We start from the raw sequence: 435943 nt of genomic DNA, 5'->3' as shown, positions 1-435943 counted from the left end.
ATCCAACTCATTGATATTCAAGGAGTTTTTCGTTCCGACTGCGCCGGAAGTGGGGCGAATTATAGAGAGATTAAATCGTGCGTCAAGGGCTAATTTGAAACTTTATCAAATCAGCCCTCGCCACCCTCTATATAGATAGGAGAGGGCGCCTACAGCACGCCCGCGCCACGCAGGCGTTGCACCTCGTCACCCTTCAGCCCCAGCACCTGCATCAGCACCTGTTCGGTATGCTCCCCCAGCAGCGGCGGTGCATTGCGGTACTCCACCGGCGTCTCGGACAAACGAATAGGGCTGGCTACCTGCGGCACGCTGCCGGCCAACGGGTGAGGAATCTCTATGGCCAGGCCACGCGCCTGCACCTGAGGGTCCTGGAACATCTGCGCCAGGTCGTTGATCGGCCCGCACGGTACACCCGCCTGCTCCAGCTGGCTGACCCACTCGGCGGTAGTCTTGAACACCGTGGCCTGGCGAATCAGCGGGATCAGCTCGGCGCGGTTGGCCACACGCAGTTTATTAGTGGCAAACCGCGGGTCATCCGCCCACTGCGGCTGGCCGGCCACCTCGGCGAACTTGCGAAACTGCCCGTCGTTACCCACGGTCAGGATGAAGTCGCCATCGGCGGTAGGAAAATCCTGGTAAGGCACGATGTTCGGGTGCGCATTGCCCAGGCGACGCGGCGCAACACCCGTGGTCAGGTAGTTCATCGCCTGGTTGGCCAGGCAAGCCACCTGCACATCCAGCAACGCCATGTCGATGTGTTGCCCGCCGCCATCGTGATCCCGGTGGGCGAGGGCGGCCAATATCGCCACCGTCGAATACAGCCCGGTGAGAATATCGGTCAACGCCACCCCGACCTTCACCGGCCCCGCACCGTCCTCACCCTCCGGGCGGCCGGTAAGGCTCATCAGGCCACCCAGGCCCTGGATCATGAAGTCATAACCGGCACGCTTGGCGTAGGGTCCGGTCTGGCCGAAGCCGGTGATCGAGCAATAGATAAGCCGCGGGTTGATCGCCCGCAGGCTTTCGTAGTCCAGCCCGTAGGCCGCCAGCCCGCCAACCTTGAAGTTCTCGATCAGGATGTCGGACTTGGCCGCCAGCTCACGTACCAGTTGCTGGCCTTCGGGCTGGGTGAAGTCGATGGTGACCGACTTCTTGTTGCGGTTGGCCGAAAGGTAGTAGGCCGCCTCACTGGTGTTCTCGCCATAGGCGTCCTTGAGAAACGGCGGGCCCCAGGCGCGCGTGTCGTCGCCCGCCCCGGGACGCTCGACCTTGATCACCTCGGCCCCCAGGTCCGCGAGGATCTGTCCGGACCACGGTCCGGCCAGCACTCGCGACAGATCCAGCACCCGCAGATGAGATAGCGCGCCCATGGGCTGGCTCCTTATTAATAGAAAGCCTGCAGACCGGTTTGCGCACGCCCCAGAATCAGCGCATGCACGTCATGGGTACCTTCATAGGTGTTGACCACCTCGAGGTTGACCAGGTGGCGGGCCACGCCGAACTCGTCGGAGATACCATTGCCGCCCAGCATGTCGCGGGCCAGGCGGGCGATGTCCAGCGCCTTGCCGCAGGAGTTGCGCTTCATGATCGAGGTGATCTCGACCGCAGCAGTGCCTTCATCCTTCATGCGGCCCAGGCGCAGGCAACCTTGCAGGGCCAAGGTGATCTCGGTCTGCATGTCGGCCAGCTTCTTCTGGATCAGCTGGTTGGCGGCCAACGGGCGGCCGAACTGCTGACGGTCCAGGGTGTATTGGCGCGCGGTGTGCCAGCAGGCTTCCGCTGCACCCAGGGCGCCCCAGGAGATGCCGTAGCGCGCCGAGTTGAGGCAGGTGAACGGGCCCTTCAGGCCACGTACATCCGGGAAGATGTTTTCTTCAGGCACGAACACGTTGTCCATCACGATCTCGCCGGTGATCGAGGCACGCAGGCCGACCTTGCCGTGAATCGCCGGGGCACTCAGGCCTTCCCAGCCTTTCTCCAGCACGAAGCCGCGAATGTCGCCCGCATCGTCCTTGGCCCACACCACGAACACGTCAGCGATCGGGCTGTTGGTGATCCACATCTTGCTGCCGCTCAGGCGATAGCCACCGTCGACGCTCCTGGCGCGGGTGATCATCGAGCCCGGGTCGGAGCCATGGTTGGGCTCGGTGAGGCCGAAGCAGCCGATCCACTCGCCGCTGGCCAGCTTGGGCAGGTACTTCTGCTTCTGCGCCTCGGTACCGAATTCGTTGATCGGCACCATCACCAGCGAAGACTGCACGCTCATCATCGAGCGATAGCCGGAGTCGATACGCTCCACTTCACGGGCAATCAGGCCGTAGCACACATAGTTGAGGCCGCTGCCGCCGTACTGCTCGGGGATGGTCGCACCCAGCAGGCCAACCTCGCCCATTTCACGGAAGATCGCCGGGTCGGTCTGCTCATGGCGGAAGGCTTCGAGCACACGCGGGGCGAGCTTGTCCTGGGCGAAGTGGAACGCGCTGTCACGCACCATGCGCTCTTCTTCGGTGAGCTGCTGATCGAGCAGCAGCGGGTCGATCCAGTTGAAGCTTGCCTTGCCAGCCATGTGCGAATCCTCGGAAACGTTTTGTCGTGGGTTGATCCTAGGCCGTAACGGGCGTGGCGACAAACGAGGATTGCGCATAGTCTTGTGATAATTTCTCACTTCGTAACGGCACCAACGGCCATTTTTACGACTGATTAGTGAGGTTGACGTATATGCGGCGCAAGATCCCCAGCACCACGGCCCTGGTGTGCTTCGAGGCTGCAGCCCGCCACGAAAGCTTTACCAAGGCGGCCCAGGAGCTCTCCCTGACCCAGGGCGCGGTGTGCCGACAGGTGGGCGGGCTGGAGGAGTTTCTGAATGTGGAGCTGTTTCGACGCTCGCGCCGTGGCGTGAAGCTCACCGAAGCCGGCCTGTCCTATAGCCGCCGCGTCGCCACCCAGCTGGACGCGGTGGAGCGCGATACCCTGTCGGTGATGGGCCAGCAGGGCGCCAACGTGATCGAACTGGCCCTGGTACCGACCTTCGGCACGCAATGGCTGCTGCCGCGACTGAAGGACTTTCAGCGCCTGCACCCCGAAGTCACCGTCAACCTGACCAACCGCACCCGTCCGTTCCTTTTCGCCGACACCCACTTCGACGCCGCCATCTATTTTGGCGACGCCGACTGGTCGGGTACCCAGTCCCACCGCCTGATGGGCGAGAACCCCGTGCCGGTGTGCAGCCCGGCCTTGCTGGCAGGGCAGGCTAGCCTTAGCGCCGAGGACCTCGCGCAACTGCCGCTGCTGCAGCAGACCACCCGACCCTATGCCTGGCGCCAGTGGTTCAACAGCCTGGAAATGAACGTGGCCCGCGACATGACCGGCCCGCGCTATGAGCTATTCTCGATGTTGGCCCAGGCCGCCATGCACGAGATGGGCGTGGCGTTGATCCCGCCCTTTCTCATCCAGCATGAACTGGGGGAGGGCAGGCTGGTGATTGCCAACCCGCATGCGCTGTCGAGCATCAAGGCGTACTACCTGATGATCCCGGAGCGCAAGGTGGAATCCGCCTCGCTGCGTGCTTTTCGCGACTGGCTGGTAGCCGAGGCCCAGCGCTATGCCGCGCAGCACAAGGATCAGAGCGGTTTGTTGACCCCGTAGTCAGCAAATATCGATCCCTACAGATATACGAAAATGTCGCAAATGAGCAGACTGTTCCGGTGCACGCCAAAACACCCCTTAACCCTGCTGTTTACGGGGCCTTCGCGACATAAAGCCTGTGCACAAATGCGCTTTCGCGAAATTTGTCTGAAAAAATTTCAAATTTTGCGTAATGTCCCTGAAGCCCACGGTTCGCGGGCTTCAGGCCGCTTATTGCGACATTCGGTCACAGGGTGACTTGTAGTTTATCGTTCGTCACCCTTCAGAACCGGTTGAAGCGATTCAGGATCGCCTGCAAAATGCCGCGCCCCGCCCGGATTCAGGGCGGGATCGTGCTGATCGGCCGCCCCAGACGCACCATCCGCAGTGCGCTGGTTTACCAACAAAAGATCACGCAGGAGAAATTGACGTGCACATTGGTGTTCCTCTCGAAACGCAGACGGGCGAGACACGTGTCGCTGCCACCCCCGAAACCATCAAGAAACTGATCGGCCAGGGTCATCAGGTCACTGTGCAACGTGGCGCGGGCGTCAATGCCAGCGTGCCCGACAGTGCCTATGAAGCAGCAGGCGCGACCATCGGCAGCGCTGCCGATGCGTTTGGCGCACAGCTTGTACTCAAGGTTGTGGCGCCCAACGAAAGCGAACTGGGCCAGATCAACAGCGGCACCGTTCTGGTGGGCATGCTCAACCCGTTCAACAATGACGTGATTGCCAGGATGGCCGAACGCGGGATCACCGCCTTCGCTCTCGAAGCCGCGCCGCGCACCTCCCGCGCGCAGAGCCTCGACGTGCTGTCATCGCAGGCCAACATCGCCGGCTACAAGGCCGTGCTGCTGGCCGCGCATCACTACCCACGCTTCATGCCGATGCTGATGACTGCCGCAGGCACCGTGAAGGCTGCCCGCGTGCTCATCCTGGGCGCCGGTGTGGCCGGCCTGCAGGCCATCGCCACGGCCAAGCGCCTGGGTGCGGTGATCGAGGCCTCGGACGTGCGCCCGGCGGTAAAGGAGCAGATCGAATCGCTCGGCGCCAAGTTCATCGACGTGCCGTATGAAACCGATGAGGAACGCGAGTGCGCCGAAGGCGTCGGCGGCTACGCGCGGCCCATGCCCGCCAGCTGGATGCAGCGTCAGGCCCAGGCCGTGCACGAACGCGCCAGACAGGCCGACATCGTCATCACCACCGCGCTGATCCCCGGGCGCAAGGCACCGACCCTGCTCAGCGCCGAAACCGTCGCGCAGATGAAGCCGGGCTCGGTGGTCATCGACCTCGCCGCCGCGCAGGGCGGCAACTGCCCGCTGACCGTGGCCGACCAGGTGGTGATCGAGAACGGCGTGACCATCGTCGGCCCCACCAACCTGCCAGCCCAGGTCGGTGCGGACGCCTCGGCCCTGTATGCACGCAACCTGCTCGACTTCATGAAACTGCTGTTCGACAAGGACGGCGCCCTCACGATCAACCTCGAAGACGACATCGTCGCCGCGTGCCTGATGTGCCGCGACGGCCAGGTCATCCGCAAGAACGGATAAGGAGCCAGACAATGGAAGACATGCTGATCTCTCACGGCGTCTACAACCTGATCATCTTCGTGCTGGCCATCTATGTGGGCTACCACGTGGTATGGAACGTGACCCCGGCGCTGCACACCCCGCTGATGGCGGTCACCAACGCCATCTCCGCCATCGTCATCGTCGGCGCCATGCTGGCCGCCGCGCTGACCGTGACCCCGCTCGGCAAGACCATGGGCACCCTCGCGGTGGCCCTGGCAGCGGTCAACGTGTTCGGCGGTTTCCTCGTCACCCGGCGCATGCTGGAGATGTTCAAGAAAAAGGCCGCGAAGGCTGAGGGGAAGAAGTAAACATGAGCATGAACCTGGTAACCCTGCTCTACCTTGTCGCCTCGGTGTGCTTCATCCAGGCGCTCAAGGGCCTGTCGCACCCGACCACCTCGCGGCGCGGCAACCTGTTCGGCATGCTCGGCATGGCCCTGGCGGTGATCACCACCGTCGGCCTGATCTACAAACTGGGCGCGCAGCTGGCCACCGACGGCATCGGCTACGTGATCGTCGGCCTGCTGGTGGGCGGCACTGCCGGCTCGATCATGGCCAAACGCGTCGAAATGACCAAGATGCCGGAACTGGTCGCCTTCATGCACAGCATGATCGGCCTGGCGGCCGTGTTCATCGCCATCGCTGCCGTGGTCGAACCACAGTCGCTGGGCATCGTGGCCAGCATCAGCGACCCGATTCCGGTCGGCAACCGCCTGGAGCTGTTCCTTGGCGCCGCCATTGGTGCGATCACCTTTTCGGGTTCGGTCATCGCCTTCGGCAAGCTGTCGGGCAAGTACAAGTTCCGCCTGTTCCAGGGCGCGCCGGTACAGTTCAGCGGCCAGCACAAGCTCAACCTGGTGCTGGGCCTGGCCACCATCGCCCTGGGCCTGATCTTCACCTTCACCGGCAACCTGACCGCCTTCGCCCTGATGCTGGCCCTGGCCTTCGTGATGGGTGTGCTGATCATCATCCCGATCGGCGGCGCCGACATGCCGGTGGTGGTCTCGATGCTCAACAGCTATTCGGGCTGGGCAGCGGCGGGCATCGGCTTCTCGCTGAACAACTCGATGCTGATCATTGCCGGTTCGCTGGTGGGTTCGAGCGGCGCGATCCTCTCGTACATCATGTGCAAGGCGATGAACCGTTCGTTCTTCAACGTGATCCTCGGCGGTTTCGGCGGCGCCGCAGAAGCGGCCGGCCCGGCCGGTGCCAAGGAGGCGCGCCCGGTGAAATCCGGTTCGGCCGACGACGCCACCTTCCTGCTGAGCAACGCCGACACCGTGATCATCGTGCCCGGCTACGGCCTGGCGGTGGCCCGTGCCCAGCATGCGCTCAAGGAACTGACCGAAAAGCTCACCCACAACGGCGTGACCGTGAAGTACGCGATCCACCCGGTGGCGGGGCGCATGCCCGGGCACATGAACGTGCTGCTGGCCGAGGCCGAAGTGCCCTACGACCAGGTGTTCGAGATGGACGACATCAACTCCGAGTTCGGCCAGGCCGACGTGGTACTGGTGCTCGGTGCCAACGACGTGGTCAACCCGGCGGCCAAGAACGATCCCAAGTCGCCGATTGCCGGCATGCCGATCCTCGAAGCCTTCAAGGCCAAGACCATCATCGTCAACAAGCGCTCCATGGCCAGCGGCTATGCCGGCCTGGACAACGAACTGTTCTACCTGGACAAGACCATGATGGTGTTCGGCGATGCCAAGAAGGTCATCGAAGACATGGTCAAAGCCGTGGAATAAGCCCTTGAAAAGGCTGTGACAAATAGCCCCAGCGCGGTACCGGCTGGGGCTTTTTCATGCCCGCCCAGCCGACAGAAGGCTCTACTTCAGGCCTTCGCATTCGACCTTGGTCGCGGGACGCCGACAGGCGAAATCAATAGACTGCGCATCTAGCTTTAGTAGCCCGAGATAATAATCCATGTACCGTGATCGTATTCGCTTGTCCTCTTTGCACAGCAAGGTAATGAGTGCGGCCGATGCCGCAGGTTTGATCGAGGACGGCATGACCGTCGGCATGAGCGGTTTCACCCGTGCCGGCGAAGCCAAGGCCGTGCCCCACGCACTGGCCGAGCGAGCCAAGCTGTCGCCGCTGAAAATCAGCCTGATGACCGGCGCCAGCCTGGGCAACGACCTCGACAAGCAGCTGACCGAAGCCGGTGTGCTGGCCCGTCGCATGCCGTTCCAGGTCGACAGCACCCTGCGCAAGGCCATCAACGACGGCAAGGTGATGTTCATCGACCAGCACCTGTCGGAAACCGTCGAGCAACTGCGCAACCAGCAGCTCAAGCTGCCGGACATCGCGGTCATCGAAGCGGTCGCGATCACCGAAGACGGCCACATCGTGCCGACCACCTCCGTGGGCAACTCGGCCAGCTTCGCCATTTTCGCCAAGCAGGTCATCGTCGAGATCAACATGGCGCACAACGCCAACCTCGAAGGCCTGCATGACATCTATATCCCGACCTACCGGCCGACCCGCACGCCGATCCCGCTGGTGAAAGTCGATGACCGCATCGGCAGCACCGCGATCCCGATCGACCCGGCCAAGATCGTCGGCATCGTCATCACCGAGCAGGCGGACTCGCCGTCCACCGTATTGCCGCCGGACGACGAAACCCAGGGTATCGCCAACCACCTGATCAACTTCCTCAAGCAGGAAGTCGACGCCGGGCGCATGACCAACAAGCTCGGCCCACTGCAGGCCGGCATCGGCAGCATCGCCAACGCGGTGATGTGCGGTCTGATCGACTCGCCGTTCGAAGACCTGACCATGTACTCCGAAGTGCTGCAGGACTCGACCTTCGATCTGATCGACGCCGGCAAGCTGAGCTTTGCCTCGGGCAGTTCCATCACCCTGTCGACCCGTCGCAACGCCGACGTGTTCGGCAACCTGGAGCGCTACAAGGACAAGCTGGTGCTGCGTCCGCAGGAAATCTCCAACCACCCTGAAGTGGTACGGCGCCTGGGCATCATCGGCATCAACACCGCACTGGAGTTCGACCTGTACGGCAACGTCAACTCCACCCACGTGTGCGGCACGCGCATGATGAACGGCATCGGTGGCTCGGGCGACTTCGCGCGCAACGCGCACCTGGCCATATTCGTCACCAAGTCCATCGCCAAGGGCGGCGCGATCTCCAGCGTGGTACCGATGGTCAGCCATGTGGACCACACCGAGCACGACGTGGACATCCTCGTCACCGAGCAGGGCCTGGCCGACCTGCGTGGCCTGGCGCCGCGCGAGCGCGCCCGGGTGATCATCGACAACTGTGTGCACCCGGACTACCGCGACGCACTGAACGACTACTTCACCCGCGCCTGCGAAAAGGGTGGGCACACCCCGCACATCCTGCGCGAAGCCCTGCAGTGGCATGAAAACCTGGAAGAAACCGGGCGCATGCTGGCCAGCTGAAGCCGTCCCTGTACAGCCGGTGGCGCGCAATGCGCACCGGCTGTACAGTTGCCCGTCCAACTGTTACACAAACTGTTCTACTGTACCGGTGTTTTGACGGTACCTTCCTACGCAAAATCCCCTCACTGACCCTAAATTGCACCATTTCAGTGCGGACCAGTACAGTTGCGTCCAATCCGAGTGCAACAGTCTGCATAAACAGTTAACTGGCCCATCACAATGCAGGTGAACTGTATCTACTGTTATGGACGACACAGGAGGATCATTGGCATCAGTTAAATCACTACCTAATGCCGCCACAAGCGGAAGGATGACACCATGGAACGTACACTCAGTTCCGATCTGGCTTTTGAAAACAACGCTCAACAATCCCAGGGTTCGCTGCCACTGCGCCTGCTGGCCAACCTGATGCTGTGGCAACGCCGCATCGCCAGCCGCCACCAACTGGCTCGCCTGGACTCGCGTCTGCTGGCTGATGCCGGTATCAGCGAAGCACAACGTTACGAAGAGCTGAGCAAGCCTTTCTGGCGTTGATGCAGGGCCCGCCGGCCAACGCCGGCACCCCCGAATTCAAAAACCCGTCGCAGGTGACTGCTGACGGGTTTTTTGTTTGAAAGGCCCGCGCCAGAGCCTTCGAACCAAAAACCAGTACAGTTTTTATAAACCAAAATATCACCAGTACAATCGTACAGTTGCGCTGCAGGAGCCGGCGAAGCAGACGCCGCTGCACCACCTGCTGCATAATAGCCGGGCCCATATTCAGGAGATCGACCATGTCCCGTACCCGCCTGCTTGGCTCCGCAATGTTGCTGGCCCTGGCCTCCACTGCCCACGCATCCAGCTTCGTGGTCACCACCGATACCGTGGTGCGTGGCGTTGCCGCCTCCACCAACGCGACCTCCGATGCCTCCTCATCGCTGCGCGATGACAAGATCGTGCGCGCCGCCCGTGACGACGCCGCCAGCTTCGTCGCCAGCCAGGGCGCCATCCGCGGTGTGAAACTGGAAAGCGCCTTCGCCCACATCCGCCAGCAGGCCCCGACCCTGCAGGCTTCCGACGCCCAACTGGCCCAGGCGATCCTGGCTATCTGAACCGCGCAAGGGCCCGGTACACGTAACAACGTGTAAAAGCCGGGTACCCTGCGCTGGTCCCCACCCGCGCATTGGGATAGCCTTGCCGCCTGATTTCACAGCCAACCAGACCTCATGCGTTATTTGCTACCGCTGCTGCTCGCACTCTGCGCGTCGACTGCCGCCCAGGCCTTCGACCTGACCACTCAAAGCCTTGTGATTGCGGGCTACGCCACCAGCAAGGTGACCACCGCCCCGTTCGATCGCAAGCTGATCCTGGCCGCCCACGACGATGCCGCCGCCTTCGTCGCCAGCGACGGCGCCCTGCGTGGCGCACAGCTGGAAGCCGCGCTGAACGCACTGCGCCAGCACACCCCCGAACTTCATGCCAGCGACCTTGAACTGGCGCAGGCAATTCTCGTCCAATGATCACAACCGATTTTCCGGAGATGCTCCATGCGTAAACCGCTGATTGCCGCCACCCTCGGCCTGATGCTGCTGGCCGACGTGGTCCAGGCACAAACCCTGGTGGCCACCAGCAATATCATCGTGCGTGCCTTTGGCCGCTCGATCGACTTCACCTCCGACACCACCACCTCGATCCGCGACTCCAAGGTCGTGCGCGAGGCCCGTGACGATGCCGCCAGCTTCGTCGCCAGCCGTGGCGATATCCGTGGCGCGCAACTGGAAGCTGCCTTCGATACCCTGCGCCAGCGCGTCCCCGAAGCACGCGACGCCAGCGACCAGGTGCTGGCCGAAGCCATTCTGTCGCTGTGAAACCCCTTGCCTGGCTGTTGGGCAGCGTACTGACGCTGCTCGGCGCCCCTGCGCTGGCCGACCTGCAACTGCACCTGCAGGCAGACGGCCTCGACCCGCAACAGCAGCGGGCCAGCCAGGCACTGCTCGACGAAGCCCTGCAGGCCCTGCCGCCACGCTTGAAGGCTGAACTGGACCGCCGCGTCGACGTCTCCTGGACCACCCGCATGCCCGAAGACGCCTATGGCCAGGCGTCGCTGGTATCGAGCCTGGAGCTCAACCGGCGCCTGCTGCCGGGCCTCACCGATGGCAGCGCTGCCACCGCGCAGACCGGCCGGCCGCATGGCACGGTGCGCCAGGAGCTGCTGGCTACCGTTCTCCACGAGCTCACCCACCTGTATGACCGCGCCCGCCTGTGGCCAGCGCCCGAGCGCCGGCTGATCAGCCGCTGCGTGCGCCAGAACACCAGCCTGGGCAAGGTGGGGCTGCCCGATGAATGCCGCGGCCAGACCGAACGCCGCTTCACCCTCAGCGACGACCCGCGCCTGCTCGACCTCGCCGGCTGGCCGCAATACGTGGGCCGGCGTGGCGAGCGCGAACAGCACAACCGCCAGATCGCGCGCACCCCGGACAGCTACGAGCTGAGCAGCCCCAAGGAATTCATAGCGGTCAACATGGAGTACTTCCTCCTCGACCCGAGCTACGCCTGTCGCCGCCCGGCCCTCTACAAGTACCTGCGCGAGCATTTCGACTGGGCGCCTGCCGCTGCCGAGTGCGCGCCGGGGCTGCCGTTCCTCAACGCCGGCAACGACTTCGACAAGCAGCCGCTGGGCCAGGTCGACCCCGAACGCGTGTACGCCGTGGACTTCCTGCTGGCCGAAGCCAACCAGAACTGGGTCAGCCGCTGGGGCCACAGCATGCTGCGCCTGGTGATCTGCGCGCCGGGGCGCCCGCGCGGTCCGGACTGCCGCCTGGACCTGGACCAGCACCTGGTGCTCTCGTACCGTGCCTTCGTCAACGACGTGCAGCTATCGAGCTGGGACGGCCTGACCGGCGCCTACCCCTCGCGCCTGTTCGTGCTGCCACTGGCACAGGTGATCGACGAGTACACCAAGACCGAACTGCGCAGCCTGGCTTCGATCCCGCTCAAGCTCGACCGGGACGAAATCGAAGACCTGGTGCGCCAGGCTGCCGAGATGCACTGGAACTACGACGGCCACTATTACTTCCTGTCCAACAACTGCGCGGTCGAAACCCTCAAGCTGCTGCGCAGCGGCACCGGCAACCCGCGCCTGGCCGGGCTCGACAGCATCATGCCCAATGGCCTGCTCGAGGTGCTGCAGGGTCGTGGCCTGGCCGACATGAGCGTGCTCGACGACCCGCGCGAAGCCTTGCGCCTGGGCTACCGCTTCGACTCCTACCGCGACCGCTACCAGGCCATGTTCCAGGTGCTCAAGCAGCACCTGCCGGTGCCGCAGGCCAGCGTGGAGGCCTGGCTCGAACAGCCACCCGCCCAGCGCCAGCAATGGTTCGCCCAGGCCGACCTGCGCACCAGCGCGGCCTTGTTGCTGCTGGAACAGGCCGGCCTGCGCCGCCAGCTGCTGCTGGCCCAAGACGAGGTCAAGCAGCGCTACCTCAGCGGTCGCGAGCTCAACGACACCAACGTGGCCCAGGCCAACAGCACCCTGCAGCAGATCCTCGCCAACAGCGGCTTTCTCAGCAAACCGGCCGAACTGCTGAGCGGCAGCGGCTACGGGCTGCCCCAGGCCAGCGAACGCCAGCAGCTGGAGCAGGCCAGCAGCCAGCGCCAGCAGCAACTGCAGCGCCTGACCGGCGACCTGGACAAGGAAGTACGCGCCTTGCTCGGCCCCGAGCGCGCCGCCGAAATCGCCGCCGTCGAAGCCAACCTCAAGCAGCTCGGCGAACACCTGCGCGCATTGCACAAGGCCGCTGGCGGGCTGCAATTGCCCTGAGTCGGTAGTTGACTTTGTAACTGCCTGTGCCACTATTTCGCCGCTTGAAAAATGGCATTTGGCTGCCATTGCGCCCCGCCGAAAGGCGCCGGGACATTTCGCAGAACCTCTTTCTTTCGACGTGACGGCCTGACCTCAAGCAGGCACTGCCGCGCACGGACGACCGTTGGCATGGTGGGATTATATGGACGTAGTCGGAGACGACCGCGAGTACGAGTGGTCGCTGGATGGGCAACGCTGGTTGCAGGATGCCCATGGCAGGTTCTCCCTGACCCACGTCGCCGGCAAGGCGCTGGAAGACGCGCAGCCCGACCTGGACTTTCTCGTCGGTGCGCAGCAGGCGCCCGGTGCGCAGGGCTGGCTGCCGGCCAGCTTCCGCCATTGCCCGCAGACCGGTACAGCCCTCACGCCCGTGCGCTTCGACCGCCAGCAACGCTGGTTGCCGCCCTATGGCAACGGCAGCGGACGCCGGGTGGTGGAGGGCAGTTGCCGGCTCGACGGTGCCGAGCACACCCTCGCCGCGTTGTACCGCAAGCTGGACGGCGCCACCCCGCGCAGCCTGAACACCGCGCACAAGTACGACCAGCTGCCACGCAAGAACGGCTTGAATTTTCTCGTCGCCAACCTGGGCGGTCATCGCGAGGCGCTGTTTGCGCTGGCCCGCGACGGCAGCCTGTTCCGCTGGCAGCGCCAGGCCCAGGAGTGGGCGGCGCTGTTGCCGCACAGCACCCCGATCGGCCGTTGCAGCCTGCCCAGCTGGGCGTGGGGCGTGAGCCTGCGCGAGGTGGGCGAACAGCAACGCCTGCTGCTGGCCTGTGACGAGGGTGCCACCGAGGTGCGCGTCGACCCGCTCGATGGCCGCTACCATGTCGACCGCTGCCCGGGCCGTGCCATCGCCGCCCCCGGCGATCTCGACGACCAGGTACTGATCCCGCAGCAGATGCCCGACGGCAGCTTCAGCCTGGTGGCACGCCACAATGAACAGTGGACCCTGCACCCCATCGCCAACGCCAACCCGGCGCACCTGCAGGGCCTGTCCGCGCCACTGCGCGACCCGGCCTCGCGGCGCCTGCTGTGGATCGGCGCCCACGGCTACCTCAGCGTCAAGCTCGGCGCCCAGCTGGACGCCCAGTGGCTGAGCTGGCCCGCCGGTGCCCAGGCCCGCCCCGAATACGGCCCGCCGTTCGTCAACGGCTACGGCATCTGGCAGCAACTGTTCGAGGGCAGCGAGCAGTACTGCCTGCGCCTGGACTCGGACGAACGCAAGGAAGTCAAAGGCTCGCGCCTGAGCACCGGGCACCTGAACTACATGTTCAACGTGCGCCTGGATGCGCCCTGGGGCGAGCACGACGTCGACAACACCCCCACCCGGCGCGAAGTGGTCTACCCCTTCATCGAGTTCATCGACAGCCAGTACCTGCTGTCGGTGCGCGTCGAATGGCCGTCGAGCCTGCAACAGTTCTTCGGCAACGACCAGGCCATCGACAGCCAGTTCTGCCTGGAACGTGTGGGCCAGCCGCCCTTGAGCATCACCCTCAAAGTGGCCCAACCCTGGAACGCCCAGTGGTTCTTCCACGACTACGCCCTGTGGCTGTACATCGATTCGACTGGAGCGCTCTACCGATGGAACGCATGAACCGCCTGCTGCGCCGTGGCCTGCTGCTGGCCCTGAGCCTGGTGTGCCTGAGCGCCCAGGCGCAACCGCTGCGCCAGGTGTTTCTGGTACAGAACTCCGGCTGGATGGAGCCGTTCTACCTCGACCCGGCTTCGGGCTTCAAACCGCTGATCACGCAACTGGCCGCCACCGCCGCCGGCAACGGCGAAGCGGTGATCGGCGCCTTCAACCAGGCCGACAGCAGCCACCCCTCGCCGCAATGGACCTACCGCGGCCCCGGCACCCACGCCAAGCTCGGTGACAGCGTCAATGCCCTGGCCCTGGCACGCAAGGCCAGTGGCGCCTATGCCGACACCGACTTCAAGGAAGCCCTGCTGGCCGCGATCAAGACCGGCCTGGAAGGGCGCGAAGGCATCATCTGGATCGTCACCAACAACAAGAACAGCCCCAACAACAGCAGCGAAACCCAGCTCAAGAACCGCGAGTTCTACGACCTGCTGCACAAGGAAGACGTGATCAGCCGCATCGCCGCCTTCCCGCAGAAGATGCCGGTCAAGAGCAGCAACTTCGAAGCCAACGGCCTGATGATCTACGCCCTGGCCTACGGCGCCAATGCCGGTGCCGCGCTGGAACAGGTGCTGGCCCAGCCGGCCCTGGCCAAACTGCTGAACGACGCGCGTGTACGCCTCAAGCCGCTGACCCAGGCCGCCGTGCGCTTCATCCCGACCGGCGTCAAGGACACCCCCGACGTCAGTGCAGAGCTGGCCCCCGACCAGCAGACCGTGGTGCTCAACATCAACGTCGACGGCTCGCCCAAGACCGCGGTGTTGCTGGGCCGCTTCGAGAACCAGTTCAACCCCTACCAGATCCACTCGGCCAAGGTCGCGATGAGCCTGGACATGCCCGGCGAAGCCCTGCAGTCGGCGATCTCGATGGACCGCATCGAGAACCTCGAACCCGGCGCCCGCTCCGACGAGCTGTCGATCAGCCTGCAACTGCCGCCGCTGCCGTCGCAGTGGTCCAGCGAAGTGCTGCTGTCCAGCGGCTACCAGCGTGCCGGGGCCATCGAAGTGCGCCTGAGCGAGCAGCAACTGCAGATTTCCCAGCAGTTCATCGAGCGCATGAACGAGCTGTTCCCCAACGATGCACTGCCCGATGTGTTCCTGCCGTCCAGCGAAGCCAGCGCTTCGGCCACCCGCCTGCCGATCGTGCTGCAGATCAGCTACCCGCTGGGCCCGGTGCTGTTGCTGCTGGCCCTGCTGGTGCTGGCGTTGATCGGCCTGTTGCTGGCCAAGGCCCTGATCGGCGGCAAGAAGCCGGTCACGGTGATGGTCGAAGGCATCGCCCAGCAATACCCGCTCAAGCCGTTCAGCAGCGCCAGCGTCTATGACGCCCGGCAGAACAAGGTCGCGACCGTAAAGCGCGGCCTGTTCGGCGCCACCCTCGAAAAACTCGCCGCCGACGTCGCCGTGCGCCTCAAATAACCCAGGACCCCGATCATGACCCAGACCAGCTCCCTGCCAGCCCCCGTAGAAAACGACGCCGCACCGGCCACCACCACCTCCACCCTGAGCGTTCCGGCGCCGCTGATGGACCTGGGCCCGAAAAAGGTCGACAGCCGTGACGCTCTGATCGGCGTGGCCGTGCTGGTAGTACTGGCGCTGATCTTCTTCGTGATCAAGAACGCCTACGCCAACTGGCGCGTGCGCGAGCGCGTGGCCCCCAGCCGCGCCAACGCCTCGGGCTGGTTCCTGTTCCTGGGCCTGCTGCTGGTCTCGGCCATGGCCGTGCTGGCGGTGATCAACTCCGGTCAGTTCCTCACCCCGCTGTACCTTGCACCACTGGCTGGCGTGGCCGGCATTTCGCTGGTGGCCTGGCTGATGACCTTCTCGGCCAAGCGCTGAGCCCGGCCTGCACTGCCCGCGTCAGGCCTGGCCTGACGCTTCAATTTGATCCACGGATTTAGCCCGCCGACCCGACTCGGCCAGCCCAGCCAGGGCTCATGGAGTTTCAGATGAACGAGAATGCACAACCTTCCGGCCCGGCAGCGCTGAACATGGTCAGCGAGAAGATCCACCCGACGCTGTTCATCGCCCTGGGCGGTACCGGCATGAAGGTCAACATTCGCCTGCGCCGGCGCATTCTCAATGCCATCTGGGGCGGCAACAACCAGGTGCAGCAGATTGCCGACTTCCCCCTGGTGCAGTTCATCAACTTCGACCTGGATGCTGGTGAAGTCACCCAGGACGGCAAGTCGATCAAGACCGACGTGCTGGCCGAGCAAGTGGCCTTCACCTCCGAAGAGAAGATCATCGAGCCGCTCAACCTGAGCAAGTACACCCACTCGATGGACGAGCTCAACCGCCACCGTGAAGTGGCCGAATGGTTCCCGCTGACCCCGGACAAGATCCGCGCCCTAGGCATCGACCCCTCCAAGGGCGCCGGGCAGATCCGTGCGCTGTCGCGCCTGTACTTCTACGACAAGTACCCGGTGATCCGCGACAAGCTGCGCGACAAGGTCGGGCGCCTGCTGGCCAACATCGGCGGCAACGCCGACAAGCTCAAGAAGCTCGGCCTGGAAATCGACCCCGGCAAGATCCGTATCGTCATCAGCGGCTCGGCGGCCGGCGGCACCGGGTCCGGTTCGTTCCTGGACATGGGCTACCTGGCCAAGGCGATCCTCAAGGAACACAACATCGCCGGCAAGGTCGACCTGTTCTTCGTGTTGCCCGGCGGCTTCCATGCCTACAACACCGAGCGCGTGCAGGCCAACGGCTATGCGGCGCTTATGGAGCTGGAAACCAGCATGCGCGGCAACCGTCTGGTCAAGCACTGGGACGCCACCGACAACCTGTTCATCGACAACCGCCCGTACGATGACGTCTACATCATCGACAACAGCAACGTCGCCCAGGCCAAGACCAGCGACCAGGAAGACGTCTACGAGATGCTCTCGGACGTGCTGTTCACCGACTTCACCTCGCAGGACTTCGCCAACAAGAAGCGCTCGATCGCGGTCAACCAGAACCAGCACAAGATCCGCTCCTACACTGTGCGCCTGCCCCAGGACTACGGCGACGACACCGAGCTGCGCTTCCCGTGCTCGTACTCCTCGCTCGGCCAGGCCGTGCTCGACACCCAGATCGATGCGCGCCAGAACGTGCGCCTGAGCCGTCAGGTACAGCAGATGCTCAAGGCGTTCTTCGGCATCGCCAACGCCTCGGCCAACGACAACCGTCCTACCGACCGCGAGCGTGACGACTTCCTGCGCGAGCAGCTGAACGTCACCCCGCGTACCTTCACCGAACTGCCGGACTTCCTGTCCAAGGTCGAGCTGACCCTGGCCACCGGCGAGTTCACCCACTACCAGATCGCCGACGACCTGCTGCTGGTGGAAGGCGACAACAGCATCACCGCCCAGATCGAGCAGAAGGTCGAAGCGTTGTTCGAACGCCTGCACAGCGGCGGCGCCGACAAGGACCAGTGGCTGACCCACGTGCGCGAGATCCAGCAGCAGCTGGAACGCGACACCAAGGGCAGCAACATCGACAGTGCCGAGCGCAACCACGAAGTGCGCATCAAGGAAAACCGCCAGCGCCGCCTGGCCGAACTGGTGCGCGAAGACGCCCTGCCGGAAAAACTCTTCCGTCGCCTGGACGACGATGAGCGCGGTGGCCTGGACTACACCCTGGCCCTGGTCGAGATGCTCAAGGACCGCCTGGAAAACGAAGGCAGCGGCATCATCCCGGCGCTGGAAAAGAACGCCGCACGCTTCAAGGAACTGGCCGAGAAGCTGGAGTCCTCGGAGCTGGCCCGCGAATTCGAGCGCCTCAAGGAAACCACCGGCGGCGGCCTGATGGCCCGCCTCAGCGGCAAGGACAAGCAGGCCGAGACCGTGCTCACCCAGGTCAAGGACACCCTGCGCGACAGCCTGTTGTTCTACGTGCGCCATGTGGCCGCGCGCGAGGCGGCCCAGTTGCTGCGCGAGCTGTCCGACTGGCTGGGCCGCAAGGAGTCGGTGGACCAGAGCGGTCGTGCGGTGTGGAACGGCTTCGTCGGTCGTCTGCAGGACGGGCGCAACGCAGTCGACCAGCTGCTGCGCCGGATCGAGACCGACATCAGCAAGATCGACGCCAGCATCAAGGAAAAACACGCCACGCTGATCCCCCTGGCGCTGGTGCAGAACAACGAAGAGCAACCGGTGGACGGCGCCCAGGTGCGCGAGTGGGCCAAGGACGCATTCAAGGACTTCGGCGGTTCCAAGACCCTGTTCGGCAAGCTGCAGGACGAGGAGGGCCAGGAAGAGCTGCTGTCCAAGCTGCGCGCCAAGGCCGTACAGCAACTGCCGCGCCAGACCCAGGGCACCGACCCGCTGCTCAGTGCGCTGGCCGCGCTGACCCCGGACGAGCAGCGCGAGAAGTTCCGCCAGTTGCTGCAACGTGCCATGCCGTGGACCCCGCTCAACCTCACCGGCGGCTTCGGCATCGGCAAGGACCGCTACACCTGCCTGGTCGGCGTGCAGGACGCCAATGAGTTCAAGCGCACCTATGGCGCCATGCTCGGCCAGTGCCTGCCACAGGGCACCGGCATGACCGCCGGGCAGATCCAGTTCGTCGAGTCGGGCACCCCGGGCAAGCTGATCTGCTTTACCGAGCTCAGCGGCTTCCCTCTGCCGGCGCTGACCCCGCTGCCGACCTACCTGGCCAGCTACCGCAAGGAAAGCACCACCATCCCGCTGCACAGCCACAAGCGCATCAGCCAGTTCGTGCAGCCGATCCAGTTCACCCAGGAGCAGTACCGCCAGTTCGCCGAGGACTTCAAGCTGTACCTGCACGCGGTCGTGATGGGGGTACTGCGCCGCAACCCGTCGGAACGCTACGAACTGATGATCGACCAGGACTACTTCAGCGTCGGTGACGAGTTCGCGATCCGCCAGAACGGCCTGAACCAGCTGCAGCGCAAGGACATCGAAGACCAGCTGCGCCAACGCTACGAGCAACTGCGCAGCCCGCAGCAACTGGCAGCCATGGTCGCGCTGTTCGAAGACCTGCGCCGCGGCGCCTACAAGCCGCAGATGCGCCAGGACGAAATCGGCGTGTCGTCGCTGTACCAGACCTTCCCGTACAAGATCGCCGAGCTGCTGAAAAACGAGTACGACAACCGCCTCAAGCGCCAGGCCCCGGACAACGCCGAGCGCCTTGTCGAGCAGGCGCGCGCGTTGCTGCAGCAGTTCACCGAGCCGGTCAGCGGCTCGCGCGCCGATGTGTACCGCGACGAAGTGCACGACGAGCACAGCGAGAAGCGCACCCTGCTCAAGGACTTCTTCACCAGCGGCTGGCTCGACAGCCTGTTCCAGCCGGCCGCCAGCACAGCGCCAGTTGCCGCCCCCATGCCGGGCATGGCGCCACCGCCGCCACCAGGCGCAGCCGGCATGGTGCCGCCGCCGGTGGCCGCACCGCAGTACAGCTACCACCTGAGCGTGGCCGGCACCAACTATGGCCCGTACACCACCAGCCAGCTGCAGCAGTACGTGCAGACCGGCCAGGTGACCCGCGACAGCCTGTTGTGGCGCGAAGGCATGGCCGCCTGGCTGGGCGCCGGGCAGATCGCCGAGCTGGCCCACCTGTTCGCCCCGACGCCCGCCGCAGCGCCGCCTGTCGGTACCCCACCGCCCGTTGCGCCGATGGCGCCACCGCCTGTGAACTGAGGAAGGCCCCATGTCCGCATCCGCGAAAAATCCGGCCTTCCCGCTCAACTGCGCCAGCAGCGCGTGCAACCAGCCCCTGAGCGGCCCGGTGGCGTTCTGTCCGTACTGCGGCGCCAGCAGCCAGGTTGTGGCCGCTGCACCCGCCGCGCCGGCGCCGGTGGTCGTGGTGAGCGCGGCCCCGCCCCCCATGCCCGCAGCGGTGCCCGCGCCGGTGATCGAACCGGTGCACACGCTGGCCCCGGCAGGCATCGTGAGCACACCGGTAGTGACGCCGCCGCCCGTACCGCCGGTAGTGCAAGGGGCGCCGGTGGCCAAGTCGCGCAACCTCGGGCGCAAGCTTGCCCTGGCCGCCGGTGTGGTTGTGGCGGTACTCGGCTACGGTGCCTACCAGGCCAGCCAGCGCCAGTCGCTGCAGCAGTTCGAAGCCGAACTGGCCGCCGGCCAGGCGTGCCTGCGCAGCAGCCAGTTCGACTGTGCGCTGGAAAAAGCCGAAAGCGCGCTGCGCATCGAGAGCAAGGACCCGCGCGCCATCAGCCTGCTGCAACGCGCCCAGGCCGGGCTCGAGGGCCAGCAGCGCGACCAGCAGGCCAAGGCCCAGGCGGCAGCCGCCGCGGCCAGTGCGGCAGCCGCTCGTCAGGCTGCGGCCGAACGGGCGCAACGCGAGCAGCAGGCCCGTGAGCTGGCCACCAAGGAGCAGCAGCTACGCGACGAGCAAACCCAGCTCGCCAAGCGCCAGCAACAGCTGGAACAACAGGCTCGCGTCGTGCAGCCGGCGCAGCAGCGTCCGCTCACCACCCCGCGCCCGCCCGTACAACGACCTGCCAGCGCAGCCAATGCCGGGCTGGTGGGCCAGCAACTGAGCCAGGCACGCAGCGCCCTGGCCCGTCGTGACGGTGCCACCGCCCGTTCGCTGGCCAACAGCGTGCTCAGCCAGGACCCTGGCAACCGCCAGGCGCAGATCATCCTGCGCCAGGCCGAGCAACTGCGCGCTCAGTCGTTCAATACGCCAAAGGGCCTGGGCGGGGTGATCATCGAGTAGCCCGCGCTATAGCGTCTCGCCGGGCTCGCCCGGCAGTTGCTCGTCCAGGTGCACCCAGGGCAGCCGGCTGTCGGTCCAGATATGCCGGCGCGGCTGCACCTGCTCCGGTGCGTCCAGGGTGGTGATGGTGATATCGATGCTTTCGGGGCTCAGGTCGGTGGTCAGCGCCATGTGCGCGCCACAGCGGCTGCAGAAGTAGCGCACGCAGCTGGCCGACGAGTCGTAGCGCTGCGGCGTGCCCTGCAGCCACTGGAAGTCCTCGCAGCGCACCGTCGCCCAGGTCACCAGCAACCCGCCGGTCACGCGCCGGCACACCGAACAATGGCAGTGCGCGACATCCTCCAGCGCACCTGCCACCCGATACCGCACGGCGCCGCAATGGCAGCCGCCTTCATGCACTTCGCCCATCCTCGTCGCTCCTGCAGACCCGCACTGGTTGATGAAACCTTCTGTCGCCTTTGTGCTGCCGAAAGCTGGCTGAAAGCTTGGGCACTTAGCATCGCCTCACCTCCGGCAAAAGACCGGTCAGCCAGGGCTCTGACTTTACTGCAGTGCCCGGCCCAATCAACAACAACAATGGTGATACTGATGTCCTTCCACGCCCGCGTTCTGCCTGCCCTCCCGCCGTCACTCCCAGCACCGCGCACCTTGCGCTGATCCGTTCGTCCCTTTCTCGACGCGCCTCGCCTGGAGTAACTGCCCCATGCTGACCTTCCTCGGCTTCGCCATGGTCATCACCTTCATGTACCTGATCATGACCAAGCGCCTGTCGGCCTTGATCGCGCTGATTCTGGTACCGATCATTTTCGCCCTGTTCGGCGGCTTCTCGGGCGAGATCGGCCCGATGATGCTGCAGGGCATCAGCAAGCTGGCACCCACCGGCGTGATGCTGATGTTCGCCATTCTGTACTTCGCCCTGATGATCGACTCCGGCCTGTTCGACCCGGCCGTGCGCAAGATCCTCAAGCTGGTCAAGGGAGACCCGCTGAAAGTCTCGGTGGGCACCGCCGCGCTGGCCCTGGTGGTATCGCTGGACGGTGACGGCGCCACCACCTACATGATCTGCGTGGCCGCCATGCTGCCGCTGTACAGCCGCCTGGGCATGAGCCCGCGGATCATGGCCGGCCTGATCATCCTGGCCGGCGGGGTGATGAACATGACCCCCTGGGGCGGCCCCACCGCCCGCGCCGCCAGCGCGCTGCACGTCGACCCGTCCGACATCTTCGTGCCGATGATCCCGGCCATGGCCTTCGGCGTGTTCGCCATCCTGGCCATCGCCTATATGTACGGCAAGCGCGAACGTGCCCGCCTGGGCGAACTGCACCTGCCGGGCGATGAAATCGACCACAGTGAAATCAGCGTATCGCAATATCCCGACGCGCGCCGGCCCAAGCTGCTGTGGTTCAACGGCGCATTGACCCTGGCCCTGATGGTCGCGCTGATCGCCGGCCTGCTGCCGCTGCCGGTGCTGTTCATGATCGCCTTCAGCATCGCCATGGTGGTCAACTACCCGTGCCTGCAACAGCAGAAGGACCGCGTCGCGGCCCACGCCGGCAGCGTGCTGGCGGTGGTGGGGCTGATCTTCGCGGCGGGCATCTTCACCGGCATCCTGTCCGGCACCGGCATGGTCGAAGCCATGTCCAAGAGCCTGCTGGCGGTGATCCCCGAAGCGATGGGCCCGTACCTGGCGGTAATCACCGCGATCGTGAGCATGCCGTTCACCTTCTTCATGTCCAACGACGCCTTCTACTACGGCGTGCTGCCGGTGCTGGCCGAAGCTGCCAGCCACTACGGCATCAGCCCGGTGGAGATGGCCCGTGCCTCGATCGTCGGGCAACCGGTCCACCTGCTCAGCCCGCTGGTACCCTCGACCTACTTGCTGGTAGCCCTGGCCGGTATAGAATTCGGCGATCACCAGCGCTTCACCCTCAAATGGGCGGTGCTGGTGTGCCTGTGCATCATGTTCGCGGCGCTGCTGATGGGAATTTTCCCGCTGTTCAGCAGCCTATAATTCATCCGTTTCATCCCAACGCTTGCGCGTCGACCCCTGCGGCGCGCAACGCCCCACACGCTCGAAGGAACACACATGGAATGGCTGACCAACCCGGAAATCTGGGTTGCCTTTTTTACCCTGACGGCTCTCGAGATCGTCCTGGGCATCGACAACATCATCATGATCTCGATCCTGGTCAGCCGCATGCCCAAGCACATGCAGCAGCGCACCCGGATCTTCGGCCTGGCGCTGGCGATGGTCACGCGCATCCTGCTGCTGCTGTCGATCGCCTGGGTCATGCGCCTGACCGCCGACCTGTTCCATGTGTTCGGCCAGGGCATTTCCGGGCGTGACCTGATCCTGTTCTTCGGCGGCCTGTTCCTGTTGTGGAAGAGCTCCCAGGAGATCTACCACGGCCTCGAAGGCGAGGACGAAACCCACGACGAGCCGTCTTCCGGCAAGGCCGGTGGCAAGTTCCTGTACACCATCATCCAGATCGCGATCATCGACATCGTGTTCTCGCTGGACTCGGTGATCACCGCAGTGGGCATGGTGTCCCACGTGCCGGTGATGGTGGCGGCGATCATCGTCGCGGTGCTGGTGATGATGCTGTGCGCCAGGACCATCAGCGAGTTCATCGACAAGCACCCGTCGCTGAAGATGCTCGCGCTGTCGTTCCTGATCGTGGTCGGCACCGTGCTGATTGCAGAAGCCTTCGACGTGCACGTACCCAAGGGCTACGTCTACTTCGCCATGGCCTTCTCGCTGGCGGTGGAGGCGATCAACATCAAGATGCGCACCGCGGCGGCGAAAAAGAAACAGCAGAGCGACCCGGTGAAACTTCGCAAGGACATTCCGGGTCAGTAACACTGGCTGCGTTGAACAACAGGCCCCGAATGGGGCCTTTTGTCTTTTGGGAGGGCAACGCGCCAGCGAAGTTGCCCGAACCGGCGCGCGAGGTTTCAAAGCCTGTGCATGCATGCCATGCTGGCGCCACGGCCCTTGGCCGACTACAGCTTAAGTGAGCACTGGAAAAAACCGCCGGTCACCAGGCCAGGCTCACCGCGTCATCCACTTGCCCCACTGGGGCGCCTTAACAGGGGGCCGTAAGTATGCTGACCCTGCTCAACCTGCTCTCGGCCGTGGCCCTGCTGATCTGGGGCACACATATCGTACGTACCGGCATCCTGCGGGTGTACGGTTCCAACCTGCGCCGATTGCTGAGCCAGAACATGGCCAAGCGGCCCCTGGCGTTCATCGCCGGCATCCTGGTCACGGCCATGGTGCAGAGCAGCAACGCCACCGCGATGCTGGTGACCTCGTTCGTCGGCCAGGGCCTGATGACCCTCACCCCGGCCCTGGCCATCATGCTCGGCGCCGACGTGGGGACCGCGCTGATGGCGCGGGTGCTGACCCTGGACCTGTCGTGGCTGTCGCCGCTGCTGATCTTCCTCGGGGTGATCTTCTTCCTCTCGCGCAAGCAGACCCGCGCCGGGCAACTGGGGCGCGTAGGCATCGGCCTGGGCCTGATCATCCTGGCCCTGCAACTGATCGTGGAGGCCGCTGCACCGATTACCCAGGCCCAGGGCGTCAAGGTGCTGTTTGCCTCGCTGACCGGCGACATCCTGCTCGACGCCCTGGTGGGCGCGCTGTTCGCCCTGATCTCGTATTCCAGCCTGGCCGCGGTGCTGCTCACCGCCACCCTGGCCGGCGCCGAAATGATCAGCCTGCCGGTGGCCATCGGCCTGGTGATCGGCGCCAACATCGGCAGCGGCCTGCTGGCGTTCCTGAGCACCAGCATGCAGAACGCCGCCGGGCGCCAGGTGGCGCTGGGCAGCCTGCTGTACAAGCTGATCGGCCTGCTGGTGGTCATCCCGGTGCTCGACCCGCTGGTGCACTGGATGGACAGCCTGACCTTCAGCCCGCAAGAGCTGGTGATCGGCTTCCACCTCATCTACAACACCCTGCGCTGCCTGGCCCTGCTGCCCACCGCGACGCCAATGGGGCGCCTGTGCCGCTGGCTGCTGCCCGAGCGCGAGGAAACCAACGGCCACGCCAAGCCCCGCCACCTGGACCCTGCCGCGCTGGACACCCCGAGCCTGGCACTGGCCAACGCGGTGCGCGAGACCCTGCGCCTGGGCGACCTGGTCGACAGCATGCTCGATGCCATGCTCAACGTGCTGCGCGGCAGCCAGACCGCCCTGACCCAGCAGGTGCGCACCCTCAGCGACGACGTCGAGGGCCTGTACAACGCCATCAAGCTGTACCTGGCGCAGATGCCCCGCGAAGACCTCGGCGAGCACGACAGCCAGCGCTGGGCCGAGATCATCGAGCTGGCGATCAACCTCAAGCTGGCCAGCGACCTGATCGAGCGCATGCTGCGCAAGGTGCAGCAGCAGAAGACGTCGCAGCGCCGCGAGTTCTCCCAGGTGGGCCTGGAGGAGCTGACCGTGCTGCAGACCCAGCTGCTGTCCAACCTGCGCCTGGGCCTGTCGGTGTTCCTCAGTGGCGACCCGCACAGCGCACGCCAGCTGCTGCGCGAGAAGCGTCGCTTCCGCGCCCAGGAGCGGCGCCTGGCCCATGCCCACGTCAGCCGCCTGCAGCGCAAGGTGGTGCAGAGCATCGAGACCAGCTCGCTGCACCTGGAACTGATCGCCGACATGAAACGTCTCAACTCGCTGTTCTGCAGCAGTGCCTATGCGGTACTGGGCGGCAGCGATACCGGCGCCCTGATGATCGACAGCGTACCGGACGATGCCCATTCGCCTTGACCCGACGCTGCCCCGAACCCGTGCAAGGAAGCCTGTGATGCGTTGCCTGATGTTCATCTGCCTGTTGCTGGGCGCCCCTTCAAGCTTTGCCCTCGACCGCACCCAGGTCGAGGGCTACCTGTTGCCCAACGGCCTGCAGGTGCTGCTCAAGCCCGGCTACGAGCGCGACCATGTGTCGATCCGACTGGTGGTGGGCATCGGCTTCGACGACTTCCCGTGCGCGCGCCAGGAACTGCCGCACCTGCTCGAACACCTGCTGTTCAGCGGTATCGACGACACGGGCGAAGGCGGGCTGGAAGAACGCATGCAGGCCCTGGGCGGTGAATGGAACGCCTACACCAGCAGCGCCGACACCACCTTCGTCATCGAGGCCCCGGCGCGCAACCAGCGCAAGGTGCTCGACCTGCTGCTGGCCGTGCTCCAGGACACACGTATCGATGCCAACGCCTTGCAGGTGTCGAAGAGCATCGTCGAGCGTGAAGACGGCGGGCACTACACCCACCTGCAGCGCTGGCTGGACCGCCAGGACCTCGGCCACCGTGCCAGCGACCAACTGGCGGTGGAGCTGGGGCTCAAGTGTGCCGAGCGCTCCTCGGTGCAGGACATGACCCTGGAAGAAGTGAATGAACTGCGCCAGCACTGGTACGCCCCCAACAACATGAGCCTGATCGTGGTCGGCGGCCTGGACCGCGTGCTGCCCGCCTACCTGGAGCGCACCTGGGGCCAGCTGGAGCCGGTGGAACCGGGCGAGCGCCGGGTACTCGATGGCGTGACCCACAAGGCCCAGGCGCGCCGCGAGCTGATCCGCGGCTGGCTGGGCGACAGTGCGCGGTTGCACTGGATGTTCCTGGAGCCGGTGCTGGATGAAAACCACGACGCCACCTACGACCTGCTGCAGCGCTACCTGGACTGGGCGCTGTATCGCGAATTGCGCCTGCAGCACAGCCTGTCGTACGGGCCGTCGGCGCAGCGCGAGCGTTTTGGCGACACCGGCCTGTTGAGCCTGAATGCCGACCTGGACAGCGATCAGGTCGAGGCGGCCGAGCAGATCCTGGAGCAGATGATCGAGCGCCTGCGCAAGGACGGCCTGGACCGCGCCACGTTCGAGCGCATCAAGGCCGCGGCAATCGCCCGCGAAGCGTGGACCAGCCAGGGCAACAGCGCGCTGGCCGACTACTACTGGGGAGCGTTGAACGACTATGCCGACGGTCGGGTCGGCGAGGCGAAGACCCGGTTGCGCGAGGTCAGCCTGGAGGATGCGGATGCGGCGCTGCAGGCGCTGTTCGCCGAGCCTGGGTATGTGCGGGTAGAGAAGCCGTTGCTGGGGTATGACCAGCTGGTGGGGCTGGGGGCGTTGGGGCTAGGGGTGTTGCTGGCGGGCATGCTGCTATGGCGGCGGCGCCGCTGACGCTACCGCGGATGTAGGAGCCGGCGTTGCCGGCGAATGCCGCACCGCGCAGCCACGCCGAACGCGTAACGGCCTTCGCCGGCAACGCCGGCTCCTACAAGCGCAGCAAGCAGCGTATCCTGTAACAGATTTTTACCTCACCCAGCGAACGCCCCACCATGCCCGCACTTCTCCTGCGCCTGATCGACCTGATAAAGCGCTACCCGGGGGTCATCGCCCTCGGCGGTTTCATTTCCGGTATCGGCAGTTTCATCCTGGTCGACCGTCAGGAAGGCCTGGCCAGCTGGGTCGCCATCCTGCTGCTGGTGAGCTGGCTGTGGCTGATGTTCGAGAACACCTTCACCCAGCTGTTCACCCGCCTGTTCAAGCGCGAGATCCCGCAGCCGCTGCTGCGCTACGCCACGCAGATGATCCACCAGGAAAGCCTGTTCTTCGTGCTGCCGTTCTTCTTCGTCACCACCACCTGGAACAGCGGACAGCTGGTGTTCACCGGCCTGCTGGCCGGCGCCGGGCTGGTGTCGATCGTCGACCCGCTGTACTACCGCTGGCTGGCGCCGCGCCGCTGGCTGTTCCTGGCCCTGCACACCCTGACCCTGTTCGCCGCGCTGCTCACGGCGCTGCCGATCATCCTGCACCTGACCACGTCGCAGAGCTTCAAGCTGGCGCTGGGCATCGCCATGCTGCTGTCGTTCCCGAGCCTGGCCAGCAGCTTCCCGATCAATCACTGGCGCCGTGCCGCCATGCTGGTGCTGGTCACCCTGGCCGTTGGCGGCAGCGGCTGGCTGCTGCGCTCGTGGGTGCCGCCGGCGACACTGTGGATGACCGAAGTGGCCATCAGCACCCAGCTGCAGAACCGCACCCCCGGCGACAGCCTGGAGCAGGTCAGCGCCAGCCAGATCCGCAGCGCCGGGCTCTATGCCTATACCGCGATCAAGGCCCCGCGCGGCCTCAACGAACGCATCTACCACGTATGGAAACAGGACGGCAAAGAGGTCGATCGCATTGCCCTGAACATCAATGGCGGGCGCAAGGAAGGCTACCGCGCCTGGACCCACAAGCAGGTGTTCCCCAGCAACCCGGTCGGGCACTGGCAGGTGCGCGTGCTCACCGAAGACGGCCAGGTGATCGGCGTGCTGCGCTTCGAGGTGGTTGATGACGGTCAAGCATCCGTCGCCAAGTGACGCTATGCTCTGACCCGGCGCACTGGAGCGCCTGCCGGACTGTCTGGAGCCTATGACCACCACCGTCACCCCCGCCAGCGCCACCCTCGATACCACGCGCAGCCCGGCCTGCCTGCGCATCGCCGGCGACTGGACCCTGGCCAACTACACGCCGCTCAAGCGCAGCACCGAGGCCCTGCACGGCCAGTACGATGCCAGCGCCCAGGTCGACCTCGCCCAGCTGGGCAAGCTGGACACCGCCGGCGCCTCGCTGCTGGTCGAACTGCTGGGTGCCGAGCGCCTGGGGCAACTGGCCGATGACCACGCCAGCCCGCTGTCGGCCGCCGACCGCGCCTTGCTGCACACCGTGTACTGCTCGCTACAGGACTACTGCCTGCCAGAGCGCCAGCCGGAAACGTCCGTGCTGACCCAACTGCTGTGCCGCATCGGCCGGGCAGTCGACGTGCTGTGGCAAGACACCCGGCAACTGCTCGGCTTCATCGGCCTGATCATCGCCACCCTGGCCCGGCGCCTGCTGCAACCCAGGCGCTGGCGTATGACCGCCGTGGTCGCGCACATCGAACAGACCGGCCTGGACGCGGCGCCCATCGTCGCGCTGCTGACCTTTCTGGTGGGTGCGGTGGTGGCCTTTCTGGGCGCCACGGTGCTGGCCAGTTTCGGCGCGAGCATCTTCACCGTCGACCTGGTGGCGTTCTCGTTCCTGCGTGAATTCGGCGTGCTGCTTACCGCCATCCTGATGGCAGGACGCACCGCCAGCGCCTTCACCGCGCAGATCGGCTCGATGAAGGCCAACGAGGAAATCGATGCGATCCGCACCCTGGGCCTGGACCCGGTCGAGCTGCTGGTGGTGCCGCGGGTGCTGTCGCTGCTGATCGCGCTGCCATTGCTGACCTTCGTCGCGATGCTGTGCGGCATCATCGGCGGCGCCGTGGTGTGCGCGGTGTCGCTGGACATCTCGCCGGCGATGTTCCTGTCGCTGCTGGAAAGCGACATCGGCGTGCAGCACTTCCTGGTGGGCCTGGCCAAGGCGCCGTTCTTCGCCTTCCTGATCGCGGCCATCGGTTGCCTGGAAGGTTTCAAGGTGACCGGCAGCGCCGAATCGGTCGGCGCCCACACCACCTCGGCGGTGGTCCAGTCGATCTTCGTGGTGATCGTGCTGGATGCGGTGTTCGCGCTGTTCTTCATGGAGATGAGCTGGTGAGTGAGGCAAGCCGCGAGAAGGTCATCGAGGTGCGGGGCCTGTGCAACCGCTTCGGCACCCAGAGCGTGCACGAACAGCTCGACCTGGACCTGTACCGCGGCGAGATCCTCGCCGTGGTCGGCGGCTCGGGCAGTGGCAAGTCGGTGCTGCTGCGCAGCATCGTCGGCCTGCGCCGGCCCAACGAGGGCACGGTGAGGATCTTCGACCAGGACCTCAGCCAGGCCAGCGACCAGCAGCGCTCGCAGGTGGAGCGTCGCTTCGGCGTGCTGTACCAGAAGGGCGCGCTGTTCTCGTCGTTGACCGTCACCGAGAACGTCGCACTGCCGCTGATCGAACATGCCGGCCTGAGCCGCGCCGACGCCGAGCATCTGGCCGGGGTCAAGCTGGCCCTGGCCGGGCTGCCGCTGTCGGCGGCCGACAAATACCCCGCGTCGCTGTCGGGCGGCATGATCAAGCGCGCCGCCCTGGCCCGCGCCCTGGCGCTGGACCCGGACATCCTGTTTCTCGACGAGCCCACCGCCGGGCTCGACCCGATCGGCGCGGCCGCCTTCGACCAGTTGATCCTGACCCTGCGCGATGCACTGGGCCTGAGCGTGTTCCTGATTACCCACGACCTGGACACCCTCTACACCATCACCGACCGCGTGGCCGTGCTGGCGCAGAAGAAGGTGCTGGTGGCCGGCCCCATCGACCAGGTCTCGGAAACCGACGACGCGTGGATTCACGACTATTTTCATGGCCCGCGCGGCCGTGCGGCCTACCAGGCCGCCACAGCGCTCAAGGAGAACTGAAATGGAAACCCGCGCGCACCATGTGTTGATCGGGCTGGTCACCGTGCTGGTGGTGGCCGGCGCCATGCTGTTCGGCCTGTGGCTGGCCAAGTCGAGCGTCGACAGCACCTTCAAGGACTACGAGGTGGTGTTCAACGAGGCCGTCACCGGGCTGTCCAAGGGCAGTGCGGTGCAGTACAGCGGGATCAAGGTGGGCGATGTGATCAGCCTGCGCCTGGACCCCAACGACCCCCGCCGGGTGCTGGCGCAGATCCGCCTGAGCGCCGAGACCCCGATCAAGCAGGACACCCAGGCCAAGCTGACCCTGACCGGCGTCACCGGCACCTCGCTGATCCAGCTCAGCGGCGGCACCCCGCAGAGCCCGCCGCTGGAAGGCAAGGGCGGCCGGCTGCCGGTGATCGTCGCCTCGCCATCGCCGATTGCGCGCCTGCTCAACAACAGCAGCGACCTGGTGACCAACATCAACCTGCTGCTGCACAACGCCAACCGGCTGTTCTCCGAAGAGAATGCCACCCGCCTGGGCGCCACCCTGGCCAACCTGGAGCAGACCACCGGCGCGATTGCCGGGCAGCGCGACGACATCCGCCTGGCCATCCAGCAGATGGCCCAGGTGGGCAAGCAGGCCGGCGCGGCGCTGGAGCAGACCAGCCAGCTGATGCGCAACGCCAACAGCCTGCTCGGCAGCGACGGCAAGCAGATCGTCAACAGCGCCGACCAGGCCATGCAGTCACTGGCGCGCAGCACCGCCACCATCGACGCGTTGCTCACCGACAACCGCGAGGCGATCACCAGCGGCGCCCAGGGCTTCAACGAACTGGCCCCGGCGATTCGCGAACTGCGCGATACCCTGACTGCCTTGAAGGGCATCTCCCAGCGCCTGGAGGCCAACCCCAGCGGGTACCTGCTGGGCCGCGACAAAAACAAGGAGTTCACCCCATGAGCCGCCCCTGCCGCACCCTCGCCCTGGCCGCGCTGCTGAGCCTGAGCAGCGCCTGCTCGATCCTGCCCAAGGCGGAGCCGGCCGACGTGTACCGCCTGCCGGCGGCGCAACCGGTGCGCAGCAACGCCGCACCCGTGGCCTGGACCCTGCGTATCAACAAGCCGCTGGCCAGCGAGATCCTCGGTACACCGCGCATTGCCGTGGTGCCGGCAGGCGACCTGATCAGCAGCTACAAGGGCGCACGCTGGGCCGACCCGGTGCCGGCACTGCTGCGCAACCGCATGCTCGACGCCTTCCAGCGCGACGGCCGGGTACAGCGGGTAAGTGCCGACGACGCCAACCTGCAGGCCGACTACGAGATCGTCGGCGAACTGCAGGCGTTCCAGAGCGAGTACAGCGATGCCGGGCTGGCAGTAGTGGTGCGCCTGGATGCGCGACTGGTGCAGGGGCGTACCCAGCGCGTGCTGGCCAGCCACAGCTTCGAGGTGCGCCAGCCGGTGGCGCAGACCCAGGTACCGGCGGTGGTCGGCGGCTTCGGCCAGGCCACCGACCGGCTGATGGCGCAACTGGTGGACTGGACCGTGGCTCAGGCGAAGAACCAGTAGCACACCGCGATGGCCGCCAGCACCCCGGCCAGCTCGGCCAGCAGCGCGCAGCCCACGGCGTGGCGTGCGCGCTGGATACCCACGGCGCCGAAATACACCGCCAGTACGTAGAAGGTGGTTTCGGTGCTGCCCTGGATGGTCGCGGCCACCAGTGCCGGGAAGCTGTCCACCCCGTGGGTCTGCATGGTCTCGATCAGCATGGCCCGCGCCGCGCTGCCGGAGAACGGCTTGACCAGCGCGGTGGGCAGGGCATCGACGAAACGCGTGTCCCAGCCCAGCCATTCGATGACATGACGAATGCCGTCCAGGCCAAACTCCAGCGCTCCCGAGGCGCGCAGCACGCCGACCGCGCACAGCATCGCCACCAGGTAGGGCAGCAGGCTCTTGGCCACGTCGAACCCTTCCTTGGCACCTTCGACGAAGGTTTCGTACACCGGCACCCGCTTGAATGCGCCGATCAGCAGAAACAGCATGATCAGGCCGAACAGCGTGAGGTTGCCCAGGATCGACGACAGGGTGGCCAGCGCGGTGGCCGACAGGCCCGCCAGCAGCGCCATGAAGCCGCCCAGCAGCAGCGCGCCGGGCACCATGTAGGCGAGCACCACCGGGTCCCACAGGCGCAGGCGCTGCATCACCGCCACCGACAGCAGGCCCACCAGGGTCGAGGCGCTGGTGGCCAGCAGGATCGGCAGGAACACCAGGGTCGGGTCCATAGCGCCTTGCTGGGCGCGGTACATGAAGATGGTCACCGGCAGCAGGGTCAGTGACGAGGCATTGAGCACCAGGAACAGGATCTGCGCGTTGCTTGCCGTGGTGGAGCTGGGGTTGAGCTCCTGCAGGGCGCGCATGGCCTTGAGGCCGATAGGCGTGGCGGCGTTGTCCAGGCCCAGGCCGTTGGCGGCGAAGTTCAGGGTGATCAGGCCCAGCGCCGGGTGGCCGGGCGGTACCTCGGGCATCAGGCGACGGAACAGCGGGCCGAGTACCTTGGCCAGCCAGTCGACGATACCGGCCTTTTCGGCGATCTTCAGAAAGCCCAGCCACAGGGTCAGGGTACCGAACAGCAGCACCATGACTTCGACCGAAAGCTTGGCCATGGCGAAGATACTCTCGACCATGGCGGCGAAGATGCCCGCGTTGCCACCCACCAGCCACTGCACCAGTGCGGAGAGGGCGGCCACCACGAAAAAGCCGAGCCAGAGGCCGTTGAGCATTGGTAGTTTCCCTTGCAAGTTGGAGCGCATGATAGCGGGGTGGGTAGGCAGACGCCATAAACGGCGGCGGCCCATTCGCCGGCAAGGCCGGCTCCTACAGGTTCGGCATCGTCTGTAGCAGCCGGCCTTGCCGGCGAAGCTTCTGGCAGGCAACAAAAAGCCCCGACGGGTCGGGGCTCTTGTGTTTCAGGCCGTCAGCAGCTTAGTGCTGAGCGGTCTCGCCAGCCGGCGCCGGGGTCTTGCTGCGCCAGTGCGGCAGCGAGTTCCAGTACGCCTGGCCCTTGGCATCGTCATACATGCCTTCCCAGCGCGAGATGACCAGTACCGCCAGGGCGTTGCCGATCACGTTCAGGGCGGTACGCGCCATGTCCATGATGCGGTCGACACCGGCGATGAACGCCAGGCCTTCGAGCGGGATGCCCACGCTGCCCAGGGTCGCCAGCAGCACCACGAACGATACGCCCGGCACACCGGCAATGCCTTTGGAGGTGACCATCAGGGTCAGCACCAGCAGCAGTTGCTGGCTGATCGACAGGTCGATGCCGTACAGCTGCGCGATGAAGATCGCCGCGATGCTCTGGTACAGGGTCGAACCGTCCAGGTTGAACGAGTAGCCGGTCGGCACCACGAAGCTGCAGATGGCCTTGGGCGAGCCGTAGGCTTCCATCTTCTGGATCACGCGCGGCAGCACGGTCTCGGAGCTGGCGGTGGAATACGCCAGGATCAGCTCGTCCTTGAAGATGCGCATCAGCTTCAGGATCGAGAAACCGAACAGGCGGGCGATCAGGCCCAGCACCATGAAGGCGAAGAAGGCGATGGCGAAGTACACCAGCAGCACCAGCTTGGCCAGCGGCAGCAGCGAGGCGAAACCGAAGTTGGCCACGGTCACCGCAATCAGGGCGAACACGCCGATCGGGGCGTAGTTCATGATCATGTGGGTGACCTTGAACATGGCTTCCGACACGCCCTGGAAGGTTTTCACCAGCGGGTCGCGGATGTCTGCCTGCAGGCTCGACAGGCCCAGGCCGAACAGCACCGAGAAGAAGATGATCGGCAGCATCTCGCCACGCATCAGCGCTGCAAAGATGTTCGACGGGATCAGGTTGAGGATGGTCTCGATGAACGCATGCTCATGCTGCACCTCGGCGGCGGTGGCCTGGTACTTGGAGATATCCACGGTGCCCAGGGTGCTCATGTCGATGCCGGCGCCCGGGTGGAACAGGTTGGCCAACACCAGGCCGACCACGATCGCGATGGTGGTCACCACCTCGAAATAGATGATGGTCTTGAGGCCGATACTGCCAAGTTTCTTCGCATCGCCAACCCCGGCGATACCCACGACCAGCGACGAAATCACGATCGGGATGACGATCATCTTGATCAGGCGAATGAAGATGTCACCTGCCGGTTGCAGGACGTTACTGATCCACCATGCCTTTTCTGCACTGAAATGGTTCAGCAACGCCCCGATGGCGATCCCCAATACCAGACCGATGAGGATTTGCCAGGCGAGGCTTAGTTTTGCCTTCTTCATGTCGTTACCCTTTGTTCAAGTGGACACGGTCACTGCCTTGAAACCTGCATTCTAGAGCCGCTGAAAGCGATTCCCAGGAGTTTTCATGGTGCAGGCAATGCGCCGTAGAAGGTCACCGCAAGTGAGCGCAAGGGGCGCTCGGACCAGCGAAAAAGGCGCAACTATTCCGATGCAGGCGCACTGAGTCTAATGCCGTAAATGACTACCCTATGCCGAATCGGCATGATCTTTTTGGCATGAAACGGACGTCCCAGCGGCAGAAAACCTACCCGTTCGGAATCCCGAATAAGGCCAAAGCGCCATGATTAGGCCGATACAGCGGTATCCACAAACCGGCAAAACAGCGTTGTTCGACAATCCGAATGCGTGAAAAACGTCATTTGGCAGGTCAAAGAAGTCAGGAATTTTTTTGATGGGTGGTCAGCCGTCTGGCCGATCTGTCACTTTCAAGCGGGGAAATGCATCAGGCTTGCGCCGGGTGCACAAGTCTGACCGGGGGCTGCCCTGGCAGCATGCGACCCCGGTCCACGACCGTGTTGCCGTTTACCACCCTGACCCGGCCCATGAAGGAGGTACTCCCTGTACCCCTAGGCCCCTCCGATCCTGTAGCAATCAGAGCAGCCCGGCCCCCTGGTCATGCGTCCGCTCTCCTCGAGCGGGCGCAGCATAGAAACTGGAACAGGCAAAAGGTTCAGCTTCCATGGTGATACTGATGCGTCCGGCGACACTCAGTAATAGTTCGGGTCTTTCTTCAGTTGCTCTTCGAGCATCTGTTTCATGCCGTCATCCGGCTCGCCCAACCAACGCTTGTCGGTGTGACGGCTGGGTGACTTGTCGGCAGGCAGGCCGGCGGGTACCTGGACCCACAGCGCGTATGCCTCATCCTTGTCCCAGCTGAAGGCCACGATAAGACGGCTGCTGTCGCAGCTCTGCTCGGTCTCACACAAGGGGCCGACCAGATACTTGTCGCCGTCTTCCTCGATCGCCGTCATCTGCTCGGTGGAAGCACCACTGAGGTTGATGACCCAATCGGGCAGCCGCTCCTGCTTTTTGACCACTTTCTGCCAGGTTTCCCGGTACTCGGGGTCCGAACCAAGCAGTTGGCTGGTCCGGACCTGGCCGTCATTGGCCGCCATCGCCGCTGTACAGGCCCCCACCATCAGGGCGCCTGCCAGGGCTCTGTAGAGCGTCCCTTTCATAGTCAACCTCTACCGCGACGACCGAAGAAGAAGGAAGCGACGAACAGTACCAGGAAGACAATGAAGAGAATCTTCGCGATACCGGTAGCGGCGCCGGCGATACCACCGAAGCCCAGTACGGCAGCGACAATGGCGATGATCAGGAAGGTGATGGCCCAACTTAACATGGTGTTTCTCCTTACCGTTTTTGAAAGCGGTTGTGTCAGATGTGGGGCATTGCTCGGTCAGAACACCCAGCGTTCCTGCGGCACGACGGTTTCCACGGTGGCCGCATCGACCGAGTGGGTACGTGGCGCGGTCCTGGCTTCCAGCATCGAAGCGCGCGTGGCCTGCACATGGGCCACGTGATAAGCCTGTACGGACATCTGGTTGGCGATCTGCTTGGACTGCCAGATGCTGTACATCTGCCCTGCAACCAGGGTCAGAAGCGCCGCCAGGCAGAGAAACAGCAACTGGCGTACGTGAAGCGGGGAAATCTGCACTAGGGCGGCGGTTAACAGGTTCATGCCGGGCTCCTCTGCTGCATCGTTGTTATTGACTGATAGAGTCATTGCAGCCTGCATGCCAGCTTTTGAAATCAAATAAAATGCTTATAAATCAATAACTTAGGTATGTACCGAGGGCAGCTGCAGGACGCATCCTGCACGATGCCCCCCAGGGCCTCGTGCGATTTGCACGATCAGCCCTCCACCTTGATCGCCACCTTGAGCATGTCGGCGTCCACCCCGCGCACGCCGCGGATCTGGCGGGCAATCTCCTGGGCGATGGTCTTCTGCTCGTTGCTCATGACTTCCCCGGACAGGCGCACCACGCCCTCCTGGGTCGCCACCTTGATGTTGGGCCCGTCCAGGTTGCGGCTATATAAGAAGCTGGTCTGCACCTTGTCGTTGATCCACGCGTCGCTCTGCACCTCGGCCGCTGCCGCAGCGGCCTGCTCGCGGGCCTGGGCCGGGTCGCTCACGCCCAGGCTGATCAGGTTGTTGACCAGGTACACGCCATCGGTAGAGGCCGCCACGCTGCCGGCCATCTGCTTGGCCTCTGCGCTGGTCACCCGGCCACGCAGGGTGACCACCCCGGCCCGGCTGTCGACTTCGATGGGCAGGCCCTGGGTCTGGCTGCTCCACAGCAGGCGGGCGCGGATAACCGCCCCCAGGGTGGCGTCCTCCAGGCGCTGGGCATAGGCGCGCCGTTGCAGGGTTTCATCCACCAGCTCGGGGTTGACCTGCAACTGGTTGTCGACCTGCTCGATGCCGGCGGTGGCCAGTGCCACCTGCGACGCCAGCTCGCGCTCCACCTCGTTCTCCACCTCGCCCTGCAGGCGGGCGGTCTGACCCTGGATGGCCACTTCGATCTTGAACGGGTTGAGCAGTCGGTTGAGCGCCAGGGCGGTCTGCAAGGCGCCTTCCTGACGGGCCTGCTGCAGGCCGGGTTCGGCCGCCGAGGCGCTGGTGACACCCAGCGGGGTGAGCAGAAGTGCGGCAGTCAGAACTGCCAACGGGCGTATTGCACGCATGATGAAGCCTCCTGTTGGTCAGAAGGAACATCATCGCAATCGTTGTGCCAGTGCTCAAAAAATAAACAAACTCATTATTTTCAATGAGTTAGTCATATTCGCAGCAGGGAGCTAGCATGCAGGGCGCGGAATCAATCAGAATCGACCATGCAACTTGCCCGATTTTTCCGAGACTAACCAAGAACATTCTTAAAGGAGCGTAGGAAAATGGAATCTGCCACGGAACATCAGGGCCGCATTCTGCTGGTAGACGACGAGTCCGCAATCCTGCGTACCTTCCGCTATTGCCTGGAAGATGAAGGCTACAGCGTGGCCACGGCCAACAGCGCCGCCCAGGCCGAAACCCTGTTGCAGCGCCAGGTGTTCGACCTGTGCTTTCTGGACCTGCGCCTGGGCGAGGACAACGGCCTGGACGTACTGGCGCAGATGCGTATCCAGGCGCCGTGGATGCGCGTGGTCATAGTGACCGCGCATTCGGCGGTCGACACCGCTGTCGATGCAATCCAGGCCGGCGCCGCCGATTACCTGGTCAAACCGTGCAGCCCCGACCAGCTGCGCCTGGCCACTGCCAAACAACTGGAGGTGCGCCAGCTCTCGGCGCGTCTGGAGGCCCTGGAAGGGGAAGTGCGCAAACCCAAGGACGGCCTGGATTCCCACAGCCCGGCCATGATGGTGGTACTCGAAACCGCGCGCCAGGTGGCCAACACCGACGCCAACATTCTGATCCTTGGCGAGTCCGGTACCGGTAAAGGCGAGCTGGCACGTGCCATTCATGGCTGGAGCAAACGCTCGCGCAAGGCCTGCGTGACCATCAACTGCCCTTCGCTGACGGCCGAACTGATGGAAAGCGAGCTGTTCGGCCATAGTCGCGGGGCATTTACCGGGGCCAGTGAAAGCACCCTGGGCCGGGTCAACCAGGCCGACGGCGGCACCCTGTTTCTCGACGAGATCGGCGACTTCCCGCTGACCCTGCAACCCAAGCTGCTGCGCTTCATCCAGGACAAGGAGTACGAGCGGGTCGGCGACCCGGTCACGCGCCGTGCCGACGTGCGGATTCTGGCAGCCACCAACCTCAACCTGGAGGACATGGTGCGCGACGGGCGTTTTCGCGAAGACCTGCTGTACCGTCTGAACGTGATTACCCTGCACCTGCCGCCGCTGCGCGAACGCAGCGAAGACATCCTGACCCTGGCCGACCGCTTCCTGGCCCGCTTCGTCAAGGAATACGCGCGCCCCGCCCGCGGTTTCAGCGACGAGGCCCGCGCCGCGCTGCTCAACTACCGCTGGCCGGGCAACATTCGCGAGCTGCGCAACGTGATCGAACGGGCGAGCATCATCTGCCCGCAGGAGCGGGTCGAGGTCAGCCACCTGGGCATGGCCGAACAACCCACCAGCAACGCGCCGCGGGTGGGGGCGGCATTGAGCCTCGACGAGCTGGAGCGCGCGCACATCGGTGCAGTGCTGGCCACCAGCGACACCCTTGACCAGGCCGCCAAGACACTGGGCATCGATGCCTCGACGCTGTACCGCAAGCGCAAGCAGTACAACCTGTGAAGCTGGCGATGAAGCTGCGCACGCGGCTTTTTCTCAGCATCTCGGCGCTGATCACCGTGGCCCTGCTGGGCCTGATTCTGGGCCTGGTCAGCGTGCAGCAGATGGCCAGCTCGCAGCAGAAGCTGATCAGCGACAACTCCTACATCCTCGACCTGGGCCTGAAGCTGCGTCAGAACCTGGGTGAACAGCTGTCCCTGCTGCTGGACCCGGACAGCGAGGTGCAGGCGCTGCAACCGCTGCAGGACAAGTTTCAGCAACTGCTCGACGAGGGCCTGAGCCATGAGCGCCAGGCCGAGGGGTTTGCGGGTTTCAGTACCGCCAACCGTGATTACCAGGCCTTCCTCAAGGCCTTTCGCGACAGCCCCGAGCCCAGCCGCAACCTGGGCCCGGACCAACCCCTGGGCGAAGCCTTCAACCAGTTGCGCACCGACCTGATCGACTCGCACAAGCAGGCCCTGGCGCATATCAACCACAGTGAACAGAAGGCCCGCGAACGTGCCCTGCTGGTCTCCAGCATGCTGGGCCTGCTCGGGCTTGCCGTGCTGGTGCTGGGTTTCATCACTGCCCACGGCATCGCACGCCGCTTCGGCCAGCCGATCGAGGCGCTGGCCAAGGCCGCCGACCAGATCGGCCAGGGCAACTTCGAGGTCACCCTGCCGGTAACCCCGGCCGTGGAGATCAACCAGCTCACCCGCCGTTTCGGGCTGATGGCCGAGGCACTGCGCAAGCATCAGGCCACCAATGTCGACGAACTGCTGGCCGGCCAGCAGCGCCTGCAGGCGGTGCTCGACAGCATCGACGACGGCCTGCTGATCATCGACCGCGAAGGCCATCTGGAACACCTCAACCCGGTGGCCCAGCGCCAGCTGGGCTGGGACGCCAGCCGCCTGGGCCAGGGCCTGGGCAAGGCGCTGCAACGCCCGGAGCTGGACGACCAGCTGCGCCTGATATTGCGTGGCGGCAGCCTGGACCGCGTGCCGGACGACCTGAGCCTGGAAATAGATGAAGAAACCCGCCTGCTGGCCTACAGCCTGACCCCGGTGTGCCATCCACAGGGGCAGATCCTGGGCGCGGTGATGGTGCTGCACGACGTCACCGAGCAGCGCGCCTTCGAACGGGTGCGCAGCGAGTTCGTGCTGCGCGCCTCCCACGAGTTGCGCACCCCGGTGACCGGCATGCACATGGCCTTCGGCCTGTTGCGCGAGCGCCTGACGTTTCCAGCCGAGAGCCGCGAGGCGGACCTGTTCGACACCATTGGCGAGGAGATGCAGCGGCTGACCCAGCTGATCAACGACCTGCTCAACTTTTCGCGCTACCAGAGCGGCTTGCAGAAGCTCGAACTGCAACCCTGCGCGATCGACGAGTTGCTGTCGCGAGCCCGCGAGCGCTTCGCAACGGCGCTGGCCGACAAGCAGATCGAGTTGCGCGTGGAACTTGCCGCGCCACTGCCGCGCATCCAGGCCGACCCGGCGCAACTGGACCGGGTGCTGGACAACCTGCTGGACAATGCCATCCGCCATACGCCGGTGGCGGGCAGTATCCGCCTCAATGCCCGGCGGCATGCCGAACGGGTGATCATCAGTATCGAGGACAATGGCGAAGGCATTGCCTATGGCCAGCAGGGGCGGATTTTCGAGCCCTTCGTGCAGGTTGGGCGCAAGAAAGGCGGTGCCGGGCTGGGCCTGGCACTGTGCAAGGAGATCGTGCAGTTGCATGGCGGGCGCATGGGCGTGTACTCACGGCCAGGGCAGGGCACGCAGTTCTACATGGCGCTGCCGGTGTAACCGCCTTCGCCTGCAGGCGCCAGCCTTGCTGGCGAAGGGGCGCTACGCCTCGTCATCGATCCGCCGCGGCCCCAGCCGCCGCCCCCGGGTCACCAGCTCGACGAACTGGCGCGCACTGAGCGGGTGCGCGAACAACCAGCCCTGGCCATAGTTGACCCCCTCGCTGTTGAGCAGCAACGCCTGGTCCTCGTACTCGATACCCTCGGCGATCACCCGCAACTGCAGGGCGTGGGCCATGCGGATGATGTGCGGGGCCACGCCGCTGCTGGCCGCGTCGTGCCCCAGGGCATCGATGAACGCCTTGTCGATCTTCAGGCAGTCCACCGGCAAGGTCTGCAGGTAGGCCAGGCTGCAATAGCCGGTACCGAAGTCGTCGATCAGCACCTGGTGCCCCACCGCCCGCAAGGCCTGCAGGTTGTCCCGCGCCACCACCACGTCGATCAGCCCGCGCTCGGTGACCTCGAAGGCGATCTGGCTGGCCGAAACATGGTGCAAGGCCAGCAGGCGCGCCGCCACCCGGCCGATGCGCGGCACCATCACATCGCACGCCGCCAGGTTCACCGAGATATACAACTGGCGGTTGGCGCGCAGCAGCTGGCCCAGCTGTTCGAGCACACGCTGCAGCACGAAGTCGGTGATCTGGCGGATCTGCCCGGTGTTCTCCGCCAGCGGGATGAACAGGTCGGGGCTGGTCAGCGTACCGTCGGGGCGACGCCAGCGCACCAGGGCCTCGGCCCCCACGCAGCGCCGGCTGGCCAGCTCGAAGATCGGCTGATACAGCACCTGCATTTCGCCACGGCGCAGCGCGCCCTGCAGCTCCGAGCTCATCGAACGGCTCTGGCGCACCAGCTGCAGGACCAGCCAGCCGATGCACCAGGCCAGCAGCAGGCTGCCGGGGAACAGCAGCCAGAGCACGCCGTTCATCTTCAGCGACAGGCTTTCGCGCGGGGTGATCAGCACCAGCTGGTAGTCAGGCGATTTGGTGGGCATGCGGTATACCAGGCGATCAGGCAGTTCCATCAGGTCCACCTTGGGCGGTGGCGGCCACTGGTCGCCGGGCGGCCAAGGCTGCTCCGGGCCCAGGACCGGCACGGCACGCGCGCCGTGGTCGAGCACCACCAGCAGGCTGCCACCGGGCGGCAGGTCGACCACGTCGGTCAGGTGCCCGCGCGACGTCGACACGCGAAAGTGCCCACGCCCCAGCACCAGTGCGGCGCGGTTGTCGTCGGGTTCGGTGGTGGTATTGAGCCAGTAGCTGTAGGTGGGGCCCTGGATGTCCGGTGCCCGCAGCGGGTCGAAGTTGCTGCTGCCCAGCCGGTTGGAGCACGACTGCGTGCCGTCGAGGTAAGTGGCCTCGAACACGAAGCGGTTGTCGAAGGTCACCTGCTGCAAGGCTGCCTGCATCGCACTGCTGCACCCGCGCAGGGGCTGTGCCTGAAGGGCGTCGACGCTTTCGCGCAGTTGGCCGAAGATCTGCTCCAGGCGTTCGAGAAAGCGCTCGCCCTTGGCGTTCATCTGCGCGCTTTCGCGCTGCTGCACCTGGTGCATGGCCACTCCGAGGCTGGCCAGCAGCAACAGGGTTGCGCTCGCCGTGGCCGCAAGCGTGGCCAGCAGCCAGGGTCGATAGAGGAGGCGACGCAACGTGGCAAGGGCAGGCGACATCAAGAATCATCCCGTTGAATACCATGAGGTATAGCAACTGCCGGACGAATCAGCCTGCCCGTTGGGCGGTACCGCTCAGCGCTGGCTGTTCAGCACCTGCAGAATCGCGGCAGTCTGGGCATCCGGCTGGCCGTCGAACAGCTGTGGCCGAAAGCGCATCTGGAACGCTGCCAGTACATGCCGGGTACTCACGTCCAGCTCGCCGGTCTGCTCGATGGCGTAGCCAAAGCGCGCCAGTTGCTGCTGGTACCAGGTGATGCTTGGCGGGTTGACGTCAAAGCGCGCGCGCTGCTGCGCCACCGCCTGAGCGTTGGGCCAGACGCCAAGGCCGGCGTCGGCCAGGCGTTTCCAGGGGAACATCGGGCCCGGGTCGAGCTTGCGCAGGGGCGCGATGTCGCTGTGGCCGATGATGTGTCGCGGCTGGATGCCGTTGCGCTGCACGATATCCTTGAGCAGTACGATCAGCGCCTGGATCTGCGCCTCGCTGTAGGGGTGCCACACGCGCCCGGTGGGGGTGTCGGTGAAGCCCGGGTTGACGATCTCGATGCCGATGGAAGTGGAGTTGAGCCAGGTCCGGCCCTCCCACTGGCTGTCGCCGGCATGCCAGGCGCGACGACTTTCATCCACCAGCTGATAGATGGTCGCCGGGTTGTCGCCGATCAGGTAATGGCTGCTGACCTCACCGTGGGTCAGCAGGGCCAGCGAGCGCTCGAGGTTGGCATTGGTGTAATGCAGCACCACGAACTGGATGCGGTTGTCCTGGTTGACCGAGGGGTGGCTACGGTCGATCTTCAGGCCGGTGGCGCAACCGGCCAATGTCAGCATCACAAGCGCGGTAAGGAAGGCTTTCATGGAAATGGGGCAGGGCCTGGGCAGTCGGTAATGCAATAGCATAACGTATCCTGCGCAAACCCGTTCACCCCTGTTCGACGCGGTTGCGACCCAGGTGCTTGGCGCGGTACAGCGCCTCGTCGGCGCGCTTGAGCACTGCGTCGCTGCGCTCGCCGGAGCGGAACGCGGTGATGCCGATGGACAGGGTGATGGTCACCCGTTCGCCCTTGAAGTGGAACGGGCAGGCTTCGATGGCGCCGCGCAGCGTCTCGGCCAGCTCGATGCCGCCACCCAGCGCGGTCTGCGGCACCAGCAGGACGAACTCCTCGCCGCCGAAGCGGGCGATGAAATCGCGGCTGCGCAGACGCTTGCGCAGCTCGTTGGCAACGATCTTGAGCACCTTGTCGCCGGCCTGGTGGCCGTAGCTGTCGTTGATGCGCTTGAAGTGGTCGAGGTCGAGCATGGCCATCAGCAGGTGGCCGCCGTTTTCCTGCCAGGCGAGCATTTCCTGCTCCAGGCGCTCGGCCCAGGCGGCGCGGTTGGGCAAGCCGGTGAGCGGGTCGATCAGGGCCTTCTGGCGCTGTTCTTCAAGGTGCTCGCGGTAGCCCAGGGCTTCCTGCTCCATGCTCGCGACCCGCTCGGCCAGGCCTTGCAGGCGGCTGGCCAGTTCCTGCTCGCGCAGGTCACGCTGATGCTGGTGCTCGTCCATGGTGCCGAGCAGGCCCTCGAGGCGGTTCTCGAGGATGTGCTTGAGACTGTCGAGGTCGGCAGCGCCCTGCACGCTGCTTTGCAGGCCGTCGACCTGTTCGCGCAGCTGGGTATTGAGGTCGCGGGCGACGGAGCTGTTGTCGGCATGCCCTTCGCTGGCCTCCTGCAGGTGGCTCTGGAACGTCTCGAGGCGCTCGTTGAGCTGTTGCAGGTAGGCTTCGAATTCATGCTGGCCGCTGTCGGTGATGGCCAGCATCAGTACCGCCAGGTCATCCAGCACCGGCAGCAGCTCGTACCAGTTCAGCCCGTGCTCCAGGCGCTGACGCACCGCCAGGGCCTGGGGCTTGTGGCGTTCGGGCAGGGTCAGGTCGTCGAGCAAACCGAGCAGGGTCTGCTCGATATGGGTGGCGACGGAGCTATAGGAAGGCTCGGTGCCGTCGGGGAGGGCGTAGAGGAGTTCTTCGGGGGTGGGTTCGGGTGCCCCATCGACTTCGACAGCGTCCGCGTGCTCGGTCAGCACCGGGGCAGGCGTGGGTGGTGGTGTGAGCGCTGGGGCCTCTTCGCCAGCAAGGCTGGCGCCTACAGTGTAGGAGCCGGCATTGCCGGCGATGGGCTGCGCAGCAGCCTCGGCGTCCTCTGTGTCGACCAAGGCTTGGGGCTCGGGCAACGGCTGCAGTTCATCCACATCCGCCGCAGCCGGCGCAGGCTGCTCATGCACAGGTTCGACCGCTGCTTGCGCCACCGGCTCCAGGGCCTGCGTTTCGGGTTGAGCGACCTGCGTCTCTTCTTCACGCCCGCCAAACAAGCGCTGCAGAAACCCCGGCTTGCTCGCCTCTTCAGGGTGCTCCAGCACCGCCAGCGCCTTGCCCTGCAAGCCACTGAGCTCGCTCAGCAGCAACGGCATCTCGCGTGACTGGCTGGCCCGCGCATCCAGCTGCTTGGCAAATTTCTTCAGCGGTCGGCTGACCTCGCTGGGCAACGGCAGCTTCTGCAACTGGGCCACCAGCGCGTTGAGCGCGGTGCCTACCTGGGCGATCCGGGTTTCACGGCGCTGCTCGGAATCGAGCACGGCCTTTTCCAGACGCGGGATCAACCCGGCCAGGGCGGCGTCCATGTTGTCGGTACGGATGACCTCGCGCATTTCCTTCATGCACTGGTCTACCGCGCGGTCGCTGCCTTCGGCCGCCAGGGTGCTGCGCACCAGGCCGCGGCGCAGCAGGTCGAGACGGGCGTCCCACCGGCGTTCGAGCTTTTCCTGCTGCTCGATGCTCTTGAGGTATTTTTCTTTCCAGCGTTGAGCTTCGTCGGTCATGCCAAGGTCCGCAGATAAGGGGACTAACGCAAGGCCGGAAGGGTATCGACAGTCAGGGCATCAGGCAAACGAATCTCGACCGCCACGGGGAGATGGTCGGAAATCGGCTGGGACAGCACCTCGACCCGTTCCAGGGTGAGGCTCGGGCTGAGCAGAATATGATCAAGGCAACGCTGTGGTCGCCAGCTGGGGAAGGTCGCTTCGACCTGCGGCGCAATCAGGCCCAGGTCGCGCAGCGGGGAGTGCTGCAACAGGTCGGTGGCATGGGTGTTCATGTCGCCCATCAGCACCTGGTGACGATAGCCGCCGATCAGCTCGCGGATGTAGCCCAGCTGCAACGCACGGGTTCGCGCGCCAAGCGCCAGGTGCATCATCACCACCACCAGCGCATCCTCGCCTTCACCGAACCGCACCAGGATCGCACCGCGGCCGGCCGGGCCGGGCAGCGGGTGGTCTTCGAGCAGTTGCGGCTTGAGGCGGCTGAGCACGCCGTTGCTGTGCTGGCCCAGGCGCCCGAGGTTGCGGTTGAGCTGCTGGTACCAGTAGGGGAAAGCACCCAGTTGCGCCAGGTGTTCCACCTGGTTGACGTAGCCCGAGCGCAGGCTGCCGCCGTCGGCTTCCTGCAGGGCCACCAGGTCGAAGTCGCCCAGCAGGTTGCCGATCTTCTGCAGGTTGCCGGCACGCCCCATGTGCGGCAGCAGGTGCTGCCAGCTGCGGGTCAGGTAGTGCCGGTAACGCTCGGTGCTGATGCCTACCTGGATGTTGAAGCTGAGCAGACGCAAGCGACCGTCGGACGGTAGACCACTTGCATCGATATGGTGCTCGTTGACCTGCGGTTCGTGCAGGCCGACGAGGCGCTCGGATTTCCAGCGGCGCATAGTTTCGCCTCTTATTTGGCGGCGCGTTCCTTGGCAATCAGTTGGTCAGCAACGTTCAGTACGCCGTTCGGGCCACCTGCGGTGCCCAGGTCGAAGGTGTACTTGCCGTTGACGACCATGCTCGGAACGCCCTTGATGTTGTACTGCTTGGCAAGTTCCTTGGCCTGGTTGACCTGTCCCTTGATGGCGAACGAGTTGAAGGTGGCCAGGAACTTGTCCTTGTCCACACCCTGGGTGGCCAGGAAGTCGGCCATCTCTTCAGGCTTGGTCAGGTGCTTGCGCTGGTTCTGGATGGCATCGAACACGGCCGCATGCACCTTGTGCTCCACGCCCATGGCTTCCAGGGTCAGGAACATCTGCCCGTGGGCGTCCCATGGGCCGCCGAACATGGCGGGGATACGCTTGAAGTTCACGTCGTCAGGCAGCTTTTCGACCCACGGGTTGATCGTCGGTTCAAAGCTGTAGCAATGCGGGCAGCCATACCAGAACAGCTCGACCACTTCGATCTTGCCAGGCTGGGACACCGGTACCGGGTTGCTCAGCTCGACATATTCCTTGCCGGCGATCACAGGGTCTGCGGCCTGGACCGTCATACCGAAGGCGCTGGCGGCGACCAGCGCGGCGCCGAGAATCAGATTACGCATGCGTTACTCCTGAGCAGTGATGTGTCGCCTCGTCGCGACCTGGGTTCAGACAGGCCGGGGCAGGCCCGAGTTCGTTAGTGTAACGGCAGCGGGCACAAAAAAGGGTGGCCCGGGCCACCCTTTTCATTTTTGCGCCGCTGTATTAACCCAGCGTTAAACCGGGGCTCAGTGCAGGCCCTGGATGTAGCTGGACAACGCGTCGATGTCCTTGTTGCTCAGCTTGCTGGCGATGGTGCGCATGGTGGTGGCATCGCCATCGTTGGTGCGGTTGCCTTCACGGAAGTCCGTCAGCTGCTTGGCCACGTAGCTTGCGTGCTGACCACCCAGGTGCGGGAAGCCGGCGGCGGCAATGCCTGCGCCGTTGGGCGAGTGGCAACCGGTGCAGGCCGGCAGGCCTTTTTCCAGATCACCGCCGTTGAACAGTGCGCGACCACGCTCGACCAGCGCCGGGTCGGCGGCGCCCACGCTGCCTTTCTGGCTGGCGAAATAGGCCGCGATATCGGCCAGGTCCTGATCGTTGAACGCGGCCAGCATGCCGGTCATTTCCAGCACGGTACGTTTGCCCGACTTGATGTCGTGCAGTTGCTTCTCCAGGTATTTCTCGCCCTGGCCGGCCAGTTTCGGGAAATTCGGCGCCATGCTGTTGCCGTCGGGGTTGTGACACGCGCCACATACAGCGGTTTTTGCCTGACCGGCAGCAGCATCCCCAACGATATTGCCGGCAGCGTTGGCAGCCCCGGTGATGCCTAAGGTCAACAGCAGACTCACGAATAGTTTGTTCATCAGCTAATCCAACTACGGCTAAGGGTGAAAGAGTTATGTATCGAGGCAACCTGTCTTGTTGACTCACCCGGTCAGGGTGGCCTGATCGTCCTCGTTACTGCAGTCCATGCACAAACCACGCGGCGGCATAGCCTTGAAACCCTGGGGAGCTGCTTCGACAGCCTCTGCGGTCCCTTATGTCAGGCGTGACTTCCACGCTGTAGGGATCCTGTGTAGCCTGAGCGCCGAATACGACCCTTTCAGGGTTGGGGCTGCACTGCGTCTACTGCGCAAGCTTGGTCAAGCAGCTCCCGTGCACATCCTCCTACGCTGGGATAATGCGCACACAAAAACTGGGGCATTATATACTCCCGTGCCTGAAACGGAAACGACACCGCTTGCCGAGACCCCCTCGAGCAACGCCCAATCGGAAATACCATGCAAGTCAAAAACCCCATCCTCGGACTCTGCCAGCAGGCCAAATTCGCCCTCAGTGCCGCCAAAGTCGACCAGTGCCCGGACGACGAAGGTTTCGAAGTGGCCTTTGCCGGCCGCTCCAACGCCGGCAAGTCCAGCGCCCTCAACACCCTGACCCACGCGAGCCTGGCGCGCACCTCGAAAACCCCGGGGCGTACCCAGCTGTTGAATTTCTTCAGTCTGGACGACGATCGGCGTCTGGTCGACCTGCCGGGCTACGGTTATGCAAAGGTGCCGATCCCGCTCAAGCAGCACTGGCAGCGCCACCTGGAGGCCTACCTGGGCAGCCGGGAGAGCCTCAAGGGCCTGATCCTGATGATGGACGTGCGCCATCCCATGACCGACTTCGACAAGATGATGCTCGACTGGGCCGTGGCCAGCGGCATGCCGATGCACATCCTGCTGACCAAGGCCGACAAGCTGACCTTCGGCGCGGCCAAGGGCACGCTGCTCAAGGTACAGGCCGAAATCCGCAAGGGTTGGGGCGACAGCGTGACCATCCAGCTGTTCTCGGCGCCCAAGCGCCAGGGGCTGGAAGAGGCCTACACGGTACTGGCTCGCTGGCTGCAACTGCCGGACAAGCCCGCAGAATAAGGGCTGCCCGGCAAATGCCGGGCAAAAAAAACCCCGGACTTCGTATGGGGAGGGGGAAGTTCGGGGTTCAAGTTCCGGACCGCTAGGGCGGGGTCCAGATATCTGCCAACACTTAACACAACATAGGAGCATCGAAGGGCTTCACCAGCCATTCAGTTACTCTGAGTCGTGGTTCACCGGTTTAGTTCCTCGGCGCGGGAAACTATTTTCCATAGGCCGAAAAAGCAGAAATTGCCGCGACCTTATGCCGCAGCAAATTTCTGTTTTTGGTAGGCGCCAAGCACGCTTTTCAGTGCGCCTCGTCCCAGTTCGCCCCCACGCCCACATCCACCACCAGCGGTACATCCAGCTGCGCGGCACCGCTCATGTGCACGCGAATCTCCTGCGCCACCTGTTCCACCAGGTCCTCGCGCACTTCCAGCACCAGTTCGTCGTGCACCTGCAGGATCACCCGGGCATCCAGCGCAGTGCTCGCCAGCCAGTTGTCCACCGTGACCATGGCGCGCTTGATGATGTCAGCTGCGGTGCCCTGCATCGGCGCGTTGATCGCGGTACGCTCGGCGCCAGCGCGCTCCTGCGGACGGTTGGAGTGAATGGTCGGCAGGTACAGGCGCCGCCCGAACAGCGTTTCCACGTAGCCCTGGTCGGCCGCCTGCTTGCGGGTGCGCTCCATGTAGTCGCGCACGCCCGGGTAGCGGGCAAAGTACACGTCGATGTAGGCCTTGGCCGTCTTGCTGTCGACGCCGATGTCCTTGCCCAGCTTCTTTGCACCCATGCCGTAGATCAGGCCGAAGTTGATCGCCTTGGCGCTGCGCCGCTGGTCGGAGGTCACGTCGCCAAGCTCCACCTTGAACACTTCGGCCGCGGTGGCAGTGTGCACGTCCAGGCCGTTGCGGAAGGCGCTGAGCAGGCCCTCGTCCTTGGCCAGGTGGGCCATGATGCGCAGCTCGATCTGCGAGTAGTCCGCCGCCAGCAATTTGTAGCCGGGCGCCGCGATGAAGGCCTGGCGAATGCGCCGGCCCTCGGCGGTACGCACCGGGATGTTCTGCAGGTTCGGGTCGCTGGACGACAGGCGGCCGGTGGCAGCCACCGCCTGCTGGTAGGAAGTGTGGATACGCCCGGTACGCGGGTTGATCTGCTCGGGCAGGCGGTCGGTGTAGGTGCTCTTGAGCTTGCTCATGGAGCGGTACTGCATCAGCACCTTGGGCAGCGGGAAACCTTCCTCGGCCAGCGCCTCGAGGGCTTCTTCAGCCGTCGACGGCTGGCCCTTGGGGGTCTTCTTCAGTACCGGCAGGCCGAACTTGTCATAAAGGATGGCGCCCAGTTGCCTGGGCGAACCCAGGTTGAACGGCTCGCCCGCCAGCTCGATGGCTTCGCGCTCCAGCGCGTCCATCTTGTCGCCCAGCTCGCCGCTCTGGATCCTGAGCAGGTCGGCATCCACCAGCGCGCCCTCGCGCTCGATACGCGCCAGCACCGGCACCAGCGGCATCTCGATATCGCTCAGCACACTGGCCAGGCTTGGCAGCGCCGCCAGCTCGGCGTGCAGCTTGTGGTGCAGGCGCAGGGTGATGTCGGCATCTTCGGCGGCGTAGGGGCCGGCCTTGTCCAGGTGGATCTGGTTGAAGGTCAGCTGCTTGGCACCCTTGCCGGCAATGTCGGTGAAGCCGATGGTGGTTTGGTCCAGGTACTTCTTGGCCAGGCTGTCCATGTCGTGGCGGGTGGCCGTGGAATTCAGCACATAGGATTCGAGCATGGTGTCGAAGGCCACCCCACGCACGGTGATGCCCGCGCAGTTGGCCAGGATGTTGATGTCGTACTTGGCGTGCTGCCCGACCTTGGCCTTGTTCGGGTCTTCCAGCAGCGGCTTGAGCGCGTTCAGCACCAGCTCGCGGTCCAGCTGCTGCGGAGCGCCTTCGTAGTCGTGTGCCAGCGGGATGTAGGCGGCCTCATGGGGCTTGACCGCAAACGACAGGCCAACCAGCTGGGCCTTCTGTGCATCGACCCCGGTGGTTTCGGTATCGAATGCGAACAGCTCGGCGTCCTTGAGCTTTTGCAGCCACACGTCGAAACGTGCCTTGTCCAGAATGGTTTCATAGGCGGCCTCGACAGGGGCTACCGGCTCGGCAACGGCCACCGGGGGCGCCTCGGCGTCGGGTGTGGCGGCAGGGGGCGGGGCGAGCTCCAGGCGCTTGTTCTCGCGCTGAACTTCGTCGATCCAGCCCTTGAACTCGAGTTCGGTGTACAGCTGCAGCAGCGTTTCGCGGTCAGGTTCGCCCAGGTGCAGGTCGTCCAGCCCGACCTCCAGCGGCACGTCGACCTTGATCGTGGCCAGCTGGTACGACAGGAACGCCAGCTCCTTGTGCTCCAGCAGCTTGGCCGGCAGGGTCTTGGCCCCGCGGATCGGCAGGCTCGGCACCAGGTCGAGATTCTCGTACAGCTCCTTGATACCGCCATTGACGCCCACCAGCAGGCCGACGGCGGTCTTCTCGCCCACGCCCTTGACCCCGGGGATGTTGTCGGATGAGTCGCCCATCAGCGCCAGCAGGTCGATGATCTGCTCGGGTGCGACGCCGAACTTCTCCTTCACGCCCTCGATGTCCATCGACGAGCCCGACATGGTATTGACCAGGGTAATGTGCGCATCCACCAGCTGGGCCATGTCCTTGTCACCGGTGGAGATCACCACCGGGCGGGTCGCCGCGGCGCTGCTGCGGGCCAGGGTGCCGATCACGTCGTCGGCCTCGACCCCCTCCACGCACAGCAGCGGGAAGCCCAGCGCCTTGACGCTGGCGTGCAGCGGCTCGATCTGCACACGCATGTCGTCGGGCATGCTCGGCCGGTTGGCCTTGTACTCGGCGTACATCTCGTCGCGAAAGGTGCCGCCCTTGGCGTCGAACACCACCGCGAAGGGGCTGTCCGGGTACTGCTTGCGCAGGCTCCTGAGCATGTTCAGCACACCCTTCACCGCGCCGGTGGGCATGCCCTTGGAGTTGGTCAGCGGTGGCAGCGCGTGGAACGCGCGGTACAGGTAGGACGAACCGTCCACCAGGACGAGGGGAGCTTGGCTCATGAGCAGAATCAACCTTTTCAACGGGCCCGGCGCTAGAATGTCCGGAACATTGACGACAAAGGGACAAGGTTATCATGCGTAGACTAAATCGCCTGTTGCTGCTCGGTGTGTTGGCTGCCGCTCCACTGGTAGCCAATGCGGCGGATGAAGCGCCTTCGGCCGATCCGGATGTAACCATTCGCACGGAAGGCGACAAGACCATCCAGGAATACCGCCAGAACGGTTTCCTGTATGCCATCAAGGTCACCCCCAAAGGGGGCAAGCCTTACTTTCTGGTGCGCGCAGACGGCTCGGAAGGCAACTTCATCCGTTCCGACCAACCCGACATGCTGATTCCTTCCTGGAAAATCTTCGAGTGGTAATGCGGGCCCCTACCATCCACCTGGCACTTCCTGCGGGAAGTGCCCGAATGAGCAGTTTTTGACCATGTCTGTCTTCACCCCACTGACCCGGCCCGAGCTGGAAACCTTTCTGGCGCCCTATGGACTGGGTCGCCTGCGGGACTTCCAGGGAATTGCCGCCGGCACCGAGAACAGCAACTTCTTCGTCAGCCTCGAACAGGGTGAGTTCGTGCTGACACTGGTCGAACGCGGGCCGATCCAGGACCTGCCGTTCTTCATCGAACTGCTCGACGTGCTGCACGAGGCCGACCTGCCGGTGCCCTATGCGCTGCGCACCCGCGACGGCGTGGCCCTGCGCGAGCTGGCCGGCAAGCCGGCGCTGCTGCAGCCGCGCCTGCCGGGCAAGCACATCAAGGTGGCGAACAACCAGCATTGCGTACAGGTGGGCGAACTGCTCGGCCACCTGCACACCGCGACCCAGCACAAGGTGCTGGAGCGCAAGACCGACCGTGGCCTGGACTGGATGCTGGCGACCGGCGCCGAACTGATGCCGCGCCTGAACCCGACGCAACAGGCGCTGCTGCAGGGCTGCCTGGACGAGATCGTCGCGCACCAGGGCCAGATCATGGCGCTGCCGCGGGCCAACCTGCACGCCGACCTGTTCCGCGACAACGCCTTGTTCGAAGGCACCCACCTGACCGGGCTGATCGATTTCTACAATGCGTGCTCCGGGCCGATGCTATATGACCTGGCGATCACCCTGAACGACTGGTGCTGCGACGATGCCGGGCAGATCGACCCGCCGCGGGCGCGGGCGTTGCTCGGTGCATATGCGGCGCTGCGCCCGTTCACCGCAGCCGAGGCACACCTGTGGCCGGTGATGTTGCGGGTGGCCTGCGTGCGGTTCTGGCTGTCGCGGCTGATTGCGGCCGAGTCGTTTGCCGGGATGGACGTGCTGATTCACGACCCGGCGGATTTCGAGGTGCGCCTGGCGGCGCGTCAGCAGGTGGACATCGCCCTGCCGTTCGCGTTGTAACTGAGCCACTCGAGGTTGGAGCCGGCCTTGCCGGCGGAGCCGTTGGGCTGCAGCGCAGCCCTTCGCCGGCAAGGCCGGCTCCTACAGATCGGTGGGTCAGAGCTTTTCCAGGCACCCCGCCAACCCATTGCCCAGGTTCTCCAGCAACCGCTCATAGCCATTGGCATCCGCTGGCATCGTGCCGCCTAGCGCATCCAGCTCGGCCAGCGTCACCGGCAACCCCGCTGTCAGCGTCTCGGCCAGCCGCGGGCGCAGCGGCGGCTCGCTGAATACACAGGTCTTGCCCACTTCCTGCAGGCGCTTGCGCATCGCGGCCACGTGCTGCGCGCCCGGCTGCACCTCCGCCGCCACACTGAACACGCCGGTGTGCTTGAGCCCGTAGGCCGCCTCGAAGTAATCGAAGGCTTCATGGAAGACAAAGTACGGCTTGCCCGCAACAGCGCTCACCCGCGCCTTGAGTCGCGCATCCAAGGCATCCAGGCGCTCGCCGAATGCCTTGGCGTTGGCGGTGTAGCGCGCCTGGTTCTGCGGATCGGCCGCGCCCAGGTCAGCCGCCATCTTCGCCGCAATCACCCGCGCGTTCACCGACGATAACCACAGATGCGCATCCAGGCTGCCTGGGCGGTGGTCATGGTCGTGCTCGTCGGCGTCTTGCACGTGGGAATGGCTGTCCTCGCCAAAATGGCGCAAGGTCAGGCCCGGCAGGCTCTGCACCGCCACCGTCGGCTTGCTGCGGCTACCCAGCACACGGGGCAGAAAACCCTCCATGTCCGGGCCGATCCAGTACAGCAAGTCCACCTGGCCCACCTTGCGCACATCGGAAGGGCGCAAGGCGTAATGGTGCGGCGAAGCGCCCGGTGGCAGCAGCACATCCGGCGTACCGACACCGTCCTGCACCGCTGCGGCGATCAGCTGCAGCGGCTTGATGCTGGTCAGCACCTGAACCTCGGCCTGCGCCGGGGTCATCAACAGGCTGCTTGTGACAAAAGCGACAAAAAGGGCAAAAAATCGGGACACGATAGGCACTCATCGGGGCAGGAACGGGTAACATAATAACGTCTCTCAACAGAACCGTCGCTGCCCATGCCCAATACCCCGCTGGCCAACCGTCCCCACGACCACTCCCACTGCGTGCACAGCGCGCTGGCCGAGGCCGATGCGCTGTGCGCGCGTCAGGGCCTGCGCCTGACCGCCCTGCGCCGCCGCGTGCTGGAGCTGGTATGGCAAAGCCACAAGCCGCTGGGCGCCTACGACATCCTTGCCGTGCTCAGCGAGCAGGACGGCCGCCGCGCCGCACCGCCCACCGTGTACCGCGCACTGGATTTCCTGCTGGAAAACAGCCTGGTGCACCGCATTGCGTCGCTCAATGCCTTCATGGGCTGCAGCCACCCCGAGCATGCCCACCAGGGCCAGTTCCTGATCTGCCGCCAATGCCACGTGGCAATCGAACTGGAGCAAGCCTCCATCAGCGACGCCATCGTGGCCAGCGCCAATGATGTGGGTTTCAGTGTCGAGACCCAGACCGTCGAAGTGGTCGGTCTGTGCGGCACCTGCCGGAGCGCCTGATGAGCAACGCGTTGATCCGCCTCGAGCAGGTGGGCGTCACATTCGGCGGCCAGGCCGTGCTCGACAGCATCGACCTGTGCGTGGAGCCCGGGCAGATCGTGACCCTGATCGGCCCCAACGGCGCCGGCAAGACCACCCTGGTGCGCGCCGTACTCGGCCTGCTGGCGCCGCATACCGGCAGCGTATGGCGCAAGCCGCGACTGCGCATCGGCTACATGCCGCAGAAGATCCAGGTGGACGCCACCTTGCCGCTGTCGGTACTGCGCTTTCTGCGCCTGGTGCCGGGCGTGGACCGCAAGACAGCACTGGCGGCCCTCAACGAAGTGGGCGCCGAACACGTCATCGACAGCCCCATCCAGACCGTGTCCGGCGGCGAGATGCAGCGGGTGCTGCTGGCCCGCGCGCTGCTGCGCAAGCCAGAACTGCTGGTGCTCGACGAGCCGGTACAGGGCGTCGACGTGGCCGGTCAGGCCGAGCTCTACAGCCTGATCACGCGCCTGCGCGACCGCTACGGCTGCGGCGTGCTGATGGTCTCCCACGACCTGCACCTGGTGATGAGCACCACCGATCAGGTGGTGTGCCTCAACCGCCACGTGTGCTGCTCGGGCCACCCGGAGCAGGTCAGCGGCGACCCGGCCTTCGTCGAGCTGTTCGGCAACAACGCGCCAAGCCTGGCGATCTACCACCATCATCACGACCACGCCCACGACCTGCACGGGTCGGTGGTCACCCCGGCCCCTGGCGGGCATGTGCACGGAGACCACTGCAAGCATGGCTGATTTTCTGTTGTATGCCCTGCTTGCAGGCCTGGCCCTGGCGCTGGTGGCGGGCCCGCTGGGCTCGTTCGTGGTGTGGCGGCGCATGGCGTATTTCGGCGACACGCTGTCCCACGCGGCGCTGCTGGGCGTGGCCCTGGGCTTCGTGCTGGACGTCAGCCCGACGCTGGCGGTGACCGTCGGCTGCCTGTTGCTGGCGCTGTTGCTGGTGACCCTGCAGCAGCGCCAGCCGCTGGCCTCCGACACCCTGCTGGGGATTCTCGCGCCGAGCACGCTGTCGCTGGGCCTGGTGGTGCTGAGCTTCATGCACGATGTGCGCATCGACCTGATGGCCTACCTGTTCGGCGACCTGCTGGCGATCAGCCCGGGCGACCTGGCGTGGATCCTGGGCGGCAGTGCGCTGGTCCTGTTGCTGATCGTGGCGCTGTGGCGCCCGCTGCTGGCGGTGACCGTGCACGAGGAACTGGCCCGGGTCGAAGGCCTGCCGGTGGCTGCGCTGCGCCTGGCGCTGATGCTGCTGATCGCGGTGGTGATCGCGGTGGCGATGAAGATCGTCGGCGTGCTGCTGATCACCTCGCTGCTGATCATCCCCGCCGCAGCCGCACAGCGGCATGCGCGCTCGCCGGAACAGATGGCGCTGGGCGCCAGCCTGATCGGCGTAGTGGCGGTGTGTGGCGGGCTGGCCCTGTCGTGGTTCAAGGACACCCCGGCCGGCCCATCCATCGTGGTGTGTGCGGCAGTGCTATTCTTGGTGAGCCTGGCGCTGCCCCGGCGCTGAGCGCGCAGCCCCATGGGCAGGGTGCGGCCGACAGGGTCGCGCCCTGCGACATTTTAATCGCCGCTACATCCTGAAGAGTTATTTTCGCGCCAGCGCGCTGGGTGTAGACTTGCTCGCTTTTTGCGCAAATAGAGAGTCGCAGGAATGAAGCCGTTCGCCTCCCGTTATCTGCTCCTTGCCGCGTTTTCCGTGCTGCTGGCCGCCTGTTCCAGCGCGCCGGTCGACCCGCCGCCGCCCGCGCAGCCCGATGCCTGGCAGCTGCTGGAGCAGAACATCGCCAGCAGCGAGCTGGCCACCGCCGAAGACCAGCTGGCCACCTTGCAGGCCCAGTCGCCGGACGATGCACGCCTCGAACCCATGCAGCGCCAGCTGGCCGAAGCCTACCTGCAGCGCAGCCAGATCGTGCTGCAGAAGGGCGATGTGAATGCCGCAGCCACCGCGCTGGCACGTGCCCGTGCGCTGATGCCCAAGGCCCCGGCGCTGACCGGCGGCGTGAATGGCGCCATCACCCAGGCGCGCAAGGCCGAGCTGGACAAGGCCGAGGCCGCGCTCAAGGCGGCGGAAGCCAAGCCGCCGGCAAAAGTCATCGACCCCACGGCGCCGAGCACCGTAGTGGCGTTGAAAATCACGAAAATAGAAGAACTTCGCCGACAACTGGATGACATCGCCACCGATGTGGTGAATTACCAGTGTGACGTGGTGTTCCAGGTGCCGCGCCGTGATGACGCGCCGTGGCTACAGACCTTGCTGGCCAAGCGGGTAAGCAAGCGCGATGCGAGCTTCGCCTTGCAGCAGGCCCACGAGATTCATCGCAACCAGCCGGCGCAGGTGGTGCTTACGCCGCGGCGCGCCGAGTGATGTCGGCGGTGCGTTCTTCGCCGGCAAGGCCGGCTCCTGCAGGAGCCGGCCTTTTTGACTACGCCGGAATGGCCTTGGCGGCCGCTTCCCGCGACCACACCCGGTGCTTGGCAATCGCCGCGATCAACGCCTTGTAGGCCTTCTGATCGCTGCCCACCACCATGCCTTCATCCGCCTTGAGGCCCAGCTTGTCGAGCACGGCCTTGGCATCGCTGTCGGTACCCAGCGGCTTGAGGTGCTTGTAGGCCTCCAGCACGAAGTGCAGCGCCACGCCATCGCCGCTCAGAGCCTGCAGGCTGGCCTTGCCACCGGCGATCCATACCGCATCGAACACCACCGACGGCATGCCTTCCATCGAGGCATCCACCGCCAGGGTCTTGCCGGCAGCGGTCTTCACCGGTGCCGAGGTCGGCCCCAGCAGCACGCCTTGGGCGCTCTCGGCCTGCAACGCCTTCACCAGCGGGTCCACCAGCGTGGCATCCACGCCATCGGCCACCAGAATCGCCACCTTGCGCCCCTTGATGCCTTCGCCCAGCAGGTTCATCTGGCTCAGCGCCGGCGAAGCCTTGAGCGACTGTGGCTTGACGTCCACGGTGCCGGCCTTGGGCGCCGGCAGGCCAAGGTTCTGCGCTACCCGCGCCGCCAGCTTGAGGTCGATGTTGGCAAGAATCTCGTTCACCTCGCGGGCACGGATATGCTCGCGCTCCACCTTGCCCAGCTCGAAGCTGTAGGCACTGATGATGTGCTCCTGCTCGGTCGGGCTCATGCTCTGGAAGAACAGCCGCGCCTGGGAGAAGTGATCGCCGAACGAGGGGCTGCGCTGGCGCACCTTGTGCGCCTCGATGCGCTCGGGGTAGGTCTCGAAGCCGCCATCCTGCGCCGCCGGCGGGGTTTCCTTCGGCCAGCCGCCATCGATGGAGTTGGGCTCGTAGGACGCCCGGCCCTTGTGCACCGTGGTACGGTGCTGGGCATCGCGCTGGCCGTTGTGGTTGGGTGCCACGGGCCGGTTGATCGGGATCTCGTGGAAGTTCGGGCCACCCAGGCGGCTGATCTGCGTGTCGGTGTAGGAGAACAGCCGGCCCTGCAGCAGCGGGTCGTTGGAAAAGTCGATGCCCGGCACGATATGACCGGGGCAGAACGCCACCTGCTCGATTTCGGCAAAGAAGTTGTCCGGGTTGCGGTTGAGCACCATCTTGCCAAGCGGCGTCACCGGTACCAGCTCTTCGGGGATGATCTTGGTCGGGTCGAGCAGGTCGAACTCGAACTTATGCTCGTCGGCCTCGGGCACGATCTGCACGCCCAGTTCCCATTCCGGGTAGTTGCCGGTCTCGATCGCTTCCCACAGGTCGCGGCGGTGATAGTCAGTGTCCTTGCCCGCCAGCTTCTGCGCCTCGTCCCACAGCAGCGAATGCACACCCTGCTTGGGCTTCCAGTGGAACTTGACGAAACTGGCCACGCCTTCGGCGTTGATCAGGCGGAAGGTGTGCACGCCAAAGCCCTGCATGGTGCGCAGGCTTTTCGGTATCGCGCGGTCGGACATCGCCCAGATCACCATGTGCGCCGACTCGGGCACCAGCGAGACGAAGTCCCAGAAGGTGTCGTGGGCCGAACCGCCGGTGGGGATCTCGTTGTGCGGTTCGGGTTTGACCGCATGCACGAAGTCGGGAAACTTGATCGCGTCCTGAATGAAGAACACCGGCATGTTGTTGCCAACCAGGTCGAAGTTGCCCTCATCGGTAAAGAACTTGACGGCAAAGCCGCGCACGTCGCGCACCGTGTCACCCGAGCCACGCGGCCCCTGCACGGTGGAGAAGCGCACGAACACCGGGGTGATCTTGTCCGGGTCCTGCAAGAAGCCGGCCTTGGTCAGTGCGGCATGCGACTCGTAAGCCTGGAAGTAGCCATGGGCGCCGGTGCCGCGGGCATGCACGATGCGCTCGGGAATGCGCTCATGGTCGAAATGCGTAATCTTCTCGCGCATGATGAAGTCTTCAAGCAGCGAGGGGCCGCGGTCACCGGCCTTGAGGGTGTTCTGGTTGTCGGCAACCTTGACCCCCTGGTTGGTGCGCAGCGCCTGGCCGGTGGCATCGCTGCGAAACGGCTCCAGGCTCTGCAGCTTGGCGTTGGTGTTGGCCTTGTCGGGCGTCTGGGCGCCGGCGAGTTGACTTTCCTGGGGCGCATTCTTCTTGCTGGGCATGGGTCTGCAACTCCTCATCATCGTACGCGGGGCCCCTGGATGGGGCTCTTCAGGTAGTGACTGACAGGAGTGCCGGGCGTTCCTTTCGAATGACCAGCGAGCAACCACTGATCGCGTTATTCCTCAAGCGTTGGTCAAACACGAAATAAATGCTAAGAACCTATATACGAACAGGCTAAAATGCGCCCCCCGGCTAACAGCTGACCCTATTTCATGCGCCCCACAAGGTTCGCTACGTGATCGAGTTTCAACAAGTCCATAAAACCTACCGCGTCGCCGGTAGGGACATCCCCGCACTGCACCCGACCAGCCTGCGCGTCGAAGACGGCCAGGTGTTCGGTCTGATCGGCCATTCCGGTGCCGGCAAAAGTACCCTGCTGCGCCTGATCAACCGCCTCGAGGCCCCCAGCGGCGGCAAGATCATCGTCGACGGCGAAGACGTCACGGCGTTCAACGCCAACGACCTGCGCCGCTTCCGCCAGCAGGTCGGGATGATCTTCCAGCACTTCAACCTGCTGGCCTCCAAGACCGTGGCCGACAACGTGGCGCTGCCGCTGACCCTGGCCGGGCGCATGTCACGCGCCGAGATCGACCAGCGCGTCGGCGAGCTGCTGGCCCGGGTAGGGCTGAGCGAGCATGCCAGGAAGTACCCGGCACAGCTGTCCGGCGGCCAGAAGCAGCGCGTCGGCATCGCCCGCGCCCTGGCCACCAAGCCCAAGATCCTGCTGTGCGACGAAGCCACCAGCGCCCTGGACCCGCAAACCACCGCCTCGGTGCTGCAATTGCTGGCCGAGATCAACCGCGAGCTGAAGCTGACCATCGTGCTCATCACCCACGAGATGGACGTGATCCGCCGGGTGTGCGACCAGGTGGCGGTAATGGACGCCGGGCAGATCGTCGAGCAGGGCCCGGTGGCGCAGGTGTTCCTGCACCCCAAGCACCCAACCACCAAGCGTTTCGTGCAGGAAGACGAGCAGGTCGACGAAAGCGAACAGCGCGACGATTTTGCCCATGTACCGGGGCGCATCGTGCGCCTGACCTTCCAGGGCGACGCCACCTATGCGCCGCTGCTGGGCACCGTGGCCCGTGAAACCGGGGTGGACTACAGCATCCTCGCCGGGCGTATCGACCGCATCAAGGACACCCCCTACGGTCAACTGACCCTGGCCATCACCGGTGGCGACATCGAGGCGGCATTTGCCCGCTTCATTGCGGCAGATGTTCATATGGAGGTACTGCGCTGATGGACGCCCTGAGTTTCTTTGCCAACATCGACTGGGCCGAAATCTGGCTGGCCACGATCGATACCATGATCATGCTGTTCGGCTCGCTGCTGTTCACCGTACTGCTGGGCCTGCCACTGGGCGTGCTGCTGTTTCTGTGCGGCCCGCGCCAGCTGTTCGAAGAAAAGCGTGTGTATGCGCTGCTGTCGCTGGTGGTCAACGTGCTGCGTTCGCTACCGTTCATCATCCTGCTGATCGTGATGATCCCGTTCACCGTGCTCATCACCGGCACCTCGCTGGGCGTGGCCGGGGCCATCCCGCCACTGGTGGTCGGTGCCACGCCGTTCTTCGCGCGACTGGTGGAAACCGCCCTGCGCGAGGTCGACCGCGGCATCATCGAGGCCACCCAGTCGATGGGGGCCACCACGCGCCAGATCATCATGAACGCCCTGCTGCCCGAAGCGCGGCCGGGCATCTTCGCAGCCATCACCGTGACGGCCATCACCCTGGTGTCGTACACCGCGATGGCGGGTGTGGTGGGTGCCGGCGGGCTGGGTGACCTGGCCATCCGCTTCGGCTACCAGCGCTTTCAGACCGACGTGATGGTAGTCACCGTGGTACTGCTGCTGGTGCTGGTTCAAGTTCTGCAGAGTGTCGGCGACAAACTGGTTGTGCATTTTTCCCGTAAGTAACCAAGGGTCGGCCACGCCGACGCGCCGGGGGCCGGAACGGCCCTCACAAGGAGCGATTAGATGAAAAGACTGCTTGCTGCTGTTGCCGCCGTCGCGGCCTTCTCTGCCCACGCGGCCGAGACCCTGACTGTTGCCGCCACCCCGGTACCGCACGCCGAGATCCTCGAGTTCGTCAAACCGGCGCTGGCCAAGGAAGGCGTGGACCTGAAGGTGAAGGTGTTCACCGACTACGTCCAGCCCAACGTGCAGGTGGCCGAGAAGCGCCTGGATGCCAACTTCTTCCAGCACCAGCCGTACCTGGACGAGTTCAACAAGGCCAAGGGCACTCACCTGGTCAGCGTTGCCGGCGTGCACCTGGAGCCGCTGGGCGCCTATTCGAACAAGCTCAAGAAGCTCGACGAACTGCCATCGGGCGCCACCGTGGTCATCCCCAACGACGCCACCAACGGCGGCCGTGCCTTGCTGCTGCTGGACAAGGCTGGCGTGATCAAGCTCAAGGACAACACCAACATCCTGTCGACCGTGAAGGACATCACCGGCAACGACAAGGGCCTGAAATTCCGTGAGCTGGAAGCTGCCACCATTCCGCGCGTGCTGACCCAGGTCGACCTGGCGCTGATCAACACCAACTATGCGCTGGAAGCCAAGCTCAACCCTGAAAAGGACGCCATGGTCATCGAAGGCAGCGATTCGCCTTATGTGAACATCCTGGTGACCCGCGAGGACAACAAGGATTCGGACGCGGTGAAGAAGCTGGTAGCAGCACTGCACACGCCTGAAGTGAAGAAGTTCATCGAAGAGAAGTACAAGGGCGCGGTCAAGCCAGCGTTCTGATTCAGAAATGCCAAGGGCTGCTACGCAGCCCATCGCGGGTCAAGCCCGCTCCCACAAGTTCTCCACCGCCCTTGAAACCAGGGTTGTACCTGTGGGAGCGGGCTTGACCCGCGAAGCTTTCAGTCGCGCTTGACCAGCCCCGGCAACTGCGCCACCAGCTTCTGGTTGTTGAACGGCGCCCGAATGAACCCGCGCTGGGTACCATCCGGCCCGAGCAGCGCCAGGTTGCCACTGTGATCGACCGTGTAGTTCGGCTTGCTGGTATCGGCCGGAATGAACGGGATGCTCACCGCATTGGCCAGCTTCTGCGTATCCTCCAGCGACCCCGTCACCCCGCGAAAATCCTTGTCGAAGTAGCCCAGGTACGTCTTCAACTGCGCCGGTGTATCCCGGTTCGGGTCGACGCTCACCAGCACCACCTGCAAACGGTCCACCGCCTCCTTGGGCAGCTCGCTCTTGACCTGCCGCAGTTGCGCCAGCGTGGTCGGGCAGATGTCCGGGCAGAAAGTGTAGCCGAAGAACAGCAGCGACCACTTGCCCTTGAGCTGGTCCAGCACCACCGGCTGGCCGTTCTCGTCGGTCATCTGCAGCGCCGGCACCTGGCGGCTCTGCGGCAGCAGGATGATCCCGGCATCGATCAGCGCCGTGGGGTCGCCCTGGCTGCGATTGCTCAGCACCTTGTTGATGGTAAGCCCGAGAATCAGTGCGACCAGGGCAACGAGGATGAAAACGGTTTTCTGGGTTCGAGTCATAGGTTCAACAGTAGGTAATGGTCAACAAGCAGCGCGATGAACAGCAGGAACAGGTACGCGATAGAGTACTTGAAGGTCCTGATCGCCGCGTGCGGCCGACTGCCACGGTACAACACCCAGGCCCAGTGCAGGAAGCGCCCGCCCAGCACCACGGCGCAGGCCAGGTACAGCGGCCCGCTCATGTGGATCACGTAAGGCAACAGGCTCACCGCCAGCAGGGCGGCGGTGTACAGCAGAATGTGCAGCTTGGTGTAGTGCTCGCCGTGGGTCACCGGCAGCATCGGGATATCGGCCTTGGCGTACTCCTCCTTGCGATGGATGGCCAGGGCCCAGAAGTGCGGCGGGGTCCAGGCGAAAATGATCAGCACCAGCAACAGGGGCTCGGCGCCCACATGCCCGGTCACCGCCACCCAGCCCAGCAGCGGCGGCGCCGCCCCGGCCAGCCCGCCGATCACGATGTTCTGCGGCGTGGCCCGCTTGAGAAAGCCGGTGTAGAGCACCGCATAGCCCAGCAGCGAGGCCAGGGTCAACCAGGCGGTCAGTGCGTTGGTGAAGCTCAGCAGCAGCACCATGCCCAGCACCGCCAGCAGCAAGGCGAACGCCAGCGCCGCCAGCGGTGCGACGCGCCCCTCGGCCAGCGGCCGCTTGTGGGTGCGCGCCATCAGTGCGTCGATGCGCCGGTCCACCACATGGTTGACCGCCGCCGCGGCACCCGCACACAGGCCGATGCCCAGGTTGCCGAACACCAGCACCGTCCATGGCACGCCCGCGCGGGTGGCCAGGAACATCCCCACCAGCGAGGTGATGAGCATCAGCACCACCACCTTGGGCTTGGTCAGCTCCAGGTAGTCGCGCCACAGCGCCTGCTGGCGCGCGGGGTTCAGAAGCGTTGCCATGGGTTCTCTCCCAGATAATGCACCACGCCCACCGGGCGCAGCGGCGTCAGGCGCCAGCCCTGGCTGACCCTGCGCGCCTTGGGCTGCGTGGCCAGGCGCGTGCGGTAGTTGACCAGCACCAGCGTCAGCAGCAGCGCCGCGCCACCGGCGTTGTGCGCCACCGCCACCGCCAGCGGCAGCCCGAACGCCACATTGCTGATGCCCAGCCCCACCTGCACCGCCAGCGCCAGCAGCACCAGCCTGGCCAGGCGCCGCAGGCCGATAGCGTGCAGCTGCCAGGCCAGGGTCAGCAACACCAGCGTGACCAGCAGCGCCCCCAGGCGGTGGGTGATATGGATGGCGGTACGCGCCTCGCTGTCGAGCTGTCCGCCCAGGTAGTTGGGGCCGATGTGCTGGGTGAGGTGAAAGCCGTTGGCAAAATCCGCCTCGGGCCACCACTGGCCGTGACAGGTCGGCAGGTCGACGCAGGCCACCGCGGCATAGTTGGCGCTCACCCAGCCGCCCAGGGCGACTTGCCCGATCACCAGCAGCAACGCCAGTGCCGCCAGGCGCCTTAGCCGCAGCGGCAGGCCGGGCAGGGGCATGAACGCGCGCGACAGGCGCAGGCTCAGCAGAAACAGCAGGCTCAGGGTGGCAAAGCCGCCCAGCAAGTGCGCCGTGACCACCTGCGGCCACAGCTTGAGGGTGACCGTCCACATGCCGAACGCGGCCTGGAAGAACACCACCGCCAACAGCAGCAGCGGCAGGCGGTACGGCTGGCCGTTGTGCCCATGCCGACGCAGCGCCTGCACCGCCAGCATGGCGATCACCAGCGCCAGGGTGCCGGCAAAATAACGGTGCACCATCTCGTTGCGGCCCTTGTGGGCCTCGACCGGCGTGTCCGGGTAGTGGCGTTCGGCATGTGCCAGTTGCGCCTCGGTCTTGGGCACGCTGATGAAGCCGTAGCAGCCCGGCCAGTCGGGGCAGCCCAGGCCGGCGTGGGTCAGGCGGGTATAGGCCCCCAGCAGCACCACCACCAGCGCGAGGAAGGTGGCGAACACGGCGAGGCGGTATCCGGGTCTGGCCATGGTGCGTGCCTCCTAGCCGATGTTGGACAGCTTGAGCAGATGGCGCAGGTCGTTGAGCAGGTCCTTGCCCTTGACCCGTGCGTCGTAGCGCAACACCAGGTTGCCGTGGGGGTCGACGATCCACAGCTGCGCGCCCTTCAGGCCCCCGGCGGCCCTGCTGTACTGCGCCAGCTCCAGCGCATAGCGCTGCAGTTGCGGGTACTCGCGCGCAAGCCTGGCCTGATACGCCTCGCTCAGCGGTTGCCCGGCGGCCAGCGCGTGGCTGGCACGGGCGGCGTCGCGGCCAAGGCCGATCTGTACCTGGCGCGCCAGGTACACCAGTTGCTGGCAGTCTGCGTCACAGTCACCAGGGGTGCTGACCAGCAGTTGCCAGCGCGCCTCGTCGGTCGCGACCCCCAGCTCGGCGCGGCCCTGGCCGTTGCCGATCAGTTCGCCGTGGTAGCTGCGGCTTTCCGGCACCCAGAACTGCAGCTTGTACATGCCGGTGGCGAGCATCATCGGCCCCACCACCACCAGCAGGATCAGAATCAGCTGCAACCGCCCGCGCCAACGACGGCGCGGCACTTCAGACGTGCCGGATGGATGCATGACGGCGCCCATGGTGGTTCTCCTTGTCGTTGTGCCAGCCGAAATAGAGGTACAGCGCAACCAGCGCCGCGGCCAGGGCAAACCATTGCACGGCGTAGCCCAGGTGTTTCTCCGGGCCCATCGCCACCACTGGCCAGTCCAGCCGGTAGCTGGCCGGTCCCGGTTCCAGGCGCAGTTCATGGGCAAAGCCCTCGCGGCCCAGCTGCGGCCACAGCTGCGCGGCATCCACCGCCGTGAGCAGGTGCGGCCAGCGGCCCCCTTGCGGGTCGGCGTGCAACTGGAAGGTGCTGCCCGGCGCCACATAGACCCAGGCCTGCAGGGCAAGCGGTGTCTCGGGGGTGCTGAACTGCACCGCCACACGCCGGTCGGGCCAGGGCAGCCAGCCGCGATTGACCAGCAGCCACAGGCCGCTGGCCTGGTCGTGAAAGGGTTGCAGCAGCTCGACCCCGGCCTGGCCGTCGCGCAGGCGGTTGTCGAGCAGCACACTGTGGGTGCGGTCGAAACGGCCATACAGGTGCACCCGGCGATAGGCCGGGTCGCTCGCCTGCGCCAGCTGCTCGCTGGCCAGAGGCGCTGCCACCCGGCGCTCTGCATAGGTGGCCAGCAACTCGCGCTTTTCGGCGGCGCGCCCCAACTGCCAGCAGCCCAGCGCAATCAGCCCCGGCAGCAGCAACATCACCACCAGGGTCGGCACCCGGCCGGGGCGGAACGGCCTCATCGGGGCCCCGCAACGGCTGTCGCTATACTTGTTGTAGTCATCGCATCCCCCGGAGTACCGCCATGCTCAAAGCCGCGATTGTCCTGATGCTGCTGGCGACCGTGATCAGCCTGTTCAGCGGCCTGTTCTTTCTGGTCAAGGACGATGACAACTCGACCCGCCTGCTCACCGCCCTGAAAATCCGTGTCAGCCTGGCCGCCATCACCCTGGCGCTGGTCGCCTGGGGTTTCTACAGCGGCCAACTGGTGTCCCACGCGCCGTTCTAGGCGCGGCTACAGCACATACACGAAGATGAACAACCCCACCCACACCACATCCACGAAGTGCCAGTACCAGCTGGCCGCCTCGAAGCCGAAGTGCTTGTCGGCGCTGAAGTGCCCGCGCAGGATGCGCATCAGCATCACGAACAGGATGATCGTGCCCATGGTCACGTGGGCCCCGTGGAACCCGGTGAGCATGAAGAAGGTGGCGCCGTAGATCCCCGAATGCAGGGTCAGGCCCAGTTCGGTGTAGGCCTCGTGGTACTCGTAGGCCTGCAGGATGAGAAACGCCACGCCCAGCACGATGGTCAGCGCCAGCCAGAATTTCAGCGCGCCGCGGTGATCCTTGCGCAGGGCATGGTGGGCGATGGTGATGGTCACGCTGGAGCTGACCAGCAGAATGGTGTTGATCAGCGGCAGGTGCCACGGGTCGATCACATCGCTGGGCGGCGGGAACAGCTTGGGGTCGGGGGTATGCAGCAGCGGCCAGGCGAACTGGAAGTTCGGCCACAGCATGTGCGCCACGCCCTTGGCACCTTCCCCACCCAGCGCCGGGCCTGCCAGGTGGCGCACGTAGAACAGCGCACCGAAGAAGGCCACGAAGAACATCACCTCCGAAAAGATGAACCACGACATGCCCCAGCGGAACGAGCGGTCCAGCTGCGGGCTGTAGAGCCCGGCGCGGCTTTCCTTGATCACCGCGCCGAACCAGCCGAACAGCATGTAGGCCAGGCACAGTGCGCCGACGAAGAAGATCAGCGGGCCATGGGAGTCCTCGTGGCCGGCCTTCATGTCGTTGAACCAGGTGCCCAGGCCGAACACCGTGATCAGCATGCCGAGGGTGGCGATGATCGGCCACTTGCTCTGCGCCGGTACGTAGTAGTGCTGATGAGCAGCCATGGATCGTTCTCCTTATCGGGCGCTCTGTACGGTCTGGGTGGCCACGTGGGCCACCGGCGGCTGGCGAGCGGTGATATCGAACAGCGTGTAGGCAAGCGTCAGGTGTTTCACATCCTTGGGCAGGTCGCGGTCGACGATGAAGCGCACCGGCATCTCGATGCGCTCACCCGGCTGCAGCACCTGCTGGCTGAAGCAGAAGCATTCGGTCTTGTGAAAGTACGCGGCCGCCTCCGCCGGGCTGATGCTGGGGATGGCCTGGGCGGTCATCGGCTTGTCGGTGGGGTTGCGCGCCACGAAGATCATCTGGTTCACCGCGCCCGGGTTGACGTCGATCTGGTCGGCGGTGGAGTAGAAGTCCCAGACCATGTCGCTGGCATTGGTCGACAGGAACTGCACCTTCACCGAGCGCGTGGGGTCGCTGACCTGGCTGCCTGCGTACTGCCCGCCGGTCTTGCCGTTGATGCCGAAGGCCTTGCACATCACGTCGTAGATCGGCACCAGGGCAAAGCCGAAGGCGAACATCACCACGGTCAGCAGCATCAGCCGCGTCACCAGTCGCCGCAGCGACGTGCGCTCGTTCATGGCAGCACCCTCATTTCACTTCCGGCGGGGTCTGGAAGGTGTGGTAGGGCGCGGGCGAGGGTACCGACCATTCCAGCCCTTCGGCGCCATCCCATGGCTTGGCCGGGGCCGGCTTGCCGCCACGGATGCACTTGATCACGATGAACAGGAAGAAGATCTGCGTGACGCCGAAGGTGAACGCGCCGATCGACGACACCATGTTGAAGTCGGCGAACTGCAGGTTGTAGTCCGGCACCCGGCGCGGCATGCCCGCCAGGCCAACGAAGTGCATCGGGAAGAACGCCATGTTCATGCCGATGAACGACAGCCAGAAGTGCAGCTTGCCGAGGGTTTCGTCGTACATGTGCCCGGTCCACTTGGGCAGCCAGTAGTAGGCGGAGGCGAAGATGCCGAAGATCGCCCCCGGCACCAGCACGTAGTGGAAGTGCGCCACCACGAAGTAGGTGTCGTGGTACTGGAAGTCGGCCGGGGCGATGGCCAGCATCAACCCCGAGAAGCCGCCGATGGTGAACAGGATGACGAAGGCGATGGCGAACAGCATCGGCGTCTCGAAGGTCAGCGAACCTTCCCACATGGTGCTCACCCAGTTGAACACCTTCACCCCGGTGGGCACCGCGATGAGCATGGTGGCGTACATGAAGAACAGCTCGCCCACCACCGGGATGCCGACCACGAACATGTGGTGCGCCCACACGATGAACGACAGGAAGGCGATGGCCCCGGTGGCGTAGACCATCGAGGTGTAGCCGAACAGCGGCTTGCGCGAGAACGCCGGGATGATCGAGCTGACCGCGCCGAACGCCGGCAGGATCATGATGTACACCTCGGGGTGACCGAAGAACCAGAACACGTGCTGGAACAGTACCGGGTCGCCACCACCGGCGGCGCTGAAGAAGCTGGTGCCGAAATGGATGTCCATCAGCATCATGGTCACCACCCCGGCCAGCACCGGCATCACCGCGATCAGCAGGAACGCGGTGATCAGCCAGGTCCAGACGAACAGCGGCATCTTCATCAGGGTCATGCCGGGGGCGCGCAGGTTGAGGATGGTGGCGATCACGTTGATCGCGCCCATGATCGAGCTGATGCCCATCAGGTGGATGGCGAAGATGAAGAAGGTCACGCTGGCCGGTGCGTAGGTGGTCGACAGCGGGGCATAGAAGGTCCAGCCGAAATTCGGCCCGCCGCCGGGGCTGAACAGGGTCGATACCAGCAGCAGGAACGCTGCCGGCAGCAGCCAGAAGCTGAAGTTGTTCATGCGCGGCAGGGCCATGTCCGGCGCGCCGATCATCAGCGGGATCATCCAGTTGGCCAGGCCGACGAAGGCCGGCATCACCGCACCGAACACCATGATCAGGCCGTGCATGGTGGTCATCTGGTTGAAGAATGCCGGCTCCACGATCTGCAGGCCGGGCTGGAACAGCTCGGCGCGGATCACCATGGCGAACGAGCCGCCGAGCAGGAACATGGCGAAGGCGAACCACAGGTACATCGTGCCGATGTCCTTGTGGTTGGTGGTCAGCACCCAGCGCATCAGGCCCTTGGCCGGGCCGTGGGCGTGGTCATGGGCGGCATGACCGTGGTCGTCGATGACTGTACTCATGTCCTGTCTCCCCGGTTCATTGGCTGTCGGCCTGCTTGAGCGCCAGCACATCCTTCGGCGTGACCATGTCGCCCTTGTTGTTGCCCCAGGCGTTGCGCTCGTAGGTGATCACGGCGGCGATATCCACTTCCGAGAGCTGCTTGCCGAACGCCGCCATGGCCGTGCCGGCCTTGCCGTGGAAGACGATGTTCAGGTGATCCTTGATCGGGCCGGTGGCGATCTTCGAACCCTTGAGCGCCGGGAACATCGGCGGCAGGCCCTGGCCTTCGGCCTGGTGACAGGCCACGCAGGTGGTGTGGTAGACCTTGTCGCCGCGCTCGCTGAGCTCCTGCAGGGTCCACTCCTTGCTGGTCAGCTCCTTGAGCTTGGCCGACTCGGCCTTGCGTTCGGCCAGCCAGGTGTCGTAGTCGGCCCTGGACTTGACCTCCACCACCACCGGCATGAAGCCGTGGTCCTTGCCGCACAGTTCGGTGCACTGGCCGCGGTAGATGCCCGGCTTCTCGACACGGGTCCAGGCCTCGTTGACGAAACCGGGGATGGCATCGCGCTTGACCGCGAACGCCGGCACCCACCAGGAATGGATGACGTCGGCGGCAGTCACCAGAAAGCGCACCTTGGCACCCACCGGGATCACCAGCGGCTGATCGACCTCCAGCAGGTAGTGCTCGTCCTTGGGTGCCTTGTTGTGGATCTGATCGGCGGGGGTGGCCAGGTTGCTGAAGAACTCCACGTCCTGGCCCAGGTACTTGTAGTGCCACTTCCACTGGTAGCCGGTGACCTGGATGTCCACGTCCGACTCGCTGGCATCGTAGATGTCCACCAGGGTCTTGGTGGCGGGGATGGCCATGGCCACCAGGATCAGGAACGGCACCACCGTCCACATGATCTCGACCCAGGTGTGCTCATGAAAATGCGCCGGCTGCTGGCCGGTGGAGCGACGGTGCACCATCATCGACCAGAACATCGCGCCGAACACCACGATGCCGATCACCACGCAGATCCAGAAGATGGTCATGTGCAGGTCGAACACGGCGTTGCTGACTTCAGTCGCCCCCGGCGCCATATTCACGGTCCAGGCGGCGTGTGCCGGCGTGAACAGTGACCACAACAGCAGGCCCATCCAGGCATGTGGATGTCGCATCATTGCGGGTTCCCCTTATGATTCTTGTTATCCCGGAGGCAGGGCCTACGGCTAAGGGTACGGCGTCAAGACGGCGAACTTCGACGGCGAGCCCCTGCTGGACAGCAGGCGGGCCTCATCAACCAATCACTTTCAAAGCGGAGTATAGACAGCCGCCCGGACCGCGCAAAAAATCGCAGAGGGGGTTGATGGCCATTTGATATGCCTTACAGCGACATAAACGCACATCGTTTATGACAAATCCGTCTTAACTCTTTTTCGAACCGAGCTACCTTATGTCATCCGTGTGTTTCCCTTGTCCCTGGAGTTGTCATGAACATCGCCGCTTTGCGCGAGCAGATCACCCGTGCCCGTCAACATGAGGTCCAAACCGGCCAGTTGAAAAAGCAACTTGAAGTGCAACTGCCCCACCTGCATCCCTCGATCAACCTGCCTGAGCAAGACCCGCATGCGGCGCTTGTGGGGTTTGTCGATGCGTACATCGATCAGGTACCCGAATTGCTGGAGGCCGCCAATGCGGTGGCGCGCGAGGCGGGCATCGAGTCGCAGATCAAACCGGTACTGAAAATTGCCGAAGCCTATTTCCTGCAGCCGCCGGCGATCATGCAAGGCCAGGTCGGCCTGGGCTGCCTGCTGGATGAGGCCTACCTGGCGCACCGCCTGGTGGAGGAAGTGAACGACCTGTACATCAAGCATTTCAAGCAGCCACTGATCCCACTGGATACCACCGTGGCCAACCTGATCGCGCACCAGCTGATCGGCGAGGCATTCGCCAACCAGCTGGATGAGGTGGTGCACCACTCGGTGGACGAAATGCTCAACGACGAAAGCTTCGCGCTTGAATCGGTAGAGGCCTACCGCGACAAGCTGAGCAGCCCGGACACCGGCGCGGCGTGGAAGCGCTGGCCGTGCCTGTCGCGCCAGCTGGGCGTGGGGCTGGAGCTGGATCAGTCGGCCTGATCGGCTCGGCGGCGCAGCCTTCGCCAGCAACGCTGGCTCCTACAGGATTACACCCCGTGTAGGAGCCAGCCTTGCTGGCGATTCGTTCAGGCGCCAAGCCCTGCCGCCATGCGCGCCCGCCCCTCGGTGCGCCGCTTCAACCCGCGCGGCTCGATCACCAGCACCGATCCATTGCCCGCATTCGCCCGGCCCCAGTCCTCCAGCAGCTCGAGACACGCGTGGTCGATATAGCTGAGTTGGGCCAGCGGTACATGCAACGTGGTACATACCGGTACGTTATCCAGCGCCCGGGCGAGTGCCGGGACCTTGAGAAACGTCGCCGCACCGCTCAAGCGAAGCTCCAGGTGCCCCGGCGTATCCAGGTGGCTGACGCTGATCTTCAACCGCGCCGCCTTCAGCGCAAGCTTGAGCAAAGTAAGGGCGAAACCCAGCAGTACGCCGGTCAACAGGTCGGTGAAGATGATCGCCAGTGCGGTCGCCGCGTAGGTGAACATCGGCATGCGCCCATAGCGCCCCAACCCGCGGAACGCCTTGAAGTCCACCAGCTTGAAGCCGGTGTACACCAGTACACCTGCCAGGCTCGCCACCGGGATCTGCTGCAGCACACTGCTCAGCACCACCACGAACGCCAGCAGCCATGCCCCATGCAGAATAGCCGACAGCCGCGTCTGCGCACCGGCCTGCACGTTGGCCGAACTGCGTACGATCACCCCCGTCATCGGCAACGCCCCCAGCACGCCACAGAGCATGTTGCCCACCCCCTGGGCCGACAGTTCACGGTCGAAGTCCGAACGCTGGCCACTGTGCATGCGGTCCACCGCTGCCGCCGACAGCAGCGTCTCGGCACTGGCGATGAATGCCAGGGCGAGCGCCGCCACCAGCAGGTGCGGGTTGGCCAGTTGCAGCAGGTCGGCGGGGCGCAGCCAGTCGATGGCCTCGGCCAGGTTGGCGGGCACCACCACGCGGTTCACCGGCAACGCCAGCCACAGGCTCAGCAGGGTCATCAGCGCCACCCCGAGCAAGGCCCCCGGCACGAAGCGCAGACGCTGCGGGCGCAGGCGCTCCCAGCCCCACATGATCGCGATGGTGCCCAGGCCCAGCGCACCCGCCTGCCAGGCACTGCCGGGGCCTTCCAGGGTCAGCGCCTGCAGTACGGTCTGCGGGAACGCCGTCAGGTTGGCCAGCCCGGAAGGCTGCGGGCTGGCGTCGAACATCACATGCGCCTGCGACAGTACGATCAGCACGCCGATACCGGCGAGCATGCCGTACACCACCGCCGGCGCCGTGACCCGGAACCAGCAGCCCAGACGCAGACGCCCGGCCAGCAGTTGCAGCAGGCCCGCCAGCAGCAGGATCGGCCCGAGCATGGCCATGCCATGCTGGCGTACCAGCTCGAACACCAGCACCGCCAGGCCCGCCGCCGGGCCGCTGACCTGCAATGGCGAGCCGGCGATGAACCCCACCACCAGGCCACCGACGATGCCGGTGATCAGACCCTTGGCCGGGGGCATGCCGGAAGCGATGGCGATGCCCATGCACAGCGGCAGCGCCACCAGAAACACCACCACCGAAGCCAGCAGTTCACGCGGCAGGGCCGCTTTCAATTGCGTCATGTTCACCTTGATTCTCCCTCTATCGATCACGCCGGGCCATTCCGCTGGCCCGCACGCCGCAGTAACGCCGCCACGCGGGCAGCCGCAAGCCGCCGGCAGGCCGGCAAGGCATTCATGGAAATTCAAGGCAGCCGACTACCTGGGCTGCACGCGAACGTGCAGCGTTCAGTCACCCTGTTGCGAATGAGGTGTGGCTAGTAGCGCCCGCGCGGGGTGGCGCAGGGAATCGGCTGGCCGCTCTGCAGGGGCAGGAAGCGGTCACTTACCGCGTCATAGGCGGTGATTTCGCTGGTTTCGATGTCGTAGATCCAGCCGTGGATATACAACTGGCCGGCCGCCAGGCGCGAGGCGACCGAAGGGTGGGTACGCAGGTGCTGCAACTGCGCGATGACGTTTTCCTTGGTCAGCACCTGCATGCTTTCGTGTTCGTTGTGGCAATGGCAATTGTCTTCGACCACCGTGCGCGCCACCTCGGCATGCCGCAACCAGGCCTTGACCGTGGGCATCTTCTCCAGGCTCTGCGGGTTGAGCACGGCACGCATGGCCCCGCAATCGGAATGCCCGCACACGATGATGTGCTGCACACCCAGGGCCATCACCGCGTATTCGATGGCCGTGGATACACCACCGTTCATCTGCCCGTAGGGCGGCACCACGTTACCCACATTGCGGGTCACGAACAGGTCGCCAGGGGAGCTGTGGGTAATCAGTTCGGGCACGATGCGCGAGTCGGCGCAGGTAATGAACATCGCCCGCGGCTTCTGCGCAGTGGCGAGTTTCTTGAAGAGCTCTTCCTGTTGCGGGAAGACTTCATGATGAAAATGCAAAAAGCCGTCGACGATATGCTTCAGTGCGGCATCGGCGCTTTCGGCTTGATCAGCCGGGCCGTTTTGAGAGGGGTCCTGGTCTTTCATTGTTGATCCTCTTTGACGGTTTGAAGGTAAGTCCATTTTACCGGTTCAAGATTCAGACAACGCAATGAAGCTTGGATGTCGCTCACGCTCAATAAAGCACAGTGCGGCTGCCTGGCGTTTCACGCTACGCGGAAAAACTTAACTCAAACTGAATTTGGAGGCTCTAGAACGGGCGTTCCAGAACAAAAGGGCGGGCCTCGGATACTAGCAAAAAAGCATTAATGGCAACTACCCATTAATGCATTACAGCAGCGACAACTGCCCACCGGGCGGGCAGAACGCGCTGCAATCGAGCGCATGGCCTTCACGCCGGTTCAGTCCCAGGCGGCGCATGGCCTTGTCGAAACGCTGCGCCAGCAAGTCGGCAAACACGCCTTCGCCCCGCATGCGTGCGCCAAAACGGCTGTCGTACAGCTCGCCGCCACGGCTCTGACGGATCAGGCTCAGCACATGGGTCGCACGTTGCGGGTAATGATCCTGCAGCCATTGCTCGAACAGCGGCGCCACCTCCAGCGGCAGGCGCAGCAGCATGTAGGCCGCGTGCAGCGCGCCGGCCTGCTTGGCCGCCTCCAGCAGGTGCTCCAGTTCGCTGTCGTTGATCATCGGGATCATCGGCGAACACAGCACACCTACCGGCACACCCGCCTCGCGCATCACCCGAATCGCCCGCAACCGCGCCTTGGGCGCGGCGGCACGCGGTTCCAGGGTGCGCTTGAGCTCGTCGTCGAGGGTGGTCAGGCTGATCATCACCGACACCAGGCGCTGCTGTGCCAGTTCGGCCAGCAGGTCGAGGTCGCGCAGGATCAGCGAGCCCTTGGTCACGATGGTGACCGGGTGACGGTAGCGCAGCAGCACTTCAAGCAGGCGCCGGGTCAGCTGCTGTTCGCGCTCGATAGGCTGGTACGGGTCGGTGTTGGACCCCAGGTTGATCGGGGCGCACACGTAGCCTTTCTTCGACAGCTGTTGTTCCAGCACCGCCGCCGCGTTGGTCTTGGCGATCAGCTTGGTCTCGAAATCGAGCCCCGGCGACAGGTCCCAGTAGGCGTGGCTGGGGCGGGCATAGCAATAGATGCAACCATGCTCGCAACCTCGGTAGGGGTTGATCGAGCGGTCGAAGGGCAGGTCGGGCGAGGTGTTACGGGTGATGATGGTTTTGGCCGTCTCGATGCGGACTTCGGTGCCCTGGGTCAGCGGCACCTCCTGGTACCAGCCATCATCCTCGGCCACAGAGCGGGCAGGGGCGAAGCGGTTGTGCGGGTTGTGCGCGGTACCGCGACCACGCACAGGCGCTGGAGTGAACATGGCGAGCCCCTATACTGTTTTTATATACAGTACTGCATCGCCACCAGGACCTCCAGCACCGCTCGGCGTCCGACGTGGCTACGGGTTAAGGCCATGCCACTGCAGAAACGGCAGGGGGCTCACGTCACGCCCGCGAAACACCTTGAACCCTGCCGTGATCGAGCGCCCGGCCCCCGGGGCAACAATGGCCTCGAGCAGGGCACGCCCGGTGGCCGGGTTGAGCACGCCTTCGGCTTCGAACCGGGCGAAGGCATCGATCGCGTAGACCCGTGACCACAGGTAGCTGTAATAGCCCGCCTCGTAGCCGCTGGCCAGGTGATCGAAAGCCTGGGCCGGGCGCTCGAAATCGCCCAGCGGCCAGGGCAGCACTGCGTCGAACTGTTCCACCACCTGCTGCTGCAGGCTTTGCGCAGCAGCCGGGTAGGTCTCGCCATGCAGGTGCAGGTCCAGGCGCGCCATTGCCAGGTCTCGGGCAAACGTGAGCCCTTGCTGCTGTTTCTGCTGGTCGAGAAACGCCTGCACCGTGGACTGCGGCAGTGCCTTGCCTGTCTGGTAGTGATGGGAGATACCGGCCAGGTACTCGGCCGACCAGCACCAGCGCTCCAGCAGCTCACTGAAGAACTCGATCCCGTCCGGCCCCAGGCTGTCGATATCGGACAGGCGGTAATCGGTGGTGGCCACCAGCAGCTGGTGCAGGCAGTGACCGAACTCGTGGTACAGCTTGCGCAGGTCCAGGTGGGTCAGCAACGGTGGGGCAACCCCGTCGCCACGCTCGACTGCGCAGAACAGCGCCGCCGCGCCCTTGTGAAAACGACCCTCGGCATCCACGTGGCGGTTCCATACCCGCAGGCTCCAGGCGTAGTCCTCCTTGCCCGGGCGGGTGATCGCATCCATGTACAGGTACCCCACCAGCGCATGGCCCTGGGTTACCTCGAAGCACCGCACATCCGCATGCCAGGCCTGCAACGTGCTGGACGGCGTGATCTGCACGCCGAACAGGGTATCGGCCAGCTGCGTCATGGCCAGCACCACCTGCTCCAGCGGGAAGTAGCCACGCATTTCCTCGCCAGACAGTGCCAGCGGGTGCCGATGCGCACGCTGCGCGTAAAAGGCGATGTCCCAGGGCTGCAGGCCACCCAGGCGCGCCTGCTGGTCGAAGGCCCGCAACCGCGCGGTTTCGGCGCTACGCCAGGCGGCGCTGTGGGTGCTCAGGTCCTGCAGAAACCGCGTGACCTGTTGCGTCGATTCTGCCGTCTTGGTCTGCAGGCTGAGTTCGGCAAAGCTGGCAAACCCCAGCAGTTGCGCCTGCTCATGGCGCAGTCGTCGCAACTCCAGCAGCACCGGGCCGTTGTCGGGGCCTGCGTCCAGCTCCGACGCGCGGCCATGGTAGGCCCGATACACGGTTTCACGCAGGCTGCGGTCTGTGGCCTGCTGCAGGATGGCCAGGCACGGGGCCTCTTCCAAGGTCACCAGCCAGCCCTCGAGGCCCTTGGCCTGGGCCTTGCGCGCCATGGCGGCGGTCTCCAGCGCGTCGACCCCCTGCAGGCGCCGGGCATCGGTGATCAGCAGGGTCCAGGCGCCGGTGGCGTGTGCCAGGTTGTCGAGGAACAGGTTGCGCTGGGCACTGATGCTGGTTTGCAGGGCCATCAGGCGGGCACGCTCGGTTTCACCGAGCTCGGCGCCGCTCAGGCGAAAGGCCTTGATCGACTGCTGCAGCGACATCCTGCGTTCGTGGCTGAACAGCGCACCGTGGGCGCTGTCGGCCAGACGCTGATAGAGCGCCAGCAACGTGGCGTTCTGCAGCTTTGCCTGATGATAGGCCTGGGTCTTGAGCCAGCACTCGTCCACGGCGGCCTTCCAGGCCTCGCCGCGGGTGTACAGGGGCACGATCAGGCGCACGGCGTTGTTGAGGCGTGCATCCAGTGCATCGATGGCCATCACCAGGTCGTCCCAGGTGGGCAGGCCACGCTGGGCCAGGATGATGCGGGCCAGGGCGTTGTGGTTGTCGAGGATGATCTGGTCGATGCCCTCCGTCAGGTGTTCCAGGCGGATGTCGGCGTAGGCTGGCGGATCGAGGGGGGCGAGCAGGGGATTGCTGGTCATGGGCAGCTCCTTGAGTGACGGGAAGGTCCCGTCACTTTCAAGGGTTGCCGGTGCGCCAGGGGCTAACTATGTATGCCCCTGCACCAGCCACACGGCCCGCTAGGGCTTCTTCAGCTTCGGATTGGGGAAGAACTGCACCGTCTGCACCGCAGGCTGGGGCGCCTTGGCCTCGGCCTGGTTGACGCGGGTGCCCAGTTCCTTGGGCACCGACAGGCCCTGTTCGTTGAGCGTGTCGGAGAACCCGCAGGCCACGCACTCGCGGTGTGGCACGCCGTCTTCGCTCCACATCATCAGCTTGTCCGGCTCGCTGCACGCCGGGCATACGGCCCCGGCAATGAAGCGTTTCTTGGTCTTGCTCATGCCGCCAGGTCCTCGCTCAGGCCACTGTGGCGCAACAGCGCATCGATCGACGGCTCACGGCCACGGAAGTCGACGAACAGGCGCATCGGCGCCTGCGAGCCGCCACGGGCCAGAATCGCCTCGCGGAAGGCGCGACCGGTTTCGGCGTTGAGCACACCCTCTTCCTCGAAGCGCGAGAAGGCATCGGCCGACAGCACTTCAGCCCACTTGTAGCTGTAGTAACCGGCCGCGTAGCCGCCGGCGAAGATGTGCGCAAAGCTGTTGGGGAAGCGGTTGTACGCCGGCGGGCGCATCACCGAAACCTCGTCGCGCACCCCTTCGAGCACCTCCAGCACGCTGCGGCCATCGCCGTGGCTGGCGTGCAGTTCGAAGTCGAACAGCGAGAACTCCAGCTGGCGCACCATCATCAGGCCCGACTGGAAGTTCTTCGCCGCCAGCATCTTCTCCAGCAGGTCCTGCGGCAGGGCAGCGCCACTTTCGTAATGACCGGAGATCAACGCCAGGCCTTCAGGCTCCCAGCACCAGTTCTCCATGAACTGGCTCGGCAGCTCGACCGCGTCCCAGGCCACGCCATTGATGCCGGACACCCCGGCATGCTCGATGCGGGTCAGCAGGTGATGCAGGCCGTGGCCAAACTCGTGGAACAGGGTGGTGACTTCATCGTGGGTCAGCAGCGCCGGCTTGCCCGGGGCGGCCGGGGTGAAGTTGCACACCAGGTTGGCCACCGGGCTCTGCAGGCTGCCATCGGCCGTGCGGCGACGGTCGCGGGCGCCGTCCATCCAGGCACCGCCGCGCTTGTTGGCGCGGGCATACAGGTCGAAGAAGAAGCGCCCCACGTGCTGGCCGTTTTCCTTGATCTCGAACAGGCGCACGTCCGGGTGCCAGGTATCGAAGCCTTTCACCTCGGCGATCTCGATGCCGTACAGGCGCTGCACGATGGTGAACAGGCCCGACAGCACCTTGTCGATCGGGAAGTAGGCACGCAGGGCTTCCTGCGACACGCTGTAACGCTGTTCGCGCAGCTTCTCGCCATAGAAACCGCTGTCCCAGCTCTGCAGGTCCGGGCAGCCCTGCTCGGCGGCGTAGGCCTTGAGCTGGGCCAGGTCCTGGGCGGCGAAGGGTTTGCTGCGCTTGGCCAGGTCACGCAGGAAGCTCAGCACCTGGTCGCTGGACTCGGCCATCTTGGTGGCCAGGCTCAGCTCGGCGAAGTTGGCATAACCCAGCAGCTCGGCCAGTTCCTGACGCAGGTCGAGGATCTCGCGCATCACCGGGCCGTTGTCGAACTGGCCGGCGTTGGGGCCCTGGTCCGAGGCGCGGGTGCAGTAGGCCGCGTACAGTTCTTCGCGCAGGGCACGGTCGTGGGCGTAAGTCATCACGGCGTAGTAGCTGGGGAATTCCAGGCTGATCAGCCAGCCATCCAGGCCCTTGGCCTGCGCGGCGGCCGCCATCTGCGCCTTGGCCGATTCGGTCAGGCCGGCCAGTGCGGCCTCGTCGGTGACGTGCTTGGTCCAGGCCTGGGTGGCGTCGAGCAGCTGGTTGGAGAAACGGCTGCCCAGTTCCGAAAGCTTGCTCTGCACCTCGGCATATCGCTTCTGCTGGTCGGCCGGCAGGTCGATACCCGACAGGCGGAAGTCACGCAGGGCATGTTCGAGGATGGTTTTCTGCGCCACATCGAAGCCGGCGGCTTCGGGGCTGGCGATCAACGCTTCATAGGCCTGGAACAGCTCGCGGTTCTGGCCCATTTCGGTGGCGTAGGCGCTCAGGGCCGGCAGGCAGGCCTCGTAGGCCTCGCGCAGCTCGGCGCTGTTGCACACCGCGTTGAGGTGGCTGACCGGGCTCCAGGCGGCACCCAGTCGGTCGTTGAGTTCGTCCATGGCCAGCACCAGGCCGGCCCAGGTGGGGTTCTGGCCCTGGGTTTTCAGGATCGAGGCGATGGCGCTGCGGTTGTCGGCCAGGATCTGTTCGATCGCCGGCAGCACATGCTCGGCACGGATCGCCGAGAAGGGCGGCAGGTCATAAGACTGCAGAAGCGGGTTGTTCGCACTCACGGTTAAACACCTTGGCAGAAGAAACACCGCTCCATCTTAATTACAATCGACGCTGACCGCAGCTATCAGCCTTACAGAGAGACACTATTCATGGCCATCCGCAGCTTCCAGCAACACATTCCGCGTCTCGGCGCCCGCGCCTTCGTCGACCGCAGCGCAGTGGTGCTGGGTGATGTCGAGATCGGCGAGGACAGCTCGGTATGGCCTCTAACGGTGATCCGCGGCGACATGCACCGCATCCGCATCGGCGCGCGCACCAGCGTGCAGGACGCCAGCGTGCTGCACATCACCCATGCCGGGCCGTTCAATCCCGACGGCTACCCGCTGCTGATCGGCGATGACGTGACCATTGGCCACAAGGTCATGCTGCATGGCTGCACCCTGGGCAACCGCATTCTGGTCGGCATGGGCAGCACCATCATGGACGGCGCGGTGGTCGAGGACGAGGTGATCATCGGTGCCGGCAGCCTGGTACCGCCGGGCAAGACGCTGGAGAGCGGTTTCCTGTACGTGGGCAGCCCGGTGAAGCAGGCACGGGCGCTGACCGACAAGGAACGCGCGTTCTTCCCCTACAGCGCCGCCAACTACGTGAAGCTCAAGGACCTGCACCTGGCCGAAGGCTTCGACCAGCCCGAGTGAGTTATCCACAGCCCCCTTTTTTCGAGACTGTCATGCACCAGCAAACCATTCTGTTCGACCTCGACGGTACACTCACCGACCCCCGTGAAGGCATCACGCGCTCCATCCAGTACGCCCTGGCCAAGCTGGACATCGACGAGCCGGACCTGGCCCGCCTGGAACACTTCATCGGCCCGCCTTTGCTGCAGGCGTTCATGCAGTTCTACGGCTTCGACGAGGCCAAGGCATGGCAGGCGGTGAACTTCTACCGTGAGCGCTTCAAGGTCACCGGGTTGTACGAGAACCGCGTGTTCGAAGGCGTGAGCGAGCTGCTCGAAGGGCTGCAGGCGCAGGGGCGCACGCTGTACATCGCCACCTCCAAGCCCTGGGAGTTCGCCCGCGAGATTGCCCGGCACTTCGATTTTGCCCGGCATTTCAAGGTCATCTACGGCAGCGAGCTGGACGGTACGCGCACCAACAAGGTGGAGCTGATTGCGCACCTGCTGGCCGAAGAAAACCTGGACCCGGCGCAGACACTGATGATCGGCGACCGCAAGCACGACCTGATCGGCGCGCGCAGCAACGGGCTGGAAGCAGTGGCGGTGGGCTACGGGTTTGGCAGCCGCGAGGAACTGACCGCAGAGCAGCCGGCTTATCATTTCGACACGCTGGGCGAGCTGCATCGGGCCTTCATGCGGTCCTGAGGGCCTTTTCGCCGGCAATGCCGGCTCTTACAAGGGATGCGAGCCGGCCTTGCCGGCGTAGCTTTCCAGGGCCTGCTGGCGCTGCTCGAACGGCAACCGCCCCCAGGCCTCGACCCGCTGGTAGAACACCGCCCAATCTCCGCCAACCTCCCGGAACAACGCTGCAAACGCCGGCACCCACTGGTCATACAGCCCGAACGGCAGCAGCTTGGCGTTGTTCATCGGCGCGTTGATCCACGCGTCATAGCGCTTGTCGCCCTGCCACCTTGCATCGCGCAGCACCCGGTACTCGCTGCGCAGGCGCTCGAACTCGGCCTGCTTGCCCGCGCGCATCGCCGCCTCGTCCAGCGGCTGTGCATACAACGTCTTGAGCCGCTCGCGGCTGGCCAGCACCAGCCCGACGAACTCGTCACGCTGGCGCGCTCCACCCTGCGGCAAGGGCGCCAGCCCGCGGGCCGCGCGCCACTGGCGCGAACCTTCCTGCTCCACAAAGGTGGCAAACGACTCGTTGAACGCCGTGTCGTCCTTCACGTACACGCGCTGGTGCGCCAGTTCGTGGAAGATCACCGTGGCCAGGCGCTCGTCGCCCCAGCCCAGCATCGAATTGAGAATCGGGTCGTCGAACCAGCCCAGGGTCGAATAGGCCTCCACACCGCCCACATACACATCCTGCCCCTGTGCCTTCTGCAACGCCGCCGCCCCGCGCGCCGCACCCTGGCTGTAGTAGCCGCGATAGGCCACGCAACCGGCGATGGGGAAGCAGTAGGTATGCGGTTCCAGCGAAAACTCCGGGGTGGCGAACACGTTCCACACCACGAACGGGCGCCCGATATCGGCGTACACCCGGTAGCTGCGGTTGTCCGGCAGCTTAAGGTGGCTGCTGGCAAAAGCGCGTGCCTGCTGCGCTTTCGCCAGGTGCTGGCGCAGGGCAGGGGGGGTGGCCGGGTCGGCCACCAGCACCGCCACCGGCTCGCGCGCGCGCAGCAGCTGCCATTGCCCGCTGGCCAGCTGGCTGTAGTAGCCGAGGCTGGTGCAACCGTTGAGCAGCCCGAGCAGCAGCACGGGAACCAACCCGCGGAAAACGCGGTCGAGTGCCCCGGGGCTTGAGCGCAACCAGAAAAAAATTCGAACCATGTGCAGGGATGTCTCGCTCAAGTGCTCATCGGCCCAAGACTATCCTGCCTGCCCGGAGTTTTGCCATGCGTACGATGCTTGCCGCCAGCGCTGTGCTGGCCCTGACCGGCTGCGCCGGCCTGCCCGCCGCCGACCCGAACCAGGCCTGGGTCGACCTCCAGCCCGCTGCCGATGACACCCTGCACGCGCTGGAGGTGGACGAGCGCAGCTGGGCCGACACCCGCTACTTCGAAGTCACGCCGGGCAGTCACGAGCTGACGGTGCGCTATCAGTTCGCGGTAGCGCCCGGCAATATCGGGCCGGTGGACGAACCGCTGTGGCGCGATTGCCAGCTGAACGTGAAATTCAAGGATTTCAATGCCGGCCAGCGCTATCAGTTGCAGGCCGGCAGCATCGGCTTCAGGCCCTGGGCCAAGCTCTACGACGAGCAGCGCAAACTGGTCGGCACCGGTTTGCCTGCCGGATGCCAGCGTACCTGAACAGACTAATGGCGCTATGCTTGTAGCTTGTAGCCCGCCAGCGGAGATTGCCATGCGCCAGCCCATGATGCTGCTTGCCATCAGTACCTTGGGGGCCTGTGCCAGTCCCCTGCCACCGGTCGACAGCAAGCAGGCCTGGATCGACCTGTATACCGTCACGCCGGGCAAGGTGCTCATGGCCGACCGCCTGGATGGTCAGCGCCTGAACGACGGCCGTTTCTTCCAGGTCACGCCGGGCAAACACGAACTGGTGGTGCGCTTTGATTTCGAGGTGTATTCAGGCGGTTTCAGCACCGACCCTACCGAACGCACCTGCTACCTGAAGATTCGCTACGACGACTTCCAGGCCGGCCAGCGCTACCGCATCGAAGCCCGCGCCCCGGCCATGCAGCCCAGTGCCTATCTGTACGACGCGCAGCGCAAGCTGGTCGCCGAAGAACAGAACGACATCTTCTGCATCCCGTGACGGCTAGCGATCGTTTTTCTGGTAGATGATCTTCTTGGTGCCGTTCTCACAGCTGCCCACCACCATGTTCTGGTCATGGACTTCATCGTTGGTCACGATTTCCAGGGTGTAGGAAGAGACATTGTTGGCCTGGATCTTGGCTTCGATCTCGGCCTTGAGCTCGGCGCAGTCCTTGGGCGCGGCCAGCGCACTGGTGGCCAGCAACGAGGTCAGCACAGCGAATGCAATACGAGTCATCAGAACAGCTCCTTGTGGCGGCAGACCATCTGCCGACAGCCATTTGACCACAAGAAGCCGTGCGTCGTTCTGATCTGCGCCGGCGTCAGTCCACCAGGGTGGCGTCCAGGCTGATCTGGGCCTTGAGCACCTTGGATACCGGACATCCCGCCTTGGCCTTATTGGCCAGCTCCTCGAATTTCGCCTTGTCGGCACCGGGCACCTTGGCCTTGAGGATCAGGTGCACGGCGGTGATGGCAAAACCATCGGGCTGCTTGTCCAGGGTCACTTCGGCGATGGTGTCGATACGCTCGGCGGTCAGGCCGGCTTCGCCGAGGATCATCGAAAAGGCCATGGAGAAGCAGCCTGCATGGGCAGCGCCGATCAGTTCTTCAGGGTTGGTACCAGGCTGGCCTTCGAACCGGGTGTTGAAGCCATAGGGGTTGGCCTTCAAGGCGCCACTCTCGGTGGAGAGCTGGCCCTTGCCGGTCTTCAGGTCGCCTTGCCAGATTGCCGATGCTGTCTTTTTTATCGAACTCATAAAGCCTCCTGAGTGCCTGAGAGCGCGGGGGATCGCGCCTGGCGTTCAATTCAGAGGGCGTCACCACGGGCAAGTTCAGCCCGATTGCAGGGGCAGGCATTGAATACCTGTGATCTGCCCATACAGAGTCAGAAAGGTCGCGGCATGCTGTCGGCCTAACCATTCAGGAGGCGTACACGCCATGACGCGACTCGCGGACATCAAATACTCCACCCTCGACCTGGTACCGGTACGCCAGGACAGCGGCCCGGCCCAGTCGCTGCGCAACTCGCTGGACCTGGCGCAACACGTGGAGAAATTCGGCTACAACCGCTTCTGGGTGGCCGAGCACCACAACATGGACGGCATTGCCAGCTCCGCCACCTCGGTGCTGCTGGGGTACCTGGCCGGTGGTACCTCGACGATCCGCGTGGGTGCAGGCGGGGTGATGCTGCCCAACCACGCGCCGCTGGTGATTGCCGAGCAGTTCGGCACCCTGGCCAGCCTGTACCCGGGCCGTATCGACCTGGGCCTGGGGCGTGCGCCGGGTTCCGACCAGATGACCGCCCGCGCCCTGCGCCGCGAGCGCTCGGGCAGCGCCGACGACTTCCCGGACGATGTAGAGGAACTGGTGCGCTACCTGGGTCCGCGCACGCCCGACCAGAAAGTGATTGCCGTGCCGGGGTATGGCACCGAGGTGCCGATCTGGCTGCTGGGCTCGAGCCTGTTCAGTGCACAGCTGGCGGGGATGCGCGGCTTGCCGTATGCGTTTGCCTCGCACTTTGCGCCGCGCATGATGCATGAAGCGATCCGCGTGTACCGCAACCACTTCAAGCCCTCGACGGTGCTCGACAAGCCCTACGTGATGTTGGGTGTACCGCTGGTGGCGGCCGATACCGACGAGCAGGCCGAGTACCTGGCCACCTCGGTGTATCAGCGAATTCTGGCGTTGATGCGTGGGCAGAGCCTGGTGCAGCGCCCGCCCGTCGACAGCATGGACGGCCTGTGGCAGCCCCATGAGCGGGAGGCAGTGGGAAGTTTCCTGGGCCTGGCGATGGTGGGCGGGCCAGAGAAGATCCGCGCCAAACTGGATGTGCTGCTGGAGCAGACCGGTGCTGATGAGCTGATCTTTACCTGCGACCTGTACGAGCATGCGGACCGGATCCGGTCCTACGAGATTCTGTCGCAGATCATCAAGGGCAACTGAGGGCCCTTTCGCCAGCAAGGCTGGCTCCTACGTGGGAGCCAGCCTTGCTGGCGAAAGACTCACCGATCAACCGCGCTTGTACACGATTTCCTTGGTACCGCCTTCACACGACCCCACCACCTTGCCATCGGTCGCAGCGCCCTTGTCGACGATCTCCAGCGAATAGTGCGGTACGCCATTGGCGTCGATCTTCGCGGCAATCTCGCTCTTCAATTCTTCACACGGCTTGCCTGCCGCCAGCGCAGTCCCGGCCAGGGTCATCAAGCCAAACGCCAATACCAGCTTCTTCATCGATCGCATTCCTTGTTCAGATCAAAAAGGGTTCAGGGCCAGCCGGCCGCCATCAGCTGTTGGCGATACGGAAGCCCACCTTGATGGTTACCTGAAAATGCGCCGCCTTGCCATCCTTGATATGGCCCCGGGTCTCGGTCACTTCGAACCACTCCAGGTGCTTGATGCTCTTGGCCGCTTCGGCCAGGGCATTGTTGATCGCGTCCTCGATGCTGCTGGGCGAGGAGCCGACCAGTTCGACCTTCTTGTACGTGTGGTGATCAGACATGACTACTCTCCATCAATGGTGTGCATTGAGCCTAGCAGCGCCAGGCAGGTTTACCTGTGTGGGTAAAAACCTGGCAAAAGTTCGATTGCTCTGCACTTTCGCGGCACTGCGCAGTCCCATTCTTCACATGCCACTCAAACCCTGAAGGAGAGCCACCATGGCCAATAGCTCGCTACGTAAAGCCTCGTTGCAAAGCATGGAAGCGGAAATCGAAAGTCTCCTCAAATCCCTGGAAAACCTCAAAGACGATGCTTCGGACGAGTCGCGCAAGACCTTGAAGAGCCTCAAGGGCAATGCCGAAAATGCCCTGCGTCACTCGCGCAGCCTGCTCACCGATGCCTATGAAGAGGTCAAGACCAAGACCCGCGAAACCGGCATCGCCACCCGTGACTATGCCCAGCAACACCCCTGGACCACCGCCGGCGTGGCCGTGGGCGCACTGGGCCTGCTGGCCGCCTACCTGCTGTGCAAGCGCGGCGACTAAAGCGCCTGACGCCCCAGTTCGGCGCGCAACCAGTGCGCCAGCTGCTCGGCGCGCCCGTCCGCGGCGCGCCGGGGCACCCACAGGGCCAATGACGCCCGCGTAGGACCAAAGCCCCACGGTGCCGCCAGCCTGCCGGCACGCAGGTCATCGGCCACCAGCGGCTGCGGGGCGATCGCCACCCCCAGGCCGGCCACAGCTGCCTCCAGCAAGTAGTACAGATGCTCGAACCCTTGCCCGTAGCGCATTGCCTGCGGGTCGATGTGCTGTTGGCGGGCCCAGTCGGGCCAGGCCTGGGGCCGCGAGGTGGTGTGTAGCAGGGTTTCCCCCAGCAAGGCGCTGGCTGGCGCCTGACGCAGGCGGTCGAACCCTGGAAAGTGCGGGCTGAGCACCGGCCCGATGCATTCCTGTGCCAGCACGTGCACCTGCATGTCGGCCGGCCACGGCGGCTCGGCGAATACCAGCAGCGCATCCAGCCCCGGCCGGCGCGGGTCCAGGTCGCCTTCGCCCGCCGACAGGTGCAGACGCAGCTCCGGCAGGTCGGCCTGCAGGCGCCCAAGGCGCGGAATGAACCAGCGCGCCAGCAGGCTGCCTGAACAACCCAGCACGAACGGTGCGTCGGCGCGGTCCTGGCCCAGCTCGGCGCACACGCTGCGCAGGCGCTCGAAGGCGTCGCTGCTGGCGTCGCGCAGGCGCACACCGGCATCTGTGAGTTTAATGCCGCGCCCTTCCTTGACGAACAGGCTCACGCCCAGGTGCTCTTCGAGCACCTTCAACTGCCGGCTCACCGCACCGTGGGTCACGTGCAGTTGCTCGGCAGCCTGGCTGACGCTGTTGAGCCGGGCGGTGGCTTCAAAGGCCCGAAGGGCATTGAGCGGGGGCAGTTCTCTGGCCATTGACGTGTGAGTTTTCCTGACAGGTTGTGGCGATCTTATCGGTTTTCAGCGGCGCGTGTCGTGGGTAGAGTAGGCCCATTGCGACCTCATACCCACGCCCTGGAGCGACCCATGACCCAGACCAACTTCCGCAGCGGCCCCGATGCCAACGGCCTGTTTGGCGCATTCGGTGGCCGCTACGTGGCCGAAACCCTGATGCCGCTGGTGCTCGACCTGGCCCGCGAATACGAAGCGGCCAAGGCCGACCCCGAGTTCAACGAGCAACTGGCGTACTTCCAGCGCGACTACATCGGCCGTCCTAACCCGCTGTACTTCGCCGAGCGCCTCACCGAACACTGCGGCGGGGCGAAGATCTTCTTCAAGCGCGAAGAGCTCAACCACACCGGCGCGCACAAGGTGAACAACTGCATCGGCCAGGTGCTGCTGGCCAAGCGCATGGGCAAGAAGCGCCTGATCGCCGAAACCGGCGCCGGCATGCACGGTGTGGCCACCGCCACCGTGGCCGCACGTTTCGGCCTGCCCTGCGTGATCTACATGGGCGCCACCGACATCGAGCGCCAGCAGGCCAACGTGTTCCGCATGAAGCTGCTGGGCGCCGAGATCGTGCCGGTCACCGCCGGCACCGGCACCCTCAAGGACGCCATGAACGAAGCGCTGCGCGACTGGGTGACCAACGTCGACGACACCTTCTACCTGATCGGCACCGTGGCCGGCCCGCACCCGTACCCGGCGATGGTGCGCGACTTCCAGTCGATCATCGGCAAGGAAACCCGCGAGCAGCTGCAGGCCAAGGAAGGACGCCTGCCCGACAGCCTGATCGCCTGCGTGGGTGGTGGCTCCAACGCCATGGGCCTGTTCCATGACTTCCTCGATGACGCCAGTGTGCAGATCATCGGCGTCGAGGCCGGCGGCCACGGGGTCGACACCGACAAGCACGCAGCGAGCCTCAACGGCGGCGTGCCCGGCGTGCTGCACGGCAACCGCACCTACCTGCTGCAGGACGCCGATGGCCAGATCACCGACGCCCACTCGATTTCCGCCGGCCTGGACTACCCCGGCATCGGCCCGGAGCACGCCTACCTGCACGAAGTGAAGCGCGTCGAGTACGTGAGCATCACCGACGACGAGGCGCTGGATGCGTTCCACGCTACCTGCCGCCTGGAAGGCATCATCCCGGCGCTGGAAACCTCCCACGCGCTGGCAGAAGCCATCAAGCGTGCGCCCACCCTGCCCAGGGACCACCTGATGGTGGTGTGCCTTTCGGGGCGTGGCGACAAGGACATGCAAACCGTAATGAGCCATATGGCCGCGCAGGAGAAGCAGGCATGAGCCGTCTTGAACAACGTTTTGCCGACCTCAAGCGCGAGGGCCGCGCTGCCCTGGTGACCTTCGTGACCGCCGGTGACCCGGGCTACGACGCTTCGCTGGCGATCCTCAAGGGCCTGCCGGCTGCGGGTGCCGACGTGATCGAGCTGGGCATGCCGTTCACCGACCCGATGGCCGACGGCGTGGCCATCCAGCTGGCCACCCTGCGTGCGCTGGAGGCCGGGCAGACCCTGGCCAAAACCCTGCAGATGGTGCGTGAGTTCCGCACCGGCAATGCCACCACGCCGATCGTGCTGATGGGTTACTACAACCCGATCCACCGCTTCGGCGTGGAGAAGTTCGTGGCCGAGGCCAGGGATGCGGGCGTGGACGGCCTGATCATCGTCGACCTGCCGCCGGAGCACGACGCCGAGCTGGCCACCCCGGCCCAGGCCGCGGGCATCGACTTCATCCGCCTGACCACCCCGACCACCGATGACGCGCGCCTGCCGCGCGTGCTGGAGCGCAGTTCGGGCTTTGTGTACTACGTGTCGGTAGCCGGCGTGACCGGCGCAGGCTCGGCGACCAGCGATCAGGTAAGCGGCGCCATCGAGCGCCTGCGCCGCCACACCGACCTGCCGATCAGCGTAGGCTTCGGCATTCGCACGCCTGAACAGGCGGCAGCCATTGCGCGGCTGGCCGATGGTGTGGTCGTGGGTTCGGCGCTGGTGGACAAGGTGGCCAACGCCAGCACGGGCGAGCAGGCGGTAAGCGATGTGCTGGCGCTGTGTTCGGCGCTGGCCGAAGGTGTGCGCGGCGCGCGCAAAGGCTGATACCGCGTCGCCTCATTCGCCGGCAAGGCCGGTTCCTACAGACACCGCAGTCCTGTAGGAGCCGGCCTTGCCGGCGAAAGCCTCACCGCCGCTTCAAGCCCCTTCGAACATCGAAAGATCCAGCGGCCGCACGGCCCCCATCCAGATCGCATGGTCCCGATGATCGGCCAGCTCATCGCCGGTCAGCGGATGCAGAAACACCACCAGCCCCTTGCGGTACAACGCCAGCCACGGCAGCACCACGCCCACCATCTCCGGCCCGAATGCCAGCTGGCAGCTCCAGTCCGGGTGCGGCCCCACCGGTTTCTGATGCATGCGCCCCATGCTCACGCCAAACAGCGTGGCGGCTTCCTCGCACAGCGCCCGCGCCTGCTCCATCGTACCGGCGTCGTAATACACATGGGCGTGATACCCCTTTATCCGTTGCACGCTGCCTCCTGAATTCGACCGAACCCCCAGGTGCTCCCGCAGGTCCAAAGGCCATCAGGATACCCCCGGAGCGCTATCGTGAAAAACGCCGAAACACCTGTCTTCAAACTGATCCTGCTCGGCGGCCAGTGCACCCTGGGCGATGCGCTGGTAAGCGAACTGCTGCAGCGCCAGCACGAGGTGACCCTGATCCTCGACGACCTCAACCAGCCCCAGGCGCGCCCCGGCCTGCACGTCAAGAACGGCGGCCTGGCCAGCGCAGACCAGGCCGAACAGAGCATCGCCGGCGGTTCGGCCGTGGTGTGCCTGCTCGACGGCCTGGCGCCCGGCGACTTCTCGCGGCAGGGGCTGATGACCCAGGCCCTGCTCGCGGGCATGGCCCGCACGCCCCTGCGTCGCATCGTGCTGGTGGGCCAGTTTGGCGGCGGCGCGGCGCCGCTGGCGGAGTTGTTGCAGGCCGGTGGCCTGCGCTGGACGTTGGTCAACACGCCACTGAGCGAGCATCCGGACAGCCTGGCAGGCATCGCTGCGGGCATTGCCGACCTGCTGGACCTGAACCTGCATGTTGGCGAACAGGTGAATTTCATCGAGGCCCCCTGACTTGCACCGGGCCGCCATAGCCTGCACCCTGAGCCTTCACCGCACTGCATAGAGAGCTTCATGGCCTGGCTAGAGCGCCACCGTCTGTTTCCCTTTCTCGCCTGGCTGCCTCGGCAAACCCGTGCCAGCGTGCGGCGCGACCTGCTGGTGGGGCTCAGCGGGGCGATCCTGGCCCTGCCGCAGTCGATCGCCTATGCGCTGATCGCCGGCCTGCCCGCCGAGTACGGGCTGTACGCGGCCATCGTGCCGGTGCTGATCGCGTGCCTGTGGGGCTCGTCGTGGCACCTGATCTGCGGGCCCACCGCCGCCATCTCCATCGTGCTCTACGCCAGCATCAGCCCCGTGGCGGTTCCCGGCAGCGACGACTACATCCGCCTGATCCTGCTGCTGACCTTCCTGGCCGGGGTGTTCCAGTGGCTGCTGGGCATGCTGCGCTTCGGCGCGCTGGTGAATTTCGTCTCGCACTCGGTGGTGCTCGGCTTCACCCTCGGCGCTGCAGTGGTGATCGCCCTGGGCCAGGTGCCGAACCTGCTGGGGCTCGACCTCGCCAGCCAGGCCACCGCCCTCAGAACCCTGCAAGGCCTGCTGCAGCATGCCGGCGACATCGACTGGCCATCGCTGCTGCTGGGGCTGGGCACCTTGCTGCTGGGGCTGTCGATCAAGCTCGCACGGCCGCGCTGGCCGGCGCTGTTGATCAGCCTTGCCGGCGCCAGCCTGCTGGTGTGGCTGTGGCCGGCACTGTTCGGCCATGTGGCGCTGGTGCCGGCGTTCATTGGCCGGCTGCCCCCGCTGAGCCCGCTGCCGCTGCTGGACCTGGAGCTGATCCTGCGCCTGCTGCCCAGTGCCGTGGCGGTGGGCATGCTGGGGCTGGTCACCAGCCTGTCGATTGCGCGCTCGCTGTCGATCCGCTCCGAACAGCTGATCGACGCCAACCAGGAGATCCGCGCCCAGGGCCTGTCCAACCTGGGCGGTGCATGGTTCTCCGGCTACCTGTCGTCGGGCTCGTTCACCCGTTCCGGGCTCAGCTATGAGGCCGGGGCGCAGTCACCGCTGGCGGGGGTGTTCTCGGCCCTGTGGGTGGCGCTGTTCGCCGTGGCGGGCGCCAGCCTGATCGCACACATCCCGATCCCGGCGATGGCCGGCAGCATCCTGCTGATCTGCTGGGGGCTGGTGGATCACCGTGCGATTCGGGCGCTGTACCGGGTCAGCCGGCCGGAGTTTCTGGTGATGCTGCTGACCTGCGTCGCTACCTTGCTGCTGGAACTGCAGACGGCGATTTATGCCGGGGTGCTGGCATCGCTGTTCTTCTACCTCAAGCGCACTTCGCAGCCACGGGTACAGCAGTCGCGCGAAGGCGAGGCGGATGTGCTGCGGGTGTTCGGCTCGATCTTCTTCGGCGCCAGCCATTATCTGCAGGTGCGCCTGCAGCGGTGCCAGGCCCCGGTGGTGGTGATCGATGCGCGGCAGATCAACTTCATCGATTACTCGGGGGTGGAGATGCTGCACCAGGAGGCGCGGCGGCTGCGCCGGCAGGGCCGTCAACTGGTGCTGCGGCGGGCGAGGGGGCAGGTGGTGGAGGAGTTGCAGAAGCTGGAAGGGGCGGCTGATTGCCCGGTCCAGTTCGAGGATTGAGTTGCGCCCTTCGCCGGCAAGGCCGGCGCCTACAGGGGCCGGCCTTGCCGGCGAAGGCAGCGCCGCGTTCTAGCCCCGCGCCAGCTGCCGGCGCAGCTCATCGAGCACCGGCCCGGTGTCCGGGCGCACCCCGCGCCAGATGAAGAACGCCTCCGCCGCCTGCTCAGCCAGCATTCCCAGCCCGTCCAGCACCTTGGCCGCACCGTGCTCGGTGGCCCAGCGACAGAACGGCGTGGGCTCCTTGGCGTACATCATGTCGTAGCACACGGTCACGCCCGGTTCGATCAGGCTCGCGGCAATCGGCGGCATCTCGCCGGCCAGGCTCGCCGAGGTGGCATTGATGATCAGGTCCACCGGCTCTTCCAGCCAGCTGAAGCCGCTGGCGGCCACCGGCCCCAGGTCGTCGAACTCGCGGGCCAGCTGCTCGGCCTTTTCTACCGTACGGTTGGCAATCACCAGCGACGCAGGCTCATGCGCCAGCAACGGCTCGAGCACCCCGCGCACCGCGCCACCGGCCCCCAGCAGCAGGATGCGCTTGCCCTTGAGCTCGACCCCGGCATTCACCGTGAGGTCGCGCACCAGGCCGGCACCGTCGGTGTTGTCGCCCTGCAGGCTGCCGTCGGGCAGCCGGGTCAGCGTGTTCACCGCCCCGGCTCGCCAGGCGCGTGCGGTCAGGCCGTCACCCACCAGGCGGTAGGCTTCCTCCTTGAAGGGCACGGTGACGTTGGCGCCGCTGCCCTGCTTGAAGAAGCCCAGCGCGCACATGCTGAAGTCGTCCAGCGGCGCCAGCAGGGTGTTGTACTCCAGCTGCTGGCCGGTCTGGTCGGCGAACAGCCGGTGAATCAGCGGCGACTTGCTGTGGCCGATAGGGTTGCCGAATACAACGTACTGGTCCATGACGCGTTTCCTGAGTCCGCCCGGCGAATCGGGCACGTTATCCACAATGGGTTCAGTGACCGGCCTTGTCCAGGCCCAGCCAGTCGCGGTCCTGCAGGAAGTACTCGGTCAGGCGTGCTTCTTCGCTGCCCGGCGCAGCCTTCCAGTCATAGCCCCAGCGCACCTGCGGCGGCAGCGACATCAGGATCGACTCGGTACGGCCGCCCGATTGCAGGCCGAACAGGGTGCCACGGTCGTACACCAGGTTGAATTCCACGTAGCGCCCGCGGCGGAACTCCTGGAATTCACGCTGCTGGGCGGTGTACGGCTGCGCCTTGCGCCGTTGCACGATGGGCAGGTAGGCCTCGACGTAGGCATCGCCGATGGCGCGGATGAAGGCGAAGCAGGTGTCGAAGTCCCACTCGTTCAGGTCGTCGAAGAACAAGCCGCCGATGCCCCGCGGCTCGCCCCGGTGCTTGAGATGGAAGTAGCGGTCGCACCAGGCCTTGTAGCGCGGGTACACATCGGCGCCGAACGGTGCGCAGGCCTGCTCGGCCACGCGGTGCCAGTGGATGCAGTCTTCTTCGTGGGCGTAGTAGGGCGTGAGGTCGAAGCCGCCGCCGAACCACCATACCGCCTCTTCACCTTCCTTCTCGGCAATGAAGAAGCGCACGTTGGCGTGGGAGGTCGGTACATGGGGGTTGTGCGGATGGATCACCAGCGACACCCCCAGCGCCTCGAAACCACGGCCAGCAAGTTCGGGGCGGTGCGCGCTGGCAGACGGCGGCAGGCCGCTGCCGAACACGTGCGAGAAGTTGACCCCGCCTTTTTCGATGACGTTGCCTTCGCCGATCACCCGCGTGCGCCCACCGCCACCGGCTTCGCGTACCCAGGCGTCCTCGACGAAGCGGGCGCCGCCGTCTTCGCTTTCCAGGGCGGCGCAAATCCGGTCTTGCAGGTCGAGCAGGTAGGCCTTCACGGCCTCGGTGCGGGTAGTCATCAGGTCACCTTGGAAACGGGCTAGGGCCGGGCCAGGCGGGGGCCGGCGCTGAATTCGGCGCGTAGCATACCACCGGCGGCAGGCCACCCGCAGTTGACGGCGATCAAGCAAAGGCGTCCGATAGGGGTTTTCCCGGATCCAGCAGGAGAGTGCAGATGGCCAAGCGTATCCAGTTCAGCCAGCATGGCGGCCCCGAGGTATTGACCCTGGTGGACTTCGAACCCGCCGCGCCCGGCCCGCAACAGGTCCGCGTGCGCAACCACGCCATTGGTCTGAACTTCATCGACACCTATTTCCGCAGCGGGCTGTACGCGCCGCCGGCACTGCCCTCGGGCCTGGGCACCGAAGCTGCCGGCGTGGTCGAGGCGGTGGGCGAGGGCGTGACGCGGATCAAGGTGGGCGATCGGGTGGCCTACGCTGGCGGTCCGCTGGGTGCCTACAGCGAGGTGCACACGCTGCCTGAAGCCAACCTGGTGAAGCTGCCCGAGAGCATCAGCTTCGAGTAGGCCGCCGCGGTGATGCTCAAGGGCCTGACCGTGCAGTACCTGCTGCGCCAGACCTACGCGCTGCAGGCCGGCCAGACGGTGCTGTTCCATGCCGCCGCCGGTGGGGTGGGTTCGCTGGCCTGCCAGTGGGCCAAGGCCCTGGGCGTGAAGCTGATCGGTACCGTGAGCTCGCCGGAGAAGGCGGCGCGGGCCAAGGCCCTGGGTGCATGGGAAACCATCGACTACAGCCGTGAAGACGTGGCGCAGCGCGTGCTGGAGCTGACCGGCGGCAAGAAGTGCCCGGTGGTGTACGACGGCGTGGGCCAGGACACCTGGCTGACCTCGCTGGACTGCCTGGCGCCGCGCGGGCTGATGGTGAGCTTCGGCAATGCGTCGGGCGCGGTGAGCGGAGTCAATCTGGGGATCCTGGCGCAGAAGGGCTCGCTGTATGTGACCCGGCCGACGCTGGCCAGCTATGCCAACAATGCCGAGAACACCCAGGCGATGGCCGACGAGCTGTTCGAAATGATCGCCAGCGGCAAGCTGGCTGTGGATATCCAGCAGCGCTATCCGCTGGCCGAGGCGGCCAAGGCTCAGGCAGAGCTGTCGGCGCGGCGGACGGTGGGGTCTACGGTGTTGTTGCCTTGATTCAGCAGTGACGCCATCGCGGGTCAAGCCCGCTCCCACAAGGTTATCCACAACGCCTGTGGGAGCGGGCTTGACCCGCGAAAAAGGCCCGAAGGGCCTTCAACCCGCTCTGACGACCTGCCCCGTGGCCAGGTCGCGAATCACGCTCGGGTTGCGCCGCCCGCCCAGGCTGCCGCCCAGGATCACATCCAGCTGCCCGTGGAAGTACTGTTCCACGCGCAGGCGCGAGCGCGCTGCCGGCCGGCCCTGCGGGTTGGCCGAGGTCGACACCAGCGGGCCCACCAGCGAACACAGGTCGCGCACCACCGGGTGGTCGCTGACCCGCAGCGCCACGGTGTCATGCACGCCGGTGATCCATTCCGGCAACATGCCCTGGTGCGGCACCAGCCAGGTATTGGGCCCCGGCCAGGTGCTGGCCATGCGGTCCAGCCACAGCTCGGGGAAGTCCTCGAACAAGAAGTCGAACTGGCGGATGTTGTCCGCAATCAGGATCAGCCCCTTGTTCACCGAGCGGGACTTGAGCGCCAGCAGGCGGTCCACCGCCTCCTCGTTCCACGGGTCACAGCCCAGGCCCCAGACCGCCTCGGTCGGATAGGCCAGTACCGCACCCGCCCGAATTTCCCGCGCGGCTTGTTGCACACGCCAACTGTTCACCATCGTTGTCACTCCGCGTTCAAAGGCTGGTACGCAGTGTACTTAGCCCGGCCGGGCAAACCAACGCCCCGCGTCACTGCACACACGCCCGTCCAGCTCCAGTTCGGTGAGCGTGGCCAGCACCTGGGGCAGGGCCTGACCGCTGGCCAGCGCCAGCGCCTCGGTGGTGTGCGGCGCCGCCAGCAGCAACCCCAGCAGCGGGTGCACCACCGGCTCGGGGGCGGCCGACGGAAGGTTCTGCCAGCCACGCAAACTTTCCAGAATCTGCTCTATGCTCTCCACCAGCATCGCGCCATCACGTATCAATTGATGGCAGCCCCTGGCCCCCGGATGGTAGATGGAGCCAGGAATCGCGTACACCTCGCGCCCCTGTTCGGCTGCCAGGCGCGCGGTGATCAGCGAACCGCTGGCCAGGCTGGCCTCCACCACCAGCACGCCGAGCGACAGCCCGCTGATGATGCGATTGCGCCGCGGGAAGTTGGCCGCCACCGGTCCGGCATCCAGCGGGAACTCCGAGACCACTGCGCTACCGCGCTCGGCCATGGCCTGCGCGAGGGCATGATGTCGCTGTGGATAAAGTTTTTGCAGGCCGGTGCCGAGCACGCCGATAGTGCGTCCGCCAGCATCCATTGCAGCCTGGTGAGCGGCACCGTCGACCCCCAGTGCCAGGCCGCTGGTAATCACGAAACCGGCCTGGGCCAGTTGCCTGGAAAACGCGGCCGCGGTGTCCAGGGCCGGGCGTGAAGCGCGCCGGCTGCCGACGATGGCCAGCTGCGGCTGCTCCAGAATCATCGGGTCGCCGGCAATGAACAGAAGGGGCGGGGCATCGCAAAGCTCGGCCAGCAAGCCAGGGTAGGTGGGGGCGTCCCACATCAGCAAATGCTGCCCGGGCCGCTCTAGCCAGGCCATTGCAGCCGCTGCGCCGGCGTAAGCCTCGGCACTGTGGCGGGCCGTTATGCTGGCCGGGCTGCGGCCCAGCGCCCGCCATTGTGTGGCGGGCGCATCAAGCGCGGCGGCCGCGCTGCCAAAGGCTTCCAGCAGCAGGCCAAAGCCCTTTGGCCCGATATCGGGAAGGCGGTGCAGGCGCAGACGTGCCTCGAGTTCAACCGGCGAGCACGCCGCAACAGGCGGGAGGGGCATCGGATCATCCTTGATCGAAGGCGGGTCAGCCACGCGTGAAAACCTGTGGATAACTCTGTTGATAATAGTTTGACAACTCGCCGCCCGGTGCGGGCCGCCAGTCGCCTTCAAAACCCTAGCCGACCTTGAGAAGGGTGCCGAACGCGCCGAATACCTTTATTATGTGCATTCATGTTTGCAACCCATCGCACAGTGCAGCTCATACGCTTATGGCCATCTTGAACATCCTCGAATTCCCGGACCCGCGCCTGCGCACCATCGCCAAACCGGTGACGGAAGTGGACGACAGCATCCGTCAGTTGATCGATGACATGTTTGAAACCATGTACGAAGCCCCTGGCATCGGCCTGGCCGCCACCCAGATCAACGTGCACAAGCGCGTGGTGGTCATGGACCTGAGCGAAGACCGCAGCGAACCGCGGGTCTTCATCAACCCCGAGCTGGAAATGCTCACCGACGACATGGACCAGTATCAGGAAGGCTGCCTGTCGGTACCCGGCTTCTACGAGAACGTCGACCGCCCGGTGAAGGTCAGGGTCAAGGCCCTGGATCGCGACGGCAAGCCCTTCGAACTGATCGCCGAAGGCCTGCTGGCCGTGTGCATCCAGCACGAATGCGACCACCTCAACGGCAAGCTGTTCGTCGACTACCTGTCGAACCTCAAGCGCGACCGCATCAAGAAGAAACTGGAAAAGCAGCACCGCCAGAACGCTTGATCCCTCATTCCAGAAGGCTTGCTCCGGCAAGCCTTTTTCTTTTTAAGCGAGAACTGCATGCGCATCGTCTTCGCGGGCACCCCCGAGTTTGCCGCCGAACACCTCAAGGCCCTGCTGGCCGGCCCCCATGAAATCGTCGCGGTCTACACCCAGCCAGACCGCCCGGCCGGCCGTGGCCAGAAGCTGATGCCCAGCCCGGTCAAGCAGCTGGCTGTGGATAACGCCATCCCGGTGCTGCAACCGCCGACGCTGCGCAGCCCCGAGGCGCAGGGCGAGCTGGCCGCACTCAAGCCCGACCTGATGGTGGTGGTGGCCTACGGCCTGATCCTGCCCCAGGCGGTGCTGGATATTCCGCGCCTGGGCTGCATCAACAGCCACGCCTCGTTGCTGCCACGCTGGCGCGGCGCCGCGCCGATCCAGCGCGCGGTGCAGGCCGGCGACGCCGAAAGCGGCGTGACGGTCATGCGCATGGAGGCCGGCCTGGACACCGGGCCGATGCTGCTCAAGGTCAGCACCCCGATCAGCGCCAGCGACACCGGCGGCAGCCTGCACGATCGCCTGGCCGAACTGGGCCCGCCCGCGGTGCTGCAGGCCATCGACGGCCTGGGCGCGGGCACCCTGCACGGCGAAGTGCAGGACGACGCCCTGGCCACGTATGCCCACAAGCTGAACAAGGACGAGGCGCGTCTGGACTGGTCGCGCCCCGCCAAGGAACTGGAGCGCCTGATCCGCGCCTTCAACCCGTGGCCGATCTGCCACAGCACCCTGGGCGGCGAAGCCCTCAAGGTGCTGGGTGCGCGCCTGGCCGATGGCAAGGGCGCGCCGGGCGAGATCCTGTCTGCCAGCAAGGACGGCCTGATCGTGGCCTGCGGCGAGCAGGCGCTGTGCCTGACCCGCCTGCAACTGCCCGGCGGCAAGGCGCTGAACTTCAGCGACCTGTACAACAGCCGCCGCGAAAAATTCGCCAGCGGCACGGTGCTGGGCCAATGAACCCGCGTCTGGCCGCCGCCCGCGCCCTGGCCGCCGTGCTCAGCGGCAAGGCCTCGCTCAACAGTTCGCTGCCCGCCCAGCTGGACAAGGTCGAGGCCCGCGATCGCGGCCTCACCCAGGACCTGGCCTTCGGTACCGCACGCTGGCAGCCACGCCTGTCGGCACTGGCCGAGCGCCTGCTGCAAAAGCCGTTCAAGGCCGCCGACAAGGATGTCGAGGCGTTGCTGCTGGTGGGCCTCTACCAGCTGCTGTACACCCGCGTGCCGGCCCACGCCGCCATCGGCGAAACGGTCGGGTGCGCCGACAAGCTGAAAAAGCCCTGGGCCAAGGCCCTGCTCAATGCCGTGCTGCGCCGCGCCCAGCGCGAGAGCAGCGAGATGCTTGCCGAACTTGAACGCGACCCGGTGGTGCGCACCGCGCACCCGCGCTGGCTGCAGAAGTCGCTCAAGGCGTTCTGGCCCGAGCAGTGGGAAGCCATCTGCGCCGCCAACAATGCCCACCCGCCGATGATCCTGCGGGTCAACCGCCGCCACCACAGCCGCGATGCCTACCTGGGCCTGCTGCGCGAAGCCGGCATCGATGCCGCGCCGTGCACGTACAGCCGTGACGGTATCCTGCTCGCCGAGGCCTGCGACGTGCGCGGTTTGCCGGGCTTCGAACAGGGCTGGATCAGCGTGCAGGACGAAGCCGCGCAGCTGGCCGCCGACCTGCTCGACCTGGCGCCCGGCCAGCGCGTGCTCGACGCCTGCTGCGCCCCCGGCGGCAAGACCTGCCACCTGCTCGAGGCGCATGCCGGGCTGGAGGCGGTGGTGGCCATCGACCTGGAAGCCAAGCGCCTGACCCGCGTGCGTGAAAACCTCGACCGCCTGGGCCTGGAGGCCCAGTTGATCGCCTGCGATGCCCGCGACACCGCCAGCTGGTGGGACGGCAAGACCTTCCAGCGCATCCTGCTGGACGCTCCCTGCTCGGCCACCGGTGTGGTCCGTCGCCACCCGGACATCAAGCTGACCCGCCAGGCCGATGACATCGCTGCCCTGGCCAGCCTGCAGGGCGAGTTGCTCGACGCGCTGTGGCCAACCCTCGAAGTGGGCGGCATCCTGCTCTACGCCACCTGCTCGACCCTGCCGACCGAGAACACCGAAGTGATCGAGGCGTTCCTGGCCCGCACGCCGGGCGCGCGCGAGCTGGACCTGGCCACCGAGGCCGGCATCCGCCAGCCCCATGGCCGGCAGTTGCTCGCGCAGGAAGGCGGCCACGATGGCTTCTACTATGCCAAGCTGATCAAGATCGCCGCCGTTCGCGGACACTAACCAGCACAAGGGAGAGCGGATGAAGATCATCATCCTGGGCGCGGGGCAGGTCGGCGGCACGCTGGCCGAGCACCTGGCCAGCGAAGCCAACGACATCACCGTGGTCGACACCGATGGCGACCGCCTGCGCGATCTGGGCGATCGCCTCGACATCCGCACCGTGCAGGGCCGCGCCTCGCTGCCGACGGTGCTGCGCCAGGCCGGTGCGGATGATGCCGACATGCTGGTGGCGGTGACCAACAGCGACGAGACCAACATGGTCGCCTGCCAGGTGGCCTACACCCTGTTCCACACCCCGACCAAGATTGCCCGGGTTCGCGAGTCGGCCTACCTGACCCGCAGCGGCCTGTTCAACAACGAGGCGATCCCGGTCGACGTGCTGATCAGCCCCGAACAGGTGGTCACCCACTACATCAAGCGCCTGATCGAGCACCCCGGCGCCCTGCAGGTGATCGACTTCGCCGAGGGCAAGGTCCAGCTGGTGGCGGTCAAGGCCTACTACGGCGGCCCGCTGGTGGGCCAGCAGCTGCGCCAGATCCGCGAGCACATGCCCAACGTGGACACCCGCGTGGCGGCGATCTTCCGTCGCGACCGGCCGATCAAGCCACAGGGCGACACGGTGATAGAGGCCGACGACGAGGTGTTCTTCATCGCCGCCAAGAACCACATCCGCGCAGTGATGGGCGAGCTGCGCCGCATCGACGAAACCAACAAGCGCGTGGTGATCGCCGGCGGCGGGCAGATCGGCGAACGCCTGGCCGAGGCCATCGAGAGCCGCTACCAGGTCAAGATCATCGAGATGAACGCGGCGCGTTGCCGCTATCTGTCCGACACCCTCGACAGCACGGTGGTGCTGCAGGGCAGCGCCTCGGACCGCGACCTGATGCTGGAAGAGAACATCGCCGACGCCGACATCTTCCTGGCCCTGACCAACGATGACGAAGCCAACATCATGTCCTCGCTGCTGGCCAAGCGCCTGGGCGCGAAGAAGGTGATGACCATCATCAACAACCCGGCCTATGTCGACCTGGTGCAGGGCGGCGAGATCGACATCGCCATCAGCCCGCAGCAGGCCACCATCGGCACCTTGCTGGCCCACGTGCGCCGCGGCGACATCGTCAGCGTGCACTCGCTGCGCCGTGGCGCGGCCGAAGCCATCGAGGCCATTGCCCACGGCGATTCGAAGTCGAGCAAGGTGATCGGCAAGGCCATCGAGGACATCGCGCTGCCGCCGGGCACCACCATCGGTGCGATCATCCGCGACGAGCAGGTGCTGATCGCCCACGACGACACGGTGATCGAGTCCGGCGACCACGTGATCCTGTTCGTTGTGGATAAAAAGTACATCCGCGACGTGGAGAAGCTGTTCCACGTGGGCCTGAGCTTCTTCTAGGGAGAAACCGGAATGCGCGAATCACTGGAAAAGATGCTGGCCAAGGGTGTGGATAACTCGCTGCTGCGCTTCGGCCTGGGCAAGGCCTGGCTGGATGAGGGCAACGGCGCAGAGGCCGCGCTGCACCTGCGCCGCTGCGTGGAATTCGACCCCAAGTACTCGGCGGCGTGGAAGCTGCTGGGCAAGGCGTATCAGGTGCAGGGCGACGTCGCCGGCGCGCGCCAGGCCTGGACCGAAGGGCTGGCTGCAGCGCAGGCGCATGGGGACAAGCAGGCGGAGAAGGAGATGACGGTGTTTCTCAGGAAGCTCGACAAGGCTGTTTAGGGCGGCTGTGCAGCCCATCGCGGGTCAAGCCCGCTCCCACAGGTACAGAGCAGATCCTGAGATCACTGATATCCCTGTGGGAGCGGGCTTGACCCGCGAAGGGGCGCTCAGTACCAGCGCGTCTCGCCCGGCGGGCGCTTCTTGAAGCGCTTCATGCTCCACATGTACTGGCTTGGATACGCGCGCACATAACGCTCCACCACCTTGCTCATGGCCGCCGCCGAGGTCTCCACGTCGGTGCTGTACATCGCATCCGGCGCCGCTTCCAGGATCACCTTGAAGCCCGAACCGTCCGGCAGGCGCAACGCATGCAGGAACACCCCCACCGCCTTGCCACCGGCCAGCATGTTCGGCACGAACTTGCTGGTCAGTGCCTTGGTGGCAAAGAACGGCACGAACACCCCCGCCGATTCCGCCGGCTCCGGGTCGGCCGGAATGCCCACCTGGCCGCCCTTGCGCACTTCCTTGATGATGCTGAGGATGCCTTCCTTGGTCGACGCCGCCACGCGGTTGCCCAGTTGCACGCGCTGTTCGCGCAGCAGGTCATCCACCGCCTTGAGCTTGGGCGGGCGGTAGAAGATGATCGGCTTGCACTGGCTGCAATAGAAGTGGTTGAGCACTTCCCAGTTGCCCAGGTGGCTGGTGATGCCCACCACGCCCTTGCCCGACGCCAGTGCCTCGTGCAGCACCTCCAGGCCCTCGACCTCGCGCACCAGGTCGATGGAGCGCTGCGCCGGCCAGATCCACGCACAGGCGCTTTCGGTGAACGACTTGCCGATGTCCATCAGCGTGCGGCCCACAAGGCGCTCGCGTTCGGCCGGGTCCATCTCGGGGAAACACTTGGCCAGGTTGATGCGCACCACGTTGCGCGAGCTGTTGGGCACCTTCCACATGATCCAGCCGATGGCCGCGCCAACCCGCTGCACCGCGCCCCAGGGCAACTTGGCAAACAATCGCAACGCCCCGACCATCAAGGCGCCCTTGAACTTATCCACAGGCAGGTTCCTCCTTCTGCAAGCCGCGCATTGTAACCGTCAGCGGCGCAGGGCGGCGTAACGATCGCAATCGGTGGTGTGATCCATGACCATGCCAGTGGCCTGCATGAAGGCATAGCAGATGGTCGGCCCGACAAAGGTGAAGCCGGCCTTCTTCAGGGCCTTGCTCATGGCCGTGGCCTCGTCGGTCACCGCCGGCACCTCGTTGCGCTGGCTGAAATGATTGATTTTCGGCACCCCGCCGACGAACGACCAGAGCCACTGCGCCGGCTCGTCCAGCGCCAGCCAGGCCCTGGCGTTGCGCCGCGCGGCGTTGAGCTTGAGGCGGTTGCGGATGATGCCGGGGTCGAGCATGCGCTCCTCGATCTCGGCATCGGTCATCTGCGCCAGGCGCTGCGGGTCGAAGCCGAACAGCACCTCACGGTAGCGCTCGCGCTTCTTCAGCACCGTGATCCACGACAACCCGGCCTGAAAGCCTTCGAGCAGCAGCATTTCGAACAGCGCGCCGGGCTCGCGCTGGGGCGTGCCCCACTCGCTGTCGTGGTAGGCCTGGTACAACGGATCATCGGTACACCAAAAGCAGCGTGGCATAAGGCTCCAAGGGTAGAGGCGGGGGCGAATCGGGTTATACTCCCGCTCTTTATATTCGCAGCCCTGGAAAAGGTGAATTTCGTGAGCCAGCCTACGCCAGCCGTGCGTACCTTCCAAGACCTGATCCTCGCCCTGCAGCAGTACTGGGCCGAGCAAGGTTGTGTGGTACTTCAGCCCTACGATATGGAAGTAGGCGCCGGCACTTTTCATACCGCCACCTTCCTGCGCGCCATCGGCCCGGAAACCTGGAACGCCGCTTATGTGCAGCCCAGTCGTCGCCCGACTGACGGCCGCTACGGCGAAAACCCCAACCGCCTGCAGCACTACTATCAGTTCCAGGTGGTCCTGAAGCCGAACCCGGACAACTTCCAGGAACTGTACCTGGGCTCGCTCAAGCACGTGGGCCTGGACCCGCTGGTGCATGACATCCGCTTCGTCGAAGACAACTGGGAGTCGCCGACCCTGGGCGCCTGGGGCCTGGGCTGGGAAGTCTGGCTCAACGGTATGGAAGTGACCCAGTTCACCTACTTCCAGCAGGCCGGCGGCATCGAGTGCTACCCGGTCACCGGCGAGATCACCTACGGTCTGGAGCGCCTGGCCATGTACCTGCAGGGCGTGGACTCGGTCTACGACCTGGTATGGGCCGACGGCCCGTTCGGCAAGGTGACCTACGGCGACGTGTTCCACCAGAACGAGGTGGAGCAGTCCACCTACAACTTCGAGCACGCCAACGTCGACAAGCTGTTCGAACTGTTCGACTTCTACGAGAGCGAAGCCAAGCGCCTGATCGAACTGGACCAGCCGCTGCCGCTGCCAAGCTATGAAATGGTGCTCAAGGCCTCGCACACCTTCAACCTGCTGGATGCACGTCGCGCCATCTCGGTGACCGCGCGTCAGCAGTACATCCTGCGCGTGCGCACCCTGGCGCGTGCCGTGGCCCAGGCCTACCTGCTGGCCCGTGCCAAGCTGGGCTTCCCGATGGCGACCCCGGACCTGCGTGACGAAGTATTGGCCAAGCTGGAGGCTGCACAATGAGTGCTCAAGATTTCCTGGTAGAACTGGGCACCGAAGAGCTGCCACCCAAGGCCCTGAACACCCTGGCCGAAGCCTTCCTGGCCGGCATCGACAAGGGCCTGCAAGCGGCCGGCCTGAGCTTCGAGAGCAAGACCGTGTACGCCGCGCCACGTCGCCTGGCGGTGCTGATCACCGCCCTGGCCACCCAGCAGCCGGACCGCAGCGTCAACCTCGACGGCCCGCCACGCCAGGCCGCGTTCGACGCCGACGGCAACCCGACCCAGGCCGCCCTGGGTTTTGCCAAGAAGTGCGGCGTGGACCTCAGTGAAATCGACCAGAGCGGGCCGAAGCTGCGCTACAGCCAGAACATCGTCGGCAAGCCGACCGCCAGCCTGCTGCCGACCATCGTCGAAGACTCGCTCAACGACCTGCCGATTCCCAAGCGCATGCGCTGGGGTGCACGCAAGGAAGAGTTCGTGCGTCCGACCCAGTGGCTGGTGATGCTGCTCGGTGACCAGGTCATCGATTGCACCATCCTCGCCCAGAAGGCCGGCCGCGACTCGCGTGGCCACCGCTTCCACCACCCTGAAGCCGTGCGCATCACCTCGCCTGCCAACTACCTGGCCGACCTGCGCGCCGCCTATGTGCTGGCAGACGCCAACGAGCGCCGCGAGCTGATCAGCAAACGCACCGCCGAACTGGCCACCCTGCAGGAAGGCACCGCGATCGTGCCGCCGGCCCTGCTCGACGAAGTGACCGCGCTGGTCGAATGGCCGGTGCCGCTGGTGTGCTCGTTCGAGGAGCGTTTCCTCGAGGTGCCGCAGGAAGCCCTGATCACCACCATGCAGGACAACCAGAAGTACTTCTGCCTGCTGGACGTGGACGGCAAGCTGCTGCCGCGCTTCATCACCGTGGCCAACATCGAGAGCCGCGATCCGAAGCAGATCATCGAAGGCAACGAGAAGGTCGTGCGCCCGCGCCTGACCGACGCCGAGTTCTTCTTCAAGCAGGACAAGAAGCAGAAGCTCGAAAGCTTCAACGAGCGCCTGCAGAACGTGGTGTTCCAGGCACAGCTGGGCAGCGTGTTCGACAAGGCCGAGCGCGTGGCCAAGCTGGCTGCGTTCATTGCCCAGCGCATCGGCGGCGACGCCCAGCGCGCGGCGCGTGCCGGCCTGCTGTCCAAGTGCGACCTGGCCACCGAGATGGTTGGCGAGTTCCCTGAAATGCAGGGCGTTGCCGGCTACTACTACGCCCTCAACGACGGCGAGCCCGAAGACGTCGCCCTGGCCCTGAACGAGCAGTACATGCCGCGCGGTGCCGGTGCCGAACTGCCCTCGACCCTGACCGGTGCGGCCGTGGCAATCGCCGACAAGCTCGACACCCTGGTCGGCATCTTCGGCATCGGCATGCTGCCAACCGGCAGCAAGGACCCCTATGCCCTGCGCCGCGCCGCCCTGGGCGTGCTGCGTATCCTGATCGAGAAGCAGCTGGACCTGGACCTGAACGAGGCGGTGAACGTCGCCGTCGCCCAGTTCGGTGCCAAGGTCAAGGCTGCCGGCCTGAGCGAGCAGGTGCTGGAATTCGTCTTCGACCGCCTGCGTGCGCGTTACGAAGATGAAGGCATCGACGTGGCCACCTACCTCTCGGTACGTGCGCTCAAGCCAGGCTCGGCACTGGACTTCGACCAGCGCGTGCAAGCCGTGCAGGCGTTCCGCAAGCTGCCGGAAGCCGCAGCCCTGGCTGCGGTGAACAAGCGTGTGTCCAACCTGCTGAGCAAGGCCGAAGGTTCGGTGGCGACCTCGGTAGAGCCCAAGTACTTCGACAACGCCAACGAGTTCTCGCTGTACTCGGCCATTCAACAGGCCGATCAGGCGGTACAACCGATGGCCGCTGCGCGTCAGTACAGCGAGTCGCTGGCGCGCCTGGCCGCGCTGCGCGAGCCGGTGGATGCGTTCTTCGAGGCGGTGATGGTCAACGCCGACGACGCCAACGTGCGAGCCAACCGTTATGCCCTGCTCAGCCGCCTGCGCGGCCTGTTCCTGGGCGTGGCCGACATCTCGCTGCTGGGGTAGGACGTGAAGCTGCTGATTCTCGATCGGGACGGGGTGGTCAACCAGGACTCCGACGCCTACATCAAGTCGCTGGACGAGTGGATTCCCATCCCGGGTTCGATCGAGGCCATTGCGCAGCTGAGTAAGGCCGGCTGGACGGTGGCGGTGGCCACCAACCAGTCGGGCATCGCCCGTGGCTATTACAGCCTGGCCACCCTCGACGCCATGCACGCGCGCCTGCGCGAGCTGGTGGCGGCGCAGGGCGGCGAGGTGGGCCTGATCGTCTATTGCCCGCATGGCCCGGACGACGGCTGCGATTGCCGCAAGCCCAGGCCGGGCATGCTGCGCACCATTGCCAACCATTACGCGGTCGACCTGGCCGGGGTGTGGTTCGTGGGTGACAGCAAGGGTGACCTGGAAGCCGCGCGCGCTGTCGATGCACAACCGGTTCTGGTAAGGACCGGCAAAGGCGAGCAGACCCTGAGCAAGGGCGTGCCCGAGGCAACGCTGATTTTCGATGACCTGGCGTCGATCGCCAGTGCACTTATCCACACACAGGCGGGTTAGCCCGCAACGGTACATTCCGCTATGTCGATCCTGCAGGCGATCAGAATTTTTCTTTTTTACCTGCTGCTGGGTACCAGCTCGTTGCTGTGGTGCACCCTGAGCTTCTTTATCGCGCCGTTCCTTTCGTTCCGCGCCCGTTACCGCTTCATCAATGTGTACTGGTGCCGTTTTGCGCTGGTGCTGGTGCGTGTTTTCCTGAACATTCGGGTGAACGTCACCGGGGCCGAGAACATTCCGGCGCAACCCTGCGTGATCCTCTCCAATCACCAGAGCACCTGGGAGACGTTTTTCCTCTCCGCCTATTTCCAGCCCTTGAGCCAGGTGCTCAAGCGCGAACTGCTGTACGTGCCGTTCTTCGGCTGGGCCATGGCCATGCTGCGGCCCATCGCCATCGACCGCGACAACCCCAAGGCTGCGCTCAAGCAGGTGGCCACCGAAGGCGACAAGCTGCTCAAGGACGGTGTGTGGGTGCTGATCTTCCCGGAGGGTACCCGCGTGCCGTTCGGCAAGATCGGCAAGTTCTCCCGTGGCGGTACCGCGCTGGCGGTTAATGCCAACCTGCCGGTGCTGCCGATCGCGCACAACGCCGGCAAGTACTGGCCCAAGGAAGGCTGGGGCAAGCGCGCCGGCACCATCGAGGTGGTGATCGGCGAGCCTATGTATGCCGAAGGCACCGGGCCACGCGCCATCGCAGCGCTCAACGACCGTGCGGCGGCATGGAACGAGCAGACCCAGCGCGACCTCGGTTCGCTGCCGGCGCACGCCCCCGACGACGCCCAGCCGGTGATCTGACCGTTCTGTGGATAACGTGTGTACAGTATTTGGATTTCTTTCAGAAAAATTCGCTAACCTTATGATTTAACTGCTTATTTCTCTGTATGACTGTTTTGCGAAAATCGTGCATAAGTTTTTTCGCGCGATAAAAAAACCGGCTTTTAGGCCGGTTTTTTTGTGGATTACTTAAGGCCCTTTCACACCTTGTCCAGGTCCACCTTGTTGGTCTCCTTCAGGCAGAAGATCCCCACCACCAGGCTCACCCCGGTAATCAGCACCGGGTACCACAGCCCGTAGAAGATATCCCCGGTATACACCACCAGCGCGAACGATACCGTCGGCAGGAAGCCGCCGAACCAGCCATTGCCGATGTGATACGGCAGCGACATCGAGGTGTAGCGGATGCGCGTGGGGAACAGCTCCACCATCACCGCCGCCAGCGGACCATAGGTCATGGTCGCGATCAGGATCATCACCACGATCAGCAGCACCACCATCGGCTGGTTCACGTTGGCCGGGTCTGCCTTGGCCGGGTAGCCAGCCTTTTCGATGGCCGCACGCATGGCCGCTTCGTCGAAGCCGTCGATACGCTGCTCGCCGATGGTCACCACCACCTCGGTACCGGCAGGCACCGATTGCGAGCTGTACGGCAGGCCCTGCTTGACCAGGAAGGTCTTGACCTTGTCGCAGGTGCTGTCGAAACGTGCCTTGCCCACCGGGTCGAACTGGAAGGTGCAGCCCTGCGGGTCGGCCATCACCACGATCGGCGCCTGGCGGCTGGCCGCGTCGATCTGCGGGTTGGCGTAGTGGCTCAGGCCCTTGAACAGCGGGAAGTACAGCACGGTGGCCAGCAGCAGGCCGAGCATCAGGATCGGCTTGCGCCCGATCCGGTCCGACAGCCAGCCGAAGAACACGAAGAACGGCGCGCCGATCACCACGCTGATGATCAGCAGGGTATTGGCCTGGGCCGGGTCCATCTTGAGCATCTGGGTCATGAAGAACAGCACATAGAACTGCGCGGTGTAGAAGGTCACCGCCTGGCCGGCGTTGATGCTGAACAGTGCGGTGAGCACGATCTTGAGGTTGGCCCACGAGCCGAACGACTCACGAATCGGCGACTTGCTGGTCTTGCCCTGGGCCTTCATTTTCACGAAGGCCGGCGACTCGTGCATGCTCATGCGGATCCAGGTGGAGATACCCAGCAGCACGATCGACAGCAAAAACGGCAGGCGCCAGCCCCATACCTCGAACTGGTCGCCCGTGAGGTAACGGCTGCCCAGCACCACCAGCAGCGAAAGCAGCAGGCCGAGGGTAGCGGTGGACTGGATGAACCCGGTGTGAAAGCCGCGCTTGCCGGGCGGCGCGTGCTCGGCCACATAGGTGGCCGCGCCGCCGTATTCGCCGCCCAGGGCCAAGCCCTGGAGCATGCGCAGCACCACCAGGATGATCGGCGCGGCAATGCCGATGCTGGCGTAGTTGGGCAGCAGGCCCACCGCAAAGGTCGACAGGCCCATCAGCACGATGGTGACCAGGAAGGTGTATTTGCGCCCGATCATGTCGCCCAGGCGCCCGAACACCAGAGCGCCGAAGGGCCGTACCAGAAACCCGGCGGAGAACGCCATCAGCGCGAAGATGAACGCCGTGGTGTCGTTGACCCCGGCGAAGAACTGCTTGCTGATGACGACCGCCAGCGCCCCATAGAGAAAAAAGTCATACCACTCGAAAACCGTCCCGAGGGATGACGCGAAAATGATCTTGCGTTCTTCGCGGCGGCTGTTGCCCGCGGCTGCAGCGCCCTGCTGTTGAAGAGTGTCCGACATCGTGCTGTCCTCGGCCCTTGCGGGCACAGTGATTCTTGTTGTTGTTCCACTGTCGTCGCCGGCCGACTGCTGCCGACGTCACTGCACGCCGCCCTCAGGGCGTCGCTAACGCGGTCTTGCCACTGCTGTTGCTGGCTGCGGGTGCGGCCTTAAGAATCAGTTGCGCGGCCTTCTCGCCGATCATCAGGGTGGGTGAACAGGTATTGCCAGAGGTGATCTGCGGCATGATCGAGGCATCGGCGATGCGCAACCCCGCCACGCCATGCACGCGCAGCTGTGCGTCCACCACATCCAGCGGGCCGTTGCCCATGCGGCAGGTCCCTACCGGGTGGAAAATGGTGGTGCCGATCTGCCCGGCAGCCTGCTGCAACTGCTCCTCGGTATTGAGTGCTGCGCCTGGCAGGTATTCGACCGGTGCAAAAGCGGCGAGGGCAGGGGCCTGCACGATCTGTCGGGTAAGGCGGATGGCCTGGGCGGCGACGCGCAGGTCTTCAGGCTCGCTGAGGTAGTTGGGGTCGATGACCGGTGCATCGCCCGGGTTGGCCGAGCGGATATCCACACGCCCGCGGCTGAGCGGGCGCAGGTTGCACACCGAGGCGGTAAATGCGGCAAAGCGGTGCAGCGGCTCGCCGAAGCGGTCCAGCGACAGGGGCTGCACGTGGTACTGCAGGTTGGGCGTGGGCTGCTCGGGGTGCGAGCGCACGAACGCCCCCAGCTGGCTCGGCGCCATGGCCAACGGGCCGCTGCGGTCATACAGATAGCGCAGGCCCATGCCCAGCTTGCCCCAGTGGGTGTTGGCCACCTGGTTGAGGGTGCGCACGTTGCTGACCTTGTAGATCAGGCGCAGTTGCAGGTGATCCTGCAGGTTGCCGCCCACGCCGGGCAATTCGTGCAGTACCGGGATGCCTAGGCGTTCCAGCAATGGCCGCGGGCCGATGCCGGAGCGTTGAAGAATGCCCGGCGAACCCACCGCCCCGGCACACAGGATGATTTCGCGGCGGGCCTGGTAACGCTGTTCGCTGCCCTGCCAGCGCGCCTGAACGGCCGAAGCGCGACCATTGTCGAGCAGCACCTTGTCCACCTCGACGCCGGTCAGCACCGTCAGGTTGGGGCGGTGGCGCACGGGGCGCAGGAATGCCTTGGCCGCATTCCAGCGCACGCCGCTGCGCTGGTTGACCTGAAAGTATCCACAGCCCTGGTTATTCCCACCGTTGAAGTCGTCGATGCTGGCGATGCCGCTCTGGGCTGCCGCCTCGCGAAACGCATCGAGGATCGCCCACGAATAGCGCTGGCGTTCGACCCGCCATTCGCCAGCGTTGCCATGCAGCTCGCTGGCGCCGCCAAAATGGTTTTCGCTGGCCCTGAACAGTGGCAGCACGTCATCCCAGGCCCACCCGGGATTGCCCTGTTCGGCCCAGTGATCGTAGTCGCGGGCCTGACCGCGCATGTAGATCATGCCGTTGATCGAGGAACACCCGCCCAGCACCTTGCCCCGTGGGTAGCCCAGGCTGCGCCCGTCGAGCCCCGGTTGCGCTTCGGTCTTGAAGCACCAGTCGGTACGCGGGTTGCCAATGCAATAGAGGTAGCCCACCGGAATGTGGATCCAGGGGTAGTTGTCGCGACCGCCGGCTTCGAGCAGCAGCACGCGGCAGCCAGGGTCGGCAGACAGCCGATTGGCCAGTAGACAGCCGGCAGGGCCGGCACCGACTACCACGTAGTCGTAGGAATGATCGGCTGGTGCCATGAAGACCTCGCGCCTGATTTTTATTCTTGTCCAGGCCAGTGTTATTGATTATTTTCGAGTTGAACACGTTAGATTTCACGCAACGGCTGTGCGTTTTAGAACAACGCAAGTGAACCTCTGATTCACAAGGAAAAGCATGTTCGACTGGAATGACCTGCGGTTTTTTCTCGAGTTGCAGCGTAGCGGCCGCCTGCTGACCGCCGCCAAGCGCCTCAACACCACCCATAGCACCGTGGCCCGGCATATCGAGAGCATCGAGAGCAGCCTGGGCACGGCTCTGTTCGTGCAGCACGCCCAGGGCTATGAACTGACCCCGGCCGGGCAGGCCCTGCTCAAGCACGCCGAAGCCATGGAGAACGTCGCCTTGCTGGCGCAGGAGGAGATCACCCAGGCCATCACGCCGCTGGGCAAGATTCGCCTGGGGGTGACCGAGGGCATCGGCATCATGTTCTTCACCCCGCGCATGGGCAGCCTGTTCGAACGCTACCCCGGGCTGGAGGTGGAGCTGGTTGCAGTGCCGCGCTTTGTCAGCATCATCAACCGCGAGGCAGAGATCAGCATTCACCTGGAACGCCCGCATGCCGACCTGTTGATCACGCGAAAACTCACCGATTACCGCCTGGCGCTGTATGCCAGCCCCGAGTACCTGGCCAGGGCTGCGCCGCTCAACAGCCGCGAAGACCTGGCCCGGCACAGCTGGATCGGCTACGTGGACGACCTGCTGTTCAGCCAGCAGTTGCTGTTTCTCAACAGCTTCTGCCGCGCACCGAACGTGGTGTTTCGCAGCACCAGCGTGATCGCCCAGCAGCATGCGGCGCGTGCCGGGCTGGGCATCGCGGTACTGCCCAACTACATGGCCCGCCACGACCCGCACCTGGTGCGCGTGCTGCCCAGCGAAACCATCCAGCGCAGCTACTGGATCAGCACCCGGCGCGAACTGCACAAGTCGGTGCGCCTGCGGGTAGTGTGGGACTACCTGCTGGCGCTGTGCGCCGACGAGCAGGGCGAACTGCTCGCCGAGTGAGCGGCGTTCAGCGCGCCAGGGTGTTGACCGCCAGCAACAGGGCAGCCGCTATCCCCACCAGCGCAAAGCCCTGTTGCAGACGCGGCCCGGCCAGGCGGTGGGCGAACTGGCGCGCAACCACCAGGCCCGCCACCGCACCGCCGGCAAACGGCACGCCGACACCCCAGTGCATCACCCCGCTGAGGCTGGCGCTCAACACGCTGCCCAGCGACACCAGGGCGATCACCGCCAGCGACGTGGCGACGATGCTTTTCATCTCAAGGTTGGTGTAGCGCCCCAGGGCAGGCACGATCACAAACCCGCCACCGACCCCGAGCAGGCCGGACAGCAGGCCGCTGAGCAAGCCGGTGAAGGCCAACGCGCGGGCGCAGGGCAGGGTCCAGCGCAAGCGCCCCTGCAACGGGTTGAGCACACAGGGCTGCAGGGCACGATCCGCACAGGGCGGCTCGCCCCGCAGCTCGCGCCGGGCCTTGCGCAGCATGCGTGCGCAGGCATACACCAGCACCAGGCTGAACCCCAGCGCCAGCGGTGCATTGGGCAGGCGATGCGCCAGCAGCAGGCCGAAGGGGGTGGCACACATGCCGATCAGCGCGACGAACAGCGCGGCCCGGTAGCGCACCAGCCCCTGACGCAGCCCCAGCACCGCACCCACACCTGCCGCCAGGCCCACCGCCAGCAGGCCGACCGGGGCCGCCTCGACCATGCTCAGGCCCAGGCCGAACACCAGCAGCGGCACCGCAAGAATGCCGCCACCGGCGCCCGTCAGGGCCAGGATGATGCCAATGAGGGCGCCCAGACCGGCGCCGACCAGTTCATGCTCTGTCACTGGCGCGCCTCACGCAGTCGCGCAACCGGCTTGGCCAGCCATTCGCGCCCCTTGAGCATGCAGCGCCAGTACAGCGGCGGCAGTATCCGCGCCTTGAGCAGCCAGGCCAGGCGCGTGGGCCTGCGCCCGTCGAGCAACCAGCGCGGAAAGCTTGGTGCCAGCTTGCCGCCGTAGGTGAACTCGGCCAGCACGATCCTGCCGCGTTCCACCGTCAGCGGACACGACCCGTAGCCGTCGTATTCGGCCAGACGCGACAGGCGCCCCAGTGCCACCAGCACGTTGTTGGCCACCACCGGCGCCTGCTTGCGGGCAGCGGCGGCCGTCTTGGCATTGCTGGTGTTGATCACATCGCCCAGGCCATGGATGTTGCCGTAGCGCGCATGGCGCAGGGTGGCCGGGTCGACCTCGAGCCAACCGGCCGCATCAGCCAGCGGGCTGTTGCGGATGAAGTCCGGCGAAACCTGCGGCGGTACCACATGCAGCATGTCGAATGCCTGCACCACGGTTTCGCTGCTGCCGTCGGGCAGGGTGCGCAGAAAGGTCGCGCGCTTGCCCGGCCCGTCCACCGCCACCAGCCGGTGTGAATAGTTGAGGTCCACGCCGTAACGGTCGATGTATTCCATCAGCGCCGGCACATAGTCGGCGACACCGAACAGCACGTTGCCGGCGTTGAAGAACTGCGCCTGGATCGCCCCCAGGCGCCCGCTGCGCAGCCAGTGGTCGCACGACAGGTACAGGGCTTTTTGTGGGGCACCGGCGCACTTGATCGGCATCGGTGGCTGGGTGAACACGGCGCGGCCTTCCTTCAGGCCCTGCACCAGCTGCCAGGTGTAGGGTGCCAGGTCGTAGCGGTAATTGGAGGTCACGCCGTTCTGGCCGAGGGTCTCGACCAGACCGTCGATGGCGTCCCAGGCCAACCGCAGCCCGGGGCATACCACCAGCTGTTCGTAACTCACCAGGCGCCCGTCATCCAGGCTGACGGTCTGCGCCTGCGGGTCGAACTGTTGCACGGCGGCCTTGATCCACCTGACCGCCGCCGGCACGGTCGAGGCCAGGGTGCGGGCGGTGGACGCTGCACGGAACACGCCCGCGCCGACCATGGTCCAGCCAGGTTGATAGTAGTGAACGTCGGCGGGGTCGATGATCGCGATATCCAGCGAGGCATCACGCGCCAGCAGGCTGGAGGCGGTGGCGATTCCGGCGGCACCGGCGCCGACGATCAGCACCTTGTGGTGGCTGACCTCGCGGGCAGCGGCAGAGGAGGGGGCAGGCATGGCAGTACGTCCTTTAATAATAATTCTGGTGCAGCAGGTTCAGAGCTTGTTGAGCGGGATCTTCAGGTAGCGCACACCGTTGTCTTCCGGCTCGGGCAACTGGCCGCTGCGCATGTTCACCTGCACCGAGGGCAGGATCAGTTGCGGCATGTCGAGGGTGGCATCACGGGCTTCGCGCATGGCCACGAAGCAGTCCTCGCTGATGCCGTCGCGAATGTGAATGTTGCTGGCGCGCTGTTCGCCCACCGTGGTCATGTAGCGCAACGCACGGCCTCCGGGCAGGTAGTCGTGGCACATGAACAGGCGGGTGGCATCCGGCAGGGCCAGGATGCGCTGGATCGAGCGGTACAGGGTGCGCGCATCGGCCCCGGGGAAGTCGCAGCGGGCCGTGCCGTAATCCGGCATGAACAAGGTGTCGCCGACGAACGCGACGCACTCGTCACCGGCCTGTACCAGGTAGGTCATGCAGGCCGGGGTATGCCCCGGGGTGTGCAAGGCGCGCAGCTTGAGCGTGCCAAGGGCGAGCTCGCCGTTGTCGTCCAGCAGCACATCGAACTGGCTGCCATCACGGGCAAAGCCGGGTTCGGCATTGAACAGCGTGCCGAACACCTTCTGCACCTGGGTGATGCGGCTGCCGATGGCCACCTGGCCTCCCAGCGCCTGCTTGAGATAGGCGGCAGCAGAGAGGTGGTCGGCGTGCACATGGGTCTCGAGTATCCACTGCACCTGACCACCCAGCTCGCGTACCCGTGCGATCAGCTTGTCGGCCGAGGCGGTATCGGTACGCCCGGCCTTCGGGTCATAGTCCAGCACGCTGTCGATCAGGGCGCAGTGCGCGCTGGCCTGGTCCATGACCAGGTAGCTGATGGTCGAGGTCGCGCTGTCGAACAGCGCTTCTACATACAGGTTACCGCCGATGATCATTACCGCTCTCCAGAGAAATCCGCTGATGCCTGCCGGCCAGCCGTGCAGGCATTCGACCAACAGTCATCAAGATATGTGCCAGCGCAGATTCACGCCTGCCCCCGGCCAGCACGCCCGGTTTACCTGAGTCTGGACCCTCTGGCCGAAACTGCCTGCCACGGTTCTGTCAGCTGGTTGGCAGAGGCTGGCAGTTTTTGGCAGTGGGCGTGGCGTTCGGTTAAGCTGCGGGCCTGCCTTGCCCCTGGTGCCGTCATGCCCATGAACCCCGACACACCCGCCAGCCCCGCCCTGCAGGCGCTGGTGTCCTACCTCGAACACGAACCTCAGCCGAGCATCGTGCTCGACCTGCAGTACAACATTCTTGCCGCCAACACCGCGTACCTGCATCAATTCGGGGTGGTGGGCGCCGCGCCGATCGGCCAGAAGTGCCACCACGTCTCGCACCACTACGCGGTGCCGTGCGACCAGGCGGGCGAGCACTGCCCGATGCGCAAGGCCAGGCACAGCCGCACCCCCGAGCGGGTGCTGCATGTGCATCACACCCCGCGCGGGCCGGAGCATGTGGACGTGGAGTTGCGCCCGATCCTGGACGAGCAGGGTGAAGTGATCGCCTTTGTCGAACGCCTGACCAGCATCGCCGTGGCGTCGGCACAGCCGCAGCAGTTCGGTCTGGTAGGGCGTTCGGCGGCCTTCCAGGAGGCCCTTGCCGGTGTCCAGCGGGCCGCGCCGGCGCAGATACCGGTGCTGCTGCAAGGGGAGTCCGGTACCGGCAAGGAGCTGTTCGCCCGCGCCCTGCATGCCAGCAGCCCGCGTGCCAGCGGTCCGTTGGTGGTGGTGGACTGCACGGGGCTGACCGAGACGTTGCTGGAGAGCGAGCTGTTCGGCTACGAGAAGGGCGCATTCACCGGTGCCAACCAGCGCAAGATCGGCCTGGCCGAAGCTGCCCATGGCGGTACCCTGTTTCTCGACGAGATCGGTGAGGTGCCGCTGGCGATGCAGGTCAAGCTGCTGCGTCTGATCGAGTCGGGCAGCTTTCGCCCGGTGGGCAGCCTGCGCACGGTGCATTCGGATTTCCGCCTGATCTCGGCCACCCACAAGCCACTCAAGGAAATGGCCACCGCCGGCAGCTTTCGCGAAGACCTCTACTACCGTATCAGCGGCTTCCCGATCCGCCTGCCCTCACTGCGCGAGCGCTTCGAAGACCTGCCCCTGCTGATCGAGACCCTGCTGCAGCGCCTGGCCGGGTCCGCTGCGCCGCGGGTCGACGAGGAGGCCATGACCTTGCTGGGGCTGTACCGCTACCCCGGCAACATCCGCGAGCTGCGCAACATTCTGGAGCGGGCGAGGTTGTTCAGCGACGACGGCATCATCCGCGCCGAGCACCTGCCCACGGAGCTGAGAGCCGACTCGCCCGCCAGTGCCCCACGCCGCTCGAATACCCGATTGCGCGACATCGCCCAGGCGCTGGACAGCTTCGAAGGATCGCGCAGCGAGCTTGCCCGCCACCTGGGGCTGAGCGAGCGCACCCTGTATCGGCGCCTGCGCGAGCTGGGTGTTTCTTGAGTGCTCACGCCTAGGGCGCAGCAGCACCTAGGCAGGAAAACAAAAAAGGCCAACCCCTGAGGGTTGGCCTTTCGAGGGCGTTGTCACTGTGGATAACCGCCCGCTTTCAGAGGTACTGAAACCGGTCAGAAGTCCAGGTTGGATACCGCCAGGGCGTTGCTTTCGATGAACTCGCGGCGCGGTTCCACGGCGTCGCCCATCAGGGTGTTGAAGATCTGATCGGCAGCGATCGCGTCTTCGATGGTCACCTTGAGCATGCGGCGAACAGTCGGGTCCATGGTGGTTTCCCACAGCTGGTCCGGGTTCATCTCGCCCAGCCCTTTGTAGCGCTGGATAGTGTGACGCTTGGTGCTTTCGGCCATCAGCCAGTCCAGGGCTTCCTTGAACTCGGTGATGGCTTTCTTGCGTTCGCCACGCTGCACGTAGGCACCTTCACCCAGCAGGGTGGCAAGCTGGGCGCCCAGCGCGGTCACGGTGCGGTAGTCGTTGCTGCCGAAGAAGTCGCGGTTGAAGGTCACGTAGCTGGCAAGGCCGTGGGAAGTGATTTCCACTTCTGGCAGCCACACGTTGCGCTCGCGGTCTTCACGCAGGCTGGCCTTGTACAGCAAGCCCGACTTCTCGGTATTGCGCAGGCGCTCATCGAACCTGGCGAGCCAGTTCTGCATGTGCGCGTGGTCGGACAGCTGCTCCACCGAGATGGCCGGCAGGTACACGAAGTGCTCGGTGAGCTCTTGCGGGTACAGGCGCGACAGGCGCTTGAGGGTCTTCATCACGGTACGGAATTCGTTGACCAGACGCTCCAGCTCGACACCGGAAACCGGTGGCGCGGACTCGTCCAGGTGCAGGCTGGCATCTTCGAGAGCCGACTGGGTCATGTACTCTTCCATGGCCTCGTCGTCCTTGATGTACTGCTCCTGCTTGCCCTTCTTGACCTTGTACAGCGGCGGCTGCGCGATGTAGATGTAGCCGCGCTCGACCAGCTCCGGCAACTGACGGAAGAAGAAGGTCAGCAGCAGGGTACGGATGTGCGAACCGTCGACGTCAGCATCGGTCATGATGATGATGTTGTGATAGCGCAGCTTCTCGATGTTGTACTCTTCGCGGCCGATGCCACAGCCCAGTGCGGTGATCAGCGTGCCCACTTCCTGGGACGAGATCATCTTGTCGAAACGTGCTTTCTCGACGTTGAGGATCTTGCCCTTGAGCGGCAGGATAGCCTGGGTCTTGCGGTTGCGACCTTGCTTGGCCGAGCCGCCTGCGGAGTCACCCTCCACCAGGTACAGTTCGGAGAGGGCAGGGTCTTTCTCCTGGCAGTCGGCAAGCTTGCCCGGCAGCCCGGCAATGTCCAGCGCGCCCTTGCGACGGGTCATTTCACGCGCTTTACGGGCCGCTTCACGGGCGCGCGCAGCGTCGATCATCTTGCCGACCACAGCCTTGGCTTCGTTCGGGTTTTCCAGCAGGAAGTCGGAGAAGTACTTGCCCATCTCCTGTTCCACCGCAGTTTTGACTTCGGACGAAACCAGCTTGTCCTTGGTCTGCGAGCTGAACTTGGGATCAGGCACCTTCACCGAGATGATTGCGGTCAGGCCTTCACGGGCATCATCACCGGTGGTCGCGACCTTGTTCTTCTTGGCCAGACCTTCCTGCTCGATGTAGTTGTTCAGGTTACGCGTCAGCGCCGAACGGAAACCCACCAGGTGAGTACCACCGTCGCGCTGCGGAATGTTGTTGGTGAAGCACAACAGGTTCTCGTTGAAGCTGTCGTTCCACTGCAGGGCGATTTCCACACCCACACCATCCTCGCGCTGAACGCTGAAGTGGAACACTTCGTTCACCGGAGTCTTGTTGGTGTTCAGGTATTCGACGAATGCGCGCAGGCCACCTTCGTACTTGAATTCCTCTTCCTTACCCGAGCGTTCGTCCTTCAACAGGATGCCTACGCCAGAGTTGAGGAACGACAGTTCACGAATCCGCTTGGCCAGGATGTCCCAGCTGAAGTGGATGTTCTTGAAGGTTTCGGACGATGGCTTGAAGTGGATCTGGGTGCCGGTGGTTTCGCTGTCGCCGACAACCTTCATCGGAGCCTGCGGTACACCGTGAACGTAGGTCTGCTCCCAGATCTTGCCGCTGCGGCGAACGGTGAGGATCAACTCTTCGGAAAGCGCGTTCACCACCGAGACGCCCACACCGTGCAGGCCGCCGGATACCTTGTAGGAGTTGTCGTCGAACTTACCGCCGGCGTGCAGTACGGTCATGATGACCTCTGCGGCGGAAACCCCTTCTTCCTTGTGTACATCGACTGGGATGCCGCGGCCGTTGTCGCGAACGGTGATGGACTCATCCGGGTGGATGATTACGGTAATGTCGTCACAGTGGCCAGCGAGGGCTTCGTCGATCGAGTTATCGACCACCTCGAACACCATGTGGTGCAGGCCGCTACCATCATCGGTGTCGCCAATGTACATACCGGGACGCTTGCGTACGGCATCCAACCCTTTGAGCACTTTAATGCTGGAGGAGTCGTACGTTTGATTTTCGCTCATGCCTTCACTCCCGATGGTCGTGGGTCTGGGTGATACGGCCTTGTTCCACGTGGAACAAGGCAACTGGCGTATCCGTCTGCCAGCCTTCCCTCAATAATTCGTGGTCTACACAGGTGATAAACACCTGGCAGCGTAAGTCTTCCAGCAAGCGGCAAAGTGCACGACGGTGCTGCTCGTCCAATTCGGACGGCAGGTCATCCACCAGATAAATACATTGGCCGCGGCGTGCCTGGCTGACCAGATGCCCCTGGGCGATACGCAGTGCGCACACCACCAGTTTCTGCTGGCCGCGAGACAGGATATCGGCCGCGTTGTTGGCGCCTAACCTGAGTCGCAGATCCGCACGTTGCGGACCTGCCTGTGTGTGGCCCATCTGCTGATCCCGCTGGAGCGAGCCAGCCAGGACCTCGCTGAGGTCTCTGTCCTTGTCCCACCCTCGGTAGTAACTCAGGGTCAGCCCCTCGAGCTCCAGCAATTCGCTCAAGGTTAGTTCGAAGACGGGTTTCAGCGCTTTGATGTAATTACGGCGGTACTCGTCGATTTCCGCACTGGCCAGGCATAACTCCCGGTCCCAGGCTGCTTGCGAAACAGCGTCAAGTGTACCATGCCGCAACCATGAGTTCCGCTGCCGCAGGGCCTTCTGCAGGCGCTGCCAGGTGGACATGAAGCGAGGTTCCACGTGGAACACCCCCCAATCCAGGAATTGCCGGCGAATCTTGGGCGCACCTTCGAGCAGGCGAAAACTGTCCGGGTTGATCAGTTGCAGCGGCAGTATCTCTGCCAGTTGGGCGGCACTGCGAGCGTTCTGCCCGTCGATGCGAATGGTGAAATCCCCTTGCCGTTCCCGCGATATGCCCAGGTTGCTGGAACCACCTTCATTCAGTTCGACCTGGCCGAATACCGTACACGCCAGTTCTTCATACTGGATGACCGGTGTAAGGCGAGTGCTGCGAAATGAACGGGCCAGGCCGAGCAAATGGATGGCTTCCAGCACGCTGGTTTTGCCGCTGCCGTTGGCGCCATACAGGATGTTGATGCGGGGGGAGGGGGAGAAGGTCACCGGGTGCAGGTTGCGCACCGCGGTGACTGAAACGCGACTGAGGGACATCTAGCGAGTGCTGGACAAATTACAGGCGCATCGGCATGACGACGTATGCAGAATCGTCATTGTCCGCCTCTTGCAGCAGGGCGCTGCTGTTGGAATCGGACAGGATCAGACGAACCTGTTCGGTGGTCATCACGCCCAGCACGTCGAGCAGGTAGCTCACGTTGAAACCGATTTCCAGCGAACCGCCGTTGTAGTCGACGCCGATCTCTTCTTCGGCTTCTTCCTGCTCAGGGTTGTTGGCCTGAATCTTCAGTTGGCCAGCCGCCAGTTGCAGACGAATGCCGCGGTACTTTTCGTTGGACAGAATCGCGGTACGGCTGAACGCTTCGCGAAGTGCCTGGCGATCACCCAGTACCAGTTTGTCGCCGCCCTTTGGCAATACGCGCTCGTAGTCCGGGAACTTGCCATCCACCAGCTTGGAGGTGAAGGTGAATTCGCCAGTAGTGGCGCGAATGTGTTGCTGACCCAGCACGATGGCAACGGTGCCTTCCGGATCAGTGAGCAGGCGCGCCAGCTCAAGGATACCCTTGCGAGGCACGATCACCTGGTGGCGATCAGCCTGACCGATATCGGCCTGCATCGAGCACATGGCCAGACGGTGACCATCGGTGGCGACCGCGCGCAGAGTGCCGGTGGAGACTTCCAGCAGCATGCCGTTCAGGTAGTAGCGCACGTCCTGGACGGCCATTGCGAAGCTGGTGCGCTCGATCAGGCGGCGCAGACGGCTCTGCTCCAGGGTGCAGGTCAGCGAACCCGGGCCTTCCTCGACGGTGGGGAAATCGTTGGCTGGCAGGGTCGACAAGGTGAAACGGCTGCGGCCGGCCTTGATGATGACCTTCTGCTCGTCGACCTTGATGCTGATCTCCGCTTCGCTCGGCAGGCTCTTGCAGATATCCATCAGCTTGCGTGCAGGTACGGTGATCTCGCCAGGCTCGGCAGGGTGTTCCAGTTGCACACGGCCAACCAGTTCCACTTCCAGGTCAGTACCTGTAAGCGACAGTTGCTGGCCCTGGACCACCAGCAGCACGTTGGACAATACCGGCAAGGTCTGGCGGCGCTCGACGACGCCTGCGACCAGTTGCAGGGGTTTCAACAGGGCTTCGCGTTGAATGGTGAAATGCATGGTCTAGTCCCTTGCCTTAAAAAAAAGCCGCGCTGACGTTCATCACGTCGTCAGGGTCCGCAGCAGGTTCTTGTAGTCCTCGCGGATATCCGCGTCGGATTCCTTGAGTTCGTTGATCTTGCGGCACGCGTGCAACACCGTGGTGTGATCGCGGCCGCCGAAGACGTCGCCGATTTCCGGCAGGCTGTGGTTGGTCAGTTCCTTGGACAGGGCCATGGCCACCTGACGCGGCCTGGCCACCGAACGCGAACGCCGCTTGGACAGCAGATCGGAAATCTTGATCTTGTAGTACTCGGCCACTGTGCGCTGAATGTTATCCACACTCACCAGCTTGTCCTGCAGTGCCAGCAGATCCTTGAGCGACTCGCGAATCAACTCGATGGTGATATCGCGGCCCATGAAGTGCGAGTGGGCAATGACCCGCTTCAGCGCGCCTTCCAGTTCCCGCACGTTGGAGCGGATGCGCTGGGCAATGAAGAACGCAGCGTCATGTGGCAGGTCGACCTTGGCCTGGTCGGCCTTCTTCATCAGGATCGCAACGCGGGTCTCGAGCTCCGGCGGCTCTACGGCAACGGTCAGGCCCCAGCCAAAGCGGGACTTGAGGCGCTCCTCGAGGCCTTCGATTTCCTTGGGGTAGCGGTCGCTGGTGAGAATCACCTGCTGGCCACCTTCGAGCAGGGCGTTGAAGGTGTGGAAAAACTCCTCCTGCGAACGCTCCTTGCGGGCAAAGAATTGAATGTCGTCAATCAGAAGCGCATCGACCGAGCGGTAGAAGCGCTTGAACTCGTTGATGGCATTGAGCTGCAACGCCTTGACCATGTCGGCTACGAAGCGCTCCGAGTGCAGGTACACCACCTTGGCATTCGGATTCTTCTTGAGCAGGTGGTTACCCACAGCGTGCATCAAGTGCGTCTTACCCAGGCCCACCCCGCCATAGAGGAATAACGGGTTGTAGCCATGCTTGGGGTTGTCGGCGACCTGCCAGGCTGCCGCGCGGGCCAGCTGGTTGGACTTGCCCTCGACGAAATTCTCGAAGGTGAAGGTGCGGTTCAGGTAGCTGGTGTGTTTGAGCGCACCCTCTACCTGCACAGTACGTTGTTCGGTACGGCTGCTGGGTGGAGCCACCACGGCAGTGTTCTCGCCCATCGAGTCGAAGCTGTCGCGCGAAGGTGCATCTTCGACCTGTGGCGCTGCCGGCGCAGGTGCTGGCGCTGCCGGGGCTGCCACGGCAGCGACCTGGGCAGCCTGCTGGGCCTGGGAAGCGGCGACCGAGGCGGCGAGCGGTGCGTTGGGCGCAGCACGGGGTGCCGAACTGCGTCGGCTGCCTATTAATAAGGAAAGCGCAGGGGCGATGCCGTTGCCGTGTTCGCCCAGCAGTTCGAGCAAGCGACCCAGGTACTTTTCATTGACCCAATCGAGTACGAACCGGTTAGGCGCATAGACGCGCAACTCGTCGCCTTCGGCTTCGACCTGTAGCGGACGGATCCAGGTGTTGAATTGCTGGGCAGGCAGTTCGTCGCGCAGAAGGTCCACGCACTGCTGCCAAAGTTCCACTGACACGGATATCCCCTGAGTTGAACGCCGGTGAGGCAAAAACAAGCGGCCATTGTACCGACCACCAGCGCAGTTATCCACATGCAGGTGTGTCGAGGGTGGCGATAAATCAGCAGGTTAGTGGCAAAAACGTCACTTTACCGCTGTGAATAAGCCCTGTGGATAACCATGCCTGAGCACTTTGCACAACTGGGGGTCGAAATCGGTGGATAACTGCGCTGTGGATAACAGGCCTTTTAATCCACAGCTTTTGCGCCTGCACAGCACAGCCAGAGCACCGCTTCCCGACAGGGTTTCTTTTCTCTGTACAGTACGTAGAACAAGGCCTGTAGCGTTCTATCCACAGAAAACAGCTGCCTAAGTTCTATAAGATTTACAAAAAAGCTTTAAATACCTTCTCTTCTTTTTTCTATGTTTAAGCGTCCGGCAAGGCTGTGTCCCTGTCATCCGGGGCACAGGCCTGTGGACGAGCATGCGAAGGCGCCCGGTTTTTTATCCATAAGGAAAAGCTGGTTGGAAATTGACCTATGGCGCTGCTTTCTCTAGAATCGCCGGTCTCTTAAAACGGGGGCCATTCCGGCCCGTTGTCGACGAACCAGGTAACACGCCATGAAACGTACTTTCCAACCAAGCACCATCAAGCGCGCCCGCACTCACGGTTTCCGTGCCCGTATGGCTACCAAGAACGGCCGTGCCGTACTGTCCCGCCGTCGTGCCAAAGGCCGTAAGCGTCTGGCAGTTTGATTTTTCGGCACAGGTGGTGAGTCAGGACTTCAGTCGGGAAAAACGTCTTCTGACACCCCGACACTTCAAAGCGGTCTTTGACTCTCCATCCGGCAAGGTGCCAGGCAAGAGTCTCTTGCTCCTTGCCCGCGAGAACGGCCTGGATCATCCCCGCCTGGGGCTCGTGATCGGGAAAAAGAGCGTCAAGCTCTCCGTTCAACGCAACCGCTTGAAGCGTTTGATGCGCGATTCGTTTCGTCTCCACCAGCATTTGCTGGCCGGTTGGGACATCGTGATCGTCGCGCGCAAAGGCCTGGGCGACGTAGAAAACCCAGAATTGCACCAACATTTTGGCAAGCTCTGGAAGCGCCTTGCACGCAGTCGGCCCGCTCCAGTGGTTAACAGCGAATCTGCAGGGGTAGACCGTCCAGATGCGTAAACTGGTACTCGTTCCGATCCAGTTTTACCGTTACGCCATTAGCCCTCTGATGGCCAGCCACTGTCGTTTCTATCCGACCTGTTCCACCTATGCGATTGAAGCCATCGAAACACATGGCGCATTGCGCGGTGGATGGTTGACCGCTCGTCGTCTCGGGCGTTGTCATCCGTGGAATGCCGGCGGTTATGACCCGGTTCCGCCTGCTCCCACTTCCCGTACTTCTTCTTCGATAGCCGAGTAATCATGGATATTAAACGCACGATCCTGATCGCCGCCCTGGCAATCGTGTCCTATGTCATGGTCCTCAAGTGGAACCAGGACTACGGCCAGGCTGCCCTGCCGACTCAGAATACTGCTGCCAGCACCGTCGCGCCGGGCTTGCCCGATACCCCGACCGTTGGCACATCCGGCGCCAGCGCCGATGTTCCGAGCGCCACTGCTGAAACCACCCCTGCAGAAATTGCACCGGTTGCCGTCAGCACAGACCTGATTAGGGTCAAGACCGATGTCCTCGACCTGGCTATCAACCCCAATGGCGGTGATATCGCGCAGCTGACCCTGCCGAAATATCCACGTCGCCAGGACCATCCGGAAATTCCGTTCCAGCTGTTCGATAACGGCGGCGAGCGCGTTTACCTGGCTCAGAGCGGCCTGACCGGTGCCAACGGCCCCGATGCACGTGCCGCTGGTCGCCCGCTGTATTCCGCCGAGCAGAAAAGTTATCAACTGGCCGATGGCCAGAACCAACTGGTCGTCGACCTCAAGTTCAGCGACGCGGGTGTGAACTACATCAAGCGTTTCACCCTGAACCGTGGTGAATATGACCTGAAAGTCACTCACCTGATCGACAACCAGAGCGGCAAGCCGTGGACAGGCAACCTGTTTGCACAGCTCAAGCGCGATGCCAGCTCCGATCCGTCGTCGAGCACCGCCACCGGTACCGCCACCTATCTGGGCGCCGCCCTGTGGACAAGTGCCGAGCCGTACAAGAAAGTGTCGATGAAGGACATCGACAAAGGTAGTTTGAAAGAAAATGTTACCGGCGGCTGGGTTGCCTGGTTGCAGCACTACTTCGTGACCGCCTGGATTCCCAACAAGTCGGACAACAACGTTGTTCAGACACGCAAGGACAGCCAGGGCAACTACATCATCGGGTTCACCGGTCCGGAGCTGAACGTGGCTGCCGGCGCCCAGGGCGAAACCAGCACGCTGCTGTACGCCGGTCCCAAGAGCCAGGAAAAACTCAAGGCGCTGTCCCCGGGCCTGGAGCTGACCGTCGACTACGGCATCCTGTGGTTCATTGCCCAGCCGATCTTCTGGCTGCTGCAACATATCCATGAGCTGCTCGGCAACTGGGGCTGGTCGATCATCGTCCTGACCATGCTGATCAAGCTGCTGTTCTTCCCGCTGTCCGCTGCCAGCTACAAGTCGATGGCGCGCATGCGTGCCGTGGCACCTAAACTGGCCGCGCTGAAAGAGCAACATGGCGATGACCGGCAGAAGATGTCGCAGGCCATGATGGAGCTGTACAAGAAAGAGAAGATCAACCCGCTGGGCGGCTGCCTGCCGATCCTGGTGCAGATGCCAGTCTTCCTTTCGCTCTACTGGGTATTGCTGGAAAGCGTTGAAATGCGCCAGGCCCCGTGGATGTTCTGGATTACCGACCTGTCGATCAAGGATCCGTTCTTCATCCTGCCGATCATCATGGGCGCGACCATGTTCATCCAGCAGCGCCTGAACCCGACGCCGCCGGATCCGATGCAGGCAAAGGTGATGAAGCTGATGCCGATCATCTTCACCTTCTTCTTCCTGTGGTTCCCGGCAGGTCTGGTGCTGTACTGGGTTGTGAACAACTGCCTGTCGATCGCACAGCAGTGGTACATCACCCGCAAGATCGAAGCGGCGAGCAACAAAGCCACCGCTTGACGGGTTAGCCAGCTAACCTGTGGATAAAACGCCCCCTCGTGGGGCGTTTTGCTATCTGTCGTTTTTGTCTGAGGCCTTCGCTGATGAATGCTCGTCGTGAAACCATCACTGCAATTGCCACTGCCCAGGGTCGTGGCGGTGTAGGAATCGTGCGTATTTCCGGACCGCTGGCCAGCAAGGCCGGGTTGGCCATCACCGGTCGTGAGCTCACCCCGCGGTATGCCCATTACGGTCCGTTCAAGGGCGACGATGGCCTGGTGCTGGATGAAGGCATTGCCCTGTATTTTCCCGGGCCCAACTCCTTTACCGGTGAAGATGTGCTGGAACTGCAGGGCCACGGCGGCCCGGTTGTGCTCGACATGCTGCTGCAGCGCTGCGTGGAACTGGGTTGCCGCCTGGCGCGTCCGGGCGAATTCAGCGAGCGCGCCTTTCTCAACGACAAGCTCGACCTGGCGCAGGCCGAAGCCATCGCCGACCTGATCGAGGCCAGTTCTGCACAGGCGGCGCGTAATGCGCTGCGCTCGTTGCAGGGCGAATTTTCCCGCCGTGTGGATAACCTCACCGAAAAACTGATCAGCCTGCGTATCTACGTCGAGGCGGCAATCGACTTTCCCGAAGAGGAAATCGATTTTCTTGTCGATGGCCACGTCCTGCGCATGCTCGAGGAGGTGCGCGAAAGTTTATCCACAGTGCAGCGCGAGGCGGGGCAGGGTGCGCTGTTGCGCGATGGCATGACGGTGGTGATCGCCGGGCGGCCGAATGCCGGCAAGTCCAGCCTGCTCAACGCACTGGCCGGGCGCGAGGCGGCCATCGTGACGGACATCGCCGGTACTACCCGGGATGTGCTGCGCGAACATATCCACATCGACGGCATGCCGTTGCACGTGGTGGACACCGCCGGCCTGCGCGATACAGAAGACCATGTGGAAAAGATTGGGGTGGAACGTGCCCTCAAGGCCATTGGCGAGGCCGATCGGGTACTGTTGGTGGTGGATGCCACGGCACCTGAAGCCGATGATCCGTTCGCATTGTGGCCTGAATTCCTTGAACAGCGCCCCGACCCGGCCAAGGTCACGCTGATTCGCAACAAGGCCGACCTCAGTGGCGACCCCGTGGGCCTGCAGTTGTCCGACGATGGTCACGTCACCATCACCCTCAGTGCCAAGGGCGCCGACCAGGGCCTGGAACTGCTGCGCGATCACCTCAAGGCCTGCATGGGTTACGAACAGACTGCCGAAAGCGGCTTCAGTGCCCGCCGGCGCCACCTGGACGCCCTGCGCCAGGCCAGTTCGCACCTGGACCACGGTCATGCGCAATTGACCCTGGCGGGCGCTGGAGAGCTGCTGGCCGAAGACCTGCGCCAGGCCCAGCAGTCCCTGGGCGAAATTACCGGCGCCTTCAGCTCCGATGACCTGCTGGGGCGCATCTTCTCCAGCTTCTGCATCGGCAAGTAGTCCGTTTATCCACAACGGGGCCGATCCAGGGCCTCGTTGTCGGCTGTCATCCCCCTCAATTTTTTATCTCCTGTCGAGAATTCTGGAACGCTCCGGGGCTTTCGCGTGCCTGTCTTACTCACAAACCGCAGAATAAGCCCTGTGGAAAACCCCGCCTCAGCTCGGTTGATAACCCGGCCTCAAGGCTGGAGATAACTCACCCTGTTGATAAGTGGGTGTTTCATCCACAGGCTTAAGGCGCTTATCCAGACCCCTCATGGCCACTAGACCACAGCCTTTTGAACCTCTGTACATAAGGTGGAATAAGGGCTGTAGAGGTTTATCCACAGAAAGGTTCCTCACTAAGAATAAACATAAAAACAAAGCTTTAATAAATTTCTCTCTCTTTATTTCTATTGTCAGCCACTCATCCACAGGCTGGTTAAATTTTGTTCAAGCGGTTCCTAGAAGGGGGGTAAGTCCCTATACTTGTGCGTTATTCCTATCTATTCCCGAAACAGGCACGAGGTGCGTGGTGGATTTCCCTTCCCGTTTTGAAGTGATCGTCATCGGCGGCGGCCATGCCGGAACCGAGGCTGCGCTTGCGTCTGCACGCATGGGTGTGAAAACCCTGCTGCTGACCCACAACGTGGAAACCCTCGGGCACATGAGCTGCAACCCGGCCATTGGCGGTATTGGCAAGAGCCATCTGGTCAAGGAGATCGATGCGCTGGGCGGTGTCATGGCCCTGGCTACCGACAAGAGCGGTATCCAATTCCGCGTTTTGAACAACCGCAAAGGCCCGGCGGTGCGTGCAACCCGCGCCCAGGCCGACCGCGCCATCTACAAGGCCGTGGTACGCGAGATTCTCGAAAACCAGCCCAACCTGTGGATATTCCAGCAGGCCTGTGACGACCTGATCGTCGAGCAGGACCAGGTACGCGGCGTCGTCACGCAGATGGGTCTGCGTTTCCATGCCGATTCTGTGGTGCTGACCACGGGTACCTTCCTCAGCGGACTTATCCACATCGGTCTGCAGAATTATTCCGGTGGGCGTGCCGGCGATCCGCCGGCCATCGCTCTGGCGCACCGCATGCGTGAGCTGTCGCTGCGCATGGGTCGCCTGAAAACCGGCACGCCGCCGCGTATCGACGGGCGTTCGGTGGATTTCTCGGTGATGACCGAACAGGCCGGTGACACCCCGATACCGGTGATGTCGTTCATGGGCGACAAGGCCATGCACCCGCGTCAGGTCAGTTGCTGGATTACCCACACCAACGAACGCACTCACGAGATCATTGCTTCCAACCTCGATCGTTCGCCGATGTACTCCGGCGTGATCGAGGGCATCGGCCCGCGTTACTGCCCGTCGATCGAAGACAAGATCCACCGGTTTGCCGACAAGCAGAGCCACCAGGTATTCATCGAGCCAGAAGGGCTCAATACCCACGAGCTGTACCCGAACGGGATATCCACATCCCTGCCGTTCGACGTGCAGCTGCAGTTGGTGCGTTCGATCCGCGGCATGGAAAACGCGCACATCGTGCGCCCGGGCTATGCCATCGAATACGACTACTTCGACCCGCGTGACCTGAAGTACAGCCTGGAAACCAAGGCCATCGGCGGGTTGTTCTTTGCCGGCCAGATCAACGGCACCACCGGTTACGAAGAGGCCGGCGCGCAGGGGCTGCTGGCTGGTGCCAACGCCGCGCTGCGTGCACAGGGCCGCGAAAGCTGGTGCCCGCGCCGCGACGAGGCGTACATCGGGGTGTTGGTCGACGACCTGATCACCCTGGGTACCCAGGAGCCGTACCGCATGTTCACCTCGCGGGCCGAGTACCGCCTGATTCTGCGTGAAGACAACGCCGACCTGCGTCTGACCGAAAAAGGCCGTGAACTGGGCCTGGTCGACGATGCACGCTGGGCCGCGTACAGCGCCAAGCGCGAAAGCATCGAGCGCGAGGAGCAACGCCTGAAGTCCACCTGGGTTCAGCCCAATACCGCGATGGGCCAGGCGATTGTGGATAAGTTCGGCACGCCGCTCAGCCATGAATACAACCTGCTCAACCTGCTGACCCGCCCGGAAATCGACTATGCCGGGTTGGTGGAAGTGACCGGCGGTGGAGAAATCGACCCTCAGGTGGCCGAACAGGTCGAGATCAAGACCAAATACGCTGGTTACATCGACCGGCAACAGGAAGAAATCGCTCGCCTGCGGGCAAGCGAAGACACCCGCCTGCCCGAGGATATCGACTACGCTGGTATTTCCGGGTTGTCCAAGGAGATTCAGGGTAAGCTCAGCCAGGCCCGCCCAGAGACACTCGGCCAGGCCTCGCGCGTTCCCGGCGTGACCCCGGCGGCTATTTCCCTGTTGCTGATTCACCTGAAAAAACGCGGCGCAGGCCGCGAGTTGGAGCAAAGCGCTTGAGTTCTATGGTCACCCCTCAACACGCCCAGGAGTTGTCCACAGGTGCCCGCCAGCTTGGTGTCGAGCTGAGCGAGGCCCAGCACGCGCAACTGCTGGCTTATCTGGCGCTGCTGATCAAGTGGAACAAGGCTTACAACCTGACTGCAGTGCGCAATCCCGACGAAATGGTGTCCCGCCACCTGCTGGACAGCCTGAGCGTCATGCCGTTTATCCACAGCGACAGCGAGCGCTGGCTCGACGTCGGTAGCGGCGGCGGCATGCCGGGCATTCCCCTGGCTATCCTGCATCCGCACAAGCAGGTCACGGTGCTGGACAGCAACGGCAAGAAAACCCGCTTCCTCACCCAGGTGAAACTGGAGCTGAAGCTGGATAACCTGCAAGTTATCCACAGCCGGGTCGAGGCGTTCCAGCCGGAACAGCCTTTCTCCGGAATTGTTTCTCGTGCTTTCAGCAGCATGGAGAACTTCACCAATTGGACGCGCCACCTTGGCGACGCCCAGACGCAGTGGCTGGCAATGAAAGGGCTGCATCCGGCTGATGAGCTGGTAGCATTGCCGGCAGATTTCAAAGTGGATAGCGAGCAGGCCTTGACCGTTCCGGGTTGCCAAGGCCAGCGCCATCTGCTGATACTGCGCCGCACGGCATGACTGGGAACACAAGCAAGAATGGCTAAGGTATTCGCGATCGCGAACCAGAAAGGTGGTGTGGGCAAGACCACCACCTGCATCAATCTCGCTGCATCGCTGGTGGCTACCAAGCGCCGCGTGCTGCTGATTGACCTCGATCCACAGGGCAACGCCACCATGGGTAGCGGTGTGGATAAACACGTCCTTGAACATTCGGTCTATGACCTGCTGATCGGCGAGTGCGACCTGGCTCAGGCCATGCACGTGTCCGAACACGGTGGTTATCAACTGCTGCCGGCCAACCGCGACCTCACTGCGGCCGAAGTGGTTCTGCTCGAAATGCAGATGAAGGAGAGCCGGCTGCGCACAGCGCTGGCGCCGATCCGCGAGAGTTACGACTACATCCTGATCGACTGCCCGCCGTCGCTGTCGATGCTGACGCTCAATGCCCTGGTGGCCGCCGATGGCGTGATCATTCCGATGCAATGTGAATACTTTGCCTTGGAAGGCTTGAGCGACCTTGTGGATAACATCAAGCGCATCGCTGCCAAGCTCAATCCGCAGCTCAAGATCGAAGGCCTGTTGCGCACCATGTACGACCCGCGCCTGAGCCTGATCAACGACGTGTCCGCGCAGCTCAAGGAACACTTCGGCGAGCAGCTCTACGATACGGTGATCCCGCGCAACATCCGCCTGGCCGAGGCCCCGAGCTTCGGTATGCCGGCCCTGGCCTACGACAAGCAGTCCCGTGGTGCCCTGGCCTATCTGGCCCTGGCCGGTGAACTGGTACGCCGTCAACGCCGTCAAACCCGCACTGCCGCACAGGCAACTTAAGGAATCCGCATGGCCGTTAAGAAACGAGGTCTCGGACGTGGGTTGGATGCACTGCTCAGTGGTCCTACCGTCAGCGCGCTCGAAGAGCAGGCTGTCAAGGTCGACCAGAAAGAACTGCAACACCTGCCGCTGGACCTGATCCAGCGCGGCAAATACCAGCCCCGTCGGGACATGGACCCGCAGGCCCTTGAAGAACTGGCGCACTCGATCAAGAGCCAGGGCGTGATGCAGCCGATCGTGGTCCGCCCGATCGGCGACGACCGCTTCGAGATCATCGCCGGCGAACGCCGCTGGCGCGCCAGCCAACAGGCCGGCATGGAGACCATCCCGGCGATGGTGCGCGATGTGCCGGATGAAACCGCCATCGCCATGGCGCTGATCGAGAACATCCAGCGCGAAGACCTCAACCCGGTGGAAGAGGCCATCGCGCTGCAGCGCCTGCAGCAGGAGTTCCAGCTGACCCAGCAACAGGTCGCGGATGCTGTGGGCAAGTCGCGGGTGACCGTGGCCAACCTGCTGCGCCTGATCTCGCTGCCGGAAGTCATCAAGACCATGCTGTCCCACGGCGACCTGGAGATGGGTCATGCCCGTGCGCTGCTCGGTTTGCCTGAAGAACAGCAGGTCGACGGGGCGCGACACGTTGTCGCACGAGGCCTGACCGTACGCCAGACCGAAGCCCTGGTTCGCCAGTGGCTCAGCGGCAAGCCCGAGCCGGTGGAACCGGCCAAGCCCGATCCGGACATCACCCGCCTTGAACAGCGTCTGGCAGAGCGGCTGGGCTCGGCGGTACAGATCCGTCACGGCAACAAGGGCAAAGGCCAGTTGGTGATCCGTTACAACTCCCTGGACGAGTTGCAGGGCGTGCTTGCTCACATCCGCTGAAACAATTCGCTTTGTAGCGCGCAGTCGGAAATCACTACCCAGCAGTTGAATAGGGGTCCAAGCGCCCCTATACTCTGCGCGCATTTTGTCGGCACAAATTATGCCAAGTCATTACTGACTGGTTGGTCGACTTTCGAGGAGCAGTTGTGATGGAGACCCGCACGCCAAACCGCTTGCCTTTCCATCGCTGGGCGGTTTTTCCGGTACTGTTCGCTCAATTTGTCGTGTTGCTGCTGGCATCGTTGGGGGTGTGGCAGTGGCATGGGGTGGTCAGCGGCTATTCGGCACTCTGCGGAGGACTGATCGCCTGGCTGCCGAATCTGTACTTTGCCTACAAGGCGTTCCGTTACACCGGCGCCAGGGCAGCGCAGGCCATCGTCAAGTCGTTCTACGCTGGCGAGGCAGGCAAATTGATTTTGACGGCAGTGCTGTTCGCATTGACGTTCGCAGGAGTGAAGCCATTGGCGCCATTAGCAGTATTCGGCGTCTTCTTGCTGACCCAGTTGGTCAGCTGGTTCGCGCCCCTGCTGATAAAAACGAGACTTTCGAGACCTTAGGGCGTTTGAGGCAAACATGGCAGCAGAAACCGCTTCGGGCTATATCCAGCACCACTTGCAGAACTTGACCTTCGGGCAATTACCAGACGGCGGTTGGGGCTTTGCCCATTCCGCAGCAGAAGCCAAGGCAATGGGCTTCTGGGCGTTCCACGTGGACACCCTGGGTTGGTCCGTTGCGCTGGGTCTGATCTTCATCCTCCTGTTCCGCATGGCGGCGAAAAAAGCGACTTCCGGTCAACCCGGCGGCCTGCAGAACTTCGTCGAGGTGATGGTCGAATTCGTCAACGGCAGCGTCAAGGATTCGTTCCACGGCCGCAGCCCGGTCATCGCACCGCTGGCCCTGACCATCTTCGTGTGGGTGTTCCTGATGAACGCCGTCGACCTGATCCCGGTCGACTGGATCCCGCAACTGGCGATGCTGATCTCCGGTGATCCGCACATCCCGTTCCGTGCCGTATCCACCACCGACCCGAACGCCACCATCGCGATGGCCTTCTGCGTGTTCGCGCTGATCATCTTCTACAGCATCAAGGTCAAGGGCATCGGCGGCTTCATCGGCGAGCTGACCCTGCACCCGTTCGGCAGCAAGAACATCTTCGTCCAGATCCTGCTGATCCCGGTCAACTTCCTGCTGGAATTCGTGACCCTGATCGCCAAGCCGATCTCGCTGGCCCTGCGTCTGTTCGGCAACATGTATGCCGGCGAGCTGGTGTTCATCCTGATCGCCGTGATGTTCGGTGCCGGTCTGCTGTGGCTGAGCGGCCTGGGCGTGGTGCTGCAATGGGCGTGGGCTGTGTTCCACATCCTGATCATCACCCTGCAAGCGTTCATCTTCATGATGCTTACCATCGTCTACCTGTCGATGGCTCACGAAGATAACCATTAAGACCGCCTGGCGTGTCTGAGGCCTCTCCGCCGGGGTGGGGGGAGGTCGAAAAAGTCCGCAAGGGCAGCTGTACCAAACGATTTTGTTTTACCGCTTCAAACTAAAAAACCTAACCAATACGACGTAAAAGTCGGGAGGAAAGATGGAAACTGTAGTTGGTCTTACCGCTATCGCTGTTGCTCTGCTGATCGGCCTGGGTGCCCTGGGTACCGCCATTGGTTTCGGCCTGCTGGGCGGCAAGTTCCTGGAAGGCGCTGCTCGCCAGCCAGAAATGGTTCCGATGCTGCAAGTCAAAATGTTCATCGTCGCCGGTCTGCTCGACGCCGTGACCATGATCGGTGTTGGTATCGCTCTGTTCTTCACCTTCGCTAATCCCTTCGTTGGTCAAATCGCTGGCTAATCACTCGAATTTTCGAGTGGATTGGTGTGATGGACTTAGAACGAGCGAGGTGTTGGCGTGAACATTAATGCAACCCTGATTGGCCAGTCCGTTGCGTTCTTCATTTTTGTACTGTTTTGCATGAAGTTCGTGTGGCCTCCGGTCATCGCGGCTTTGCAAGAACGTCAGAAGAAGATCGCGGAAGGACTGGACGCTGCCAACCGAGCAGCTCGCGACCTGGAGCTGGCCCAAGATAAAGCGGGTCAGCAACTGCGCGAAGCTAAAGCTCAGGCAGCCGAAATCATTGAGCAAGCCAAGAAACGCGGTAACCAGATCGTCGAGGAAGCCCGTGACCAGGCTCGCGTCGAAGCTGACCGTGTGAAGGCCCAGGCTCAAGCCGAGATCGAACAGGAACTGAACGGTGTCAAAGACGCGCTGCGCGCCCAAGTGGGTAGCCTGGCCGTCAACGGTGCTGAAAAGATCCTTGGCGCCACAATCGATCAAAACGCGCATGCGGAGCTGGTTAATAAACTGGCCGCTGAAATTTAAGCGAGGGCGATCATGGCAGAACTGACCACGTTGGCCCGACCTTACGCTAAGGCGGCCTTTGAGCACGCCCAGGCCCATCAGCAACTGGCCAATTGGTCAGCCATGCTCGGCCTGGCTGCTGCAGTGTCTCAAGACGACACAATGCAGCGCCTGCTCAAGGCCCCGCGACTGACGAGCGCAGAAAAGGCCGCCGCGTTTATTGACGTGTGCGGTGACAAGTTCGATGCACAGGCACAGAATTTCATTCATGTTGCCGCGGAAAACGAACGTCTCCTGCTGTTGCCGGAGATTTCGGTTCTGTTCGATCTGTACAAGGCCGAACAAGAGAAATCCGTGGACGTGGAAGTCACCAGTGCTTTTGCGTTGAACCAAGAACAGCAAGACAAACTCGCCAAGGTTCTCAGTGCACGACTCAGCCGGGAAGTGCGCCTGCACGCGACGGAGGATGCCAGCCTGATCGGTGGTGTCGTAATCCGCGCCGGCGACCTGGTTATCGATGGCTCAGTACGCGGCAAAATCGCGAAACTGGCCGAAGCATTGAAATCTTGAGTTTGAAGGGGCAGCAGAGCAATGCAGCAACTCAATCCTTCCGAAATTAGTGAAATCATCAAGGGCCGCATCGAGAAACTCGATGTAGCCTCCCAAGCCCGCAACGAAGGTACTGTCGTCAGCGTTTCTGACGGTATCGTGCGGATTCACGGTCTGGCCGACGCTATGTACGGCGAAATGATCGAGTTTCCGGGCGGCGTGTTCGGTATGGCCCTCAACCTGGAGCAAGACTCCGTTGGTGCGGTAGTACTGGGCGCGTACGACACCCTCGCTGAAGGCATGAGCGCCAAGTGCACCGGCCGCATCCTCGAAGTTCCGGTTGGTAAGGAACTGCTGGGTCGCGTCGTCGACGCACTGGGTAACCCAATCGATGGCAAAGGTCCGCTGAACAACACCGAGACCGACGCTGTTGAAAAGGTTGCACCGGGCGTTATCTGGCGTAAATCGGTAGACCAGCCTGTACAGACTGGCTACAAATCGGTTGACGCCATGATCCCTGTCGGCCGTGGCCAGCGTGAGCTGATCATCGGTGACCGTCAGATCGGCAAGACCGCCATGGCCATCGACGCCATCATCAACCAGAAAGACTCCGGTATTTTCTGTGTGTATGTTGCTGTCGGCCAGAAGCGTTCGACCGTTGCCAACATCGTTCGCAAGCTGGAAGAAAACGGCGCCCTGGCCAACACCATCGTGGTGGTTGCCAGTGCTTCGGAATCCGCCGCACTGCAATTCCTGGCGCCATACGCCGGTTGCACCATGGGCGAGTTCTTCCGTGACCGCGGCGAAGACGCACTGATCGTCTACGATGACCTGTCCAAGCAGGCTGTTGCCTACCGTCAGATCTCCCTGCTGCTGCGCCGTCCACCAGGACGCGAAGCATACCCAGGTGACGTGTTCTATCTCCACTCCCGCCTCCTGGAGCGTGCATCGCGCGTTTCCGAAGAGTACGTAGAGAAGTTCACCAACGGTGCCGTAACTGGCAAGACCGGCTCGCTGACCGCACTGCCGATCATCGAAACCCAGGCTGGCGACGTTTCCGCGTTCGTTCCGACCAACGTGATCTCGATCACCGACGGTCAGATCTTCCTGGAATCGGCCATGTTCAACTCGGGCATCCGTCCTGCAGTGAACGCCGGTGTTTCGGTATCCCGTGTAGGTGGTGCCGCTCAGACCAAGATCATCAAGAAGCTCTCCGGTGGTATCCGTACCGCTCTGGCTCAGTACCGTGAACTGGCGGCATTCGCCCAGTTCGCTTCTGACCTGGACGAAGCCACCCGCAAGCAACTCGAGCACGGTCAACGTGTTACCGAGCTGATGAAGCAGAAGCAATACGCTCCAATGTCCATCGCGGACATGGCGCTGTCGCTGTATGCCGCTGAGCGTGGGTTCCTGACCGACGTCGAAATCACCAAGATCGGCAGCTTCGAACAAGCGCTGATCGCTTTCTTCAACCGTGATCACGCCGAACTGATGGCGAAGATCAACGTGAAGGGTGACTTCAACGACGAAATCGACGCTGGCATCAAAGCCGGTATCGAGAAGTTCAAGGCCACCCAAACCTGGTAAGCCGCAGCGGGGGCTTTGCAGCCCCCGCTTGCTAACCTGATAGGTGTTACATGGCAGGCGCAAAAGAGATTCGCAGTAAGATTGCGAGCATCAAAAGCACGCAAAAAATTACCAGCGCCATGGAAAAAGTGGCGGTCAGCAAGATGCGCAAGGCTCAAATGCGCATGGCTGCTAGCCGTCCCTATGCGGAGCGTATCCGCCAGGTGATTGGTCATCTGGCCAACGCCAACCCGGAATACCGCCACCCCTTCATGATCGAACGCCCTGTCAAGCGCGCCGGTTATGTGGTTGTGAGCAGTGACCGTGGTCTGTGCGGTGGCTTGAACACCAACCTGTTCAAGGCCCTGGTCAAGGACATGGCAGCCAACCGCGAGCAAGGGGTCGAAATCGACCTGTGCGTGGTGGGCAGCAAAGGTGCGGCGTTTTTCCGCAGCTACGGCGGTAACGTCGTTGCAGCGATCAGCCACCTGGGCGAAGAGCCGTCGATCAATGATCTGATCGGCAGCGTCAAGGTCATGCTGGACGCTTACCTGGATGGTCGTATCGATCGTCTGTCCGTGGTATCGAACAAGTTCATCAATACCATGACGCAAGCCCCAACGGTCGAGCAGTTGATTCCGTTGGTTGCAACCCCGGATCAAGAACTCAAGCACCACTGGGACTACCTCTACGAACCTGACGCCAAGGAGCTGCTGGACGGCCTGATGGTGCGTTACGTGGAGTCGCAGGTCTACCAGGCGGTGGTCGAGAACAACGCGGCCGAACAAGCTGCGCGGATGATCGCAATGAAGAACGCCACCGACAACGCCGGCGACCTGATCAGCGAATTGCAGCTGATCTACAACAAGGCGCGTCAGGCTGCGATCACCCAAGAGATCTCGGAAATCGTCGGCGGCGCTGCCGCGGTTTAACGGTTCAAATATTCAGAGGATCCAGCTATGAGTAGCGGACGTATCGTTCAAATCATCGGCGCCGTCATCGACGTGGAATTCCCACGTGACAGCGTGCCGAGCGTGTACAACGCACTGAAAGTACAAGGCGCGGAAACCACCCTGGAAGTTCAGCAGCAGCTGGGCGACGGCGTGGTCCGTACCATTGCGATGGGCTCGACCGAAGGCTTGAAGCGCGGTCTGGACGTCGTCGACAGCGGCGCAGCCATCTCCGTACCGGTCGGTAAAGCGACCCTGGGCCGGATCATGGACGTGCTGGGCAACCCGATCGACGAAGCTGGTCCGATCGGTGAAGAAGAGCGCTGGGGCATTCACCGCGAAGCACCTTCGTTCGCTGACCAGGCAGGCGGCAACGACCTGCTGGAAACCGGCATCAAGGTTATCGACCTGGTCTGCCCGTTTGCCAAAGGCGGTAAAGTTGGTCTGTTCGGTGGTGCCGGTGTAGGCAAGACCGTAAACATGATGGAGCTGATCCGTAACATCGCCATCGAGCACAGCGGTTATTCCGTGTTCGCCGGTGTGGGTGAGCGTACTCGTGAGGGTAACGACTTCTACCACGAGATGAAGGACTCCAACGTTCTCGACAAGGTAGCGCTGGTCTACGGTCAGATGAACGAGCCACCAGGAAACCGTCTGCGCGTAGCGCTGACCGGCCTGACCATGGCCGAGAAGTTCCGTGACGAAGGTAACGACGTTCTGCTGTTCGTCGACAACATCTATCGTTACACCCTGGCCGGTACCGAAGTATCCGCACTGCTGGGCCGTATGCCTTCGGCGGTAGGTTACCAGCCGACCCTGGCTGAAGAGATGGGCGTTCTGCAAGAACGTATCACTTCGACCAAGGAAGGTTCGATCACCTCGATCCAGGCCGTATACGTACCTGCGGACGACCTGACCGACCCGTCGCCAGCCACCACCTTCGCCCACTTGGACGCCACCGTCGTACTGTCCCGTGACATCGCCTCCCTGGGTATCTACCCAGCGGTCGATCCACTGGACTCGACTTCGCGCCAGCTGGACCCCAACGTGATCGGCAACGAGCACTACGAAACCGCTCGCGGCGTTCAGTACGTGCTGCAGCGCTACAAAGAGCTGAAGGACATCATTGCGATCCTGGGCATGGACGAACTGTCCGAGACCGACAAGCAACTGGTTTCCCGTGCTCGTAAGATCCAGCGCTTCCTGTCCCAGCCGTTCTTCGTGGCTGAAGTCTTCACCGGTTCTCCAGGCAAATACGTTTCCCTGAAAGACACCATTGCTGGCTTCAAAGGCATCCTCAACGGTGACTACGACCACCTGCCAGAACAAGCGTTCTACATGGTCGGCGGCATCGAAGAAGCAGTCGAGAAAGCCAAGAAACTGTAATCCCGGCGCCCCGCGAGGGGCGCTAATCAGGTTGAGGCAAGCAGATGGCTATGACAGTCCATTGCGATATCGTCAGCGCGGAAGGAGAGATCTTCTCCGGCCTGGTCGAGATGGTGATTGCGCACGGCAACCTGGGTGATCTTGGTATCGCTCCAGGCCACGCCCCGCTGATCACTAATCTGAAGCCTGGTCCGATCACGCTGACCAAGCAGGGTGGCGCCCAAGAGGTGTTCTACATCTCTGGTGGTTTCCTCGAGGTCCAGCCGAACATGGTCAAGGTGCTTGCCGATACCGTGCAACGTGCTGCCGACCTGGACGAAGCTCAGGCCCAGGAAGCCCTCAAGGCTGCCGAGAACGCCCTGAACGCCAAAGGCGCGGAGTTCGACTACGGCGCCGCTGCCGCACGTCTGGCCGAAGCCGCAGCTCAGCTGCGCACCGTCCAGCAGTTGCGCAAGGGAAGGTAATTCGGCCTACAGGCTGATTGCTTTCGCCGCGATTGAGTTAAAGGGTAGCCTCGGCTACCCTTTTTCTTTTTCTGCATATCTCATTTCGGTCATTCATCGACCTCTCCCCGGATTTGGTAGCCAGTCAATGTCTCTCGATATCGTTATTCTCGCGGCAGGCCAGGGCACACGCATGCGCTCGGCCGTGCCCAAGGTACTGCACCCGGTCGCCGGCAACTCGATGCTTGGCCATGTTATCCACAGCGCCCGCCAGCTCGAGCCCCAGGGTATTCACGTGGTGATCGGACATGGTGCCGAGCTGGTTCGCGAGCGACTGGCTGCCGATGACCTGAATTTCGTGTTGCAGGACAAACAGCTGGGCACAGGCCACGCCGTGGCCCAGGCCTTGCCGGCGCTCAGTGCCGACACCGTGCTGATCCTCTACGGCGATGTACCGCTGATCGAGGTGGACACCCTGCAGCGTTTGCTGGCCAGGGTAAACCCGCAGCAACTGGGCCTGCTCACTGTGACCCTGGCCGACCCGACCGGCTACGGCCGTATCGTGCGCGACGACCAGGGCCAGGTGGCTGCCATTGTCGAGCACAAGGATGCCAGCGACGCACAGAAGGCGATCAATGAAGGCAACACCGGCATCCTTGCCGTACCGGGGGCTCGGTTGGCCGAGTGGCTGGGCCGCCTGTCGAACCACAACGCACAGGGTGAGTACTACCTGACCGACGTGATCGCCATGGCAGTGGCCGACGGCCTGGTGGTGGCCACCGAGCAGCCGCTGGACCCGATGGAAGTGCAGGGCGCCAACGACCGTCGTCAGTTGGCCGAACTGGAGCGTCATTATCAATTGCGCGAAGGTTGTCGCCTGATGGCCCAGGGCGTGACCCTGCGTGACCCGGCGCGTTTCGACGTGCGCGGCGAAGTCATCGTGGGGCGTGACGTGCTCATCGACGTCAACGTTATCCTCGAAGGCCGCGTGGTGATCGAGGATGACGTGGTCATCGGCCCGAACTGCGTGATCAAGAACAGTACCCTGCGCAAGGGCGCAGTGGTCAAGGCCAACAGCCACCTCGAAGGTGCCGTGCTGGGCGAGGGCAGCGATGCCGGTCCGTTCGCGCGGCTGCGCCCGGGCAGCGTGCTGGATGCCCGTGCGCATGTGGGTAACTTTGTCGAACTGAAGAATGCCCACCTGGGTGAAGGTGCCAAAGCAGGCCACCTGACCTACCTGGGTGATGCCGAGGTGGGGGCGCGCACCAATATCGGTGCTGGCACCATCACCTGCAACTACGACGGTGCCAACAAGTTCCGTACCGTACTGGGCGAGGATGTCTTCATCGGTTCCAACAACTCGCTGGTGGCGCCTGTGGATATCCTCGATGGGGCCACCACTGCTGCGGGGTCCACCATCACCCAGACGGTCGAGGCTGGCCAGTTGGGCGTGGCCCGCGGTCGTCAGCGCAACATCGATGGCTGGAAACGGCCAGAGAAGATCAAGAAGAGCTGAGTTGTCCACAGCTCTGAAAAAGCCGACCTCATTGTGCATAAGTCGGCTTTTTTTTGCCTGGCATTCGAGTGTGGATAACCTGACCCCAGCAGCGCCTTATCCACAGAAATAGTTTCATTGCCTGCTTGACCAAATGAAAGCTTTAGGTTTTGATTGGCGTCATTATCTTTCGAATCGAAACTTAACTTCCCATGTCGAAACGAAACACACCTCAACGCCGCCACAACATCCTGGCCTTGCTGCATGAGCAGGGCGAGGTGAGTGTGGATGCACTGGCCAAGCGTTTCGAAACCTCCGAAGTCACCATTCGCAAGGACCTCGCCGCGTTGGAGGCCAACGGCCTGCTGCTGCGCCGCTACGGTGGCGCGGTGACCCTGCCTCAGGAACTGTTCGCCGACCAGGGCCAGCGCGTCTCTCTCTACAAACAGGCCATCGCTCGTGCCGCCGTGGCGCGGATTCGCGAGCATGCGCGCATCATCATCGACAGCGGCAGCACCACGGCTTCGATGATCCCCGAACTGGGTCAGCAACCGGGGCTGGTGGTGATGACCAACTCGCTGAACGTGGCCCGTGCCTTGAGCGAACTGGAACACGAACCGGTACTGCTGATGACCGGCGGCACCTGGGACCCGCATTCCGAATCGTTCCAGGGCCAGGTTGCCGAGCAGGTACTACGCTCCTACGATTTCGACCAGCTGTTCATTGGTGCCGATGGTATCGACCTGGTGCGCGGCACCACCACCTTCAACGAATTGCTGGGGTTGAGCCGGGTGATGGCCGAGGTGGCCCGCGAAGTGATCGTGATGGTCGAGTCGGACAAGGTCGGGCGCAAGATTCCCAACCTGGAGCTGCCCTGGGCCAGCGTGAATACCCTGATTACCGACGAACGCCTGCCCCAGGAGGCACGCGATCAAATTCAAGCCCGCGGCATCAACCTCATCTGTGCCGCTATCAGCTAGGAGCAACATCTATGTGTGGAATCGTGGGCGCCGTCGCCGAACGCAACATCACCACCATCCTGATCGAAGGCCTCAAGCGCCTGGAATACCGCGGCTATGACAGTGCCGGCCTGGCTGTCTTCACCCAGCAGGGCCACCTTGAACGCCGTCGTCGCATCGGCAAGGTCAGCGAGCTGGAAGCGGCCGTTGCCGCCGAGCCGCTGGTCGGCAACCTGGGTATCGCCCACACCCGCTGGGCGACCCATGGCGCGCCAACCGAAGGCAATGCACACCCGCATTTCTCCGGCCACGACCTGGCGGTGGTGCACAACGGCATCATCGAGAACCACGATGTGCTGCGTGAACAGCTCAAGGGCCTGGGCTACGTATTCACCTCGCAGACCGACACCGAAGTGATCGTGCACCTGCTGCACCACACCCTCAAAAGCCTGCCGGACCTGGCCGACGCCCTCAAGGCGACCGTCAAGCAACTGCATGGCGCCTATGGCCTGGCGGTGATCAGCGCCAGCCAACCAGACCGCCTGCTGGCCGCCCGCAGCGGCAGCCCGCTGGTGATCGGCCTGGGCCACGGCGAGAACTTCCTGGCCTCCGACCAGCTGGCTCTGCGCCAGGTCACCGACCGCTTCATGTACCTGGAGGAGGGCGACATCGCCGAGATTCGCCGCGACCAGATCACCATCTGGGCCGTCGATGGCCAGCTGGTGCAGCGCGAGGCGGTGCAGTACCACGAAGGTGCGGAGGCGGCCGACAAGGGCCATTACCGCCACTTCATGCTCAAGGAAATCCACGAGCAGCCCACTGTGGTGCAGCGAACCCTGGAAGACCGCCTGGGTTCGGATCACGTGTTGGTGCAGGCTTTCGGCCCCAAGGCGGCCGAGCTGTTCCCCAAGGTGCGCAATGTACAGATCGTGGCCTGTGGCACCAGCTACCACGCGGGCATGGTTGCGCGTTACTGGCTCGAAGAACTGGCCGGCATTCCGTGCCAGGTCGAAGTGGCCAGTGAATTCCGCTACCGCAAGGTGGTGGTGCAGCCCGACACCCTGTTCGTGTCGATTTCCCAGTCGGGCGAAACTGCCGACACCCTGGCGGCGCTGCGCAATGCCAAGGAGCTGGGCTTCCTTGCCAGCCTGGCCATCTGCAACGTCGGCATCAGCTCGCTGGTGCGTGAATCGGACCTGACCCTGCTGACCCGTGCCGGCCCGGAAATCGGCGTGGCCTCGACCAAGGCGTTCACCACCCAGCTGGTGTCGCTGATGTTGCTGACCCTGTCGCTGGGGCGCGTGCGTGGCACCTTGCCGGCTGGCGTCGAAGCCGAACTGGTCGAGCAACTGCGTCGTCTGCCGGTACGCCTGGGCGAAGCGCTGGCGATGGACGCCACCATCGAGAAGACGTCCGAGCTGTTCGCCGACAAGCATCACACCCTGTTCCTGGGCCGTGGCGCGCAGTTCCCGGTGGCGATGGAAGGGGCGCTCAAGCTCAAGGAAATCTCCTACATCCACGCCGAAGCCTACCCGGCTGGCGAGCTCAAGCACGGCCCGCTGGCGCTGGTGGATGCCGACATGCCGGTCGTTACCGTGGCACCGAACAACGAGCTGCTGGAGAAGCTCAAGTCCAACCTGCAGGAAGTGCGCGCCCGTGGCGGCGAGCTGATCGTGTTCGCCGACGAGAAGGCTGGCATGAGCAATGGCGAGGGCACCCATGTGATCGCCATGCCGCACATCATCGATGCGCTGGCACCGATCCTGTACACCATCCCGCTGCAATTGCTGTCGTACTACGTGGCCGTGCTCAAGGGCACCGACGTCGACCAGCCCCGCAACCTGGCCAAGTCGGTGACGGTGGAGTAAGGGGCCGGTCAGGCCCAGGCACTGATCGTAAAGATTAAAGTCTGTCTCGCTTGGAGCCCGTTGGTCTCCAAGCGACCAGCTTCTTCCCCGGCCCTCAGTGCCTGATGATGTCTTAGGTGTCCCCCTTTGCTGCTTACAATTCAACCGAACGAATGCCTACGTTTATAGAAAGGCATTTTTTCCTGGATGCACGGTCCGCTGAATCGATCATGCTCCAAAAAATTTCCAGGTACTACATGCGGGGATCGTCCATTCAGCTCATCGCTGAGGTACTTGGACAGGGTGACTCATACGGCTTCAATCGTCTGCTCCACCACCATACAAGCTATTCGCAAATAGCAGTTTTTCCAGATTCGAGTCAACAAAGCTACACTAGATCTAGTTATCAGACGTCTTCAACAAGATTTATCACCGAGCATCAGCTCCCCCGAATTTGCATTGACTGCGTAAAAGAGGACATTAACTCGCTTGGGTTCCCGTATTGAAGGCGCGACCACAGATACGTAAAGGTATGTGCGAAGCACAACACGGTACTTATTAGAGAGTGTCCGATATGCTCAAAGGCTTTCCACGGTTCTGGATATGGTCACGATCTACTTTGGAAAGGGTGTGAAGGTCGCCATATCTACCAATGTAAGTCGAAAAAATTATGATAATTGGAAGTTATCATTTGCAAAGATTTTTGCTGAAATTGGAGAGTCGAGCTTAGTAGTTGATTTGGAGTATGTTCAAGTGCATATAGCGAACGAGGCCGAAATACTTCACTCAGCGGGAAATATCTCTGAGGACACACTAAAACTAATTAAAAACGTACTTGGCCGCTTTGCAGGGATTACCGATACACGCTTCAGTTATCGACCTGATAGTAAGTACAGCCACGAAATGATTTACGTCATAGCAACGGTGTATGGGAGCTTCGCAGGCCTGCTGGAGAGTGTGCGCAAGGCAGGTGGCCCGCTGCGGATGGTAGATGATCTAATGCGCGTCGATCCTGAGCGAACTAAACATCACTCTTATCTTTATCATCAAAAAACTCACTGAACGCATCCATTAAATCATCATGAGTCGGTTTCCCTAGGCAAGGACGTTTGGGGTGCTTTGGTGCTTGAGCCTTCATGTCGGTGACCGATTTTAGACTTTTGTGTGTTTCACGCTCAAGGACGGTCAACGCTCCCTTGAATGCGGCTTGCGCTACGCGGTTGTCCCGGTCCTTCCTTACGAATTGCAGCACGTTGGACCGTGCGGGGGGGCCGAACGGACACATGAGATCCTGTCGCTTTGACTTCCCTTGAATCGCGATGCGCTCTAATTCTTCTACGTCTACTCGGCTTTAATAGTAGGCACTTGAGATGTACGCAGGATGGACTTCTTCAAGTTCAATTCACATACGATTGGAAGCACGAGTTTCGATATAAGCTTGCTTAATAAGGTGGATGGCTGAACGCTTAATTCCATAACTTCCTCGATAGACCTCATGTGCAAAATCAGCGGGATCTGCGCGTATCCGACCGTCACTCGCAGTGATGCATTCGTATATAAAGTCTGCCCAAGTTTTTGACGCCGGAGCATCAGGCTACATGACTCTCGGCTCCGCTATCAAACGTTGGATATCTTCTTGGTTGCGTTTGAGGAGTTTATGTCCCAGGCTAAAGTTCGCTACATCAACCATGGGTAAACTAAGACCAGACATAGTCAACAGTATGTCAGTGGTCAAGGCAACACCTTTACCTGGCGTCAAGTGCTGCATCTCCTCAAGTACCGCAAGCGAGATGCCAAGCTTTGCATGCATCTGCGCTCGTGATTTCAGAACTGAAGCATTTTTCCTACTCGTCACTTCAGTACCAATAAAATCTGTTAGTAATTGCTTACCTGACACTTTACCCCTGGCGCTTGCATACCAGTAAGATTCCGCCGTATGAGCGTTCACGCAATGGTTCGTCTTTATGTCGGTGGGACCGGGCATAATGCGGAGCAACGCATCGATTGTTGCAGACTTACCCATACCAGCTAAACCGGTCAAACAAATAGGAAATATGGACTGCCCCCGGCACCGTAGACATCTCCAGCCTATGCTTTGAGCATAGGAGGAAGTCTATGAGCACCCAACGATTCGCGCCGGAATTCAAGGCTGAGGCCGTCAGGCAAGTCATTGAGCGCGGATACTCCGTTGCGCAAACAGCCGAGCGCCTCGGCGTGTCGACCCACAGCCTCTACAAATGGGTCAAAGCCGTGACGCCTGACAAAACCGAGAAACAGTCCAGCGAGTTGCTTGAAGCCAAAAGTGAGATTTTACGACTGCGAGCCCAAATGCGACGCTTGGAAGAAGAGCGCGACATATTAAAAAAAGCAGCGCGGTACTTCGCCAGGGAACCCGAGTGAAATACCGCTTCATTAAACGAGCACCGACATCAATACGCGTCGCTACGCTGTGTCGAGTGTTGAAAGTTGCTCGTGCCGGGGTCTATCAATGACTACACAAGCCTGTTTCTGATCGCGAAAAAGAGAATGGTCGGCTGTTAGGGCTGATCCGCGACTCCTATGCGGCCAGTCGAGGTGTGTATGGCGCACGGAGGGTGTTTGCTGACTTGCGCGGGGCTGGAGAAAGTTGCGGCAAGCACCGTGTCGCGGCATTGATGCGCACCAATAAAATCAAGGCGCTCAGAGGCTATAAAGCCCCGCGCGCAATCAAAGGCAGACCATCGATCATTGCCCCCAATCATCTCAACCGGGCCTTCACTGTCGATGCCCCTAATAAGGCTTGGGTGACCGATATCACTTACATCCGAACGTAGCAGGGGTGGTTGCATCTGGCCGTCGTACTGGATCTGTATGCTCGCAAGGTGGTCGGCTGGTCAATGAAGCCAACGCTGGGCAGGGAGCTGGCATTGGATGCGTTGCTCATGGCGGTATGGCGCCGTAAACCCAAAACCAGAGTCATCGTGCATTCGGATCAGGGGAGCCAATATGGCAGCGATGACTGGAAACGTTTTTGTCTGGCCAACCACCTCGAGCCGAGTATGAGCCGGCGAGGAAACTGCTGGGACAATGCGGTGGCGGAGTCTTTTTTCAGCAGCCTGAAAAAAGAGCGTATCCGTAAGCGGATCTACAAAACCCGGGACATGGCCCGGGCCGACGTATTTGATTTACATTGAAGCGTTTTACAACCGAACGCGCCGTCACAGCCACCTGGGCGGCGTCAGTCCTGAGGCCTTTGAAAGAGCCTCACTTTGAGGCTGGAAAATGTCTATGGGGGCGGGGGCAGTCCAGTAAGACGAGTCCGCTAGATGCGTGACGTAGTTGATGCGTGGGGCGTCGCAGCTAAAGGAATTAACGTTTGGCATCAAACCTGTTCGTCCCCAATATTTTAGGTGTGATTATCTAGTTGAAATATAAGGACTTTTTTCTGCCCATTGGTTTGGGTCGAATTGTAAAGGTTTTGAGTTTGACTAAGGCACGATGATATCCTGATGCCATCACTGGAGAGCCGATTAAATCGGGCCAATAAAAATAGATAATAACTATTGATCTGATAGCTTTAATAGTTATAGTCAATGCACTACAGTTGTAACTCAGGGAGAGAATGCATGGCTCAACAGGAGGCTCGGGAAGAAAAAGTCGTGATGTGGGGCACCCACGGCACGTCCAAAAGCCGAGCTGAGGCCATTCTGGAGCAAGGCTTCATTGCGAAGCCGGGTCGAATCGGCAATGGTGCCTATTTTTGGACTGCTGTGAACGATTCGCAGGACTGCATCCAACTGGCTCAAAAATTGGCCAAGACCTGGGCAACTACTGCTCAAAACAGAGGTCAGTATTCTAAAGAATCTGACTTGGCAGTCGTCCAAGTAGGGGTTGCGTTCCATGCTTCGGATGTATTACCTCTGGACGATCCGTCCATGACCTTTAGGCTGTGGTCGCTGCTCAAGACAAAGCTCTCTGAGCTGCTACGCTTGGAGAATGAGGATGGCTGGAGAAACGTCACCACCACGACGTTGCAAAATCATGAAAATGAGATTCACGGCTTCATTGAAATGTTTGTTTTGGAGCTAGAAAAGAGGCTCGGGAAGAGGTTCAAGGTTATCTTCAAATCGCAGAAATGCCCAAAATTTTCTGATCCGATTATGTCGTTTATAGGAAATCACAGCTGTTTTGCGATTAGAGACACAAGCGTTATAAGTAGTATGGATATTACTCATTAACCAAGGTGCATTAAGATGGAAACTATATTTGGCTTGGCAAGAACTCCAGAATTTTCTCGGGCGCTTGATGAAACTTTTGCCAAATTTGAGGCTATGCCAGCTCAAGAATTGTTCGAACAAGCCCGTCAACACTCCGACGGTGATATCGCCCGATTTAGCTCGGCTTGGGCCGAAGGGTATGATCATGAAGAAGCTCATGTGGCAAAATCGCTACACTTTGTAGTTGAGTCGAAAGATGCACGACTCAAAAGTATGAGTGCGGTATACACTACTGAAGAAAAAATCAGCTTTCCCGGCCACAATATTAATTGTGAAGCGAAATGCTACTGCGCTGTCCCCAGCGCAGTAGTTGCTTTAGATCATGCTGTTTATTATCCAGCTGCTGCTTAGTTGTTATTTTAAGGAAAGTCCATGGACAGACATCCCATACAGCTTGTAGACGTTACGGTCGAAGAGTTGTATTTTAAAAAACGAGGTAGCTCTGAGTCCGAAAAACAAGAGCGAGATTTTTCCCTCACGGTGTCTCGTTCAGACTACGACAAGTCTGAAAAAATGTTTTCTGTTAAACTTGATATGGAAGTGGAGCCAGATGTCGAAGACAAACTTAAGTCTTTCGAAATGCGGCTCTCTATCGCAGGCCACTTTAAAGTTGATGAAGACGCTTTCCCGACTGACAAGATATATAATTTCGCCGAGCGTAATGCTCCTATAATTTTAATACCTTATATCCGCGAGCACGCCTACTCCCTCACTGTACGCGCTGGAGTTGAGCCTCTAATTTTCCCACTTGTTCAAGTCCCCTCTTTCAAGCTGGTAAAGCAAGACTAGGCATCAATGATGCTGCCTGCTACCGGGACTTGTGGCAACAAGTCCCAGCCTCACCTTTCAGGCAAATTACTGCTCTGGTATTGCAACCGTCCCCTACACAGATCTGGAAATCCTTGCAGTGATGTAGGGTCCGCAGGTGAGTCACGCAGCACGTTTGCCAAGTGGCAAGGCATTTGAGGAAGTAGCGGGGAATGAAAGGCTTCAAGAAGGACAACCATTACGTACCGCAGTCGTATCTGAAGCACTGGACGATAGAGAACAAAGTCCTTGCCTATCGTCTGCTAGTCCCCCATCAAAAAAGCGCGATTTGGAAGCCGCATTCAACCAAAAGCGTGGCGGTGCTTCGGCATCTTTATACTCGTTTGTCGGGCTCTGAGGCCAGCGACGAAGTCGAGCGATGGCTTGAGCGTGACTTCGAAACTCCTGGACTGGCATCCATCGAAAAGGTAGTGAGCGAGTCGCGGTTGACCCGAGAGGATTGGAGCAATTTGTTCCGCTTTGCTGTTGCGCAATCGGTCCGTACTCCTGCGCAAATGCAGATCTTTATCAAACGCCAAAATGAAACGCTTGAGGCATTGCTAATTGAGATCGTGGAATCGTCAATGCGCAAAATCGAGGCAGCTTCAGCCGCTGGAGTTCAACCTGAACCCCCTCCGGTTTTAGACCCTCACAGCAAACTGCCGTTGAAGATTCATCGCGTGAAGAATGAGGATGGAGAAGAAGGCATCAAAGCCGAGATCCTGGTCGGGCGAAAATTTTGGCTCTGGCAGATTGAACAGGTGCTCAAGGGCACTATCAATCGGATGCCAAATCATCGTTGGACCATCCTTCACGCTCCACCAGGAGTAACCTGGCCAACGACTGATAACCCATTCATGAGGGTAGAAGTTGGTGCGAATGGAACATTCAGTCTTGGGGGCGGTTGGGATGTTCCAGGCACACAGCTGTTCATGCCACTCAGTCCCAAGCATCTTCTGTTCACGTGTGTTGGCTCACCGCCCCCTCGGCGCGGCACCACGCTCAGTCTTGCTGAAGCAGCTTTTTTTAGGACGATGATTTTGACCGGGGCTCATTACTACGTATTTGCGACAGATACGCGAGATATTGAGGAGTACAGGCCCCGTACCGTCTGTCCCGAGCAATTTAAAGCAGTGCGGAAGCATTGGGAGGAATGGCATGAGACTCAGTCGAGAGAGGAAGCCAATTACCCCGACTTGTAATGCGTGCGAGTCGCCTACGCTTATAGAAGGAGTATCTCACTTTCACAATGGCGCCGCTGGGATCGGTAAGCCGGCCACTGCTCACCTAGCATTGCAGCAAGAAAGCAGAAAGCCCGCCATCTGGGCCGGGCTATCAAGCGTCTCTGAGGGGACACCATTGCCAACAGAGTCTCAAAGCAGACCTCCTCAGGTTACACATTCTGCGCGGCCTCCCTGTTCATCGTCAGGCTGAGGGTTGCTTCTGGGTGGATGCGAGACAGTTTTTAATATTTTCCAGAACCGAGAAGCGGCCCAGGCGGTAGGGTGAGACAGACTTTAAAACTCATTCCACCACGCTACAGGCCCCAAGATTCGTGCTGAGGCGAGACAGACTTTAAAGTCTACGATCAGCACTCCACACCGCCAAAGGATCCGGGAAGGTTCGCCTTCCCGGATCCTGCTTGCCCCGCACACCCGTGCGGTCGCTGCTCAGGCCATCACAGCGTCGACCAGCGCCACGCTTCACACAGGCAAAACGGGCAGCCGCTTCTGCTGGTTGAACAGCCGCGTTGTGCGCTGAGGGCCGGTGAACTGTCCACCGACAATCAGGGAATCAACTGGGTTTGCCGTTCAACCGCGCCAGCGTTTCATCCAGCTCATCAATCTGCCCCGGCGCTTCGGTCACCACACTGAAGTCGCTCACTTCGACCGCCCCTAACCCATGCCCCAGCAGGTGGAACGAGAACGCCTTGCGCGACTCGTTGTTGTCGAACGTGAACTCCATTTCCAGCGGCTGATCCGGCGTGACCAGCATCTCCTCGGTAGGTAGCCCCACCAGCACCTCCTGCTCGAACTCCTTGGTCTTGAGCACGATATAGGCGTTCTGCTGCGGGTCGGCCGAGCGTACCGTCAGGCGTACCCGGGTGTGCGAGCCCTTGGGCATCTCCAGGTACTGCGCGCCGATCAGGTTGTCGGCCCAGTCATCCTTGATCTGCGGCTGCAGCGGGATCACTGTCGCGCTGCCAAACTGGTAGTGCTGGTTCAGCGGTGAGCCCATCACTGATTGATCCAGTGCGCTGGCGCGCGCCTGCACCTGGCGTGCCCGCTGGCCACGGAAGCGATCTGTCAGGTTGGCGCGTTCGGCAATGAAGCCGGTACTGGCATACGACCGGCAGCGCTGCTGGAAATCGCATTCGGTGAAGGTGGCATTGCCATCGTGATAGCGCAGCTTGCCGTTGGTGAACGACATGATTTCACGCCCGTTGTCATAGTCGCGCAGCAGCGAACGCCCACTGAGGGCGTTGGGCACCGGGAAGCCGAAGTAGTCGAGCACCGATGCGGTCAGGTCGACGTGACCGTACACGCCGGATTTCACCTGTGGCAGTTGTGCCTGCTCGGGCGCCAGCATCAGGTTGAAGCCCCACGAAGACGCCAGGCGTACACCGTCGATGCCATGGGATTCGTCCGAGGTGATCACCACCAGGGTGTCCTTGAGTACCCCCTGACGTTCCAGCCCGGCAAGAAAGTTATCCACAGCGTCGTCGAGGTAGGCCACTGCCGCCTGCTTGGGCGTGGCGTAGCGTTCGAGGTACTCCGCCGGCGCGGAATAGGGCTGGTGGGTGCCCACGGTCAGCAGGGTGAGCATCCAGGGTTCAGGCTGCTTCTGCAGTTGGCCGACATAGTCCAGCGCGCCTTCGAAAAAAGCCTTGTCGTCCTTGCCCCACGGGAAGTCCAGGTAGTTGGGGTTCTTGAACCAGTCCAGGCCCAGGGTGGTATCGAAGCCGATATGCGGCATGATCTTGTCCTTGGCCATGAAGCGCAGCCCGGCACCCTGCAGGTAGTGCGTGCTGAAGCCATGTTCGCGCAATTGCGCCGGCAGGCATTCCTGGTTGCGCTGGTTCTGCGTCAGCAACTCGACCCCCTTGGGGGTACCGTTGTCGAGCTTGTCGTAGTCGCCACACAGCATGGCGTAGAGGCCACGGATGGTCTGGTGGGTATGCAGCACGTAGTCGGGGGTGTTCATGCCGCGTTCGGCCCAGGCGCTCAGCTTGGGCATCAGGTGTTCCTGGTAGGCGGGGTTGAGGGTGCGTCGGTTGATGTCCAGGTAAGCCCCCGGGATGCCTTCCAGCGCGACCACCAGCACGTTGCGCGCGCTGCCGGGCGCGTCGAGCAGCGGCTTGCCGCTCAGGTCCAGGCGGGTCAGGCCGGCCATGGCCACGGGTGGGTCGACCACATCGGCTTCCAGCCAGTCTTCGATACGCGCCTGGCTTTCACCCACGCCTACCGCCAGCAATTGATGTGGCAGGTTGAACACCTGCCACTCGTCCGCTTCGGCAGGTTCCCAGGCCTGGGTACCGGCATGCACCAGCAGGCAGGTCACGGGCACCGCCCACAGGTGCCGCGGCAATGGCGCGACGGCTCTGGCCCGGGCCGCCCAGCGGGTCGCAAGCCACAACAGCAGGCCAAGCCCCAGGGCAATGGCGAAGCCAGGGTTGGCCAGGCTGCCACCGGCGGAGTTTTCCATGAACTGCACATCGGTGAGGTAGTGCAGGTCGGCCGGGGTCGGCAATCGGCCTACTGCGGCCACCAGCTCGGCACTGGCCAGGCTCAGCACTCCCCAAGCCAGCACCACGGGCACTGCCAGCCATACCGGACGACGGTACAGCAGAACGACCAGTGCTCCACCGAGGCCCACGTCGGACAGGTACCCCAGCGGATCGGCCCAGCCGTTCGCCACGCGCAGGCATACAGGAACCACCACCAGCAGCCCGAACAGGGCGGCGAGCGAAGCGCGAGGGTGCTGCAACCAGCGATAGATACGTTTCACGGGGGCGTTCGTCATCATGTCGTCATGTAAATGTGGTGATGGTACCAAGTGCAGTACATCTCCACAGCATTCCGGCAACAAGTCGAAACCCAGTTTTCTGGCCTGGATCAATGTCGAATGCGCCTTCATGGCTTACCGTGGTGGGTTCCTGCCACTCTTTTCAAGGATGAAACGCAATGCAGTCAATGGACCGCAATCATGATATTCAGCCCCTGTCGCGGGCAGACATGACCATCGAGCTCAACGGGCGGCCGGTACCGGCCGCGGCAGGCGAAAGCGTGCTCAACGTGCTGCACGCGGTGGGCCTGCGCCAGGTGGCGCGCAACGACCATGGCCAGGTCACGGGTGCCTTCTGCGGCATGGGCGTGTGCCACTGCTGCCTGGTGTCGATCAACGGTCGCCCCAAGCGCCGCGCCTGCCAGACCATCGTCAAGCCGGGCATGCAGGTCGAAACCGGGGTCAACCGCTTCGACGTGGAGGGTGTCGAATGAGCCTGCGTCCGGTAATAGTCGGCGGCGGTTCGGCAGGCATGGCGGCTGCCATCGAACTGGCCCGGCATGGCGTCTCCAGCGTGCTGTTCGACGAAGCTTCGCGTCTGGGCGGGGTGGTCTATCGCGGCCCTTTGCGCAGCGGCGTCGACCTGGGCTACCTGGGCAAGCGTTATGCCAGCGCGCTGAACACCCTGCACGAAGAGTTCGCCGATTGTGCCGAGCGCATCGACGTGCGCCTGGAAACCCGTGTGGTCGGGGGCGAAGGCGGCAACCGCCTGATGGTGCTGGACAGCGACGAGCAGCTGCACGAAGTGGAATACAGCCACCTGGTACTGTCCGCCGGCTGCCACGAGCGCAACGTGCCGTTCCCCGGCTGGACCCTGCCCGGCGTGATGCTGCTGGGCGGTCTGCAGTTGCAGATCAAGAGCGGCGTGGTCAAGCCGCTGGGCACCACCGTCATCGCCGGCACCGGCCCGCTGCTGCCCCTGGTGGCATGCCAACTGCACGCGGCCGGGGTCAAGGTGGAAGGGGTGTACGAGGCATGTGCCTTCGGCAAGATCGCCAAGGAAAGCCTGGCGCTGCTGAACAAGCCGCAGCTATTTCTCGATGGCCTGAGCATGCTCGGTTATCTGAAGCTCAACGGTATCCCCATGAACTACGGCTGGGGCGTGGTAGGTGCCAACGGCGAGGGCGAACTCACCGAAGTGCGCCTGGCCCCCTACAGTGACAACTGGCAGCCGGACATCAGCCGTGTGCAGCGCGTCTCGGCGCAGACCCTGGCCGTGGGCTACGGCTTCATTCCGCGCACCCAGCTCAGTCAGCAGATGGGCCTGGCCCACGGCTTCAACGAAGACGGCTACCTGCGCGCCGAAAGCAACGTGTGGCAACAGAGCAGCGAGCCGCACATTCACCTGGCCGGTGACATGGGCGGGATTCGCGGTGGCGAAGCCGCGATGCTCACCGGGCGCATCGCCGCCGTGTCGATCCTGCACCAGGCTCAGGTCATCACCCCCGAACAGGCGCTGGACCTGCGCGAGCGCTACCTGGGCAAGCTGGCCGCGATCAAGCGCTTTCGTGCCGGGGTAGACCGCTACACACTGCGCGGCACTGAGCAGATCACGCTGCCCGCACCCGACACCGTCATCTGCCGCTGCGAGCACGTCACCCGCAGCGACATCGACCGCGCCCTGGAGCAGGGTGTACAGGACATGGCCGGGCTGAAGATGCGCACCCGCGTGAGCATGGGCGATTGCCAGGGCCGCATGTGCGTGGGCTACTGCAACGATCGCCTGCGCCAGGCCACCGGGCGTGCCGATGTGGGCTGGCTGCGCCCGCGGTTCCCCATCGATCCGATCCCTTTCTCCGCATTCAAGAACCTCGGCACGGAAGCTGAAGCATGAACAGAACCTATGATGTGGTCATCGCCGGCGGCGGTGTGATCGGCGCTTCCTGCGCCTACCAGTTGTCCAAGCGTGGCAACCTCAGGATCGCGCTGATCGACGCCAAGCGCCCCGGCAACGCTACCCGCGCCTCGGCGGGCGGGTTGTGGGCGATCGGCGAATCGGTCGGCCTGGGCTGCGGGGTGATCTTCTTTCGCATGATGTCGCAAAAGCACAAGCGCGAAGCCAACGGCGCCGCCGTGGCGGTCGATTCCAGCACCCCACACATCCTGCCGCAGTCGTTCTTCGACTTCGCGCTGCAATCCAATGCCTTGTACCCCGGCCTGCACCAGGAACTGATGGAGCGCCACGGCATGGACTTCAAGTTCGAGCGCACCGGCCTCAAGTACGTGATCTACGACGACGAGGACCGCCTGTACGCCGAGCATATCGTCGCGCAGATCCCGCACCTGGCCCACGAGGTTCGCTGGCTCGACCGCGATGCCCTGCGCAAGGCCGAGCCAGCCGTCAGCCACCATGCCCACGGCGCGCTGGAGTTCCTGTGCGATCACCAGGTCAGCCCGTTCCGTCTGGCCGATGCCTACACCGAAGGTGCGCGGCAGAACGGCGTCGACCTGTTCCTCAACACCAACGTCACCGGCGTGCTGCACCAGGGCGACCGGGTGGTGGGGGTCAAGACCGACGTGGAAGGCGAGTTTCACTGCCAGACCCTGATCAACGCCGGCGGCGCCTGGGCGGCAGAACTGAGCGAGATGGCCACCGGCCTGAGCATTCCGGTCAAGCCGGTCAAGGGCCAGATCCTGCTCACCGAGCGCATGCCCAAGCTGCTGCAGGGCTGCCTGACCACCGCCGATTGCTACATGGCGCAGAAGGACAACGGTGAGATCCTGATCGGCAGCACCACCGAAGACAAGGGCTTCGACGTCACCACCACCTATCCGGAAATCAACGGTCTGGTGCAGGGCGCGGTGCGCTGCATTCCGGAGCTGGCGCAGATCAACCTCAAACGCAGCTGGGCAGGCCTGCGTCCCGGTTCGCCGGACGAGCTGCCGATTCTCGGCCCGGTGCAGAGCGTGAGTGGCTATCTCAATGCCTGTGGGCACTTTCGCACCGGCATCCTGACCTCGGCGATCACTGGCGTGCTGATCGACAAGGTCCTGCATGAGGAGGCACTGCCGCTGGACCTGACGCCGTTTCTCGCGGACCGCTTCGGTACTGAGCCCAAAGCCGCCCAGGCCTGACCCGGTGCGTGCCTGAACCTGCGGTGATGGTCGCCGTCGGTTCAGGCGCACGGATCAAGCGTGCAGGCTGACCGGGGTCAGATCTGCATGGCCATGCCTTCGACGTTCATCGCCGCCTGGCGCAAGGCCTCGGAGCGAGTCGGGTGCGGGTGGCAGGTGAGGGCGATGTCTTCGGCCGAGGCCGAGAACTCCATGGCCACGCAGTACTCACCGATCATCTCGCTGACGCACGGGCCAACCAGGTGCACGCCGAGTACCTCGTCGGTTTCGGCATCGGCCAGCACCTTGGCGAAGCCTTCGGTCTCGTGGTTGATCTTGGCCCGGCTGTTGGCCATGAACGGGAACTTGCCGACCTTGTAGGCGCGGCCTTCGGCCTTGAGCTGCTCTTCGGTCTTGCCCACGCTGGCCAGTTCGGGGCGGGTGTAGATCACCCCCGGGATCAGCCCGTAGTTCACTTCGTGGGCCTTGCCGTGGATGCGCTCGATGCAGGCGATGGCTTCGTCTTCGGCCTTGTGGGCGAGCATCGGGCCGCTGGTGACGTCGCCGATCACCCACACGCCCGGCACGCTGGTGCGATGGCCCTGGTTCTCGAGCATGCCGCGCTTGTCGGTCTGCAGGCCTACCGTTTCCAGGCCCAGGCCCTGGGTGTAGGGGCGACGGCCGATGGCGACCAGCACGTAGTCGGCCTGCAGGGTTTCGGCGGTGCCGCCGGCGGCCGGTTCGAGGGTCAGGCTGACACCGTCGGCCGACGGCGTGGCCTGGGTCACCTTGCTGCCCAGCTTGAAGCTCATGCCTTGCTTGGCCAATGCGCGCTGCAGGGTCTTGGCGGTTTCTTCGTCGGTGCCGGGGCAGATACGGTCGAGGTATTCCACCACGGTGACCTGGCTACCGAGGCGGCGCCACACCGAGCCCAGCTCCAGCCCGATCACGCCCGCGCCGATCACCACCAGGTGTTTGGGCACCTGGGGCAGGGCGAGGGCGCCGGTGGAGTCGATGATGCGGTGGTTGTCGATGGTCACGCCGGGCAGCGGAGTCGGCTCGGACCCGGTGGCGATGACGATGTCCTTGGCCTGCAGTTCGGTCACGGCGCCCTGGTCATCGGTGACCTTGACCTTGCCCACGCCATCGAGCTGGCCCCAGCCCTTGATCCAGTCGACCTTGTTCTTGCGAAACAGGAACTCGATGCCCTTGGTCAGGCCCGCGACGCTCTCGTCCTTCTGTTTCATCATCTGCGCCAGGTTCAGGCTTGGCTTGACCTCGATACCGAGGTTGGCGAACTCGCTGCCGGCAGCCGCTTCGTAGAGTTCGGAGGCATGCAGCAGGGCCTTGGACGGCATGCAGCCAACGTTCAGGCAGGTGCCACCGAGGGTCGGGCGACCTTCGACACAGGCCACGCTCAGGCCCAGCTGGCCTGCGCGAATGGCAGCGTTGTAGCCGCCAGGGCCGCCGCCGATGATCACGACATCATAGGTTTTCATTGTTGTACTCCCGGATGAAGAATCGACAATGCCGCCAAGGTTAGGGGCCGATCTGGAGGTTGTATACAATTTATGCCACTACCTTTTTGCATCGGCCGGTCTACGACGATAGTCCGGCATGCCTCCCTGTTCTTGAGGATGGGCTACCCTTTTGTGCAGACGTCCGAAGATTACGGGAGGCTCATTTCATGCTTGCGCAACTTCCACCTGTTCTGCAAAGCCTGCGGTTGCCCTTGCGACTCAAGCTTTGGGATGGTCACGAATTCGATCTCGGCCCCCAGCCGCAGGTCACCATCGTGGTCAAGGATCCCCAGCTGATCGGCCAGTTGACCCACCCCAGCCTGGATGAGCTGGGCGCGGCGTTCGTCGAGGGCAAGCTGGAACTGGAGGGCACCATCGGCGAAGTCATCCGCGTGTGCGACGAGCTCAGTCAGGCGTTGCTCACGGACGAGGAAGAAGACCAGCCGGTGCGCAGCGAGCATGACAAGGCCACCGACGCGGCGGCCATTTCCTACCACTACGACCTGTCCAACGATTTCTACCAGCTGTGGCTGGACCGCGACATGGCGTACTCCTGCGCCTACTTCAAGACCCCCGGCGACACCCTTGAGCAGGCCCAGCAGAACAAGTTCGAGCACCTGTGCCGCAAGCTGCGGCTCAAGCAGGGCGACTACCTGCTGGACGTGGGCTGTGGCTGGGGCGGGTTGTCACGTTATGCCGCACGCGAGTTCGGCGCCAAGGTGTTCGGCATCACCCTGAGCAAGGAGCAGCTCAAGTTGGGGCGTGAACGGGTCAAGGCAGAAGGGCTTGAAGATCAGGTGGAACTGCAGATTCTCGACTACCGCGACCTGCCCCAGGACGGTCGCTTCGACAAGGTGGTGAGTGTCGGCATGTTCGAGCACGTGGGGCATGCCAACCTGGCGTTGTACTGCCAGCGCTTGTTCGGCGCGGTGCGCGAAGGCGGCCTGGTGATGAACCACGGCATCACCGCCAAGCATGTGGACGGGCGCCCGGTGGGGCGCGGCGCGGGCAATTTCATCGAGCGCTATGTATTCCCCCATGGCGAGCTGCCGCACCTGTCGATGATCAGTGCGCGTATCAGCGAAGCGGGGCTGGAAGTGGTCGACGTCGAGAGCCTGCGCCTGCATTACGCACGGACGCTGGCGCAGTGGAGCGATCGCCTGGAAAGCCAGCTGGACAAGGCCGCGAACCTGGTGCCGGAAAAGGCCCTGCGCATCTGGCGGCTGTACCTGGCCGGTTGCTCCTATGCCTTTGCCAAGGGCTGGATCAACCTGCACCAGATTCTGGCAGTCAAGCCGTTCGCCGATGGTGGCCACGACCTGCCGTTGACCCGCGAGGACCTGTACCGCTGACAGTCGCGCTCAGAGGATCGGCGAGATCAGTCGGGCGATGCGCATCCCCAGTTGTTGCAGGCGGCGCGTCTGCTGGCTGTCCTCGGGGGTGATTTCCCGCGCTTGGTCGAAGTCGTGCTGGAGCATGGCTTCGACCTGCGCGGCAAAGGCAAGGTCTACGGTCAGCAGCATGATTTCGAAGTTCAGGCGGAACGAGCGGTTGTCCAGGTTGGCACTGCCGATGGCGCTGACTTCGTTGTCGACCAGCACCACCTTCTGGTGCAGAAACCCCGGCCCGTAGCGGAACATGCGCACCCCGGCCTGCACCGCCTCGAAGGCGAACAGGCTGGAGGCGGCGTACACGATACGGTGGTCAGGGCGCGAGGGAATCAGGATACGCACGTCGACGCCACGCAACACCGCCAGGCGCAGCGCGGCCGACACGGCCTCGTCGGGAATGAAGTACGGGCTGGTGATCCAGAGCCGCTCGCGCGCCGCGTGGATGGCGTCGACAAAAAACAGCGAACAGGTCTCCTGCGGATCGGCCGGCCCGCTGGCCAGTACCTGGCAAAGTACGCCGTTGTCGGGGTAGGTGTCGGGCAGGATCAGTGGCGGCAACTGGCGCGCCGCCCAGTACCAGTCTTCGGCAAAGGATTCCTGCAGGCAGGCCAGCACCGGGCCGCTGACCTGCACATGGGTGTCGCGCCAGGGCGATAGCCTGGGGTTGCCGCCCAGGTATTCGTCGCCTACGTTATGGCCCCCCATGAACCCCAGCATGCCGTCGACCACCACGATCTTGCGATGGTTGCGGAAGTTGACCTGGAAGCGGTTGAACCAGCCGCGGCGGGTGGCGAAGGCGCGGATGTTCACGCCGCCTTCGCGCAAGCTCTGTATATAGGCGGAGGGCAGGGCGTGACTGCCAACGCTGTCGAACAGCACGTAGATCTTCACCCCTTCCGCGGCCTTTCTCAGCAGCAGCGCCTTGAGTTCACGGCCGATGCCGTCGTCGTGGATGATGAAGAACTGGATCAGTACCGTGTCGTGGGCCGCTTCTATCGCCTTGAAGATCGCGTCGAAGGTGGCCTGCCCGTCGATCAGCAGGCTGACCTGGTTGTTGGCCAGGCACGGCATGCGCCCAAGCTTGGGCATGGCCCGCAGCGCCGCATACGATTCGGAGTTGCGCGCGGTCAGCGCCTCTTCCACCCAGGGGCGCCAGTTGAGGTCGGCCATGGCCACGTGCATTTCGCGGTTGGCCTGGCGGCGGGCCTGGATGTAGGCGTCGAAGGTGCGACTGCCGAACACCAGGTACGGAATCAGCGTGAAGTAGGGGATAAACAGCAGCGACATGGCCCAGGCAATTGCACCTTGGGCGGTGCGCACGGTGAACACGGCATGCAGGGCGGCAATCACGCCCAGCAGGTGAATCACACCGATGAGGTAACCGAAGAAGTAAGGGCTGTGGTAATCCATACACATTCTGCTATCCGAGGGCACTGCCCGCTAACAGAGCACGTTCGCGCCTGCACTTGCAACTGAAAGCACGAAAACGCGTCTAAGCTGTGTTCCGGCTTGGGGCCGGATTCTGAAGGAGTCACTACATGAAAAGTCGTCTGCCGATGCTGGCACTGGTACTGGGCCTGGCGAGCCCGTTGGTGCATGCGCAGATGTTGCAACCGGGCCTGTGGGAGTTGACCAGCAGCAACATGCAGGTCGATGGCAAGCCACTGCCCGACATGGAATTCATGCTCGGCCAGTTGAAGAACCTGCCGCCCGAGCAGCGCGCGATGATCGAGGGTGGCCTGGCCAAGCAAGGCATCAGCGTCGGGGGCAAAGGGGTGCGTTCGTGCCTGACCCAGGAGCAGGTTCAGACCAACGACATTCCGCTGCAAGACCCGCAGTCGGGGTGCACGCAGAAGATCACCGAGCGCAACGGCAATGTGTGGAAGTTCACCTTCAGTTGCCCCAAGGCTCAAGGCAACGGTGAAGCGCAGTTTCTCAGCGATCGGGAATTTCTGACCAAGGTCAGCGGCACGTTCAATGCGTCCGGTGTTGAGCAAAAGGGCAGCATGAACACCCGTGCGGTGTGGCTGGGCAACGATTGCGGCACGGTCAAGCCGCGCACCTGATCAGCGCGGGTGCCACTGCCATTGGCTTTGCGCGACAGCGTCGTGGGCATGCAGGCTTTCGGCATGTTCCACACGCAGCTTGAAGCCGTCGATCCACGGCAGCGGTTGCAGGGCCAGATGCAGGCGCCTCGCGGCGTCTTCGCAGAACATCAGGTTCTGCCCGTTGGCCAGCGCAAACGCCTGTTCGTCGGCTCGTTTCACGGCTGTCTGCACAGCAGTGCCGAGAGCTGCCTCGGCCAGGTCGATCAGCTGTCGAAAGGGCATTTGCTCCTCGCCTGGGGCCAGGCGCAGGTGCAGATGGGCCGTGCTGCGTTGGCTGTGTGGTGTTGCGACGATGCCTTGGGCGGTGCCGAGCCAATGCAGGATGGCAGCATGATCGAGGTTACTGCGGTTGGCGAAATCATCGACGAACTGCTGCTGAATCAATTGGCGGGCGAGCGCGGCGGAGCATGGGCAGGTCGAGGAATACTCGACTTGTGCGTTTAGTTCCACGTGGAACACTCCGTTTTCCAAACGTGCGTCCACAATCACCGGGTAAGCCTTCCAGCCTGCCAGCGGGCTGACCAGCGCAGGCCGCTTGAGCAACAATTCAAAGCCCAGACGCAGGTAAGCGGTGGTAGAGAGGCCCTGATGGCTGTCGATAAACCGTTCCAGGACCTGGCGCACCAACCCTACTGAAAACGCCGCGTGCTCGAATGCCTCCAACGCGAGGTACAGGCGCGACATGTGAATCCCCCGCGAGGATCCATCATCCAGGCTGACGCCGGCATCGGCGCTGGCGCGTACCTGAACGCCGTCGAGTGTGATCGGCAGTGCGATGCCGCACATGCCAACCCATTCCAGAGGCATGGATTGCTGGCTGGCCTGAGCGGCGATATCGGGAAGGGTCAGGGCGTTCATGCTGAAACCATCGCTGAATTAAAAACCGATACGTTACATTATAACGATTCATTCATCATAGCTTTTTCCGAGTCCTCACTCGCAGCCCCCAAGGCGATTGCAACGCAGGCTGAAGCGTTGGCCGCTGGAGCTGGACACCCGGTTCTGCGTGGTCCAACCCACCCGGCGGCTATAGCCGACCCAGGCTTCGCCGTCGCTGGCCAGGCCCGTGTAGAAGGTCAGCGGCCCATAGAGGCTGTTGGTTTGTACCCAGCGCCGCTGCCCCAGCACCTCAAGGCCGCGCACGTACTGGGTGTTGCCCTGGCTGTGCACGCTGTACACATTGCCGTCGCGATCTTGGCAGGCCAGCAGGTTGGCGCTGCGCGTGCATTGGGCAGGCTCACTGCGCGGCATCGCGGCGTGAACCGTCGCGACGGGGATCAGCAGGAGCGAAAGCAGTACGAAGGTTTTCATCCAATCTCCGATTGGCTAAATTGCATTGTTATAATATAACATTGAAAAAGGCATCCTTCGAATGCTCCGACGCCCTGATGAGGTATTTGCGCCATGACCGACCGTCTCCCCGTTACCGTGCTGTCCGGCTTTCTAGGTGCCGGCAAGAGCACCCTGCTCAACCATGTGCTGCGTAACCGCGACAACCTGCGGGTGGCGGTGATCGTCAACGACATGAGTGAAATCAATATCGACGCCAGCGAAGTGCAGCGCAACGTCAGCCTCAATCGTGCAGAAGAAAAACTGGTCGAGATGAGCAATGGCTGCATCTGCTGCACCCTGCGCGAAGATCTGCTCGAAGAGGTCGCGCGGCTTGCCCGCGAGGGGCGTTTCGATTACCTGTTGATCGAGTCCACCGGCATATCCGAGCCGCTACCGGTAGCCGAAACCTTTACCTTCCGTGATGAGCAAGGCCGCAGCCTGGCCGACCAGGCGCGGCTGGACACCATGGTCACGGTGGTCGACGGGCTGAATTTCCTGAGTGACTACCAGGCCGCCGACAGCCTGGCTTCGCGCGGCGAGACCCTGGGCGAGGGCGATGAACGTTCCATCAGCGACCTGCTGATCGAGCAGGTCGAGTTCGCCGATGTGATCCTGTTGAGCAAGATCGACCTGATCGGCAGCGATGAGCGCGAAGAACTCTGCGCCATTCTGCGCTCGCTCAATGCCCACGCCCAGATCGTGCCGATGGTGATGGGGCAGGTGCCATTGGCGCAGATTCTCGATACCGGCCTGTTCGACTTCGAGCGTGCTGCCCAGGCGCCGGGCTGGCTGCAGGAACTGCGCGGTACGCATGTGCCGGAAACCCAGGAGTACGGCATTGCCGCCACTACCTGGCAGGCCCGCCGCCCCTTGCACCCACAGCGTTTTTTCGACTTTATCCACAGGCCCTGGAGCAACGGCCGCCTGTTGCGTTCCAAGGGCTTTTTCTGGCTGGCCAGCAAGCACCAGGAAGCCGGCAGCTGGTCCCAGGCCGGCGGCATGATGCGCCACGGCTTTGCCGGTCGCTGGTGGCGTTTCGTACCACGCGGGCAATGGCCCCAGGACCCGCAGGACACGGCGGCGATCCTCAAGCACTGGACGGCCGAATGCGGCGATTGCCGACAGGAGCTGGTGTTCATCGGGCAGCACATCGACTTTGCGCAACTGGATGCCGAGCTGGGCGCCTGCCTGCTGAGCGATGAAGAAATGGCATTGGGCGCCGAGGGCTGGCAACGCCTGCCCGACCCGTTTGGCGACTGGCACGACGAAGAGGCGGCCTGATGCTGGCCCTGAAACGCCGTGGCAGCGCCCGGCAGACAGTCGGCGAATCGCCCCAGGTGCTGACCGAGGTGCTGCAGGATGGCGTCAATCTGGCCGTGTGGCAGCGCCAGTTGCCGGTGCATGTGGCCGATTTTGCCCAGGTGCTGTTGTCCCTTGGGCAGCCGCTGGCCGAGTCCCTGACCCTGGAGTTGCAGCCAGATGACGATGCACCCGCCCTGCGCGGGTTGGCGGCAGCGTATGCCGATCTGCAGGGGTATGAGGGGTTCATCTGCGATGTGCGCTGGCTGGTGGGCGCCTACGCCTGCCTGCTCGACGCGCGTCGGGTGGGGCTGCGCCTGCGCGCACTGGAGGGCGCAATGTGCCCGCGTTTTCACGTCGACCACGTGCCGGCGCGGCTGATCTGTACCTATGCGGGCCCCGGCAGTGAATGGCTGACGGCGCCCGATGCGGTGCAGGTGGAGCAGTTGTCGACCGGTGATGTGGCCGTGCTCAAGGGCGAGAGGTGGCTGGGCAATGAGGGGCAGGGGCTGGTGCACCGTTCGCCGGCGGTACCTGCGGGGCAGCGCCGCCTGATGCTGACGCTTGACTGGATGGCCTGAGCGCGCAGCATAGTGCGTATCCTTCCTGACGAATCGATGCGCATGCTGCAGAACATACCCACCCACCTGATCGGCGGCCCCCTGGGCGCCGGCAAGACCAGCCTGATCCGGCACCTGCTGGCCCAGCGCCCGGCCCACGAGCGGTGGGCGGTGCTGATCAACGAGTTCGGCCAGATCGGCCTGGATGCCGCCTTGCTCGCCACCGACGATGATGGCGTGGCGATGGGCGAAGTGGCGGGCGGATGCCTGTGCTGCGTGAATGGTGCACCGTTCCAGGTGGGCCTGGGGCGCTTGTTGCGCAAGGCGCGCCCTCATCGACTGTTCATCGAGCCTTCGGGGCTGGGTCATCCTGCCCAGTTGCTGGCCCAGCTGGGCGAAGCACCCTGGCAAGGCGTGCTGGCGGTTCAGCCGTCGGTGCTGGTACTGGACGCCCAGGCATTGGCGGCAGGCCAGGCATTACCCCAGCCGCAGGCGCAGGCACTGCACGGTGCGGGGCTGCTGGTGCTCAACAAATCTGAAGGCTTGGCGGCCGCCACGCGCCTGTGGATAAGCCAGGGGTTGCCTGATGTACCCCAGCTTTGGACGGACCATGGGCAGATTGCGCTGAACAGCCTGCCGGGCGTTGGTGTGCATCCGTTGCCGGTGGATAACTTCAAGCTGCCGGAGGCCAGGCCGTTGCCGGCGGCGCTGTGGATAAACCCGCTGACGCCGATCTGTCTTTATCAACAGCTGGAGCAGGGCTGGAGCATTGGCTGGCGCTGGCACCCGAGCCAGCAGTTGCACCCGCAGCGTTTGCAGCAATGGCTTGCAGGCCTTGGGTGGCGCAGGGCCAAACTGGTTATCCACAGCCCGGAGGGTTGGCAGTCGGCCAATGCGCTGGAGGGGCAGGCGCTGCACTGGCAGGCCAGCGAGTGGCGGCGCGACTCGCGTATCGAGCTGATTTTTGCACAGCCGCAGGCAGTGGCGGCCTTGGAGCAGGGGATGCAGGAATGCCGGATTCCCTGAAGACAGGGCCGGCCTTTTTGCAGGCAAGGCTGGCCCCGGTAGACGGAGGGAACGTCACTGGCGCCAGCGATTGTGCTCCTGGCGCCACTGGTTCATCTCGATCACGTTGCCGCCCTGCACCGGCGGCTTGATCTCGAACGGGTAGGGTGCCAGTTCGATCTGCATCGTATGCGCGCCAAACTGCGTCACCGTACCGGGGTGACGATGTTCGCCTGTCACCGTGAATTCGAAGTTGTACACACGGGCCAGGCGCTTGCGCCCGTTGGCATCGCGCACAAAACCGATGCGCTTGAGCGCCACGTTGCCATCCAGCAGTTCCAGGTCGAGCTTGGCGCAATGCTGCTTGACCCGTTCCAGTGCCTTTTCGCGCAGGCCGTGGTTATGCCACAGCCAGGCGCCTGCGGTGGCCAGCAGCATCAGCACCAGAAGGTTTTCGAGGGTTAACATCTACGTTCGCTCCAACCAGATAGGCTCAGCTTAACTGCCACCCCGGTCTGTCGTACAGGTGGCATTTGGCGCCATACTGCGCGCCTTGTTTTTCATTCGATCGTTTGGAAGCCCTGCATGAAACGTACACCGCATCTGCTCGCCATCCAGTCACACGTGGTATTCGGCCACGCCGGCAACAGCGCCGCGGTGTTTCCGATGCAACGGGTGGGGGTCAATGTCTGGCCGCTGAACACCGTTCAGTTCTCCAACCATACTCAGTATGGCCAGTGGACCGGCGAAGTGCTTGCGCCAGAGCAAATTCCGGCGCTGGTGGACGGGATTGCGACGATCGGCGAGCTGGGCAACTGTGATGCGGTGCTTTCCGGCTACCTCGGCAGCGCCGCCCAGGGCCGTGCGATTCTTACTGGGGTGGCGCGGATCAAGGCGGTCAACCCGAACGCCCTGTACCTGTGCGACCCCGTCATGGGGCATCCGGAAAAAGGCTGCATCGTACCCGCCGAGGTCAGTGACTTCCTGCTCGATGAAGCGGTTGCGGTGGCGGATGTGCTGTGCCCCAATCAGTTGGAGCTCGACAGCTTCTGCGGGCGTCGGGCCGAGTCGCTGGAGGACTGCGTGGCCATGGCGCGCAGCCTGCTCGCCCGCGGGCCCAAGGCTGTGCTGGTCAAGCACCTGGCATACCCGGGACGCAAGGCCGAAGACTTCGAGATGCTGCTGGTAACTGCCGAAGGCAGTTGGCACCTGCAACGACCGCTGCTGGCCTTTGCGCGGCAGCCGGTGGGGGTCGGCGACCTGACCTCCGGCCTGTTCCTGGCGCGGGTGCTGCTGGGTGACAGCTGGGTGGCGGCTTTCGAATTCACTGCCGCGGCCGTGCACGAGGTGCTGCTGGAAACCCAGGCTTGCACCAGCTACGAGCTGGAGCTGGTGCGTGCTCAGGACCGCATCATGCACCCGCGGGTGCGCTTCGAGGCGCGGCGACTGTCGCTCTAGAAGGCGTCGCCCTTGAGTTCCTGGTAGCGCTTTTCGAGTTCCTGGCGAATCAGGCGGCGCTGCTTGCCTTGCACGAAGCGGCGCTTTTCCTCGCTGGTCTCTGGCTGGCGTGGCGGCACGGCGACCGGCTTGCGATCGTCGTCCACCGCGACCATGGTGAAGAAGCAGCTGTTGCTGTGGCGCACCGAACGCTCGCGGATATTTTCGGTGACGACCTTGATCCCGACCTCCATCGAGGTGTTGCCGGTGTAGTTCACCGACGCCAGGAAGGTCACCAGTTCGCCCACGTGTACCGGCTCGCGAAAGACCACCTGATCCACCGACAACGTCACCACATAACGGCCCGCGTAGCGGCTGGCGCAGGCATAGGCGACTTCATCGAGGTACTTGAGCAGGGTGCCGCCGTGTACGTTGCCAGAAAAGTTGGCCATGTCCGGGGTCATCAGGACGGTCATCGACAGCTGGGCGTTTCCAGGTTCCATAGTGTGCTCACGGTAAGGTTGCGCTGAGGCGGGGTGGCGAGTGGTTGTCACGCTTCTTTTCCCCAATTTCGAATCCCATGAAAACGGGACGCTGACAGCGCCGTTGCCGTCACGCCGTTCGTGCCATCTTTGGCGTGTTACCGGTCTATCTGTTTCTTGATATTACACCGCCTTTTCGTCGCAGGCGCCGGTGTTAACCTGACCAAGCCCATGCAATGTGGTGCCTGGCGTCATTTGACAGACTAATTCCCCCGCCGCTCCACGACAGGCATGTCATCGAGCGGCGGGCTTGTTCTTCGGTTCGAAGTAAGGAGCTCCACGCCGTGCATGCCATCAGCTTTATTCAGGATCTGGCGGTGATCATGCTGGTTGCCGGTGTGGTCACCATCCTGTTTCACCGTTTCAAGCAGCCGGTGGTACTCGGCTATATCGTCGCCGGCTTCATCATCGGCCCGCACACCCCGCCATTCGGCCTCATCCACGACGAAGACACGATCAAGACGCTGGCCGAACTCGGGGTGATCTTCCTGATGTTCTGCCTGGGGCTGGAGTTCAGCCTGCGCAAGCTGTTCAAGGTGGGGGCCACGGCGTTCATTGCGGCCTTCCTCGAAATCGTGCTGATGATCTGGATCGGCTTCGAGATCGGCCGCTGGTTCGGCTGGAACACCATGGACTCGCTGTTCCTGGGCGCAATCCTGGCAATTTCTTCCACCACCATCATCGTCAAGGCGCTCAACGACCTGAAGATGAAGAACGAGCGCTTCGCCCAGCTGATCTTCGGTGTGCTGATCGTCGAGGACATCCTCGGTATCGGCATCATTGCCCTGCTGTCGGGCATTGCGGTCAGCGGCGCGGTCAGTTCCGGCGAGGTGTTCTCCACCGTCGGCAAGCTCTCGCTGTTCATGATCGTGGCGCTGGTCATCGGCATACTGCTGGTACCGCGGGTACTGGCCTACGTGGCCAGGTTCGAAAGCAACGAGATGCTGCTGATTACCGTGCTGGGCCTGTGCTTCGGCTTCTGCCTGCTGGTGGTCAAGCTCGAATACAGCATGGTGCTGGGCGCGTTCCTGATCGGGGCGATCATGGCCGAATCGCGCCAGTTGCTGAAGATCGAGCAGTTGATCGAGCCGGTTCGCGACCTGTTCAGTGCCATCTTCTTCGTCGCCATCGGCCTGATGATCGACCTGAGCGTGCTCATCGAGTACATCTGGCCGATCGTGGTCATCACTGTGGCGGTGGTCCTGGGCAAGATGCTCTCGTGCGGCATGGGCGCCTTCATCGCCGGCAACGACGGTCGCACCTCGTTGCGGGTGGGCATGGGGCTTTCGCAGATCGGCGAATTCTCCTTCATCATCGCTGCGCTGGGCATGACCCTGCAGGTCACCAGCGACTTCCTTTACCCGGTGGCGGTGGCGGTGTCGGCCATTACCACCTTGCTCACGCCCTACCTGATTCGCGCCGCCGACCCGCTGTCGCTCAAGCTTGCCAGTGTGGTGCCCAAGCGCCTGTCGCGGGTGCTGTCGCTGTACGGCGAATGGCTGCGCAGCATCCAGCCGCAAGGCGAGGGCGCGATGGTGGCGGCGATGATCCGGCGCATCCTGCTGCAGGTGGGGGTCAACCTGGCGCTGGTGGTGGCGATCTTCTTCAGTGGTGGTTACTTCGCGGCACGCATCGGCGAGTACCTGAGCGAATGGTTGCCCGACCTGGCCCAGCAGAAAGCGCTGATCTGGGGCGCGGCGTTGCTGCTGTCATTGCCGTTCCTGATTGCCGCGTATCGCAAGCTCAAGGCGCTGTCGATGCTGCTGGCCGAAATGGGGGTCAAGCCGGAAATGGCCGGGCGCCATACCCAGCGCGTGCGCCGGGTGATCGCCGAGGTGATCCCGCTGCTGTCGCTGCTGGTGATCTTTCTGCTGCTGTCGGCGCTGTCGGCGAGCATCCTGCCCACCAGCGAGCTGCTGTTGCTGATCGCGGTGGTGGCGGCCGGTGTGGTGGCGTTGCTGTGGCGCTGGTTCATCCGGGTGCACACGCGCATGCAGATCGCACTGCTCGAAACCCTCGACAATCAGAAGGAACATCACCCCTAGGGTTTGCAGCGCAGCGGCTGGTCCCGCCATTGGGCCCAGGCCTGTGTCCAACCTTCGGCGTGGCTCACACCGGGCAACGCAACCTGCTGCATGCAGCGGGCACTGCCCAGTTCCACGCGGTAGTGCTCGAACAGCGAGGCCGGCACGCTGCGGTCCTGCAGGCCGAGAAGGTGGCGCTGCGGCAGGTCGCGCAGGCGCTGGCGATAGTCCAGCGGCTCCAGTGAGCCCGCCAGTGGCGTCAGTTGCAGGGTCTGTGCCCAGTACCGCGGGCTGAGGTTGCCGGCCAGGGTCTGGACCTGGGTAACGTCGCTTCGCCGGGCGGCCAGCAGCAAGGCCAGCGCACCCCCGCCGGAATAGCCGATCAGCTCGAACTCCTGGTTGCCATAGCGCTGCTTGATGCCGCTCAGGGCTTGGTCCAGGCTATCGAGCACTGCCTTGCCAAAGCGCTGGTCGGTCCACATCGCTGCGCGGCAGCCAGGCGCACTGACGAACTGGCAAGGGCGCGCCAGGTACAGGCTGGGCTGTGGGTCTTCCAGGGCCAGTCGCGCCAGCAACAGGTTGCGCGGGCTGGGGTCCAGGCTGGGTTGGCTGGAGGTGGCCCAGGCGCGTCCGTCACCTTCCAGATAGACACGCAGGCGCAGGGCGCCTGGCGCCTTGAGCGGAACGCTCAGCGCCAGCGGGAAGGGCTGGGTAGGCTGGATCTCGACACGATGGCCATGTGCCTGGCTGAGGGTCTGCAACTGTGTCAGCGGCGCCTGGCAGCCGCTCGCCAGCAGCAGGGCGAGCAGTGTGAACAGTCTGGAGTACATCGACAGGGCCCCGGCATGTGAAGGTGCATTCCTGTGCGGGCGGGTCGTATGTCCGAGGGGATGGAGCGGTAGCAACACCGCCGCGCACAGGAAGGCGCGGCGATTCTACGAAGATTGATAGCTCAGAGCCATCATTTTTGTCCGACAAACTGACGGATCAGCTTTCCAGCCACACGTCGCGCGCCCAGTGCCATACCGATTCCCAGGTTTCTTCGGTCACCAGCTCTTCTTCGGCCGACCACAGCACCACGGTGCCGTCTTCCTCGACGCAGTAGTAATCGTCACCATCCTGGCAGATCGGAATCAGCGAACGGTCCACGCCGGCATCCCAGGCATTGGCCGCCACGTCGGGCAGGTAGGTATGCGATTGCGGGTCGGTGACGGTCACCGGCTCCAGGCTGCCGTACACCACATCGCTGACGGTCAACAGGAACTCCCTGAAGACGAACGGGATATCGATGAACAGCTGTTCTTCAATCTCGACCAGCAGGTCTTCGTCGGGCAACTCAAGCGGTACGGGTACCGGTTCGTTGGCTTCACGCAGTTGCTCGATGATTTCTTCCACGGGTTCAATCCTCTTACCTTGACGACACGCTGCGCGTTATACCCTAGTAGGACGCTACGCTAAAAGCAAAACCCCGGGCAAGCCCGGGGTTTTTTGTGCAATGCCTCAAGATCAGCCGTTCTGGCGGATCCCTGCGACCAGCCAAGGCTGGTTTTCGCCCTGGGCACGTTCCATGTTCCAGCTTTCGCTGAACACTTCGCCCTGGTCGAAACGCGAGGTTTTCGACACACCGCTGAAGGTCAGGGTGGCGATGGTGCGGTCGGCACGGTCATCCACGCCTTCCAGCTGCACGTTCAGGTCGTCGATGTAGGTGGACTGGAAGCCTTCACCCAGCTCGGCACGTTCCTTTTTCAGGAACTGCAGCATCTGCGGGGTAACGAACTCGGCGATCTTGTCGATCTCGTTGGCGTCCCAGTGCTGCTGCAGGGTCTGGAAGTGGTTGCGTGCAGCGGCCAGGAAGCTCTCTTCATTGAACCAGGCTGGTGCGTTGATCACCGGGCGGGCCGCGGCAGGTGCAGCGGAACCACCGAAGATCGACGGCTGAGCCGGTTGCTCGTGAACTTCACGCTGGAACGGCGCGTGACCGGCAGCGGCCATCTGCGGCTGTTGCTTGCGGCGACGGGCGGCAATGAAACGGAAGATCAGGAAGGCGATGACCGCCATGATCAGGATGTCGAAGATCTGCATGCCCTGGAAGCCGTCGCCCATGAACATGGAGGCCAGCAGGCCACCGGCGGCGAGGCCGGCCAGAGGGCCGAGCCAGCGCGAAGCACCGCTGGCGGCTGCCGGTGGACGGCCTGCCGCATTTGGCGTGGCGGCCGGCGTGGCCGGAGCGGCCTGGCGCGTCTGGTGGGTCGGCGCGGCGCCCGAGCTCTTGCCGCCGCCGAAGCGCTTGGCGTTGGCGTCGAGGCTCAGCGTAAGGCCGATGCACAGCGCCAAGGCGATGCTAAGAAAACGTTGCATAGAAGGGTATTCCCGTTTTGTGGAGTGCACGCGCGCCATGGTGCACAGGTTGTAGGACACATGACTAGCGCCATAATGTTTCTATCTTTTGCTTGGCGCTGTGGGATGTTTATCAAGTGCGTGTAGGAACTGGCCGACCTCTTCGCCGGCAAGGCCGGCTCCCACAGGGGACGGCCTTGCCGGCGGAGGGTGTTACAACGGCTCCAGCTTGGCGTAGCCAAGCATCAGCCACTTGCTGCCTTCGGCAAAGTTCACCTGCACCCGCGCCTGGGCACCGGCGCCCTCGAAATTGAGGATCACGCCCTCGCCAAACACCGCGTGCTGCACGCGCTGGCCGAGGTTGAAGGCGGTTTCGGGGATGTTCGCCGCACCGAACAGGCTGCTCGAATTCTGTTTCTGACCCGAGCCGAACGGCCGGCTGACGCTGTTGGACAAGCGCACTTCCTGCACCAGCCCCGCAGGGATCTCACGCACGAATCGCGACACCTTGTTGTAGGTTTCGCTGCCGTACAGGCGGCGGGTCTCGGCGTAGGTCATCACCAGCTGCTGCATGGCGCGGGTAATGCCCACATAGGCCAGGCGACGTTCCTCTTCCAGGCGGCCGGGCTCTTCCAGGCTCATCTTGTGCGGGAACAGGCCCTCTTCCATGCCCACCAGGAACACGTGGGGGAACTCCAGGCCCTTGGCGCTGTGCAGGGTCATCAGCTGGATGCTGTCTTCGTGTTCCTCGGCCTGGGCATCGCCGGCCTCGAGGGAGGCGTGGCCCAGGAACGCAGCCAGCGGCGACAGCTCGGCGTCTTCCTCGGCGCTTTCGAAGTTACGCGCGGCGCTGACCAGTTCTTCAAGGTTTTCTACCCGTGCCTGGCCCTTTTCACCCTTTTCTTCCTGGTGATAGACGATCAGCCCGGACTGCTCGATCACGGTCTGGGTCATCAGGTGCAACGGCATGTCCATGACCTTGGCCGAGAGGTTCTCGATCAGCTCGATGAACGCGGCCAGGGCGCTGGCGGCGCGGCCCTTGAGGCCCTTGTTGGCGATCAGCAGGCTCATCGACTCCCACATCGATACCTGGGCGTGACGGGCGTGTTCGCGAATCGCCTCCACGGTCTTTTCGCCGATGCCGCGCGGCGGCACGTTGATCACCCGCTCCAGCGCCGCGTCATTGCCACGCCCTTCAAGCAGGCGCAGGTAGGCCATGGCGTTCTTGATCTCGGCGCGTTCGAAGAAGCGCTGACCACCATAGATGCGGTACGGGATGCGCTCGCGCAGCAGGGCCTCCTCGAGCACCCGCGACTGGGCGTTGGAGCGGTACAGGATGGCGATGTCGCTGCGCGCCATGCCGGTCTTGAGCGCGCTCTCGATGGTCTCGACCACATAGCGCGCTTCGTCGTGTTCGTTGAAGGCGGCGTACAGGCTCAGCGGTTCGCCGTCGCCGCCGTCGGTCCACAGCTCCTTGCCCAGGCGATCACTGTTGTTGGCGATCAGGGCGTTGGCCGCCTTGAGGATGCCGGCGGTGGAGCGGTAGTTCTGCTCCAGGCGGATCATCTGGGTGTCGGGGAAGTCGGCACTGTACTGGTGGATGTTCTCGATCTTGGCGCCGCGCCAGCCATAGATGGACTGGTCGTCGTCGCCCACCACCATCAGGCTGTCACCGCCCTGGGCCAGCAGGCGCAACCAGGCGTACTGCACGGCGTTGGTGTCCTGGAACTCGTCCACCAGCAGGTGGCGGAAGCGCCGCTGGTAGTGCTGCAGCAGGCCCGGGTTGTCGCGCCACAGGTCCAGCGCGCGCAGCAGCAGTTCGGAGAAGTCGATCACGCCGGCGCGCTGGCAAGCTGCCTCGTAGGCCTCGTAGATGCTGCGCATGGTGCCCAGGAACAGGTCGCCGCTGGCCTGGATGTGCTGCGGGCGCAGCCCTTCGTCCTTCTGCCCGTTGATGAACCACTGCGCCTGGCGTACCGGCCAGCGCTGTTCGTCCAGGCCCAGCTCGCGGATCACCCGCTTGACCAGGCGTTGCTGGTCGTCGCTGTCGAGGATCTGGAAGTTCTGGTTCAGCCCCGCTTCCTGCCAGTGGGCACGCAACAGGCGGTGCGCCAGGCCGTGGAAGGTACCCACCCACATGCCGGCCGGGTTGATGCCCATCAACTGCTCGATGCGCTGGCGCATCTCGGCGGCGGCCTTGTTGGTGAAGGTCACCGACAGCACCGAATGGGGTGAGGCCTGCTCGACCTGGATCAACCAGGCGATACGGTGCACCAGCACTCGGGTCTTACCGGAGCCGGCACCGGCCAGAACCAACTGGCGACCAAGCGGGGCCGCTACGGCCTGGCGTTGGGCGTCGTTGAGGGAGTTCAACAGGAGGGAGAGGTCATCGCGCATCCCGCCATTTTAGGGGCGCAAGCGAGCCGGGGGCAAACCCATGGTGGAAAAAGATCGCCCAAGGCACCGCCCGCTCATCGGTCGCGCCCCTTGGCCCGCGTGCTTGAGGGCTCGGCACTGAAACCAGGTTCCATAATTGCCACGCACAATTTATGACCCAGAGCAGTTTGGCCCAGGCGCCTGCTTGTGTATGCTCCGTGCTCGTTCGAGGCTCACCATTACAAGAACATTGCCTATGACCTTCGCATCTGCCTCCGTCAGCGTGCCGCTGGAAGCGCGCCGCGGTATTCGCAAACAGTTCGCCACGCAACTGGCCGTCGAGCGTACCCGTCTGTTGTACCAGGGCTCGTTGCTGCCCACCCTGTTCATGCTGCTCAACGGCCTGGTGTGTGCCTGGCTGCTGTGGAGCCCGCAGCGCTACCTGCTGGTCAGTGTGTGGATCGTCTGGTTGATGGCGCTGGTAGCGCTGCGGGTCATTCAGGTGGCGGCCTTCGACGCGGCGATGCCCGATCGACAGGTGCAACCGACCTGGTGGCGCATGTTCCTGCTCGGTTCGGCCTTCAGCGGCCTGACCCTGGCCAGCGCGGCGATTGCCCTGGTGCCTGTGGATAACTTCGTGCAACAGGCCTGGGTCTTCGGCTTGCTGGGGGCCGCGACCCTGTCGGCGAGTGTGGCCTACGCGGTCAGCCTGCCGGCGTTCCTGAGTTTCACCTTGCCGTGCCTGCTGCCGCCGATCGCGTTCCTGTTCTGGCGCGGTGATGAGCAGCAGCAGGGCTGGGGCTGGCTTGGGCTGATCCTGCTCGGCGCGTTGATGGTGGTGGCCTGGCAGGTCAATCGGCTGATCGAGGGGGGCCTGTTGCGCCGCTTTCAGAACCAGGCGCTGATCGAGCACCTGCAGGCCGCGCAGGCGCGCAGCGAGCGGCTCAACAAGGCCCTGGCGACCGAGGTCGAGCAGCGTCGGCTGATCGAGGAGCAACTGCGTCAGGCCCAGGCCGGGCTGGAATCGAGGGTGGCGCAACGCAGCCAGGAGCTGGACCGCGCCAACCAGGCCCTGAGCAAGAGCGAGCAGCGCCTGGCCCTGGCGCTGGAAGCCAGTGAGCTGGGGCTGTGGGACTGGAATCTGGAAACCGACGAGGTGCATCACACCCAATTGCACGAGCTGTTCGGCCTGAACCCGGAGCAGGTGCGGGCGGTGCAGGCGCACCTCAAGCCGCGCCTGCACCCGGATGACGTGCCGGCGCTCAAGCGCGCCCTGGTCGACCACCTCAAGGGGCGCACCGACGATTACCGTATCGAGTACCGCTTCCGCCACGCCCAGGGCCACTGGTGCTGGATCGAGGACCGCGGCCGCGCGGTGGAGCGCGATGCCGCCGGGCGGGTGGTGCGCATGCTCGGCACCCGGCGCGACGTGAGCGCGCGCAAGGCCCAGCAGGAACAGCAACGCCTGGCCGCAACCGTATTCGAGGCGGCCAGCGAAGGCATCGCGATCATGGGGCCGGACTATGCCGTACTGGCCGCCAACCAGGCGTTCTGCCACATGACCGGCTACGTGCGCGAAGAACTGCTGGGGCGCAATGCGCTGGAGCTGCCATGCAGCCGCGACGCGCGCCGGCACTACGGTGCCATCGACCAGGCCCTGGCGCAGCAGGGGCGCTGGGAAGGCGAGCTGGTTGAGGCGCGCAAGAGCGGGGAACTCTACCCGCAGTGGCTGCAACTGACCGGCGTGACGGATGCGCGTGGCCAGGTCGGCACCATCGTGGGTTTCTTCACCGACCTGTCGGCACGCCGCGAGTCCGAAGAGCGCCTGCGGTACCTGGCGCACTACGACGAACTGACCGGCCTGGCCAACCGCGCGTTGTTCCGCCTGCGTCTGCATGAAGCCGGCCAGCGCCTACGTGGCAGCGGTCGCAGCCTGGCGCTGCTGCACATCGACCTGGACCGCTTCAAGCTGCTCAACGACAGCCTGGGCCACGAACTGGCCGACCGGCTGCTCAAGACCATGGCCCAGCGCATCGGCAACGCAGTGCCCGAGGCCGATACCGTGGCGCGTCTGTCCGGTGACGAGTTCGTGGTGCTGTTCGACGGCTATTCACACCTGTCCAGCCTGGTGCGGGTGGCGACGCGCCTGCTGGACAAGCTGCGCGTGCCGCTGCGTGTCGACGGGCACGAGCTGGTGATCAGCGCTTCAGTGGGGGTCAGTCTGCTACCCGATGCCAGCCTGGATGTCAGCACCCTGGTGAGCCAGGCCAACATGGCCATGCAGCACGCCAAGCACCTCGGCGGCGACGGGTTCCAGTTCTACACCGAGAGCCTGCAGGCCAGCACCCTGGAGCGCCTGCAACTGGAGAACCAGCTGCGCAAGGCCATCGAAGAGCGCCAGCTGGAGGTCTATTACCAGCCCAAACTGTGCCTGACCAGCGGCCGCCTGCAGGCTGCCGAGGCCCTGGTGCGCTGGCATCACCCGCAGGTGGGCATGGTGCCACCGGGCGACTTCATCGGCCTGGCCGAAGAGACCGGGCTGATCGCGCCGATGGGCGAGTTCGTGTTGCGCCAGGCGTGCTGGCAGGCCTGTCAATGGCAACGGCAGGGGCTGGCGCCGATTCGCGTGTCGGTGAACCTGTCGGTGTATCAGTTGCGCCAGGGCAAGCTGGTCAGCCTGGTGCGTCAGGTGCTGGAAGACAGCGGCCTGGCACCGCACCTGCTGGAGCTGGAGCTGACCGAAAGCCAGTTGCTCGACAGCGTGGAGCACATCATCGCGACCTTTCATCAGTTGCATGAACTGGGGGTCAAGCTGGCCATCGACGATTTCGGCACCGGCTATTCGTCGCTCAGCTACCTCAAGCGTTTTCCGGTGAATTACGTGAAGATCGACCAGACCTTCATCCGTGGCCTGCACGAAGGCAGCGAGGACGCCGCGATCACCCGTGCGATCATTGTCATGGCCCACAGCCTGGGCCTGCAGGTAGTGGCCGAAGGGGTGGAAACCCAGGAGCAGCTGGCGTTTCTGCGCGAGCAGGGCTGCGATGAGGTGCAGGGCTACCTGATCAGCCGGCCGGTGGAGGCCGACAGCCTCGCCGCCTTGCTGCGTGAAGATCGGCGCTGGTAGCCCTACGGCCAGGGCCCCGATCAACGGGGCCCTGGCGTTGTAACAAGTCGCAGCCTGCCGGTCAGTGAGTGACCAGGATCTCCTCCAGGCTCACCAGCAGCTTGCCGTCGTGGAAAATATCCACTTTCGGGATGTTGCTGTGGTCGCCGTCCATTTCGAAACAGACCGCACGTTCGGTGATCACCTGGGCAGCCAGGGCGTCCACGTTCTCCAGCTTCAGTTCCAGCGCCAGGGCGTGCGATTTGTCCTGGATGGCGCGTTTCACCAGCACCGGCACGATGGCCGAGGTGGCGACTTCCACGGTGCCATACACTCGAAACCTGGCGTTGCCCGGCATCTTGTCGTTCTGCGCGATCCAGCCTTTTGCTTTCAGGGACATTCCTTTGTACTCCATTCGATGGTGGGTGGGATGTTGCGTGCCCACTATCGAACAGCGCGGCTGCACCCGGCAGCCGGAAAGCTTTCAACCGTGCCAGGCGCGTCCCTGGTGAGCCAGCAGGCTGTGGGCCTGGTCCGGGCCATTGGAGCCGGCCGGGTAAGGGCGGGGGGCCTGGAAGTGCTCCTGCCAGCCAGTCAGGATCGGGTCGATCCAGGCCCATGCGGCCTCCACTTCGTCGCGGCGCATGAACAGGGTCGAGTCGCCGTCCAGAACATCCAGCAGCAGTCGTTCGTAGGCGTCCCAGCGACGTGCCTGGCCGAACACCTGGGCCAGGTTCAGGTTCAGTTCCACCGGCTCCAGGCGCATGCCCTTGCCCGGTGCCTTGGTCATCATCTGCAGGCTGATGCGCTCGTCGGGCTGCAGCTGGATCAGCAACTGGTTGGCCTGGTCGCCGTCGAACAGGCGATGGGGCACCGGCTTGAACTGGATGACGATCTGCGAGGAGCGTTTGGCCATGCGCTTGCCGGTACGCAGGTAGAAGGGCACGCCGGCCCAGCGCCAGTTGTTGATGTGGGCTTCGACGGCGACGAAGGTTTCGGTGTCGCTGTCGTTGTCCACGTCCTTCTCGAAGTAGTAGGCCGGAACCTCCTGCCCGCCGATCTTGCCGGCGCTGTACTGGCCGCGCACGGTCTTGTCCTGCACGTCCTGCCCGGTGATGGGTTTGAGGGCCTTGAGGATCTTGACCTTTTCATCGCGCACCGCCTCGGCCTCGAACTGCGCTGGTGGCTCCATGGCTACCAGGCAGAGCAGTTGCAGCAGGTGGTTCTGCAGCATGTCGCGGGTGGCGCCGGCACGGTCGTAGTAGCCGCCGCGGTTTTCCACGCCGAGGGTTTCGCACACGCTGATCTGCACGTGGTCCACCTGGTTGGTGCGCCACACCGGTTCCAGCAGCGCGTTGGCGAAGCGCAATGCCATGAGGTTCTGCACCGTCTCCTTGCCCAGGTAGTGGTCGATGCGAAACACCTGGGATTCGGCGAATACCGCGCCGATGGCGCTGTTGATCGTGGTGGCGGACTCCAGCGAGTGGCCGATGGGTTTTTCCAGCACGATACGCGCTTCGCTGTCGACCAGCCCGGCCACCTGCAGGTGGGTGGCGATGGGCACGAACAGGTTGGGTGCGGTGGCCAGGTAGTAGACCCGCGTCAGCCCGCCGGGCTCGCCCAGAAAGCGGGCGAGGCGGCCGAAATCGGCGCTCTGCATGGCGTCCATGGAGAAGTAGTCCAGGCGCGTGGAAAAGCGGTGCCACACCTCGTCGCTGAAGTCCTGGGGCGCGATCTGGGCGCGGCAGCGGCGTTCGACCAGCTTGAGAAATTCAATCCGTGGCAAGGGCCGGCGGGCCAGGGCGATGATCCGCACGGCGTTGTGCAGACGGCCTTCGCGAAACAGGTGGTAGAGCGCTGGAAGCAGTTTGTTCAGGGCCAGGTCGCCGGTGCCGCCGAACACCAGAATGTCGCACGGGATAGTCAATGCCACCACTCTCCAAGATCGTTTAGCTGGGCGGGTCGCCGGTCATGTAGTATAACTACAAGAAAGCTACAACCCGGTCAGCCGATCATAACCGAGTCCTGCCCTTGAATCTGTTGCAACACATCGCCCAGTCGCGCCATCTGCTACGCAAATCGGAACTGAAGGTTGCCGATCACGTATTGCTCGATCCAGCGGCTGTCATGCATAGCTCCATGGCTGATCTGGCGCACAGCGTCGGGATCAGCGAGCCGACCATCGTGCGTTTCTGCCGGGCGATCGGTTGCACCGGTTTCCAGGACCTCAAGCTCAAGCTGGCGCAAAGCCTGGCGGCGGGTGCGAGCTTCGGTCAGTTCGCGATTCATGAAGACGATTCGGTAGCCGACTACAGCCTGAAGATCTTCGACACCACCCTGCACACCCTGATGGAAGTGCGCGAGCACCTCGATGCCCAGGCATTGCAGCGCGCCGTGACGGCCATGGCCCAGGCGCAGCGCGTGGAATTCTACGGGTTTGGTGCATCGGGTGCGGTGGCTGCCGATGCCCAGCACAAGTTCTTCCGCCTGTTGCTGACGGCAGCGGCGTATTCCGACCCGCACATGCAGGCGATGTCGGCGGTCACCCTCAAGCCGGGTGACGTGGCGATCTGCATTTCCCAGTCAGGGCGTTCCAAGGACCTGCTGATCACTGCCAACCTGGTGCGTGAAAGCGGTGCGACGCTGATCACCCTGTGCCCGAGCCAGACCCCGCTGGCCGAACTGTCCACGGTCAACCTGGCCATCGACGTGCATGAAGACACCGAAATCTACACCCCGCTGACCTCACGTATCGCCCACCTGGTGGTGATCGACGTGCTGGCCATGGGCGTTGCCATGGCGCGCGGGCCGAGCCTGGTCAACCACCTCAAGAGCGTCAAGCGCAGCTTGCGCAGCCTGCGCCTGTCGCCCAAGTCGATCAAGGCGATGGACGACTGATCGTCTTGCACCGCCCGAGCTGACACCTTCGCTGGCTTGCCAGCGAAGGGCAGCACCGCATACCACGCCTGATTGTTCATGCTTTTGTAACCCTCCCGCCGCCAAACCGTAACCCCGCCCGGGCACGCTGAAACTCCCCGCAATCGACCAGGGAGACACGCAATGGCTCGTGAATTCGATGGCTCGCACCAACCTACCGCCAAGTCCCGCAAGCAGCAGGAAAAGGATCAGCGCCGCATGGAGTTTCGCCGCGCGATCGAAAGCTATTCCGAGCAGCGCCAATTGCTGCAGGACATCGCCGACTACCCCGAACTGCACGCTGTCAGCGTATGGCAGGTGTCAGCGGCAACGTCCCCGAGAAACGCTCAACAAGCGCGCTGATCTGCGCACGTTCGCTGCGGATGAACGCAACAAAGGCCAGGGCCACCGGCGACTGCCGCTTGGCCTTGGCCTGCACCACGCACCAGCTGCGATACAGCGGCAGCTCCTCTACCGGCAGCTCGCGCAGCACCCCGGTGGCCAGTTCCATGTTCAGTGCATGCCGGGTCAAAAGGGCGATGCCAAGGCCTGCGATCACGCATTCGCGCTGGGCGTCGGCCGACGCTACTTCCAGGGTCTGGGTGAAGTGCACGCGCTTTTCCTTGAAGTACTCCTCGCACGCCTTGCGCGTGCCCGAACCCTGTTCGCGCACCAGCAGCGTATGCGGCTCCAGGTCCTGCAGGCGCAGGCTGTCGAGCGTGCACAGCGGGTGATCGGGCGGGGCCACGGCCACGATCGGGTTGTTCAGGAAGGGCAAAAACTCCAGGCCCATGTCCTGCGGCACCATCGACATGATGATCAGGTCGTCGCGGTTGTCCGACAGGCGCCGGATGGCCTGGGCGCGGTTGACCACGGTGAGGGTCAGGTTGACCTCCGGGTGCAGGCGCTTGAAGGCGGCGAACAGGTGCGGCACGAAGTACTTGGCGCTCGATTCCACCGCCAGCTTGAGCTGGCCCTGCAGCGAGCCCTGCATGTCCGACAGCTGCATGTCGAGGCTCTCCAGGCGTCCGAAGATGTCCCGGCTGGCGCGCTGCAGCGCCTCGGCGGCCTCGGTGAGGTAGAGCTTCTTGCCGACGTACTCGAACAGCGGCTGGCCTACCAGTTCTTCGAGCTGGCGGATCTGTAGACTAACGGCGGGTTGCGTCAGCGACATCTCCTCGGCGGCCCGGCTGTAGGAACGCAAATCACACACTTCATTGAAGATCTGCAATTGACGCAATGTCATACGCATCAATGACTTACGCATATTTTCCGTCGCCTCGGCAAAACCCTGTTACGGCACTATAAGCAATTGCTAATGCTGCCCCTAACAAATATTGATTTTTGTTTATTCACGTTCGGCGCTAGGGTGATTATACGACTGGCCAGCGACGTCTGGTCACGCGCCGACCGGTACTGCCGGTTCGTTTGTTACCAACGGCTTTGGGAAGACTCCAGTGATAAAAAAAATCCTGATCGCCAACCGGGGTGAAATCGCAGTACGCATCGTGCGTGCCTGCGCCGAGATGGGCATTCGCTCGGTGGCGATCTATTCCGACGCCGACCGTCACGCCCTGCACGTAAAGCGTGCGGACGAGGCCCATAGCATCGGTGCCGAACCCCTGGCCGGTTACCTCAACCCGCGCAAGCTGGTGAACCTGGCAGTGGAAACCGGCTGCGATGCGTTGCACCCGGGCTATGGTTTTCTGTCGGAGAACGCGGAGCTGGCGGACATCTGCGCCGAACGCGGGATCAAGTTCATCGGCCCGGCCGCCGAAGTCATTCGCCGCATGGGCGACAAGACCGAGGCGCGGCGCAGCATGATCAAGGCCGGCGTACCGGTCACCCCGGGCACCGAAGGCAACGTGGCCGACATCCACGAAGCCCTGGAAGAGGGCGACCGCATCGGTTACCCGGTTATGCTCAAGGCCACTTCCGGCGGCGGCGGGCGCGGCATTCGTCGCTGCAACAGCCGCGAAGAACTCGAGCAGGCCTTTCCGCGGGTGATTTCCGAAGCCACCAAGGCATTCGGTTCGGCCGAGGTGTTCCTGGAAAAATGCATCGTCAACCCCAAGCACATCGAGGCGCAGATCCTGGGTGACAGCTTCGGCAACGTGGTGCACCTGTTCGAGCGCGACTGCTCGATCCAGCGCCGCAACCAGAAGCTCATCGAGATCGCCCCCAGCCCGCAGCTGACCCCCGAACAGCGCGCCTACATCGGCGACCTGTCGGTGCGCGCGGCCAAGGCCGTGGGCTACGAGAATGCCGGTACCGTGGAGTTCCTGCTCGCCGATGGCGAGGTGTACTTCATGGAAATGAACACCCGGGTGCAGGTGGAGCACACCATCACCGAGGAAATCACCGGTATCGACATCGTTCGCGAACAGATCCGCATCGCCTCGGGCCTGCCGCTGTCGGTCAAGCAGGAAGACATCCAGCACCGCGGCTTCGCGCTGCAGTTCCGGATCAATGCAGAAGACCCGAAAAACAACTTTCTGCCCAGCTTCGGCAAGATCACCCGCTACTACGCCCCCGGCGGCCCGGGCGTACGCACCGACACGGCGATCTACACCGGCTACACCATCCCGCCGTTCTACGACTCGATGTGCCTGAAGCTGGTGGTCTGGGCGCTGACCTGGGAAGAAGCCATGGACCGCGGCCTGCGGGCCCTGGACGACATGCGCCTGCAGGGGGTCAAGACCACCGCCGCGTACTACCAGGAAATCCTGCGCAACCCGGAATTCCGTAGCGGCCAGTTCAACACCAGCTTCGTTGAAAGCCACCCCGAACTGACCAACTACTCGATCAAGCGCAAACCCGAAGAGCTGGCCCTGGCCATCGCCGCCGCCATCGCCGCCCACGCAGGCCTGTGAGGAACCCTACAATGTCCAAGAAAATTTTCGTAACCGACACGATCCTGCGCGACGCCCACCAATCGTTGCTGGCCACCCGCATGCGCACCGACGACATGCTGCCGATCTGCGACAAGCTCGACAAGGTGGGCTACTGGTCGCTGGAAGTGTGGGGCGGCGCGACCTTCGACGCCTGCGTGCGCTTCCTCAAGGAAGACCCGTGGGAGCGCCTGCGCAAGCTGCGCGCAGCACTGCCCAACACCCGTCTGCAGATGCTGCTGCGCGGCCAGAACCTGCTTGGCTACCGGCACTACAGCGATGACGTGGTCAAGGCCTTCGTGGCCAAGGCAGCAGTCAACGGCATCGATGTGTTCCGCATCTTCGACGCCATGAACGACGTGCGAAACCTGCGCGTGGCCATCGAGGCGGTGAAGGCGGCGGGCAAGCATGCCCAGGGCACCATCGCCTACACCACCAGCCCGGTGCACACCATCGAGGCGTTCGTGGCCCAGGCCAAGCAGATGGAAGCCATGGGCTGCGACTCCATCGCGATCAAGGACATGGCCGGCCTGCTGACCCCCTACGCCACAGGCGAGCTGGTTAAGGCACTCAAGGCCGAGCAGTCGCTGCCGGTGTTCATCCACAGCCACGACACGGCCGGCCTGGCCGCGATGTGCCAGCTCAAGGCCATCGAGAACGGTGCCGACCATATCGACACCGCCATCTCCAGCTTCGCCTGGGGCACCAGCCATCCGGGCACCGAATCGATGGTTGCAGCGCTCAAGGGCAGCGAGTTCGATACCGGCCTGGACCTGCAACTGCTGCAGGAGATCGGCCTGTACTTCTATGCCGTGCGCAAGAAGTACCACCAGTTCGAAAGCGAGTTCACCGCCGTGGATACCCGCGTGCAGGTCAACCAGGTACCGGGCGGGATGATTTCCAACCTGGCCAACCAGCTCAAGGAGCAGGGTGCGCTCAACCGCATGAACGAAGTGCTGGCCGAGATCCCGCGGGTGCGTGAAGACCTCGGCTTCCCGCCGCTGGTCACGCCCACCTCGCAGATCGTCGGTACCCAGGCGTTCTTCAACGTGCTGGCCGGCGAGCGCTACAAGACCATCACCAACGAGGTGAAGCTGTACCTGCAGGGCGGCTACGGCAAGGCACCGGGGGTAGTCGACGAGAAGCTGCGTCGCCAGGCCATCGGCAGCGAAGACGTCATCGACGTGCGCCCCGCCGACCTGCTCAAGCCCGAGATGACCAAGCTGCGTGCCGACATCGGCAGCCTGGCCAAGTCCGAAGAAGACGTGCTGACCTTCGCCATGTTCCCGGACATCGGGCGCAAGTTCCTTGAAGAGCGTGAAGCCGGCAGCCTGACCCCTGAAGTGCTGCTGCCGATTCCGGAAGCCGGCGCGGTGGCCTCGGCCGGTGGCGAAGGCGTACCAACCGAGTTCGTGATCGACGTGCACGGCGAGACCTACCGCGTGGATATCACCGGTGTGGGCGTCAAGGCCGAAGGCAAGCGCCACTTCTACCTGTCCATCGACGGCATGCCGGAAGAGGTGGTGTTCGAGCCGCTCAACGAGTTCGTCGGCGGTGGCAGCAGCAAGCGCAAGCAGGCCAGCGAGCCGGGCCATGTGAGCACCACCATGCCGGGCAACATCGTCGATGTGCTGGTCAAGCAGGGGGACACGGTCAAGGCCGGCCAGGCGGTGCTGATCACCGAAGCGATGAAGATGGAAACCGAGGTGCAATCGGCCATCGCCGGCAAGGTTGCAGCCATACACGTGGCCAAGGGCGACCGGGTCAACCCGGGCGAGATCCTGATCGAGATCGAAGGCTGACTCAGGCCTTCATCTGCAAGCGGTTAACCTCTGGGGAGCGAATTGCTCCCCTTTTTTTATCTTCTGTTGGATACGCCCGCTTCGGGTACCCGCCTCACGCACCCGTACGGCACGCTTCCAGCGTCTTGAGCTGACCCTCTGGGCGCTGGTTGTCCTCGCTCAGCCAGCGTTCGAAACCAGCGGCAATGGCCGGCCATTCGTCATCGGTGATGGAGTACCAGGCCGTGTCGCGGTTGTGGTCCTTGGTCACCATGTGCTTGCGAAACACCCCTTCGAAGGTGAACCCGAAACGCTCGGCCGCGCGCTTGGAGCGGGCATTGTCGTTGTTGCACTTCCATTCCAGGCGCCGGTTGCCCAGGGCGAAGGCCTGCTTGCCCAGCAGGTAGATGGCCTCGGTGCCCTTGGGCGTGCGCTGCATGGCCGCGCCGAAGGCAATGTGGCCGATCTCGATACGGCCCTGCTCGGGCACGATCGACATCAGGCTGAGGATACCCTGGGTCTGCCCGCTGGCCAGGTCGATCACGCTGTAGAACAGCGGGTCGCTGCTGGCGGCGTTGCTGTCTAGCCAGTGGTCGAAGTCTTCGCGCTCGGTGAATGGTCCGTAGGCCAGGTACTTCCACAGTGTCTGGTCGGCCTCGGGGCCCTGGAACACCGCCCACAGGTGCTCGCGGTCGCGGCGCGGGTCGAGTTTTTCCAGGCGGATGAAGCGCCCGACCAGCGGGACAGGCTGCGGGGCCTTGGCCGGCCGCCAGTTCAACGGTGTGCTCATGGTGGCTTCTCCGATTACAGGGCTTTGCGGAACTGGATGAAACCCGGCCGTTCGGCCACCTGTTCATACAGCGAAATACCGGTGGCGTTGGTTTCATGGGTCAGCCAGTGCACCTTGGTGCAGCCGGCCTGGCGCGCCGTGTCGTACACCAGCTCGATCAGCTGGCGGCCCACGCCCTTGCCGCGCTGGTTGGCGTCGACATACAGATCCTGCAGGTAGCAGGCGTTTTCCACCGTCCAGTTGGAGCGGTGGTAGATCCAGTGCACCATGCCCACCGCCTTGCCATCGACCCAGGCCAGCGCAGCGTTGGTCGGCTCGCTGGTGTCGAGCATGCGCTGCCAGGTCACGGCACTGACCGCCTCATCGATGCGGGTCTCATAGAAACGCTGGTAGGCCTGCCACAGCGGCAGCCAGGCGGCGTGGTCATCGGCGGTCACGGGGCGCAGGGTCACGGTAGACATCGAAGGATCCTTGTGTGCAATACAGGGGTTGGCGAATGGCCCCATCCTAGGCAGGCTATTGGCTTATGGTAAGAGCCATTTCCGGCTTATTTGGCAGGTCCAATTTCATGAGCGAACGTAGCGTTGCCTTGCCCTTCGACCCCACCGGCATCGTGCTGGACCGTCGTCAGGGGCTCAGTCGCCAGTTGTACCAGGCGCTGCGCCAGCGCGTGCTGGACGGGCGCCTGGGTAGCGGCACGCGTCTTCCCGCCTCCCGCGACATGGCCGCAGCGCTGGCCGTCTCACGTAACAGCGTAGTTCGTGCCTACGACCAGCTGTATGCCGAAGGCTATATCGAAAGCCGGGTGGGCGATGGTACCTACGTCAGTCAGCTGCCAAAACTATCCACAAAACTGTCCACAGGGTTATCCCTGGGTTTTTCCACAGGGTTATCCACAAAAACGGGTGATTGCACTGAGGATTTATCCAGTAAAGTTATCCACACGGACGTGCTGGAGCGCCTGGAAAACAATCATTTATCCGTGCATGAGCCTCGTGCGCCGCGGGCTTTTCAGGTTGGCATACCGGCCTTCGATCTGTTCCCCTTCGAGGTGTGGGCCAAGCTGCAGGCGGGTTTCTGGCGAAATCCCGACCCGGCGTCACTCGGTTACGGCGACCCGGCCGGAGAACCGCTGCTGCGCGAGCTGATTGCCACCTACCTGCGTCGCTCCCGTGGGTTGTCCTGCGTGGCTGAACAAATTGTGATCACCAGTGGTGCGCAGCAGGCAATCAGCCTTTGTGCACAGCTGCTGCTGGCGCCCGGTGACGGTGTGGCTGTGGAAAACCCCGGCTATCGTGCGGCGGGCAAAGCCTTCGCCATGGCGGGCGCGAAGGTGCATGGCGTGGGGGTGGATCACGACGGGTTGCAGTGCGCTGCCCTGGCCCAGTTGCCCAACTGTCGCCTGAGCTACGTTACCCCCGCGCATCAGTACCCCACCGGCGTCACCCTGAGCCTGGCGCGGCGCCTGGAACTGCTGGCCTGGGCCGAGCGCAACGACAGCTGGATCATCGAGGACGACTACGACGGCGAGTACCGCTACAGCGGCGCGCCGCTGGCCCCGCTGGCAGCCCTGGACCGCAGCGGACGGGTGCTGTATGTCGGCACCTTCGGCAAGGTGGCCTTCCCGGCGCTGCGTCTGGGTTACCTTGTGCTGCCGGCCCGGCTGGTGGAGGCATTCTCGCGCTTTCGGGCGTTGGCGGTGCGCCATTCCGAGGTCGGCACACAGGCGGTGATGGCGCAGTTCATGGCCAAAGGGCACTTCCAGCGTCATATCCGGCGCATGCGCCGCGCGGCGTTGAGCCGGCGCAATGCGCTACTGGCCGGCTGGCCGAAGGCTGTGGCGGGGCTGGGAGCCTTGCCGGAGGTGGCGGCGGGCCTGCACCTGAAGATCGACGTGCACAGCCAGGCGCGCGAACGGGAACTGATCGCCCGTGCCGCAGCGGTGGGTGTCGAACTCAATGCGCTGAGTGATTACTGGTTGCCCGACACGCCGCTGTCTGTGGATAAGCGTGCCGGACTGGTGCTGGGGTTCGCGGCCGTGAACGAGGCCGCGATTGCCCAGGCCCTGGCACGCCTTGCACGTGCCTGGGCCGACTGAGCCTAGCCTTGACGGGCGCGCTCGAAGCCCTCGAGCACGTTGACCGCGTTGACGCCGATCTCGGCCACGGCATAGCCACCTTCCATGATGAACAGGGTCGGCTTGCCCAACTGCGCGATGCGCTCGCCCATGGCCAGGTAGTCGGGGCTGTCGAGCTTGAATTGCGAGATCGGGTCGTCCTTGAAGGTGTCCACGCCCAGCGAGATCACCAGCACTTCGGGGTCATACGCGCCGATGCGTTCGCAGGCTTCGTCCAGCGCGCCGCGCCAGGTGGCCCAGTCGCTGCCTGCCGGCAGCGGGTAGTTGAAGTTGCAGCCCAGCCCGTCGCCTTCGCCGTGCTCGTCGGCATAGCCGAGGAAGAACGGGAATTCGGCTTGCGGGTCGCCATGGATCGAGGCGAACAGCACGTCGTTGCGCGTGTAGAAGATCTGCTGGGTACCGTTGCCGTGGTGGTAGTCCACATCCAGGATCGCCACGCGCTGGCGACCGTGGTCGATGAAGGCCTGGGCGGCGATCGCGGCGTTGTTCAGATAGCAGTAGCCCCCCATCACGTCGCTGGCGGCATGATGCCCCGGTGGCCGGCACAGGGCGAAGGCGCTGTGGGCACCGGCCTGCACCGCCGCCTGTGCGGTCAGGGCAACCTGCGCCGAGCTGTAGGCGGCCTGCCAGGTGCCGGCGGTGATCGGTGCACCGGCGTCGAAGCTGTAATAGCCCAGCTCGCCATGCAGGCCGCTGGGTTTGACCTGGCGCAGGCTGCGCGCCGGCCAGGTGAACGGCAGCAGGTCGCCATCATGGCCCAGTGCGCTCCAGCGCTGCCAGGCGCCCTGGAAGAAATCCAGGTAGTCGGCGCTGTGCACGCGCAGCAGCGGTGCGCGGCCAAAATCGGTAGGGCCTTCGACGGGCCCCAGGCCCTGGGCCTTGACCCGCTCGAGCACATGGTCGGCACGCGAGGGCATTTCGAAGCAGGGCATCAACTGCCCGTCGATCAGCTCGCAGCGGCCGTGGTGCAGGCGATGGTCATCGGAATAGATCGTCAGCATTTTTTGTTCTCCGGGTTTACTGGCGTGGCCCCATTGTCGAGAGGTACGCCCACCGGCAGAACGGCGCAAACGGCCAAAAGGGGATCGATATGGCCAACACGGTTGTCCGCATTTCGCCCCCTCGCGGTGCATGCGCGTGTTTCAGGCGCGAAAATGGCTCGGTGCCACGCCGCTCCAACGCAGGAAGGCGTGTCGGAAGCTGGCCGGCTCGCTGAAGCCCAGCACCTCGGCGATGCGGTAGATCGGTAGCTCGTCCTCGGCCAGCAACTGCTTGGCCCGTTCGAAGCGCAGCTCATCGAGCAACTGTTGATAACTACTGCCCAGCTCGTGCAGGTGGCGACGCAGGGTGCGTGATGAACAGCTCATCTGCCGCGCCAGGCCCTCGAGGCCTGGTGGTGCCTCCAACTGCTGCTGCAGCAGCTGGCGAATGCGCCCGAGCCAGGCCTGGCGCCCGGTGAATTCCAGGTTCTGCCGGCGGCAGCGTTCGCTCATCGCACGGTGGGTGATCGGGTCGGCCAGGGGCAGGGCCCGGGCCAGCCAGTGGCGTTCGAAGGCAAAGGCATTGTCGCTGGCGCCGAACTGCAGCGGGCAGTCGAAAGGCGCGCTGTAGAGCGCCTGGTAATCCGGGGCAGGGTGAGCGAAACGCGCGCCCAGCAAGGGCAGCGGCTGGCCGAGCAGGTCGTTGCAGATGACCTTGAGCGACGTCAGGCAGAACTCGGCATTGAACGCCGCAAGCTCCGGGGCCTGGCCGTAGTCGCTGGCGCTGAACCAGACCCGCTCGCCGTCCTCGATCAGGCGCAGCTGGAAAAGTGTTCCCAGCAGCGCGGGGTACTGCAGGGCCAGGTGCAGGGCGTCACCCAGGGTGGCACCGGAAAGCAGGGCGTAACCGAGCATGCCGTAGGATGAAACGTGCATGCGCTGGCCCAGCTCCAGCCCGACCTCCCGGCGCATGGCCACGGCGTTGGCGCACACGCGCAGTTCCTGGTGCGTGGTGATGCGCCAGTCGGCGCGGCCCAGGTCGGCCGGGGTGATGCCGGTGCCTTCGAGCAGCCGCTGGGCGGCACGGTCTTCGTCCTTGAAGGCCTGCAGCATCAGGGAAACCGCGTTCAGGGTGGTGAGGTGGGAGTGGAGCATGCTCGGCATCCGGCTGAGGGGCTTGGGGTTGAGTGAGCAATTTGTATGCCCTTCAGGGCCTGTTCGCTGGCAAGCCAGCGAAGGGCTCAACGTAACTCGCCAGCCAGGTCCAGCCCAACCAGCCGTCGCACCTCGTCAACCGGCAACTGGCTACCGAGCAATGCCTGCAATTTGCCGAACGCCGCCTCCCGGGTCATTCCGCCACCCGACAGCACACCGGCCTCGCGCAGGCGGCTGCCGGCTGCGTACACCTCCAGTTCGACCCCGCCTTCATGGCACTGGGTGATCGCCACCACCACGATGTCACGCGCGCGGGCCTGTTCCAGCACGGCCACGAACGCATCGTCATCACACGGCCCGGTGCCGCTGCCGTAGCATTCCAGCACCAGCCCCTGGACCCCGCTGTCGAGTGTGGCCTGCAACAGCGCGGCGTCGAGGCCTGGCACCAGCGGCAACACTGCAACCTTGGCCACCTGCAGCGGCGCGCGATAAGCCAGTGCTGCCGGTACAGGCGCCTGCGCCGCACCGCCCGAGCGCTGCAAGGTCGCGAACGGGTTCCGGCCGAAGCTGCGCACCTTGGCGGTGCGGTTTGGTGCCAGCAGCTGACCGTGGAAATACAGCTGAACACCCGGCGACGTACCCTGGCTCAGCACCTGCAGCGCCCCCGTGAGGTTCTCCCACGCATCGCTGTCCGGCGTACCGGCCGGCAGCATCGAGCCGGTGAACAGCACCGGCACCGTCAGCCCGAGCAACTGGAAGCTCATGGCGGCGGCGCTGTAGGCCAGGGTGTCGGTGCCATGCAGCACCAGCACGCCATCGCAGCCCTGGCCATCCACCGCTTCGATGATCGCGGCGCGCAGGCGCTGCCAGTAGCAGGGCGTCATGTTGGCGCTGTCGATCAGCGGCAGCAGTTCGCGGAACTGCCAGGCTGCCAGGCCCGGTTGCCCGGCCAGTTGCTCACGCATGCGCTGCTCGAAGCCCGACGCCGGGGCCAGGCCGCCGGCGCTGGCCTGCATGCCGATGGTGCCACCGGTGTACAGCACCATGATGTTGTGGGCAGGGGCCGGGGTCATGGCCTGTCTCCGTGCTCGACTGAAGGAAAGCCGACCACCTTACGCCATCCCCCGGCGCGCTGTCAGCGGCCGGGCCGCCCGAGTTCGCGATGGGCAGCGTGACGGCCAGCGGTTACCATCGCGCCTGCTTCAGGACGAAGGTGCCAAGGACGTGTCGACGAACAAGTACAAATCCGCGCAAGAGCGCCTGTGCGCCGCGGTGGACCTCAATTGCCCGGCATGCGGCCACGTCTGGTTGCCGAGCGAGGGCGAGCTGGAAACGCTCATGGGCGGGCAGCCGCTCACCTGTGCAAAGTGTGCGCAGGCACTGGTGTTGCCCGAGGCGGATCACCGGGCCATGAAGCGCCACCTCAGCCGTTCCAACTGGGCAGACCTGATCAGCGGGCTGGGCGTGGTGCTGTGCTTTATCGGGGTGCTCACGGTGCGCCATTACACGGGCGATCTGACCGCCTTCATGGTGGCGCTCTGCCTGGCGTTCGTGTGGTGGTTCATGAAGGAGATCGTCAGCGATTCGACCTTCCTGAATGTGCTGCTGCTGCCCTCGTCGGCAGAAGCAGCCGACACTACCCGTTCCCTTTAGGCGCCGGCATTGCTGGCGAAGGTCGCACCGCAGGCAAAAAAAAGGGCCCGGAGACAAAGTCCCTGGGCCCTCAAAAGGTGAGAGGTGTCTAGTCCCTCAACCTGGTGAGCGGTAGTACGGCGTCGGTTACGCTTTGAGCGGTACCAGACGCGGTGCAATCATGTTTTCCGGACGCAGGATGTCGTTGAGCATCGCTTCGTCCAGCAGGCCTTCCTCACGCACCAGTTCCAGTACGCCGCGGCCGCTTTCCAGCGCGATACGGGCAATACGGGTGGCGTTTTCGTAGCCGATGTACGGGTTCAGGGCGGTGACCAGGCCGATCGAGTGTTCGACCAGTTCACGGCAGCGCTGTTCGTTGGCGGTGATGCCGACGATGCAGTGCTCGCGCAGCATGTCCATGGCGCGTTGCAGCAGACGGATCGAGTCGAAGATCTTGTAGGCGATCAGCGGCTCCATCACGTTCAACTGCAGCTGGCCGCCTTCGGCCGCGATGGTCAGCGCGATGTCGTTGCCGATGATGGCGAAGGCCACCTGGTTGACCGCTTCCGGGATAACCGGGTTGACCTTGCCGGGCATGATCGAGCTGCCTGGCTGACGCGCCGGCAGGTTGATCTCGTTGATGCCGGTGCGCGGGCCGCTGGACAGCAGGCGCAGGTCGTTGCAGATCTTCGACAGCTTGACTGCAGTGCGCTTGAGCATGCCGGAGAACAGCACGAAGGCGCCCATGTCGGAGGTGGCTTCGATCAGGTCGGCAGCCGGTACCAGCGGCTGGCCGCTGATCAGCGCCAGACGCTGTACGGCCAGGGCCTGGTAGCCCGGGTCGGCGTTGATGCCGGTACCGATCGCGGTACCGCCCAGGTTGACTTCGGTCAGCACTTCCGGCGCCAGGGTGCGCAGGCGGTTGAGGTCTTCGGTCAGGGTGGTGGCGAAGGCACGGAATTCCTGGCCCAGGGTCATCGGCACGGCGTCCTGCAGCTGGGTACGGCCCATCTTCAGTACGTGGCTGAACTCTTCACCCTTGGCAGCGAAGGCCTGGATCAGGCTGTCGAGGCTGGCCAGCAGCGCATCGTGACCCAGCAGCAGGCCCAGACGGATGGCGGTCGGGTAGGCGTCGTTGGTCGACTGCGCCATGTTCACGTCGTTGTTCGGGTGCAGGTACTGGTACTCGCCCTTCTGGTGACCCATCGCTTCCAGCGCGATGTTGGCGATCACTTCGTTGGCGTTCATGTTGGTGGAGGTACCGGCACCGCCTTGAATCATGTCGACCACGAACTGCTCGTGGAAGTCACCGCGGATCAGGCGGGCACAGGCCTCGCTGATGGCGGCGTGCTTGGCATCGCTCAGGTGACCCAGCTCGCGGTTGGCGTCGGCAGCTGCCTGTTTGACCATGGCCAGGCCGACAACCATTTTCGGGTAGTGCGACAGCGGCACGCCAGAGAGGTGGAAGTTGTTGGCAGCACGCAGGGTCTGGATACCGTAGTAGGCATCAGCAGGGACTTCGAGGGTGCCAAGCAGGTCTTTTTCGACACGGAACGATGCAGCAGCGGACATGATAGAGATCATCTCGAGTTAGGCCCGGCACATGCCGGAATGGCGCCAATCCTAGGCCTGCACGGATTTTGCGGCCAATGCTGTTGCACGCTAACCTATGCACAAACGGCATAACGTTCCATGTGACGCCAATTGACATTCGAGCGTGTACCATTTTGGTGCATGCCTGGAGAGCCCGATGAACCTCGAAAGCAAATGGCTGGAAGATTTCAGCGCCCTGGCCGCCACCCGCAGCTTTTCCCAGGCGGCGGAGCGTCGCTTCGTGACCCAGCCGGCGTTCAGCCGGCGCATTCGCAGCCTGGAGGCTGCGTTGGGGCTGACCCTGGTCAACCGCTCGCGCACGCCGATCGAGTTGACCGCTGCCGGCCAACTGTTCCTGGTGACGGCGCGCACGGTGGTCGACCAGCTGGGCGAGGTGCTGCGCCACTTGCATCACCTGGAAGGCGGGCAGGGCGAGGTGATCCAGGTGGCGGCGGCGCACTCGCTGGCGCTGGGCTTCTTTCCGCGCTGGATCGCGCAGTTGCGCAACGACGGTCTGAACATCGCCACGCGGCTGGTGGCGACCAACGTCGGCGATGCGGTGCACGCCCTGCGCGAAGGTGGCTGCGACCTGATGCTGGCGTTCTACGACCCGGATGCGGCCCTGCAGATGGACGCCGAGATCTTCCCCTCGCTGCACCTGGGGCACACCGAGATGCTGCCGGTGTGTGCAGCGGATGCCGACGGCAAGCCGCTGTTCGACCTGGAAAACGACGCCAGCGTGCCCTTGCTGGCCTACAGCGCCGGAGCGTTTCTGGGGCGTTCGGTGAATCTGCTGCTGCGCCAGCGCAACCTGCGCTTTACCACCATCTACGAAACCGCCATGGCCGACAGCCTCAAGAGCATGGCCCTGGAAGGCCTGGGTATTGCCTGGGTGCCGCGCCTGTCGGCCCGCGCCGAGCTTGAACGTGGCGAGCTGGTGATCTGTGGCGGTGCGCAATGGCACGTGCCGCTGGAGATCCGCCTGTACCGCTGCGCGCTGGTGCGCAAGGCCAACGTGCGCCTGCTGTGGCGCAAGCTCGAAGGCGGGCCGGCGACGGCTTGACTCCAGAGTCAGCCCGAAGCCCTGAAAAAGCCCGAAAAATAAGGCTTACAGTTGGTCGCCGGGGTGCATCAAACACACGGCTTTACGATATACTGCGCGGCCTTCGGTCGGTACACCCGGCCCTAATTCGCATAACAAGCCACGCCGGTCGTCCCTGCGTGGCTTGTTGTTTTTTGACGCGCCTGAAGGCGCCCAAGAGAAGAGGCTCGACGATGAGTGCACTGGTTGGCGTGATCATGGGCTCCAAGTCCGATTGGTCCACCCTTAGCCACACCGCCGATATGCTGGAAAAACTCGGCATTCCCTACGAAGTGAAGGTGGTTTCCGCCCACCGCACGCCGGACCTGCTGTTCCAGTACGCCGAAGAGGCCGAAGGCCGTGGCATCGAGGTGATCATCGCCGGTGCCGGTGGCGCTGCCCACCTGCCAGGCATGTGCGCCGCCAAGACCCACCTGCCGGTGCTGGGTGTGCCGGTGCAGTCGGCCATGCTCTCGGGCGTCGATTCGCTGCTGTCGATCGTGCAGATGCCGGCTGGCATCCCGGTTGCCACCCTGGCCATCGGCAAGGCCGGCGCGATCAACGCCGCGCTGCTCTCGGCGAGCATCCTGGGCGCCAAGCACCCGCAGTTCCATACCGTTCTGAAACAGTTCCGCGCTGAGCAGACAGACAACGTTCTGGACAATCCAGACCCGCGCCAGGCCTGAGGTCACACGCATGAAAATCGGTGTAATCGGTGGCGGCCAACTGGGCCGCATGCTGGCCCTGGCGGGTACCCCGCTGGGCATGAACTTCGCTTTCCTCGACCCGGCCCCTGACGCCTGTGCGGCCGCTCTGGGCGAGCACCTGCGTGCCGACTACGGCGACCAGGATCACCTGCGCCAGCTGGCCGACGAAGTCGACCTGGTGACCTTCGAATTCGAAAGCGTGCCAGCCGAGACGGTGGCCTTCCTGTCGCAGTTCGTGCCGGTGTATCCGAGCGCCGAAGCGCTGCGCATCGCCCGCGACCGGCTGTTCGAGAAGAGCATGTTCCGTGACCTGGGCATCCCGACCCCGGCCTTCGCCGACATCCAGTCGCAAGCCGACCTGGAGGCCGCCGTCGCCAGCATCGGCCTGCCGGCCGTGCTCAAGACCCGTACCCTGGGTTATGACGGCAAGGGCCAGAAGGTGCTCCGCACCGAAGCCGATGTTGTCGACACGTTCGCCGAACTTGGTAGCGTGCCCTGCCTGCTGGAGGGCTTCGTGCCGTTCACCGGCGAGGTGTCGCTGATTGCCGTTCGCGGCCGCGATGGCGAGACACGCTTCTACCCGCTGGTGCACAACACCCACGACAGCGGCATCCTGCGCCTGTCGGTGGCCAGCGAAGACCACCTGCTGCAGAGCCTGGCCGAAGACTACGCGAGCCGCGTGCTCGAGCAGCTCGACTATGTCGGCGTGCTGGCGTTCGAGTTCTTCGAGGTCGACGGTGGCCTGAAGGCCAACGAGATCGCGCCGCGTGTGCACAACTCCGGGCACTGGACCATCGAAGGTGCCGAGTGCAGCCAGTTCGAGAACCACCTGCGCGCCGTGGCCGGCCTGCCGCTGGGCTCGACCGCCAAGGTCGGCGAAAGCGCCATGCTCAACTTCATCGGCGAAGTGCCGGCGGTGGCTGCGGTCGTGGCTATCGACGACTGTCACCTGCATCACTACGGCAAGGCCTTCAAGGCCGGGCGCAAGGTCGGTCACGCCACCCTGCGCTGCGCCGACATGACCACGCTGGAGCAGAAGATCCAGCAGGTCGAAGCGCTCATCGCAGGCTGAGCGGAACCATTCCCGCCGCGCATCCCTCTGATGGCAGGATGCCAAAGCGCTGACTAGGCTTTGGCTCGTGCACTCAATTCAGAGGGAATGCCATGGGTATCATCGGAACCATCTTCATCGGCCTGATCGTCGGCTTGCTGGCACGTTTTCTGAAGCCGGGCGACGACAGCATGGGCTGGATCATGACCATTCTGCTGGGTATCGCCGGCTCTCTGGCGGCGACCTACGGTGGCCAGGCGCTGGGGATCTACCATGCGGGCGAGGGTGCTGGCTTCCTCGGTGCACTGGTGGGTGCAATCATCCTGCTGGTGATCTACGGCATGATCAAAAAGCGCTGACAGGGCGCTAGAATGCTCGGCAACTTTCCGTCAGTTGCCGAGCTTTTTTTCATGCGCCGAGTCGTACTGCTTACCCTGTTGCTGTGTAGTGGCCTGGCCCGCGCCGAGCTGCCCGAGACCGACTGGCTGGAGCTGATGCCCAAGTCGGACCAGAAGGCGCTGGAGCAGATGCCCGAGATCGACCACAACTCCCCCGAGGCGATGGGTACCTTTACCGAGAAGGGTGGCCTGAAGCAGAGCAAGGGCCTGCCGGCGGTGATGTATTCGAGCAAGACGGTGGCTGCCATGAACGGCAGGCAGATCCGTCTGGGCGGGTACCCGGTGCCGCTGGAAACCGACGCCAAGGGCAACAGCACGCTGTTCTTCCTTGTGCCCTATCCGGGCGCCTGCATCCATGTACCGCCACCGCCGCCCAACCAGCTGGTGCTGGTGCGTTATCCCCATGGCCTGAAGCTGGACGATATCTACACGCCGCTGTGGGTCAGCGGCACGCTGAAGGTGGAGAAGGTCAGCAATGACCTGGCCGATGCGGCGTATGCGCTGGATGCGGGGAAGGTGAGGGTGGTGGAGGACTCCGACCTGTAACCGCGTCGTCTGCATCGCGGGTCAAGCCCGCTCCCACAGGTACAGTGCTGCCCTCATGATCAGTGCAATGCCCGGTGGGAGCGGGCTTGACCCGCGATAGCGGTCTAGAGCGGTTCGCTGCCGATACTGACACTCAGCGAATGGGTCGCCCCGGGCGCAAGTTCCACCACGTCATCCCACACGTTCGCCGTCTCGATGCACAGCATCCGCTGCCAGCCGTCATCGGCCATGTCCGTGAGCTGCGCGGCGCGGTCCACCCATGGGTTCCAGATCACCGCCGAACGCGAACCCTGGGTACGCAGGGTGATACGCCGGTTCCAGCCCGGGTCGACGATGCTCAGACGCTCAGGTGTCTGCAGGTAGATGCGGTCGGTTTCCCCGGCAAACCCCAGGTCGCCCTGCTGGGTGCGTTGCTCCCAGTCTGCCAGCGTCTCGATGTAGGCCAGCCCGTCCACGCCTTCAACTCGCGCGCCACGCACGTCGCTGACTGCAAAGTAGCTGTGCAGCGCCTGGCTGAGGGTGACGCTGCCATTGCCCAGGTTGTGGCTGTCGAGGGTCAGCGCCAGTTCCTCGCCGAGCACGATGCTCAGTTTCAGTTCCACCGTGTGCGGCCAGCCGGGCAGCTCTCCCAACGCCTGGGGCAGCGTGAAGTCCACGCGTACCGAATCCGCACTGCTGTCGATACCCAGCAACTGCCAGTCACGCCCGCGCACCAGCCCGTGGGCCGGGGCCTCGGCGCCGTGGAACATGGCCTGTACGGCCGCTGGGTTGCGTTGCAGGTTGCCGAACCAGGGCCAGCACACCGGGGCACCGGCGCGCACCGATTTGCCCTGCCTGAAGATCGCCTGATCGCTGAGCCACAGCAGCGGCGGCTCGCCCACGCGCTGGTAACTGAGCACCTGTGCGCCCTGCTGGGCAATCAGCAGCTCGGCGCGAGGCGTGGTGATACGCCAGCAGGCAAGCTCGCCATGCTGTTCGACTTCTACCTTGGATGTGGACATGCGTTGCTCTCGAAGGGTGGCCTACGAGGTCTTGGACCTCGCGCAGACCCTCGAGTTTAGCGCGCCCCAGGCTCAGCGACGAGGCGGCACCGAGCGGGTGCGGCCGCTGCCGTCGATGGCGACGAACACGAACACCGCCTCGGTGACCTTGCGCCATTCACTGCTCAGCGGGTCGTCGCTCCACACCTCGACCATCATCTGGATCGAGCTGCGGCCGATTTCCAGGGTCTGGGTATAGAAGGACAATTGCGCGCCCACCGCCACCGGCACCAGAAAGGCCATGCGGTCGATCGCCACGGTGGCGACGCGCCCGCCCGCGACTCGACTGGCCATGGCCGTGCCGGCCAGGTCCATCTGGGCGACCAGCCAGCCGCCGAAGATATCGCCGAAACCGTTGGTTTCACGGGGCAATGCGGTGATCTGCAAGGCAAGGTCGCCTTGCGGAATAGGATCTTCTTGTTCGAGTTCAATCATGCCGGGGGTGCCTCTGACCCGTAACGCTTCGTTGGTTTGCGCTGGTGCGGACGCCGCGAAAAACGATTCAGCACGAACATACTACGCTGCTTCGCTCTGCCGTGCGGCGAAGGGAAACTCTGCGAAACCGACTAAGCATACCTAGCGGCGTTTTCGCACAACATCCCACACAAGGCGTAACCGTTTGATACGAGCGGCCAGTATATAGAGCCGCGCGTGGGGCGACGACCATGCGGTCATGATTATCTGCCCCGATTATGTCGATCCATGTGCTTTTTCGAACAATTTGCTATCGTTCGACCTCCTGACAGGCCGGGGCCAGCGCTGCCGCGGCCTGATTTGCCAATAAGAGACGCTTCGATGACCTCCGTGCCCCCCTCCATAGAGCAGCCCTCGCGGCCGCTCACCCGCAGTGACTACAAGACCCTGTCGCTCTCCGCCCTGGGCGGGGCGCTGGAGTTCTACGACTTCATCATCTTCGTGTTCTTCGCCGCGGTGGTGGGCAAGCTGTTCTTTCCGGTCGACATGCCCGAGTGGCTGCGCCTGATGCAGACCTTCGGCATCTTCGCTGCCGGCTACCTGGCGCGCCCGCTGGGCGGCATCGTGATGGCCCACTTCGGCGACCTGCTGGGGCGCAAGAAGATGTTCACCCTGAGCATCTTCATGATGGCCGTGCCGACCCTGATCATGGGCCTGCTGCCCACCTACGCGCAGATCGGCATGTGGGCACCGATCCTGTTGCTGCTGATGCGCGTGATCCAGGGCGCCGCCATTGGCGGTGAAGTGCCGGGTGCCTGGGTGTTCGTGTCCGAACACGTGCCGGCGCGCAACATCGGCTACGCCTGCGGCACGCTGACGGCGGGCCTCACCTCGGGCATCCTGCTCGGCTCGCTGGTCGCGACCCTGATCAACACCGTGTACACCCCCGAGCAACTGAGCGACTACGCCTGGCGGATCCCGTTCCTGCTCGGCGGCGTGTTCGGCCTGTTTTCGGTGTACCTGCGCCGCTGGCTGCACGAAACCCCGGTTTTCGCCGAGATGCAGCAGCGCAAGGCATTGGCCGAGGAAGTGCCGCTGCGCGCGGTGCTGCGTGACCACCGTGGCGCCATCGTACTGTCGATGCTGCTGACCTGGCTGCTGTCGGCCGGCATCATCGTGGTCATCCTGATGACCCCGACCGTGCTGCAGACCCTCTACGGCATCAGCGCCACCGAGGCCCTCAAGGCCAACAGCCTGGCCATCGTGCTGCTGAGCATCGGCTGCATCGTGGCCGGGCGCCTGGCCGACCGCTTCGGCGCCGGGCGCGTGTTCATCGTCGGCAGCCTGGCGCTGCTGGCCAGCTCCTGGAGCTTCTACCACAACCTGGCGGCGCACCCTGAGTGGCTGTACCCGATGTACGCCGTTACCGGGCTGTGCGTGGGCATCGTCGGTGCGGTGCCTTACGTGATGGTGCGCGCCTTCCCGCCGGTGGTGCGTTTCAGCGGCCTGTCGTTTTCCTACAACCTGGCCTACGCGATCTTCGGTGGCCTGACCCCGATCATGGTCACCTCGCTGATGAAGTTCAGCCCGCTCGGCCCGGCCTACTATGTCGCCGGCATCTGCACCCTGGGCCTGCTGGTAGGCATCTACCTGCTGCTCACCAAGCGCTGAAACCCCGCCCCGCGTCCGCTATAAAGGCCATCCCTCGAACGAGGTGATGGCCTTTCATCTAATTGTCACATTCAGTTCATAGAGTAGTCATACGGCCTGCAGATACTTGGGCCCGATCCATCTACCCCCAATTCCTGCTAGGAGTAAGGCATGAAACTGAAGCGTTTGATGGCGGCCCTGACCTTTGCCGCCGCTGGCGTTGCGACTGCCAACGCAGTTGCCGCTGTTGATCCTGCTATTCCGACCTACGTCAAAACCACCGGCGTATCGGGCAACCTCTCCAGCGTCGGTTCCGATACCCTGGCCAACCTGATGACCCTGTGGGCCGAGGCCTACAAGAAGGAATACCCGAACGTAAACATCCAGATCCAGGCCGCCGGCTCCTCCACCGCGCCACCCGCGCTGACCGAAGGCACCGCCAACCTGGGCCCGATGAGCCGCAAGATGAAAGACGTCGAGCTGCAGGCGTTCGAACAGAAGTACGGCTACAAGCCGACCGCCATCCCGGTCGCCGTCGACGCCCTGGCCGTGTTCGTGCACAAGGACAACCCGATCAAGGGCCTGACCATGGCTCAGGTCGACGCCATCTTCTCCTCCACCCGCCTGTGCGGTGCCAAGGCCGACGTGAAAACCTGGGGCGACCTGGGCGTGACCGGCGACCTGGCCAACAAGCCGGTCCAGCTGTTCGGTCGCAACTCGGTATCCGGCACCTACGGCTACTTCAAAGAAGAAGCCCTGTGCAAAGGCGACTTCAAGCCTAACGTCAACGAACAACCTGGCTCGGCGTCCGTCGTGCAGTCGATCAGCAGCTCGCTGAACGGTATCGGTTACTCGGGCATCGGCTACAAGACCGCCAGCGTGAAAACCGTGGCCCTGGCCAAGAAGGAAGGCGGCGCGTTCGTCGAAGACAACGAAGCCAACGCCCTGAACGGTACCTACCCGCTGTCGCGTTTCCTCTACGTCTACGTCAACAAGGCCCCGAACAAGCCTCTGGCCCCGCTGGAAGCCGAGTTCGTCAAGCTGGTGCTGTCGCAGGCCGGTCAACAGGTCGTGGTGAAAGACGGTTACATCCCGCTGCCCGCCAAAGTGGCCGAGAAAGCGCTGGCCGACCTGGGCCTGAACCACGCCGCCAAAGGCGTCGCTGCAAACTGAGTGTGAACGGGCGCGCCCTGCATCTGTGCGGGCCGCGCTGCAAATTGCGAGTCCGCTGCCAGGCATGCCTGAGCGGCGGGCTTTTTTGCGTCACTGCATTGTCATGTTTTTGTCATACGGGACCGCTAGGGTGAGCGCATGAATGATCTGGCCAACTCCACCATGACCCAAAATTCTCCCCCCGTGCGGATTGATTTCAATACGCCCGAGCTGCAACGCAAGCGTCGCCTGCGTGCATTCAAGGACCGCCTGACCCGCTGGTATGTACTGGTGGGCGGGCTCGCCGTGCTGGCGGCGATCACCTTGATCTTCTTCTACCTGGCCTACGTGGTGGTGCCGCTGTTTCAAGGCGCCGAACTGACCACCAAGAAGGCCATGACCCCGGCCTGGCTGACCCAGGACGCCGGCAAGCCGCTGATGATCGCGCTCGAAGAGCAGAACCTGGTCGGCATGCGCGTCTCGGACAAGGGGCAGGCGCTGTTCTTCGACACCAAGACCGGTGCCGAGCTCAAGCGTGTCGACCTGCCGGTACCGGCCGGCACCCAGGTGACCTCGATCGGCGCCGACCAGCCGGGCAACCCGCTGGTGGTGCTGGGCCTGTCCAACGGCCAGGCACTGGTGTTCAGCCACAGCTACAAGATCACCTACCCGGACAACCACAAGACCATCACCCCGGCCATCGACTACCCCTATGGCCAGCAACCGTTCGCCCTCGGCGATTCGGGCCGTGCGCTGGAGCACGTGAGCCTGAACGTCAATGGCGACACCCTGGTGGTGGCCGGCTCCAGCGGTGCGCAGTTGCAGGTACTGCAACTGAGCCGCGAAGAAAACATGATGACCGGCGAAGTCACCAGCGAGCAGAACCACATCGAATTGCCGCAGATGACCGAGGCGGTCAAGGCGATCTTCATCGACCCGCGCCAGCAGTGGTTGTACGTGATCAACGGGCGGGCCCAGGCCGATGTGTTCAGCCTGCGCGACAAGAGCCTCAACGGTCGTTACAAGCTGCTCGACGACGCCGATGCCGAAGTCACCGCCAGCGCCCAGCTGGTGGGCGGCATCTCGCTGATCATCGGTGACTCCAAGGGTGGCCTGGCCCAGTGGTTCATGGCCCGCGACCCGGACGGCGAACAGCGCTTCAAGCAGATCCGTACCTTCCAGATGGGCAAGGCGCCGATCGTGCAGATCGATGCCGAAGAGCGCCGCAAGGGCTTCGTGGCACTGGATGCCAGCGGCAAGCTCGGCGTGTTCCACAGCACCGCGCACCGCACCCTGCTGGTGGAGCCGATGGCCGAAGGCGCCGGCGTGCTGGCACTGTCGCCACGGGCCAACCGCCTGTTCGTCGAAGAGGGCGGCAAGCTGATCCCGGCCAGCCTGCGCAACCCGCACCCGGAAGTGTCCTGGAGTGCGCTGTGGAGCAAGGTCTGGTACGAGAACTACGACGAGCCCAAGTACGTCTGGCAGTCCACCGCGTCGAACACCGACTTCGAGCCCAAGCTGAGCCTGTCGCCACTGACCTTCGGTACGCTCAAGGCCGCGTTCTACGCGATGATCCTGGCCGCACCGCTGGCGATTGCCGCAGCGATCTACACCGCCTACTTCATGGCCCCGGGCATGCGCCGCAAGGTCAAGCCGGTGATCGAGCTGATGGAGGCGATGCCCACGGTGATCCTCGGCTTCTTCGCCGGGCTGTTCCTGGCGCCGTACCTGGAAGGGCATCTGCCCGGTGTGTTCAGCCTGTTCGTGGTGATGCCGTTCGGCATCCTGCTGGCTGGCTTCATCTGGAGCCGCCTGCCGGAGTCGATCCGCCTGCGTGTGCCGGATGGCTGGGAAGCGGCGATCCTGATCCCGGTGATCCTGTTCACCGGCTGGGGTGCGCTGACCCTGAGCCCGTTCCTCGAAACCTGGTTCTTCGGCGGCGACATGCGCCTGTGGATCACCAATGACCTGGGCATCACCTACGACCAGCGCAACGCCCTGGTGGTCGGTATCGCCATGGGCTTTGCGGTCATCCCGAACATCTACTCGATTGCCGAGGACGCCGTGTTCAGCGTGCCGCGCAGCCTGACCCTGGGCTCGCTGGCACTCGGCGCCACGCCGTGGCAGACCCTGACCCGCGTGGTCATCCTGACCGCCAGCCCGGGCATCTTCTCGGCGCTGATGATCGGCATGGGCCGCGCGGTGGGTGAAACCATGATCGTGCTGATGGCCACGGGCAACACCCCGGTCATGGAAATGAACCTGTTCGAAGGTATGCGCACCCTGGCGGCCAACGTCGCGGTGGAGATGCCCGAATCGGAAGTCGGTGGCAGCCACTACCGCGTGCTGTTCCTCGCCGCGCTGGTGCTGCTGATGTTCACCTTCGTGATGAACACCTTGGCCGAGCTGATTCGCCAGCGTCTGCGCAAGAAATACTCGTCGCTTTGATAGAAAGGTAGAGATCCGTGAAAAAGGATTCCCTCAAGAGCTGGTTCAAGAGCGGCGCCCCTGGCGTCTGGATAAGCGGTGGCGCGGTGTCCATCGCGGTGATCATGACCATCGGTCTGCTCTCCGTGATCGCTGTGCGCGGCCTGGCGCACTTCTGGCCGGCCGACCTGATCCAGGCCAGCTACAACGTGCCGGGTCAGGCCAACCACATCGTCATCGGCGAAGTGGTGCAGAAGGAAGAGGTGCCGCTGGCACGCCTCAAGGGGGCCGGCCTGCCGGTACCCGACAACGGTCCGGAGTTCATGACCCGCGAGCTGATCAAGGTCGGCAACCGCGACCTCAACGGCAGTGACTTCACCTGGGTGGTCGGCGACTGGCTGGTGGACCAGCAGAAGCCGGTCGACCTGATCGCCCTGGAGCGCCGCGAGTGGGGCAACTTCTACGGCTACCTGGTCAGCGTCAAGGAAAACGGCAAGGTGGTTGCCGAAGGGCAGGCCGCCTGGAACGAGCTGCAGGCACGCCTCAAGCGTGCTGCCGGCCTGGCCGGCGAGCTGCAGAAGCTCGAGAAGAAGGACATCGGTGCGATCAACCATGGCCTTGAGCGCCTGCGCCTGCAAGCCCGCAAGCTGGAACTGCAAGGCAAGCTGACCCCTGTAGCGCAGGCCGACATGGATGCCGAGCGCGCCGAGCTGAACAACCGCTACAAGGCCATCGAGGACCGCCTGGGCAAGCTGCACCAGGAGTTCAGCCGCGACAGCCTGGTGGCCCGTGACGGCAATGGCCGCGAAGTCGAGATCAACCTCGACAAGGTGGTGCACGCCTACCAGCCCAACGCCATGAACAACTTCACCAAGCTGGGCACCTACTTCGCCAAGGTGTGGGAGTTCCTCAGCGACGACCCGCGTGAAGCCAACACCGAGGGCGGGATCTTCCCGGCGATCTTCGGCACCGTGATGATGACCCTGATCATGGCCGTGATCGTCACCCCGTTCGGCGTGCTGGCGGCGGTGTACCTGCGTGAATATGCCCGCCAGGGCCCGGTGACCCGGCTGATCCGCATCGCGGTGAACAACCTGGCCGGCGTGCCGGCGATCGTCTACGGCGTGTTCGGCCTGGGCTTCTTCGTGTACGTGCTGGGCGGCTCGCTCGACCACCTGTTCTTCCCCGAAGCACTGCCGGCGCCGACCCTGGGTACCCCGGGCCTGCTGTGGGCCTCGCTGACCCTGGCGCTGCTGGCGGTGCCGGTGGTGATCGTGGCCACCGAAGAAGGCCTGGCGCGGATCCCGCGGACCGTGCGCGAGGGCTCGCTGGCCCTGGGTGCGACCAAGGCCGAGACGCTGTGGAAGATCGTGCTGCCGATGGCCAGCCCGGCGATGATGACCGGCATGATCCTGGCCGTGGCCCGTGCCGCGGGCGAGGTGGCGCCGCTGATGCTGGTGGGTGTGGTGAAACTGGCGCCGTCGCTGCCGGTGGACGGCAACTACCCGTACCTGCACCTGGACCAGAAGATCATGCACCTGGGCTTCCACATCTACGACGTCGGCTTCCAGAGCCCCAACGTCGAGGCCGCGCGGCCGCTGGTGTACGCCACGGCGCTGCTGCTGGTGATGGTGATCGCCACGCTCAACCTCTCGGCGGTATGGATACGCAACCACCTGCGCGAGAAGTACAAGGCGCTGGACAGCTGATACCCCTTATTGCAAGCGCCGCCCGTGTGTTGTGCCGGGCGGTACGATGAAACGAAATTGATAGCGTATGGAGTCTTACCATGCAGCATGAATCCCACACCCACGGCATCGACATGTCCGCCCTGGGTCGCACCAAGCAGAGCCTGCAGCTGGCCGACGAGACCGTGGCCATCGAAGTGCCGGGCCTGAGCCTGTTCTACGGCGAGAAGCAGGCGCTGTTCGATGTCAGCCTGAACATTCCCAAGCAGCGCGTGACCGCCTTCATCGGCCCCTCGGGCTGCGGCAAGTCGACCCTGCTGCGCACCTTCAACCGCATGAACGACCTGGTCGACGGCTGCCGGGTGGAAGGCGCGATCAACCTCGACGGCAACAACATCTACCGCAAGGGCGAGGACGTGGCCGAGCTGCGCCGCCGCGTGGGCATGGTGTTCCAGAAGCCCAACCCGTTCCCCAAGACCATCTACGAGAACGTGGTGTACGGCCTGCGCATCCAGGGCATCAACAAGAAGCGTGTACTGGATGAAGCCGTGGAGTGGGCACTCAAGGGCGCCGCACTGTGGGAGGAGGTCAAGGACCGCCTGCACGACTCGGCCCTGGGCCTGTCCGGCGGCCAGCAGCAGCGCCTGGTGATCGCCCGTACCATCGCGGTGGAGCCTGAGGTGCTGCTGCTCGACGAACCGTGCTCGGCGCTGGACCCGATTTCCACGCTCAAGGTCGAAGAGCTGATCTACGAACTCAAGTCCAAGTACACCATCGTCATCGTGACCCACAACATGCAGCAGGCCGCGCGGGTTTCGGACTACACCGCGTTCATGTACATGGGCAAGCTGGTGGAATACGGTGACACCGACACCCTGTTCACCAACCCGGCGAAGAAGCAGACCGAAGACTACATCACCGGTCGGTATGGCTAGGATTCAACGATTGAACGCCGCCTGACAGCACTTACCGGACGCGCCAAGGATTTCTCATGATCGACAAAGACAGCCTTACCCATCACATCTCCCAGCAGTTCAACGCCGAACTTGAAGAGGTTCGCAGCCATCTTCTGGCAATGGGCGGCCTGGTCGAGAAACAGGTCAACGACGCCGTCACCGCGCTGATCGAGGCCGATTCGGGCCTGGCCCAGCAGGTGCGCGAAGTCGATGAGCAGATCAACCAGATGGAACGCAACATCGACGAGGAGTGCGTGCGCATCCTGGCCCGGCGCCAGCCGGCGGCGTCGGACCTGCGCCTGATCATCAGCATTTCCAAGTCGGTGATCGACCTGGAGCGCATCGGCGACGAATCGACCAAGATCGCCCGCCGCGCCATCCAGTTGTGCGAAGAAGGCGAGTCGCCGCGCGGCTACGTGGAGGTGCGTCACATCGGCGACCAGGTACGCAACATGGTGCGCGACGCGCTCGACGCCTTTGCCCGCTTCGATGCCGAGCTGGCGCTGTCGGTGGCGCAGTACGACAAGACCATCGACCGCGAGTACAAGACTGCCCTGCGCGAGCTGGTGACCTACATGATGGAAGACCCGCGCTCGATCTCGCGGGTACTGAGCGTGATCTGGGCGCTGCGTTCGCTGGAGCGCATCGGCGACCACGCGCGCAACATCGCCGAGCTGGTGATCTACCTGGTGCGCGGTACCGACGTGCGTCACCTGGGCCTGAAGCGAATGAAGGAAGAAGTCGAGGGCAACGGCAACGGCGAAAAAGCTAATGTTCCGGGCAAACCTGACGATAAATAGGACTGCCCCGAGAATGAACGCCCGGCCTTGGCCGGGCGTTTTCGTTTGCGGCAGCGCAACAGCACGCACCCGCGAATGATTTGACGGAGCCCCGGCATGAGCGAAGTCTTGGCAAATGGCCATCAGTCAACGTTATGCTAGCCGGGTCTTGAAGGAGTGGCGATGAGTAAAGTCAGTGTTCTGGTCGTGGATGACGCGCCGTTTATCCGTGACCTGGTGAAAAAGTGTCTGCGCAATTACTTCCCCGGCATGGTCATCGAGGACGCGGTCAACGGTCGCAAGGCCCAGGTGCTGCTGGAGCGCGAGCGTTTCGACCTGGTGCTGTGCGACTGGGAGATGCCCGAGATGTCGGGCCTGGAGCTGCTGACCTGGTGCCGCCAGCACGAAGCGCTCAAGGCCATGCCGTTCATCATGGTGACCAGCCGTGGCGACAAGGAAAACGTGGTGCAGGCGATCCAGGCCGGTGTGTCGGACTTTGTCGGCAAGCCGTTCACCAACGAGCAGTTGCTGACCAAGGTGAAGAAGGCGCTGACCAAGCTGGGCAAGCTCGATACCCTGATGGCCAGTGCGCCCACCCGCGCCACCTCCGCGTTTGCCAATGACTCGCTGTCGGCCCTGACCGGCGGCAAGGCCGAGACCGTGCGCCCGGCCGCCCCAGCCGCGGCCCCGGTGGCGGCGGCCAAGCCACTGATCAATGCGCCGCAACCGGGCGCGGCCAAGGCGGCGGCGCCGGCGGGCCGCGGACAGGGCCAGCTGCGCCTGTCCAGCGGCAACCAGGCCTGCGTGATCAAGGCCCTGAGCCTGAAGGAAGCCTTGCTGGTGGTACGCCGTGGCGAAGTGCTTCCGCAGATCCTGGAAGGCGCGGTGCTGGACCTGGAGCAGGGCGACAATGCCGAGATCGCGCGGCTCAACGGGTACCTGCATGCGGTGGTGGCGGTGGAATCCAAGCCGGACAGCGACTGGCTGCAGCTGACCTTCCGCTTTGTCGACCAGGATGCGCAGAAGCTCGACTACCTGTCGCGGCTGATTGCTCGCGGTACGGCGCTCAAGCACTTCGTGCCGGGGGCCTGACAGGCCCTTTGCTGCTCGCAGCCTCTTCGCCGGCAAGGCCGGCTCCTACAGCCGTAGGAGCCGGCCTTGCCGGCGAAGGACACACCACTGATCGCCTGCCATACCCCGCATCACTCCCCGCAACACGCCCTCCATATTCCCCTGCTAGGCTTGCTCACAGCTAACCTGTCAGATGGCCACTACCGATGCCGCCACACCTGCTGCTGTTCTGCGCCCTGTTGCTGGCTGCCGGCCCGAGCTGGGCCATGACCATCTACAAGAACACCGACGCCGACGGCGTGGTGTCCTATTCCGATCGCCCCAGCCCCGGCGCCCGCGCACTGGTGTTCCGTGATCGCATGGTCGAGCAGTTGGGCCAGCAGGTGCAGTTGCAGGTCAGCAAGTACGCCGACGGCGTGCGTTTCAGTGCCCGCAACGAGCTGCACGCCCCGGTCGAAGTGGAACTGCGCCTGGAGCGCCTGGGCAACGTGCAGAACCTGGCGCCGCGCATCGTCCGGCGGGTGGTGCCGGCCCGTTCCACGCTGCTGCTCACTGCCCTCGGTGCGCGCAAGCCCGGTACCCCGGTCAGCTACCGCGAGCAGTTCAACTACACGTTGGGCAACCCCGCCCAGCGCACCCAGGCCTATCGCTACCCGTTCCCCTGGCGCGGCGGCCCGTTCCGCCTCTCCCAGGGCCCCAATGGCACCTACAGCCACTTCGGCCCCAAGGGCCGCTATGCCATGGACATCGCCATGCCCGAAGGCACGCCGATCATTGCGGCGCGGGCAGGGGTGGTGATCAAGACGGAAAACACCCAGAGCGGGCGCGGTACCAACCCGGCAGGCAATTTCGTGCGGATTCTGCATGCCGACGGCACCATGGGCGTGTACCTGCACCTGATGCGCGGGTCGGTGGTGGTCAGCGAAGGCCAGCGGGTGGCCTATGGCACGCCGCTGGCAAGGTCCGGCAACACCGGCAACAGCAGCGGGCCGCACCTGCATTTCGTGGTGCAGCGCAACGTGGGGCTGGCGCTGGAGTCGATCCCGTACCAGTTCAACCAGCCCATCGGCGGGCTGCCGAGCTTTACCGCCGGCAACCCGTAAGGCGCGTCAATCGAGCTTGAGCACCTTGGCCAGCACGATCTTGGGTCCTTTCATCTTCTTGATGATGATGCGCAGGCCGTCGACCTCCAGCACCTCTTCTTCTTCCGGTACGCGCTTGAGCGTCTCGTAGACCAGGCCAGCAAGGGTTTCGGCCTCGATATGGTCCAGGTCCACGCCCAGCAGGCGCTCGACCTTGAACAGCGGGGTGTCGCCGCGCACCAGCAGCTTGCCGGGCTGGTAGGCGAGGATACCGCGCTCGGTCTTGCGGTGTTCGTCCTGGATGTCGCCCACCAGCACTTCGAGCACGTCTTCCATGGTCAGGTAGCCGATCACCTTGCCATCGGCCTCTTCGACCAGGGCAAAGTGCGCGCCGCCCTTGCGGAACTGCTCCAGCAGCTGCGACAGCGGCATGTGGCGCGATACGCGTTCCAGCGGGCGGGTCAGCTCGGCCAGGTTGAACGACTCGGGCAGGTGGTCCAGCGCGGCCAGTTCCAGCAGCAGGTCCTTGATGTGCAGCAGGCCGACGAATTCGCCGCTTTCGGCGTCGAGCACCGGGTAGCGGCTGAACTTGTGCCGGCGGAACATCGCGAGGATCTCCTTGAGCGGCGCATGGGCGTCGAGGCTGACCATGTCTTCACGGGAATTGGCCCAGTCGACCACCTCCAGTTCGCCCATCTCCACCGCCGAGGCCAGTACGCGCATACCCTGGTCGCTGGGGTCCTGGCCCCGGCTGGAGTGCAGGATCAGCTTGAGTTCCTCGCGGCTGTAATGGTGCTCGTGGTGCGGGCCGGGCTCGCCCTGGCCGGCGATGCGCAGGATGGCGTTGGCACTGGCGTTGAGCAGGTAGATGGCCGGGTACATCATCCAGTAGAACAGGTACAGCGGTACCGCCGTCCACAGCGACAGCAGTTCGGGCTTGCGAATGGCCCAGGACTTGGGCGCCAGCTCGCCGACCACGATGTGCAGGTAGGAGATCACGAAGAAGGCGCTGAAGAACGATACGCCCTTGATGACTTCGGGCGATTGCACGCCCACCGCCGCCAGCAGCGGCTCGAGCAGGTGCGCGAAGGCCGGCTCGCCGACCCAGCCCAGGCCCAGCGAGGCCAGTGTGATGCCCAGCTGGCAGGCCGACAGGTAGGCGTCCAGCTGGCTGTGTACGGTACGCAGGATATGCCCGCGCCAGCCGTTCTTGCCGGCAATCGCCTCGACCCGGGTCGAGCGCAGCTTGACCATGGCGAACTCGGCCGCAACGAAGAATCCGTTGAGCAGAACCAGCAGCAGAGCAAAAAGAATCATGCCGAAATCGGCGAACAGTGAAGCGAGGGTGATACCAGGGGAAGGGTCCATGATGGAGTTTTACGGGGTCCGTCTTCTGAAATAAGGGAGTGTGGCAATGCCAGCAGGTACTGGCGCGAGTCAGCCAATGTAGCGGCTGACTGCGCAAATTTAAAGGGCGGTCGCTCAGGAAACGGTGCGGGTTGCCACCTGAACGGGGGCGAAATGGCAGGTAAAGGTACTGCCGTGGCCCGGTACGCTGCTGATCTCCAGCCGGCCGCGGTGGCGCAGCAGTACGTGCTTGACGATCGCCAGGCCAAGGCCGGTGCCGCCGGTGGTGGAGTTGCGGCTGGAGTCGACGCGGTAGAAACGCTCGGTCAGGCGTGGCAGGTGCTTGGGGTCGATGCCGATGCCCGAGTCCTGCACGCTCAGGTGCGCGCCCTGGGCGTCGGCCCACCAGCGGATGCGGATCTGGCCCTCATCCTGGGTGTACTTGACGGCGTTGAACACAAGGTTGGAGAACGCGCTGCGCAGTTCCGCCTCGCTGCCCTTGAGGCGCACGCCCGGCTCGGCGTCCAGGGTGATGCGCTGGTTGCGCTGGCCGGACAGGGCCTGGGCATCGCCCTTGATCGACTGCAGCAGGCTGTCGATGGCCACCGGCTGATTGTCGGAGGGGTAGTCGGTGGCCTCCAGCTTGGCCAGCAGCAACAGGTCGTTGAGCAGTGTCTGCATGCGCACGCCCTGCTGCTGCATCTGGGTCAGGGCCCGCACCCAGCGCGGGTTCACCTCCTCGACGTTGTCGAGCAGGGTCTCCAGGTACCCGGCAATCACCGTCAGTGGCGTGCGCAGCTCGTGGGAGACGTTGGCGACGAAGTCCTTGCGCATCTGTTCGAGCTGGTGGATGCGGGTCACGTCGCGCACCAGCATCAGGTGTTCGTTGTTGCCGTAGCGGGTGATGTGCAGCTGGATGCGCAGGCGGTCGCTGATGGGCGAGGGGATTTCCAGCGGTTCGAGGTAGTTCTCCTGTTCGAAGTACTCCTTGAAGCGCGGGTGGCGCACCAGGTTGGTGACCGGCTGGCCGCTGTCCTGTGGGGTCTTGAGCCCCAGCAGGGTCTCGGCGGCGCGGTTCCACCACTCCAGGTTGCCGTCGCTGTCGAGCATGATCACCGCGTCCTTGAGGGCGGCGGTGGACTCCTGCACGCGGTCGATCACTGCCTGCAGGCGCCCGCGCACGCGTTGGTCGCGGCGTTGCAGGTGGTAGATGCTGTCGAACACCTCGCCCCACAGGCCATAGCCGTCGGGCGGGGCCTCGTCGGGTTTGTGCTGGCGCAGCCAGTCGTGCAGGCGCAGCAGCTGTTTGAGGGTCCAGCCCAGATACACGCCAAGGCCCAGGGCCAGGCTCCAGCCGTAATGGCCGCTGATCAGCCCTGCCAGCAGGCAGACGGTGGTCAGCAGCAGCATGTGGCGAATCAGGGTGCCATGCCAGTTTTGGTTCACGGTGGGTCCTTAGGACCCGCTGCAAGCTGCAAGCTGCAAGATTGAAGCGGATCTGCGTTTGCTTTTGCTCTTACTTGAGGCTTGTAGCTTGCCGTGTTCTCAACTCTTGGTTGAGAACCGGTATCCCGTGCCGCGCACGGTTTGTACCAGATTTTCGTAGGCTTCACCCAGCGCCTTGCGCAGACGGCGGATATGCACGTCGACGGTGCGCTCCTCCACGTACACATTGCCGCCCCATACCTGGTCGAGCAGTTGGCCACGGGTGTAGGCGCGCTCCTGGTGGGTCATGAAGAACTGCAGCAGGCGGTATTCGGTAGGGCCCATCTCGGCAGGCTTGCCGTCGATGGTCACGCGGTGGCTGATCGGGTCGAGCAGCAGGCCGCCGACCTCGATCGGGGCCTCGCCATCACTGGGGCCGGCACGGCGCAGCACGGCCTTGAGGCGGGCCACCAGTTCGCGCGGGGAGAACGGCTTGGTGATGTAGTCGTCGGCGCCGACTTCCAGGCCCTGGATCTTGTTGTCTTCCTCGCCCTTGGCGGTGAGCATGATGATCGGGATGTCGCCGGTCAGCTCGTCGCGCTTGAGGCGCCGCGCCAGTTCGATGCCCGAAGTGCCCGGCAGCATCCAGTCGAGCAGGATCAGGTCGGGCTTGCGGTCGACGATGATGGCATGGGCCTGCTGCGAGTTTTCCGCCTCCAGGCAGTCGTAGCCGGCCATTTCCAATGCAACGGCGATCATCTCGCGAATCGGCGCCTCGTCGTCAACGATCAGAATGTTCCTGCCAACCATGCTCAAACCTCTTCCCATTAAGGTGTCTTGGCCCGCATTAGATAACGGAATTATTGCAGTCGTGTGACAGGTCGTGTGGCCTGGCGGCAACATTCCTTGGCTGAGCTAGGCTTTAGCTCCCACCCATCACCAAAAACGGTGAATCCAATGACACGACATACGCTGAACTGGATGGCTCTCTTTGCTGTTGCAGCACTGGCCCTGCCGGGGGTGGCAGCGGCCGCGCCGGGGATGGAGAAGAACGGCGTGCTGGTCGATTCTGCCGGCATGACGCTGTACACCTTCGACAAGGATGCCGGCGGCAAATCCATGTGCAATGACGACTGCGCCAAGAACTGGCCGCCCCTCAAGGCCATGGCGGGCGACGCCGCCGAGGGCAAGTGGACGCAGATCAAGCGCGAAGACGGCTCGATGCAGTGGGCCTACGATGGCAAGCCGCTGTACACCTTCGTCAAGGACAAGAAGGGCGGTGACATGACCGGCGACGGCATGAAGGACGTCTGGCACGCCGCCAAGCCATGAGGCCGGCCTTGCGCGGCCGCCCCCGGGGGCGGCTAGCGCAGGGCGTAGTCCAGTACCACGCCGATGAACACCAGCAGCCCGGCCCAGTGGTTGTGCAGGAAGGCCTTGAAGCAGGCGTCGCGATCCAGGCTGCGGGTCGACCAGTATTCCCACGCGAAGCACAGCGCCGCGCCTACCAGCCCCAGGTGGAACCAGCCACCCAGCTCGAAGCGGTTGCCGGCCATCAGCAGGCAGCCCAGCGACAGCAGCTGCAAGGTCAGGATGATGGCGCGATCGGCTTCGCCGAACAGGATCGCGGTGGACTTGACCCCGATCTTCAGGTCGTCGTCGCGGTCGACCATCGCGTAGTAGGTGTCGTAGCCCACGGTCCACAGCAGGTTGGCGATGTACAGCAGCCAGGCGATGGCCGGCAGCTCGCCGGTGGCGGCGGTGAAGGCCATGGGGATGCCCCAGGAATAGGCCGCGCCCAGCACCACCTGCGGGTAATAGGTGTAGCGCTTCATGAACGGGTAGCAGGCTGCCAGCGCCACGGCGCCGAACGACAGCCATACCGTCTGCGCATTGGTGCACAGCACCAGCACGAAACTCAGCCCCACCAGGGTCGCGAACAGGACCAGCGCCTCGCGCCCGCTGATGCGTCCGGCCGCCAGCGGGCGTTCGGCGGTGCGCTTGACGTGACCGTCGACCTTGCGGTCGGCAAAATCGTTGATCGCGCAGCCCGCGGCGCGCATCAGCACCACGCCGAACAGGAAGATCAGCACGTTGGCCACGGTGGGCGTGCCCTTGGCCGCGATCCATACTGCCGTGAGGGTGGGCCACAGCAGCAGGTAGATGCCGATCGGCTTGTCCATGCGGCTGAGCTGGATGAAGTCCCACGCCCGGGGGTGCAGGCGATTGAGCGACTTGAGCAGGCTCAGGTACATCAGCGGTCCTCCAGGCGGGTATCGGTGGCCTGCCACAGGGCAGGCAGGAAGATCTCGGCCACCAGGATGCTCAGTTCACCCTGGTCGAACCGCGAACGGCGTGCCCACAGGCCGTCATGGCGCTGCTCGCGGGGCAACCAGGCGGCAGGGTAGTGGCACACCTCGATGGCCTGGCGGGCAAACCCGGGGCTGCAGAACAGCAACTCGCCCAGCGAACGGCTGCCCAGCGCTTCCATGTCCAGGCCGCCCTGCCGCAGGGCGCTGCGCGCGGCCACACTGCGTGCGTACACCCACGGCTGGCCATGCCCGCGCAGGTACACCTCGCGCACCCAGCCTTCGCTGCCCGGGGCCAGGCCGAGGCTGGTGCACTCGTCGGCGCGCAGCGGCTGCCAGCCCTCGTACAGGGGGGTCACGCTGAAGTGATCGGCGGATAATCGGGTCAGGCGGCGGGTCAACGAGCCCTGGTCGAACAGCCAGTCGGCGGTAAGGGGGTCGGCGCTTGCGGCCAGCGGCGTTTGCTGCTGCAGCCAGTGTGGCGCGGGCACTTGCGAGGTTTCGTACGGCACGGTAGGTATGCGGTTACAAGCCAGTGAGGCGCCGAGCTTAGCATGTTTGCCGGTTGCGCTTGCATCGCGCCACCAGCCTCAGTACAAAGCCCCCTGACGATCCATGCAGCGCCAAGACTGTAATGATCACAACCGATGTGCGTCTGGATTACTGGAGGGAGAGCGATCATGAAGAAGTGGCAATGCGTGGTATGCGGGCTTATCTACAACGAGGCCGATGGCTGGCCGGATGACGGCATTGCGCCGGGCACCTTGTGGCAGGACGTGCCGGAAGACTGGCTGTGCCCGGACTGCGGCGTGGGCAAGATGGATTTCGAGATGATCGAAATCAACTGATCATTTTTTATACAGGGAAGGGATGAAGGCATGAGCGATCCGGTGGTGATTGTCGGTACGGGGCTGGCGGGCTACAACCTCGCCCGCGAATTTCGCAAGCTCGACGGCGAGACGCCGTTGCTGCTGATCAGCGCCGATGATGGTCGCTCGTATTCCAAGCCGATGCTGTCCACCGGCTTTGCCAAGGACAAGGACGCCGACGGCCTGAGCATGGCCGAGCCGGGGGCCATGGCCGAGCAGCTCAAGGCCCAGGTACGCACCCATACGCGCATCAGTGGCATCGACCCGGGCCACAAGCGCCTGTGGATCGGCGAGGAGCAGGTGCCGTACCGCGACCTGGTGCTGGCGCTGGGCGCGCAGACCATCCAGGTGCCGGTGCAGGGCGACGCAGCCGATGCGATCTTCCCGATCAACGACCTCGAAGACTACGCGCGCTTTCGCGCCGCGGCGGCCGGCAAGCGCCGGGTACTGATTCTGGGGGCCGGGCTGATCGGCTGCGAGTTCGCCAACGACATGCACCTGGGTGGCTTCGAGATCGACATCGTCGCCCCCTGCGAGCAGGTCATGCCGACCCTGCTGCACCCGGCCGCCGCGGCTGCTGTGCAGGCTGGGCTGCAAGGGCTTGGTGTGCGCTTTCACCTGGGCCCGGTGCTGACCCGCCTGGAACGTTCGGCCGATGCCCTGCAAGCGCATCTGTCCGATGGCAGTGTGATCGTCTGCGACCTGGTGGTATCGGCCATCGGCCTGCGCCCCCGCATCGACCTGGCTGCCGCCGCTGGCCTGCAGGTCAATCGCGGGGTGGTGGTCGACCGCCACCTGCGCACCTCGCACGCCAATATCCATGCCCTGGGCGACTGTGCCGAGGTCGACGGCATCAACCTGCTGTACGTGATGCCGCTGATGGCCTGCGCGCGCGCGCTGGCGCAGACCCTGGCGGGCAATCCGACGGTGGTCAGCTACGGGCCTATGCCCATCACGGTGAAGACCCCGGTATGCCCGCTGGTCGTTTCGCCGCCGCCACGCGCCCGCGAAGGCCAGTGGCAGGTCGAAGGGCAGGGCAGCGACATCAAGGTGCTCTGCCGGGATGCCGATGGCCAACTGCTGGGCTATGTATTGACCGGTACGGCAGTGATGGAAAAGCTGGCGCTGAACCGTCAACTTCCGCCGTTGCTGGCATAAATAGCTGTCGTTCTGTCGGATATACCCTGCCATTGCCTGAACAATGGCCGCCCAGAGACTGGCGCGGCCACTGGCGGCGTGCCATTCTCACACCCGTCTGCCGCAGTTTAGAGCCTGCGGTGCCTTAGGCGCTGCCTGCAAGGCAGCACGGCATAACAACAAAAAATCCGTCAGAGGGGCTTCACCATGCGTAAACCAGAACTCGCCGCAGCCATTGCCGAGAAAGCCGACCTTACCAAGGAGCAGGCCAACCGCGTGCTCAATGCCGTACTGGAAGAAATCACCAACGCGCTGCACAAGAAAGACAGCGTCACCCTGGTAGGCTTCGGCACGTTCCTGCAGCGCCACCGTGGCGCGCGCACCGGCAAGAACCCTCAGACGGGCGAGCCGGTGAAGATCAAGGCCAGCAACACCGTGGCGTTCAAACCAGGCAAGTTCCTCAAGGACAGCGTCAATCCGTAAGGCCGTGGGCTACTGATTGCATTGAAGAGCGGGCACCCCTACAAGGTGCCCGTTCTTGTTTGTGTGGCGGCTCTTCGCCGGCAATGCCGGCGCCTGCAGGAGATAATCGCCGTCTGCAGGAGCCGGCGTTGCCGGCGAGGAACCCACCGTGCAGTGCGCTATTGCCGTGCCCCGTGCTTGTGACTAGCATACGCCGCCGCCCACACCCGCGCGGCGGTGTTCCAGGGAGGGAGCGGCATGGGCAACTCATCATTCATCGAATCGTTCGGCTCATGCCTGTGAGCTGTGCGCCCCCCTATCGCTTCTACGTCTGGTTACCCTGGGTATGCCTGGTTTCGCTGCTGTGCCTGGATGTCTACCAGTACGGCCTGCGCGTGGCCGGTTTCGAGCCGTTCCTGCAAATCTACCTGCTGGGCTTCGGCCTGCTTGGTTACCCCCTGTTCGCGCTGTGGGCCAGCCGCCGCCTGCACCTGGCGCCTCGGCACCTGTGGTGGGCGCCGTTGTGGTGCGTCCCTTTCTACGCACTGCCCTGGGTGCTGTATGGCCTGGTCTACCTGCTCACCGGTCGTATCGCCGGGTTGGGCCTGATGCTGATGTGGGTGGCCTTTGTGCCCTACCTGCTGGGCGCCGGCTATTTTTTCGTCACCCTGACCGCGCTGCTGCTGGCGGCGCAAAGGCGCCTGTGCAATGGATCTTGAGCTGAAGAATTACCTGGCAGGTCTCGCCGACAGCAACCTGTTCGGCAGCCTGGCCATCCTGTGCCTGTTCGCCTTGCTGCTGAACCTCGGCGAGCGCCAGCGCAACACGCGCTGGGTTAGGCTGCTGACGTTTGGCTGCCTGTTGTCGGTGGTGCTGCTGCACGGTGTGGGCACCTACTGCATGAATACCCAGGTACCGTGATGAAGGCAGTAATCGGGGTGATACTGGTGGCCGTGCTGGCGCTGGGGGTGGGCACGCCGCTGTTCGGCAACCTGCTGATGCTGCTGATGGACCGCGACAACTTCATCCCCGCCGAATCGTCGCTGCTGAGTTTCGAGCCGTATCAGGTGTCCCAGGGCTCATCGAACTATTGGCTGTACGGCGAGGACGACCGTTACTACTACCACTTCACGCATGAGCCCGCTCACCCCTATCGCTATATCGCCAAGGACAATCACTGCCCGGCGTTCGACCGTGACGATGTGCGCAGCTGGTGCAATGCGCTGCAAGGAACGCCGCCCAAATGAAGCGACAACTGCTGATCAATGTCGCCCTGCATGCACTGGCCATCGTGCTCTACGGGGTGCTCAACGATATTGCCGTGGACTGGTACAAGGGCCACTACGGCGGCTTTACCGCCCGTGGCGTGTCCTCCGGCAGCATTGTGTTCCTGGTGATGTGGGTGTTCGTGCCGCTCAATGTGGTGCTGCCCCTGTTGACCAACTGGAAGCTCAAGTACTGGCTGGTGGCCGCGCAAATCGTGTTGATCCTCTGGTGGCTGTTGCCCGAGCACCCGGTGCGGGCGTATTTCTTCAGTTGCCTGGCGGGCGGCCTCAGCCTGTCGGCGGTGCTGATCTCGCACTGGCTGAGGCGTAAATGAGCAGCCCGACCGTAAAGCAGCAACTGTGGCGCTGGCTGGTGGTGCTGGGCGTGCTGGCGTGGGTGGGCTATCAGATTCACGCGCTGATCGAGGCACCCGGCCAGACCTCGTTCGTCAGCGAGTCGGGGCGCTACCGTTTCCAGAACGTGCCGGCACGCAGTTGGCTGATACCTTTCGGCGGCATGGGCTACATGCGCGTGACCGATCGCGAGCGCCCGGGCGAGGTCTGGCGCACGCCGCTGTACGACCTGCAGTCGCTGGACATGCGCGACTTCGAGGATGAAGCCGAAGTGGGCATCTACTGGATCAATTTCAACAAGCGCGACCGCCATTTCGACATCGCCATGCCGCAATGGGAGCCGCACTGGCTCAACAGCTTCATCGCCAATACCGACTACACCGTGGCCGAAGAACAGGCCCGCTGCCGCAAGCCCGAGCACCTGGTGCGCTACTTCTGGGACCTGTGGCTGTGGCTGGTGTGGGTCAGCGACTACCCCTGCACGCAAACCGAGTACTACATCAACCCGCCCCCGGTGTATCAGCCATGAAGTCGAGTATCCCGATGCTGCTGGCCGGCCTGCTGGCAAGTGCGCTGGCGCAGGCCGCGCCGGTTTGCCCCAGCCGCGACTTCGCGATGTTTTTCAAGGCGTTTGCCGAGGATGCGCAGCTGCAGGCCGACTTTACCGCCCATACCCTGGTCGAGCAGCGCCTCCAGGCCGGGCCCGAGGGGCCGCAACCGGTGGTACGCAAGCTCGAGCCGGCCCTGCGTCCTGATCTTTCGCAGCTGTCGTCGGAGCGGGTGGCGGCCAACAGGCTGATCCGTGAAATCGCGCTGCCCGACCGGGTTTACCTGCGCGACCAGCGCGGCGAGGTGTTGCAGGCATTCATCTTCGAGCAGGCCGACTGCTGGGCGCTGGCGCGGGTCGAGGACTGGTCGCCGAGCGAGGCGCTCAAGAGCGTGAAAACCCGCGATGATGCCGCCCCCGGCGTGCGTGCGCTGCTGCGCGGCGATGCCTACGAGCAACTGGGCCAGGGTGAAATCAAGCCCATCGACAAGCAGCTGTTCATCGCTGCGCTCAACAGCTACCTCGATGCCGTGGACCAGGGCTCTGCCTACGCTGCCTACAGTGCTGCGGCAATCAGCCTGTCGGGCATGGCGCCGCGCCTGAGCAACCAGCGCCTGGAGCAGTTGCTGCGCCTGTCGTCGGCCACTGTCCCTGAAGGGGCACTGATGCTGGCGAGCTTCTATTGCGACGAGGGCCAGTACCGCCCCGACGACAACACCTGCAAACACCCGCAGAAGGCCCTCGACGCCTTGCGTCAGTCCGCCGCGATGGGCTCGGGCAATGCCTTCAACGAGCTGGGCAGCGTGTATGCGCGCGGTGAAATCGTGCCCGCCCAACCGGCACGCTCGCTGGCCTGCTACACCGAGGCGGTGGCGCACGGTGCAGACTGGGCGGACTTCAATGCCCAGGAGATGATCAAACGCGGCGCCCGCGCCGACAAGGACCAGCCATGCCTGTAGCCCAAAACTGGCGCGAATGCCTGCAAGACCCGACGCTGAGCCCGCCCGCGCCCTGGGTCAGCTTTCCCGAGCTCGACCCGCAGGGGCTGGGCAGCCTGCAGGGCGATTTCGAACACTACTGGCGTTACTGCTGGTGGCCGTTCTGGTTGCGCCTGGGCAAGGCCCGCCAGCAGGCCTACCTGCTGCGCCACAACGCACCGCGTGGCTGGGCAGAGTATCTGGCGCACATCGACAACCAGCCTCCGTCGCCCGGGCTGGCGCCACTGCCCGAACACTGGCGTGGCGACAGCCCGGTCACCCACCGCCAGTTGCTGCGCTGGGTGCTGCCGATAGTGGTGCACCTGTTTGCGGTGGTGGCCTACGTGGCGCTCAACGGCACGCTGGTGGGCTGGTACAAGCAGTACGCCGGCGGGCTGACGTCGCGCGGGGTAGCCGTTGGCATAGCGATGTACATGGTGTTCTGGTTCTTTGCCGGCATGAACCTGCTGATCGCCCTGCTGCCACGGGTGTGGGGCAAGGTACAGGCCACGGTGTTCATGGCGGCGATCATCGGCTTCTACCTGTGGCCCGAGCATCCGCTGCGGGCGCTGTTCTACAGCACACTGTCTGCCAGTGTGACCCTGGTGGCCATCGGCGCGAATGCGCAGCTGCACCGCCACTTTCTCAACCTCATCTTCAAGGGTTCGAAATGAAGCGTACCCCTCACGCCGTTGCCTTGGCGTTGTCACTGTCACTGGCAGGCACTGCCCATGCCGCAGTACCTGCCGAAAAAACCATCGAGGGCGCAGGCGGGGCGAAGCTTTCGTTCTCCAAATGGAGCGCCGAGGAGAACGGCTGGCATGCGGTGCAGTGGCAAGGCGCCAATGGCAAGGGCTTCACCTTGTACCCGCACGAGTTTGCGCGGGATGCGATCGATGGCGACGCTTCGGCAGTGTCGCCTGACGGGCGCTTCGTGATGCTCTACCGCCTGCGCCAGTCGGGGCGGCAGTTCACGCCCCCCACGCTGCGCTGCGACATGGTGGCGATGGACACCGGTTGTGTGATGGCCACGCGGCTGGCCCAGTACTGCGTGGGCCGTTGGCAGAACGGCGCCTGGCAGCCGGAGAACAAGCTGCCCTGGGCTACCAAGCTGGAAACCATCAAGCCGGCCAAGGTCGCAGGCCTGCTGCACAGCAGCGAGAACCGCGAGATACCCGCGCGTCACGCCGTACTGGCCGAAGAGGTGTACATGGGCCTGGATTCCTACATGGCCTGCCATGCGCCCCAGGACAACGTGCCCGGCTACAACGACATGGGCTACCTGATCGGCGACGACTGGAACCCCAACCTGATGCTGCGCATCTATCGCGCCATCGAGCCCTTTGCCCAGGGGCGTCGGGCGCTGCAGCTGAACATTGCCGATATTCTCTGGGGCTACGGCAACTCGCGCGAAGCCGGCCCTTACTACGCGCGCTATCGCCAGCAGATGCTGGAGGCCGGCGCGGCGCAGAAGATTCCGTCTCGGGTGCAACTGCGCCTGGATGCGGTACCGGCTGCCGACCCCAACCGGTAGGCCGCACACCCTGACATACAGTCGCCTTCAACAAAGCGAAGACGGCTGTAGCCTTTGGTCGCAAAAAAGCTAAACTGCGCCCCTCAGTCACTTTTCGCCTAGGGGCGCATATGAAGTTTCGTTTTCTGCTCTGGGCCATGGGTTTGCTGATGGCCCGGGCCAGCCGCAACAACCCGGCGTTCCAGCAGCAACTGAAGGACAAGGACCTGGTGTTCCAGTTGCAGACTCTCGACGGCAAGATCGCCCGGCACTTCATCGTCAGCAACCAGCGCATCCGCAGCAAGGGTGGCACCCATGCCGAGCCTGCGTTCGCCATTGCCTTCAAGGATGCCGCCTACGGCTTCGCCACGCTGCAGGCCAAGAACAAGCAGCTGGCGTTCATGCAGGGGATTCAGGACAAGTCGATCCAGATCAAGGGCAACCCGGCCCTGGTGATCTGGTTCCAGGGCCTGATGAAGTACCTGATGCCGCGCAAGAAGAAAGCCTGAGCGCAGCGCCCAGGCTTCAGGTTGTCAGTGCGGGGTGAACTGTGACGCCAGTTCACGCAGCAGCGATTCGGCTTCAAGCACCTTGTGCACCACGTCCTCGGCCTTCTCGCGGCTGATGTTCAGGCGCTCCAGCAACGCGTCGGGGATGCGGTCGTCCGGCCCCGAGCCGATGCCGCGCGCGCGCAGCAGGCGTACCGCCACGCACACCAGGTTGGGGAAGGCGGCATGGTCCCCCGCGTAATGCGGGTCGTGCTGAAAGCGCAGGGCGGTGGCCAGCTCTTCGGGCATGTCCCAGAAGCGCATCAGCCAGGCACCGATCTGCTCGCGGCTGATGCCCAGCAGGTGCTGCTCGACATAGCTGTGGCACAGGTGCGGGTTGACCTCCAGGTGGCGGCAGATCAGCGAGAAATGCGGCGGGAACACATGCGCCAGCAGCAGGTAGCCGAAGTTGTGCAGCAGCCCGGCCAGGTAGGTCAGGCCCGACTCAGGACGCTCGGCGCGGGGCATGGCGCGGGTCAGGCCCTCGATCACGGCGGCGGTGTAGATCGATTGCTGCCAGTAGGGGGTGGTCTGCTGCGGGTGATCCTTGGGCAGGCTCAGGGTCTTGCCCAGGGCCAGGCCCAGCGCCAGGTTGATCACCAGGTCGAAGCCCAGCACCCGCACGATGGCGTCTTCCACCGAGCGGATCTTGCCGGGGGAGGCGTAGTAGGGCGAGGCGGCCCAGCTGACCACCTGCGCGGCCAGCGCCGGATCGGTCTCGACCACACCGGTGATGTCGTCGATGGTGGCGTTGGGGTCGACCCGCAGCTTGATGATCTTCTGTGCGGTCTCGGCCAGCGGCGGGATCTCGATGGTCGATTCCAGGCGCTGCTGGATGCGTCGTGCGGTAAATGCCTGCACCGCCTCGGTGATCTCCTTGCTGTCATCGGCCGGACGGTCGAGGTTGGGGCGGATCTCGCTGAGCATTACACCGAAATGCCCGGCACTGGCCTTGGCCAGCATCTTCCTGAAGTGCTCGCTGTGGATTTCCAGCAGCAGGCCGGGGGTTCCGGAATGAATCAGCAGGGCCGGCTGCTTGAGCAGGCGCTCCTCGTACAGGCACGGTGAGCTGGTCAGCGCCGGAATGGCGGGCAGGATCGTCAGGCCGTGCTTCTTGAGCATCAGTTCGAGCCGCTCGAGCGGCACGGCGGTGAGCTTGCGGCCGGTCAGCTCGGTCAGGTGGCTGAGGTCCAGCAGCTGGTTCTGCGGGAACAGCACCATCAGCGCACCGACCGCGTCGTCGAGCAGCACGGCCTGGACCTTGGCCTCGGGCGCCAGCTGCGGGTGGTCAATGACCTCGCGGTAGGCGATGCCGAGCTTGTCGAGCAGCAGCCGGATAACAGACGGTGTGTGGGGGGTTGCGGTATCCAGGGCAACTTCAGTCATGGTCTGTATCCAGTATTTTTTCAGCGGCCAGTATAGCCGGCTCGATGGGGGCGGCCCGCGTCGACATGGGAGGTACGTCACACCTGGCCATATTGCTGCCCGTGGCGTAACCAGCGGTCGAGCAACGGGCTGACGTGGTCCGGCCAGCGTGCCAGCAGGGCCTGTGCAGCATCGCGCACCGCCGGCAGCAGGTCGGCGTCGCGCATCAGGTCGGCGACCTTGAACTGCAACAGGCCGGTCTGGCGGGTCCCGAGCATTTCGCCCGGGCCACGCAGTTGCAGGTCTTTCTCCGCAATGACAAAGCCGTCATTGGTTTCGCGCATGATCCCCAGGCGTTCACGCCCGATCTGCGACAGTGGCGGATGATACAACAGTACGCAGTGGCTGGCCGCACTGCCGCGTCCGACTCGCCCGCGCAACTGGTGCAGCTGGGCAAGACCAAGGCGTTCGGGGTTCTCGATGATCATCAGGCTGGCGTTGGGTACGTCCACGCCCACCTCGATCACGGTGGTGGCCACCAGCAGTTGCAGGTTGCCCTGCTTGAACTCGGCCATCACCGCAGCCTTCTCGGCCGGCTTCATGCGCCCGTGGATAAGCCCCACGCGCAACTCGCCCAGGGCACTGGTGAGCTCTTCGAATGTGGTTTCGGCGGCCTGGCAGGTCAGCTCTTCGGACTCTTCGATCAGGGTGCATACCCAATAGGCCTGGCGCCCTTCGGCACAGGCGGCGCGCACGCGCTCGACCACTTCGATGCGGCGGCTGTCGGCCACCAGTACGGTGTTGACCGGGGTACGCCCCGGCGGCAGTTCGTCGAGCACCGAGGTGTCGAGGTCGGCATAGGCGCTCATGGCCAGGGTGCGCGGGATCGGCGTGGCAGTCATGATCAGCTGGTGAGGGCACAACTGGCCGCCCACGCCTTTCTGGCGCAGGGCCAGGCGCTGCTGTACGCCAAAGCGGTGCTGTTCGTCGATGATCGCCAGGGCCAGGTTGTGAAACTTCACCTCTTCCTGGAACAGCGCATGGGTACCCACCACCATTGGCGCGCCGGCGGCGATCTGCTCCAGCGCGGCGGTGCGCGCCTTGCCCTTGAGCTTGCCGGCCAGCCAGGCGACTTCGATGCCCAGCGGTTCGAGCCAGCGCTTGAAGGTGACGAAGTGCTGCTCGGCAAGAATCTCGGTGGGGGCCATCAGCGCCACCTGGTAGCCGGCTTCCAGCGCCTGCAGGGCTGCGAGCGCGGCGACCACGGTCTTGCCGGCACCCACATCGCCCTGCACCAGGCGCAGCATCGGCTCGGGCTGGCTGAGATCGTAGGCGATCTCGTTGCCCACGCGCTGCTGTGCGCCGGTTGGAGCGAAGCCCAGGTTGGCCAGGTATTGGGCCGCCAGCCTGCTCGCCCTGGGCAACACCGGGGCCCGCTGGGCGCGCAGGCTCTCGCGCAGGCGCTGCTGCGACAGCTGGTGGGTCAGCAGCTCTTCGAAGGCCAGGCGGTGCTGGGCCCAGTGGTGGCCCACGGCAAGTTCTTCGACATCGGCATCGGCCGGCGGGTGGTGCAGGTAGCGGATAGCATCGGCCAACGGTGCCAGCTGGTAGTCGCGTGCCAGTTCCAGCGGCAGCCAGTCGGGCAGGCTGCGCGGGCCGAGCAGGCCCAGGCTCTGCTGGCACAGCTGGCGCAGGCGCTGCTGGGTGAGGCCTTCGGTGGTCGGGTAGATCGGGGTCAGGGTGGTATCGACCGGGGGCGGCTCGTCGCCGGTCAGGGCGCGGTACTCGGGGTGGTAGATCTCCAGGCCCGAGGCGCCGGGGCGCGCTTCGCCGTAGCAGCGCAGGTGGGTGCCGCGCTTGAGCGCTTCCTTCTGGGCGTTGCTGAAGTGGTAGAAGCGCAGGCTCAGCGAACCTGTGCCATCGCCCAGGCGCACCAGCAGGCTGCGGCGCCTGCCCATGGTCACGTCGGTGCCACTGACCACGCCTTCGATCACTGCATCCTGGCCCGGGCGCAGGGCGCCGATCGGCACCACGCGGGTGCGGTCCTGATAGCGCAGGGGCAGGTGGAACAGCACGTCCTGGATGTTCTCCAGGCCAACCTTGGCCAGCTTCTCGGCCAAGGCTTCGCCAACGCCCTTCAGTGCCGTGACCGACACCTTCGACAACTCGGTCATGCTCGGGCCCTAAGGTGCGGCGGGTGGCTTGGCCACCGAACACAGGCGGATCGAGTCGGCCAGAATCTCGATGGCCTTGGGCCGCGGGAAGCTCGCGCGCCAGGCGATCGCCACGGTGCGAAACGGTGCCGGCGGGCTCAATGGGCGGACTTCGATGATGCCCGGCGCGTAGTGATGGCTGTGCACGGCCGACAGCGGCAGGATCGACACGCCCAGCCCCGAGGCGACCATGTGGCGGATGGTTTCCAGCGAGCTGGACTCCACCGTGGTGTGCTTGGCGCCGTCGTTGCCCTTGGTCAGGGTCGGGCAGGCCTCCAGCACCTGGTCGCGGAAGCAGTGGCCTTCGCCGAGCAACAGCAGGCTCTTGTCGTTGAGCAGGCTGGCGTCGATGGTCTCTTTCTTTGTCCAGGGATGCTCGCTGGGCATCAGCACGTAGAACGGCTCGTCGTACAGCGGCAGCGTCAGCACGTCGGCTTCATTGAACGGCAGGGCGATGATCACCGCATCCAGCTCGCCGTTGCGCAGCTTGTCACGCAGGATATGGGTGAAGTTTTCTTCGATGTACAACGGCATCTGCGGGGCAACCCGGTGCAGTTGCGGAATCAGGTGCGGGAACAGGTACGGGCCGACGGTATAGATGGCCCCGACCTTGAGCGGCGCGGTCAGCTGGTTCTTGCCGGCCTGGGCCAGTTCACGGATGCCCTGGGCCTGCTCCAGTACCTTCTGCGCCTGGGCCACGATGCCTTCGCCGACCGGGGTCAGGCGCACCGCGCTCTTGCTGCGCTCGAAGATCAGCACGCCCAGCTCGTCCTCCAGCTTCTTCACGCCCACCGACAGGGTCGGCTGGCTGACGTGGCAACGCTCGGCCGCGTGGCCGAAGTGCTGTTCCTGAGCGAGGGTGACGATGTAGCGCAATTCTGTGAGGGTCATAACGTGCGTCCATGAAGTTGCGAGCCCAGCATAGCGGCTGCAATCGATAGACGCACGTTATCAGACTTGCGTGCGTGTGACAGAAACAAACAACTCAGCGTTTCTTGTCCAGCGAGTACACGAACGGCGCGACCACTTCGATACTGCCGTTGTTGAGCAGTTCCTGAGGCGGCTTGGGCACGGGTTGAGCCTTGCGGATCATTTCCAGGGTTGCCCGGTCCAGTGCCGCGCTGCCTGAACCACCGGCCAGCGAGTACGACAGGATCTTGCCTTCGGCGTCGACCACGAAGCGCAGCCGGTTGATGCCCTGCAGGCCCCGCCGACGCGCGTCTTCCGGGTAGCGCTTGTACTTGCCAAGGTGACGCAACAGGTCGCTTTGCCAGGTAGGCAGGGCATTGCTGTTGGCGGCGATGCTTGGCGCCGGTGCTGCGGATTTCTGCGCCGGAGCGTTGCTTGGCGGGGAATCCACGGTTTCCTGGTCGACCGGCTTGTCCTGCGGCGGCTCCGGTTTTTTCTCCGGTTTCGGAGGCTGGGGCTTGGCCTTGGGCTTGGGCGGTGGCTTGGGTATCGCGATTTTCGGTTTGGGCGCTTCTGCCACCTTGGGCAGTGGTGGCTCCTCGACCGGCGTCGGCGGCTGTGGCGGGGCCACGACCTTCGGCGGCGGTGGTGGGGCCGGCTCGGGCATCGGCGCCATCTCGATCATCATCGCCGCAGGCGGCAGTTCGATTGCCTGGGGCACCGACCAGTTGAGCATCAGCACCACGGCAACGGCATGCACGGCCAGCACAATCGCCAGGCTGACGCCGTAGCGCGCCAGTTTATGCCGCGTATTGGTCATTTCTTGGCTGCCGTCTCAAGTCCCACCAGGCCGACCTTCAAGTAGCCGGCTGCGCGCAGGGTGTTCATGACTTCCATCAGGTCGCCGTAATCGACGCCCTTGTCAGCCTGGAAGAAGATGGTGGTGTCCTTGTCGCCCTTGGTCTTGGCGTCCAGTACCGCGCCCAGCTGGTCGCGTTGCACCTGATCGTCGCCGACGTACAGGTTCTGGTCGGCCTTGACGCTGAGGAACACCGGCTTCTCCGGCCTGGGCACGGGCTTGGCGGTCGAGGCCGGCAGGTCGACCTTGATGTCGACCGTGGCCAGGGGCGCCGCCACCATGAAGATGATCAGCAGTACCAGCATCACGTCGATGAACGGCGTGACGTTGATTTCGTGGTTCTCGGCGAGATCGTCGCCGCCCTCGTTAAGATGCAGGCCCATGGTTTACCCCACTTTCACCATGTGTGGCGCAGCAGAACGCTCGCCTGGCTGGTGGTCCAGGTCGCGGCTGACCAGCAGCAGTACGTGCGCCGAAGCGTCGGAAACCTGTGCCTTGTAACCGGCGATGGAACGGGCGAAGACGTTGTAGATGACTACTGCGGGGATCGCGGCAACCAGGCCCAGGGCGGTGGCCAGCAGGGCCTCGGCGATACCGGGTGCAACTACCGCGAGGTTGGTGGTCTGGGTCTTGGCGATGCCGATGAAGCTGTTCATGATGCCCCACACGGTACCGAACAGACCGACGAACGGAGCGGTGGAGCCGATGGTGGCAAGCACGCCGGTACCGCTGCTCATGTTGCGACCGCTGGCCGCGACCAGGCGCTCGAGGCGGAAGCTCACGCGCTCCTTGATGCCTTCTTTTTCACGGGCATTGGCCGACAGGTGCATTTCCTCGAGCGCATCGTGCACCAGCAGGTGTGCCAGGGTGCCGGGCTTGTCGGCGGTTTCGCTGGCGTCCTTGATGCTGGTGGCCTTCTTCAGCAGGGCGATTTCAGAACGCAGGCGGCGCTTGGCGCCCATCAGTTCGAAGCCCTTGGCAATCCAGATGGTCCAGGTGATCAGCGAGGCGATGGCCAGGCCGATCATCACGATCTTCACCACGATGTCGGCGTTCTGGTACATGCCCCATGGCGACAGGTCGTGGGCCATGCCCAGGCTGGTGTCTTCGACCAGCGCTTGGGTGGCGTCGTCGGCCTGGCCTTCGACAGGGGCAGCGCCCGGCGCGGCGGCGGCATCCGCAGGCTCGGCGCCCGGGGCAGCAGGTGCGGCCGGGGTAGCATCGGCAGGGGCAACGGCGGCGGCCGGTGTGGCGTTCTGTGCGGCGGGCTCATCGGCCATGGCGGCGGGGGCCAGTACCAGGCTGAACATCAGCGCGGCAATGGCGCGCCAGGCGCGCGACAGGGTTGGCGAAGCGGAAGGTTGAATACGTGTCATGCTGGCCGGACCTGATGAAGAAGAAATGGGTGGTTGTCCTTCCAGGCCTCGAGTCGGGCCGAGAACAAAATTTGGGCGGCCATTATTGCAAGTAATTCTTGTTAACAGAAGATACACAGTATCTTTTTTTGCATATTAACTAGCCGCCTATCGATTTCCACAGATAGGCTGTGGCTTTGTCTGACGGAGTGTGCGGATGTCTTCGCCTTCAGTTCTGATCGTCGGTTGCGGCGATGTGGGTGGCCGTCTGGCCCAGCAATTGCTGGGCCTTGGCTGGTCGGTAAGCGGTTTGCGCAGAAATGTGGCGGCCTTGCCCGCGGGGGTTGCCGGCATCGCGGCAGACCTGGAAAACCCGCAGTGCCCGACCGATTGGCCTTTGGTCGCACCCGACTACCTGGTGTACTGCGTGGCCGCCAGCCAGCATGACGAGGCGGGCTATCAGGCGGCTTATGTACAGGGCCTCAAGCATGTACTGGGCTGGCTGGCCGAGCGTGGCCAGCGACCGCAGCGCCTGCTGTTCGTGTCCAGCAGCAGTGTGTTCGCCCAGCAGGACGGCGAGTGGATCGATGAAACCGCCGCCACCTTGCCGTCAGGTTACTCGGGGCAGGTCATGCTCCAGGCCGAACAGCTGGCACTGGCCAGCGGCATCCCGGCCAGCATCGTGCGCCTGACCGGTATCTACGGGCCGGGCCGCGAATGGCTGCTCAGCCAGGTGCGCCAGGGGTATCGGGTGACCGAAGAGCCGCCGCTGTACGGCAACCGCATCCATGCCGAGGACGCGGCAGGGCTGCTGGCCTTCCTGCTCAAGGCCGATGCGGCGGGGCGTGCGCTGGAGGACTGCTACATCGGGGTGGACGATGCACCGGCGCCATTGGCCGACGTGGTGGCCTGGTTGCGCGAGTACATGGGCGTCACGCATTGGTCGGAGCAGCAGCGTGTGCGGCGCACCGGCAGCAAGCGCTGCAGCAATGCGCGTGCCCGGGCACTGGGCTGGGTGCCACAGTACCCGAGCTACAAGGAAGGCTACGCGGCGATTCTGGCGGCGCAACCCTGAGGGCTCACCCGATCAGTCGCGCTCGAGCAGCCATTGCCGGGCGCCGGGATACAGCTGCGGCATCTCGTCTGGCTGGGCGCTGTTGAGGGCACGCAGGATTTCCAGCGTCTTGCCATCACGCTTGAAGATCCACGGGTTGCCCTGCTGGTTGCGCTCCAGCCACAGGCTGTCGTACTCGCCGCTCATGCTGGCGCAGTCGCCGGCCAGGCACAGTGCGTAGCGGTCCAGATTGGGCAGGCCCTCGACACTGCCCGTGTCGCCGAAGCGCACGACATTGCCCTGACCAGGGCCCTCGATCACCTTCCAGTCACCCTTCAGGTAGGCGCCGTACAGCGCCTGCTCGAAGGTGGTCCCGGTGCGGGCTTCCATTGGGGCGGGAGAGCTGGCCTTCTGGAAGCTGTGCTGCGGCGCCATCGGGGTGGCGTGCTGCACCAGTTCGTCGCCATCCAGGCTCAGCGTCTGTATCTCATTCCCCGGGAATACCACGTCCCGCTGTTTTTCGCCGGCCTTGAGCTGGCCTTCGACGATCTCGAAACCGTTGGTGTAGCTGGCCTGTTCGGCCGCGACGTTGACCTTCCATTCCAGGTTGCCGCCGCTGTCCTGCAGCGCCTTGCGCAGGCTCACGCCTTTGGCGGCAGCATCGATGGCCTGCTGGTTGATCCAGATGCCGTTGTAGTCTTCGGGTTTGTGGCTGGCGCAGCCGCTCAACAGTGCGGCGGCCAGAGCCAGGGCAAGCGCGTGGCGCATGGCGGGGTCCTTCCAGAACAGTGCGGCGGCGAGCCGGCCGGCCCGCCGCGCGAGGTATTACTCGAGGACCAGGATCGCGTCCATTTCAACCTGCGAGCCGCGTGGCAGCGCAGCGACGCCGATGGCGGCGCGGGCAGGGTAGGGCTGTTCGAAGTAGCGGCCCATGACCTCGTTGACCTTGGCGAAGTGGCTCAGGTCGGTCAGGAAGATGTTCAGCTTGACGATGTCCTTGAACGAGCCGCCGGCAGCTTCGGCCACGGCTTTGAGGTTTTCGAACACCTGTACGGTCTGGGCTTCGAAGCCTTCGACCAGCTCCATGGTTTTCGGGTCCAGCGGGATCTGGCCCGACATGTACACGGTATTGCCGGCCTTGATCGCCTGGGAGTAGGTGCCGATGGCCGCTGGGGCCTTGTCGCTGGTGATGACGGTCTTGGTCATGGTGACTCCTTGCAGGGGGAGGGCTACGTGCGCATGCGGGTGATGCGAATCACCCCGGTCAGGGCACGCAGTTTCTTGATCACGCGGGCCAGGTGCACACGGTCGTGCACGCTGACCACCAGCTGGACCACGCTGATGCGGCCATCACGTTCGTCCATGCTGATCTTCTCGATGTTGCCGTCGGCGGCGTTGACGCTGCTGGCCAGCAGGGCAATCAGGCCGCGCTGGTGTTCCAGCTCGACGCGCAGCTCGACATTGAATTCGCCGGTGACATCCTTGGCCCAGGACAGCTGGATGCATTTTTCCGGGTTGTGGCGAATTTCGCTGATGTTGCGGCAGTTCTCCAGGTGCACCACCATGCCCTTGCCCGCCGACAGGTGCCCGACGATCGGGTCGCCCGGAATCGGCGTGCAGCACTTGGCGTAGCTGAGCACCAGGCCCTCGGTGCCGCGAATGGCCAGAGGACCCTCGGGGTTGGGCAACTGCTCGCCTTCGCTGGAGAGCAGGCGGCGGGCCACTACGTAGGCCATGCGGTTGCCCAGGCCGATATCTTCGAGCAGGTCTTCGATCACTTCGAGGCGATACTCGGCCAGCATGGCCTGGATGCGCTCCTGGGGGATCTTGTCCAGCGCGCTGTCGAAACCGTTGAGCACCTTGTTGAGCAGGCGCTCGCCCAGGTTGATCGATTCGGAGCGGCGCTGCAGCTTCAGGGCATGGCGGATATGGGTGCGCGCCTTGCCGGTGACCACGAAGTTCAGCCAGGCCGGGTTCGGTCGTGCGCCCGGGGCGCTGACGATCTCGACCGTCGAGCCGCTCTGCAGCGGTTCGGACAGCGGTGCCAGGCGGCGGTTGATGCGGCACGCGATGCAGCTGTTGCCGACGTCGGTATGCACCGCGTAGGCAAAGTCGACCGCCGTGGAGCCCTTTGGCAGCTCCATGATGCGGCCTTTGGGCGTGAACACGTAGACCTCGTCCGGGAACAGGTCGATCTTCACGCTTTCGATGAATTCGAGCGAGTTGCCCGCGCGCTGCTGCATTTCCAGCACGCCCTTGACCCACTGGCGCGCCCGGGCATGGGTGCCCTTGGGCTGCTCGTCGTCACTGGACTTGTACAGCCAGTGCGCCGCGATGCCGTTGTTGGCCATCTCTTCCATCTCTCGGGTGCGGATCTGGATCTCGATGGGCACACCGTGCATGCCGAACAGGGTGGTATGCAGCGACTGGTAGCCGTTGGCCTTGGGGATCGCGATGTAGTCCTTGAAGCGCCCCGGCAGCGGCTTGTACAGGTTGTGCACGGCGCCGAGCACGCGATAGCAGGTGTCGACCTTGTCGACCACGATGCGGAAGGCGTACACGTCCATGATCTCGTTGAAGGCGCGGCGCTTGCCGCGCATCTTCTTGTAGATGCCGTAGATGTGCTTCTGCCGCCCGCTGACCTCGCCTTCGATACCGTCCACGGCCAGGCAGTGGCTGAGCGATTCCTCGATCTTGTTGACCAGCTCCTTGCGGTTGCCGCGGGCACGCTTGACTGCCTGGTAGATACGCGCCGAGCGCATCGGGTACATGGCCTTGAAGCCCAGGTCCTCGAACTCCACGCGCACAGTGTGCATGCCCAGGCGGTTGGCGATGGGGGCGTAGATCTCGAGGGTTTCCTTGGCGATGCGCCGGCGTTTTTCGCCCGACAGCACTTCCAGGGTGCGCATGTTGTGCAGGCGGTCGGCCAGCTTGACCAGGATCACGCGAATGTCGCGGGCCATGGCCATGGCCATCTTCTGGAAGTTTTCGGCCTGGGCTTCGGCCTTGGTCTCGAAGTTCATCTGGGTCAGCTTGCTGACGCCATCGACCAGTTCGGCGACGGTTTCGCCGAATTGGGAACTGAGGGCTTCCTTGGCGATGCCGGTGTCTTCGATCACGTCATGCAGCATGGCGGCCATCAGGCTCTGATGGTCCATGTGCATGTCGGCAAGAATGCTTGCCACCGCCAGCGGGTGCGTGACGTATGGCTCGCCGCTGCGACGGCGCTGGCCGTCGTGGGCTTGTTCGGCGTAGAAATACGCCCGGCGTACCAGGTTGACCTGGTCGGCGCCGAGGTAGGTCGAGAGGCGATCGGCGAGGGCGTCTATGCTCGGCACGATGTTAGCTCCTGCCGAGAAAGTGGGCCCTGCGCCGTACAACGTCGACCAGGCATGGACTTAGACGGCCTCGTTGGCCTCGTCCTCACCGAATGCAGCGAAGACCGGGTCTTCGTGGACGATGTCCTGTTCGGCCATGAATTCTGGGGTGCAGATGCCTTCGGCGATTTCGCGCAGGGCGACGACGGTCGGCTTGTCGTTTTCCCACGCCACTTTCGGCTCTTTGCCGCCGGTGGCCAGTTGGCGGGCACGCTTGGTAGACAGCATGACCAGCTCAAAGCGGTTATCCACGTGTTCTAGACAATCTTCAACGGTTACGCGGGCCATGGTCTTCCTCAGTAGCAAATGCGGTGTTCAGCCCGAATGGGCGAGCGGACTCGATAGTTTAAAAAATCACCAGCCTTTAGGGAAGCGCTGATTTCACGTCGAGACCTGTGTAAGCCGACAATAACCAGTTGTGAGGCTCTAGCACAACTGTCTTGTGGGGGTGGATTCAAATGCTTGGCCGGCAAGGTCGGCGCCTGCAGAACTGCGCACCTGCCCCGTGGGAGCCGGCCTTGCCGGCGAAGGGGCCCGAAAGTCAGGCCTGGCCCTCCTGGCGCCCCAGCATCCCGCGCAAACGCGGGGTCAATTCGTCGAACAGGGTCTGCACCGAACGCAGCGCACGGCAATCGGGGCGGGTCAGCAGCCACAGTTCGGTATTGCACCCGGGCAGGGCACCGCTCAACTGTTCCACCCCCGGCAAGGTATCGGCCATGTAGTCGGGCAGGGCAGCCACCCCCAGCCCGGCCGCCACCAGCTGTGCAATCGCCGCGATTCCGCTGCAGCGATAGCGCGGCATCACCCCCGGCAACTGCTGGCTGCGCCACACCACTGTGGCGTGGTCCTGCATGGAGTCGTCGGGGGCAATCCAGGGCACGCTGGCCGGGGCCTCGGCCAGCCGCTCGCGGTACTCCTCGCGCCCGCACACCACATACGAGGCCGCCCCCAGGCAGCGCCCCACAAGGTGCTCGGGTGGCGAATTGGTCAGGCGCAGCGCCAGGTCGGCGTCGCGCCGGCTGAGGTTGGCGAAGGTGTTGGAGGTCGCCAGTTCCAGTGACAGGGCCGGGTATGCCGGCATGAAGTCGGCCAGGGCGGGTAGTAGCAGGCTGTGCAGCACCGCATCGGTACAGGTCAGGCGCACCGTGCCGCTGACCACCTGTTCGCCGTGCTCCAGCGCCACCCGCGCCGCATCCAGCGCCTGCTCGGCGCGTTCGGCCTGCTCGGCCAGGGCCTGGGCGGTGCCGGTGGGGATGTAGCCCTTGCGGCTCTTCACGAACAGCGCGGTGCCCAGTGCGGCCTCCATGCGCCGGATCGAGCGGAACACCGTCGACACATCGACCCGCAGCAGGTCTGCAGCCTTGGCCAGGGAGCGTCCGCGTACCAGCGCGAGCACCAGGGAAAGGTCGGCGTGACTGATCTGATATTGCATGGGTGCACTCTTTGCTTGCCTAAATGCCAATGTCTGTTGCGTGGGGGCCATTCTATAGTGAGGCGGCAGTCGTGAATCAACCCGCGACGTTGTCAGAACCTGGAACGACCGTGCAATGCCGCGGCGTTCGGCATTCCCCACGATGGGAACCTTAAAAAGAACAAATGAAACCATCGCCGCTCCCGATAGCGCAGTAACACCTCCTCCATTGCCGCCCGATAAAAAATCAAAGGATGCCTAGCCATGACGTCGGTCTCCCCGTGCGCCATCCCTCTCGACGAGATGGGTGAATTTCTCAAGGCCCACCCTGAGGTGCAATTTGTCGATCTGCTGATTGCAGACATGAACGGCGTGGTGCGTGGCAAGCGCATCGAGCGTGCGAGCCTGGTCAAGGTCTACGAAAAAGGCATCAACCTGCCGGCTTCGCTGTTCGCCCTGGACATCAACGGTTCCACCGTCGAAAGCACCGGCCTGGGCCTGGACATCGGCGACGCCGACCGTATCTGCTACCCGATCCCCGGCACCCTGAGCTTCGAGCCCTGGCAGAAGCGCCCCACCGCGCAGCTGCTGATGACCATGCATGAACTGGACGGCACGCCATTCTTCGCCGACCCGCGCGAAGTGCTGCGCGGCGTGGTGGAGAAGTTCGACGCGCTGGGCCTGGATATCTGCGCCGCGTTCGAGCTGGAGTTCTACCTGATCGACCAGGACAACCTGAACGGTCGCCCGCAGCCGCCGCGCTCGCCGATCTCCGGCAAACGCCCGCAATCGACCCAGGTTTACCTGATCGATGACCTGGACGAGTATGTCGACTGCCTGCAGGACATGCTCGAAGCGGCCAAGGAGCAAGGTATCCCGGCCGATGCCATCGTCAAGGAAAGCGCCCCGGCGCAGTTCGAGGTCAACCTGCACCACGTGGCTGACGCGATGAAGGCCTGCGACTACGCAGTGCTGCTCAAGCGCCTGATCAAGAACATCGCCTACGACCATGAGATGGACTCCACCTTCATGGCCAAGCCGTACCCTGGCCAGGCGGGCAACGGCCTGCACGTGCACATCTCGCTGCTGGACAAGAAGACCGGCAAGAACATCTTCGCAACCGACGACCCCGAAAACAGCGAAACCCTGCGCCACGCCATCGGCGGCGTGCTCGAAACCATGCCGGCATCGATGGCCTTCCTGTGCCCCAACGTGAACTCCTACCGCCGTTTCGGCGCGCAGTTCTACGTGCCCAATGCCCCGAGCTGGGGCCTGGACAACCGTACCGTGGCCGTGCGCGTGCCTACCGGCAGCAGCGATGCCGTACGTATCGAGCACCGCGTGGCCGGCGCCGATGCCAACCCGTACCTGATGATGGCTTCGATCCTGGCCGGCATTCACCACGGCCTGACCAACAAGGTCGACCCGGGCGAGCCGGTCGAGGGCAACTCCTACGAGCAACTGGAGCAGAGCCTGCCGAACAACCTGCGCGATGCGCTGCGCGAGCTCGATGACAGCGAGGTGCTGAACCAGTACATCAGCCCCGACTACATCGACATCTTCGTGGCCTGCAAGGAAAGCGAGATGGCGGAGTTCGAAGTGTCGATCTCCGACCTCGAATACAACTGGTACCTGCATACGGTGTGATGGCTGGATAAAGCTGCAACGGAGGCTTAACCGATGAACGAGCGCGCAGGGCGGCTGCCCCTGATTGGTGTGAGTGCTTGCCGCCAGCAACTGGGCAAGAACTCGTCGCATACCGTGGGCGACAAGTATGTCGAGGCGGCCGGTTTTGCCGGATTGCCGCTGATTCTCCCGGCCCGGGACGTCGCAAGCGACCCGAACCTTGTGCTGGAGCATCTGGATGGCATTCTTTTTACCGGTTCGCCTTCTAATGTCGAGCCGCATCATTACAATGGCGCCCCCAGCGTGGAAGGCACCCGCCACGACGTGTTTCGTGACCGGCTGACCCTGCCGCTGCTGCAGGCCGCGATTGCCAGGGGTGTGCCGGTGTTCTGCGTGTGCCGGGGCTTCCAGGAACTCAACGTCAGCCTGGGCGGCACCTTGCACCAGCGTGTGCAGGAGCTGCCAGGCTACCTGGACCATCGCGAGTCGCAGGATGCGCCGCTGGAAGAGCAATACAGCCCCCGCCACCTGGTGACATGCCAGCCCGGGGGGAAATTCGAGCAGATGGGGCTGCCTGCCCGCTTCATGGTCAACTCGCTGCACAGCCAGGGCATCGATCGCCTGGCCGCCGGCCTGCGCGCCGAAGCCCTAGCTCCCGATGGACTGATCGAAGCCGTGTCCATGGATGACGCCCCAGGCTTTGTGGTCGGTGTGCAATGGCACCCGGAATACCGCTTTGCCGAAAACCCGGTGTCGCTGCGCCTGTTCGAGGCGTTTCGCGAAGCCTGCATCGCCCATGCGCTGCGCCGGGAGAAGGCCCTATGAGGTCACCCGGCTGAGCCGGCGATGCACTGCAACAAGTTTCATTGAGTGATAGCGGGCACCCCACGGGGGGCCCGGAAAATAATACCAATAGTGACGGCAACTACTCATGAGCGAACACAAAGCAGGCCTGTCCCCAGGTGTGGGCGGGCAATCCAAAGGGCTGGCCAAGGGCCGGCTCGGACTGCTGGCCAGCATCGTGCTGGGCATTTCCACTATTGCGCCGGTGTATACCCTCACCGGCGCCCTCGGCCCGACCGTACGCGAAGTCGGCGCCCACCTGCCGGCGGTGTTCATCGTCGGTTTCCTGCCCATGTTGCTGGTGGCGCTGGGTTATCGCGAGCTGAATGCCGCCGAACCCGACAGCGGCACCTCGTTCACCTGGTCGGTACGTGCCTTCGGCCCGATGATCGGCTGGATCGGTGGCTGGGGGTTGGTCACCGCCACCACCATCGTGTTGTCGAACCTCGCCGGTGTGGCGGTGGACTTCTTCTATCTGTTCCTCGGGCAGATCACCGGCAAACACGAGGTGGCGGCGCTGGCCGACAACCTGCTGGTCAATGTGACCACCTGTTGCGTGTTCATCGCCATGGCCGTGTGGATCTGCTGTCGCGGCATCGCCACCACCATGACCGTGCAGTACGGCCTGGTGGCGCTGCAACTGATCGTGCTGCTGGGTTTTGCCATGGCCGCATTCGGCGGGTCGTCGGAGGCGCCGCCGCTGACCTTCGAGATGGACTGGTTCAACCCGTTCGGGGTGGAGTCGTTCTCGGCCTTCACCGCCGGCCTGTCGCTGTCGATCTTCATCTTCTGGGGCTGGGACGTGTGCCTGAGCATCAGCGAAGAATCGGTGGGCAGCGATGACGTACCGGGCAAGGCAGCGACCCTGACCGTGCTGCTGATTCTGGGCCTGTACCTGGTGACCGCAATTGCCACCCTGCAGTTTGCCGGCATCAGCGATATCGGCCTGGGCCTGGGCAACCCGCGTATCCAGGAAAACGTCTTCGCCCACCTGGCCGGCCCGGTGATGGGGCCGCTGGCGATCCTGATGTCGATCGCGGTACTGGCCAGCACCGCGGCCTCGTTGCAGTCGACCTTCGTTTCGCCGGCGCGCACGCTGCTGGCGATGGGGTACTACGGCGCAGTGCCGGAGCGCTTCGCGAGCGTCTGCCCGCGTTCGAAAACCCCGCGTTATGCCACCATCTGTGCCGGCGTGGCCGCAGGCGTGTTCTACGTGACCATGCGTACCCTGAGCGAGAACGTGCTGGCCGACACCATCACTGCCCTGGGCATGATGATCTGCTTCTACTACTCGCTGACCGCGTTCGCCTGCGTGTGGTACTTCCGCCACAGCCTCACCGACAGCCTGCGTCACTTCCTGATGCGCGGCCTGTGCCCGTTGCTGGGCGGCGGCATTCTTTCGGTGATTTTCCTGCAGACAGCCTATGACAGTGCTTCGCCGTCGTTCGGCAGCGGTTCGCATGTAGGGGGGTTGGGGCTGGTGTTCGTGATCGCGATGATTATCACCCTGCTGGGCCTGGTGCTGATGATGCTGTCGCGCCTGCGTGCGCCGGCGTTCTTCCTGGGCATGACCCTGCGCCGTCACGCAACGGTGCCCGGCCGCGGTTAAGCGGCCGAGGCACGCTGCTCAGGCAAGCAGTTGCCTGAGCAGTTCGCTGTGACGTTGCTGCTGCTGGCCGCGCTGCAGGCGGTTGGCACGGAACACCGCCTTGAGGTCGTCCAGTGCCGTGGCGAAGTCGTCGTTGATGATGACGAACTCGTATTCGTCGTAATGCACCATCTCGCTGACCGCCTCGCGCATGCGCCCTTCGATGATCTCGTCGCTGTCAGTGCCGCGGTTGGTCAGGCGCTGGCGCAGGGCCTGCTGGCTGGGCGGCAGGATGAAGATCGAACGCGCCTCGGGCATCAGCTTGCGCACCTGCTGTGCACCCTGCCAGTCGATTTCCAGGATCAGGTCATGGCCCTGGTCAAGGGTCTGCTGCAGTGCGCTGCGCGAGGTGCCGTAGCAGTTGCCGAAGACTTCGGCCTGCTCCAGGAAGTCGCCCTGGGCGATCATGCGGTCGAACTCGGCGCGGTCGACGAAGTGGTAGTTCACCCCGTCATGCTCGCCCGGACGCATGGCCCGCGTGGTGTGCGAGACCGACACGCGAATGTGGTTGAGGTCGTCGGTGAGCGCCTTGACCAGGCTGGTCTTGCCGGCGCCCGAAGGGGCCGAGACGATGAAAAGGGTGCCGCTGCTGTGGGTCATGGTAGGGGTGGCCTTACTCGATGTTCTGTACTTGTTCACGCATCTGCTCGATCAGAACCTTGAGGTTGACCGCCGCTTGGGTGCTGCGTGTGTCAAAGGCTTTGGAGCCCAGGGTGTTGGCTTCGCGGTTGAGTTCCTGCATCAGGAAATCCAGGCGCCGGCCGGCGGCGCCGCCCGACGTGAGCACGCGGCGCACTTCGGTGACATGCGTGCTGAGGCGGTCGAGTTCTTCGGCCACATCGCTCTTCTGCGCCAGCATCACCATCTCCTGCTCCAGACGCTGCGGGTCGAGTTCGGCCTGCATGTCGGCAAAGCGGTCCAGCACCTTCTGGCGCTGGGCGGCGAGCATCTGCGGCACCAGGGCGCGCAGGGTGGTGACTTCCTCGCTCATGCTGTCGAGGCGCTCGTTGATCAGTCGGGCGAGTTCCGCGCCTTCGCGGTTGCGGCCGTTCTTGAGCTCCTTGAGGGCCTGTTCGAACAGGCCCATGGCCTCGGCATTGAGCGCCTGCGGGTCGCTGGCATCGGCCACCAGCACGCCCGGCCAGGCCAGCACCTCGAGCGGGTTGAGGGGGCCGGGCTGCTTGATCAGGCCGGCCACGGTCTCGGCGGCGGCGACCAGCTGAGCGGCACGCTCGCGGTCGACCTGCAGCGGCTTGCCGGCGTTCTCTTCATTGAAGCGCAGGGTACATTCGACCTTGCCGCGCGACAGGCCCTGGCGCAGGGACTCGCGCACCGCGCCTTCGAGGTCGCGCAGGGCTTCGGGCAGGCGCAGGTGCGGCTCGAGGTAGCGATGATTGACCGAGCGCAGTTCCCAGATCAGTGTGCCCTGGGTCCCGGCCTGCTCGACGCGGGCGAAGGCGGTCATGCTGTGCACCATGGGAAGTACCTCGCAGATTAGGGAGCAAGCCGACAGCCTGCAAAGGCGCAGGATTGTAACGCAGTGCGGCGCCGGCTCCCAATGCGCTGATGCTACAAAGCAGCGGGCAGGGCGCCGCAAATACCGGGCGGCGCGGGCAGATCGGGGCTTTTGGCGTGGTGCGCCGATGATCGGCTGGCCGTGCATTTGGCCGCAGGCATGTCCACCGAGGGCCCTGTAGCCCTATAATGCCGGGCAGATTCATATCCAGTACAGGTAGCCCAAATGAAACGTCCAAGTGGTCGCGTTGCCGATCAGCTGCGCTCGATCCGCATCACCCGCAACTACACCAAACACGCCGAGGGGTCTGTACTGGTCGAGTTCGGAGACACCAAAGTCATCTGCACGGTCAGCGTCGAGAACGGCGTACCGCGCTTCCTCAAGGGCCAGGGCCAGGGCTGGCTGACCGCCGAGTACGGCATGCTGCCGCGCGCCACCGGCGAGCGCAACCAGCGCGAAGCCAGCCGCGGCAAGCAGGGTGGTCGTACCCTCGAAATCCAGCGCCTGATCGGCCGCTCGCTGCGCGCCGCGCTGGACATGAGCAAGCTGGGCGACATCACCCTGTACGTCGACTGCGACGTGATCCAGGCCGATGGCGGTACCCGTACCGCGTCGATCACCGGTGCCATGGTTGCGCTGGTCGACGCCCTGCGCGTGGTCAAGAAGCGTGGCGGCCTGAAGGGCGGCGACCCGGTCAAGCACATGATTGCGGCCGTATCGGTCGGCATGTACCAGGGCGTGCCGGTGCTCGACCTGGACTACCCGGAAGATTCGGCGGCCGAAACCGACCTGAACGTGGTGATGACCAGCGCCGGTGGTTTCATCGAAGTCCAGGGCACCGCCGAAGGGGCTCCGTTCCAGCCTGAAGAGCTCAACGCCATGCTGGCGCTGGCGCAGAAGGGCATGACCGACCTGTTCCAACTGCAGCAGGCCGCGCTGGCGGACTGATCGGGAGTCGACATGGCCGAGCCGTCCAACGCGCCGATGCCCGGTGATGCAGCCCGTCATTGGGGCATGTTGTGCCACCTGGCGGCGGCTGCCGGCATGGTGGTGCCGTTCGCCAACCTGATCGCGCCGCTGGCCTTGTGGTGGTTCAAGCGCGGCATCGACCCGTACGTCGACGCCCAGGGCAAGGAGGCGGTGAACTTCCAGCTGACCATGACCCTGCTGGGCATGGTGTGCGTGGTGGGGTTTACCGTACCGATGGCCAAGCTGGCGCTGACCATCATCTCGCTGGGGGTGGCGGTACTGATCGTCATTGCGGCGGTCAAGGTCAAGCAGGGCAAGGCCTTTCGTTATCCGTGGGCCTGGCGTGTGCTGACCTGACATGCTTCGTCGGCAAGGCCGGCTCCTACGGCGGTTGCGTTGACCCGGTAGGAGCCGGCCTTGCTGGCGAAAGGGCCCAAAGGCCAGATACGAAAAAGCCGACACGCAGTCGGCTTTTTTGTGGCTGAGCGATCAGATCGTCAGCGTCCAGTCATAGTCCACGATCAGTGGCGCATGCTGGGAGAAGCGTGGCTGACGCGGCAGGCGAGCGCTTCGTACGAAGCGGCGCAGGCCCGGGGTCAGCAGCTGGTAGTCGAAACGCCAGCCCAGGTTGAGCATCTCGGCCTGCTCGTTGTCCGGCCACCAGCTGTACTGGTCGCCCTCACGGCTGACTTCGCGCAACGCATCCACATAGCCCATGTTGCCGACGATCTCGTCCATCCAGGCCCGCTCTGGCGCCAGGAAACCCGGCGACTGCTGGCCGTCGCGCCAGTTCTTCACGTCGAGCTTCTGCTGCGCCACATACAGTGAGCCGCAGTAGATGTACTCGCGACGCTTGCGGCGCTGCTTGTCCAGGTATTTGCCGAAGTCGTCCATCAACTTGAATTTCTGGTTGAGGTCTTCGTCACCGTTCATGCCCGAAGGCAACAGCAAGGTGGCAATACTGACTTTGTCGAAATCGGCCTGCAGGTAACGCCCGTAGCGATCGGCTGTCTCGAAGCCCAGGCCGCTGATGACTGCCTTGGGCTGCAAACGCGAGTAGAGTGCCACGCCGCCTTGGGCTGGAACTTCTGCATCGCAGGCATAAAGGAAGTAGCCATCGAGCTGGAAAGCTGGGTCGTCGAGTTCAAAGGCCGAGGCGCGGGTATCCTGAAGGCAGATGACGTCGGCATTCTGGGCTTGTAGCCAGCTGAGCAAACCACGCTCGACTGCAGCCTGAATGCCATTAACGTTCACACTGATGATCCGCATAAATGGCCCCAAAAATCTCGTGCGTGTATGATACCCGAGCTGTACTCATTTAGCTAAATCTGTGGTAGCCGGGACTCTTCATGCAGCCGTATCAGCGCGAATTCATTCGTTTTGCCATCGATCGTGGGGTTCTGCGCTTCGGTGAGTTCACCCTCAAGTCGGGCCGCATCAGCCCGTATTTCTTCAACGCCGGCCTGTTCAACAGTGGCGCTGCCCTGGCTCAGCTCGGTCGGTTCTATGCGGCGGCGATCGTCGACAGCAAGATCCCGTTCGACGTGCTGTTCGGCCCGGCCTACAAGGGCATCCCCCTGGCTGCCGCGACGGCGGTGCAACTGGCCGAGCACCATGGGCTGGATGTGCCGTGGTGCTTCAACCGCAAGGAAGCCAAGGCGCACGGCGAGGGTGGCAGCCTGGTGGGCTCGCCACTGGCAGGCGACGTGCTGATCATCGACGACGTGATCACTGCCGGCACGGCCATCCGCGAGGTGATGCAGATCATCCAGGGCCAGAAGGCCAGGGCGGCGGGCGTACTGATCGCGATGAATCGCCAGGAGCGTGGCAACGGCGACCTGTCGGCGATCCAGGAAGTGGAGCGTGACTTCGGCATTCCGGTGGTCAGCATCGTATCGCTGACCCAGGTGCTGCAGTTCCTCGCCGATGACCCGGCGCTCAAGCAGCACTTGCCGGCCGTCGAGGCCTACCGGGCCCAGTACGGTATCTGAGGCAAACAAAAAGGCGACCCGCGGGTCGCCTTTTTTGTACCTGTGGTGGCCCGCTCCTGTAGGAGCCGGCCTTGCCGGCGGATGCCTCAGCGCGGTTCGTGATTGGTAATCAGGGTACCTACGCCGCTGTCGGTGAAAATTTCCAGCAGTACCGCATTCGGCACGCGGCCGTCGATGATGTGCGAGCTGTGCACGCCGCCCTGTACTGCTTCCAGTGCGCAACGGATCTTGGGCAGCATGCCGCCGTAGATGGTGCCGTCCGCGATCAGTTCGTCAACCTGCTCGGTGGTCAGGCCGGTGAGCACGGTGCCCTGCTTGTCCATCAGGCCGGCGATGTTGGTCAGCAGCATCAGCTTCTCGGCCTTGAGCGCTTCGGCCACCTTGCCTGCCACCAGGTCGGCGTTGATGTTGTACGACTCGCCGTTGGCACCCACGCCGATTGGCGCGATCACCGGGATGAAGTCGCCCTTGACCAGCATGTTCAGCAGGTCGGTGTTCACCCCGACCACTTCGCCCACATGGCCGATGTCGATGATTTCAGGGCTGGTCATCTCTGGCGTCTGGCGGGTGACGGTGAGCTTCCTGGCGCGAATCAGCTCGGCGTCCTTGCCGGTCAGACCGATGGCGCTGCCGCCATGACGGTTGATCAGGTTGACGATGTCCTTGTTCACCTGGCCGCCGAGCACCATCTCCACCACGTCCATGGTCTGCGCATCGGTGACGCGCATGCCATCGACAAACCGGCTTTCGATGGACAGGCGCTTGAGCAGGTCGCCGATCTGCGGGCCGCCGCCGTGCACCACCACCGGGTTGATGCCGACTGCCTTCATCAGCACCACGTCGCGGGCGAAGCCGGTCTTGAGCTCTTCGCTCTCCATCGCGTTGCCGCCGTACTTGATCACCAGCGTCTTGCCGACAAAGCGGCGGATGTAGGGCAGCGCTTCGGACAGTACCTGGGCGACATGGGTGGCGGCATCACGATCAAGGGTCATGCAGGGCTCCAGTTGGAACAAGGGGTCGGTCAGAACGTTGGTTGCAGATCAGGGGCTGCGCGCTTGAGCTGGGCAAGGAACACGTCCTTGATTCGCTGCAGCTCGGCTTCGCTGTCGGCCTCGAAGCGCAGTACCAGCACCGGCGTGGTGTTGGAGGCGCGAACCAGGCCCCAGCCGTTGGGGTAGTCGACCCGTACACCATCGATGGTGGTCAGGTTGGCGTCTTGGCCCCAGTCGGCGTCGCGTTGCAGTGCCTCAATGATGCTGAATTTACCCTCGTCCGTCACATCAATGTTGATTTCAGGGGTACAAATATCGTTCGGGAACGCCGCGAACAGCGTTTCGGCATCGCTATCGGCCTTGCTCAGGATCTCCAGCAGGCGCGCGGCGCTGTAGATGCCGTCGTCGAAACCGTACCAGCGCTCCTTGATGAAGATGTGCCCGCTCATCTCGCCGGCCAGCAGGGCGCCAGTCTGCTTCATCTTCTTCTTGATCAACGAATGACCTGTCTTCCACATCAGCGCGCGGCCGCCGTACTGTTCGATCAGCGGGGTCAGGCGGCGGGTGCATTTGACGTCGAAGATGATCTCGGCGCCCGGGTTGCGCGCCAGCACGTCCTGGGCGAACAGCATCAGCAGGCGATCGGGGTAGACGATGTTGCCAGTGTTGGTCACTACGCCGACACGGTCGCCGTCACCGTCGAAGGCCAGGCCCAGGTCGGCGCCGCTTTCCTTGACCTTGGCGATCAGGTCCACCAGGTTTTCCGGCTTGCCCGGGTCGGGGTGGTGGTTGGGGAAGTTGCCGTCGACCTCGCAGAACAGCGGGATCATCTCGCAGCCCAGCGCCTCGATCAGCTGCGGGGCGATCACCCCGGCGGCGCCGTTTCCGCAGTCCACCACCACCTTGAGCTTCTTCGCCAGCTTGATGTCGCCGGTGATCTGGGTGAAGTAGCGGTCCAGGATCTCGACCTTCTCGACGCTGCCTTCGCCGCGGGTGAGGTCGTTGGTCTGCAGGCGGATCAGGAGGGCCTGGATCTGCTCATTGGCCAGGGTGTCGCCGGCGATGACGATCTTGAAGCCGTTGTAGTTCGGCGGGTTGTGGCTGCCGGTGAGCATCACCCCGGACTTGCCGGCCAGCACGTTGGCGGCGTAGTACAGGGCGGGCGTGGGGACCAGGCCGACATCGCTGACCTTGCACCCGGCCTCGACCAGGCCCTTGATCAGTTGCTCGACCAGCATCGGGCCGGACAGGCGACCGTCGCGGCCAACCGATACGTGCGGCTCGCCCTGGGCCAGGCTCTGTGCACCGATGGCGCGGCCGATCCAGTAGGCGGTTTCGGCGGTGAGGCCTTCGCCGACCACACCTCGGATATCGTAGGCGCGGAAGATGCTGGCGGGGAGGTTCGGGGTCATGCGTTCCATGTTGCTCACCTGGGGAAACTCCAATTGGAAGGGGCTATGTTGGGTCGACGGTCGGCATGCGCTGCAGGCACCCGGCGCGCCGCGCGGCTAAAGATGTCCGGCTTTGACGGCATTTTCGACATAGAGTTCTTGAGCCGGGCGATTCATCCGTCGATCACCTCTGGAAGATCGACCCGGGCTGAAAGTGCAGGCTCCATGCATCGTTGAAGGTCCCTATCGGGGTTATTGCCGGGCTATCACTTTCCCCTGCGCTGGCCAGTACGGCCTGAGGGTCGTCGAACACGCCTTGCACGAGGCTGGCCTTGCCGATTTCCGGCATGTCTATTTTCAGAGCAGCACTTACACGTTGCAGCTCGAAAGTCATGAGCAGCACGGCCTGCACCGGGCCTGTCGCACTGCCTCGAATGGGCGTGACACTGTGGATATGCAGTTGCCCGTTGGTCGGGTGGGCCTCCAGGTTCGGTGGTACCCCGCGTTCGGCTCGCACGATCATGTCCAGCAATGGCGGGCTGAGTGAGCGGTCGTGGAGGCTCTCGCGCCTGGCCTGGCCGGGCGTGAGCAATCGACTGCTGACCAACCCTTCGAGGTAGCTGAAGTCGTCCAGCACCTGGCGCGCCTGGCGGGCGTCAGCTGCCTTGGCGGCGGCAAGCAGGGCCGGATGGCGGGCCACGGTGTCGACCTCGGACACCAGACGGGCGATCTGCTGGTCGAGCGCAATGACCAGCCCGAAGGCCGGAAAGTACGTCTGCAGGTTACGTTGCTCGCGTTGCAGAGGGGTTACCAGCGTCAGCCACACCGCGAGCCCGGCGACGAGCATGCCGGCCAGGCCCCAATACAGGCCTGGCAGCAGGGCTCGCGCGTTGTTCAATGGCTGCCCGAATGGCCGAAGCCGCCAGCGCCACGCTGGGTTTCGTCGAAGGTTTCGACGATGTCGAAGTGCGCCTGTACCACCGGTACCAGCACCAGTTGCGCAATGCGCTCGCCGATGGCGATGGTGAAAGGGGTCTGGCCGCGGTTCCAGCACGACACCATCAGCTCGCCCTGGTAGTCCGAATCGATCAGGCCGACCAGATTGCCCAGCACGATGCCGTGCTTGTGGCCCAGGCCCGAGCGCGGAAGGATCATCGCGGCCAGGCCCGGGTCGCCGACGTAGATCGACAGGCCGGTAGGGATCAGTATGGTCTGGCCCGGCTCCAGGACGGTCTCTTCCTTGAGCATGGCGCGCAGGTCGAGGCCGGCAGAACCGGGAGTGGCGTATTGCGGCAGCGGGAATTCGCTGCCAAGGCGCGGATCGAGAATCTTGGCTTGTAAGGCGTGCATGCAGAGTTAAACCTGGTTGAGACGTTCGGCGATGAAGGCTACCAACTGACGGGCGATCTTGCCCTTGCTGGTCTGTGCAAAGAGTGTTGCTTGAAGTTGGCGATCGATCACGCTGCAGGCGTTCTCCTCGCTGTTGAAGCCGATGCTGGGGTTGGCCACGTCATTGGCGACGATCAGGTCGAGGTTCTTGTCCTTGAGCTTGCGCGCGGCGTAATCGAGCAGGTGTTCGGTCTCGGCGGCAAAGCCGACGCTGAACGGGCGGTCGGGGCGGGTGGCGATGGTGGCCAGAATGTCCGGGTTGCGCACCATCTGCAGCAGCAGGCCGTCACCTGTCGTAGGGTCTTTCTTGAGCTTTTGCGGGGCGACGACTTCGGGGCGGTAGTCCGCAACCGCAGCCGATGCGATGAACACATCGCACGGGATCGCCGCTTCGCACGCGGCGAGCATGTCCCGCGCGCTCACCACGTCGATACGGGTCACCCGGTCGGGTGTGGGCAGGTGCACCGGCCCTGTCACCAGGGTTACCCGAGCACCGGCTTCCACCGCCGCTTCGGCCAGGGCAAAGCCCATCTTCCCCGAGCTATGATTGGTGATGTAGCGCACCGGGTCGATGTTTTCCTGGGTCGGGCCTGCGGTAATCAGCACGTGCTTGCCGGTCAGCGACTGGCGCTTGAAGGTTTCGGCGGCGCACCAGGCCAGGTCGGTGGCTTCGAGCATGCGGCCAAGGCCCACGTCGCCGCAGGCCTGGCTGCCGGAGGCCGGGCCGAACACCTGGATGTCGCGGCTTTGCAGCAGCTGCAAGTTGGCCTGGGTGGCCGGGTCGCGCCACATGGCCTGGTTCATGGCCGGTGCCAACGCCACGGTGGCGTCGGTAGCCAGTACCAGGGTGGTCAGCAGATCGTTGGCAACGCCTTGCGCCAGGCGCGCGATCAGGTCGGCGGTGGCAGGTGCGATCAGCACCAGGTCGGCCCACTTGGCCAGTTCGATATGGCCCATCGCCGCTTCGGCGGCAGGGTCGAGCAGGTCCATGTGCACGGGGTGCCCGGACAGGGCCTGCATGGTCAGCGGGGTGATGAATTCGGCCCCGCCGTGGGTCATGACGACGCGCACTTGCGCGCCGTGCTCCAGGAGTCGGCGAACCAGCTCGGCGCTCTTGTAGGCAGCAATGCCGCCGCCGACGCCAAGAACGATGCGTTTCCGATACAGCCGCTGCATAGGCTTGCCTTTCTTTGATCAGTGTTTGCACGCGGCGACGACGCCTCCCCAGGCCGAATCGTCGCGTAAAAAGAGGGGGCTACGATAGCACAGGGCTGAAATGGGGAGCAGCCACACACAGACAGAGGGACAGCTATGGGTATCAGGGATTGGCCGTCGGCGGAACGCCCGCGGGAGAAGTTGCTGGAGCGAGGGGCCGGGAGCCTGTCGGACGCCGAGTTGCTGGCGGTGTTCCTGCGCACCGGTGTGGCAGGCAAGAGCGCGGTGGACCTGGCGCGCCACCTGTTGCAGCAGTTTGGCGGCTTGCGGCAACTGCTGGAGGCCGATCAGCCGACGTTTCAGCGCGAGCTGGGGCTGGGCCCGGCGAAGTATGCGCAACTGCAGGCGGTGATGGAGATTGGGCGCCGGCACTTGGCCGAAACCATCATCCGCGACCCGGCGTTGCAGAGCCCGGGGGCGGTCCGGCGTTACCTGAAATCGATGCTGCGTCATGAAGAAAGCGAGGTGTTCGGCTGCCTGTACCTGGACAACAAGCACCGTCCTCTAGGGTTCGAGGCGTTGTTCCGCGGGTCCATCAGCAGTGCCAACGTCTACCCTCGGGAAGTCATCAAGCGGGCGCTGGCCAGAAATGCCGCAGCATTGATCCTTTGTCACAATCATCCGTCAGGTGTTTCCGAGCCAAGCCAGGCAGATATCAATCTGACCCTGCGCTTGCAGAAAGCCCTGGGCCTGATCGAGGTGCGGGTGCTGGATCACATCATCATCGGCGATGGGGAGCCATTGTCGATGGTGGAGCGGGGCTTGTTCGCTGCCTGACGCTGCTGTGCGTGGGCGGTACTAGTCGATAAGCTTTGTTGCAACAAACGACGCAGCCAGCCCGACAACCGAAGCCAGCAGCAGGTAGTGACGCACCACAAGCTCGGCTCTGATCGTGGCTGGAAAGGACTCCACGTCTGCGGCCTGCAGCGATCCTGTTCTGATGAAGAGCTTCGCATGAGCCAGAAGCGCAGCGATGCATACGGTAAACACGATTCTGCCAAACACCGTGTTGTACATCACCGGTCGCTGTCGATTCACCACCGCCTTGCAGTTGGCAAGGTACCGGGATGCACTGGTCATGTAGCGCATGCCAGCCTGTGCGTACTGGGTGGCGACCCACCCCAGGCCGGCGATGCAAGGCAGTTGCAGTGCAAGGGGCAGCCAATAGGGTGAATACCCGCCGAGCCCGAACTCCGTCGGCTCGCCCTGGTGCTGAACGGCTTTGAGCACCTGCAGGGCAAGGGCCAGCAGCACCAGAACAGCCAGCATTGCCAGCCTGAGGTGGTGGCTAAGAACCAGCAGCGTTCTGAGGTTGCCGGGGAAGCGCTTGATGTCCTCTGCGCTCAGGCCCCCGAACTCGACCGGGCAATCGGGGTAGGCCAACAGGCCGGCAATGTCGCCCACTGCCCTGAATCGTTGGCGCAGGCCCAGGTTGAGGCTGTACCGATGAGTGTCAACCAGCGGCGAGTTGTGAAGGTGCTCGAGTGCTTCGGCCAATCGCTGGGTAGCAATGTAGAGAAGCAGTGCGCCGAAGACCACCGGGCCGAGTATCAGTGCCACGGTGAGGCCGGCGATAGCCGCTTCGGTCCAGTATTCAATATCCAATGCGGCTATCCGTACGGTGCGGTTCGCTGGGCAACCATCGTAAGTCGATGGCGAGAGTCACCTGGCGGCCTGAACACGCGGTGCAGGCTGCTGCAGTGTCCTTCGGGCTACCAGAGGACGCTGTCAGGAGCCTGCAGGCGCGAGTCGTTCAGCGTGCGGTCTTCACCGTGGCAAAGTCCTGCCGGCCGAACGGGCTGACCGTGTAGCCCTCCACATCCTTGCGCATCAGCACCGCTGCCGTGGGGTGCGCCAGTGGCAGCCACAGCGCCTGCTGCTGGATCAGCCCCTGGGCCTGCTGGTACAGGCGGCTGCGCACGCTCTGGTCGTTGGTGGTCTTGCCGGCACTGATCAACTGGTCCAGGCGCTTGTCGCAGTACCGCGCGAAGTTGGTCCCCGACTCGACTGCCGGGCAGGCAAACTGCGGGCTGAGGAAGTTGTCGGGGTCGCCGTTGTCGCCGGCCCAGCCCATGAACAGCAAATCGTGCTCACCGGCCTTGGCGCGACGGATCAGCTCGCCCCATTCGATCACGCGAATCTCGGCCTTGATGCCGACCTTGGCCAGGTCTGCCTGCAGCAGTTGTGCCCCCAGGCTCGGGTTGGGGTTGAGCAGGCTTCCCGAAGGGCGCGTCCAGATTGTGGTGCTGAAGCCGTCCGGCAAACCGGCCTTGACCAGCAGCGCCTTGGCTTTGGTCGCGTCGGTCGGGTAACCCGGCAAGTCCTTGGCGTAGCTCCAGGTGTTGGGCGGCAGGGGGCCTTCAGCGGCGACTGCGGTGCCTTCGAACACGGCCTTGAGGTAGCTGGTCTTGTCGAACGCCAGGTTGATCGCCTGCCGTACCTCGACCTTGTCCAGCGGCGGGTGCTGGCTGTTGATCGCGACGAACGCGGTCATGAACGCCTCGGTCTTCTCGACCTTCAGGTTTGCGTCTTCGGCGGCTGCCGCAACGTCCAGCGGCTTGGGCGACAGGGCGATCTGGCACTCGTTGCGCCGCAGTTTCTGCAGGCGCACGTTGGCGTCGGGGGTGATCGCGAAAATCAGCGGGTCGACGCTCGGCTTGCCGGCAAAATAGTCGGCATTGGCGCGGTAGCGGATCACCGCGTCCTTCTGGAAACGCTGGAACACGAACGGGCCGGTGCCGATCGGCTGGCTGTTGAGCTTCTCCGGGGTGCCGGCCTTGAGCAACTGGTCGGCGTATTCGGCCGAATAGATCGAGGCGAAGCCCATGCTCAGGGTGGCGAGGAAGGTTGCGTCCGGATGGTCGAGGGTAAAGCGCACGCTCAGCGGATCGGGTGCCTCCACCTGCTTGATCAGGCTGGGCAGCTGCAACGACTGGGCATGCGGGTAGCCGCTCTGGGTGATCTTGTGCCAGGAGTGGGCGGGGTAGAGCATGCGCTGGAAGCTGAACAGCACGCCGTCGGCGTTCAGCACGCGGCTGGGCTTGAAGTACGGCGTACTGTGAAACTTTACCCCCGGGCGCAGCTTGAAGTCGTAGACCAGGCCGTCGGCCGATACCGTCCAGCTTTCGGCCAGGCTCGGCACCACCTTGCCGCTGGTGGCGTCGAATTCCACCAGCCGGTTCATGAGCACATCGGCAGAAGCATTGGTGGTGGTCAGCGCGTTATACTGCACCACGTCAAAGCCTTCGGGGCTGGCCTCGGTACATACGCTCAAGGCGCCTGCCTGGGCCAGTGCGGGGCTTAGCAGCGCTGCGAGCAACAGGGGTAAAGCGGCACGACGCATGGTGACTCCTTGGCTGATCAATGGCCCATCTGCCCGTGCAGTCTGGAAAACTCCTACCCTAGTGCGCAAGGCCGTAAATGGCCAACTCCTTTTTCAAGGAATATTGCGACGAGCGGTTTTGTCGCTGGAAGCCCTGCATCCGGGCGGCCTGGGTTGATTCATGCATCGTGCGATCACATCAAATGTTGTTGTACCCCGGCCTTTCTGGTATAAAGCAGCGCTCTTTTCTAGGGGCTCGGTTTGTCGCATCTGCAGATCTTGCCGATAAGACCCTGAAGAAACACGGCGCCTGGCGCCAAAGACTGAGAGATTAAGCGGCCAACCCATGCCGGGTTGGGCATGTGGTTTTAGAGGGCTGAGGCATGTCGAGAGTCTGTCAAGTTACCGGTAAGGGTCCGGTAACCGGGAATAACATTTCCCACGCGAATAACAAAACCCGTCGTCGTTTCCTGCCGAACCTGCAGCATCACCGCTTCTGGGTCGAGTCGGAGAAGCGTTTCGTGCGTCTGCGCGTTTCTGCCAAAGGCATGCGTATCATCGACAAGCGCGGCATCGATGCCGTTCTGGTCGAAATTCGCCGTAACGGCGCCAAGGTCTAAGGGAGAAAATCATGCGTGAATTGATCCGTCTGGTGTCGACCGCTAATACCGGCCACTTCTACACCACCGACAAGAACAAGCGCACCACTCCGGACAAAATCGAAATCAAAAAATTCGATCCGGTTGTTCGCAAGCACGTGATCTACAAGGAAGCCAAGATCAAGTAATTGATCCCGGCTTACGAAAAAAGGCCCGCATCTCACGATGCGGGCCTTTTTTTATGGCGATTTTCTGTTCAGCCGAAATGGAAACCGCTGATCAGGCCCGCCTCGTTGCCGCTGATGTTCACGCGTTGCGGGTCCATTTCGCGGGTCGACATCTCGCCGATGCCGACCACGCGCTGGCGCCCGGTCAGTTCGCTGATGTAGGCCTTCACGGTCGGCACGTAGCGGGTGCCGACCAGGCGGCCGATGCAGGTGAGCACTTCGTCGTTGCTCAGCTGCAACGCTTCGATGGGGCAGACGACCGGTTGATCCTTTTGCATGGTGAGGCTCCTTGAGTTCAGGTGGGTCCGGATAAGGACCTCGCCATGCTCGCGCCAGGGAGGGCTGGCGCGGCGGTATCTATCTATGGCCTATGCCTTGGGCTCGAACATCACGTAGATCTTGCGGCAGGTCTCCAGCACCTCCCAGGTGCCCTTGAAGCCGGCCGGGATCACGAAGCGGTCACCGGTGCGCAGGGTCTTGGCGTTGCCTTCTTCGTCGCGCAGCACCGATACGCCGTGCACGATCTCGCAGTATTCGTGTTCAGTGTAATTGACGGTCCATTGCCCGGGTGCTCCCTCCCACACGCCAGCGGCGAATTGCCCGCAAGGGCTGGCGTAATGGTTGTAGACCGCCTGCTCCGGGTCGCCCTTGAGCACTTTTTCGGCAGCCGGGCGGTAGCGCTCGGCCTCGGTCAGTACCTGTGCGAAGTCGACAATCTGCTGGATATTCATGTTTGGGTCCCCTGATTGTTAAATAAAGTGCACATCACTAGGCATTTGGCCATGTATTGTCAAATATATTGATAATTCAGGTGCCAGAGTTTAGGGTGTCGAGTGCCGTAGAGCGACAATCGCTCCGGCCGTATTCTGACAGCGCCCTGGCCCCTCGTGCGGCGCTGCATTTCAACAACAGGAGGAGTTTCGTATGACCACCCTGACTCGTGCGGACTGGGAACAGCGTGCCCAGCAACTCAAGATCGAAGGCCGTGCTTTCATCAATGGTGAATACACCGCCGCCGTTTCCAACGCCACGTTCGAGTGCCTGAGCCCGGTTGACGGACGCCTTCTGGCGCAGGTCGCCAGCTGCGACGAGGCCGACGCCCAGCGCGCCGTGGAAAACGCCCGCGCCACCTTCGAGTCCGGCGTGTGGTCACGCCTGGCCCCGGCCAAGCGCAAGGCTACCCTGATCCGTTTCGCCGCGCTGCTCAAGCAGAACGTCGAGGAGCTGGCCCTGCTCGAAACCCTCGACATGGGCAAGCCGATCAACGACTCGCTGAACATCGACGTGCCGGGCGCTGCCCAGGCACTGAGCTGGAACGGCGAAGCCATCGACAAGATCTACGACGAAGTCGCGGCCACCCCGCACGACCAGCTAGGCCTGGTAACCCGCGAGCCTGTGGGTGTGGTGGCGGCCATCGTGCCGTGGAACTTCCCCCTGCTGATGGCCAGCTGGAAACTCGGCCCGGCGCTGGCCACCGGTAACTCGGTGGTGCTCAAGCCGTCCGAGAAGTCCCCGCTGACCGCCATCCGCATCGCCCAGCTGGCCATCGAGGCCGGTATCCCGGCCGGCGTGCTGAACGTGCTGCCTGGCTACGGCCACACCGTCGGCAAGGCTCTGGCCCTGCACATGGACGTCGATACCCTGGTGTTCACCGGCTCGACCAAGATCGCCAAGCAGCTGATGATCTACGCCGGCGAATCGAACATGAAGCGCGTGTGGCTGGAAGCCGGCGGCAAGAGCCCGAACATCGTGTTCGCCGATGCCCCGGACCTGAACGCCGCTGCCGCCGCCGCGGCCAGTGCCATCGCCTTCAACCAGGGCGAAGTGTGCACCGCAGGTTCGCGTCTGCTGGTCGAGCGCTCGATCAAGGACAAGTTCCTGCCGCTGGTACTGGAGGCCCTCAAGGCCTGGAAGCCTGGCAACCCGCTGGACCCGGCCACCACCGTTGGTGCCCTGGTCGACACCCAGCAGATGAACACCGTGCTGTCCTACATCGAGGCTGGCCACACCGATGGCGCCAAGCTGCTGGTGGGCGGCAAGCGCATCCTCGAAGAAACCGGCGGCACCTATGTCGAACCGACCATCTTCGACGGCGTGAGCAACGCCATGCGCATCGCCAAGGAAGAGATTTTCGGCCCGGTACTGTCGGTGATCACCTTCGACAGCGTCGAAGAAGCCATCCAGATCGCCAACGACACCCCTTACGGCCTGGCCGCAGGTGTATGGACCGCCGACATCAGCAAGGCGCACAAGACCGCCAAGGCCCTGCGTGCCGGCAGCGTGTGGGTCAACCAGTACGACGGTGGCGACATGACTGCGCCGTTCGGTGGCTTCAAGCAGTCGGGCAACGGCCGTGACAAGTCGCTGCACGCACTGGACAAGTACACCGAGCTCAAGGCCACCTGGATCAAGCTGTAAGGCCATGGGCGCGGCCTGGTGCCGCGCCCCGAGCGATCCGCGCCACAGCCGGGCCCTGCGTTAGCGCAGGCCCGGCTGTGTTGCTTGTGGCGATCCATCATTCTGCGAGGAAGTACACATGCGTTGGGCTACCTACTTCGCCGTGCTGTCGTCGGTTCTGAGCGTGGGCCTTGCCCTGGGCGTGAGCATGCCGTTGGTATCGCTGCGTCTGGAGAGCTGGGGCTATGGCAGCTTTGCCATTGGCGTGATGGCGGCGATGCCGGCAATTGGCGTGCTGGTTGGCGCCAGCCTGTCCAGCCGCCTGGCGGCGTATTTCGGCACCGCCACGCTGATGCGCCTGTGCCTGCTGGCCGGTGCGTTGTCCATCGGCCTGCTGGCGCTGCTGCCCAGCTATCCGGTGTGGCTGGCGTTGCGCCTGCTGATCGGGGTGATCCTGACCATCGTGTTCATCCTTGGCGAAAGCTGGATCAACCAGCTGGTGGTCGAGCAATGGCGTGGCCGCCTGGTGGCGCTGTATGGCAGCAGCTATGCCCTCAGCCAGCTGGCCGGGCCGCTGCTGCTGGGCGTGCTGGGTTCGGAGGATGACCTGGGCTTCTGGATCGGGGCCGGGTTGCTGGTGGTGGCACCGCTGGTGCTGATCGGCCGCAGCGGGGCGCCCAGCGCTGAAGCCTGTGGTGTGGGCCTGCGTGACCTGGTGGGCTTCTGCCGGCGCTTGCCGGTAATCGCCTGGGCCATTGCGCTGTTCGCCGCGTTCGAGGCGATGATCCTCACCCTGTTGCCGGTGTACTGCCTGCAGCAGGGCTTCACCACCGAGCTGGCGCTATTCATGGTCAGTACCGTGGTGGTGGGCGATGCGGTGCTGCAACTGCCGATCGGGGCGCTGGCCGACTACATGTCTCGCCGCACGCTGTTCACCGGCTGCGCCATGACCCTGCTGGTATCGAGCCTGGCCATTCCGGTGCTGATGCACACGCCGGCGATCTGGCCATTGTGGGTGCTGTTCGGCGCCAGTGCCGGTGGCCTGTTCACCCTGTCGCTGATCCTGATCGGCGAACGCTATCGCGATGATGCGCTGGTGCGCGCCAACGCCCACGTGGCGCAGCTGTGGGGCATCGGCTGCCTGATCGGGCCATTGGCTGCTGGGGCCGGCAGCCAGTGGGTGAGCGGGCATGCACTGCCGCTGCTGATGGCGGCGGGCGCGTTCGGGCTGGTGCTGTTGGCAATGCGGCCGAATGCCTTCGAGCCTGCCACGGCCTAGGGCCGCTTTGTACTGGTTGAATCTCCTCGAGGAGCGCTCTTCTCGGGGGATTTCATCTTTCACCCAGCTGCGCAACTTCTTGCGCACTCAAATGTGGATAACCCTGTGCATACATTGCTGCAGGCCATACTCAACGTGGCCTGCAGCCAACTGCGCAACTTCTTGCACAGTACTGCGCAAGAAGTCGCAAACCTATCGCTCTGCCTACGACCGCAACGGTATCGGCAAGCTAACCCAAGCGATCACCGCAGCGAACAAGCCGCATAGCTTCACCCTACAACATCCTCTCCAACCCCACCGCCTTGCTCACCCACGCATTGAACCGTCGCCACAGCCCACCTGGCTCTGTCGTCAACGTGTGCAACTGCCCATTGTCCTCGGTCACCCACACCAGCTTGCCGTCGACCAGCCGCGGCTCGTAGCTCAGCGCCGGGGCCATGCCCTGCAGTGCCAGGTCGCGGGTGTACTCGGCCAGTTGCGGGCTGTCCACTAGCACGCCGACCTCGGTGTTCCACAGCACCGAGCGCGGGTCGAAGTTGAACGAGCCGATGAAGGTCTTCTGTCGATCGAACACGATCGCCTTGCTGTGCAGGCTCGAGTCCGATGCACTGCCGAAGTGATGGATACGCCCGCTGCTGGGGTCGCCGGGCTGGCGGCGCAGTTCGTACAGTTTTACCCCGTGTTCCAGCAGCGCCTTGCGGTACGGCGCATAGCCGCCGTGTACCGCCGGCACGTCGGTGGCCTCCAGCGAGTTGGTCAGCAGGCTCACCGACACCCCGGCGTCGGCATGGCTGGTCAGGTACAGCAGGCCGGTCTCGCCAGGTACGAAGTAGGCCGATACCAGGATCAGCTCATGGTGCACGTCGTTCAGGTCGGGCGCCAACTGCTGGGTCAGCAGCAACCGCGGGTCTGGCTCGGCCTGGGCCAGCACCTTGCTTGGCGCATCCCACAGCGCCTGGTTGTGTGCCCAGATCAACTCGTTGCGCCAGGAATCCAGGCGCGGGTGGGTCTTGTAGGCCATCAGGCGGTCGTACAGTGCCTTGCGCTTGACCCTGGCCTCGCTCAGCGAAGCCTCCAGGCGCTCGCGGCTCACACGCAGGTCGTCGGCGTTCGGGGTGCTGAACATGAAGTCGCCAATCGGTCGGCTCAGGGCGCTGTTCCAGTACTGGTCGAAGCTGTGCCCCAGCTGTTCGGCCACCGGCCCCACGCCCAGCATGTCGATGTCGGTGAAGTTCAGGTTGGGCTCGGCGTCGAAGTACTCGTCACCCAGGTTGCGCCCGCCGACGATGGCCATGCTGTTGTCCACCAGCCATAGCTTGTTGTGCATGCGCCGGTGCTGCAGCGACAGGTTGAACAGCCTGCCCAGGGCACGGGTCACGCCGGTGCTGCGCCCCAGGTGCAGCGGGTTGAACACGCGAATCTGCACCATCGGGTGCGCCGCCAGGGTGGCGATGACCTCGTCCAGGCCGTCGCTGGTGGTGTCGTCGAGCAGGATGCGCACGCGCACGCCACGGTCGGCAGCCTGCAGCAGTTCGTGCACCAGCGCGCGGGTGCTGAGCCCGTCATGCACGATGTAGTACTGCAGGTCGATGCTGCTCTGGGCGTTACGGATCAGCTCGGCGCGGGCGTGGAACGCCTCGGTGCTGTTGGGCAGCAGGCGAAAGCCGGACCGCCCCTCATGGGCGCTGGCCTGGCGCTGCACCGAACGGCCAAAGGCCGAGTCGCTGGCGGGCAGGGCCTGGGTCACGGTACGGGGCGTGCTGGAGGTGGCGCACCCGGCAAGGGTGAGCGCCAGCATCAGTAACAGCGCGAAGGCCCTGGGTTTGGTCAAAGGGGCATGTCCTTGAGCAGGAAGGCAGTTGGGGGTTGGACCACGCGGGGCGGCGCAACGTTACCCGCCGCGCTCATCCTCGGCCAGTAGACGAATGGCGGTTTCGCCGACCTTGCGCACGGCCGCTTCGATTTCGGCAGTGGCGCGGGCGGCAAAGTTCATGCGCAGGCAGTTGCGGAACTTGCCCGACGCCGAAAAGATGCTGCCCACCGCAATCTGCACACCTTGCTCTAGTAAAGCCCGGTTCAGGCGCAAGGTGTCGAAACTTTCCGGCAGTTCCACCCACAGCACGAAGCCGCCCTGGGGCCGGCTGGCGCGGGTGCCGGCGGGGAAGTAGCGGCTCACCCAGTCGATCATCTGATCGCGGGCGCGCTGGTACTGGCCGCGCACACGGCGCAGGTGCGGCTGGTAGTGGCCGCCCTCGATGAAGTCGGCAATCGCCAGCTGCGGCTGGGTAGCGGTGTAGCCGGTGCTGATGTACTTCATGTGAATCACCCGCTCCAGGTAGCGCCCCGGCGCCACCCAGCCCACCCGCAGGCCGGGCGCAAGGGTCTTGGAGAACGAGCTGCACAGCAGCACGCGGCCGTCGTCGTCGAACGACTTGATGGTGCGTGGGCGCGGGTAGGTGTAGGCCAGGTCGCCATACACGTCGTCCTCCAGGATCGCCACGTCGAAGCGCTGGGCCAGGGTCAGCAGGGCGCGTTTGCGCGCCTCGGGCATGATGTAGCCCAATGGATTGTTGCAGCTGGGGGTCAGCTGGATCAGCTTGATCGGCCACTGTTCCAGCGCCAGCTCCAGGGCTTCGAGGCTGATGCCGGTGAGCGGGTCGGTGGGGATCTCCAACGCTTTCATGCCCAGGCCCTTGAGGGTCTGCATGGCGCCGTGAAAGCTCGGTGATTCGACCGCGACGATGTCGCCCGGCTGGCACACCGCGCGCACGCTGATCGACAGGGCTTCCTGGCAGCCGGTGGTGATCACCAGGTCTGCCGTGCTCAGGCTGCAGCCCGAATCGAGCATCAGCCGCGCCACCTGCTCGCGCAGGGCTTCGGTGCCGGCGACGGTGTCGTAGTACAGGCCGGGCATGTCCTGGCGCCGGCTCAGCTGCGCCAGGCTGCGCAGCAACGGCTTGAGGGTGGGGCTGCCGACATCGGGCATGCCGCGGCCCAGTTGCACCACGTCCTTGCGCGGCACGCTGCGCACCAGCTCGAACACCTGGTCCCATTGCGAGATATCCACAGGGCGCTGGGCCGGGCGGCTGACGTCGGGCAGGGCGGGTAGTGGGCGATGGTCAGGCACGAAATAGCCGGACTTGGGCCGGGGCGCCGCCAGCCCGTGATCTTCCAGCACCCGATACGCCTGCTGCACGGTACTCAGGCTCACGCCATGCTCGACGCTCAGGGCCCGCACCGACGGCAGGCGGTCGCCGGGGCGGTAGAGGCCCTGCTCGATGCGTGCGCCAATCAGCTCGGCGAGGTTGACGTAGAGGGTCATGGCGTACTCCTGGGCGGGCAAGCGGCTGGCAACCGGTACAGATTGGGCAAAAATACAGCATTCAGCGCCGTTATCGACACATCTGTATGGAAATAAAACCTGGCGGTTGAATCTGTAATGCCTTGCAGCCCCCGCGCATCATGGCTGCACGGTTACCCACCCTGGAGGAATGAAGCGATGAACGGCGCGAGCGATGCAGGCCTGCCACTGTGCACCAAAGGCGAGGTGGCGCGACATGAGGCGCCCGCCAGCCCGAGTCGCTGGGCTGTGATGATGCGGCGGTGGCGTTCACGCCATGCGCTGCTGCAGCTCGATGCCGAGCAGCTGCGCGATATCGGCCTGACCCGCGAACAGGCCGTGAAGGAAGGTCTCAGGCCATTCTGGAGACCCTAGGCCAGTGCCTTGAGGCGGTGCCACAGCATGCCCAGCGCCAACAGCGGCGAGCGCAGGTGCTTGCCGCCGGGGAAGGTGATGTGCGGCACCTGGGCGAACAGGTCGAAGCGCCCGCTCTGCTGGCCGCTGATCGCCTCGCCCAGCAGCCGCCCGGCCAGGTGCGTGGCGTTGAGCCCGTGGCCGGCATAGGCCTGGGCGTAGTAAACGTTGGGCCGGTCGCGCAGGCGGCCGATCTGCGGCAGGCGGTTGGCGCCGATGCCGATCATGCCGCCCCACTGGTATTCGATGCGGGTGTCGGCCAGTTGCGGGAACACCTTGAGCATCTTGGGCCGCATGTAGGCGCCGATGTCCTGCGGATCGCGCCCCGAGTAGTGGCAGGCGCCACCGAACAGCAGGCGCCGGTCGGCCGAGAGGCGATAGTAGTCAACGGTCACCTGCTGGTCGCACACCGCCATGTTCTGCGGCAGCAACTCGTTGGCCAGGGCTTCGCTCAGCGGTTCGGTGGCGATGATGTAGCTGCCGGCTGGCAGCACCTTGCCACTGAGCTCGCGGTCCAGGTCGTTGATGTAGGCATTGCAGCACAGCACCAGCGTGTTCGCCCGCACCGAGCCCTTGGCGGTGTGCACATGCACCTGCGGGCCGTGCTCGATGCGGGTGACACGGGAATGCTCGAACACCTGCACGCCCAGCTGGCGCGCGGCCTCGGCCTCGCCCAGCGCCAGGTTCAGCGGGTGCAGGTGCCCCGAGCCCATGTCCACCAGGCCGCCGGCGTAGCGACGCGAGCCGACCACCGTGTGCATCTGGTCGGGCTGCACCAGGCGCAGCTCATGGGTGTAGCCCAGTCCGCGCAGCTCGTCGATCTCTTCGCTGAAGCCCTCGAATTCCCGTGGCTTGTTGGCCAGGTCGCAATAGCCCCAGGTCAGGTCGCAGTCGATGGCATGGCGTTCGATGCGCTGGCGCACGATGTCCACTGCCTCCAGGCCCATCAGTTTGAGGCTGCGCACTCCCTCGCTGCCGATCACCGGGGTGAACTGGTCCAGGCCGTGTCCGACCCCGCGAATCAGCTGCCCGCCATTGCGTCCACTGGCGCCCCAACCGATCTTGTGCGCTTCGAGCAGCACCACGCTCAGGCCGCGTTCGGCCAGTTCGATGGCGGTATTGAGGCCCGAAAAGCCGCCGCCCACCACGCACACATCACAGTTCAGCTCGCCTTGCAGGGGCGGGTACGCCGGTTGCCCGGCGCTGTGGGCAGCGTAGTAGGAAGTGGTATGCACGTTTGAAGGATCCTGGTAGGGGCTGTGTGGAAAATTTGACACAGCATAGGCGGTGCTTTGATCGGCAGGCAACCGTGGGGCAAAATGGCGCTTCAGCCTTTCCCGCCACGAGTCTGCCATGAGTTGCAACAGTCACAAGATCCGCTTCCTGCGTGAGCAGATCCCGTCGTTCGCCTGCGTGCCGGGCTGCCACGATTGCTGCGGCCCGGTGACCACCTCCAGCGAGGAAATGGCGCGCCTGCCACGCAAGAGCGCGGCCGAGCAACAGGCCGCGCTGGATGAGCTCAACTGTGTGCACCTGGGCCCCGAGGGCTGCACCGTGTACGAGGAGCGGCCGCTGATCTGCCGCCTGTTCGGCACCACCCCGCGCCTGCCGTGCCCCAATGGTCGCGGCCCTGCCGAGATGATCGACCCGCAGGCCGAGCGCCTGGTGCACCAGTACATCGCCAGCACCCGCCAGGTGCTGGTGTAAGGCTCAGTCCGGAATCGGCAGGTTGAGGCTTTCCTTCACCTCTTCCATCACGATGTAGCTCTTGGATTCGCGCACGTGCGGCAGCTTGAGCAGGATGTCGCCCAGCAGCTTGCGGTAGGAGGCCATCTCCGAGATGCGCGCCTTCACCAGGTAGTCGAAATCGCCCGATACCAGGTGGCATTCCAATACGTGGGGCAGCTTGAGCACCGCGCGGCGAAACTCTTCGAAAGTGTCCCCCGACTTGTAGTCCAGGCTGATCTCGACGAACACCAGCAGGCTGCCCTTGAGGTGCTGTGGGTTGAGCCGGGCGTTGTAGCCCATGATGATGCCTTCGCGCTCCAGACGCCGGACCCGCTCGGTGCACGGGGTGGTCGACAGGCCGACCTTCTCGCCCAGTTCGGTGAACGAGATGCGCCCGTCGGTCTGCAGGATGCGCAGGATGTTGCGGTCGATCTTGTCCAGTTCACGTTTGCTTTGATGCTGGGTTCTCATAGTGGATGCCCCTCCGTAAAAGCCGACCCTGCCGAGAATTCTCGCCAAATATAGGCTTTTATATAGTGAAAAGCACTGCCTCTACCTTCCTATACTGCGCCCATCCATGCCTTAAACAACAAATGTGTGCGGTACGCCGCCTCGAGGGATAACAACATGCGCGTTCTGGTACTTGGTAGCGGCGTCATCGGGACCGCCAGTGCCTACTATCTGGCTCGTCAGGGGTTTGAAGTGGTGGTGGTCGATCGCCAGCCGGCGGTGGCCATGGAAACCAGCTTCGCCAACGCTGGCCAGGTATCGCCGGGTTATGCCTCGCCCTGGGCTGCACCCGGTGTGCCGCTCAAGGCCATCAAGTGGCTGCTCGAGCGCCACGCCCCGCTGGCCATCAAGGCCACCGCCGACATCGACCAGTACCTGTGGATGGCGCAGATGCTGCGCAACTGCACGGCCAACCGCTATGCGGTGAACAAGGAGCGCATGGTGCGCCTGTCCGAGTACAGCCGCGACTGCCTCGACGAGCTGCGTGCCGAAACCGGCATTGCCTACGAAGGCCGCACCCTGGGCACTACCCAGCTGTTCCGCACCCAGGCGCAACTGGACAACGCGGCCAAGGATATCGCCGTGCTGGAACAGTCCGGTGTGCCCTACGAGCTGCTCGACCGCGACGGCATTGCCCGCGTGGAGCCTGCCCTGGCCAATGTCACCGACATCCTCGCCGGTGCCCTGCGCCTGCCCAACGACCAGACCGGCGACTGCCAGCTGTTCACCACGCGCCTGGCCGAAATGGCGCGCGACCTGGGCGTGGAATTCCGCTTCGGGCAGAACATCGAGCGCCTCGATCACGCGGGCGACCGGGTCAACGGCGTATGGATCGACGGCAAGCTGGAAACCGCCGATCGCTACGTGCTGGCCCTGGGCAGCTACTCGCCGCAACTGCTCAAGCCGCTGGGCATCAAGGCCCCGGTGTACCCGCTCAAGGGCTACTCGCTGACCGTGCCGATCACCGACCCGGCCATGGCACCGACCTCGACCATTCTCGACGAGACCTACAAGGTCGCGATCACCCGCTTCGACAACCGCATCCGCGTCGGCGGCATGGCCGAGATCGCCGGTTTCGACCTGTCGCTCAACCCGCGTCGGCGCGAAACGCTGGAGATGATCGTCAACGACCTTTATCCTCGCGGCGGCGACCTGAGCCAGGCCAGCTTCTGGACCGGCCTGCGCCCGACCACCCCCGACGGCACGCCGATCGTGGGCGCCACGGCGTTTCGCAACCTGTTCCTGAACACCGGCCACGGCACCCTCGGCTGGACCATGGCGTGCGGTTCGGGTCGCCTGCTGGCCGACCTGATGGCGCGCAAGAAGCCGCAGATCAGCGCCGAAGGCCTCGACATTTCCCGCTACAGCAACAGTCAGGAGACTGCAAAGCATGTCAATCCAGCGCCAGCTCACCAATGAGCGCATGAGCCAGATCGTTACCCACAACGGCACCGTCTACCTGTCGGGCCAGGTGGGTAATGACCTGAACGGCGACGTCGGCCAGCAGACCCGCGAGGTGCTGGCCAACATCGAGCGGCTGCTGGACCTGGCCGGTACCGACAAGAGCCGCGTGCTGTCGGCGACCATCTACCTCAGCGACATCGACACCCAGTTCCAGGCCATGAACACGGTGTGGGACCAGTGGCTGGCCAAAGGCAATGCCCCGGCCCGCGCCACCGTCCAGGCCCGGCTGTGCAATCCGCAGATGCTGGTCGAGATCTCGATCGTCGCCGCCCTGCCGTAATCCGTTTCCCAACTCACCCGACTGCCAGAAGGCTGCCGTCATGCGTCCCGCCCGTGCCCTGATCGATCTCCAAGCGCTGCGCCACAACTATCAACTCGCCCGCGAACTGACCGGCGCCAAGGCGCTGGCCGTGATCAAGGCCGACGCCTACGGGCACGGCGCGGTGCGCTGCGCCCAGGCGCTGGAGGGCGAGGCCGACGGGTTCGCCGTGGCTTGCATCGAAGAGGCGCTGGAGCTGCGTGCTGCCGGCATCAAGGCCCCGGTGCTGCTGCTCGAGGGCATTTTCGAAGCCAGCGAGCTGCCCCTGATTGCCGAGCAGGACCTGTGGTGCGTGGTGCATTCGCTGTGGCAGCTCGAAGCCATCGAACAGGCCGGCCTGACCCGCCCGATCACCGTGTGGCTCAAGCTCGACACCGGCATGCACCGCGTCGGCCTGCACCCCAAGGACTACCACGGCGCCTACCAGCGTCTGCTGGCCAGCGGCAAGGTGGCGCGCATCGTGCTGATGAGCCACTTCGCCCGTGCCGACGAACTCGACAGCACGGCCAGCATCGAGCAGGTGGCGGTGTTCGAAGCCGCGCGCCAGGGCCTGAGTGCCGAGGTCAGCCTGCGCAACTCGCCGGCGGTGCTGGGTTGGCCGCAGGTGCCCAGCGACTGGGTGCGTCCGGGCATCATGCTGTATGGCGCCACGCCCTTCGAGGTGCCGCAGGCCCAGGCTCAGCGCCTGCAGCCGGTGATGACCCTGGAATCCAAAGTGATCTGCGTGCGCGAACTGCCGGCCGGCGAGCCGGTGGGCTACGGCGCGAAATTCATCAGCCCGCGCCCCACCCGCGTGGGCGTGGTCGCCATGGGCTACGCCGACGGCTACCCGCGCCTGGCACCCACCGGTACCCCGGTGCTGGTGGCCGGCAAGCGCAGCCAGCTGATTGGCCGCGTGTCGATGGACATGCTGTGCATCGACCTCACCGATGTGCCCGAGGCCGGGCTGGGCAGCCCGGTGGAGTTGTGGGGCAAGCACGTGCTGGCCAGCGACGTGGCGATCCAGGCGGGCACCATCCCGTATCAGATCTTCTGCAACCTGCGTCGGGTGCCGATGGTGTACAGCGGCAATTGAGGCGCCAAAGCGGACGGGCTGCGGGTCGAAGTGTTGTAAATACTGAACGCTGTTGCGATGATACCGTTCAATTTCGACCCCACGTGTTCGTTTAGGAGGGCCCAGGCCTTGGACGTCGGTGAACGACTGCAAGCCATTCGCAAGCTCAAAGGCCTGTCTCAACGCGAGCTGGCCAAGCGGGCGGGCGTGACCAACAGCACCATCTCGATGATCGAGAAGAACAGCGTGAGCCCTTCGATCAGCTCGCTGCGCAAGGTGCTGGGCGGTATTCCGATGTCGATGGTGGAGTTCTTTTCCGAAGAGCTGCAGCCCGAGAACCCGACCCAGATCGTGTACAAGGCCAACGAACTGATCGATATATCCGACGGCGCAGTCACCATGAAGCTGGTCGGCAAGGCCCACGCCAGCCGCGCCATTGCCTTTCTAAACGAGATCTACCCGCCCGGTGCCGACACCGGCGAAGAGATGCTCACCCACGACGGCGAAGAGACCGGCATCCTGCTCGAAGGGCGCCTGGAGCTGGTGGTGGGGCTTGAAACCTTCATCCTCGAGGCGGGCGACAGCTACTATTTCGAGAGCACCAAGCCGCATCGATTCCGCAATCCCTACGATGAGCCGGCCCGGCTGATCAGTGCCGCCACCCCGGCCAACTTCTGAGCCCACGCGCGTCGCCAATGCGCGGCGGATTGTCGCGGCTAAACCCCTTTGGTCTTTAGGGTTGTTTCGGTGAGGCGGGGTTCCCGCTATACTTGCGCGGCCTGCGAAACCGTGGCCGCGGGCGTGACTAGCCACCATGAGGGTGTACGCGTGAATCTAATCAAGACAATGCTGGCCGTACCAGCAGCCGTAGTAGCCCTATGGGCCGTCAACGCCCAGGCTGTGACCAATGACGACATCGCCAAGCGGCTGGAGCCGGTCGGTCAGGTGTGTGTACAAGGGCAGGAATGCAAGGGCATGGAAGTGGCCGCCACTGCCGGCGGTGGCGGTGCCAAGACCCCGGATGAAGTCATCGCCAAGCACTGCAACGCGTGCCATGGCAGCGGTCTGCTGGGCGCACCGAAGATCGGCGATACCGCCGCCTGGAAAGAGCGCGCCGACCATCAGGGCGGCCTGGACGGCATCCTGGCCAAGGCCATCACCGGCATCAACGCCATGCCGCCAAAAGGCACCTGTGCCGACTGCTCGGATGACGACCTCAAGGCCGCCATCGAGAAGATGTCCGGCCTCAAGTAAGCCCGACGCTGCAGCTACAAGGCCCGCCACGTGCGGGCTTTGTCGTTTCTGACGCTGGCCATTGCAGCAAACGCGGGGCATGCTCGGTCCAACCCTGGAATCACGGATGCCTAGGAGGCCGAGATGGCGCACCGCTGTTCGATCGAGATCGCCGTGGACGAAGTGCTGGCGCGTTTGCCGGCGCACATCCACATGGGCCTGCCACTGGGCCTGGGCAAGCCCAACCGCTTCGTCAATGCGCTGTATGCACGGGTGCGTGAGCTGCCCGAGCGGCAACTGACCATCTACACCGCACTGAGCCTGGGCCGCCCGGACCTGGGTGACGGCCTGCAGCGGCGCTTTCTCGAACCCTTCGTGGAGCGCGTGTTCGCCGACTACCCCGAACTGGACTACCTGCAGGACCTGCGCCGCGACCGGTTGCCGGCCAACATCCGCGTCGAGCAGTTCTTCATGCAGCCGGGCAGCATGCTGCACAGCCACATGGCCCAGCAGGACTACGTCAGCAGCAACTACAGTCATGCGGCCCGCGACATCAATGCCAAGGGCCTGAACCTGGTGGCGCAGATCGTTGCCGCCCACCCCGAGCGCCCCGGGCACCTGAGCCTGAGCTGCAACCCCGACATCACCCTCGACCTGCTGCCGATGATCGCGCGCCGGCGTGCAGCCGGCGAAACCATCCTGATGCTGGGGCACGTGCACGACGAGCTGCCCTACATGCCGGGCGACAGCGAACTGGCGCAGGACGATTTCGACCTGTTGATCGACGCCCCGGAAACCACTCGGCTGTTCTCCACGCCGAACATGCCCGTCACCACCCAGGACCACTTCATCGGCGTGCACGCCAGCACCCTGGTGCGCGACGGCGGCACCTTGCAGATCGGCATCGGCGCCATGGGCGATGCGCTGGCCGCCGCGTTGCTGGCGCGCCAGGGGGACGCGCCGGAGTACCAGGCGCTGCTCGCCGACCTCGACCTGGCGCCCTGGCAGGTGCTGATCGAGCGTGAAGGCGGCACTGCGCCGTTTGCCCAGGGCCTGTATGGCTGCAGCGAGATGTTCGTGAACGGATTGCTCGCGCTGGCGGAGGCGGGCGTGGTGCGCCGGCCGGTGGCCGACGGGGTGCTGGTGCATGGCGGTTTCTTCCTCGGGCCGCAGGCGTTCTACCAGCGCCTGCGCGAGATGCCGCTGGCGCAGCGCAAATCCTTTGCCATGCACGCGATCAGCTTCATCAACGAGCTGTACGGCGACGAGGCGCTCAAGCGCGAACAGCGCCGCGATGCACGCTTCATCAACACCGTATTCACCATGACCCTGATGGGAGCGGGGGTGGCCGACCAGCTCGAGGACGGTCGCGTACTGAGCGGGGTGGGCGGGCAGTACAACTTCGTCGCCCAGGCCCATGCGCTGGAAGGCGGGCGTTCCATCCTGCTGCTGCGCAGCTGGCGCGAAGCCGGCGGGGAGGTCAGTTCCAACCTGCTGTGGACCTACGGGCACTGCACCATCCCGCGGCATCTGCGCGATATCGTGGTGACCGAGTACGGCATTGCCGACCTGCGCGGGCAGACCGACGCCGAGGTGATTGCGCGGTTGCTGGCGATCAGCGATTCGCGGTTCCAGCCCGGGCTGATGGAGCAGGCGAAAAAGGCCGGCAAGCTGGCGCAGGATTTCGAGCTGGATGCGCGCTTCACGCAGAACACGCCGCAGCGGCTGGAGGCATTGCGTGGGCGGCATGCGCGGTTGTTTGCCGAGTATCCGCTGGGCAGCGATTTCACCGCTGAAGAGAAGGACCTGCTGCGCGCGCTGAACTGGCTCAAGAGCAAGTTCAAGTTGAGCGAGGCGCTGGAGCTGGGCAAGGCGGCACTGGATGCGCCGGGGCCGGAGCGGTATCCCGAGCATCTGCGGCGCATGGGCCTGAGCGAGCCGGACGGGCTGAAGGAGGACCTGTACCAGCGGTTGCTGCTGGCGGCTTTGCAAACTACCGCGTAGAACGCTTTCGCCGGCAAGGCCGGCTCTTGCAGGCGGTGGAGCACCTGTAGGAGCCAGCCTTGCTGGCGAAGCGGTCGGTAAGCCTTACTCGATAAAGCTGACCACACCACCGTCCAGCGACTTCACCCGGGCCAGCGACTCGACGCGATAGCCCTGGCTGTCCAGCTCGGCACGCCCGCCCTGGAACGACTTCTCGATCACGATGCCCAGCCCGGCCACGGTTGCGCCGGCCTGCTTGATGATCGAGATCAGCGCCTGCGACGCCTTGCCGTTGGCCAGGAAGTCGTCGATCACCAGCACGCGGTCGCTGCTGTTGAGGTGACGCGGCGAAATCGCCACGGTGTTCTCGGTCTGCTTGGTGAACGAGTACACCGAAGCCACCAGCAGGTTCTCGGTCAGGGTCAGCGACTGGTGCTTGCGGGCGAAGATCACCGGCACGCCCAGCTTCAAACCGGTCATCACCGCCGGGGCAATCCCCGAGGCCTCGATGGTGACGATCTTGGTCACGCCCGCATCGGCGAACAGACGGGCGAACTCGTCGCCAATCAGTTGCATCAGCGCAGGGTCGATCTGATGGTTGAGAAACGCATCGACTTTGAGAACCTGATCGGAAAGCACGATGCCTTCTTCGCGAATCTTCTGGTGCAGTGCTTCCACTGGTGTAATTCCTCGATGTAGCCAAAAGGCCCCGGCAACAAGCCAGGGCAAAGGTGGATTATCTATCGTTTGAGCATGGCGCGGATATCGGCCAGGGCCGTATTGCCACGCACGGCTTTGACTTCCGTGGGTGTATCGTCCAGGCCTTCCCAGGCCAGGTCGTCATCGGGCAATTCATCGAGGAAGCGGCTTGGCGCGCAATCGATGATCTCGCCGTACTGCTTGCGCTTGGCGGCAAAGGTGAAGGCCAGGGTCTGGCGTGCGCGGGTGATGCCCACGTAGGCCAGGCGCCGCTCCTCCTCGATGGTGTCGGCCTCGATGCTGGAGCGGTGCGGGAGGATTTCCTCTTCCATGCCCATGATGAACACGTAGGGAAACTCCAGGCCCTTGGAGGCATGCAGCGTCATCATCTGCACGCCCTCGGCGCCTTCTTCCTCTTCCTGCTGGCGTTCGAGCATGTCGCGCAACACCAGCTTGCCGATGGCTTCCTCGATGGTCATGCCGCCTTCCTCATCCTTCTCGAGGGTGTTTCTCAACGCCTCGATCAGGAACCAGACGTTGCCCATGCGAAAGTCCGCGGCCTTGTCACTGGAACTGTTGGTACGGATCCAGTTCTCGTAGTCGATGTCGGTCACCATGCTGCGCAGCGCGGCGATCGGGTCTTCCAGCGCGACCTGCTCGCGCACCTTGTCCATCCAGCGCTTGAAGCGCTGCAGGCGATCGGTGAAGCGGCTGTCCAGATGCTCGCCCAGGCCCAGCTCCTCGCTGGCGGCATACATCGACACCTTGCGCTCGGTGGCGTAGTTGCCGAGTTTTTCCAGGGTGGTGGAGCCGATTTCGCGGCGCGGCACGTTGATCACGCGCAGGTAGGCGTTGTCGTCGTCCGGGTTCACCAGCAGGCGGAAGTAGGCCATCAGGTCTTTTACTTCCTGGCGGCCGAAGAAACTGTTGCCGCCCGACAGGCGGTAGGGGATCTGGTGGTGCTGCAGCTTCAGCTCGATCAGCTTGGCCTGGTAGTTGCCGCGGTAGAGGATGGCGAAGTCGCTGTACGGGCGGTCGGTACGCAGGTGCAGGCTGAGGATCTCCATGGCCACGCGCTCGGCCTCGGCTTCCTCGTTCTTGCAGCGGATCACGCGGATCTCGTCGCCGTGGCCCATCTCGCTCCACAGCTGCTTCTCGAAGGCGTGGGGGTTGTTGGAGATCAGCACGTTGGCGCAGCGCAGGATGCGGCTGGTGGAGCGGTAGTTCTGCTCCAGCATCACCACCTTCAGGGACGGGTAGTCGTCCTTGAGCAGCATCAGGTTTTCAGGGCGCGCGCCACGCCAGGCATAGATCGACTGGTCGTCGTCGCCCACCACGGTGAACTGGTTGCGCGTACCGATCAGCATCTTCACCAGCAGGTACTGGCTGGCGTTGGTGTCCTGGTATTCGTCCACCAGCAGGTAGCGCACCTTGTTCTGCCACTTCTGCAGAATGTCGGGGTGGTCCTGGAACAGCTTGACCGGCAGCAGGATCAAGTCGTCGAAGTCGACCGCGTTGAACGCCTTGAGCGTGCGCTGATAGTGCGCATACACGATGGCGGCGGTCTGCTCCTTGGGGTTGCGCGCGTTCTCCAGGGCCTCGGGCGGCAGGATCAGGTCGTTCTTCCAGGCGCCGATCATGTTCTTGATCTCGTCGACGCCATCGTCCCCGGAGTATTCCTTCTGCATGATGTCGGTCATCAGGGACTTGACGTCGGTTTCGTCGAAAATCGAGAAACCCGGCTTGAAGCCCAGCCGTTCATGCTCCTTGCGAATGATGTTCAGGCCAAGGTTGTGGAAGGTCGATACCGTCAGGCCGCGCCCCTCGCCGCCGCGCAGCAGGGTGCCCACGCGCTCCTTCATCTCGCGCGCCGCCTTGTTGGTGAAGGTCATGGCCACGATGTACTGGGCACGGATGCCGCAGTTCTGGATCAGGTGGGCGATCTTGCGCGTGATCACGCTGGTCTTGCCGGAGCCAGCACCGGCGAGCACCAAAAGAGGGCCGCCGACGTAGCTCACGGCTTCCTGTTGCCGGGGGTTGAGTCGGGACATGACGTTAACCGGGGGTCGCTGAAAAATAGCCGGGCATTTTAGCAGGCGCAGAGCAATTGTGCCGCGACCGTCTGACAGTGTGACGTACCACGCGATCTTAATTTGCCGCTTTTGATACTTTCCCGCAGGATGCGTGGCGAAATACCGCGGGATCAGGACGAAGGAATGTCGTGAGTTAAAGTGAAAACCATTTACATTTGATGGTTCAGGATCGAGCATCCCGCCCACATCGTCATTGACCGCGTTCTCGTGCTAAGGAGCCAGCTTGTCTACGCTTGTCCAACCGTTGCGTCTGCTTCTGCTGGCGGACGGGCCGCACTGGGCCGTTGCCCTTGGTGAATGCCTGCTGCCGCTGGGCGGTGGCGCGGTGCTGGTGACCGCACCCGGCTGGGACGCGGTCGACAGCCTGTTCGCCCGCGACCGCAACGCGCTGGTGCTGGCCACCCCGGGCTTGCAGCCGGGGCCCGGGCGTTGCGACCTGCCCATGGTGCTGCTGCTGGAGCAGGAGCCGAGCGAGGCGCCGCCGGGTGTGAGCGACTGGCTGGTGTTCGAGCAGCTGAGCGGCGACATGCTGCGCCGCTGCCTGCGCCATGTGCGCGAGCGGGGTGTGCTCGAAGCCACCCTGCAGCGCCTGGCCGAGCAGGACCCGCTGACCGGCATTGCCAACCGCCAGGGCTTCCAGACCCTGCTGGCCGCGCGTCTGGCCGAAAACGACGGGCGCGGTGTGGCCCTCGGGCACTTGGACCTGGACAACTTCCGCCACGCCAACGATGCCCTCGGCCACCAGGCCGGTGACCGCCTGATCCTGCAGGTGGTCAGCCGGCTCAAGCGCCAGCTCGAGGCAGGCGATCAGGTGGCGCGCCTGGGCAGCGACGAATTCGCCCTGCTGATCGACACCCGGCGCGAGCCGCAGCGTGCCGAGTGGATGGCCGAGCGCATCACCGAGGCCCTGGCCGAACCCTACTGGATCGACGGCGAAAGCCTGCTGCTGGGGTGCAGCCTGGGCGTGGCGCATGCCCGTGCGCAGGCTGGTGCCGACCCGCTGATGTGGCACGCGCACATCGCCATGCAGCAGGCCAAGAGCACCCAGGGCTGCACCTTTCACATCTTCAACGAGCGCATCAACCGCAACGCACGCAGCCTGGCCGACCTGGAAAGCGAGCTGCGCCGAGGCCTGCGCCGCGACGAACTGGAACTGCACTACCAGCCACGCCTGGACCTGAGCGACGGGCGCATCGTCGGCCTGGAGGCACTGGTGCGCTGGCGCCACAGCGAGCGTGGCCTGCTGCCACCGAGCGAATTCGTGCCGCTGGCCGAGCAGAGCGGGCTGATCGTGCCGCTGGGCTACTGGGTGATCTCGCGTGCCCTGCGCGACATGCAGGCACTGCGCGAGCAGGGGCTGGCGCCATTGCACATGGCGGTCAACCTGTCATTTCGCCAGTTTCAGGACAGCCAACTGCTGGCAACGCTGGGGCGGTTGATCGTCGAGCACGGGGTGGATGCGGGTTGGCTGGAGTTCGAACTGACCGAGACCGCAGTGATGCGGCGCAACGACCTGGTCAAGCAGACGATGGACGCGCTGGGACGCTTGGGGGTGCGGTTTTCGCTGGATGACTTCGGCACCGGCTTTTCGTCGTTCGTGCACCTGAACAGCCTGCCGATCGCCCTGCTCAAGGTCGACCGCAGCTTTGTCGGTGGTATGGAGCAGCGCGAAGAGAACCGCAAGCTGGTGCACGCCATGATCAACCTGGCGCACAACCTCAACCTGGAGGTGGTGGCCGAGGGCGTGGAGACCGAGGAACAGCTGGCGTTGCTGCGCAGCTTTGGCTGCGACCAAGTGCAGGGCTTTCTGATCAGCCGGCCGTTGCCGATCGAGCAACTGGTCGAGTATCTGGTGCAGGGGGCGGGGCAGGGCGCAGTGGCGCTGTAGCCCCCGTCGCTGGCATGCGCGAAACAGGGTAGGAGCCGGCCTTGCCGGCGAACAGGCCCTCAAGGTTGTACAGAAACCTGTGCCATCTGCGAACTGCCCAGCAACCGCCGCATCCGCCACTCGAACGCCACCGTCAGCCCGATTGCCGCACACGCCAACCCCAGCGCCAGCCCCCACCACACGCCTACCGCGCCGCCGCCCATGGGAAACGCGAACACCCACGCCGCCGGTGCGCCGATCAGCCAGTACCCGGCCAACCCCACCAGGAACGTGGTCTTGGCGTCCTTGAGCCCGCGAATCGAGCCCATCGCGATGGTCTGAATACCGTCGAACAGCTCGAACCACGCCGCCACCATCAACAGGCTCACCGCCACCCGGATCACATCGGCGAAGGCCGGGTCCTGGCGGTCCAGAAACAGCCCCACCAGCGCCTCGGGCATCAGCCAGAACAGCAGCGAGAAACCGAGCATCATCGCCGCGCCAAAACCGATGCCCACGCGCCCGGCCTGACGCGCCGCCAGCAGGCGGTCGGCGCCGTAATGCAGGCCCACACGCATGGTCACCGCGTATGACAGGCCCGCCGGGATCATGAACGCGGTCGAGACGATCTGCAGGGCGATCTGGTGCGCGCCCAGGTCGGTGGTGCCCATGGTGCCGATGCACAGCGCTGCGAAGGCAAACAGCCCGACCTCCACGGTGTAGGTGCCACCAATCGGCAGGCCCAGGCGCCACAGCTCGCGCAACGCCGGCAGGTGCGGGCGGCTCAGGCCCTGGCGTATCGGGAAGTCCGCGTAGGCCGGGTGGCGGCGGATGTACAGCGCCAGTGCGATGGCCATGGCATTGGCCACCAGCGCGGTCACCAGGCCGATGCCCATCAGGCCCAGCTTCGGCAGGCCGAACATGCCTTCGATCAAGGCGTAGTTGAGCAGGAAATTGACCACGGTGCCGACCAGGCTGATCACCATCACCGGCGTCGAACGCCCCAGTGCACTGGTGAACCCGCGCAACGCCATGAAGCTCAGGTAGCCGGGCAGGGCCAGCGGCAGCACCAGCAGGAACTGGCTGGCAAAAGCCACGTTGCCAGGTGTCTGGCCCAGCATCAGCAGCACCGGCGACAGGTTCCACAGCACCAGCGCGGCGACGATGGCCATGCCCCAGGCCAGCCATAGCCCGGCCTGGGTCAGGCGCGTGGCACCGGGGTTGTCGCCCGCACCCTGGCGAATTGCGACCAGAGTACCGACGGCGGCAATCACCCCCAGGCAGAAGATCGACACGAAGGAATAGCTGGCCGCGCCCAACCCGCCACCAGCCAGGGCCTCGGGGCTGATTTTGGCCATCATCAGGGTGTCGGTGAGCAGCATCAGCATGTGCGCCAACTGCGAGGCGATCAGCGGCCCGGCCAGCCGTAGCAATGCCTTGAGTTCGGTAACGGGCGCAGCCTGCATGATGCAGCTCCTGAAAAGGGAAGGGTGAGCCGTGGATTCTCGGCCTTTGCGGGCCATTGCACAAAAGGATAAAAACGATCATTGGCATGATTAAAACTCATGTGAGTATGATTCGTGCCAACCCGTATTTCATTGCTGGAGCACGCCCGCATGTCACGCCGTTTACCGCCTCTCTACGCCTTGCGGGCGTTCGAGGCCGCTGCCAGGCACAGTTCGTTCACCCGTGCCGCCGATGAGTTATCGATAACCCAGAGTGCGGTCAGCCGGCACATCCGCACGCTGGAAGAGCACTTCGCCTGCCGGCTGTTTCTGCGCAATGGCCGCACCCTGCAGTTGAGCGAGGCGGCGCGCCTGCTGTTGCCCGGTGTGCGCGAGGGTTTCGCCGCACTTGAGCGTGCCTGCAACACCCTGCACAGCGAAGATGGGGTGATCCGCATGAAGGCCCCTTCGACCCTGACCATGCGCTGGCTGCTGGCGCGCCTGAGCCGTTTTCGCCACTTGCAGCCGGGCAACGAGGTGCAGCTCACCAGTGCCTGGATGGACGTCGACCATGTGGATTTCAACCATGAACCCTTCGATTGCGCAGTGCTGTTGGGCGACGGGCATTTTCCGCCGGACTGGGAAGTCAGCCCGCTGTTCCCTGAACTGCTGATACCGGTGGGTGCGCCCGCGCTGCTTGATCAGACGCCCTGGGACGTGGAGCAACTGAAGGCCTGCGAACTGCTGCATCCCACGCCCGACAAGCGCGACTGGCGCAGCTGGCTGGCGCAGATGGGGCTGACCGAACAGGTCTCGCTCAAGGGCGGCCAGGTGTTCGATACCCTCGAGCTGGGCATGATCGCTGCCGCGCGAGGGTATGGTGTGTCGATGGGGGACTTGCTGATGGTGGCCGAGGATGTCGCCCAGCGGCGCCTGAGCCTGCCCTGGCCGACGGCGGTGGCCAGCGGCCTGAATTACTACCTGGTGTGGCCACGCACGCGTCCCGGTGGCGAGCGTCTGCGCCGGCTCAGCGACTTCCTGCAGGGCGAGGCCCGTGCGATGGACCTGCCCAAGGTGCAGATACTGGGGGCAAATGAGCCCAACATCGGCGATTGAACGTTTGCGCAGAATATCCCTGTGATGCACTCAAGTAATCGATGACGCCGCCGAATCAGTGGGGTCGAGAGCCGCAACCAGAATGGCTCCACTTCCCCATGCCGACGGTGCAGCGTGATCAGGATGATCCGGCCCCCATTGCCAGGAGCTTCCATGTCCCAACCCCGTGCCCGAATTGCCTCGCAACTCGGTATTGCCCTGGCCGCCGTGCTGGCGGTCGTCATTACCGGCAGTACGCTGTTTGCCCTGCGCTCGCTCGACAGCGCCAACCTGATCACCCGCCAGGAACACCTGGCCAGCGAGGCACGGCTGCTCGCCGACCAGCTCGACACGTTCCACAGCACCTTGCGCGAGAGTACCCAGCGCCTCAGTGGCCTGTTCGAAAAACGCTTTGCCGGCGGGCTGCGGCTTGCCTCCGACCAGTCACTCAGCGTGGCCGGAGTGGCCACGCCGGCGCTGTACCTGGCGGACCATGCGCTGAACAACGATTTTCGCGAGGTTGACGACTTTCGCCAGATGACGGCGGGTGTTGCCACCGTGTTCGTGCGCAGCGGTGAGGACTTCATTCGTATCAGCACATCGCTGACCAAGCAGGACGGCAGCCGCGCCATCGGCACTCAGCTCGATCACCAGCACCCGGCCTACGCGCGGCTGATGGCCGGGCAGCCCTACGTGGGGCGTGCCGTGCTGTTCGAGCGCTCGTACATGACCCAGTACACACCGGTGCGTGACGTGTCGGGACGGGTCATCGCGGTCCTGTTCGTCGGCTTCGACTATACCGACGCGCAGAACGCCCAGTTCGACAACCTCCGGCGCTTCCGTATCGGCCAGACGGGGTCGCTGGCGCTGCTGGACGAACAGCAACACTGGTTGGTAGCGCCGGCAGGTGTCAGCGACACGGCACTGGCTGCCCACCAACTGGGCGGGTTTGCTGCGCATGCAGGGGAAGGGCGCTTCTGGAACGATGGGGTCGAAACCCTCTACAGCGTGGCCATGCCCTTTGCCGACGGCCCGTGGACAGTACTGGCAAGCATGCCCAAGGCCGAGATTCGTGCCGTGACCTGGAGCGTGGGCGCAAGGTTGGCCATTGGCAGCCTGCTGGCCATGATGCTGGCGGTGGGCGCCACCCTGTGGCTGCTGCGCCGCAAGCTGCGGCCGCTGGCCGACCTGGTGCGTCAGGCCCAGGCCCTGGGCGCGGGCGACCTGAGTGCCCGCCTGGCGGTGGCCAGCCACGACGAAATCGGCCAACTGGCACGCAGTTTCAATCAGATGAGCGAAGCGCTGGCGAGCACTGTGCTGCACATTCGTGATGCCTCGCAGCAGGTCAGCCAGCGTGCCCAGGCGCTGGCGGGGCTGTCGTCGGGTGCTTGCGAGGGCATGGAGCAGCAGTCGGGCGAAATCACCAGCATGGCCGGTGCAGTCGAGGAGTTCAGCGCCACCTCCCTGAACATCGCTGACAACATGGGCAGCACCGAACGCATGGCCCAGGACAACGCGCAGCAGACGCGCATTGGCCGTGCGTCGATGGACGAAGCGTCCACCTCGTTGCAGCAGATCGCGCAGGCGCTGGGCAGCACCGCGACAGTGATCGATACCCTTGGGGTGCGCTCGAAGGAGATTGGCGGCATTGTCGGCACCATCACCTCGATTGCCGAGCGGACCAACCTGCTGGCGCTGAACGCGGCCATCGAGGCGGCACGGGCGGGCGAGCAGGGGCGCGGGTTCGCCGTGGTGGCGGACGAGGTGCGCAACCTGGCGGCGCGCACCCGCGAAGCCACCGACGAGATCTCCGGCATGATCGCCAGCATTCAGCAGGAGACCGGCAACGCCATCAGCACCATGGAACAGGGCAACCGCTTGATGGAGGACGGCTTGCAACGCAATGCCAAGGTCGCCGAGGCCTTGGCGCGCATCGACGAGCAGAGCCGGGCGGCGGGGCAGCAGTTTGCCGCGATCACCACCGCGACTCAGGAGCAGAGCAGCACGGCGACGTTGCTGAGCAGCAACTTGCAGAGTATTGCGCTGGCCAACAGCGAGCAGCGCGAGGTGGCAGCCAACCTGGCGGCTACGGCGCGGGAGCTGGAGGGCTTGGCGGGGCAGCTGCGGGCAGAAGTGGGGCGGTTTGAGGTGGGGCATTGAGGGCCCCTTCGCCGGCAAGGCCGGCTCCTGCAGTGTAGGAGCCGACCTTGCCGGCGAAGCTGTTAAATCAGCCCAGGCAGGTTCAACGCCTGCGCACACGCTGCCAGCGAGCGCCGCTCGCTCTCGGCATACAGCGCCAGCTCATCCTGCACCGACTTGCCCAGAGCCTGCTCGAACGCGTCGCGGTTGGCATTGCTGCCGTACTCGCTCTGCGCGCCTTCGCCCAGGTTGGACTGGAAGATCCCCGCCGCACTCACCGGCAGGAAGTCCTCGTAGACCAGGGCTTCGAAGTGCACATGCCCGGCTTCGATCAACGCGTTCAGCGAGGTCGGCCGCTGCGCCTGGTCGCGGGCACTCAGGCCGGCTTCGGTCGGGAAGTAGCGGAAGTACGCCAGCCCCTGCTCGCGCATCTGCGCCAGGTCGTCCGGGAAGGCTTCGAAACGCTTGCCCAGCAGGCTCATGTAGCGCTCGGCATTGGCCTCGGCCGGCACGCCGCCCAGGTCGGCCCGCGCTGCGTCCAGCAACTGGTCGTACAGCACGCGACCCTTGGGGGTCAGCGCCGCGCCGCGTTGCTCGATCTCGCCGAAGCGTGCGGTATGGCTGCCCCCTTCGCTGCCCTGCTGGTCGGTGAATGCCACGCGCTCCTGCAAGGCCTTGAAGCTGGTCTGACGCAACAGGATCGGGCAACGACGCGGTGGCGGGCCCTCGATCACGGCCTTGGGCGGAATGCCCTTGGCCGGCATGCCGACCTGGATCGCATCGATGTCCAGGGTGCGCGGCGTCAGGTGGTTGATGTGCGGGCCCTTGAAGGCCACCACATCGGCGATCAGGCGGTGCTGGTCGTGCAGTTGCTGGTACTGCTCGGCCGTGACCGTCGCGTCGTGGTGCCAGCGGAAGGTGTGCAGTGCTTCATTGACGAACGCCTCGGCGTCGGCGGCATTCAGGCCTGCGTCGGCTTCGAACTGGGCAATCAGCTGCAAGGCACGCGGGGTGAAGATCTGCCGCTTGGCCAGGATCGATGCGGCCAGCTCGCGCAGGGCCGGGTTGTCGATCAGCTCCAGGCGCAGCAGCGAGGTGAACACGCGGAACGGGCTGATGTGCAGCGACTGCTCGTGCACCGCGCGAAACGCGGTGGAGTGCACCGGTACGCCGGCCGAGCTGAGGTCGTAGTAGCCCACCGGGTACATGCCCATCACCGCGAACAGGCGGCCGATGGTCGCCAGTTCCTGGGCGGTGCCGACGCGGATGGCGCCGTGGCGTTCCTGGTCCAGGCGTTCGATCTCGCCGGTCCAGCGTAGCGCCTCGGCCACCTTGGGCTGCTGGGTCATCACCTGTTGATTGATCTCGCTCACCAGTTCCAGCAGGGTGCCGTAGAGCGGCACCTCCTGCTTGTACATGAGCGACATGGCCGCGGAAAACTGCGCGCGAATGCTGTCCGGGCTGACGAAATCTTGAGCGGGCATCGAAAGCTTCCTGGTGGTAAAAGTCACCCTTACATGAAAGCGAGGAATGCAGGCCGGGCACAAGCGAAAAAAATTCGAGGGATCATTCCTGTAATTCAGGACCTCGGCGCGGTCGCCTGTTCACGGATCCATTCCACCAGGCTGCGCACCTTGGGTACCTCGGCGGCATGTTCGGCGAACGCCACAAAGTACGCGCCGCTGCTGCGCATCGCGTAGGGCCACGGTATCACCAGCTTGCCCTCGGCCAGTTCCTGCTCCACCAGATAGCGCGGCACCAGCGCCACGCCGCAGCCCGATAACGCGGCGCCCACGCACATATAGAAGGTATCGAAGCGCGGGCCGTGGTAGCTGTTGGCCGAGTGCAGGCCCTGTTCCAGAAACCACTCGTGCCAGGCCTCCGGGCGCGAGGTGCTTTGCAGCAACACGCGCTCGGCCAGCTCGCCGGCCTCGGTCAGGGTATGCCCCTGCAGCAGTTCCGGGGCGCACACCGGCACAACCTCGTCGCCGAACAGCTCGATGCACGTGGCCCCCGGCCAGGTGCCCTGGCCATAGAAGAACACCACGTCGGCGGTGTTCTGCAGCAGGGCGAAAGGCTCCATCTCGTTGCAGATATCCAGGTGTATATTCGGGTAGCGCTTGCCGAAGCCCTTCAGGTGCGGGATCAGCCAGCGCACGCCGAAGCTCGGCTGGGTGGCCACCTTGAGCACTTCGGTCTGCTGACCGTAGGACAGGATGTAGCGGCTGGACATGTCGACCTGGGTGAGGATCTTGTTCACCTCGGCCAGGTACAGCGCGCCCGCCGGGGTCAGCTGCAGGCGTCGGCGGATCCGCAGGAACAGATGATGGCGCAGCATGTCTTCGAGCTGCGCCACCTGCTTGCTCACCGCGCTCTGGGTCAGGTGCAGCTCTTGCGCAGCGCGGGTGAAGCTCAGGTGTCGGGCGGCCGCCTCGAAGCATTGCAGGGCGGCCATCGACGGCACCAGACGTTTGGACATAGCGGTATCACTCACCCGTCGAATCATTACCTGGCGGAATGATGTGCAGAATAAAGGTCGTTTGTAGCGCCAGAGTGATCGGATTAATACTGATCCCATCACCAATTACAACCACTCACCGCCTTGCAGGAGAAGAATAATGGTTGATGGATTGCTCGACCGCCTGGGTGTACCGGCCTCTGCCTACACCCATGGCAACCATCCCGTTCACACCCCGATCGACGGCAGCGCGATTGCCTCGGTGCACCTGGAGTCCAAGGCTCAGGTACTGGGCAAGATCGAACAGGCCGAACAGGCCTTCCTGGCCTGGCGCAACGTGCCGGCGCCGCGTCGCGGTGAGCTGATCCGCCTGTTTGGTGAAGTGCTGCGTGAGCACAAGGCGCAACTGGGCGAACTGGTATCCATCGAAGCCGGCAAGATCACCCAGGAAGGCCTGGGCGAAGTGCAGGAAATGATCGACATCTGCGACTTCGCCGTCGGCCTGTCGCGCCAGCTGTACGGCCTGACCATCGCCTCCGAGCGCCCGGGCCACCACATGCGTGAAACCTGGCACCCGCTGGGCGTGGTTGGCGTGATCAGCGCCTTCAACTTCCCGGTGGCCGTGTGGGCGTGGAACACCACCCTGGCGCTGGTATGCGGCAACGCCGTGATCTGGAAGCCATCGGAAAAGACCCCGCTGACCGCACTGGCCTGCCAGGCGCTGTTCGAAAAAGCCCTGAAAGCCTTTGGCGAAGCGCCGCAAGGCCTGGCGCAGCTGATCATCGGCGACCGCGACGCCGGCCAGGCACTGGTCGACGACCCGCGCGTACCGCTGGTAAGCGCCACCGGCAGCACCCGCATGGGGCGCGAAGTCGGCCCACGCGTGGCGGCACGCTTCGGTCGCAGCATCCTCGAGCTGGGTGGCAACAACGCAATGATCCTGGCCCCGAGCGCCGACCTGGACCTGGCCGTGCGCGGCATTCTGTTCAGCGCCGTGGGTACCGCCGGGCAGCGCTGCACCACCCTGCGTCGCCTGATCGTGCACCGCTCCATCAAGGACGAAGTGGTGGCCCGCGTCAAAGCAGCCTACGCCAAGGTACGTATCGGCGACCCGCGCCAGGACAACCTGGTCGGCCCGCTGATCGACAAGGGTTCGTTCACCGCCATGCAGGACTCCCTGGCCCGTGCCCGTGATGAAGGCGGCAGCGTGTTCGGCGGCGAGCGCCAGTTGCAGCAGCAGTACCCGGATGCCTACTACGTGAGCCCGGCGATCGTCGAGATGCCTGGTCAGAGCGAGGTGGTGCGCCATGAAACCTTCGCGCCGATTCTCTACGTGCTGGCCTATGACGAGTTCGACGAAGCGCTGCGCCTGAACAACGAAGTGCCACAGGGCCTGAGCTCGTGCATCTTCACCACCGACCTGCGTGAGGCCGAGCGCTTCCAGAGCGCGGCGGGCAGCGACTGCGGCATCGCCAACGTCAACATCGGCACCAGCGGTGCCGAGATCGGTGGCGCGTTCGGTGGCGAGAAAGAGACCGGCGGTGGCCGTGAGTCGGGTTCCGATTCGTGGAAGGCCTACATGCGTCGTCAGACCAACACCGTGAACTACTCGCGCGAGCTGCCGCTGGCGCAGGGCATCGTGTTCGACTGATAACCGCGTCGGCCCCTTCGCCGGCAAGGCCGGCTCCTACCGCAACCGTGTAGGGGCCGGCCTTGCCGGTGCAGGGTGCTTCCCGTTCCAAGGCCAACCAACGGAGGCGGCCATGACCGACCTGCGTCAAGAATGTCTGTGGGAGTTCGTCACTCCGCCTGCGGCGCCTGCCGCTGCACTGACGGCACAGATCAAGGCCGATGTGTGCGTGATCGGCGGGGGTATCACCGGTCTGTGCACGGCCATCAACCTGCTCGAGCAGGGCAAGTCCGTCGCGCTGCTCGAAGCCCGTGTCATCGGCCATGGTGGCTCGGGGCGCAACGTCGGGCTGGTCAATGCCGGCACCTGGATCCGCCCCGACGATGTCGAGGCCACCCTGGGCCAGCAACAGGGCAGCCGCCTGAACAAGGTACTGGGTGAAGCCCCGGCCGAGGTGTTCGCCATGATCGAACGCCTGGGCATCGACTGCCAGGCACGCAACGAAGGCACCCTGCACATGGCGCACAACGCCAACGGCGTAGCCGACCTGCAGTCGCGTCACCAGCAATGGAGCCGACGCGGTGCCGATGTCGAGCTGCTGACCGGTGCGCAGTGCCAGGAATACTGCGGTACCGACAAGATTTCCGCCGCGTTGCTCGACCGCCGCGCCGGCACCATCAACCCCATGGGCTACACCCGTGGCCTGGCCGCTGCGGTACGCCGTCTGGGTGGGCAGGTGTTCGAACAGTCCGCTGTCACCGGGCTCACCCGCGAAGGCAGCGCCTGGCTGGTGAAGACTGCCCATGGCGCGGTCAGCGCCGACAAGGTGGTGATCTCCACCGGTGCCTACACCGAGGGCGACTGGACCGCGTTGCAGAAGCAGTACTTTCGCGGCTACTACTACCAGGTGGCTTCCAAGCCCCTGCAGGGCGCTGCGGCCGACAACGTGCTCAAGCACGGCCAGGGCTCGTGGGACACGCGCACGGTGCTCAGCAGCATCCGTCGCGACGACCAGGGCCGCCTGCTGCTGGGCAGCATGGGCCGGGTCGACAACAAGCCGGCGTGGTTCGTGCGCAGCTGGGCCGACCGCATCCAGGGGCACTACTTCCCGCAACTGGGCAAGGTCGACTGGGAAATGCACTGGACCGGCTGTATCGACTTCACCCCGGACCACCTGATGCGCCTGTTCGAACCGGCCCCGGGCATCGTTGCGGTCACCGGCTACAACGGCCGTGGCAACACCACCGGTACTGTGATCGGCAAGGCCTTCGCACAGTACCTGCTGCAGGACGATCCGGATGCACTGCCGATCCCGTTCGCCCCGATGAAACCGGTATCGGCCCCGTTGCTGCGCACCGGCTTCTACGAAACCGGCTTTTCGCTGTACCACGCCGGGCAGTGCCTGCGCGTGCTGCTGTAACCCCCGCTCCAGTGCGCGGCCATCGAACGGGATGCCCTGGTCGATGGCCTCCGGCATTGCCCGCATGCCGTCCACCTGCCCGCATTTTCAACGCCCCGTACCGCTCGCGCCCGGTCGAGAATCATTAACACCCGCGATTTTTTCAATTGGACTGGATCCAATCGGTAGTGTCGTTTAGCCTTCGCCGCCATCATGAGCGCCTTTGCGCTGAACGCGCTCGCTAAAACGGACTTGAAGGGTGCCACTTGCACAACATTCCCCATATTCGCCTCCACCTGCGTGACCTGGTTCGTACCGAGTCCTTCGCCGAGCTGAACAGCTATTTCGATACCCTGCAGGCCGAGTGGAGCAGCGCCGAGCCTGGCACCCACCATTATCTGGACACCGCCCGCACCGGCACGCTGTTCGACTTCAGTGTGACCCCGGCGCCGGAGATCGCACGCTTTCTGCAGGCCTGGGTCGCCGCCTGCCCGGATGCCTTCCATCCGCGCCTGTTCCTGGGCAACTACTGCTATGGCCGCGCCGGCAATATCCGCGGCAACGGCTGGGCCAAAAGCGTGACCGACGACTGCTGGCTGGGCGCGGCGCTGGCTTGTGAACTGTCGGCGGTGCACCTGCTGGCGGCACTCGAACGTTCGCCGCAGCCGGTGGCTGCAGGCGTCACCCTGATGGAGCTGTGCGCGCACTTCCACGAGCCGGCGTGGCTGAACGCGCTGTTCGGTGGCGAGCCTGCCAAGGGCATGGCCAGCGACAACCAGGACCCCGAACTGCTGGAGATGGCGGTCGAACACCTGGCCCACTACGGCCTGACGCCCTTGCAACAGGCCCCCACGGCGCTGCCGGCCGGCCTGCCGCAACGCCAGGCGCACGAGATGGACCAGGGGCAGGATTACTGGCTGCACCGCGTGATGGAGTGGCGCCCGGACTGCCTGGAAGCGCTGCTCAACTATGCCAACTACCTGTTGCCGCGCTGGGGCGGCAGCTACGAAGACATCGAAGGCTTTGCCAGCGGGCCGCTGTGCGCCGCGCTGAGCGAGGCGCAGCGCAATGCGATCCGCTGGCTGGCGTTCTACGACATCCACGAGGATTACCCCGCCAAGGAGGAATTCAACGCTGCACGCGAGTACCTCGAGCACTTCGAGGCCTGGCTGCAGCGCGACCTGCTGCCAGCCTACCGCGGTTATGCGCTGGGTTACTTCGGCCAGTTCTGCAGCTACTCGCTGGACAACCAGCCACGTGCGATGGCGATGCAGGTCGCGAGCGTGCAGGCCTTCCCCGAAGGCGAGTACTTCCGCCATGTCGAGGGGCCGTTCCACAGCTTCGTCTACCTCACCATGGTGGCCAACATGGCCGACGAAACCGGTGCCTTCAAGGTGGCGGTCGAGCGCATGTGCGCGATGAACGAGTTGGGCGTGCCGGTGGCGATCAAGGCTGTCGGTCACCAGTTCGGCCTGTGGGGTTTCGACAAGGACCCGCAGTGTGTGCCGGCCTTGCTGGACCGCGCGCGGGTGCTGGGCGAACACGACCTGGGGGACTCGGGCCTGGACATCGTCAGCCTGCCGTCATTCCTGTGGGACGGTGGGCGCCACGACGAGGGTTACTTCCTGGCGGTGCAATGGGGCGAGCGTGGCCTGCCGGGCGCGGCCTATTTCCTGCACGAGGTACACACCGGTGCCCGTGAAGAGGCCCCGCAACGCTATGTGGACGAGGGCGAAAGCCTGCGCTGGCTGGAGCGCGGTGCCCAGGACGGCTGCCCGCAGAGCATGTTCAACCTGGCCTGGAAAAAGCTTTTCGACGACGAGCTGGACATGCGTGTGCGTGCCAACCTCGACGAGGTGCTGCGCCTGTTCGAAGGCGCCCGCCAATCGTCGCGGGCAGAACAGCGCGCGCGCATCCGCATCGGCATCCTGCTGCGCGACTTCGGCACTGCCGAAGAGCAGGAAACCGGCGTGAAGTACCTGCGTTCGCTGGTCGACTGTGACGATGACTGGGTCTCGGCGCGTACCAGTGCCGAGATCGCACTGGCCTACCTGCGCGGGCAGGGCGTTCAGCAAAGCCGCTTCGCTGCCATCGAGTGGGCGCAGCATGCCGTGACCCAGTTGCCCGACAACGAAGGCATCCAAGAAGTCCAGTACGAGGTGCTCAACTCCCACAGCCTGCTCAAGAGTGTCACCAGCGTGTTCGGTGCGTTCCTGGGGCGTGGCAAGGTCGGCGCCGACGACCTGCCGCCCAAGCCGGCGCAGTAACGCCCATGGCCGCACTGCAACGGTTGCGACTTCGTGCCTGGCTGCTGCTGGGCAACGGCTTTCTGCTGGTGGGCGGGCTGGCCCTGTGCGCGCTGCCGCTGGCGATGTGCATGTGGCTGCCCGGTGCTGCGGGGCTGCTGGCCGGGTTCGTGACCCTGCCAGCGGGCATGTTCGGCTACAGCATGCTCAAGCTGCCCTTTGCGACGCGTGCCGATTCCAGCGAGGACGGCATCGCCCTGCAGGCAGTGGACGCGCCGCAGCTGTTCGAGGAAATCGAGCGGTTGCGCCTGGCACTCGGCGCGCCTGCGCTGGATGCGGTGTACCTGAACGACGACTTCAACGCCAGTATCCGCCAGCACCACGTACTGTTTCGCAGGACGCGCAACGTGATGTGGCTGGGCCTGCCCTTGCTCGACACGCTGTCGCCACGGGCCTGTGCGGCGATCCTGGCGCATGAGTGCGCGCACATCGCCCAGCGTCATGGCCGCTATGCCAGCCGCGTGTATTTCGCACGGCTGCAATGGCAGGCGGCGAGCGAGCGGCTGGAGCGCCATCGCTCGTTGTCGAGCGCGCCGCTGCGTCTGTTCGTGGGCTGGTACGTGCCGCGTTTTCTGGCCGTGAGCATGGATTTTGCGCGGCGCTGCGAGTACCAGGCCGACGCCGAGGCGGCGCGGGTAGGCGGGGTCGAGGCGATGCGCGAGGCGCTGGTCGGCCTGGCCTTGCAGGGGCGGGCACTGGAGCAGGCGTTCTGGCCCAAGGTGTTTCTTGCCGGCAGCGCCACGCCATTGACCGACCTGGCCCGCAGCGGTGCGCCGAGCCTGCCGCAGGACATTGCCGAGGCCCGCAGCTGGCTGCATGGCGCACTGTGCAACGAGACCGACGACAGCGATACCCACCCGGCGCTGGCCGACCGCCTGGCGGCGCTGGGGGGGGCACCCGATCAGCCCGATGCGGCACTGGTGTGGCAGCGCAGCCAGCCCAGCGCGGCGCAGGCCTGGCTGGGTGAGCAGCACCTGCCATTGGCGCAGCGCCTGGACGAACAGCAGGCCGATGACAATGCCCGGCATTGCCAGCGCGCCCGTGACGAGCGCGAGGCATTGGTGGCCGAGCAGCACGACCTGCAGCGCAAACGGCGTATCCGTGCGCTGTCGGGCCACGAGATTGCCCGGCTGGCCTGGCTGTACCGCACCCTTGGCGAGGCGGGCGATGAGGCGCTGCGTTTGCTGGAAGATGCACTGCAGCAGGCGCCGGACGCGGCGGTGCGCTATCAGCTGGCCGAGTGTCATGCCCAGGCCGGGCGCCCGGACGCCGCCGCAGCACTGTGGCGGCAGGTGGCCGAGCAGCGCGGGCCGTTGCAGCTGTACAGCCTGCGCAAGCTCAGCGTGCTGGCCCTGCGCAGCGATGACCGCGGCGCGGCCGAGCACTATCGGCGCGAGGCCGATGCCCTGCAGCGTGCCGATAGCGACAATGACGGTGAAGACGGCGAGTGGGTGCCCCACGACCTGGTGCCCGTGGAGCGCAACAAGCTGATCGAGACGCTCACGCCGCTGCTGAAACTGGCGACCGGCGTGTGGCTGCTGCGCGAGACCGGCACGCGGCGCTACATTTTGCTGGTACTGGCGCGGGACTCGCTGACTTTCCGCCTGGTCAGTCGCCTGACCGGCGAAGACAGCTACCTGCGCCGGGATTGCCAGCAGATGCTCAACCGCCTGCTGCCGCGCATTCGCCTGGACCTGGTGCCCGTGGTGATGTCGGCCGGGGATGCGCGGCTGGTGTTCTGCTCGCAGGCGTCGCAGCTGCGCTTGAGCGCGTTGCTGTAGCGCTCAGATTCGATTGGTAAATGCCTTATTGCCTGCTCTTCAACACTTGCCTGTTTTTGCGTCAGGGGCTTGGGGAGCCGGCGGTTTACCGTCCGTTACGGCTTGCTCAAGTTGAGCAGGCCTACGCCAAACATGAACCAGGCAAACCCAATGATGATCAGCCATGAGGTAATAGTCAGGCGCCTTTTGAGCGCAAGAGGGAATTCATGAAAGTCCTTCGGATCCAGCTGCCCTCGTTTGATGGAGCGTCTTGCATACAACATGATCCCGCTGAGTGCTGATACGATCATGCATCGAGAAATGAAGCCGTGTGTTCCCCATATCTGCAAGAATCTGGGCAGACAGTCACTGCGCCGAAAGGCGTGAAGCAAACTTGAAAAATGTCGAGAATGGGCAAGTTGTACCTCTGACAAGAGGCCCCCGATCCCCAAGAAGCAGGGGGTTAACATAAACGCCAGCGCCCAGTGGGACTCCCAGAAGGCCATCATGGCTGGGCGTGCTCATAGATAACTTCCCCTAGCCATTCACCACCTGACATACCACCCAGACTCCCTGCTAAAGCCCCTGCACCGACGATGGCGACACTACAAACGGTCGCACTCACCGGTCCTAAACTCAAGCAACCTACCGCGAAAACCCTGTTTGCAGCGGCGCCCCCCAGTGAACCAAAACCAAGCCCTCCCAAGAAACTGCCAGCCTCGGTGAAGCGTATCTTTTTACACGCCTTGGTTTCTCCAGCCATGCACGCCTCTCGAATCTTGAAGTACGAAGAAGCAGCACCTATCACTATGCCGATGTGCCCGCCGGTCTTCAGGTACGTTGACATCCTTGCCACCTTCTCCAGGTGCGTTGCATATCCCGGAATTTGTCCTGGGACGCCCGCTTTGCTCCAATGATGCACCAGACTCCTGCTCGATATTCCAAGGCCTCTGCGCAAGGTGTCATGGCTGCCCAGGTTCATCGGTTTGTTGAGGAAGGCTATCCGCAACTGCGCTTCCATACGCTTGAAAAGTTCTTTACGGGAAGCGAAGAACTGTGGGCTTTTCAAATGGCCATGCTTGGAGAATTGCTGCTGATGCAAGAGCTCGACCTGATGCAGTGTATTCTTCAGGTCTTCGAATGACCTCGCCATCATGGCCTGGGCCACCCCCATCGACAGACTCACGTCACTTAGTAATCCTGCGATTTCGGCCTGGTGCCTCATCATGAAATCGGCCTCATCGGGGCTCAGACCGGCAAGACTATCTCGCGCCAGTTCTGCCGCTTCCATCAGATGCAGTTCCTCACGCGTACACATCTGTGCACTTCCTGGATCACCGATGACAAAGATTTCCCCTGCCTTGAAGCCGTTCTCAAAGGTTGGGTTGAGACGCTGCAGACGAATGGCCAGGTGCCTCTGCGGGTCAGCCAGCCCATGCAGCACCTGATTGAATGACTGGCTGTGCTGGACAATATGAAAGCCCGGCTCCAGTTTGGGCTGCGCGAATGTTGTCATTGTGCTGACTGCTTGTCGTGGTGAGGGAGTCGACTCAAATCCGAGCGTCGATGCGCTAGGCTGGAGTGGAATGCTGCTCCTGATGGCAGGCCCTTGATGTAGCGGTGCAATGACATAGTTGCTGCCCAGCGGACATTTGCACTGAACCAGTGAGCCATCCACGGCTGTGCTGAGGCCGTCCTGTCGCCAGCGCGATTCACCCTCGATGATCGTGCCTTCTGCACCGCAGTGAGGGCAGGGTGTGGTCCTGTCGCCTTCAAGTAGCCAAGGGATGTCGTGCACCTGGCCGCGCGCATGACTGGCTATGCAGATTGCACCTGTACTGGTGAGATCTCCGTCCAGACCTTGGCCCTTGCCGAAGATATTCATGCGCTGGCTCATGATTCACCCGCGCAATGGAAGCAATGGGAAAGGAGAACGTTTTTCTTGGTCATGAGTGGGTGTCGCAAGCTGGGAAGAGCGCAACTTAGCAGTTGCTTATCCCGGATTTTCCCGGCTTGGAACGGTAAGGAAAGGTCCTGCGTGATTTTAGGATTTGGACGTAATCAGGTGTGCCAGGCTGTCGCCGTGGCTGGTATCCGGGGCGATCACGGCGCCCAGTTGCAAGCGCTTGGCCAGGGGCACCGCAATGACCGCGGCAAGCAGGAAGATGACGGCTGTTTGCAAAAGGCTGCCTTCGTGTGGCATCGCTCGGCTCCAGGGGGCTGCTACGGCGGCAGCGTTGAACAGTGAGGGCGCATGATGAGGCTGCGCCCGGCATTGCACAAACCGATGGGCGTCAAGGCACCTAAGGCCCGGGGCGGTACTGCAGGGCCTCGGCCAGGTGCACACGCGCAATGTGTGCGGCCTGTTCCAGATCGGCCAGCGTACGCGCCACCTTGAGCAGGCGGTGCGCGGCCCGTAGCGACAAGGTTAGTCGTTCGCACGCGGTTTCCAGCCATTGCTGATCGTCAGTGGACAGCGCGCAGTGCTGGCGCAGGCCGGGCAGCTCGAGAAAGGCGTTGGCACAGCCCTGGCGCTGTTGTTGTCGTTCGCGTGCGGCAGCCACCTGCCCTGCGATGTGGGCACTGGCGGGGCCGTTGTCGGTGCAGTGCGAGAGCGCCGTGGCTTCACGGGCGACGGTCAGGTGCAGGTCGATGCGATCAAGCAACGGGCCGGAGAGCTTGTTGCGGTAGCGCTGGATCTGGTCGCTGCTGCATCGGCAGCGACCGGTGGGGTCGCCATGGTAGCCGCAGGGGCAGGGGTTCATCGCCGCCACCAATTGGAAGCGGGCCGGGAAGCGGATCTTGTCCTTGGCCCGGGCGATCACGATTTCGCCCGATTCCAGGGGCTCACGCAGCACTTCCAGCACGCGCCGCTCGAACTCCGGCAACTCATCCAGAAACAGCACGCCATGGTGGGCCAGGGTGATCTCGCCGGGTTGCGGGCGGCTGCCACCGCCGACCAGTGCGGCCCCCGACGCCGAGTGATGCGGGTGGCGAAACGGACGCTGCGGCCAGCTGTTGAGCGGCAGCGGGCTGGCGACCGACTGGATGGCCGCCACCTCCAGCGCTTCGCGCTCGTTCAGCGGTGGCAGCAGGCCGGGCAGGCGGCTGGCGAGCAGAGTCTTGCCGGTGCCGGGTGGCCCGCTGAACAGCAGGTTGTGGGCCCCGGCCGCCGCGACCAGCAGGGCACGCTTGGCGGCAAGCTGGCCCTGCACCTCGTTGAGGTCGGGGTAGGGCTGGCTGTGTAGGACCAGGCCGTTGGCCTTGTAGGGTTCGAGGGGCTGCTGGCCGTTGAGGTGCGCGACCAGTTCCAGCAGGTGGTCTACGGCGTACACCACCAGGCCCGAAGCCAGGCAGGCCTCCTCGGCATTCTCCCGTGGCACCACCAGGGCGCGCCCGGCTTCGCGGGCGGCAAGGGCGGCAGGCAGCACGCCCTGCACGCAGCGCACCGCCCCCGACAGCGCCAGCTCGCCCAGGCATTCCACTGCGTGCAGCGAGGCGATCGGCATCTGCCCGTTGGCGGCCAGGATGCCCAGGGCTATGGCCAGGTCGAAGCGTCCGCCATCCTTGGGCAGGTCGGCGGGGGCGAGGTTGAGGGTGATGCGCCGCGCGGGGAACTCCAGGCCGGAGTTGAGGATGGCGCTGCGCACACGGTCCTTGCTTTCCTTCACCGTGGCTTCGGGCAGGCCGACCAGGGTCAGGTTGGGCAGGCCGTTGGCCAGGTGCGCTTCGATGGTGACCGCAGGGGCCAGTACGCCCACCTGGGCGCGGCTGTGGACAAGGGCGAGGGACATGCACACTCCATGATCGGGACAATGCCGCGTCCTGCGGCTGGGGCAAGGATAGTGGTGCGCGCGCAGGGTGCGCGGGGGAGAGTGAGTCGAGGTTTTGCAGCGGTTGACGGGGCCAGGGGCGCTGGTCAAGATCACGGCGCCCCGGTGCAGCCTTCGGGCCGCGACGGCGTGCGTGCCAATGGCTTCTATCGCCGCTTGGGGGTGGGAGGTGGTGGCGCAGTTGGAGGAGGGGGATGTGCGGTATGAGAAGGTGAGGCAGGCCCCTGCATGACCCTGCAGGCGCCGGCCCCGCCGACGAAGGCTGCGCTGCGCTCTACTCGGCAGCCGCCGGGTTCAGCCGCGCTTCCATCTCTTCGACCTTGGCCTCCAGCGCCTCCAGGCGTGCGCGGGTGCGGGCCAGCACTACCATCTGGCTGTCGAACTCCTCACGGCTGACCAGTTCCAGCTTGCTGAAACCACTTTGCAGCAGCGCCTTGAACTGGCTTTCCAGTTCGCTGCGCGGCTGCGCGGTGTCACCGCTGAACAGGCGCGAGGCCTGGTCGCTCAGGGCATCGAGAAAGGCTTTGGGCGCGAGCATGTTGGTCCGTCCGGTAAATGCAAAGAGGCGTCCAGTGTAACACGCACCCCACGCCCGCTCGCCCCGCACGCTTTTCGCGCATTCCCCCGATCGGTAGCGCACCGTTTTTGTGCGTGTTTGCCCTGCTGGCGACTGGCCAATTCCACGCAAGGCACGCAAGCCGTTGTAATTGGTGGCTTTGGCAGACATGGCAAGGTTTCTGCTTAGAGCCAAGTGACTCATGCACTGGTGTCGGGCCTTGGGATTGAGGCCGACGAAGCGTTACAAAGCCAGGCACTGCGCTTAGACTTGAGACGGGTTTGTTTTCCTGGGGCAAGTCCACCAATTCGGGAGAGAGTTTCATGAAGCTAGTCACTGCCATCATCAAGCCATTCAAGTTGGACGACGTGCGCGAGTCGCTGTCCGAAATCGGCGTGCAGGGCATTACCGTCACGGAAGTCAAAGGCTTCGGACGGCAGAAAGGCCACACCGAGCTGTATCGCGGTGCTGAATACGTAGTCGATTTCCTGCCCAAGGTGAAGATCGATGTCGCCATCGACGACAAGGACCTGGACCGGGTCATCGAGGCGATCACCAAGGCGGCCAACACCGGCAAGATCGGTGACGGCAAGATTTTCGTGGTCAATCTGGAACAGGCCATCCGCATCCGTACCGGTGAAACCGATACCGACGCGATCTAAGTAACGCCGCCCCAAACCCCAACGCCCCAGGAGATAACAATATGACTCTGCGTCAGTTCGCAGGGCTAGGAGCCCTTTTGTCCCTCGTAATGCCTGGCATGGCCATGGCAGAGGAGGCAGCCGCCCCCGTGCTCAACTCCGGCGACACCGCCTGGATGTTGACCGCCACCGCGCTGGTGCTGTTCATGACCATCCCGGGCCTGGCGTTGTTCTATGGCGGCATGGTGCGTTCCAAGAACGTGCTTTCGGTGATGATGCAGTGTTTCGCCATCACCGGCCTGATCAGCATTCTGTGGATGGTCTACGGCTACAGCCTGGCGTTCGATACCACGGGTATGGAAGAGGGCGTGGTCAACTTCAATTCCTTCGTCGGCGGGTTCTCCAAGGCCTTCCTGGCCGGCGTCACCCCCGCGAGCCTGACCTCGTTGTTCCCCGAGGCGGTGTTCATCACCTTCCAGATGACCTTCGCCATCATCACTCCTGCCCTGATCGTCGGTGCCTTTGCCGAGCGCATGAAGTTCTCGGCCATGCTGATCTTCATGGCCGTGTGGTTCACCCTGGTCTACGCACCGATCGCGCACATGGTCTGGTCCGGTGCCGGCGGCCTGATGTGGGACTGGGGCGTACTGGACTTTGCCGGTGGCACCGTGGTGCATATCAATGCGGGTATCGCGGGCCTGGTGGCGTGCCTGGTGCTGGGCAAGCGCAAGGGTTTCCCGACCACCCCGATGGCCCCGCACAACCTGGGCTACACCCTGATGGGCGCGGCCATGCTGTGGATCGGCTGGTTCGGCTTCAACGCCGGCTCCGCAGCCGCTGCCAACGGCACCGCCGGCATGGCCATGCTGGTGACCCAGATCGCCACGGCCGCCGCTGCGCTGGGCTGGATGTTCGCCGAGTGGATCACCCACGGCAAACCCAGCGCCCTGGGCATCGCCTCCGGTGTGGTGGCAGGCCTGGTGGCGATCACCCCGGCTGCGGGCACCGTAGGCCCGATGGGCGCACTGGTGATCGGCCTGGTATCGGGTGTGGTGTGCTTCTTCTGCGCCACCAGCCTCAAGCGCAAGATGGGCTATGACGACTCCCTGGACGCCTTCGGTGTGCATGGCATCGGCGGCATCGTCGGCGCGATTCTCACCGGCGTGTTCGCGGCCCCTGCACTGGGCGGCTTCGGTACCGTCGAAGATATCGGCGCACAGGTCTGGGTGCAGGCCAAGGGCGTGGGCTTCACGGTGATCTACACCGCTATCGTCACCTACGTGATTCTGAAGGTGCTGGACCTGGTGATGGGCCTGCGGGTCAACGAAGAGGAAGAAGCGGTCGGCCTCGACCTCGCGCAGCACAACGAGCGTGGCTACAACCTGTAACATGCTAGAAAAAACATGCCCGGCTTGCCGGGCATTTTTTTGCCTGGATTTTGTCCATCCAAGGGCACGCAAACGGTTTCCACGGGGGCATTTGCAGGCGCTTGACGCTGTAATGGCCATCAAGCATAAAACTTACAGCGAACAAGGATATTTAGGCACTTTGCTTTTTCACACATCACGCTAGAATGCGCGCCGTAGGGTGCGGATGACCTGTCCGCGCACTTCGATACCCTTTGCTAGGCTTGGCATTGAACAGGCCGCTCACGGCGGGGTCAGCTGGTGAAGCAATGCCGGCAGCTCTTTCTTTTTGTCGGGCCCTGCACGGGCCCGCACGGTGCTCGCCAGGTGGTAGGGCGGGCGCCGCTGGCCGCGGGCTACCCGTGGCCCTGGATTTTTCCGGCAGTGGCCGCACCTGGCGCTGTTGGTCTATAACTTATCTGCTTTTCGCAAGTCATGAGGTAGAACATGAGCGACGATGATCTGGAAAACGACGACCTCGAAGTGGGCGACGAAGACGATACCGATGAAGGCCTGGAAGCGGCTGCCGACGACGTTGCCGATGACAGCGGTGACGACAGCCCCGCACCGGTAGCCAAGGGCAAGTCCAAGGCTGCGGTCTCGGTCGACGAAATGCCCAGCATGGAAGCCAAGCAGAAGGAGCGCGACGCGCTCGCCAAGGCGATGGAAGAGTTCCTGTCGCGTGGCGGCAAGGTGCAGGAAGTGGAGGCCAACGTGGTCGCCGATCCGCCCAAGAAGCCAGACAACAAGTACGGTAGCCGTCCTATCTGAGGGTGCCGTCGAACAGAAGAGCCCGCCGTCGCTGCGGGCTTTTTTGTGGGTGGCGTTACGGGTTGCCGCTGCTGACGCTATGGCGGGGCAGGCCCGCTCCTACAACGATCACCGCAACCCTTGTGGGAGCGGGCTTGACCCGCGATGGGCCAGCGGGGCTAACGCCAACTGAGCAACAGCTCAGGCAACTGCGACAGGCGCTGGATCTCGGCATCCGGCTGCCCCTCGGCTGTCCACGCCTTGCCCTGCGGGTTGAACCATATCGCGCGCAGGCCGGCCTGCTGGGCCCCGGCGATGTCGTCGCCCGGGTGGTCGCCGATATGCACGGCATTGCCGGCCTCGGCCTGGCCCTGGCGCAATGCTTCGAGAAACGGCTGCGGGTCGGGCTTGCCGATGCCCAGGTCCTCGGCGCACAGGGCGAACCTGAAATAGTCGGCCAGCCCCAGGCGCCTCACGTCGGCATTGCCATTGGTGACCACGCCCAGGGTGTAGCGATGGCGCAGCACCTCCAGCACCGGCTGCACCTCGGGGAAGATATCCACCTGGTGGCGCGCATGCAGGAACACTTCAAAGCCCTCGTTGGCCAGGGCGTGGGCCCTGGCTTCGCTGTAGCCGACGTCGCTCATGGCATGGAACAGCACCTTGCGCCGCAAGGCGCTGATGCGATGCCGCAGGCCCGGCTCGGCCTGCACCAGGCGCTCGCGAATGGCATACAGGTGCTCCACCGGCACCGCGCCCAGGTCGGGTGCATTCGCCGCCAGCCAGTCGCGCAGCACGGCCTCGGCACTGACGATGACCGGGGCGGTGTCCCACAGGGTGTCGTCCAGGTCGAAGGTGATCAGCTGAATGCTCATGAGTCACTGTCCTTGCTGCGTTTGGCCCTTGGGTGGGCGCTGTCATAGACGCTCGCCAGGTGCTGGAAGTCCAGGTGAGTGTAGATCTGCGTGGTGGCGATGTCGGCATGCCCGAGCATTTCCTGCACCGCACGCAGGTCCTGGGACGATTCGAGCAGGTGGCTGGCGAAGGAGTGGCGCAGCATGTGCGGGTGCAGGTTCTGCCCCAGCTCGCGGCTGCCCGCCGCCTGGACCCGCAGCTGGATCGCCCGCGGGCCCAGGCGCCGGCCTTGCTGGCTGACGAACACCGCGTTGTCCTGCGGGGCGCTGATGCCGCGCAGCGCCAGCCACTTTTCCAATGCCTCTCGGGCTTTGCGGCCTACCGGCAGCACGCGGGTCTTGCTGCCCTTGCCATGCACCTGCACCAGGCCGGCTGGCAGGTCGAGCTGAACGAGATCGAGGCTGGTCAGCTCCGACAGGCGCAGGCCCGAGGAGTAGAACAGCTCGAGCATGGCCTGGTCGCGGCGGGCGAGAAAGTCGTCGTCCACCGCGCCTTCGAGCAATTGCAGCGCGCGGTCGGTATCGAGGGTCTTGGGCAGCCGGCGCTCGCCCTTGGGCGCGGCCAGGCCGTTGGCCGGGTCGTGGTCGCACAGGCCTTCGCGGTTCAGGTAGCGGTACAGGCCGCGCACCGCCGAAAGCATGCGCGCCAGGCTGCGCGACGACTGCCCGGCATGGTGCTGGCGCGCCACGAACTGGCGCAGGTGCTGGATCTGCAGGGCGCTCCAGCTGGCGATGCCGGTTTTCTCGCAGTAGGCCAGCACGTTGGCCAGGTCACGCCGGTAGGCCAGCTGGGTATGCTCCGACACCTGGCGCTCGTTGCGCAGGTGCGCGATGAACGCGTCCAGCTGGCGCTCCATCAGCGTACCGGGCGCAGGGTCTGGGTAAAGCGCGGTAGCACGCGGCCGAGCACTTCGGCGATGTAGCTCAGGAACAGGGTGCCGACGCTGCTCTTGTAGTGCTGCGGGTCGTGGCTGGCGATGGCGAGCACGCCATGCAGGCCCTGATAGTCGAGCGCGGCGACGGCACTGGAGCCGACTTCGGGGCGCTGGGCCTCGCCGAACAGGAAGTCCAGCTCGTGGTCGCGCAGGGTGCCGCTGACCGTCTTGCCCGCGCACAGCAGGCCGCCGATGGCCTGTTGCGCTTCGGTCGGGTTGACCCAGCGGCCCACGGGCGCCACGGTATCGCCGAACAGGATCAGGCTCACGAACGGCACCTTGAACTCCTGGCGCAGGCTGTCCTCGACGGCCATCACCACGGCCTCGAGGCTGTCGGCGTCGAGCAGGTCGAGGATCAGCCGGCGGGTCTTCTCGAACAGCCGGTCGTTGTCGCGGGCCACGTCCATCAGGTGCGAGAGGCGGTGGCGCATCTCGATGTTGCGGTCGCGCAGCAGCTTGAGCTGGCGCTCCACCAGCGACACGCTGTCGCCGCGCTGGTGAGGGACCTGCAGCTCCAGCAGCAGGTCGTCATGCTCGGCGAAGAACGCCGGGTTGGCACGCAGGTAAGCCACCACGTCCTGGGCCCCGACGCTGGGCGTCGAGCCCTGGGCGTCGGAGGCGTCGGGCTCTGCGGTGGGCGTGTGGGGCTGGTCGGTCATGGCTGGTACTCACTCATAGGCGAACCTGTCCTTCATACACGCGTACGGCAGGGCCTGTCATCACTACAGGCCGGCCCGGGCCGCCCCACTCGATGGACAGGCGACCTCCAGGCAGGTCGATCAGCAGCGGTGAATCCATCCAGCCCTGGCTGATGGCAGCCACCGCCGCGGCGCAGGCACCGGTGCCGCAGGCCTGGGTTTCCCCGGCGCCGCGCTCCCACACGCGCAACTGGGCGCGGTGGCGGTCGATGACCTGAAGGAAGCCGACGTTGACCCGCTGCGGGAAGCGCGGGTGGTTCTCGATCTGCGGGCCGAGGTCGTGCACCGGGGCGCTGTTGATGTCGTCGACGCGCAGCACCGCATGGGGGTTGCCCATCGACACGGCAGCCAGGTTGATCGTGCGACCGGCCACTTCCAGCGGGTAGCTCAGGGCCTGGGCAGGGGCGTCGAAGGGGATCTCGGACGGCACCAGGCGCGGTGGGCCCATGTCGACGCTGATCTGCCCGTCGCCGCGCACATCGAGTTCGATGATGCCGCTCTTGGTCTCGACGCGGATGCGCTTTTTCGCCGTCAGGCGCTTGTCCAGCACGAAGCGCGCGAAGCAGCGCGCACCGTTGCCGCACTGCTCGACTTCGGACCCGTCGGCGTTGAAGATCCGGTAGCGAAAGTCCACGTCCGGATTGCTCGGCGCCTCGACGATCAGCAGTTGGTCGAAACCGATGCCGGTGTGCCGGTCACCCCATTGCTTGGCGTGCTTGGGCAGGATGTGCGCGTGCTGGCTGACCAGGTCGAGGACCATGAAGTCGTTGCCCAGGCCGTGCATCTTGGTAAAACGCAGCAGCATGGGGTCACTCCGGCAGCAGGCTTTCGCCGGCAAACAGCTCGGCCACGGTTTCGCGACGGCGCACTTCGAAGGCCTGATCGGCATCCACCAGTACTTCGGCGCAGCGACCACGGGTGTTGTAGTTCGAACTCATGACGAAACCGTAGGCACCGGCCGAATGCACGGCCAGCAGGTCGCCTTCGGCCAGGTTCAGCGCACGGTCCTTGGCCAGGAAGTCGCCGGTCTCGCAGATCGGGCCGACCACGTCATAGCTGCGCGGCTCGCCATCACGCGGCTGCACGGCGGTCACGTCCATCCAGGCCTGGTACAGCGCCGGGCGGATCAGGTCGTTCATCGCCGCGTCGACGATGGCGAAGTCCTTGTGCTCGGTGTGCTTGAGGTACTCGACGCGGGTCAGCAGCACGCCGGCATTGGCCACGATGTAGCGGCCCGGTTCGAATACCAGCGCCAGGTCGCGGTCGCCCACGCGCTCGCGGATGGCCTTGATGTAGTCGCCGGCCAGTGGCGGCTCTTCGTCGCGATAGCGCACGCCCACGCCGCCGCCCAGGTCCAGGTGGCGCAGGTAGATGCCGCACTCGCCGAGGCGGTCGATCAGCGCCAGCAGGCGGTCGAGGGCATCGAGGAAGGGCTCCAGCGTTGTCAGCTGCGAACCGATGTGGCAGTCGACGCCGACGATTTCCAGGTTCGGCAGCTGTGCGGCGCGCACGTAGACTTCTTCGGCATCGGCAATGGCGATACCGAACTTGTTCTCTTTGAGGCCGGTGGAAATGTACGGGTGGGTGCCGGCATCGACATCCGGGTTGACCCGCAGCGAGATCGGCGCGCGTACGCCCATTTCGGCGGCAACCACCTGCAGGCGCTCCAGCTCGTCGGTGGACTCGACGTTGAAGCAGTGCACGCCCACTTCGAGGGCGCGGCGCATGTCGTCGCGGGTCTTGCCCACGCCGGAGAACACCACACGGTCGGCGCGCCCGCCGGCGGCCAGCACACGCTCCAGTTCACCGCCCGAGACGATGTCGAAGCCTGCGCCCAGTCGTGCCAGCACGTTCAGCACGCCGAGGTTGGAGTTGGCTTTTACGGCGAAGCACACCAGGTGCGAAACACCCTGCAATGCATCGGCGTAGCTACGGTACTGGGCTTCGATATGCGCCCGCGAGTACACGTAGGTAGGCGTGCCGAAGCGTTCGGCAATCGCCGACAGCGCCACGCCTTCCGCGAACAGCTCGCCGTCGCGGTAGTTGAAAGCGTCCATGGGGATCCCTTAATCAGTGCTGGTGCGATTGCGACTTTTTGCCGTCTTTGCCGTCTTCAGGCAGGTACAGTGGGCCTTTCTGACCGCAAGCGGAGACGAGGCAGGCAATCGCGACTAGCGCCGCGAGGGAGGAAATCAGGCGCTTCATGGCGAAATCCTTTGAATTTAAGCAGTATTGCGCCCGAGTATACCGAGCGCCCGGCGCCTTGCCTATGTAGCCGCTGCGCCGTCGGACAGTCGCCCGTGCAGGGTGTCGGCTGCGGGCGTTAACCTTTGCATTCGTGGCGCGGCGCTCGTATCTTGCCCGGCTTGCGTGTGTGCAGACATTTTCGAGGTTCTTGCAATGAGTTTGAGCGAAGCGCGTTTTCACGACCTGGTCGACGCGACCCAACAGGCCCTGGAAGACCTGTTCGATGAAACCGACCTGGACCTGGACATGGAGAACTCGGCGGGCGTTCTTACCATCAAGTTCGACAACGGCAGCCAGTTGATCTTCAGCCGCCAGGAGCCGCTGCGCCAGCTGTGGCTGGCCGACAAGTCGGGTGGTTTCCATTTCGACTATGACGAAGCCAGCGGCAAATGGACCTGTGAGAAGACCGAGGAACTGCTCGGCGAGATGCTCGAGCGCATCGTCTGGGAGCGGGTCGGCGAAAAGCTCGACTTCGACGAGATCTGAGATGAGCACTGCTGCCAAACCGGCAAAGCCGCTGTACAGCAATGTCAGCCCGGCGGTGCCGTCGCCCTGCATCAGCCTCTGCCGGCTGGACGAGGCCAAGGTGTGCCTGGGCTGCTTTCGCCATGTCGAGGACATTCGCCAGTGGCGCAGCGCCGACGACCAGCGCCGCCGCGAGATCTGCGCCCAGGCACAGGCACGACGCCAGGCGGCCGGCTAGGCTGCGACGGCGAGCCTCTTGTGTATTTATTGTGCTGTGGTAGTGTCGAGGTTGATCGGCCTGGCCGAAAAACATGCAAACCCCGCCCTTGGGCGGGGTTTTGCTTTATAACGCCCAGCACTTTTACCCATGAACAAGGAGTCTGACTGGATCATGAGCACCAAGCCTTCCCTTATCCTCACCCGATTGGACGTACAGCGTCTCGAGCGTCTGATCGATGGCCTCGATGAAAAGACGCAGGACTCGCCGGGTGTGCTCGCCCTGCAGGACGAGCTGGACCGCGCCGAGCAGGTAGTGAGCCACGAGGAGGTTCCGGCCGGTGTCGTGACCATGAACTCGCGCGTGCATTGCCGCGATGAAGTCAGCGGCAAGGACTACCACCTGACCCTGGTGTACCCGAAGGACGCCGGCGCCGAAGGCACGGTCTCGATCCTGGCGCCGATGGGCAGCGCATTGCTCGGCCTGTCGGTGGGCGAGCAGATCGACTGGCCGGTGCCCGGCGGCAAGACCCTCAAGCTCAAGCTGCTCGAAGTCGAGTACCAGCCCGAAGCCGCAGGCGACTTCGACCTCTGATCAGGCCGCTTCCAGCGCCTGGTTCAGCACCCGCTCCAGTTCCTGCTTGTAGCGCAGGTACAGGATGCTCGAGCCCTGGCCTTCGGCAAGCAGGTCGGACAGGTCCAGGTCGGTGATGTAGCAGCGGTAGCGCTGGGCGTCACGGCGCTGGCCGACGATCTCGCGGGCGACCACCGCATACAGCTGGTCGCCATACTCGAGCTCCGAAAACTCCTTCTGGTTGCAGTACAACGTCACCTGCAGGGCGTCTTCGACGCCTGCCTGGATGATCGCCTGCACTTCGTAGGCAGTGCTGCCCAGCGTGGTGGGCGGTGCCTGGCGCGGCTCCAGCTGGCGTGCCCGGCCGATACCGGGGGGCGACAGCTGATAGTAGAGGATGTCCAGCGCGCCCTGTGCCGGCAGCTCTTCCAGCGGCAGCCGTGCGTTGTGCCGGAACACCACCGATTGCAGAAAGCGCTGCAGCGGCAGCAACAGGCTGCTGTCGTCGTGGTAGGGCAGGCGTTGCTGCCACAGCGCATTGAATTCATCCAGCACGTAGACGTCGGCCCAGTTCTCTTGCACCCGGTAGAACACCTGCAGGCACTGCGGCTGGCCCTGGGGCAGCACCAGCGCCAGGTCGTGGTCTTCCAGCACGTTGGCGTCCAGGTGCAGCGGGGTGTACTCGGCACGTTCCTCGCCCAGGTATGCCAACAGTGCATCCTGACTGTCCAGGCTGACCAGGTTGACCGCCCCGTGGTGCAATTCCAGTACATGGGTGTGATGCTGCACCTGTATCAGGTAGCGATGCCCCAGGCCTTCGGCAAGCAGCACCTGAGCGGTGGCGAACACCTCTTCGACCCGCTGGGCGATGGCCTGGGCGCGGTTGTGGCAGAAGCAGCGCACGTTCAGCGTAGGCAGGTGGCCCTTGCTGCCCAGGCTGTTGAGGTAGTCGCGCAGGTTGCGCATCAGGGCGTGCTCGCCGTCATACCGCTGCACCAGCACTTCGTTCCAGCTGTTGAGGGTCACCTGGTCCAGGGTCAGCACCAGGTTCTCGCGCACCCCGGCGTAGCTCAGCGAGTCGGTGCGCTCGGTGGTCATCAGGATGTTGAGGTCGCGGTGATGCTGCAGCGGGTCGATGCCGACGTTGACCAGCAGCAGGATCTCGTCCGCTACGCTCGGTTGCAGCAGGCGCGCCTCGCTGACGTCCTTGAACGGCAGGGCCACGCTCTGCTGCAGGCTGCCCAGCAGGTTGAACAGCTCGTACTCGCTCAGGTCGCTGCTGCCGGGGTTGAGCGCCAGGCGCGTGGTGCTGTCGATCACCCCGTTGCGGTGCGCCCAGGCCAGCAGTTCGAGCAGTTCGCGGCAGCGCTTGAACGGCACGAACTGCTCCCACTCATGGGCGTTCAGGTTGCCGCTGTACAGGCTCCAGTGGGTTTGCCCAGGCTCCTGGCGATTGGGTGCCTGGACCAGGGTCAGGGTGTCTTCGGCCAGGTCCGGGGCGATGCCCGGGTTGATGAACTCGACCTTGCCGGCGCGCCGCTCGAAGGCGGCGTAGAGGCGTCGGCCCAGCACGTTGAGGTCGCGCTGGTCGAGGCGCGTGGCAGCTTGAGGGTTGCGTGCGAACTGGCCGAGAAAACGGTAGCTGTGGTTGAGTTCGGCCACCAGGATGCGCCGTTCGGCTTCCACCTGGCGCACCTTCCACTGGCTGCGGCTGTCCAGCAGCATCAGCTGGCGCTCGTCCCAGCCCCACTCGCGGGTCAGGCGCTCGAGAAGGTCGCGCTGCCAGCCGCCGCTGCGCTGGCGCGCCAGCAGGCTGATCTTCTTGTTCACCTTCAGGTACAGGCTGCGTCGCACCAGTTCCAGGCGCTGGGCCTCGCCGCGGTGCTGCAGGTACTGCTCGATACGCCGGTACACCATCATGTACGGGTCCAGCTCGTCGAGGTCGAGGCGGTTGGCGAACACCGCCTGCTTGAACTGCAGGCTCAGGCACTGCACGTGCGGATGTTCGCTGGCATACACCTCGGTCAGCAGCAGCTTGAGCAGCGACTTGTAGGGGGACTCGATGCCCTTGAACAGTTGCCACAACCCGGCGCCCACGAACTCGCCGGGCGGGATGTGGGCCAGGTGGCCGAGGTCCAGGTTCTCGTCGGCGCGGATGAAGCGCTTGGACAGCAGGGTCTGGGTGTAATGCGCGTAGCTGCTTTCCTCGTAGACCGGCACCAGCCACCACAGCGGCGTGCGCCCGGCCAGCCACAGCGCGGTGCGGTAGAACTCGTCCAGCAGCAGGTAGTGCTGGGTGGTGCCGCAGTCGTCGGAACTCAGTGCGGTATTGCGCTCGCCGGTGACGAAGCGCTCCGGCTCGATCAGGAACAGGTGCAGTTCGGCGCCCTGGGACGCGGCCCAGACCTCCAGCAACACGCACTTTCTGCGCAGCTCGCTCAGCTCGGCCTCGCTGAGCCCGGGGGCGTGGCACAGCCACACGTCCATGTCGCTTTCATCGGCCTGGGCCAGGGTTCCCAGGCTGCCCATCAGGTACAGCCCCAGCAGCGGGCGCGGTGGCTGGCCGTGGCGCTTGCGGTAGGTGAACGAGCGGGTGAGGCGTTGGGCCTCGGCCAGCGCCTCGTCGTCGGGCTCGTAGCACGAGATGCCCGCCGGAGTGGTGCCCGATACGTAGCCGGGCAGCAGCGGGTGATTGACGTGGAAGAACAGCGCCAGCAGGTTGAGCACCTGCTGCTGGCGGCTCGACAACCCTTCCATGGCGCGTGCCAGTCGACCCTGGTTGATGGCCAGGAAGCGCTTGCGCAACTGGCTGAGCACCTTGCGATCGATGCCTTCGTCGAGGTCGGGTCGAATTTCGTGGGGGTGGTTCATTGCAGGGCTCTAACTGGCCATCACGGGAGCAATGGCGAGTTTAGCCGCTACGGGGCGAGGGGCTGAAATCTATTTGATTTCTGGCGCCATTTTGTCAGCGCCTGACGTATTGACCGGGTGTGGCCTTCGCCGGCAAGGCCGGCTCCTGTATCGATCTGCAGGATCCGGCCTTGCCGGCGAAGGCTTCAGCGAAGCTCTCAAGCCGGCTCGGCGACCGTGTTCAGGATGATCAGCAACTGCTGTACGTTCTGCGCCGCATCGCGGCCCAGCGGGGTCAGGTAGCCGCCGTCTTCCTGGGTGATCAGTTCCTTGGAGAACAGGCGCTTGGCGGCGGCAATCGCCTGGGGTGCTGCGGTGGCATGGACTTTCAGTCCTTCCTGCGTGCTGTCCAGGTTGAACAGCGCGAGTATTTCCAGTTCGGCAATCAGCTCGGGGGTAAACGACATAGATACTCCGGACTTTCCTGAAGTGGAGGGCAGCACCCTTGCAGGGGTACATGAAGTTGCAGTGTAGCCATGCCAGCCGGTAATTGCTTCAGTCCTTTTCGGGTGGCAACTCAGGCAGCGCACGCAGGGCGGTTTCGTACCACTGCGTATCGAACGCCCGGTCGTCCTCGAGCATGGCGTCGATCTCGCAGGCCAGCACGTGGGCCATCAGGTTGAGGATGTCCTCGCGCTCATAGCCCACCAGCGTCAGCTTGTTGAACGTGGCCTTGGCCGCTGGCGGGTTGTCGTTCTCGATCTGGTTCTCGATGGCCTGGATCAGGGTCGATTCGGCGAACGCTTCTTCGTCATTGTCGATATCGGTGGGCTCGCTCATGGGCGCTCTCCTCGGAATGGGCATCCAGTTTGCCATGCAGTGCACGCCAATGCCTGGCTATCGAGCAACTGCATGATGCTGGTCAGTGCCTGCGGTAGCGTCTATAAAGGCCAGGCCAACCCCTTTCGGCCTGGAGGCATGTTTCATGCTCAAGCTTCACGGTTTTGCAGTCAGCAACTACTACAACATGGTCAAACTGGCGCTGCTGGAAAAGGGCGTGCCCTTCGAAGAGGTGCTGTTTTTCGGCGGCCCCGGCCCCGCATCACTGAAGATCAGCCCCTGCGGCAAGGTGCCGGTGCTGGAGACCGAGCACGGCTTTCTCAGTGAGACCAACCTGATCCTTGACTATATCGAGCAGACCCAGCCCGGCAAGGCGCTGCTGCCCGAGGGCGTGTTCGCCCAGGCCAAGGTGCGCGAACTGGCCAAGGAGATCGAGCTGTACATCGAGCTGCCGGCCCGAGCCTGCTACCCCGAGGCGTTCTTCGGTGCCCAGGTGGACCCGGCCATCAAGCAAAAGGCCAAGGCCGAGCTGCTGGCGGGTCTTGCCGCCCTCAAGCGCAACGGTGCCTTCGCTCCCTATGTGGCGGGCGAGCAGATGACCCTGGCGGACATCCTGTTCTGCTACAGCGTCGACCTGGCGTATGCGGTGGGCAAGAAGGTGTTCGATATGGATGTGCTGGCGGACTTCCCGCAGGCCAAGGCCCTGCTCGAACACTTCAAGCAGAACCCCAACGTGCAGAGAAACGCCTCAGACAAGGAAGCCCAGATGCCGGCCTTCCTCGAGATGGTGCGTACCGGCAAGCGCTGACTTCAGCGCAGCCAGGCCCGCCAGGCGGGCCTGGCGAATGCCTCAGCGGCTGGCCAGCAGCGCCTGGCCGCGGGCCACGGCTGCACGTACCTGGGCCGGTGCGGTGCCGCCGATGTGGTTGCGCGCGTTCACCGAGCCTTCCAGGGTCAGCACGGCAAACACGTCCTGCTCGATCTGGTCGCTGAACTGGCGCAGTTCGTCCAGGCTCATCTCGGCCAGGTCCTTGCCGGTGTCCACGCCGTACTTCACCGCGTGGCCGACGATCTCGTGGCAATCACGGAACGGCAGGCCGCGGCGTACCAGGTAATCAGCCAGGTCGGTGGCGGTGGAGAACCCGCGCAGCGCGGCTTCGCGCATGATCGCGTGCTTTGGCTTGATCGCCGGGATCATGTCGGCAAATGCCCGCAGCGAATCGCGCAGGGTATCGGCGGCATCGAACAGCGGTTCCTTGTCTTCCTGGTTGTCCTTGTTGTAGGCCAGCGGCTGGCCCTTCATCAGGGTCAGCAGGCCGGTCAGGGCGCCGAACACGCGGCCGGTCTTGCCGCGTACCAGCTCGGGGACGTCGGGGTTCTTTTTCTGCGGCATGATCGAGCTGCCGGTGCAGAAGCGGTCCGGCAGGTCGATGAACTGGAACTGCGCGCTGGTCCACAGCACCAGCTCTTCGGAAAAGCGCGACAGGTGCATCATCGCGATGCTGGCCGCCGCGCAGAATTCGATGGCGAAGTCACGGTCGGACACGCCGTCCAGCGAGTTGCCGCCCACCGCTTCGAAGCCCAGCAGCGAGCAGGTCAGTTCACGGTCGATCGGGTAGGTGGTACCGGCCAGTGCGGCGCTGCCCAACGGCATGCGGTTGGTGCGCTTGCGGCAGTCCACCAGGCGCTCGTAGTCGCGGCTGAGCATTTCGAACCAGGCCAGCAGATGATGCCCGAAGGTCACCGGCTGGGCGGTCTGCAGGTGGGTGAAGCCCGGCATGATGGTGTCGGCTTCGCGCTCGGCCTGCTCCAGCAGGCCTTTTTGCAGGCGGGTGATCTCGGCCAGGATCAGGTCGATCTCGTCGCGCAGCCACAGGCGGATGTCGGTGGCCACCTGGTCGTTGCGGCTGCGCCCGGTGTGCAGCTTCTTGCCGGTGATGCCGATGCGGTCGGTCAGGCGTGCCTCGATGTTCATGTGCACGTCTTCGAGGTCGATGCGCCAGTCGAAGTTGCCGGCCTCGATTTCGCCCTGGATGGTGGTCAGGCCGTCGATGATGCTGTCGCGCTCGGCATCGGTGAGCACGCCGACCTTGGCCAGCATGGTGGCGTGGGCGATCGAACCCATGATGTCGTGGCGGTACAGGCGCTGGTCGAAGGTGACGGAGGCGGTGAAGCGGGCGACGAAGGCGTCGACCGGCTCGCTGAAACGGCCGCCCCAGGACTGGTTGGTCTTGTCGGTGCTCATGGATTCACTCGTGTAAGGCGTGAACGGAAAAAGTGGCGCAGATGATAGCAGGGTTGCCGGGGCTCACGGGGCTCGGCGGTCGGCGCAACTGCGGGTTTGTGTCGCAGCCGGGGGCCACGACAGGGGCGATGCAAAAGGATATTTATCGATTGAACGGCAGCGTGCCTGCAACCGTCTACAGTTGGACAGAGGATTGGCAGGTTTCGCCCTCCCAGTGAATCTTTAGCCCTCGTGCGAGTCTGAGCGTGGATCGCCGTGACGGTCGTCACTTCACCTGTCTACGCTATCCTTGTGCGAGACTCACGCAGGAATCCAGCGCTATATGAATGTCCTGATCGTTGATGACGAACCCCAAGCCCGGGAACGCCTGAGCCGAATGCTCGGCGAGCTGGAGGGCTATACCGTGCTGGAGCCCAGCGCCACCAATGGCGAAGAGGCCCTGGCATTGATCGACAGCCTCAAGCCCGAGGTGGTCCTGCTCGACATCCGCATGCCCGGCATGGACGGGCTGCAGGTGGCGGCCCGGTTGTGCGAGCGCGAAGCGCCACCGGCCGTGGTGTTCTGTACGGGGGATGACGAATTCACCGTGCAGGCGTTCAAGGACAGCACCCTGGGCCATCTGCTCAAGCCGGTTCAGGCCGATGCCCTGCGCGACGCGTTGCGCAAGGCCGAGCGCCCGAACCGCGTGCAGCTGGCAGCGCTGACCCGCCCCGGCGCCGAAAGCGGCAACGGGCCGCGCAGCCACATCAGCGCCAGGACCCGCAAGGGCATCGAGCTGATTCCCATCGACCAGGTGATCTACTTCATCGCCGATCACAAGTACGTGACCTTGCGTCATGAGGGCGGCGAGGTGCTGCTGGACGAACCGCTCAAGGCTCTGGAAGACGAGTTCGGCGAGCGCTTCGTGCGTATCCACCGCAACGCGCTGGTGGCCCGCGACCGTATCGAACGCCTGCAGCGCACGCCGCTGGGGCATTTCCAGCTTTTTCTCAAGGGCCTCAATGGCGATGCCCTGATTGTCAGCCGCCGCCATGTGGCCGGCGTACGCAAGATGATGCAGCAGCTTTAGGGCGGGGCGGGAGCACTGCTTGACCAGGGACGGTCGACCCCTCCACTGACATAGATCTGCTAGCAGCCCGGATTGAGCTGTTATCATCCCGCGCATCTATCTCGTACGGATCGATCCATGTCCACTCGTGAAATCCGCATTGCCACGCGCAAAAGTGCCCTTGCCCTGTGGCAGGCCGACTATGTAAAAGCCCGCCTCGAACAGGCACACCCCGGCCTGGTGGTGACCCTGGTGCCGATGGTCAGCCGCGGCGACAAGCTGCTCGACTCACCGCTGTCGAAGATCGGCGGCAAGGGCCTGTTCGTCAAGGAGCTGGAAACCGCGCTGCTGGAGCAGGAAGCCGACATCGCCGTGCACTCGATGAAAGACGTGCCGATGGACTTCCCCGAAGGCCTGGGCCTGTTCTGCATCTGCGAGCGCGAAGACCCGCGCGATGCCTTTGTCTCCAACACCTATGCCAGCCTCGATGCACTGCCGGCAGGCGCCATTGTCGGCACCTCCAGCCTGCGTCGCCAGGCGCAGTTGCTGACCCGCCGCCCCGACCTCGAGATCCGCTTCCTGCGCGGCAACGTCAACACCCGCCTGGCCAAGCTCGATGCCGGCGAGTACGACGCGATCATCCTGGCGGCTGCCGGTTTGATTCGCCTCGGTTTCGAAGACCGCATCACCGCCAGCATCAGCGTCGACGACAGCCTGCCAGCCGGTGGCCAGGGCGCGGTAGGCATCGAGTGCCGCACCACCGACGCCGAAATCCATGCCTTGCTCGCGCCGCTGCACCACGCCGATACGGCTGACCGCGTGGTGGCCGAACGGGCCATGAACAAGCACCTCAACGGCGGCTGCCAGGTACCGATCGCCTGTTACGCCGTGCTCGAGGGCGAGCAGCTGTGGTTGCGCGGCCTGGTGGGCGAACCGGCCGGCGGCCTGTTGCTCAGCGCCGAGGCACGTGCACCGCGCGCAGACGCGGATGCACTGGGTGTACGCGTCGCCGAAGACCTGCTGAACCAGGGCGCCGAAGACATTCTCAAGGCGGTGTATGGCGAGGCCGGCCACCCGTGAACGGCTGGCGCCTGCTGCTGACCCGGCCGGCCGACGACTGCGCGGCACTGGCCGCGACCCTGGCCCAGGCCGGGGTGTTCGGCAGCAGCCTGCCGCTGCTCGAGATCGAAGCGCTGCCGGTGACCGATGCGCAGCGCAGCACCGTGCTCGGCCTGGCCGACTATTCTGCGGTCATCGTGGTCAGCAAGCCGGCAGCCCGGCTCGGCCTGGCCCTGCTCGACCAGTACTGGCCCCGCACGCCGGCCCTGCCGTGGTTCACGGTGGGGGCGGCTACCGCCGCGATCCTGCAGGCCCATGGCTGCGAAGTGCACTTCCCGCCACTGGGGGATGACAGCGAAGCCCTGCTGCAACTGACTCGGCTGCAGGACGTTTTCGCACAGCCCCAGCCGCGCTTTCTGATCATGCGCGGCGAAGACGGTCGCGAGCTGTTGGCCGAGCGATTGACCGCGCAGGGTGCTAGTGTCGATTATCTGCCCCTGTACCGCCGCTGCCTGCCCGAGTACCCGGTCGGCACGCTGATGCGACGCATCGATGCGGAACGCCTGAACGGCGTGGTGGTCAGCAGTGGGCAGGGTCTTGAACACCTGCGCCAGCTGGCTGGCAGCGACTGGTCGCGACTGGCCGCGTGGCCGCTGTTCGTGCCGAGCCCGCGTGTTGCCGAGCAGGCCCGCGCCGCTGGCGCACAGAATGTAGTGGATTGCCGTGGTGCCAGTGCCACGGCTTTGCTGGCGGCGTTGCAGGAAACCCCTGCGCCCGCCTCCTAAGGCGCTAAGCTGTCTGGCGAGGTGCCCCAATGCAAAGGATGGATACGTGAGCGAAACTGCCTTGCCCAACGATGATCTGCAGCCGGCGCCAGAAGCGCCCGCGCAAACGCCCGCCGCCCCTGCCAAGCGGGCCGGCACCGGTCTGGCACTGTTCGCCCTGCTGCTGGGTGCGGCAGGTGTCGCAATCGGTGGCTGGGGTGTCTGGCAGGTGCGCCACTTGCAGGGCGCCAACCAGCTCCAGAGCGAACAATTGCAGGCCTTGAATGCCCAGGCCCAGGCCTTGCAGCAGGGCGAGCAGCGACTGTCGTCACGCCTGGCCGACCTGCCACCGGCCGCCGAGCTCGAAGAGCGCCGGCGCCTGGTGGCGCAATTGCAGGGCGACCAGCAACGTCTGAGCCAGCGCCTGGAGACCGTGCTCGGTGCCAGCCGCAAGGACTGGCGCCTGGCCGAGGCCGAGCACCTGCTGCGCCTGGCCAGCCTGCGCCTGTCGGCATTGCAGGACATCACCAGCGCTCGGGCGCTGGTCGAAGGCGCCGACCAGATCCTGCGCGAGCAGAGCGACCCGGCCTCGTTCGCTGCCCGCGAACAGCTGGCACGCAGCCTGGCCACCCTGAACAGCGTAAAGCAACCGGACCGCACCGGGCTGTTCCTCAAGCTGGCCGCGCTGCGCGAGCAGGTAGTGCAGCTCACCGCCATGGCCCCCGAATTCGAAGAAGGCGGCGAACCGCTGTTCGGCCTGGCTGCCGACGGCGACGGTGCCAGCCGCTGGTCACAGTGGTGGGCGCAGCTGTCGCGCTACTTCCGTATCGATTTCAATGCCGACAAGAACATCAAGCCGTTGCTGGCCGGCCAGGCCCTGAACCAGGTGCGCCTGGCCCTGAGCCTGACCCTGGAGCAGGCGCAGTGGGCCGCGCTCAACGGCGAGCCGAAGGTCTATGCCCAGGCGCTGGATGAAGCGCGCAGCGTGCTGCTGGCCAACTTCAACCACGACAACGAGCAGAGCCAGTCGATGCTCGAACAGCTCAACGCGGTGGCGAACGAGCCGGTGTCGGTAGTGACGCCGGACCTGGCCGACAGCCTCGGTGCGGTCCAGGCCTACCTCGAGCGTCGCCACCTGCCCGCCGAAGAATCGATCACGCGCCAGCCGGCGGCACAAGGTCATGAGGAGGGCACCCCATGAAACGTGCCTACCTGTGGGTGGTGGTGGCGATCGTCGCCGCGACCCTGCTGGGTATCGCCGTGGCCCGGCATAGCGGATACGTGCTGATCGCCTACGACAGCTTCCGCTACGAGTCGAGCCTGTGGGCGACCCTGGCCCTGCTGCTGGCCGTGGTGCTCGTGGTGCTGATGGTGCGCTTCGTGCTGGGCCTGGTGTTCACCTCGGGCGGGGTGGTCAACCCATGGTCGCGGCGCAACCGCAGCCGGCGTACACGCCTGGCCATCGAGCAGGGGCAACTGGACCTGGCCGAGGGCCGCTGGGCCAGTGCCCAGCGCCATCTGCATCGCGCTGCCGAGGCCGAACGCCAGCCGCTGCTCTATTACCTCGGGGCGGCCCGCGCTGCCAACGAACTGGGGCGCACCGAGGACAGCGACAACCTGCTGGAACGTGCCCTGGAACGCCAGCCGCAAGCCGAGCTGGCCATCGCCCTGACCCACGCGCAGTTGCAGGTCGACCGCGGTGACACCGAGGCAGCGTTGGTGACCCTGCAGGCGATGCACGAGCGCCACCCGCACAACGTGCAGGTGCTGCGCCAGTTGCAGCGTCTGTACCAGCAGCGTGGCGACTGGAGCGCGGTGATCCGCCTGCTGCCGGAGCTGCGCAAGGACAAGGTGTTGTCTGCCGCGGAACTGGGCGAGTTGGAGCGGCGGGCCTGGGGCGAAAACCTGAGCCTGGCCGCACGCCGCGAGCAGGACGACCAGACCGCACAGCAGTCCCTTGAACGTGCCTGGCAGCAACTGACCTCGGCACAACGCCAGGAGCCGCAACTGGTGCTGGCGTATGCCGAGCAACTGCGCCAGCTGGGCGCCGAAAGCGACGCCGAGAAGGTCCTGCGTACGGCCCTGCAGCGCGAATACGAAAGCCACCTGGCCCGGCTGTACGGGCTGGTGCGAGGCGGCGACCCGGCGCGTCAGTTGCAGACGGCCGAGGGCTGGCTCAAGCAGCACCCGGACGATCCCAGCCTGTTGCTGACCCTGGGTCGTCTGAGCCTGCAGAATCGTCTGTGGGGCAAGGCGCGCGACTACTTCGAAGACAGCCTGCGCCGGCAGCGCAACCCTGAGGCCTGCGCCGAGCTGGCCCGTCTGCTGGCCGGCCTGGGCGACACCGAGCGCAGCAACCAGCTGTTTCAGGAGGGCCTGGGCCTGTTGGATGAGCGCCTGCTGGCCTTGCCTCTGCCTGAAGCCGTCCGGGCCTGACGTCGTACGGGTTTAGCCCCAGGTTAAACCCGTACTGTTTGGCTGGTTGCGGGGGTGGGTAACTTTTCGCTGAGTTACAGAGGAAATATCCACCTCAACTCTTCGACACTTCCCTTATGTTTCAGCGATTTATCGCGCCTGTCGTGCCTTGAAACAAGGCTCGATTTTCCTCTACCGTTGTTACATGTCTTTCCCGCACCTGGACTTGCCATGCCATTGGCCTGTTTGCGCTCATTGTTCTCCCTGGCTTTCGTCGCGTCGTTACTGATTCTCGCCGGTGCGTTTTACCTCGAATTCACCAAAGGGCTGGTGCCTTGCCCGCTGTGCCAGAGCCAGCGTGTATTGCTGGTTGTGTTTGCCGGTGTCTGCCTGGCCGCGCGCCTGCATGCACCGGGTCAGCCGGGTGCGCGTCGCTATGCGGCTGCGGCGTTGGGCCTGGCGCTGGGGGGCGGCTTGCTGGCGGTGCGCCAGATCTGGTTGCAGGGCAGCGGGGTGGCGGCGGGTGAGGCCTGCTCGATGCCCCTCGGTGCGCTCATCGAGCAAGGCAGCCTTGCCGACGTGCTGCACGCCATGCTGCTCGGTTCGGCCGATTGCGCTTCGATCACCTGGAGCTTTCTGGACCTGAGCCTGCCGGAGTGGAGCCTGCTGGCCTTCCTGCTGCTGGCGGCGCTGGCGTTGGCGCGGCTGCTGTACGTGCAGCCAGCGGCCACGGGCAAGTCATTGAAACCCTGACGCTTGCCGGCGGGGGCCAGGCAATCGACCGATGGCCGCGGGTGCGGCGATTAAACACTTGTATGAAACTTGTCGCCTGCGTACCTTGAAGGCAAGGGCGCGCGGGAATAATCTCCCTTGCACGCATACCCAAAACACTGCTGCTCGATGCCGTTCTGCTGCTTTCTCCCTTTGTTGTGCATACCTCGCACGACGGGGCGCAGCGGCATGACCCAGAAGGGAAGACACCGCCATGTTAGATAGTTGTCAGAATGCTCAGGAACGCTGGGGTGGGGTTCACAAGCTGATTGACCGCTGGCTGGACGAGCGGGCCGAACTGGTCACGGCCTTTCGCGCATTGCGCGATGCCAAACCGGCCTTTGCGGACAAGGACAAGAACCTCGGCTTCTGCGCGATACTGGTCGATTACGTCTCCGCCTGGCACTTCGAGGTCAGTGAGCAGTTGGTGGCTGAAGCCAAGGCGTTCGGAGATGACAAGGGCCTGGAACTGGCGAAGCAGATCAGCCCTCGTATCAGTGCCATTACCGATATCGCGTCGGCTTTCAACGATCACTGCGACAAGGGCAACTGTACCGACCAGGAGCGCTTCGCCAAGAAGCTCAGCGAGCTGGGCAGCCTGCTCCACGAGCGCTTCGAGCTTGAGGATTGCCTGATCGAAGTGCTGCACAACGCGCACAAGGAAGAAGAGGCCGTCCAGGCCTGATCCCTGTCTCCTCCGTTGCCGACATTCAGTCGGCAACCCCCAGTAGTTCGATCTCGAAGATCAGTGGCGTGAACGGCGGAATCAGATCGCCTGCGCCATCGGCTCCGTAGGACTTGGCCGACGGAATCACCACACGCCATTTCGCCCCGACAGCCATCTGTGGCAACGCCACCTGCCAGCCCTCGATCACACTCTTGAGGCTGAACCACTGCGGTTGTTCGCTCTGGTCGAACACGCTGCCATCGGGCAGCTTGCCGACGTAGCGTACCTGCACCCGGCCATCGGCCCTGGGTGAGGCACCATTGCCCTTGACCAGTTCGGTCACCAGTACGCCTTCGGGTAGTTCTCGTACTCCGGCACGGGCTCGTTCGGTGGCCAAGTAACGGGTTTCCACCGCCATCAGCATTTCCACCTGCGACTGCTCGGCGGCCTCGCTGGCCTGGGCCTCGTGCTGGCTGAGAATCGCTTCGCGCCGTGCCTGGCTGATTGCCAGGGGCTTGTTCGCGTAGGCCTGTTGCAACCCCTGGATCAAGGCATCGAGCTGCAGCTCGGGCATCTCGTTGCGCAACCGTTCACCCAGGCTGGCGCCGACGCTATAGGACAGGTCGTGAGCACTTGCCGGTGGCTCGGTGGTGTCTGCGAATGCGCAGGGCAGGGCGAGCAGCAAGAGCAGTAACAGGTAGCGTGGCACAGGCTCACTCCGGGTGGTTTGAGTGCATGGTGAGGGCCGGATGAATCTTTGCATAGAGCAAATTCCGACAGCCTTTTTAACAGCATCTACACTTGTGCGCAGCTGCAGCCATAACAACTTTGCCCAGGCATGCAACGCGGCGTCCTACTTACTGTCAACATGCCCTAGCGGCGGTAGCAGCAGAAGGTCTAGTATGAGCCGCATTCTCGTCAGCCAGGAGGTAAGCCATGTCGGCCAGTAAGAAGCCAGTCAGTACGCCATTACACCTGCTACATCAACTCTCGGGCAGTTTGCTCGAGCATCTGGAAAGTGCCTGCTCGCAAGCACTGGCTGATGCTGAAAAACTGTTGGCCAAGTTGGAAAAACAACGGGGCAAGGCGCAGGAAAAACTTCACAAGTCGCGTCTCAAACTTCAGGACGCTGCGGTCGCCGGCAAGAACAAGGCGCAGAACAAGGCCAAGGGCGCCGTAGGCGAACTGGAAACCCTGCTCGATTCGCTCAAGGATCGCCAGTCGCAAACCCGCCTGTACATCGTGCAGCTCAAGCGTGATGCGCAGGAAAGCCTGAAGCTCGCCCAAGGCGTCGGCAAGGTGCAGGAAGCAGCGTCCAAGGCCCTGACCTCGCGTTCGGCCAAGGCTGCTCCGGTAGCGGCCAAGTCGGCCACCAAGGCCCCGGCCCGCAAGGCTGCAGCCAAGCCAGCCGCTACCAAAGCCGCCGCCAAGCCAGCGGCCAAAACTGCCGCGGCCAAGCCAGCCGCTGCCAAGGCTCCGGCCAAGCCAGCTGCCAAACCTGCAGCCGCCAAGGCTCCGGCAAGGTCTGCTGCCAAACCCGCAGCCGCCAAGGCCCCCGCCAAGCCAGCTGCCAAACCTGCCGCTGCCAAGGCGCCCGCCAAGCCAGCTGCCAAACCTGCTGCGGCCAAGGCTCCGGCCAAGCCAGCTGCCAAACCTGCTGCGGCCAAGGCGCCTGCCAAACCTGCAGCCGCCAAGCCAGCTGCCAAACCCGCCGCTGCCAAGGCTCCGGCCAAGCCAGCTGCCAAGCCTGCTGCTGCCAAGGCCCCCGCCAAGCCCGCCGCTACCCGCGCACCCGCCAAGCCGGCCGCCAAACCCGCTGCTGCCAAACCGGCGACTTCGGCACCTGCTGCGGCCACCACGGCCGCACCGGCTGCTTCGCCTGCCGCTGCACCCGTGACGACCCCAGTGACTCAGTCGCCCTCGACTGCTTCCTGATCCGCCACCGCCACGACGCGCAGCACCTGCAGCGCGTCGTGGTGCCGGGTGCCCTGGGGGGCCAGCACGGCCAGCCAGTCACCTGCCACACCCTGATTCATCCAGCCTTCGCTAGCCTGTTGCAGGCGCGCCAGCAATGTTCGCTCCGCCTCCAGTTCCAGTGCCTTGACCTGCTCGCGCAAGTGCGTCAGCTGCGGGTCGTGCTGCGCGTCTGCACGCCATTGCCGGCGCAGTTGACGCAGCGGTGTCACCACATGCTGCTGCCAGGCAGCGGCCAGCTGTTGCAGGTGCTGTACGCGCTCGGGGGTCACCCCGGCCCTGCCGGCTTCAAGCCACGCCCCGCACAGCAGAAGGCACACATCGGCCCCTTCGTCCTGCAAGGCCAGGCAGGCAGCCTCCACGCCCGGCCGGGCGTACAGGTGCAGAGCGAAATTCCACAGGTCGGTGTGCATGGTCCTACTCGCGCCAGTTGCCATCGAAGCTGGTAGACTCCGCGGCCATTATGATCAGACTTTCGAACCTCACTTTACAGCGTGGTCCCCAGCGCCTGCTAGAAGGCGCCGAGTTGACCCTGCACGCCGGCCAGAAAGCCGGCCTGATCGGTGCCAACGGCGCCGGCAAATCCAGCCTGTTCGCCTTGCTGCGCGGTGAGCTCACGCCCGATTCGGGCGAATGCCAGCTGCCCGGCGACTGGCGCATCGCGCACATGCGCCAGGAGGTCGATACCCTCGATCGCCTGGCGGTGGACTATGTGCTCGATGGCGACGTGCGCCTGCGCGAGGTACAGGCTGCGCTCGCAGCCGCCGAGGCCGCGCACGACAACAATGCATTGGCCCGCCTGCATGTGGAGCTCGACAGCGCCGACGGTTATACCGCCGATGCCCGCGCCCGCAAGCTGCTGGCCGGCCTGGGCTTCAGCAACGAACAGATGGACCGGCGCGTCGGCGACTTCTCCGGCGGCTGGCGCATGCGCCTGAACCTGGCCCAGGCACTGATGTGCCCCAGCGACCTGCTGCTGCTCGACGAGCCCACCAACCACCTGGACCTGGATGCGATCCTGTGGCTTGAAGACTGGCTCAAGAGCTACCCCGGCACGCTGCTGCTGATTTCCCACGACCGCGATTTCCTGGATGCGGTGGTCGACCACGTGGCACACGTGGAACAGTGCAAGCTGACCCTCTACCGCGGCGGCTACAGCGCCTTCGAGCGCGCCCGTGCCGAACGCCTGGCGCAACAGCAGCAGGCGTACGAGAAGCAGCAGGCGCAACGCGCCCACATGGAAAAGTACATCGCCCGGTTCAAGGCCCAGGCCACCAAGGCGCGCCAGGCACAAAGCCGCATCAAGGCACTGGAGCGCATGGAGGAGCTTTCGGCGGCGCATGTCGACTCGCCGTTCGACTTCACCTTCCGCGAGTCCGAGAAGATCTCCAGCCCGCTGCTCGACCTTGCCGAAGCCCGCCTGGGCTATGGCGACAAGACCGTGCTGGAGAAGGTCAAGCTGCAGCTCACCCCGGGTGCGCGCATCGGCCTGCTGGGCCCCAACGGCGCCGGCAAGTCGACCCTGATCAAGAACCTGGCCGGCGAGCTGGAGCCGCTGGCCGGACGCCTGGTGCGCGGCGAGAACCTGGTGGTGGGCTACTTTGCCCAGCACCAGCTCGATTCGCTGGACAGCAAGGCCAGCCCCCTGCTGCACCTGCAGCGCCTGGCCCCCACCGAGCGCGAGCAGACCCTGCGCGACTTCCTCGGCGGTTTCGATTTTCGCGGTGCGCGCATCGACGAGCCGGTGCTGAACTTCTCCGGCGGCGAAAAGGCCCGCCTGGCCCTGGCGCTGATTGCCTGGGAGCGGCCCAACCTGCTGCTGCTCGACGAACCGACCAACCACCTGGACCTGGAGATGCGCCTGGCACTGACCATGGCCCTGCAGGAGTTCAGTGGCGCGGTACTGGTGGTGTCCCACGACCGTCACCTGCTCAAGAGCACCACCGACGACTTCCTGCTGGTGGCAGACGGCAAGGTCGAGACCTTCGATGGCGACCTCGACGACTACACCCGCTGGCTGGTCGAGTATCGTCAGCGCAATGCCCCGGTCAGCACCACACCGGTCAACCCCGACAAGACCGACAAGAAGGCCCAGCGCCAGGCTGCGGCGGCGTTGCGCCAGCAACTGGCCCCGCACAAGCGCCAGGCCGACAAGCTCGAAGCCGAGCTGGCCAAGTTGCATGAAGAGCTGGCCGGGGTCGATGCCAGCCTGAGCGACAGCGCGCTGTATGAAGCGGCGCGCAAGGACGAGCTGCGCGAGCTGCTGGCCCGCCAGGCCAAGCTGAAGGTGCGCGAAGGCGAGCTGGAAGAAGCCTGGATGCAAGCGCTCGAAGTGCTTGAAAGCATGCAGGCCGAGCTGGAGGCGTTGTCCTGATGGAGTCGATGCAGGGATTGCTGCCGGTCGAGTGGATCGGCCCCTTCTGGATGGGCCTGCAGATACTGCTGATCCTGGTCGCGGCGTACCTGCTGCAACGCCTGGTGGCGCGCTGCCTGACTCGCCTGAGCGAGCGTTACCCGTTGCCGCCGGAGCTGATGGTGCCGCTGCGCGGCGGCTTGCGCTGGCTGATCATGGGCAGCGCGCTGATCTTCGTGCTGGAGCGCCTGGGTGTTTCGGCCACGGTGCTGTGGACGGCCCTGTCGGGCTTTGTCGCGGTGGCGGCGGTGGCCTTCTTCGCGATGTGGAGCGTACTGTCCAACCTGCTCTGCGCGGTGCTGATCTTCACCGTGGGGCCGTTTCGCATCGGCGACGTTGTCGAGCTGGTCGAGACACTCGACAAGCCGGGGGTCAAGGGCCGCGTGACCGCGATCAACCTGCTGTTCACCACCTTGGTCGAACTGCCCGAGGCGGGCGGCGCACTGGTGCAGGTGCCCAACAGCCAGTTCTTCCAGAAGAGCGTGCGCCGCTGGCGCGGTTCGGACGGCCTGGCCGTGGTAAGCGAAAGCCCGAAACCCGGGGCCTGAACACCGGCTGCAAAAAAATGTGGTGATTTTTTCAGCGGCGCATTAGCGTGGAACCCTTGAACAAGGGTCCGGGCCGAGGTGTGTGATGTCGCTGGAAACGTGGTTGGCTTTTTTTGCTGCCTGTTGGGTAATCAGTCTTTCGCCGGGGGCGGGGGCCATTGCGTCCATGTCCTGCGGCCTGCAGTACGGCTTCTGGCGCGGCTACTGGAACGCGCTGGGCCTGCAGTTGGGGCTGGTGATGCAGATCGCGATCATTGCCGCCGGCGTGGGCGCGGTACTCGCTGCCTCGGCTACCGCGTTCCAGGTCATCAAATGGTTTGGCGTTGCCTACCTGATCTACCTGGCCGTGAAACAGTGGCGAGCGCTGCCGGCAGACCTGGCCGACGACTCGACGGTACGCCCCATCGGCAAGCCGCTGAGCCTGGTGTTCCGTGGTTTTCTGGTCAACGTCAGCAACCCCAAGGCGCTGATCTTCATGCTTGCGGTGCTGCCGCAGTTCATCAATCCGCATGCCGAGCTGCTGCCGCAGTACCTGACGATCGCCGGCACCATGGTGGCGGTGGACCTGCTGGTGATGGCGGGTTATACCGGGTTGGCGGCGCGGGTGTTGCGCCTGTTGCGCACGCCCCGGCAGCAGCGGCGCATGAACCGCACGTTTGCCGGGTTGTTCCTGGGTGCGGCGACATTGCTGGCGACCATTCGCCGGGCGCCGGTCTAAGACCGGAAGGCTGCGCCTTCCATCGCGGGTCACCACTGTTCTTGTGGGAGCCGGCGTTGCCGGCGAAGAGGCCAGCACAGACACCCAATAAAAAAGGCGACCCGAGGGTCGCCTTTTGCATGCTCAGCGCAAGATCTGCGCCGGTTCATCCGGCGGCAGGTTGTTGCGCATCGGCGCACGTTCCTGATCCGGCATCACACCCACCAGCTGCTCCTTGAGCTGTCTGGCCACATCCATGCCCAGTTCCTTGGACACTTCACGCACCACCCGCGGACGGTTCAGGCTGACCCGCACGTCCTGGCTGTTCACCAGCTTGGTGTCCTGGCCTTCACCCATGGCGGTGAACGCCGAGGTGATCTCGTAGGTACGGGTGTTGATCAGGCTGAAATCGGCCACCAGGGTCAGGCCCAGGATCGCCGAGTAGCTGTTGGTGTTGTCGATCGAGGTGATATCGCGCTGGAAGTCGATATCCGACAGGGTGCCGAACAGTACGTAGTCGGCGCCCTTGTAGTTGCCCGCCTTGATCCGCGCGATCACGTCATACACGTCCTGCTTGGCCTTGGCCGTGTACGGCGTGCCCTGCACCAGCTGGAACATGCCGGACTTGAGGATCTCGCCCTTGATGTCACCGCTGAACTTGCGCAGCTCGGTCTGCTCGATGTAGCTCTGGCTGCTTTCGAACTCGCTGTAGCTGGACGACGCGTTGGCGTGGTACATGCTCGCATTCGAGTTGCTGCTCGCCGAGACCATGTGGATGTACTGCTCCACGCGCTCCTGATAAGCCAGGTCGGTGACCGCTACCTTGGGGGCCGCTTGCACGCCGAACGCGCAAGCCAGGCCGATGATGCCCATCCATGCACGCATTGCTTAGCGCTCCGTGGTCTTGCGGATTTCTTTTTCGTCCATCCACTCGGCCAGGCCGCTTTCCACGTCGATCAGCTGCAGGCTGAACTTGTAGAACACGTCCTTGTAGTCGCTGCTGCGCTTGACGATCGAGCTGATCGACCCTTCCAGGCGGTATTTGGCAGCGATCATGTTGCCGGTCTTGGCCACGGTGTTCTTCTTGTACAGGCCGCTCTGGTTCTGCAGCTTGAGCTGGTCGACCTGGCTCTGCATCTGGTTGTTGTCGCTGGCGAAGCGGGCGGTGCCGGTCTTCATCAGCTGGGTCTTGATCGAGGTGGTGATCTCGCGGGTATCGATGTACTCGCTGGTCTTGTTCTTCACGTCGTAGACCTGAACCACCGGACGGCCCTGCAGGATGCCGGACTGGGCCAGCGAGCGGGTCATGCTTTCGGCGATCATCTGCAGGTCGGTGGAACCGAACTCGTTGGTGACCAGTTCAACGGCCTTGCTATCGCCGTAGCCAATGTTCTTGCCGCCCAGTACAGGGGAGTTGTTGGCGCAGCCGCTGGCCAGCGCGACCACTACGGCCAGCAGGGAAAAACGAGCGAACATCATGTTGAGCATCTCCTGAAAATTGAAAATTACTGGGCCTGGACTTCAATGCGGAAGTCAGTGGCCTGGGGGACCGGGGCAATCGCTGGCAGTACGGTGGACTGCGAGCCGTACAGGCTCAGGGTCTTCCAGCTTTCTTCGCTGGCGACCGGGAAGCCGTCGTTGCCCAGCCAGGCAAAGCGATAGAACATCGTCTTGTTGCTGCGGCTGGTGTTGGTCAGCGAGACCTTGACGGTCATGAAGCCGTTTTCGCGGGCAACCCGCATCGGGCCGATATCGATGTTGCTCAGTTTGCCCATCACGACCACCTTGCTGGCGGCGCTGCCCGGTGCGGGCGGTGGTGGGGTGGCGCAGCCGGCCAGCAGGGTGGCGGTGGCGAGCGCGGCGAGAAGCTTGAGGCGCATGGCGATTCCTTGGCTTACTTGAGGCTGGCGACGGCGGCGGCCGGCGCAGGCTGGGTGACTTGCAGGGCCGGGCCACCGGCGTAGACGCGGTTGCCCACGACGCGCAGGGCCACGACCTGATAGGGGCGATCGATCTTCACGGCGATCTTGCTGCCGCCCAGGTTCGACGGCAGGCTCAGCTGGTGCTCGCCCTGGGCCAGGCGCACGCGGGCAACCAGGGTGTCGTCCGGCAGGGTGCGCCAGGTACGGGTGTCGGCGCCTTCGGTGACGGCCGAGGCGATGCCTACGGCCAGACCAGCCAGCGGGTTGACGTCGTTGAGCTGCTTTTGCGCCACGCCACGGGTGATGGCGCGCACGCTGGTGCGCAGGATGATGCCTGGCATGTCGTCACGCAGCGCGCGGCGCGACATGGCGGTGGTGCTGTTGAGCGCGGTCAGCGAGAGGGTCTTGTCGTTCAGGTAGATCTCGCTGAAGTGCGCGGTGGAGGTGTCTTCCTTGATGATCGGGAACGACAGCGGGGTGATCACCAGATTGCCGCTGATTGGCAGGGGCAGGGGGATGCGCACCGAGTCGCGGGCCGGCGCCAGGCCGCTCTGCACCACGATCAGCACGTCGCTGTCGGCGCCCTTGGCGGCAGGCTTGTCGAGGTCGAGCAGCGCACGCTCGAGCAGCGCGGTGTTCGGGCGCAGTTCGGCCGCCTTGCGGTAGCCCGGTGCAGCCAGGCCTTTTTCGCCCAGTGCTTCGTATACGTAGCCGGACAGGTAGTGGCTGAACGCACTCTGGTAGCTGTTCTTCAGGCCGACCACTTCAGGCGCGTCCAGGGCGGCCACCGGGTAGCCCTGCAGGTCCTTGTACTCGGTCTTGACGCCTTCCTTCTCGGCCTCTTCTTCGCGCTTGAGGTATTCCTTGTCGCGCAGCTCGGCGATCACGGCCTCACGTTCGTGGGTTTTCTTGATTTCGGTGCGGGCACCGTCGAAATCATTCTGAGCCAGCAGGTTCAGGGCCATCTGGGTGGTCAGCATGACTTTTTCGTAGTCGTAGCCTTCGTAGCGGCGCACCTTGTCGTTGACCAGGTAGCTGCCGAACTGGCTCAGGTACTTGGCGGTGTCCAGCTTCACCGACTCTTCCCACTTGAACACCACGCTATCGGCTTCGCGCCAGGCATCCTGGCTGCCGCTCAGGTCGCCCTTGGAGCGCAGCAGTTCGCCTTTCTCGAAGTAGTAGAGAAGGTCCTTGTCCTCACCCTTGTTGTTCTTTTCCAGCAGGGCCAGGGCCGCGTCGACGTTGCCGCTGGCCAGCTGCTGGTTGGTTTCCTGGAGTTCGCTGTCGTAGCTGCGAAACGCTGCGCAGCCCGTCAGTTGGACGATCGCGCACAGCGTGGCGACGGTGAGGACACGGGAGGCCATCTTGAATCTCTTCCCTGAAAAGTGACGTTAGGCGCCGGCGAGTGGCGGTGATCCCTTTGGACGCTAGTTCCAAATCCTCTTAGCAGAGGAGCCTGTATTTCCATTCGCTATAACGAAAGGCGCGGCATTATAGACGCAATGACTGGCTAATTAATGGCCTTGTGCTTCATTTTTTCTTGGATGTGCCAGTAGTCACATTTCCCGTGTGGTGTAGGAATAAGTCGATTCCCGGGGTAGGAGATAAACTTGTTTCAAAATTTTTCATGAAACTTCCGGGTGGTGCTTGAGCCGGCGCAAGTGGAAGTGAACAATGCAATCCTCCTCATTCCTGTTCGAGATTGGCTCCCATGATGCCCCGCCCCCGTGTGTTCGCCTGGCTGCTAGGGCCGCTGCTGGCCCTGGGCAGTGCCTTGAGCAGTGCCGCGCCGCAAGCGCCGCTGATTACCCCGGACCCGGCCCGCGGTGCACCGCTGTACGCCCAGCACTGTTCGGTGTGCCACGGTGACGGCGGCGCCGGCGATGGGCCGGCGGGGTTGGGGCTGGAACCACCGCCGGGCGATCTGCGCCAGGCGGCGCGGCTCGACACCCTGAGCCTGGCCGAGCTGTACCGGGTGATGGAGCAGGGCATCGAGGGCAGCGACATGCCGGCGTTCGCCGACCAGCTCGACGAGCGCCAGCGCTGGGATGTGGCCAGCTACATTGCCGGCTTCAGCGCCGAGCCTGGTGCTGGGCAGGCCGACCGGCGCTTCAGCCTGGCCGAACTGGCGCAGCTCACCCCGGCGCAGGTGCGTGACACCCAGGGTGGCGAGGCGGCGGCCGCCTTTCGCGCCCAGCGCGCCAAGCCGCCAGCGGCGCAACGCGGCCCTGGCCAACTGATCGACTACACCGCCACCACCCTCGAACAGAGCCTGGCCGCCTATCGTGCCGGCGACCACGAGCAGGCCTACGACCTGTCGGTGGCGGCGTACCTGGAGGGCTTCGAGCTGGTGGAAAGCGCTTTGGACAACGTCGATGCCAACCTGCGCAAGAACACCGAAAAGGCCCTGATGGCCTACCGCCAGGGGTTGCAGGACGGCTTGCCGGTGGAGCAGGTGACGCAACGCCTGGCGGCGGCCAAGGCCAAGCTCGAAGCATCGGCCAAGCTGCTGGGTGGCGATGGCCTGAGTTGGTCGCTGAGCTTCATCTCCGGCCTGCTGATTCTGCTGCGCGAGGGGCTGGAGGCAATCCTGGTGCTGGCGGCGATTCTGGCCTTCCTGCGCAATACCGGGCAGCAGTCGGCGGTGCGCAGCGTCAACGTGGGGTGGGCGCTGGCCCTGGTGGCGGGCTTTGCCACCTGGGCATTGGCTGCCTACGTGATCGACGTGGGGGGCGCACAGCGTGAACTGCTGGAGGGCTGCACCGCCCTGTTCGCCTGCGTGATGGTGCTGTGGCTGGGGGTGTGGATGCACGACCGGCGCCATGCGGCGGCCTGGCAGGACTACATCAAGAGCAGCCTGGTGGGGGGCGGCGGCCGCTTCGGCTTTGCCGTGCTGGCGTTCTTTTCGGTTTACCGCGAACTGTTCGAGGTGATCCTGTTCTACGAAACCCTGTGGCTGCAGGCCGGGCCTGCGGCGCACGATGCGGTGCTGGCCGGCGGGGCGACGGCGCTGGTGCTGCTGGTGGGTCTGGCGTGGGTGATTCTGCGCGGGTCGGCGAAGTTGCCGCTGTCGCTGTTCTTCAGCATCAACGCGGCGCTGCTGTGCGCGTTGTCGGTGGTGTTTGCCGGGCATGGGGTGAAGGCGTTGCAGGAGGCGGGGGTGTTCGGTACGCGGCCAGTGCCGTTCTTCGACTTCGACTGGCTGGGGATTCATGCCGATGCGTATTCGCTGGCCGCGCAGGCATTGGCGCTGGTGGCCATTGCGGTGTTGTACGGGCGCAGTTGGCTGGCAGGGCGGCGGGTTTCGGTGCACTGATCGAGGGCCCCTTTGCTGGCTTGTCGGCGAATGCTGCAACGCCGCGCCAATGCAGGGATACTGTGCCCCTTGTTCTCTTTGCGGTGGATAACCCAACCATGCGTGTCTGGATCGACGCCGATGCCTGCCCCAAGGCGGCCAAGGACCAACTGGTAAAATTTGCCCTCAAGCGCCAGTTCGAGGTGGTGCTGGTCGCCGGTCAGGGCCAGATCAAGCCGGCCTTTGCCTGCGTCAGGCTCATCGTGGTGCCCAGTGGGCCGGATGCTGCCGACGACTACCTGGTGGAACACGCCGTGCCCGGCGAGTTGGTGATCTGCAGCGATGTGCCGCTGGCCGATCGGCTGGTCAAGAAGGGGGTGGCCGCGCTCGATCCGCGTGGCCGCGAATTCGACGAGCGCAACATGGGCGAGCGGCTGGCGGTGCGCAACCTGTTCACCGACCTGCGCGAGCAGGGCCAGGTCGGTGGTGGGCAGGCGCCCTACGGCGAGCGTGAGAAACAGGCCTTCGCCAATGCGCTGGACCGCATTCTCACGCGGTTGGCACGCGCCTACCCGCAGTGATGCCTCAGTCGGCCTCGTGGGTCAGTTCCAGCACCCGGTCGACCAGCTTGTAGATCCCGCCCGCCGCCTCGCCGATGCTCTGCGCCAGCATGTAGGCGGGGGTGCTGACCAGCTTGCGCTGAGTGTCTTCGACGATGTCGTGCACATCGCATTCTTCATGGGTGCCGCCCATCTTGACCACGGCCGCGCTGGTGTCGGCATCGTTGCCGATGGTGCAGACCACGCCTGGCCCGTAGATCTTGGCCGCCAGGGCCGGCGAAATGCAGATCAGGCCCACCGGCTTGCCCGCTTCGGCGAAGGCTTCGGCCAGTGCGAGCACATCGGGGTTGACCGAGCATTTGTCGCCTTCCACGGCGAAGTTGGAGAGGTTTTTCGCAGCGCCGAAGCCACCGGGCACGATCAGTGCGTCGAAGTCGTCCGCATTCGCTTCACGCAGGTCCTTGACCTCGCCGCGCGCAATGCGCGCCGACTCCACCAGCACGTTGCGCGTTTCGGGCATCTCTTCGCCGGTAAGGTGGTTGATCACATGCATCTGCGCGATGTTTGGCGCAAAGCACTGCACCTGGGCGCCACGCTGGTCAAGGCGCAGCAGGGTGATGACGCTCTCGTGAATTTCGGCACCGTCGTACACACCGCAACCGGAAAGGATCACCGCAACTTTTTTCTTGGTCATGCTCACTACTCCCGTTCAAGGCGCTAAATGTCCCCTGATTTGGCCATTCTCGCCAGGCTCTCTACATAGATCGCAATGCAGGGGGAGTGTTCAGTCGTGAGAGCGAGCAGCCAGGCCTATGGCCGGTCGCCACCTTCGCCAGTGTGCTGCTCCCGGGCCTGGGCCCGCGCCTGTTCGGCCTGGGCCTCGGCGGCTTCCTGGCGGGCAATGCGGGCGGCCTTGAAGCGCCGGCGCAGCCACAGCAGGGCGCCCAGTACCACCAGGGCACCGAGTACCCACAGCTCGTACTTCTTCACGTTGCCCAGCAGCCCTTCGAGGATGGCGCCGAAGTGGTAGGCGGCCGCGCCCAGGGCCAGTGCCCATACCGCGGCACCGATGCCGTTGAGCAGCAGGTAGCGGCGCGGCGGGTAGCCGGACAGGCCGATGGCCACGGGCATCACCGTGCGCAGGCCGTAGACGAAACGGAAACTCAGCACCCAGATGTCGGGGTGGCGGCGGATGTGCTCCAGCGCACGGTCCCCCATCATCTGCCAGCGCGGCTTGCGCGCCAGCAGCTTGCGCCCGTGACGACGCCCCATGAAGTACCACAGCTGGTCGCCGGCATAGCTGCCGAAGAAGGCAACCAGCACCACCATGTTGATATCCATGTAGCCACGGAACGCAAGAAATCCGGCGAGAACCAGTATGGTCTCACCTTCAAAAAAGGTGCCTAGAAAAAGGGCAAAATAGCCGAAATCCTGCAGGAATTGTTCAAGCATTTTCTGGGTGCTGGCGAAATGAACGCGCAGCCTACCCCCTGGGAGGCTTTAGGGAAAGTGTCCAAATGTGTCTCGACGTGAACATTTCCTACAAGGAGAATGAATGCGTCCATAAGTCGCAGGGTTGCCTCAGGTCGTCATACGGGCGTCATAATGGCTGCTTATAACTGTCGCGCTCGCCCGCCTGCGCGGGCTCAGGAGTCTGCCGTGAGCTTTACCCCCGCTAACCGTTTGTTTCCTGCCACTCGCCTGCGTCGCAACCGCCGTGACGACTTTTCCCGTCGCCTGGTGCGCGAAACCACACTGACTGTTGACGACCTGATCCTGCCGGTGTTCGTGCTGGACGGCGAAAACCGTCGCGAGGAAGTCGCCTCGATGCCCGGCGTGGAGCGCCTGAGCATCGACCTGCTGCTGCAGGCCGCCGAGGAGTGGGTGAAGCTGGGTATTCCGGCGCTGGCCCTGTTCCCGGTGACCCCGCTGGACAGGAAGTCGCTGGATGGCGCCGAAGCCTACAACCCGGACGGTATTGCCCAGCGCGCCACCCGCGCCCTGCGCGACCGCTTCCCGGAGCTGGGGGTGATCACCGACGTGGCACTGGACCCGTTCACCACCCACGGCCAGGACGGTATCCTCGACGAGGAAGGCTACGTCCAGAACGACATCACCGTCGACGCTCTGGTGCGCCAGGCGCTGTCGCATGCCGAGGCCGGCGCCCAGGTGGTGGCCCCGTCGGACATGATGGACGGGCGGATCCAGGCGATCCGTGAAGCCCTGGAGCTGGCCGGTCATGTCAACGTGCGCATCATGGCCTACTCGGCCAAGTATGCCAGCGCCTACTACGGCCCGTTCCGCGACGCGGTCGGCTCGGCGCTGAACCTGGGCAAGGCCAACAAGGCCTCGTACCAGATGGACCCGGCCAACACCAACGAGGCCCTGCATGAAGTGGCCGCCGACCTGTCCGAAGGCGCCGACATGGTAATGGTCAAGCCAGGCATGCCGTATCTGGATATCCTTGCGCGGGTCAAGGACGAGTTCAAGGTGCCGACCTTCGTCTACCAGGTCAGTGGCGAGTACGCGATGCACATGGCCGCGATCCAGAACGGCTGGCTCTCGGAAGGGGTTATCCTCGAATCCCTCACCGCTTTCAAACGGGCGGGCGCCGACGGCATCCTGACCTATTTCGCTGTTCGCGCCGCACAATTGATGAGAGGGCAGTAACGCCCTTCAGGAACGCTAGATGAATAACGAAGCACTTACCGAAGTCGAAGTGAAGGATGCCCAGCCGGTGCCCGAGCAATTGGTCGAAACCCCGCCGGACCTCGAGCCCGCGCCGGTGGTCGAAGCCGAGGCGCCCGTGGTGGCTCCGGCCCCGGCGGTGCCGGCGATTGCCGTGCCGGGCCTGGACGACAGCAGCCTGTACATCCATCGCGAATTGTCCCAGCTGCAGTTCAACATCCGCGTGCTGGAGCAGGCGCTGGACGAGTCCTACCCGCTGCTGGAGCGACTGAAGTTCCTGCTGATCTTTTCCAGCAACCTGGATGAGTTCTTCGAAATTCGTGTGGCGGGCCTGAAGAAGCAGATCACCTTCGCTCGCGAGCAGGCCGGCGCCGACGGCCTGCAGCCGCACCAGGCGCTGGCGCGCATCAGCGAGCTGGTGCACAGCGAAGTGGACCGCCAGTACGCGATCCTCAACGACGTGCTGCTGCCGGAGCTGGAAAAGCACCAGATTCGCTTCATCCGCCGGCGACACTGGACCACCAAGCTCAAGACCTGGGTGCGCCGCTACTTCCGCGACGAGATCGCGCCGATCATTACCCCGATCGGCCTGGACCCGACCCACCCGTTCCCGCTGCTGGTGAACAAGAGCCTGAACTTCATCGTCGAGCTCGAAGGCATCGATGCGTTCGGTCGTGATTCGGGCCTGGCGATCATTCCGGCGCCGCGTCTGCTGCCGCGGGTGATCAAGGTGCCGGAAGACGTCGGTGGCCCCGGCGACAACTACGTGTTCCTGTCGTCGATGATCCATGCGCACGCCGACGACCTGTTCCAGGGCATGAAGGTCAAGGGCTGCTACCAGTTCCGTCTGACCCGCAACGCCGACCTGGCGCTGGACTCCGAGGACGTCGAAGACCTGGCCCGCGCCCTGCGTGGCGAGCTGTTCTCGCGTCGCTATGGCGATGCGGTGCGCCTGGAAGTGGCCGATACCTGTCCCAAGCACCTGTCCGACTACCTGCTCAAGCAGTTCAGCCTGAGCGAGCACGAGGTGTACCAGGTCAATGGCCCGGTCAACCTCACGCGCCTGTTCAGCATCACCAGCCTGGACAGCCACCCGGAGCTGCAGTACACGCCGTTCACTCCGGCGATTCCCAAGCTGTTGCAGAACAGCGAGAACATTTTCAGTGTCATCAGCAAGCAGGACATCCTGCTGATGCACCCCTTCGAGTCGTTTACTCCGGTGGTCGACCTGCTGCGTCAGGCGGCGAAAGACCCGCACGTGCTGGCCGTGCGCCAGACCCTGTACCGCAGCGGCGCCAACTCCGAGATCGTCGACGCGCTGGTGGACGCGGCGCGTAACGGCAAGGAGGTCACCGCGGTGATCGAATTGCGCGCGCGTTTCGACGAAGAGTCCAACCTGCAGATGGCCAGCCGCCTGCAAGCGGCGGGTGCGGTGGTGATCTATGGCGTGGTCGGGTTCAAGACCCACGCCAAGATGATGCTGATTCTGCGGCGCGAGGCCGGCGAGATCGTGCGTTATGCGCACCTGGGTACCGGCAACTACCACGCCGGCAACGCCCGCCTGTACACCGACTACAGCCTGCTGACCTCCGACGACGCCTTGTGCGAGGACGTCGGCAAGCTGTTCAGCCAGCTGATCGGCATGGGCAAGACCCTGCGCATGAAGAAGCTGCTGCACGCGCCGTTCACCCTCAAGAAGGGCATGCTCGACATGATCGCGCGCGAGACCCAGTTCGCCCTGGAAGGCAAGCCGGCGCACATCATCGCCAAGTTCAACTCGCTGACCGACCCCAAGATCATCAAGGCGTTGTACAAGGCCAGCCAGTCGGGCGTGCGCATCGACCTGGTGGTGCGTGGCATGTGCTGCCTGCGTCCGGGCATTCCGGGCGTTTCGCACAACATCCACGTGCGCTCGATCATCGGGCGCTTCCTGGAACACACCCGGGCGTTCTACTTCCTCAATGGCGGGGAAGAGCAGATGTTCCTTTCCAGTGCCGACTGGATGGAGCGCAACCTCGACAAGCGTGTCGAGACCTGCTTCCCGGTGGAGGGCAAGAAGCTGATCCTGCGGGTGAAGAAGGAGCTGGAGGGGTACCTGACCGACAACACCCACGCGTGGCTGCTGCAGTCGGACGGCCGCTATGTGCGCAGCACGCCGACCGGCAACCAGAACCCGCGCAGTGCCCAGGCCACTCTGCTCGAGCGCCTGAGCAACCCGGTGCTTATCGTACGCTGAGGGTAAAGCCGACCCGGGCCAGCCATTCGGCTTCCAGGCCGAAATCGGCCTGGGTCAGCTGGTTCTGTTCCAGCCAGCCGGCCGGGAACTCCACATCCAGGCTCTGGCCGGCGGCATGCAGCTTGACCGTCGGCATCTGCTGGGTGCCGCGGATGTGGTGGAACAGGATCGCGAAGCGCAGCAGCACGCACAGACGAATCAGCTTCACGCCGTCGTCGCCGAATTCGGCGAACTTGTCCTTGGGGATGTTGCGCCGGTGCCCGCGCACCAGCAGTGCCAGCATCTGCTGGTCTTCACGGGAGAAGCCGGCCAGGTCGGAGTGCTCGATCAGGTAGGCGCCGTGCTTGTGGTAATGATAGTGGGCGATGTCCAGGCCCACTTCGTGCACCTTGGCCGCCCAGCCCAGCAGTTCGCGCCAGATCCCGTCTTCAAGATCCCACGCCTTGGCCACCTGGTCGAAGGCATGCAGCGCCTTGCGCTCGACCCGTGCCGCCTGCCCCTGGTCGACGTGGTAGCGCTCCATCAGCGAGGTCAGGGTGCGTTCGCGCACGTCTTCGTGGTGGTGGCGGCCCAGCAGGTCGTACAGCACGCCTTCGCGCAGGGCACCTTCGCAGTGGTCCATGCGTTGCAGTTCCAGCGCGTCGAAGATCGCCTCCAGGATCGCCAGGCCCGCCGGGAAGATGGTGCGCCGGTCGGGCTTGACCCCTTCGAAATCGATCTTGTCGGTATCGCCCAGCTTGAACAGTTTGCGCTTGAGCCAGGCCAGACCTTCGGCGTTGACCTCGCCGTTGCCCATGCCGCCGGCCTTCAGGGCCAGGCCGATGGCGCGGATGGTGCCCGAGGAGCCGATGGCTTCATCCCAGGTCAGGCGGTGCAGGGCATTCTCGATGCTCATCAGCTCCAGGCGCGCGGCGGTGTAGGCCTGGGCATAGCGCGCCGGGGTGATCTTGCCGTCGCGAAAGTAACGCTGGGTGAAGCTCACGCAGCCCATCTGCAGGCTTTCGCGCAGCAGGGGCTCGAAGCGCTGGCCGATGATGAATTCGGTACTGCCGCCGCCGATGTCGGCCACCAGGCGCTTGCCGGGGGTGTCGGCGAGGGTATGGGAGACGCCCAGGTAGATCAGGCGTGCTTCTTCACGGCCGGAAATCACCTCCACCGGGTGTCCGAGAATGGCTTCGGCGCGGCGGATGAATTCGCCGCGGTTGCGCGCTTCGCGCAAGGCGTTGGTGCCGACGATGCGCACCGCGCCGTCAGGCATGCCGTTGATCAGCTGGGCGAAGCGCTTGAGGCAGTCGAGCCCGCGTTGCATGGACTCTTCGCTGAGCTGGCGCTCTTCGTCGATGCCGGCGGCCAGCTGAACCTTTTCCCCCAACCGCTCCAGGATGCGAATGTCGTTGTGGTGGGCCTTGGCCACGACCATGTGAAAACTGTTGGAGCCCAGGTCGATGGCGGCTATCAGGGACAGATTCTTGGCTGGGTTTTGCGGCATGGTGATGGGTTCTCGGTCGATAACCCGGCAATCGTGCCACGATCCGCCGCCGACGCCAACGCGCAGTGTGGCAAGGCTTGACCTGACGCAGTTGCGAGTCTTTTTTATGACTTTTGTGTGACAGTCGATATGCAACGTCTCGCACAACTATAGTTACAGTCAATCGCGCGTGGCTTCCTGTCTACGGCGATGGCGGCTATGATGGGCCACGTTTTTTTGCTTACGACCTTGGAGACTTCCATGAGCAGCGATCTTATCAAACACGTCACCGACGCCACCTTCGAAGCCGACGTGCTCAAGGCTGAAGGTCCGGTGCTGGTCGACTACTGGGCTGAATGGTGCGGCCCATGCAAAATGATCGCTCCGGTTCTGGACGACATCGCCGCTACCTACGAGGGCAAACTGACCGTCGCCAAGCTGAACATCGACGAAAACCAGGAAACCCCGGCCAAGCACGGCGTGCGTGGCATCCCGACGCTGATGCTGTTCAAGAACGGCAATGTCGAGGCGACCAAGGTCGGCGCATTGTCCAAGTCTCAGCTGCAGGCGTTCCTCGACGCCAATATCTGAGTCGAAAAAAGCCCCGCATTCGTCGGGGCTTTTCTCTGTCTGGTGACTAGACGCCAGAAAATGCAAGTGATACATTCGGCCTCGCACTGTTTCTTTCAGTGCCCCCTGCACGCCGTCGCCGACGCACCTCAATTCGAATTAGTACGCGATCCTGTCGCCTTCTCTGCGGCGCGGCTTCATTAAGCCAGAAGCTTAATTCCCCCTTCTTACATGATTACGTCATTCCCCTTATGAATCTGACTGAACTCAAGCAAAAGCCGATTACCGATCTGCTCGAATTGGCCGAACAGATGGGCATAGAAAATATGGCCCGTTCGCGCAAGCAGGACGTGATTTTCTCCCTGTTGAAAAAGCACGCGAAAAGCGGCGAGGAAATCTCCGGTGACGGCGTGCTGGAGATTCTCCAGGACGGTTTCGGCTTCCTGCGTTCGGCTGACGCTTCGTACCTGGCCGGCCCGGACGACATCTATGTCTCGCCCAGCCAGATTCGTCGCTTCAACCTGCGTACCGGTGACACCATCGTCGGCAAGATCCGCCCGCCCAAAGAAGGCGAGCGCTACTTCGCGCTGCTCAAGGTCGATACCATCAACTACGACCGTCCGGAAAACGCGAAGAACAAGATCCTCTTCGAAAACCTGACGCCGTTGTTCCCGAACAAGCGCCTGAAGATGGAAGCCGGCAACGGTTCCACCGAAGACCTCACCGGTCGCGTCATCGACCTGTGCGCGCCGATCGGCAAGGGCCAGCGCGGCCTGATCGTCGCCCCGCCGAAAGCGGGCAAGACCATCATGCTGCAGAACATCGCGGCCAACATCACCCGCAACAACCCCGAGTGCCACCTGATCGTGCTGCTGATCGACGAGCGCCCGGAAGAAGTGACCGAGATGCAGCGCACCGTGCGCGGCGAAGTGGTCGCCTCCACCTTCGACGAGCCGCCAACCCGTCACGTGCAAGTGGCCGAGATGGTCATCGAGAAGGCCAAGCGCCTGGTCGAGCACAAGAAGGACGTGGTCATCCTGCTCGACTCGATCACCCGTCTGGCCCGTGCCTACAACACCGTGATCCCGAGCTCCGGCAAGGTGCTGACCGGTGGTGTCGACGCCCACGCCCTGGAGAAGCCGAAGCGTTTCTTCGGTGCTGCACGTAACATCGAGGAAGGCGGTTCGCTGACCATCATCGCCACCGCGCTGGTCGAGACCGGCTCGAAGATGGACGAAGTGATCTACGAAGAGTTCAAGGGTACCGGCAACATGGAACTGCCCCTGGACCGTCGCATTGCCGAGAAGCGCGTGTTCCCGGCCATCAACATCAACCGTTCGGGTACCCGTCGCGAAGAGCTGCTGACCGCCGACGACGAGCTGCAGCGCATGTGGATCCTGCGCAAGCTGCTGCACCCGATGGACGAGATCGCTGCCATCGAGTTCCTGGTCGACAAGCTCAAGCAGACCAAGACCAACGACGAGTTCTTCCTGTCGATGAAGCGCAAGTAACACGGGCGGTACGCAAGAGCCGGGGAAACCCGGCTTTTTGCTATCTGTACATTGTCTATTCTGGCGGGCGGGGTTCGGCGCTACACTTTGCACCCCGACCGCTACGGCGAACACGAGGCTCCCGCATGCAGTATCGCGATTTGCGCGACTTTATCCGCGGCCTGGAACAGCGCGGCGAACTCAAGCGCATTCAGGTCCCCATCTCCCCGATCCTGGAAATGACCGAGGTCTGCGACCGCACCCTGCGTGCCAAGGGCCCGGCGTTGCTGTTCGAGAACCCTACCGGTTACGACATCCCGGTGCTGGGCAACCTGTTCGGCACCCCGGAGCGCGTGGCCATGGGCATGGGCGCCGAGTCGGTCAGCGAATTGCGCGAGATCGGCAAGCTGCTGGCCTTCCTCAAGGAGCCCGAGCCGCCCAAGGGGCTGAAGGACGCCTGGTCGAAGCTGCCGATCTTCAAGAAGGTCATCTCGATGGCGCCCAAGGTGGTCAAGGATGCGCCCTGCCACGACGTGGTGATCGAGGGGGACGACGTCGATCTTGGCGCGCTGCCGATCCAGCACTGCTGGCCGGGCGACGTGGCGCCGCTGATCACCTGGGGCCTGACCGTGACCCGAGGTCCGAACAAGGACCGCCAGAACCTGGGTATCTATCGCCAGCAGGTCATCGCCCGCAACAAGGTCATCATGCGCTGGTTGAGCCACCGTGGCGGCGCGCTGGACTACCGCGAGTGGTGCGAGAAGCACCCTGGCCAGCCGTTCCCGGTGGCCGTGGCACTGGGCGCCGACCCGGCGACCATCCTCGGCGCGGTGACCCCGGTGCCCGACAGCCTGTCCGAGTACGCCTTCGCCGGCCTGCTGCGCGGCAACCGTACCGAGCTGGTCAAGTGCCGCGGCAATGACCTGCAGGTGCCCGCCACCGCCGAGATCATCCTCGAAGGCGTGATCCACCCCGGCGAGATGGCGCCCGAAGGCCCGTATGGCGATCACACCGGCTACTACAACGAAGTCGACAGCTTCCCGGTGTTCACCGTGGAGCGCATCACCCACCGCACCAAGCCGATCTATCACAGCACCTACACAGGGCGTCCGCCTGACGAGCCGGCGATTCTGGGCGTGGCGCTGAACGAAGTGTTCGTGCCGATCCTGCAGAAGCAGTTCCCCGAGATCACCGACTTCTACCTGCCGCCTGAAGGCTGCTCGTACCGCATGGCGGTGGTCACCATGAAAAAACAGTACCCAGGGCACGCCAAGCGCGTGATGCTGGGGGTGTGGTCGTTCCTGCGCCAGTTCATGTACACCAAGTTCGTGATCGTCACCGACGACGACATCAACGCGCGGGACTGGAACGACGTGATCTGGGCCATCACCACGCGCATGGACCCCAAGCGCGATACCGTGATGATCGACAACACGCCGATCGACTACCTGGACTTCGCCTCGCCGGTTTCCGGCCTGGGCTCGAAGATGGGCCTGGATGCCACCCACAAGTGGCCGGGCGAAACCACCCGCGAGTGGGGGCGTGTCATCGTCAAGGACGAGGCCGTCACCCGACGCATCGATGAGCTGTGGACACAGTTGGGAATAGACTGATGCAGGTTACCTTGCAGCCCTCCGGGGCGGTGCTGGCACTGAACCCTGGTGAGCGCATACTGGATGGGGCCCGTCGTCTGGGCTATGACTGCCCGCAGAGCTGCCGCAATGGCAATTGCCATGTGTGCGCGGCACTGCTGGTGGAAGGCCGTGTGCGCCAGGATGGCGAGGTGAAGGACCATGGCGAGCTGTACACCTGCATCGCCGAGCCGCTGGAGGATTGCGTGTTGCTGTGGGATGGCGTGTTGGCCCTGGGCGAGCTGCCGGTGCGCAAGCTGGCCTGCCAGTTGAGCGAATGTGTCGAGGTGGGCGGCGACGTGTGGCGCGTGCGTCTGCGCGCGCCGGCCGGCAAGCCGCCGCGCTACCACGCCGGGCAGTACCTGATGATCGAGCGCGAAGCTGGCGACAAGGCCGCGTTCTCGCTGGCCTCGGCGCCACACAGCGGGCGTGACCTGGAGCTGCACGTGCTGGCCCGCGAGAGCAGTGCACTGGAACTGATCGCACAGTTGCAGCGCAACCGCATGGCGCGGGTGGAGCTGCCGTTTGGCGACACGCACCTGGCCGAACTGCCGGACGGGCCGCTGGTACTGATTGCTGCCGGTACCGGCATGGCGCAGATGCACAGCCTGATCGAACATTGCCGGGCCAGCGGCTTCAAGCACCCGGTGCACCTGTACTGGGGAGTGCGCCGCCCGGAAGACTTCTATCAGATCGAGCACTGGGACGAGTGGGCAACGCTGCCCAACCTGTTCCTGCACAAGGTAGTGAGCGACTTGTGCGGCTGGGAGGGGCGCTGCGGACTGCTGCACGAGGCCGTGTGCGAAGACATTGCCGACCTTGCGGGCGTGCACGTGTATGCCAGTGGCTCGCCCACCATGATCTACGCCACCCTCGATGCCCTGGTGGACGCTGGCATGGACGCACACCAGATGCGCGCCGATGTATTCGCTTATGCCCCGCGCGGCTAACTTAGGTAATAACGGCGCGTTGCAATAACGCGCCGATTCAAATAACCCGATTGTGCCTCGTTGGTTATAAGTGCTGGCCGCGTTAATTATTGCAAGCACCGCCAAAAACTATTACTACACTTGAAACAGTAGGCCTGAAAGCCCCGGTGCTGGGGGCTTTGTTTGCAACGGGGGCTTGTATTCGAGCGGCCATCTGCCGTACGGTCGATGTATTGTTAGTGCAATGACTTTACAGTGGGCCACTTCAGTAGTTCACGAGGAATTCTGGCGGCGATCATGTCGGCAATTGAAACTGCACCCTCGAGTTTGGCGTACCCTCCGGTGCTCGACTTCGGTCAGCAACTGACCCACGAGCAACTTCGACAATCGGTTGATCACACCATGTCCCGCCATCAGGGCGGCCCGGTCTGGCTGTTTGCCTATGGCTCGCTGATCTGGCGACCGGAATGCAGCGCGGCCGAGCGCCGGCGCGCACGCGTGCATGGCTATCATCGCGGCCTGTACCTGTGGTCCCACGAGCACCGCGGCACTCCGGAGTGCCCGGGGCTGGTGTTCGGTCTGGACCGTGGTGGCTCGTGCAGCGGCTTTGCCTATCGGCTGCCCGAAGAGCGCCTGGAGGATTCATTGCTGGCGCTGTGGCAGCGCGAGATGCCGTACCCGGCGTACCGTCCGCACTGGCTCAACTGCCGCCTCGAGGACGGCAGCAAGGTGCAGGCACTGGGCTTCGTGCTGGAGCGGCACTTGCCGTGCTATGCCGGCAACCTGCCCGACACCTTGCTCAGCCATATCCTGGCCAGCGCCAAGGGTCGCTACGGCACCACCCGCGACTATGTCGAGCAGACCCTTTCGGCGCTGCGCACCCATGCCATGCCCGACCGCAACCTGGAGGCACGCTTCAAGCGTTGTCATTCGGCGGACAAGGCGTGAAGCCTGCGGTACCATCGCGCCCCTTATCAATGGACGTGTTGGGAATCAGGGATGAAACGCTGGTTTGGAATACTATTGTGCTGGTGCTGCGCCGTGCAGGCCGAGCATGTGCCCACGTTCGCGCAGCCCCCGGCCCCGGTGTACCCGAGGGCCATGAGGCTGGTGGGCCTGGAGGGCGCTGTGCGCATCGGCTACCAGGTCGATTCGCGCGATGGCTCGGTCAGCCATGTAACCGTCAAGCACAGTGATCATGCGTTGTTCAGTGCGTCTGCAGAAGCGGCCATCGCAAAGGTGCGGTTCGAACCCTGGACGGTGGCCGCGGGCGAGCCGCTGAAAACCGATGTGGTGCAGAGCCTGCTCTTTCGCATGGATGAGCAGTCCATGGCGATGACCCTGGATGCCCAGGCCGCGTTGCCGCAGCTGCAGTGCAAGCTGTTCAGTTACTACCTGGCCACCTACCGTCAGATCCGCTCGCATCAGCCGCTGTGGCAGATGGACAGCGTGGCCACGTCCATCGGCTTGCTGGCCAGGACGTCACCCGCATCGCCCACCCTGCTGCAGTTCAAGCAGGCGCAGCAGGCGTTCGAGGCAGCGCTGCCGTCTATCGAGCGGCGCTGCGCCGGGCAGCCCGACCTGATGTTCATCGACGCCTGGCCGCAGCAACTGCGTGACCTTGCGCTCAAGCAGCTGTGAGAAGGAGTGCCATGACAACACCACTTCCGGTCTTTACCTATTACCCCGGCAAGGTTCATTACATCGTGGCCAGCAGCGAGGCTTGCGTGTGCTGCGGGCAGGCGCGTGGTTACCTGTATGACGGCACGCTGTACACCGCGCAGACACTCGAGGGCGATATCTGCCCGTGGTGCATCGCCGATGGTTCGGCGGCCAGGCGCTACGACGGCAGTTTCCATGATGTGTATGCGATGGGGGAGGCGGGCATAAAGCCTGAGGTGCTCGACGAGATCGCCTATCGCACGCCGGGCTATCCCACATGGCAGGACAGCCAGTGGATGCACCATTGCGGTGACGCCTGCGAGTTCCACGGGGACGCCAGCGCCGAGGACATCAGTGAGGCCACGCCGGCGACCCGGGAGCACTGGGCCGAGTACAACGGCATGACCGTGGAGGACTGGTCGTGGGCCGCGGTGGGGTATGCGCCGGGCGGGGATACCGGGTTCTACAAGTTCGTGTGCCGTGGGTGCAAGCAGGTGCTGCTGGCCTGGGACATGAGCTGACGTTCACGCCTCTATCGCGGGTCAAATCCGCTCCCACAGGGCAGCGCGGGAGCGGGCTTGGCTATCGCACAGACACCACCAGCTTGCCCACCGCCTTGCGCCCCGCCAACTGCTCGATTGCAGCCCCGGCATCGGCCAGTGGGTAGGTCTGCGACACCAGTGGTTTCAGCTTGCCCTCGGCATGCCACGCAAACAGCTGCTTGAAGTTCGCGGCGTTATCCGCCGGCTGGCGCTGCGCGAACGCACCCCAGAACACCCCCAGCACCGCCGCGCCCTTGAGCAGCGTCAGGTTCACCGCCAACTGCGGGATCTGCCCGCTGGCGAACCCCACCACCAGCATCCGTCCGTTCCACGCCAGCCCGCGCACCGCCTGCTCGAACAGCTCGCCGCCCACCGGGTCGAAAACCACGTCCACGCCCTGGCCACCGGTCAGGCGCTTGATCTCGTCCTTGAGGCCGCTTTCGCTGTAGTTGATCAGCTCGTCGGCACCGGCAGCCTTGGCCACGGCCAGCTTGTCGGCGCTGCTGGCCGCTGCGATCACCCGCGCGCCCAGGGCCTTGCCGATCTCCACCGCCGCCAGCCCGACACCGCCCGACGCGCCCAGCACCAGCAGGGTTTCCCCGGCTTGCAGCTGCCCGCGCTGGGTGAGCGCGTACATCGAGGTGCCGTAGGTCATGCCGAATGCGGCAGCCGTGGCGAAGTCCATGTGCGCCGGGATCGGCATCACGTTGTAGCCCGGCACCGCGATCTGCTCGGCAAAGCTGCCCCAGCCGGTCAGCGCCATCACCCGGTCGCCCACCTGCAACGGCCCGGCCTTTTCGCCCACCTCCAGCACTACCCCTGCTGCTTCGCCACCCGGCGAGAACGGCAGTGGCGGCTGGAACTGGTACTTGCCCTGGATGATCAGGGTGTCGGGGAAGTTGACCCCCGCCGCATGCACCTGCACCAGCACTTCATTGCGTTTGGGCACGGGGCTGGCGACCTCTTCGAGGACCAGGTCGCTGGCCGGACCATGGGCTTTGCACAACACGGCTTTCATCAGGGCTATTCCTTTGCGGGTGGTGGCCGATAAGTGTAGGTGGGCAGGGTGTCGGGTCAACGAGCATGCCCCGGCCTGATAAGCCGGCATAAGCCCGGGCTTGGGTTTGGCGAAGGCGCTGGGTATGCTGGCGCCAACTGTTTGAGGAGCGAATTGGTGAAAGCGTGGATCTTGATGGTACTGGCCCTGATGCTGCCAGCGGCGGCCATGGCCGAAGAAGCCAAGGACGGAGAGGGCGCGCCGAAGGTGTCGTACATCTCCCTGACCCCGCCACTGGTGGGCAACTATGCCCTTGATGGCGGCCCCAAGCTGCGTGTGTACAAGGCCGATGTGGCGTTGCGCGTGGACAACGATGTGGATGCGGCCGCGGTCAAGCACCACGAACCGCTGATCCGCAACCAGCTGGTGGCCCTGTTCACCCAGCAGAGCCTGGACGGCATGAGCAACGTCGAGGCCAAGGAACACCTTCGCCAGGAAGCCCTCAAGCAGGTGCAGCAGGTGCTCAACGGCGAAGAAGGCCGGCCGGTTGTGGCCGACCTGCTGTTCAACAACCTGATCGTGCAGTAGTCACGAGGCCAGGCTGCGGCGAAAGCGTGCCAGGGCGATCGCAAAGAACGCCAGGCCGATCGCCGCCAGCGCCAGCAGGTCCGGCCACACCACCGATGCGTCGGCGTCGCGGAACAGGATCGCGGCACCCAGGCTGACGAAGTGGGTGGAGGGTGACAGCTGCATCACCCACTGCAGCCATTGCGGCATGCTGTCCAGCGGCGTGCTGCCGCCCGACAGCAACAGCATCGGGATGATCACCGGGATCGCCAGCAAGCCGAACTGCGGGGTCGAGCGCGCCAGTGTGGCGAGGAAGATCCCCAGCGCGGTGCTGGCGAACAGGTACAGCGCGGTCACGCCCAGGAACAACCCCATGGAGCCGGCCAGCGGCACTCCCAATGCCCCCTTGACCACCACCTCCAGCGACACCCAGGTGCACAGCACCACCACCAGCGCGTTGCTGCCGATCTTGGCCAGCATGATTTCCAGTGCCGTCAGTGGCAGTACCAGCAAGTGGTCGAGGGTGCCATGCTCGCGTTCGCGCAGCAGCGCAGTGCCGGTCAGCACGATGGCTAGGATGGTGATGTTGTTGACGATCTGGATCACCGCCAGAAACCAGCCGCCCTCCAGGTTGGGGTTGAACAGCGCCCGTGGGCTCAGCAGCGCCGGGCTCTGCACGGCCTGCTTGGCGTAGTCGAGCAGCTCGCGTTCGAAGATCCGCCCGATGTAGCCGGCGCCCATGAACGCCTGGCTCATGGCGGTGGCGTCGACGTTCACCTGCAGTTCCGGGGTGCGCCCGGCCAGCAGGTCGCTCTGGAAGTTCACCGGGATATTGATCACGAAGGTGTACTGGCCGCTGTCCATGGCCTGGTCGAGCTGGTCGTAGGGCAGCGTCACCGCCGGCTGGAACTCCGGCGGTTGCAGCGCCTCGCCCAGCTTGCGCGAGACCAGGCTGTGGTCTTCGTCGACGATGGCCACGCTGGCGTTGTGCACGCCGATCACAGAGCCGGCGGCGGGCATGTAGATGGCCACGCTGAAGGCATACAGCAGAAACAGCAGCAGCACGCTGTCGTGGCGTAGGCTGGTCAGCTCCTTGAGACCGAGGCGGTAGATATGGGCCAGGCGCTGCATCAGACCTCCTGCTTTTTCAGCATGATCAGGCTCAGCCCGGTGAAGCCGGCGAAGAACCCGAACAGGGCCAGGCACTGCGGCCATAGTTCGCGCAGGTCCAGGGCCTTGGTGAAGGTGCCGACGGCAATGTCGAGGAAGTAGCCGGCCGGGAACAGCTGACCCATCAGTGCTGCCGCGCCATCGAGAGAAGAGCGCGGCACGATCAGCCCGGAGAACTGGATGGTCGGCAGGCTGGTGATGATCATGGTGCCCAGGATCGCCGCGATCTGGGTGCGGGTGAATGCCGAGATCAGCAGCCCCAGGCTGGTGGTGGCCAGCAGGTACAGCACCCCGCCGCAGGCCAGGGCCAGCGCGCTGCCCTTGAAGGGCACGCCGAACAGCCAGCGGTTCATCGCCACCAGCAACGCCAGGTTGACCAGGCTCACCAGCAGGTACGGGGCCTGCTTGCCGAGCAGGAACTCCAGGCGCGTGAGCGGCGTGGCGTAGAAGTTGGTGATCGAGCCCAGCTCTTTTTCACGCACGATGCCCAGTGCCGTGAGCATCGCGGGAATGAATGCCAGGATCAGCGCCATCACCCCGGGGCCGATGGCGTTCACGCTGATCACGTCCTGGTTGTAGCGAAAGCGGGTTTCAAGTTTCACCGCTGCCTGGCCTGGTTGTGCGCGGCTGCTCAGCGCGGCGAGCTGTTCGAGGTTGGCCTGATGCACGGCCTCCACATAGTTGCGGCTGGTTTCGGCGCGAAACGGCATGCCGCCATCGAGCCAGGCCGCCACCACCGGCTGGCGCCCGGCATTCAGGTCGCGGCCAAAGCCGGGGGGAATCTCCAGCGCCAGCTTGATTTCCGAGCGTTGCAGGCGCTTGTGCAGTTGCGCGGCGTCGCGGATCGGCGCCTGTTCGGCGAAGTAGCGCGAGCCGCGAAACGCTTCCAGGTACAGACGGCTTTGCGGGCTCTGGTCCTGGTCGTAGACCGCGAATGCCAGGTTCTCCACGTCCAGCGAAATGCCATAGCCGAAGATCACCATCATGAACAGCGCACCGAGCAGGGCGAAGGCCAGGCGCACCTTGTCGCGCAGCAGCTCCTTGCCTTCGCGGGTGGCTACCGCGAACAGCCGCACGAAGCTGAAGCCGCTGCGGGGTGGCGGGCTGGCGGTCTCGGCGGTGGTGCTCACCGGTTGGGCCTCGGTCGGCGCCGGGCTGCTGTTCTGCGCCTGTTCCAGGCAGGTGACGAAGGCGTCTTCCAGGGTCTGGCCGCCGAACTGCTGTTGCAGCGCGGCCGGGGTATCGCAGGCCAGTACACGGCCGGCGTGCATCAGCGAGATGCGATCGCAGCGCAGCGCCTCGTTCATGAAGTGGGTGGACAGGAAGATGGTCACGCCCTGCTCGCGGGACAGCTCGATCAGCAGGCGCCAGAAGTCGTCGCGTGCGGCCGGGTCGACGCCGGAGGTGGGTTCGTCGAGGATCAGCACTTCAGGCCGGTGCAGCACCGCCACGGCCAGCGACAGGCGCTGGCGCAGGCCCAGCGGCAGGGCGCCGGACTGCTGGTCGGCAATGTCGCCCAGGTCGAAGCGCTCGATCAGTTCGGCGATGCGCGGGGTGCTGTCGGCCTTGTTCAGGTCGAACAGGCGCGCGTGCAGCTCGAGGTTCTGACGCACGCTCAGTTCGCCATACAGCGAAAAGCTCTGGGACATGAAGCCGACGCGCTTGCGCGTGGCCAGGTCCTTGGCGTCGACCGGGCGGCCGAGCAGGGTGGCGCTGCCTTCGCTGGCCGGCATCAGGCCGGTGAGCACCTTCATGGTGGTGGTCTTGCCGCAGCCGTTGGAGCCCAGGAAACCGAAGATCTCGCCACGGCCGATGGCGAAGCTGACCTTGTTCACTGCGGTGAAGTCGCCGAAGCGCAGGGTCAGTTCATGGGCCTCGATGGCGATGTCGCCGTCGTCGGCCGGGCGTGGCGGGATCACCAGCGGCGCCTGGGTGCGGCTGCGGTCATCCTGTTGCTGGCTCTGGTAGCAGGTGAAGGCGTCGTCCAGCTTGCCGCTGGCGGTGGCGCCGGCCAGCTCGCGGCTCAGCCCCTGTGCGATCAGGCGACCACGGTCGAGCATCAGGCAGTGCTCGAACTGTTCGGCCTCTTCCATGTAGGCGGTGGCCACCAGCAGGGTCAGTTGCGGACGCTCGCCGCGCACCTGCTCCACCAGCTCCCAGAAGCGCCGGCGCGACAGCGGGTCGACGCCGGTGGTGGGCTCGTCGAGAATCAGCAGGTCGGGCTCGTGGATCAGTGCGCAGCACAGCCCGAGTTTCTGCTTCATGCCCCCGGAGAGCTTGCCTGCCGGGCGCTCGGCAAAGCGTTCCAGGTCGGTGGCCAGCAGCAGCGCGTGCATGCGCGTGTCGCACTCGGAACGGCTCAGGCCGAACAGCGTGGCGAAGAAGCGGATGTTCTCGCTGATCGACAGCTCAGGGTACAGGTTGCCGCCCAGGCCCTGGGGCATGAAGGCGATGCGCGGGTACAGGCTGTTGCGATGGCGGCGCTGGCGGATCGAGCCGTCCAGCACCTGCAACTCGCCCTGTTGCAGCTTCTTGACCCCGGCAATCAGCCCCAGCAGGCTCGACTTGCCCGCACCGTCCGGGCCGATCAGGCCGCAGCGGGTGCCTGCCGGCAGTTCAAAGCAGATGTCCTGCAGGGCCTCGAGGGAGCCGTAGCGGTGGCTGATGCCACGCGCCTGCAGCGCCAGGGCCGTCATTGCAGGTTGGCCGGCCAGTCCACGGGGGCGCTACGCACATAGCCGGCGCCGGGCATGCCGGGCTTGGCCTGGGGCACCGCGCTGGGCTCGGTCAGGCGCAGCTTGACGCGAAACACCAGCTTCTGGCGCTCGTCACGGGTTTCCACCTGCTTGGGGGTGAACTGCGCCTTGGCTGCCACGAAGCTGATCTTGGCCGGCAGCGCGCGGTCGGGCAGGGCATCGAGCACGATGCGCGCCTGGTCGCCCACGGTCAGCTTGCCGGTGGTGGAGGCGGGCAGATAGAGGTTCATGTACTGGTCGCTGGGGTCGATCAGCAGCAGTACGCGCCCGCCGGCCCCGAGCACTTCGCCCGGTTCGGCCAGGCGCAGCTGGATCACGCCATCGATGGGCGCGCGCAGGCTGCTGTCGTCGATTTCGCTGGTGAGCTGGGCCACCTGGGCCTCGGCGGCACCGATGGCGGCCTTGATTGCCGCGAGTTGCGCTCGCGCTGCCACCACGGCTGAATTGCTGGTGTCGTAGCGGGCCTGCTGCTGGTCGAGCAATTGCTGGCTGGAGTACTTGCGCTGGAACAGTTCGCGCACGCGCTTGAGTTCCTGGCTGGCCAGCAGCTGTTCGCTCTGGCGCAGCTGCACGGTGGCCTGGGCGGCCGCGTAGTTCTCGCGGGCACGCAGCACTTCGGCTTCGGCCTGGTTGCGCTGGGCCTCCATGGTGCGGGTGTCGATGCGCGCCAGCAGTTGGCCCTTGTGCACCACGTCGCCCTCGTCGGCCAGCACTTCGGCCAGGCGCCCCGGCACTTTGGTGGCGATCTGCACCTCGGTGGCCTCAAGGCGACCGTTGCCCATGCTCAGGCCTTCGGGCAGACGGTCGTGCATGGACTTCCAGTAGCCCAGGCCGCCGGCTGCCACCAGCAGCGCAATCAGCGCGCCGGCAAAGAGTTTGGGGGTGTGTTGGCTCATCGACATGCACCTGCATCCTGCTGCGTTTGACGTCAGAGTCTGACGTTTTGCCTACCGTGGCGGGTTGATACGTATCAAACGAGTGGGCATCTTACGCGAAATTAACGTAGTGCGAGCACCGCGGCCCATTGTTCGTCCGTCACCGGCATCACCGACAGGCGGCTGCCCTTCTGTACCAGTGGCAGTTCGGCCAGTGCCGCCTGTTGCTTGAGGTAGCCAAGGCCCAGCACCTTGCGCAAGGTTTCCACATGCTCCACGTCCACTGCGCTCCACGGGTTCTTCTCGGCGCTGGCCTTGGCGTCGAAGTAGTGGCTCTCGGGGTCCAGTGCGGTGGGGTCGGGGTAGGCGGCGGTGGTGATGCGGGCAATACCGGCGATGCCGGGCTCGGGGCAGCTGGAGTGGTAGAAGAAGAACAGGTCGCCCACCGCCATGGCACGCATGAAGTTGCGCGCCTGGTAGTTGCGCACCCCGTCCCAGCGCGCCTGGCCGAGGCGGGCGAGGTCTTCGATCGAGAGCTCGTCGGGCTCGGATTTCATCAGCCAGTAGGCCATCGTTGACGCTCCAGACAAAGTTTGAAATAACCTGTTGCATGAAACCGACAGCCGGTTGGCGTCAACGTTTGCGTGTGGCACCAGGTTGTCGGAGAATGCGCGCATTTTAAGCTTGACGCTGCTGCACGGCATAATAAAAACCGTTGCTGTCATCGTGATGAGTTTGCCTGAGGGGGGCAATCGATGAATCGCAAACCGGATTTGCTCTGGGTGCTCGTTTTTCTGTTTGGCCTGGGTGTGGTCACCACCGGCTATGCACAAAGCCTGTGGGAACAGAAACTCGAAACAGCCGCCTACGAGATGCCGGCCGCCCCGACCCCCGTCAAGCGTTGAGCCTTGCGGCGCCCGTTCAGGGTGCCAGGTACCACCCCCTGTCCGATACCGTGCCCTGCAGCGGCACGTCCCAACTGGCCTGGGCCAGTCGTTGCACTTTCTGGCATTCGTGCGCCAGCCCCAGCAGCAGGGGTTTCTTCCAGGCCTTGCGCCGCCCCTGATACGCCAGGCTGCGGTCATAGAACCCGCCGCCCATGCCCAGTCGCCCACCCGTCTCGTCGAAACCCACCAGCGGCAGCAGGATCAGGTCCAGTGCCCAGGTGGGTCGCTGGCGTGTGAGATTGATGCGTGGTTCGGGGATGCGGAAGCGGTTGGGGCGCAGTTTTTCACCGTGCTCGAAGCGCTGGAAGGCCATGCGGGTTCTGGGCCAGGCGTGCAGCACCGGCAGGTAGGTATGCTTGCCTCGACGTTGAGCTTCGCGCAGCAGCAGGCGCGGGTCGATCTCGCTGTCGTTGGGCAGGTACAGGGCAATGTGCCGGGCACGACGAAACAGCGGGTGCTGCGCCAGTTGCCGGTACAGGCCGCGCGCGGCACGGCGCTGTTCGGCCGGGCTGAGGGCACGGCGGGCATCACGGAGCAGACGACGAAGTTGGGGGCGGGTAAGCGGCGCGGTGTCGGTCATGGCACGGGCGGTCCCTGGGGCGACTGCCACGCAGGGGTGGCAGTGCATGTGCGTGCGCCGCTGGGCGGGCGCAGGCTGGAGAATTCAGGCTCCCCGACGAACCGCTGTCGGTGTAGCCCTTGAACCCGAAAGTTCAAGGTGGAGATTACAGGAGGCGTTAAGGCTTTCCGTCAAGCGGACATGCACACCGGCCCCACGTGCAACCCCCGTGGTTGTGCGTATCGGCTCAGGGACATGACCGACTGGCAAGCACTCCAGGGAGTGGTCGGAGTATACCCGAAACTCAGGCCGGTTTTGAACCCGCGTCGTCGGCCAATGCCTGATCGACACGTTCGAGCAGGTCGCGCACCTGTTCACGGGTGGCACCGCCGGTGGGCGCCTGCGGGCGCTCCTGATTGTGCAGCAGGTCGTGGGTGATGTTCAGCGCCGCCATCACCGCGATACGGTCGGCGCCGATCACCTTGCCGCTGCTGCGGATCTCGCGCATCTTGCTGTCCAGGTAGCGCGCTGCGCTGACCAGGTTGCTGCGCTCTTCCGGCGGGCAGATGATCGAATACTCCTTGTCGAGGATCTGTACGGTGACGCTATTGCTTGAACTCATGAGTCTTGCTCCAGGGCCTTGAGCCGCGAAATCATCGATTCGACCTTACGCCGGGCGATCTCGTTTTTTTCGATGAGGTGGGCGCGCTCCTCGCGCCAGGATTTTTCCTGAGCTAATAGGAGTGCATTTTGCCGCTTTAGTTGCTCGACACGTTCGATCAACAGCTCGAATCGGCCCATCAGCGCTTGCAGGTCGTTCTCTGGCATGACGTGCCACTCGCTTTTGTCAGACGGGTCTTACCCGCTCATTAAGTTCCGGCATGCCCCGAATTGGCGGCGTCGATGGTCTTGGCGCGCCTGCCGGTGCTAGGATACAAGGCCTTCATTCTAGTCATTGCGCCGTCTGGCGCCTAGCTGCCCATGCCCATTACGAATTCGCCATACACCGCTTTTGCCACCTTGCTCACCAGCAACGGTCACCCTGTTTCGCCTGCCGAGCTTCACGGCTTGTTGCTCGGGCGCAGCTGCGCCGGCGCCGGCTTCGATGCCGACGGCTGGTTGGCCGATGCGGCCCACCTGCTGGAAGTCGATCCTGTAGACAATGTTCGTAACGCTTTGATCGGCCTGCAGGAGATGGTCAAGGGCGAACTCACCGGTGAAGAAGTCACCGTCGTGCTGTTGCTGCCCACCGACGATGCCCCGCTGACCGAGCGTGCCATCGCCCTGGGCGAGTGGTGCAAAGGCTTCCTGTACGGCTTCGGCCTCAACTCGGCAGGCCTGAGCCTGAGTGCCGAAGCCAAGGAAGTGCTGGGTGACCTGGACGCCATTTCCCAGGTCCAGGATGCACTGGAAGAATCCGAAGACGGCGAAAGCGACTATATGGAAGTGATGGAGTACCTGCGCGTCGCACCGATGCTGCTGTTCTCCGAGCTGGCCAAGCCACAGGCGCCTGCGCCCAAGCCTTCCTTGCACTAAATGCCGAACAGGGGTTCCTCGTGCCAATAGCCCATATCCCCAAAGCGGAGTATGCCCGTCGTCGCAAGGCGCTGATGGCGCAGATGGAACCCAACAGCATCGCCATCCTGCCCGCGGCCGCGGTGGCCATTCGCAACCGCGACGTGGAGCATGTGTACCGCCAGGACAGCGACTTCCAGTACCTCAGCGGCTTCCCGGAGCCCGAGGCGGTGATTGCGCTGATCCCCGGCCGCGAGCACGGTGAGTACGTGCTGTTCTGCCGCGAGCACAACCCCGAGCGCGAGCTGTGGGACGGCCTGCGCGCCGGCCAGGAAGGCGCGATACGCGAATACGGCGCGGACGATGCGTTCCCCATCACCGACATCGACGACATCCTGCCGGGCCTGATCGAAGGCCGCGACCGGGTGTACTCGGCCATGGGCAGCCACCCCGAATTCGACCGCCACCTGATGGAGTGGATCAACGTGATCCGCTCCAAGGCCAACCTCGGCGCCCAGCCACCGAACGAGTTCGTTGCGCTGGATCATCTGCTGCACGACATGCGCCTGTATAAATCGGCCACGGAAGTGAAGGTGATGCGCGAGGCCGCGGCGATTTCGGCACGCGCTCACGTGCGGGCCATGCAGGCCTGCCGCGCCGGGTTGCACGAATACAGCCTGGAGGCCGAGCTGGACTACGAGTTCCGCAAGGGCGGGGCGAAGATGCCGGCCTACGGCTCGATCGTGGCATCGGGTCGCAACGCCTGCATCCTGCATTACCAGCAGAACGATGCCCTGCTCAAGGACGGCGACCTGGTCCTGATCGACGCCGGGTGCGAGATCGACTGCTACGCCAGCGACATCACCCGCACCTTTCCGGTCAGCGGGCGCTTCTCGCCGGAGCAGAAAGCGATCTACGAGCTGGTGCTCAAGGCCCAGGCTGCAGCCTTTGCCGCGATTGCACCGGGCAAGCACTGGAACCATGCCCACGAGGCCACCGTGCAGGTGATCACCGAAGGGCTGGTGGAGCTGGGGCTGCTCAAGGGCGACGTGCCGGCGCTGATCGAGGCCGAGGCCCATCGCGCCTTCTACATGCACCGCGCCGGTCACTGGCTGGGGCTGGATGTGCACGACGTCGGCGAGTACAAGGTCGCCGACCAGTGGCGCGTGCTGGAGCCGGGCATGGCCCTGACGGTGGAGCCGGGCATCTACATTGCTGCCGACAACCAGAGTGTCGCGAAGAAGTGGCGCGGTATCGGCGTACGAATCGAGGACGACGTAGTGGTGACCAAGCAGGGCTGTGAAATCCTGACCTCCGGCGTACCGCGCACGGTGGCCGAAATCGAAGCATTGATGGCGGCTGCACGCAGCCACGCCGCATGAGCCGGGTCAACCTTGCCATCATCGGTGGCGGCCTGGTCGGTGCCAGCCTGGCGCTGGCCCTGCAGGCCGGGGCCAGGGCGCGTGGCTGGAAGATCCTGCTGATCGAGCCGTTCGCCCCCGGCGACAGCTTCCAGCCCAGTTACGACGCACGGTCCTCGGCGCTTTCCTACGGCACCCGGCAGATCTACGAGCGTCTGGGCCTGTGGCAGCCGATCAGCCGCCGCGCCGAACCGATCCGCCAGATCCAGGTGTCCGACCGTGGCCGCTTTGGCGCCACCCGCCTGGACGCCCTGGAAGAAGGCGTGCCGGCACTCGGCTACGTGGTCGAGAACGCCTGGCTCGGCCAGTGCCTGTGGCAGGGGCTGGATGCCGAGGTGGTGACTTGGCGCTGCCCGGCGCAGGTCAGCGCGATGCAGCCGCTGGCCGACGGCTACCGCCTGACACTGGATGACGACACCACGGTGGACTGCGACCTGGCGGTACTGGCCGACGGCGGGCGTTCCGGGCTGCGCGAGCAGTTGGGCATCCACGTCAGCCAGCGTCCGTACAACCAGAGTGCGCTGATCGCCAACATCACCCCGAGCGAGGCCCATTGCGGGCAGGCGTTCGAACGCTTCACCGATGACGGCCCGATGGCCTTGCTGCCGCTGCCGGAAAACCGCTGCGCGCTGGTCTGGACCCGTGCCGGAATGGATGCCAGACGGCTGGCCGAGATCGACGAACGAGCCTTCCTGGCCGAGCTGCAAGGCGTGTTCGGCTACCGTCTGGGCACCTTGCGCCAGGTGGGCGCGCGTCACCTCTACCCGCTGTCGCTGGTAGAGGCCCAGGAGCAGGTGCGCTCGCACCTGGTGGTGCTGGGCAACGCCGCGCACAGCCTGCACCCGATTGCCGGGCAGGGTTTCAACCTGTCGCTGCGCGACGTGCAGTCGCTGGCCGACGGTCTGCTGGCCGGGCCTGAAGTACCGGGCGACCTGGCGACCCTGCAGGCCTACCGCGAGCGCCAGCGCCTGGACCAGGACATGACCGTGGGCTTCTCCGACAAGGTCACGCGGTTGTTCGGCAGCGGCCAGCCGTTGCTCGCCACCGGGCGCAACCTGGGCCTGCTGGGCCTGGACCTGCTGCCCCCGGCCAAGCGCTGGTTCGCCCGCCAGGCCATGGGCCTGGGTACACGCCCGGACCAGCCTGGCCAATGACCCCTTCTTCTCTTTATCGGGCTTGAAAGCATGGAAATGCGCGCAGATCTGTTGATTGTCGGTGCCGGAATGGTCGGTAGCGCCCTGGCCCTGGCCTTGCAGCACAGTGGCCTGGACATCCTGCTGCTCGACGGCAGCCCCCTGACGGTCAAGCCGTTCGATGCACAGGCGCCCTTCGAGCCGCGAGTCAGCGCGCTGTCGATGGCCAGCCAGCGCATCCTCGAGCGCGTGGGCGCCTGGCAGCACATCCGCGAGCGGCGCCTGAGCCCGTATTCGGACATGCACGTGTGGGACGGCAGCGGCACCGGGCAGATCCACTTTTCGGCCGCCAGCGTGCACGCCGAGGTGCTCGGCCACATCGTCGAGAACCGCGTGGTGCAGGACGGTCTGCTGCAGCGCCTGCACGACAGCGAGATCGGCCTGCTGGCCAACGCCCGCCTGGAGCAGATGCGCCGCAGTGGCGACGACTGGCTGCTGACCCTGGCCGATGGCCGCACCCTGCGCGCGCCGCTGGTGATTGCGGCTGACGGAGCCAACTCGGCGGTGCGCCGCCTGACCGGCTGCCAAACCCGTGAGTGGGACTACCTGCACCACGCCATCGTGACCAGCGTACGCTGTGCCGAGCCGCACCAGGCCACGGCCTGGCAGCGCTTCACCGATGACGGCCCGCTGGCGTTTCTGCCACTGCTGCGCGACGGCCAGCAGCACTGGTGCTCCATCGTGTGGTCGACCACGCCTGCGCAGGCCGAGCGCCTCATGGCCCTGCCGGACGAAGCCTTCTGCGCCGAGCTGGAGCGGGCCTTCGAGGGCCGCCTGGGCACGGTGCTGGCGGCCGACCCACGGCTGTGCGTACCGCTGCGCCAGCGCCATGCCAAGCGCTACGTGGCCGAGGGCCTGGCGTTGATCGGCGATGCGGCCCACACCATTCACCCGCTGGCCGGGCAGGGCGTGAACCTTGGCTTTCTGGATGCGGCGGTGCTGGCCGAAGTGCTGCAGCATGCCCATGAGCGCGGCGAGCGCCTGGCCGACGTGCGCGTGCTGAGCCGCTACGAACGACGGCGCATGCCGCACAACCTGGCCTTGATGGCCGCAATGGAGGGCTTCGAGCGCCTGTTCCAGGCCGACCCGCTGCCGCTGCGCTGGCTGCGCAACAGTGGCCTGAAGTGGGTGGAGCAACTGCCGGAGGCCAAGGCGCTGTTCGTGCGCCAGGCGCTGGGGCTGAGCGGCGACCTGCCGGAGCTGGCACGGGCCTGAGGCGGCACCGCAACATCTGGTAACTCCTCCCTTGGCAGTTCGGTTGAGAAGGCAAATGGCATTCACTACCATTTGCGCCTCTCCCGCATTCCGAGGACCGCCTTCATGTTGCCACGCAAGCATCTACTCGCCGCCCTGGCGCTCACCCTGCTGGGCGGTACCGCACAGGCGGCGGACGAGGTGGTGGTGTATTCCTCGCGCATCGACGAGCTGATCAAGCCGGTATTCGATGCCTACACCAAGGAAACCGGGGTCAAGGTCAAGTTCATCACCGACAAGGAAGCGCCGTTGATGCAGCGCATCAAGGCCGAGGGCAGCAACGCCACCGCCGACCTGCTGCTGACCGTGGATGCCGGCAACCTCTGGCAGGCCGAGCAGATGGGTATCCTGCAGCCGATCAAGTCGGCCGTGATCGACGCCAACATTCCCCCGCAGTATCGCGCTTCGTCCCATGACTGGACCGGCCTGAGCCTGCGCGCACGGACCATTGCCTACGCCACCGACCGGGTCAAGCCCGAGGAGCTGAGCACCTACGAGGCGCTGGCCGGCAAGGAATGGGAAGGGCGCTTGTGCCTGCGTACCGCCAAGAAGGTCTACAACCAGTCGCTGACCGCGACCCTGATCGAAACCCACGGCGCCGAGAAGACCGAAGAGATCCTCAAGGGCTGGGTGAACAACCTGTCCACCGACGTGTTCTCGGATGACGTGGCAGTGCTCAAGGCCATCGAGGCCGGGCAGTGCGACGTGGGCATCGTCAATACCTACTACTATGGCCGCCTGCACAAGGAGCAGCCGCAACTGCCGATCAAGCTGTTCTGGCCCAACCAGGCCGACCGTGGCGTGCACGTCAACCTGTCGGGCATCGGCTTGACCCGGCACGCGCCGCACAAGGAGGCCGCGATCAAGCTGGTGGAGTGGATGACCGGGCCGCAGGCGCAGAAGATCTTCGCCGATGTGAACCAGGAGTTCCCGGCCAACCCCAAGGTGGAACCCTCGGCAGAAGTGGCGGCGTGGGGCAAGTTCAAGGCCGACAGCCTGCCGGTGGAAGTGGCGGGCAAGCGTCAGGCTGAAGCGATTCGCCTGATGGATCGGGCTGGCTGGAACTGAGCGCAAGGCTTTATTCTTGCGGGGCCCCTGTCGGGGCCCATCGCGGGTCAAGCCCGCTCCTACAGGGATCACCGTGGCCCTTGTGGGAGCGGGCTTGACCCGCGATAGACCGCAACGCGGTCGCTCTCACCTTCGCCAGAGATCTCCCCCCGTGTCACACCCCGCCCAACGCCGCTGGTACCCCCTGGTCTTCACCGTCTGCGCGCTGGTGCTGCTGCCGCTGAGCGTGCTGGTGCTGTCGTGGCAGAGCATCGACCTGCAGATCTGGTCGCACCTGCTCGACACCCAGATGAGCCGCCTGTTGGGCAACACCCTGACCTTGATCCTCGGCGTGGGCGTCGGCGTCACCGTGCTGGGCGTGAGCCTGGCCTGGCTCACCAGCTTGTGCGAATTCCCCGGCCGACGCTGGCTCGACTGGGCATTGATGCTGCCCTTCGCCATCCCCGCCTATGTGCTGGCGTTCGTCTTCGTCGGTTTGCTGGACTTCTCCGGCCCGGTGCAAACCCTGCTGCGCGAATGGTTCGGCCCCATGCGCCTGCCGCGCGTGCGCTCCACCGGCGGGGTGATCATCGTGCTGGTGCTGGTGTTCTACCCCTATGTCTACCTGCTGGCACGTACCGCCTTCCTGGCCCAGGGCAAGGGCCTGATGGAAGCGGCGCGGGTGCTCGGGCAATCGCCGCTGCAAGCCTTCTGGCGCGTGGCCCTGCCCATGGCGCGGCCGGCGATCGGCGCGGGCGTGGCGCTGGCGCTGATGGAAACCCTGGCCGACTTCGGCGCGGTGGCCGTGTTCAACTTCGACACCTTCACCACCGCCATCTACAAGACCTGGTACGGCTTCTTCAGCCTCTCCAGCGCCGCCCAGCTCGCCAGCCTGTTGCTGCTGGCCGTCATGCTGGTGCTGTACGGCGAGCGCCGGGCCCGCGGTGCGGTACGCAGCAGCAACGAGCGGCCCCGGGTGGCGGCGCTGTACCACCTGCACGGGGTCAAGGCGCTGGCTGCCAGCAGCTGGTGCCTGCTGGTGTTCGCCTGCGCGTTCGTTATCCCGGTGCTGCAGTTGCTGGTGTGGTTCTGGCAGCGCGGGCGTTTCGACCTCGACGAGCGCTATGGCGCGCTCATCCTGCATACCCTGTACCTGGGCGCCATGGCTGCGCTGATCACCGTGGCGGTGGCACTGCTGCTGGCGTTTGCCCGACGTCAGGCCCCCACCCGTGTGGTGCGCGCCGGGGTCAGCCTGGCCAACCTGGGCTACGCCTTGCCCGGCTCGGTATTGGCGGTGTCGATCATGCTGGCCTTCAGTTACCTCGACAACCAGCTGGTGGTGCCGCTTTCGAGCTGGCTTGGCGGTGCCGGCCGGCCGCTGCTGATGGGCAGCCTGGCGGCACTACTGCTGGCCTATTTGGTGCGCTTCATCGCCGTGGCCTACGGCCCCTTGGAAAACAGCCTGGGGCGCATCCGGCCCTCGCTGCCGGAGGCCTCGCGCAGCCTCGGGGTCAGCGGCCCGCGATTGTTTTTCAAGGTGTATCTCCCGCTGCTGGTGCCGGGTGCGCTGAGCGCGGCGCTGCTGGTGTTCGTCGATGTGCTCAAGGAGATGCCCGCCACCCTGCTGATGCGCCCGTTCGGTTGGGACACCCTGGCGGTGCGGGTATTCGAGATGACCAGCGAGGGCGAGTGGTCGCGTGCCTCGCTGCCGGCGTTGACGCTGGTGCTGGTGGGGCTGCTGCCGGTCATCGGTTTGATAAGGCGTTCGGCGCGTCACCCGGGTCAGAGTCACTGAGGGTGTAAGGCTGCGCCCTTGCGGCTACAATGCGCGGCATTCGCTGCGGCCGATCAGCACCGGGTAGCTGAAACGCTGCCCTCAGCCGCAGCCTCGCCACGCCCGGAAGGAGAAACCCATGGGACAGCGTACGCCTCTTTATGACCTGCACCTGGCGCTTGGCGCCAAGATGGTCGATTTTGGCGGTTGGGACATGCCCCTGCATTACGGCTCGCAAGTCGAGGAGCACCACCAGGTGCGCCGCGACTGCGGGGTCTTCGATGTCTCGCACCTCACCGTGATCGATGTGCACGGCGCCCAGGCCACGCCCTGGCTGCGCTGGTTGCTGGCCAACGATGTAGCCAGCCCGAATGCCCACGGCAAGGCCCTGTACAGCACCCTGCTCAACGAACAGGGCGGGGTGATCGACGACCTGCTGGTCTACCGCACCGACGACGGCTACCGCCTGGTGGCCAACGCCGCCACCCGCGACAAGGACCTGGCCTGGCTGCAGGCCCATATCGGCGACTACGACGTGCAGGTGCGCGAGCGTCCCGAACTGTCGATCTTCGCTGTGCAGGGCCCGCATGCGCGGGACAAGCTGGCCGAGCTGGTGAGCAGCGACCGTGCGGCGCTGATTCGTGAACTGGCCCCCTTCGAAGGCCGCAGCAGTGGCGACTGGTTCATCTCGCGTACCGGCTACACCGGCGAAGACGGCCTGGAGATCACCCTGCCGGCAGAGCAGGCCCCGGCGTTCTTCAACGACCTGGTCGGCGCCGGTATTGCCCCCAGCGGGCTGGGCGCGCGCGATACCTTGCGCCTGGAAGCGGGCATGACGCTGTACGGACAGGACATCGACGAGGCACACTCGCCACTGACCTCCAACCTGGCCCACAACATCGCCCTGGAACCGGCCGACCGCGACTTCATCGGACGCCGTGCGCTGGAGGCCGAACAGGCCGCAGGCGTGCAGCTGAAACTGGTCGGCCTGGTGCTCGAGGAACGCGGTGTACTGCGTGCGCATCAGGTGGTGCGAATCGCACAGATTGGCGAAGGGGAGATCACCAGTGGTAGTTTCTCTCCTACGCTGAGCAAGGCGATTGCCCTGGCCCGCGTGCCGGTGGCTACCGCCGACCGCGCCGAGGTGGAAATTCGCGGCAAGTGGTACCCGGTACGGGTGGTCAAGCCGACCTTCGTGCGCCAGGGCAAGATCCTGATCTGAATTCATTCCGGCGGGCCGACCGCTGACCTGTTGAGGAAAGACACTATGAGCAATATCCCCGCCGACCTGCGTTTTGCCGAGAGCCACGAGTGGGCCAGGCTGGAAGCCGACGGTACCGTCACCGTGGGCATCAGCGACCACGCCCAGGAAGCCCTGGGCGACGTGGTATTCGTCGAACTGGCCGAGGTCGGCAAGGTGTTCGCGGCCAAGGACGCCGCCGGGGTTGTGGAGTCGGTGAAAGCCGCTTCGGATATCTACGCGCCGGTCAGCGGCGAAGTGATCGCGGTCAACGAAGACCTCAGCGACAGCCCTGAGAACCTGAACAACGATCCTTACGCCAGCTGGATCTTCAAGCTCAAGCCGTCCAACCCGGCAGAGCTGGAGCAGTTGCTGGACGCCGCCGGCTACAAGGCCGCCATCGGCGAGTAGTTTTTCCCGCACGAACGGCAATCCCTTCCTAGACTCAATAAGCCTCGACCCCTCGAGGCTTGGTCTTGGAAGAGAGAGCCGCTATGTCCCAGTCGCCGTCCCTGAGCCAACTGCACGATCCCAACCCGTTCCTGCGTCGTCATCTTGGCCCGGATGCGGCCGAGCAGCAGGCGATGTTGCAGGCTCTGGGCCTGAGCAGTCGCAGTGAACTGATCGAACAGACCGTCCCGCCCGGCATTCGCCTGAACCGCCCGCTGGAACTGCCCCCGGCGCTTGATGAACAGGCCGCCCTGGCAAAACTGCGCGGTTACGCCGAGCAGAACCAGGTGTGGACCAGCCTGATCGGCATGGGGTACCACGCTACCCTGACGCCCACGGTGATCCTGCGCAACGTGCTGGAGAACCCCGGCTGGTACACCGCCTATACGCCGTATCAGCCGGAGATCGCCCAGGGTCGCCTGGAGGCGCTGCTCAATTACCAGCAGATGGTCATCGACCTGACCGGGCTGGACCTGGCCAATGCCTCGCTGCTCGACGAAGCGACGGCCGCTGCCGAAGCCATGGCTCTGGCACGGCGCATGGCCAAGTCGCGCAGCAATGCGTTCTTCGTCGATGAACATTGCCACCCGCAGACCCTGTCCGTATTGCAGACCCGCGCCGAGGGCTTCGGCTTCGAGCTGATCGTCGATGGGCTGGACAACCTGGACAAGCACCGGGTGTTCGGCGCGCTGCTGCAATACCCCAACACCCACGGCGGGGTGCACGACCTGCGCCCGGCCATCGAGCAGCTGCATGCCCAGCAGGCGCTGGCCTGCGTCGCCGCCGACCTGCTGAGCCTGGTGCTTTTGACCCCGCCGGGCGAGCAGGGCGCCGACGTGGTGCTCGGCTCGACCCAGCGCTTTGGCGTGCCCATGGGCTACGGGGGCCCGCACGCGGCCTACTTTGCCTGCCGCGACGACTTCAAGCGCGCCATGCCAGGGCGCATCATCGGCGTTTCCAAGGACGCGCGCGGCAACCTGGCGCTGCGCATGGCCCTGCAGACCCGCGAACAGCACATCCGCCGCGAGAAGGCCAACTCCAACATCTGCACCGCGCAGGTGCTGCTGGCCAACATCGCCGGGTTTTATGCCGTGTACCACGGGCCCGAAGGGCTCAGGCGCATCGCCCAGCGGGTGCACCGGCTCACGGTGATCCTGGCTGCCGGCCTGCAAGCCAAGGGGCTCAAGCGCTTGAACGAGCACTTCTTCGACACCCTGACCCTGGACGTCGGCGGCAGCCAGACCGCGATCATCCAGAGCGCCGAGGCCGCGCAGATCAACCTGCGCATCCTGGGCCGCGGGCACCTGGGCGTAAGCCTGGATGAAACCTGCGACGAGGCCACGGTGCTGCGCCTGTTCGGCATCTTTCTGGGCGCCGACCATGGGCTGAGCGTGGCCGAGCTGGATGCCCAGGCGCAGCACAGCGGCATCCCCGACGCCTTGCAGCGCCAGTCGGCGTTTCTGACGCACCCGGTGTTCAACCTGCACCACAGCGAAACCGAGATGCTGCGTTACCTCAAGCAGCTGGAGAACAAGGACCTGGCCCTCAACCAGTCGATGATCCCGCTGGGCTCGTGCACCATGAAGCTCAACGCCAGCAGCGAGATGATCCCCATCACCTGGCCGGCCTTCGCCAACCTGCACCCGTTCGCGCCGCTCACCCAGGCCCAGGGCTATACCGCGATGATCGACGAGCTGGAGCGCTGGCTGTGCGCGATCACCGGTTTCGATGCCATCTGCATGCAACCCAACTCCGGTGCCCAGGGTGAATACGCGGGGCTGCTGGCGATCAGCAAGTACCACCGCAGCCGCCAGCAAGGTCAGCGCGACATCTGCCTGATCCCGGCCTCGGCGCACGGCACCAACCCGGCGTCTGCGCAGATGGCCGGGATGCAGGTGGTGATCGTGGAATGCGATGTGGCGGGCAACGTCGACCTGGCCGACCTCAAGGCCAAGGCCCAGGCGGCAGGTGAGCGCCTGGCCTGCCTGATGGCCACCTACCCGTCGACCCACGGCGTGTACGAGGAAGGCATCAGTGAGATCTGCGAAGTTATCCACAGCCACGGTGGCCAGGTGTACATGGATGGCGCCAACCTCAATGCCCAGGTCGGGTTGGCGCGGCCGGCGGACATCGGTGCCGATGTATCGCACATGAACCTGCACAAGACCTTCTGCATTCCCCATGGCGGTGGCGGGCCGGGCATGGGTCCGATCGGCGTGCGTGCACACCTGGCACCGTTCGTGGCCAGCCATCCGGTGGTGCCGGTGCCCGGGCCCGACCCGCAGAACACTGCGGTCAGTGCGGCGCCCTGGGGCAGTGCGAGCATCCTGCCGATCAGCTGGATGTACATCGCCATGATGGGGCCGCAACTGGCCGATGCCAGCGAGGTGGCGATCCTGTCGGCCAACTATCTGGCCCAGCAGTTGGGCGGGGCGTTCCCGGTGCTGTACCGCGGGCGCAATGGGCGGGTGGCGCATGAGTGCATCCTCGACCTGCGGCCCTTGAAGGCGCTGACCGCCATCACCGAAGAGGATGTAGCCAAGCGCCTGATGGACTACGGGTTCCATGCGCCGACCATGTCGTTCCCGGTGCCGGGCACCTTGATGGTGGAGCCGACCGAGAGCGAGTCCAAGGCCGAGCTGGACCGCTTCGTGGAGGCGATGCTGAAGATTCGGGCCGAGATTGCAGAGGTGCAGAACGGCAACTGGCCAGCCGAGGACAACCCGCTCAAGCGGGCGCCGCATACCTTGGCGGATGTGCTGGGGGTGTGGGAACGACCTTACTCGATCGAGCAGGGTGTTGCGCCGAGCCACCATGCGCGGCTGCACAAGTACTGGCCGGCGGTGAACCGGGTGGACAACGTGTACGGGGACCGCAACCTGTTCTGTGCGTGTGTGCCGGTGGAGGATTATCGCTGAGGCCAGGGCCTCGTGGCCGACAAGGCTGGCTCCTGTAGGAGCCGGCATTGCCGGCGAGGTGATTACTCGGTCACGGCATTCTGCGCCAGGATCGCATTGGCCAGCTCCATGTCGCTGACCTGCAGCCCTGGCTGCTCGGCACGCACACGCTGCATGGCAGCCTCAAGATACGGCCCGCTGATCTGGCCGTTGCTGGCCACATAGCTGCTGGCATCTTCCTGCGCCGCCACCACCAGCTTGTGGTCCTTGAAGGTCAGGTAGGTGGAGCCGGTGGTGGCACCGGACGAAATCACATCACGCCAGAAGCCATCAGCCATCGCCGAGCCAACCGGCAGCGACAACAAGGCAAGGGTGGCAACCGCAAGTTTGACGCGCATGGGGCTTACTCCAGTGTGGGGGCTATTATGGTGCGTTGGATCGTGATTTCCCCAGGCAAGTTCCCCAGGGCCTACGGTGCGGGGCCAACCTGCAGTATCGCGCCGTCCTGCGACAGCACTTGCACCGGGGTGCCCACCGGCAGGTCCGGCCCGCGGACCATCCACACCCCGTCGCCGACCTTGATCTTGCCGCGACCGCCCACGATGGCCTCCTGCACCACGAAGGTCCGGCCGATCAGTTCCTGGCCGCGCATGTTCAGCCCCGGCGCATCGCTGGGGCTGGCATTGCTGCGCTGACGGTGCCACCAGAACACTGCGGTGAATACCGACAGCAGGCCGAACAGCAGGAACTGCAAGGTCCACGGCAGCTGCGGGACGACGAAGGTAATCACGCCCACGCCCGCCGCCGCCACCCCGATCCACAGCAGGTAGCCGCCGGCGCCGAACACCTCCAGGATCAGCAGCAGCGTACCGAGCGCCAGCCAGTCCCAGAACGACAGGTGTTGCAGGTAGTCCCACATGCTCAGCCCTTCTTGCCGTCGAAGGTGGCCCGCACGATCTCGCCGATGCCGCCGACGGCGCCGATCACCTGGCTGGCTTCCAGTGGCATCAGCACCACCTTGCTGTTGTTGGCCGAGGCCAGCTTGCCCAGCGCGTCGACGTATTTCTGCGCCACGAAGTAGTTGATGGCCTGCACGTTGCCGTTGGCGATGGCCTCGGACACCACCTGGGTGGCGCGGGCTTCGGCTTCGGCCTGGCGCTCGCGGGCCTCCGATTCCAGGAAGGCCGCCTGACGCTCACCCTCGGCCTCGAGGATCTGCGCCTGTTTCTTGCCTTCGGCGGTGAGGATGGCAGCCGCCCTCAGGCCCTCGGCTTCGAGGATCTGCGCACGCTTGACCCGCTCGGCCTTCATCTGCCCGGACATGGCGGCCATCAGGTCGGCCGGCGGGCTGATGTCCTTGATCTCGATACGGGTGATCTTGATGCCCCACGGTGCGGTGGCTTCATCCACGGTGCGCAGCAGGCGCTCGTTGATGGCGTCGCGCTGGCTGAGCATGGCGTCCAGTTCCATGGAGCCGAGCACGGTACGGATGTTGGTCTGCAGCAGGTTGCGGGTGGCGTGCTCGAGGTTGTTGACCTCGTAGGCGGCCTGCGCCGTGTTGACCACCTGGAAGAAGCACACCGCATCGATCTGCACGGTGGCGTTGTCGGCGGTGATGACTTCCTGCGGCGGGATGTCCAGCACGCTTTCCATCATGTTGATCTTGCGCCCGATGCGGTCCATCACCGGCACGATGATGTTGAGGCCCGGCTTGAGGGTGGTGGTGTAGCGGCCAAAGCGTTCCACGGTCCACTGGAAACCCTGCGGCACCACCTTGAACCCCATGAACACCAGCGCCAGGGCCAGGCCCACGAACAACAGCATTACCATTCCGATTTGCATGACGTTTCCTTGGTCAGCAGGACTGAAAGTGCGCAAGCTTGGCATGTGGTAAGCTGTGCAGGCCAGCGCCGGATCATTTCATTTCATGCAGTAACGCGAATCACTTCTGTCAGTGTAGTCAGCCCTGCGGCGACTTTTTGCGCGCCGCTGGTGCGCAGGCTGCCCAGCCCCTCGGCCCGGGCCTGGCGGCGCAGGTTTGCCAGGTCGACGTCGCCCGACAGCTGCTCGCGCAGGCGTGGGCTCACAGGCAGCAGCTCGAACAGGCCGGTGCGGCCCCGGTAGCCGGTGTACCGGCAATCGCGGCAGCCTTCAGCCTGGCAGGTAGCGGTGGGCAGCGGCGCCTGCGGGTCGAGTTCGCGCCAGTGCGCCATGTCGAGCGGCTGCGCCACCTTGCACGCCGGGCACAGCGTGCGCACCAGGCGCTGGGCCAGCACGCCGACCAGCGTGGCACGGATCAGGTACGGCGCGATGCCCAGTTCCAGCAGGCGCCCGACGGCGCCGCAGGCATCGTTGGTGTGCAGGGTCGAGAGCACCAGGTGGCCGGTGAGCGCGGCCTGGATCGCCACCTGCGCGGTGTCGGCATCGCGGATCTCGCCGATCATGATGATGTCCGGGTCCTGGCGCAGCAGCGCACGCACACCGTTGGCAAAGCCCAGGTCGATGCCGGGCTGCACCTGCATCTGGTTGAAGGCCGGCTCGAGCTGTTCGATCGGGTCTTCGAGGGTGCACAGGTTGACCTGTGGCGTGGCCAGTTGCTTGAGGGTGGCGTACAGGGTGCTGGTCTTGCCCGAGCCGGTCGGCCCGGTCACCAGGATGATGCCGTGGGGCTGGCGCAGCATCGCCTGCCAGTGCTGCAGCGCCTCGCCGTCCAGGCCCAGCTGGGTGAAGTCCTGGTGCAGCAGGTGCGGGTCGAAGATACGCAGTACCAGTTTCTCGCCGAACGCGGTGGGCAGGGTGGCCAGGCGCAGCTCGACCTCGGCGCCGGCGGCCGAGCGGGCCTTGATGCGGCCATCCTGCGGGCGGCGCTTTTCCGCGACGTTCATGCGCCCCAGGCTCTTGAGCCGGCTGACCACCGCCAGGGTCACTGCCGGCGGGAACTGGTAGGCCGGGTGCAGCAGGCCGTCGATGCGCAGGCGCAGGTGGCCCTGGTCGCGGCGCGGCTCGATGTGGATATCGCTGGCGCGCTGCTCGAAGGCGTACTGCAACAGCCAGTCGACGATGCCGACGATGTGCGTCTCGTTGGCATCGACGTCGCCTGCGCTGTTGCCCAGGTCGAGCAGTGCCTCGAGGCTGGCGCCTTCGGGCCCGGGCACGGCCTGCTGGCTGGCACCACTGACCGAGTGGGCCAGGCGAAACACCGCCTGGCTCAGCTCACGGATCTGCACCGGGCTGGCCAGCACCCGCTGCACCCTGCGTTGCAGCACCTGCCCAAGGTCGCGCTCCCAGCTGCGTACGTAGGGCTGGGCGCTGGCGACGGTCACCGTGTGGGCATCCACCGCGATGGCCAGAATCTGGTGACGCCGCGCGAATGCGGCCGACATCAGCCCGCCGAGGCTGGCTGCCTGCAGTGCCAGGGGGTCGATGCGCACATGGCGCTGGCCGGCCTGGCGGCCCAGCCATTCGCCGAGGGCATCGAGGTCCAGGGTATGGCCGGGGCGTTGCAGGTCGTTCAGGCCGCGTCGGGCGATGCGCTCCAGCGGATGTGTGGGTTCATTGGCAGCCTGCGGCCAGGGGCGGGCACAGGCGGGGCTGATGCGTTGCTGGGCGAGCAGTTCGGCGAGCAGGGTGTCGAGGTCGAGCCAGCGATCGGGCGGCGTGGCAGGCATGGGGCTTCCTTGCGAAGGTCGGGCGGCCAGCCAAGGCTAGCTGCCAGCGGACCACAGGGCCTGTCGCAAGGGTTGCCGGATTTTTCTGTTCAGCGTGCCTGCTGCAACGGCATGCGCGAGGCCGCCAGGGGTTCGACGCTGACCTGGGCGACACAGATCAGGTTGCGCATTTTCTGTGCAATCAGTTCGGCGCGGTGCCAGCTCAGCCCGGCTACGCCGATCTCCAGGTTCAACAGGTCGTCCTGCTGCTGCATCTGTACCTGGTGCGGGGTAAGGAACTGCAGGGCGAACAGGTTGAGCACGCGGCACAGGCTGTCCGGCTCGGCTTCCACCTGCAGGCTGTAGCGCACGCTGCTGTGCGCAGCATTGGCGGCCCAGACATCGCTGCGCAGCGGGGTGACGGGGCTGTCCAGCCGTTCGTGGGCGCTCATGGGAAATCTCCGGTTTCGATGGAGGAATTTTTACATCTTCAACCGGGTATTTTTTCTCTATGATCGAGCGATCTGCGTAATCTGCGCATTGTTCGATTCATTAATGGCGCCTTGAGGGGATAAAACATGCAAAGCCAACTGGACGCCTACGACCGACGTATCCTGGCTCTGCTGCAGGAGGATGCGTCGCTGTCCAGCGCACAGATTGCCGAACGGGTCGGCCTGTCGCAGTCGCCGTGCTGGCGGCGGATCCAGCGGCTCAAGGAGGAGGGGGTGATTCGCGGGCAGGTGACGCTGCTCGATCGCAAGAAGATCGGCCTGAACACGCAGATTTTCGCCGAGGTCAAACTCAACGCCCACGGGCGGACCAACTTCGCCGAATTCACCGAGGCGATCCGCGAGTTTCCCGAGGTGCTGGAATGCTATGTGCTGATGGGCGCAGTGGACTTCCTGCTGCGCATCGTCACCCCGGACATCGAAGCCTACGAACGGTTCTTCTTCGAAAAGCTGTCGATGGTGCCGGGGATCCAGGAGGTCAACTCGATCGTGGCCTTGTCCGAAATCAAGTCCACGACCAGCTTGCCGGTGTAGCCGTCACTTGCGCAGCAGGTGCTTCCAGCCGCGGCTCTGGAACACCGCCATGGCCTGATGCACACGGGCTTCGAGCACGTCGTCGCTGATTGGCAGGTTGGCCAGTTCGTGCAGCTTGTTCAGCTCGCCGAACAGGCGGTCCAGGTCGGGGCTTTCCAGCACCTGGCGGGCATGGTGCAGCCAGGCCAGCAGGCGCTCGATGCGCGGCAGCTGTTCGGCCAGGTCTTCAGGCTGGCGGTGGTACAGCGGCAGTTGCAGCGCGTTGGCTTCGTCCGACAGCAGCACCTTGAGCCAGTTGCCCAGTTGCGCAGCGCCCTGGCGGTCGCCACGCTTGTTGCGCTCGACGGTCCAGCCACGGGCCAGCAGCCAGCGCGAGGTGTCCAGCGAGAACTGGCCCCAGCGGGTGTCGAGCAGTTCTTCGGCGAACTGCTCGGGCGCCGCGCGGCGCACGTCTTCGTCGTCGTTGCCAGCCAGTACCAGCGGGCGCCAGTCCTCGAGCAGGGCGTCGAGGCTGGCACGCAGGGCGCTGGTGGTCGGGCGCGGCGCGGCCTGGCCCAGGCTGCCGAGCAGGGCGCGCAGTTCGGCCAGGCTCTGGACCCAGTCCTGCAGCAGGCGCCAGTGTCCGTTGAACAGGTACTGCTCGGCCAGGCGCTGGCTGCTGCCCAGCAGGTGCCAGGCCAGTGCCGCGAAGGCATCGTCCAGCGGCATCTCGGCGTTCAGTTCAGCAGGCGGCAGGCTCACGGCGAAGCTCGAGGGGTCGAGCAGGCGGTAGCCGCGTTCGGCCTTGCTGATGTCGCACGGCATCAGCGGCAGGCTGGCGGCCAGCTCGGCGGCCAGTTCCAGCAGTGCGGCCGGGTCGCCTTCACGCAGTTCCAGCTCCAGCTCGCAGATGGCTTCCTTCTGCTTGCCGGCCACTACATGGCCCAGGTCCAGCGCAGCCTCGATGACCACCTTGGCCTTGCCACGGCCCCAGGCGATTTCGGCGTATTCGCGGGTGAAGTCGGTGCTGAACAGCGGCTTGATGGTTTTCTTGTCCAGGTCGGCCAGCTCGGCCGGCCATACCTGCTCGTCGAGCTTCTTGAGGTCGAGCTTGGCCTTGGGCAGCTGCCATTCGTGCTCGTTGCGTACCGACAGCCCGGCGGTGCTGTGGCCACGGGCCTTGAGGGTCTGGATCACCACGTCGCCGTCACGGCGCAGGCGCAGGGCCACCTTGGCCGCGGCCAGGTCGCGTTCTGGGGTATCGAAATATTGATTGAGCAGCTCGCGCTGCTGCCAGCCGGACTTGTTGCGCTTCTTCAGCAACGGGTGTTCGCGCAGGGCAGCGAGGGTCTCGCGGCTGACCCGCAGTTTGAGTTCGGTTTCTTTGTTCATTGCTGGCAGGCTCGATGACTGGGTGCGTCTTGGCCGTGCAGTGTACAGGAGTCGGCCGCTGACGGTTTATTCCAGGTGCCCGATAGCCCTATGATGGGCCTCGTACCGAGGAGAATGCGCATGCCTTTGCCGCCGCTCAAAGACCAGTTCGCCGCCCTGATCGCCACGCCGTCGGTCAGTTGCACCCAGCCGAGCCTGGACCAGTCCAACCGCGCGGTGATCGACCTGCTGGCCACCTGGCTGGGTGACCTGGGTTTTGCCTGCGAGCTGCAGGAGGTGACGCCGGGCAAGTTCAACCTGCTGGCCAGCTACGGCAGCGGCCCCGGCGGCCTGGTGCTGGCCGGGCACAGCGACACGGTGCCCTATGACCCGCAGCTGTGGCAGACCGATCCGCTCAAGCTGACCGAGGTTGACGGGCGCTGGGTGGGCCTTGGCAGTTGCGACATGAAGGGCTTCTTCGCCCTGGTGATCGAAGCGGTACGCCCGCTGCTCGAGCAGCCGTTCAGGCAGCCGCTGCTGATCCTGGCCACCTGCGACGAGGAAAGTTCGATGTCCGGCGCCCGCGCCCTGGCCGATGCCGGCCGCCCGCTGGGCCGTGCAGCGGTGATCGGCGAGCCGACCGGGCTGCGCCCGATCCGCCTGCACAAGGGGGTGATGATGGAGCGCATCGATATCCTCGGGCGCAGCGGTCATTCGTCCGACCCGAGCCTGGGCCACAGCGCCTCGGAGGCGATGCATGCGGTGATGGGCGAGCTGATGGGCCTGCGCCGGCAATGGCAGCAGCAGTACAGCAACGCCCAGTTCAGCGTGCCGCAGCCGACCATGAACTTCGGCTGCATCCACGGTGGCGACAACCCCAACCGTATCTGCGGGCAGTGCGCACTGGAATTCGACCTGCGCCCACTGCCGGGGATGGACCCGGAAGTGCTGCGTGCGGCGATCCGCAGCAAGCTGGCGCCGCTGGCCGAACAGCACCAGGTGCAGATCGACTACGCGCCGCTGTTTCCCGAGGTGCCGCCGTTCGAGCAGGCCGCCGACGCCGAACTGGTGCGCGTGGCCGAGCGTCTTAGCGGGCATACGGCCGAGGCGGTGGCCTTTGGTACCGAGGCGCCTTACCTTCAACGTCTGGGCTGCGAAACCCTGGTGCTGGGCCCCGGCGACATCAGCTGTGCCCATCAGCCGGGCGAATACCTCGAAATGTCACGCCTGGAGCCTACCGTGCGTCTATTGCGTGAGCTGATCGGGCATTATTGCCTCAACCCGGTAATTGCCCGCTGATTTCAACCGTTTTTACCCAAGGAGAATGCGCGTGACGCCAGACCTGTTGCGACGATAACCCTTCGAGCGCTGTGTGCTTTTCCGTTCTTGTCCTTTTTCCACAGGTTTCTACAGGCTCTGGTTATGCCCGAATACGTCAATTGGCTGCGTCATGCTTCGCCTTACATCAATGCCCACCGCGACTGCACCTTCGTGGTCATGCTGCCCGGTGACGGGGTCGAGCACCCCAACTTCGGCAATATCGTCCACGACCTGGTGCTGCTGCACAGCCTGGGCGTGCGCCTGGTGCTGGTGCACGGTTCGCGCCCGCAGATCGAAAGCCGCCTGGCCGCCCGCGGCCTGAGCGCGCACTACCATCACGGCCTGCGCATCACCGATGCGGCCACCCTGGAATGCGTGATCGACGCGGTCGGCCACCTGCGCATCGCCATCGAGGCGCGCCTGTCGATGGACATGGCCGCCTCGCCGATGCAGGGTTCGCGCCTGCGCGTGGCCGCCGGCAACCTGGTCACGGCGCGCCCCATCGGCGTGCTCGAAGGCGTCGATTATCACCACACCGGCGAGGTGCGCCGGGTCGATCGCAAGGGCATCAATCGCCTGCTCGACGAGCGCTCCATCGTGCTGCTGTCGCCGCTGGGCTATTCGCCCACCGGCGAGATCTTCAACCTGGCCTGCGAAGACGTCGCCACCCGTGCGGCCATCGAGCTGGGGGCCGACAAGCTGCTGCTGTTCGGCGCCGAGCGCGGGCTGATGGATGAGAGCGGCAGGCTGGTGCGTGAGCTGCGCCCGCAGCAGGTGCCGGCGCATCTGCAGCGCCTGGGCTCGGACTATCAGGGCGAGCTGCTGGACGCGGCCGCCGAAGCCTGCCGTGGCGGTGTGGCGCGCAGCCACATCGTCAGCTATGCCGAGGACGGTGCGCTGCTCACCGAGCTGTTCACCCGTGACGGTGGCGGCACGCTGGTGGCTCAGGAACAGTTCGAGAAGGTGCGCGAGGCGGCCATCGAGGATGTCGGCGGCCTGCTGGACCTGATCAGCCCGCTGGAAGAGCAGGGCATCCTGGTGCGGCGTTCGCGCGAGGTGCTGGAGCGCGAGATCGAGCAGTTCAGTGTGGTGGAGCGCGAGGGGATGATCATTGCCTGCGCGGCGCTGTACCCGATCGCCGATTCGGAGGCGGGCGAGTTGGCGTGCCTGGCGGTGAACCCGGAATACCGGCATGGCGGGCGTGGCGACGAGTTGCTGGAGCGCATCGAGACGCGTGCGCGGGAGATGGGCTTGAAGACCTTGTTCGTGCTGACGACGCGCACGGCGCACTGGTTCCGCGAACGCGGCTTCGTGCCCAGCGAGGTGGAGCGGCTGCCTGCGGCGCGGGCTTCGCTGTACAACTACCAGCGCAATTCGAAGATCTTCGAGAAGGCGCTTTAAGGGCTTCGCCGGCAAGGCCGGCTCCTACACGGTCACATCGACCCTGTAGGAGCCGGCCTTGCCGGCGAATGGACCTTACACGGTGTGCAGGTACCAGTTGTACTCAAGGTCGGAGATGGAGTGTTCGAACTCCTCCAGCTCGCTTTCCTTGCAGGCCACGAAGATATCGATGTACTTCGGATCGATGTACTTGGCCATGATCTCGCTGTCGTCCAGCTCGCGCAGTGCATCCCGCAGGTTGTTCGGCAGGCTCTGCTCGTTCTGCTCGTAGGAGTTGCCCACCATCGCCGGGCCCGGTTCGACCTTGTTGGTCAGACCGTGGTGCACGCCCGCCAGTACGGCTGCCATCAGCAGGTACGGGTTGGCGTCGGCACCGGCCACACGGTGCTCCAGGCGCACGGCGTCCGGCGTGCCGGTCGGTACGCGCAAGGCCACGGTACGGTTGTCCAGGCCCCAGGTCGGGGAGTTGGGCACGTAGAACTGGGCACCAAAACGGCGGTACGAGTTGACGTTCGGGCACAGGAACGCCATCGACGCCGGCAGGGTCTCGAGCACACCGCCGATCGCGTGACGCAATGCGGCGTTCTGCTCGGGATCCTCGCTGGTAAAGATGTTCTTGCCATCCTTGTCCAGCACCGAGATATGCACGTGCAGACCATTGCCCGCCTGGCCAGGGTACGGCTTGGCCATGAAGGTGGTGTCCATCTCATGGTCGTAGGCGATGTTCTTGATCAGACGCTTGAGCAGTACCGCGTAGTCGCAGGCCTTGATCGGGTCGGCCACGTGGTGCAGGTTCACTTCGAACTGCGCCGGGGCACTTTCCTTGACGATGGCATCAGCCGGGATGCCTTGTTCCTTGGCACCTTCCAGAATGTCCTGCAGACAGTCGACGTACTCGTCGAGGTCGTCGATCAGGTACACCTGGGTGGAGATCGGACGCTTGCCCGAGATCGGCGAGCGCGGCGGCTGTGGACGGCCGTTCACGTTCTCCTGGTCGATCAGGTAGAACTCCAGCTCGAACGCGGCGCAGATGGTCAGGCCCAGGTCGTCGAACTTGCTCACCACCTGGCGCAGCACTTCACGCGGGTCGGCGAAGAACGGCTCGCCCTCGAGCTCGTGCATGGTCATCAGCAGCTGCGCGGTAGGGCGCTTCTGCCAGGGCTCGTTGGAGAGGGTGCCGGGGATGGGATAGCAGATACGGTCGGCATCGCCGATGTCCAGGCCCAGGCCGGTGCTTTCGACGGTGGAACCGTTGATGTCCAGGGCGAAGAGGGAGGCCGGCAGGTTGATGCCTTTCTCGTAAACCTTGTGCAGGCTCGTGCGTTCGATGCGCTTGCCACGCACCACACCATTCATATCTGCAATCAGAAGGTCAACGTAGAGAACCTCAGGATGTTCCTTAAGGAACGCGTTCGCTTCGTTAAGCTGAACGGCACGCGGGGGTACCGACATGATGCAACACCTTTGTTGTTAAAAATATCAATCAATGGGGGCTTGCAGGTTCAGTCAACGCGAAAGCCCTGCTGAAGTCAAGCCAGCCCCATCATGCCCTAAAACGGCGCTGAAGCGGCATTTTTGCTGCAAATGAGGGCGTCGACAAGGCCTGCTTTGGTAGCGAGACAGCGACTTTGAGCGGGCCGTATTCTATTTTTTACAGGGGTGTTGTGTAAAAAAATGAACAAGGCTAAGCTCGGTTGCAACCCATAACAGCAATAATACCGGGGGTTACATGTCTCGCCAGCCGACAATCGGCGTCACCGGCCGCACCGCGCGGATCGGTCTGCACGCCCGCCGCACCCACGGCAGATACCGCGTGGCCGTGCGCCGCCACCTGGCCGCAATAATTGACGGCCTGGGCTGCATGCCCGGTATCGCACCCTCTTCTGTAATCGACTGCCACCACTATAGCCGGCCAGGCGGCCCAGCGGGTATTGCCCTGCGCGTTCGCCCCGTGGCAGGTGCTTTGCTTTAGCGTCGTGCGGCATCCAGAATGAGCAGGACGGCCCAGCCTGGGCGTCCTGACGTCAGTCCAGACATTTACCTCCTGAGGTATTTATGAGTAACAACCTCGACCAGCTCACCGATTGGTTGAAAGAGCACAAGATCACCGAAGTCGAGTGTCTGATCAGCGACCTCACCGGTATCACGCGCGGCAAGATCTCCCCCACCAACAAGTTCATTGCCGAAAAGGGCATGCGCCTGCCCGAAAGTGTGCTGTTGCAGACGGTGACCGGCGACTACGTCGACGATGACATCTATTACGAGCTGCTCGATCCGGCCGACATCGACATGATCTGTCGCCCCGACGAGAACGCGGTATTCCTGGTGCCATGGGCCATCGAGCCCACCGCGCAGGTGATCCACGACACCTACGACAAGCAGGGAAACCCGGTCGAGCTGTCGCCGCGCAACGTGCTCAAGAAGGTCTTGAAGCTCTACGCCGACAAAGGCTGGCAGCCGATCGTGGCGCCGGAGATGGAGTTCTACCTGACCAAGCGCTGCGAGGACCCGGACTTCCCGCTGCAGCCGCCCATCGGTCGCTCCGGTCGCCCCGAAACCGGTCGCCAGTCGTTCTCCATCGAGGCCGCCAACGAATTCGACCCGCTGTTCGAGGACGTCTACGACTGGTGCGAACTGCAGCACCTGGACCTGGACACGCTGATCCACGAGGACGGCACCGCGCAGATGGAAATCAACTTCCGTCACGGCAACGCGCTGTCACTGGCCGACCAGATCCTGGTGTTCAAGCGCACCATGCGCGAGGCCGCGCTCAAGCACAACGTCGCCGCCACCTTCATGGCCAAGCCCATGACCGGCGAGCCGGGCAGCGCGATGCACCTGCACCAGAGCATCATCGACGTGAACACCGGCAAGAACATCTTCTCCAACGAAGACGGCAGCATGAGCCAGCTGTTCCTGCACCACGTCGGTGGCCTGCAGAAGTTCATCCCGTCGGTGCTGCCGCTGTTTGCCCCCAACGTCAACTCGTTCCGCCGCTTCCTGCCCGACACCTCGGCGCCGGTGAACGTGGAGTGGGGCGAGGAGAACCGCACCGTGGGCCTGCGCGTGCCGGATGCCGGCCCGCAGAACCGGCGTGTGGAAAACCGCCTGCCCGGCGCCGACGCCAACCCTTACCTGGCGATTGCCGCCAGCCTGTTGTGCGGCTACATCGGCATGGTCGAAGGCATCAACCCCAGCGCGCCGGTCAAGGGTCGCGGTTACGAGCGGCGCAACCTGCGCCTGCCGCTGACCATCGAGGACGCCCTTGAACGCATGGAGAACTGCAGCGCGCTGGAGCCGTACCTGGGCAAGAAATTCATCGCAGGCTACGTCGCCACCAAACGCGCCGAGCATGAAAATTTCAAACGCGTGATCAGCTCCTGGGAACGCGAGTTCCTGCTGTTCGCGGTCTGATAAACCCCGGGGCCGCAGGAGCGCGGCCGTCAGTCATCGGAGAAGCACATGAGCGTCAAGAACCCGCAAACCCGCGAGTGGCAAGACCTGAGTCGTGATCATCACCTGGCGCCGTTCAGCGACTACAAGCAGCTGAAGGAAAAAGGCCCGCGGATCATCACCAAGGCCAAGGGCGTGCACCTGTGGGACAGCGAGGGCAACAAGATCCTCGACGGCATGGCCGGGCTGTGGTGCGTGGCCGTCGGCTACGGCCGTGAAGAACTGGCCGAGGCGGCAGCCAGCCAGATGCGCGAGCTGCCGTACTACAACCTGTTCTTCCAGACCGCCCACCCGCCGGCGCTGGAGCTGGCCCGGGCGATCACCGAGGTGGCCCCTGCGGGCATGAGCCATGTGTTCTTCACCGGCTCCGGCTCCGAAGGCAATGACACCAACCTGCGCATGGTCCGCCATTACTGGGCGCTCAAGGGCAAGCCGCAGAAGCAGGTGATCATCGGTCGGGTCAACGGCTATCACGGCTCCACCGTGGCCGGCGCTGCCCTGGGCGGCATGAGCGGCATGCACGAGCAGGGCGGTACGCTGCCGGGCATCGTGCATATTGCGCAGCCGTACTGGTTCGGCGAAGGCGGCGACATGACCCCGGACGCGTTCGGCGTATGGGCCGCCGAGCAACTGGAGAAGAAGATCCTCGAAGTCGGCGAAGACAACGTGGCCGCCTTTATCGCCGAGCCGATCCAAGGTGCTGGCGGGGTGATCATCCCACCAGAAACCTACTGGCCGAAGATCAAGGAAATCCTCGCCAAGTACGAAATCCTGTTCATTGCCGATGAGGTGATCTGCGGTTTCGGTCGTACCGGCCAGTGGTTCGGTACCGACTACTACGGCCTCAAGCCCGACCTGATGACCATCGCCAAGGGCCTGACTTCGGGCTACATCCCCATGGGCGGCGTGATCGTGCGTGACGAAGTGGCGGCCGTGCTCAGCGAAGGCGGCGACTTCAACCACGGCTTCACCTATAGCGGCCACCCGGTGGCGGCAGCGGTGGCCCTGGAAAACCTGCGGATCCTGCGCGACGAGAAAATCATCGAGCGCGTTCAGGCAGAAACGGCACCGTATTTGCAGAAACGTCTGCGTGAGCTGAACGATCATCCGCTGGTGGGCGAGGTCCGTGGCCTGGGCATGCTTGGCGCGATCGAGCTGGTCAAGGACAAGGCGACCCGCACCCGTTACGAGGGCAAGGGCGTGGGCATGATCTGCCGCCAGTTCTGCTTCGACAACGGGCTGATCATGCGCGCCGTGGGCGACACCATGATCATCGCGCCGCCGCTGGTCATCACCTGCGAGGAGATCGACGAGCTGGTGGAAAAGGCACGCAAATGCCTGGACCTGACGCTCGAAGCGTTGAAGTGAGCAGGTGCTAGGCTCAGCCTTGGGTTGAATGGCGATCTGCGGCGCACTCTGGTTGAAACCGCGCCGTGGATCTTGCCAGACTAGCGACTGTTTCAGTCGCCCAGCGCTTGCGCCGAACGAGTCGGTCGCTGAACAGATGGTTTCTATAAAAAATTCTGGAGCATTACGCATGAAGAAAATGGGCAAGACGCTGTTGGCCGCTACCCTCGCGGGGTTGATGGCCGGTGCTGTTCAGGCGGACGACAAGGTGCTGCACGTCTACAACTGGTCCGACTACATTGCGCCGGACACCATCGCCAAGTTCGAGAAGCAGTCGGGCATCAAGGTGGTCTACGACGTGTTCGACAGCAACGAAACCCTGGAAGCCAAGCTGCTGGCCGGCAAGTCGGGCTACGACGTGGTGGTACCGTCCAACAACTTCCTGGCCAAGCAGATCAAGGCCGGTGTGTATCAGGAGCTGGACAAGTCCAAGCTGCCGAACTGGAAGAACCTCGACGAAGACCTGCTCAAGGCCGTGGGCGATGCCAGTGACCAGGGCAACAAGCATGCCTTCCCGTACATGTGGGGCAGCATCGGCATCGGCTACAACCCCGAGAAGGTCAAGGCCGCGCTGGGCGTCGACAAGATCGACTCGTGGGACGTGGTGTTCAAGCCGGAAAACATCGCCAAGCTCAAGAGCTGCGGCGTGAGTTTCCTCGACGCACCGACCGAAATGATCCCGGCGGCCCTGCATTACCTGGGCAAGCCGACCAACAGCAAGGACAAGGCAGACCTGAAGGCCGCCGAAGACCTGTTCCTGAGCATTCGCCCATCGGTGGCGTACTTCCATTCCTCCAAGTACATCTCGGACCTGGCCAACGGCAACATCTGCGTGGCCGTGGGTTACTCGGGTGACCTGGAGCAGTCCAAGGCCCGTGCCCACGAAGCGGGCGACAAGGTCAAGCTGGCCTACAGCATTCCGAAAGAAGGCGCCGGCACCTTCTATGACATGGTCGCGATTCCCAAGGACGCCACCAATGTCGAAGCAGCCTACAAGTTCATGGACTTCCTGATGCAGCCGGAAGTCATGGCCGAGATCACCAACGCCGTGCGCTTCCCGAACGGCAACAAGGCAGCCACCGCTCTGGTGGACAAGGACATCTCCGGCGACCCGAGCATCTACCCGTCGGATGAAGTGAAGAAGCACCTGTACGCGATCAGCGACCTGGATGCAGGCACCCTGCGCCTGATCACCCGCAGCTGGACCAAGATCAAATCGGGCAAATAAACCCGGTTTTTCCCGTCAGGCACTGAAAAACAGTGCCTGAACGGGGCTCGAGGGCAAATTCTTTTTGCTCGATGGGTGTATCGAAGGTAAGTTGCGCGCCGGTTTGCCGGTACCGCAGGCGTATCTGCCAAACGACTCGGGCACTTTTGTAGAGGACCTCCCACTTGTCTACTTCACATTTTCGCAAGGCCGTCCTGGCCACAGCGAGCCTGACGCTGGCGATCAGTGTCCAGGCGGCGCCCACGGTGCATATCTACAACTGGTCGGACTACATCGGCCAGACCACCCTTGCGGACTTCGAAAAGGAGACCGGCATCAAGCCGGTGCAGGACGTCTTCGATTCCAACGAAACCCTGGAAGGCAAGCTGCTGGCCGGTCGCACCGGCTATGACGTGGTGGTGCCGTCCAACCATTTCCTCGGCAAGCAGATCAAGGCGGGCGCGTTCCAGAAGCTCGACAAGACGCTGCTGCCCAACTATTCAAATCTCGACCCGGCCCTGATGAAGCGCCTGGAGAAGAACGACCCGGGCAACCAGTACGCGGTCCCCTACCTGTGGGGCACCAATGGCATCGGCTACAACGTCGAGAAGGTCAAGGCCGCGCTGGGCACCGACACCATCGATTCATGGGCCGTGCTGTTCGAGCCGGAAAACATCAAGAAGCTCTCCAAGTGCGGCGTGGCGTTCCTCGACTCGGCCGACGAGATGCTGCCGGCGGTGCTCAACTACATGGGACGCGACCCCAACAGCACCAACCCCAAGGACTACGCCGACGCCGAGAAGAAGCTGCTGGCCATACGGCCCTACGTGACCTACTTCCACTCGTCCAAGTACATCTCGGACCTGGCCAACGGCGACATCTGCGTGGCCGCCGGCTTCTCCGGCGACGTGTTCCAGGCCAAGTCCCGCGCCGAAGAGGCGGGCAAGGGCGTGGAAATCGCCTACGCGATCCCCAAGGAAGGCGGCAACCTCTGGTTCGACATGCTGGCGATTCCCAAGGACGCCAAGAACGTCAAAGAGGCCCACGCCTTCATCAACTATCTGCTCAAGCCTGAGGTCATCGCCCAGGTCAGCGATTACGTCGGTTACGCCAACCCGAACCCCAAGGCTGGCGAACTCATGGACCAGAGCGTGCGAACCGACGCAGCGGTTTACCCACCGCAAGAGGTGCTGGACAAGCTGTACGTCAACTCAGAGTTACCCCCCAAAGTGCAACGTTTGATGACCCGAAGCTGGACCAAGATCAAGTCGGGCAAGTAACTATCCAGGGCCCGTCACGGCAGGGGCGGGCACCAAAATCTTGTTGGGAGTTTCACACATGGCAGTTGCCTCCGGTGCCTATAAGAAAGCCCTAGAAGGCGATCAGCAACCTAAACAGGTGCTGGTCAAGATCGACCGGGTTACAAAGAAGTTCGACGAAACCGTAGCGGTGGACGATGTGTCCCTGGAGATCAAGAAGGGCGAGATCTTCGCGCTGCTCGGTGGCTCCGGCTCGGGCAAGTCCACCTTGCTGCGCATGCTGGCGGGGTTCGAGCGCCCGACCGAAGGGCGGATCTTCCTCGATGGCGTGGATATCACCGATATGCCGCCCTACGAGCGGCCGATCAACATGATGTTCCAGTCCTACGCGCTGTTCCCGCACATGAGCGTGGCCGACAACATCGCCTTCGGCCTCAAGCAGGACCGCATGAGCAAGGACGAGATCGAGGCGCGGGTGGCCGAGATGCTCAAGCTGGTGCACATGACCCAGTACGCCAAGCGCAAGCCGCACCAGCTCTCCGGTGGCCAGCGCCAGCGTGTGGCCCTGGCCCGTTCGCTGGCCAAGCGGCCCAAGCTGCTGCTGCTCGATGAGCCGATGGGCGCGCTGGACAAGAAACTGCGTTCGCAGATGCAGCTGGAACTGGTGGAGATCATCGAGCGCGTGGGCGTGACCTGCGTGATGGTGACCCACGACCAGGAAGAGGCCATGACCATGGCCCAGCGCATCGCGATCATGCACCTGGGCTGGATTGCCCAGATCGGCAGCCCCATCGATATCTACGAAACCCCCACCAGCCGCCTGGTGTGCGAGTTCATCGGCAACGTCAACCTGTTCGAAGGCGAAGTGGTCGAGGACGCCGAGGGCCACGCGCTGATCGCCAGCCCCGAGCTCGAGCGCAAGATCTACGTGGGCCACGGTGTGACCACCTCGGTCGAAGACAAGCGCATCACCTATGCGCTGCGTCCGGAAAAACTGCTGGTGACCACCGAGCAGCCGAGCTTCGAGTTCAACTGGTCCCACGGCAAGGTGCATGACATCGCCTACCTGGGTGGCCATTCGGTGTTCTACGTGGAGCTGCCAGGCGGCAAGATCGTGCAGTCATTCGTCGCCAACGCCGAGCGCCAGGGCACCCGGCCGACCTGGGATGACCAGGTCTACGTGTGGTGGGAAGACGACAGCGGCGTGGTCCTGCGGTCATGACAGCGCGCAAGCTCAAGCGAGCGTTTCAGCGATTGATACCCGAAGGGCGTCACCTGGTGATCGGGGTGCCGTTCCTGTGGCTGTTCCTGTTCTTCATGCTGCCGTTCTTCATCGTGCTGAAGATCAGCTTTGCCGAAGCCGACGTGGCGATCCCGCCGTACACCGAGATCTTCACCTACCTCGAAGACAAGGTGCAGCTGGTACTCAACCTGGCCAACTATGGCCTGTTGACCGAGGACGAGCTGTACATCGCGGCCTACCTGGGCTCGTTGAAGATGGCCCTGATCAGCACGATCCTGTGCCTGGCGATCGGCTACCCGATGGCCTACGCCATCGCCAACGCGCGCAAGGAAATGCAGACCGTGTTGCTGCTGCTGATCATGATGCCGACCTGGACGGCGATCCTGATCCGCGTGTATGCGTGGATGGGCATCCTCAGCAACAACGGGCTGCTCAATGCCTTCCTGATGTGGCTGGGGCTGATCGATCAGCCGCTGCAGATCCTCAACACCAACCTGGCGGTGTATATCGGCGTGGTCTATTCGTACCTGCCGTTCATGATCCTGCCGCTCTACGCCAACCTGGTCAAACACGACCAGAGCCTGCTGGAAGCGGCGTCCGACCTGGGTTCGAGCACCTTCAACAGCTTCTGGAAAATCACCGTGCCGCTGTCCAAGAACGGCATCGTGGCCGGCTGCATGCTGGTGTTCATCCCGGTGGTGGGCGAGTTCGTGATCCCCGAGCTGCTGGGCGGCCCGGAAACACTGATGATCGGCAAGGTGCTGTGGCAGGAATTCTTCAACAACCGTGACTGGCCGGTGGCATCCGCCCTGGCGGTGGTGATGCTGGCAATCCTGATCGTGCCCATCCTGCTGTTCAACCGCAGCCAGGCCAAAGAGATGGAGGGCAGGGCATGAAGCGTTTCAGTTTCTCCAAACTGATGTTGGTGGTAGGCCTGCTGTTCATCTACCTGCCCATGCTGATCCTGGTGATCTACTCGTTCAACGCCTCCAAGCTGGTGACGGTGTGGGGGGGCTGGTCGGTGAAGTGGTACGTGGGCCTGCTCGACAACACCCAGCTGATGGGCTCGGTGATGCGCTCGCTGGAGATCGCCTGCTACACCGCGGTGGCCGCGGTGGCGCTGGGTACCCTGGCGGCGTTCGTACTGACCCGTGTGACCCGCTTCAAGGGGCGCACGCTGTTCGGTGGCCTGGTCACCGCACCGCTGGTAATGCCTGAGGTGATCACCGGTCTGTCGCTGTTGCTGCTGTTCGTGGCCATGGCGCAGATGATCGGCTGGCCGCAGGAGCGCGGCATCGTCACCATCTGGATCGCTCACACCACGTTCTGCGCCGCCTATGTGGCGGTGGTGGTGTCGGCTCGCCTGCGCGAGCTGGACCTGTCCATCGAAGAGGCGGCCATGGACCTGGGCGCGCGGCCGTGGAAGGTGTTCTTCCTGATCACCATCCCGATGATCGCGCCGTCGCTGGCGGCGGGCGGCATGATGTCGTTCGCACTGTCGCTGGACGACCTGGTGCTGGCCAGCTTCGTGTCCGGGCCGGGTTCGACCACCTTGCCGATGGAAGTGTTCTCGGCGGTGCGCCTTGGCGTGAAGCCTGAGATCAACGCGGTGGCCAGCCTGATCCTGCTCAGCGTGTCGCTGGTGACCTTCATGGTCTGGTACTTCAGCCGCCGTGCCGAAGAGCGCCGCAGGCGCGCGATCCAGCAAGCCATCGAAGAAAGCGCCGCGGACTCGTGGAAGCAGCCGGACGTGCGCCGCGCCACTGCGGCGCAGGTCTCGGCCTGATCTGAAAAAGCCATCGCGGTTCACGCCCGCTCCCACAGGTTTTGCGAACACCGCAGACCCCTGTGGGAGCGGGCGTGACCCGCGATGGGCTGCACAGCAGCCCTAGGGCACCAGCCGCAACGTCCCCTCGGTCTCCCCCGCCAACCCCATCAGCGCCCGCTGATACCTTCCGTCGATATAGTCCTGCGCCTGATCGGCATAGTGCCTGTCGAACACCACGCCGCTCTGCCCGAGCGGGTTGATGCTCAGCGCCGTCCCCGCATCGGCGAAATCGATCACGCGCCGCGTCGATGGCCCGTAGGTCACCGGCCACGGTGCCGGGCCGATTCTGGACGACAGGTTGTTCGGTACCTCATGCGCGCCCGGCGCCGCGAATGGCCCCACGTTGAACAGCAGGTTCAGCGGCTTCTGCGCACCCAGCGGGTGCCCGTGGGTCAACGTGTGCGCCTTGCCCCACTGCCAGTTCGCCGGGTCCTTGCCCAGGGTGGTGCGCAGGTGCGCCAGGGTGTTGTCCCAGGCCAGCTTGACCACCGTTTCGCGGTCACTGTGCGCGTTGCTGCCCTTGCGCGCCCACCACTGCGAATCCACGTCCGCGGCCAGGCGCGGCAGCAAGGTATCCACCATGCGCGTCGACAGCAGCGTCTCGAACCATTCGTCACCGAGCTCGTCATGGGTGGCGGCGCGGGCGAATTCGTACAGCAGCTGGTTGAACAGCGTGGCGCTGGTCGATTCCACCGGGTAGTCGCCGCGCCACGCGGCCAGTTGCTCGACCAGCTCGCGCTCGTGTACGTCGGTGACCACCTGGCGCAGCACCGACAGCAGCGGTGTGAGCAGGTGCGGGCCATAGGCGGTGGCCGTGTCCAGCTGCAACGCCTGGCTGTTGTGCAGGTCCCACTTCACGCCGGGCGAGGCCAGGTTGTTGTTGAGCTGGCGGCCGCGGTCCGGCGGATTGTAGTAGCCGGGGATGACCATGCCGGTGGGCGACACCGGCTGGAAGTTGGCCGAGACGATGTAGCCCGCGGCGGGGTTCTCCTGCTGCGGGTTGGCGCTGAACGGGTAGAAGCCGAGCTTGTCGGCCTGGGCCGTGCTGCCGTCGAGAATGAACGCCGGGTTTACCCCGTCCGGGCGGATCGGCAACTGCGCTGCCGCCCACCAGCCGATGTCGCCCTGTGCGTTGGCCCATACCAGGTTGAGGCCGGGGGCGTGGATCTTGGCGGCGGCCGCACGCATCCTGTCCAGGGTGTTGGCGCGGTTGATGTCGTAGAAGGCCTCCAGGATCGGGTTCTCGGTTTCCAGGAATGCCCACCACATCGCGATCGGCGTGCCGTTTTCATGCCCACTGACGGCGGGGTTGATGATCGGCCCGTGCGGCGAGCGGCGCAGGGTGAGGGTGAGCGGGTCTTCCCCCTTGATCCGGACCTGCTGCTGGGTGGAGGTGAGGTCGTGCCACTGGCCGTGGATCTTCACCTGTTCGGGATTGTCCGGGTTGACCTGCTCGGCGATCAGGTCGAGGTCGTCGTTCTGGAACATGGTCAGGCTCCAGCCGAACTCGCGGTTGTGTCCCAGCGAGGCGAACGGGTTCAGCGCCTGGTGGTAGCCGTACAGGTGAAAGCCCGGCGCCGACAGTTCGGCCTCGTACCACACCGACGGCACCGAGAAGCGAATATGCGGGTCACCCGCCAGCAGCGGCTTGCCACTGGCGGTGAGCCTGCCGCTGACGGCCCAGGCGTTGCTGCCCTCGAATTGCGGCAGGCCCGCATCGCCCAGCGCCTGGTGGCTGACCTGGGCGATGCGGCCCAGCCTGCGCCAGTCGGCGGCAGCCAGGTGTGGCGGGGTCTGCACCGCGCCTTCGGGGTCCCAACCCAGGTCGAAGTCGCTGAGGTAGTACTTGCCCAGGTGATCGCGCACGTAGGTCAGCAGCGGCTCGGTACGAAACGCGGCGGCGAAGCTGTAGGCCATGAACCCTGCGATGCTCAGGGTGTCCTCGGCAGTGAACGGGCGCGGTGTGATGCCCAGCACATCGAACTCCACGGGCCTGGGGTGCGAGTCCTGCCAGGCGTTCACGCCCTCCAGGTAGGCTTGCAGGGCCAGCCAGGCCGGGGATTGCCTGTCCTGGCGGGCGACCATGCTGCGCGCCTGCTCGGCAATGCGCAGGCTGCGGAACAGGGTGTCGGTCTCCACCAGCTTGGGGCCCAGTACCTCGGCCAGTTCGCCATTGGCCAGGCGCCGGGTGATTTCCATCTGGAACAGGCGGTCCTGGGCGTGCACGTAGCCCAGTGCGCGGTACAGGTCGGTTTCGTTCTGCGCCTGGATGTGCGGTACGCCGCGCTGGTCGTAGCGCACGCTCACCGGCGCCTGCAGGCCGGCCACGGTGACTTCGCCGGTGCGTTGCGGCAACTTGCTGTGGGCATACCAGTAGCCGCCGCCGGCGACGGCGGCGATGAGCACCGCAAGAAGGGTAAGGCTGCGTTTCATCGGGGCTCCTTGTGCGAGGATCGTTCCTTGCCCTGGCCGGTCAGATGTTCGGCACAGGATAGACCCTGCAACTTAACCCATCCCAGGAAGCCACGGTCCGATGAACCTCAGTGAAAAGCAGAAAATGCTCGCCGGCCAGCTCTATCATGCCGGCTGTCCCGAGCTGCAGGCCGAGCAGATCGCCAACAAGCACTGGATGTACCGCTACAACCATTCCCCCGAACTGCTCAACGAGCAGCGTCATGCCCTGCTGGTCGAGCACTTCGCCAAGGTGGGGGCAGGCGCGGTGATCCGGCCGCCGTTTCATTGCGACTACGGCTACAACATCACGCTGGGCGCCAACGTGTTCGTCAACTTCAACTGCGTGATCCTCGACGTGGTGCAGGTGCACATCGGCGATGACTGCCAGATCGGCCCCGGTGTGCAGATCCTCACCGCCGACCATCCGCGCGATCCGGCCATCCGCCGTTCGGGGCTGGAGAGCGGGCGCCCGGTGAACATCGGCAGCAACGTGTGGATCGGTGCCGGTGCGCTGATTCTGCCAGGGGTGAGCATTGGTGATGATGCGATCATCGGCGCGGGCGCAGTGGTGACCCGCGATGTGCCGGCGGGGGCGACAGCGATGGGCAACCCGGCACGGGTACGCTAGCCGGCCCAGGGGCAATAGCAGCCCACCGCCAGGGTGTGGGTGGCGTTCACGCTGCGGCCCTGGGTGAGGGCCAGCAGAATGGGCTCGATGAAGCTGTTGCTCGAATTGCACGTGGCACCCTCGCTGTAGGGGCCGAAGTAGGCGAGCTGGCCGTTGCGGTCCCAGATCGCTACCGCAGGGCTTGCCGGCAGGTGCTCGGCGCCGGGCAGATCGGCCAGTGGCTTGAGCGCGCCGAGGGTGGCGGGCAGTTGGCCGTGGGTACCGGGCTTTTGCACCACGTAGAACTCCACGCCCTGGGCGGCGAAGTGCTCGGTCAGCTCGGCCAGGTGCTGCTGGTTGCCGACGTTGCAGGGGCAGGCCGGGTCCCAGAAGTGCACCAGGCGGACGGGGCCGGGGCCGGCGATGTCTTCCGGCAGGCGCAGAGTGTCGCCGGCGAACAGTGCGGTGTGGTTGTCGAAGGGGCGCAGGTAGCGGCCCTGGAAGCTGTCGTAGGCCCACCACAGGCCGGCGGCGCAGAGGAGCAGGGTGAGGCCGGTGAGCAGGTGGCGGGGCATCGGGGGTACCAATTCTGGAAAGGGGTGTATCTTTTCGCCGGCAAGGCCGGCGCCTACGGGCGAGGGGGCGGCACAGGCAACAAAAAAGTCCCCCAGCTTGCCACGCCGTTCGCAACAGATGAATATCACAGGTCAATCCTTTGCCCCGTTGTTGGTAACTTCCATGCCCGCGTCATTCCAGCCCGACTCCCTGCGTGCCAGCCTGCAACCGCTGGCCGCGCGTCAGCCGTTGTCGACCCAGGCGCAGGCGTACCGGCATTTCTACAGCCTGGACATCCCCGGCGTCGACAGCTGGCTGGGGCGTTTCGACACCGCAGGCTTCGAGCTGGTCGCCCAGGTCTGGCTGCCCGCCGCGCCTGTGGCGACGCTGGTACTGCTGCACGGTTTCTACGACCACATGGGCCTCTACCGCCACGCCATCGAATGGGCCCTGGCCCGGCAGTTCGCGGTCATCGCCTGCGACCTGCCGGGTCATGGGCTGTCCAGCGGCGAGCGCGCCAGCATCGATGACTTTGCGGTGTATCAGGACGTGCTGCAGGCGCTGTTCGAGCAGGGCCAGGCGCTGAACCTGCCGCAACCCTGGCACCTGTGCGGGCAGAGCACCGGCGGCGCCATCCTGGTCGACCACCTGCTGCACCACGGCGCGCACAGCCCGGCCCAGGGCCAGGTGATCCTGCTGGCGCCGCTGGTACGCCCGCGTGCGTGGCGCTGGTCGAAATTCAGCTATCAGGTGCTGCGCCACTTCGTCACCGGCATCGAGCGGCGCTTCAGCGAGAACAGCAACGACCCGACCTTTTTGCCGTTCCTGCAGGCCGACCCGCTGCAGCCGCGGCGCCTGCCCACCGCCTGGGTCGGGGCGCTGATGGCGTGGGTCAAACGTATCGAGGTGGCGCCATGCAGCCCGCGCCAGCCGCTGATCGTGCAGGGGCAGGCCGACATGACTGTGGACTGGCCGTACAACCTTGAGGTGCTCAAGGCCAAGTTCGCCGAACCGCAGATTCTGCTGATGCCCGAAGCCCGCCACCACCTGGTCAACGAACTGCCGGCAATACGCCGAGACTACTTTGCCTTCATCGGCCAGCGCCTGGGCTGATCACTGCAGGTCCGAGGTGCTCTGACCGACCGCCAGGCCAGCCCGGATTGCGGCCAGGGCGGCGGCATAGTACGCCTTGCCTTCGGGCGATTCGGCAAAGCTTGCAAAGGCGTCGAGTTCGGCATCCGACAGCCCGCGATACACATACAGCAGGGTGTTGTTCAGGTCGGCCTCGATCTGCTGCATCAGGCGCTGGCGCTGCCCGTCGAGCAGGCCCTGGGCCTGGCTGCCACCGAGCAGGCCGGGGATCATCTGGCTCAGGCTGTCGGCCGCCACCCCGGCAATCGCCAGGCTGACCTCGGCACCGGCCTCGCGGGCCGGCAGGGCCTGGGCCAGGTGGCCGATGATCAGCAGGCGGCTGTCGCTGGCCTCGATCTTGGGCAGGCCCTTGGCATTCTTGGCCAACTGGTCACGGCGGGTGGCCAGCAGCTCGGCCGCCACGATCTTGCGCCCCAGGGGGGATTGAAAAAACGCCAGCGCAGGCTTGGGGTCGCTGAGGTTGGCGCGCAACTGGGCTTCGGCGCGGCGGTCGACGGCGGTGGGTTCGAAACGCTGGTTGCTGTTGTTCACCAGGGCCTGGAAGACTGCAGGCGGCAGGCTGCTGCGATAGCGCTGCTGGGCGGCATCGAGGGCATCGGTGAAGTGGGCGCGCTGCTCCGGCCACCCGGCAACCTTGTACAGTTGGTCGTGGGTATCTGCCAGGACAGGCGTGGTGCAGATCATCAACAGCAGAAAAAACAAACGGCGCATTCAGGACTCCTGTCGGCAGGCCGCTATTGTCCGTGGCCTGGCGGGGCTTTGTCGAGACGCCAATGCACACTCTCGGCCAAGTGGCGCTGTCGGTTTTGCTGGCGGCTCGATACTATGCGCGGCATGCAGATATCCCTTGATCACCCCTTGCTGTCGCGCATCGTCGACGACCTGGCCACCCGTGGCTGGTCGCAGCACGACCTGTTCCTGCCGGCCCCGCTGACGCGGGCACTGGCGGCCGAGTGCCGCCGCCGCGCCGCCGAAGGCGAACTGGCCCCTGCGGGGGTAGGGCGAGGGCCCGCGCAGGAAGTACGCGAAGGTATTCGCAACGACCATATCCAGTGGCTCGAACCCGGTGACTCGGACGCCTGCGACCAGTACCTGGGGTTGATGGACGGCCTGCGCGAAGCGATGAACCGCGGCCTGTTCCTGGGCCTGGAAGACTTCGAGTGCCACTTCGCCCTGTACCCGCCCGGCGGCTTCTACCGCAAGCACCTGGACCGCTTTCGCGACGACGACCGGCGCATGGTCTCGGCGGTGATCTACCTCAACGAAGACTGGCTGCCCGAACATGGCGGGCAGTTGCGCATGACCCTCAAGGACAATGTGGAACACGATGTGCAGCCGACCGGCGGTTGCCTGGTGGTGTTCCTCTCCGGCGAGATCCCCCACGAAGTGCTGCCGGCCAACCGCGAGCGGTTGTCGCTCACCGGCTGGTTCCGTCGGCGCGGCAACGAGCCCTTCTAGCATGCACAAGGTTCTGGTCAGCGCCTGCCTGTTGGGGCAGCCGGTGCGCTATGACGGTCGCGCCAGCGGGCATCCGGATGTGCTCCAGGGCTGGCAGCGGGAGGGTCGCGTGGTGCCGTTGTGCCCCGAGGTCGCCGGCGGTCTGCCGACCCCGCGGCCACCTGCGGAAATTCCCGGTGGGCAGGGCAGTGCGGTGCTGGAAGGCCAGGCCCGGGTGGTGACGGTAGCCGGCGAGGACGTGACCGCGCCGTTCGTGCAGGGCGCGCACCTGGCGCTGGCACTGGTGCAGCGCCACGCCATAAGGGTGGCCGTGCTCAAGTCGGGCAGCCCGTCCTGTGGCAACCGGCTGACCTATGACGGTACGTTCAGCGGCACCAGGGTGGAAGGTGAGGGTGTGACCACGGCGCTGTTGCGCCGGGCCGGGGTGCAGGTGTTCAGCGAACTGGAGCTGGACGCGGCCGTGCAGGCCCTGGGGGCCCTCGACGCTTAAGGTGCGTCGGTGTCCACGGCAGCATCCGCCGCTTCGGTGTGGGTCTGGGCCTGGGGCTCGACAGCGGGCCGCGCCGCCTGCTGCGCCAGCTCGGTCATGCGCCCGTTGTCCTTGATGCGCTGCAGGGCGGCGTTCAAGGCTTTCTCGAAGGCCGGGTTGTCCTTCTGGAAGGGCATCACATAGCGTTTGTCGTCGTCACCGTCGGTATAGGGTTCGCTGACACCCAGGCGCTGCTTGAGCTCGGGGCTGGCGGTGATCTGGTCCAGGGCGATGTCGTAACGACCGCTTTCCACACCGTCCAGCAACTCGTCATGGTCGACGGGCACGAACTCCACCCCTACATCCAACTCCTTGGCCAACGCCTGGCCCAACCCGATCTCGAAGCCGGTCCACTGGCCTTGCTTGCGGATATTGGTCGAGGAATCGGCGCTGATCGCGATACGCAGTTCATTTCGATCGTTGACCTCGTCGATCAGCTCGGCATGGGCCAACGGGGTCAGCAGGGCCGTGAGCAGTACCCCAATAGTCAAACGCATCTAAGCCCCTTTCCTGGTCTTTGGCAGTGAGTCCGGTCGCCGCGACTTTTTGTGCGTGTCGCGGTCGAACAGTGTCTAGGACCGCACTTGGCCGAGGATGTTAGATGCCAGGGAAGATTTTTCCGTGGCGTTTTTTAAAGCTTGCCTTGGCGCAATTGATCTATCGTAATGAACCGTTGCCCTGGTATTCAGGGGTAAGGGTTACCGAAGTAAATCACAGGAGAAGTGAATGAAAAGCCTATTTTCGCGTGCTGCCGTCGCTGGTTTGTTGATGGGCGTGTCCGCGCTGGCCGCCGCCGAAGGCCTGGTGAGCCAGGCACCACCCAAGGATGCCAAGGTATTCATCGTTTCCCCGGCCGATGGCGCCACCGTCGACAAGACCTTCACCGTCAAGTTTGGCATCGAAGGCATGGAACTCAAGCCGGCCGGCGACGCCACCCCGCATAGCGGCCATCATCACCTGCTGGTGGACGTCGACAAGGCGCCGGCTGCCGACCAGGTGCTGCCCACCAGCCTGATGCCGGAAAACGGCCAGCCGCTGCCCGCCGGCCCGCAGGTACTGCACTTTGGCAAGGCGCAGACCGAAACCCAGCTGACCCTGGCCCCTGGCAAGCACACCCTGCAACTGGTGCTGGGCGACAAGTTCCACGTGCCGTTCAAGCCAAGCGTGGAATCGAAGAAGATCACCGTGACCGTGAAGTAAATCGCGGGCATGAAAAAAGGCGACCCGAGGGTCGCCTTTTTCATTTGGATCGGCGTTGCCGGCGAAGCGTTTAGAACAGCACGCGCGAACGGATGGTGCCGTTGATGTGCTGCAGCTTCTCTTGCGCCAGGTCCGAGTACTCGGCATCGACGTCGATCACCACGTAGCCGACCTTCTCGTTGGTCTGCAGGAACTGACCGGAGATGTTGATCGAGTTTTCCGCGAACACCTTGTTGATCTCGCTGAGCACGCCCGGAATGTTCTGGTGGATGTGCAGCAGGCGGTGCTTGCCCGGGTGCGCCGGCAGGGCCACTTCAGGGAAGTTGACCGACGACACGGAGGTACCGTTGTCGCTGTACTTGACCAGCTTCTCGGCCACTTCCAGGCCGATGTTGGCCTGGGCCTCGGCGGTGGAACCACCGATGTGCGGGGTCAGGATAACGTTGTCCAGGCCACGCAGCGGGCTTTCGAACTGCTCGTCGTTGGAGCGCGGCTCTACCGGGAACACGTCGATGGCGGCGCCGATCAGGTGCTTGTCCTTGATCGCGGCGGCCAGGTGGTCCAGCTCGACCACGGTGCCACGGGCGGCGTTGATCAGGATCGCGCCCTTTTTCATCGCGCGGATTTCCTTCTCGCCGATCATCCACTGGGTGGATGGCAGCTCAGGAACGTGCAGCGAGACGATGTCGGCCAGGCCCAGCAGCTCGTGCAGGCTGGCGACCTGGGTCGCGTTGCCCAGCGGCAGCTTGGTCAGCGGGTCGAAGAAGAACACCTGCATGCCCAGGCTTTCGGCCAGTACCGACAGCTGGGTGCCGATCGAGCCGTAGCCGACGATGCCCAGCTTCTTGCCACGGATCTCGAAGGAGTTGGCCGCGCTCTTGATCCAGCCGCCACGGTGGCAGGAAGCGTTTTTCTCGGGGATGCCGCGCAGCAGCAGGATCGCTTCGGCCAGTACCAGCTCGGCAACCGAACGGGTGTTGGAGTAAGGCGCGTTGAACACGGCGATGCCGCGCTCGCGAGCGGCATCCAGGTCGACCTGGTTGGTGCCGATGCAGAAACAGCCGACAGCGACCAGTTTCTTGGCGCAGTCGAAGACCTCTTCGGTCAGCTGGGTGCGAGAGCGAATGCCGATGAAGTGGGCATCGGCGATCTTTTCCTTCAGTTGCGCATCCGGCAGGGAGCCGGTGAGGTATTCGATGTTGCTGTACCCGGCGGCCTTGAGGACGTCCACGGCGGATTGGTGGACGCCTTCGAGGAGAAGGAACTTGATCTTGCTCTTATCGAGAGAAGTCTTGCTCATCTGCGTAAACCTGTGTCCCGGAGAAAAATGGCAGGGAAAGAAGCGCTCGCAGCATCGGCTTTCGGCACGATCTGCGGGGGTGCGTATGCTAGCATAGGCACCCCTGTTTACGCCCATCCCTGGCACGTGAAACGTGCTCAGGGTGACCATGAATTGTTCGAGAGTTCTGTAGATGACCGATCGTGCGCTGTTGGATGAGCTGATGACCCTGGTTGAGCCTGGAAAGGTCCTGACCGACGCTGCTTCACTTGATGCGTACGGCAAGGACTGGACCAAGCATTTTGCTCCAGCCCCCCTGGCCATCGTGTTCCCCAAGAGCACCGAACAGGTTCAGGCCATCGTGCGCTGGGCCAACCAGCGCCAGGTCGCACTGGTGCCGTCGGGCGGGCGCACCGGCCTGTCGGCTGCCGCAGTAGCCGCCAATGGCGAAGTGGTGGTGGCGTTCGACTACATGAACCAGATTCTCGACTTCAACGAGTTCGACCGCAGCGTGGTGTGCCAGCCTGGCGTGATCACCGAGCAGCTGCAGAATTTTGCCGAGGACAAGGGCCTGTACTACCCGGTCGACTTCGCGTCGGCAGGTTCCAGCCAGATTGGCGGCAATATCGGCACCAATGCCGGCGGTATCAAGGTGATTCGCTACGGCATGACCCGCAACTGGGTAGCTGGCCTCAAGGTCGTGACCGGCAAGGGCGACCTGCTCGAGCTGAACAAGGACCTGATCAAGAACGCCACCGGCTACGACCTGCGCCAGCTGTTCATCGGCGCCGAAGGTACCCTGGGCTTCGTGGTCGAGGCCACCATGCGCCTGGACCGGGCACCCAACAACCTCACCGCGATGGTGCTGGGCACACCAGATTTCGACTCCATCATGCCGGTGCTGCACGCCTTCCGTGGCAAGCTCGACCTGACCGCCTTCGAATTTCTTTCCGACAAGGCCCTGGCCAAGGTGCTGGGCCGCGGTGACGTGCCGGCGCCGTTCGAGACCGATTGCCCGTTCTACGCGCTGCTGGAATTCGAAGCCAGCACCGAGGAAGTGGCCAACGAAGCCCTGGCCACCTTCGAGCACTGCGTCGAGCAGGGCTGGGTACTGGACGGCGTGATGAGCCAGAGCCAGCAGCAACTGCAGAACCTGTGGAAGCTGCGCGAGTACATCTCCGAGACCATCTCGCACTGGACCCCGTACAAGAACGACATTTCGGTAACCGTGTCGAAGGTGCCGGCGTTCCTCAAGGATATCGACGCGATCGTCGCCGAACGCTACCCCGACTTCGAGGTGGTGTGGTACGGCCACATCGGCGACGGCAACCTGCACCTGAACATCCTCAAGCCCGACGACATGAGCAAGGACGAGTTCTTCTCCCGTTGCGCGGTGGTCAACAAGCAGGTGTTCGAGACGGTAGAGAAGTACAACGGCTCGATTTCGGCCGAACACGGCGTGGGCATGACCAAGCGTGACTACCTGACCTACAGCCGTTCGCCGGTCGAGATCGAGTACATGAAGGCAGTGAAGGCGGTGTTCGACCCCAACGGGATCATGAACCCGGGCAAGATCTTCGCCGTCGAGTGAACCCCGCAGCGCCAATAACATCGTTCCAGGAGTCGGCAATGAACTATCAGCACCAGTATGTAGACGGCACGCGTACTCATCTGCCGGTGGGCAAGGTGGTGTGCATCGGTCGCAACTACGCCGAGCACGCCAAAGAGCTGGACAACCCGATTCCGACCGAGCCGCTGCTGTTCATCAAGCCGGGCAGTTGCGTGGTATCGCTGGAAGGCGGGTTCAAGATCCCCGCCGAGCGTGGCTCGGTGCACTACGAGGCGGAAATCGCGGTGCTGCTGGGCAAGTCGCTGTCGCCGGCGCCTACCGAAGAAGAAGTGCTCGACGCCATCTCCGGCTTCGCCCCGGCACTGGACCTGACCCTGCGTGACCTGCAGGCGCAGCTCAAGGAAAAGGGCCTGCCCTGGGAGCGCGCCAAGTGCTTCGACGGCGCCTGCGTGCTGACGCCCTTCGTGGTTGGCAGCACATTCGAGGACCTGGCCGATATCGGCATTCGCCTGAGCATCAACGGCGAGGTGCGCCAGGACGGCAACAGCGCGCTGATGCTCAACCCGATCGTGCCGATGATCCAGCACATGGCCTCGCAGTTCGCGCTGCAGGCGGGTGACGTGATTCTTACCGGTACGCCGGCCGGCGTCGGGCCGCTGAGCGCTGGCGATGAGCTGGTGCTGGAACTGCCCGGTGTGAGCCGTTTCGAGGGCAGCGTTCGCTGACCTGCCCCGGGTGGCAGTCGATAGCCGACTGCCACCTTTTCCCCGGCCTTTGATCGGGCGTTGCCGTTTTTTTCACAAATGATCCGGATAATCCCCGCGAATCAACCTTGTGAACGTGCCTGCGTGTTGCGTGCCAGGCTAAAAAAACAACGGGAATACCTGATGGCCACACCTTATCCTTCCAGCGGTTCGCTCCCTCCTGTGCGCAAGCGTCGTCTCCTGTTGCGCTGGTCTACCTGGCTGGTGACGGCTGCGGTGATCGGCTATGGCGTGGCCATCGCCATGCACTGGGACGACCGTGGCCTGCTGTGGCTGCAGGAGCGTTTCGAGTCGGTGAGCGAACAGCAGGCCAGTATCTGGCTGCCGGGCTATACGGTCGATATCGACGCCAAGGTGCTGCCGGGCATGGAGGACGACGAGGCCTCCGACCTGGCCTACGACCCCCAGCGCAAGACCCTGTTCGCCGTCATGGGCAAGAACCCGTTCCTGGTCGAGCTGAGCCTGGACGGCGATGTGCTGCGCAAGCTGCCACTTAACGGCTGGAGCAACCCCGAGGGGGTTGCGGTGCTGGCGGACGGGCGGTTGGCCATTGTCGACGAGCGTGATCACACCATGACCATCGTCAGCCTGGACGACAGCACCCAGGCACTGAACATCAAGGATTTCACGCAATACGACCTGGGCCCTTCGGCCAATCAGAACAAGGCCTTCGAGGCGATTGCCTGGGACCCGCGCAACCAGCGCCTCGTGCTGGGCGAGGAGCGTCCGCCGCGGCTGTTCACCTGGCGCACCGACGGCCGTTCGCCGCTGACCGGCGACAAGCAGCCGCTGCCCAGTGACGAGCTGGACCTGCGCAACCTCTCGGCGCTGGGGGTCGACCCGCGTACCGGGCACATGCTGGTGCTGTCGGCCGACTCGAACATGCTGCTGGAGCTGGACGAGCGGGGCGAGCAGGTCAGCTTCATGACCCTGCTCGGCGGTTTCAACGGCCTGAAAAAGCGCATCCCTCGCGCCGAGGGCGTGGCCATGGACGACCAGGGCACCCTGTACATCGTCAGTGAGCCGAACCTGTTCTACCGCTTTCGCAAGCAGTGACTCCCGCATAGTGGCATTAAGCTTCGGTTCAGTTGGCTATGGTTAGATGACGCCCGAACCCTGCCGAGTCTTCCCGAATGCGTCGTTACCTGCCCCTGGTCTTTCTTGTTTTCAGTCTGCTGGCCCTTGCCGCCCTGGGCGTGGCGGGGCAGCAGCACCGCGTGTTCGAGCGTGCCTGGTTCGACCTCAAGGCCTGGTGGCAGCCGGCCGAGCAGGGCATGGGGCTGAGCCGCTACCAGGTGGTGGTCGAGGCACGCCCGGTCGAGGGGCTGCAGGCGGATATTTCGGCGCTGACCTTCGACCCGGACCGCAACAGCCTGTACACGGTCACCAACAAGAACCCCGAGCTGATCGAGCTGTCGCTGGAGGGGCGCATCGTGCGGCGCATCCCCCTGACCGGTTTCGGCGACCCCGAGGCGGTGGAGTATGTGGGGCCGGGCAGTTTCGTGATCACCGACGAGCGCGAGCAGCGCCTGATCCGGGTGCATGTGGCGCCCGATACCGCGTTCCTGGATGCCAAGGATGCCGAGCAGCTTACCCTGGGCATCGGCCTGAACGGCAACAAGGGTTTCGAGGGGCTGGCCTACGACTCGGGCGGCAAGCGCCTGTTCGTGGCCAAGGAGCGCGACCCGATGCTGATCTACGAGGTGCACGGGTTTCCCCATGACAATCCGGAGCAGCCCTATGCGGTGCACGTGGTGCAGGACCGCAAGCGTGATTCGCGGTTGTTCGTGAGAGACCTGTCGAGCTTGCAGTTCGACGAGCGCAGCGGGCATCTGCTGGCCCTGTCGGACGAATCGCAACTGGTGCTGGAGCTGGACGTGAAGGGCAAGCCGATCAGCAGCCTGTCGCTGCGCAAGGGGTCTGCCGGGTTGAAGGCGAGCGTGCCGCAGGCCGAGGGGATTGCGCTGGACGATGCCGGGACGCTGTATGTGGTGAGCGAGCCGAACCTGTTCTACGTATTCAAGAAGACCGAGTAGGCTGTATCGCGGGTCAAGCCCGCTCCCACAAGATCACACCGAACTTGTGGGAGCGGGCTTGGCCCGCGATGAGGCCGCCCCGCAAACTTACCTGGTCAGGGTCTTCACGCCGTCCGCAGTCCCCAGCAGCAGCAGGTCCGCCGGGCGCGCCGCGAACAGGCCGTTGGTCACCACGCCCACGATCGCGTTGATCTGGGTTTCCAGCTCCACCGGGTTGGTGATCTGCAGGTTGAACACGTCCAGGATGATGTTGCCGTTGTCGGTCACCACGCCTTCGCGGTACACCGGGTCGCCGCCCAGTTTCACCAGCTGACGTGCCACATGGCTGCGCGCCATCGGGATCACCTCGACCGGCAGCGGGAAGGCGCCCAGTACCGGCACCAGCTTGCTCGCGTCGGCAATGCAGATGAAGGTCTTGGCCACGGCCGCGACGATCTTCTCGCGGGTCAGGGCTGCGCCACCGCCCTTGATCAGGTTCAGGCGCTCGTCGCTCTCGTCGGCACCGTCCACATAGAACTCCAGGTCGCTGACCGTGTTCAGCTCGTACACCGGAATGCCGTGGCCCTTCAGGCGTGCAGCCGTGGCCTCGGAGCTGGCGACCGCACCATCGAACGCACCCTTGTGCAGCGCCAGGGCGTCGATGAAGCAGTTGGCGGTCGAACCGGTGCCGACGCCGACGATGCTCTTGTCATCGAGCTTGGGCAGAATGAAATCGACAGCGGCCTGGGCGACAGCCTGTTTGAGTTGGTCCTGGGTCATGCGGGCTCCGGAGCGGGCAGGGGTATCGTGAGGGCGCGTAGTATAGCGGCTAAAACCACAGACTGGCTGTGGTCGCCCGACCGGGCGCTGCGGTAGACTCCGAGGCCCCGCCCAGCTGCCCAGTGATGCGTTCCCGATGCTCGAACAGTACGTCAAGAAGATCCTCACCTCGCGCGTCTATGACGTCGCCGTCGAAACCCCGCTGCAACCGGCCGGCCAGCTCAGCAAGCGCCTGGGCAACCACGTGCTGCTCAAGCGCGAAGACCTGCAGCCGGTGTTCTCGTTCAAGATCCGCGGCGCCTACAACAAGCTGGCGCAGTTGAGCGCCGAGGAACTGGCGCGGGGCGTGGTCACCGCCTCGGCCGGCAACCATGCCCAGGGCCTGGCGCTGGCCGCCCGTGAACTGGGGATCAAGGCCACCATCGTGATGCCCAAGACCACCCCCGAGATCAAGGTCGAAGGCGTGCGCTCGCGGGGCGCCAAGGTGGTGCTGCATGGCGATTCGTTCCCCGAGGCGCTGGCCTACTCGCTCAAGCTGGTGGACGAAAAGGGCTTCGTCTATATCCACCCCTATGACGACCCGCACACCATCGCCGGGCAGGGCACCGTGGCCATGGAGATCCTGCGCCAGCACCCCGGGCCGCTGGACGCGATCTTCGTGCCGGTGGGCGGCGGCGGCCTGATCGCCGGCATTGCAGCCTACGTCAAATACCTGCGCCCCGAGATCAAGGTGATCGGTGTCGAGCCGGACGACTCCAACTGCCTGCAGGCCGCCATGGCCGCCGGCGAGCGCGTGGTGCTGCCGCAGGTGGGCCTGTTCGCCGATGGCGTGGCGGTGGCGCAGATCGGCCAGCACACCTTCGACATCTGCAAGGATCATGTGGACGAGGTGATCACCGTCAGCACCGACGAGATCTGCGCGGCCATCAAGGACATCTACGACGATACCCGCTCGATCACCGAACCTGCCGGCGCGCTGGGCGTTGCCGGCATCAAGAAGTACGTTGAGCTGCGAGGTGTGACCGGGCAGACCCTGGTGGCCATCGACTCCGGTGCCAACGTGAACTTCGACCGCCTGCGCCATGTGGCCGAGCGCGCCGAACTGGGCGAGGGCCGCGAGGCGATCATCGCAGTGACCATCCCCGAACAGCCGGGCAGCTTCAAGGCGTTCTGCGAGGCCATCGGCAAGCGCCAGATCACCGAATTCAACTACCGCTACCACGCCGACGGCGAGGCGCACATCTTTGTCGGGGTGCAAACCCACCCCGACACCGACCCGCGCAGTGCCCTGCTGCACAGCCTGACCGCGCAGGGTTTTCCGGTGCTGGACCTGACCGACAACGAGCTGGCCAAGCTGCACATCCGCCACATGGTGGGCGGGCACGCTGCGCGGGTCAGCGACGAGCTGGTGCTGCGCTTCGAGTTCCCGGAGCGGCCGGGGGCGCTGTTCAACTTCCTCAACAAGCTGGGTGGGCGCTGGAACATCTCGATGTTCCACTACCGCAACCATGGCGCGGCCGATGGTCGCGTGGTGGCCGGGCTGCAGGTGCCGGATGATGAGCGCCACCTGGTGCCGGCGGCACTGGCCAAGATCGGCTACCCGTACTGGGATGAAACCGACAACCCGGCGTACCGGCTGTTTCTGGGCTGAACGGCTACGCTGTTGGGCAACGCCTGAGGAATAAGAAGACATGGAATTGCTGACAAGCCTGAAAATCGCCCACGTACTGGCCACGGTCGTGCTGCTGGGCAGTGCCCTGGGCCTGGCGCTGTGGGTCTGGCTGGCACGACGCAAGGGTGACGTGACTGCGCACACGCGCCTGTTGCAGCGGCCTTTGCTGTTCGTATGGTTGCTGATGGGCGTATGCCTGGTGAGCATGCCGTTCAGTGGCTGGTGGCTGGTGCACCTGATCGGCTGGCCATTGGGGCAGACCTGGGTGCTGGGCTCCAGCCTGATCTATACGGTGGGGGCGTTCTGCTGGTTCTGGCTGAGTGTGCGCCTTAACCGGCTGCGCACGGCGCCGGGCGCAGGCAACCCGAAGGTGACGCTGGGCCTGGCGGTGTTCTGCGCCGTGTGCTTCATCGCGATTGCCGGGCTGATGGGTGCAAAACCCGTCTGATGCCTTCGCCGGCAAGGCCGGCTCCTACACCCGTTGCGCTGTAGGAGCCGGCCTTGCCGGCGAATGGTCACACCTCAATCGCGCAGGCTGATCACCGGCCAGCCGCGTTTCTCGGCTTCGGCACGCAGGGTCGGGTCCGGGTTCACCGCCACCGGGTTGGCCACCTGCTCCAGCAGCGGCAGGTCGTTGATCGAGTCGCTATAGAAGTAGCTGTCGTCCAGGTTCAAGCCATTCTCTTCGAGCCAGCGGTTCAGGCGCGTCACCTTGCCTTCACGGAAGCACGGCACGTCGATGCTGCGCCCGCTGTAGCGACCGTCGACCATCTCGCACTCGGTGGCCAGCAGGGTCTCCACGCCCAGGCGCTGGGCAATCGGGCCGGTGATGAAGCGGTTGGTGGCGGTGATGATCACCAGCTTGTCGCCTGCGTCACGGTGCTTTTGCAGCAGCGCCAGGGCCTGGGGCAGGATGATCGGCTCGACGCAGTCGCGCATGAAGTCGCGGTGCCATTCGTCGAGTTGCGCCATTTCGGTCCTGGCCAGGATCTCCAGGGTGAATTCAAGGTACGCGCCCTGGTCCAGCTTGCCGGCCAGGTAGTCCTGGTAGAACGCATCGTTGCGGTTCTTGTAGGCGATGGGGTCGAGAATCCCGCGTTCGCACAGGTAATCGCCCCAGGCGTGGTCGCTGTCGCCACCCAGAAGCGTGTTGTCCAGATCGAATAAAGCCAGGCGCATCGAAGTCACTCGCATAACATCTGAAAAGGCCCACAGAATACGTACTTTTATCTGCTATGCACATAAGGTGGAGCGGCGCGTTGCTGGCGTTGCAAGCTTTGTGGAACAATGCGGCGACATGCGTTTGCGAGGTTGCTGCCGTGATCGACCCCGATGGTTTTCGCCCCAATGTCGGGATCATTCTGACCAATGATCTCGGGCAGGTGCTATGGGCTCGACGGATCAACCAGGATGCCTGGCAGTTTCCACAAGGCGGGATCAACCCCGAGGAAACGCCGGAAGACGCCCTGTACCGCGAGCTGAATGAAGAAGTGGGCCTGGAGCGGCAGGATGTTGAAATTCTTGCCTGCACCCGTGGCTGGTTGCGTTATCGTTTACCCCAACGCCTGGTGCGTACCCACAGCCAACCGCTGTGCATCGGCCAGAAACAGAAATGGTTCCTCCTGCGCCTGGTGTCCAACGAGCAGCGGGTGCGGATGGATTTGACCGGTAAACCGGAATTCGATGGGTGGCGCTGGGTCAGCTATTGGTATCCGTTGGGCCAGGTGGTGACATTCAAGCGCGAGGTTTACCGCCGCGCTCTCAAAGAGCTTGCCCCGCGCCTGCTGGCGCGCGACTGACGACGGAGTTCGACCCCGAGCCATGCTCAATACGCTGCGCAAGATCGTCCAGGAAGTTAACTCCGCCAAGGATCTCAAGACGGCGTTGGGGATCATTGTGTTACGCGTCAAAGAAGCCATGGGCAGCCAGGTGTGTTCCGTCTACCTGCTCGACCCGGAGAGCAACCGCTTCGTGCTGATGGCCACCGAGGGCCTGAACAAGCGCTCCATCGGCAAGGTCAGCATGGCCCCCAACGAAGGCCTGGTGGGCCTGGTGGGTACCCGCGAAGAACCGCTGAACCTGGAAAACGCCGCCGATCACCCGCGTTATCGCTACTTTGCCGAAACCGGCGAAGAGCGCTTTGCCTCCTTCCTCGGTGCACCCATCATCCACCACCGCCGCGTGGTGGGCGTGCTGGTCATCCAGCAGAAGGAACGTCGCCAGTTCGACGAGGGCGAAGAAGCCTTCCTGGTCACCATGAGTGCGCAGTTGGCCGGGGTTATCGCCCATGCCGAGGCCACCGGCTCGATTCGCGGCCTGGGGCGCCAGGGCAAGGGTATCCAGGAAGCCAAGTTCGTCGGCGTGCCGGGCTCGCCGGGCGCGGCGGTGGGTACGGCGGTGGTGATGCTGCCGCCGGCCGACCTGGACGTGGTGCCGGACAAGACCGTCACCGACATCGACGCCGAACTCAAACTGTTCAACAACGCCCTCGAAGGCGTGCGCAGCGACATGCGCAACCTCTCGGCCAAGCTCGCCACCCAGCTGCGCCCCGAAGAGCGTGCGCTGTTCGACGTGTACCTGATGATGCTCGAAGACGTCGCCCTGGGCGGCGAGGTGGTGGAGGTCATCAAGACCGGCCAGTGGGCCCAGGGCGCCTTGCGCCAGGTGGTGGGCGAGCACGTCAACCGCTTCGAGCTGATGGACGACGCCTACCTGCGCGAGCGCGCCTCCGATGTCAAAGACCTGGGCCGGCGCCTGCTGGCCTACCTGCAGGAAGCCCGCCAGCTGACCCTGGTGTACCCCGACAACACCATCCTGATCAGCGAAGAGCTGACCCCGGCCATGCTCGGTGAAGTACCCGAAGGCAAGCTGGTGGGGCTGGTGTCGGTACTCGGCTCGGGCAACTCCCACGTCGCGATCCTGGCGCGTGCCATGGGCATCCCCACGGTGATGGGCCTGGTCGACCTGCCGTATTCGAAGGTCGACGGCATCCAGATGATCGTCGACGGCTACAAGGGCGACGTCTACACCAACCCCAGCGAAGTGCTGCGCAAGCACTACACCGAAGTGGTCGAGGAGGAGCGCCAGCTGGCCCAGGGCCTGGACGCCCTGCGCGAACTGCCGTGCGAGACGCTCGATGGCTACCGCATGCCGCTGTGGGTCAACACCGGGCTGCTGGCCGACGTGGCGCGGGCGCAGCAGCGCGGCGCCGAAGGGGTGGGGCTGTACCGTACCGAAGTGCCGTTCATGATCAACCAACGCTTCCCCAGCGAAAAGGAGCAGCTGGCGATCTATCGCGAGCAACTGGCGGCCTTCCACCCGTTGCCGGTGACCATGCGCAGCCTGGACATCGGGGGTGACAAGGCGCTGTCGTACTTCCCGATCAAGGAGGACAACCCATTCCTGGGTTGGCGCGGTATCCGCGTGACGCTGGACCACCCGGAGATCTTCCTGGTGCAGACCCGCGCCATGCTCAAGGCCAGCGAAGGCCTGAACAACCTGCGCATCCTGCTGCCGATGATCTCCGGGATACACGAACTGGAAGAGGCATTGCACCTGATCCACCGCGCCTGGGGCGAGGTGCGCGACGAAGGCACCGACGTGCCGATGCCGCCTGTGGGGGTCATGATCGAGATTCCGGCGGCGGTCTACCAGACCCGCGAGCTGGCGCGCATGGTCGACTTCCTGTCGGTGGGGTCCAACGACCTGACCCAGTACCTGCTGGCGGTCGACCGCAACAACCCGCGGGTGGCCGACCTCTATGACTACCTGCACCCTGCGGTGCTGCAGGCCTTGCAGCACGTGGTGACCGCGGCGCATGCCGAGGGCAAGCCGGTGAGCATCTGTGGCGAGATGGCTGGCGACCCGGCAGCGGCGGTGCTGCTGATGGCCATGGGCTTCGACAGCCTGTCGATGAACGCCACCAACCTGCCGAAAGTGAAATGGATGCTGCGTCAGATCAGCATGAGCAAATCCAGGGAATTGCTGGAGCAGGCGATGGGTATCGATAACCCGCAGGTTATCCACAGCTCGCTGCAACTGGCGCTGAAGAACCTGGGGCTGTCGCGGATGATCAATCCTGGGGCTTCCAAGACCCTGTGAAGCCGGGGCCGCTTCGCGGCCCTTCGCGGGTCAAGCCCGCTCCCACAGGGATCTCACCGGTCTTGATGCTTGTGCTGTATCTGTGGGAGCGGGCTTGGCCCGCGAAAGCGTCAAACCTGCAGGGTGACCTCGCCCAACTGCCCCCCAAACGGCCCGAAGCTGCGCTCCACCATCAACCTGCTTCCATCCGCCTCGACAATCAACACCGTACTCGCCCGCGTCCCGTAGTTCTGGCTGGCAATGAACACGCTTGACAGCAACCGCTCGGTCGCCAGCCCCACACCGGTCTGCGGCAGCTCGGCCTCTTCGGCCTGCTGCTCATCCCCCAGCAACGCCAGCAGCCGCTGTGGTCGCGGGTCCTGCAGCTGGTCTTCGAGCGCAGCCCGCATCTTCAGCAGTTTCGGCCACGGCGTATCCAGCCCGGCATTCGACAAGCCGTACACCCCCTCGCCCAGCAGCACCGGCGCCGCCTCCTGCGCATTCAGGTACCCCAACTGCCCGGCGTCCCCTACCAGCAGGTTGAATCCCGAATACTGGCTGCTGCGGCTGGCCACATGGTCCAGGTAAGCCTCAACCCCCAGCTCGCCGCGCAGAAACCCCGCCACCAGCTCGCCGCGCGAGCGCGCACCCTGCGCCTGCTGCGGGTCCCGAATATTGGTCAGCGCCGCAAAGCGCCCGCCCGGTCCGACCCCCAGCCAGCTGCCGCCAGCCTCCAGGTCACGTCCGGCATACACCCCGGGCGCATCCTCCCACGCCCCCAGCGCCTGGCTGGGGCGGGCATAGAACTCGTCACGGTTGGCCGCGACGATCAGCGGCCGGGCATGCCCCGGGCGCCATGCAAAAGCAATCAGACACATAGGTTCGCTCCCAGTGTTTTCAGCCACTCTACCCACACTGGCGTTCGCTATCCATCGACTAAACGTGTCTTCACTAGAGCCACAGGCCCACCTTCCGTTACCATGCCGAACTGATTTTGGGGGTCGACAATGGAATTTGTGATCTATCTGGTGCTGGGCGCCTGTGCAGGTGTACTGGCCGGGCTGTTCGGCGTGGGCGGCGGCATCATCATCGTGCCAGTGCTGGTACTGAGCTTCACCCTGCAGGGCTTCGACGCCTCGGTGCTGACCCACCTGGCAGTCGGCACGTCGCTGGCGACCATTGTCTTCACCTCGGTCAACGCCATCCTCGAGCACCACCGCCGTGGCGCGGTGCAGTGGCCGATCTTCGTGTGGATGACCGTGGGCATCCTGCTCGGCGCCGGGGTAGGGGCCAAGACCGCCTCGCTGATCCAGGGCCCGCACCTGCAGAAGATCATCGGCGTGTTCGCCCTGCTGGTGGCCGTGCAGATGGCCCTGGACCTCAAGCCCAAGGCCAGCCGCGGCGTACCCGGCAAGCTTGGCCTGACCGCCGCCGGCGGCGTGGTGGGCTGGGCCTCGGCGATCTTCGGCATCGGCGGCGGCTCGCTCACCGTGCCCTTCCTGACCTGGCGCAGCCTGCCCATGCAGCAGGCGGTGGCCACGTCCTCGGCCTGTGGTTTCCCGATTGCGGTGGCCAGTGCCCTGAGTTTCATCGTGCTGGGCTGGGACGAGGCGCACCTGCCGCCCAACAGCCTGGGCTTCGTGTATTTGCCGGCGCTGCTCGGGATTGCCCTGACCAGCATGTTCTTTGCCCGTTTCGGTGCGCGCCTGGCGCATAAACTGTCGCCACGCCTGCTCAAGCGGCTGTTCGCCGCACTGCTGTTCTGTGTAGGCCTGAGCTTTTTGCTTTAACGAGAGGAGTCACCATGCTGCCTTACCCGCAGATCGATCCCGTGGCACTGGCCATCGGGCCGCTGAAAATCCACTGGTACGGCCTGATGTACCTGATCGGCATCGGCGGCGCGTGGCTGCTGGCGTCGCGCCGGCTGCACCGCTTCGACCCCACCTGGAGCCGCGAGAAACTCTCCGACCTGGTGTTCTGGCTGTCCATGGGCGTGATCGTCGGCGGGCGCCTGGGCTACGTGCTGTTCTATGACCTGAGCGCGTACCTGGCCAACCCGACGCTGATCTTCGAGGTGTGGAAGGGCGGTATGTCGTTCCATGGCGGCTTCATCGGCGTGATGCTGGCGGCGCTGTGGTTCGGCAAGCGCAACAACAAGTCGTTCTTCGAGCTGATGGACTTCGTTGCGCCGCTGGTGCCAATCGGCCTGGGTGCCGGGCGCATTGGCAACTTCATCAACGCCGAGCTGTGGGGCAAGGCCACCGACGTGCCGTGGGCCATGGTGTTCCCGCCGTTCAGCGACCCGGCGCAATTGCCGCGTCACCCGTCGCAGCTGTACCAGTTCGCCCTGGAAGGTGTGGCACTATTCCTGATTCTGTGGCTGTACTCGCGTAAACCGCGCCCGACCATGGCGGTTTCCGGGATGTTCGCGCTGTTCTACGGCATCTTCCGCTTCATCGTCGAGTTCGTGCGGGTGCCGGATGCGCAGCTGGGTTACCTGGCCTTCGGCTGGCTGACCATGGGGCAGGTGCTGTGCGTGCCGATGATCGTCGCCGGTATCGCGCTGATCTGGCTGGCCTACCGCCGCGCGCCGAGTGCCAAGGGCGCCGCGCTTTAATTTTCCCGGCAGGGGCCTGGCCCCTGCCGGTATCGAGACAGGTAAGACATGAAGCAATATCTAGAGCTGGTGCGTGATGTGATCGAGAACGGCACCCTGCAGGGCAACCGTACCGGCGTGCGCACCATCAGCTTGCCGGGCGCCATGCTGCGTTTCGACCTGCAGAAGGGTTTCCCGGCCATCACCACCCGCCGTCTGGCGTTCAAGTCGGCGATCGGCGAAATGGTGGGCTTTCTGCGTGGCGTGAAGAACGCCGGCGAATTCCGTGAACTGGGCTGCAAGGTCTGGGACCAGAACGCCAACGAGAACGCCCAGTGGCTGGCCAACCCGTTCCGCCAGGGGCATGACGACCTGGGCGAGATCTACGGCGTGCAATGGCGCCAGTGGCCGGCCTACAAGCGCATCCCGCTGAGCAACCCGGCGGCCATCGAGCTGGCGCAGAGCAATGGCTTCGTGAAGATTGCCGAGGCAGAAGAAGAGGGCGAGGCGTTCGTGGTGCTGTACAAGGCCATCGACCAGATTCGCCAGTGCATCGACACCATCCACAACGACCCGGGCAGCCGCCGCATCCTGTTCCATGGCTGGAACTGTGCGCAGCTGGACGAGATGGCGTTGCCGCCGTGCCACCTGCTTTATCAGTTTCACCCGAACGTGGAGACCAAGGAGATTTCCCTGACCCTCTACATCCGCTCCAACGACCTGGGCCTGGGCACGCCGTTCAACCTCACCGAAGGCGCCGCGCTGCTGTCGCTGGTGGGCCGCCTGACCGGCTACACGCCGCGCTGGTTCACCTACTTCATCGGTGATGCGCACGTGTACGAGAACCACCTGGACATGCTCACCGAACAGCTCAAGCGCGAGCCGCTGGCGGCGCCGAAGCTGGTGATCTCCGACCGTGTGCCGGAGTATGCCAAGACGGGTGTGTACGAGCCTGAGTGGCTGGAGAAGATCGAACCGAGCGACTTCAGCCTGGAAGGCTACGAGCACCATGCGCCGATGACGGCGCCGATGGCGGTTTAAGCGCGCCATACCGCTTCGCCAGCAAGGCTGGCTCCTACAAGGATCACCGCGATCTCCTGTAGGAGCCAGCCTTGCTGGCGAAAGGGCTGTCAATTAACGTCCAGTTTGTAGCCTTGGCGCACAATGCGCCGTTACGCCTGCTTCATCCCCAACTCCGCATCATCGATCAGCGCCTTGGCGAACCCGCTGAGGTAATAAGCTGCCCACACCGCTGCGCCATCGTCATCCATCACACCGTTCAGAATGAGCTTGTGCACGCAGCCGAGCATGATCGAAGCCTGCTCCAGTGCGTAATCGCAGGGGATGCCGGGGACGATTCGGAACAGCTCTGTAGGTGGGTTTTGGCTTCGAATGAACGTCGCGGCACCTATCGTCTCGCCTGTGCCAGCTTGCGGGCCGTTACTCATGCAGAAATCCTTGTTCCAGAGTTAGCAGGTTGGCTAGTGCATGCTCTACCAACGCTTTAGCCATCTCGGCCGAATGCAGCACACTCAGCAGCATACTGTGGCTTGGATCATTGGCGTGGGTTCTACAGAATTCATTGGTGGTTTCATGGATGCCGCGCATCAATTCGCTAGCGAAGGCAAGGGAGTCAGCGGTAACGAGGTCGCTGTGGATGGAGAAGTAGGGGCTGGTGAATGGGTGTAGAACAGGCGGATCGGGGACGATCTTTTTCATGGCGTAACTCCTAGGTTCACTCAGGAGCTACCGCCCAATCCCTCTCACAGGATGTAGGGTGGCAGCCGTACGCGGGGTGAGAGACCGGAGACCTAGGAACCCGGCCAGACCAAAGTCTGCCCGCGCACAGCTGCCATGACAAAGCTGCCATCAGGTCAAGGACGGGCTCTCACACCCGGTCGCCAAATCGACGACTAGGGAAAACTAGCCTTGATGTGCCTTCTCAGCAACGGAGAAAGGGTGGCAGCTTGCGTAGGATAGTTCTGAAAGCATTTAGACTGGAAATTTTTTGACCCATGTGATCGCAGACGAAGGATGGCCGTATAAGCGCGCCATACCGCTTCGCCAGCAAGGCTGGCTCCTACAAGGATCACCGCGATCCCCTGTAGGAGCCAGCCTTGCTGGCGAAAGGGCTCTCAGTCAGTGCCCATGACTGCGCCCCACATGCGAATGCTCCGCCTCCGGGGCTGTCACCGCACCGTTCACCTCCAGATGCTGCAGGATCGAGCACTGCGTTTCCTGCGCCCGGCAATGCTGGCGCAACTCCAGCAACTGCCCCTGCAACGCCACCAACCCGTCGATGCGCGCCTTCACGTGCTGGATATGCTCGTCGATCAGCGCATTCACGCTTTCGCACTGGTCCTCCGGGCTGTCGCGCAGGCGCAGCAGGCTGCGGATCTCTTCCAGGGTCATGTCCAACGTGCGGCAGTTGCGGATGAAGGTCAGCCGCTCCACGTGCGCCTGGGTATACAGCCGGTAGTTGCCCTCGCTGCGCGCAGGCTCTGGCAAGAGGCTTTCACGCTCGTAGTAGCGAATGGTTTCCACCGGGCAGTCGGTGGCCCTGGCCAGCTCTCCGATCTTCATCTGCAAAATACCTCGGTTGGTTGCTTGACCCTATAGTGGCTACAGGGTGTTCACTTGGCAACAGGACCTTTAGGGATGAACCACATGAACCAGCCTGTCAGCCCCGACCACGTCGGCCACGCGCACGATCACAAGCATGAACATAGCCACGATCATGCCCACGACCACGCGGACCACGACCACGCCAGCCCCGCGCCTGCCGCGCCTGCCCACGGCAGCTGCTGCTCCGGCGCCGCCACACCGGCCCTGGTGCAGCTGCGTGAAACCACCAGCAGCGATGCGCGGCTGAGCCGCTTCCGGATCGAGGCCATGGACTGCCCGACCGAGCAGACCCTGATCCAGAACAAGCTGGGCAAGCTCGACGGCGTCGAGCAGCTGGAATTCAACCTGATCAACCGTATTCTCGGCGTCACGCATACCCACCCCGACACCCTCGGCATCGAGCAGGCGATCACCTCGCTGGGCATGCACGCCGAACCGCTCGACGATGCGGGCGAGGCCGGCAGCGACGCAGGGGCTGCGCCGAAGAAACCCTGGTGGCCGCTGGCGCTGTCCGGTGTCGCCGCACTCGCCGCCGAGATCGTCCACTTCACCAATGCCGCCCCGGAATGGGCCGTGGCCCTGCTGGCGCTGGCGGCCATCCTCGGCTGCGGCCTGGGCACCTACAAGAAGGGCTGGATTGCCCTGAAGAACCGCAACCTGAACATCAACGCACTGATGAGCATCGCCGTGACCGGCGCCGTGCTGATCGGCCAGTGGCCGGAAGCGGCCATGGTGATGGTGCTGTTCACCCTGGCCGAACTGATCGAGGCGCGCTCGCTGGACCGTGCACGCAACGCCATCGGCGGCCTGATGCAACTGGCCCCGGACCTGGCCACCGTGCGCCAGGCCGACGGCCAATGGCAGGAGGTCGACGTGCGCCAGGTGGCCCTTGGCGCCACCGTGCGCGTGCGCCCAGGCGAACGTATCGGCCTGGACGGCGAAGTGCTGCAAGGCCAGTCCAGCATCGACCAGGCGCCGATCACCGGCGAAAGTCTGCCGGTGGAGAAGGGCCCCGGCGACAAGGTGTTCGCCGGCACCATCAACCAGTCCGGTGCGCTGGAGTACCGCGTGACCGCCGCCGCCGGCCAGTCGACCCTGGCCCGCATCATCAAGGCCGTGGAGCAAGCCCAGGGCGCCCGTGCCCCGACCCAGCGCTTCGTCGACCAGTTCTCGCGCATCTACACCCCGGTGGTGTTCGTGCTGGCACTGGCGGTGGCCGTGGTGGCACCCCTGTTCTTCGGCGGCCTGTGGTTCGACTGGATCTACCGTGCGCTGGTGCTGCTGGTGGTGGCGTGCCCGTGCGCGCTGGTGATCTCGACCCCGGTGACCATCGTCAGCGGCCTGGCCGCAGCAGCGCGCAAGGGCATCCTGATCAAGGGCGGCGTGTACCTGGAGGGCGGGCGCAAGCTCAGCTTCCTGGCGCTGGACAAGACCGGCACCATCACCCACGGCAAACCGGTGCAAACCGACTACCGCGTGCTCGATGCGCGCTTCGAAGACCGCGCCCAGCACATCGCCGCGAGCCTGGGCGCTCGTTCCGATCACCCGGTGTCGATGGCCATCGCACAGCAGTACGCCGATAAGCCGCTGGCCGAGGTCAGCGAGTTTCAGGCCCTGATGGGCCGTGGCGTGGGCGGCAGGATCGACGGCGTGCTGTACCACCTGGGCAACCATCGCCTGGTCGAGGAACTGGGCCTGTGCTCGCCCGAACTGGAAGCCCGGCTCGATGAGCTGGAGCGCCAGGGCAAGACCGTGGTGCTGCTGCTCGACGCCTCCGGCCCGCTGGCGCTGTTCGCCGTGGCCGATACGGTCAAGGAAAGCAGCCGCGAGGCGATTGCGCAGTTGCATGCACTGGGTATCAAGACCGTCATGCTCACCGGCGACAATCCGCACACCGCCGAGGCCATCGCCGCGCAGGTGGGCATCGATGAGGCTCGCGGCAACCTGCTGCCGGCCGACAAGCTCAAGGCCATCGAAGACCTGTACGCCCAGGGCCATCGGGTCGGCATGGTCGGCGACGGCATCAACGATGCCCCGGCGCTGGCGCGCGCCGAGATCGGGTTTGCCATGGCGGCGGCCGGTACCGACACCGCCATCGAAACCGCAGACGTGGCACTGATGGATGACGACTTGCGCAAAATCCCGGCGTTCGTCAGGCTCTCGCGGCAAAGCGCGGCGATCCTGGTGCAGAACATCGTTCTGGCCCTGGGCATCAAGGCGATCTTCCTGGCGATCACCTTCACCGGCATGGCGACCTTGTGGATGGCGGTGTTCGCCGACATGGGCGTGAGCTTGCTGGTGGTATTCAACGGCTTGCGCCTGCTCAGAAAGTAAGAGGCGGTATGTTGAGTTCCGAGTTGAAGGCGTTCTACATGGTGGCCCGCCTGGGCAGCATTACCCTGGCGGCGAAGAAACTCGGGCTCAGCCAGCCGACGGTGACCACGCAGATCCGCAACCTGGAGGCCCAGTACGGGGTCGAGCTGTTCTTTCGCGGCGGTCGCCGCCTGACCCTGAGCGACGACGGCACGCGGCTGATGCCGATGGTCAAGGCGCTGATGCAGCAGGAGTCGGATATCGAGTTCTTCCTGCGCAACAGCGGCCAGGGGCAGGGCGGCCTGCGCATTGCGGCCACCGCGCCGTACTACATTCTCGACCTGGTGAAGATCTTCCGCGAGCGCCTGCCGCAGGTGGAGCTGTCGGTGGAGATCGGCAACTCGCAGCAGGTGCTGGAGTGGCTGGAGGATTACCGCGTGGACATGGCCGCCTCGTCACAGCTGGTGGAGGATGCGCGGCTGGTGCGGCGGGTACTGGGCGTCGACCCGCTGGTGGTGGCAGTGCACCGCAACCACCCCCTGGCCTCGCGTGAGGCGGTGCCGCTGAGTGCGCTGGGCGGGCATTGCCTGCTGATGCGCGAACAGGGCTCGACCACGCGCCGGCTCACCGAGCAGATGCTCGACGAGGCGGGGGTGAAGGTAGGCTCGCTGCTGGAGATCGGCAGCCGCGAATCGATCCGCGAGGCGGTGCTGCGCAACATCGGCATCAGCATCATCGCCCGCCACGAGGTGCCGCATAACCCGGAGCTTAAGGTGCTGGCGCTGGAGGGTGCGCCGGTGATGCATGAGTACCTGTACTGCCTCAAGGAACGGCGCCAGGCGCGGTTGCCTGCTGCCTTTCTCGGCCTGGCCCAGGAAGTATCGGCGTCTGGTCCATAGCCATCGCGGGTCAAGCCCGCTCCCACAAGATCGTTGTGGGAGCGGGCTTGACCCGCGATGGGCTGCGCAGCAGCCCTACAAAATCTGCCTATACCACTATCACCCGCTTTTGCCCCACCGCCACAGAACCTTCGCATTGCCCGCCTAGCATGGCCCTCACTCGTTCAGTGAGGTCCCGGCATGAACAACGCACTCGCAACCCCCGGCGCACAGATGAAAGTGCGCGGCATCCACAAACGCTTCGGCGCCTTCACCGCGCTGCACGACGTGTCCCTGGACATCGTCGCCGGCGAACTGGTGTGCCTGCTCGGCCCCTCCGGCTGCGGCAAGACCACCCTGCTGCGCTGCATCGCCGGGCTCGAACGCCAGGACCGCGGCACCCTCTACATCGGTGACCGCGACATTTCCGAGCTGCCGCCCCAGGCCCGCGACTACGGCATTCTGTTCCAGTCCTACGCGCTGTTCCCCAACCTCACCGTCGAAGCCAACATCGCCTACGGCCTGACCGCCAGCAGCCGCGACGAATCCCGTCAGCGCGTGGCCGACATGCTCGACCTGGTCGGCCTGCGCGGCAGCGAGAAGAAGTACCCCGGCCAGCTCTCCGGCGGTCAGCAACAACGTGTGGCCCTGGCCCGCGCACTCGCCCCGGCACCCTCCTTGCTGCTGCTCGACGAACCCATGTCGGCCCTCGATGCCCGCGTGCGCGACCACCTGTGCAGCGAGCTGCGTCAGCTGCAACGCCAACTTGGCATCACCACCCTGATGGTCACCCACAACCAGGACGAGGCCATGCTCATGGCCGACCGCATCGCGGTGATGAACAACGGCCAGGTCGAACAGTACGACACCCCGCAGGCCATCTACGACAAGCCGGCCACGCCGTTCGTGGCCGAGTTCGTCGGCCAGGGCAACTGGCTGCCATTCCAGCAGCGCAGCGACAGCCATGCCCAGGTAGGTGACATGAACCTGCGCCTGGCCCCCGGTGCGGGCGCGGCCAACAGTGGCCGGTTGTTCTGCCGCCCCGAGGCGATCAGCGTCAACCCGCCGGTGCATGAAGAAAACCTGTTCCCGGCCCGCGTGCGGGAAATCACCTTCCTTGGCAATCGCTGCCGCATGAGTTTCGAGTTCAACCAACTGCCCGGCCACGCACTCACCGCCGAGGTGGCGCCCGAGTCGATGCCGCGCCTGGGCTCGCAGGATATCTGGGTGGCCTTGCCGCCGCGCAGCCTGCAGGTGTTTGCCTGACATGGGCGCGCCGATGAGCCTGCCGATCGCACCTGCGAAGGCCAAGACCACCGGCGGCGTCGCGCTGGGTGATCGCCTGTTCGTGACCGGCGGCAAATGGCTGTTGCTGGTGCTGCTGACCGTCGCGGTGCTGCTGCCGTTGCTGGCGATCTTCTGGCGCGGCTTCAGCAGCGATGCCGGGCAGGGCGGCGGGCTGGTCGCGGCCCGCGAACTGTTCGCCAGCGCCAACTTCCACTGGCTGCTGGGCAACAGCCTCACCGTCGCGCTGAGCGTGGCGGCCATCGTGGTGCCCACCGCCTACCTGTTCGCCTATGCGCTGCAACGCACGCTGATTCCGGGCAAGCGCATCTGGCGCGGGATCTCGCTGCTGCCGCTGCTGGCGCCTTCGATGCTGCCGGCCATCGCGCTGGTGTACCTGTTCGGTAACCAGGGCCTGCTGCGCGGGCTGCTCAGCGACAATATCTATGGCTTCTGGGGCATCGTGCTGGGCGAGGCCATCTACACCTTCCCGCATGCGCTGATGATCCTGCTCTCGGCACTGTCGCTGGCCGACGCACGGTTGTTCGATGCGGCCTCCAGCATGGGCGCCGGGCCGCGCCGCGCGTTCACCAGCATCACCTGGCCGGCCACGCGCCAGGCCGTGTTCGCCGCGTTCTGCCTGGTGTTCACCCTCACCATCACCGACTTCGGCGTGCCGGTGGTGGTGGGTGGCGACTACCAGGTGCTGGCGCTGGAAGCCTACAAGGCGGTGGTGGGCCAGCAGCAGTTCGGCCGTGGTGCACTGATCGGCATGGTGCTGCTGGTGCCGGCGCTGCTCAGCTTTGCGGTGGATGCCTGGCTGCGCCGGCGCCAGGGCGATGCCATGAGCGGTCGCGCCCAGGTGTTCGAGCCGGCCCCCAGCCGCCGGCGTGATGCGTGCTTCCTGGCCATCGTGCTGCTGGTGTGCGCCATTCTGCTGCTGGTGGTGGGCATGGCGGTGTACTCCTCGCTGGTCAAGTTCTGGCCCTACAACCTGTCGCTGTCGCTCAAGCACTACCAGTTCGACGACACCGCCGGCGGCGGCTGGCTGGCCTACCGCAACAGCATCACCATGGCGCTGGGCACCGCCCTGATCGGCAGCGCGGTGATCTTCAGCGGCGCCTACCTGATGGAGAAGACCAGAGGCCGTCTCAACCTGCTGCTGCGCCTGCTCAGCTTCGTGCCGATGGCCGTGCCGGGGTTGGTGCTGGGGTTGGGCTACGTGTTCTTCTTCAACCTGCCGGGCAACCCGCTGCATGTGTTCTACGGCAGCATGACGCTGCTGGTGGTGTGCACCATCGCGCACTACCTGACCACCGCGCAGATGACCGCCACCACTGCACTGCGCCAGCTCGACAGCGAGTTCGAGGCCGCCGCGCTGTCGCTCAAGGCCCCGCTGTACCGCCACTTTGCGCGGGTTACCGTGCCGATCTGCCTGCCAGCGCTGCTGGACATCATCCGCTACCTGTTCGTCTCGGCGATGACCACCGTGTCGGCGGCCATCTTCCTCTACAGCCCCGACACCATCCTGGCCGCGGTGGCGGTACTGAACATGGACGATGCCGGCAACGTCGGCGGTGCCGCCGCCATGTCCACCCTGATCCTGCTGACCAGCGCCGGCGTGTCACTGCTGCTGGCGTGGGCCTCGCGTGGCCTGCTCAAACGCTCCCAGGCCTGGCGCTAGCGCGCGCAGGGCCACTGATTGTTCTTCCAACCCTGTACTGCTCAAAGGAACCGCACCATGTTCAAGCCACTTGCTCTTGCCGCTGCCGTGCTCGCTGCCGTGACCGTGCAGGCCCAGGCCGCCGACACCCAGCTCACCGTGTACACCGCGCTGGAGGCCGAACAGCTCAAGACCTACAAGCAGGCCTTCGAAAAGGCCAACCCGGATATCGAGATCAAGTGGGTGCGTGACTCCACCGGCATCATCACCGCCAAGCTGCTGGCCGAGAAGGATCGCCCGCAGGCCGACGCGGTGTGGGGCCTGGCGGCGTCGAGCCTGGCGATCCTCGACCAGCAGGGCATGCTGCAGACCTATGCCCCCAAGGACCTGGACAAGATCGGCGCCAACTACCGCGATGCGGCCAACCCGCCGGCGTGGGTGGGCATGGACGTGTGGGCGGCGACCATCTGCTTCAACACCATCGAGGCCGAGAAGCAGGGGCTGAGCAAGCCGGTGAGCTGGCAGGACCTGACCAAGCCCGAGTACAAGGGCAAGATCGTGATGCCCAACCCGGCCTCGTCCGGCACCGGTTTTCTGGATGTGAGCGCATGGCTGCAGACCTTCGGCGAGAAGCAGGGCTGGCAGTACATGGACGAGCTGCACCAGAACATCGGCCAGTACGTTCACTCCGGTTCCAAGCCGTGCAAGCTGGCGGCGGCGGGAGAGTTCCCGATCGGCATCTCGTTCGAGTACCCGGCGGTGCAGCTCAAGCGCCAGGGCGCGCCGCTGGATATCGTGCTGCCCAAGGAAGGCCTGGGCTGGGAGATCGAGGCCACTGCGCTGATCAAGGGCAGTCAGCATGAAGCCGCGGCCAAGCGCCTGGCCGACTTCTCGGCGAGCCCGGCGGCGATGGAGCTGTACAAGGAGAACTTCGCGGTGCTGGCGCAGCCGGGCATTGCCAAGCCGCAGACCGAGTTGCCGGCCGATTACGAGCAGCGTCTGATCAAGAACGACTTCGGCTGGGCATCGAAGAACCGCGACAGCATTCTGGCCGAGTGGCGCAAGCGCTATGACGGCAAGTCGGAGAAGGTGGCGCAGCAGTAAATCCGCTTCGCATTCATCGCGGGTCAAGCCCGCTCCCACAGGGATCATCGCCGTCCTTGTGGGAGCGGGCTTGACCCGCGATGGCCGCACCACAATCCTGAAGGGAACCCCCATGTCAGATTTTCTCATCGTCGGCGCCGGCATCCTCGGCCTGTCCCACGCCTACGCCGCAGCCCGGCGCGGCCTGCGGGTCAAGGTGTTCGAACGCAGCGCCACCCCGCTGGGCGCCTCCATTCGCAACTTCGGCCAGGCCCTGGTCAGCGGCCAGCCACCCGGCCAGATGCTCGAACTGGCCAAGGCCAGCCGCGGCATCTGGGCCCACTGGGCCGAGCACGCCGGCTTTGCGCTCAAGCGCAACGGCTCGCTGCTGCTGGCCCGCACCGCGCTGGAGCAAGACCTGCTCGAAGCCTTCTGCAACGGGCGTGCACTCGAGCACGGCTACCCGGTCGAACTGCTGCAGGGCGCCGCGCTCGATGCGCTGTACGACGGCCAGTTCCGCCATCATCGCGCCGCCCTGCGTGGGCTGGACGATCAGCAGGTGTACTCGCGCGAGGCCATCCCTGCGCTGGTCAACTACCTGCGCGAGCAACTGGGCGTCGAGTTCCACTTTTCCACGCTGGTGCGCGAGGTGGAGCCGGGGTTTCTGACCACCACCGCTGGTCGCTTCAGCGGTGAGCACATCGTGGTGTGCAGCGGGCACGACTACCAGACGCTGCTCGCCGAGCCGATGGCGCAGTTGCAGCCGCAGGTATGTCGCCTGCAGATGCTGCGCGCCCGGCCATGCTTCGGCCTGGACCTGCAGCATTCGCTGCTGACCGGGTTGAGCTGCCTGCATTACGGGGCGTATGCCGACCTGCCGCAGGCGCAGGCCCTGCGCGCCGAGGTGCAGGCCGGCAGCCCGCACCTGCTGGAAAACGGCATTCACCTGTTGATCAGCCCGACGCCCCATGGCGAGCTGATCATCGGCGATTCGCATGCCTATGGCAGCGATGCATCGCCGTTCAATGCCGAGCAGGTGGACAACTGGATGATCGAGCTGGCCGAGCAGGCGCTGGGTGGGCGCATCGAGGTGCTGGAGCGCTGGCAGGGGGTGTACGGCTCGGGTGGGCCGGGGCCGTTTTCGCTGCTGGCGGTAGCGCCGGGGGTGAGTGCGGCGCTGATGCACAGCGGGGTGGGGATGAGCGTGGGGCCGGCGTTGGCGGAGGGGCATATTGCACGTCTGATCTAAGACCGCCATCGCGGGTCAAGCCCGCTCCCACAGGGATCGCACACTCTCTGTGGGAGCGGGCTTGACCCGCGATTGGCCTTAAAGCTCCTGCACAAGACTGTCGATCTGCTCCTGCCGCTCCGCCTGGCCGAGTTTGGCCCCTGGGTTCATCGACGACCACTGCGGGTGCGCCCGCGCCTTGCTCAGCGCCTCCGGCAACTTGCCCTCGCGCCAGCCCTTGTCGCTGGGCAACGTGAGCTTGATGCGAGCTGTCGCCGCATGCCCGCGCCCCTCCAGCGCTGCCAGCAACTGACGCTGACGCAACGCCAGCAAGCGCAGCACCCCGTCGTCCACCGTCAGTTCATGCTGGCCCTTCAGCTTGCCCATCAGCCGCGAACCGTAACTGCGTGCCGTCTGCAGCGCACCCCCGGCAATCGCCCCGGCCAGTGCGGCCGCCCCCAGGGTGATGCCGCCGACCAGCAGGTCGACTCCGGCACCGGCCGCCGCGCCCGCGGCAACCCCGCTGCCCAGGCGCACGCCCAGCAATTTCAGGGTCTCGGGGTTGAACAGGTCATCGCCCCAGCGCCCGTCCAGCAGCGGTAGCTCGCCGGTGTTGGCGTCGTCCTTGCGAAACGCATACAGCTTGAGCAGCGCCTCGACGCAGCGTTGTTCACGCTGGCGAATCACCTGATGCAGCTCGCTGATCGCCGCTGCCTCGGCCTCCGGCCTGGCGATCACGCTACGCCGGCACGCCGCGCAATCGAGCAGCAGTTCGGCAATCAGGCGCTTGGCGCTGTGCTGGCGTGCCACACGCTGGGCCTGCTGGTCATCGATAAGGCGCTGCAAGGCCGGGCGCGCATTCTCCAGCAGCAAGGCCAGGCTTTCGTACAGGCGCTGCTCGCCATCCTGCGGCGGGGCCACGCTGTCGAAGCGCACCAGTGCGTGCAGCCCCAGGCGTGCCAGGGCCTCGCGCCAGTCCGGCTCGCGATGCTCGTTGCTGGCCACGAAGTTGAGCACCGGCAGCAGCGGTTTGCCGCAACCGGCCAGCACTTCCAGTTCATCCCGGTACTTGGCCAGCACCGGCTCGCGGGCGTCGATCACGTACAGCCCGGCATCACTGGCCAGCAGCTGGCGCAACACCTTGGCCTCCTGCTCGAAGCGCTGGCGCGCCTCGTTGCCTTGCAGAAAACGCTCGACCCGCGCCGGTCCGTCCAGCCGCTCACCGGGCCGATCGAGACGCTCCAGGTAATCGAGCAGCGCGATGGCATCCTCCAGGCCCGGGGTGTCGTACAGCTCCAGCAGCGGCTCGCCCTCCACCGACAGCCGTGCGCCTTCCACATGCCGGGTGGTGCTGGGGCGGTGCGAGACTTCGCCGAAACCCACGTCGCGGGTGAGCGTGCGCAGCAGCGAGGTCTTGCCGACGTTGGTGTGGCCGACCACGGCCAGTTTCAACGGCTTAGTCATGGCCATGCTCCAGCCAGTTGAGGGGGGCACTGTCGGCGTAGGCCAGGCCCAGTTGCTCCAGCGCCTGGTGCCAGTCGCCCAGGCGGTCGGCGTCCAGTGCCTGGCCGGGTGGCGCCTGCAACAGCCAGATGCGCGTGGCCCCGGCGCTGCGCGCAAGCTCGGCCAGCAGCGTCAGGCTGCCCCGGTCGGGCGAGCGGCGCGGGTCGCAGGCGATGGCCAGGCGCGCGGGCGGGAAGCGGCTCAGCTGTTCGAGCAGCCTGTTGCGTGATTCGCGGCTGTCGAGGATACCGGCGTTGGTCACCGAGGCTGGCAGAGCGGGCGGCCAGGGGCGCTGGTCGTCGAGCTCCAGGCCCACCAGCAAGGCGCCCTCGGCCGGTGCGTCGCCTTCGCTGCGGGTGATTTCGGGCAAGGCCTGCGGGGCAGGGTCGTTGACCCCCAGGCGTTCGCTGCTGGGCATCAGCACGTCGCGCAGGGCGCTGTAGCCGGGCAGGTTGAGGTCCAGGCCCAGGCGCCGGCGCCCGCTGTGCCAGCGCCACAGGCACAGGGCCGCGAGCACCAGCCGCGGCAGCAGGCCGTACACCACCAGCACGCCGAGCATCCAGCCGGCCCACGACTGGCGTGCCAGCTCCAGCGCCGGTTGGCTGGCGCCGCTGGCGCGGATCATGGCCGCGTCCGGCACGCTGAAGCCCAGCAGCGCGGGCAGGGTGCCGAGGGCCTGGGTCAGGCCGACAAAGGTGTCGGGGTCGAGGATGGTGGTTTCCCACACAAAGCCATAACGCCGGGTGGCCAGCAGCATCAACATCACCACCAGGGCGCTGGCCAGCGCCAGCAGCCACAGGCCGTGCACCAGCAGGCCGAGCAGCCAGCGGTTGAGGCGCTGGCGTTGCAGCAGTACCAGCAGGGCTGGGGCCAGATGCGCGGCCTTGGCATCGCGGGCGAACTTTTCGCTCAGCCATAGCCACAGCCGCCCCAGGCTGGCGCCATGGTCGCCGGCCAGGGCAAAGCCCAGAGTCCAGCTCAGCAGCATCAGCAGGTTAAGCCCCAGCAGGCTGCCCAGCGCCCAGAACACGTTGACCGGGCGCTGGCCGTCGCCCAGCCCGGCGAAGGCCAGGCCGGCACCGCTGAGCACGGCGAGCAGCAGCAGGGCCAGCAGCGCCAGGCGCGCCCCGGCTTTCCAGCGCCCCAGCGCGGCGCGCAGGCCGTCGCGTTCGGCCAGCCACAGGGCGCGGTGTTCGATGCGTGCAGCCAGGTCGCCGCCTTGCTGGCGCGCACGGCGGTTGGCTTCCTGGTCTTCCAGCGCGCCGGCATGTTCTTCACGCAGGCGCACGGCTTCGGTGAGCCAGCGTTTGTCCAGGTCAGTCAGTCCAGTCACACCCAGCTTCCATTGATCAAAACTGCCCAAAGCATAACCCACGCATCGGCCAGCGGGCTTTGCTATCCTCGCGGGCATGAAAACATCACTGCCTCTCAGCCTGATCGCGGCCCTCGCCGAGAACCGCGTCATCGGCATCGACAACAGCATGCCCTGGCATTTGCCGGGGGATTTCAAGTATTTCAAGGCCACCACGTTGGGCAAGCCGATCATCATGGGTCGCAAGACCTGGGATTCGCTGGGGCGCCCCTTGCCGGGGCGTCTGAACCTGGTGGTCAGCCGTCAGCCGGGCCTGGTGCTGGAGGGCGCCGAGGTGTTCGGTTCGCTGGATGAGGCCATCGTGCGGGCCGAGCAGTGGGCGCTGGAGCACGGCGTGAACGAGCTGATGCTGATCGGCGGTGCGCAGCTGTACGGGCAGGCGCTGGAACGCGGGCTGGCGGATCGGCTGTACCTGACGCGGGTCGAGCTCAGCCCGGTGGGGGATGCGTGGTTCCCCGAGGTGGATGCGCAGCAGTGGGCGATGAAATCGACCCAGGCCAATGCGGCTGAAGGGGACAAGCCGGCTTATCACTTCGAGGTGTGGGAGCGGCGTTGATGCATTCGCCGGCAAGGCCGGCTCCTACACGATTGCTGTAGGAGCCGGCCTTGCTGGCGAAGGGGTCTTCAGCTATGCGTCAACTGCGCATGCTCATCGGCCTCCAGCAGCACCTTGTCGGTCTGCCCCATGGCCTGGCTGGTCAGGGTACCGGCCACCATCGCACCACTCACGTTCAGTGCCGTGCGGCCCATGTCGATCAGCGGCTCGACCGAGATCAGCAGCGCCACCAGCTCCACCGGCAGGCCCATCGCCGGCAGCACGATCAGCGCGGCGAAGGTCGCACCGCCGCCCACCCCGGCCACCCCGGCCGAACTCAGGGTCACGATGGCCACCAGCGTGGCGATCCACAGCGGGTCGAGCGGGTCGATGCCCACCGCCGGGGCCACCATCACCGCCAGCATCGCCGGGTACAGGCCTGCGCAACCGTTCTGGCCGATGGTCGCGCCGAACGAGGCGGCAAAGCTGGCAATCGCCTGAGGGATGCCCAGGCGACGGGTCTGCGCCTCGATGCTCAGCGGAATGCTCGCCGCACTGGAGCGGCTGGTGAAGGCAAAGGTCAGCACCGGCCATACCTTGCGGAAAAACCGCAGCGGGTTGACCCCGCCCAGGCCCAGCAGCACACCGTGCACCAAGAACATCAGGCCCAGGCCGATGTACGACACCACCACGAAACTGCCCAGCTTGAGAATGTCGTCCAGGTTCGAGCTGGCCACCACCTTGGTCATCAGCGCCAGCACGCCATACGGGGTGAGCTTCATCACCAGGCGTACCAGGCGCATCACCCAGGCCTGCAGGGTGTCGATGGCCACCAGCGCACGGTTGCCCTTGTCGGCGTCATCCTTGAGCAGTTGCAAGGCGGCCACACCGAGGAACGCGGCGAAGATCACCACGCTGATGATCGAGGTCGGCTTGGCCCGGGCCAGGTCGCCCACCGGGTTGGTGGGGATGAACGACAGCAGCAGTTGCGGGATGTTGAGGTCGGCGACCTTGCCCGCGTAGTCACTCTGGATGGTCTGCATGCGCGCGGTTTCCTGCACGCCGGCCACCAGGCCTTCGGCGCTGAGGCCGAACAGGTTGGTCAGGCCGATGCCGATCAACGCGGCGATGGCCGTGGTGAACAGCAGGGTGCCGATGGTCAGGAAACTGATCTTGCCCAGCGACGAGGCGTTGTGCAGGCGTGCCACGGCGCTGAGGATCGAGACGAAGATCAGCGGCATGACGATCATCTGCAGCAGGCCCACATAGCCGTTGCCGACCAGGTCGAGCCAACTGATGGTGCTTTTCAGGACCGGGCTGCCGGCACCGTAGATGGCATGCAGGGCACTGCCGAACAGCACGCCGACGACCAGGCCGACCAGCACTTTCTTGGCCAGGCTCCAGGAGGTCTTGCTGGTTTGCGCCAGGCCCAGCAGCAAGGCTGCGAACACCAGCAGGTTGAGAAACAGCGGCAGGTTCATTGAAGCTCCAGACAAAGGGCGGGGCGTCGCGTCTGTGCGCGATTGCGAACAGAAATGCTAACAGCCTGAAAAACAACGAAATTAGATCTAAATGGAATTTAGATAGATGGTTTTGGAATAACCATATTCCTCGGCAAGCAAAGACGGACGAAAACAGATGCGGGGCTGGGGTGTAAGGGGCAGATGTTGCCGCCCTCTGTACCGGCCTCTTCGCCGGCAACGCCGGCTCCTAAGGGGGCAACGGCGTCTGTAGGAGCCGGCGTTACCGGCGAACACCGCACCGCAGGCAAAAAAAACCGGCGCCTGGGCGCCGGTTCTTTATTGTCGCCAGACCTTACAGCCCGTCCAGCATGGCCTTGTTGCGCACCGCGCCCTTGTCGGCACTGGTGGCGAGCAGGGCGTAGGCCTTGAGTGCGGTGGTCACCTTGCGCGGACGCTGCTCGACCGGCTTCCAGCCCTTCTTGTCCTGCTCGACACGCCGCGCCGCCAGCTCTTCATCGCTGACCAGCAGGTTGATCGAACGGTTGGGAATGTCGATCAGCACCTTGTCGCCGTCGCGCACCAGGCCAATCGCGCCGCCTGCTGCCGCTTCCGGCGAAGCATGGCCGATGGACAGGCCCGAGGTGCCGCCCGAGAAGCGCCCGTCGGTCAGCAGCGCACAGGCTTTGCCCAGGCCCTTGGACTTCAGGTAAGAGGTCGGGTACAGCATCTCCTGCATGCCCGGGCCGCCTTTTGGCCCCTCGTAGCGGATGATCACGATGTCGCCGGCCTGCACTTCGTCGGCCAGAATGCCGCGTACCGCGCTGTCCTGGCTTTCGAAGATCTTGGCGTTGCCTTCGAACACGTGGATCGACTCGTCGACGCCTGCGGTCTTCACCACGCAGCCATCCAGCGCGATGTTGCCGTACAGCACGGCCAGGCCGCCTTCCTTGGAGTAGGCGTGCTCGAAGCTGCGGATGCAGCCGTTCTCGCGGTCGTCATCCAGGGTTTCCCAACGGGTCGACTGGCTGAACGCGGTCTGGGTCGGGATGCCGGCCGGGCCGGCCTTGAAGAAGTGGTGCACCGCTTCGTCGTCGGTCTGGGTGATGTCCCACTTGGCGATGGCTTCTTCCATGCTGCGGCTGTGCACGGTCGGCAGGTCGGTGTGCAGCAGGCCGCCACGGGCCAGCGAACCGAGGATGCTGAAGATGCCGCCGGCGCGGTGGACGTCTTCCATGTGGTACTTCTGGATGTTCGGCGCCACCTTGCACAGCTGCGGCACGCTGCGCGACAACCGGTCGATGTCGCGCAGGTCGAAGTCGATCTCGGCTTCCTGGGCGGCGGCCAGCAGGTGCAGGATGGTGTTGGTCGAGCCGCCCATGGCGATGTCGAGCATCATGGCGTTCTCGAACGCCTTGAAGTTGGCGATGTTGCGCGGCAGTACCGACTCGTCGTTCTCGCCGTAGTAGCGCTGGCACAGTTCGACGATGGTGCGGCCGGCCTTGAGGAACAGCTCTTCGCGGTCGCTGTGGGTGGCCAGGGTCGAACCGTTGCCCGGCAGGGCCAGGCCCAGGGCTTCGGTCAGGCAGTTCATGGAGTTGGCGGTGAACATGCCGGAGCACGAACCGCAGGTAGGGCAGGCGCTGCGCTCGTATTCGGCGACCTTTTCGTCACTGGCCGAGCTGTCGGCGGCGATCACCATGGCGTCGACCAGGTCCAGGCCGTGGCTGGCCAGCTTGGTCTTGCCGGCTTCCATCGGGCCGCCGGACACGAAGATCACCGGGATGTTCAGGCGCAGGGCGGCCATCAGCATGCCGGGGGTGATCTTGTCGCAGTTGGAGATGCACACGATGGCGTCGGCGCAGTGGGCGTTGACCATGTACTCGACCGAGTCGGCGATGATCTCGCGACTGGGCAGCGAGTACAGCATGCCGTCGTGGCCCATGGCGATGCCGTCATCCACGGCGATGGTGTTGAATTCCTTGGCCACGCCACCGGCGCGCTCGATCTCGCGGGCCACCAGCTGGCCCAGGTCCTTCAGGTGCACGTGGCCCGGGACGAACTGGGTGAAGGAGTTGGCGATGGCGATGATCGGCTTCTTGAAGTCGGCATCTTTCATGCCGGTAGCGCGCCACAGGGCGCGTGCGCCGGCCATGTTGCGACCGTGGGTGGACGTTTTCGAGCGGTAATCAGGCATGAAGCACTCCTGGCGGCTAATCAGGTAACAAAAAGGGGAGTGAGCTTCTCTTGTCCTTTGCACCGAAGGCAGGTGGCCGCTGGTACGGATGAGGCCGAAAACACCACGGGATCGCCGAGGGCTCGACCAGAGCTCATAAACCCGCCGGGGATGACTGGCGATGAATAGGCCGATTCTACACCGCTGGCGGCGGGAAGGAATGGCGCATTGGGCGGTTGGGCGTTTTCGCTGCGCGCGGGCCGCCCAACCGCCATGGCGTTCAGCCGGCCTCGGAGAAGTGCACCAGCTTCACGCGCTTGCGAAAGCCGCCGGTCAGCACGCCCAGGTACACCAGGCCGAGGGTGAACCAGGTCATGCCGATGGTCAGGGTCAGTGCCGACAGGCTGGTCCACAGCCACAGTGTGAGGCTCATGCCCACCAGCGGCACCACGCCGTAACGCAGCAGCCCCGAGAGGTTGCGGTGGCAGGCTTGATCGACCAGGTGCGTGCGCACCACCGCCAGGTTCACCGCCGAGAACGCCACCAGCGCGCCAAAGCTGATCAGCGAGGCCAGGGTGGTCAGGTCGATCACCAGTGCCAGCAGGGAGAACAACGATACCACCAGGGTGGCGAACACCGGGGTGCCGAAGCGTGGCGAAAGGCGCCCGAACCAGCGCCGTGGCAGCACCTGGTCGCGGCCCATGGTGTACAGGATGCGCGACACCGCAGCCTGCGAGGCCAGTGCCGAACCCAGGCTGCCGGCCACGAAGGCCGCGGTGAAGAAGTTGGCGAGGAACTGCCCGCCGGCCTTGAACATCACTTCATTGGCTGCCGCATCGACGTTGGCGAAGTGGCTGCCCGGCAGTACCAGCTGGCTGATGTAGGCCAGCACGGTGAACAGCAGCCCGGCGCCCAGGGTGGTGAGCAGGATGGCGCGCGGCACATCGCGTTGCGGGTCGCGGGTTTCCTCGGCAAGGGTCGATACCGCGTCGAAGCCCAGGAAGGACAGGCACAGTACCGCTGCCCCGGTCATCAGGTGGCTGAACCCGGGCCGGGTGCCGTCACCGAGCAGGGGCGACAGCAGGTCGATGGGCGCGCCGTGCAGGCTCTTGATCGACAGCGCGGCGAACACGCCGATGAAGATGATCTGCGCGCCCACGATCAGGTTGCTGGCCTTGGCCACCGAATGGATGCCGATCACGTTGAGCACGGTCACCAGGGCGATGGCGGCGACGATGATGCCCCACACCGGCAGTGCCGGGAAGGCGATGTTGAGGAACAGCCCGATCAGCAGGTAGTTGATCATCGGGATGAACAGGTAGTCGAGCAGCAGCGACCAGCCGGCCAGAAAGCCGATGTTGGGGCCGAACGCCAGGTGGGTATAGGAGTAGGCCGAGCCCGCCACCGGGAAGCGTTTGACCATGAAGCTGTAGGACGTCGCGGTGAACAGCATGGCCAGCAGGGTCACCAGGTAGGCGCCTGCGGTGCGGCCACCGGTGAGCTCGGTGACGATGCCGTAGGTGGTGAAGATGGTGAGCGGCACCATGTACACCAGGCCGAAGAACACCAGGGCGGGCAGCCCCAGCACGCGGCGCAGTCGAGCGGTATCTGAAGTGCCAGGATGAGAGCGGTCGATAGAGGACATGGGTCGAACCTGCATTGTTTTTATTTTGATTGAGTCGATTTTTATCTGCTTATGTCGCCTGGATCAATGAAAAATTTGCCCTTATGGATTATTGTCCTGGATTTTTATCGGTATATGTGCATGGCTGCATGGGGCCTGTGCGGCGCTGCAATGAAGTCGACGTGCTCTAGCCGTGCGGGGTCGCCTGGCCCTAGACTGCGCGCCTTGTGCATCACCCCTCGCAAAAGGACTTGGAATGCCCGTGCTCAACCGCTCCGTGCTGTATTACCTCGCCATCGCCCTGGTACAGGGGGCGCTGCTGCTCACCTTCATCCATTACCGCAACCCTGTGCTCGCGGTGTTCTGCGCCACGCTGGCCCTGGTGGGCGGCATCAATCTGCAACTGCTGGGCGGCGCGGTGCGCCAGCGCGGAACCTGGCTGCTGGTGGCCGGCCTGGCGTTGCTGATGGCCAGCGTGTCAGCCTGGCTGTATGCGCAATCGGCCGACGGCTGGCTATGGATGCGCTGGATGCCGGCCTCGCTGGTGCTGGCCTATATCGGCGCGGCGTTCATCCTCAGTTGGCCGACCCGCGACGGCAATCGCCTGCGCTATCAGGACCTGTACCAGCACGCCTGGAACAATGCCTTCATCGTGCTGCTGGCGCTGCTGGTGGCCCTGGCGTTCTGGATGCTGCTGTGGCTGTGCGGGCGGCTGTTCACGATTCTGGGCGCGCCGGTGCTCAGCGATATCTTCGCCTCGCTCGAATTCATCTGCGTGTGCCTGCCGATCTTCTTCTCGCTGGGCATCCGCATGGGGCGCCAGAACGACAAGGCCATCGGCCTGCTGCGCAATGTGCTGCTCACTGTGTGCCGCTACCTGCTGCCGCTGTGTTCGCTGATTGCGGTGGTGTTCACTCTGGCGCTGGCGGTGACCGGGGTCGCGCCGATCTTCAACACCGGTTACTCCACCAGCATCCTGCTGTGCCTGGTGGGCAGTACGCTGTTTCTGCTCAACGGCGTGTTCCAGGACGGCGAGCACGATGCCGGTTATGCCAGGCCCCTGAAGCTGCTGGTGAACGCCAGCCTTGTGTGCCTGCCGCTGCTGACGGCGCTGGCGTGCTATTCGAGCTGGCTGCGCATCGACCAGTACGGCCTGACCCCGCAGCGCTTTCTGGCGATGCTGCTGATCGGCATCGCGCTGGTGCACAGCCTGGCCGCGCTGTGGGCCATTCGCCCGCGCCAGGCGGTGTGGCTGGGCAGCTTGCGGCGCAGCAACCCGTTGATCGCGCTGCTGAGTTTCGTGGTGCTGATGCTGGTGTTCACGCCGATGCTCAACCCGTTGACCTACAGTGCCGCCAACCAGATGGAGCGGCTGTTGAGCGGGCGCACCTCGGCGGATGCGTTCGATGCGCGCGCATTGCGCTACCGGCTCGGCAAGCCGGGGATCGAGCAGTTCGAGCGGTTGTCGCGCCTGGTCAAGGAGGGGCAGATCCTGGATGCGCCAAGCCGCGAGCTGCTGGCCGATCGACTGCTGGAGGCCGAACCGGTGAGCATGTCGCCGCGTGAGTACGGACCCAAGCTGGAATGGATCGGGCCTGCGCCGGAGGACAGTGCGCAGATGCTCAACCTGACCCTGATCGAGAGCCAATGCGGCAGCTCGGGGTGTGCTGCCTGGCAGGTGGACCTGGATGACGATGGGGTCAACGAAGTGCTGGTGGTTCCCAAGCACGAGTACTCGACGTCGGCGTTCGTGTATGCGCGTCACGAGGGCTTCTGGCGTGATTATGCGCGGGTGGACGGGATCGGCACGGGGCGCGCACTGATCGAGCAGATTCGGGCGGGCACGCTCAAGCTGGCGAAACCGCGCTACAAGACCCTGGTGATCGACGGGCGAGAACTGGGAATGATGCCTTACCCGCAGCGCGATTGAGTGCACCTGCCTGCAGGAGCCGGCCTTGCCGGCGAAAGGCCGTTACAGGCAAAAAAAATCCCGGCACCTGGCCGGGATTTTCATTCAGCGCGATCAGCTGTTGGGCAGCAGCCGGCAGGTGATGCTCTTGATGTAGCGCGTTTCCGGGATCGCCGGGTGCACCGGGTGGTCCGGGCCCTGGCCGCCGCGTTCGAGCAGCTGCATGTTGCGATCCAGGTGGCGGGCGCTGGTCAGCAGGATGTTCTGCAGGTCGTCTTCGGGCAGGTGCATCGAGCACGAGGCGCTGACCAGAATGCCGTCCTTGCTCAGCAGGCGCATGGCCTGCTCGTTCAGGCGGCGGTAGGCGCCTTCGCCGTTCTTCAGGTCCTTCTTGCGCTTGATGAACGCGGGCGGGTCGGCCACGATCACGTCGAAACGCTCTTCAGCGGCCTTGAGCTCGCGCAGCGCCTCGAACACATCGCCTTCCACGCAGGTGACCTTCTCGGCAATGCCGTTGAGCGCCGCATTGCGCTCCACGCCATCCAGGGCAAAGCCCGAGGCATCCACACAGAACACTTCGCTGGCGCCGAACGCACCGGCCTGCACGCCCCAGCCACCGATGTAGCTGAACAGGTCGAGCACGCGCTTGCCTTTGACGTAGGGTGCCAGGCGTGCGCGGTTCATGCGGTGGTCGTAGAACCAGCCGGTCTTCTGGCCTTCCATCACCGGCGCTTCGAATTTCACGCCGTTCTCTTCCAGCGCCACCCACTCCGGCACCAGGCCGAACACGGTTTCGACGTAGCGGTTCAGGCCTTCGGCATCACGCGCCGCCGAGTCGTTCTTGAACAGGATGCCGGTGGGTTTGAGCACCTGCACCAGGGCGGCGATCACGTCGTCCTTGTGCTGTTCCATGGTGGCCGAGGCCAGCTGTACCACCAGGATGTCGCCGAAACGGTCGACCACCAGGCCCGGCAGCAGGTCCGAGTCGCCGTACACCAGGCGGTAGAACGGCTTGTCGAACAGGCGCTCGCGCAGCGACAGGGCCACGTTGATGCGGTGCACCAGCAGCGACTTGTCCAGGGCCAGCTTGGCGTCGCGCGACAGCAGGCGCGCGCAGATCAGGTTGTTGGGGCTCATGGCGACGATGCCCAGTGGCTTGCCGCCGGCACCTTCGAGCACCGCCTGGTCGCCGGCCTTGAAGCCATGCAGCGGGGTCGCGGCGACGTCGATTTCGTTGCTGTACACCCACAGATGGCCGGCGCGCAGGCGGCGGTCGGCGTTGGCTTTGAGGCGAAGGCTGGGCAGGGACATGACGTCGCTCCGGAAAAAAGAGCGGGAGTATAGCGCGTCGGCCGGGCACGCGGCTCGGCCGGCGACAAATAGCCGATCAGGCGCCCAAAGCGCGCAGCAGCTGGGTGTTGAAGGCGGGAATATCGTCGGGCTGGCGGCTGCTGATCAGGTTGCGGTCGATGACCACGGCCTGATCCTGCCACTGCCCGCCGGCATTGGTGATGTCGTCGCGCACGGTCTTGTAGCTGGTCATCTTGCGGCCCTTGACCAGCTGGCTCGACACCAGCAGCCAGGCGCCATGGCAGATCACCGCCAGGGGCTTGCCGCTGGCGTCGTGGGCCTTGACCAGCTTCTGGGCGCCGGGGTCGATGCGTATGGTGTCGGAGTTCTGCACGCCGCCGGGCAGCACGATGGCGTCGTAGACCGCGACGTCGGCCTTGTCGAAGGTGTTGTCCACATTGAAGTCGTCGGCGGGCTTGTCATGGTTCCAGCCCTTGACCGTGCCCGGTTTGGCCGAGAGGATGTCGACGCGCACGCCGCTTTGCTCGAGGGCCTGCTTGGGCCCGGTGAGTTCTACCTGCTCGAAGCCGTCGGTGACCAGCATGGCCACGCGCTTGCCGTTCAGTTGGGTCGTCATCTGCGTGCTCCTGTTGAGTTGAACCTGTAGTAAGCAGGCAGCCCTGGGGCAGGCAAAGTTCCTTCTGAATCCATCAACGGGTGTTTCCCGGCCCGCCTGCAGGGTTAGAATCGCCCTTCAGCCCCGAGTGTGTATCTATGTCCCAGGAACTTACCGCCGAACAGATCCAGCAAGCCCTGCAGGGCATCAGCGTACCGCCCCAGCCGCAGATCATGGTCGACCTGCAGTTCGAGCAGTACATGCCCGACCCGGACCTGGAGACCATCGCCAAGCTGATCTCCCAGGACCCGGGCCTTTCCGGCGCACTGCTCAAGCTGGTCAATTCGCCGTATTACGGGCTGACCAACAAGATCGCCTCGATCCAGCGCGCGGTGAACCTGCTGGGCAGCCGCTCGATCATCAACCTGATCAACGCGCAGTCGATCAAGGGCGAGATGAGCGACGACACCATCGTCACCCTCAACCGCTTCTGGGACACCGCCCAGGACGTGGCCATGACCTGCCTGACCCTGGCCAAGCGCATCGGCTCGCAGGCGGTGGACGAAGCCTATGCCCTGGGGCTGTTCCACGATTGCGGCGTGCCGCTGATGCACAAGCGCTTCCCCGACTACATGCATACCCTGGAGCAGGCCTACGCCGAGGCCGGCCCCGACAAGCGCGTGGTCGACACCGAGAACCGCACGTTCAACACCAACCACGCCGTGGTCGGCTACTACACGGCCAAGTCGTGGCGCCTGCCCGAGCACGTGAGTGCCGCCATCGCCAACCACCACAATGCCCTGGCGGTGTTCAGCGACGACTCGGCGCGCAACACCCAGCTCAAGAACCTGCTGGCCATCCTGAAGATGGCCGAGCACATCTGCAGCTCGTACCGGGTGCTGGGCAACCAGAGCGTGGACCACGAATGGAACACCGTCGGGCACCTGGTGCTCGACTACGTGGGCCTGTCGGAGTACGACTTCGAGAACCTCAAGCAGACCATCCGCGAAATGGGTGCGCACTGACCCATGCCCGAGCTACCTGAAGTCGAGACCACCCGCCGCGGCATTGCGCCGTACCTTGAAGGGCAGCGTGTCAGCCGTGTGGTGGTGCGTGAACGGCGCCTGCGCTGGCCGATACCCGAAGACCTCGACGTACGCTTGTCGGGGCAGCGCTTCGTGTCGGTGGAACGGCGTGCCAAGTACCTGCTGCTCAACGCCGAGGTGGGCACGCTGATCAGCCACCTGGGCATGTCGGGCAACCTGCGGCTGGTGGAGATCGGCCTGCCGGCGGCCAAGCACGAGCATGTGGACATCGAGCTGGAGTCGGGGCTGGCGCTGCGCTACACCGACCCGCGCCGGTTTGGCGCGATGCTCTGGACCCCCGACCCGTTGCAGCACGAGCTGCTGCTGCGCCTGGGCCCGGAACCGCTGACCGACCTGTTCGATGGCGAGCGGCTGTTCCAGCTGTCGCGCGGGCGCTCGATGGCGGTCAAGCCGTTCATCATGGACAACGCGGTGGTGGTGGGGGTGGGCAACATCTATGCGACCGAGGCGCTGTTCGCGGCGGGCATCGACCCGCGGCGCCCGGCCGGGGGCATTTCGCGGGCGCGCTACCTGCGCCTGGCCATCGAGATCAAGCGCATCCTGGCCGCCGCCATCGAGCGTGGCGGCACCACCTTGCGCGACTTCATCGGCGGCGACGGCCAGCCGGGCTACTTCCAGCAGGAACTGTTCGTGTACGGGCGCGGGGAAGAACCGTGCAAGGTGTGTGGCACGGTGCTGCGCAACGTGACCCTGGGCCAGCGCGCCAGCGTGTTCTGCCCGCGCTGCCAGACGTAGCGGCCTGTATCAGGCCTTGCCGGTGATCCTGCGGTACTTGGCCATCAGCTCGTCTTCGGTTTCCGGGTGCGCTTCATCCAGCGGGATGCAGTCGACCGGGCAGACCTGCTGGCACTGCGGTTCGTCGTAATGGCCAACGCACTGGGTGCACAGGTTGGGGTCGATCACGTAGATCTCTTCGCCCTGGGAGATGGCGGCGTTCGGGCACTCGGGTTCGCAGACGTCGCAATTGATGCAATCGTCGGTGATGATCAGGGACATGGGGACTCCGGCCGGGGCGTCAGGCCCGGGCATATGAAAACCAATGGGCACAATTGTGCCGCATTAACGCCCGCAGTGCACGCGGGCGCGGTTTTCGATGCGGGCGCGGTTACTTCTTGAAGCGCTCGGTGAGTGCGTCAGCCACTACCGGGTGCACGAACTTGGTGATATCGCCGCCCAGCGCCGCGATTTCGCGCACCAGGGTCGAGGATATGAACGAATAGCGCTCGGACGGCGTCAGGAACAGGCTTTCGACGTCGGGCGCCAGTTGCCGGTTCATGTTCGCCAGCTGGAACTCGTACTCGAAGTCCGAAACCGCGCGCAGGCCGCGCAGGAACACATTGGCCTGCTGCTCCTTGGCGAAATGCGCCAGCAGCGTGGAGAAGCCGATGACCTGCACGTTGGGCAGGTGCTTGGTGACCTCACGCGCCAGCTCTACCCGTTGTTCCAGGGGGAACAGCGGGTTCTTCTTGGGGCTGGCGGCGACCGCGATGATCACCTCGTCGAACAGCCGGGAGGCCCGCTCGACCAGATCGCCATGGCCTTTGGTAATAGGGTCGAATGTACCTGGGTACAACACTCGGTTCATCGCGTCGTCCTGGCAGGAGTGCGTTTGGGAGTCGGATGGTATCGCAGCAGCTGCGGTCGGCCAAGTCGCCATCGCCGGCTCAAGGCACTATAGACAGGCGTGATAATGCTTGTCACCCGCTGCAGGCCGAGTGTCTGGTGCCTTGAAAGTATCGACCCCATCGCGGGTCAGGCCCGCTCCCACAGGCTATGCATCTCTTTGTGGGAGCGGGCCTGACCCGCGATGGGGTCGCTGCAACGTCAGCGAATGAACAGACGATAGACCCACCGCTGCAGCGCCTTCCCATACGGCGGATAGATCAGCCGCGCCGCATTCACCCGCGACTTGGCGAACACCGCCCGGGCATGACTGAAGGTCTTGAAGCCCTCGTGCCCGTGGTAGTTGCCCATCCCCGACGGCCCGACCCCGCCAAACGGCAGGTCGTCCTGGGCCACGTGCAGCAGGGTGTCGTTCAGGCACACGCCGCCGGAATGGGTCTGCTCCAGCACCCGCCGCTGCTCGGCACGGTCGTGGCCGAAGTAGTACAGCGCCAGCGGGCGCGGGCGCTGGTTCACATAGGCCAGCGCCTCGGCCAGGCTGTCATAGGGCACCACCGGCAGCAGCGGGCCGAAGATCTCGTCCTGCATCACCTGCATGCTGTCATCGACCTGCAGCAGCACCTGCGGCGGCAGGCGCCGACCTTCGCGGGCTTCGCCGGGGTACAGGTCGAGCACGCTGGCGCCCTTGTCGCGGGCATCGCGCAAATAGCCTTCCAGGCGCGCCAGGTGACGCACATTGATGATCGCGCTGTAGTCCGGGTTGTTTCGCACCTGTGGATAAAACCGCAGCACCGCCTCGCGATAGGCCTGCACGAAGCCCTCCAGGCGCTCGCGCGGTACCAGCGCGTAGTCCGGGGCAACGCAGGTCTGCCCGGCGTTGAGGGTCTTGCCGAAGGCGATGCGCTCGGCCGCCTGGGCCAGCGGTACACTGGCCGACACGATGGCCGGCGACTTGCCGCCCAGCTCCAGGGTCACCGGGGTCAGGTTGGTGGCTGCCGCCGCCATCACCTGGCGGCCGATGCTGGTGGCGCCGGTGAACAGCAGGTGATCGAACGGCAGGCGCGAGAAGGCCTCGCCCACGCCAGCATCGCCCAGCACCACGCTGACCAGGTCGTCGGGAAACACTTCGCCCAGCAGGCGCTGAAGCAGCGCCGCGGTGGCCGGGGTGGCTTCGCTGAGCTTGAGCATCACCCGGTTGCCCGCTGCCAGCGCCGCGGTGAGCGGGCCGATGGCCAGAAACAGCGGGTAGTTCCATGGCACGATGATGCCCACCACGCCCAGCGGCTGGTACAGCACCCGCGCGCTGGCCGGCTGGAACGCCAGGCCCACCGTGCGCCGCACCGGCTTCATCCAGCCCTTGAGGTGGCGCTCGGCGTGGCGAATGCCCTGCACGCTGGGCATCAGTTCGGCCAGCAGGGTCTCGTCGGCACTGCGCCCGGCAAAGTCGCGGTCGATCGCCGCGACCAGGGCCAACTGGTTCGCCAGCAGCAGCCGGCGCAGGCTGGCAAGCCACTGCAGGCGCTGCGCCGCCGGCGCCATGGGCAGCCCGGCAAAGGCCCGGCGCTGCTGTTCGAACAGGGTCTGGAGGGGCATGCGGGCTCCGTGGCAGGGCAAGTGTGCCTGGAGCATATACGCCGGTTGTGCAGGTGGTACATCCCGTGGCGGATACGCCGTAAGATAAGCCTATTCCTTCAAGCTCATGCCTTTGGAGCTGACCATGGCACCGCGCATCAAGACCCGCGAGCTCATCGTGCAGAACAGCCTCGAGCTGTTCAACCAGCAGGGTGAACGCAGTGTCAGCACCAACCACATTGCTGCGCACATGGAAATCTCGCCTGGCAACCTCTATTACCACTTCGCCAACAAGCAGGCGATCATCGCCGTGCTGTTCACCCAGTACGAGGCGCTGGTGGAAGGCTTTCTGCGCCCGCCCCAGGGGCGCGCCGCCACCGTCGAGGACAAGCGCTTCTACCTCGAGGCGCTGCTGTCGGCGATGTGGAACTACCGCTTCCTGCACCGCGACCTCGAACACCTGCTCGGCCACGACCCGACCCTGGCTGCGCGCTACCGACGTTTTTCGCAGCGCTGCCTGCTGCAGGGCCAGGCCATCTACCGAGGTTTCGTCGAGGCCGACATCGTGGCCATGGACACCGTGCAGATCGAATCGCTGACCCTCAATGCCTGGATCGTGCTGACCTCCTGGGTGCGCTTTCTGTGCACCACCCGCGAGCACTCCGCGCACCTGAGCGAAGAGGCGATCAAGCGCGGCGTGTACCAGGTGCTGGTGCTGGAGCTCGGTTTCGTCACCGCCAGCGCGCGCCCTGCAGTGGATGCGCTGTGCAAGGAATTCTACGTGCCGCTGGACCAGGCACTGGAACAGTAGGCCGCCCACCCCCTTTGAATCGATATGGAGACCGACATGCCACTCGCGCAACTGACCGCACCCCAGCAACTGGCAGAGCGCCTGGGCGCTCCGAAGCTGGTGATTCTCGATTGTCGCTTTGCCCTGGAAGACGTCGACTATGGCCAGCGCAGCTATGCCGAAGGGCATATCGCCGGCGCGCACTTCGCCGACCTGGAGCGTGACCTGAGCGGGCCGGTGGTCAAGGGCGTGACCGGTCGCCACCCCTTGCCCGACCCGCAGCAACTGATCCAACGGCTGCGCAGCTGGGGCATCGACAACGACAGCGACGTGGTGCTCTACGACGATGGCCCCGGGGCCTTTGCCGCGCGGGCCTGGTGGTTGCTGGCATGGCTGGGCAAGCGCGACGGGGTGGCGATCCTCGATGGCGGGCTCAAGGCCTGGCACGCGGCCGGGTTGCCGCTGAGCCTGGATGCCTGTGACAAGCGTGAAGGCAACTTCAGCGGGCAGCCCGATGCGAGCCTGGTGCTGGACGCCGCCGAGTTGGCCAATGGCCTGGGCACGCCCGACCTGACCCTGCTCGACGCCCGTGCGCTGCCGCGTTTTCGCGGCGAGGTGGAGCCCATCGACCCGGTGGCCGGGCATATCCCGGGTGCGCATTGCGCGGCCTTCACCGACAACCTGGGGCCTGATGGTCGTTTTCTGTCGCCCCAGCAGCTCAAGCAGCGCTTTGCCGCCTTGCTCGGTACGCGCCAGCCGCAGGCGCTGGTGGCCTATTGCGGCTCGGGGGTGACGGCCTGCCATAACCTGTTCGCCCTGGCCTTGGCCGGTTATCCGCTGGCACGGCTGTACGCCGGTTCGTGGAGCGAGTGGATCACCGACCCGCAGCGTCCGGTGGCCAAGGGCGACTGATCAGGCCCCGCTGGCCAGCCACTGTGGAATGCGCCGCTCCAGGTAGTAGCCGGGCTGGCGCAGGCTGCCGTCGACAAAGCCCACGTGACCGCCATGACGGTGCAGCTCCAGGGTGGTCTGGCTGGCCAGTTCGGCGGCCCCTGGCAGGCTGTGGCTGAACACGAACGGATCGTCCTGGGCATGGATGATCAGCGTGGGCGTACGGTTTTCACCCAGATAGTAGCGGCTCGACGAGCGCTGGTAGTAGTCGTGGGCGTCGCTGAAGCCGTTCAGCGGTGCGGTCACACGGCCGTCGAAATCCCAGAAGGTGCGCAGGTTTTCCAGCGGGCCGAGGCGGTCCAGGGTTGCCAGGCCCTCATGGTGACCGTGGTGCTGGAAGTGGCGCTGCTTGTCCTTCACGTAGCCCAGCATGGCGCGCATGAAGTGCGCCTGGTACACCCGTGAAAACCCCAGGCCGATGCGATCGGCGCACTGGTCCAGGCGAAACGGCACCGACACCGCCACGGCCGCCTGCAACTGGCTGGCCGTACCCGCTTCCCCCAGGTGCTTGAGCAGCACGTTGCCACCCAGCGAATAACCCACCGCGTACAGCGGTGCCTGCGGGCGCTGGGTGCGCAGGTGGGCGATGACTTCGGCCAGGTCTTCGCTGGCGCCGGAGTGGTAGCTGCGCGGCAACAGGTTCGGCTCGCCCGAGCATCCGCGCCAGTTGACCGCCACGCTGGCCCAGCCCTGCGCCGCCAGGGCGCGCTGCAGGCCGATGACGTAATGGGAGGTCGACGAGCCGGTCAGGCCGTGCAGTACCACCACCAGTGGTGTGGTGGTGGCAAGCGGGCCGTGCCAGTCCAGGTCGAGGAAATCGCCGTCGGCCAGCCACAGGCGCTCGCGCCGATGTGCCAGCGGTGGCGACTTGCGCCAGAGCGGGCCCCAGAGCGTCTGCACATGGGGGTTGCGCAGGCCGGTGGCTGGCTTGAACGGGGGTGGGGTGGCGCTGGACATCGTCGAGGTCTCTTGAGCGGGCGGCAGACCCTGTGATCAGTGTATGTGCGCAAGCGCAGGTCTGCTGCCGCCAAAGCATATTCAGCAGGTGTCACTTCGGGCAAGGGCTGTCGGTTGGCGAGGCTGAGGTCGTGGAAGGGTGTGCTGGGCGAGTGCCGGGCTGCTGAGGGTCAGCAGCCCGGCGGTGGTGCAGGCGGCACGCACAAGCCGGTTGGTGATCGGTGTCGTGCCTGGGGAGCGCCGGAGCACGATCAGGCAAAGCACCTCAGGCGGCCGCAGTTTGCTGGAGGCGGGGCGACGTTCAGCCGCGCTCCCACAAGGCATAGTGCACCTGACCGGCCTTCTTTTCCCGGTGCAGGCGCCAGTTGCCCGGCAGTTGCAGGGTCGACGGCGCGGTTTCGCTTTCGGTGTAGATCCACGCGTGCTCGGCCAGCCAGTGGCGCTCTTCGAGCAGTGCACAGGTGGCCGGCAGCAGGTCCTGGTGGAAGGGCGGGTCGAGGAACACCACGTCGAACGGGGCCTTGGGCTCGCCTTGCAGGTAGCGCACCACGTCGGTCTGGATCACCTGCCCGGTGGGGCAGCGCAGCAGCTCCAGGTTGTCCTTGAGGTTCTCGATGGCGGCGCGGTTGCTGTCCAGCGCCACGGCCGAGGCCGCGCCGCGCGACAGCGCTTCGAGAAACAGCGCGCCGCTGCCGGCAAAGGCATCCAGCACGCGGGCGCCCTCGATGTGCGCGGTCAGCCAGTTGAACAGGGTTTCGCGCACCCGGTCGGGGGTAGGGCGCAGGCCCGGTGCGTCAGGAAAGCTCAGGCGGCGGCTGCGCCACTCGCCGGCGATGATGCGCAACTGGCCCTGGCCGCCGTGGGCGGCGGCCTTGGATTTGGCGGATGGACTGGCCATTAATGCTCCGGTACGCCAAGCGGCTGCTCGGCGGGTTTGTCAGTGGGCGGTGGCAGCGGCTGTTGCGCCACCTTCGGCCCGGCGGTCACGATGACCATCTTGTCGGCGGCCAGGTGCTTGTTGAGGGCAGCACGCACCTGCTCGACGGTGAGGCTCTGGGACTTCTGCATGAAGTCCTCGAGGAAATTCAGCGGCAGGTCATAGAAGCCGATGGCCCCCAGTTGGCCGACGATGCTCGCATTGCTGGCGGTGGACAGCGGGAAGCTGCCGGCCAGTTCGCGCTTGGCATCGTCCAGCTCCTGCTGGGTGGGGCCGGTCTTGAGGTAGTCGCGCAGGATGTCCTGTACCAGCTTGAGCGTGCCTTCGCTGAGTTCGGCACGGGTCTGCAGGTTGATCATGAACGGGCCACGCACCTGCATCGGGCTGAACACCGAGTACACGCCGTAGGTCAGGCCGCGCTTTTCGCGCACTTCGCTCATCAGGCGGGTGCCGAAGGCGCCGCCGCCGAGGATCGAGTTGCCCAGCGACAGGGCCGCGTAGTCCGGGTCGGCGCGGTCGATGCCCAGCTGGGCCAGCATCAGGTGGGTCTGCTTGGACGGGAAGTCGATGTGGTTGACGCCAGGCTTGGGTTCGCTCGGTTGTGCCAGCTTGGGCAGCGTCGGGCCCTTGGGCAGCGCGGCGGAGACCTGCGCGGCAATCGCCTCGGCTTCAGTGCGGCTGAGGTCGCCGACCAGTGCGATCACCACGTTGCCGGCGGCATAGGCCTTGGCATGGAAAGCGCGCAGCTGGTCCAGGGTGATCGGCGGGATGCTCCTGGCGTCGCCATCGCTGGGGTGCCCGTAGGGATGCTTGCCGTAGAGCTTCTCGAACAGCTCGATGCTGGCCAGCTTGCCGGGGTTCTGCTTCTGGTACTCGAAGCCGGCGAGCATCTGGTTCTTGATGCGCTTGAGCGCGTCTTCAGGGAAGGTCGGCTTGCCCACCACTTCGGCGAACAGCTTCAGGGCCGGCTCGCGCTTGTCCTTGGCGCTCAGGCTGCGCAGCGAGGCCACCGCCATGTCGCGGTAGGCACCGTTGCCGAAATCCGCGCCCAGGCCTTCGAAGCCGGCGGCGATGGCGCCGACGTCCTTGCCCGCCACGCCTTCGTTGAGCATGGCGTTGGTCAGGGTGGCCAGGCCCGGCAGGTTACCGTCCTGGCTGCTGCCGGCGGCGAAGGTCAGGCGCAGGTCGAACATCGGCAGTTCGTGGGCTTCGACGAACAGCACCTTGGCGCCTTCGGCGGTGTTCCAGGTCTTGATGTCGAGGTTGCGTCGGCTCGGTGCCTTGCCGTCCAGCTCGGCCAGCGATTGCAGGTTGGCGCCGGGCTTGGCGGCCGCGGTGTCGGCATGGGCGGGGCCGGCCAGGCACACGGCGCTCAGCAGCAACGCGCCGAATACGCCGCGGCCCTTCGGGGTGTGGCGTGGGGTGGTGTGCTCAGTCATGCGCCTGCTCCTCGGGCAATACATGCGCAACGCTCAGGCGTTCGCGGGTGAAATAGGTGCGGGCGGCACTCTGGATGTCGGCCGGGGTCACGCTCTTGAGCTCGTCGAGCTCCTTGTCGATGAGCTTCCACGACAGCCCGACGGTCTCCAGTTGGCCGATGGTGGTGGCCTGGCTGCTGATCGAGTCGCGGTCGTAGACCAGCCCGGCAATCACCTGGGCGCGCACGCGCTCCAGCTCTTCAGCGGTTGGCGGGGTGGTTTTCAGCTCGTCGAGCAGCTTCCAGACGCCGCTTTCGACCTCGGCCAGGGTCTTTTTCTTCTGCGTGTTGGGCACCGCGGAGAGCACGAACAGGCTGTCGCCACGGGTGAACGGGTTGTAGCTGGCCGACGCGCCGGCCACCAGTTCCTGGCCGCGTTCCAGGCGGGTGGCCATGCGCGCGCTGTAGCCGCCGTCGAGCAGGGCCGCGATCAGGCGCAGGGCGTGCACGCTGCGCGGGTCCTTGGCGGTGGCCAGGCCCGGCACGTTGAAGCCGTAGATCAGGCTCGGCAGTTGGGTGCGCACATGCACGGTGAGCTGGCGCAGGCCCGGCTCGGCCAGTTCCAGCGGCAGTTTGGCAGGGGGTGTGGCGCGCTTGGGGATGGCACCGAAGTAACGCTGGGCCAGGCCCTTGACCTCGTCGGCGGTGACGTCGCCGACCACCACCAGGGTGGCGTTGTTGGGCACGTACCAGGCTTCGTACCAGTGGCGCAGCTCTTCGACCTTCATGCGTTCGAGGTCGGCCATCCAGCCGATGGTAGGGGTGTGGTAGCCGCTGGCCGGGTGGGCCATGGCGCTGAACAGCTCCATGGCCTTGGAGTTGGGCTGATCGTCGACGCGCAGGCGGCGCTCTTCCTTGATGACCTCGATTTCGCGGCTGAACTCTTCGGGCGGCAGGCGCAGGCTGCCCATGCGATCGGCTTCCAGTTCCAGGGCCACGCCCAGGCGGTCGCGGGCCAGCACCTGGTAGTAGGCGGTGTAGTCGTCGCTGGTGAAGGCGTTCTCTTCGGCGCCCAGGTCACGCAGGATGCGTGAGGCTTCGCCAGGCCCCAGCTTGTTGCTGCCCTTGAACATCATGTGTTCCAGGGCATGGGACAAGCCGGTCTGACCCGGGGTCTCGTAGCTGGAGCCGACCTTGTACCAGACCTGCGATACCACCACCGGGGCGCGATGGTCTTCACGCACGATGACCTTGAGGCCGTTGTCGAGGGTGAATTCATGGGTGGGCTGGACGTCGGCGGCAACCGCCACCAGGGGCATGACAATTGTGCTGAGCAGCAGGCCGGCGGCGCGGCGGGCTAGAGCATTCATTGATGATTCAACCTGTAGGGCTGCCCGCATGGCCTTAGCGTCGGCGGGCTAGGAGGTGCTAGGATACTGATCCGGTTGCCTGACGACCATGCCTGTCGAGATCAAGCGTTGCAGGCGTCCCGACAAAATGTTGCGCATGAACCAGTCGGCTTGACCATAGTCTGTTCTGCGTTAGAAGAATTTTGAGGCGCCACACTGGCGCATCGCTACCCTGAGATAGCCGTCTTCCATGTTTGGTTCCAACGACGACAAAAAGACCCCGGCCGCGGCCGGTGAAAAGAAAGGCCTGTTCGGCTGGCTGCGCAAAAAGCCCCAGCAACCTGTTGTCGAACAGCCCGAAACCCCAGTGCCAGAGGCGCTGGAGCCTATCGCCCCGACTTTGCCTGAGCCGGTAGCCGTCGAGCCCGCCCCGGTCGCGAGCGCGCCCGTCGCCGTCGAGGATCACCCCAGCAGCCTGGTGCTGCCGGTGCCCGAAGAGCCGGTGGCGCTGGTGGCCGACCTCGAGCCCCACGTCCCCCCGCCGATTCCCGAGCGCCCAGCCCCCGAGCCTGCCCCGCAGTACGCTGCGCCCGAGCCTGTTGAAGCGCCTGCGCCGCAGTACGCCGCGCCCGAGCCGGTGATCGAGCCTGCCCCGCAGTACAGCGCACCCGAGCCGGTGGTCGAGCCGCCTGCAGTGGTGGTGCCCGCACCTGTTGCGGCCACCGAGGTCGCCCTGCCTGTTCCCGAGGCCGCCCCGTCGGCGCCTGAAACCACCACCAAGGCCGGCTTCTTCGCCCGCCTCAAGCAGGGCCTGTCCAAGACCAGCGCCAGCATTGGTGAGGGCATGGCCAGCCTGTTCCTGGGCAAGAAGGTCATCGACGACGACCTGCTCGAAGAGATCGAGACCCGCCTGCTGACCGCCGACGTTGGCGTCGAGGCCACCTCGGTGATCGTGCAGAGCCTGACCCAGAAGGTCGCACGCAAGCAGCTGGCCGATGCCGATGCCCTGTACAAGTCGCTGCAGGGCGAGCTGACCGACCTGCTCAAGCCGGTCGAACAGCCGCTGAAGGTGCATGCCGCGAACAAGCCGTTCGTGATCCTGGTGGTCGGCGTCAACGGCGCCGGCAAGACCACCACCATCGGCAAGCTGGCGAAAAAGCTCCAGCTCGAAGGCAAGAAGGTCATGCTGGCCGCCGGCGATACCTTCCGTGCTGCCGCGGTGGAGCAGCTGCAGGTATGGGGCGAGCGCAACCAGATCCCGGTGATCGCCCAGCACACCGGCGCCGACTCCGCTTCGGTGATCTTCGACGCGGTGCAGGCGGCCAAGGCGCGCAACATCGACGTGCTGATCGCCGACACCGCCGGTCGCCTGCACACCAAAGACAACCTGATGGAAGAGCTGAAGAAGGTTCGCCGCGTGATCGGCAAGCTGGACGCCGACGCGCCGCACGAGGTGCTGCTGGTGCTGGACGCCGGCACCGGGCAGAACGCCATCAACCAGGCCAAGCACTTCAACCAGAGCGTGGAGCTCACCGGCCTGGCGCTGACCAAGCTCGACGGCACCGCCAAGGGCGGGGTGATCTTCGCCCTGGCCAAGCAGTTCGGCCTGCCGATCCGCTACATTGGTGTGGGCGAAGGCATCGATGACCTGCGCACCTTCGAAGCCGAGCCCTTCGTACAAGCCTTGTTTGCCGAGCGGGAGCCTTCATGATCCGATTCGAACAGGTCGCCAAGCGTTACCCTAACGGTCACGTTGGCCTGCATGAATTGAGTTTTCGGGTGCGTCGGGGCGAGTTCCTGTTCGTCACCGGCCATTCCGGCGCGGGCAAGAGCACCTTGCTGCGCCTGCTGCTGGCCATGGAGCGTCCGACCAGCGGCAAGCTGCTGCTGGCCGGCCAGGACCTTGGTCAGATCAGCAACGCGCAGATCCCGTTCCTGCGTCGCCAGATCGGCGTGGTGTTCCAGAACCACCAACTGCTGTTCGACCGTACCGTGTTCAACAACGTCGCCCTGCCGTTGCAGATCCTGGGCCTGTCCAAGGTCGAGGTGGCCAAGCGTGTGGACGCGGCGCTGGAGCGTGTGGCCCTGTCGGACAAGGCCCAGCTGTTCCCCGGCGACCTGTCCACCGGCCAGCAGCAACGGGTGGGCATTGCGCGTGCCATCGTGCACCGTCCGGCCCTGTTGCTGGCGGATGAACCCACCGGCAACCTCGACCCGCGCCTGGCGGCCGAGATCATGGGTGTTTTCGAAGATATCAACCGCCTGGGCACCAGCGTGCTGATCGCCAGCCACGATCTGGCGCTGATCGCGCGCATGCGCCATCGCATGCTGACCCTGCAGCGCGGCCGCTTGATCGGCGATGGGGAGGCCGGGCAATGAGTGCAACACGTAGTCCCAAGGTGTCCGA

At 64.4% G+C, this 435943-nt stretch carries 410 protein-coding genes, 1 other RNA gene and 8 pseudogenes (1 of these 419 running past the window's edge); 239 read left to right on the top strand and 180 right to left on the bottom strand.

Features of this window, described 5'->3' with window-relative positions:
• Nucleotides 1-149: 149 nt before the first annotated feature.
• Nucleotides 150-1370, bottom strand: coding sequence for a CaiB/BaiF CoA transferase family protein (locus tag NP552_RS16325; protein WP_274096913.1), 1221 nt, complete (start codon nt 1368-1370; stop codon nt 150-152).
• A gap of 14 nt (nt 1371-1384) precedes the next feature.
• Nucleotides 1385-2566, bottom strand: a complete 1182-nt coding sequence (locus tag NP552_RS16320) for an acyl-CoA dehydrogenase (RefSeq protein WP_054916007.1) — start codon at nt 2564-2566, stop codon at nt 1385-1387.
• A 152-nt stretch (nt 2567-2718) separates the two neighbouring features.
• Between NP552_RS16320 and NP552_RS16315 the strand changes: the two genes are divergently transcribed.
• The 15 genes from NP552_RS16315 to NP552_RS16245 all read left to right on the top strand — a co-directional run bounded on the left by NP552_RS16315 (nt 2719) and on the right by NP552_RS16245 (nt 20776).
• The gene (locus NP552_RS16315; protein WP_054916008.1) at nt 2719-3645 is read left to right on the top strand and encodes a LysR family transcriptional regulator; all 927 of its coding nucleotides are present in this window, start codon (nt 2719-2721) and stop codon (nt 3643-3645) included.
• Between the two features lie 409 nt (nt 3646-4054).
• Entirely contained in the window at nt 4055-5176 is a 1122-nt protein-coding gene (locus NP552_RS16310; protein WP_043862334.1) for a Re/Si-specific NAD(P)(+) transhydrogenase subunit alpha, read from the top strand.
• 11 nt (nt 5177-5187) lie between these two features.
• Entirely contained in the window at nt 5188-5505 is a 318-nt protein-coding gene (locus NP552_RS16305) for an NAD(P) transhydrogenase subunit alpha (protein ID WP_043862333.1), read from the top strand.
• A gap of 2 nt (nt 5506-5507) precedes the next feature.
• Entirely contained in the window at nt 5508-6944 is a 1437-nt protein-coding gene (locus NP552_RS16300; protein WP_043862332.1) for an NAD(P)(+) transhydrogenase (Re/Si-specific) subunit beta, read from the top strand.
• Nucleotides 6945-7122: 178 nt separating this feature from the next.
• Nucleotides 7123-8616 carry an acetyl-CoA hydrolase/transferase family protein gene (locus NP552_RS16295; protein ID WP_043862331.1) on the top strand — a complete coding sequence of 498 codons (1494 nt, stop codon included), beginning with the start codon at nt 7123-7125 and terminating at the stop codon, nt 8614-8616.
• A 318-nt stretch (nt 8617-8934) separates the two neighbouring features.
• Complete coding sequence (locus NP552_RS16290) at nt 8935-9150, top strand: DUF1127 domain-containing protein (protein ID WP_043862330.1); 216 nt, start codon at nt 8935-8937, stop codon at nt 9148-9150.
• Between the two features lie 239 nt (nt 9151-9389).
• Entirely contained in the window at nt 9390-9707 is a 318-nt protein-coding gene (locus tag NP552_RS16285; protein WP_274096912.1) for a DUF2388 domain-containing protein, read from the top strand.
• A 114-nt stretch (nt 9708-9821) separates the two neighbouring features.
• On the top strand, nt 9822-10115 hold the full coding sequence (locus tag NP552_RS16280; protein ID WP_054916009.1) for a DUF2388 domain-containing protein: 294 nt from the start codon (nt 9822-9824) through the stop codon (nt 10113-10115).
• Nucleotides 10116-10142: 27 nt separating this feature from the next.
• Complete coding sequence (locus NP552_RS16275; protein ID WP_043862327.1) at nt 10143-10463, top strand: DUF2388 domain-containing protein; 321 nt, start codon at nt 10143-10145, stop codon at nt 10461-10463.
• Entirely contained in the window at nt 10460-12415 is a 1956-nt protein-coding gene (locus tag NP552_RS16270; RefSeq protein ID WP_078481905.1) for a DUF7844 domain-containing protein, read from the top strand. The genes NP552_RS16275 and NP552_RS16270 overlap by 4 nt, the downstream gene beginning before the upstream one ends.
• Nucleotides 12416-12599: 184 nt before the next feature.
• Nucleotides 12600-14051, top strand: a complete 1452-nt coding sequence (locus tag NP552_RS16265; protein WP_213606670.1) for a hypothetical protein — start codon at nt 12600-12602, stop codon at nt 14049-14051.
• Nucleotides 14039-15514 (top strand): hypothetical protein, encoded by a 1476-nt coding sequence (locus tag NP552_RS16260; protein ID WP_213606668.1) that lies wholly within the window; start codon nt 14039-14041, stop codon nt 15512-15514. The genes NP552_RS16265 and NP552_RS16260 overlap by 13 nt, the downstream gene beginning before the upstream one ends.
• A gap of 15 nt (nt 15515-15529) precedes the next feature.
• Nucleotides 15530-15934, top strand: coding sequence for a hypothetical protein (locus NP552_RS16255; RefSeq protein ID WP_054916013.1), 405 nt, complete (start codon nt 15530-15532; stop codon nt 15932-15934).
• Between the two features lie 110 nt (nt 15935-16044).
• A complete protein-coding gene (locus NP552_RS16250; RefSeq protein WP_210015320.1) occupies nt 16045-19737 on the top strand; it encodes a tubulin-like doman-containing protein in 3693 nt (1230 codons plus the stop codon).
• A gap of 10 nt (nt 19738-19747) precedes the next feature.
• A complete protein-coding gene (locus tag NP552_RS16245; protein ID WP_274096911.1) occupies nt 19748-20776 on the top strand; it encodes a hypothetical protein in 1029 nt (342 codons plus the stop codon).
• 6 nt (nt 20777-20782) lie between these two features.
• On the opposite strand, the gene NP552_RS16240 is transcribed toward NP552_RS16245, so the two are convergent.
• Nucleotides 20783-21184 carry a GFA family protein gene (locus NP552_RS16240; RefSeq protein WP_274096910.1) on the bottom strand — a complete coding sequence of 134 codons (402 nt, stop codon included), beginning with the start codon at nt 21182-21184 and terminating at the stop codon, nt 20783-20785.
• A gap of 295 nt (nt 21185-21479) precedes the next feature.
• On the opposite strand from NP552_RS16240, the gene NP552_RS16235 reads away from it, so the two are divergent.
• From NP552_RS16235 to NP552_RS16195, 9 genes are all read left to right on the top strand, one after another.
• Nucleotides 21480-22787: a CitMHS family transporter gene (locus tag NP552_RS16235; protein WP_043862320.1), complete on the top strand. Its 1308-nt coding sequence runs from the start codon at nt 21480-21482 to the stop codon at nt 22785-22787.
• Between the two features lie 75 nt (nt 22788-22862).
• Nucleotides 22863-23636, top strand: a complete 774-nt coding sequence (locus NP552_RS16230; RefSeq protein ID WP_043862319.1) for a TerC family protein — start codon at nt 22863-22865, stop codon at nt 23634-23636.
• 245 nt (nt 23637-23881) lie between these two features.
• Nucleotides 23882-25540, top strand: a complete 1659-nt coding sequence (locus tag NP552_RS16225; protein WP_043862318.1) for a Na/Pi cotransporter family protein — start codon at nt 23882-23884, stop codon at nt 25538-25540.
• 37 nt (nt 25541-25577) lie between these two features.
• Nucleotides 25578-26948 (top strand): M16 family metallopeptidase, encoded by a 1371-nt coding sequence (locus NP552_RS16220; RefSeq protein WP_274096909.1) that lies wholly within the window; start codon nt 25578-25580, stop codon nt 26946-26948.
• Nucleotides 26949-27106: 158 nt separating this feature from the next.
• Nucleotides 27107-28129: a DUF5924 family protein gene (locus NP552_RS16215; protein ID WP_054916017.1), complete on the top strand. Its 1023-nt coding sequence runs from the start codon at nt 27107-27109 to the stop codon at nt 28127-28129.
• Nucleotides 28130-28172: 43 nt separating this feature from the next.
• On the top strand, nt 28173-29330 hold the full coding sequence (locus NP552_RS16210; RefSeq protein WP_173925070.1) for an ABC transporter permease: 1158 nt from the start codon (nt 28173-28175) through the stop codon (nt 29328-29330).
• The gene (locus NP552_RS16205) at nt 29327-30121 is read left to right on the top strand and encodes an ABC transporter ATP-binding protein (protein ID WP_078481269.1); all 795 of its coding nucleotides are present in this window, start codon (nt 29327-29329) and stop codon (nt 30119-30121) included. Before NP552_RS16210 ends, NP552_RS16205 begins: the two co-directional genes overlap by 4 nt.
• A 1-nt stretch (nt 30122) precedes the next feature.
• The gene (locus tag NP552_RS16200) at nt 30123-31061 is read left to right on the top strand and encodes an MlaD family protein (RefSeq protein ID WP_043862313.1); all 939 of its coding nucleotides are present in this window, start codon (nt 30123-30125) and stop codon (nt 31059-31061) included.
• Nucleotides 31058-31666: an ABC-type transport auxiliary lipoprotein family protein gene (locus NP552_RS16195; RefSeq protein ID WP_078481270.1), complete on the top strand. Its 609-nt coding sequence runs from the start codon at nt 31058-31060 to the stop codon at nt 31664-31666. The genes NP552_RS16200 and NP552_RS16195 overlap by 4 nt, the downstream gene beginning before the upstream one ends.
• Here the strand turns inward: NP552_RS16195 and NP552_RS16190 are convergent.
• The 6 genes from NP552_RS16190 to NP552_RS16165 form a co-directional block, all read right to left on the bottom strand.
• Nucleotides 31648-32877, bottom strand: a complete 1230-nt coding sequence (locus tag NP552_RS16190) for a nucleoside recognition domain-containing protein (RefSeq protein ID WP_043862311.1) — start codon at nt 32875-32877, stop codon at nt 31648-31650. The genes NP552_RS16195 and NP552_RS16190 overlap by 19 nt on opposite strands.
• 202 nt (nt 32878-33079) lie before the next feature.
• Nucleotides 33080-34411, bottom strand: a complete 1332-nt coding sequence (gltP, locus tag NP552_RS16185) for a glutamate/aspartate:proton symporter GltP (protein WP_054916020.1) — start codon at nt 34409-34411, stop codon at nt 33080-33082.
• Between the two features lie 728 nt (nt 34412-35139).
• Nucleotides 35140-35610 carry an inhibitor of vertebrate lysozyme family protein gene (locus NP552_RS16180; RefSeq protein ID WP_054916021.1) on the bottom strand — a complete coding sequence of 157 codons (471 nt, stop codon included), beginning with the start codon at nt 35608-35610 and terminating at the stop codon, nt 35140-35142.
• Between the two features lie 2 nt (nt 35611-35612).
• Nucleotides 35613-35777 (bottom strand): DUF1328 domain-containing protein, encoded by a 165-nt coding sequence (locus NP552_RS16175; protein ID WP_009401691.1) that lies wholly within the window; start codon nt 35775-35777, stop codon nt 35613-35615.
• Between the two features lie 57 nt (nt 35778-35834).
• Nucleotides 35835-36116 (bottom strand): hypothetical protein, encoded by a 282-nt coding sequence (locus NP552_RS16170; protein WP_043862308.1) that lies wholly within the window; start codon nt 36114-36116, stop codon nt 35835-35837.
• A 173-nt stretch (nt 36117-36289) separates the two neighbouring features.
• Complete coding sequence (locus tag NP552_RS16165; protein WP_196933197.1) at nt 36290-37123, bottom strand: BON domain-containing protein; 834 nt, start codon at nt 37121-37123, stop codon at nt 36290-36292.
• A gap of 207 nt (nt 37124-37330) precedes the next feature.
• On the opposite strand from NP552_RS16165, the gene algB reads away from it, so the two are divergent.
• Nucleotides 37331-38677, top strand: a complete 1347-nt coding sequence (gene algB, locus NP552_RS16160; RefSeq protein ID WP_043862306.1) for a sigma-54-dependent response regulator transcription factor AlgB — start codon at nt 37331-37333, stop codon at nt 38675-38677.
• An 8-nt stretch (nt 38678-38685) separates the two neighbouring features.
• Complete coding sequence (locus tag NP552_RS16155) at nt 38686-40461, top strand: KinB sensor domain-containing domain (protein WP_173925029.1); 1776 nt, start codon at nt 38686-38688, stop codon at nt 40459-40461.
• 42 nt (nt 40462-40503) lie between these two features.
• Here the strand turns inward: NP552_RS16155 and NP552_RS16150 are convergent, their stop codons facing one another.
• From NP552_RS16150 to NP552_RS26080, 7 genes and pseudogenes are all read right to left on the bottom strand, one after another.
• Complete coding sequence (locus NP552_RS16150; RefSeq protein ID WP_274096908.1) at nt 40504-42123, bottom strand: EAL domain-containing protein; 1620 nt, start codon at nt 42121-42123, stop codon at nt 40504-40506.
• A gap of 75 nt (nt 42124-42198) precedes the next feature.
• Complete coding sequence (locus tag NP552_RS16145; protein ID WP_043862303.1) at nt 42199-42975, bottom strand: N-acetylmuramoyl-L-alanine amidase; 777 nt, start codon at nt 42973-42975, stop codon at nt 42199-42201.
• 64 nt (nt 42976-43039) lie between these two features.
• Nucleotides 43040-44974, bottom strand: coding sequence for a GGDEF domain-containing protein (locus tag NP552_RS16140; RefSeq protein WP_104571735.1), 1935 nt, complete (start codon nt 44972-44974; stop codon nt 43040-43042).
• Nucleotides 44975-44997: 23 nt separating this feature from the next.
• On the bottom strand, nt 44998-45852 hold the full coding sequence (locus NP552_RS16135) for an endonuclease/exonuclease/phosphatase family protein (protein ID WP_043862301.1): 855 nt from the start codon (nt 45850-45852) through the stop codon (nt 44998-45000).
• Nucleotides 45853-45863: 11 nt separating this feature from the next.
• The gene (gene dsbA / locus NP552_RS16130; RefSeq protein WP_043862300.1) at nt 45864-46496 is read right to left on the bottom strand and encodes a thiol:disulfide interchange protein DsbA; all 633 of its coding nucleotides are present in this window, start codon (nt 46494-46496) and stop codon (nt 45864-45866) included.
• 165 nt (nt 46497-46661) lie between these two features.
• Complete coding sequence (locus NP552_RS16125) at nt 46662-47279, bottom strand: c-type cytochrome (RefSeq protein ID WP_043862299.1); 618 nt, start codon at nt 47277-47279, stop codon at nt 46662-46664.
• Between the two features lie 63 nt (nt 47280-47342).
• A pseudogene (locus NP552_RS26080) lies at nt 47343-47429 on the bottom strand (cytochrome C); the annotation flags it as partial.
• 267 nt (nt 47430-47696) lie between these two features.
• Between NP552_RS26080 and yihA the strand changes: the two are divergent.
• A complete protein-coding gene (yihA, locus tag NP552_RS16120; RefSeq protein WP_054916024.1) occupies nt 47697-48329 on the top strand; it encodes a ribosome biogenesis GTP-binding protein YihA/YsxC in 633 nt (210 codons plus the stop codon).
• Between the two features lie 289 nt (nt 48330-48618).
• On the opposite strand, the gene polA is transcribed toward yihA, so the two are convergent.
• Complete coding sequence (gene polA / locus NP552_RS16115; RefSeq protein WP_274096907.1) at nt 48619-51399, bottom strand: DNA polymerase I; 2781 nt, start codon at nt 51397-51399, stop codon at nt 48619-48621.
• A gap of 74 nt (nt 51400-51473) precedes the next feature.
• On the opposite strand from polA, the gene NP552_RS16110 reads away from it, so the two are divergent.
• Both NP552_RS16110 and NP552_RS16105 read left to right on the top strand, forming a co-directional pair.
• Nucleotides 51474-51761 carry a DUF2782 domain-containing protein gene (locus NP552_RS16110; RefSeq protein ID WP_043862296.1) on the top strand — a complete coding sequence of 96 codons (288 nt, stop codon included), beginning with the start codon at nt 51474-51476 and terminating at the stop codon, nt 51759-51761.
• Between the two features lie 64 nt (nt 51762-51825).
• Entirely contained in the window at nt 51826-52776 is a 951-nt protein-coding gene (locus NP552_RS16105) for a homoserine kinase (RefSeq protein ID WP_043862339.1), read from the top strand.
• 96 nt (nt 52777-52872) lie between these two features.
• On the opposite strand, the gene NP552_RS16100 is transcribed toward NP552_RS16105, so the two are convergent.
• Nucleotides 52873-53793: a zinc ABC transporter substrate-binding protein gene (locus NP552_RS16100; RefSeq protein WP_274096906.1), complete on the bottom strand. Its 921-nt coding sequence runs from the start codon at nt 53791-53793 to the stop codon at nt 52873-52875.
• Nucleotides 53794-53859: 66 nt separating this feature from the next.
• Here NP552_RS16100 and zur point away from each other — a divergent pair, with 66 nt between their 5' ends.
• The 4 genes from zur to NP552_RS16080 all read left to right on the top strand — a co-directional run bounded on the left by zur (nt 53860) and on the right by NP552_RS16080 (nt 56754).
• Nucleotides 53860-54342, top strand: coding sequence for a zinc uptake transcriptional repressor Zur (gene zur, locus NP552_RS16095; RefSeq protein WP_043862294.1), 483 nt, complete (start codon nt 53860-53862; stop codon nt 54340-54342).
• Nucleotides 54342-55121 carry a zinc ABC transporter ATP-binding protein ZnuC gene (gene znuC, locus NP552_RS16090; protein WP_043862293.1) on the top strand — a complete coding sequence of 260 codons (780 nt, stop codon included), beginning with the start codon at nt 54342-54344 and terminating at the stop codon, nt 55119-55121. The genes zur and znuC overlap by 1 nt, the downstream gene beginning before the upstream one ends.
• Nucleotides 55114-55896, top strand: coding sequence for a zinc ABC transporter permease subunit ZnuB (gene znuB / locus NP552_RS16085; protein ID WP_043862292.1), 783 nt, complete (start codon nt 55114-55116; stop codon nt 55894-55896). The genes znuC and znuB overlap by 8 nt, the downstream gene beginning before the upstream one ends.
• A gap of 144 nt (nt 55897-56040) precedes the next feature.
• Nucleotides 56041-56754 (top strand): PA5502 family lipoprotein, encoded by a 714-nt coding sequence (locus tag NP552_RS16080; protein ID WP_043862291.1) that lies wholly within the window; start codon nt 56041-56043, stop codon nt 56752-56754.
• A gap of 58 nt (nt 56755-56812) precedes the next feature.
• Here NP552_RS16080 and katE read toward each other — a convergent pair whose 3' ends face one another.
• On the bottom strand, nt 56813-58969 hold the full coding sequence (gene katE, locus NP552_RS16075) for a catalase HPII (RefSeq protein ID WP_078481310.1): 2157 nt from the start codon (nt 58967-58969) through the stop codon (nt 56813-56815).
• Nucleotides 58970-59187: 218 nt separating this feature from the next.
• On the opposite strand from katE, the gene NP552_RS16070 reads away from it, so the two are divergent.
• The 3 genes from NP552_RS16070 to NP552_RS16060 are packed head-to-tail and all read left to right on the top strand — an operon-like array spanning nt 59188 to nt 61700.
• On the top strand, nt 59188-60195 hold the full coding sequence (locus NP552_RS16070; protein ID WP_054916029.1) for a methionine ABC transporter ATP-binding protein: 1008 nt from the start codon (nt 59188-59190) through the stop codon (nt 60193-60195).
• The gene (locus NP552_RS16065; protein ID WP_043862288.1) at nt 60195-60866 is read left to right on the top strand and encodes a methionine ABC transporter permease; all 672 of its coding nucleotides are present in this window, start codon (nt 60195-60197) and stop codon (nt 60864-60866) included. Before NP552_RS16070 ends, NP552_RS16065 begins: the two co-directional genes overlap by 1 nt.
• Nucleotides 60867-60926: 60 nt before the next feature.
• The gene (locus NP552_RS16060) at nt 60927-61700 is read left to right on the top strand and encodes a MetQ/NlpA family ABC transporter substrate-binding protein (protein WP_274096905.1); all 774 of its coding nucleotides are present in this window, start codon (nt 60927-60929) and stop codon (nt 61698-61700) included.
• Between the two features lie 119 nt (nt 61701-61819).
• On the opposite strand, the gene NP552_RS16055 is transcribed toward NP552_RS16060, so the two are convergent.
• From NP552_RS16055 to NP552_RS16035, 5 genes are read right to left on the bottom strand one after another with little or no spacing between them, the layout of a single operon-like run.
• Nucleotides 61820-62452: an SCO family protein gene (locus NP552_RS16055; RefSeq protein WP_043862286.1), complete on the bottom strand. Its 633-nt coding sequence runs from the start codon at nt 62450-62452 to the stop codon at nt 61820-61822.
• On the bottom strand, nt 62449-63348 hold the full coding sequence (cyoE, locus tag NP552_RS16050; RefSeq protein ID WP_043862285.1) for a heme o synthase: 900 nt from the start codon (nt 63346-63348) through the stop codon (nt 62449-62451). Before cyoE ends, NP552_RS16055 begins: the two co-directional genes overlap by 4 nt.
• A complete protein-coding gene (locus NP552_RS16045) occupies nt 63333-64415 on the bottom strand; it encodes a COX15/CtaA family protein (RefSeq protein WP_054916030.1) in 1083 nt (360 codons plus the stop codon). The genes cyoE and NP552_RS16045 overlap by 16 nt, the downstream gene beginning before the upstream one ends.
• A gap of 12 nt (nt 64416-64427) precedes the next feature.
• Nucleotides 64428-65015: a hypothetical protein gene (locus tag NP552_RS16040; RefSeq protein ID WP_058541993.1), complete on the bottom strand. Its 588-nt coding sequence runs from the start codon at nt 65013-65015 to the stop codon at nt 64428-64430.
• Nucleotides 64981-65721, bottom strand: a complete 741-nt coding sequence (locus NP552_RS16035) for an SURF1 family protein (RefSeq protein WP_054916032.1) — start codon at nt 65719-65721, stop codon at nt 64981-64983. The genes NP552_RS16040 and NP552_RS16035 overlap by 35 nt, the downstream gene beginning before the upstream one ends.
• Before the next feature lie 62 nt (nt 65722-65783).
• Here NP552_RS16035 and NP552_RS16030 point away from each other — a divergent pair, with 62 nt between their 5' ends.
• Nucleotides 65784-65987 (top strand): twin transmembrane helix small protein, encoded by a 204-nt coding sequence (locus NP552_RS16030; protein ID WP_043862281.1) that lies wholly within the window; start codon nt 65784-65786, stop codon nt 65985-65987.
• A 6-nt stretch (nt 65988-65993) separates the two neighbouring features.
• Here the strand turns inward: NP552_RS16030 and NP552_RS16025 are convergent, their stop codons facing one another.
• The 4 genes from NP552_RS16025 to coxB are packed head-to-tail and all read right to left on the bottom strand — an operon-like array spanning nt 65994 to nt 70210.
• Complete coding sequence (locus NP552_RS16025; protein WP_043862280.1) at nt 65994-66881, bottom strand: cytochrome c oxidase subunit 3; 888 nt, start codon at nt 66879-66881, stop codon at nt 65994-65996.
• Between the two features lie 12 nt (nt 66882-66893).
• Nucleotides 66894-67463 (bottom strand): cytochrome c oxidase assembly protein, encoded by a 570-nt coding sequence (locus tag NP552_RS16020; RefSeq protein WP_043862279.1) that lies wholly within the window; start codon nt 67461-67463, stop codon nt 66894-66896.
• A 10-nt stretch (nt 67464-67473) separates the two neighbouring features.
• Complete coding sequence (ctaD, locus tag NP552_RS16015) at nt 67474-69066, bottom strand: cytochrome c oxidase subunit I (RefSeq protein ID WP_054916033.1); 1593 nt, start codon at nt 69064-69066, stop codon at nt 67474-67476.
• Between the two features lie 16 nt (nt 69067-69082).
• Nucleotides 69083-70210, bottom strand: coding sequence for a cytochrome c oxidase subunit II (gene coxB / locus NP552_RS16010; protein ID WP_043862277.1), 1128 nt, complete (start codon nt 70208-70210; stop codon nt 69083-69085).
• Between the two features lie 309 nt (nt 70211-70519).
• On the opposite strand from coxB, the gene NP552_RS16005 reads away from it, so the two are divergent.
• Entirely contained in the window at nt 70520-71167 is a 648-nt protein-coding gene (locus NP552_RS16005; RefSeq protein WP_054916034.1) for a hypothetical protein, read from the top strand.
• Nucleotides 71168-71253: 86 nt separating this feature from the next.
• Here the strand turns inward: NP552_RS16005 and NP552_RS16000 are convergent, their stop codons facing one another.
• The 6 genes from NP552_RS16000 to prlC form a co-directional block, all read right to left on the bottom strand.
• Nucleotides 71254-72780 carry a SulP family inorganic anion transporter gene (locus NP552_RS16000; RefSeq protein ID WP_201023459.1) on the bottom strand — a complete coding sequence of 509 codons (1527 nt, stop codon included), beginning with the start codon at nt 72778-72780 and terminating at the stop codon, nt 71254-71256.
• 194 nt (nt 72781-72974) lie between these two features.
• Complete coding sequence (locus tag NP552_RS15995) at nt 72975-73694, bottom strand: carbonic anhydrase (protein WP_043862274.1); 720 nt, start codon at nt 73692-73694, stop codon at nt 72975-72977.
• A gap of 243 nt (nt 73695-73937) precedes the next feature.
• Nucleotides 73938-74996, bottom strand: coding sequence for a PA0069 family radical SAM protein (locus tag NP552_RS15990; RefSeq protein WP_043862273.1), 1059 nt, complete (start codon nt 74994-74996; stop codon nt 73938-73940).
• 78 nt (nt 74997-75074) lie between these two features.
• Entirely contained in the window at nt 75075-77099 is a 2025-nt protein-coding gene (locus tag NP552_RS15985) for a M3 family metallopeptidase (RefSeq protein WP_058541991.1), read from the bottom strand.
• Nucleotides 77100-77198: 99 nt separating this feature from the next.
• Nucleotides 77199-77459 (bottom strand): YheV family putative zinc ribbon protein, encoded by a 261-nt coding sequence (locus NP552_RS15980; protein WP_043862271.1) that lies wholly within the window; start codon nt 77457-77459, stop codon nt 77199-77201.
• The gene (prlC, locus tag NP552_RS15975; protein WP_043862270.1) at nt 77456-79507 is read right to left on the bottom strand and encodes an oligopeptidase A; all 2052 of its coding nucleotides are present in this window, start codon (nt 79505-79507) and stop codon (nt 77456-77458) included. The genes NP552_RS15980 and prlC overlap by 4 nt, the downstream gene beginning before the upstream one ends.
• Before the next feature lie 90 nt (nt 79508-79597).
• Between prlC and NP552_RS15970 the strand changes: the two genes are divergently transcribed.
• Nucleotides 79598-80146: a gamma carbonic anhydrase family protein gene (locus tag NP552_RS15970; protein WP_043862269.1), complete on the top strand. Its 549-nt coding sequence runs from the start codon at nt 79598-79600 to the stop codon at nt 80144-80146.
• A gap of 32 nt (nt 80147-80178) precedes the next feature.
• Nucleotides 80179-80829: an HAD family hydrolase gene (locus NP552_RS15965; RefSeq protein ID WP_054916038.1), complete on the top strand. Its 651-nt coding sequence runs from the start codon at nt 80179-80181 to the stop codon at nt 80827-80829.
• A 27-nt stretch (nt 80830-80856) separates the two neighbouring features.
• Here the strand turns inward: NP552_RS15965 and NP552_RS15960 are convergent, their stop codons facing one another.
• Nucleotides 80857-81963 (bottom strand): aminopeptidase, encoded by a 1107-nt coding sequence (locus tag NP552_RS15960; RefSeq protein ID WP_054916039.1) that lies wholly within the window; start codon nt 81961-81963, stop codon nt 80857-80859.
• A 65-nt stretch (nt 81964-82028) separates the two neighbouring features.
• On the opposite strand from NP552_RS15960, the gene NP552_RS15955 reads away from it, so the two are divergent.
• Entirely contained in the window at nt 82029-82442 is a 414-nt protein-coding gene (locus NP552_RS15955) for a PA0061/PA0062 family lipoprotein (protein WP_054916040.1), read from the top strand.
• 52 nt (nt 82443-82494) lie between these two features.
• Nucleotides 82495-82908 carry a PA0061/PA0062 family lipoprotein gene (locus NP552_RS15950; protein WP_043862265.1) on the top strand — a complete coding sequence of 138 codons (414 nt, stop codon included), beginning with the start codon at nt 82495-82497 and terminating at the stop codon, nt 82906-82908.
• Between the two features lie 3 nt (nt 82909-82911).
• Here NP552_RS15950 and NP552_RS15945 read toward each other — a convergent pair whose 3' ends face one another.
• Both NP552_RS15945 and NP552_RS15940 read right to left on the bottom strand, forming a co-directional pair.
• A complete protein-coding gene (locus NP552_RS15945) occupies nt 82912-83145 on the bottom strand; it encodes a DUF1161 domain-containing protein (protein WP_043862264.1) in 234 nt (77 codons plus the stop codon).
• A gap of 85 nt (nt 83146-83230) precedes the next feature.
• Nucleotides 83231-83665 carry an OsmC family protein gene (locus NP552_RS15940; RefSeq protein ID WP_088514205.1) on the bottom strand — a complete coding sequence of 145 codons (435 nt, stop codon included), beginning with the start codon at nt 83663-83665 and terminating at the stop codon, nt 83231-83233.
• 181 nt (nt 83666-83846) lie between these two features.
• Here NP552_RS15940 and NP552_RS15935 point away from each other — a divergent pair, with 181 nt between their 5' ends.
• Nucleotides 83847-84851, top strand: coding sequence for an LLM class flavin-dependent oxidoreductase (locus NP552_RS15935; RefSeq protein ID WP_210014018.1), 1005 nt, complete (start codon nt 83847-83849; stop codon nt 84849-84851).
• Between the two features lie 66 nt (nt 84852-84917).
• On the opposite strand, the gene NP552_RS15930 is transcribed toward NP552_RS15935, so the two are convergent.
• Both NP552_RS15930 and NP552_RS15925 read right to left on the bottom strand, forming a co-directional pair.
• Nucleotides 84918-85142 (bottom strand): DUF1161 domain-containing protein, encoded by a 225-nt coding sequence (locus NP552_RS15930; RefSeq protein ID WP_054916042.1) that lies wholly within the window; start codon nt 85140-85142, stop codon nt 84918-84920.
• Nucleotides 85143-85194: 52 nt separating this feature from the next.
• A complete protein-coding gene (locus NP552_RS15925; RefSeq protein WP_043862261.1) occupies nt 85195-85410 on the bottom strand; it encodes a dodecin in 216 nt (71 codons plus the stop codon).
• Between the two features lie 157 nt (nt 85411-85567).
• Here NP552_RS15925 and NP552_RS15920 point away from each other — a divergent pair, with 157 nt between their 5' ends.
• Nucleotides 85568-85894 (top strand): DUF883 family protein, encoded by a 327-nt coding sequence (locus NP552_RS15920; protein ID WP_043862260.1) that lies wholly within the window; start codon nt 85568-85570, stop codon nt 85892-85894.
• On the opposite strand, the gene NP552_RS15915 is transcribed toward NP552_RS15920, so the two are convergent.
• A complete protein-coding gene (locus NP552_RS15915; protein ID WP_043862259.1) occupies nt 85891-86787 on the bottom strand; it encodes a LysR family transcriptional regulator in 897 nt (298 codons plus the stop codon). The two genes, NP552_RS15920 and NP552_RS15915, sit on opposite strands and share 4 nt — an antisense overlap.
• Nucleotides 86788-86898: 111 nt before the next feature.
• On the opposite strand from NP552_RS15915, the gene trpB reads away from it, so the two are divergent.
• A complete protein-coding gene (gene trpB, locus NP552_RS15910) occupies nt 86899-88116 on the top strand; it encodes a tryptophan synthase subunit beta (protein WP_043862258.1) in 1218 nt (405 codons plus the stop codon).
• The gene (trpA, locus tag NP552_RS15905; protein WP_043862257.1) at nt 88113-88925 is read left to right on the top strand and encodes a tryptophan synthase subunit alpha; all 813 of its coding nucleotides are present in this window, start codon (nt 88113-88115) and stop codon (nt 88923-88925) included. Before trpB ends, trpA begins: the two co-directional genes overlap by 4 nt.
• A 93-nt stretch (nt 88926-89018) precedes the next feature.
• Here trpA and NP552_RS15900 read toward each other — a convergent pair whose 3' ends face one another.
• Nucleotides 89019-89354: a DOPA 4,5-dioxygenase family protein gene (locus NP552_RS15900; RefSeq protein WP_043862256.1), complete on the bottom strand. Its 336-nt coding sequence runs from the start codon at nt 89352-89354 to the stop codon at nt 89019-89021.
• Nucleotides 89355-89432: 78 nt separating this feature from the next.
• Here NP552_RS15900 and NP552_RS15895 point away from each other — a divergent pair, with 78 nt between their 5' ends.
• Both NP552_RS15895 and NP552_RS15890 read left to right on the top strand, forming a co-directional pair.
• Complete coding sequence (locus tag NP552_RS15895; RefSeq protein WP_058541986.1) at nt 89433-89954, top strand: NAD(P)H-binding protein; 522 nt, start codon at nt 89433-89435, stop codon at nt 89952-89954.
• A gap of 60 nt (nt 89955-90014) precedes the next feature.
• Nucleotides 90015-91586 (top strand): SulP family inorganic anion transporter, encoded by a 1572-nt coding sequence (locus NP552_RS15890; protein ID WP_100634904.1) that lies wholly within the window; start codon nt 90015-90017, stop codon nt 91584-91586.
• A 69-nt stretch (nt 91587-91655) separates the two neighbouring features.
• Here the strand turns inward: NP552_RS15890 and aroE are convergent, their stop codons facing one another.
• Nucleotides 91656-92483: a shikimate dehydrogenase gene (gene aroE, locus NP552_RS15885; protein WP_043862253.1), complete on the bottom strand. Its 828-nt coding sequence runs from the start codon at nt 92481-92483 to the stop codon at nt 91656-91658.
• Between the two features lie 52 nt (nt 92484-92535).
• The gene (gene hemF, locus NP552_RS15880) at nt 92536-93462 is read right to left on the bottom strand and encodes an oxygen-dependent coproporphyrinogen oxidase (protein WP_058541984.1); all 927 of its coding nucleotides are present in this window, start codon (nt 93460-93462) and stop codon (nt 92536-92538) included.
• A gap of 155 nt (nt 93463-93617) precedes the next feature.
• Here hemF and NP552_RS15875 point away from each other — a divergent pair.
• Nucleotides 93618-94595 (top strand): annotated as a pseudogene (locus tag NP552_RS15875) (NADPH:quinone reductase).
• Between the two features lie 99 nt (nt 94596-94694).
• Here the strand turns inward: NP552_RS15875 and NP552_RS15870 are convergent.
• Both NP552_RS15870 and dprA read right to left on the bottom strand, forming a co-directional pair.
• The gene (locus NP552_RS15870; protein ID WP_043862251.1) at nt 94695-95252 is read right to left on the bottom strand and encodes an L-threonylcarbamoyladenylate synthase; all 558 of its coding nucleotides are present in this window, start codon (nt 95250-95252) and stop codon (nt 94695-94697) included.
• A gap of 39 nt (nt 95253-95291) precedes the next feature.
• On the bottom strand, nt 95292-96389 hold the full coding sequence (dprA, locus tag NP552_RS15865) for a DNA-processing protein DprA (protein WP_104571748.1): 1098 nt from the start codon (nt 96387-96389) through the stop codon (nt 95292-95294).
• A 209-nt stretch (nt 96390-96598) separates the two neighbouring features.
• Between dprA and def the strand changes: the two genes are divergently transcribed.
• Genes def through NP552_RS15840 form a run of 5 tightly spaced genes read left to right on the top strand, consistent with a single transcriptional unit; the run spans nt 96599 to nt 101122 of the window.
• Nucleotides 96599-97105, top strand: a complete 507-nt coding sequence (gene def, locus NP552_RS15860; RefSeq protein ID WP_043862249.1) for a peptide deformylase — start codon at nt 96599-96601, stop codon at nt 97103-97105.
• Nucleotides 97106-97162: 57 nt separating this feature from the next.
• Nucleotides 97163-98095 carry a methionyl-tRNA formyltransferase gene (gene fmt, locus NP552_RS15855; RefSeq protein ID WP_274096904.1) on the top strand — a complete coding sequence of 311 codons (933 nt, stop codon included), beginning with the start codon at nt 97163-97165 and terminating at the stop codon, nt 98093-98095.
• Complete coding sequence (gene rsmB, locus NP552_RS15850) at nt 98092-99405, top strand: 16S rRNA (cytosine(967)-C(5))-methyltransferase RsmB (RefSeq protein ID WP_274096903.1); 1314 nt, start codon at nt 98092-98094, stop codon at nt 99403-99405. Before fmt ends, rsmB begins: the two co-directional genes overlap by 4 nt.
• A 19-nt stretch (nt 99406-99424) precedes the next feature.
• Nucleotides 99425-100798, top strand: a complete 1374-nt coding sequence (gene trkA / locus NP552_RS15845; RefSeq protein ID WP_043862246.1) for a Trk system potassium transporter TrkA — start codon at nt 99425-99427, stop codon at nt 100796-100798.
• Between the two features lie 12 nt (nt 100799-100810).
• Complete coding sequence (locus NP552_RS15840; protein WP_043862245.1) at nt 100811-101122, top strand: tetratricopeptide repeat protein; 312 nt, start codon at nt 100811-100813, stop codon at nt 101120-101122.
• A gap of 107 nt (nt 101123-101229) precedes the next feature.
• Here the strand turns inward: NP552_RS15840 and NP552_RS15835 are convergent, their stop codons facing one another.
• A complete protein-coding gene (locus tag NP552_RS15835; RefSeq protein WP_054916050.1) occupies nt 101230-102117 on the bottom strand; it encodes a lysophospholipid acyltransferase in 888 nt (295 codons plus the stop codon).
• Between the two features lie 39 nt (nt 102118-102156).
• Nucleotides 102157-102708, bottom strand: coding sequence for a DNA-3-methyladenine glycosylase I (locus tag NP552_RS15830; RefSeq protein ID WP_043862243.1), 552 nt, complete (start codon nt 102706-102708; stop codon nt 102157-102159).
• 81 nt (nt 102709-102789) lie between these two features.
• Here NP552_RS15830 and glyQ point away from each other — a divergent pair, with 81 nt between their 5' ends.
• From glyQ to NP552_RS15810, 4 genes are read left to right on the top strand one after another with little or no spacing between them, the layout of a single operon-like run.
• On the top strand, nt 102790-103743 hold the full coding sequence (gene glyQ, locus NP552_RS15825) for a glycine--tRNA ligase subunit alpha (protein ID WP_043862242.1): 954 nt from the start codon (nt 102790-102792) through the stop codon (nt 103741-103743).
• Entirely contained in the window at nt 103740-105794 is a 2055-nt protein-coding gene (gene glyS / locus NP552_RS15820; protein ID WP_043862241.1) for a glycine--tRNA ligase subunit beta, read from the top strand. Before glyQ ends, glyS begins: the two co-directional genes overlap by 4 nt.
• 3 nt (nt 105795-105797) lie before the next feature.
• The gene (gmhB, locus tag NP552_RS15815; protein WP_274096902.1) at nt 105798-106340 is read left to right on the top strand and encodes a D-glycero-beta-D-manno-heptose 1,7-bisphosphate 7-phosphatase; all 543 of its coding nucleotides are present in this window, start codon (nt 105798-105800) and stop codon (nt 106338-106340) included.
• 21 nt (nt 106341-106361) lie between these two features.
• A complete protein-coding gene (locus NP552_RS15810; RefSeq protein WP_229589193.1) occupies nt 106362-107132 on the top strand; it encodes a lysophospholipid acyltransferase family protein in 771 nt (256 codons plus the stop codon).
• A 179-nt stretch (nt 107133-107311) separates the two neighbouring features.
• On the opposite strand, the gene NP552_RS15805 is transcribed toward NP552_RS15810, so the two are convergent.
• Complete coding sequence (locus NP552_RS15805; RefSeq protein WP_043862238.1) at nt 107312-108934, bottom strand: MFS transporter; 1623 nt, start codon at nt 108932-108934, stop codon at nt 107312-107314.
• Nucleotides 108935-109028: 94 nt separating this feature from the next.
• A complete protein-coding gene (locus NP552_RS15800; protein ID WP_274096901.1) occupies nt 109029-110678 on the bottom strand; it encodes a GMC family oxidoreductase in 1650 nt (549 codons plus the stop codon).
• Nucleotides 110679-110814: 136 nt separating this feature from the next.
• Between NP552_RS15800 and NP552_RS15795 the strand changes: the two genes are divergently transcribed.
• Nucleotides 110815-111702, top strand: coding sequence for a LysR family transcriptional regulator (locus NP552_RS15795; RefSeq protein WP_054916053.1), 888 nt, complete (start codon nt 110815-110817; stop codon nt 111700-111702).
• Nucleotides 111703-111709: 7 nt separating this feature from the next.
• On the opposite strand, the gene NP552_RS15790 is transcribed toward NP552_RS15795, so the two are convergent.
• From NP552_RS15790 to NP552_RS15780, 3 genes are read right to left on the bottom strand one after another with little or no spacing between them, the layout of a single operon-like run.
• The gene (locus NP552_RS15790) at nt 111710-112528 is read right to left on the bottom strand and encodes a sulfite exporter TauE/SafE family protein (RefSeq protein WP_054916054.1); all 819 of its coding nucleotides are present in this window, start codon (nt 112526-112528) and stop codon (nt 111710-111712) included.
• Nucleotides 112525-113802, bottom strand: coding sequence for an NAD(P)/FAD-dependent oxidoreductase (locus NP552_RS15785; protein WP_054916055.1), 1278 nt, complete (start codon nt 113800-113802; stop codon nt 112525-112527). The genes NP552_RS15790 and NP552_RS15785 overlap by 4 nt, the downstream gene beginning before the upstream one ends.
• Nucleotides 113803-113841: 39 nt before the next feature.
• The gene (locus NP552_RS15780) at nt 113842-114726 is read right to left on the bottom strand and encodes an MBL fold metallo-hydrolase (RefSeq protein ID WP_043862233.1); all 885 of its coding nucleotides are present in this window, start codon (nt 114724-114726) and stop codon (nt 113842-113844) included.
• 252 nt (nt 114727-114978) lie between these two features.
• Here NP552_RS15780 and NP552_RS15775 point away from each other — a divergent pair, with 252 nt between their 5' ends.
• Complete coding sequence (locus NP552_RS15775; protein ID WP_054916056.1) at nt 114979-116289, top strand: sigma-54 interaction domain-containing protein; 1311 nt, start codon at nt 114979-114981, stop codon at nt 116287-116289.
• Between the two features lie 125 nt (nt 116290-116414).
• Here NP552_RS15775 and gyrB read toward each other — a convergent pair whose 3' ends face one another.
• The 4 genes from gyrB to dnaA are packed head-to-tail and all read right to left on the bottom strand — an operon-like array spanning nt 116415 to nt 122623.
• A complete protein-coding gene (gene gyrB / locus NP552_RS15770) occupies nt 116415-118832 on the bottom strand; it encodes a DNA topoisomerase (ATP-hydrolyzing) subunit B (RefSeq protein WP_210014027.1) in 2418 nt (805 codons plus the stop codon).
• Nucleotides 118833-118836: 4 nt separating this feature from the next.
• The gene (gene recF, locus NP552_RS15765; protein ID WP_274096900.1) at nt 118837-119940 is read right to left on the bottom strand and encodes a DNA replication/repair protein RecF; all 1104 of its coding nucleotides are present in this window, start codon (nt 119938-119940) and stop codon (nt 118837-118839) included.
• Nucleotides 119941-119959: 19 nt separating this feature from the next.
• The gene (dnaN, locus tag NP552_RS15760) at nt 119960-121063 is read right to left on the bottom strand and encodes a DNA polymerase III subunit beta (protein ID WP_043860677.1); all 1104 of its coding nucleotides are present in this window, start codon (nt 121061-121063) and stop codon (nt 119960-119962) included.
• A gap of 42 nt (nt 121064-121105) precedes the next feature.
• The gene (dnaA, locus tag NP552_RS15755; protein WP_123753552.1) at nt 121106-122623 is read right to left on the bottom strand and encodes a chromosomal replication initiator protein DnaA; all 1518 of its coding nucleotides are present in this window, start codon (nt 122621-122623) and stop codon (nt 121106-121108) included.
• Between the two features lie 603 nt (nt 122624-123226).
• Between dnaA and rpmH the strand changes: the two genes are divergently transcribed.
• The 22 genes from rpmH (at nt 123227) to NP552_RS15645 (ending at nt 144515) form a co-directional block, all read left to right on the top strand.
• The gene (rpmH, locus tag NP552_RS15750) at nt 123227-123361 is read left to right on the top strand and encodes a 50S ribosomal protein L34 (RefSeq protein ID WP_002551315.1); all 135 of its coding nucleotides are present in this window, start codon (nt 123227-123229) and stop codon (nt 123359-123361) included.
• A gap of 13 nt (nt 123362-123374) precedes the next feature.
• Nucleotides 123375-123779, top strand: a complete 405-nt coding sequence (gene rnpA, locus NP552_RS15745; RefSeq protein WP_196933215.1) for a ribonuclease P protein component — start codon at nt 123375-123377, stop codon at nt 123777-123779.
• Nucleotides 123772-124020: a membrane protein insertion efficiency factor YidD gene (gene yidD, locus NP552_RS15740; protein ID WP_078481305.1), complete on the top strand. Its 249-nt coding sequence runs from the start codon at nt 123772-123774 to the stop codon at nt 124018-124020. The genes rnpA and yidD overlap by 8 nt, the downstream gene beginning before the upstream one ends.
• Before the next feature lie 2 nt (nt 124021-124022).
• Complete coding sequence (gene yidC / locus NP552_RS15735; protein WP_043860674.1) at nt 124023-125705, top strand: membrane protein insertase YidC; 1683 nt, start codon at nt 124023-124025, stop codon at nt 125703-125705.
• A gap of 83 nt (nt 125706-125788) precedes the next feature.
• Nucleotides 125789-127159 (top strand): tRNA uridine-5-carboxymethylaminomethyl(34) synthesis GTPase MnmE, encoded by a 1371-nt coding sequence (gene mnmE / locus NP552_RS15730; protein WP_274096899.1) that lies wholly within the window; start codon nt 125789-125791, stop codon nt 127157-127159.
• Between the two features lie 514 nt (nt 127160-127673).
• Entirely contained in the window at nt 127674-129566 is a 1893-nt protein-coding gene (gene mnmG / locus NP552_RS15725) for a tRNA uridine-5-carboxymethylaminomethyl(34) synthesis enzyme MnmG (RefSeq protein WP_274096898.1), read from the top strand.
• Nucleotides 129563-130213, top strand: coding sequence for a 16S rRNA (guanine(527)-N(7))-methyltransferase RsmG (gene rsmG / locus NP552_RS15720; RefSeq protein WP_100634892.1), 651 nt, complete (start codon nt 129563-129565; stop codon nt 130211-130213). The genes mnmG and rsmG overlap by 4 nt, the downstream gene beginning before the upstream one ends.
• An 18-nt stretch (nt 130214-130231) precedes the next feature.
• The gene (locus NP552_RS15715; protein ID WP_043860671.1) at nt 130232-131026 is read left to right on the top strand and encodes a ParA family protein; all 795 of its coding nucleotides are present in this window, start codon (nt 130232-130234) and stop codon (nt 131024-131026) included.
• A 9-nt stretch (nt 131027-131035) separates the two neighbouring features.
• A complete protein-coding gene (locus NP552_RS15710) occupies nt 131036-131908 on the top strand; it encodes a ParB/RepB/Spo0J family partition protein (protein WP_043860670.1) in 873 nt (290 codons plus the stop codon).
• Nucleotides 131909-132057: 149 nt separating this feature from the next.
• Entirely contained in the window at nt 132058-132465 is a 408-nt protein-coding gene (locus NP552_RS15705) for a F0F1 ATP synthase subunit I (RefSeq protein WP_043860669.1), read from the top strand.
• A gap of 16 nt (nt 132466-132481) precedes the next feature.
• A complete protein-coding gene (gene atpB / locus NP552_RS15700) occupies nt 132482-133351 on the top strand; it encodes a F0F1 ATP synthase subunit A (RefSeq protein ID WP_043860668.1) in 870 nt (289 codons plus the stop codon).
• A gap of 142 nt (nt 133352-133493) precedes the next feature.
• Nucleotides 133494-133751, top strand: a complete 258-nt coding sequence (atpE, locus tag NP552_RS15695; RefSeq protein WP_003097235.1) for a F0F1 ATP synthase subunit C — start codon at nt 133494-133496, stop codon at nt 133749-133751.
• Between the two features lie 57 nt (nt 133752-133808).
• Nucleotides 133809-134279 (top strand): F0F1 ATP synthase subunit B, encoded by a 471-nt coding sequence (locus NP552_RS15690; protein ID WP_043860667.1) that lies wholly within the window; start codon nt 133809-133811, stop codon nt 134277-134279.
• Nucleotides 134280-134291: 12 nt separating this feature from the next.
• The gene (locus tag NP552_RS15685) at nt 134292-134828 is read left to right on the top strand and encodes a F0F1 ATP synthase subunit delta (RefSeq protein WP_274096897.1); all 537 of its coding nucleotides are present in this window, start codon (nt 134292-134294) and stop codon (nt 134826-134828) included.
• Nucleotides 134829-134849: 21 nt separating this feature from the next.
• Nucleotides 134850-136394 carry a F0F1 ATP synthase subunit alpha gene (atpA, locus tag NP552_RS15680; RefSeq protein ID WP_043860665.1) on the top strand — a complete coding sequence of 515 codons (1545 nt, stop codon included), beginning with the start codon at nt 134850-134852 and terminating at the stop codon, nt 136392-136394.
• 50 nt (nt 136395-136444) lie between these two features.
• On the top strand, nt 136445-137305 hold the full coding sequence (atpG, locus tag NP552_RS15675) for a F0F1 ATP synthase subunit gamma (RefSeq protein WP_054916061.1): 861 nt from the start codon (nt 136445-136447) through the stop codon (nt 137303-137305).
• 27 nt (nt 137306-137332) lie between these two features.
• The gene (gene atpD, locus NP552_RS15670) at nt 137333-138709 is read left to right on the top strand and encodes a F0F1 ATP synthase subunit beta (RefSeq protein ID WP_043860663.1); all 1377 of its coding nucleotides are present in this window, start codon (nt 137333-137335) and stop codon (nt 138707-138709) included.
• A 44-nt stretch (nt 138710-138753) separates the two neighbouring features.
• Nucleotides 138754-139173, top strand: coding sequence for a F0F1 ATP synthase subunit epsilon (locus NP552_RS15665; RefSeq protein ID WP_043860662.1), 420 nt, complete (start codon nt 138754-138756; stop codon nt 139171-139173).
• A 127-nt stretch (nt 139174-139300) separates the two neighbouring features.
• Nucleotides 139301-140668, top strand: a complete 1368-nt coding sequence (glmU, locus tag NP552_RS15660) for a bifunctional UDP-N-acetylglucosamine diphosphorylase/glucosamine-1-phosphate N-acetyltransferase GlmU (protein ID WP_253086847.1) — start codon at nt 139301-139303, stop codon at nt 140666-140668.
• Nucleotides 140669-140859: 191 nt separating this feature from the next.
• Nucleotides 140860-141627 carry a DeoR/GlpR family DNA-binding transcription regulator gene (locus tag NP552_RS15655; RefSeq protein ID WP_043860660.1) on the top strand — a complete coding sequence of 256 codons (768 nt, stop codon included), beginning with the start codon at nt 140860-140862 and terminating at the stop codon, nt 141625-141627.
• Nucleotides 141628-141638: 11 nt separating this feature from the next.
• Entirely contained in the window at nt 141639-143474 is a 1836-nt protein-coding gene (glmS, locus tag NP552_RS15650) for a glutamine--fructose-6-phosphate transaminase (isomerizing) (RefSeq protein WP_274096896.1), read from the top strand.
• Nucleotides 143475-144056: 582 nt separating this feature from the next.
• Nucleotides 144057-144515, top strand: coding sequence for a hypothetical protein (locus tag NP552_RS15645; RefSeq protein ID WP_274096895.1), 459 nt, complete (start codon nt 144057-144059; stop codon nt 144513-144515).
• Nucleotides 144516-145047: 532 nt separating this feature from the next.
• Here NP552_RS15645 and NP552_RS15640 read toward each other — a convergent pair.
• Nucleotides 145048-145476, bottom strand: a complete 429-nt coding sequence (locus NP552_RS15640; protein WP_274096894.1) for a hypothetical protein — start codon at nt 145474-145476, stop codon at nt 145048-145050.
• Between the two features lie 92 nt (nt 145477-145568).
• Here NP552_RS15640 and NP552_RS15635 point away from each other — a divergent pair.
• The 5 genes and pseudogenes from NP552_RS15635 to NP552_RS15615 all read left to right on the top strand — a co-directional run bounded on the left by NP552_RS15635 (nt 145569) and on the right by NP552_RS15615 (nt 149718).
• Nucleotides 145569-146705: pseudogene (locus NP552_RS15635) on the top strand (IS3 family transposase).
• Between the two features lie 353 nt (nt 146706-147058).
• The gene (locus NP552_RS15630; RefSeq protein ID WP_274096893.1) at nt 147059-147670 is read left to right on the top strand and encodes a hypothetical protein; all 612 of its coding nucleotides are present in this window, start codon (nt 147059-147061) and stop codon (nt 147668-147670) included.
• A gap of 15 nt (nt 147671-147685) precedes the next feature.
• Nucleotides 147686-148060: a hypothetical protein gene (locus NP552_RS15625; RefSeq protein WP_274096892.1), complete on the top strand. Its 375-nt coding sequence runs from the start codon at nt 147686-147688 to the stop codon at nt 148058-148060.
• Nucleotides 148061-148081: 21 nt separating this feature from the next.
• Complete coding sequence (locus NP552_RS15620; RefSeq protein ID WP_274096891.1) at nt 148082-148498, top strand: protein-export chaperone SecB; 417 nt, start codon at nt 148082-148084, stop codon at nt 148496-148498.
• A gap of 191 nt (nt 148499-148689) precedes the next feature.
• Nucleotides 148690-149718, top strand: coding sequence for a DUF4238 domain-containing protein (locus NP552_RS15615; protein ID WP_274096890.1), 1029 nt, complete (start codon nt 148690-148692; stop codon nt 149716-149718).
• 592 nt (nt 149719-150310) lie between these two features.
• Here NP552_RS15615 and NP552_RS15610 read toward each other — a convergent pair.
• Nucleotides 150311-152524, bottom strand: coding sequence for an LTA synthase family protein (locus NP552_RS15610; RefSeq protein ID WP_274096889.1), 2214 nt, complete (start codon nt 152522-152524; stop codon nt 150311-150313).
• Between the two features lie 176 nt (nt 152525-152700).
• On the opposite strand from NP552_RS15610, the gene hcnA reads away from it, so the two are divergent.
• Genes hcnA through hcnC form a run of 3 tightly spaced genes read left to right on the top strand, consistent with a single transcriptional unit; the run spans nt 152701 to nt 155656 of the window.
• The gene (gene hcnA / locus NP552_RS15605) at nt 152701-153015 is read left to right on the top strand and encodes a cyanide-forming glycine dehydrogenase subunit HcnA (RefSeq protein WP_043861504.1); all 315 of its coding nucleotides are present in this window, start codon (nt 152701-152703) and stop codon (nt 153013-153015) included.
• Nucleotides 153012-154415 (top strand): cyanide-forming glycine dehydrogenase subunit HcnB, encoded by a 1404-nt coding sequence (gene hcnB / locus NP552_RS15600; protein WP_043861505.1) that lies wholly within the window; start codon nt 153012-153014, stop codon nt 154413-154415. Before hcnA ends, hcnB begins: the two co-directional genes overlap by 4 nt.
• The gene (hcnC, locus tag NP552_RS15595) at nt 154412-155656 is read left to right on the top strand and encodes a cyanide-forming glycine dehydrogenase subunit HcnC (RefSeq protein WP_058541963.1); all 1245 of its coding nucleotides are present in this window, start codon (nt 154412-154414) and stop codon (nt 155654-155656) included. The genes hcnB and hcnC overlap by 4 nt, the downstream gene beginning before the upstream one ends.
• A 77-nt stretch (nt 155657-155733) precedes the next feature.
• Here hcnC and lpdA read toward each other — a convergent pair whose 3' ends face one another.
• Nucleotides 155734-157134 (bottom strand): dihydrolipoyl dehydrogenase, encoded by a 1401-nt coding sequence (gene lpdA / locus NP552_RS15590; protein ID WP_104571761.1) that lies wholly within the window; start codon nt 157132-157134, stop codon nt 155734-155736.
• A gap of 188 nt (nt 157135-157322) precedes the next feature.
• On the opposite strand from lpdA, the gene cfaB reads away from it, so the two are divergent.
• On the top strand, nt 157323-158507 hold the full coding sequence (gene cfaB / locus NP552_RS15585) for a C17 cyclopropane fatty acid synthase CfaB (RefSeq protein WP_255002023.1): 1185 nt from the start codon (nt 157323-157325) through the stop codon (nt 158505-158507).
• A 9-nt stretch (nt 158508-158516) separates the two neighbouring features.
• On the opposite strand, the gene cls is transcribed toward cfaB, so the two are convergent.
• Complete coding sequence (cls, locus tag NP552_RS15580; RefSeq protein WP_043861509.1) at nt 158517-159956, bottom strand: cardiolipin synthase; 1440 nt, start codon at nt 159954-159956, stop codon at nt 158517-158519.
• A 128-nt stretch (nt 159957-160084) separates the two neighbouring features.
• On the opposite strand from cls, the gene NP552_RS15575 reads away from it, so the two are divergent.
• Nucleotides 160085-160612 (top strand): DUF3617 domain-containing protein, encoded by a 528-nt coding sequence (locus NP552_RS15575; protein ID WP_043861510.1) that lies wholly within the window; start codon nt 160085-160087, stop codon nt 160610-160612.
• On the opposite strand, the gene folE2 is transcribed toward NP552_RS15575, so the two are convergent.
• Entirely contained in the window at nt 160613-161512 is a 900-nt protein-coding gene (gene folE2, locus NP552_RS15570; protein WP_274096888.1) for a GTP cyclohydrolase FolE2, read from the bottom strand.
• A 75-nt stretch (nt 161513-161587) separates the two neighbouring features.
• The gene (locus tag NP552_RS15565; protein ID WP_078481422.1) at nt 161588-161965 is read right to left on the bottom strand and encodes a glutamine synthetase; all 378 of its coding nucleotides are present in this window, start codon (nt 161963-161965) and stop codon (nt 161588-161590) included.
• Nucleotides 161966-162058: 93 nt separating this feature from the next.
• On the opposite strand from NP552_RS15565, the gene zigA reads away from it, so the two are divergent.
• Genes zigA through NP552_RS15550 form a run of 3 tightly spaced genes read left to right on the top strand, consistent with a single transcriptional unit; the run spans nt 162059 to nt 164871 of the window.
• Nucleotides 162059-163267, top strand: a complete 1209-nt coding sequence (gene zigA, locus NP552_RS15560) for a zinc metallochaperone GTPase ZigA (protein ID WP_274096887.1) — start codon at nt 162059-162061, stop codon at nt 163265-163267.
• Entirely contained in the window at nt 163267-163866 is a 600-nt protein-coding gene (locus NP552_RS15555) for a DUF1826 domain-containing protein (RefSeq protein WP_043861514.1), read from the top strand. The genes zigA and NP552_RS15555 overlap by 1 nt, the downstream gene beginning before the upstream one ends.
• A 42-nt stretch (nt 163867-163908) precedes the next feature.
• Entirely contained in the window at nt 163909-164871 is a 963-nt protein-coding gene (locus NP552_RS15550) for a CobW family GTP-binding protein (RefSeq protein WP_078481468.1), read from the top strand.
• Nucleotides 164872-164925: 54 nt separating this feature from the next.
• Here the strand turns inward: NP552_RS15550 and NP552_RS15545 are convergent, their stop codons facing one another.
• A complete protein-coding gene (locus tag NP552_RS15545; RefSeq protein WP_043861515.1) occupies nt 164926-165318 on the bottom strand; it encodes a DUF3301 domain-containing protein in 393 nt (130 codons plus the stop codon).
• 117 nt (nt 165319-165435) lie between these two features.
• Here NP552_RS15545 and pdxY point away from each other — a divergent pair, with 117 nt between their 5' ends.
• Nucleotides 165436-166308 (top strand): pyridoxal kinase PdxY, encoded by an 873-nt coding sequence (gene pdxY / locus NP552_RS15540; RefSeq protein ID WP_078481425.1) that lies wholly within the window; start codon nt 165436-165438, stop codon nt 166306-166308.
• On the opposite strand, the gene NP552_RS15535 is transcribed toward pdxY, so the two are convergent.
• Nucleotides 166305-166790, bottom strand: a complete 486-nt coding sequence (locus NP552_RS15535; RefSeq protein ID WP_043861517.1) for an acyl-CoA thioesterase — start codon at nt 166788-166790, stop codon at nt 166305-166307. The genes pdxY and NP552_RS15535 overlap by 4 nt on opposite strands.
• 323 nt (nt 166791-167113) lie before the next feature.
• On the opposite strand from NP552_RS15535, the gene NP552_RS15530 reads away from it, so the two are divergent.
• Entirely contained in the window at nt 167114-168874 is a 1761-nt protein-coding gene (locus tag NP552_RS15530) for a cation:proton antiporter (RefSeq protein ID WP_054916449.1), read from the top strand.
• Here the strand turns inward: NP552_RS15530 and NP552_RS15525 are convergent.
• The 4 genes from NP552_RS15525 to uvrD form a co-directional block, all read right to left on the bottom strand.
• Nucleotides 168871-169683, bottom strand: coding sequence for a hypothetical protein (locus NP552_RS15525; protein WP_058541958.1), 813 nt, complete (start codon nt 169681-169683; stop codon nt 168871-168873). The genes NP552_RS15530 and NP552_RS15525 overlap by 4 nt on opposite strands.
• Nucleotides 169684-169840: 157 nt before the next feature.
• A complete protein-coding gene (locus NP552_RS15520; RefSeq protein WP_014720555.1) occupies nt 169841-170248 on the bottom strand; it encodes an SMI1/KNR4 family protein in 408 nt (135 codons plus the stop codon).
• A 111-nt stretch (nt 170249-170359) separates the two neighbouring features.
• Nucleotides 170360-171211, bottom strand: coding sequence for a Tim44 domain-containing protein (locus tag NP552_RS15515; RefSeq protein ID WP_043861520.1), 852 nt, complete (start codon nt 171209-171211; stop codon nt 170360-170362).
• A gap of 192 nt (nt 171212-171403) precedes the next feature.
• A complete protein-coding gene (uvrD, locus tag NP552_RS15510; RefSeq protein ID WP_043861521.1) occupies nt 171404-173587 on the bottom strand; it encodes a DNA helicase II in 2184 nt (727 codons plus the stop codon).
• A 235-nt stretch (nt 173588-173822) separates the two neighbouring features.
• On the opposite strand from uvrD, the gene NP552_RS15505 reads away from it, so the two are divergent.
• Entirely contained in the window at nt 173823-176693 is a 2871-nt protein-coding gene (locus NP552_RS15505; RefSeq protein ID WP_274096886.1) for an EAL domain-containing protein, read from the top strand.
• Nucleotides 176694-176754: 61 nt separating this feature from the next.
• Here the strand turns inward: NP552_RS15505 and NP552_RS15500 are convergent, their stop codons facing one another.
• Both NP552_RS15500 and zwf read right to left on the bottom strand, forming a co-directional pair.
• Nucleotides 176755-177072 (bottom strand): hypothetical protein, encoded by a 318-nt coding sequence (locus NP552_RS15500; RefSeq protein ID WP_054916453.1) that lies wholly within the window; start codon nt 177070-177072, stop codon nt 176755-176757.
• 84 nt (nt 177073-177156) lie between these two features.
• Entirely contained in the window at nt 177157-178599 is a 1443-nt protein-coding gene (gene zwf / locus NP552_RS15495; RefSeq protein ID WP_043861580.1) for a glucose-6-phosphate dehydrogenase, read from the bottom strand.
• 104 nt (nt 178600-178703) lie between these two features.
• Here zwf and hexR point away from each other — a divergent pair, with 104 nt between their 5' ends.
• Together hexR and NP552_RS15485 are read left to right on the top strand one after the other, a co-directional pair.
• The gene (hexR, locus tag NP552_RS15490) at nt 178704-179570 is read left to right on the top strand and encodes a transcriptional regulator HexR (protein WP_043861524.1); all 867 of its coding nucleotides are present in this window, start codon (nt 178704-178706) and stop codon (nt 179568-179570) included.
• 162 nt (nt 179571-179732) lie between these two features.
• A complete protein-coding gene (locus tag NP552_RS15485; RefSeq protein WP_078481432.1) occupies nt 179733-179951 on the top strand; it encodes a PA3496 family putative envelope integrity protein in 219 nt (72 codons plus the stop codon).
• Here the strand turns inward: NP552_RS15485 and NP552_RS15480 are convergent.
• Nucleotides 179893-180840 (bottom strand): LysR family transcriptional regulator, encoded by a 948-nt coding sequence (locus NP552_RS15480; protein WP_162484870.1) that lies wholly within the window; start codon nt 180838-180840, stop codon nt 179893-179895. The genes NP552_RS15485 and NP552_RS15480 overlap by 59 nt on opposite strands.
• Before the next feature lie 205 nt (nt 180841-181045).
• On the opposite strand from NP552_RS15480, the gene NP552_RS15475 reads away from it, so the two are divergent.
• Together NP552_RS15475 and oadA are read left to right on the top strand one after the other, a co-directional pair.
• Nucleotides 181046-182461, top strand: a complete 1416-nt coding sequence (locus NP552_RS15475) for an acetyl-CoA carboxylase biotin carboxylase subunit (RefSeq protein ID WP_043861526.1) — start codon at nt 181046-181048, stop codon at nt 182459-182461.
• Nucleotides 182462-182472: 11 nt separating this feature from the next.
• Complete coding sequence (gene oadA / locus NP552_RS15470; RefSeq protein ID WP_043861527.1) at nt 182473-184281, top strand: sodium-extruding oxaloacetate decarboxylase subunit alpha; 1809 nt, start codon at nt 182473-182475, stop codon at nt 184279-184281.
• Between the two features lie 94 nt (nt 184282-184375).
• On the opposite strand, the gene NP552_RS15465 is transcribed toward oadA, so the two are convergent.
• Nucleotides 184376-185050, bottom strand: coding sequence for a GNAT family N-acetyltransferase (locus NP552_RS15465; protein ID WP_054916454.1), 675 nt, complete (start codon nt 185048-185050; stop codon nt 184376-184378).
• A 14-nt stretch (nt 185051-185064) separates the two neighbouring features.
• Nucleotides 185065-185511 (bottom strand): GNAT family N-acetyltransferase, encoded by a 447-nt coding sequence (locus tag NP552_RS15460; protein ID WP_043861529.1) that lies wholly within the window; start codon nt 185509-185511, stop codon nt 185065-185067.
• Between the two features lie 107 nt (nt 185512-185618).
• On the opposite strand from NP552_RS15460, the gene pdxR reads away from it, so the two are divergent.
• Nucleotides 185619-187148: a MocR-like pyridoxine biosynthesis transcription factor PdxR gene (gene pdxR / locus NP552_RS15455; protein ID WP_274096885.1), complete on the top strand. Its 1530-nt coding sequence runs from the start codon at nt 185619-185621 to the stop codon at nt 187146-187148.
• Nucleotides 187149-187150: 2 nt separating this feature from the next.
• Here the strand turns inward: pdxR and NP552_RS15450 are convergent, their stop codons facing one another.
• From NP552_RS15450 to NP552_RS15440, 3 genes are all read right to left on the bottom strand, one after another.
• The gene (locus NP552_RS15450) at nt 187151-188188 is read right to left on the bottom strand and encodes a histone deacetylase family protein (RefSeq protein ID WP_054916456.1); all 1038 of its coding nucleotides are present in this window, start codon (nt 188186-188188) and stop codon (nt 187151-187153) included.
• A 141-nt stretch (nt 188189-188329) separates the two neighbouring features.
• Nucleotides 188330-189322: an AraC family transcriptional regulator gene (locus tag NP552_RS15445; RefSeq protein ID WP_043861531.1), complete on the bottom strand. Its 993-nt coding sequence runs from the start codon at nt 189320-189322 to the stop codon at nt 188330-188332.
• Between the two features lie 86 nt (nt 189323-189408).
• Nucleotides 189409-190395, bottom strand: coding sequence for an asparaginase (locus tag NP552_RS15440; protein WP_058541955.1), 987 nt, complete (start codon nt 190393-190395; stop codon nt 189409-189411).
• On the opposite strand from NP552_RS15440, the gene NP552_RS15435 reads away from it, so the two are divergent.
• Nucleotides 190394-190975 (top strand): hypothetical protein, encoded by a 582-nt coding sequence (locus tag NP552_RS15435; RefSeq protein ID WP_274096884.1) that lies wholly within the window; start codon nt 190394-190396, stop codon nt 190973-190975. The two genes, NP552_RS15440 and NP552_RS15435, sit on opposite strands and share 2 nt — an antisense overlap.
• Nucleotides 190976-191101: 126 nt before the next feature.
• Here NP552_RS15435 and aspA read toward each other — a convergent pair whose 3' ends face one another.
• A complete protein-coding gene (gene aspA / locus NP552_RS15430; RefSeq protein ID WP_043861534.1) occupies nt 191102-192526 on the bottom strand; it encodes an aspartate ammonia-lyase in 1425 nt (474 codons plus the stop codon).
• A 178-nt stretch (nt 192527-192704) separates the two neighbouring features.
• Between aspA and NP552_RS15425 the strand changes: the two genes are divergently transcribed.
• The 5 genes from NP552_RS15425 (at nt 192705) to NP552_RS15405 (ending at nt 196330) form a co-directional block, all read left to right on the top strand.
• Nucleotides 192705-193610 carry a LysR substrate-binding domain-containing protein gene (locus NP552_RS15425; RefSeq protein WP_043861535.1) on the top strand — a complete coding sequence of 302 codons (906 nt, stop codon included), beginning with the start codon at nt 192705-192707 and terminating at the stop codon, nt 193608-193610.
• Nucleotides 193611-193822: 212 nt separating this feature from the next.
• The gene (purE, locus tag NP552_RS15420; protein ID WP_054916459.1) at nt 193823-194314 is read left to right on the top strand and encodes a 5-(carboxyamino)imidazole ribonucleotide mutase; all 492 of its coding nucleotides are present in this window, start codon (nt 193823-193825) and stop codon (nt 194312-194314) included.
• Between the two features lie 10 nt (nt 194315-194324).
• A complete protein-coding gene (locus NP552_RS15415) occupies nt 194325-195407 on the top strand; it encodes a 5-(carboxyamino)imidazole ribonucleotide synthase (protein ID WP_078481438.1) in 1083 nt (360 codons plus the stop codon).
• Nucleotides 195408-195499: 92 nt separating this feature from the next.
• Entirely contained in the window at nt 195500-195745 is a 246-nt protein-coding gene (locus NP552_RS15410) for a GlsB/YeaQ/YmgE family stress response membrane protein (RefSeq protein WP_043861538.1), read from the top strand.
• Nucleotides 195746-195796: 51 nt separating this feature from the next.
• Nucleotides 195797-196330 carry a DUF3299 domain-containing protein gene (locus NP552_RS15405; protein WP_043861581.1) on the top strand — a complete coding sequence of 178 codons (534 nt, stop codon included), beginning with the start codon at nt 195797-195799 and terminating at the stop codon, nt 196328-196330.
• Between the two features lie 104 nt (nt 196331-196434).
• Here the strand turns inward: NP552_RS15405 and NP552_RS15400 are convergent, their stop codons facing one another.
• Complete coding sequence (locus NP552_RS15400) at nt 196435-197331, bottom strand: D-hexose-6-phosphate mutarotase (RefSeq protein ID WP_078481440.1); 897 nt, start codon at nt 197329-197331, stop codon at nt 196435-196437.
• Nucleotides 197332-197403: 72 nt separating this feature from the next.
• Complete coding sequence (locus NP552_RS15395) at nt 197404-197805, bottom strand: acyl-CoA thioesterase (RefSeq protein ID WP_009402429.1); 402 nt, start codon at nt 197803-197805, stop codon at nt 197404-197406.
• 360 nt (nt 197806-198165) lie between these two features.
• On the opposite strand from NP552_RS15395, the gene NP552_RS15390 reads away from it, so the two are divergent.
• The 8 genes from NP552_RS15390 to NP552_RS15355 all read left to right on the top strand — a co-directional run bounded on the left by NP552_RS15390 (nt 198166) and on the right by NP552_RS15355 (nt 208610).
• Entirely contained in the window at nt 198166-199455 is a 1290-nt protein-coding gene (locus NP552_RS15390) for an MFS transporter (protein ID WP_043861540.1), read from the top strand.
• Nucleotides 199456-199605: 150 nt separating this feature from the next.
• The gene (locus NP552_RS15385; protein ID WP_043861541.1) at nt 199606-200607 is read left to right on the top strand and encodes a phosphate ABC transporter substrate-binding protein PstS; all 1002 of its coding nucleotides are present in this window, start codon (nt 199606-199608) and stop codon (nt 200605-200607) included.
• Between the two features lie 138 nt (nt 200608-200745).
• The gene (locus NP552_RS15380; protein WP_043861542.1) at nt 200746-203034 is read left to right on the top strand and encodes an ABC transporter permease subunit; all 2289 of its coding nucleotides are present in this window, start codon (nt 200746-200748) and stop codon (nt 203032-203034) included.
• Between the two features lie 17 nt (nt 203035-203051).
• On the top strand, nt 203052-204722 hold the full coding sequence (pstA, locus tag NP552_RS15375) for a phosphate ABC transporter permease PstA (RefSeq protein WP_274096883.1): 1671 nt from the start codon (nt 203052-203054) through the stop codon (nt 204720-204722).
• An 80-nt stretch (nt 204723-204802) separates the two neighbouring features.
• Nucleotides 204803-205636, top strand: coding sequence for a phosphate ABC transporter ATP-binding protein PstB (gene pstB / locus NP552_RS15370; RefSeq protein ID WP_043861544.1), 834 nt, complete (start codon nt 204803-204805; stop codon nt 205634-205636).
• Between the two features lie 56 nt (nt 205637-205692).
• Nucleotides 205693-206457, top strand: coding sequence for a phosphate signaling complex protein PhoU (phoU, locus tag NP552_RS15365; protein ID WP_043861545.1), 765 nt, complete (start codon nt 205693-205695; stop codon nt 206455-206457).
• Nucleotides 206458-206619: 162 nt separating this feature from the next.
• Complete coding sequence (locus NP552_RS15360) at nt 206620-207528, top strand: response regulator (RefSeq protein ID WP_088513972.1); 909 nt, start codon at nt 206620-206622, stop codon at nt 207526-207528.
• Between the two features lie 185 nt (nt 207529-207713).
• Nucleotides 207714-208610, top strand: coding sequence for a peptidoglycan DD-metalloendopeptidase family protein (locus NP552_RS15355; protein ID WP_054916463.1), 897 nt, complete (start codon nt 207714-207716; stop codon nt 208608-208610).
• Nucleotides 208611-208616: 6 nt separating this feature from the next.
• Here NP552_RS15355 and NP552_RS15350 read toward each other — a convergent pair whose 3' ends face one another.
• From NP552_RS15350 to phoB, 3 genes are all read right to left on the bottom strand, one after another.
• Nucleotides 208617-209957, bottom strand: coding sequence for a hemolysin family protein (locus NP552_RS15350; protein ID WP_043861548.1), 1341 nt, complete (start codon nt 209955-209957; stop codon nt 208617-208619).
• A gap of 114 nt (nt 209958-210071) precedes the next feature.
• The gene (gene phoR / locus NP552_RS15345; protein ID WP_213085772.1) at nt 210072-211346 is read right to left on the bottom strand and encodes a phosphate regulon sensor histidine kinase PhoR; all 1275 of its coding nucleotides are present in this window, start codon (nt 211344-211346) and stop codon (nt 210072-210074) included.
• 135 nt (nt 211347-211481) lie between these two features.
• Nucleotides 211482-212171 carry a phosphate regulon transcriptional regulator PhoB gene (phoB, locus tag NP552_RS15340; protein ID WP_028942483.1) on the bottom strand — a complete coding sequence of 230 codons (690 nt, stop codon included), beginning with the start codon at nt 212169-212171 and terminating at the stop codon, nt 211482-211484.
• A 147-nt stretch (nt 212172-212318) separates the two neighbouring features.
• On the opposite strand from phoB, the gene NP552_RS15335 reads away from it, so the two are divergent.
• Nucleotides 212319-212693, top strand: coding sequence for a COG4315 family predicted lipoprotein (locus NP552_RS15335; RefSeq protein ID WP_043861550.1), 375 nt, complete (start codon nt 212319-212321; stop codon nt 212691-212693).
• A 32-nt stretch (nt 212694-212725) separates the two neighbouring features.
• Here the strand turns inward: NP552_RS15335 and ubiA are convergent, their stop codons facing one another.
• Both ubiA and NP552_RS15325 read right to left on the bottom strand, forming a co-directional pair.
• Nucleotides 212726-213616 (bottom strand): 4-hydroxybenzoate octaprenyltransferase, encoded by an 891-nt coding sequence (gene ubiA, locus NP552_RS15330; RefSeq protein ID WP_054916464.1) that lies wholly within the window; start codon nt 213614-213616, stop codon nt 212726-212728.
• Nucleotides 213616-214182 (bottom strand): chorismate--pyruvate lyase family protein, encoded by a 567-nt coding sequence (locus NP552_RS15325; protein WP_058541952.1) that lies wholly within the window; start codon nt 214180-214182, stop codon nt 213616-213618. The genes ubiA and NP552_RS15325 overlap by 1 nt, the downstream gene beginning before the upstream one ends.
• Before the next feature lie 168 nt (nt 214183-214350).
• On the opposite strand from NP552_RS15325, the gene NP552_RS15320 reads away from it, so the two are divergent.
• The 12 genes from NP552_RS15320 to NP552_RS15265 all read left to right on the top strand — a co-directional run bounded on the left by NP552_RS15320 (nt 214351) and on the right by NP552_RS15265 (nt 221303).
• On the top strand, nt 214351-214518 hold the full coding sequence (locus NP552_RS15320; protein WP_007954349.1) for a rubredoxin: 168 nt from the start codon (nt 214351-214353) through the stop codon (nt 214516-214518).
• Nucleotides 214519-214548: 30 nt separating this feature from the next.
• Nucleotides 214549-215697 (top strand): NAD(P)/FAD-dependent oxidoreductase, encoded by a 1149-nt coding sequence (locus tag NP552_RS15315; protein WP_054916465.1) that lies wholly within the window; start codon nt 214549-214551, stop codon nt 215695-215697.
• A gap of 186 nt (nt 215698-215883) precedes the next feature.
• Nucleotides 215884-216159 (top strand): HU family DNA-binding protein, encoded by a 276-nt coding sequence (locus NP552_RS15310; protein ID WP_008366879.1) that lies wholly within the window; start codon nt 215884-215886, stop codon nt 216157-216159.
• A 272-nt stretch (nt 216160-216431) separates the two neighbouring features.
• The gene (locus NP552_RS15305; protein ID WP_274096882.1) at nt 216432-216857 is read left to right on the top strand and encodes a hypothetical protein; all 426 of its coding nucleotides are present in this window, start codon (nt 216432-216434) and stop codon (nt 216855-216857) included.
• Nucleotides 216847-217059, top strand: coding sequence for a hypothetical protein (locus NP552_RS15300; protein ID WP_078481444.1), 213 nt, complete (start codon nt 216847-216849; stop codon nt 217057-217059). Before NP552_RS15305 ends, NP552_RS15300 begins: the two co-directional genes overlap by 11 nt.
• On the top strand, nt 217059-217385 hold the full coding sequence (locus tag NP552_RS15295) for a hypothetical protein (RefSeq protein WP_274096881.1): 327 nt from the start codon (nt 217059-217061) through the stop codon (nt 217383-217385). The genes NP552_RS15300 and NP552_RS15295 overlap by 1 nt, the downstream gene beginning before the upstream one ends.
• Nucleotides 217382-217738: a hypothetical protein gene (locus NP552_RS15290; RefSeq protein WP_043861556.1), complete on the top strand. Its 357-nt coding sequence runs from the start codon at nt 217382-217384 to the stop codon at nt 217736-217738. Before NP552_RS15295 ends, NP552_RS15290 begins: the two co-directional genes overlap by 4 nt.
• Nucleotides 217735-218286 (top strand): hypothetical protein, encoded by a 552-nt coding sequence (locus NP552_RS15285; protein ID WP_052504257.1) that lies wholly within the window; start codon nt 217735-217737, stop codon nt 218284-218286. Before NP552_RS15290 ends, NP552_RS15285 begins: the two co-directional genes overlap by 4 nt.
• Nucleotides 218283-219263: a sel1 repeat family protein gene (locus tag NP552_RS15280; protein ID WP_274096880.1), complete on the top strand. Its 981-nt coding sequence runs from the start codon at nt 218283-218285 to the stop codon at nt 219261-219263. The genes NP552_RS15285 and NP552_RS15280 overlap by 4 nt, the downstream gene beginning before the upstream one ends.
• Entirely contained in the window at nt 219254-219955 is a 702-nt protein-coding gene (locus tag NP552_RS15275; RefSeq protein ID WP_274096879.1) for a hypothetical protein, read from the top strand. Before NP552_RS15280 ends, NP552_RS15275 begins: the two co-directional genes overlap by 10 nt.
• Nucleotides 219952-220815 carry a hypothetical protein gene (locus NP552_RS15270; protein WP_088513976.1) on the top strand — a complete coding sequence of 288 codons (864 nt, stop codon included), beginning with the start codon at nt 219952-219954 and terminating at the stop codon, nt 220813-220815. The genes NP552_RS15275 and NP552_RS15270 overlap by 4 nt, the downstream gene beginning before the upstream one ends.
• 110 nt (nt 220816-220925) lie before the next feature.
• Nucleotides 220926-221303: a helicase gene (locus NP552_RS15265; protein ID WP_274096878.1), complete on the top strand. Its 378-nt coding sequence runs from the start codon at nt 220926-220928 to the stop codon at nt 221301-221303.
• A gap of 24 nt (nt 221304-221327) precedes the next feature.
• Here NP552_RS15265 and NP552_RS15260 read toward each other — a convergent pair whose 3' ends face one another.
• The 6 genes from NP552_RS15260 to exbB all read right to left on the bottom strand — a co-directional run bounded on the left by NP552_RS15260 (nt 221328) and on the right by exbB (nt 228064).
• Nucleotides 221328-222728 carry an aminoacyl-tRNA deacylase and HDOD domain-containing protein gene (locus NP552_RS15260; RefSeq protein WP_043861559.1) on the bottom strand — a complete coding sequence of 467 codons (1401 nt, stop codon included), beginning with the start codon at nt 222726-222728 and terminating at the stop codon, nt 221328-221330.
• A 77-nt stretch (nt 222729-222805) separates the two neighbouring features.
• Entirely contained in the window at nt 222806-224881 is a 2076-nt protein-coding gene (gene recG, locus NP552_RS15255; protein WP_043861560.1) for an ATP-dependent DNA helicase RecG, read from the bottom strand.
• 9 nt (nt 224882-224890) lie between these two features.
• Nucleotides 224891-225811, bottom strand: a complete 921-nt coding sequence (locus tag NP552_RS15250; protein WP_043861561.1) for a hydrogen peroxide-inducible genes activator — start codon at nt 225809-225811, stop codon at nt 224891-224893.
• Between the two features lie 94 nt (nt 225812-225905).
• Nucleotides 225906-226649: an energy transducer TonB gene (locus NP552_RS15245; protein WP_043861562.1), complete on the bottom strand. Its 744-nt coding sequence runs from the start codon at nt 226647-226649 to the stop codon at nt 225906-225908.
• Nucleotides 226646-227071 carry a TonB system transport protein ExbD gene (gene exbD / locus NP552_RS15240; RefSeq protein WP_043861563.1) on the bottom strand — a complete coding sequence of 142 codons (426 nt, stop codon included), beginning with the start codon at nt 227069-227071 and terminating at the stop codon, nt 226646-226648. Before exbD ends, NP552_RS15245 begins: the two co-directional genes overlap by 4 nt.
• 3 nt (nt 227072-227074) lie before the next feature.
• Complete coding sequence (gene exbB / locus NP552_RS15235; RefSeq protein WP_043861564.1) at nt 227075-228064, bottom strand: tonB-system energizer ExbB; 990 nt, start codon at nt 228062-228064, stop codon at nt 227075-227077.
• A gap of 196 nt (nt 228065-228260) precedes the next feature.
• Here exbB and NP552_RS15230 point away from each other — a divergent pair, with 196 nt between their 5' ends.
• Nucleotides 228261-229118, top strand: coding sequence for an SDR family oxidoreductase (locus NP552_RS15230; RefSeq protein WP_043861565.1), 858 nt, complete (start codon nt 228261-228263; stop codon nt 229116-229118).
• 12 nt (nt 229119-229130) lie between these two features.
• Here NP552_RS15230 and NP552_RS15225 read toward each other — a convergent pair whose 3' ends face one another.
• The 5 genes from NP552_RS15225 to NP552_RS15205 form a co-directional block, all read right to left on the bottom strand.
• Nucleotides 229131-229865, bottom strand: a complete 735-nt coding sequence (locus NP552_RS15225) for a hypothetical protein (protein WP_043861566.1) — start codon at nt 229863-229865, stop codon at nt 229131-229133.
• A gap of 57 nt (nt 229866-229922) precedes the next feature.
• Complete coding sequence (locus tag NP552_RS15220) at nt 229923-230303, bottom strand: RidA family protein (protein WP_043861567.1); 381 nt, start codon at nt 230301-230303, stop codon at nt 229923-229925.
• Nucleotides 230304-230326: 23 nt separating this feature from the next.
• Complete coding sequence (spoT, locus tag NP552_RS15215) at nt 230327-232435, bottom strand: bifunctional GTP diphosphokinase/guanosine-3',5'-bis pyrophosphate 3'-pyrophosphohydrolase (protein WP_043861568.1); 2109 nt, start codon at nt 232433-232435, stop codon at nt 230327-230329.
• 60 nt (nt 232436-232495) lie between these two features.
• A complete protein-coding gene (gene rpoZ / locus NP552_RS15210; protein ID WP_043861569.1) occupies nt 232496-232762 on the bottom strand; it encodes a DNA-directed RNA polymerase subunit omega in 267 nt (88 codons plus the stop codon).
• A 253-nt stretch (nt 232763-233015) separates the two neighbouring features.
• The gene (locus tag NP552_RS15205) at nt 233016-233906 is read right to left on the bottom strand and encodes a LysR family transcriptional regulator (RefSeq protein ID WP_054916676.1); all 891 of its coding nucleotides are present in this window, start codon (nt 233904-233906) and stop codon (nt 233016-233018) included.
• A gap of 243 nt (nt 233907-234149) precedes the next feature.
• On the opposite strand from NP552_RS15205, the gene NP552_RS15200 reads away from it, so the two are divergent.
• The 3 genes from NP552_RS15200 (at nt 234150) to NP552_RS15190 (ending at nt 237963) form a co-directional block, all read left to right on the top strand.
• Entirely contained in the window at nt 234150-235532 is a 1383-nt protein-coding gene (locus NP552_RS15200) for a glutamine synthetase family protein (RefSeq protein ID WP_043861571.1), read from the top strand.
• 33 nt (nt 235533-235565) lie between these two features.
• The gene (locus NP552_RS15195) at nt 235566-236336 is read left to right on the top strand and encodes a gamma-glutamyl-gamma-aminobutyrate hydrolase family protein (RefSeq protein ID WP_054916675.1); all 771 of its coding nucleotides are present in this window, start codon (nt 235566-235568) and stop codon (nt 236334-236336) included.
• A 106-nt stretch (nt 236337-236442) separates the two neighbouring features.
• On the top strand, nt 236443-237963 hold the full coding sequence (locus NP552_RS15190; RefSeq protein WP_274096877.1) for an APC family permease: 1521 nt from the start codon (nt 236443-236445) through the stop codon (nt 237961-237963).
• 18 nt (nt 237964-237981) lie between these two features.
• Here NP552_RS15190 and gmk read toward each other — a convergent pair whose 3' ends face one another.
• Both gmk and NP552_RS15180 read right to left on the bottom strand, forming a co-directional pair.
• Nucleotides 237982-238602: a guanylate kinase gene (gene gmk / locus NP552_RS15185; protein WP_043861574.1), complete on the bottom strand. Its 621-nt coding sequence runs from the start codon at nt 238600-238602 to the stop codon at nt 237982-237984.
• A gap of 13 nt (nt 238603-238615) precedes the next feature.
• Nucleotides 238616-239479, bottom strand: coding sequence for a YicC/YloC family endoribonuclease (locus NP552_RS15180; protein ID WP_043861575.1), 864 nt, complete (start codon nt 239477-239479; stop codon nt 238616-238618).
• A 264-nt stretch (nt 239480-239743) separates the two neighbouring features.
• Here NP552_RS15180 and rph point away from each other — a divergent pair, with 264 nt between their 5' ends.
• Both rph and NP552_RS15170 read left to right on the top strand, forming a co-directional pair.
• On the top strand, nt 239744-240466 hold the full coding sequence (gene rph, locus NP552_RS15175) for a ribonuclease PH (protein WP_043861576.1): 723 nt from the start codon (nt 239744-239746) through the stop codon (nt 240464-240466).
• A gap of 12 nt (nt 240467-240478) precedes the next feature.
• Nucleotides 240479-240844: a DUF4870 domain-containing protein gene (locus tag NP552_RS15170; protein WP_043861577.1), complete on the top strand. Its 366-nt coding sequence runs from the start codon at nt 240479-240481 to the stop codon at nt 240842-240844.
• A gap of 132 nt (nt 240845-240976) precedes the next feature.
• Here the strand turns inward: NP552_RS15170 and NP552_RS15165 are convergent, their stop codons facing one another.
• Entirely contained in the window at nt 240977-241756 is a 780-nt protein-coding gene (locus NP552_RS15165; protein WP_043859862.1) for an exodeoxyribonuclease III, read from the bottom strand.
• A gap of 80 nt (nt 241757-241836) precedes the next feature.
• On the opposite strand from NP552_RS15165, the gene pyrE reads away from it, so the two are divergent.
• Nucleotides 241837-242478, top strand: coding sequence for an orotate phosphoribosyltransferase (gene pyrE, locus NP552_RS15160; RefSeq protein ID WP_213606572.1), 642 nt, complete (start codon nt 241837-241839; stop codon nt 242476-242478).
• Nucleotides 242479-242564: 86 nt separating this feature from the next.
• Here pyrE and argB read toward each other — a convergent pair whose 3' ends face one another.
• The 5 genes and pseudogenes from argB to coaBC form a co-directional block, all read right to left on the bottom strand.
• Nucleotides 242565-243470 carry an acetylglutamate kinase gene (argB, locus tag NP552_RS15155; RefSeq protein ID WP_043859860.1) on the bottom strand — a complete coding sequence of 302 codons (906 nt, stop codon included), beginning with the start codon at nt 243468-243470 and terminating at the stop codon, nt 242565-242567.
• 29 nt (nt 243471-243499) lie between these two features.
• Nucleotides 243500-244876, bottom strand: a pseudogene (locus NP552_RS15150) (phosphomannomutase/phosphoglucomutase); the annotation flags it as partial.
• 169 nt (nt 244877-245045) lie between these two features.
• The gene (locus tag NP552_RS15145; RefSeq protein WP_274096876.1) at nt 245046-245759 is read right to left on the bottom strand and encodes a hypothetical protein; all 714 of its coding nucleotides are present in this window, start codon (nt 245757-245759) and stop codon (nt 245046-245048) included.
• Nucleotides 245756-246211, bottom strand: a complete 456-nt coding sequence (dut, locus tag NP552_RS15140; RefSeq protein WP_274096875.1) for a dUTP diphosphatase — start codon at nt 246209-246211, stop codon at nt 245756-245758. The genes NP552_RS15145 and dut overlap by 4 nt, the downstream gene beginning before the upstream one ends.
• 6 nt (nt 246212-246217) lie before the next feature.
• Nucleotides 246218-247426, bottom strand: coding sequence for a bifunctional phosphopantothenoylcysteine decarboxylase/phosphopantothenate--cysteine ligase CoaBC (coaBC, locus tag NP552_RS15135; RefSeq protein ID WP_058541939.1), 1209 nt, complete (start codon nt 247424-247426; stop codon nt 246218-246220).
• A gap of 135 nt (nt 247427-247561) precedes the next feature.
• Between coaBC and radC the strand changes: the two genes are divergently transcribed.
• Complete coding sequence (radC, locus tag NP552_RS15130) at nt 247562-248242, top strand: RadC family protein (protein ID WP_043859855.1); 681 nt, start codon at nt 247562-247564, stop codon at nt 248240-248242.
• A gap of 21 nt (nt 248243-248263) precedes the next feature.
• Here the strand turns inward: radC and NP552_RS15125 are convergent, their stop codons facing one another.
• Nucleotides 248264-249070 carry a hypothetical protein gene (locus NP552_RS15125; protein ID WP_274096874.1) on the bottom strand — a complete coding sequence of 269 codons (807 nt, stop codon included), beginning with the start codon at nt 249068-249070 and terminating at the stop codon, nt 248264-248266.
• A 148-nt stretch (nt 249071-249218) separates the two neighbouring features.
• Nucleotides 249219-250808 (bottom strand): ABC transporter substrate-binding protein, encoded by a 1590-nt coding sequence (locus tag NP552_RS15120; protein WP_274096873.1) that lies wholly within the window; start codon nt 250806-250808, stop codon nt 249219-249221.
• A gap of 362 nt (nt 250809-251170) precedes the next feature.
• Here NP552_RS15120 and rpmB point away from each other — a divergent pair, with 362 nt between their 5' ends.
• Both rpmB and rpmG read left to right on the top strand, forming a co-directional pair.
• Nucleotides 251171-251407 (top strand): 50S ribosomal protein L28, encoded by a 237-nt coding sequence (rpmB, locus tag NP552_RS15115; RefSeq protein WP_043859852.1) that lies wholly within the window; start codon nt 251171-251173, stop codon nt 251405-251407.
• A gap of 11 nt (nt 251408-251418) precedes the next feature.
• The gene (rpmG, locus tag NP552_RS15110; RefSeq protein WP_010225867.1) at nt 251419-251574 is read left to right on the top strand and encodes a 50S ribosomal protein L33; all 156 of its coding nucleotides are present in this window, start codon (nt 251419-251421) and stop codon (nt 251572-251574) included.
• 68 nt (nt 251575-251642) lie between these two features.
• Here rpmG and NP552_RS15105 read toward each other — a convergent pair whose 3' ends face one another.
• Together NP552_RS15105 and NP552_RS15100 are read right to left on the bottom strand one after the other, a co-directional pair.
• Complete coding sequence (locus NP552_RS15105; protein ID WP_370409248.1) at nt 251643-251891, bottom strand: hypothetical protein; 249 nt, start codon at nt 251889-251891, stop codon at nt 251643-251645.
• Between the two features lie 90 nt (nt 251892-251981).
• The gene (locus NP552_RS15100) at nt 251982-252344 is read right to left on the bottom strand and encodes a cupin domain-containing protein (RefSeq protein ID WP_043859851.1); all 363 of its coding nucleotides are present in this window, start codon (nt 252342-252344) and stop codon (nt 251982-251984) included.
• Nucleotides 252345-252537: 193 nt separating this feature from the next.
• On the opposite strand from NP552_RS15100, the gene NP552_RS15095 reads away from it, so the two are divergent.
• Nucleotides 252538-254031, top strand: a complete 1494-nt coding sequence (locus NP552_RS15095) for an aldehyde dehydrogenase (protein ID WP_043859850.1) — start codon at nt 252538-252540, stop codon at nt 254029-254031.
• Between the two features lie 118 nt (nt 254032-254149).
• On the top strand, nt 254150-255289 hold the full coding sequence (locus NP552_RS15090) for an MFS transporter (protein WP_043859849.1): 1140 nt from the start codon (nt 254150-254152) through the stop codon (nt 255287-255289).
• Nucleotides 255290-255563: 274 nt separating this feature from the next.
• Here the strand turns inward: NP552_RS15090 and NP552_RS15085 are convergent, their stop codons facing one another.
• Together NP552_RS15085 and NP552_RS15080 are read right to left on the bottom strand one after the other, a co-directional pair.
• Nucleotides 255564-257087, bottom strand: a complete 1524-nt coding sequence (locus NP552_RS15085) for a phospholipase D family protein (RefSeq protein WP_043863463.1) — start codon at nt 257085-257087, stop codon at nt 255564-255566.
• A 93-nt stretch (nt 257088-257180) separates the two neighbouring features.
• Nucleotides 257181-258611 carry an aminotransferase-like domain-containing protein gene (locus NP552_RS15080; RefSeq protein ID WP_054915471.1) on the bottom strand — a complete coding sequence of 477 codons (1431 nt, stop codon included), beginning with the start codon at nt 258609-258611 and terminating at the stop codon, nt 257181-257183.
• Nucleotides 258612-258788: 177 nt separating this feature from the next.
• Between NP552_RS15080 and NP552_RS15075 the strand changes: the two genes are divergently transcribed.
• Nucleotides 258789-259004, top strand: coding sequence for a DUF1127 domain-containing protein (locus NP552_RS15075; protein ID WP_078480636.1), 216 nt, complete (start codon nt 258789-258791; stop codon nt 259002-259004).
• Here NP552_RS15075 and NP552_RS15070 read toward each other — a convergent pair.
• On the bottom strand, nt 259001-260278 hold the full coding sequence (locus NP552_RS15070; RefSeq protein ID WP_043863327.1) for an NAD(P)/FAD-dependent oxidoreductase: 1278 nt from the start codon (nt 260276-260278) through the stop codon (nt 259001-259003). The genes NP552_RS15075 and NP552_RS15070 overlap by 4 nt on opposite strands.
• A 118-nt stretch (nt 260279-260396) precedes the next feature.
• On the opposite strand from NP552_RS15070, the gene NP552_RS15065 reads away from it, so the two are divergent.
• A complete protein-coding gene (locus tag NP552_RS15065; RefSeq protein ID WP_043863328.1) occupies nt 260397-260750 on the top strand; it encodes a YkgJ family cysteine cluster protein in 354 nt (117 codons plus the stop codon).
• A 3-nt stretch (nt 260751-260753) separates the two neighbouring features.
• Here the strand turns inward: NP552_RS15065 and dadR are convergent, their stop codons facing one another.
• Nucleotides 260754-261242 (bottom strand): transcriptional regulator DadR, encoded by a 489-nt coding sequence (gene dadR / locus NP552_RS15060; protein ID WP_042121505.1) that lies wholly within the window; start codon nt 261240-261242, stop codon nt 260754-260756.
• Between the two features lie 156 nt (nt 261243-261398).
• On the opposite strand from dadR, the gene dadA reads away from it, so the two are divergent.
• The 6 genes from dadA (at nt 261399) to NP552_RS15030 (ending at nt 267355) form a co-directional block, all read left to right on the top strand.
• A complete protein-coding gene (dadA, locus tag NP552_RS15055) occupies nt 261399-262700 on the top strand; it encodes a D-amino acid dehydrogenase (protein WP_043863329.1) in 1302 nt (433 codons plus the stop codon).
• Nucleotides 262672-263025, top strand: a complete 354-nt coding sequence (locus NP552_RS15050) for a RidA family protein (protein ID WP_043863330.1) — start codon at nt 262672-262674, stop codon at nt 263023-263025. The genes dadA and NP552_RS15050 overlap by 29 nt, the downstream gene beginning before the upstream one ends.
• Nucleotides 263026-263065: 40 nt before the next feature.
• Nucleotides 263066-264139 carry an alanine racemase gene (gene alr, locus NP552_RS15045; RefSeq protein WP_274096872.1) on the top strand — a complete coding sequence of 358 codons (1074 nt, stop codon included), beginning with the start codon at nt 263066-263068 and terminating at the stop codon, nt 264137-264139.
• 108 nt (nt 264140-264247) lie between these two features.
• Nucleotides 264248-264796: a cupin domain-containing protein gene (locus NP552_RS15040; protein ID WP_043863332.1), complete on the top strand. Its 549-nt coding sequence runs from the start codon at nt 264248-264250 to the stop codon at nt 264794-264796.
• A gap of 168 nt (nt 264797-264964) precedes the next feature.
• Nucleotides 264965-265372 carry a c-type cytochrome gene (locus NP552_RS15035; RefSeq protein WP_043863333.1) on the top strand — a complete coding sequence of 136 codons (408 nt, stop codon included), beginning with the start codon at nt 264965-264967 and terminating at the stop codon, nt 265370-265372.
• Nucleotides 265373-265495: 123 nt separating this feature from the next.
• A complete protein-coding gene (locus NP552_RS15030; RefSeq protein ID WP_123753385.1) occupies nt 265496-267355 on the top strand; it encodes an acetyl-CoA hydrolase/transferase C-terminal domain-containing protein in 1860 nt (619 codons plus the stop codon).
• 84 nt (nt 267356-267439) lie between these two features.
• On the opposite strand, the gene NP552_RS15025 is transcribed toward NP552_RS15030, so the two are convergent.
• Together NP552_RS15025 and rep are read right to left on the bottom strand one after the other, a co-directional pair.
• A complete protein-coding gene (locus tag NP552_RS15025) occupies nt 267440-268012 on the bottom strand; it encodes a xanthine phosphoribosyltransferase (protein ID WP_043863335.1) in 573 nt (190 codons plus the stop codon).
• A 62-nt stretch (nt 268013-268074) separates the two neighbouring features.
• Nucleotides 268075-270084 (bottom strand): DNA helicase Rep, encoded by a 2010-nt coding sequence (rep, locus tag NP552_RS15020; protein ID WP_274096871.1) that lies wholly within the window; start codon nt 270082-270084, stop codon nt 268075-268077.
• A 265-nt stretch (nt 270085-270349) separates the two neighbouring features.
• Between rep and NP552_RS15015 the strand changes: the two genes are divergently transcribed.
• On the top strand, nt 270350-272014 hold the full coding sequence (locus NP552_RS15015) for a putative bifunctional diguanylate cyclase/phosphodiesterase (RefSeq protein WP_274096870.1): 1665 nt from the start codon (nt 270350-270352) through the stop codon (nt 272012-272014).
• 59 nt (nt 272015-272073) lie between these two features.
• Here NP552_RS15015 and NP552_RS15010 read toward each other — a convergent pair whose 3' ends face one another.
• Nucleotides 272074-273459 carry a NorM family multidrug efflux MATE transporter gene (locus NP552_RS15010; RefSeq protein WP_058541723.1) on the bottom strand — a complete coding sequence of 462 codons (1386 nt, stop codon included), beginning with the start codon at nt 273457-273459 and terminating at the stop codon, nt 272074-272076.
• 150 nt (nt 273460-273609) lie between these two features.
• On the opposite strand from NP552_RS15010, the gene NP552_RS15005 reads away from it, so the two are divergent.
• Nucleotides 273610-274554, top strand: coding sequence for a LysR substrate-binding domain-containing protein (locus NP552_RS15005; protein ID WP_043863339.1), 945 nt, complete (start codon nt 273610-273612; stop codon nt 274552-274554).
• 153 nt (nt 274555-274707) lie between these two features.
• Complete coding sequence (locus tag NP552_RS15000) at nt 274708-276693, top strand: methyl-accepting chemotaxis protein (RefSeq protein WP_058541724.1); 1986 nt, start codon at nt 274708-274710, stop codon at nt 276691-276693.
• 62 nt (nt 276694-276755) lie between these two features.
• Here the strand turns inward: NP552_RS15000 and hglS are convergent, their stop codons facing one another.
• The gene (gene hglS, locus NP552_RS14995) at nt 276756-278156 is read right to left on the bottom strand and encodes a 2-oxoadipate dioxygenase/decarboxylase HglS (protein ID WP_104572799.1); all 1401 of its coding nucleotides are present in this window, start codon (nt 278154-278156) and stop codon (nt 276756-276758) included.
• A 95-nt stretch (nt 278157-278251) separates the two neighbouring features.
• Nucleotides 278252-279151 carry a LysR family transcriptional regulator gene (locus NP552_RS14990; RefSeq protein ID WP_043863342.1) on the bottom strand — a complete coding sequence of 300 codons (900 nt, stop codon included), beginning with the start codon at nt 279149-279151 and terminating at the stop codon, nt 278252-278254.
• Nucleotides 279152-279290: 139 nt separating this feature from the next.
• On the opposite strand from NP552_RS14990, the gene amaB reads away from it, so the two are divergent.
• The 4 genes from amaB to NP552_RS14970 all read left to right on the top strand — a co-directional run bounded on the left by amaB (nt 279291) and on the right by NP552_RS14970 (nt 286246).
• Entirely contained in the window at nt 279291-280781 is a 1491-nt protein-coding gene (amaB, locus tag NP552_RS14985) for an L-piperidine-6-carboxylate dehydrogenase (RefSeq protein WP_043863343.1), read from the top strand.
• A gap of 112 nt (nt 280782-280893) precedes the next feature.
• Nucleotides 280894-282180: an L-pipecolate oxidase gene (gene amaA, locus NP552_RS14980; protein ID WP_255001351.1), complete on the top strand. Its 1287-nt coding sequence runs from the start codon at nt 280894-280896 to the stop codon at nt 282178-282180.
• 245 nt (nt 282181-282425) lie between these two features.
• Nucleotides 282426-284426, top strand: a complete 2001-nt coding sequence (locus tag NP552_RS14975) for a DUF4034 domain-containing protein (RefSeq protein WP_274096866.1) — start codon at nt 282426-282428, stop codon at nt 284424-284426.
• A 5-nt stretch (nt 284427-284431) separates the two neighbouring features.
• The gene (locus tag NP552_RS14970; protein ID WP_274096865.1) at nt 284432-286246 is read left to right on the top strand and encodes a M48 family metalloprotease; all 1815 of its coding nucleotides are present in this window, start codon (nt 284432-284434) and stop codon (nt 286244-286246) included.
• Between the two features lie 484 nt (nt 286247-286730).
• Here the strand turns inward: NP552_RS14970 and NP552_RS14965 are convergent, their stop codons facing one another.
• The 4 genes and pseudogenes from NP552_RS14965 to NP552_RS14950 form a co-directional block, all read right to left on the bottom strand.
• Complete coding sequence (locus NP552_RS14965) at nt 286731-288110, bottom strand: PAAR domain-containing protein (RefSeq protein WP_274096864.1); 1380 nt, start codon at nt 288108-288110, stop codon at nt 286731-286733.
• Nucleotides 288111-288326: 216 nt separating this feature from the next.
• Nucleotides 288327-288428: pseudogene (locus NP552_RS26075) on the bottom strand (hypothetical protein); the annotation flags it as partial.
• A gap of 100 nt (nt 288429-288528) precedes the next feature.
• Nucleotides 288529-290019, bottom strand: coding sequence for a YifB family Mg chelatase-like AAA ATPase (locus NP552_RS14955; RefSeq protein ID WP_104572805.1), 1491 nt, complete (start codon nt 290017-290019; stop codon nt 288529-288531).
• A 313-nt stretch (nt 290020-290332) separates the two neighbouring features.
• Nucleotides 290333-290596 carry an accessory factor UbiK family protein gene (locus NP552_RS14950; RefSeq protein WP_043863349.1) on the bottom strand — a complete coding sequence of 88 codons (264 nt, stop codon included), beginning with the start codon at nt 290594-290596 and terminating at the stop codon, nt 290333-290335.
• 341 nt (nt 290597-290937) lie between these two features.
• Here NP552_RS14950 and glnK point away from each other — a divergent pair, with 341 nt between their 5' ends.
• From glnK to sutA, 3 genes are all read left to right on the top strand, one after another.
• Nucleotides 290938-291276: a P-II family nitrogen regulator gene (gene glnK / locus NP552_RS14945; protein ID WP_002555808.1), complete on the top strand. Its 339-nt coding sequence runs from the start codon at nt 290938-290940 to the stop codon at nt 291274-291276.
• A 41-nt stretch (nt 291277-291317) separates the two neighbouring features.
• Nucleotides 291318-292643: an ammonium transporter gene (locus NP552_RS14940; RefSeq protein WP_043863350.1), complete on the top strand. Its 1326-nt coding sequence runs from the start codon at nt 291318-291320 to the stop codon at nt 292641-292643.
• A 465-nt stretch (nt 292644-293108) separates the two neighbouring features.
• The gene (gene sutA / locus NP552_RS14935; RefSeq protein WP_043863351.1) at nt 293109-293432 is read left to right on the top strand and encodes a transcriptional regulator SutA; all 324 of its coding nucleotides are present in this window, start codon (nt 293109-293111) and stop codon (nt 293430-293432) included.
• A gap of 158 nt (nt 293433-293590) precedes the next feature.
• Here sutA and NP552_RS14930 read toward each other — a convergent pair whose 3' ends face one another.
• The 6 genes from NP552_RS14930 to lptM are packed head-to-tail and all read right to left on the bottom strand — an operon-like array spanning nt 293591 to nt 298163.
• A complete protein-coding gene (locus NP552_RS14930; protein ID WP_043863355.1) occupies nt 293591-294286 on the bottom strand; it encodes an HAD family hydrolase in 696 nt (231 codons plus the stop codon).
• Nucleotides 294283-295182, bottom strand: a complete 900-nt coding sequence (gene xerC / locus NP552_RS14925; protein ID WP_274096863.1) for a tyrosine recombinase XerC — start codon at nt 295180-295182, stop codon at nt 294283-294285. Before xerC ends, NP552_RS14930 begins: the two co-directional genes overlap by 4 nt.
• Nucleotides 295182-295919, bottom strand: coding sequence for a DUF484 family protein (locus NP552_RS14920; protein ID WP_043863357.1), 738 nt, complete (start codon nt 295917-295919; stop codon nt 295182-295184). Before NP552_RS14920 ends, xerC begins: the two co-directional genes overlap by 1 nt.
• A gap of 13 nt (nt 295920-295932) precedes the next feature.
• A complete protein-coding gene (dapF, locus tag NP552_RS14915; RefSeq protein WP_043863358.1) occupies nt 295933-296763 on the bottom strand; it encodes a diaminopimelate epimerase in 831 nt (276 codons plus the stop codon).
• Nucleotides 296764-296767: 4 nt separating this feature from the next.
• Nucleotides 296768-298015, bottom strand: a complete 1248-nt coding sequence (gene lysA, locus NP552_RS14910) for a diaminopimelate decarboxylase (RefSeq protein ID WP_043863359.1) — start codon at nt 298013-298015, stop codon at nt 296768-296770.
• Between the two features lie 13 nt (nt 298016-298028).
• Entirely contained in the window at nt 298029-298163 is a 135-nt protein-coding gene (gene lptM / locus NP552_RS14905; protein ID WP_043863360.1) for an LPS translocon maturation chaperone LptM, read from the bottom strand.
• A 195-nt stretch (nt 298164-298358) separates the two neighbouring features.
• Between lptM and cyaY the strand changes: the two genes are divergently transcribed.
• From cyaY to rnk, 3 genes are all read left to right on the top strand, one after another.
• Nucleotides 298359-298691 (top strand): iron donor protein CyaY, encoded by a 333-nt coding sequence (gene cyaY / locus NP552_RS14900; protein ID WP_043863361.1) that lies wholly within the window; start codon nt 298359-298361, stop codon nt 298689-298691.
• A 1-nt stretch (nt 298692) separates the two neighbouring features.
• The gene (locus NP552_RS14895; RefSeq protein ID WP_054915485.1) at nt 298693-298908 is read left to right on the top strand and encodes a DUF1289 domain-containing protein; all 216 of its coding nucleotides are present in this window, start codon (nt 298693-298695) and stop codon (nt 298906-298908) included.
• A gap of 153 nt (nt 298909-299061) precedes the next feature.
• Complete coding sequence (gene rnk / locus NP552_RS14890; protein ID WP_043863363.1) at nt 299062-299481, top strand: nucleoside diphosphate kinase regulator; 420 nt, start codon at nt 299062-299064, stop codon at nt 299479-299481.
• Here the strand turns inward: rnk and NP552_RS14885 are convergent, their stop codons facing one another.
• The 3 genes from NP552_RS14885 to NP552_RS14875 form a co-directional block, all read right to left on the bottom strand.
• Nucleotides 299482-302331, bottom strand: a complete 2850-nt coding sequence (locus NP552_RS14885; protein ID WP_274096862.1) for a class I adenylate cyclase — start codon at nt 302329-302331, stop codon at nt 299482-299484.
• A 197-nt stretch (nt 302332-302528) separates the two neighbouring features.
• Nucleotides 302529-302777 carry a TIGR02647 family protein gene (locus NP552_RS14880; RefSeq protein WP_043863365.1) on the bottom strand — a complete coding sequence of 83 codons (249 nt, stop codon included), beginning with the start codon at nt 302775-302777 and terminating at the stop codon, nt 302529-302531.
• An 88-nt stretch (nt 302778-302865) separates the two neighbouring features.
• Nucleotides 302866-303150, bottom strand: coding sequence for a hypothetical protein (locus NP552_RS14875; protein WP_043863366.1), 285 nt, complete (start codon nt 303148-303150; stop codon nt 302866-302868).
• A gap of 145 nt (nt 303151-303295) precedes the next feature.
• On the opposite strand from NP552_RS14875, the gene NP552_RS14870 reads away from it, so the two are divergent.
• Nucleotides 303296-303958 (top strand): glutathione S-transferase family protein, encoded by a 663-nt coding sequence (locus NP552_RS14870; RefSeq protein WP_274096861.1) that lies wholly within the window; start codon nt 303296-303298, stop codon nt 303956-303958.
• Between the two features lie 42 nt (nt 303959-304000).
• Here the strand turns inward: NP552_RS14870 and argH are convergent, their stop codons facing one another.
• Nucleotides 304001-305395: an argininosuccinate lyase gene (gene argH / locus NP552_RS14865; protein WP_043863368.1), complete on the bottom strand. Its 1395-nt coding sequence runs from the start codon at nt 305393-305395 to the stop codon at nt 304001-304003.
• A 218-nt stretch (nt 305396-305613) separates the two neighbouring features.
• On the opposite strand from argH, the pseudogene NP552_RS14860 reads away from it, so the two are divergent.
• The 8 genes and pseudogenes from NP552_RS14860 to NP552_RS14825 form a co-directional block, all read left to right on the top strand.
• Nucleotides 305614-305721 (top strand): annotated as a pseudogene (locus tag NP552_RS14860) (sensor histidine kinase); the annotation flags it as partial.
• Complete coding sequence (locus NP552_RS14855) at nt 305718-306464, top strand: LytR/AlgR family response regulator transcription factor (protein WP_043863369.1); 747 nt, start codon at nt 305718-305720, stop codon at nt 306462-306464. The pseudogene NP552_RS14860 and the gene NP552_RS14855, both read left to right, overlap by 4 nt.
• Before the next feature lie 117 nt (nt 306465-306581).
• A complete protein-coding gene (gene hemC / locus NP552_RS14850) occupies nt 306582-307523 on the top strand; it encodes a hydroxymethylbilane synthase (RefSeq protein ID WP_043863370.1) in 942 nt (313 codons plus the stop codon).
• Nucleotides 307520-308287, top strand: coding sequence for a uroporphyrinogen-III synthase (locus tag NP552_RS14845; protein ID WP_274096860.1), 768 nt, complete (start codon nt 307520-307522; stop codon nt 308285-308287). The genes hemC and NP552_RS14845 overlap by 4 nt, the downstream gene beginning before the upstream one ends.
• A gap of 46 nt (nt 308288-308333) precedes the next feature.
• Nucleotides 308334-309467: a uroporphyrinogen-III C-methyltransferase gene (locus tag NP552_RS14840; protein WP_274096859.1), complete on the top strand. Its 1134-nt coding sequence runs from the start codon at nt 308334-308336 to the stop codon at nt 309465-309467.
• Nucleotides 309464-310702 carry a heme biosynthesis HemY N-terminal domain-containing protein gene (locus NP552_RS14835; protein ID WP_054915489.1) on the top strand — a complete coding sequence of 413 codons (1239 nt, stop codon included), beginning with the start codon at nt 309464-309466 and terminating at the stop codon, nt 310700-310702. The genes NP552_RS14840 and NP552_RS14835 overlap by 4 nt, the downstream gene beginning before the upstream one ends.
• A gap of 210 nt (nt 310703-310912) precedes the next feature.
• Nucleotides 310913-311434, top strand: coding sequence for a disulfide bond formation protein B (locus tag NP552_RS14830; RefSeq protein WP_043863374.1), 522 nt, complete (start codon nt 310913-310915; stop codon nt 311432-311434).
• Between the two features lie 232 nt (nt 311435-311666).
• Entirely contained in the window at nt 311667-312137 is a 471-nt protein-coding gene (locus tag NP552_RS14825; protein ID WP_043863375.1) for an Rsd/AlgQ family anti-sigma factor, read from the top strand.
• Nucleotides 312138-312162: 25 nt separating this feature from the next.
• On the opposite strand, the gene NP552_RS14820 is transcribed toward NP552_RS14825, so the two are convergent.
• Complete coding sequence (locus tag NP552_RS14820; RefSeq protein ID WP_078480668.1) at nt 312163-312828, bottom strand: FKBP-type peptidyl-prolyl cis-trans isomerase; 666 nt, start codon at nt 312826-312828, stop codon at nt 312163-312165.
• Between the two features lie 227 nt (nt 312829-313055).
• Between NP552_RS14820 and NP552_RS14815 the strand changes: the two genes are divergently transcribed.
• Nucleotides 313056-314054, top strand: a complete 999-nt coding sequence (locus tag NP552_RS14815) for an AlgP family protein (protein WP_078480670.1) — start codon at nt 313056-313058, stop codon at nt 314052-314054.
• On the opposite strand, the gene NP552_RS14810 is transcribed toward NP552_RS14815, so the two are convergent.
• Nucleotides 314030-314506, bottom strand: coding sequence for a TIGR02444 family protein (locus NP552_RS14810; protein ID WP_058541743.1), 477 nt, complete (start codon nt 314504-314506; stop codon nt 314030-314032). The genes NP552_RS14815 and NP552_RS14810 overlap by 25 nt on opposite strands.
• Before the next feature lie 50 nt (nt 314507-314556).
• Between NP552_RS14810 and NP552_RS14805 the strand changes: the two genes are divergently transcribed.
• From NP552_RS14805 to NP552_RS14795, 3 genes are all read left to right on the top strand, one after another.
• Complete coding sequence (locus NP552_RS14805; RefSeq protein ID WP_058541744.1) at nt 314557-316467, top strand: ATP-binding cassette domain-containing protein; 1911 nt, start codon at nt 314557-314559, stop codon at nt 316465-316467.
• Nucleotides 316467-317054: a mechanosensitive ion channel family protein gene (locus NP552_RS14800; protein WP_043863379.1), complete on the top strand. Its 588-nt coding sequence runs from the start codon at nt 316467-316469 to the stop codon at nt 317052-317054. The genes NP552_RS14805 and NP552_RS14800 overlap by 1 nt, the downstream gene beginning before the upstream one ends.
• Before the next feature lie 85 nt (nt 317055-317139).
• A complete protein-coding gene (locus NP552_RS14795) occupies nt 317140-317772 on the top strand; it encodes a LysE family transporter (protein WP_043863380.1) in 633 nt (210 codons plus the stop codon).
• 123 nt (nt 317773-317895) lie between these two features.
• On the opposite strand, the gene NP552_RS14790 is transcribed toward NP552_RS14795, so the two are convergent.
• The 4 genes from NP552_RS14790 to NP552_RS14775 are packed head-to-tail and all read right to left on the bottom strand — an operon-like array spanning nt 317896 to nt 321037.
• Nucleotides 317896-318636, bottom strand: a complete 741-nt coding sequence (locus NP552_RS14790) for a hypothetical protein (protein WP_043863381.1) — start codon at nt 318634-318636, stop codon at nt 317896-317898.
• Nucleotides 318637-318639: 3 nt separating this feature from the next.
• Complete coding sequence (gene lpoB, locus NP552_RS14785; protein WP_043863467.1) at nt 318640-319227, bottom strand: penicillin-binding protein activator LpoB; 588 nt, start codon at nt 319225-319227, stop codon at nt 318640-318642.
• A 29-nt stretch (nt 319228-319256) separates the two neighbouring features.
• A complete protein-coding gene (locus tag NP552_RS14780; protein WP_043863382.1) occupies nt 319257-319631 on the bottom strand; it encodes a YcfL family protein in 375 nt (124 codons plus the stop codon).
• A 14-nt stretch (nt 319632-319645) separates the two neighbouring features.
• Entirely contained in the window at nt 319646-321037 is a 1392-nt protein-coding gene (locus NP552_RS14775; protein ID WP_054915494.1) for a COG3014 family protein, read from the bottom strand.
• A gap of 428 nt (nt 321038-321465) precedes the next feature.
• Between NP552_RS14775 and NP552_RS14770 the strand changes: the two are divergent.
• Nucleotides 321466-322989, top strand: a pseudogene (locus NP552_RS14770) (FTR1 family protein); the annotation flags it as partial.
• Nucleotides 322990-323087: 98 nt separating this feature from the next.
• Nucleotides 323088-323549: a YaiI/YqxD family protein gene (locus tag NP552_RS14765; RefSeq protein WP_043863384.1), complete on the top strand. Its 462-nt coding sequence runs from the start codon at nt 323088-323090 to the stop codon at nt 323547-323549.
• Nucleotides 323550-323553: 4 nt separating this feature from the next.
• On the opposite strand, the gene elbB is transcribed toward NP552_RS14765, so the two are convergent.
• Nucleotides 323554-324222 (bottom strand): isoprenoid biosynthesis glyoxalase ElbB, encoded by a 669-nt coding sequence (elbB, locus tag NP552_RS14760; RefSeq protein WP_043863385.1) that lies wholly within the window; start codon nt 324220-324222, stop codon nt 323554-323556.
• A 116-nt stretch (nt 324223-324338) separates the two neighbouring features.
• Nucleotides 324339-324980 (bottom strand): DedA family protein, encoded by a 642-nt coding sequence (locus NP552_RS14755; RefSeq protein WP_043863386.1) that lies wholly within the window; start codon nt 324978-324980, stop codon nt 324339-324341.
• A gap of 207 nt (nt 324981-325187) precedes the next feature.
• Here NP552_RS14755 and hemB point away from each other — a divergent pair, with 207 nt between their 5' ends.
• Both hemB and ppk1 read left to right on the top strand, forming a co-directional pair.
• Nucleotides 325188-326198, top strand: coding sequence for a porphobilinogen synthase (hemB, locus tag NP552_RS14750; protein ID WP_043863387.1), 1011 nt, complete (start codon nt 325188-325190; stop codon nt 326196-326198).
• A gap of 19 nt (nt 326199-326217) precedes the next feature.
• On the top strand, nt 326218-328452 hold the full coding sequence (ppk1, locus tag NP552_RS14745; protein ID WP_043863388.1) for a polyphosphate kinase 1: 2235 nt from the start codon (nt 326218-326220) through the stop codon (nt 328450-328452).
• Here ppk1 and ppx read toward each other — a convergent pair.
• Nucleotides 328439-329941 (bottom strand): exopolyphosphatase, encoded by a 1503-nt coding sequence (gene ppx / locus NP552_RS14740; RefSeq protein WP_043863389.1) that lies wholly within the window; start codon nt 329939-329941, stop codon nt 328439-328441. The genes ppk1 and ppx overlap by 14 nt on opposite strands.
• A 240-nt stretch (nt 329942-330181) precedes the next feature.
• Between ppx and trxA the strand changes: the two genes are divergently transcribed.
• The 7 genes from trxA to NP552_RS14705 all read left to right on the top strand — a co-directional run bounded on the left by trxA (nt 330182) and on the right by NP552_RS14705 (nt 336723).
• Entirely contained in the window at nt 330182-330511 is a 330-nt protein-coding gene (gene trxA / locus NP552_RS14735; protein ID WP_043863390.1) for a thioredoxin TrxA, read from the top strand.
• A gap of 230 nt (nt 330512-330741) precedes the next feature.
• Entirely contained in the window at nt 330742-332001 is a 1260-nt protein-coding gene (gene rho / locus NP552_RS14730) for a transcription termination factor Rho (protein ID WP_043863391.1), read from the top strand.
• Nucleotides 332002-332126: 125 nt separating this feature from the next.
• Nucleotides 332127-333593 carry a 4-hydroxy-3-polyprenylbenzoate decarboxylase gene (gene ubiD, locus NP552_RS14725; protein ID WP_054915496.1) on the top strand — a complete coding sequence of 489 codons (1467 nt, stop codon included), beginning with the start codon at nt 332127-332129 and terminating at the stop codon, nt 333591-333593.
• Nucleotides 333593-334561 carry a CDP-6-deoxy-delta-3,4-glucoseen reductase gene (locus NP552_RS14720; protein ID WP_043863393.1) on the top strand — a complete coding sequence of 323 codons (969 nt, stop codon included), beginning with the start codon at nt 333593-333595 and terminating at the stop codon, nt 334559-334561. Before ubiD ends, NP552_RS14720 begins: the two co-directional genes overlap by 1 nt.
• 276 nt (nt 334562-334837) lie before the next feature.
• Entirely contained in the window at nt 334838-335488 is a 651-nt protein-coding gene (locus tag NP552_RS14715; RefSeq protein ID WP_043863394.1) for a gamma-glutamylcyclotransferase, read from the top strand.
• 51 nt (nt 335489-335539) lie between these two features.
• Nucleotides 335540-336181 carry an energy transducer TonB gene (locus tag NP552_RS14710; protein ID WP_213606514.1) on the top strand — a complete coding sequence of 214 codons (642 nt, stop codon included), beginning with the start codon at nt 335540-335542 and terminating at the stop codon, nt 336179-336181.
• An 11-nt stretch (nt 336182-336192) separates the two neighbouring features.
• On the top strand, nt 336193-336723 hold the full coding sequence (locus tag NP552_RS14705) for a CbrC family protein (protein WP_054915498.1): 531 nt from the start codon (nt 336193-336195) through the stop codon (nt 336721-336723).
• 61 nt (nt 336724-336784) lie between these two features.
• Here the strand turns inward: NP552_RS14705 and NP552_RS14700 are convergent, their stop codons facing one another.
• Nucleotides 336785-337762 (bottom strand): NADPH:quinone oxidoreductase family protein, encoded by a 978-nt coding sequence (locus NP552_RS14700; protein ID WP_196932026.1) that lies wholly within the window; start codon nt 337760-337762, stop codon nt 336785-336787.
• 156 nt (nt 337763-337918) lie between these two features.
• Between NP552_RS14700 and NP552_RS14695 the strand changes: the two genes are divergently transcribed.
• Complete coding sequence (locus tag NP552_RS14695) at nt 337919-338329, top strand: flagellar basal body-associated protein FliL (RefSeq protein ID WP_054915500.1); 411 nt, start codon at nt 337919-337921, stop codon at nt 338327-338329.
• Here NP552_RS14695 and NP552_RS14690 read toward each other — a convergent pair whose 3' ends face one another.
• The 4 genes from NP552_RS14690 to NP552_RS14675 form a co-directional block, all read right to left on the bottom strand.
• Nucleotides 338330-339439 carry an ABC transporter permease gene (locus NP552_RS14690; protein ID WP_043863399.1) on the bottom strand — a complete coding sequence of 370 codons (1110 nt, stop codon included), beginning with the start codon at nt 339437-339439 and terminating at the stop codon, nt 338330-338332.
• Nucleotides 339439-342174, bottom strand: coding sequence for a ribosome-associated ATPase/putative transporter RbbA (gene rbbA / locus NP552_RS14685; RefSeq protein WP_274096858.1), 2736 nt, complete (start codon nt 342172-342174; stop codon nt 339439-339441). The genes NP552_RS14690 and rbbA overlap by 1 nt, the downstream gene beginning before the upstream one ends.
• A complete protein-coding gene (locus tag NP552_RS14680) occupies nt 342171-343136 on the bottom strand; it encodes an HlyD family secretion protein (RefSeq protein WP_043863401.1) in 966 nt (321 codons plus the stop codon). Before NP552_RS14680 ends, rbbA begins: the two co-directional genes overlap by 4 nt.
• A 95-nt stretch (nt 343137-343231) precedes the next feature.
• Nucleotides 343232-343681, bottom strand: coding sequence for an EVE domain-containing protein (locus tag NP552_RS14675; protein WP_058541751.1), 450 nt, complete (start codon nt 343679-343681; stop codon nt 343232-343234).
• A 210-nt stretch (nt 343682-343891) separates the two neighbouring features.
• Here NP552_RS14675 and NP552_RS14670 point away from each other — a divergent pair, with 210 nt between their 5' ends.
• Nucleotides 343892-344014, top strand: a complete 123-nt coding sequence (locus NP552_RS14670; protein ID WP_255001640.1) for a hypothetical protein — start codon at nt 343892-343894, stop codon at nt 344012-344014.
• 16 nt (nt 344015-344030) lie between these two features.
• Here NP552_RS14670 and NP552_RS14665 read toward each other — a convergent pair whose 3' ends face one another.
• From NP552_RS14665 to NP552_RS14650, 4 genes are all read right to left on the bottom strand, one after another.
• Nucleotides 344031-344636 carry a 5-formyltetrahydrofolate cyclo-ligase gene (locus NP552_RS14665; RefSeq protein WP_043863403.1) on the bottom strand — a complete coding sequence of 202 codons (606 nt, stop codon included), beginning with the start codon at nt 344634-344636 and terminating at the stop codon, nt 344031-344033.
• Between the two features lie 86 nt (nt 344637-344722).
• Nucleotides 344723-344900, bottom strand: a non-coding RNA gene (ssrS, locus tag NP552_RS14660) — 6S RNA.
• A 19-nt stretch (nt 344901-344919) separates the two neighbouring features.
• Complete coding sequence (locus tag NP552_RS14655) at nt 344920-345237, bottom strand: cell division protein ZapA (protein WP_043863404.1); 318 nt, start codon at nt 345235-345237, stop codon at nt 344920-344922.
• Nucleotides 345234-345443: a TIGR02449 family protein gene (locus NP552_RS14650; protein WP_043863405.1), complete on the bottom strand. Its 210-nt coding sequence runs from the start codon at nt 345441-345443 to the stop codon at nt 345234-345236. Before NP552_RS14650 ends, NP552_RS14655 begins: the two co-directional genes overlap by 4 nt.
• 153 nt (nt 345444-345596) lie before the next feature.
• Between NP552_RS14650 and NP552_RS14645 the strand changes: the two genes are divergently transcribed.
• The 9 genes from NP552_RS14645 to gcvP all read left to right on the top strand — a co-directional run bounded on the left by NP552_RS14645 (nt 345597) and on the right by gcvP (nt 357427).
• The gene (locus NP552_RS14645; protein ID WP_043863406.1) at nt 345597-346151 is read left to right on the top strand and encodes a YecA/YgfB family protein; all 555 of its coding nucleotides are present in this window, start codon (nt 345597-345599) and stop codon (nt 346149-346151) included.
• A 26-nt stretch (nt 346152-346177) separates the two neighbouring features.
• Complete coding sequence (gene pepP, locus NP552_RS14640; RefSeq protein WP_274096915.1) at nt 346178-347512, top strand: Xaa-Pro aminopeptidase; 1335 nt, start codon at nt 346178-346180, stop codon at nt 347510-347512.
• Nucleotides 347509-348705 carry a 2-octaprenyl-6-methoxyphenyl hydroxylase gene (gene ubiH, locus NP552_RS14635; protein ID WP_043863407.1) on the top strand — a complete coding sequence of 399 codons (1197 nt, stop codon included), beginning with the start codon at nt 347509-347511 and terminating at the stop codon, nt 348703-348705. Before pepP ends, ubiH begins: the two co-directional genes overlap by 4 nt.
• Nucleotides 348706-348741: 36 nt before the next feature.
• Complete coding sequence (locus NP552_RS14630; protein ID WP_167400227.1) at nt 348742-349959, top strand: 2-octaprenyl-3-methyl-6-methoxy-1,4-benzoquinol hydroxylase; 1218 nt, start codon at nt 348742-348744, stop codon at nt 349957-349959.
• A 105-nt stretch (nt 349960-350064) separates the two neighbouring features.
• Nucleotides 350065-351066, top strand: a complete 1002-nt coding sequence (locus tag NP552_RS14625; protein WP_043863409.1) for an extracellular solute-binding protein — start codon at nt 350065-350067, stop codon at nt 351064-351066.
• Nucleotides 351067-351217: 151 nt separating this feature from the next.
• A complete protein-coding gene (locus tag NP552_RS14620) occupies nt 351218-352840 on the top strand; it encodes an ABC transporter permease (RefSeq protein ID WP_196932021.1) in 1623 nt (540 codons plus the stop codon).
• A 118-nt stretch (nt 352841-352958) separates the two neighbouring features.
• A complete protein-coding gene (gene gcvT / locus NP552_RS14615; RefSeq protein ID WP_043863411.1) occupies nt 352959-354041 on the top strand; it encodes a glycine cleavage system aminomethyltransferase GcvT in 1083 nt (360 codons plus the stop codon).
• A 45-nt stretch (nt 354042-354086) separates the two neighbouring features.
• Nucleotides 354087-354470 (top strand): glycine cleavage system protein GcvH, encoded by a 384-nt coding sequence (gene gcvH / locus NP552_RS14610; RefSeq protein ID WP_043863412.1) that lies wholly within the window; start codon nt 354087-354089, stop codon nt 354468-354470.
• 83 nt (nt 354471-354553) lie between these two features.
• Complete coding sequence (gene gcvP / locus NP552_RS14605) at nt 354554-357427, top strand: aminomethyl-transferring glycine dehydrogenase (protein WP_054915506.1); 2874 nt, start codon at nt 354554-354556, stop codon at nt 357425-357427.
• A gap of 62 nt (nt 357428-357489) precedes the next feature.
• On the opposite strand, the gene NP552_RS14600 is transcribed toward gcvP, so the two are convergent.
• The 5 genes from NP552_RS14600 to NP552_RS14580 form a co-directional block, all read right to left on the bottom strand.
• A complete protein-coding gene (locus tag NP552_RS14600; protein ID WP_043863414.1) occupies nt 357490-357804 on the bottom strand; it encodes a DUF2388 domain-containing protein in 315 nt (104 codons plus the stop codon).
• 71 nt (nt 357805-357875) lie between these two features.
• Entirely contained in the window at nt 357876-358325 is a 450-nt protein-coding gene (locus NP552_RS14595) for an NfeD family protein (RefSeq protein WP_054915507.1), read from the bottom strand.
• A 2-nt stretch (nt 358326-358327) separates the two neighbouring features.
• Entirely contained in the window at nt 358328-359248 is a 921-nt protein-coding gene (locus NP552_RS14590; protein WP_043863416.1) for an SPFH domain-containing protein, read from the bottom strand.
• An 83-nt stretch (nt 359249-359331) separates the two neighbouring features.
• Nucleotides 359332-361074 (bottom strand): GspE/PulE family protein, encoded by a 1743-nt coding sequence (locus tag NP552_RS14585; protein WP_054915508.1) that lies wholly within the window; start codon nt 361072-361074, stop codon nt 359332-359334.
• 89 nt (nt 361075-361163) lie between these two features.
• The gene (locus tag NP552_RS14580) at nt 361164-361505 is read right to left on the bottom strand and encodes a hypothetical protein (protein ID WP_043863418.1); all 342 of its coding nucleotides are present in this window, start codon (nt 361503-361505) and stop codon (nt 361164-361166) included.
• A gap of 126 nt (nt 361506-361631) precedes the next feature.
• Between NP552_RS14580 and NP552_RS14575 the strand changes: the two genes are divergently transcribed.
• Nucleotides 361632-362096 (top strand): Lrp/AsnC family transcriptional regulator, encoded by a 465-nt coding sequence (locus NP552_RS14575; protein ID WP_043863419.1) that lies wholly within the window; start codon nt 361632-361634, stop codon nt 362094-362096.
• Nucleotides 362097-362099: 3 nt separating this feature from the next.
• Here NP552_RS14575 and NP552_RS14570 read toward each other — a convergent pair whose 3' ends face one another.
• Entirely contained in the window at nt 362100-363467 is a 1368-nt protein-coding gene (locus NP552_RS14570; RefSeq protein WP_274096857.1) for a CYTH domain-containing protein, read from the bottom strand.
• A gap of 120 nt (nt 363468-363587) precedes the next feature.
• On the opposite strand from NP552_RS14570, the gene argE reads away from it, so the two are divergent.
• Both argE and argA read left to right on the top strand, forming a co-directional pair.
• Complete coding sequence (gene argE / locus NP552_RS14565) at nt 363588-364745, top strand: acetylornithine deacetylase (RefSeq protein WP_236176470.1); 1158 nt, start codon at nt 363588-363590, stop codon at nt 364743-364745.
• Between the two features lie 123 nt (nt 364746-364868).
• Nucleotides 364869-366167: an amino-acid N-acetyltransferase gene (gene argA, locus NP552_RS14560; protein ID WP_043863422.1), complete on the top strand. Its 1299-nt coding sequence runs from the start codon at nt 364869-364871 to the stop codon at nt 366165-366167.
• A gap of 75 nt (nt 366168-366242) precedes the next feature.
• Here the strand turns inward: argA and NP552_RS14555 are convergent, their stop codons facing one another.
• Entirely contained in the window at nt 366243-367619 is a 1377-nt protein-coding gene (locus tag NP552_RS14555; RefSeq protein WP_043863423.1) for a glutamine synthetase family protein, read from the bottom strand.
• Nucleotides 367620-368222: 603 nt separating this feature from the next.
• Between NP552_RS14555 and NP552_RS14550 the strand changes: the two genes are divergently transcribed.
• From NP552_RS14550 to NP552_RS14520, 7 genes are all read left to right on the top strand, one after another.
• Nucleotides 368223-369581: a glutamine synthetase family protein gene (locus NP552_RS14550; protein ID WP_043863424.1), complete on the top strand. Its 1359-nt coding sequence runs from the start codon at nt 368223-368225 to the stop codon at nt 369579-369581.
• 48 nt (nt 369582-369629) lie between these two features.
• Nucleotides 369630-370988, top strand: a complete 1359-nt coding sequence (locus NP552_RS14545; RefSeq protein ID WP_043863425.1) for an aspartate aminotransferase family protein — start codon at nt 369630-369632, stop codon at nt 370986-370988.
• 169 nt (nt 370989-371157) lie between these two features.
• Nucleotides 371158-372255: a polyamine ABC transporter substrate-binding protein gene (locus NP552_RS14540; protein ID WP_043863426.1), complete on the top strand. Its 1098-nt coding sequence runs from the start codon at nt 371158-371160 to the stop codon at nt 372253-372255.
• Nucleotides 372256-372419: 164 nt separating this feature from the next.
• Complete coding sequence (locus tag NP552_RS14535) at nt 372420-373514, top strand: polyamine ABC transporter substrate-binding protein (protein ID WP_043863427.1); 1095 nt, start codon at nt 372420-372422, stop codon at nt 373512-373514.
• Nucleotides 373515-373572: 58 nt separating this feature from the next.
• Nucleotides 373573-374715 (top strand): ABC transporter ATP-binding protein, encoded by a 1143-nt coding sequence (locus NP552_RS14530; protein WP_043863428.1) that lies wholly within the window; start codon nt 373573-373575, stop codon nt 374713-374715.
• Nucleotides 374716-374750: 35 nt separating this feature from the next.
• A complete protein-coding gene (locus NP552_RS14525; protein WP_173925095.1) occupies nt 374751-375632 on the top strand; it encodes an ABC transporter permease subunit in 882 nt (293 codons plus the stop codon).
• Nucleotides 375629-376522, top strand: a complete 894-nt coding sequence (locus tag NP552_RS14520; protein ID WP_229588987.1) for an ABC transporter permease subunit — start codon at nt 375629-375631, stop codon at nt 376520-376522. Before NP552_RS14525 ends, NP552_RS14520 begins: the two co-directional genes overlap by 4 nt.
• 102 nt (nt 376523-376624) lie before the next feature.
• Here NP552_RS14520 and NP552_RS14515 read toward each other — a convergent pair whose 3' ends face one another.
• Nucleotides 376625-378997, bottom strand: coding sequence for a penicillin acylase family protein (locus NP552_RS14515; protein ID WP_088514627.1), 2373 nt, complete (start codon nt 378995-378997; stop codon nt 376625-376627).
• 100 nt (nt 378998-379097) lie between these two features.
• Between NP552_RS14515 and NP552_RS14510 the strand changes: the two genes are divergently transcribed.
• Nucleotides 379098-379646: a sugar O-acetyltransferase gene (locus NP552_RS14510; RefSeq protein WP_043863432.1), complete on the top strand. Its 549-nt coding sequence runs from the start codon at nt 379098-379100 to the stop codon at nt 379644-379646.
• On the opposite strand, the gene NP552_RS14505 is transcribed toward NP552_RS14510, so the two are convergent.
• Entirely contained in the window at nt 379643-380200 is a 558-nt protein-coding gene (locus NP552_RS14505) for a DUF6436 domain-containing protein (RefSeq protein WP_043863433.1), read from the bottom strand. The two genes, NP552_RS14510 and NP552_RS14505, sit on opposite strands and share 4 nt — an antisense overlap.
• A 163-nt stretch (nt 380201-380363) precedes the next feature.
• On the opposite strand from NP552_RS14505, the gene NP552_RS14500 reads away from it, so the two are divergent.
• Nucleotides 380364-381293 carry an alpha/beta hydrolase gene (locus NP552_RS14500; protein ID WP_058541761.1) on the top strand — a complete coding sequence of 310 codons (930 nt, stop codon included), beginning with the start codon at nt 380364-380366 and terminating at the stop codon, nt 381291-381293.
• Here the strand turns inward: NP552_RS14500 and NP552_RS14495 are convergent, their stop codons facing one another.
• Nucleotides 381294-382043, bottom strand: a complete 750-nt coding sequence (locus tag NP552_RS14495; RefSeq protein ID WP_043863435.1) for a DUF2059 domain-containing protein — start codon at nt 382041-382043, stop codon at nt 381294-381296.
• A 114-nt stretch (nt 382044-382157) separates the two neighbouring features.
• Between NP552_RS14495 and NP552_RS14490 the strand changes: the two genes are divergently transcribed.
• A complete protein-coding gene (locus NP552_RS14490) occupies nt 382158-382790 on the top strand; it encodes a 2OG-Fe(II) oxygenase (protein ID WP_043863436.1) in 633 nt (210 codons plus the stop codon).
• 1 nt (nt 382791) lies between these two features.
• Nucleotides 382792-383280: a DUF523 domain-containing protein gene (locus NP552_RS14485; protein ID WP_100634264.1), complete on the top strand. Its 489-nt coding sequence runs from the start codon at nt 382792-382794 to the stop codon at nt 383278-383280.
• Here the strand turns inward: NP552_RS14485 and NP552_RS14480 are convergent.
• The gene (locus NP552_RS14480) at nt 383277-383816 is read right to left on the bottom strand and encodes a transporter substrate-binding domain-containing protein (protein WP_043863438.1); all 540 of its coding nucleotides are present in this window, start codon (nt 383814-383816) and stop codon (nt 383277-383279) included. The two genes, NP552_RS14485 and NP552_RS14480, sit on opposite strands and share 4 nt — an antisense overlap.
• A gap of 229 nt (nt 383817-384045) precedes the next feature.
• Here NP552_RS14480 and NP552_RS14475 point away from each other — a divergent pair, with 229 nt between their 5' ends.
• Entirely contained in the window at nt 384046-384519 is a 474-nt protein-coding gene (locus tag NP552_RS14475; protein WP_043863439.1) for a DUF4399 domain-containing protein, read from the top strand.
• Between the two features lie 70 nt (nt 384520-384589).
• Here the strand turns inward: NP552_RS14475 and serA are convergent, their stop codons facing one another.
• The gene (gene serA / locus NP552_RS14470) at nt 384590-385819 is read right to left on the bottom strand and encodes a phosphoglycerate dehydrogenase (RefSeq protein WP_043863440.1); all 1230 of its coding nucleotides are present in this window, start codon (nt 385817-385819) and stop codon (nt 384590-384592) included.
• Between the two features lie 172 nt (nt 385820-385991).
• Here serA and NP552_RS14465 point away from each other — a divergent pair, with 172 nt between their 5' ends.
• The 4 genes from NP552_RS14465 to NP552_RS14450 all read left to right on the top strand — a co-directional run bounded on the left by NP552_RS14465 (nt 385992) and on the right by NP552_RS14450 (nt 390168).
• Nucleotides 385992-387389, top strand: coding sequence for an FAD-binding oxidoreductase (locus tag NP552_RS14465; protein ID WP_043863441.1), 1398 nt, complete (start codon nt 385992-385994; stop codon nt 387387-387389).
• 38 nt (nt 387390-387427) lie between these two features.
• Nucleotides 387428-388093 (top strand): fumarylacetoacetate hydrolase family protein, encoded by a 666-nt coding sequence (locus tag NP552_RS14460; protein WP_043863442.1) that lies wholly within the window; start codon nt 387428-387430, stop codon nt 388091-388093.
• A 162-nt stretch (nt 388094-388255) separates the two neighbouring features.
• On the top strand, nt 388256-389188 hold the full coding sequence (locus NP552_RS14455; RefSeq protein ID WP_274096856.1) for an SdiA-regulated domain-containing protein: 933 nt from the start codon (nt 388256-388258) through the stop codon (nt 389186-389188).
• Between the two features lie 77 nt (nt 389189-389265).
• On the top strand, nt 389266-390168 hold the full coding sequence (locus tag NP552_RS14450) for an SdiA-regulated domain-containing protein (RefSeq protein ID WP_088514631.1): 903 nt from the start codon (nt 389266-389268) through the stop codon (nt 390166-390168).
• Nucleotides 390169-390255: 87 nt separating this feature from the next.
• Here NP552_RS14450 and rpiA read toward each other — a convergent pair whose 3' ends face one another.
• Nucleotides 390256-390927 carry a ribose-5-phosphate isomerase RpiA gene (gene rpiA, locus NP552_RS14445; RefSeq protein WP_043863445.1) on the bottom strand — a complete coding sequence of 224 codons (672 nt, stop codon included), beginning with the start codon at nt 390925-390927 and terminating at the stop codon, nt 390256-390258.
• Between the two features lie 136 nt (nt 390928-391063).
• On the opposite strand from rpiA, the gene ilvA reads away from it, so the two are divergent.
• Together ilvA and NP552_RS14435 are read left to right on the top strand one after the other, a co-directional pair.
• Nucleotides 391064-392578 (top strand): threonine ammonia-lyase, biosynthetic, encoded by a 1515-nt coding sequence (gene ilvA, locus NP552_RS14440; RefSeq protein ID WP_054915520.1) that lies wholly within the window; start codon nt 391064-391066, stop codon nt 392576-392578.
• A gap of 40 nt (nt 392579-392618) precedes the next feature.
• Complete coding sequence (locus NP552_RS14435; RefSeq protein ID WP_043863447.1) at nt 392619-393047, top strand: DUF2269 family protein; 429 nt, start codon at nt 392619-392621, stop codon at nt 393045-393047.
• Nucleotides 393048-393121: 74 nt separating this feature from the next.
• On the opposite strand, the gene NP552_RS14430 is transcribed toward NP552_RS14435, so the two are convergent.
• Nucleotides 393122-393778 (bottom strand): HAD family hydrolase, encoded by a 657-nt coding sequence (locus NP552_RS14430; protein WP_043863448.1) that lies wholly within the window; start codon nt 393776-393778, stop codon nt 393122-393124.
• Nucleotides 393779-393918: 140 nt separating this feature from the next.
• Between NP552_RS14430 and NP552_RS14425 the strand changes: the two genes are divergently transcribed.
• Entirely contained in the window at nt 393919-394398 is a 480-nt protein-coding gene (locus NP552_RS14425; RefSeq protein ID WP_043863449.1) for an RNA pyrophosphohydrolase, read from the top strand.
• 22 nt (nt 394399-394420) lie between these two features.
• Nucleotides 394421-396700, top strand: a complete 2280-nt coding sequence (gene ptsP / locus NP552_RS14420) for a phosphoenolpyruvate--protein phosphotransferase (RefSeq protein ID WP_043863450.1) — start codon at nt 394421-394423, stop codon at nt 396698-396700.
• A 110-nt stretch (nt 396701-396810) separates the two neighbouring features.
• On the opposite strand, the gene NP552_RS14415 is transcribed toward ptsP, so the two are convergent.
• Entirely contained in the window at nt 396811-397557 is a 747-nt protein-coding gene (locus tag NP552_RS14415; RefSeq protein WP_054915521.1) for an NRDE family protein, read from the bottom strand.
• A gap of 129 nt (nt 397558-397686) precedes the next feature.
• Here NP552_RS14415 and NP552_RS14410 point away from each other — a divergent pair, with 129 nt between their 5' ends.
• Genes NP552_RS14410 through NP552_RS14400 form a run of 3 tightly spaced genes read left to right on the top strand, consistent with a single transcriptional unit; the run spans nt 397687 to nt 400316 of the window.
• A complete protein-coding gene (locus NP552_RS14410) occupies nt 397687-398469 on the top strand; it encodes a sulfite exporter TauE/SafE family protein (RefSeq protein WP_043863452.1) in 783 nt (260 codons plus the stop codon).
• Between the two features lie 14 nt (nt 398470-398483).
• Entirely contained in the window at nt 398484-399296 is an 813-nt protein-coding gene (gene lgt, locus NP552_RS14405) for a prolipoprotein diacylglyceryl transferase (protein ID WP_088514634.1), read from the top strand.
• Between the two features lie 48 nt (nt 399297-399344).
• Nucleotides 399345-400316 carry a thymidylate synthase gene (locus NP552_RS14400; protein WP_043863454.1) on the top strand — a complete coding sequence of 324 codons (972 nt, stop codon included), beginning with the start codon at nt 399345-399347 and terminating at the stop codon, nt 400314-400316.
• A gap of 131 nt (nt 400317-400447) precedes the next feature.
• On the opposite strand, the gene NP552_RS14395 is transcribed toward NP552_RS14400, so the two are convergent.
• The 3 genes from NP552_RS14395 to cadR form a co-directional block, all read right to left on the bottom strand.
• Nucleotides 400448-400723, bottom strand: a complete 276-nt coding sequence (locus NP552_RS14395) for a DUF3077 domain-containing protein (protein WP_058541767.1) — start codon at nt 400721-400723, stop codon at nt 400448-400450.
• On the bottom strand, nt 400716-400994 hold the full coding sequence (locus NP552_RS14390) for a hypothetical protein (protein ID WP_058541768.1): 279 nt from the start codon (nt 400992-400994) through the stop codon (nt 400716-400718). The genes NP552_RS14395 and NP552_RS14390 overlap by 8 nt, the downstream gene beginning before the upstream one ends.
• Before the next feature lie 420 nt (nt 400995-401414).
• Nucleotides 401415-401858 (bottom strand): Cd(II)/Pb(II)-responsive transcriptional regulator, encoded by a 444-nt coding sequence (gene cadR / locus NP552_RS14385; RefSeq protein ID WP_043863455.1) that lies wholly within the window; start codon nt 401856-401858, stop codon nt 401415-401417.
• A gap of 84 nt (nt 401859-401942) precedes the next feature.
• Between cadR and NP552_RS14380 the strand changes: the two genes are divergently transcribed.
• The 6 genes from NP552_RS14380 to NP552_RS14355 all read left to right on the top strand — a co-directional run bounded on the left by NP552_RS14380 (nt 401943) and on the right by NP552_RS14355 (nt 410370).
• A complete protein-coding gene (locus tag NP552_RS14380; protein WP_274096855.1) occupies nt 401943-404234 on the top strand; it encodes a heavy metal translocating P-type ATPase in 2292 nt (763 codons plus the stop codon).
• An 8-nt stretch (nt 404235-404242) separates the two neighbouring features.
• Nucleotides 404243-405112: a LysR family transcriptional regulator gene (locus NP552_RS14375; protein ID WP_043863456.1), complete on the top strand. Its 870-nt coding sequence runs from the start codon at nt 404243-404245 to the stop codon at nt 405110-405112.
• 180 nt (nt 405113-405292) lie between these two features.
• A complete protein-coding gene (locus tag NP552_RS14370; protein WP_054915524.1) occupies nt 405293-406357 on the top strand; it encodes a putative 2-aminoethylphosphonate ABC transporter ATP-binding protein in 1065 nt (354 codons plus the stop codon).
• 1 nt (nt 406358) lies between these two features.
• Entirely contained in the window at nt 406359-408059 is a 1701-nt protein-coding gene (locus NP552_RS14365; protein ID WP_274096854.1) for a putative 2-aminoethylphosphonate ABC transporter permease subunit, read from the top strand.
• A 57-nt stretch (nt 408060-408116) separates the two neighbouring features.
• The gene (locus tag NP552_RS14360) at nt 408117-409142 is read left to right on the top strand and encodes a putative 2-aminoethylphosphonate ABC transporter substrate-binding protein (RefSeq protein ID WP_054915526.1); all 1026 of its coding nucleotides are present in this window, start codon (nt 408117-408119) and stop codon (nt 409140-409142) included.
• A 112-nt stretch (nt 409143-409254) separates the two neighbouring features.
• Complete coding sequence (locus NP552_RS14355; RefSeq protein ID WP_274096853.1) at nt 409255-410370, top strand: TIGR03364 family FAD-dependent oxidoreductase; 1116 nt, start codon at nt 409255-409257, stop codon at nt 410368-410370.
• Nucleotides 410371-410448: 78 nt separating this feature from the next.
• Here the strand turns inward: NP552_RS14355 and NP552_RS14350 are convergent, their stop codons facing one another.
• Together NP552_RS14350 and NP552_RS14345 are read right to left on the bottom strand one after the other, a co-directional pair.
• Entirely contained in the window at nt 410449-411813 is a 1365-nt protein-coding gene (locus NP552_RS14350; protein ID WP_058541772.1) for a DUF3482 domain-containing protein, read from the bottom strand.
• The gene (locus tag NP552_RS14345; RefSeq protein ID WP_274096852.1) at nt 411806-413185 is read right to left on the bottom strand and encodes a DUF2868 domain-containing protein; all 1380 of its coding nucleotides are present in this window, start codon (nt 413183-413185) and stop codon (nt 411806-411808) included. The genes NP552_RS14350 and NP552_RS14345 overlap by 8 nt, the downstream gene beginning before the upstream one ends.
• Before the next feature lie 76 nt (nt 413186-413261).
• Between NP552_RS14345 and NP552_RS14340 the strand changes: the two genes are divergently transcribed.
• The gene (locus tag NP552_RS14340) at nt 413262-413780 is read left to right on the top strand and encodes a dihydrofolate reductase (RefSeq protein WP_043860005.1); all 519 of its coding nucleotides are present in this window, start codon (nt 413262-413264) and stop codon (nt 413778-413780) included.
• Between the two features lie 68 nt (nt 413781-413848).
• Here the strand turns inward: NP552_RS14340 and NP552_RS14335 are convergent, their stop codons facing one another.
• The 3 genes from NP552_RS14335 to NP552_RS14325 all read right to left on the bottom strand — a co-directional run bounded on the left by NP552_RS14335 (nt 413849) and on the right by NP552_RS14325 (nt 419040).
• Nucleotides 413849-415240 carry an L-cystine transporter gene (locus tag NP552_RS14335; protein ID WP_274096851.1) on the bottom strand — a complete coding sequence of 464 codons (1392 nt, stop codon included), beginning with the start codon at nt 415238-415240 and terminating at the stop codon, nt 413849-413851.
• Nucleotides 415241-415574: 334 nt separating this feature from the next.
• A complete protein-coding gene (gene ilvD, locus NP552_RS14330) occupies nt 415575-417416 on the bottom strand; it encodes a dihydroxy-acid dehydratase (RefSeq protein ID WP_043860003.1) in 1842 nt (613 codons plus the stop codon).
• A 259-nt stretch (nt 417417-417675) separates the two neighbouring features.
• Nucleotides 417676-419040: an APC family permease gene (locus NP552_RS14325; RefSeq protein ID WP_253086241.1), complete on the bottom strand. Its 1365-nt coding sequence runs from the start codon at nt 419038-419040 to the stop codon at nt 417676-417678.
• Nucleotides 419041-419275: 235 nt separating this feature from the next.
• Between NP552_RS14325 and NP552_RS14320 the strand changes: the two genes are divergently transcribed.
• On the top strand, nt 419276-420949 hold the full coding sequence (locus NP552_RS14320; protein ID WP_274096850.1) for a DUF4153 domain-containing protein: 1674 nt from the start codon (nt 419276-419278) through the stop codon (nt 420947-420949).
• A 93-nt stretch (nt 420950-421042) separates the two neighbouring features.
• Here NP552_RS14320 and NP552_RS14315 read toward each other — a convergent pair whose 3' ends face one another.
• Together NP552_RS14315 and NP552_RS14310 are read right to left on the bottom strand one after the other, a co-directional pair.
• A complete protein-coding gene (locus NP552_RS14315; protein WP_043860000.1) occupies nt 421043-422239 on the bottom strand; it encodes a class I SAM-dependent rRNA methyltransferase in 1197 nt (398 codons plus the stop codon).
• 76 nt (nt 422240-422315) lie between these two features.
• Complete coding sequence (locus tag NP552_RS14310; RefSeq protein ID WP_058541779.1) at nt 422316-422855, bottom strand: type 1 glutamine amidotransferase domain-containing protein; 540 nt, start codon at nt 422853-422855, stop codon at nt 422316-422318.
• Between the two features lie 137 nt (nt 422856-422992).
• Between NP552_RS14310 and NP552_RS14305 the strand changes: the two genes are divergently transcribed.
• Nucleotides 422993-423859 (top strand): HDOD domain-containing protein, encoded by an 867-nt coding sequence (locus tag NP552_RS14305; protein WP_043859998.1) that lies wholly within the window; start codon nt 422993-422995, stop codon nt 423857-423859.
• Nucleotides 423860-423862: 3 nt separating this feature from the next.
• On the top strand, nt 423863-424675 hold the full coding sequence (mutM, locus tag NP552_RS14300; RefSeq protein ID WP_043859997.1) for a bifunctional DNA-formamidopyrimidine glycosylase/DNA-(apurinic or apyrimidinic site) lyase: 813 nt from the start codon (nt 423863-423865) through the stop codon (nt 424673-424675).
• A gap of 9 nt (nt 424676-424684) precedes the next feature.
• Here the strand turns inward: mutM and NP552_RS14295 are convergent, their stop codons facing one another.
• The 3 genes from NP552_RS14295 to NP552_RS14285 all read right to left on the bottom strand — a co-directional run bounded on the left by NP552_RS14295 (nt 424685) and on the right by NP552_RS14285 (nt 427192).
• Nucleotides 424685-424936, bottom strand: a complete 252-nt coding sequence (locus NP552_RS14295) for a YfhL family 4Fe-4S dicluster ferredoxin (protein ID WP_011531711.1) — start codon at nt 424934-424936, stop codon at nt 424685-424687.
• Between the two features lie 109 nt (nt 424937-425045).
• A complete protein-coding gene (coaD, locus tag NP552_RS14290) occupies nt 425046-425525 on the bottom strand; it encodes a pantetheine-phosphate adenylyltransferase (RefSeq protein WP_043859996.1) in 480 nt (159 codons plus the stop codon).
• A 239-nt stretch (nt 425526-425764) separates the two neighbouring features.
• Nucleotides 425765-427192 carry a coniferyl aldehyde dehydrogenase gene (locus tag NP552_RS14285; RefSeq protein WP_426428893.1) on the bottom strand — a complete coding sequence of 476 codons (1428 nt, stop codon included), beginning with the start codon at nt 427190-427192 and terminating at the stop codon, nt 425765-425767.
• Between the two features lie 88 nt (nt 427193-427280).
• Here NP552_RS14285 and NP552_RS14280 point away from each other — a divergent pair, with 88 nt between their 5' ends.
• Nucleotides 427281-427946, top strand: a complete 666-nt coding sequence (locus NP552_RS14280; protein WP_043859994.1) for a TetR/AcrR family transcriptional regulator — start codon at nt 427281-427283, stop codon at nt 427944-427946.
• Between the two features lie 36 nt (nt 427947-427982).
• Entirely contained in the window at nt 427983-428837 is an 855-nt protein-coding gene (locus NP552_RS14275; protein ID WP_274096848.1) for a sulfurtransferase, read from the top strand.
• On the opposite strand, the gene NP552_RS14270 is transcribed toward NP552_RS14275, so the two are convergent.
• The 4 genes and pseudogenes from NP552_RS14270 to NP552_RS14255 form a co-directional block, all read right to left on the bottom strand.
• Nucleotides 428838-429833, bottom strand: a complete 996-nt coding sequence (locus NP552_RS14270) for a hydrolase (RefSeq protein ID WP_043859993.1) — start codon at nt 429831-429833, stop codon at nt 428838-428840. It lies immediately after the preceding gene.
• A gap of 301 nt (nt 429834-430134) precedes the next feature.
• The gene (gene rsmD / locus NP552_RS14265; RefSeq protein WP_043859992.1) at nt 430135-430731 is read right to left on the bottom strand and encodes a 16S rRNA (guanine(966)-N(2))-methyltransferase RsmD; all 597 of its coding nucleotides are present in this window, start codon (nt 430729-430731) and stop codon (nt 430135-430137) included.
• Nucleotides 430731-432098, bottom strand: a pseudogene (locus tag NP552_RS14260) (M16 family metallopeptidase); the annotation flags it as partial. The pseudogene NP552_RS14260 and the gene rsmD, both read right to left, overlap by 1 nt.
• A 103-nt stretch (nt 432099-432201) precedes the next feature.
• Nucleotides 432202-433557 carry a M16 family metallopeptidase gene (locus tag NP552_RS14255; protein WP_043859990.1) on the bottom strand — a complete coding sequence of 452 codons (1356 nt, stop codon included), beginning with the start codon at nt 433555-433557 and terminating at the stop codon, nt 432202-432204.
• A 229-nt stretch (nt 433558-433786) separates the two neighbouring features.
• Here NP552_RS14255 and ftsY point away from each other — a divergent pair, with 229 nt between their 5' ends.
• The 3 genes in view from ftsY to ftsX are tightly spaced (each overlapping or abutting the next) and all read left to right on the top strand, a layout consistent with a single transcriptional unit that may run on beyond the window.
• On the top strand, nt 433787-435247 hold the full coding sequence (ftsY, locus tag NP552_RS14250) for a signal recognition particle-docking protein FtsY (protein WP_100634286.1): 1461 nt from the start codon (nt 433787-433789) through the stop codon (nt 435245-435247).
• The gene (gene ftsE / locus NP552_RS14245) at nt 435244-435915 is read left to right on the top strand and encodes a cell division ATP-binding protein FtsE (protein ID WP_043860122.1); all 672 of its coding nucleotides are present in this window, start codon (nt 435244-435246) and stop codon (nt 435913-435915) included. The genes ftsY and ftsE overlap by 4 nt, the downstream gene beginning before the upstream one ends.
• Nucleotides 435912-435943 carry the 5' end (the start) of a permease-like cell division protein FtsX gene (gene ftsX / locus NP552_RS14240; protein ID WP_043860123.1) on the top strand. It continues 1000 nt past the right edge of the window, so the window shows 32 of its 1032 coding nt (coding positions 1-32); it begins with the start codon at nt 435912-435914; its stop codon lies beyond the right edge, outside the window. The genes ftsE and ftsX overlap by 4 nt, the downstream gene beginning before the upstream one ends.

It is taken from the genome of Pseudomonas sp. 8209 (genome assembly GCF_028682105.1).
In the GTDB taxonomy this organism is placed as follows: domain Bacteria; phylum Pseudomonadota; class Gammaproteobacteria; order Pseudomonadales; family Pseudomonadaceae; genus Aquipseudomonas; species Aquipseudomonas palmensis.
Note: the sequence above shows the minus strand (reverse complement) of the source record. Positions and strands in the feature narration are given on the sequence as shown.

Coding starts and splice junctions, on each gene's coding strand:
- NP552_RS16325 (WP_274096913.1), bottom strand. CDS start 1,370: ATGGGCGCGCTATCTCATCTGCGGGTGCTGGATCTGTCGCGAGTGCTG.
- NP552_RS16320 (WP_054916007.1), bottom strand. CDS start 2,566: ATGGCTGGCAAGGCAAGCTTCAACTGGATCGACCCGCTGCTGCTCGAT.
- NP552_RS16315 (WP_054916008.1), top strand. CDS start 2,719: ATGCGGCGCAAGATCCCCAGCACCACGGCCCTGGTGTGCTTCGAGGCT.
- NP552_RS16305 (WP_043862333.1), top strand. CDS start 5,188: ATGGAAGACATGCTGATCTCTCACGGCGTCTACAACCTGATCATCTTC.
- NP552_RS16300 (WP_043862332.1), top strand. CDS start 5,508: ATGAGCATGAACCTGGTAACCCTGCTCTACCTTGTCGCCTCGGTGTGC.
- NP552_RS16295 (WP_043862331.1), top strand. CDS start 7,123: ATGTACCGTGATCGTATTCGCTTGTCCTCTTTGCACAGCAAGGTAATG.
- NP552_RS16290 (WP_043862330.1), top strand. CDS start 8,935: ATGGAACGTACACTCAGTTCCGATCTGGCTTTTGAAAACAACGCTCAA.
- NP552_RS16285 (WP_274096912.1), top strand. CDS start 9,390: ATGTCCCGTACCCGCCTGCTTGGCTCCGCAATGTTGCTGGCCCTGGCC.
- NP552_RS16280 (WP_054916009.1), top strand. CDS start 9,822: ATGCGTTATTTGCTACCGCTGCTGCTCGCACTCTGCGCGTCGACTGCC.
- NP552_RS16275 (WP_043862327.1), top strand. CDS start 10,143: ATGCGTAAACCGCTGATTGCCGCCACCCTCGGCCTGATGCTGCTGGCC.
- NP552_RS16265 (WP_213606670.1), top strand. CDS start 12,600: ATGGACGTAGTCGGAGACGACCGCGAGTACGAGTGGTCGCTGGATGGG.
- NP552_RS16260 (WP_213606668.1), top strand. CDS start 14,039: ATGGAACGCATGAACCGCCTGCTGCGCCGTGGCCTGCTGCTGGCCCTG.
- NP552_RS16255 (WP_054916013.1), top strand. CDS start 15,530: ATGACCCAGACCAGCTCCCTGCCAGCCCCCGTAGAAAACGACGCCGCA.
- NP552_RS16250 (WP_210015320.1), top strand. CDS start 16,045: ATGAACGAGAATGCACAACCTTCCGGCCCGGCAGCGCTGAACATGGTC.
- NP552_RS16245 (WP_274096911.1), top strand. CDS start 19,748: ATGTCCGCATCCGCGAAAAATCCGGCCTTCCCGCTCAACTGCGCCAGC.
- NP552_RS16240 (WP_274096910.1), bottom strand. CDS start 21,184: ATGGGCGAAGTGCATGAAGGCGGCTGCCATTGCGGCGCCGTGCGGTAT.
- NP552_RS16235 (WP_043862320.1), top strand. CDS start 21,480: ATGCTGACCTTCCTCGGCTTCGCCATGGTCATCACCTTCATGTACCTG.
- NP552_RS16230 (WP_043862319.1), top strand. CDS start 22,863: ATGGAATGGCTGACCAACCCGGAAATCTGGGTTGCCTTTTTTACCCTG.
- NP552_RS16225 (WP_043862318.1), top strand. CDS start 23,882: ATGCTGACCCTGCTCAACCTGCTCTCGGCCGTGGCCCTGCTGATCTGG.
- NP552_RS16220 (WP_274096909.1), top strand. CDS start 25,578: ATGCGTTGCCTGATGTTCATCTGCCTGTTGCTGGGCGCCCCTTCAAGC.
- NP552_RS16215 (WP_054916017.1), top strand. CDS start 27,107: ATGCCCGCACTTCTCCTGCGCCTGATCGACCTGATAAAGCGCTACCCG.
- NP552_RS16200 (WP_043862313.1), top strand. CDS start 30,123: ATGGAAACCCGCGCGCACCATGTGTTGATCGGGCTGGTCACCGTGCTG.
- NP552_RS16195 (WP_078481270.1), top strand. CDS start 31,058: ATGAGCCGCCCCTGCCGCACCCTCGCCCTGGCCGCGCTGCTGAGCCTG.
- NP552_RS16190 (WP_043862311.1), bottom strand. CDS start 32,877: ATGCTCAACGGCCTCTGGCTCGGCTTTTTCGTGGTGGCCGCCCTCTCC.
- gltP (WP_054916020.1), bottom strand. CDS start 34,411: ATGAAGAAGGCAAAACTAAGCCTCGCCTGGCAAATCCTCATCGGTCTG.
- NP552_RS16180 (WP_054916021.1), bottom strand. CDS start 35,610: ATGAAAGGGACGCTCTACAGAGCCCTGGCAGGCGCCCTGATGGTGGGG.
- NP552_RS16175 (WP_009401691.1), bottom strand. CDS start 35,777: ATGTTAAGTTGGGCCATCACCTTCCTGATCATCGCCATTGTCGCTGCC.
- NP552_RS16170 (WP_043862308.1), bottom strand. CDS start 36,116: ATGAACCTGTTAACCGCCGCCCTAGTGCAGATTTCCCCGCTTCACGTA.
- NP552_RS16165 (WP_196933197.1), bottom strand. CDS start 37,123: ATGCGTGCAATACGCCCGTTGGCAGTTCTGACTGCCGCACTTCTGCTC.
- algB (WP_043862306.1), top strand. CDS start 37,331: ATGGAATCTGCCACGGAACATCAGGGCCGCATTCTGCTGGTAGACGAC.
- NP552_RS16155 (WP_173925029.1), top strand. CDS start 38,686: ATGAAGCTGCGCACGCGGCTTTTTCTCAGCATCTCGGCGCTGATCACC.
- NP552_RS16150 (WP_274096908.1), bottom strand. CDS start 42,123: ATGTCGCCTGCCCTTGCCACGTTGCGTCGCCTCCTCTATCGACCCTGG.
- NP552_RS16145 (WP_043862303.1), bottom strand. CDS start 42,975: ATGAAAGCCTTCCTTACCGCGCTTGTGATGCTGACATTGGCCGGTTGC.
- NP552_RS16140 (WP_104571735.1), bottom strand. CDS start 44,974: ATGACCGACGAAGCTCAACGCTGGAAAGAAAAATACCTCAAGAGCATC.
- NP552_RS16135 (WP_043862301.1), bottom strand. CDS start 45,852: ATGCGCCGCTGGAAATCCGAGCGCCTCGTCGGCCTGCACGAACCGCAG.
- dsbA (WP_043862300.1), bottom strand. CDS start 46,496: ATGCGTAATCTGATTCTCGGCGCCGCGCTGGTCGCCGCCAGCGCCTTC.
- NP552_RS16125 (WP_043862299.1), bottom strand. CDS start 47,279: ATGAACAAACTATTCGTGAGTCTGCTGTTGACCTTAGGCATCACCGGG.
- yihA (WP_054916024.1), top strand. CDS start 47,697: ATGCAAGTCAAAAACCCCATCCTCGGACTCTGCCAGCAGGCCAAATTC.
- polA (WP_274096907.1), bottom strand. CDS start 51,399: ATGAGCCAAGCTCCCCTCGTCCTGGTGGACGGTTCGTCCTACCTGTAC.
- NP552_RS16110 (WP_043862296.1), top strand. CDS start 51,474: ATGCGTAGACTAAATCGCCTGTTGCTGCTCGGTGTGTTGGCTGCCGCT.
- NP552_RS16105 (WP_043862339.1), top strand. CDS start 51,826: ATGTCTGTCTTCACCCCACTGACCCGGCCCGAGCTGGAAACCTTTCTG.
- zur (WP_043862294.1), top strand. CDS start 53,860: ATGCCCAATACCCCGCTGGCCAACCGTCCCCACGACCACTCCCACTGC.
- znuC (WP_043862293.1), top strand. CDS start 54,342: ATGAGCAACGCGTTGATCCGCCTCGAGCAGGTGGGCGTCACATTCGGC.
- znuB (WP_043862292.1), top strand. CDS start 55,114: ATGGCTGATTTTCTGTTGTATGCCCTGCTTGCAGGCCTGGCCCTGGCG.
- NP552_RS16080 (WP_043862291.1), top strand. CDS start 56,041: ATGAAGCCGTTCGCCTCCCGTTATCTGCTCCTTGCCGCGTTTTCCGTG.
- katE (WP_078481310.1), bottom strand. CDS start 58,969: ATGAGGAGTTGCAGACCCATGCCCAGCAAGAAGAATGCGCCCCAGGAA.
- NP552_RS16065 (WP_043862288.1), top strand. CDS start 60,195: ATGGACGCCCTGAGTTTCTTTGCCAACATCGACTGGGCCGAAATCTGG.
- NP552_RS16060 (WP_274096905.1), top strand. CDS start 60,927: ATGAAAAGACTGCTTGCTGCTGTTGCCGCCGTCGCGGCCTTCTCTGCC.
- NP552_RS16055 (WP_043862286.1), bottom strand. CDS start 62,452: ATGACTCGAACCCAGAAAACCGTTTTCATCCTCGTTGCCCTGGTCGCA.
- cyoE (WP_043862285.1), bottom strand. CDS start 63,348: ATGGCAACGCTTCTGAACCCCGCGCGCCAGCAGGCGCTGTGGCGCGAC.
- NP552_RS16045 (WP_054916030.1), bottom strand. CDS start 64,415: ATGGCCAGACCCGGATACCGCCTCGCCGTGTTCGCCACCTTCCTCGCG.
- NP552_RS16040 (WP_058541993.1), bottom strand. CDS start 65,015: ATGGGCGCCGTCATGCATCCATCCGGCACGTCTGAAGTGCCGCGCCGT.
- NP552_RS16035 (WP_054916032.1), bottom strand. CDS start 65,721: ATGAGGCCGTTCCGCCCCGGCCGGGTGCCGACCCTGGTGGTGATGTTG.
- NP552_RS16030 (WP_043862281.1), top strand. CDS start 65,784: ATGCTCAAAGCCGCGATTGTCCTGATGCTGCTGGCGACCGTGATCAGC.
- NP552_RS16025 (WP_043862280.1), bottom strand. CDS start 66,881: ATGGCTGCTCATCAGCACTACTACGTACCGGCGCAGAGCAAGTGGCCG.
- NP552_RS16020 (WP_043862279.1), bottom strand. CDS start 67,463: ATGAACGAGCGCACGTCGCTGCGGCGACTGGTGACGCGGCTGATGCTG.
- ctaD (WP_054916033.1), bottom strand. CDS start 69,066: ATGAGTACAGTCATCGACGACCACGGTCATGCCGCCCATGACCACGCC.
- coxB (WP_043862277.1), bottom strand. CDS start 70,210: ATGATGCGACATCCACATGCCTGGATGGGCCTGCTGTTGTGGTCACTG.
- NP552_RS16005 (WP_054916034.1), top strand. CDS start 70,520: ATGAACATCGCCGCTTTGCGCGAGCAGATCACCCGTGCCCGTCAACAT.
- NP552_RS16000 (WP_201023459.1), bottom strand. CDS start 72,780: ATGACGCAATTGAAAGCGGCCCTGCCGCGTGAACTGCTGGCTTCGGTG.
- NP552_RS15995 (WP_043862274.1), bottom strand. CDS start 73,694: ATGAAAGACCAGGACCCCTCTCAAAACGGCCCGGCTGATCAAGCCGAA.
- NP552_RS15990 (WP_043862273.1), bottom strand. CDS start 74,996: ATGTTCACTCCAGCGCCTGTGCGTGGTCGCGGTACCGCGCACAACCCG.
- NP552_RS15985 (WP_058541991.1), bottom strand. CDS start 77,099: ATGACCAGCAATCCCCTGCTCGCCCCCCTCGATCCGCCAGCCTACGCC.
- NP552_RS15980 (WP_043862271.1), bottom strand. CDS start 77,459: ATGAGCAAGACCAAGAAACGCTTCATTGCCGGGGCCGTATGCCCGGCG.
- NP552_RS15970 (WP_043862269.1), top strand. CDS start 79,598: ATGGCCATCCGCAGCTTCCAGCAACACATTCCGCGTCTCGGCGCCCGC.
- NP552_RS15965 (WP_054916038.1), top strand. CDS start 80,179: ATGCACCAGCAAACCATTCTGTTCGACCTCGACGGTACACTCACCGAC.
- NP552_RS15960 (WP_054916039.1), bottom strand. CDS start 81,963: ATGGTTCGAATTTTTTTCTGGTTGCGCTCAAGCCCCGGGGCACTCGAC.
- NP552_RS15955 (WP_054916040.1), top strand. CDS start 82,029: ATGCGTACGATGCTTGCCGCCAGCGCTGTGCTGGCCCTGACCGGCTGC.
- NP552_RS15950 (WP_043862265.1), top strand. CDS start 82,495: ATGCGCCAGCCCATGATGCTGCTTGCCATCAGTACCTTGGGGGCCTGT.
- NP552_RS15945 (WP_043862264.1), bottom strand. CDS start 83,145: ATGACTCGTATTGCATTCGCTGTGCTGACCTCGTTGCTGGCCACCAGT.
- NP552_RS15940 (WP_088514205.1), bottom strand. CDS start 83,665: ATGAGTTCGATAAAAAAGACAGCATCGGCAATCTGGCAAGGCGACCTG.
- NP552_RS15935 (WP_210014018.1), top strand. CDS start 83,847: ATGACGCGACTCGCGGACATCAAATACTCCACCCTCGACCTGGTACCG.
- NP552_RS15930 (WP_054916042.1), bottom strand. CDS start 85,142: ATGAAGAAGCTGGTATTGGCGTTTGGCTTGATGACCCTGGCCGGGACT.
- NP552_RS15925 (WP_043862261.1), bottom strand. CDS start 85,410: ATGTCTGATCACCACACGTACAAGAAGGTCGAACTGGTCGGCTCCTCG.
- NP552_RS15920 (WP_043862260.1), top strand. CDS start 85,568: ATGGCCAATAGCTCGCTACGTAAAGCCTCGTTGCAAAGCATGGAAGCG.
- NP552_RS15915 (WP_043862259.1), bottom strand. CDS start 86,787: ATGGCCAGAGAACTGCCCCCGCTCAATGCCCTTCGGGCCTTTGAAGCC.
- trpB (WP_043862258.1), top strand. CDS start 86,899: ATGACCCAGACCAACTTCCGCAGCGGCCCCGATGCCAACGGCCTGTTT.
- trpA (WP_043862257.1), top strand. CDS start 88,113: ATGAGCCGTCTTGAACAACGTTTTGCCGACCTCAAGCGCGAGGGCCGC.
- NP552_RS15890 (WP_100634904.1), top strand. CDS start 90,015: ATGGCCTGGCTAGAGCGCCACCGTCTGTTTCCCTTTCTCGCCTGGCTG.
- aroE (WP_043862253.1), bottom strand. CDS start 92,483: ATGGACCAGTACGTTGTATTCGGCAACCCTATCGGCCACAGCAAGTCG.
- hemF (WP_058541984.1), bottom strand. CDS start 93,462: ATGACTACCCGCACCGAGGCCGTGAAGGCCTACCTGCTCGACCTGCAA.
- NP552_RS15870 (WP_043862251.1), bottom strand. CDS start 95,252: ATGGTGAACAGTTGGCGTGTGCAACAAGCCGCGCGGGAAATTCGGGCG.
- dprA (WP_104571748.1), bottom strand. CDS start 96,389: ATGCCCCTCCCGCCTGTTGCGGCGTGCTCGCCGGTTGAACTCGAGGCA.
- def (WP_043862249.1), top strand. CDS start 96,599: ATGGCCATCTTGAACATCCTCGAATTCCCGGACCCGCGCCTGCGCACC.
- fmt (WP_274096904.1), top strand. CDS start 97,163: ATGCGCATCGTCTTCGCGGGCACCCCCGAGTTTGCCGCCGAACACCTC.
- rsmB (WP_274096903.1), top strand. CDS start 98,092: ATGAACCCGCGTCTGGCCGCCGCCCGCGCCCTGGCCGCCGTGCTCAGC.
- trkA (WP_043862246.1), top strand. CDS start 99,425: ATGAAGATCATCATCCTGGGCGCGGGGCAGGTCGGCGGCACGCTGGCC.
- NP552_RS15840 (WP_043862245.1), top strand. CDS start 100,811: ATGCGCGAATCACTGGAAAAGATGCTGGCCAAGGGTGTGGATAACTCG.
- NP552_RS15830 (WP_043862243.1), bottom strand. CDS start 102,708: ATGCCACGCTGCTTTTGGTGTACCGATGATCCGTTGTACCAGGCCTAC.
- glyS (WP_043862241.1), top strand. CDS start 103,740: ATGAGTGCTCAAGATTTCCTGGTAGAACTGGGCACCGAAGAGCTGCCA.
- NP552_RS15810 (WP_229589193.1), top strand. CDS start 106,362: ATGTCGATCCTGCAGGCGATCAGAATTTTTCTTTTTTACCTGCTGCTG.
- NP552_RS15805 (WP_043862238.1), bottom strand. CDS start 108,934: ATGTCGGACACTCTTCAACAGCAGGGCGCTGCAGCCGCGGGCAACAGC.
- NP552_RS15800 (WP_274096901.1), bottom strand. CDS start 110,678: ATGGCACCAGCCGATCATTCCTACGACTACGTGGTAGTCGGTGCCGGC.
- NP552_RS15795 (WP_054916053.1), top strand. CDS start 110,815: ATGTTCGACTGGAATGACCTGCGGTTTTTTCTCGAGTTGCAGCGTAGC.
- NP552_RS15785 (WP_054916055.1), bottom strand. CDS start 113,802: ATGCCTGCCCCCTCCTCTGCCGCTGCCCGCGAGGTCAGCCACCACAAG.
- NP552_RS15780 (WP_043862233.1), bottom strand. CDS start 114,726: ATGATCATCGGCGGTAACCTGTATGTAGAAGCGCTGTTCGACAGCGCG.
- NP552_RS15775 (WP_054916056.1), top strand. CDS start 114,979: ATGCCCATGAACCCCGACACACCCGCCAGCCCCGCCCTGCAGGCGCTG.
- gyrB (WP_210014027.1), bottom strand. CDS start 118,832: ATGAGCGAAAATCAAACGTACGACTCCTCCAGCATTAAAGTGCTCAAA.
- recF (WP_274096900.1), bottom strand. CDS start 119,940: ATGTCCCTCAGTCGCGTTTCAGTCACCGCGGTGCGCAACCTGCACCCG.
- dnaN (WP_043860677.1), bottom strand. CDS start 121,063: ATGCATTTCACCATTCAACGCGAAGCCCTGTTGAAACCCCTGCAACTG.
- rpmH (WP_002551315.1), top strand. CDS start 123,227: ATGAAACGTACTTTCCAACCAAGCACCATCAAGCGCGCCCGCACTCAC.
- yidD (WP_078481305.1), top strand. CDS start 123,772: ATGCGTAAACTGGTACTCGTTCCGATCCAGTTTTACCGTTACGCCATT.
- yidC (WP_043860674.1), top strand. CDS start 124,023: ATGGATATTAAACGCACGATCCTGATCGCCGCCCTGGCAATCGTGTCC.
- mnmE (WP_274096899.1), top strand. CDS start 125,789: ATGAATGCTCGTCGTGAAACCATCACTGCAATTGCCACTGCCCAGGGT.
- NP552_RS15715 (WP_043860671.1), top strand. CDS start 130,232: ATGGCTAAGGTATTCGCGATCGCGAACCAGAAAGGTGGTGTGGGCAAG.
- NP552_RS15710 (WP_043860670.1), top strand. CDS start 131,036: ATGGCCGTTAAGAAACGAGGTCTCGGACGTGGGTTGGATGCACTGCTC.
- NP552_RS15705 (WP_043860669.1), top strand. CDS start 132,058: ATGGAGACCCGCACGCCAAACCGCTTGCCTTTCCATCGCTGGGCGGTT.
- atpB (WP_043860668.1), top strand. CDS start 132,482: ATGGCAGCAGAAACCGCTTCGGGCTATATCCAGCACCACTTGCAGAAC.
- atpE (WP_003097235.1), top strand. CDS start 133,494: ATGGAAACTGTAGTTGGTCTTACCGCTATCGCTGTTGCTCTGCTGATC.
- NP552_RS15685 (WP_274096897.1), top strand. CDS start 134,292: ATGGCAGAACTGACCACGTTGGCCCGACCTTACGCTAAGGCGGCCTTT.
- atpA (WP_043860665.1), top strand. CDS start 134,850: ATGCAGCAACTCAATCCTTCCGAAATTAGTGAAATCATCAAGGGCCGC.
- atpG (WP_054916061.1), top strand. CDS start 136,445: ATGGCAGGCGCAAAAGAGATTCGCAGTAAGATTGCGAGCATCAAAAGC.
- atpD (WP_043860663.1), top strand. CDS start 137,333: ATGAGTAGCGGACGTATCGTTCAAATCATCGGCGCCGTCATCGACGTG.
- NP552_RS15665 (WP_043860662.1), top strand. CDS start 138,754: ATGGCTATGACAGTCCATTGCGATATCGTCAGCGCGGAAGGAGAGATC.
- glmU (WP_253086847.1), top strand. CDS start 139,301: ATGTCTCTCGATATCGTTATTCTCGCGGCAGGCCAGGGCACACGCATG.
- NP552_RS15655 (WP_043860660.1), top strand. CDS start 140,860: ATGTCGAAACGAAACACACCTCAACGCCGCCACAACATCCTGGCCTTG.
- glmS (WP_274096896.1), top strand. CDS start 141,639: ATGTGTGGAATCGTGGGCGCCGTCGCCGAACGCAACATCACCACCATC.
- NP552_RS15645 (WP_274096895.1), top strand. CDS start 144,057: ATGGTCACGATCTACTTTGGAAAGGGTGTGAAGGTCGCCATATCTACC.
- NP552_RS15640 (WP_274096894.1), bottom strand. CDS start 145,476: ATGGGTAAGTCTGCAACAATCGATGCGTTGCTCCGCATTATGCCCGGT.
- NP552_RS15630 (WP_274096893.1), top strand. CDS start 147,059: ATGGCTCAACAGGAGGCTCGGGAAGAAAAAGTCGTGATGTGGGGCACC.
- NP552_RS15625 (WP_274096892.1), top strand. CDS start 147,686: ATGGAAACTATATTTGGCTTGGCAAGAACTCCAGAATTTTCTCGGGCG.
- NP552_RS15620 (WP_274096891.1), top strand. CDS start 148,082: ATGGACAGACATCCCATACAGCTTGTAGACGTTACGGTCGAAGAGTTG.
- NP552_RS15615 (WP_274096890.1), top strand. CDS start 148,690: ATGAAAGGCTTCAAGAAGGACAACCATTACGTACCGCAGTCGTATCTG.
- hcnA (WP_043861504.1), top strand. CDS start 152,701: ATGCAGTCAATGGACCGCAATCATGATATTCAGCCCCTGTCGCGGGCA.
- hcnB (WP_043861505.1), top strand. CDS start 153,012: ATGAGCCTGCGTCCGGTAATAGTCGGCGGCGGTTCGGCAGGCATGGCG.
- hcnC (WP_058541963.1), top strand. CDS start 154,412: ATGAACAGAACCTATGATGTGGTCATCGCCGGCGGCGGTGTGATCGGC.
- lpdA (WP_104571761.1), bottom strand. CDS start 157,134: ATGAAAACCTATGATGTCGTGATCATCGGCGGCGGCCCTGGCGGCTAC.
- cfaB (WP_255002023.1), top strand. CDS start 157,323: ATGCTTGCGCAACTTCCACCTGTTCTGCAAAGCCTGCGGTTGCCCTTG.
- cls (WP_043861509.1), bottom strand. CDS start 159,956: ATGGATTACCACAGCCCTTACTTCTTCGGTTACCTCATCGGTGTGATT.
- NP552_RS15575 (WP_043861510.1), top strand. CDS start 160,085: ATGAAAAGTCGTCTGCCGATGCTGGCACTGGTACTGGGCCTGGCGAGC.
- folE2 (WP_274096888.1), bottom strand. CDS start 161,512: ATGAACGCCCTGACCCTTCCCGATATCGCCGCTCAGGCCAGCCAGCAA.
- NP552_RS15565 (WP_078481422.1), bottom strand. CDS start 161,965: ATGAAAACCTTCGTACTGCTTTCGCTCCTGCTGATCCCCGTCGCGACG.
- zigA (WP_274096887.1), top strand. CDS start 162,059: ATGACCGACCGTCTCCCCGTTACCGTGCTGTCCGGCTTTCTAGGTGCC.
- NP552_RS15555 (WP_043861514.1), top strand. CDS start 163,267: ATGCTGGCCCTGAAACGCCGTGGCAGCGCCCGGCAGACAGTCGGCGAA.
- NP552_RS15550 (WP_078481468.1), top strand. CDS start 163,909: ATGCTGCAGAACATACCCACCCACCTGATCGGCGGCCCCCTGGGCGCC.
- NP552_RS15545 (WP_043861515.1), bottom strand. CDS start 165,318: ATGTTAACCCTCGAAAACCTTCTGGTGCTGATGCTGCTGGCCACCGCA.
- pdxY (WP_078481425.1), top strand. CDS start 165,436: ATGAAACGTACACCGCATCTGCTCGCCATCCAGTCACACGTGGTATTC.
- NP552_RS15535 (WP_043861517.1), bottom strand. CDS start 166,790: ATGGAACCTGGAAACGCCCAGCTGTCGATGACCGTCCTGATGACCCCG.
- NP552_RS15525 (WP_058541958.1), bottom strand. CDS start 169,683: ATGTACTCCAGACTGTTCACACTGCTCGCCCTGCTGCTGGCGAGCGGC.
- NP552_RS15515 (WP_043861520.1), bottom strand. CDS start 171,211: ATGCAACGTTTTCTTAGCATCGCCTTGGCGCTGTGCATCGGCCTTACG.
- uvrD (WP_043861521.1), bottom strand. CDS start 173,587: ATGCGCGATGACCTCTCCCTCCTGTTGAACTCCCTCAACGACGCCCAA.
- NP552_RS15505 (WP_274096886.1), top strand. CDS start 173,823: ATGACCTTCGCATCTGCCTCCGTCAGCGTGCCGCTGGAAGCGCGCCGC.
- NP552_RS15500 (WP_054916453.1), bottom strand. CDS start 177,072: ATGTCCCTGAAAGCAAAAGGCTGGATCGCGCAGAACGACAAGATGCCG.
- NP552_RS15485 (WP_078481432.1), top strand. CDS start 179,733: ATGGCTCGTGAATTCGATGGCTCGCACCAACCTACCGCCAAGTCCCGC.
- NP552_RS15480 (WP_162484870.1), bottom strand. CDS start 180,840: ATGCGTATGACATTGCGTCAATTGCAGATCTTCAATGAAGTGTGTGAT.
- oadA (WP_043861527.1), top strand. CDS start 182,473: ATGTCCAAGAAAATTTTCGTAACCGACACGATCCTGCGCGACGCCCAC.
- NP552_RS15465 (WP_054916454.1), bottom strand. CDS start 185,050: ATGAGCACACCGTTGAACTGGCGGCCGGCCAAGGCCCCGCAGCCTGTC.
- NP552_RS15460 (WP_043861529.1), bottom strand. CDS start 185,511: ATGTCTACCGTGACCCTGCGCCCCGTGACCGCCGATGACCACGCCGCC.
- pdxR (WP_274096885.1), top strand. CDS start 185,619: ATGAGCGAACGTAGCGTTGCCTTGCCCTTCGACCCCACCGGCATCGTG.
- NP552_RS15450 (WP_054916456.1), bottom strand. CDS start 188,188: ATGCTGACGATCTATTCCGATGACCATCGCCTGCACCACGGCCGCTGC.
- NP552_RS15445 (WP_043861531.1), bottom strand. CDS start 189,322: ATGCTCCACTCCCACCTCACCACCCTGAACGCGGTTTCCCTGATGCTG.
- NP552_RS15435 (WP_274096884.1), top strand. CDS start 190,394: ATGGCCTGTCTCCGTGCTCGACTGAAGGAAAGCCGACCACCTTACGCC.
- NP552_RS15440 (WP_058541955.1), bottom strand. CDS start 190,395: ATGACCCCGGCCCCTGCCCACAACATCATGGTGCTGTACACCGGTGGC.
- aspA (WP_043861534.1), bottom strand. CDS start 192,526: ATGTCCGCTGCTGCATCGTTCCGTGTCGAAAAAGACCTGCTTGGCACC.
- NP552_RS15425 (WP_043861535.1), top strand. CDS start 192,705: ATGAACCTCGAAAGCAAATGGCTGGAAGATTTCAGCGCCCTGGCCGCC.
- purE (WP_054916459.1), top strand. CDS start 193,823: ATGAGTGCACTGGTTGGCGTGATCATGGGCTCCAAGTCCGATTGGTCC.
- NP552_RS15415 (WP_078481438.1), top strand. CDS start 194,325: ATGAAAATCGGTGTAATCGGTGGCGGCCAACTGGGCCGCATGCTGGCC.
- NP552_RS15410 (WP_043861538.1), top strand. CDS start 195,500: ATGGGTATCATCGGAACCATCTTCATCGGCCTGATCGTCGGCTTGCTG.
- NP552_RS15405 (WP_043861581.1), top strand. CDS start 195,797: ATGCGCCGAGTCGTACTGCTTACCCTGTTGCTGTGTAGTGGCCTGGCC.
- NP552_RS15400 (WP_078481440.1), bottom strand. CDS start 197,331: ATGTCCACATCCAAGGTAGAAGTCGAACAGCATGGCGAGCTTGCCTGC.
- NP552_RS15395 (WP_009402429.1), bottom strand. CDS start 197,805: ATGATTGAACTCGAACAAGAAGATCCTATTCCGCAAGGCGACCTTGCC.
- NP552_RS15390 (WP_043861540.1), top strand. CDS start 198,166: ATGACCTCCGTGCCCCCCTCCATAGAGCAGCCCTCGCGGCCGCTCACC.
- NP552_RS15385 (WP_043861541.1), top strand. CDS start 199,606: ATGAAACTGAAGCGTTTGATGGCGGCCCTGACCTTTGCCGCCGCTGGC.
- NP552_RS15380 (WP_043861542.1), top strand. CDS start 200,746: ATGAATGATCTGGCCAACTCCACCATGACCCAAAATTCTCCCCCCGTG.
- pstB (WP_043861544.1), top strand. CDS start 204,803: ATGCAGCATGAATCCCACACCCACGGCATCGACATGTCCGCCCTGGGT.
- phoU (WP_043861545.1), top strand. CDS start 205,693: ATGATCGACAAAGACAGCCTTACCCATCACATCTCCCAGCAGTTCAAC.
- NP552_RS15360 (WP_088513972.1), top strand. CDS start 206,620: ATGAGTAAAGTCAGTGTTCTGGTCGTGGATGACGCGCCGTTTATCCGT.
- NP552_RS15355 (WP_054916463.1), top strand. CDS start 207,714: ATGCCGCCACACCTGCTGCTGTTCTGCGCCCTGTTGCTGGCTGCCGGC.
- NP552_RS15350 (WP_043861548.1), bottom strand. CDS start 209,957: ATGGACCCTTCCCCTGGTATCACCCTCGCTTCACTGTTCGCCGATTTC.
- phoR (WP_213085772.1), bottom strand. CDS start 211,346: ATGCTGCTGCTGACCACCGTCTGCCTGCTGGCAGGGCTGATCAGCGGC.
- phoB (WP_028942483.1), bottom strand. CDS start 212,171: ATGGTTGGCAGGAACATTCTGATCGTTGACGACGAGGCGCCGATTCGC.
- NP552_RS15335 (WP_043861550.1), top strand. CDS start 212,319: ATGACACGACATACGCTGAACTGGATGGCTCTCTTTGCTGTTGCAGCA.
- ubiA (WP_054916464.1), bottom strand. CDS start 213,616: ATGTACCTGAGCCTGCTCAAGTCGCTCAATCGCCTGCACCCCCGGGCG.
- NP552_RS15320 (WP_007954349.1), top strand. CDS start 214,351: ATGAAGAAGTGGCAATGCGTGGTATGCGGGCTTATCTACAACGAGGCC.
- NP552_RS15315 (WP_054916465.1), top strand. CDS start 214,549: ATGAGCGATCCGGTGGTGATTGTCGGTACGGGGCTGGCGGGCTACAAC.
- NP552_RS15310 (WP_008366879.1), top strand. CDS start 215,884: ATGCGTAAACCAGAACTCGCCGCAGCCATTGCCGAGAAAGCCGACCTT.
- NP552_RS15305 (WP_274096882.1), top strand. CDS start 216,432: ATGCCTGTGAGCTGTGCGCCCCCCTATCGCTTCTACGTCTGGTTACCC.
- NP552_RS15300 (WP_078481444.1), top strand. CDS start 216,847: ATGGATCTTGAGCTGAAGAATTACCTGGCAGGTCTCGCCGACAGCAAC.
- NP552_RS15295 (WP_274096881.1), top strand. CDS start 217,059: ATGAAGGCAGTAATCGGGGTGATACTGGTGGCCGTGCTGGCGCTGGGG.
- NP552_RS15290 (WP_043861556.1), top strand. CDS start 217,382: ATGAAGCGACAACTGCTGATCAATGTCGCCCTGCATGCACTGGCCATC.
- NP552_RS15285 (WP_052504257.1), top strand. CDS start 217,735: ATGAGCAGCCCGACCGTAAAGCAGCAACTGTGGCGCTGGCTGGTGGTG.
- NP552_RS15280 (WP_274096880.1), top strand. CDS start 218,283: ATGAAGTCGAGTATCCCGATGCTGCTGGCCGGCCTGCTGGCAAGTGCG.
- NP552_RS15275 (WP_274096879.1), top strand. CDS start 219,254: ATGCCTGTAGCCCAAAACTGGCGCGAATGCCTGCAAGACCCGACGCTG.
- NP552_RS15270 (WP_088513976.1), top strand. CDS start 219,952: ATGAAGCGTACCCCTCACGCCGTTGCCTTGGCGTTGTCACTGTCACTG.
- NP552_RS15265 (WP_274096878.1), top strand. CDS start 220,926: ATGAAGTTTCGTTTTCTGCTCTGGGCCATGGGTTTGCTGATGGCCCGG.
- NP552_RS15260 (WP_043861559.1), bottom strand. CDS start 222,728: ATGACTGAAGTTGCCCTGGATACCGCAACCCCCCACACACCGTCTGTT.
- recG (WP_043861560.1), bottom strand. CDS start 224,881: ATGACCGAGTTGTCGAAGGTGTCGGTCACGGCACTGAAGGGCGTTGGC.
- NP552_RS15250 (WP_043861561.1), bottom strand. CDS start 225,811: ATGACCCTCACAGAATTGCGCTACATCGTCACCCTCGCTCAGGAACAG.
- NP552_RS15245 (WP_043861562.1), bottom strand. CDS start 226,649: ATGACCAATACGCGGCATAAACTGGCGCGCTACGGCGTCAGCCTGGCG.
- exbD (WP_043861563.1), bottom strand. CDS start 227,071: ATGGGCCTGCATCTTAACGAGGGCGGCGACGATCTCGCCGAGAACCAC.
- exbB (WP_043861564.1), bottom strand. CDS start 228,064: ATGACACGTATTCAACCTTCCGCTTCGCCAACCCTGTCGCGCGCCTGG.
- NP552_RS15230 (WP_043861565.1), top strand. CDS start 228,261: ATGTCTTCGCCTTCAGTTCTGATCGTCGGTTGCGGCGATGTGGGTGGC.
- NP552_RS15225 (WP_043861566.1), bottom strand. CDS start 229,865: ATGCGCCACGCGCTTGCCCTGGCTCTGGCCGCCGCACTGTTGAGCGGC.
- NP552_RS15220 (WP_043861567.1), bottom strand. CDS start 230,303: ATGACCAAGACCGTCATCACCAGCGACAAGGCCCCAGCGGCCATCGGC.
- rpoZ (WP_043861569.1), bottom strand. CDS start 232,762: ATGGCCCGCGTAACCGTTGAAGATTGTCTAGAACACGTGGATAACCGC.
- NP552_RS15205 (WP_054916676.1), bottom strand. CDS start 233,906: ATGCAATATCAGATCAGTCACGCCGACCTTTCCCTGGTGCTCGCGCTG.
- NP552_RS15200 (WP_043861571.1), top strand. CDS start 234,150: ATGACGTCGGTCTCCCCGTGCGCCATCCCTCTCGACGAGATGGGTGAA.
- NP552_RS15195 (WP_054916675.1), top strand. CDS start 235,566: ATGAACGAGCGCGCAGGGCGGCTGCCCCTGATTGGTGTGAGTGCTTGC.
- NP552_RS15190 (WP_274096877.1), top strand. CDS start 236,443: ATGAGCGAACACAAAGCAGGCCTGTCCCCAGGTGTGGGCGGGCAATCC.
- gmk (WP_043861574.1), bottom strand. CDS start 238,602: ATGACCCACAGCAGCGGCACCCTTTTCATCGTCTCGGCCCCTTCGGGC.
- NP552_RS15180 (WP_043861575.1), bottom strand. CDS start 239,479: ATGGTGCACAGCATGACCGCCTTCGCCCGCGTCGAGCAGGCCGGGACC.
- rph (WP_043861576.1), top strand. CDS start 239,744: ATGAAACGTCCAAGTGGTCGCGTTGCCGATCAGCTGCGCTCGATCCGC.
- NP552_RS15170 (WP_043861577.1), top strand. CDS start 240,479: ATGGCCGAGCCGTCCAACGCGCCGATGCCCGGTGATGCAGCCCGTCAT.
- NP552_RS15165 (WP_043859862.1), bottom strand. CDS start 241,756: ATGCGGATCATCAGTGTGAACGTTAATGGCATTCAGGCTGCAGTCGAG.
- pyrE (WP_213606572.1), top strand. CDS start 241,837: ATGCAGCCGTATCAGCGCGAATTCATTCGTTTTGCCATCGATCGTGGG.
- argB (WP_043859860.1), bottom strand. CDS start 243,470: ATGACCCTTGATCGTGATGCCGCCACCCATGTCGCCCAGGTACTGTCC.
- dut (WP_274096875.1), bottom strand. CDS start 246,211: ATGCACGCCTTACAAGCCAAGATTCTCGATCCGCGCCTTGGCAGCGAA.
- coaBC (WP_058541939.1), bottom strand. CDS start 247,426: ATGCAGCGGCTGTATCGGAAACGCATCGTTCTTGGCGTCGGCGGCGGC.
- radC (WP_043859855.1), top strand. CDS start 247,562: ATGGGTATCAGGGATTGGCCGTCGGCGGAACGCCCGCGGGAGAAGTTG.
- NP552_RS15120 (WP_274096873.1), bottom strand. CDS start 250,808: ATGCGTCGTGCCGCTTTACCCCTGTTGCTCGCAGCGCTGCTAAGCCCC.
- rpmB (WP_043859852.1), top strand. CDS start 251,171: ATGTCGAGAGTCTGTCAAGTTACCGGTAAGGGTCCGGTAACCGGGAAT.
- rpmG (WP_010225867.1), top strand. CDS start 251,419: ATGCGTGAATTGATCCGTCTGGTGTCGACCGCTAATACCGGCCACTTC.
- NP552_RS15105 (WP_370409248.1), bottom strand. CDS start 251,891: ATGCAAAAGGATCAACCGGTCGTCTGCCCCATCGAAGCGTTGCAGCTG.
- NP552_RS15100 (WP_043859851.1), bottom strand. CDS start 252,344: ATGAATATCCAGCAGATTGTCGACTTCGCACAGGTACTGACCGAGGCC.
- NP552_RS15095 (WP_043859850.1), top strand. CDS start 252,538: ATGACCACCCTGACTCGTGCGGACTGGGAACAGCGTGCCCAGCAACTC.
- NP552_RS15090 (WP_043859849.1), top strand. CDS start 254,150: ATGCGTTGGGCTACCTACTTCGCCGTGCTGTCGTCGGTTCTGAGCGTG.
- NP552_RS15085 (WP_043863463.1), bottom strand. CDS start 257,087: ATGCTGGCGCTCACCCTTGCCGGGTGCGCCACCTCCAGCACGCCCCGT.
- NP552_RS15080 (WP_054915471.1), bottom strand. CDS start 258,611: ATGACCCTCTACGTCAACCTCGCCGAGCTGATTGGCGCACGCATCGAG.
- NP552_RS15075 (WP_078480636.1), top strand. CDS start 258,789: ATGAACGGCGCGAGCGATGCAGGCCTGCCACTGTGCACCAAAGGCGAG.
- NP552_RS15065 (WP_043863328.1), top strand. CDS start 260,397: ATGAGTTGCAACAGTCACAAGATCCGCTTCCTGCGTGAGCAGATCCCG.
- dadR (WP_042121505.1), bottom strand. CDS start 261,242: ATGAGAACCCAGCATCAAAGCAAACGTGAACTGGACAAGATCGACCGC.
- dadA (WP_043863329.1), top strand. CDS start 261,399: ATGCGCGTTCTGGTACTTGGTAGCGGCGTCATCGGGACCGCCAGTGCC.
- NP552_RS15050 (WP_043863330.1), top strand. CDS start 262,672: ATGTCAATCCAGCGCCAGCTCACCAATGAGCGCATGAGCCAGATCGTT.
- alr (WP_274096872.1), top strand. CDS start 263,066: ATGCGTCCCGCCCGTGCCCTGATCGATCTCCAAGCGCTGCGCCACAAC.
- NP552_RS15035 (WP_043863333.1), top strand. CDS start 264,965: ATGCTGGCCGTACCAGCAGCCGTAGTAGCCCTATGGGCCGTCAACGCC.
- NP552_RS15030 (WP_123753385.1), top strand. CDS start 265,496: ATGGCGCACCGCTGTTCGATCGAGATCGCCGTGGACGAAGTGCTGGCG.
- rep (WP_274096871.1), bottom strand. CDS start 270,084: ATGTCCCGACTCAACCCCCGGCAACAGGAAGCCGTGAGCTACGTCGGC.
- NP552_RS15010 (WP_058541723.1), bottom strand. CDS start 273,459: ATGCAGGCTGCGCCCGTTACCGAACTCAAGGCATTGCTACGGCTGGCC.
- NP552_RS15005 (WP_043863339.1), top strand. CDS start 273,610: ATGTCACGCCGTTTACCGCCTCTCTACGCCTTGCGGGCGTTCGAGGCC.
- NP552_RS15000 (WP_058541724.1), top strand. CDS start 274,708: ATGTCCCAACCCCGTGCCCGAATTGCCTCGCAACTCGGTATTGCCCTG.
- hglS (WP_104572799.1), bottom strand. CDS start 278,156: ATGCCCGCTCAAGATTTCGTCAGCCCGGACAGCATTCGCGCGCAGTTT.
- NP552_RS14990 (WP_043863342.1), bottom strand. CDS start 279,151: ATGTCCAAACGTCTGGTGCCGTCGATGGCCGCCCTGCAATGCTTCGAG.
- amaB (WP_043863343.1), top strand. CDS start 279,291: ATGGTTGATGGATTGCTCGACCGCCTGGGTGTACCGGCCTCTGCCTAC.
- amaA (WP_255001351.1), top strand. CDS start 280,894: ATGACCGACCTGCGTCAAGAATGTCTGTGGGAGTTCGTCACTCCGCCT.
- NP552_RS14970 (WP_274096865.1), top strand. CDS start 284,432: ATGGCCGCACTGCAACGGTTGCGACTTCGTGCCTGGCTGCTGCTGGGC.
- NP552_RS14965 (WP_274096864.1), bottom strand. CDS start 288,110: ATGAATATCTTCGGCAAGGGCCAAGGTCTGGACGGAGATCTCACCAGT.
- NP552_RS14955 (WP_104572805.1), bottom strand. CDS start 290,019: ATGTCCCTCGCCCTTGTCCACAGCCGCGCCCAGGTGGGCGTACTGGCC.
- NP552_RS14950 (WP_043863349.1), bottom strand. CDS start 290,596: ATGCTCGCGCCCAAAGCCTTTCTCGATGCCCTGAGCGACCAGGCCTCG.
- glnK (WP_002555808.1), top strand. CDS start 290,938: ATGAAGCTAGTCACTGCCATCATCAAGCCATTCAAGTTGGACGACGTG.
- NP552_RS14940 (WP_043863350.1), top strand. CDS start 291,318: ATGACTCTGCGTCAGTTCGCAGGGCTAGGAGCCCTTTTGTCCCTCGTA.
- sutA (WP_043863351.1), top strand. CDS start 293,109: ATGAGCGACGATGATCTGGAAAACGACGACCTCGAAGTGGGCGACGAA.
- NP552_RS14930 (WP_043863355.1), bottom strand. CDS start 294,286: ATGAGCATTCAGCTGATCACCTTCGACCTGGACGACACCCTGTGGGAC.
- xerC (WP_274096863.1), bottom strand. CDS start 295,182: ATGGAGCGCCAGCTGGACGCGTTCATCGCGCACCTGCGCAACGAGCGC.
- NP552_RS14920 (WP_043863357.1), bottom strand. CDS start 295,919: ATGACCGACCAGCCCCACACGCCCACCGCAGAGCCCGACGCCTCCGAC.
- dapF (WP_043863358.1), bottom strand. CDS start 296,763: ATGCTGCTGCGTTTTACCAAGATGCACGGCCTGGGCAACGACTTCATG.
- lysA (WP_043863359.1), bottom strand. CDS start 298,015: ATGGACGCTTTCAACTACCGCGACGGCGAGCTGTTCGCGGAAGGCGTG.
- lptM (WP_043863360.1), bottom strand. CDS start 298,163: ATGAAGCGCCTGATTTCCTCCCTCGCGGCGCTAGTCGCGATTGCCTGC.
- cyaY (WP_043863361.1), top strand. CDS start 298,359: ATGAGTTTGAGCGAAGCGCGTTTTCACGACCTGGTCGACGCGACCCAA.
- NP552_RS14895 (WP_054915485.1), top strand. CDS start 298,693: ATGAGCACTGCTGCCAAACCGGCAAAGCCGCTGTACAGCAATGTCAGC.
- rnk (WP_043863363.1), top strand. CDS start 299,062: ATGAGCACCAAGCCTTCCCTTATCCTCACCCGATTGGACGTACAGCGT.
- NP552_RS14885 (WP_274096862.1), bottom strand. CDS start 302,331: ATGAACCACCCCCACGAAATTCGACCCGACCTCGACGAAGGCATCGAT.
- NP552_RS14880 (WP_043863365.1), bottom strand. CDS start 302,777: ATGTCGTTTACCCCCGAGCTGATTGCCGAACTGGAAATACTCGCGCTG.
- NP552_RS14875 (WP_043863366.1), bottom strand. CDS start 303,150: ATGAGCGAGCCCACCGATATCGACAATGACGAAGAAGCGTTCGCCGAA.
- NP552_RS14870 (WP_274096861.1), top strand. CDS start 303,296: ATGCTCAAGCTTCACGGTTTTGCAGTCAGCAACTACTACAACATGGTC.
- argH (WP_043863368.1), bottom strand. CDS start 305,395: ATGAGCACCGACAAGACCAACCAGTCCTGGGGCGGCCGTTTCAGCGAG.
- NP552_RS14855 (WP_043863369.1), top strand. CDS start 305,718: ATGAATGTCCTGATCGTTGATGACGAACCCCAAGCCCGGGAACGCCTG.
- hemC (WP_043863370.1), top strand. CDS start 306,582: ATGTCCACTCGTGAAATCCGCATTGCCACGCGCAAAAGTGCCCTTGCC.
- NP552_RS14835 (WP_054915489.1), top strand. CDS start 309,464: ATGAAACGTGCCTACCTGTGGGTGGTGGTGGCGATCGTCGCCGCGACC.
- NP552_RS14830 (WP_043863374.1), top strand. CDS start 310,913: ATGCCATTGGCCTGTTTGCGCTCATTGTTCTCCCTGGCTTTCGTCGCG.
- NP552_RS14825 (WP_043863375.1), top strand. CDS start 311,667: ATGTTAGATAGTTGTCAGAATGCTCAGGAACGCTGGGGTGGGGTTCAC.
- NP552_RS14815 (WP_078480670.1), top strand. CDS start 313,056: ATGTCGGCCAGTAAGAAGCCAGTCAGTACGCCATTACACCTGCTACAT.
- NP552_RS14810 (WP_058541743.1), bottom strand. CDS start 314,506: ATGCACACCGACCTGTGGAATTTCGCTCTGCACCTGTACGCCCGGCCG.
- NP552_RS14805 (WP_058541744.1), top strand. CDS start 314,557: ATGATCAGACTTTCGAACCTCACTTTACAGCGTGGTCCCCAGCGCCTG.
- NP552_RS14800 (WP_043863379.1), top strand. CDS start 316,467: ATGGAGTCGATGCAGGGATTGCTGCCGGTCGAGTGGATCGGCCCCTTC.
- NP552_RS14795 (WP_043863380.1), top strand. CDS start 317,140: ATGTCGCTGGAAACGTGGTTGGCTTTTTTTGCTGCCTGTTGGGTAATC.
- NP552_RS14790 (WP_043863381.1), bottom strand. CDS start 318,636: ATGCGTGCATGGATGGGCATCATCGGCCTGGCTTGCGCGTTCGGCGTG.
- lpoB (WP_043863467.1), bottom strand. CDS start 319,227: ATGTTCGCTCGTTTTTCCCTGCTGGCCGTAGTGGTCGCGCTGGCCAGC.
- NP552_RS14780 (WP_043863382.1), bottom strand. CDS start 319,631: ATGCGCCTCAAGCTTCTCGCCGCGCTCGCCACCGCCACCCTGCTGGCC.
- NP552_RS14775 (WP_054915494.1), bottom strand. CDS start 321,037: ATGGCCTCCCGTGTCCTCACCGTCGCCACGCTGTGCGCGATCGTCCAA.
- NP552_RS14765 (WP_043863384.1), top strand. CDS start 323,088: ATGCGTGTCTGGATCGACGCCGATGCCTGCCCCAAGGCGGCCAAGGAC.
- elbB (WP_043863385.1), bottom strand. CDS start 324,222: ATGACCAAGAAAAAAGTTGCGGTGATCCTTTCCGGTTGCGGTGTGTAC.
- NP552_RS14755 (WP_043863386.1), bottom strand. CDS start 324,980: ATGCTTGAACAATTCCTGCAGGATTTCGGCTATTTTGCCCTTTTTCTA.
- ppk1 (WP_043863388.1), top strand. CDS start 326,218: ATGAATAACGAAGCACTTACCGAAGTCGAAGTGAAGGATGCCCAGCCG.
- ppx (WP_043863389.1), bottom strand. CDS start 329,941: ATGCCGCAAAACCCAGCCAAGAATCTGTCCCTGATAGCCGCCATCGAC.
- trxA (WP_043863390.1), top strand. CDS start 330,182: ATGAGCAGCGATCTTATCAAACACGTCACCGACGCCACCTTCGAAGCC.
- rho (WP_043863391.1), top strand. CDS start 330,742: ATGAATCTGACTGAACTCAAGCAAAAGCCGATTACCGATCTGCTCGAA.
- ubiD (WP_054915496.1), top strand. CDS start 332,127: ATGCAGTATCGCGATTTGCGCGACTTTATCCGCGGCCTGGAACAGCGC.
- NP552_RS14720 (WP_043863393.1), top strand. CDS start 333,593: ATGCAGGTTACCTTGCAGCCCTCCGGGGCGGTGCTGGCACTGAACCCT.
- NP552_RS14715 (WP_043863394.1), top strand. CDS start 334,838: ATGTCGGCAATTGAAACTGCACCCTCGAGTTTGGCGTACCCTCCGGTG.
- NP552_RS14710 (WP_213606514.1), top strand. CDS start 335,540: ATGAAACGCTGGTTTGGAATACTATTGTGCTGGTGCTGCGCCGTGCAG.
- NP552_RS14705 (WP_054915498.1), top strand. CDS start 336,193: ATGACAACACCACTTCCGGTCTTTACCTATTACCCCGGCAAGGTTCAT.
- NP552_RS14700 (WP_196932026.1), bottom strand. CDS start 337,762: ATGAAAGCCGTGTTGTGCAAAGCCCATGGTCCGGCCAGCGACCTGGTC.
- NP552_RS14690 (WP_043863399.1), bottom strand. CDS start 339,439: ATGCAGCGCCTGGCCCATATCTACCGCCTCGGTCTCAAGGAGCTGACC.
- rbbA (WP_274096858.1), bottom strand. CDS start 342,174: ATGACGGCCCTGGCGCTGCAGGCGCGTGGCATCAGCCACCGCTACGGC.
- NP552_RS14680 (WP_043863401.1), bottom strand. CDS start 343,136: ATGTCGATGAGCCAACACACCCCCAAACTCTTTGCCGGCGCGCTGATT.
- NP552_RS14675 (WP_058541751.1), bottom strand. CDS start 343,681: ATGGCCTACTGGCTGATGAAATCCGAGCCCGACGAGCTCTCGATCGAA.
- NP552_RS14665 (WP_043863403.1), bottom strand. CDS start 344,636: ATGACCGACACCGCGCCGCTTACCCGCCCCCAACTTCGTCGTCTGCTC.
- NP552_RS14655 (WP_043863404.1), bottom strand. CDS start 345,237: ATGAGTTCAAGCAATAGCGTCACCGTACAGATCCTCGACAAGGAGTAT.
- NP552_RS14650 (WP_043863405.1), bottom strand. CDS start 345,443: ATGCCAGAGAACGACCTGCAAGCGCTGATGGGCCGATTCGAGCTGTTG.
- NP552_RS14645 (WP_043863406.1), top strand. CDS start 345,597: ATGCCCATTACGAATTCGCCATACACCGCTTTTGCCACCTTGCTCACC.
- ubiH (WP_043863407.1), top strand. CDS start 347,509: ATGAGCCGGGTCAACCTTGCCATCATCGGTGGCGGCCTGGTCGGTGCC.
- NP552_RS14630 (WP_167400227.1), top strand. CDS start 348,742: ATGCGCGCAGATCTGTTGATTGTCGGTGCCGGAATGGTCGGTAGCGCC.
- NP552_RS14625 (WP_043863409.1), top strand. CDS start 350,065: ATGTTGCCACGCAAGCATCTACTCGCCGCCCTGGCGCTCACCCTGCTG.
- gcvT (WP_043863411.1), top strand. CDS start 352,959: ATGGGACAGCGTACGCCTCTTTATGACCTGCACCTGGCGCTTGGCGCC.
- gcvH (WP_043863412.1), top strand. CDS start 354,087: ATGAGCAATATCCCCGCCGACCTGCGTTTTGCCGAGAGCCACGAGTGG.
- gcvP (WP_054915506.1), top strand. CDS start 354,554: ATGTCCCAGTCGCCGTCCCTGAGCCAACTGCACGATCCCAACCCGTTC.
- NP552_RS14600 (WP_043863414.1), bottom strand. CDS start 357,804: ATGCGCGTCAAACTTGCGGTTGCCACCCTTGCCTTGTTGTCGCTGCCG.
- NP552_RS14595 (WP_054915507.1), bottom strand. CDS start 358,325: ATGTGGGACTACCTGCAACACCTGTCGTTCTGGGACTGGCTGGCGCTC.
- NP552_RS14590 (WP_043863416.1), bottom strand. CDS start 359,248: ATGCAAATCGGAATGGTAATGCTGTTGTTCGTGGGCCTGGCCCTGGCG.
- NP552_RS14585 (WP_054915508.1), bottom strand. CDS start 361,074: ATGCCTGCCACGCCGCCCGATCGCTGGCTCGACCTCGACACCCTGCTC.
- NP552_RS14580 (WP_043863418.1), bottom strand. CDS start 361,505: ATGAGCGCCCACGAACGGCTGGACAGCCCCGTCACCCCGCTGCGCAGC.
- NP552_RS14575 (WP_043863419.1), top strand. CDS start 361,632: ATGCAAAGCCAACTGGACGCCTACGACCGACGTATCCTGGCTCTGCTG.
- NP552_RS14570 (WP_274096857.1), bottom strand. CDS start 363,467: ATGAACAAAGAAACCGAACTCAAACTGCGGGTCAGCCGCGAGACCCTC.
- argE (WP_236176470.1), top strand. CDS start 363,588: ATGCCTTTGCCGCCGCTCAAAGACCAGTTCGCCGCCCTGATCGCCACG.
- argA (WP_043863422.1), top strand. CDS start 364,869: ATGCCCGAATACGTCAATTGGCTGCGTCATGCTTCGCCTTACATCAAT.
- NP552_RS14555 (WP_043863423.1), bottom strand. CDS start 367,619: ATGTCGGTACCCCCGCGTGCCGTTCAGCTTAACGAAGCGAACGCGTTC.
- NP552_RS14550 (WP_043863424.1), top strand. CDS start 368,223: ATGAGTAACAACCTCGACCAGCTCACCGATTGGTTGAAAGAGCACAAG.
- NP552_RS14545 (WP_043863425.1), top strand. CDS start 369,630: ATGAGCGTCAAGAACCCGCAAACCCGCGAGTGGCAAGACCTGAGTCGT.
- NP552_RS14540 (WP_043863426.1), top strand. CDS start 371,158: ATGAAGAAAATGGGCAAGACGCTGTTGGCCGCTACCCTCGCGGGGTTG.
- NP552_RS14530 (WP_043863428.1), top strand. CDS start 373,573: ATGGCAGTTGCCTCCGGTGCCTATAAGAAAGCCCTAGAAGGCGATCAG.
- NP552_RS14520 (WP_229588987.1), top strand. CDS start 375,629: ATGAAGCGTTTCAGTTTCTCCAAACTGATGTTGGTGGTAGGCCTGCTG.
- NP552_RS14515 (WP_088514627.1), bottom strand. CDS start 378,997: ATGAAACGCAGCCTTACCCTTCTTGCGGTGCTCATCGCCGCCGTCGCC.
- NP552_RS14510 (WP_043863432.1), top strand. CDS start 379,098: ATGAACCTCAGTGAAAAGCAGAAAATGCTCGCCGGCCAGCTCTATCAT.
- NP552_RS14505 (WP_043863433.1), bottom strand. CDS start 380,200: ATGCCCCGCCACCTGCTCACCGGCCTCACCCTGCTCCTCTGCGCCGCC.
- NP552_RS14500 (WP_058541761.1), top strand. CDS start 380,364: ATGCCCGCGTCATTCCAGCCCGACTCCCTGCGTGCCAGCCTGCAACCG.
- NP552_RS14495 (WP_043863435.1), bottom strand. CDS start 382,043: ATGCGCCGTTTGTTTTTTCTGCTGTTGATGATCTGCACCACGCCTGTC.
- NP552_RS14490 (WP_043863436.1), top strand. CDS start 382,158: ATGCGCGGCATGCAGATATCCCTTGATCACCCCTTGCTGTCGCGCATC.
- NP552_RS14485 (WP_100634264.1), top strand. CDS start 382,792: ATGCACAAGGTTCTGGTCAGCGCCTGCCTGTTGGGGCAGCCGGTGCGC.
- NP552_RS14480 (WP_043863438.1), bottom strand. CDS start 383,816: ATGCGTTTGACTATTGGGGTACTGCTCACGGCCCTGCTGACCCCGTTG.
- NP552_RS14475 (WP_043863439.1), top strand. CDS start 384,046: ATGAAAAGCCTATTTTCGCGTGCTGCCGTCGCTGGTTTGTTGATGGGC.
- serA (WP_043863440.1), bottom strand. CDS start 385,819: ATGAGCAAGACTTCTCTCGATAAGAGCAAGATCAAGTTCCTTCTCCTC.
- NP552_RS14465 (WP_043863441.1), top strand. CDS start 385,992: ATGACCGATCGTGCGCTGTTGGATGAGCTGATGACCCTGGTTGAGCCT.
- NP552_RS14460 (WP_043863442.1), top strand. CDS start 387,428: ATGAACTATCAGCACCAGTATGTAGACGGCACGCGTACTCATCTGCCG.
- NP552_RS14455 (WP_274096856.1), top strand. CDS start 388,256: ATGGCCACACCTTATCCTTCCAGCGGTTCGCTCCCTCCTGTGCGCAAG.
- NP552_RS14450 (WP_088514631.1), top strand. CDS start 389,266: ATGCGTCGTTACCTGCCCCTGGTCTTTCTTGTTTTCAGTCTGCTGGCC.
- rpiA (WP_043863445.1), bottom strand. CDS start 390,927: ATGACCCAGGACCAACTCAAACAGGCTGTCGCCCAGGCCGCTGTCGAT.
- ilvA (WP_054915520.1), top strand. CDS start 391,064: ATGCTCGAACAGTACGTCAAGAAGATCCTCACCTCGCGCGTCTATGAC.
- NP552_RS14435 (WP_043863447.1), top strand. CDS start 392,619: ATGGAATTGCTGACAAGCCTGAAAATCGCCCACGTACTGGCCACGGTC.
- NP552_RS14430 (WP_043863448.1), bottom strand. CDS start 393,778: ATGCGCCTGGCTTTATTCGATCTGGACAACACGCTTCTGGGTGGCGAC.
- ptsP (WP_043863450.1), top strand. CDS start 394,421: ATGCTCAATACGCTGCGCAAGATCGTCCAGGAAGTTAACTCCGCCAAG.
- NP552_RS14415 (WP_054915521.1), bottom strand. CDS start 397,557: ATGTGTCTGATTGCTTTTGCATGGCGCCCGGGGCATGCCCGGCCGCTG.
- NP552_RS14410 (WP_043863452.1), top strand. CDS start 397,687: ATGGAATTTGTGATCTATCTGGTGCTGGGCGCCTGTGCAGGTGTACTG.
- lgt (WP_088514634.1), top strand. CDS start 398,484: ATGCTGCCTTACCCGCAGATCGATCCCGTGGCACTGGCCATCGGGCCG.
- NP552_RS14400 (WP_043863454.1), top strand. CDS start 399,345: ATGAAGCAATATCTAGAGCTGGTGCGTGATGTGATCGAGAACGGCACC.
- NP552_RS14395 (WP_058541767.1), bottom strand. CDS start 400,723: ATGAGTAACGGCCCGCAAGCTGGCACAGGCGAGACGATAGGTGCCGCG.
- NP552_RS14390 (WP_058541768.1), bottom strand. CDS start 400,994: ATGAAAAAGATCGTCCCCGATCCGCCTGTTCTACACCCATTCACCAGC.
- cadR (WP_043863455.1), bottom strand. CDS start 401,858: ATGAAGATCGGAGAGCTGGCCAGGGCCACCGACTGCCCGGTGGAAACC.
- NP552_RS14380 (WP_274096855.1), top strand. CDS start 401,943: ATGAACCAGCCTGTCAGCCCCGACCACGTCGGCCACGCGCACGATCAC.
- NP552_RS14375 (WP_043863456.1), top strand. CDS start 404,243: ATGTTGAGTTCCGAGTTGAAGGCGTTCTACATGGTGGCCCGCCTGGGC.
- NP552_RS14370 (WP_054915524.1), top strand. CDS start 405,293: ATGAACAACGCACTCGCAACCCCCGGCGCACAGATGAAAGTGCGCGGC.
- NP552_RS14365 (WP_274096854.1), top strand. CDS start 406,359: ATGGGCGCGCCGATGAGCCTGCCGATCGCACCTGCGAAGGCCAAGACC.
- NP552_RS14360 (WP_054915526.1), top strand. CDS start 408,117: ATGTTCAAGCCACTTGCTCTTGCCGCTGCCGTGCTCGCTGCCGTGACC.
- NP552_RS14355 (WP_274096853.1), top strand. CDS start 409,255: ATGTCAGATTTTCTCATCGTCGGCGCCGGCATCCTCGGCCTGTCCCAC.
- NP552_RS14350 (WP_058541772.1), bottom strand. CDS start 411,813: ATGACTAAGCCGTTGAAACTGGCCGTGGTCGGCCACACCAACGTCGGC.
- NP552_RS14340 (WP_043860005.1), top strand. CDS start 413,262: ATGAAAACATCACTGCCTCTCAGCCTGATCGCGGCCCTCGCCGAGAAC.
- NP552_RS14335 (WP_274096851.1), bottom strand. CDS start 415,240: ATGAACCTGCCGCTGTTTCTCAACCTGCTGGTGTTCGCAGCCTTGCTG.
- ilvD (WP_043860003.1), bottom strand. CDS start 417,416: ATGCCTGATTACCGCTCGAAAACGTCCACCCACGGTCGCAACATGGCC.
- NP552_RS14325 (WP_253086241.1), bottom strand. CDS start 419,040: ATGTCCTCTATCGACCGCTCTCATCCTGGCACTTCAGATACCGCTCGA.
- NP552_RS14320 (WP_274096850.1), top strand. CDS start 419,276: ATGCCCGTGCTCAACCGCTCCGTGCTGTATTACCTCGCCATCGCCCTG.
- NP552_RS14315 (WP_043860000.1), bottom strand. CDS start 422,239: ATGTCCCTGCCCAGCCTTCGCCTCAAAGCCAACGCCGACCGCCGCCTG.
- NP552_RS14310 (WP_058541779.1), bottom strand. CDS start 422,855: ATGACGACCCAACTGAACGGCAAGCGCGTGGCCATGCTGGTCACCGAC.
- NP552_RS14305 (WP_043859998.1), top strand. CDS start 422,993: ATGTCCCAGGAACTTACCGCCGAACAGATCCAGCAAGCCCTGCAGGGC.
- mutM (WP_043859997.1), top strand. CDS start 423,863: ATGCCCGAGCTACCTGAAGTCGAGACCACCCGCCGCGGCATTGCGCCG.
- NP552_RS14295 (WP_011531711.1), bottom strand. CDS start 424,936: ATGTCCCTGATCATCACCGACGATTGCATCAATTGCGACGTCTGCGAA.
- coaD (WP_043859996.1), bottom strand. CDS start 425,525: ATGAACCGAGTGTTGTACCCAGGTACATTCGACCCTATTACCAAAGGC.
- NP552_RS14285 (WP_426428893.1), bottom strand. CDS start 427,192: ATGCTCCAGGCACACTTGCCCTGCCACGGAGCCCGCATGCCCCTCCAG.
- NP552_RS14280 (WP_043859994.1), top strand. CDS start 427,281: ATGGCACCGCGCATCAAGACCCGCGAGCTCATCGTGCAGAACAGCCTC.
- NP552_RS14275 (WP_274096848.1), top strand. CDS start 427,983: ATGCCACTCGCGCAACTGACCGCACCCCAGCAACTGGCAGAGCGCCTG.
- NP552_RS14270 (WP_043859993.1), bottom strand. CDS start 429,833: ATGTCCAGCGCCACCCCACCCCCGTTCAAGCCAGCCACCGGCCTGCGC.
- rsmD (WP_043859992.1), bottom strand. CDS start 430,731: ATGGCCAGTCCATCCGCCAAATCCAAGGCCGCCGCCCACGGCGGCCAG.
- NP552_RS14255 (WP_043859990.1), bottom strand. CDS start 433,557: ATGAATGCTCTAGCCCGCCGCGCCGCCGGCCTGCTGCTCAGCACAATT.
- ftsY (WP_100634286.1), top strand. CDS start 433,787: ATGTTTGGTTCCAACGACGACAAAAAGACCCCGGCCGCGGCCGGTGAA.
- ftsE (WP_043860122.1), top strand. CDS start 435,244: ATGATCCGATTCGAACAGGTCGCCAAGCGTTACCCTAACGGTCACGTT.